Annotated in this window: 391 protein-coding genes (2 of these 391 cut by a window edge); 198 read left to right on the plus strand and 193 right to left on the minus strand. The window is 64.5% G+C overall.

Annotated elements, in window-relative coordinates; all coding sequences use genetic code 11:
• Positions 1 to 1,567, plus strand: the 3' portion of a protein-coding gene (locus tag llg_RS04095) for a pitrilysin family protein (RefSeq protein ID WP_338288257.1). The gene continues 944 nt to the left of window position 1, outside the view; only the last 1,567 of its 2,511 coding nucleotides appear in the window; its start codon lies beyond the left edge, outside the window; it ends in the stop codon at positions 1,565 to 1,567.
• A gap of 73 nt (positions 1,568 to 1,640) precedes the next feature.
• Here llg_RS04095 and llg_RS04100 read toward each other — a convergent pair whose 3' ends face one another.
• Positions 1,641 to 1,811, minus strand: a complete 171-nt coding sequence (locus llg_RS04100; RefSeq protein WP_338288258.1) for a hypothetical protein — start codon at positions 1,809 to 1,811, stop codon at positions 1,641 to 1,643.
• Positions 1,812 to 1,908: 97 nt separating this feature from the next.
• Here llg_RS04100 and llg_RS04105 point away from each other — a divergent pair, with 97 nt between their 5' ends.
• The 6 genes from llg_RS04105 to llg_RS04130 all read left to right on the plus strand — a co-directional run bounded on the left by llg_RS04105 (position 1,909) and on the right by llg_RS04130 (position 6,377).
• The gene (locus tag llg_RS04105; RefSeq protein ID WP_338288259.1) at positions 1,909 to 2,172 is read left to right on the plus strand and encodes a DUF1844 domain-containing protein; all 264 of its coding nucleotides are present in this window, start codon (positions 1,909 to 1,911) and stop codon (positions 2,170 to 2,172) included.
• 20 nt (positions 2,173 to 2,192) lie between these two features.
• The gene (gene kdsA / locus llg_RS04110; RefSeq protein ID WP_338288260.1) at positions 2,193 to 3,017 is read left to right on the plus strand and encodes a 3-deoxy-8-phosphooctulonate synthase; all 825 of its coding nucleotides are present in this window, start codon (positions 2,193 to 2,195) and stop codon (positions 3,015 to 3,017) included.
• 52 nt (positions 3,018 to 3,069) lie between these two features.
• A complete protein-coding gene (locus llg_RS04115; protein WP_338288262.1) occupies positions 3,070 to 4,497 on the plus strand; it encodes a hypothetical protein in 1,428 nt (475 codons plus the stop codon).
• A 22-nt stretch (positions 4,498 to 4,519) separates the two neighbouring features.
• The gene (gene lptB, locus llg_RS04120; RefSeq protein ID WP_338288263.1) at positions 4,520 to 5,299 is read left to right on the plus strand and encodes an LPS export ABC transporter ATP-binding protein; all 780 of its coding nucleotides are present in this window, start codon (positions 4,520 to 4,522) and stop codon (positions 5,297 to 5,299) included.
• 213 nt (positions 5,300 to 5,512) lie between these two features.
• Positions 5,513 to 6,106 carry a ribosome-associated translation inhibitor RaiA gene (raiA, locus tag llg_RS04125; RefSeq protein WP_338288264.1) on the plus strand — a complete coding sequence of 198 codons (594 nt, stop codon included), beginning with the start codon at positions 5,513 to 5,515 and terminating at the stop codon, positions 6,104 to 6,106.
• Between the two features lie 112 nt (positions 6,107 to 6,218).
• A complete protein-coding gene (locus llg_RS04130) occupies positions 6,219 to 6,377 on the plus strand; it encodes a hypothetical protein (protein ID WP_338288265.1) in 159 nt (52 codons plus the stop codon).
• Positions 6,378 to 6,469: 92 nt separating this feature from the next.
• Here llg_RS04130 and llg_RS04135 read toward each other — a convergent pair whose 3' ends face one another.
• A complete protein-coding gene (locus llg_RS04135; RefSeq protein ID WP_338288266.1) occupies positions 6,470 to 11,311 on the minus strand; it encodes a LamG-like jellyroll fold domain-containing protein in 4,842 nt (1,613 codons plus the stop codon).
• A gap of 243 nt (positions 11,312 to 11,554) precedes the next feature.
• On the opposite strand from llg_RS04135, the gene llg_RS04140 reads away from it, so the two are divergent.
• Both llg_RS04140 and llg_RS04145 read left to right on the plus strand, forming a co-directional pair.
• On the plus strand, positions 11,555 to 11,995 hold the full coding sequence (locus llg_RS04140; RefSeq protein ID WP_338288267.1) for a hypothetical protein: 441 nt from the start codon (positions 11,555 to 11,557) through the stop codon (positions 11,993 to 11,995).
• Positions 11,996 to 12,039: 44 nt separating this feature from the next.
• The gene (locus llg_RS04145; protein ID WP_338288268.1) at positions 12,040 to 12,582 is read left to right on the plus strand and encodes a hypothetical protein; all 543 of its coding nucleotides are present in this window, start codon (positions 12,040 to 12,042) and stop codon (positions 12,580 to 12,582) included.
• 6 nt (positions 12,583 to 12,588) lie between these two features.
• Here the strand turns inward: llg_RS04145 and llg_RS04150 are convergent, their stop codons facing one another.
• From llg_RS04150 to rpsA, 12 genes are all read right to left on the minus strand, one after another.
• Positions 12,589 to 13,008, minus strand: coding sequence for an ester cyclase (locus llg_RS04150; RefSeq protein WP_338288269.1), 420 nt, complete (start codon positions 13,006 to 13,008; stop codon positions 12,589 to 12,591).
• Entirely contained in the window at positions 13,005 to 13,613 is a 609-nt protein-coding gene (locus tag llg_RS04155) for a hypothetical protein (protein ID WP_338288270.1), read from the minus strand. Before llg_RS04155 ends, llg_RS04150 begins: the two co-directional genes overlap by 4 nt.
• Positions 13,614 to 13,664: 51 nt before the next feature.
• A complete protein-coding gene (locus llg_RS04160) occupies positions 13,665 to 14,372 on the minus strand; it encodes an ABC transporter ATP-binding protein (protein WP_338288271.1) in 708 nt (235 codons plus the stop codon).
• A gap of 23 nt (positions 14,373 to 14,395) precedes the next feature.
• Positions 14,396 to 14,749: a four helix bundle protein gene (locus llg_RS04165; protein WP_338288272.1), complete on the minus strand. Its 354-nt coding sequence runs from the start codon at positions 14,747 to 14,749 to the stop codon at positions 14,396 to 14,398.
• Positions 14,750 to 14,760: 11 nt separating this feature from the next.
• Positions 14,761 to 15,534: an ABC transporter ATP-binding protein gene (locus llg_RS04170; RefSeq protein ID WP_338288273.1), complete on the minus strand. Its 774-nt coding sequence runs from the start codon at positions 15,532 to 15,534 to the stop codon at positions 14,761 to 14,763.
• The gene (locus llg_RS04175) at positions 15,531 to 16,451 is read right to left on the minus strand and encodes a branched-chain amino acid ABC transporter permease (protein WP_338288274.1); all 921 of its coding nucleotides are present in this window, start codon (positions 16,449 to 16,451) and stop codon (positions 15,531 to 15,533) included. The genes llg_RS04170 and llg_RS04175 overlap by 4 nt, the downstream gene beginning before the upstream one ends.
• Positions 16,451 to 17,359, minus strand: a complete 909-nt coding sequence (locus llg_RS04180) for a branched-chain amino acid ABC transporter permease (protein WP_338288275.1) — start codon at positions 17,357 to 17,359, stop codon at positions 16,451 to 16,453. The genes llg_RS04175 and llg_RS04180 overlap by 1 nt, the downstream gene beginning before the upstream one ends.
• 153 nt (positions 17,360 to 17,512) lie before the next feature.
• Positions 17,513 to 18,661, minus strand: a complete 1,149-nt coding sequence (locus llg_RS04185) for an ABC transporter substrate-binding protein (RefSeq protein WP_338288276.1) — start codon at positions 18,659 to 18,661, stop codon at positions 17,513 to 17,515.
• Between the two features lie 441 nt (positions 18,662 to 19,102).
• On the minus strand, positions 19,103 to 19,360 hold the full coding sequence (locus llg_RS04190) for an addiction module protein (RefSeq protein ID WP_338288277.1): 258 nt from the start codon (positions 19,358 to 19,360) through the stop codon (positions 19,103 to 19,105).
• A 50-nt stretch (positions 19,361 to 19,410) separates the two neighbouring features.
• Positions 19,411 to 19,788, minus strand: a complete 378-nt coding sequence (locus tag llg_RS04195; RefSeq protein ID WP_338288278.1) for a hypothetical protein — start codon at positions 19,786 to 19,788, stop codon at positions 19,411 to 19,413.
• A 42-nt stretch (positions 19,789 to 19,830) separates the two neighbouring features.
• Positions 19,831 to 20,412, minus strand: coding sequence for an NAD(P)H-dependent oxidoreductase (locus llg_RS04200; RefSeq protein WP_338288279.1), 582 nt, complete (start codon positions 20,410 to 20,412; stop codon positions 19,831 to 19,833).
• A gap of 881 nt (positions 20,413 to 21,293) precedes the next feature.
• On the minus strand, positions 21,294 to 23,000 hold the full coding sequence (gene rpsA / locus llg_RS04205; protein WP_338288280.1) for a 30S ribosomal protein S1: 1,707 nt from the start codon (positions 22,998 to 23,000) through the stop codon (positions 21,294 to 21,296).
• A gap of 372 nt (positions 23,001 to 23,372) precedes the next feature.
• Between rpsA and llg_RS04210 the strand changes: the two genes are divergently transcribed.
• The 7 genes from llg_RS04210 to typA all read left to right on the plus strand — a co-directional run bounded on the left by llg_RS04210 (position 23,373) and on the right by typA (position 31,155).
• Positions 23,373 to 24,281 (plus strand): hypothetical protein, encoded by a 909-nt coding sequence (locus tag llg_RS04210; protein WP_338288281.1) that lies wholly within the window; start codon positions 23,373 to 23,375, stop codon positions 24,279 to 24,281.
• A gap of 50 nt (positions 24,282 to 24,331) precedes the next feature.
• Positions 24,332 to 25,366, plus strand: a complete 1,035-nt coding sequence (locus llg_RS04215; protein WP_338288282.1) for a hypothetical protein — start codon at positions 24,332 to 24,334, stop codon at positions 25,364 to 25,366.
• Between the two features lie 103 nt (positions 25,367 to 25,469).
• Positions 25,470 to 26,366 (plus strand): hypothetical protein, encoded by an 897-nt coding sequence (locus llg_RS04220; protein WP_338288283.1) that lies wholly within the window; start codon positions 25,470 to 25,472, stop codon positions 26,364 to 26,366.
• A 92-nt stretch (positions 26,367 to 26,458) separates the two neighbouring features.
• On the plus strand, positions 26,459 to 27,343 hold the full coding sequence (gene hisG / locus llg_RS04225) for an ATP phosphoribosyltransferase (RefSeq protein ID WP_338288284.1): 885 nt from the start codon (positions 26,459 to 26,461) through the stop codon (positions 27,341 to 27,343).
• A 40-nt stretch (positions 27,344 to 27,383) separates the two neighbouring features.
• Positions 27,384 to 27,488 carry an AURKAIP1/COX24 domain-containing protein gene (locus tag llg_RS04230; protein WP_200267957.1) on the plus strand — a complete coding sequence of 35 codons (105 nt, stop codon included), beginning with the start codon at positions 27,384 to 27,386 and terminating at the stop codon, positions 27,486 to 27,488.
• Between the two features lie 121 nt (positions 27,489 to 27,609).
• Entirely contained in the window at positions 27,610 to 28,950 is a 1,341-nt protein-coding gene (locus llg_RS04235) for a tetratricopeptide repeat protein (RefSeq protein ID WP_338288285.1), read from the plus strand.
• Between the two features lie 360 nt (positions 28,951 to 29,310).
• Positions 29,311 to 31,155: a translational GTPase TypA gene (gene typA, locus llg_RS04240; protein WP_338288286.1), complete on the plus strand. Its 1,845-nt coding sequence runs from the start codon at positions 29,311 to 29,313 to the stop codon at positions 31,153 to 31,155.
• A 191-nt stretch (positions 31,156 to 31,346) separates the two neighbouring features.
• On the opposite strand, the gene llg_RS04245 is transcribed toward typA, so the two are convergent.
• The 7 genes from llg_RS04245 to llg_RS04275 all read right to left on the minus strand — a co-directional run bounded on the left by llg_RS04245 (position 31,347) and on the right by llg_RS04275 (position 37,828).
• A complete protein-coding gene (locus tag llg_RS04245; RefSeq protein WP_338288287.1) occupies positions 31,347 to 31,910 on the minus strand; it encodes a hypothetical protein in 564 nt (187 codons plus the stop codon).
• A gap of 136 nt (positions 31,911 to 32,046) precedes the next feature.
• Positions 32,047 to 32,841 (minus strand): hypothetical protein, encoded by a 795-nt coding sequence (locus tag llg_RS04250; RefSeq protein WP_338288288.1) that lies wholly within the window; start codon positions 32,839 to 32,841, stop codon positions 32,047 to 32,049.
• A 145-nt stretch (positions 32,842 to 32,986) separates the two neighbouring features.
• Positions 32,987 to 33,763, minus strand: coding sequence for a hypothetical protein (locus tag llg_RS04255; protein ID WP_338288289.1), 777 nt, complete (start codon positions 33,761 to 33,763; stop codon positions 32,987 to 32,989).
• A 218-nt stretch (positions 33,764 to 33,981) separates the two neighbouring features.
• The gene (locus llg_RS04260) at positions 33,982 to 34,806 is read right to left on the minus strand and encodes a hypothetical protein (protein ID WP_338288290.1); all 825 of its coding nucleotides are present in this window, start codon (positions 34,804 to 34,806) and stop codon (positions 33,982 to 33,984) included.
• A gap of 286 nt (positions 34,807 to 35,092) precedes the next feature.
• Entirely contained in the window at positions 35,093 to 36,388 is a 1,296-nt protein-coding gene (gene thrC, locus llg_RS04265; RefSeq protein WP_338288291.1) for a threonine synthase, read from the minus strand.
• Positions 36,389 to 36,413: 25 nt separating this feature from the next.
• Positions 36,414 to 37,370 carry a homoserine kinase gene (locus tag llg_RS04270; protein WP_338288292.1) on the minus strand — a complete coding sequence of 319 codons (957 nt, stop codon included), beginning with the start codon at positions 37,368 to 37,370 and terminating at the stop codon, positions 36,414 to 36,416.
• 101 nt (positions 37,371 to 37,471) lie between these two features.
• The gene (locus llg_RS04275) at positions 37,472 to 37,828 is read right to left on the minus strand and encodes a hypothetical protein (protein ID WP_338288293.1); all 357 of its coding nucleotides are present in this window, start codon (positions 37,826 to 37,828) and stop codon (positions 37,472 to 37,474) included.
• Positions 37,829 to 37,868: 40 nt separating this feature from the next.
• On the opposite strand from llg_RS04275, the gene llg_RS04280 reads away from it, so the two are divergent.
• On the plus strand, positions 37,869 to 38,426 hold the full coding sequence (locus llg_RS04280; RefSeq protein WP_338288294.1) for a hypothetical protein: 558 nt from the start codon (positions 37,869 to 37,871) through the stop codon (positions 38,424 to 38,426).
• Between the two features lie 74 nt (positions 38,427 to 38,500).
• On the opposite strand, the gene llg_RS04285 is transcribed toward llg_RS04280, so the two are convergent.
• The 5 genes from llg_RS04285 to rnhC all read right to left on the minus strand — a co-directional run bounded on the left by llg_RS04285 (position 38,501) and on the right by rnhC (position 41,919).
• Entirely contained in the window at positions 38,501 to 39,136 is a 636-nt protein-coding gene (locus llg_RS04285) for a hypothetical protein (protein ID WP_338288295.1), read from the minus strand.
• 453 nt (positions 39,137 to 39,589) lie between these two features.
• On the minus strand, positions 39,590 to 39,976 hold the full coding sequence (locus llg_RS04290; RefSeq protein ID WP_338288296.1) for a Dabb family protein: 387 nt from the start codon (positions 39,974 to 39,976) through the stop codon (positions 39,590 to 39,592).
• Positions 39,977 to 39,982: 6 nt separating this feature from the next.
• Entirely contained in the window at positions 39,983 to 40,549 is a 567-nt protein-coding gene (locus llg_RS04295) for a septal ring lytic transglycosylase RlpA family protein (protein WP_338288297.1), read from the minus strand.
• Complete coding sequence (locus llg_RS04300) at positions 40,546 to 40,881, minus strand: HU family DNA-binding protein (protein ID WP_338288298.1); 336 nt, start codon at positions 40,879 to 40,881, stop codon at positions 40,546 to 40,548. The genes llg_RS04295 and llg_RS04300 overlap by 4 nt, the downstream gene beginning before the upstream one ends.
• A gap of 75 nt (positions 40,882 to 40,956) precedes the next feature.
• Positions 40,957 to 41,919: a ribonuclease HIII gene (gene rnhC, locus llg_RS04305; protein WP_338288299.1), complete on the minus strand. Its 963-nt coding sequence runs from the start codon at positions 41,917 to 41,919 to the stop codon at positions 40,957 to 40,959.
• A gap of 83 nt (positions 41,920 to 42,002) precedes the next feature.
• Here rnhC and llg_RS04310 point away from each other — a divergent pair, with 83 nt between their 5' ends.
• The 3 genes from llg_RS04310 (at position 42,003) to llg_RS04320 (ending at position 44,298) form a co-directional block, all read left to right on the plus strand.
• The gene (locus llg_RS04310) at positions 42,003 to 43,019 is read left to right on the plus strand and encodes a hypothetical protein (RefSeq protein ID WP_338288300.1); all 1,017 of its coding nucleotides are present in this window, start codon (positions 42,003 to 42,005) and stop codon (positions 43,017 to 43,019) included.
• A gap of 63 nt (positions 43,020 to 43,082) precedes the next feature.
• The gene (locus llg_RS04315; protein WP_338288301.1) at positions 43,083 to 43,850 is read left to right on the plus strand and encodes a serine protease; all 768 of its coding nucleotides are present in this window, start codon (positions 43,083 to 43,085) and stop codon (positions 43,848 to 43,850) included.
• A 7-nt stretch (positions 43,851 to 43,857) separates the two neighbouring features.
• Positions 43,858 to 44,298, plus strand: a complete 441-nt coding sequence (locus tag llg_RS04320) for a hypothetical protein (protein WP_338288302.1) — start codon at positions 43,858 to 43,860, stop codon at positions 44,296 to 44,298.
• Positions 44,299 to 44,536: 238 nt separating this feature from the next.
• Here the strand turns inward: llg_RS04320 and llg_RS04325 are convergent, their stop codons facing one another.
• Positions 44,537 to 47,524 carry a hypothetical protein gene (locus tag llg_RS04325; RefSeq protein WP_338288303.1) on the minus strand — a complete coding sequence of 996 codons (2,988 nt, stop codon included), beginning with the start codon at positions 47,522 to 47,524 and terminating at the stop codon, positions 44,537 to 44,539.
• Between the two features lie 141 nt (positions 47,525 to 47,665).
• Between llg_RS04325 and llg_RS04330 the strand changes: the two genes are divergently transcribed.
• From llg_RS04330 to llg_RS04340, 3 genes are read left to right on the plus strand one after another with little or no spacing between them, the layout of a single operon-like run.
• Positions 47,666 to 48,634 (plus strand): sugar phosphate nucleotidyltransferase, encoded by a 969-nt coding sequence (locus llg_RS04330; RefSeq protein ID WP_338288304.1) that lies wholly within the window; start codon positions 47,666 to 47,668, stop codon positions 48,632 to 48,634.
• Positions 48,635 to 48,680: 46 nt separating this feature from the next.
• Complete coding sequence (locus llg_RS04335) at positions 48,681 to 49,430, plus strand: trypsin-like peptidase domain-containing protein (protein ID WP_338288305.1); 750 nt, start codon at positions 48,681 to 48,683, stop codon at positions 49,428 to 49,430.
• 54 nt (positions 49,431 to 49,484) lie between these two features.
• Positions 49,485 to 50,183 (plus strand): FkbM family methyltransferase, encoded by a 699-nt coding sequence (locus llg_RS04340; protein ID WP_338288306.1) that lies wholly within the window; start codon positions 49,485 to 49,487, stop codon positions 50,181 to 50,183.
• Between the two features lie 13 nt (positions 50,184 to 50,196).
• On the opposite strand, the gene pbpC is transcribed toward llg_RS04340, so the two are convergent.
• Both pbpC and llg_RS04350 read right to left on the minus strand, forming a co-directional pair.
• Positions 50,197 to 52,503: a penicillin-binding protein 1C gene (pbpC, locus tag llg_RS04345; protein ID WP_338288307.1), complete on the minus strand. Its 2,307-nt coding sequence runs from the start codon at positions 52,501 to 52,503 to the stop codon at positions 50,197 to 50,199.
• 7 nt (positions 52,504 to 52,510) lie between these two features.
• Positions 52,511 to 58,330 carry an alpha-2-macroglobulin gene (locus llg_RS04350; protein ID WP_338288308.1) on the minus strand — a complete coding sequence of 1,940 codons (5,820 nt, stop codon included), beginning with the start codon at positions 58,328 to 58,330 and terminating at the stop codon, positions 52,511 to 52,513.
• An 883-nt stretch (positions 58,331 to 59,213) separates the two neighbouring features.
• Between llg_RS04350 and llg_RS04355 the strand changes: the two genes are divergently transcribed.
• The 3 genes from llg_RS04355 (at position 59,214) to aroE (ending at position 61,873) form a co-directional block, all read left to right on the plus strand.
• The gene (locus tag llg_RS04355) at positions 59,214 to 59,480 is read left to right on the plus strand and encodes a hypothetical protein (RefSeq protein WP_338288309.1); all 267 of its coding nucleotides are present in this window, start codon (positions 59,214 to 59,216) and stop codon (positions 59,478 to 59,480) included.
• Between the two features lie 66 nt (positions 59,481 to 59,546).
• Positions 59,547 to 60,866 (plus strand): glutamate--tRNA ligase family protein, encoded by a 1,320-nt coding sequence (locus llg_RS04360; protein ID WP_338288310.1) that lies wholly within the window; start codon positions 59,547 to 59,549, stop codon positions 60,864 to 60,866.
• Positions 60,867 to 60,955: 89 nt separating this feature from the next.
• On the plus strand, positions 60,956 to 61,873 hold the full coding sequence (aroE, locus tag llg_RS04365; protein ID WP_338288311.1) for a shikimate dehydrogenase: 918 nt from the start codon (positions 60,956 to 60,958) through the stop codon (positions 61,871 to 61,873).
• Here the strand turns inward: aroE and llg_RS04370 are convergent.
• The 3 genes from llg_RS04370 to llg_RS04380 form a co-directional block, all read right to left on the minus strand.
• On the minus strand, positions 61,849 to 63,018 hold the full coding sequence (locus tag llg_RS04370) for a hypothetical protein (RefSeq protein ID WP_338288312.1): 1,170 nt from the start codon (positions 63,016 to 63,018) through the stop codon (positions 61,849 to 61,851). The genes aroE and llg_RS04370 overlap by 25 nt on opposite strands.
• Positions 63,019 to 63,028: 10 nt before the next feature.
• Positions 63,029 to 64,216 carry a hypothetical protein gene (locus tag llg_RS04375; RefSeq protein ID WP_338288313.1) on the minus strand — a complete coding sequence of 396 codons (1,188 nt, stop codon included), beginning with the start codon at positions 64,214 to 64,216 and terminating at the stop codon, positions 63,029 to 63,031.
• A 105-nt stretch (positions 64,217 to 64,321) separates the two neighbouring features.
• Positions 64,322 to 66,112 (minus strand): Hsp70 family protein, encoded by a 1,791-nt coding sequence (locus llg_RS04380; RefSeq protein WP_338288314.1) that lies wholly within the window; start codon positions 66,110 to 66,112, stop codon positions 64,322 to 64,324.
• A 245-nt stretch (positions 66,113 to 66,357) separates the two neighbouring features.
• Here llg_RS04380 and llg_RS04385 point away from each other — a divergent pair, with 245 nt between their 5' ends.
• Positions 66,358 to 67,203: a HEAT repeat domain-containing protein gene (locus llg_RS04385; protein ID WP_338288315.1), complete on the plus strand. Its 846-nt coding sequence runs from the start codon at positions 66,358 to 66,360 to the stop codon at positions 67,201 to 67,203.
• A gap of 99 nt (positions 67,204 to 67,302) precedes the next feature.
• On the opposite strand, the gene llg_RS04390 is transcribed toward llg_RS04385, so the two are convergent.
• Positions 67,303 to 67,845: a DnaJ domain-containing protein gene (locus llg_RS04390; RefSeq protein ID WP_338288316.1), complete on the minus strand. Its 543-nt coding sequence runs from the start codon at positions 67,843 to 67,845 to the stop codon at positions 67,303 to 67,305.
• Between the two features lie 39 nt (positions 67,846 to 67,884).
• Complete coding sequence (locus tag llg_RS04395; protein WP_338288318.1) at positions 67,885 to 68,250, minus strand: iron-sulfur cluster assembly accessory protein; 366 nt, start codon at positions 68,248 to 68,250, stop codon at positions 67,885 to 67,887.
• Positions 68,251 to 68,385: 135 nt separating this feature from the next.
• Between llg_RS04395 and llg_RS04400 the strand changes: the two genes are divergently transcribed.
• The 3 genes from llg_RS04400 (at position 68,386) to llg_RS04410 (ending at position 71,371) form a co-directional block, all read left to right on the plus strand.
• Positions 68,386 to 69,981 carry a beta-N-acetylhexosaminidase gene (locus tag llg_RS04400; RefSeq protein ID WP_338288319.1) on the plus strand — a complete coding sequence of 532 codons (1,596 nt, stop codon included), beginning with the start codon at positions 68,386 to 68,388 and terminating at the stop codon, positions 69,979 to 69,981.
• 123 nt (positions 69,982 to 70,104) lie between these two features.
• Positions 70,105 to 70,260: a small basic protein gene (locus llg_RS04405; protein ID WP_211630986.1), complete on the plus strand. Its 156-nt coding sequence runs from the start codon at positions 70,105 to 70,107 to the stop codon at positions 70,258 to 70,260.
• Positions 70,261 to 70,381: 121 nt separating this feature from the next.
• Positions 70,382 to 71,371 carry a pseudouridine synthase gene (locus llg_RS04410; RefSeq protein WP_338288320.1) on the plus strand — a complete coding sequence of 330 codons (990 nt, stop codon included), beginning with the start codon at positions 70,382 to 70,384 and terminating at the stop codon, positions 71,369 to 71,371.
• Between the two features lie 10 nt (positions 71,372 to 71,381).
• Here the strand turns inward: llg_RS04410 and llg_RS04415 are convergent, their stop codons facing one another.
• Together llg_RS04415 and llg_RS04420 are read right to left on the minus strand one after the other, a co-directional pair.
• Positions 71,382 to 71,801 carry a hypothetical protein gene (locus llg_RS04415; protein ID WP_338288321.1) on the minus strand — a complete coding sequence of 140 codons (420 nt, stop codon included), beginning with the start codon at positions 71,799 to 71,801 and terminating at the stop codon, positions 71,382 to 71,384.
• A 1-nt stretch (position 71,802) separates the two neighbouring features.
• Positions 71,803 to 72,096, minus strand: coding sequence for a hypothetical protein (locus llg_RS04420; RefSeq protein WP_338288322.1), 294 nt, complete (start codon positions 72,094 to 72,096; stop codon positions 71,803 to 71,805).
• A 503-nt stretch (positions 72,097 to 72,599) separates the two neighbouring features.
• Here llg_RS04420 and acs point away from each other — a divergent pair.
• Positions 72,600 to 74,609, plus strand: coding sequence for an acetate--CoA ligase (acs, locus tag llg_RS04425; RefSeq protein ID WP_338288323.1), 2,010 nt, complete (start codon positions 72,600 to 72,602; stop codon positions 74,607 to 74,609).
• A 13-nt stretch (positions 74,610 to 74,622) separates the two neighbouring features.
• Positions 74,623 to 75,489, plus strand: a complete 867-nt coding sequence (locus llg_RS04430; protein WP_338288324.1) for a hypothetical protein — start codon at positions 74,623 to 74,625, stop codon at positions 75,487 to 75,489.
• Positions 75,490 to 75,681: 192 nt separating this feature from the next.
• Here the strand turns inward: llg_RS04430 and llg_RS04435 are convergent, their stop codons facing one another.
• The 3 genes from llg_RS04435 to llg_RS04445 form a co-directional block, all read right to left on the minus strand.
• Positions 75,682 to 77,121, minus strand: coding sequence for a GAF domain-containing SpoIIE family protein phosphatase (locus llg_RS04435; protein ID WP_338288325.1), 1,440 nt, complete (start codon positions 77,119 to 77,121; stop codon positions 75,682 to 75,684).
• A 41-nt stretch (positions 77,122 to 77,162) separates the two neighbouring features.
• The gene (locus llg_RS04440) at positions 77,163 to 77,693 is read right to left on the minus strand and encodes an STAS domain-containing protein (RefSeq protein WP_338288326.1); all 531 of its coding nucleotides are present in this window, start codon (positions 77,691 to 77,693) and stop codon (positions 77,163 to 77,165) included.
• Between the two features lie 91 nt (positions 77,694 to 77,784).
• Positions 77,785 to 78,234 carry a hypothetical protein gene (locus llg_RS04445; protein ID WP_338288327.1) on the minus strand — a complete coding sequence of 150 codons (450 nt, stop codon included), beginning with the start codon at positions 78,232 to 78,234 and terminating at the stop codon, positions 77,785 to 77,787.
• 93 nt (positions 78,235 to 78,327) lie between these two features.
• On the opposite strand from llg_RS04445, the gene llg_RS04450 reads away from it, so the two are divergent.
• From llg_RS04450 to argH, 5 genes are all read left to right on the plus strand, one after another.
• Positions 78,328 to 78,825, plus strand: coding sequence for a transcriptional repressor (locus llg_RS04450; protein WP_338288328.1), 498 nt, complete (start codon positions 78,328 to 78,330; stop codon positions 78,823 to 78,825).
• Positions 78,826 to 78,831: 6 nt separating this feature from the next.
• Positions 78,832 to 79,440, plus strand: a complete 609-nt coding sequence (locus llg_RS04455; protein WP_338288329.1) for a hypothetical protein — start codon at positions 78,832 to 78,834, stop codon at positions 79,438 to 79,440.
• Between the two features lie 195 nt (positions 79,441 to 79,635).
• Positions 79,636 to 80,034 carry an RbsD/FucU family protein gene (locus llg_RS04460; RefSeq protein ID WP_338288330.1) on the plus strand — a complete coding sequence of 133 codons (399 nt, stop codon included), beginning with the start codon at positions 79,636 to 79,638 and terminating at the stop codon, positions 80,032 to 80,034.
• A gap of 1 nt (position 80,035) precedes the next feature.
• Positions 80,036 to 80,872, plus strand: a complete 837-nt coding sequence (locus llg_RS04465; RefSeq protein WP_338288331.1) for a sugar phosphate isomerase/epimerase family protein — start codon at positions 80,036 to 80,038, stop codon at positions 80,870 to 80,872.
• 79 nt (positions 80,873 to 80,951) lie between these two features.
• Entirely contained in the window at positions 80,952 to 82,295 is a 1,344-nt protein-coding gene (gene argH / locus llg_RS04470; RefSeq protein ID WP_338288333.1) for an argininosuccinate lyase, read from the plus strand.
• Positions 82,296 to 82,398: 103 nt separating this feature from the next.
• Here argH and llg_RS04475 read toward each other — a convergent pair whose 3' ends face one another.
• Positions 82,399 to 84,450, minus strand: coding sequence for an enterotoxin (locus llg_RS04475; protein WP_338288334.1), 2,052 nt, complete (start codon positions 84,448 to 84,450; stop codon positions 82,399 to 82,401).
• A 175-nt stretch (positions 84,451 to 84,625) separates the two neighbouring features.
• Positions 84,626 to 85,957 (minus strand): twin-arginine translocase subunit TatC, encoded by a 1,332-nt coding sequence (gene tatC / locus llg_RS04480; RefSeq protein ID WP_338288335.1) that lies wholly within the window; start codon positions 85,955 to 85,957, stop codon positions 84,626 to 84,628.
• Positions 85,958 to 86,164: 207 nt separating this feature from the next.
• Between tatC and llg_RS04485 the strand changes: the two genes are divergently transcribed.
• The 5 genes from llg_RS04485 to llg_RS04505 all read left to right on the plus strand — a co-directional run bounded on the left by llg_RS04485 (position 86,165) and on the right by llg_RS04505 (position 102,609).
• Positions 86,165 to 87,121: a magnesium transporter CorA family protein gene (locus llg_RS04485; RefSeq protein WP_338288336.1), complete on the plus strand. Its 957-nt coding sequence runs from the start codon at positions 86,165 to 86,167 to the stop codon at positions 87,119 to 87,121.
• Between the two features lie 93 nt (positions 87,122 to 87,214).
• Complete coding sequence (locus llg_RS04490) at positions 87,215 to 87,796, plus strand: RNA polymerase sigma factor (RefSeq protein WP_338288337.1); 582 nt, start codon at positions 87,215 to 87,217, stop codon at positions 87,794 to 87,796.
• Positions 87,797 to 87,827: 31 nt separating this feature from the next.
• Positions 87,828 to 92,330: a von Willebrand factor type A domain-containing protein gene (locus llg_RS04495; RefSeq protein ID WP_338288338.1), complete on the plus strand. Its 4,503-nt coding sequence runs from the start codon at positions 87,828 to 87,830 to the stop codon at positions 92,328 to 92,330.
• A 204-nt stretch (positions 92,331 to 92,534) separates the two neighbouring features.
• Entirely contained in the window at positions 92,535 to 99,293 is a 6,759-nt protein-coding gene (locus llg_RS04500) for a hypothetical protein (protein ID WP_338288339.1), read from the plus strand.
• 148 nt (positions 99,294 to 99,441) lie between these two features.
• Positions 99,442 to 102,609, plus strand: a complete 3,168-nt coding sequence (locus llg_RS04505; RefSeq protein ID WP_338288340.1) for a hypothetical protein — start codon at positions 99,442 to 99,444, stop codon at positions 102,607 to 102,609.
• Here the strand turns inward: llg_RS04505 and llg_RS04510 are convergent.
• The gene (locus llg_RS04510) at positions 102,599 to 102,724 is read right to left on the minus strand and encodes a hypothetical protein (RefSeq protein WP_338288341.1); all 126 of its coding nucleotides are present in this window, start codon (positions 102,722 to 102,724) and stop codon (positions 102,599 to 102,601) included. The genes llg_RS04505 and llg_RS04510 overlap by 11 nt on opposite strands.
• Here llg_RS04510 and llg_RS04515 point away from each other — a divergent pair.
• The 4 genes from llg_RS04515 (at position 102,723) to llg_RS04530 (ending at position 106,134) form a co-directional block, all read left to right on the plus strand.
• On the plus strand, positions 102,723 to 103,130 hold the full coding sequence (locus tag llg_RS04515; protein ID WP_338288342.1) for a hypothetical protein: 408 nt from the start codon (positions 102,723 to 102,725) through the stop codon (positions 103,128 to 103,130). The two genes, llg_RS04510 and llg_RS04515, sit on opposite strands and share 2 nt — an antisense overlap.
• 76 nt (positions 103,131 to 103,206) lie before the next feature.
• Positions 103,207 to 104,541 (plus strand): hypothetical protein, encoded by a 1,335-nt coding sequence (locus llg_RS04520; protein ID WP_338288343.1) that lies wholly within the window; start codon positions 103,207 to 103,209, stop codon positions 104,539 to 104,541.
• A gap of 55 nt (positions 104,542 to 104,596) precedes the next feature.
• Positions 104,597 to 105,472, plus strand: coding sequence for a YicC/YloC family endoribonuclease (locus llg_RS04525; protein WP_338288344.1), 876 nt, complete (start codon positions 104,597 to 104,599; stop codon positions 105,470 to 105,472).
• On the plus strand, positions 105,472 to 106,134 hold the full coding sequence (locus llg_RS04530) for an N-acetylmuramoyl-L-alanine amidase (protein ID WP_338288345.1): 663 nt from the start codon (positions 105,472 to 105,474) through the stop codon (positions 106,132 to 106,134). Before llg_RS04525 ends, llg_RS04530 begins: the two co-directional genes overlap by 1 nt.
• A 119-nt stretch (positions 106,135 to 106,253) precedes the next feature.
• Here llg_RS04530 and llg_RS04535 read toward each other — a convergent pair whose 3' ends face one another.
• From llg_RS04535 to llg_RS04570, 8 genes are all read right to left on the minus strand, one after another.
• Complete coding sequence (locus tag llg_RS04535) at positions 106,254 to 106,670, minus strand: hypothetical protein (protein WP_338288346.1); 417 nt, start codon at positions 106,668 to 106,670, stop codon at positions 106,254 to 106,256.
• Between the two features lie 97 nt (positions 106,671 to 106,767).
• A complete protein-coding gene (locus llg_RS04540; RefSeq protein WP_338288347.1) occupies positions 106,768 to 107,532 on the minus strand; it encodes a serine protease in 765 nt (254 codons plus the stop codon).
• Positions 107,533 to 107,568: 36 nt separating this feature from the next.
• Positions 107,569 to 109,578, minus strand: coding sequence for a PDZ domain-containing protein (locus llg_RS04545; RefSeq protein ID WP_338288348.1), 2,010 nt, complete (start codon positions 109,576 to 109,578; stop codon positions 107,569 to 107,571).
• A gap of 300 nt (positions 109,579 to 109,878) precedes the next feature.
• Positions 109,879 to 111,150, minus strand: coding sequence for an HlyD family efflux transporter periplasmic adaptor subunit (locus tag llg_RS04550; RefSeq protein WP_338288349.1), 1,272 nt, complete (start codon positions 111,148 to 111,150; stop codon positions 109,879 to 109,881).
• A 25-nt stretch (positions 111,151 to 111,175) separates the two neighbouring features.
• The gene (locus llg_RS04555) at positions 111,176 to 113,545 is read right to left on the minus strand and encodes an FtsX-like permease family protein (RefSeq protein WP_338288350.1); all 2,370 of its coding nucleotides are present in this window, start codon (positions 113,543 to 113,545) and stop codon (positions 111,176 to 111,178) included.
• Between the two features lie 16 nt (positions 113,546 to 113,561).
• Positions 113,562 to 114,296 carry an ABC transporter ATP-binding protein gene (locus tag llg_RS04560; RefSeq protein WP_338288351.1) on the minus strand — a complete coding sequence of 245 codons (735 nt, stop codon included), beginning with the start codon at positions 114,294 to 114,296 and terminating at the stop codon, positions 113,562 to 113,564.
• Between the two features lie 222 nt (positions 114,297 to 114,518).
• On the minus strand, positions 114,519 to 115,184 hold the full coding sequence (locus llg_RS04565) for a DUF1080 domain-containing protein (RefSeq protein ID WP_338288352.1): 666 nt from the start codon (positions 115,182 to 115,184) through the stop codon (positions 114,519 to 114,521).
• Between the two features lie 53 nt (positions 115,185 to 115,237).
• Complete coding sequence (locus llg_RS04570; RefSeq protein WP_338288353.1) at positions 115,238 to 115,657, minus strand: HIT domain-containing protein; 420 nt, start codon at positions 115,655 to 115,657, stop codon at positions 115,238 to 115,240.
• Between the two features lie 194 nt (positions 115,658 to 115,851).
• Between llg_RS04570 and llg_RS04575 the strand changes: the two genes are divergently transcribed.
• From llg_RS04575 to llg_RS04630, 12 genes are all read left to right on the plus strand, one after another.
• The gene (locus llg_RS04575; RefSeq protein WP_338288354.1) at positions 115,852 to 116,385 is read left to right on the plus strand and encodes a hypothetical protein; all 534 of its coding nucleotides are present in this window, start codon (positions 115,852 to 115,854) and stop codon (positions 116,383 to 116,385) included.
• The gene (locus tag llg_RS04580) at positions 116,382 to 116,783 is read left to right on the plus strand and encodes a DUF6157 family protein (RefSeq protein WP_338288355.1); all 402 of its coding nucleotides are present in this window, start codon (positions 116,382 to 116,384) and stop codon (positions 116,781 to 116,783) included. The genes llg_RS04575 and llg_RS04580 overlap by 4 nt, the downstream gene beginning before the upstream one ends.
• A gap of 4 nt (positions 116,784 to 116,787) precedes the next feature.
• Positions 116,788 to 117,216, plus strand: a complete 429-nt coding sequence (locus llg_RS04585; protein ID WP_338288356.1) for a VOC family protein — start codon at positions 116,788 to 116,790, stop codon at positions 117,214 to 117,216.
• Positions 117,217 to 117,265: 49 nt separating this feature from the next.
• On the plus strand, positions 117,266 to 117,487 hold the full coding sequence (locus tag llg_RS04590; RefSeq protein WP_338288357.1) for a hypothetical protein: 222 nt from the start codon (positions 117,266 to 117,268) through the stop codon (positions 117,485 to 117,487).
• Positions 117,488 to 117,513: 26 nt separating this feature from the next.
• The gene (locus llg_RS04595; protein WP_338288358.1) at positions 117,514 to 118,065 is read left to right on the plus strand and encodes a hypothetical protein; all 552 of its coding nucleotides are present in this window, start codon (positions 117,514 to 117,516) and stop codon (positions 118,063 to 118,065) included.
• Between the two features lie 39 nt (positions 118,066 to 118,104).
• On the plus strand, positions 118,105 to 120,285 hold the full coding sequence (locus tag llg_RS04600; RefSeq protein ID WP_338288359.1) for an excinuclease ABC subunit UvrB: 2,181 nt from the start codon (positions 118,105 to 118,107) through the stop codon (positions 120,283 to 120,285).
• A gap of 105 nt (positions 120,286 to 120,390) precedes the next feature.
• Complete coding sequence (locus llg_RS04605) at positions 120,391 to 122,043, plus strand: serine protease (RefSeq protein ID WP_338288360.1); 1,653 nt, start codon at positions 120,391 to 120,393, stop codon at positions 122,041 to 122,043.
• Positions 122,044 to 122,301: 258 nt separating this feature from the next.
• Complete coding sequence (locus tag llg_RS04610) at positions 122,302 to 122,829, plus strand: phospholipase D-like domain-containing protein (protein ID WP_338288361.1); 528 nt, start codon at positions 122,302 to 122,304, stop codon at positions 122,827 to 122,829.
• A 207-nt stretch (positions 122,830 to 123,036) separates the two neighbouring features.
• Positions 123,037 to 124,044 (plus strand): methyltransferase, encoded by a 1,008-nt coding sequence (locus llg_RS04615; protein ID WP_338288362.1) that lies wholly within the window; start codon positions 123,037 to 123,039, stop codon positions 124,042 to 124,044.
• A gap of 22 nt (positions 124,045 to 124,066) precedes the next feature.
• Positions 124,067 to 124,789 (plus strand): pseudouridine synthase, encoded by a 723-nt coding sequence (locus llg_RS04620; protein ID WP_338288363.1) that lies wholly within the window; start codon positions 124,067 to 124,069, stop codon positions 124,787 to 124,789.
• A gap of 54 nt (positions 124,790 to 124,843) precedes the next feature.
• Entirely contained in the window at positions 124,844 to 125,449 is a 606-nt protein-coding gene (locus llg_RS04625) for a hypothetical protein (RefSeq protein WP_338288364.1), read from the plus strand.
• Positions 125,450 to 125,511: 62 nt separating this feature from the next.
• A complete protein-coding gene (locus llg_RS04630) occupies positions 125,512 to 126,378 on the plus strand; it encodes a hypothetical protein (RefSeq protein ID WP_338288365.1) in 867 nt (288 codons plus the stop codon).
• Positions 126,379 to 126,502: 124 nt separating this feature from the next.
• Here llg_RS04630 and llg_RS04635 read toward each other — a convergent pair whose 3' ends face one another.
• Positions 126,503 to 127,465 carry an archaemetzincin gene (locus llg_RS04635; RefSeq protein WP_338288366.1) on the minus strand — a complete coding sequence of 321 codons (963 nt, stop codon included), beginning with the start codon at positions 127,463 to 127,465 and terminating at the stop codon, positions 126,503 to 126,505.
• 79 nt (positions 127,466 to 127,544) lie between these two features.
• On the opposite strand from llg_RS04635, the gene llg_RS04640 reads away from it, so the two are divergent.
• The 3 genes from llg_RS04640 to llg_RS04650 all read left to right on the plus strand — a co-directional run bounded on the left by llg_RS04640 (position 127,545) and on the right by llg_RS04650 (position 129,006).
• Positions 127,545 to 127,997, plus strand: a complete 453-nt coding sequence (locus tag llg_RS04640; RefSeq protein WP_338288367.1) for a hypothetical protein — start codon at positions 127,545 to 127,547, stop codon at positions 127,995 to 127,997.
• Between the two features lie 87 nt (positions 127,998 to 128,084).
• On the plus strand, positions 128,085 to 128,573 hold the full coding sequence (locus llg_RS04645; RefSeq protein WP_338288368.1) for a hypothetical protein: 489 nt from the start codon (positions 128,085 to 128,087) through the stop codon (positions 128,571 to 128,573).
• A gap of 46 nt (positions 128,574 to 128,619) precedes the next feature.
• A complete protein-coding gene (locus llg_RS04650; protein WP_338288369.1) occupies positions 128,620 to 129,006 on the plus strand; it encodes a hypothetical protein in 387 nt (128 codons plus the stop codon).
• Positions 129,007 to 129,112: 106 nt separating this feature from the next.
• Here llg_RS04650 and lysS read toward each other — a convergent pair whose 3' ends face one another.
• The 3 genes from lysS to llg_RS04665 form a co-directional block, all read right to left on the minus strand.
• Entirely contained in the window at positions 129,113 to 130,630 is a 1,518-nt protein-coding gene (lysS, locus tag llg_RS04655) for a lysine--tRNA ligase (RefSeq protein ID WP_338288370.1), read from the minus strand.
• Positions 130,631 to 130,923: 293 nt separating this feature from the next.
• The gene (locus tag llg_RS04660; protein WP_338288371.1) at positions 130,924 to 132,645 is read right to left on the minus strand and encodes a chloride channel protein; all 1,722 of its coding nucleotides are present in this window, start codon (positions 132,643 to 132,645) and stop codon (positions 130,924 to 130,926) included.
• On the minus strand, positions 132,642 to 133,061 hold the full coding sequence (locus tag llg_RS04665) for a MarR family winged helix-turn-helix transcriptional regulator (RefSeq protein ID WP_338288372.1): 420 nt from the start codon (positions 133,059 to 133,061) through the stop codon (positions 132,642 to 132,644). Before llg_RS04665 ends, llg_RS04660 begins: the two co-directional genes overlap by 4 nt.
• 171 nt (positions 133,062 to 133,232) lie before the next feature.
• On the opposite strand from llg_RS04665, the gene llg_RS04670 reads away from it, so the two are divergent.
• Positions 133,233 to 134,015, plus strand: coding sequence for a class I SAM-dependent methyltransferase (locus llg_RS04670; RefSeq protein WP_338288373.1), 783 nt, complete (start codon positions 133,233 to 133,235; stop codon positions 134,013 to 134,015).
• A gap of 146 nt (positions 134,016 to 134,161) precedes the next feature.
• Here the strand turns inward: llg_RS04670 and llg_RS04675 are convergent, their stop codons facing one another.
• The gene (locus llg_RS04675) at positions 134,162 to 134,674 is read right to left on the minus strand and encodes a YbjN domain-containing protein (protein ID WP_338288374.1); all 513 of its coding nucleotides are present in this window, start codon (positions 134,672 to 134,674) and stop codon (positions 134,162 to 134,164) included.
• A gap of 67 nt (positions 134,675 to 134,741) precedes the next feature.
• On the minus strand, positions 134,742 to 135,197 hold the full coding sequence (locus tag llg_RS04680) for a hypothetical protein (RefSeq protein WP_338288375.1): 456 nt from the start codon (positions 135,195 to 135,197) through the stop codon (positions 134,742 to 134,744).
• A gap of 181 nt (positions 135,198 to 135,378) precedes the next feature.
• Here llg_RS04680 and llg_RS04685 point away from each other — a divergent pair, with 181 nt between their 5' ends.
• Complete coding sequence (locus tag llg_RS04685) at positions 135,379 to 135,786, plus strand: hypothetical protein (RefSeq protein WP_338288376.1); 408 nt, start codon at positions 135,379 to 135,381, stop codon at positions 135,784 to 135,786.
• A gap of 474 nt (positions 135,787 to 136,260) precedes the next feature.
• Here the strand turns inward: llg_RS04685 and llg_RS04690 are convergent, their stop codons facing one another.
• Positions 136,261 to 138,057, minus strand: a complete 1,797-nt coding sequence (locus llg_RS04690; RefSeq protein WP_338288377.1) for a ClcB-like voltage-gated chloride channel protein — start codon at positions 138,055 to 138,057, stop codon at positions 136,261 to 136,263.
• The gene (locus tag llg_RS04695) at positions 138,054 to 138,494 is read right to left on the minus strand and encodes a PTS sugar transporter subunit IIA (RefSeq protein ID WP_338288379.1); all 441 of its coding nucleotides are present in this window, start codon (positions 138,492 to 138,494) and stop codon (positions 138,054 to 138,056) included. Before llg_RS04695 ends, llg_RS04690 begins: the two co-directional genes overlap by 4 nt.
• Positions 138,495 to 138,605: 111 nt before the next feature.
• Between llg_RS04695 and llg_RS04700 the strand changes: the two genes are divergently transcribed.
• A complete protein-coding gene (locus llg_RS04700) occupies positions 138,606 to 140,897 on the plus strand; it encodes an FdhF/YdeP family oxidoreductase (RefSeq protein WP_338288380.1) in 2,292 nt (763 codons plus the stop codon).
• A gap of 126 nt (positions 140,898 to 141,023) precedes the next feature.
• Here the strand turns inward: llg_RS04700 and llg_RS04705 are convergent, their stop codons facing one another.
• Positions 141,024 to 141,587: a hypothetical protein gene (locus llg_RS04705; protein ID WP_338288381.1), complete on the minus strand. Its 564-nt coding sequence runs from the start codon at positions 141,585 to 141,587 to the stop codon at positions 141,024 to 141,026.
• Positions 141,588 to 141,782: 195 nt separating this feature from the next.
• On the opposite strand from llg_RS04705, the gene llg_RS04710 reads away from it, so the two are divergent.
• The 3 genes from llg_RS04710 (at position 141,783) to llg_RS04720 (ending at position 144,115) form a co-directional block, all read left to right on the plus strand.
• A complete protein-coding gene (locus llg_RS04710) occupies positions 141,783 to 142,616 on the plus strand; it encodes a hypothetical protein (RefSeq protein ID WP_338288382.1) in 834 nt (277 codons plus the stop codon).
• Positions 142,617 to 142,673: 57 nt separating this feature from the next.
• Complete coding sequence (locus llg_RS04715; protein ID WP_338288383.1) at positions 142,674 to 143,660, plus strand: YafY family protein; 987 nt, start codon at positions 142,674 to 142,676, stop codon at positions 143,658 to 143,660.
• A gap of 77 nt (positions 143,661 to 143,737) precedes the next feature.
• On the plus strand, positions 143,738 to 144,115 hold the full coding sequence (locus tag llg_RS04720; RefSeq protein ID WP_338288384.1) for a VOC family protein: 378 nt from the start codon (positions 143,738 to 143,740) through the stop codon (positions 144,113 to 144,115).
• A 143-nt stretch (positions 144,116 to 144,258) separates the two neighbouring features.
• Here llg_RS04720 and llg_RS04725 read toward each other — a convergent pair whose 3' ends face one another.
• The 3 genes from llg_RS04725 to llg_RS04735 all read right to left on the minus strand — a co-directional run bounded on the left by llg_RS04725 (position 144,259) and on the right by llg_RS04735 (position 146,172).
• Entirely contained in the window at positions 144,259 to 144,810 is a 552-nt protein-coding gene (locus tag llg_RS04725) for a plasmid pRiA4b ORF-3 family protein (RefSeq protein WP_338288385.1), read from the minus strand.
• A gap of 207 nt (positions 144,811 to 145,017) precedes the next feature.
• Positions 145,018 to 145,647 carry a VTT domain-containing protein gene (locus llg_RS04730; RefSeq protein ID WP_338288386.1) on the minus strand — a complete coding sequence of 210 codons (630 nt, stop codon included), beginning with the start codon at positions 145,645 to 145,647 and terminating at the stop codon, positions 145,018 to 145,020.
• A 6-nt stretch (positions 145,648 to 145,653) separates the two neighbouring features.
• Positions 145,654 to 146,172, minus strand: coding sequence for a tyrosine-protein phosphatase (locus tag llg_RS04735; protein WP_338288387.1), 519 nt, complete (start codon positions 146,170 to 146,172; stop codon positions 145,654 to 145,656).
• Between the two features lie 28 nt (positions 146,173 to 146,200).
• On the opposite strand from llg_RS04735, the gene fdhD reads away from it, so the two are divergent.
• From fdhD to llg_RS04755, 4 genes are all read left to right on the plus strand, one after another.
• Positions 146,201 to 146,971, plus strand: a complete 771-nt coding sequence (gene fdhD / locus llg_RS04740) for a formate dehydrogenase accessory sulfurtransferase FdhD (protein ID WP_338288388.1) — start codon at positions 146,201 to 146,203, stop codon at positions 146,969 to 146,971.
• A gap of 537 nt (positions 146,972 to 147,508) precedes the next feature.
• Positions 147,509 to 148,027: a hypothetical protein gene (locus llg_RS04745; RefSeq protein WP_338288389.1), complete on the plus strand. Its 519-nt coding sequence runs from the start codon at positions 147,509 to 147,511 to the stop codon at positions 148,025 to 148,027.
• Positions 148,028 to 148,085: 58 nt separating this feature from the next.
• Positions 148,086 to 148,916 carry a S1-like domain-containing RNA-binding protein gene (locus llg_RS04750; RefSeq protein ID WP_338288390.1) on the plus strand — a complete coding sequence of 277 codons (831 nt, stop codon included), beginning with the start codon at positions 148,086 to 148,088 and terminating at the stop codon, positions 148,914 to 148,916.
• 235 nt (positions 148,917 to 149,151) lie between these two features.
• Positions 149,152 to 149,613, plus strand: a complete 462-nt coding sequence (locus tag llg_RS04755; protein WP_338288391.1) for a hypothetical protein — start codon at positions 149,152 to 149,154, stop codon at positions 149,611 to 149,613.
• A 93-nt stretch (positions 149,614 to 149,706) separates the two neighbouring features.
• Here the strand turns inward: llg_RS04755 and llg_RS04760 are convergent, their stop codons facing one another.
• Entirely contained in the window at positions 149,707 to 152,469 is a 2,763-nt protein-coding gene (locus tag llg_RS04760; protein ID WP_338288392.1) for a PQQ-dependent sugar dehydrogenase, read from the minus strand.
• Between the two features lie 499 nt (positions 152,470 to 152,968).
• Here llg_RS04760 and llg_RS04765 point away from each other — a divergent pair, with 499 nt between their 5' ends.
• The 3 genes from llg_RS04765 to llg_RS04775 all read left to right on the plus strand — a co-directional run bounded on the left by llg_RS04765 (position 152,969) and on the right by llg_RS04775 (position 157,897).
• On the plus strand, positions 152,969 to 154,897 hold the full coding sequence (locus tag llg_RS04765; protein ID WP_338288393.1) for a DUF1549 domain-containing protein: 1,929 nt from the start codon (positions 152,969 to 152,971) through the stop codon (positions 154,895 to 154,897).
• Positions 154,894 to 156,210, plus strand: coding sequence for a DUF1501 domain-containing protein (locus llg_RS04770; RefSeq protein ID WP_338288394.1), 1,317 nt, complete (start codon positions 154,894 to 154,896; stop codon positions 156,208 to 156,210). The genes llg_RS04765 and llg_RS04770 overlap by 4 nt, the downstream gene beginning before the upstream one ends.
• Positions 156,211 to 156,580: 370 nt before the next feature.
• Positions 156,581 to 157,897: a hypothetical protein gene (locus tag llg_RS04775; RefSeq protein WP_338288395.1), complete on the plus strand. Its 1,317-nt coding sequence runs from the start codon at positions 156,581 to 156,583 to the stop codon at positions 157,895 to 157,897.
• A 16-nt stretch (positions 157,898 to 157,913) separates the two neighbouring features.
• On the opposite strand, the gene llg_RS04780 is transcribed toward llg_RS04775, so the two are convergent.
• Positions 157,914 to 158,288 carry a hypothetical protein gene (locus llg_RS04780; RefSeq protein ID WP_338288396.1) on the minus strand — a complete coding sequence of 125 codons (375 nt, stop codon included), beginning with the start codon at positions 158,286 to 158,288 and terminating at the stop codon, positions 157,914 to 157,916.
• 83 nt (positions 158,289 to 158,371) lie between these two features.
• Here llg_RS04780 and llg_RS04785 point away from each other — a divergent pair, with 83 nt between their 5' ends.
• On the plus strand, positions 158,372 to 159,130 hold the full coding sequence (locus llg_RS04785; protein WP_338288397.1) for a metallophosphoesterase: 759 nt from the start codon (positions 158,372 to 158,374) through the stop codon (positions 159,128 to 159,130).
• Positions 159,131 to 159,280: 150 nt separating this feature from the next.
• On the opposite strand, the gene llg_RS04790 is transcribed toward llg_RS04785, so the two are convergent.
• From llg_RS04790 to llg_RS04815, 6 genes are all read right to left on the minus strand, one after another.
• The gene (locus llg_RS04790) at positions 159,281 to 160,156 is read right to left on the minus strand and encodes a hypothetical protein (RefSeq protein ID WP_338288398.1); all 876 of its coding nucleotides are present in this window, start codon (positions 160,154 to 160,156) and stop codon (positions 159,281 to 159,283) included.
• A gap of 310 nt (positions 160,157 to 160,466) precedes the next feature.
• Positions 160,467 to 160,922 (minus strand): hypothetical protein, encoded by a 456-nt coding sequence (locus llg_RS04795; protein ID WP_338288401.1) that lies wholly within the window; start codon positions 160,920 to 160,922, stop codon positions 160,467 to 160,469.
• A gap of 222 nt (positions 160,923 to 161,144) precedes the next feature.
• Positions 161,145 to 162,011 (minus strand): hypothetical protein, encoded by an 867-nt coding sequence (locus tag llg_RS04800; RefSeq protein WP_338288403.1) that lies wholly within the window; start codon positions 162,009 to 162,011, stop codon positions 161,145 to 161,147.
• Between the two features lie 137 nt (positions 162,012 to 162,148).
• Positions 162,149 to 162,964 (minus strand): hypothetical protein, encoded by an 816-nt coding sequence (locus tag llg_RS04805; RefSeq protein ID WP_338288404.1) that lies wholly within the window; start codon positions 162,962 to 162,964, stop codon positions 162,149 to 162,151.
• 12 nt (positions 162,965 to 162,976) lie between these two features.
• Positions 162,977 to 163,858, minus strand: coding sequence for a polyprenyl synthetase family protein (locus tag llg_RS04810; protein WP_338288406.1), 882 nt, complete (start codon positions 163,856 to 163,858; stop codon positions 162,977 to 162,979).
• Between the two features lie 305 nt (positions 163,859 to 164,163).
• Positions 164,164 to 165,165, minus strand: coding sequence for an aspartate-semialdehyde dehydrogenase (locus llg_RS04815; protein WP_338288409.1), 1,002 nt, complete (start codon positions 165,163 to 165,165; stop codon positions 164,164 to 164,166).
• A 157-nt stretch (positions 165,166 to 165,322) separates the two neighbouring features.
• Between llg_RS04815 and llg_RS04820 the strand changes: the two genes are divergently transcribed.
• The 7 genes from llg_RS04820 to leuD all read left to right on the plus strand — a co-directional run bounded on the left by llg_RS04820 (position 165,323) and on the right by leuD (position 171,272).
• Positions 165,323 to 166,582, plus strand: a complete 1,260-nt coding sequence (locus llg_RS04820) for a glycosyltransferase (RefSeq protein ID WP_338288411.1) — start codon at positions 165,323 to 165,325, stop codon at positions 166,580 to 166,582.
• A 392-nt stretch (positions 166,583 to 166,974) separates the two neighbouring features.
• Positions 166,975 to 167,133: a hypothetical protein gene (locus llg_RS04825; protein WP_338288413.1), complete on the plus strand. Its 159-nt coding sequence runs from the start codon at positions 166,975 to 166,977 to the stop codon at positions 167,131 to 167,133.
• Between the two features lie 189 nt (positions 167,134 to 167,322).
• On the plus strand, positions 167,323 to 167,544 hold the full coding sequence (locus llg_RS04830; protein WP_338288414.1) for a hypothetical protein: 222 nt from the start codon (positions 167,323 to 167,325) through the stop codon (positions 167,542 to 167,544).
• A gap of 163 nt (positions 167,545 to 167,707) precedes the next feature.
• Entirely contained in the window at positions 167,708 to 169,135 is a 1,428-nt protein-coding gene (gene leuC, locus llg_RS04835) for a 3-isopropylmalate dehydratase large subunit (RefSeq protein WP_338288416.1), read from the plus strand.
• A gap of 19 nt (positions 169,136 to 169,154) precedes the next feature.
• Complete coding sequence (locus llg_RS04840) at positions 169,155 to 169,679, plus strand: DUF2059 domain-containing protein (protein WP_338288418.1); 525 nt, start codon at positions 169,155 to 169,157, stop codon at positions 169,677 to 169,679.
• Positions 169,680 to 169,723: 44 nt separating this feature from the next.
• Complete coding sequence (locus llg_RS04845; RefSeq protein WP_338288420.1) at positions 169,724 to 170,653, plus strand: TraB/GumN family protein; 930 nt, start codon at positions 169,724 to 169,726, stop codon at positions 170,651 to 170,653.
• Between the two features lie 16 nt (positions 170,654 to 170,669).
• Positions 170,670 to 171,272 carry a 3-isopropylmalate dehydratase small subunit gene (gene leuD, locus llg_RS04850; RefSeq protein WP_338288421.1) on the plus strand — a complete coding sequence of 201 codons (603 nt, stop codon included), beginning with the start codon at positions 170,670 to 170,672 and terminating at the stop codon, positions 171,270 to 171,272.
• Between the two features lie 144 nt (positions 171,273 to 171,416).
• On the opposite strand, the gene llg_RS04855 is transcribed toward leuD, so the two are convergent.
• Positions 171,417 to 171,677 (minus strand): hypothetical protein, encoded by a 261-nt coding sequence (locus tag llg_RS04855; RefSeq protein ID WP_338288422.1) that lies wholly within the window; start codon positions 171,675 to 171,677, stop codon positions 171,417 to 171,419.
• Positions 171,678 to 171,757: 80 nt separating this feature from the next.
• Between llg_RS04855 and llg_RS04860 the strand changes: the two genes are divergently transcribed.
• The 7 genes from llg_RS04860 to bioA all read left to right on the plus strand — a co-directional run bounded on the left by llg_RS04860 (position 171,758) and on the right by bioA (position 180,172).
• Positions 171,758 to 172,819: a CPBP family intramembrane glutamic endopeptidase gene (locus llg_RS04860; protein WP_338288424.1), complete on the plus strand. Its 1,062-nt coding sequence runs from the start codon at positions 171,758 to 171,760 to the stop codon at positions 172,817 to 172,819.
• Positions 172,797 to 173,564, plus strand: a complete 768-nt coding sequence (locus tag llg_RS04865) for a ComF family protein (protein WP_338288425.1) — start codon at positions 172,797 to 172,799, stop codon at positions 173,562 to 173,564. Before llg_RS04860 ends, llg_RS04865 begins: the two co-directional genes overlap by 23 nt.
• A gap of 74 nt (positions 173,565 to 173,638) precedes the next feature.
• The gene (gene accD / locus llg_RS04870; protein ID WP_338288426.1) at positions 173,639 to 174,469 is read left to right on the plus strand and encodes an acetyl-CoA carboxylase, carboxyltransferase subunit beta; all 831 of its coding nucleotides are present in this window, start codon (positions 173,639 to 173,641) and stop codon (positions 174,467 to 174,469) included.
• Between the two features lie 130 nt (positions 174,470 to 174,599).
• Positions 174,600 to 175,820, plus strand: coding sequence for a folylpolyglutamate synthase/dihydrofolate synthase family protein (locus llg_RS04875; protein ID WP_338288427.1), 1,221 nt, complete (start codon positions 174,600 to 174,602; stop codon positions 175,818 to 175,820).
• A 501-nt stretch (positions 175,821 to 176,321) separates the two neighbouring features.
• Positions 176,322 to 177,563 (plus strand): acetylxylan esterase, encoded by a 1,242-nt coding sequence (locus llg_RS04880; RefSeq protein ID WP_338288428.1) that lies wholly within the window; start codon positions 176,322 to 176,324, stop codon positions 177,561 to 177,563.
• A gap of 261 nt (positions 177,564 to 177,824) precedes the next feature.
• Positions 177,825 to 178,829 (plus strand): MBL fold metallo-hydrolase, encoded by a 1,005-nt coding sequence (locus tag llg_RS04885; protein WP_338288429.1) that lies wholly within the window; start codon positions 177,825 to 177,827, stop codon positions 178,827 to 178,829.
• A gap of 56 nt (positions 178,830 to 178,885) precedes the next feature.
• Positions 178,886 to 180,172: an adenosylmethionine--8-amino-7-oxononanoate transaminase gene (gene bioA / locus llg_RS04890; protein WP_338288430.1), complete on the plus strand. Its 1,287-nt coding sequence runs from the start codon at positions 178,886 to 178,888 to the stop codon at positions 180,170 to 180,172.
• 311 nt (positions 180,173 to 180,483) lie between these two features.
• On the opposite strand, the gene llg_RS04895 is transcribed toward bioA, so the two are convergent.
• On the minus strand, positions 180,484 to 181,173 hold the full coding sequence (locus llg_RS04895) for a 3D domain-containing protein (protein ID WP_338288431.1): 690 nt from the start codon (positions 181,171 to 181,173) through the stop codon (positions 180,484 to 180,486).
• Positions 181,174 to 181,645: 472 nt separating this feature from the next.
• Entirely contained in the window at positions 181,646 to 182,806 is a 1,161-nt protein-coding gene (locus tag llg_RS04900; protein WP_338288432.1) for a helix-turn-helix domain-containing protein, read from the minus strand.
• A 185-nt stretch (positions 182,807 to 182,991) separates the two neighbouring features.
• Here llg_RS04900 and llg_RS04905 point away from each other — a divergent pair, with 185 nt between their 5' ends.
• Positions 182,992 to 184,365 (plus strand): L-serine ammonia-lyase, encoded by a 1,374-nt coding sequence (locus tag llg_RS04905; RefSeq protein WP_338288433.1) that lies wholly within the window; start codon positions 182,992 to 182,994, stop codon positions 184,363 to 184,365.
• 15 nt (positions 184,366 to 184,380) lie between these two features.
• Here llg_RS04905 and llg_RS04910 read toward each other — a convergent pair whose 3' ends face one another.
• On the minus strand, positions 184,381 to 185,265 hold the full coding sequence (locus llg_RS04910; protein WP_338288434.1) for a DUF1259 domain-containing protein: 885 nt from the start codon (positions 185,263 to 185,265) through the stop codon (positions 184,381 to 184,383).
• A gap of 155 nt (positions 185,266 to 185,420) precedes the next feature.
• On the opposite strand from llg_RS04910, the gene chrA reads away from it, so the two are divergent.
• The 7 genes from chrA (at position 185,421) to llg_RS04945 (ending at position 196,108) form a co-directional block, all read left to right on the plus strand.
• Positions 185,421 to 186,743: a chromate efflux transporter gene (chrA, locus tag llg_RS04915; protein WP_338288436.1), complete on the plus strand. Its 1,323-nt coding sequence runs from the start codon at positions 185,421 to 185,423 to the stop codon at positions 186,741 to 186,743.
• 108 nt (positions 186,744 to 186,851) lie between these two features.
• Positions 186,852 to 187,715, plus strand: a complete 864-nt coding sequence (locus llg_RS04920; RefSeq protein ID WP_338288437.1) for a GIY-YIG nuclease family protein — start codon at positions 186,852 to 186,854, stop codon at positions 187,713 to 187,715.
• Positions 187,716 to 187,796: 81 nt separating this feature from the next.
• Positions 187,797 to 189,470, plus strand: a complete 1,674-nt coding sequence (locus llg_RS04925) for a class I SAM-dependent DNA methyltransferase (RefSeq protein WP_338288438.1) — start codon at positions 187,797 to 187,799, stop codon at positions 189,468 to 189,470.
• A 28-nt stretch (positions 189,471 to 189,498) separates the two neighbouring features.
• The gene (locus llg_RS04930; protein WP_338288439.1) at positions 189,499 to 190,755 is read left to right on the plus strand and encodes a restriction endonuclease subunit S; all 1,257 of its coding nucleotides are present in this window, start codon (positions 189,499 to 189,501) and stop codon (positions 190,753 to 190,755) included.
• Positions 190,748 to 191,716, plus strand: coding sequence for a restriction endonuclease (locus llg_RS04935; RefSeq protein ID WP_338288440.1), 969 nt, complete (start codon positions 190,748 to 190,750; stop codon positions 191,714 to 191,716). Before llg_RS04930 ends, llg_RS04935 begins: the two co-directional genes overlap by 8 nt.
• Before the next feature lie 76 nt (positions 191,717 to 191,792).
• Complete coding sequence (locus tag llg_RS04940) at positions 191,793 to 192,821, plus strand: hypothetical protein (protein WP_338288441.1); 1,029 nt, start codon at positions 191,793 to 191,795, stop codon at positions 192,819 to 192,821.
• Positions 192,822 to 192,901: 80 nt separating this feature from the next.
• Positions 192,902 to 196,108, plus strand: coding sequence for a type I restriction endonuclease subunit R (locus tag llg_RS04945; protein ID WP_338288442.1), 3,207 nt, complete (start codon positions 192,902 to 192,904; stop codon positions 196,106 to 196,108).
• A gap of 18 nt (positions 196,109 to 196,126) precedes the next feature.
• Here the strand turns inward: llg_RS04945 and miaB are convergent, their stop codons facing one another.
• The 3 genes from miaB to llg_RS04960 all read right to left on the minus strand — a co-directional run bounded on the left by miaB (position 196,127) and on the right by llg_RS04960 (position 199,680).
• Positions 196,127 to 197,497: a tRNA (N6-isopentenyl adenosine(37)-C2)-methylthiotransferase MiaB gene (gene miaB / locus llg_RS04950; RefSeq protein ID WP_338288443.1), complete on the minus strand. Its 1,371-nt coding sequence runs from the start codon at positions 197,495 to 197,497 to the stop codon at positions 196,127 to 196,129.
• Positions 197,498 to 197,685: 188 nt separating this feature from the next.
• Positions 197,686 to 199,125: a C39 family peptidase gene (locus llg_RS04955; RefSeq protein WP_338288444.1), complete on the minus strand. Its 1,440-nt coding sequence runs from the start codon at positions 199,123 to 199,125 to the stop codon at positions 197,686 to 197,688.
• A 51-nt stretch (positions 199,126 to 199,176) separates the two neighbouring features.
• A complete protein-coding gene (locus llg_RS04960) occupies positions 199,177 to 199,680 on the minus strand; it encodes a hypothetical protein (protein ID WP_338288445.1) in 504 nt (167 codons plus the stop codon).
• A 124-nt stretch (positions 199,681 to 199,804) separates the two neighbouring features.
• On the opposite strand from llg_RS04960, the gene llg_RS04965 reads away from it, so the two are divergent.
• The 10 genes from llg_RS04965 (at position 199,805) to llg_RS05010 (ending at position 212,047) form a co-directional block, all read left to right on the plus strand.
• Positions 199,805 to 200,152 carry a hypothetical protein gene (locus llg_RS04965; RefSeq protein ID WP_338288446.1) on the plus strand — a complete coding sequence of 116 codons (348 nt, stop codon included), beginning with the start codon at positions 199,805 to 199,807 and terminating at the stop codon, positions 200,150 to 200,152.
• A gap of 60 nt (positions 200,153 to 200,212) precedes the next feature.
• Positions 200,213 to 200,674 carry a hypothetical protein gene (locus tag llg_RS04970; protein WP_338288447.1) on the plus strand — a complete coding sequence of 154 codons (462 nt, stop codon included), beginning with the start codon at positions 200,213 to 200,215 and terminating at the stop codon, positions 200,672 to 200,674.
• A 118-nt stretch (positions 200,675 to 200,792) separates the two neighbouring features.
• Entirely contained in the window at positions 200,793 to 201,428 is a 636-nt protein-coding gene (locus tag llg_RS04975) for a DUF4230 domain-containing protein (protein ID WP_338288448.1), read from the plus strand.
• A gap of 281 nt (positions 201,429 to 201,709) precedes the next feature.
• Positions 201,710 to 203,332, plus strand: coding sequence for a sigma-70 family RNA polymerase sigma factor (locus llg_RS04980; protein WP_338288449.1), 1,623 nt, complete (start codon positions 201,710 to 201,712; stop codon positions 203,330 to 203,332).
• A gap of 228 nt (positions 203,333 to 203,560) precedes the next feature.
• Positions 203,561 to 206,770 carry an efflux RND transporter permease subunit gene (locus tag llg_RS04985; protein ID WP_338288450.1) on the plus strand — a complete coding sequence of 1,070 codons (3,210 nt, stop codon included), beginning with the start codon at positions 203,561 to 203,563 and terminating at the stop codon, positions 206,768 to 206,770.
• Positions 206,771 to 206,792: 22 nt separating this feature from the next.
• The gene (locus llg_RS04990; protein ID WP_338288451.1) at positions 206,793 to 207,860 is read left to right on the plus strand and encodes an efflux RND transporter periplasmic adaptor subunit; all 1,068 of its coding nucleotides are present in this window, start codon (positions 206,793 to 206,795) and stop codon (positions 207,858 to 207,860) included.
• Between the two features lie 462 nt (positions 207,861 to 208,322).
• A complete protein-coding gene (locus llg_RS04995) occupies positions 208,323 to 208,463 on the plus strand; it encodes an entericidin A/B family lipoprotein (RefSeq protein WP_338288452.1) in 141 nt (46 codons plus the stop codon).
• Positions 208,464 to 208,468: 5 nt separating this feature from the next.
• On the plus strand, positions 208,469 to 208,969 hold the full coding sequence (locus llg_RS05000) for a PA2169 family four-helix-bundle protein (protein ID WP_338288453.1): 501 nt from the start codon (positions 208,469 to 208,471) through the stop codon (positions 208,967 to 208,969).
• 89 nt (positions 208,970 to 209,058) lie between these two features.
• Complete coding sequence (locus llg_RS05005) at positions 209,059 to 211,110, plus strand: hypothetical protein (protein ID WP_338288454.1); 2,052 nt, start codon at positions 209,059 to 209,061, stop codon at positions 211,108 to 211,110.
• A 19-nt stretch (positions 211,111 to 211,129) separates the two neighbouring features.
• Positions 211,130 to 212,047: a hypothetical protein gene (locus tag llg_RS05010; protein WP_338288455.1), complete on the plus strand. Its 918-nt coding sequence runs from the start codon at positions 211,130 to 211,132 to the stop codon at positions 212,045 to 212,047.
• Positions 212,048 to 212,086: 39 nt separating this feature from the next.
• On the opposite strand, the gene rnhA is transcribed toward llg_RS05010, so the two are convergent.
• The 3 genes from rnhA to llg_RS05025 form a co-directional block, all read right to left on the minus strand.
• Entirely contained in the window at positions 212,087 to 212,551 is a 465-nt protein-coding gene (rnhA, locus tag llg_RS05015; protein ID WP_338288456.1) for a ribonuclease HI, read from the minus strand.
• 88 nt (positions 212,552 to 212,639) lie between these two features.
• The gene (gene kbl / locus llg_RS05020) at positions 212,640 to 213,836 is read right to left on the minus strand and encodes a glycine C-acetyltransferase (protein ID WP_338288457.1); all 1,197 of its coding nucleotides are present in this window, start codon (positions 213,834 to 213,836) and stop codon (positions 212,640 to 212,642) included.
• 85 nt (positions 213,837 to 213,921) lie between these two features.
• Positions 213,922 to 214,722 carry a DUF4328 domain-containing protein gene (locus llg_RS05025; protein ID WP_338288458.1) on the minus strand — a complete coding sequence of 267 codons (801 nt, stop codon included), beginning with the start codon at positions 214,720 to 214,722 and terminating at the stop codon, positions 213,922 to 213,924.
• An 84-nt stretch (positions 214,723 to 214,806) separates the two neighbouring features.
• Here llg_RS05025 and llg_RS05030 point away from each other — a divergent pair, with 84 nt between their 5' ends.
• From llg_RS05030 to llg_RS05055, 6 genes are all read left to right on the plus strand, one after another.
• Positions 214,807 to 215,658, plus strand: a complete 852-nt coding sequence (locus tag llg_RS05030; RefSeq protein ID WP_338288459.1) for a hypothetical protein — start codon at positions 214,807 to 214,809, stop codon at positions 215,656 to 215,658.
• Positions 215,659 to 215,752: 94 nt separating this feature from the next.
• Positions 215,753 to 216,421 (plus strand): ribulose-phosphate 3-epimerase, encoded by a 669-nt coding sequence (gene rpe, locus llg_RS05035; protein ID WP_338288460.1) that lies wholly within the window; start codon positions 215,753 to 215,755, stop codon positions 216,419 to 216,421.
• Between the two features lie 68 nt (positions 216,422 to 216,489).
• Positions 216,490 to 217,020 carry a sigma-70 family RNA polymerase sigma factor gene (locus llg_RS05040; RefSeq protein ID WP_338288461.1) on the plus strand — a complete coding sequence of 177 codons (531 nt, stop codon included), beginning with the start codon at positions 216,490 to 216,492 and terminating at the stop codon, positions 217,018 to 217,020.
• The gene (locus llg_RS05045; protein WP_338288462.1) at positions 217,017 to 218,315 is read left to right on the plus strand and encodes a discoidin domain-containing protein; all 1,299 of its coding nucleotides are present in this window, start codon (positions 217,017 to 217,019) and stop codon (positions 218,313 to 218,315) included. Before llg_RS05040 ends, llg_RS05045 begins: the two co-directional genes overlap by 4 nt.
• On the plus strand, positions 218,312 to 221,182 hold the full coding sequence (locus llg_RS05050; protein ID WP_338288463.1) for a PSD1 and planctomycete cytochrome C domain-containing protein: 2,871 nt from the start codon (positions 218,312 to 218,314) through the stop codon (positions 221,180 to 221,182). The genes llg_RS05045 and llg_RS05050 overlap by 4 nt, the downstream gene beginning before the upstream one ends.
• A 117-nt stretch (positions 221,183 to 221,299) precedes the next feature.
• On the plus strand, positions 221,300 to 222,778 hold the full coding sequence (locus tag llg_RS05055) for a DUF1501 domain-containing protein (protein ID WP_338288464.1): 1,479 nt from the start codon (positions 221,300 to 221,302) through the stop codon (positions 222,776 to 222,778).
• A gap of 108 nt (positions 222,779 to 222,886) precedes the next feature.
• Here the strand turns inward: llg_RS05055 and llg_RS05060 are convergent, their stop codons facing one another.
• The 8 genes from llg_RS05060 to llg_RS05095 all read right to left on the minus strand — a co-directional run bounded on the left by llg_RS05060 (position 222,887) and on the right by llg_RS05095 (position 230,650).
• Positions 222,887 to 223,939 (minus strand): hypothetical protein, encoded by a 1,053-nt coding sequence (locus llg_RS05060; protein WP_338288465.1) that lies wholly within the window; start codon positions 223,937 to 223,939, stop codon positions 222,887 to 222,889.
• Entirely contained in the window at positions 223,939 to 224,559 is a 621-nt protein-coding gene (locus llg_RS05065) for a hypothetical protein (protein ID WP_338288466.1), read from the minus strand. Before llg_RS05065 ends, llg_RS05060 begins: the two co-directional genes overlap by 1 nt.
• 194 nt (positions 224,560 to 224,753) lie before the next feature.
• Positions 224,754 to 225,059, minus strand: coding sequence for a hypothetical protein (locus llg_RS05070; RefSeq protein ID WP_338288467.1), 306 nt, complete (start codon positions 225,057 to 225,059; stop codon positions 224,754 to 224,756).
• Between the two features lie 607 nt (positions 225,060 to 225,666).
• Entirely contained in the window at positions 225,667 to 226,707 is a 1,041-nt protein-coding gene (gene recA, locus llg_RS05075) for a recombinase RecA (protein WP_338288468.1), read from the minus strand.
• Between the two features lie 79 nt (positions 226,708 to 226,786).
• The gene (locus llg_RS05080; protein ID WP_338288469.1) at positions 226,787 to 227,740 is read right to left on the minus strand and encodes an ROK family protein; all 954 of its coding nucleotides are present in this window, start codon (positions 227,738 to 227,740) and stop codon (positions 226,787 to 226,789) included.
• Between the two features lie 91 nt (positions 227,741 to 227,831).
• The gene (locus tag llg_RS05085) at positions 227,832 to 228,569 is read right to left on the minus strand and encodes a type III pantothenate kinase (RefSeq protein ID WP_338288470.1); all 738 of its coding nucleotides are present in this window, start codon (positions 228,567 to 228,569) and stop codon (positions 227,832 to 227,834) included.
• Between the two features lie 4 nt (positions 228,570 to 228,573).
• Entirely contained in the window at positions 228,574 to 229,047 is a 474-nt protein-coding gene (locus llg_RS05090) for a hypothetical protein (protein ID WP_338288472.1), read from the minus strand.
• A gap of 76 nt (positions 229,048 to 229,123) precedes the next feature.
• Positions 229,124 to 230,650 carry an ammonium transporter gene (locus llg_RS05095; protein ID WP_338288473.1) on the minus strand — a complete coding sequence of 509 codons (1,527 nt, stop codon included), beginning with the start codon at positions 230,648 to 230,650 and terminating at the stop codon, positions 229,124 to 229,126.
• Between the two features lie 367 nt (positions 230,651 to 231,017).
• On the opposite strand from llg_RS05095, the gene llg_RS05100 reads away from it, so the two are divergent.
• Together llg_RS05100 and llg_RS05105 are read left to right on the plus strand one after the other, a co-directional pair.
• Positions 231,018 to 231,836, plus strand: a complete 819-nt coding sequence (locus tag llg_RS05100) for a hypothetical protein (protein WP_338288474.1) — start codon at positions 231,018 to 231,020, stop codon at positions 231,834 to 231,836.
• 213 nt (positions 231,837 to 232,049) lie between these two features.
• Complete coding sequence (locus llg_RS05105; protein WP_338288475.1) at positions 232,050 to 232,850, plus strand: hypothetical protein; 801 nt, start codon at positions 232,050 to 232,052, stop codon at positions 232,848 to 232,850.
• A gap of 56 nt (positions 232,851 to 232,906) precedes the next feature.
• Here llg_RS05105 and llg_RS05110 read toward each other — a convergent pair whose 3' ends face one another.
• Genes llg_RS05110 through nth form a run of 4 tightly spaced genes read right to left on the minus strand, consistent with a single transcriptional unit; the run spans position 232,907 to position 237,251 of the window.
• Positions 232,907 to 233,797 (minus strand): tyrosine recombinase XerC, encoded by an 891-nt coding sequence (locus llg_RS05110; RefSeq protein WP_338288476.1) that lies wholly within the window; start codon positions 233,795 to 233,797, stop codon positions 232,907 to 232,909.
• A gap of 51 nt (positions 233,798 to 233,848) precedes the next feature.
• Complete coding sequence (locus tag llg_RS05115) at positions 233,849 to 234,772, minus strand: hypothetical protein (RefSeq protein ID WP_338288477.1); 924 nt, start codon at positions 234,770 to 234,772, stop codon at positions 233,849 to 233,851.
• Positions 234,769 to 236,598: a tetratricopeptide repeat protein gene (locus llg_RS05120; RefSeq protein ID WP_338288478.1), complete on the minus strand. Its 1,830-nt coding sequence runs from the start codon at positions 236,596 to 236,598 to the stop codon at positions 234,769 to 234,771. The genes llg_RS05115 and llg_RS05120 overlap by 4 nt, the downstream gene beginning before the upstream one ends.
• Before the next feature lie 11 nt (positions 236,599 to 236,609).
• A complete protein-coding gene (gene nth / locus llg_RS05125) occupies positions 236,610 to 237,251 on the minus strand; it encodes an endonuclease III (RefSeq protein WP_338288479.1) in 642 nt (213 codons plus the stop codon).
• Positions 237,252 to 237,364: 113 nt separating this feature from the next.
• Between nth and llg_RS05130 the strand changes: the two genes are divergently transcribed.
• Complete coding sequence (locus llg_RS05130; RefSeq protein ID WP_338288481.1) at positions 237,365 to 238,129, plus strand: hypothetical protein; 765 nt, start codon at positions 237,365 to 237,367, stop codon at positions 238,127 to 238,129.
• A gap of 9 nt (positions 238,130 to 238,138) precedes the next feature.
• On the opposite strand, the gene llg_RS05135 is transcribed toward llg_RS05130, so the two are convergent.
• Positions 238,139 to 238,849 (minus strand): YebC/PmpR family DNA-binding transcriptional regulator, encoded by a 711-nt coding sequence (locus llg_RS05135; protein WP_338288482.1) that lies wholly within the window; start codon positions 238,847 to 238,849, stop codon positions 238,139 to 238,141.
• Between the two features lie 278 nt (positions 238,850 to 239,127).
• On the opposite strand from llg_RS05135, the gene rlmN reads away from it, so the two are divergent.
• Positions 239,128 to 240,195, plus strand: coding sequence for a 23S rRNA (adenine(2503)-C(2))-methyltransferase RlmN (gene rlmN, locus llg_RS05140; protein ID WP_345789216.1), 1,068 nt, complete (start codon positions 239,128 to 239,130; stop codon positions 240,193 to 240,195).
• A 205-nt stretch (positions 240,196 to 240,400) separates the two neighbouring features.
• Here the strand turns inward: rlmN and llg_RS05145 are convergent, their stop codons facing one another.
• From llg_RS05145 to llg_RS05180, 8 genes are all read right to left on the minus strand, one after another.
• Complete coding sequence (locus llg_RS05145; protein WP_338288484.1) at positions 240,401 to 240,628, minus strand: CDGSH iron-sulfur domain-containing protein; 228 nt, start codon at positions 240,626 to 240,628, stop codon at positions 240,401 to 240,403.
• Between the two features lie 32 nt (positions 240,629 to 240,660).
• The gene (locus llg_RS05150; RefSeq protein ID WP_338288485.1) at positions 240,661 to 240,906 is read right to left on the minus strand and encodes a hypothetical protein; all 246 of its coding nucleotides are present in this window, start codon (positions 240,904 to 240,906) and stop codon (positions 240,661 to 240,663) included.
• Positions 240,907 to 240,995: 89 nt separating this feature from the next.
• Positions 240,996 to 242,429 carry a family 10 glycosylhydrolase gene (locus llg_RS05155; RefSeq protein ID WP_338288486.1) on the minus strand — a complete coding sequence of 478 codons (1,434 nt, stop codon included), beginning with the start codon at positions 242,427 to 242,429 and terminating at the stop codon, positions 240,996 to 240,998.
• Positions 242,430 to 242,708: 279 nt separating this feature from the next.
• Positions 242,709 to 245,624: a DUF2339 domain-containing protein gene (locus tag llg_RS05160; RefSeq protein ID WP_338288487.1), complete on the minus strand. Its 2,916-nt coding sequence runs from the start codon at positions 245,622 to 245,624 to the stop codon at positions 242,709 to 242,711.
• A gap of 99 nt (positions 245,625 to 245,723) precedes the next feature.
• On the minus strand, positions 245,724 to 247,262 hold the full coding sequence (locus llg_RS05165) for a hypothetical protein (protein ID WP_338288488.1): 1,539 nt from the start codon (positions 247,260 to 247,262) through the stop codon (positions 245,724 to 245,726).
• Positions 247,263 to 247,342: 80 nt separating this feature from the next.
• Complete coding sequence (locus tag llg_RS05170; protein ID WP_338288489.1) at positions 247,343 to 248,893, minus strand: hypothetical protein; 1,551 nt, start codon at positions 248,891 to 248,893, stop codon at positions 247,343 to 247,345.
• Positions 248,894 to 248,957: 64 nt separating this feature from the next.
• The gene (locus llg_RS05175; RefSeq protein ID WP_338288490.1) at positions 248,958 to 249,533 is read right to left on the minus strand and encodes a hypothetical protein; all 576 of its coding nucleotides are present in this window, start codon (positions 249,531 to 249,533) and stop codon (positions 248,958 to 248,960) included.
• A gap of 504 nt (positions 249,534 to 250,037) precedes the next feature.
• On the minus strand, positions 250,038 to 252,122 hold the full coding sequence (locus tag llg_RS05180; protein WP_338288491.1) for a M3 family metallopeptidase: 2,085 nt from the start codon (positions 252,120 to 252,122) through the stop codon (positions 250,038 to 250,040).
• Between the two features lie 114 nt (positions 252,123 to 252,236).
• Here llg_RS05180 and llg_RS05185 point away from each other — a divergent pair, with 114 nt between their 5' ends.
• Positions 252,237 to 252,959 (plus strand): Bax inhibitor-1 family protein, encoded by a 723-nt coding sequence (locus tag llg_RS05185; protein ID WP_338288493.1) that lies wholly within the window; start codon positions 252,237 to 252,239, stop codon positions 252,957 to 252,959.
• Between the two features lie 224 nt (positions 252,960 to 253,183).
• Here the strand turns inward: llg_RS05185 and llg_RS05190 are convergent, their stop codons facing one another.
• Both llg_RS05190 and llg_RS05195 read right to left on the minus strand, forming a co-directional pair.
• Positions 253,184 to 253,672, minus strand: a complete 489-nt coding sequence (locus llg_RS05190; protein WP_338288494.1) for an asparaginase domain-containing protein — start codon at positions 253,670 to 253,672, stop codon at positions 253,184 to 253,186.
• Positions 253,669 to 254,556, minus strand: coding sequence for a uracil-DNA glycosylase (locus llg_RS05195; protein WP_338288495.1), 888 nt, complete (start codon positions 254,554 to 254,556; stop codon positions 253,669 to 253,671). Before llg_RS05195 ends, llg_RS05190 begins: the two co-directional genes overlap by 4 nt.
• A 123-nt stretch (positions 254,557 to 254,679) precedes the next feature.
• Here llg_RS05195 and llg_RS05200 point away from each other — a divergent pair, with 123 nt between their 5' ends.
• Together llg_RS05200 and llg_RS05205 are read left to right on the plus strand one after the other, a co-directional pair.
• Positions 254,680 to 255,078, plus strand: coding sequence for a YkvA family protein (locus llg_RS05200; RefSeq protein ID WP_338288496.1), 399 nt, complete (start codon positions 254,680 to 254,682; stop codon positions 255,076 to 255,078).
• A gap of 46 nt (positions 255,079 to 255,124) precedes the next feature.
• Positions 255,125 to 255,892, plus strand: coding sequence for a hypothetical protein (locus llg_RS05205; RefSeq protein ID WP_338288497.1), 768 nt, complete (start codon positions 255,125 to 255,127; stop codon positions 255,890 to 255,892).
• A 52-nt stretch (positions 255,893 to 255,944) separates the two neighbouring features.
• On the opposite strand, the gene llg_RS05210 is transcribed toward llg_RS05205, so the two are convergent.
• Both llg_RS05210 and llg_RS05215 read right to left on the minus strand, forming a co-directional pair.
• Positions 255,945 to 258,056 (minus strand): beta-N-acetylhexosaminidase, encoded by a 2,112-nt coding sequence (locus tag llg_RS05210; protein WP_338288498.1) that lies wholly within the window; start codon positions 258,054 to 258,056, stop codon positions 255,945 to 255,947.
• 117 nt (positions 258,057 to 258,173) lie between these two features.
• The gene (locus llg_RS05215; protein WP_338288500.1) at positions 258,174 to 259,058 is read right to left on the minus strand and encodes a tyrosine recombinase; all 885 of its coding nucleotides are present in this window, start codon (positions 259,056 to 259,058) and stop codon (positions 258,174 to 258,176) included.
• 128 nt (positions 259,059 to 259,186) lie between these two features.
• Between llg_RS05215 and llg_RS05220 the strand changes: the two genes are divergently transcribed.
• A complete protein-coding gene (locus tag llg_RS05220; protein ID WP_338288501.1) occupies positions 259,187 to 259,399 on the plus strand; it encodes an RNA-binding protein in 213 nt (70 codons plus the stop codon).
• A 36-nt stretch (positions 259,400 to 259,435) separates the two neighbouring features.
• On the opposite strand, the gene queG is transcribed toward llg_RS05220, so the two are convergent.
• Together queG and llg_RS05230 are read right to left on the minus strand one after the other, a co-directional pair.
• A complete protein-coding gene (gene queG / locus llg_RS05225) occupies positions 259,436 to 260,482 on the minus strand; it encodes a tRNA epoxyqueuosine(34) reductase QueG (protein WP_338288502.1) in 1,047 nt (348 codons plus the stop codon).
• Positions 260,483 to 260,524: 42 nt separating this feature from the next.
• Positions 260,525 to 261,076, minus strand: a complete 552-nt coding sequence (locus tag llg_RS05230; protein ID WP_338288503.1) for a shikimate kinase — start codon at positions 261,074 to 261,076, stop codon at positions 260,525 to 260,527.
• Positions 261,077 to 261,208: 132 nt separating this feature from the next.
• Between llg_RS05230 and llg_RS05235 the strand changes: the two genes are divergently transcribed.
• The gene (locus llg_RS05235) at positions 261,209 to 262,486 is read left to right on the plus strand and encodes a voltage-gated chloride channel family protein (protein WP_338288506.1); all 1,278 of its coding nucleotides are present in this window, start codon (positions 261,209 to 261,211) and stop codon (positions 262,484 to 262,486) included.
• On the opposite strand, the gene llg_RS05240 is transcribed toward llg_RS05235, so the two are convergent.
• Positions 262,487 to 263,578, minus strand: a complete 1,092-nt coding sequence (locus llg_RS05240; protein WP_338288509.1) for a substrate-binding domain-containing protein — start codon at positions 263,576 to 263,578, stop codon at positions 262,487 to 262,489.
• A gap of 115 nt (positions 263,579 to 263,693) precedes the next feature.
• On the opposite strand from llg_RS05240, the gene prfB reads away from it, so the two are divergent.
• The 3 genes from prfB (at position 263,694) to llg_RS05255 (ending at position 265,582) form a co-directional block, all read left to right on the plus strand.
• Positions 263,694 to 264,834 (plus strand): peptide chain release factor 2 gene (gene prfB, locus llg_RS05245; RefSeq protein ID WP_338288510.1). Its coding sequence is split into 2 segments (ribosomal slippage): positions 263,694 to 263,777 and positions 263,779 to 264,834, totalling 1,140 coding nucleotides; the frame shifts between segments, so codons are not numbered across the junction.
• Positions 264,835 to 264,857: 23 nt separating this feature from the next.
• Positions 264,858 to 265,247, plus strand: a complete 390-nt coding sequence (locus tag llg_RS05250; protein WP_338288511.1) for a hypothetical protein — start codon at positions 264,858 to 264,860, stop codon at positions 265,245 to 265,247.
• A gap of 155 nt (positions 265,248 to 265,402) precedes the next feature.
• A complete protein-coding gene (locus tag llg_RS05255; RefSeq protein ID WP_338288513.1) occupies positions 265,403 to 265,582 on the plus strand; it encodes a hypothetical protein in 180 nt (59 codons plus the stop codon).
• Positions 265,583 to 265,603: 21 nt separating this feature from the next.
• On the opposite strand, the gene llg_RS05260 is transcribed toward llg_RS05255, so the two are convergent.
• Both llg_RS05260 and llg_RS05265 read right to left on the minus strand, forming a co-directional pair.
• Complete coding sequence (locus tag llg_RS05260; RefSeq protein ID WP_338288514.1) at positions 265,604 to 265,918, minus strand: type II toxin-antitoxin system RelE/ParE family toxin; 315 nt, start codon at positions 265,916 to 265,918, stop codon at positions 265,604 to 265,606.
• Positions 265,906 to 266,163 (minus strand): type II toxin-antitoxin system prevent-host-death family antitoxin, encoded by a 258-nt coding sequence (locus tag llg_RS05265; protein WP_338288515.1) that lies wholly within the window; start codon positions 266,161 to 266,163, stop codon positions 265,906 to 265,908. Before llg_RS05265 ends, llg_RS05260 begins: the two co-directional genes overlap by 13 nt.
• Before the next feature lie 142 nt (positions 266,164 to 266,305).
• Here llg_RS05265 and llg_RS05270 point away from each other — a divergent pair, with 142 nt between their 5' ends.
• The 3 genes from llg_RS05270 (at position 266,306) to trmD (ending at position 269,400) form a co-directional block, all read left to right on the plus strand.
• Positions 266,306 to 267,388, plus strand: coding sequence for an SPFH and helix-turn-helix domain-containing protein (locus llg_RS05270; protein ID WP_345789190.1), 1,083 nt, complete (start codon positions 266,306 to 266,308; stop codon positions 267,386 to 267,388).
• Entirely contained in the window at positions 267,369 to 268,574 is a 1,206-nt protein-coding gene (locus tag llg_RS05275; protein WP_338288519.1) for a zinc ribbon domain-containing protein, read from the plus strand. Before llg_RS05270 ends, llg_RS05275 begins: the two co-directional genes overlap by 20 nt.
• A 139-nt stretch (positions 268,575 to 268,713) precedes the next feature.
• Positions 268,714 to 269,400 (plus strand): tRNA (guanosine(37)-N1)-methyltransferase TrmD, encoded by a 687-nt coding sequence (gene trmD, locus llg_RS05280; protein ID WP_338288521.1) that lies wholly within the window; start codon positions 268,714 to 268,716, stop codon positions 269,398 to 269,400.
• Here trmD and llg_RS05285 read toward each other — a convergent pair.
• On the minus strand, positions 269,395 to 270,240 hold the full coding sequence (locus tag llg_RS05285; protein ID WP_338288524.1) for an AraC family transcriptional regulator: 846 nt from the start codon (positions 270,238 to 270,240) through the stop codon (positions 269,395 to 269,397). The two genes, trmD and llg_RS05285, sit on opposite strands and share 6 nt — an antisense overlap.
• A 107-nt stretch (positions 270,241 to 270,347) precedes the next feature.
• Here llg_RS05285 and llg_RS05290 point away from each other — a divergent pair, with 107 nt between their 5' ends.
• The 10 genes from llg_RS05290 to llg_RS05335 all read left to right on the plus strand — a co-directional run bounded on the left by llg_RS05290 (position 270,348) and on the right by llg_RS05335 (position 281,626).
• Positions 270,348 to 273,227 carry a PSD1 and planctomycete cytochrome C domain-containing protein gene (locus llg_RS05290; protein ID WP_338288526.1) on the plus strand — a complete coding sequence of 960 codons (2,880 nt, stop codon included), beginning with the start codon at positions 270,348 to 270,350 and terminating at the stop codon, positions 273,225 to 273,227.
• A 23-nt stretch (positions 273,228 to 273,250) separates the two neighbouring features.
• The gene (locus llg_RS05295; RefSeq protein ID WP_338288529.1) at positions 273,251 to 274,738 is read left to right on the plus strand and encodes a DUF1501 domain-containing protein; all 1,488 of its coding nucleotides are present in this window, start codon (positions 273,251 to 273,253) and stop codon (positions 274,736 to 274,738) included.
• A 169-nt stretch (positions 274,739 to 274,907) separates the two neighbouring features.
• Positions 274,908 to 275,171, plus strand: a complete 264-nt coding sequence (locus llg_RS05300) for a hypothetical protein (RefSeq protein WP_338288531.1) — start codon at positions 274,908 to 274,910, stop codon at positions 275,169 to 275,171.
• A 275-nt stretch (positions 275,172 to 275,446) separates the two neighbouring features.
• Positions 275,447 to 276,322 carry a DMT family transporter gene (locus llg_RS05305; RefSeq protein WP_338288532.1) on the plus strand — a complete coding sequence of 292 codons (876 nt, stop codon included), beginning with the start codon at positions 275,447 to 275,449 and terminating at the stop codon, positions 276,320 to 276,322.
• Between the two features lie 62 nt (positions 276,323 to 276,384).
• Complete coding sequence (locus tag llg_RS05310) at positions 276,385 to 277,635, plus strand: aspartate aminotransferase family protein (protein ID WP_338288534.1); 1,251 nt, start codon at positions 276,385 to 276,387, stop codon at positions 277,633 to 277,635.
• Between the two features lie 112 nt (positions 277,636 to 277,747).
• The gene (locus tag llg_RS05315; protein WP_338288536.1) at positions 277,748 to 278,086 is read left to right on the plus strand and encodes a four helix bundle protein; all 339 of its coding nucleotides are present in this window, start codon (positions 277,748 to 277,750) and stop codon (positions 278,084 to 278,086) included.
• Between the two features lie 63 nt (positions 278,087 to 278,149).
• Positions 278,150 to 279,049: an ornithine carbamoyltransferase gene (gene argF / locus llg_RS05320; RefSeq protein ID WP_338288538.1), complete on the plus strand. Its 900-nt coding sequence runs from the start codon at positions 278,150 to 278,152 to the stop codon at positions 279,047 to 279,049.
• Complete coding sequence (locus llg_RS05325) at positions 279,049 to 279,843, plus strand: ATP-binding cassette domain-containing protein (protein ID WP_338288540.1); 795 nt, start codon at positions 279,049 to 279,051, stop codon at positions 279,841 to 279,843. Before argF ends, llg_RS05325 begins: the two co-directional genes overlap by 1 nt.
• An 8-nt stretch (positions 279,844 to 279,851) precedes the next feature.
• A complete protein-coding gene (locus llg_RS05330; RefSeq protein WP_338288542.1) occupies positions 279,852 to 280,241 on the plus strand; it encodes a (deoxy)nucleoside triphosphate pyrophosphohydrolase in 390 nt (129 codons plus the stop codon).
• A 335-nt stretch (positions 280,242 to 280,576) separates the two neighbouring features.
• Positions 280,577 to 281,626, plus strand: a complete 1,050-nt coding sequence (locus llg_RS05335) for a Gfo/Idh/MocA family oxidoreductase (RefSeq protein ID WP_338288544.1) — start codon at positions 280,577 to 280,579, stop codon at positions 281,624 to 281,626.
• Positions 281,627 to 281,629: 3 nt separating this feature from the next.
• Here the strand turns inward: llg_RS05335 and llg_RS05340 are convergent, their stop codons facing one another.
• The 4 genes from llg_RS05340 to llg_RS05355 all read right to left on the minus strand — a co-directional run bounded on the left by llg_RS05340 (position 281,630) and on the right by llg_RS05355 (position 285,262).
• Positions 281,630 to 282,352, minus strand: coding sequence for a metallophosphoesterase family protein (locus llg_RS05340; RefSeq protein WP_338288546.1), 723 nt, complete (start codon positions 282,350 to 282,352; stop codon positions 281,630 to 281,632).
• Positions 282,353 to 282,463: 111 nt separating this feature from the next.
• On the minus strand, positions 282,464 to 283,480 hold the full coding sequence (locus llg_RS05345; protein ID WP_338288548.1) for a hypothetical protein: 1,017 nt from the start codon (positions 283,478 to 283,480) through the stop codon (positions 282,464 to 282,466).
• A gap of 4 nt (positions 283,481 to 283,484) precedes the next feature.
• On the minus strand, positions 283,485 to 284,408 hold the full coding sequence (locus llg_RS05350) for an ABC transporter permease subunit (protein ID WP_338288550.1): 924 nt from the start codon (positions 284,406 to 284,408) through the stop codon (positions 283,485 to 283,487).
• Complete coding sequence (locus tag llg_RS05355; protein ID WP_338288553.1) at positions 284,405 to 285,262, minus strand: ABC transporter ATP-binding protein; 858 nt, start codon at positions 285,260 to 285,262, stop codon at positions 284,405 to 284,407. The genes llg_RS05350 and llg_RS05355 overlap by 4 nt, the downstream gene beginning before the upstream one ends.
• 151 nt (positions 285,263 to 285,413) lie before the next feature.
• On the opposite strand from llg_RS05355, the gene llg_RS05360 reads away from it, so the two are divergent.
• Positions 285,414 to 286,238 carry a hypothetical protein gene (locus llg_RS05360; RefSeq protein WP_338288554.1) on the plus strand — a complete coding sequence of 275 codons (825 nt, stop codon included), beginning with the start codon at positions 285,414 to 285,416 and terminating at the stop codon, positions 286,236 to 286,238.
• 74 nt (positions 286,239 to 286,312) lie between these two features.
• Here the strand turns inward: llg_RS05360 and llg_RS05365 are convergent, their stop codons facing one another.
• From llg_RS05365 to llg_RS05385, 5 genes are all read right to left on the minus strand, one after another.
• Positions 286,313 to 286,762, minus strand: a complete 450-nt coding sequence (locus llg_RS05365; RefSeq protein ID WP_338288555.1) for a hypothetical protein — start codon at positions 286,760 to 286,762, stop codon at positions 286,313 to 286,315.
• Positions 286,763 to 286,835: 73 nt separating this feature from the next.
• The gene (locus tag llg_RS05370; RefSeq protein WP_338288556.1) at positions 286,836 to 289,304 is read right to left on the minus strand and encodes a CapA family protein; all 2,469 of its coding nucleotides are present in this window, start codon (positions 289,302 to 289,304) and stop codon (positions 286,836 to 286,838) included.
• On the minus strand, positions 289,301 to 290,653 hold the full coding sequence (locus llg_RS05375) for a hypothetical protein (protein ID WP_338288558.1): 1,353 nt from the start codon (positions 290,651 to 290,653) through the stop codon (positions 289,301 to 289,303). Before llg_RS05375 ends, llg_RS05370 begins: the two co-directional genes overlap by 4 nt.
• Before the next feature lie 121 nt (positions 290,654 to 290,774).
• Complete coding sequence (locus llg_RS05380) at positions 290,775 to 292,040, minus strand: DUF1080 domain-containing protein (protein ID WP_338288560.1); 1,266 nt, start codon at positions 292,038 to 292,040, stop codon at positions 290,775 to 290,777.
• Between the two features lie 8 nt (positions 292,041 to 292,048).
• Positions 292,049 to 293,122 (minus strand): Gfo/Idh/MocA family oxidoreductase, encoded by a 1,074-nt coding sequence (locus tag llg_RS05385; protein WP_338288561.1) that lies wholly within the window; start codon positions 293,120 to 293,122, stop codon positions 292,049 to 292,051.
• 312 nt (positions 293,123 to 293,434) lie between these two features.
• On the opposite strand from llg_RS05385, the gene llg_RS05390 reads away from it, so the two are divergent.
• Positions 293,435 to 298,762, plus strand: coding sequence for an Ig-like domain-containing protein (locus llg_RS05390; RefSeq protein WP_338288563.1), 5,328 nt, complete (start codon positions 293,435 to 293,437; stop codon positions 298,760 to 298,762).
• Positions 298,763 to 298,766: 4 nt separating this feature from the next.
• The gene (locus llg_RS05395) at positions 298,767 to 299,597 is read left to right on the plus strand and encodes a tetratricopeptide repeat protein (protein ID WP_338288564.1); all 831 of its coding nucleotides are present in this window, start codon (positions 298,767 to 298,769) and stop codon (positions 299,595 to 299,597) included.
• Between the two features lie 207 nt (positions 299,598 to 299,804).
• On the opposite strand, the gene llg_RS05400 is transcribed toward llg_RS05395, so the two are convergent.
• Together llg_RS05400 and llg_RS05405 are read right to left on the minus strand one after the other, a co-directional pair.
• The gene (locus tag llg_RS05400) at positions 299,805 to 301,067 is read right to left on the minus strand and encodes a Gfo/Idh/MocA family oxidoreductase (protein WP_338288567.1); all 1,263 of its coding nucleotides are present in this window, start codon (positions 301,065 to 301,067) and stop codon (positions 299,805 to 299,807) included.
• A 126-nt stretch (positions 301,068 to 301,193) separates the two neighbouring features.
• On the minus strand, positions 301,194 to 302,489 hold the full coding sequence (locus tag llg_RS05405; RefSeq protein WP_338288569.1) for an MFS transporter: 1,296 nt from the start codon (positions 302,487 to 302,489) through the stop codon (positions 301,194 to 301,196).
• 240 nt (positions 302,490 to 302,729) lie between these two features.
• Between llg_RS05405 and llg_RS05410 the strand changes: the two genes are divergently transcribed.
• The 3 genes from llg_RS05410 to llg_RS05420 all read left to right on the plus strand — a co-directional run bounded on the left by llg_RS05410 (position 302,730) and on the right by llg_RS05420 (position 306,213).
• Positions 302,730 to 304,028, plus strand: a complete 1,299-nt coding sequence (locus tag llg_RS05410) for a Gfo/Idh/MocA family oxidoreductase (protein WP_338288570.1) — start codon at positions 302,730 to 302,732, stop codon at positions 304,026 to 304,028.
• 65 nt (positions 304,029 to 304,093) lie between these two features.
• Complete coding sequence (locus llg_RS05415; protein WP_338288571.1) at positions 304,094 to 305,203, plus strand: formylglycine-generating enzyme family protein; 1,110 nt, start codon at positions 304,094 to 304,096, stop codon at positions 305,201 to 305,203.
• Between the two features lie 41 nt (positions 305,204 to 305,244).
• Positions 305,245 to 306,213, plus strand: a complete 969-nt coding sequence (locus llg_RS05420) for an FAD:protein FMN transferase (protein WP_338288572.1) — start codon at positions 305,245 to 305,247, stop codon at positions 306,211 to 306,213.
• Here the strand turns inward: llg_RS05420 and llg_RS05425 are convergent.
• The 6 genes from llg_RS05425 to llg_RS05450 form a co-directional block, all read right to left on the minus strand.
• The gene (locus llg_RS05425) at positions 306,182 to 307,057 is read right to left on the minus strand and encodes a LysR family transcriptional regulator (protein WP_338288574.1); all 876 of its coding nucleotides are present in this window, start codon (positions 307,055 to 307,057) and stop codon (positions 306,182 to 306,184) included. The two genes, llg_RS05420 and llg_RS05425, sit on opposite strands and share 32 nt — an antisense overlap.
• Before the next feature lie 148 nt (positions 307,058 to 307,205).
• The gene (locus llg_RS05430) at positions 307,206 to 308,138 is read right to left on the minus strand and encodes a hypothetical protein (protein WP_338288577.1); all 933 of its coding nucleotides are present in this window, start codon (positions 308,136 to 308,138) and stop codon (positions 307,206 to 307,208) included.
• 70 nt (positions 308,139 to 308,208) lie between these two features.
• On the minus strand, positions 308,209 to 309,063 hold the full coding sequence (locus tag llg_RS05435) for a hypothetical protein (RefSeq protein WP_338288579.1): 855 nt from the start codon (positions 309,061 to 309,063) through the stop codon (positions 308,209 to 308,211).
• A 135-nt stretch (positions 309,064 to 309,198) separates the two neighbouring features.
• Positions 309,199 to 309,498 (minus strand): transcriptional regulator, encoded by a 300-nt coding sequence (locus llg_RS05440; RefSeq protein ID WP_338288581.1) that lies wholly within the window; start codon positions 309,496 to 309,498, stop codon positions 309,199 to 309,201.
• Positions 309,495 to 310,130, minus strand: coding sequence for a hypothetical protein (locus tag llg_RS05445; RefSeq protein WP_338288583.1), 636 nt, complete (start codon positions 310,128 to 310,130; stop codon positions 309,495 to 309,497). The genes llg_RS05440 and llg_RS05445 overlap by 4 nt, the downstream gene beginning before the upstream one ends.
• Before the next feature lie 30 nt (positions 310,131 to 310,160).
• Complete coding sequence (locus llg_RS05450; protein WP_338288585.1) at positions 310,161 to 310,586, minus strand: DUF2721 domain-containing protein; 426 nt, start codon at positions 310,584 to 310,586, stop codon at positions 310,161 to 310,163.
• A 103-nt stretch (positions 310,587 to 310,689) separates the two neighbouring features.
• On the opposite strand from llg_RS05450, the gene llg_RS05455 reads away from it, so the two are divergent.
• Positions 310,690 to 311,463, plus strand: a complete 774-nt coding sequence (locus tag llg_RS05455) for a TIGR00730 family Rossman fold protein (RefSeq protein ID WP_338288587.1) — start codon at positions 310,690 to 310,692, stop codon at positions 311,461 to 311,463.
• Here the strand turns inward: llg_RS05455 and llg_RS05460 are convergent.
• The 5 genes from llg_RS05460 to llg_RS05480 all read right to left on the minus strand — a co-directional run bounded on the left by llg_RS05460 (position 311,460) and on the right by llg_RS05480 (position 319,163).
• Positions 311,460 to 312,268, minus strand: a protein-coding gene (locus llg_RS05460; protein WP_338288589.1) for an IS5 family transposase whose coding sequence is annotated in 2 segments (ribosomal slippage) — positions 311,460 to 311,965 and positions 311,965 to 312,268 — 810 coding nt in all. Because the reading frame shifts where the segments join, the coding sequence is not laid out codon by codon here. The two genes, llg_RS05455 and llg_RS05460, sit on opposite strands and share 4 nt — an antisense overlap.
• A gap of 112 nt (positions 312,269 to 312,380) precedes the next feature.
• Positions 312,381 to 314,048, minus strand: a complete 1,668-nt coding sequence (locus tag llg_RS05465) for an alpha-L-fucosidase (RefSeq protein WP_338288590.1) — start codon at positions 314,046 to 314,048, stop codon at positions 312,381 to 312,383.
• Between the two features lie 424 nt (positions 314,049 to 314,472).
• The gene (locus tag llg_RS05470) at positions 314,473 to 317,073 is read right to left on the minus strand and encodes an alpha-N-acetylglucosaminidase (protein ID WP_338288591.1); all 2,601 of its coding nucleotides are present in this window, start codon (positions 317,071 to 317,073) and stop codon (positions 314,473 to 314,475) included.
• Between the two features lie 171 nt (positions 317,074 to 317,244).
• On the minus strand, positions 317,245 to 318,621 hold the full coding sequence (locus llg_RS05475; RefSeq protein ID WP_338288593.1) for a DUF642 domain-containing protein: 1,377 nt from the start codon (positions 318,619 to 318,621) through the stop codon (positions 317,245 to 317,247).
• Positions 318,618 to 319,163 (minus strand): sigma-70 family RNA polymerase sigma factor, encoded by a 546-nt coding sequence (locus llg_RS05480; RefSeq protein ID WP_338288594.1) that lies wholly within the window; start codon positions 319,161 to 319,163, stop codon positions 318,618 to 318,620. The genes llg_RS05475 and llg_RS05480 overlap by 4 nt, the downstream gene beginning before the upstream one ends.
• A 248-nt stretch (positions 319,164 to 319,411) precedes the next feature.
• On the opposite strand from llg_RS05480, the gene llg_RS05485 reads away from it, so the two are divergent.
• On the plus strand, positions 319,412 to 321,580 hold the full coding sequence (locus tag llg_RS05485) for a hypothetical protein (RefSeq protein ID WP_338288595.1): 2,169 nt from the start codon (positions 319,412 to 319,414) through the stop codon (positions 321,578 to 321,580).
• Positions 321,581 to 321,585: 5 nt separating this feature from the next.
• Entirely contained in the window at positions 321,586 to 322,764 is a 1,179-nt protein-coding gene (locus llg_RS05490; protein ID WP_338288597.1) for a hypothetical protein, read from the plus strand.
• Positions 322,765 to 322,871: 107 nt separating this feature from the next.
• On the opposite strand, the gene llg_RS05495 is transcribed toward llg_RS05490, so the two are convergent.
• Positions 322,872 to 323,819 carry a sodium:calcium antiporter gene (locus llg_RS05495; protein WP_338288598.1) on the minus strand — a complete coding sequence of 316 codons (948 nt, stop codon included), beginning with the start codon at positions 323,817 to 323,819 and terminating at the stop codon, positions 322,872 to 322,874.
• 269 nt (positions 323,820 to 324,088) lie between these two features.
• Between llg_RS05495 and clcA the strand changes: the two genes are divergently transcribed.
• Positions 324,089 to 325,366, plus strand: a complete 1,278-nt coding sequence (gene clcA / locus llg_RS05500; protein ID WP_338288600.1) for a H(+)/Cl(-) exchange transporter ClcA — start codon at positions 324,089 to 324,091, stop codon at positions 325,364 to 325,366.
• Between the two features lie 27 nt (positions 325,367 to 325,393).
• On the opposite strand, the gene llg_RS05505 is transcribed toward clcA, so the two are convergent.
• The 3 genes from llg_RS05505 to llg_RS05515 form a co-directional block, all read right to left on the minus strand.
• Positions 325,394 to 333,625: a tandem-95 repeat protein gene (locus llg_RS05505; protein WP_338288602.1), complete on the minus strand. Its 8,232-nt coding sequence runs from the start codon at positions 333,623 to 333,625 to the stop codon at positions 325,394 to 325,396.
• 499 nt (positions 333,626 to 334,124) lie between these two features.
• Positions 334,125 to 339,833 carry a LamG-like jellyroll fold domain-containing protein gene (locus llg_RS05510; RefSeq protein ID WP_338288604.1) on the minus strand — a complete coding sequence of 1,903 codons (5,709 nt, stop codon included), beginning with the start codon at positions 339,831 to 339,833 and terminating at the stop codon, positions 334,125 to 334,127.
• 568 nt (positions 339,834 to 340,401) lie between these two features.
• Positions 340,402 to 344,748 (minus strand): autotransporter-associated beta strand repeat-containing protein, encoded by a 4,347-nt coding sequence (locus llg_RS05515; protein WP_338288606.1) that lies wholly within the window; start codon positions 344,746 to 344,748, stop codon positions 340,402 to 340,404.
• A 450-nt stretch (positions 344,749 to 345,198) separates the two neighbouring features.
• Between llg_RS05515 and llg_RS05520 the strand changes: the two genes are divergently transcribed.
• Positions 345,199 to 346,257 (plus strand): substrate-binding domain-containing protein, encoded by a 1,059-nt coding sequence (locus tag llg_RS05520; protein ID WP_338288607.1) that lies wholly within the window; start codon positions 345,199 to 345,201, stop codon positions 346,255 to 346,257.
• 194 nt (positions 346,258 to 346,451) lie between these two features.
• Here llg_RS05520 and llg_RS05525 read toward each other — a convergent pair whose 3' ends face one another.
• Both llg_RS05525 and llg_RS05530 read right to left on the minus strand, forming a co-directional pair.
• The gene (locus tag llg_RS05525; protein ID WP_338288609.1) at positions 346,452 to 347,270 is read right to left on the minus strand and encodes a TIGR00730 family Rossman fold protein; all 819 of its coding nucleotides are present in this window, start codon (positions 347,268 to 347,270) and stop codon (positions 346,452 to 346,454) included.
• 241 nt (positions 347,271 to 347,511) lie between these two features.
• Complete coding sequence (locus llg_RS05530; protein ID WP_338288611.1) at positions 347,512 to 349,329, minus strand: recombinase family protein; 1,818 nt, start codon at positions 349,327 to 349,329, stop codon at positions 347,512 to 347,514.
• Positions 349,330 to 349,428: 99 nt separating this feature from the next.
• Between llg_RS05530 and llg_RS05535 the strand changes: the two genes are divergently transcribed.
• Entirely contained in the window at positions 349,429 to 350,064 is a 636-nt protein-coding gene (locus llg_RS05535) for a DUF2637 domain-containing protein (RefSeq protein ID WP_338288613.1), read from the plus strand.
• 54 nt (positions 350,065 to 350,118) lie between these two features.
• Here the strand turns inward: llg_RS05535 and llg_RS05540 are convergent, their stop codons facing one another.
• Complete coding sequence (locus tag llg_RS05540; RefSeq protein WP_338288615.1) at positions 350,119 to 352,626, minus strand: hypothetical protein; 2,508 nt, start codon at positions 352,624 to 352,626, stop codon at positions 350,119 to 350,121.
• A 42-nt stretch (positions 352,627 to 352,668) separates the two neighbouring features.
• Positions 352,669 to 353,907: a hypothetical protein gene (locus llg_RS05545; protein WP_338288617.1), complete on the minus strand. Its 1,239-nt coding sequence runs from the start codon at positions 353,905 to 353,907 to the stop codon at positions 352,669 to 352,671.
• 382 nt (positions 353,908 to 354,289) lie between these two features.
• Between llg_RS05545 and llg_RS05550 the strand changes: the two genes are divergently transcribed.
• The 5 genes from llg_RS05550 to llg_RS05570 all read left to right on the plus strand — a co-directional run bounded on the left by llg_RS05550 (position 354,290) and on the right by llg_RS05570 (position 358,735).
• Positions 354,290 to 354,790, plus strand: coding sequence for a hypothetical protein (locus llg_RS05550; protein WP_338288619.1), 501 nt, complete (start codon positions 354,290 to 354,292; stop codon positions 354,788 to 354,790).
• A 6-nt stretch (positions 354,791 to 354,796) separates the two neighbouring features.
• Complete coding sequence (locus tag llg_RS05555; protein ID WP_338288621.1) at positions 354,797 to 356,611, plus strand: recombinase family protein; 1,815 nt, start codon at positions 354,797 to 354,799, stop codon at positions 356,609 to 356,611.
• An 83-nt stretch (positions 356,612 to 356,694) separates the two neighbouring features.
• Positions 356,695 to 357,147, plus strand: coding sequence for a hypothetical protein (locus llg_RS05560; protein WP_338288623.1), 453 nt, complete (start codon positions 356,695 to 356,697; stop codon positions 357,145 to 357,147).
• Positions 357,148 to 357,317: 170 nt separating this feature from the next.
• Entirely contained in the window at positions 357,318 to 357,986 is a 669-nt protein-coding gene (locus llg_RS05565) for a recombinase family protein (protein ID WP_338288625.1), read from the plus strand.
• Positions 357,987 to 358,228: 242 nt separating this feature from the next.
• The gene (locus llg_RS05570; RefSeq protein ID WP_338288627.1) at positions 358,229 to 358,735 is read left to right on the plus strand and encodes a hypothetical protein; all 507 of its coding nucleotides are present in this window, start codon (positions 358,229 to 358,231) and stop codon (positions 358,733 to 358,735) included.
• Positions 358,736 to 359,772: 1,037 nt separating this feature from the next.
• On the opposite strand, the gene llg_RS05575 is transcribed toward llg_RS05570, so the two are convergent.
• The 3 genes from llg_RS05575 to llg_RS05585 all read right to left on the minus strand — a co-directional run bounded on the left by llg_RS05575 (position 359,773) and on the right by llg_RS05585 (position 362,807).
• Positions 359,773 to 360,129, minus strand: a complete 357-nt coding sequence (locus tag llg_RS05575) for a DUF2958 domain-containing protein (protein ID WP_338288629.1) — start codon at positions 360,127 to 360,129, stop codon at positions 359,773 to 359,775.
• 815 nt (positions 360,130 to 360,944) lie between these two features.
• Positions 360,945 to 361,520, minus strand: coding sequence for a DUF4339 domain-containing protein (locus tag llg_RS05580; protein ID WP_338288631.1), 576 nt, complete (start codon positions 361,518 to 361,520; stop codon positions 360,945 to 360,947).
• Between the two features lie 9 nt (positions 361,521 to 361,529).
• Positions 361,530 to 362,807: a hypothetical protein gene (locus llg_RS05585; protein ID WP_338288633.1), complete on the minus strand. Its 1,278-nt coding sequence runs from the start codon at positions 362,805 to 362,807 to the stop codon at positions 361,530 to 361,532.
• Positions 362,808 to 363,107: 300 nt separating this feature from the next.
• Between llg_RS05585 and llg_RS23015 the strand changes: the two genes are divergently transcribed.
• A complete protein-coding gene (locus tag llg_RS23015; protein ID WP_345789191.1) occupies positions 363,108 to 363,362 on the plus strand; it encodes a helix-turn-helix transcriptional regulator in 255 nt (84 codons plus the stop codon).
• Between the two features lie 55 nt (positions 363,363 to 363,417).
• On the opposite strand, the gene llg_RS05590 is transcribed toward llg_RS23015, so the two are convergent.
• The 3 genes from llg_RS05590 to llg_RS05600 all read right to left on the minus strand — a co-directional run bounded on the left by llg_RS05590 (position 363,418) and on the right by llg_RS05600 (position 365,618).
• Entirely contained in the window at positions 363,418 to 364,110 is a 693-nt protein-coding gene (locus llg_RS05590) for an EF-hand domain-containing protein (RefSeq protein ID WP_338288634.1), read from the minus strand.
• A gap of 176 nt (positions 364,111 to 364,286) precedes the next feature.
• Positions 364,287 to 365,042 carry a hypothetical protein gene (locus tag llg_RS05595; RefSeq protein WP_338288637.1) on the minus strand — a complete coding sequence of 252 codons (756 nt, stop codon included), beginning with the start codon at positions 365,040 to 365,042 and terminating at the stop codon, positions 364,287 to 364,289.
• Positions 365,043 to 365,063: 21 nt separating this feature from the next.
• Positions 365,064 to 365,618, minus strand: a complete 555-nt coding sequence (locus llg_RS05600; protein ID WP_338288640.1) for an RNA polymerase sigma factor — start codon at positions 365,616 to 365,618, stop codon at positions 365,064 to 365,066.
• A gap of 155 nt (positions 365,619 to 365,773) precedes the next feature.
• Here llg_RS05600 and llg_RS05605 point away from each other — a divergent pair, with 155 nt between their 5' ends.
• The 4 genes from llg_RS05605 to llg_RS05620 all read left to right on the plus strand — a co-directional run bounded on the left by llg_RS05605 (position 365,774) and on the right by llg_RS05620 (position 368,472).
• Positions 365,774 to 366,262, plus strand: coding sequence for a DoxX family protein (locus tag llg_RS05605; protein ID WP_338288642.1), 489 nt, complete (start codon positions 365,774 to 365,776; stop codon positions 366,260 to 366,262).
• Between the two features lie 102 nt (positions 366,263 to 366,364).
• A complete protein-coding gene (locus llg_RS05610) occupies positions 366,365 to 366,670 on the plus strand; it encodes a hypothetical protein (RefSeq protein WP_338288644.1) in 306 nt (101 codons plus the stop codon).
• 67 nt (positions 366,671 to 366,737) lie between these two features.
• Complete coding sequence (locus llg_RS05615; protein ID WP_338288646.1) at positions 366,738 to 367,604, plus strand: DUF692 domain-containing protein; 867 nt, start codon at positions 366,738 to 366,740, stop codon at positions 367,602 to 367,604.
• Complete coding sequence (locus tag llg_RS05620; protein ID WP_338288648.1) at positions 367,564 to 368,472, plus strand: DNA-binding domain-containing protein; 909 nt, start codon at positions 367,564 to 367,566, stop codon at positions 368,470 to 368,472. The genes llg_RS05615 and llg_RS05620 overlap by 41 nt, the downstream gene beginning before the upstream one ends.
• A gap of 214 nt (positions 368,473 to 368,686) precedes the next feature.
• On the opposite strand, the gene llg_RS05625 is transcribed toward llg_RS05620, so the two are convergent.
• The 3 genes from llg_RS05625 to llg_RS05635 all read right to left on the minus strand — a co-directional run bounded on the left by llg_RS05625 (position 368,687) and on the right by llg_RS05635 (position 372,868).
• Positions 368,687 to 369,772 (minus strand): HupE/UreJ family protein, encoded by a 1,086-nt coding sequence (locus llg_RS05625; RefSeq protein WP_338288650.1) that lies wholly within the window; start codon positions 369,770 to 369,772, stop codon positions 368,687 to 368,689.
• On the minus strand, positions 369,769 to 371,208 hold the full coding sequence (locus llg_RS05630) for a tetratricopeptide repeat protein (RefSeq protein WP_338288652.1): 1,440 nt from the start codon (positions 371,206 to 371,208) through the stop codon (positions 369,769 to 369,771). The genes llg_RS05625 and llg_RS05630 overlap by 4 nt, the downstream gene beginning before the upstream one ends.
• Positions 371,209 to 371,305: 97 nt before the next feature.
• Positions 371,306 to 372,868 (minus strand): DUF4331 domain-containing protein, encoded by a 1,563-nt coding sequence (locus llg_RS05635; protein WP_338288654.1) that lies wholly within the window; start codon positions 372,866 to 372,868, stop codon positions 371,306 to 371,308.
• Positions 372,869 to 373,435: 567 nt separating this feature from the next.
• On the opposite strand from llg_RS05635, the gene llg_RS05640 reads away from it, so the two are divergent.
• On the plus strand, positions 373,436 to 373,654 hold the full coding sequence (locus llg_RS05640; RefSeq protein ID WP_338288656.1) for a hypothetical protein: 219 nt from the start codon (positions 373,436 to 373,438) through the stop codon (positions 373,652 to 373,654).
• A 7-nt stretch (positions 373,655 to 373,661) separates the two neighbouring features.
• Here the strand turns inward: llg_RS05640 and llg_RS05645 are convergent, their stop codons facing one another.
• The 3 genes from llg_RS05645 to llg_RS05655 form a co-directional block, all read right to left on the minus strand.
• A complete protein-coding gene (locus llg_RS05645; protein ID WP_338288658.1) occupies positions 373,662 to 375,203 on the minus strand; it encodes a hypothetical protein in 1,542 nt (513 codons plus the stop codon).
• 71 nt (positions 375,204 to 375,274) lie between these two features.
• Positions 375,275 to 376,003, minus strand: a complete 729-nt coding sequence (locus llg_RS05650; protein WP_338288660.1) for an ABC transporter ATP-binding protein — start codon at positions 376,001 to 376,003, stop codon at positions 375,275 to 375,277.
• Between the two features lie 41 nt (positions 376,004 to 376,044).
• On the minus strand, positions 376,045 to 376,641 hold the full coding sequence (locus llg_RS05655) for a hypothetical protein (RefSeq protein WP_338288661.1): 597 nt from the start codon (positions 376,639 to 376,641) through the stop codon (positions 376,045 to 376,047).
• 215 nt (positions 376,642 to 376,856) lie between these two features.
• Here llg_RS05655 and llg_RS05660 point away from each other — a divergent pair, with 215 nt between their 5' ends.
• A complete protein-coding gene (locus llg_RS05660; RefSeq protein ID WP_338288663.1) occupies positions 376,857 to 377,027 on the plus strand; it encodes a DUF1328 family protein in 171 nt (56 codons plus the stop codon).
• Between the two features lie 6 nt (positions 377,028 to 377,033).
• Here llg_RS05660 and mazG read toward each other — a convergent pair whose 3' ends face one another.
• Together mazG and llg_RS05670 are read right to left on the minus strand one after the other, a co-directional pair.
• Positions 377,034 to 377,861 carry a nucleoside triphosphate pyrophosphohydrolase gene (mazG, locus tag llg_RS05665; RefSeq protein ID WP_338288664.1) on the minus strand — a complete coding sequence of 276 codons (828 nt, stop codon included), beginning with the start codon at positions 377,859 to 377,861 and terminating at the stop codon, positions 377,034 to 377,036.
• Entirely contained in the window at positions 377,858 to 378,733 is an 876-nt protein-coding gene (locus tag llg_RS05670) for a rhomboid family intramembrane serine protease (RefSeq protein WP_338288665.1), read from the minus strand. Before llg_RS05670 ends, mazG begins: the two co-directional genes overlap by 4 nt.
• 180 nt (positions 378,734 to 378,913) lie before the next feature.
• Here llg_RS05670 and llg_RS05675 point away from each other — a divergent pair, with 180 nt between their 5' ends.
• The 4 genes from llg_RS05675 to llg_RS05690 all read left to right on the plus strand — a co-directional run bounded on the left by llg_RS05675 (position 378,914) and on the right by llg_RS05690 (position 385,027).
• Positions 378,914 to 379,306 (plus strand): hypothetical protein, encoded by a 393-nt coding sequence (locus llg_RS05675; RefSeq protein WP_338288667.1) that lies wholly within the window; start codon positions 378,914 to 378,916, stop codon positions 379,304 to 379,306.
• Positions 379,307 to 379,575: 269 nt separating this feature from the next.
• Entirely contained in the window at positions 379,576 to 381,417 is a 1,842-nt protein-coding gene (locus llg_RS05680) for a phosphoenolpyruvate carboxykinase (GTP) (protein WP_338288668.1), read from the plus strand.
• 190 nt (positions 381,418 to 381,607) lie between these two features.
• Positions 381,608 to 382,960, plus strand: a complete 1,353-nt coding sequence (locus llg_RS05685; RefSeq protein ID WP_338288669.1) for a C39 family peptidase — start codon at positions 381,608 to 381,610, stop codon at positions 382,958 to 382,960.
• Positions 382,961 to 383,023: 63 nt separating this feature from the next.
• The gene (locus tag llg_RS05690) at positions 383,024 to 385,027 is read left to right on the plus strand and encodes a hypothetical protein (RefSeq protein WP_338288671.1); all 2,004 of its coding nucleotides are present in this window, start codon (positions 383,024 to 383,026) and stop codon (positions 385,025 to 385,027) included.
• A 12-nt stretch (positions 385,028 to 385,039) separates the two neighbouring features.
• Here llg_RS05690 and llg_RS05695 read toward each other — a convergent pair whose 3' ends face one another.
• From llg_RS05695 to llg_RS05710, 4 genes are all read right to left on the minus strand, one after another.
• The gene (locus tag llg_RS05695; protein ID WP_338288672.1) at positions 385,040 to 385,300 is read right to left on the minus strand and encodes a hypothetical protein; all 261 of its coding nucleotides are present in this window, start codon (positions 385,298 to 385,300) and stop codon (positions 385,040 to 385,042) included.
• A 199-nt stretch (positions 385,301 to 385,499) separates the two neighbouring features.
• Complete coding sequence (locus llg_RS05700) at positions 385,500 to 386,273, minus strand: HAD-IIA family hydrolase (RefSeq protein ID WP_338288673.1); 774 nt, start codon at positions 386,271 to 386,273, stop codon at positions 385,500 to 385,502.
• A gap of 251 nt (positions 386,274 to 386,524) precedes the next feature.
• On the minus strand, positions 386,525 to 386,920 hold the full coding sequence (locus llg_RS05705) for a hypothetical protein (protein ID WP_338288675.1): 396 nt from the start codon (positions 386,918 to 386,920) through the stop codon (positions 386,525 to 386,527).
• Positions 386,921 to 386,927: 7 nt separating this feature from the next.
• The gene (locus llg_RS05710) at positions 386,928 to 387,581 is read right to left on the minus strand and encodes a hypothetical protein (RefSeq protein WP_338288678.1); all 654 of its coding nucleotides are present in this window, start codon (positions 387,579 to 387,581) and stop codon (positions 386,928 to 386,930) included.
• A 100-nt stretch (positions 387,582 to 387,681) separates the two neighbouring features.
• On the opposite strand from llg_RS05710, the gene llg_RS05715 reads away from it, so the two are divergent.
• The 4 genes from llg_RS05715 (at position 387,682) to llg_RS05730 (ending at position 391,545) form a co-directional block, all read left to right on the plus strand.
• On the plus strand, positions 387,682 to 388,026 hold the full coding sequence (locus llg_RS05715; protein ID WP_338288679.1) for an SH3 domain-containing protein: 345 nt from the start codon (positions 387,682 to 387,684) through the stop codon (positions 388,024 to 388,026).
• A gap of 134 nt (positions 388,027 to 388,160) precedes the next feature.
• On the plus strand, positions 388,161 to 389,390 hold the full coding sequence (locus llg_RS05720; RefSeq protein WP_338288682.1) for an aspartate kinase: 1,230 nt from the start codon (positions 388,161 to 388,163) through the stop codon (positions 389,388 to 389,390).
• 82 nt (positions 389,391 to 389,472) lie between these two features.
• A complete protein-coding gene (locus llg_RS05725) occupies positions 389,473 to 389,997 on the plus strand; it encodes a TlpA disulfide reductase family protein (RefSeq protein ID WP_338288685.1) in 525 nt (174 codons plus the stop codon).
• Positions 389,998 to 390,135: 138 nt separating this feature from the next.
• Positions 390,136 to 391,545 (plus strand): sulfatase, encoded by a 1,410-nt coding sequence (locus tag llg_RS05730; protein ID WP_338288686.1) that lies wholly within the window; start codon positions 390,136 to 390,138, stop codon positions 391,543 to 391,545.
• Here the strand turns inward: llg_RS05730 and llg_RS05735 are convergent.
• Entirely contained in the window at positions 391,536 to 392,300 is a 765-nt protein-coding gene (locus llg_RS05735; protein ID WP_338288688.1) for a hypothetical protein, read from the minus strand. The genes llg_RS05730 and llg_RS05735 overlap by 10 nt on opposite strands.
• A 570-nt stretch (positions 392,301 to 392,870) precedes the next feature.
• Here llg_RS05735 and tadA point away from each other — a divergent pair.
• Positions 392,871 to 393,407 carry a tRNA adenosine(34) deaminase TadA gene (tadA, locus tag llg_RS05740; RefSeq protein WP_338288690.1) on the plus strand — a complete coding sequence of 179 codons (537 nt, stop codon included), beginning with the start codon at positions 392,871 to 392,873 and terminating at the stop codon, positions 393,405 to 393,407.
• 65 nt (positions 393,408 to 393,472) lie between these two features.
• Positions 393,473 to 394,618 carry a DNA polymerase III subunit delta gene (gene holA, locus llg_RS05745; protein WP_338288692.1) on the plus strand — a complete coding sequence of 382 codons (1,146 nt, stop codon included), beginning with the start codon at positions 393,473 to 393,475 and terminating at the stop codon, positions 394,616 to 394,618.
• Between the two features lie 259 nt (positions 394,619 to 394,877).
• Here the strand turns inward: holA and llg_RS05750 are convergent, their stop codons facing one another.
• On the minus strand, positions 394,878 to 396,011 hold the full coding sequence (locus tag llg_RS05750) for a citrate synthase (RefSeq protein ID WP_338288694.1): 1,134 nt from the start codon (positions 396,009 to 396,011) through the stop codon (positions 394,878 to 394,880).
• Positions 396,012 to 396,223: 212 nt separating this feature from the next.
• Here llg_RS05750 and tsaB point away from each other — a divergent pair, with 212 nt between their 5' ends.
• The 3 genes from tsaB to llg_RS05765 all read left to right on the plus strand — a co-directional run bounded on the left by tsaB (position 396,224) and on the right by llg_RS05765 (position 399,308).
• A complete protein-coding gene (tsaB, locus tag llg_RS05755) occupies positions 396,224 to 396,880 on the plus strand; it encodes a tRNA (adenosine(37)-N6)-threonylcarbamoyltransferase complex dimerization subunit type 1 TsaB (protein WP_338288697.1) in 657 nt (218 codons plus the stop codon).
• Between the two features lie 62 nt (positions 396,881 to 396,942).
• Positions 396,943 to 397,713 carry an ABC transporter ATP-binding protein gene (locus llg_RS05760; RefSeq protein ID WP_338288699.1) on the plus strand — a complete coding sequence of 257 codons (771 nt, stop codon included), beginning with the start codon at positions 396,943 to 396,945 and terminating at the stop codon, positions 397,711 to 397,713.
• Entirely contained in the window at positions 397,710 to 399,308 is a 1,599-nt protein-coding gene (locus llg_RS05765) for a hypothetical protein (protein ID WP_338288700.1), read from the plus strand. Before llg_RS05760 ends, llg_RS05765 begins: the two co-directional genes overlap by 4 nt.
• 3 nt (positions 399,309 to 399,311) lie before the next feature.
• Here the strand turns inward: llg_RS05765 and llg_RS05770 are convergent, their stop codons facing one another.
• Both llg_RS05770 and llg_RS05775 read right to left on the minus strand, forming a co-directional pair.
• On the minus strand, positions 399,312 to 399,782 hold the full coding sequence (locus llg_RS05770; protein WP_338288702.1) for a hypothetical protein: 471 nt from the start codon (positions 399,780 to 399,782) through the stop codon (positions 399,312 to 399,314).
• A 48-nt stretch (positions 399,783 to 399,830) separates the two neighbouring features.
• On the minus strand, positions 399,831 to 402,230 hold the full coding sequence (locus llg_RS05775; protein WP_338288703.1) for a LamG-like jellyroll fold domain-containing protein: 2,400 nt from the start codon (positions 402,228 to 402,230) through the stop codon (positions 399,831 to 399,833).
• A gap of 145 nt (positions 402,231 to 402,375) precedes the next feature.
• On the opposite strand from llg_RS05775, the gene llg_RS05780 reads away from it, so the two are divergent.
• Positions 402,376 to 402,819 (plus strand): pyridoxamine 5'-phosphate oxidase family protein, encoded by a 444-nt coding sequence (locus llg_RS05780; RefSeq protein ID WP_338288705.1) that lies wholly within the window; start codon positions 402,376 to 402,378, stop codon positions 402,817 to 402,819.
• Here llg_RS05780 and llg_RS05785 read toward each other — a convergent pair whose 3' ends face one another.
• From llg_RS05785 to llg_RS05800, 4 genes are all read right to left on the minus strand, one after another.
• Complete coding sequence (locus llg_RS05785) at positions 402,820 to 408,447, minus strand: CotH kinase family protein (protein WP_338288706.1); 5,628 nt, start codon at positions 408,445 to 408,447, stop codon at positions 402,820 to 402,822.
• 172 nt (positions 408,448 to 408,619) lie between these two features.
• Positions 408,620 to 409,363 carry a methyltransferase domain-containing protein gene (locus tag llg_RS05790; RefSeq protein ID WP_338288707.1) on the minus strand — a complete coding sequence of 248 codons (744 nt, stop codon included), beginning with the start codon at positions 409,361 to 409,363 and terminating at the stop codon, positions 408,620 to 408,622.
• A gap of 253 nt (positions 409,364 to 409,616) precedes the next feature.
• The gene (locus tag llg_RS05795; RefSeq protein ID WP_338288709.1) at positions 409,617 to 410,825 is read right to left on the minus strand and encodes a hypothetical protein; all 1,209 of its coding nucleotides are present in this window, start codon (positions 410,823 to 410,825) and stop codon (positions 409,617 to 409,619) included.
• Positions 410,826 to 410,893: 68 nt separating this feature from the next.
• Positions 410,894 to 411,361 carry a bifunctional nuclease family protein gene (locus llg_RS05800; RefSeq protein ID WP_338288711.1) on the minus strand — a complete coding sequence of 156 codons (468 nt, stop codon included), beginning with the start codon at positions 411,359 to 411,361 and terminating at the stop codon, positions 410,894 to 410,896.
• 232 nt (positions 411,362 to 411,593) lie between these two features.
• Here llg_RS05800 and llg_RS05805 point away from each other — a divergent pair, with 232 nt between their 5' ends.
• Entirely contained in the window at positions 411,594 to 413,087 is a 1,494-nt protein-coding gene (locus llg_RS05805; protein WP_338288713.1) for an aldehyde dehydrogenase family protein, read from the plus strand.
• Positions 413,088 to 413,208: 121 nt separating this feature from the next.
• On the plus strand, positions 413,209 to 413,583 hold the full coding sequence (locus llg_RS05810; protein ID WP_338288715.1) for a DUF779 domain-containing protein: 375 nt from the start codon (positions 413,209 to 413,211) through the stop codon (positions 413,581 to 413,583).
• A 211-nt stretch (positions 413,584 to 413,794) separates the two neighbouring features.
• Here the strand turns inward: llg_RS05810 and llg_RS05815 are convergent, their stop codons facing one another.
• On the minus strand, positions 413,795 to 414,304 hold the full coding sequence (locus llg_RS05815) for a gamma carbonic anhydrase family protein (protein ID WP_338288717.1): 510 nt from the start codon (positions 414,302 to 414,304) through the stop codon (positions 413,795 to 413,797).
• Positions 414,305 to 414,496: 192 nt separating this feature from the next.
• Between llg_RS05815 and llg_RS05820 the strand changes: the two genes are divergently transcribed.
• From llg_RS05820 to llg_RS05850, 7 genes are all read left to right on the plus strand, one after another.
• Positions 414,497 to 415,249, plus strand: coding sequence for a PEP-CTERM sorting domain-containing protein (locus tag llg_RS05820; RefSeq protein WP_338288718.1), 753 nt, complete (start codon positions 414,497 to 414,499; stop codon positions 415,247 to 415,249).
• Positions 415,250 to 415,443: 194 nt separating this feature from the next.
• The gene (locus llg_RS05825) at positions 415,444 to 416,262 is read left to right on the plus strand and encodes a hypothetical protein (RefSeq protein WP_338288719.1); all 819 of its coding nucleotides are present in this window, start codon (positions 415,444 to 415,446) and stop codon (positions 416,260 to 416,262) included.
• A gap of 97 nt (positions 416,263 to 416,359) precedes the next feature.
• Positions 416,360 to 416,590 (plus strand): hypothetical protein, encoded by a 231-nt coding sequence (locus llg_RS05830; RefSeq protein WP_338288720.1) that lies wholly within the window; start codon positions 416,360 to 416,362, stop codon positions 416,588 to 416,590.
• The gene (locus llg_RS05835; protein ID WP_338288721.1) at positions 416,559 to 417,053 is read left to right on the plus strand and encodes a PIN domain-containing protein; all 495 of its coding nucleotides are present in this window, start codon (positions 416,559 to 416,561) and stop codon (positions 417,051 to 417,053) included. The genes llg_RS05830 and llg_RS05835 overlap by 32 nt, the downstream gene beginning before the upstream one ends.
• Before the next feature lie 51 nt (positions 417,054 to 417,104).
• Entirely contained in the window at positions 417,105 to 418,172 is a 1,068-nt protein-coding gene (locus llg_RS05840; RefSeq protein ID WP_338288723.1) for an HD domain-containing protein, read from the plus strand.
• A 3-nt stretch (positions 418,173 to 418,175) separates the two neighbouring features.
• A complete protein-coding gene (gene recO / locus llg_RS05845) occupies positions 418,176 to 418,757 on the plus strand; it encodes a DNA repair protein RecO (protein ID WP_338288725.1) in 582 nt (193 codons plus the stop codon).
• 5 nt (positions 418,758 to 418,762) lie between these two features.
• The gene (locus llg_RS05850) at positions 418,763 to 419,653 is read left to right on the plus strand and encodes a tetratricopeptide repeat protein (protein ID WP_338288726.1); all 891 of its coding nucleotides are present in this window, start codon (positions 418,763 to 418,765) and stop codon (positions 419,651 to 419,653) included.
• 57 nt (positions 419,654 to 419,710) lie between these two features.
• Here llg_RS05850 and llg_RS05855 read toward each other — a convergent pair whose 3' ends face one another.
• The 7 genes from llg_RS05855 to rdgB form a co-directional block, all read right to left on the minus strand.
• A complete protein-coding gene (locus tag llg_RS05855; RefSeq protein WP_338288728.1) occupies positions 419,711 to 420,049 on the minus strand; it encodes an MmcQ/YjbR family DNA-binding protein in 339 nt (112 codons plus the stop codon).
• A 25-nt stretch (positions 420,050 to 420,074) separates the two neighbouring features.
• Positions 420,075 to 420,593 (minus strand): peptidoglycan endopeptidase, encoded by a 519-nt coding sequence (locus tag llg_RS05860; RefSeq protein WP_338288730.1) that lies wholly within the window; start codon positions 420,591 to 420,593, stop codon positions 420,075 to 420,077.
• A gap of 162 nt (positions 420,594 to 420,755) precedes the next feature.
• Positions 420,756 to 422,435 carry a DUF3592 domain-containing protein gene (locus tag llg_RS05865; protein ID WP_338290196.1) on the minus strand — a complete coding sequence of 560 codons (1,680 nt, stop codon included), beginning with the start codon at positions 422,433 to 422,435 and terminating at the stop codon, positions 420,756 to 420,758.
• A 134-nt stretch (positions 422,436 to 422,569) separates the two neighbouring features.
• The gene (locus tag llg_RS05870; protein ID WP_338288732.1) at positions 422,570 to 424,114 is read right to left on the minus strand and encodes a DUF3592 domain-containing protein; all 1,545 of its coding nucleotides are present in this window, start codon (positions 424,112 to 424,114) and stop codon (positions 422,570 to 422,572) included.
• A gap of 99 nt (positions 424,115 to 424,213) precedes the next feature.
• Positions 424,214 to 424,864, minus strand: coding sequence for a DUF3592 domain-containing protein (locus llg_RS05875; protein WP_338288734.1), 651 nt, complete (start codon positions 424,862 to 424,864; stop codon positions 424,214 to 424,216).
• A gap of 161 nt (positions 424,865 to 425,025) precedes the next feature.
• Positions 425,026 to 425,916: a hypothetical protein gene (locus llg_RS05880; protein ID WP_338288735.1), complete on the minus strand. Its 891-nt coding sequence runs from the start codon at positions 425,914 to 425,916 to the stop codon at positions 425,026 to 425,028.
• Positions 425,895 to 426,488, minus strand: a complete 594-nt coding sequence (gene rdgB, locus llg_RS05885; RefSeq protein ID WP_338288737.1) for an RdgB/HAM1 family non-canonical purine NTP pyrophosphatase — start codon at positions 426,486 to 426,488, stop codon at positions 425,895 to 425,897. The genes llg_RS05880 and rdgB overlap by 22 nt, the downstream gene beginning before the upstream one ends.
• 77 nt (positions 426,489 to 426,565) lie before the next feature.
• Between rdgB and llg_RS05890 the strand changes: the two genes are divergently transcribed.
• The 4 genes from llg_RS05890 (at position 426,566) to llg_RS05905 (ending at position 431,921) form a co-directional block, all read left to right on the plus strand.
• Positions 426,566 to 427,024, plus strand: a complete 459-nt coding sequence (locus tag llg_RS05890) for a thioredoxin family protein (protein WP_338288739.1) — start codon at positions 426,566 to 426,568, stop codon at positions 427,022 to 427,024.
• A gap of 81 nt (positions 427,025 to 427,105) precedes the next feature.
• Positions 427,106 to 427,555, plus strand: a complete 450-nt coding sequence (locus llg_RS05895; protein WP_338288741.1) for a thioredoxin fold domain-containing protein — start codon at positions 427,106 to 427,108, stop codon at positions 427,553 to 427,555.
• 140 nt (positions 427,556 to 427,695) lie between these two features.
• Positions 427,696 to 430,236 carry a leucine--tRNA ligase gene (leuS, locus tag llg_RS05900; RefSeq protein ID WP_338288742.1) on the plus strand — a complete coding sequence of 847 codons (2,541 nt, stop codon included), beginning with the start codon at positions 427,696 to 427,698 and terminating at the stop codon, positions 430,234 to 430,236.
• Between the two features lie 77 nt (positions 430,237 to 430,313).
• Positions 430,314 to 431,921, plus strand: a complete 1,608-nt coding sequence (locus llg_RS05905; protein ID WP_338288743.1) for a hypothetical protein — start codon at positions 430,314 to 430,316, stop codon at positions 431,919 to 431,921.
• A gap of 73 nt (positions 431,922 to 431,994) precedes the next feature.
• On the opposite strand, the gene llg_RS05910 is transcribed toward llg_RS05905, so the two are convergent.
• Positions 431,995 to 432,417, minus strand: a complete 423-nt coding sequence (locus tag llg_RS05910) for a peptidoglycan-binding domain-containing protein (RefSeq protein ID WP_338288745.1) — start codon at positions 432,415 to 432,417, stop codon at positions 431,995 to 431,997.
• 212 nt (positions 432,418 to 432,629) lie between these two features.
• Here llg_RS05910 and llg_RS05915 point away from each other — a divergent pair, with 212 nt between their 5' ends.
• Positions 432,630 to 434,555, plus strand: coding sequence for a hypothetical protein (locus llg_RS05915; RefSeq protein WP_338288747.1), 1,926 nt, complete (start codon positions 432,630 to 432,632; stop codon positions 434,553 to 434,555).
• Between the two features lie 51 nt (positions 434,556 to 434,606).
• Here llg_RS05915 and llg_RS05920 read toward each other — a convergent pair whose 3' ends face one another.
• The 10 genes from llg_RS05920 to llg_RS05965 all read right to left on the minus strand — a co-directional run bounded on the left by llg_RS05920 (position 434,607) and on the right by llg_RS05965 (position 445,723).
• Complete coding sequence (locus llg_RS05920; RefSeq protein WP_338288750.1) at positions 434,607 to 436,337, minus strand: HAMP domain-containing sensor histidine kinase; 1,731 nt, start codon at positions 436,335 to 436,337, stop codon at positions 434,607 to 434,609.
• Positions 436,334 to 437,032, minus strand: a complete 699-nt coding sequence (locus tag llg_RS05925) for a response regulator transcription factor (protein WP_338288752.1) — start codon at positions 437,030 to 437,032, stop codon at positions 436,334 to 436,336. The genes llg_RS05920 and llg_RS05925 overlap by 4 nt, the downstream gene beginning before the upstream one ends.
• A 48-nt stretch (positions 437,033 to 437,080) precedes the next feature.
• Entirely contained in the window at positions 437,081 to 437,632 is a 552-nt protein-coding gene (locus tag llg_RS05930) for a rhodanese-like domain-containing protein (protein ID WP_338288754.1), read from the minus strand.
• Positions 437,633 to 437,639: 7 nt separating this feature from the next.
• Entirely contained in the window at positions 437,640 to 438,800 is a 1,161-nt protein-coding gene (locus tag llg_RS05935; RefSeq protein WP_338288755.1) for a vWA domain-containing protein, read from the minus strand.
• A gap of 54 nt (positions 438,801 to 438,854) precedes the next feature.
• Positions 438,855 to 439,874: an RNA 3'-terminal phosphate cyclase gene (gene rtcA, locus llg_RS05940; protein ID WP_338288757.1), complete on the minus strand. Its 1,020-nt coding sequence runs from the start codon at positions 439,872 to 439,874 to the stop codon at positions 438,855 to 438,857.
• Positions 439,875 to 439,916: 42 nt separating this feature from the next.
• On the minus strand, positions 439,917 to 441,398 hold the full coding sequence (locus llg_RS05945) for an RtcB family protein (protein ID WP_338288759.1): 1,482 nt from the start codon (positions 441,396 to 441,398) through the stop codon (positions 439,917 to 439,919).
• Between the two features lie 45 nt (positions 441,399 to 441,443).
• Entirely contained in the window at positions 441,444 to 441,776 is a 333-nt protein-coding gene (locus llg_RS05950) for a hypothetical protein (protein ID WP_338288761.1), read from the minus strand.
• Positions 441,777 to 441,947: 171 nt separating this feature from the next.
• Positions 441,948 to 442,700, minus strand: coding sequence for a DUF6714 family protein (locus llg_RS05955; RefSeq protein ID WP_338288763.1), 753 nt, complete (start codon positions 442,698 to 442,700; stop codon positions 441,948 to 441,950).
• Between the two features lie 49 nt (positions 442,701 to 442,749).
• Entirely contained in the window at positions 442,750 to 443,799 is a 1,050-nt protein-coding gene (locus tag llg_RS05960) for a DUF6714 family protein (protein ID WP_338288765.1), read from the minus strand.
• A 346-nt stretch (positions 443,800 to 444,145) separates the two neighbouring features.
• Positions 444,146 to 445,723, minus strand: a complete 1,578-nt coding sequence (locus tag llg_RS05965) for an RNA-binding protein (protein WP_338288767.1) — start codon at positions 445,721 to 445,723, stop codon at positions 444,146 to 444,148.
• A 193-nt stretch (positions 445,724 to 445,916) separates the two neighbouring features.
• Here llg_RS05965 and rtcR point away from each other — a divergent pair, with 193 nt between their 5' ends.
• Positions 445,917 to 447,515, plus strand: coding sequence for an RNA repair transcriptional activator RtcR (gene rtcR / locus llg_RS05970; protein ID WP_338288769.1), 1,599 nt, complete (start codon positions 445,917 to 445,919; stop codon positions 447,513 to 447,515).
• 81 nt (positions 447,516 to 447,596) lie between these two features.
• On the opposite strand, the gene llg_RS05975 is transcribed toward rtcR, so the two are convergent.
• Both llg_RS05975 and llg_RS05980 read right to left on the minus strand, forming a co-directional pair.
• Positions 447,597 to 449,444: a nucleotidyltransferase domain-containing protein gene (locus llg_RS05975; RefSeq protein ID WP_338288771.1), complete on the minus strand. Its 1,848-nt coding sequence runs from the start codon at positions 449,442 to 449,444 to the stop codon at positions 447,597 to 447,599.
• Between the two features lie 117 nt (positions 449,445 to 449,561).
• Positions 449,562 to 449,912: a peptidoglycan-binding domain-containing protein gene (locus llg_RS05980; RefSeq protein ID WP_338288774.1), complete on the minus strand. Its 351-nt coding sequence runs from the start codon at positions 449,910 to 449,912 to the stop codon at positions 449,562 to 449,564.
• A 127-nt stretch (positions 449,913 to 450,039) separates the two neighbouring features.
• Between llg_RS05980 and llg_RS05985 the strand changes: the two genes are divergently transcribed.
• On the plus strand, positions 450,040 to 450,579 hold the full coding sequence (locus llg_RS05985; RefSeq protein ID WP_338288776.1) for a glutathione peroxidase: 540 nt from the start codon (positions 450,040 to 450,042) through the stop codon (positions 450,577 to 450,579).
• Positions 450,580 to 450,672: 93 nt separating this feature from the next.
• On the opposite strand, the gene llg_RS05990 is transcribed toward llg_RS05985, so the two are convergent.
• From llg_RS05990 to llg_RS06000, 3 genes are read right to left on the minus strand one after another with little or no spacing between them, the layout of a single operon-like run.
• On the minus strand, positions 450,673 to 451,185 hold the full coding sequence (locus llg_RS05990) for an ankyrin repeat domain-containing protein (protein ID WP_338288778.1): 513 nt from the start codon (positions 451,183 to 451,185) through the stop codon (positions 450,673 to 450,675).
• Positions 451,186 to 451,207: 22 nt separating this feature from the next.
• Positions 451,208 to 452,692 carry a catalase gene (locus tag llg_RS05995; protein ID WP_338288780.1) on the minus strand — a complete coding sequence of 495 codons (1,485 nt, stop codon included), beginning with the start codon at positions 452,690 to 452,692 and terminating at the stop codon, positions 451,208 to 451,210.
• Between the two features lie 9 nt (positions 452,693 to 452,701).
• Positions 452,702 to 452,857 carry a hypothetical protein gene (locus tag llg_RS06000; protein WP_338288782.1) on the minus strand — a complete coding sequence of 52 codons (156 nt, stop codon included), beginning with the start codon at positions 452,855 to 452,857 and terminating at the stop codon, positions 452,702 to 452,704.
• Between the two features lie 98 nt (positions 452,858 to 452,955).
• Between llg_RS06000 and llg_RS06005 the strand changes: the two genes are divergently transcribed.
• Positions 452,956 to 453,837: a LysR substrate-binding domain-containing protein gene (locus tag llg_RS06005; RefSeq protein WP_338288784.1), complete on the plus strand. Its 882-nt coding sequence runs from the start codon at positions 452,956 to 452,958 to the stop codon at positions 453,835 to 453,837.
• Between the two features lie 74 nt (positions 453,838 to 453,911).
• Here llg_RS06005 and llg_RS06010 read toward each other — a convergent pair whose 3' ends face one another.
• Positions 453,912 to 454,493: a hypothetical protein gene (locus llg_RS06010; protein WP_338288787.1), complete on the minus strand. Its 582-nt coding sequence runs from the start codon at positions 454,491 to 454,493 to the stop codon at positions 453,912 to 453,914.
• Positions 454,494 to 454,585: 92 nt separating this feature from the next.
• Between llg_RS06010 and llg_RS06015 the strand changes: the two genes are divergently transcribed.
• A complete protein-coding gene (locus llg_RS06015) occupies positions 454,586 to 457,309 on the plus strand; it encodes a DEAD/DEAH box helicase (RefSeq protein WP_338288788.1) in 2,724 nt (907 codons plus the stop codon).
• On the opposite strand, the gene llg_RS06020 is transcribed toward llg_RS06015, so the two are convergent.
• Complete coding sequence (locus llg_RS06020) at positions 457,310 to 457,867, minus strand: hypothetical protein (protein ID WP_338288789.1); 558 nt, start codon at positions 457,865 to 457,867, stop codon at positions 457,310 to 457,312. It lies immediately after the preceding gene.
• 121 nt (positions 457,868 to 457,988) lie between these two features.
• Here llg_RS06020 and llg_RS06025 point away from each other — a divergent pair, with 121 nt between their 5' ends.
• The 4 genes from llg_RS06025 to llg_RS06040 all read left to right on the plus strand — a co-directional run.
• A complete protein-coding gene (locus llg_RS06025; RefSeq protein ID WP_338288790.1) occupies positions 457,989 to 459,122 on the plus strand; it encodes an AAA family ATPase in 1,134 nt (377 codons plus the stop codon).
• Between the two features lie 74 nt (positions 459,123 to 459,196).
• A complete protein-coding gene (locus tag llg_RS06030) occupies positions 459,197 to 460,261 on the plus strand; it encodes a hypothetical protein (protein WP_338288791.1) in 1,065 nt (354 codons plus the stop codon).
• Positions 460,262 to 460,360: 99 nt separating this feature from the next.
• Positions 460,361 to 461,230: a D-hexose-6-phosphate mutarotase gene (locus tag llg_RS06035; protein WP_338288793.1), complete on the plus strand. Its 870-nt coding sequence runs from the start codon at positions 460,361 to 460,363 to the stop codon at positions 461,228 to 461,230.
• 39 nt (positions 461,231 to 461,269) lie between these two features.
• Positions 461,270 to 461,373, plus strand: the start of a protein-coding gene (locus llg_RS06040; protein WP_338288794.1) for a magnesium transporter. It continues 919 nt past the right edge of the window; the window shows 104 of its 1,023 coding nt (coding positions 1-104); it begins with the start codon at positions 461,270 to 461,272; its stop codon lies beyond the right edge, outside the window.

Raw genomic sequence — 461,373 nt, forward strand, 5'->3', positions numbered from 1 at the left:
CCCGGACAACCGTGAGGTGCTCGTGGAAGCCGCCTTGGCCGAGATCGCCAAGGTCCAGCAGGACGAACTGGCGGACGAGCTGGCGAAGGCCAAGCGCCAGATCGCCGCCAGTCAGTTCCGCTCGCTGACCAGCGCCTCCGGCCGCGCCGCCGACCTCGCCTCGAACTGGCATGAGGCCCGCGATCTCGATTTCACCCGCCACTACCTGGCCGCCCTACATGCGGTGACGCCGGAGGACGTGAAGCGCGTGGCCGCAGCCCTGACCGCGGAGCGCATGACACTCACGGTGCTCGATCCCGAAGGCGCCGCCGTGGCCGACCGCGCCACCAAGCGCCGCCGGGTCCGTGAGGAGATCCGCACCCACACGCTCGACAACGGCATCACCCTGGCCCTGCTGCCGGACCGCCGGGTGCCGCTGCTCCATTTCCAAGCCGCCGTCCGCGCCGGTCTGCCCTCCGAAACCGAGGTCAGCAACGGCATCAACCAACTGCTCGCCTCGACCCTGCCGCAGGGTACCGCCACCCGTAGCGCCGAGGAACTGGCCTTGGAGCTGGAATCGCTGGGGGCCTCCATCGGAGCCTCCGCGGGCAACAACGCGCTGCTGATCCAAGCCGCGGGCCTCGCCCCGGACTTCGGCGTGCTCGCAGACGCGCTGGCGGAGGTGCTGAACGCCCCCTCCCTGCCCTCCGACGCCATTGCCCGCGAAAAGGCCAGCCAGCGCGCCGCGCTGGAGGAAGCCCTGGAGGACCCGCTCCACACCGGCCTTAGCGAATTGCGCAAGGCGCTCTTCAACGGCGCGGGCTACGGCCGCGACGCCCTCGGCACCCGCCTGAGCCTCGACGTGATCGACCGCACCGCGCTGGCCGACCACCACCGCCGCCATTTCACCGGTGGCAACCTCACGCTCGCCGTCGCCGGGGATTTCGATCCCTCCGCCGCCGCGGACACGCTCGCGCCGCTGCTCTCCGCCATCCCGGCCGGACAGCCGTGGACCCCGCCGGACAGCTACCTGTATCACGGCTCGGATCTGACCTTCCGCCTGCCGAAAAAGCAGGCCGTGCTGGCGATCGGCTATCCCGGTGCCGCCGCGCTTTCCGAGGACCGCCACGCGCTGGCGATGCTGCAGGAATACTGCACCGACATGGCCGGCCCGCTGTTCACCCGCATCCGCGAGGACCTCGGCCTGGCCTATCAGGTCGGAGCCACCCAGTTCCTCGGCTTCGATACCGGCATGTTCGCGTTCTACCTGGCCACCTCGCCGGGCCAGGCCGAACTCGCCAAGGCCGAGCTGATGGCCGAGATCGGAAAAATCGCCGCCCGCGGCATCCCGGACGACGCCTTCGAGCGCGTCCGCTCGACCGTGCTCAGCAGCCTGGCGATCCAGCAGCAATCGCTCTCCAGCACCGCCCGCCAGGCCGCGATCGACCTGCTCTTCGGCCAGTCCGCCGACCTCCACCGCCAGCTCCCGGACATCTACAAGGCCCTCACCCCTCAAAGCGTCCGCGCCGCCGCCGAACGGGTCTTCAGCGTCGCCCCGACCCTGATCACCGTGCTGCCGGAGGAGTGATCACGACGCACGCTTCCCCCGTCGGCAAGCTACGGGGCCTGTCGGCTTGGGGGGAGCTGGTCCTTCCCAAGCCTCAACAGCGGAAATAGTTCGGACCGCCGGTGCAATTGGTGCGAACCCAGCTCCAACAGCCATCGAAGGAATCCGGGCCGTGCATGGCGGCCCAGCCGTGGGTCCCGCCTTCACCGAGTTTGGCCACCGCCGCATGGCCGTCCAAGGGGCTTCTGAATACGTAGTAGTCCATGGTTTTAAGGGATTCGGTCTACCATCATGCAGGATGCAATCCAGTTTCGCAAGATTGGTTTTGGTGACAGGCGGCCGATCGTGCATTAGAACCCCGCATGCCCGACGAGCCACAGGCCGACCCCCGCTTCAGCGAATTCCTGTTCCTCCAAGCCCAGAATGCCGGGATGTTCCTCGGTCAGATCCCGAATCCAGTGACGGGCCGCAATGACATCAACCTGCGGGCCGCGAAATCGGTGCTCGATTCGTTGGAAATGCTGGAGAACAAAACCCGCGGCAACCTGACGGAGAAGGAGGAGAAGCTCCTCGCCGTGGCCCTGAACAACCTCCGCCCGCTTTACCTCCAGGCCTCGGAGGAGTAATTCCTTTCCCCTTTCCCACCATGTCGTCCTTCGATCCCTTCAACATCGGCACCGTCCCGGTCGGCGGCCCCGCTCCGTTCTTCATCCTCGGCCCCTGCGCCCTCGAGAGCGAGGAGTTCGCCTGGGAAATGGCGAAATCGCTCAAGGAAATCGCCGACAAGACCGGCATTCACTTCATTTTCAAGGCGTCCTACGACAAGGCGAACCGCACCTCGGTGAAGTCCTTCCGCGGCCCGGGTGTCGAGGAAGGCTGCCGGATTCTCTCCGAGATCGGCAAGGAGCTGGGCGTGCCGGTGACCACCGACATCCACACCGCGGAGGACGCGGAGATCGCCGGGGCCTACATCGATCTGCTCCAGATCCCGGCGTTCCTGTGCCGCCAGACCGACCTGCTGGAAGCCGCCGCCAAGACCGGCCGTGCGGTGAACGTGAAGAAGGGCCAGTTCCTGGCTCCGTGGGACACCATCAACATCGCGGACAAGCTGCGCGCCTTCGGCTGCGAGCGCTTCCTGCTCACCGAGCGCGGCACCACCTTCGGCTACAACAACCTCGTGACCGACATGCGCTCGCTCTACTGGATGCGCAAGGAAGGCCTGCCGGTGATTTTCGACGCCACCCACTCGGTGCAGCGACCGGGCGGCCTCGGCGGCGCGACCGGCGGCGATGGCGAGCTGGCCCCCGTGCTGGCCCGCGCGGCGGTGGCCACGGGCGTGGACGGCGTGTTCATGGAGACCCACTCGGACCCGGCCAATGCCATGTCCGACGGCCCGAACCAAATTCCGCTCGAATTTATGGAGGACGTTCTCGTCAAACTGATCGCGATCCACCACGCGGCCCACGGCTGAGCCGCGGGCTATTCCTGTTGGAATCCGCCGAGTTCATCCTACCTTCCCCACCGTGCGTTCGCTCCTGATCCTCGTTCTCGCACCCGCCGCCCTGGCCGCGGAGCCTTCCGCGCTGCCGCCGGAGCTGGTTCCGGAGAAGCCGCAGCAGCTTCCGGCGATCTCGCTGATGCCGGCCGGCAGCGTGCTGAAGAAGGTGATGGTGCCGCGCTACGATTCGAAGCGCCAGCTCGCCGCCGCGCTGCGCTGCGAGGAGCTCACGGTGGTGGATGACCACACGCTCGAAGCCCGGATCGTGGCCCTCGAGTTCTTCAACCCGGACCGCAGCGCCAAGGCGCGGATCGATCTCCAATTCGCCCACTTCGACCAGACCAAGGGCACGCTGGAGACCCGGGACCCCGTCGCCATCACCTCCGAGGATTTCGAGGCGGTGGGCACCGGACTTTCCTACACCCATCAACAATCGCAGGGATTCCTGCTGGGACCGGTGAAGACCCGGTTCTTTGAGAAACAAAAGAAGGCCACTTCGATGAATGCTCCGATCACTCCCCGCGGCGCGGTGACCGCCCTGGCGACCGCCATGATCTCCCTCCCCGCGATGGCCGAGGTGCCCGCGCGGCTGAGCCCGGAGGATCGCGCGAAAATCCAGGAGGAAACCACGACCGCCGCCCCGCAGGCGAAGCAGGCGCTAGACGGCACCCGGGAAGTCCTGGAAGCCAGCAGCAAGGACTCCAGCGCCGCCAACGACGCCGTGTCCGCCTTCCTCAAGCAGGCCGCTCTGACCTCCATCTCCCTGGAAACCACCCCGGTGGAGCCACCCGCGAAGCCGGCCGCTGCCGATTCCACCCCTCACACCGCCGCCACCAAGCCGCTGGAAGTGAAGCCGGGCCCGAACGACACCGTGATCGAGGCGGACGACGGCATGTATTTCGACTCCGCGAAGGGCCTGCTGGTTTACCTGAAGAACGTCCGTCTCAGCGACCCGCGCTTCTCCCTGAGCGGCGCGAACGAGCTGAAGGTCTTCATGGAGAAGAAGGAACCGAAGAAGCCGGACGCCAAACCCGGCGATGCGAAGCCCTCCGGTGACGCCAAGGCTCCGGCCGATCCGGCCGCCAAGAAGGAAAACTCCGCCCCGGGTCTGACCGGCGCCACCAGCGGCTTCGGCGATGTCGACCACATCGTCGCCACCGGCGCGGTGAAGGTGGTGCAGAAATCCGTGGATGGCAAACCGCCGGTGGAAGCCAGTGCCGCGGTGCTGAACTACAACGCCAAGACCGGTGAGATCATCCTCAATGGGGGCTATCCGTGGGTGAAGCAGGGCGACAAGTTCATGCGCGCCAAGGAGCCGAACCTCTACCTGCGCATCCAGAAGGATGGCAGCTTCGTGACCGAAGGCGTGTGGGACATGGGTGGCCAGATCCAGTCGAAGGACGCGGACAACAAGCCGAAGCCGACTCCCTCCGCCCCGAAGCCCACCCGCTGATTCCCCTTTCCTTTCGCCCGCCATGCCCGTCCAAGCCTCGCACGCGCCCGGTTCCTCCTGCTGCAACCTGTCCTCCGCCATCCTCTCCGCCTCGGGCCTGCGCAAGACCTACGGCGGCCGCGCGGTCGTCGACGGCGTCTCGCTCACCGTCCAGCCCGGCGAGATCGTCGGCCTGATGGGTCCGAACGGCGCGGGCAAGACCACCTCGTTCTACATGATCGCCGGCCTGGTGCCGCCGGACGCCGGCAAAGTCCATTTCAACGGCACGGACATCTCCGACCTGCCGATGCACCGCCGCGCCCGCCTCGGCCTCGGCTACCTGCCACAGGAAGAGTCCGTGTTCCGGAAACTCAGCGTGCTGGACAACCTGCTGGCGATCCTCGAGACGCGCCCGGGCCTGGGCCGCAAGGAGCGGCTCGAGCGCGCCAACGACCTGCTCGATCGCTTCGGCATCGCGAAGCTTTCGAAGTCCCTGGCGATCACCCTTTCCGGCGGTGAAAAGCGCCGCCTGGCGATCGCCCGCGCCCTGTGCACGGACCCGAAGCTGCTGATGCTCGACGAGCCCTTCGCCGGCATCGACCCCATCGCCGTGGAGGACATCCAGAAGATCGTGCGCGACCTGCGCGAGCGCGATGGCCTGGCGATCCTGATCACCGACCACTCGGTCCGCGAAACCCTCACCATCGCCGACCGCGCCTTCCTGATCCACGACGGCCGGGTGATCCTTGAAGGCCGCTCCGAGGAACTCGCGAACGACCCCGTCGCGAAGAAGTATTACCTCGGGGAGGATTTCAAGATGTGACGGAAATCCGTCCGCATTGCAACCCGGTTCTTCGCACGCAAAGCCCTCTACGGAGGGCTTTGTCGCGTTTACAAGGGTTCCACGGCGGAGCAACACGCGAAAATTATTTTAGAAGTTCCGCGTGGCATTTTCGCCACGTTTAGCCCAAGGTGTCGGGTGGATATGGCGGATGGAACCGCCGTCCGTACTGCTGAAATCAAACCGACAAGAACCATGCAAACTGCCAACGTCAATCTGCCGATCACCGTCACGGTTCGGCACGAGCAAGTGACCGACGCCCTGCGGGATTACGCCCAGAAGAAGATCGAGGGTCTGCACCTCGACTACCCGCGAATCATCGAAGCGAAGGCCATCCTCGACGTTCAGAAAAACCGGCACATCGCCGAAATCATTCTTTTTTGCGCCAACCACATCACCATCGAAGCCCACACTGAAAACGGCAACATGTACGCGGCCCTCGACGAGACGATCGACAAGATCTCGCGCCGCATGCGGAAGCACAAGACCCGCCTCCTGAAGAAGAACCGGCCGCACCGCAACGAGTCGATCCGCCACCTCGACGAACGCTTCTTCACCGAGGACGTGCTCGACCACCCGGAGGACTCCCAGCACGATCCGGAGCCCTTCATCGTCCACCCGGACAAGTACAAGGTGAAGACCATGTACAAGGAGGACGCGGTCATGGAACTCGAACTCTCGGACCGCCCGTTCGTGCTCTACAAGAGCGCCCGCCGTGGCTGCCTGACCCTGGTTTACCGCCGCAAAGACGGCGAGTACGCGGCGCTCGACATCAAGGAAGTCGCCTGATTTCCCGTCAGCGCCCAACCCACCGGCCTCCGGGCCGGTGGGTTTTTCGTTTTCCGGGGGGAAGCAGGATTTTGATCGCCGAGCCCCGGTGTTCGGTTAGGGTGGCGATTGTATGAAAATCCTCCGCTTCCTCTTGGTTCTTCCAGTGATGGCTTTGGTTTCCTGCGCCGACGATTCGACCGGCTTCACCACTCCCGCCGTGCATGGCAAGGTGTGGGCTGGCTCCGGCGGCGAGCACGTGTCCATCCCGCACGGCATCACCAGCAACTGACGGACCCCGCGGGCTGTCCAAGCTCCGGATCGACGAAAAAGCCTCCGCCTGGATCCCAGGCGGAGGCTTTCGTTTTGGCGTCCGGGACAGGGTTACTGCGCGGCGGCGCTCACCTCGGCGGAGTCCGGGCTCTCGCTGGTGGCGCTGCGGGCGACCACCACGTAGTAGTAGGTGGTGCCGGTCGTCAGGCCGGTATCGGTGTAGGACACGGCGGTCTGATTCGTGGAGACCACCGAGTAGGGCCCGCCCGCCACCGTGGAGCGCAGGACATCGTAGCCGGTGGCACCGGTGGGCGCGGTCCAGGCGAGCGCCACCTGGGTGGTGCCCGCGGTGGCGGTGGGTCCGGTGGGCGCGGTCATCAGGCCGAGCGGGCTGGTCGCCACCAGCGAGGCCACCTCGGTGGAGGTGAGCGCGCGGTTGTAGAGGCGGAACTCATCGATGCGACCGACGAGATACGGATCGGCGTATTGGGAGCGGCCGAGGTAGTTCTTGGTGGTCGAGCCGAGGCTGGTCGGGGTCAGCGTCATGGCGGTGTTCTGGCCGACCTGCACGCCATCGACGTAGAGCGTGCCGGTCGCGCCCGCCAGGGTGACGGCGACGTGGTGCCACCCGCCTGCCGGGAACGGCGCGGTGCCATCGATCTTCTGCTCGCCGCCACCACCCGCGGTGCTGATGGCGAAGCGCAGGTTGCCATTGGCCCCGTTCTTCGGCGTCAGAAACATGTAGACGCTGGTGCCGGTGCCGAAGTCGAACAGGCGCTGCCAGGTCGAGACGGAGTCGAGGTTCGCCCACAGCATCACGGTGCAGCCGGTGACGCCGTTGACCACGCCGGTCGGCAGGGTCACGTGATCATCGGTGCCATCGAGGTCGACGGTGTTGTTGCTGCGGCCCGCGCTCCACAGCGGCCCGTTGACGAGGGTGCCCTGCCAGGCATTGCCCGAGGCGTCGGCGGCGGTGAGGCCGGTGGTCTCGTCGAACTTCAGGTAAGCCCGCGGCTGGGTGAACAGGACGGATACCTCGGACGAGTTCGCGCTTTCGCCGCCGAGATTGCTGGCGGAGACGACGTAGTAGTAGGTGGTGCCATCCACGGCCGTCGTGTCCGACCAGGTGGTGGCGGTGAGGCCGGTGGTCGATTGGGTATAGGTGCCACTGCTGGTGCCGCGCTTCACGGTGTAGCTGGTGGCGCCGCTGGACGCGGTCCAGGAGAGAGCCACGGCACCGTTCCAACCGTTCAACGCCAAGCCGGTGGGCGCGGCTGGGATGGGAGGCAGGGGCAACGCGGAGAGCTGCGTGGAGACGCTTTCACCAAGCGGCGTGGTGGCGGCGATGACGTAGTAATAGGTGGTGCCATTCACCGCGCTGCCATCCGTCCACGAGGTGCCGGTGAGACCGACGGCGATCGTGGTGTAGGGGCCACCGCTGGTGGTGGAACGGCGGACCTGGTAGGAGGACGCTCCGCTGACCGCGGCCCAGGACAAGGCCACGCTGTTGTTGCCCGCGGCGGCGGCCGGTGACGATGGAGCCGGGAAGGTGCCCGCGAGCGCGGAAACCTCGGTGGCGGTGAGGGCGCGGCCGAAGATGCGGAAATCGTCCACGCGTCCATCCAGATACGGATCGTTGTACTGCGAGCGGCCAATGCGGTTCTGGGTGGTGGCCCCGAGCGAGGACGGGGTGAGCGTCATCGCGGTATTCTGGCCGACCTGCACGCCATCGACGTAGAGCGTGCCGGTGGCCCCGTTCAGCGTCACGGCCACGTGATGCCAGCCACCGGTGGTGATCGCGGCGGTGCCGTCGATCTTCTGCTCGCCGCCGCCACCGCCGGTGGAAATGGCGAAGCGCACCGTGCCGGTGTTGCCGTTCTTCGGGGTGAGGAACATGTAGGTGGTGGTGCCGGTGCCGAAATCGAACACGCGCGACCAGTTGCTCACGGTATCCAGGTTCACCCAGGTCGAGATGGAGGCGGTGGTGAGGCCATTGACGACACCGGTGGGCAGGGTCACGTGGTCGTTCGAGCCATCGAGGTCGACGGCGTTCGCGATCTTGCCGGAGGTGGACCACAGCGGACCGTTCACCAGGGTGCCGTTCCAACCGTTGCCGGTGATGTCGGTGGCGGTGGTGCCGCTGGCTTCATCGAACTCGAGGTGGGCGGTGCCGGAGGCGGCCAGGGTGCGGACCTCGTCGGCATTCAACGCACCGCGGTAGATCCGGAAGTCATCGAGCTTCCCGTTCAGATAGGGATCCGCCCAGTTCGACTTCCCGAGGTAGTTGCCGCGGGTCTGGCCGAGCTGGAACGGCTGGTAATCGAGGCTGGTGTTCTGGCCGACGGCGACGCCGTTCACATACAGCGTGCCGGTCTTTCCGGAAACGCTGACCGCCACATGGACCCACTGCGCGGTGGGCAGCGCGGCGGTGCCGTTGATGGTTTGGGTATTGTAGCTGTAGACCGTGTAGCTCCCGAAGGACACCACGCCGCCGCCGTTCTTGGTGGTGAGGTACATCCCGCGGCCGTTGCTGTCGCCGAAGTCGAAGATGCGGCTCCAGGTGTTGTTGGCGTTGAGGTAGACCCAGGTGGAGACGGTGAAGTCATCGAGATCGCGGACCAGCGAGGTCGGCAGCGAGACGTAGTCGTCGGTGCCGTCGAACGAGATCGCGTTGCCGGTCTTGCCGGTGGTCCAAGTTGGCCCGTTCACGAGCGTGCCGGCGTGGCTGTGGTTGGAAGCATCGGCCGCGGTGGTGCCGGTGGTTTCATCCATCTTCAGCCAGGTGTGGAGCTCGGCGCGGGACACGGCCCGGGCTTCATTCGAAACCGCGGTTTCCCCGGACGGCGTGGTGCCGGTGACGACGTAGTAATAGGTGCCGGGCGCGAGACCGCTGTCGGTGTAGGTGAGGAGGTCCGTCACACCGGTGGCAATGGTGGTGTAGGGGCCGCCGCTGGTGGTGGCTCGCTTCACGTTGTAGCTGGTGGCGTAGGCCGCGCCCCACCAGTTCAACTGGATCGAGTTCGCATCCTCCAGCGCGGCGAGGCCGCTGGGTTTCTGGCCGGTGGCGATCGGATCGCGGGAGAAGGTCAGCGTGCCGAAACCGAGCTGGTCGCCATTGCCGCCGTCGCCTTCCGGTTGGTTCGCGGTGACCTCGCCGCCGGTGTAGGGAGAGGCGATTCCCTTGCGGTTCACGTAGTGGTTGTAAACCATTGCCCAGCAGGGGCGGAGAATACCGCGGGCCGCGTTCGAGACCACGCCCTGGAATTGCCAGGTGCCGCTGGTGCCGGTGCCCCATGCGTAGCCTTGGAAGGGCACGTCGTAGCCGAGGTTGTATTTCGCGACGTATTCCGACCCGGCGAGGAAGCGGTTGTTGTCGAAACCGTAGAAGTCGAGGCCCTGGTTCCACGCCATCTCACAGATCGGCCCGACGAGCGAGATGCCGAAGGTCGTGTGTCCCTGGTCGCGGCCGGATTCCTGCCACTGGCCGAGGTTTCCGGGGTGGATCTGGTAGACGAACTTCGACACCGAGCCGTTGCCCTTGCCATTGTAGAAGTAATCGACGGCTTCGTTGTAAATGTCCGTGCGATCACAAAACACGCCGATGGAGAGCATCGAGGCCATGTTGCACAGGTCCCAGTTCGCCCAGTAGTTCGTGATCGCCGCCCCATTGTGGTTCACGAGGAAATCGTGGTTCATCGGGTAGAAGATGTTCACCAGCAGGTTCTGGAACGCGGTCACGTCCGCGGCCGCCCATCCCGGGTAGGTGCGCATGATCTCGCCCACATTCGCCCACTCGTAGCCGTAGATCCCGGAAGCGAGGAAGCGGTCCGAATTACCGGTGAGCCCGGTCATCGTGGACGACCACGCGTTGAGGAACACCACGGCCTGGTCGGCGTAGGCAGTGTCGCCCGAGACCTTCCAGCGCAACGCCAGTTGGTAGGCGCGCGCGATGTCGATGTACATCTGGGTGAAGTTCTGGCCATCCCCTCCACGGATCACCGTTTGCAGCGGACGCGGCGCAGTGCCGAGCTGGGCACGGCCGTTGGAGGTCAAAGCCCCCCAGCCATCCGCCCACGGCTGCGCGCCCGCCGCAACCTTCGTGCGCATCCGCTCGAAATCGGCATCGGTGTGCAGCAGGCCGGGATGGACGAAGGTGCCCGGAGTGGGAGCCGTGTAGGTGGTCATGTCCACCAGGAAGGCACGCTCGCCGGACTGGGTGGTCACGGCGTTGCTGCCGTAGCCGTTCGCGCCGGAGGTGTAGGCCGTGCCGCCCGCGTAGGGATTGCCGCCGCTCGCCGCGCCGCGGATGCCGAGCATTTCGAAGTAATCGCCGGTGGTGCCGAAGTCGAAACCGTAAACCGTGTTCGGCGCGAGCACGATGGGCGCACCGAGGGTGAAGGTGAGATAGGTGCCCGGGCCGTTGGCAGTGCCGCCCTGGCCGGGATTGCCGCTGCCCCCGCAGGCCGCGGTTTCCTGGGTGAAGGGCACGAACACCGAACCATCGATGCGGCCGACGCGCAGCCGCAGCGCGGTGTTGGTGTCATTGAGATCGTAGCCGCCGATGTTGGAACCGGAGGCGGTGTTGTTGGTGTAGCCCTGCATCCGCACGGTGACGGAGGTCAGCAGGTAGCCACCGGCATTCGAGCCGGTGGTGAAGGTCTGGCCCTGGACGGGACGGTTTCCGGCGACGTAGGTGGTGCCGTCGTTGGTGGCGCCATTGTCGGAGCCGCCGTTGGCGTTCACGCCGGAGCCGCCGACGTTGTCGGCATCGAAGGTGGCGCCGGTCCAACTGCTGATGGCGGCGGCCCCGCCGGTGGGCGCGGAAGTGCCGAAGGTCAGCGTGCCCGCCTGTGAGGCGGCACTGGAGGCGAGGATCAGTCCGAACGCGAGAAGGCGTGGACACGAGGATGCGGAACGCGCCAGGACGGACCTGGCACTACGAGGTGGGTGCATGGGATTTTGGTTTTGGGATTTTTCAACAGAGACCCCGCGTGGCACGCGGGGCTCCGGAGCGCGGAAGACACCGCCGGTGATCCGGCGGCTCGATGGCCGTGGGTGGCCTCACAAATGGAACGGAAACCCAGTAAACATCGGAGGGGGTAGAGGATCGTCGAAGCTCCCACAACGCGCGCGCCGCTGATGCGGATCAACCCGCCGCCTCGACAGCCCGCTCCGCATCTGCTCCTCTGATATTCGATGAAACGGATCGACCCGCCCCTCGTCATCGCGAAGCCCTGCTCCGTGGACTGGAACACCATGACCGGCGACGAGCGGAAACGGTTCTGCGACCAGTGCGGCAAACACGTCTTCAACCTCTCCGCGATGACCGAAGGCGAGGCCAAGGCGTTCGCGGAGGAAACGCAGGGCCGCGAGTGCATCGCCTACGTCGGGGCCGACGGCGGCACGATCCATTCCCCCGGCCACTTCGAACGCAAGCTCCTGTGGCTCTCCGCCCGCCTGCCGCGAATCGCGGCGGTACTGGCCCTGTTCCTACCGGCGACGCTGGTCTCCTGCATGGGCCGCGCGGTGGCCGGAAAGGTGGCTCCGCCGCCGGAGCCGAAACACAAGAGCGAGATCCAGCGGGTGGTGCCAGGAATGCCCGCTGCGCCGCCAGACAAGAAGACCGACATCCGATAAGACAGACGCATTGACAGCCTCGCCCCCGCGGAGGATGCAGCCCCATGCACGCGCGCACCAAGCTGAAGATCGGCATCGCCTTCATCCTGGGCAGCAACCTGCTCTTCCTCACCCACGGCTGGATCTACTGGATGCCGTGGTCGGCGGCGGTGAAGGCCACGCTTTTCACCATCTTCTTCTTCACGCCGGAGGTCGGCACGCTGATCGGCGCGGCGGTGATGGGGAAAGAGAACTACGAGATGTTCCGGAAGAAGGCGGCGGTGATCATCCGCAAGATCCGGCCCGCGGGCAACGTGAGCCTCACCCGCCACTATGTCGGGCTCGGCATGTTCCTGCTGCCGCTGGTGCCCGCCTACCTGCAGGCCTTCAAGCCGGAGTGGCTGCCGGACAGCACGCCGCTGCGCTGGCAGGCAATGATCGCCGCGCACCTCATCTGCATCGGCGGGCTCTTCGTCCTCGGCGGGGACTTCTGGGACAAGCTGTATGCCCTCTTCGCATGGAAGGCGCGGGCGATGCCCGATCCGCTTCCGGAAGAGCCGGAGCGTCCCCTGCCCTCGTCCGCCGGAGCCGACGAAGGCGGGGAGTAAAACAACTCAACGCACCAGAGCGGCCTGGGCGAGTTGCTGGATGAGTGCCCCTTGGTTCCAGGAGTCCCAGCCTTCACAGATCTGGCCATTGTCATCGAAGGTCATCCAGGTCATGCCGCTGAAGGAGACTTCCGCCTCCGTCGCGGGCACGCCGAGGTTGTTTCCGATGTGGGTGCCATGGGCCGTCCAGCGGACCACGACGTGATCCCCTTCCTCGATCGCATGATCGACCTCGACCCGGATGTCCGGGAAGGCCTCGAGAATACCCGCCACGAAATGGTGCATGCTCTCCACGTCGTGGGTCTCCATCCCTTCATGGTGCCCCACGCCATTCGGAGCGAAAAGCTCGTCGATGACGTCGAACTGCCTTTGGTTCCAGATGCCTTCCATCCAGCGGAAGGCTTTTTCACGGTTGGTCTCGCTCATGGTTTTGCGGGTGGGGTTTTCTCAAGGGGGAAAATGACACTGATTTCCGTGGCCGTCACCTTGGCTTCGCGGAGTTTCTTGTCAGTGGAGGAAAGGGAGCGGTCGCCGATCAGGGACTTGTCGAGCTCCTTGTCGCCGTGGTTGAAGCGGACGGACACCTTTCCCGCCAGCTTGCCGCCGGTGAAGTCGGCGTAGCCGCCGTAGTCCCAATCGAAGCCGGAAACCTTGTAGGGCTTGCCGTTGACCTTCTCGACCTGTTCGACGGTCATGCCCCTGGCGAGGCCGTCCGGGAACTTCCAGCCCTTGCCCACGATGCGGACCTCGACGATCTCTTTCTCGTCGCCCTCGGGATTGAAGACGACCTGGATCTCACGGTCGGTTCCCTTGAAGACAATCGCGCCCGGGATCGTCTCGCCCTCGGCGCCCGGGAGATCCACCGACTTGAACTTGTCCGCGCCCAACAGGGTCTTCAGGCCAAAGAGGGTCATGCCCTTCTCGATCGGGCCGACGCGCTCGCCCGGCACCACGGTGGCATCGGTGAGCGGGATCTCCGCGGCGTGCAGCGCGGCACAGCCGGCGAAGGCAAGGAACAGGCGTCTCAGCATGCCTAACAATGAAGCAGGCCGCCGGAGCAAATCAAGTGCCCGTGTATCCCGTCAGGCGCCCAGATAGGCCTCCTGGACCTGTGGATTCACCTTCAGTTCGGCGGACGGCCCTTCGAGCAGGATCTTGCCGGTTTCCAGCACGTAGGCGTAGCTGGAGACATCGAGGGCGAGATTCGCGTTCTGCTCGACGAGGAGGATGGTCAGCCCCTGCTCGCGGTTGATCTCCACGATGCGCTCGAAAATCGTCTTCACCAGCAGCGGTGCGATGCCGAGCGAGGGCTCGTCCAGCATCAGGAAGCGCGGCTTCGAGAGCATGGCTCGGCCGATGGCGAGCATCTGCTGCTCGCCGCCGGAAAGCGTGCCGGCCGCCTGGCTCTCACGCTCCTTGAGGCGCGGGAAAAGCCCGAAGACATACTCGGTCTGCTCGGCGATCCACTTCCGGTCTTTCTGGAGGTAGGCCCCCATCTTGAGGTTCTCCCGGACGGTGAGGTTGGCGAAGACCATGCGGCCCTCCGGCACGTGGCAAAGGCCGCGGGACACGATCTTGTTCGCGGGCATGCGGGCGATGTCGTGGCCATCGTAGCGGATCACCCCGGCGGTCGGTTTCACCAGCCCGGACAGGGCGCGCAGCGTGGTCGATTTTCCCGCGCCATTCGCGCCGATGAGCGTGACGATGCTGCCCGGCGGCACTTTGAGCGAGACGCCGTGGAGCGCCTTGATCGCACCGTAGGAGACGTGGAGGTTTTCGACTTCGAGCATCGGGAAGGGATCAAATAGGGTGGTCAGCCGTCGGACTCCGGCGGCAGGGAACGGTGGAGGCCACCGAGCATGCGGCCCTGCTCCCACGCCATCATGCACAATGCCTCGAACTGCTCGTCCGGCAGGAACCCGAGGCCGCGGCCCGCCTCGATCTGACAGACGACGTCCGGCAGCGCGGCGCTGGCGATCTCGACGAAGCGCGCGAACTCGCGGCGCGACCCGCAGGCAGCGCCCTCCGCGATGCTGGAGGAAATGGAAACGACCCTCCGGCGGATCCTCTGGCGGCGCTCCGCCGGATAACCCGTCGTCAGGGCATAGACGGTCTCCGCGAACGCGATCGTCTTTTGCCAGATCTCCAGTTTTTCAGCTCCGGTCATGAGGGTGGATGTCAGACGGCGGCGGCCCCGAGGTAGGCCTCGATGACCTTCGGGTGGCATTGGATTTCCTTCGGCGTGCCTTCGGCGATCTTGCGGCCGTATTCCAGCACGGCGATGCGTTCGCAAATGCCCATCACCACCTTCATGTCATGCTCCACCAGGAGCACGGCGAGGTGGTAGCGCTCCTTGATGAAGCGGATCAGGTGCATGAGGTCGTCCTTTTCGGACGGGTTCATGCCCGCGGCGGGTTCATCGAGCAGCAGCAGCTTCGGGCGGGTGGCGAGCGCGCGGACGATTTCCAGGCGGCGCTGGTCGCCGTAGGGCAGCGACTTCGCCTCCTCATCGCGCATGCCCGCGAGACCGAAGATCTCCAGCAGCTCAAGGGCATGGCGCTCGGTCTCGGCCTCGGAGGCCTTCCACGCCTTGCCACGCCACAGCGCGCCGAGGTAACCCTGCTTGTTGTGGAGGCGGGCGGCGACGCGGATGTTGTCGAGCACGCTGAGCGAACCAAACAGGCGGATGTTCTGGAAGGTGCGGGCGATGCCCATCGCGGCGAGCTTGCTCGGCTTGATGCCACGGGTGCACTTGCCGCCGAAGCGGATGCTGCCCGACGTCGGCTGGTAGACGCCGGTGATCATGTTGAACGCCGTGGTCTTGCCCGCGCCATTCGGCCCGATGAGCCCGACGAGTTCGCCTTCGCCCACGGTGGTCGTGAGTTCCTTCACGGCCGTGAGACCGCCGAACTTGATGGTGACGTTTTCGAGTTCGAGAAGCGGGGAACTCATGCCGTGCGGCGTTTGAATTTGAAGGAGAACAGGCCGTTCGGACGCAGCAGCATCAGGAAGATGATGAGCAGCGCGTAGAAGATCATCCGGTACTCCGCCACCCCGCGGAGGAACTCCGGCATCAGGGTGAGCAGGATGGCCGCGGCGATGACGCCGACGGTGCGGCCCATGCCGCCGAGGATGACCATCACCACGATGTCGATCGACTTGAGCCAATCGAAGCCGGTCGGGGAAAGGAAGGTCTTGTGGTGGGCATAGAGCCCGCCCGCGATGCCGGCGAAGAACGCGCCGGTGACGAAGGCGGTCACCTTGGTGCGGGTGGTGTTCACCCCGTTCGATTCGGCGGCGATCTCGTCATCGTGCACGGCGATGAAGCCGCGGCCGTAGGTCGAGTTCACCAGCGAGGTGATGACGTAGATGGTCAAGGCGGCGACGCCGAAGGTCCAGCCGAGGCCGGTGTGCTTCGGGATGCCCTTCAGGCCGCTGGCAGCCCCGATGGCCTCGGTGTTCTGGGCGATCACGCGGATGATCTCCCCGAAGCCGAGCGTGACGATCGCGAGATAGTCCCCCTTCAAGCGCAGCGAGGGGATGCCGACCATCAGGCCGACCACCGCGGCAAGCAGCCCGCCCGCGAGCAGGGAGAGCGGGAAATACCATTCCGCGTGGGCCACCCCGACAAGCTTCAGCGAGATCCAGGCGGAAAAGTAGCCGCCCACCGCCATGAACCCGGCGTGGCCGAGGCTGAACTGGCCGGTGTGGCCGTTGATCAGGTTCAGGCTGGTGGCCAGGACGATCGCGATGCCGACGTCGATGGCGACGCCGAGATAGTAGCGGTTGAACTGCGGGGCGAAGTAGGAGGCAAGGATCGCAAGCGCGAGCCCTAGCAACAACCAGCGTTTGGCTCCGGGAAGCGGCATCAGACTTTCTCGATGGTGGCGCGGCCAAGGAGACCGGCGGGTTTGAGCAGGAGGATCAGGATCAGGATGCCGAAGGCGATTGCATCGCGGTAGTTCGACAACTCGGGAATGCCACCGGCGAAGGTTTCCAACAGGCCCAGCACCACCGCGCCGAGCACCGCGCCGGGCAGGTTCCCGATGCCGCCGAGCACCGCCGCGATGAACGCGCGCAAGCCGGGCTGAACTCCCATCAGCGGCTCGATGCCGGGAGCTTTCATAGAGTAGAGGATGCCCGCGATGGCCGCGAGCGCGGAACCGAGCCCGAAGGTGAAGGAGATCACCTTGTTCACCGGCACGCCCATGAGCAGGGAGGCCTGCTGGTTGAACGAAACCGCCCGCATGGCGGTGCCGATGCGGGTTTTCTGGACGATGAACCACATCGCCGCCAGCAGCGCCGCGGTGACCGCGATCACGAGCAGGTCGGTGCTGCCGACAATGGCGCTGCCGAGGTGGAATTGCTTCTCAGCCGCCAACTGCGGGAACGGCCGGGTGGCGGAGCCGAGGACGTTCGGGTTCTGGCAGGTGAACTCGATGAACAACGAAACCCCGATCGCGGTGATCAGCACCGCGAGCTTCGGACGGTGGCGGAGAGGCCGGTAGGCCAGCCGCTCGATCGTCATGCCGATGAGCGCGCAGATCAGGGCGACCAGGATGAACACCAGGATGACGCCCAGCACCGATTGCGGCCCGCAGACCTTCTCGATCTTCGGCGCGATGTAGAACGCCGCGAAGGCCCCGAGCATCAACACGTCGCTGTGCGCGAAGTTGATGAACCGGAGCACCCCGTAGACCATCGTGTAACCAAGGGCGATCAGGGCGTAGATGGCTCCGAGGCCGAGCCCGTTGATCGCCTGCTGGATGAAGTCCACTTGAGTTGAGAGGGGTTGGTTGAGAGTTGAGAGTCAGATTCAGACGCCATCGGCGAATGCGATCGCCCTTTGCCAGACTTCCAGCTTCTCGAAATTAAACATCCGCAGTGGGGTTCTTACTCTCAGCTCTCAACTCCAAACTCTCAACTTTCTTCACGGATTCACCGTGGCGGAATACTTGAACGCGCCGTTCTCGATCTTGATGAAGACGAGGGCCTTCACGGCGTCGCGCTCGGCATTGAGGGACATCTTGCCGCTGACACCTTCGTAGTCCTTGGTGGCGGCGATCGCGTCGCGGAGCTTCGGGCCTTCGGTGGTGCCGGCGCGCTTCATCGCCTCGGCGAGGACCATGGCGGAGTCATAGCCGAGCACGGCCATCGCGTCCGGGGTCTTGCCGTTGAACTTCTTCTTGTACGACTCGACGAAGGCGGTCATCTTCGGCGTGCCCTGGTCGGCGGCGCAGTGGGTGGAGAAGTAGTTTCCGTTCACGTCTTCCTTGCCGATGCTCAGCAGGGTTTCGCTTTCCCAGCCGTCGCCACCGAAGAGCGGCACGGTGATGCCGAGGTCCTTGGCCTGCTTGCAGATCAGGGCGACGTCGGTGTAGTAGCCCGGGAGGAAGATGGCATCGACGCCAGCGCCCTTGATGGCGGTGAGCTGGCCCTTGAAGTCCTTGTCGCCGCCGTTGAAGTCGAGCGAGATGGCGATCTGGCCGCCGTTCTTAAGGTAGCGCTCCTTGAAGTTTGAGGCGAGGCCCTTGCTGTAATCGCTCTTCACATCGGTGAGCACGGCGACCTTCTTGGCGCTGAGCTTCTCGGTGGCGAAGTTGGCGAGCGCGGCACCTTGGAAGGAATCGGTGAAGCAAACGCGGAAGACGTAGTCGCCGGTCTTGGTGACGGCCGGGTTGGTGGAGGCCGGGGAAATCATCGGGATGCCCGCCTGCTGGCAGATCGGACCGGCTTCCAGCGAGCGGCTGGAGGCCACCTCGCCGAGGATAGCGACGACGCCGTCCTTGGAAATCAGCTTGTTGACGGCATTGGCCGGCTCGCCCGCCTTGCTCTGGTCGTCCTCGGTGAGGAGCTCGAGCTTCTTCCCGAGCACGCCGCCCGCGGCGTTGATTTCCTCGATCGCGAGCAGGGTGCCTTCATGCGAGGAGGTGCCGAAGGTCGCTTCCTTGCCGGTCAGGGAGGCGAACTCGCCGACCTTGATGGTGTCGCCACCGCCGGACTTGCAACCGGTGAGGCCGAGGCTGAGGAGCGCGGCCACGGACGCGGCGGCGGAGGTCAGGAAAATTCCAGGTTTCATGGGCGAAGCTTTGGGGAAATCGACGCGCACGCTAGGAAACCCACCCGCCGAGCGCAACCGTAAAGCAGTTCGCGTACCGCCACACGGCCGCCCATTGGCGTCCAACAACTTCGCGGAATGCGAACCCGCTTGGGAAACGAGCTTTACTCCAGCTCTCGGGAGCGATTCGACCAATAGCCCGGCTTTCTCGCGCCGTGGGCCACCGCGATGACCTCAATCCGGCTTTCTGTCATCCGATACACCAAAACGAACGGAAACCACTTCACCCGGACCTTCCGGCAACCTGCTCCGATTAAGCGGTAACGCTCAGGATCCGCCATCGCCGCTCCAACCGCCTCAAGCACCGCCTGACCGAAGCGGATGCCCAATCCCTGCTGGCACTCCTAATAGTAGAGGCCGGAGGCAACAAATTCCTCTTCCGCGGCGGGAAGCCACACCACCTCATGCATCCGCCTCGCGAGGCTGGATCTTGGCAGCAAAGCGCTTCATCACCTCCTCATGGGACACCAGATTCACCTGTCCACGATCAATCGCCTCCACCCTGCTGTGGATTTCCTCAAGCCACTCGGGACTCAAACCAAGCCCATCCTCCTGATCCAAGCTGTCCAATAACAGACCCGCCAACCGGGAACGCTCTTCCTTGGGAAGCATGAGCGCTTCCCTTTCGAAATCCGCGTAGGACTCGGCCGCAATCACCATGGCTGGAAAATAGAAGCGAGTTCCTGTCGTTGCAAGCCGAGGCCACGAGCTCAACGCCGCCCCGCGAGGTGGCGCATGCGCTTCGCTCCGGCCATTTGTTTCGCGATCTGCTGGACCACCACCCCGGTGAGAAGCAGCCCGCCCACCCCGAGAATCACGCGCAGCCCGTCCTCCGAAATCCGCAGGCCGCTGAGCACCACCAGGCCGCCGGTGGCGAAAAGCAACGCCCATAGGCCGAGGACGCTGACGCACACCACCATGGCGGCGGTGGCGTAGCCATCCCGCGGCAGGCCCACCGCCTCGGCATGGCGCTTCGACATCAACGCGCAGATCATGGCCGGAATCACGAGCAGCCCGGCGGTGAGGACACCGGCCAGCGACAGGACGAACGCCGCCAACCCGAGCTTCTCGTGATACTGCTGCTTCATGATTCCCGGCGTCTATCAAACCGGGAGCGTGGAGTCAATCCATCACGCGTTGGCTACCAAAGCCTTGGCGACACGGATCACCTCATCCACCACCCCGGCCAGCGACTTCTGCTGCCGCGGCTCCTTGAGGGCACCCTGGTCATCGAAGGCCTCGTAGGCTTTCGGCACCGCGAGCTGGGTCGGCACCACCAGCACGCCGATATTCCCCAGCATCGAACGCACCGTGACCAGACCGCGCATACCGCCGAAACCGCCGGGCGAGGCCGAGAGCAATCCGGCGACCTTGCCGCGGTAGGCCGCGAGCGACGGCTCCTCGTCGGTTTCCGAGCGGCTGACCCAATCGAGGGTGTTTTTCAGCAGCGGGGTGATGGAGGAATTGTATTCCGGGCAGGCCAGCACGATCGCTTGGGCGGCAATGAAGCGCTGCTTGAGGGATTTCACCGCGGCGGGCAGGCCCTCGGCCTCCTCCAGGTCACCATTGTAGAGCGGAATCGGACGCAGGTCGTCCGGCGTCACGAGATCGACCTCGACACCGGCCTGGCGGGCGTGTTCGGCGGCCAGGGCCGCGAGTTTCAGATTGTAGGAGTCTTTGCGGATGCTGCCGGGAAGGACCAGGAGTTTCATGGATCCCATTTCTAACCGCAATGGCGCGGGATTCAAGATCGTGGCGGCGGATTTCCAACCTGGCTGCGCAGCATGCGGATGCTGGTGAACGCCGCTTCTTTTATGGAGTGCGGCGGGCGATCCTGCCCTTTACCCACATCTCCGGAGCAAATCGTGGCCCGTTGGTGACAACGTGGGCAGGGAGGATTCACCCGAGCCTGTGCATCCGGTTTCTCGCATTGGATTCGCGCCAACCCTCCTGAGCCCCGGCGAGGGGCGACGCAATCCAGCCGGGGCGCGCAAGCCCCCGGTAGTTGAGGGGTAGGAGCAAGAAGCCCGGTAGGGCGACGCAACCGGAGGCCAAGCGACAATCCAAATGAACATCCGCATCCGCCGTTCAAAGGGTGCCGGATCACCCGAAGCAACAGGACGGGCGGATCCGCCTGGAGAGCGCAGGCCGCGTCGTCCCTTCCGGGACTTGAAGATTCCGCCGCGATGCGATCCGGGGGCTTGCGCGCCCCGGCTAAGTTACGTCGCCCTCCGGGCTTGGAACTGGCGGTCGCTGGATGGGGACTGGAGCCACAAGGGTGTGGGTGGCCCCACCCCGCCCACGCTGTCACCAGCGCGGCCACATCACGTCGCGCGATGTGGGTAACGGGCAGGAGCAATCGCCGCTTTAGGCGCAGGAGAGAATCGACGGGGCAGGACCAAAACTTGGGTGAAGGGCGCTTGAACCAGTGAAGAGGTGATTCTGGAACGTGGGAGCGGCTTGCTGAAAGCAGGGCTCCTTTCCGGCGATGACTCGCCTCCGCTCAAAGCGGCGATTGCTCGCCGCACTCCAAACGAAAAAACCGGCGGAGTTGCCTCCGCCGGTTTTCCGTGAATTTGTCTTACAGGGACGATCAGTCCTGACCCGGGCGCCACTCTTCGGCAGCGGCCGCGGCAAGGTTGAAGGCCTGCTCGAGGCCGACCATCTCGGAGGACGGGCGGAGGCTCTCGAAGCTGGCGCTCTCCTTCTTGAGCTGGTCTTCGTTGTAGTTGACCGCCTTGATGGAGAGACCGATGCGGCGCTCGACCTTGTCGACCTTGATGACGCGGGCTTCGACTTCCTCGCCGACCTTGATGACGTCCTTGACCTTCTCCACGTGGTCCTCGCTGAGCTGCGAGATGTGGATGAGGCCGTCGATGTCGCCGTCGAGGCTGACGAACGCGCCGAAGGACGCGATCTTGGCCACGGTGCCCTTGACGAGGTCACCGACCTTGAAGCGGCCGTCGATGAGCGACCACGGATCGTCTTCGAGCTGCTTCATGCCGAGCGACACGCGCTGGTTGGCCTTGTCGATGGAAAGCACGATCGCTTCCAGTTCGTCGCCCTTCTTGAGGACTTCGGACGGGTGGTTGATCTTGCGGGTCCAGGACATGTCGGACACGTGGATCATGCCGTCGATGCCTTCTTCCAGTTCCACGAACGCACCGTAGGCGGTGAGGTTGCGGACCGGACCCTTGATCGTGGCGCCCACCGGGTAGCGGAGCTCGATCTCGTCCCACGGGTTGGTGTCGAGCTGGCGCACGCCGAGGGAGATCTTCTGCTCCTCGGTGCTGATGCCGAGCACGACGGCGTCGATTTCCTGGCCGAGTTCGAGAACGTCGGACGGGCGGGTGATGCGCTTGACCCAGGAGAGTTCGGAAACGTGCACGAGGCCTTCGACGCCGCGCTCGATTTCGACGAACGCACCGTACGGGAGGAGCTTCGTGACCTTGCCCTTGACGCGCTGGCCGATCGGGTACTTGCGCTCGATGTCTTCCCAAGGATTGTCGGACATCTGCTTGAGGCCGAGGGAGACGCGCTCCTTCTCGCGGTCCACGTCGAGGATGATGACCTCAACGGACTGGCCGATGTGGAGCATCTCGGACGGGTGGTTGATGCGGCCCCACGACATGTCGGTGATGTGGAGCAGGCCGTCCATGCCCTGGAGGTCGACGAACGCACCGAAGTCGGTGATGTTCTTGACCGCGCCGACGACCTTGTCGCCGACCTTGACGGTCTGGAGGAAGCGCTGGCGCAGCTCGGCGCGCTCGGCTTCGATGACCTCGCGGCGGGAGAGAACGATGTTCTTCCGCTCGTCGTTGACCTTGACGATCTTGAATTCGTAGATGTTGCCGACGTATTCGTTGAGGTCCTTCGGCGGGATGATGTCGACCTGGGAGCCGGGAAGGAAGGCTTCGACACCGACGTTGACGGTGAGACCGCCCTTGACGACGGACTTGACCTTGCCGCGGACGAGACCGCCGTCCTGGTACACCTTGACGATCTTTTCCCAGTTCTGCTTGTGGGCGGCCTTTTCCTTGGAGAGGACGACCATGCCTTCGTCGTTCTCGAGCTTCTCGAGGAGAACTTCGATTTCGTCGCCGGTTTCGATTTCGTCGTCTTCGAACTCGTTCGACGGGATCGCGCCTTCGGACTTGTAGCCGATGTCGACGAGGACGACCTGCGGGCGGATTTCAAGGATCGTGCCCTTGACGATGGTTCCTTCGCGGAACTCACGGAACTTGGAGTCGATCAGATCGCTCAGTTCCTGATTGGAGGGAGCTGCAAGTGCGCTGCTCATAGTGGTTTGTGGGGTTGGGGTTGGTTGATGGTTACGTTTTCCTTCCGACAATGCCCCGATAGGAATTCTGACAAGCACCGGGGCACCAACCGCCTGCCAGAGAAAGAAAAACGGGCCGCAAAGCTAGGCTCAGGACACCCCTTGGCAAGCCGAAAGTCTGGAAGTTTCTGAATTGCAAGCCTCCGGGACGGATCCGCCACGAAGGACATTGCCGGAAATCCCCGATCCAGCCTATATAATGGCTCCATGCGTGCCCCTCTCCTTCTCGGCTTGGTCCTTTGGGGAATGGGTCTGATCTCCGCCAGAGCCACGGAAGGAACTTTTTCCGAGGATGGCAAGACCCTCTGGATGCTCTCGCGGTGGGCGAATTCCGTGCTCCGTTTCAAAAACGGCGAGGCAGCCCCCACGCGCTTCAAAATCCCGGAGCAGATCCTCAGCGGCCCCTACGATTCCGAGCGGATCGCCGCGGGACCGGACGGGCTGCTGATCGACGGCGGCGGCAAACTGTGGAACCGGAATCCGGAAAAACCCAAGATCGCGCCCAAAGCCCTGGCCGATCTACCGAAGAACCTCACCATCAGCGGCATCACTCGCTCCGCAGAGGCCCCGTATCCGGGTTGGATCGTGCTCAGTGGCTGGTATTCCCCCGCCGCGAACGATCCCGGAACACCGCAGCCCATCAACCCTGGCCCCTTGTTTGCCCTGCGCCCGGACGACAGTAGCTTTCAAGAAATCTCGCTCAGATACAAGGAGGCGCTCACCGCCACCCCCGTCTTTGCCGGAGGCCGCATGTTCTATGGATGGGCTGGAGATCTTCACGAGGGCACCATCAAGACCAACCTCTCGATATCCGGAAGGGCAGGCGATCTAGAGGGATTCCGCGTGGCCCCGCTGGCCATGATCGCGGCGACTACCCGCAACGGCGGCCACATGGATGTCCGGGAAATCGCCATCGCAGGCGGCCGGATCTGGGCCGCGCTCGGAAAGCAACCCGCCGCCTTGGCGTCAGTGCCGCTCCCCGCCAACCCGGTCCGATCCGACCTCGCATCCTCCCTGAAGACCCAGCAGGAGTCGCTGGCTGGAGCCACCATCCTGCCGTTGACCTCTCTTGTGACCGCCGAAGACGGGCCGGACACCGTCGACCACCTCTGCGGCTGGACCGGGAAGAACGGCGAGTGGAAGATCGCGTTTTCCTTGGAGGGAAAGACTTTCTGGCTCTTGGAAAACGGACAGGAAAAGCCCCGGCAGATCGGCGTCGAGCTGTCCATCCGGGGCAAATGACAGACGTTTCCATCTCGCGCCTCAAGACATTCGCATGTTAGAAGGGCTCCATGCGTGCCCTGCCCGTCCTCGCCCTCGGCCTGATCAGTCTCGCCCAATCCGCCTCCGCGGCCGAGGCCGCGTTTTCCTCCGACGGGAAAACGCTCTTCGCCCTGTCCCGCGAGGGTGACAAGCTGCTCGCCTTCGAGGCCGGAAACGCCACGCCGAAGCAGATCCCGCTGCCGAAGCCTTTCGGCGACGATGCCTCCCAACTCCTGACCGATCCCCAAGGCCTGCTGGTCACCGCCGGCGGCAAGCTGTGGCAATGGAATCCCGCCGACGCCAAGGCCGCCCCGAAGGCGCTCGCACCCCTACCCGGCTCCTTCCAAGTCTTCGGCCTCAGCCGGGCAGAAGGAGAGGGCGTGGCGGGAACACTCCTGATCAGCGGCTGGTACGCGCTGGATTCCGCGAAGCCCAAGCCGAAGGACGTGGACGAAAACGCCAGCCTCTTCGGTCTGAAGCCGGGCGCAAAGGCCTTCAAGCCGGTCTTCGTCCGCCGCTTGGAGCGCATCACCGCCTGCCCGGTATTTTCGAACGGCCGGATGGTTTTCGGTGGCGACCACGACCTATGGGAAGGCGGCCTGGAAGCGGAAGAGGACGTCGATTTCCGCTCCGGCACCCTCTGGGGCCATCGCAGCGCCCCGCTCGGGATGCTCAATACCGATGGCGCCAATGGCGGCGGCATGGGCGTGCGGGAAGTGGTCATCGCCGGAGACACGGTGTGGGCCGCGCTCGGCGGTCGCCACATGGGATCGCTCGTGTCCGTGCCGCTGGAGAAAAAGCCACCGGAGGCGGAGCACCCGGATCTCGTGGAGGCATGGAAAATCCAGCGCGAGCAACTCTCCCAGACCAAGGCGGTGCTTCTCCCTATCGACGGCGAGGACAAGCCCTCCGACACCATCGAGGCCGTGGACGGCCTCTGCGTCTGGAATGGCCCGGACGGCACCTGGAAGATCGCCTTCCGCGCGGACCACAAGGTATTCTGGCAGATCGAAAAGGGCGCGAAGGAGCCGAAGAAACTCGGGGAGGAAACGCGCCCTGAATAAGCGCCCCACCGGCCTTCCCTTGCCTGCAATGATATAACACGTCCATTCGATGGACAGGTGGACGGAGATGACTCATTTTCGCCCAACTTCCGCACCCATCCCCATGAAACTCCGTCCCCTTTTTCTCTGCCTGCTAGCGTGCCTGCCTCTCGCCCGGGGAAACCCGAACCAGCGGGAGTGGAAACTGGCCAACGGCGAAACCCGACAGGCCGAAATGACCGACTACGACGAAGATCGGAAGGTGGTCACCCTGCGTTTCAAGGATGACACGGTCATCCACCTCGATCAGGACGCCCTTTCCGCACTCGACCGCGCCTGGCTGCTGGAATGGATCGAGGCGGGCGAGGAACTGGAAGCCAAGCTGACCCAGTTCGGCGGCAGCCTCACCCGCCATACCGCCACCGGGAAATTCACGACCGGCTATTCCGTCTACCAGCCACCCCTGGCGGAAAACGCACCCGATTCCACCCGCCCGATGCTGATCCTCTTCCACCCGAACGGCATCGGCCACCGGGAGATCTACCGCTACGTGGAGGCAGCCAAGGCCACCGGCATGACCCTGGTGTCGTGCGAGATTTTCCGGAACACCGGGGACAACCCGGAGCGGGAAGCGGAACTGCTGGAACGCTTCACGGAAATGCTGCCCCAGATCGAGGCCGCCGTGCCCCACGACCCGAAGCGGATGTTCATGGGCGGTTGCTCGGGCGGCTCCTGGCGGGCATTCCACTATTCCGCTCAGATTTCCCGTCCGTGGGCCGGCATTTATTCGAACTGCGGCTGGCTGGGCGGGGACAAGTATTACGACCTCCCCTATCCTAAAATGCGGGTGGCCATGGTCAACGGCATCAACGATCCCGCCGGCATGTGGCTGGAGCCGGACACCGCCCGCCTCCAGAAAGCGGACTGCAAGGTCAGCGTCCATGCGTTCGAGGGCGGCCACCAGGTTCCACCCCCGTCCGTGCAGGAAAAGGCGTTCCGGTGGCTCCTTTCGGACGAATGAGGAGATCGCCCGCGGCGGGGCGCGTGACGGGTTTTTAAAAAACTTCCCCTTGATTCCGGGGTGGCCAGCCATTATCAGCGCCCCCCCGCGCCATGCCGGAAGACACCCGAACCCTCAAGATCGCCATCCCGAAAGGGAGCCTCGAAGGGCCGACCATCGAATTGCTTTCGAAGGCCGGTTTCGAAATCTACGTGTCCTCCCGCGGCCTGCGCCCGGCCTCGAACGACCCGGAGCTGGACGTTTACCTGATCCGCGCCCAGGAAGTCGGCCGCTACATCGGTCAGGGCTTCATCGACTGCGGCATCACCGGCTACGACTGGGCCTATGAGAACGGCGTCGAGCTCGTCGACCTCGCCGAGCTCCCTTACTCCCGCGCCACCGTCCGCCCGACGAAGTGGGTGCTGGTGGTCCCGGAAGACTCGCCGATCCAGAAACCGGAAGATCTCGAAGGCAAGCGCATCGCCACCGAAGGCGTGGGCATCACCCAGCGCTACCTGGACGAGCGCGGCATCAAGGCCGACGTCGAATTCTCCTGGGGTGCCACCGAGGTGAAGGTCCCCGATCTGGTGGACGCCATCGTGGACGTCACCGAAACCGGCTCCTCGATCAAGGCGAACCGCCTGCGCATCGTCGACACCCTGCTGACCTCCTTCCCGCACTTCTACGCCAGCCCGGCCGCCGCTGCGGACGAGTGGAAGCGCGAGAAGATGGAACAGATCGCCCTGCTGCTGAAGGCCGCCCTCGGCGCCCGCGGCAAGGTCGGCCTGAAAATGAATCTCCCGCAGTCGCAGCTTGAGGAGCTGCTGAAGCTCCTCCCCTCCCTCCGCCGCCCGACGATCTCGCAACTCGCTGAAGAAGGCTGGGTCGCGGTGGAGACGATCATTGACGAAACCGTTGTTCGGGACATTATCCCGGCCCTCAAGCGCCTCGGCGCGGAAGGGATCATCGAGTATCCGCTCAACAAGATCGTTCCTTAATCCCTTTCACTGAACATCCAACCCCAACCAGAAGAAGGCCATGGGCTCCATCAAGAAACGTCGTAAGACCAAGATCAACAAGCACAAGCGCAAGAAGCGCATGAAGCAGAACCGCCACAAGAAGCGCCTGCGTTACAAGTCCTAACGCGGCCTTCTTCAGGTAACGTTTTGAGCAAAGGGATCCGGTTTCGGCCGGGTCCCTTTACTTGCGTACGGCGGGTGGCATTCATCTTGGAAATCCGCCACACGCCGTGCATGGTCCACCCGTGCGCCTGCTGCTTCTCCTCACCACCCTGCCCGCGCTGGCCCAGGACAATCCCCGGCTGGAATTCGCGAAAGGACTGCTGGACCAATCCCGCGGCAAGCAGGAGGAGGCGCTCGCCCGTTTCGAAACCGCTCGCAAGGCCGATCCCACCGCGGCCCCGCTGGTCCACCGCGCCGCCGCCCGCCTGTTGGCGGAAGGCGAGCTCGCGAAGGCCGTAACCCTCTACCGCGAACTCGCCGCCGCCACTCCGGAGCGGCTCGACAACCAGCTCGCCTACTCGGATTTCCTGCGCAACGAGGGCCGCGGCGACGGCTTGGCCGAAAAGCTCGCCAGCGAGGCGCTGGAAATGGCCCTCAAGCGCTTCCCGGCGAATCCCGCCATTCTCGACCGCCTGTTCCGCAGCAGCCAGGCGCGGGGCGAAACCGAGCGCTCGAAGCAACTCTTCGAGCGACTGGTGGGCCAGACCCCGCTCAATCCCGCCGCGATGTTGATGGCGGAACGCTGGTCGAACGTCCTCTTCGCCGCCAATGACGCGGCCGCCAGCGAACGCCTCGCCAAGCTCTTCCAGGAATCCGCCGCCGCGTTCCCCGCCCACTCCGGGCTCGCCCGCGCCGCGTCCGACCATTTCCGGAAGAACAACCAGATGGACGTGGCGATTGCCATCCTCCGCCAGCACGCCGAGGCCGCCCCCGCCGACCTCGACCTGCGCACCCGCCTCGGCATCCTCCTTTTCGCCACCAACCAGGACGCCGCCGGGGAGGCCGCGTTGAACGAGGTGATCGCCATCGATCCACGCCGCGCGATCGCCCACGACGCGCTGGCGAAATTCTACCGCCAGCACAACCAGGCGAAGCCCGCCCTCGAACACGCCGACGAGGTGCTGCGCATCCGTGGCGGCGATCCGGCGGCCTTCCTTTCGCTGGCCGATGAATGGCTGGCCGCGGATCAACCGAAGACCGCCCGTATCCTGCTGGAAAAGGCCGCCTACGACCACCCCGCCAATCCCGAGATCGCCGCGAAGCTGGCCATCGCCACCCGCCGCGATCCGGAAACCCGCCCCCGGGCCTCCCGGCTGTTCCGCGAGGCGGAATCGCTGATCCCCACCGGCGCCACTCCGGACCCCGCCTTCCTCTCCGAGTCCGCGGACGCGCTGCTCGATGAAAAGCGCATCTCCGCCGCCGAGGACCGCCTGCGCAAGGCGATCCGCTCGTTCCCGCCCGAGGCGAAAAAGGAAACCGCCGCCACCCTGCGGAAGCTCGCCGGCCTCTGGGAATCCCAGAACAAGAACGCCGACGCCGCCCGCTCGCTGCGCCAGCGCGCCGACACGCTGGATCCGAAGTAAGGAGTCGAGCCTTTAGGCGAGGAAGGTCTTCCGGGAGGCGGAGGAGAGAGAGATTTTAGCCGCAAAGAAGCGCAAAAATCGCAAGAGGGAAGAGCTTGAGGCTGGGGAATCGATTCCGAAGCAGCCGTCTTCTCTTCCTGAAAACTGAACACTGCCAACCCGCAAACTTCCAGGCCCCGCCTCCCGGAAGACCCTCCTCGCCTGAAGGCTCTACTCCTTCGCGACGAACATTTCACCTGAGGAAAATGGCGTGGTTGCAGCACTTGGCAGGATTCTTGCAGCCGATTCGCGCCGTTTCCCTTGCCAGATCGCTGAAAACCGGGCATAGCGCCCCGCCCGCACCGCCACCGTAACCCGCTTATGTCGCTCAAGATCCGCAACCTCGCCATCATCGCCCACGTTGACCACGGCAAAACCACCCTCGTCGACCAGCTTCTCCAAGCCGGCGGCACCTACCGTGAAAACCAGGCGACGCAGGTTCGCGCCATGGACTCCATGGACCTCGAGCGTGAAAAGGGCATCACCATCAAGGCCAAGAACACCTCCATCCACTGGGAAGGCTACACGATCAACATCGTGGACACCCCGGGCCACGCCGACTTCGGCGCGGAAGTGGAGCGCGTGATGAAAATGGTGGACGGCGTGCTGCTCGTGGTGGACGCCTCCGGCGGCCCGCAGGCCCAAACCCGCTTCGTGCTCCGCAAGGCGATGCAGGAAGGCCTCAAGCCGATCGTCGTCGTCAACAAGATCGACCGCCCGCTGGCTACCCCGCTCAAGGTGCACGACCAGGTGCTCGAACTCTTCCTCGACCTCGATGCCGATGAAGAGCAGTTCAATGCTCCCTTCTGTTACGGCTCCGCCCGCGACGGCTACTTCATGGATCATCCGGATGACGAGCGGAAGGATTGCATCCCGCTTCTCAAGAAGATCGTTGAGCACATCCCGGCCCCGAAGGCGGACCCGGAAGCTCCGTTCCTCATGCTCGTTTCCAACATCGAGTGGGACGACTACGTCGGCCGTGTCGCCATCGGCAAGGTCCTCGGCGGCAGCGTCACCAAGGGTGACACCGTCTGGCTGCTCCGCCAGGACGGCACCAAGGTCCAGTCGAAGGTCATGAAGACCTTCACCTACTCCGGCCTCGCCACCACCGACTCCGAAGGCTGCGGTGCGGGCGGCATCGTCGGTGTCGCCGCCGGCATCGAGAACATCGAGATCGGTGAAACCATCGCCGGCAGCGCGGACATCGAGCCCCTGCCGTTCGTCGCCATCGACCCGCCGACCGTGTCGATGCAGTTCTCCATCAACGACGGCCCGCTCGCCGGCAAGGAAGGCAAGCACGTGACCTCCCGCGCCATCCGCGACCGCCTCATGCGCGAGCTGAAGACGAACATCTCCATCACCGTGGAAGACACGGACGTCTCCGGCGTCTTCAACGTCTCCGCCCGTGGCTCGATGCAGATCGCCGTCCTCGTCGAGCAGATGCGCCGCGAGGGCTTCGAGGTGCTCGTCTCCCGCCCGGTGGTGATCTTCCGCCGCGATGACGCCGGCAAGCTCCTCGAGCCGTTCGAAACCCTCTACGTGGAAGCCCCGGGCGACTACACCCAGGGCATCCTGAAGATCCTCATGAACCGCAAGGGCATGATGGAGCACATGGACACCGAGGCCTCCGGCCGCGTGTTCATCCAGGCCACCATCCCGACCCGCGGTCTGATCGGCTTCGAAACCGAACTGGTGAACCTGACCTCCGGTCACGGCATCATGTCCCACCTCTTCAAGGAATACGCGCCGCACGCCGGTGATATCCAGAACCGCACGACCGGCACGCTGGTCTCGATGGACTCCGGTGCCGCGACCCCCTACTCCCTGCAGATGCTTGAAGAGCGCGGCGTCCTCTTCGTCGCCCCCGGCGATGCGGTCTACGGCGGCATGCTCGTGGGTGAAAACCCGCGCGTCGGCGACCTTCCCGTGAACCCGGTGAAGGAAAAGCACCTCGACAACATGCGCTCCTCCGGCAAGGACAAGACCTCCAAGCTGACCCCGGCCGTCCGCTTCTCGCTTGAGCGCGCGATCGAATACATCGACTCCGACGAGCTGGTGGAAGCCACCCCGCAGAACATCCGCCTGCGCAAGCGCATCCTCGACGCCAACGCCCGCAAGCGCGCTGCCAAGGGCCCGGGCTACGAGGACCGCTCGAACCGCGGCTGATCGTCGTCGCACGACCACTTCATCCTAAAGGCGGACCGGCAACGGTCCGCCTTTTTTGTAGCACAAGCATTCCTGCTTGTGAGTGTGGCCGCTCCGCCAAGGAGAAGATCCGCAAAGCATCCGTGCAGATCATTTGGAAGTCTTCATCGCGATCCGCTGCTCCCGCTCACAAGCAGCAAGGAATGCTTGTGCTACTTATCCTGCCAATACACGCGCGGGGCCACTCCACCCCAAAAGATCGGATCGAATAGATCCCTTCCTCCCGGCGCGATGCATCCGCCATCCGCGCCGAGACGATAGAGCACCACGCTGCCGTCCGCCCTCACCACCACCGCCTTTCCATCCCACACGGTGGGATCAAACCGATGCGTGCCGGGAATGAGAGGAGCCACGGCAAGCGGCCGCTTTTCATTACCGTCGAAGGAAGCCCCATCGACGTAGGCGAAACCGCACTCACCCCGCTTCAGCGCCTCCGCCTCGGTGGACATGTTTCCATCCGGCTTGCTCATCCCTTTGCCTTCGGCCTGGAAGATCCATTCGGAGTCGATCAAGCCCGCGGCGATGAGCTGGCGGAACACGTCGTTGGACGTATCGGTTTTGAGCTCCCAAGCGCTGTCGGCCCGCGCTTTCACCATCGCCGCTGTCGAGGCATCCGGATAGCGACCGTAGGTCTTCTTGAACTCTTCCAGCGCGAGCCAGATCTGGCGACCTCGCGACAGGGACTCTTCGCAATCCCAGGCCCGCGCGCGTCTCATGCGCTCAGGTATGGACACCAGGATAAGGATCACGAATGGCAACAACATCAACAACGAGCATCTGGCTGGATACCGTTGGTTCCGCCGCACCTCCTGCGGCGTGAAGCTGGATGGAGAAATCGTCAGCATGGCTCGGTCACGCGTTCCTGAAGGCATCCATCGGCGATCTCTTTCTCAACTGCCACCTCCCCCTGACAATGGCTACCACCAGAGCCATCACCACGATTCCGACCGCTCCTCCCACCCACCAATTCGCTGGAGTGTAGGGGGCCAAAGGTCGCGCTGGCAGATCCGCCCATTTCACATCCGGGGACAAACCTTTCCAATATGGCTGCGAGGGATCGAAGATGTCTTTCCCACCATCACGCACCGTGCCATCCGGATGAATGGCCATTGATACGGCCCTATTGTCGCCCCGAAGGATCACCGCTTTTCCTTCAAAGGGCACCGGATCGAACTTGAGCGTTCCCGGAATCAACGGCGCGACCACAAGCGGTCGAATGGACGGACCGCTCAAGGCACCCGATTTCAAGGCGACATAGGCAAACCCGCACTCCCCGCGGGCAAGTGTCTTTGCTTCGTTGGAGATCACGTTGTCCGGCTTCCGGGCTCCGTAAACTTTCGCGTAGAAGATCTCCTCGGAGGTCACGATCCCGGTGGCGATGAGCTGCCTGAACAACTCGTTCGAGGTTCCATCCTTGAGATCCCACGTCGTGCCGGTCGCGCTCTTCACGGCGGCAGCAGTCGCGGCATCGGGAAACCTTCCGTAGTCCGATTCGAAGTCGAACAATGCGAGCCCGATCTGCCGGGCGTTGCTCAACGCCTGCGTGCTGGCAGGCCTCTTGGTGCTTCTTAGCACGAAGGGTGCGCAGAGCCCGGCCAATAAGATCATCACCATCGACCCCACCCCCATCCAAACGATGGCTTTCATCCAGCTTCTCGAACGCCGCGCTTCGGGTCCGGCGGGAGGAGCTGGAATACCGGGCGGAGGTTGAGGCAGGATTTCCAGGTCCATTTGGAAAGTGTAATCCGGCTGGGCGGCCCACGGAAGAAGTGAACAGCCGTTCTCCTATTCTTCACTCCTCCTTCATGGACGAGCTCCGTGCCAGACGAGAGTTCCACCGCGTTGGATACCCGACATCAGCGGGATCGGATGGACGGCAGGCCTTTTTCGCCAGATGCCTGCCCCACATCGACAAGCCCGCGAACATGCCCACGATGAACGCCACCACCGCGCCGATCACACAGGCCGTGGCATGCCGCTGCCACCACGTGGCCCGAGGCAAGTCCGGCCATTTCACCACCGGTCCGCTTCCCTCCCAATAAGGCTGCGAGGGATCGAACAGGTCCTTGCCGTCGATGCGGACGACACCGTCGCGGCCGATGGGCACGGAGACCGCCGAGTTGTCCAAGCGCAGGATGACGGCCTGACCTTCGAAAGGCTCGGGATCGAACTTCATGGTACCGGGGATGAGCGGGGCGACGACCAGCGGACGGTTCGAATGCCCGGTGCTCGAGTTGGTGCCGCCAACGATGAAGGCGAATCCACACTCGCCCCGTGCAAGCGCTCCCGCACCAAGCCGATTGTCGGGCCTCACCGATCCGTGGCATTGCGCCTGGAAGATCTCCTCGCTGGAGAGGATGCCAGCCGCGATCAGTTGGCGGAACACCCCGTTCGAAGTCGGATCGTCGAGATCCAGCGTGGTGTGCGTCGTTTCCCGGAGAATGGCAGCGGTCCTCGCATCCGGGAATCCGCTGTAATCACTGTCGAAATCGAAGAGCGCCAGACCGATTTGACGGGCATTGCTGAGAGCCGAGACAATCGGAGGCCGATGGTGGGACCGCTTCACCATGGGGCTCAAAAGCCCCCCGAAGACGAGAAGAAGGATCGATCCAAGACCAAGCAAGACGATCCACTGCATCCGGGTCCGGGACGCCAACGCCGCCTCATTGAGAGGTGGTGTGGGAGCTCCGGGTGGAGGTTGCGGCAGCATTTCCGTTTCCATGGATTCCGGCAGCTTACGGCGGTTCCCATAGCCACGAAAGAAGCGATCGCCCCCTCTCGAATTCTTCACAGCGGCTTCACGGGAGATCTCGAAGGCACTTCAGTTCTCCCGCCATCGCGGTTCCGCAACCACCGCTTCCACACGAAAACCACGCCCAAGCCTGAGAACACCAAGCAGATGATCGCGAGCATCACCCGTTCAATCGGATCATCAGGTGGAGCTGATGGCAGAGGCGGCACCGGCAGGTCCGCCCACTTCACCTCCGGCGGCGTGCCGTTCCAATATGGTTGCGAGGGATCGAAGATGTCCTTTCCACCATCACGCACCGTTCCGTCCGGCTGGATGGTCCCGTTCATGGCGGTATTGTCGATCCGGAGGATCACCGCTTTCCCGTCGAAGGGCACCGGATCGAACTTGAGCGTTCCGGGAATCAACGGCGCGACCACGAGAGGCGGATTGGAGGGGCCGGTCACGGTGTTTGGCTTTGAGACGATATAGGCGAACCCGCATTCCCCCCGGGCGAGCGCGCCGGCCCCAAGCCGATTATCGGGTTTCACCGAGCCATGGCACTTCGTGTAGAAGATTTCTTCACTGGAAACGATGCCTGCCGCGATCAACTGGCGGAACACTCCATTCGAAGTCCCATCGCTCAAATCCAAAGTCGTGTGGGTGGCATCCCGGACGATGATGGCCGTATCCGGATTCGGGAAGCTGCTGTAGTCACTGTCAAAATCGAACAGCGCGAGCCCGATCTGGCGAGCATTGCTCATGGCTTGAGTGTAGGATCCACACCCTGAACAACGGGTGACGAACAGGGGCGCGACCAACAGGATGGCGATCGCCACCAGACCAACCACGACGATGCCTGCCATCCAGCGCTTGGAACGCATGGCCGCCTCTCCCGGCGGAGGCGCGGGAACTCCAGGTGGCGGCTGGGGCAACGTTTCCGAGTCCATGGATTCGGACAGGGTAACCCCATCCGGCGCGACATGGAAGAAGCGTCAGGCCATTCTCGAATTCTTCACGCCGCCTTCACGCGGCAGCGGGACGTCGCACACGCATTCCTGCTTGTGAGCATGCGAGGCTCATCGCCGGTGGATTCACCAACCACCGGCATGATCCGATTCATGCCCTTGCCTGATCGCGGAGCGTTCCCGCTCGCAAGGAATGCTTGCGCTACCTTTTCAGCCAGGCCTTGAAGGCCTCTTCATCGGCGGCCATCGGGATGGCGACCTTCTCGCGGTCGGCGAGGATGGCGAGGCGTTCGGGGATCTCGACGGCGTCCTTGCCCAGCTCCTCTTCCATCACGTCGAGGAACTTCGCCGGATGGGCGGTGCCGAGGGTGATGGTGGCGCAGCCGGGGTGCGCGGCGCGCCATTTCTGGGCGGCCAACCAGCCGACGGCGGCGTGCGGATCGAGATCGTAGCCGAGCGTGGACTTCACCGTGCGCATCGCGGCGCGGGTCTGCTCGTCGGTGAACGAGAAACCAGTGATCTTGCCGCGCATCGCGTCCCACGAGCCGCCGAAGAGGGCGTGCATGCGGGCGAAATTGGAAGGCGCGCCGACGTCCATCGCGTTCGAGATGGTGGCGACGCTCGGACGCGGCTGGTAATCGCCGCTCTTCAGATACTGTGGCACCACGTCGTTCGCGTTGGTGGCGGCGACGAAGTGCTCGACCGGCAGGCCGAGCTGCACGGCCAGCAGGCCGGCGGTGAGGTTGCCGAAGTTTCCGGACGGCACCACGAACACCGGCTTCACGCCCTCGGGCAGGGAACGGGCGGCCTCGAAGTAGTAGAAACTCTGCGGCACCAGGCGCGCGAGGTTGATCGAGTTCGCGGAGGTGAGGTTCAGCGATTCGGCCAGCCCGCGGTCGAGGAAGGCGGACTTCACCAGGCGCTGGCAGTCATCGAAGGTGCCGTCGATTTCCAGCGCGGTGATGTTGTCGCCGAGGGTGGTGAGCTGCTTTTCCTGGAGGCCGGAAACCTTGCCCTTCGGATAGAGGATGACCACGCGGGTGCCGGGCACACGGTGGAAGGCGGAGGCCACCGCGCCGCCGGTGTCACCGGAGGTGGCGACCAGCACGGTCAGCTCGCGGTTGTCACCGCGGACCAGCCACGCCATCAGGCGAGCCATGAAGCGCGCGCCGAAATCCTTGAAGGCAAGCGTGGGGCCGTGGAAGAGCTCGAGGATGTGGTCGCCGGGAGCGATGCCCACCACCGGAGCCTCGAAGGACAGCGTGCCCTCGACAATCTCCCGCAGCGCGGACGCCGGGACATCCTCGCCGAAGAAGGCCTCGGCGATGGCGAAACCGATCTCCTGGATGCTGAGGTGGCGCCAGATCTGCCAGAACTCCGCCGGCAGCACCGGCAGGGTCTCGGGCATGTAGAGACCGTTGTCCGCGGGCAGCGAGCGGAGGATCGCCTCCTTCAGGTCAACGGGAGCGATCTGGCGGTTGGTGGAGTGGTAGAGCACGTCGTCCTCGGGGGCTGGGGCTGCGTTACTGCGCGGGCGTTTCGGAGATCACGTGGACCCCGTGCGGGTTGATCTTCGAGATGTAGCACTGGTTGCCGAGCGGCACGGCCGAGAACACCTTCGAGATCGCGTCCACCACCTTGCGGGCGCTTTCCTTGCCCTCGCACAGCGCGAAGACGGACGGACCGGCACCGGAGATCGAGAACCCGAGGGCTCCCGCGCCCATGGCGGCGCGCTTCGCCTTGTAGAAATCCGGGATCAGCTTCTGGCGGCGCGGCTCGGCGATCACATCGTGGATCGAGCGGGCGATGAGACCGTAGTCCTCCTGAATCAGGCCGCAGAGCAGGCCGCCGAGGTTGCCGATCTGCTGGGTGGCGTTTTCCAGCGGGATTTCCTTCGGCAGGATCTCGCGAGCCACCTTGGTGAGAATCTCGATGTCCGGGTGGACCACGGCGGCCCACAGGTTCTTCGGCGGGGCGATCTGGGCGACGTCCAGCTCGTCGTTCGAGCGGATGAAAACGATGCCGCCGAGCAGGCAGGGACCGACGTTGTCGGCGTGCCACGCGCCGTCGGCGGAGGCTTCACCGGCCATCGCGAAGGGCAGGAGCTGCTTCTTGGAAAGGGGTTCGCCGATGAGCTTGTTCACGGCGTAGGCACCGGCCACGGCGGAGGCGGCGGAGGAACCCAGGCCGGAGCCGAAGGGCATCTTCTTGTGGATCTCCATCTCGATCCCGCGGTCGGTCATGCCGAGGTGCTTGAGCAGGTCGAGCGCGGCCACGCCGGCGGTGTTCTGGGCCGGGTTCTTCGGAAGCTTGCCGTTGTCCCCAGTAATCTTGGTGATGTGCAGGCCGGGTTTGTCACAGAAACGGACCACCACCTCGTCACCGGGGGCGTCGATGGCGAAGCCAAGGACGTCGTAGCCACAGGCGACGTTCGCCACCGTGGCGGGGGCGAAAACACGGATTTCATGGGAAGAGCTCATGAGCGCGCGGAGTGTGCACATCCCCCCCCCACCGGCCAACCCCGCAATTGACCTGTTTCTAGAACAAATGTTCAGGTTCCGCGGGAGGCCATTGCTCCTCTCTACGCCGGCGGAGGTAACACGGGTTTACCCTTGGTCCTAGGCAGGCGGCGGCGAGCAAACTGCTGCTGCCGCTGAGCCAGCGGGATTCCCTCGTAAATCGTTTCCACCAGATCCTTCACCCGTCTTGCGACGATACTCTTCGGATTCCATTGGTAGAGCCGAGTTCGCCCGACCTCCCGGGACACCAAAACTCCAACACGCTCGAATTTATCAAGCTGCCGCTGGACCGAAAGCAGCGAGATCTCCAGGTCAGACGACACCGCCCGACCATAGGTTTCCCCGTGGTGATAGAGGTGCAGCAATGCGGCCTCCGCCGCATCGCTTCCAAACAGGTCCCCCAGCACACCGCGCTTCATGACTTGAAAATAAAATCAAATGACTTATTTTTCAAGTCAAATGACTGAGCCCGATTGGAAAAGCTGCAACGAGGAAGACTTCTGGAGCTACATCGCTTGGCATCTTTCCAAAGCAGGTATCGAGTCGGTCTTGGTGGGAGGAGCGGTCGTCGCCATTTACTCCGAGGGGCTCTATCGATCCGGCGATGTGGATCTAGTCCTTGAAGGATGGCCCCTCAAACCGGTGGCGGAGGTTCTGGAGCCCCTTGGCTTCCGGCCAAGCGGAAGACACTGGTCCCACCCATCCTGCGCCCACCTTTATCTGGAGTTTCCTCCCGGCCCGGTCTCCCTGGGGGAGCAATACCCCGTGATACCCGCGGAACTGGAGAAGGAAGGCCAACGGCTGAAGCTACTCTCGCCAACCGATTGCGTGAAGGACCGGCTCGCCGCGTGGATTCATTGGAAGTCACGCTCCAGACTGGATCAAGCGGCCTTGGTCGCGAGCCGTCAGGATGGCGCTGTGGATTTCGAAGAAGTCCGCCGTTGGTGCGGCAAGGAGGGCGCTCCAACGGCCTACGACGATCTCCTGGCCGCAGTCCAAAACTTAGGCATGGAGTAATCGGGACTATCCGCCAATCGGACTTCAAACAAGCCGCCGGCAGGGACCGGCGGCTTCGAAAACGGGCGGAACGTTCAGCAGGTCCTACGGCGGCGTCCCAGCAACAACGCGGCACCACCGAGAGCCAGGAGGCTGCCGGACGGCTCCGGAACCGGCTCCGCCGGGACGGTCGCGTAGACGGACAGCAGTGAAAAGGGGTCGTGCACCGTCGAACCATCGACGTCGGACGGGTTGAGGTTGGTGAACTCGATCCCCTTGATGGCCAGAGGCCCGGTGTAGAGGTCGTTGATGTCGAAGGTTTGCCGGGCGACGTATTTCTTCGCTTGGGTATCGAGCACTTTCACGCCGCCGGCGTCGTCGAGAGTCAGCGTGTCGGTATACGAACCGTCCGACAGGAGGAGCCGGACATCGAATCCGGATCCCGCGGGATCCGGGAAGACCCGCAAGGTGGAGTTCACGATGATCTGCCCGGTGCCGTCGTCGAAGAAGGCGGTGCTCCAGGTCAACGTCAGGGTCTGGCCCTCGTCCAGCTCCACACCGCTCCAGCCGGTGGAGTTGGTCTGGTCGGTGACGGGATCGGGATTGCCCAGGTAGGTCGGAGGGGCGTCCAGCACCCCGTCCACCCAATAGGACGCTCCGGAGGCGGTGGAACAGGCAATCAAGGGCAGAACAGCGGCGGCGGCGCACGCCATGGCGGGTGTATGTTTCATGGGATCAAGGGATCTCCAGAGATGCTCTAACAAGAGAGGCGCATCTCATGGGGCAAGGTGTCAGCCACTCCGCTCTATCTGTTAGGTGCAATTGATCAATGGGAAACATGTGGTTGCATTATGCACTCACAATCAACACATTAAGTGGTTTTACGTAGCGAGCGGAAAGAGCCCCATCCAAGTGCAGTTGTTTCAAACAATCTAACAGATTCAAGGTCCGGCACATGCACCAAAGCGGTGTCATGACAACCTCGGGACGGCGACCCCGGACGACGATCTCCGTTTGACAAAAAAATTTCGCGCCACCTTCCCCAAGGGGCAATCGGAGCCCGGTTTGAGGACGGACCGCGCCCCCTCAAATGCGAAAGCCGCCGGTTCTCACCGACGGCTTTTGGTAATTCAACGGACCTCCCCGGACGGAGGCAAGGTGATCCTCTCTTCGGGGCCTGGCGCTCACCGCGTCACATCATAGACCACGATCTTCTTCGACAGCGGCTTGAGCACCTCGGCGACCTTCTTCTGGTGCAGCGGGTGGGTTTCGTAGGCCTGGAGGGCGGCGGCGGACTCGAAACGGGAGACCAGCGCGAAGTCGAAGGAATCGTCCACCACCGGGCGGTCGCTCTGCAGGGCGGTGCCCTTGTCGTAGAACTTCATGCCGGGAATGGCGCGGAGCTCATCGGCGGTGGCGCTGATGGCCTGCTTGTCGGCCGCATTGCCGGGCTTCTTCAGCCAGATCAGGACGACGTGGTCGACGGTGCCCGGAGCGGCCGGCGGGGCGAGCGGGCTGGTGGCGCAGGAGGCCAGGGCGAGGACGGGAACGAGAGCAAGGAGGGCTTTCATCGGGTGTTAGAGTAACCCGAAGAACCACTTGCGGGAGCGTTTTCTTTCATACGCCCCGTCACCGACGGAGAGAACCTCGACGTGGACGCGGGTGAGCCCCTTTTCGCGGAAGCCCAGCTTGCGGGCGGCGCGGGGCGAAACGTCCAACAGGCGGCCGGCGATGAACGGGCCGCGGTCGTTGATGCGGAGCTTCACCTTGCGGCCGTTCTCCAGGTTCGTGACCCGGACCATGCACGGCAGCGGCAGCGTCTTGTGGGCCCCGATCAGGTGCCAGGGCATCACTTTCTCGCCGAGCGAGGTGGTGCCGCGCTTCAAACCGAGGAAGGAGGACTCGTCGTACCAGGACGCGACGCCGCTTTCCTGATAGTTGAGCGCCTCCTGGACGCCCATCGGCTGGTAATACTCGCCGCGGGTGGTGTAACCGCGGGTCTGATAGCCACGGTAACCGCCGGGGTAGGCGCAGGACGGGAAACAAAGGGCCGCCAGCGCCAGAAGGAGGAAGAGGGGGGCAAGCCGCCATCCCGTCCGCGGATCGGGACGGGAGGTGGAATCGGCTTGCCGGGAGGTGCTCACGCCTTGTCGCGTTCGCGGATGACCTGGAGGGTCGCGGCGACCTTCTCCTTCATTTCCTTGCCGGGCTTGAACTTGACCGCGGCACGGGCGGGGATCGGGACGTCCTTGTCCGGGTTCTTCGGGTTGCGGCCGATCTTGGCCTTCATCTCGCGCACCTGGAAGGCGCCGAAATTGCGCATGACGACGGTGTCTCCCTGGGCGAGGCATTCCGTGATCTCGTCGATGAGCGACTGGACGACGTCGAAGACGACCTGTTGGGTCACTTCGGTGCCGCGTTCGCCGAGTTGGTCCGTGATCTTGATGACGAGTTCGCGCTTGGTGATGGTGGCCATGGGTGTGTCAGGAAAGCTGCGGGGGGAGGACTACATGAGCGGGCCGGATTGTCCGCTAAAAAAAACCGGAAAAAATCATGCGGTTTCCGTGCCACCTTCCGCAGATTCATCTTCAGAAGCCGTTGACAATCCGAGAACGGCACCGGTAGTCCGGAAATGAAGCTTGGCCGCCTTGCCCAGGGCGGACTCGCCGCGGGCCGCCACCAGTTGCTTCCCGGCGGCGATCACGGCGGCGGACGCGCCGAGCGGCAGGGTCACCCCGCAGGCCTCGGAGGTCTTGTCCATCCAGGACACGAAACGCTCGCGGGCGAGGATCGAGGCGGCCGCCACGGCGATGTCGGATTCGCCCTTGGTCCGCTGGTCGAGCTGGATGGTGAGGCCCTTCTGTTTGAGGGCGCGCTGGAGCACCTGCGGCTGCGCGAACTGGTCGCTGAGCGCACGCGGGCAATCCGGGCGCTTCGCCAGCAGCAGCTCGATCACGCGCGCGTGGCCCCACGCCAGCAGGCGGTTGAGATTCCCGAACGAGGCGTGCATCTCGTTGTATTTCTCCGGCCCGATGGCCACGACCTCGGACTGGCAGCCGGGGGTGTTGCGGATGACCTCCGCCAGCTTGCGGATCTTGGCGGCGCTGGAAATACGTTTCGAGTCCATGATGCCGGCCTCCATCAGCTTCCGCACCACGCTGCCATCGGTGTAGACGCCGGCGATCACCAGCGGCCCGAAGAAGTCGCCCTTCCCGCTTTCATCGATGCCGAAGTGCGGCTGGAACATCTCGGGATCGTTCACCTCCTCGTAGCCGAGCTTCGCCTCGCCGAGCACCTCCGGCTCCAGCGTGAAGCTGATGAAGTCCTCGGTGTCCTTGCCCTGCACCAGCACCTTCGGCCCCTTTTCATAGACAGTGACGTTCAGCTTCCCCTTCCGTGCGGAGTAGAGGGCGTACTGCTTCGGTTCGAAATCGAAGCCCTGACGCTCCAGCACCTCGCGCAGGGTCTTCGCCTGGGCGGCGGTGAGCGGGGCGGTGAACGAGGTGAGTGCCATGGCGGGAGTGTGCCTGTTGGAAATCGGAAACCGAAACCCGAAAACGACATCGAAATCCGGAATTTCCGCGCCATGGTCGCCGCGTGCTGAAGCCCCGTGCCACCCATGACCCGCTGCAGGAACCGCAGGCGTTCCGCGACGCGCTGGCGGAGTGGTTCGGGAAGAATGGCAAGGACTACCCGTGGCGCCGCACCACCGATCCATGGGCGATCCTGATCTCGGAGGTGATGCTCCAACAGACGCAGATCGCCACCGTGCTCGGCCGCGGTTACTACACCCGGTTCCTCGCGCTGTTTCCCACCCCGCAGGCACTGGCGGTGGCGGAGGACGAGCCGCTGCTCAAGGCGTGGGAGGGCCTCGGCTACTACCGCCGGGCCCGGATGCTGCGGGAAACGGCGCGGGCGGTCACCGCGGCGGGCGGTTTCCCGGCCGAACTGGACGCGCTCCAGAAGCTGCCCGGCATCGGCCGCTACACCGCCAACGCCCTGCGAGCCTTCGCCCACGACCAGCCCGCGGCGGTGGTGGATGGCAATGTCGCCCGCGTGCTGTCGCGGCTGGTGGATTACCACGGCACCGTCGATTCCCCGGCCGGCCTGAAACACCTGTGGGAGCTGGCCGACCAACTCGCCGACCCGACCCGCCCGCGCATTTACAACTCCGCGATCATGGAGCTGGGGCAGACCCACTGCCGCCCCGGCGTGCCCGATTGCCTCGCCTGCCCGGTGGCCTCCTTCTGCAAGACCCTTGAACCTGCCGCGCTGCCGGTGAAGACCGCCAAGCCGAAGACCGAGCGCGTCCACACCCACGTGCTGTGGGCCCGCGACCGTGAGGGCCGCATCCTCCTCCACCAGGAGCAGGGCAAGCGCCGCCAGGGCCTGTGGAAACTCCCCGAACGCACGCCGGAGGAGACCGCCGTGCTGCCGGAAATCGCCACCCGCACCTACGGCATCACCCGTTTCCATGTGACAATGCACATCCACGGCACCGGCCCGGTGCCCGCGCGCGAGGGCGAATCCTGGCACGCGGAGGAGGCGATCGCCGCCCTGGCAATGCCCTCGCCCTATCGCAAGGCCGCGGAAGCCTTGCTGGGCGGAGATTGAACTTTGCTCCCTAACACGAAATCCCGGTGACTCCGGTGCGGAACCGTGTATCACTGTTCCGGGATGCAGCAATCGCTCAAGTGGCTCATGACCGCCGTGATCGGCGCGGTGTCGTTGCAGGCCTGTTCGGCTCCGCCGCCTGATCCCACGATCCCCGGTCCCGCCGCCCGCCACGCCGCGTCCCAGCGCCTCACCGCGGTGGTGGTGACGAACCGGGCCGTGCTCTCCGGCTCGGCAGGCAGCCGCTTCAAGCTGGTGAATTCCCCGGGCGACACCGATGGCGGCTCCGCCACCCCGATCACCGCCGACGGCTACTTCCTCACCGCCGATCACGTGCTGGCCCAGTCCGCGGGCCGGAAGGTGTTCGTGGTCTATCGCAACGGCGGCAACGTCCGCTACGCCAAGGCCCGGATCGTGTGGCGTTCCTACGGCGCGGACGTGGCCGTGCTCCACGCGCCGATGCCCACTCCCTTCCACTACCAGTGGACCGCTCCGGACCACTGGCTGCCGGTCGGCACGCCGGTGATCCACGCGGGCATCGCCACCGGCTTCCGCACCTCGCCGGGGAAACTCTCCACCGAGATCCCGCCGGAAAGCCCCTTCACCGGCAACCGCAAGTTCAAGATCGACATGCCTCTCCAGCCCGGCGACAGCGGCGGCCCGGTGCTGGACTCCCACGGCGACTTGGTGGGCATCAACTCGGCGGTGGAGTATCTGGTGCCGATGGAGACCGCATTCTTCATTGATTCCGAGTGCAGCCGGCCGAATGTTCATGCCATCGCGGCCATCATCGAACGCGACCGCCGGACGCCGCGCGCGAAAGGCCGCTGACCACCCTATGAATCCTCTCCGACTGCTCGCCGTCCTCGCCATTGCCAGCTTCACCGGCTGCTCGCCGGTGTCGAATGCATGGGTGGCGGGGTGGACCGCCAACGAGGCGAACGACCGCATCATGCTGGTGCGCGCGGAGCCGCCGAGCTTCGGCATGGAGCGGCTGATGGGGCACGCGAGGTTGTTCCCGGACGTCGCCCTGTTCGTGTCGAAAAAAGGCCTGCCGGATTTCATCGCCGAGATGTCCAACAAGGACCGGCATTACCTGATCCTCTACTACCTCGAATCCAAGCAAGCCTTCGCCTGCCGGACCAACATCGAGAACCGCCACGAGGTCGAGTTCGCGGGACCCTATCCGATCACGCCGAAGGAATACCGGACGCTGGCGGGCTTCCGCAGGAAGTCGCAGTTGGTGAACGCCACGCGCGTGACCGATCCGCGGTTATGATCCAAGGAGTGGCGGATTTCGATCCGCCATGGATCGTAGCTGAAAGCTCTGCTTTCAGAATGTCTCCGCCAGCTCCAGTTGGCGGTGGCGGACAGACCAAGCGATCCCCCCGGAAGAGGGAAAGCTGGAGCTTCCCCCTACATTCCGAAAGCGGAGCTTTCGGCTACAAAAAAGGGCGGATGGTTTCCCATCCGCCCTTGGTCATTCGGTGATTCGGTATTCGAAGCGCCAGCCGTGATCAGCCACCCACCGCCTTGAGGGTGGAGAGATACTCGATCAGCGAGGTGAAGTCCTCCACGGTCAGATCGGCGGCGAGGCCCGGGGGCATCATCGACTCGGTCATGTGCTTCTCATCCTTGACGTCGTCGCGCTTGAGCTTGGTGACCTGACCGGTGATGTCGCGCATCTCGATGACGCCGTCGGCCTCACCGGTGACGAAGCCCATCTTCGGCGTGCCGTCCTTCATCGTGAACATCGTGGTCTGGAAGCCCTGGGCCACCACCTTGCTCGGCTCCAGCACGGAGTCGATGAGGTAGTCGCGCGTGAACTTCGCGCCAGCAGCACCGAGATACGGGCCCTTCTGCTCGGCGTTCGGGTCGATGCTGTGGCAGGCGATGCAGCCGCGGGAGGTGAAGAGCGCCTTGCCGGCGTTGACATCGCCCTTGCCGGTCATGGCGGCCTTCAGCACCTGGTCGTAGGGCAGCCCGGCAACCTTCTTGCCCGTGGAGTGGGCGGAGGAACCGGCGGCTTCCTTCGCGGCCTTGGCGGCGGCGATGGTCAGCTCGTTGTCGCTGTGGTTGATACCCGCGTCGATCTGCTTGTCGAAGCCCGGGAGCTTGAGGTCCTTCAGCGCGAGGAAGAAGCCCACTTCGCGCGGGTTCTCATCCACGAACTTCTTCACCTCCGCCTTCGGACCGGCCTTGGCCAGCGGGCTGTTCATCACGGTCAGCATGGCCTTCCAGGCGATGCGGCTGGCGGCGTCGCTCTGCTTGGCGGCGAGGTCACGGAGCTTCGGAATTTCCAAGCCGCGCTGCGACTCATTGACGAAGTCGGCTTCGAGCTGGGACGCGGCGGCCGGAACCGGATTCTCCGCGGTCCAGGTGGAGAGCACGGCGAGGCGCAGCGTGCTGACCTGGTCGGCCGGGGCGCGCATCAGGGCCTGGTAGGCACCGGAGCGCTGGTCCCACGGGCGCTTGGCGTCCTTGGCGGCGGCCAGCAGGATCTGGACCTGCGAAGCGTCCGGATTGGTGGAGCCGAGGGCAACCACCAGCGGGTCGAGACCACCGAGCTTCAGGTCGCTGACCTGGATGCGGTTGGTGGCGAGGGTTTCGACGAAGGCCTGGCTGTCGGTCGGGGCGACCTTGGAGAAATTCCGCTCGATGGCCTGCTTGACCTTCGGCGTCGCCGCCCAGGTCACCGGCTCGAAATACGGGCCGCGATCATCCGGGCGGGTGTTCCACCAGGACTTCAGGTCCCAGGGCTTCTCCTCGTTGTAGAGGCGGGCCAGGGCACCGAGCACGCCTTTCACCACGGCCGGATCCTTCGAACCGTCCGCGATCTTGATCAGGCCATCCACCGATTCATCGGTATGCATTTCCTGAAGCGCGCGCAGGGCGATCGGACGCATGGCCGGGGAGGCCACGGCGGTGAGGCAGGCCTTGGCATTGCCGATCTGCACCAGCGCCTTCACGGCGGTGTGGGGCAGGCGGTAGTGGGCGCCTTCCTCCAGCTTCGACTCATCGGTCGGCCAGGTGCCGGCGGCGGTGAGGATCGCCGGGGCGGCGTCCTTCGCCTTGAGGCGGGCGAGACCGATGAGCGCCTGCAGGCGGACACGGGCGTTCGGATCCTTGAGACCCTCGATGTAAGGCTGGACGGGCACGCCTTCCAGCTCACCGAGGCGGTCGGTCATGGCACGCAGGGCGAACTCCCGCACGGCCGCATCGGCGACCAGCTCGGAGAGCGACTTGGTGCTGCCCTTGCCGTAGAGCTGCTTGAATGTGAAGATCGCGGCCACGCGGGCGTAGACCGGCTGCTTGGCGTCCTTGGCGATGCCGAAGACCCCTTCGGCGAAGACAGGCTTCTGGCCGCGCTTGATGATCTCGCGCTGGGCTTCCAGGCGCTGGACGGCGCTGCGGGAACCCACGAGGGCCGGCAGATCGGCGTCCTTGGCCTTGGTCACGTCGACATACTGGGCCGGCTTCTCACCCGGGCAGACCGCCTGGTGGATCATGCCGACTTCCTTGTTGTTGAAATCGAAGCCGCCGTTGCGCCAGTCCACCATGTAGAGGCGGGACGAGCCGTCGACGTCGATGTCGATGGCGTGCGGGTACTTCTCGAAAACCTCCTGCTTGGCGACGAACGAAGCCTCGAAGGGCTTCATCGGGTGGCGGAAAATCCCGCCGACGGTCCAGTCACAGGTGAACACGGAATCGCCGAAATCCTTCGGGAAACCCGGCTCGTGGAGGTAGAGGGCACCGGTGCCGGAACCGCCGCCGTAGTCGGCCAGCGGCTTGATCGCCTCATCGGCGAACTTCTGGTAAAGGCGCGGGTAGCCGTGGTCGCCCAGCTCGGTGAAGTGGTGGAAACGGGTGTTCCAGCCCTTGCCGTCGTTGGTGTTGTCCCGGGAGAACATGTCCAGGTACGGCGAGATGGCGACGTCACAGATGTTGCGGGTCATCACCGCGTAGGGCTCGATTTCGGAGCCATCCGGACGGACGCGGACCACGCCGCCGCCATTGAGGATCATGTGCTTGCCATCGGCACCGACCGCGTCGGGCATGCCGAAGTCGCCGACCGCCACGTAGAGCCAGCCGTCGATGCCCATGCGGACGCCATTGGTGGTGTGGTCGGCACCGCGCGGGTGCTCGATGCCCCAGCCGAAGCCCTTCACGAGCTGCTTCTCCTCATCGGCCACGCCGTCACCATTGGTGTCGCGGTAGCTGGTGAGGTACGGCGGGTGGATCAAATACAGGGTGCCATTGACGAAATGACCGCCACGGGGGCTGTTCACATCCGGCACGAAGTCCTGGAACTTGTCAGCCTTGCCGTCGCCATCGGTGTCGGTGGCGCGGACGATCTTGCCGAATTTCGGCTTGTGACCGAGCGAGCCATTCTTGTCCGAGGAGATGTAGACATCTCCGTTGGCAGCGGCGGTGGCGGCGGTCGGATACTCGACCTGGGGTGGTCCGGCGAAATCCCGGACGATGAATCCCTCCGGAACGGCCATGGCCGCGGGCGCGGAGAGGGTTAGCAATAGAGCAGAAGCATGCCTCATGAGGAATGCCGATACGCGATAAAATCGCCGATTTCTCAAACAAAAAGGCGCGGGAGGCTTGCGAGCTGGTCCGGAGATCGCCAAACCCCGCGTGTGCATCAGGCATTCATCCTCGGCGCCGGACTGGGCACCCGCCTGCGTCCGCTGACCACGCGGCTGCCCAAGCCGCTGATCCCGCTTTTCCACAAGTCGCTGGCGGAGCGCGCCTTGGACACCTGCGAAGCGGTCGGCATCCGCCGTTTCGCGATCAACACCCACCACCTGCCGGAATTGTGGCGGGACGAGACCTTCGGCATCCCGAACGGAGCCTGGACCCACCCTGGGCTGGAGGGGGGGAACGGCCTGCTGGCGGAGTTCGGCCACTGGCACGACCGCCCGGTCCACCTGTTCCAGGAGCCGGACCTGCTCGAAACCGGCGGTGGGCTGAAAAACCTGCACCACTGGATCGAGGACGGCCCGCTCCTGATCCACAACGGCGACATTTTCACCACCATGCCGCTCCAGCGGCTGGTCGACGAGCACCGGGCCTCCGGCCTGCCGGTGACGCTGGCGCTGCGCTCCCACGGCGAGGCCCAGCACATCGCGCTGGATGAATCCGGCCGCCGGGTGACGGATATCCGCAAGATGCTCGGTCGCAGCGAGGGCTCCCACCTGTTCAGCGGGATCTACTGCGTGAACCGCGAATTCCTCGATTACCTGCCCGCCGGCGAAAAGGTCTCCGTGATCCCCGCCTTCCTGAAACTGGCGCAGGAGGGCCGCCTCGGCGCGGTGGTGCTGGACGAGGGCCACTGGATGGACCTCGGCGACCGGGTGAGCTACCTGCTGGCCCACCGCACGCTGCTCGACCTCGGCCCGCTGATCCATCCGGACGCGAAGGTCGATCCGCGCGCGATCGTCGAGCGCAGCGCGGTGGGGCCCGGCGCGGTCATCGAGGCCGGAGCCGTGGTCCGCGACTCGGTCGTCTGGCCGGGCGCGACGATCCTGGGCGACGCCGCCATCGACGGCTGCATCGTTTACTCCGACCGGCCGGTGAGCGGTCCGCACGCGGACGCGGATTTGTGAAATCCTCCGGTTTCCCGGCCCGGAAAGTGCGGTATGTTAGAACCGCATGGTCGAATCGCTGCTGCTCGCCGTCACCAAGGTCACCACGGCCAATTCCCTGGGCCCGCTGACCAACGCCACCGGCTTCTTCTACGAAACCGGTGGCCGCCTGTTTCTCGTCACCAACCGCCACGTGGTGGTCGATGAGGTTTCCGGCCATGTGCCCGAACATCTGGAGATCGAACTCCACATCGACCCGGACAATGTCGCGGCGGTCACCGGCTACGTGATCCCGCTCTACATCGATGGCGTCCCGCAGTGGCGGGAAACCGCGGATACCGCCGGACCGATCGACGTCGTCGTGGTGGAGCTCGAACGGGACAAGCTGCCGGAAACCTTCGTTTACCTCGCATTCTCACCGCAATCACTGGTCAAGAACCTGGATCAGGTGGAAATCGGCACCGCCGCGATGGTGGCGGGTTTCCCGCTCGGTTTCCACGACACCTTCCACCATCTGCCGATCGCCCGGCGGGCGATGATCGCCTCGTCCTTCGGCATCCGGTTCCAGGGCAACGGCTACTTCCTCACCGACGCGCGGATGCACCGCGGCACCAGCGGCGCTCCGGTGGTGCTGAAAAAGCCGGGCCGCACCTCCGGCCGCAAGGGGCTGCCGTGGTGGCTGCTCGGTATCCACGCCGCGCGGCTGGACGTGACCAACCGCGACGTCCACGAAGATGAACGGCTCAACTTGAACTGCGCCTGGTACGCCGATGTCTTGCCTCAACTCACGGCGGACACGGGCGATACCGACACATAAGCCTGAGCCGCCCCGGCTTTACATCGGGCGATCCGGATGAAATCCTGTCGGCCCATGCGCTTGTTCAAGAAAAAGCCCGCCCCGACCAACGCCCCGAATCCGAACTTCGAGCGTCTGGTTTCGCTGCTGGATCACCACCGTATCACGGTGGTCTTCGACATCGGCGCGAACGTGGGACAGTACGCAGAGAAACTGCGCGCCGCGGGTTTCCGCGGGCGCATCGTCTCCTTCGAACCGCTTTCCGAAAACCACCGCACGCTCGAGACCCTGGCGGCGAAGGATTCGAAGTGGACCATCGCACCCCGCATGGCCGTGGGCGCGGAGGCCGGCGAAGTGAGCATCAATGTTTCCCAGAACAACGACATGAGCTCGATCCTGCCGGTGGCGGATCCGATGCTGGAGGCTCTGCCGAAGTCCCGCATCGTGACCACCGAAACCGTGCAGGTGAAAACCGTGGACAGTCTCTTCAACGAATTCGTGGAAGCAGGGGACAAGGTCTTCGTGAAGGTCGACACGCAGGGCTTCGAAATGCCGGTGCTGGAGGGCTCGACCGGAACCATCGCCGCGAACCGCATCGCCGGCTGGCAGTTGGAGCTCTCGATGATCCCTCTTTATCAAGGGGAAAGCACCTTCGATGACATCACCGCCTGGCTGAAGGCGAAGGGCTACGAGACGCACTTCATCATCCCCGGCTACTTCAGCAAGAAGCTGATGCGCCAGTTGCAGATCGACAGCATTTTCTTCAAGGCCTGAAACGGGCCGCCCGCTACGGCACCTTGACGGTCACCACCAGGGTGGCCGAGCGGCCGTGGTCGTCCACCACCCGGAGCTTCCGTTTCCCGGGCGTGGGTTGCCACGGCAGCCCGCCATTGGCGGTGCTTTGGCCCAGGAACGCCTCGTCGCAGAACCAGTAGACCGTCGCCACCCCGGCGGCGGGTTTGGCTTTCAAGGTGATGTCTTCGGTGCCGGTGAAGTAGAGCCGGTTCGGCAGCGGCGAGAGGATCAGCGGCGCGGCCCCGGGATCGAGGCCCTCGATCCCCGCCGTGCCATTCTCCGGAGCCGGCGGTTCGCGGCGCGGCAGGCCTGCCTTCCGGAACAGAGCGAGCATGTCCGGCGGCCAGAATTCGTAGACCTCCCGCCGCAGGCCCGGCCGACCGTCGTTCCACGCCACCCGCGCGCCGGTGGAGCCATCGACCAGGATCTCGCGGTGCAGCTCGCACATGCCGATCGGCGAAACCCCGGGCACGAACCACCCGCGGACGAGGTGCGGGCAATGCGGCCCCGGCAGACAGCCGGACAGCGCGCACAGATCGACCTGCCCGACGGTGGCGGGGGCTTCCTTCACCCGATCCGGCAGGTGAAGACGCGCGAACAATTCGAACAACAGCGGGGCGGCGGTCCGCCGGGCGACGAGCGCGTTGTTCCCCCGGCCGCTGAAATTCCCCATCCACACCACCAACACGTGATCGCCGCGCACGCCCGCGGCCCACGCGTCGCGAAACCCGTGGGAGGTGCCGGTCTTCCACGCCACCGCCGGATCGGCGCGGGAGAACCCGTAGTCCGCGCCCAGTTCCCCGGTGCCGCGGAGCATGTCCAGCACCAGGAACCGTGCGGCCTCGCTGAGCAGGGGCGGCCCGGCCTCCGGGCGGGGCGGCCCCGTCCGGAACACAAGCGGCCGGGAAACGCCATCGTCCGCCAGCGCGGCGTAGAGGCGCGCCAGTTCCAGCGGCGTGATCCCGGCCCCACCGAGCGATATACTAAGACCATAGTAAGACTCCGGTCGATCGAGCCTGACGCCGCCGTGTTTCAGGAAACCGTAGAGCCCCTCCCCCTGCAACCGCCGCGCCAGATCCACGGCGGGGATGTTGCGGCTGCGGACCAGAGCCTCGCGGGCGGTGACCGGGCCCATGAACTCACCCTCGAAGTTCTCCGGATTGTAGTCGCCGAAGGCCATCGGCGCGTCCACCAGCAGGCTGCGGGGATGGATCAGCCCCTGGTCGATCGCCAGACCGTAGATGAACGGCTTCAGCGCCGAGCCGGGCGAACGCCGGGCCCGCAGCCCATCGACCATCCCTTGGATGCTCCGGTCCCCGTAATTGCCGGAGCCGACGTAGCCGAGCACCTGCCGGGAGGGCGCATGCACGAGCACGGCGCAGGCATTGCGGATGCCGCTTTCCGACGTGCGGTCGAGACAAGCGGCGATGCCCTGCTCCAGCACATCCTGGATCTCCAGATCGAGCGTGGTGTCGACCACCGCGGAGGCGTCCTCGTTCATCATCCGGCGGCAGAAATGCGGCGCGCGGTGCGGAGGCTCGCCCGGCGGCACCAGCGTGAACGAAGCGGCCAGTGGATCGTCGCGCAGCGCCTCCGGGCCCGCGAGCCCGGCTTGAAGGCGGGCCTGCGCCACGGCGATCCGCGATTGGTCCCCTGCCCGCCCGGGATGGCGGGTGGCCGGACTCTGCGGGATGATGCCGAGCGCGAACGACTCGCGCTCGCTGAGATCGGCGGCCGATTTCCCGCACCACAGCCGCGCGGCCGCGCCGATGCCCTCGACGTTCCCGCCATACGGCGCGAGGTCGCAGTAGGCCTCGAGGATCTGGTCCTTCGTGTAATGGCGCTCGAGCTGGATCGCCCGGAACATCTGTAACAGCTTGCCTCCCGGGCCGCGGGTCTGGAGGCCCCAGCGCATCCGCGCCACCTGCATGGTAAGCGTGGACGCGCCGCCCAACGGTCGACCAGTGGCCACGCCCCACAACGAGCGCGCCACCGCCACCGGGTTCACCCCGGGATGCCATCGGAACCAACGGTCCTCCTTCTCCAAAGTGGCCCGCACCATCGTCGGATGGATCTCCGCCAGCGGCGTGCGCAAGCGGTAGCGGCCATCCGGCGCGGGCGAAATGTGAAGCACCGCGCCATGGCGGTCCCGCACGACGCGCGACCACCCGAGATCCGGCGGATAGAGTTCCGGCTTCGGCAACAGGCACCAGCCCGCGCCGAGCACGAGGGAAAGGAGGGCGGCCGACCGCAGGACCGGCCGCCTCCAGGATTTCAGTTTGTGCCACCACGCACGCACGGCAGGATCACAGCGCGGGTTTCACCTCGATGCGGGTCGGCTCGGACAAGCCGTGCCGGCCGCGATCATACATGTCCTCCGCCATCGCGGGCGGCACGACGAACGAGCCGGGGCTGACCGCCTTCATGCGGTAGCTCACCGACCATTCGCCGTTTCCACCAAGGTCCAGGTAGAACAGGCTGCGGTCCTCGCGGAGCTCCGCGAAGGTGGTGCCCGCCACCGTGCCAGCGCCGGACTTCAGGTCACCCGCGACCACCTCGAAGCCCGCGGGCAGCAGGTCGACCACCGCGACATTGGTGAGGGAGCGGGTCGAGAGGTTCCGCACCCGCAAGGTGACGGCGATGGAATCGCCGGGCCGCACCGGATGGGACGTGTCCACCGGCTTGATCTCGCGGAACACCCCGAGACCGCTGGTTTCCGGTCCCGGCGGCTTGCCGCGGTCGTAGCCCTGTTCGGTGACCTGGAAGAACGCGCCGATGTCACCGGAGCCGTTCTGTTTCCGGCGGATGCCGACCGAGGCGCTGCCCACCGGGAACGGCGAACGGACGATGCCTTTCGCGGGTCCCGCCAGCACGGTTTCCGCGCCGGATGGCGGCTTCGCCACCAGCGTCAACTCCAGGCCGGTCTTCGCCGCGGCATCCCCGTAGGCTTTCAACGCGAGCGTCATGAACGAGGCAGTGAGCGTGGTGAAGTTCTCCTTCTTCAGCGGCTCCATCACCGGTGCCAGATCGTCGTAGCCGAAGTCCTTCGCGTCCTCCGGGAAGTGCCGGCAGCGGACGTAGAAGATCTTCAGCGCCTCGGCATCCGGAGTGCGGTCATACCAGAACACGGGCTCGGGTTGCGGCGGGTTCTTGGCGCGTGCGTCCATACAGGCGGCCATCAACTTCGCGCCCTCCTTGTCCTGCTTCAGCAGGCGGTAGGTACCGGCCATCCACGCGGCGGTGCTGGAGCCTTCCCACTTGCCAGCGTATGCCTTCGTGAGTGTGTCGCGGAGGTTCAGCAACTGGGGCGCGGGGTTCTCGCCATTGCGGGCCATCAGGTAGATCGCGTAGGCCTGCAACTCGGCCTCGCGGAGGTTCCCGATCGGCGCGCGGGCGGTCGCCGAGACGTAGCGCACCGCGCCCTTCATCATGTCCTCCGGCACCGGGTGGCCGAGCAGTTTCGCCTCGGTAAGGAAATGCAGCACGTAGAGCGAATGGAACTCGAACGCACGCGGTGCCCCCGAATACCAGTAGCCGAATCCGCCGTCCGATTGCTGGCGGTTCGCGAGCTGGGCGATCGCGCCGCGGATGTGCTCCGCCGCCACCTCCGGTTTCAACCCGAAGTCCACCTCGGTGGACGCCAGCAGCTTCACCATCGCGCGGCTGGTGATCTGCTCGCTGCACCCGTGGGGATAACCGCTGACGTAGGCCTCCAAACCGCGTGCCAGCCCGATGGGCAGCACGCTGCCCATCGCGTCGGCCCGGCGCAGCTCCGGATAGAGCTGGCGGGTAGTCTTCACTTCATAGTTCCCGGTGCGGAACCATCCGGACGTTACCTTCGTGAGATGATGGGACGCCGGGCGCACGCTCAGCGTGATCGCGCGGTTCACCGTTTCGCCGCCAGCGGTGGCGGTGAACTTCAGCTCGGTGCCACCCAGCGCGTCCTTCGCGCGGAAGCGGAAACGCACCATGCCTTCCTTGCCCTGCGCGAGGTTCACCACGGCTTCCGCCGCGCCGACCGTTTCGAGCTCCGCTCCCGGCTTCACGGTCACCTTGATGTCGGTGGCGGTGGGCGCATTGAGATTGCAGGTCACGGCCAGCGAGGCCTCGAACTCATCGCCGGGCGAGGCGAAGAGCGGCGCGTTCGGCAACAGGATGATCGGTGAACGCGCGAGCGTGGAGGTTTCCGCGACGCCGATGCCATCGGCGCGGGCGGCCACCGCCATCACCCGCAGGTTGCCGTTGAAGTAATCCGGCACCAGCCACTTCAACTCCTTCGCCTGCGGGCCGGACTCGACCATCCCCGACCAGTAAACCACCGGGGCCTCCTGGCGGCGTTTGAACGGATTGACGTGCATTGCCAGCGCCGAGTCGGCATCGCCGCCGAACGCGGGGGCTGATTTCAGGAACTGGTATTCCGGCAGCAGCAGGTCGAGCCATTGCAGCGTCTCGACCTCCAGCGCCTGCTTCCGCGAGAAGTAATCGAGTGGACGCGGCAGCTTGTAGTTCGTGATCTGGTGGATGCCCTCGTCCACGGCGTAGACCAGCACGCGGGCGGGCTTGTCGCTGCTGAGGGAGAACTTCACCTCGGTGCCGGGGCGGGCCACCTTCGGTGCTTCCAGTTTCAAGCCGAGCTGGTGGCGCAGCGGCGCGACCCTCAACGGCGCGGCGGCATAGCTGAGCGGGCTGCGGAACACCTCCGGCGACGATGGCGAGCGCACGAAGGCGGCATTCACATACAACGTCCCGCCCATGTCCTCCGGCACCTTCATCTTCACCGTGGTCTCGGTGGTGTCGGTGTGGAACCACTGGTGGGCGAGCACTCGATCGCGCTCGAAAGTCACCAGCCCCGCGCCAGCATAGGGTGCGGTGAGGTGGATCTCGATCTCCTCACCCGGCTGGGCTTCCCCCTTGCTCAGGACCAGTTCCAGCTCGGCCTCGCTGTCGACACTGCGGTTGCGATCGCCCTTGCCCGCCACGCGGTAGGGAACGGCGGCAATCAGGCGCTTGGCGGCATCCAGCACTTCCAAACGGAACGATCCGGACTGGCCGGTTTGCACGGTGACGTCGATGCCCTCCGGCTGCCACGCCAGGTCCTCCTCGCCCAGGGTTTTCTCACGCTCGGTGGAGACGTAGGCGTAGTTGCCATTGTCCTGTTTCGTGAGCACGGACACGCGGCGGATCTCGATCAAGCGCTTGTGCAGGCCGGCCATCGCCACCGGCTTCGCGGCACGATCGAGGGCGATGAACTTCACAGTGCGGACCGCGTCCTTGCCGAGATAATCGAGGTCACCATCCGGCTTCCAGCCGATCACCTGCTCCAGCGGCGAAACGAGCTGCGTGAGCGCGTGGCGGACGCTGCGGCCTCCCTCGCGCTCGAAGGCCTCCGTCAGCACCGCCATCCGGAACGAAACATCCGGCACCGAGGCGAGCGGCAGGTTGAACTCCGCCACGCCGTCCTCGCCGGTCTTCACCTCGCCGAGGTCGACCGTGCGGCCGGCCTGCGATTTCGACTTCTGCGCGGTGGGATCATGGAAGGTGAATCCCTCCCAGCCCTCGAACGAGAACTCCGCGGTCGAATACTCCAACCGCATCGTCACCCGGCGCTCGGCCGCGGGTTCGCCGAAGAGCGAGTTCACCGACACCTTCGCCTTCGCGTCAGCCGGCGACATCCATCCACCGCCCGGCGCGGGATCGATCACGGTGGCGACCTTCATCCGGTCCGGCTGGAATTCCTCCACCTTCAAGGAGGCTCGGCCCAGGCGGAACAGCTCGCGGTCCTCGCTATCCAACACGGCGGCGGCGAGATGGTATTGGCCAAGCACGGCCCCCTCGGTGAGCGGCAGCTTCACTTCGAAAAACCCGTCGTAGGGCAGGCGGATCTTCTGCTCGCCCGCGGTGCGCCCCTGCGAATCGGTGAGGGTGATCCGCACCGGCAGACCTTCCAGCACCGGGCTCCAATCGCGACGCCGCACCAGCACGCCGCCATTCACCATGTCGCCCGGGCGGTAGATACCGCGCTCGGTGAACACGAATCCTTCCACCGCCTTCTGCCGGGACGCGAGCACGCCCTCGGTATCGAAGCGGGAGAAATCCATCGACTGGAGTTGGCTGCGACGCAACGGCAGGAAGGTCACGTCGTTCCCCTTCACCGCCAGCACCGCCACCGGCTGGCGCTCCTGCACAAAGCCCTCCAGTGAGGGCAGCGACGCCTTGCCATCCGCTCCGGTCACCGTTTCCACGAGCACCGTGCCATTGCGGGCGAGCGCCTTCAGCGTCACCCCCGCCACCGGTTGCCCTGCACCGAGCGACATCACGAACACGTCGCGCTTTCCGTCCGGGCCGGTCTTCGCCACCAACCCGAGATCGGTGATCATTACGAACCGCCTGCCGGGCTCGCGGCCATCGTCCTCGCGCTGCGAACGCACCGCATCATCCTCCACCCAGCCATCGACGGCGTGCCGCGCATCCTCCCCTTCCTCGTAAAGGTAGGGCTTGGACGGCGCGTCGTCGTCATCCGGTGTTTCGATCCGGCCGAACACGCTGGTGTCCGGCGCGACCGGGGTGAGTTTCTTCACCGCCTCCGCCTCGACCACGAAAATACCGAAGCCGCCTTCCAGTCGATCCGGAGCGGACATCGCCGGAGCCTCGTGCAGGTCCAGCTCGGTCTTCACCGCCTGCCACTCGTTCTCATGCGGCACCTTCACGAGCTTCCGCCAGCGCTGGACCAGGCTGGTTTCAGGAAACGTGCTGTTCATCCGCAGATCGGAGAAATCGCCGTAGTCGTTCTGCGTGACGAGATGCTGGACCTGCGAGATCGGCACCCGGCCGACCGTGAACCGCAGGTGGTCGATCCCGCGGGACTCCACCACCATCCGGCGCGCGCCGCCGAGCGTGAGGATGTTGCCCTTGCCGAGGATCTGCACCTCCTTCGGGAACTCCGGCACGCCGGTGATGTCCTGATAGGGAGCGCCGAGTTCGAACCCACCCGGCGCCTTCACTCCCGGCGAAACCCGCACCAGCACGAAGCCGGGCCGGGGCTCGATGAAACGGAACGCATGCTGGTTGGAAAGCGGGGCTTCGCTTTCGACCGGCATCAACTGGATCTTCTTCGCCGCGGCCACCTGCTGTTCCAGCCTCGCCTTGTCGCCGGTGTCCCATCCATCCACCTCCTCACTCCGCCACCACGCCTGAAGATGGCTGGCGATCTCGGAACTCTCCAATGCCACGCTGGTGGAGATAAACAGGAACTGCTGGGGCTCGCCCTCATCGGTCCGGATGATCCGGGTTTGAGCACCGCTGATCGTGAAGCCGGTGAACTTGTCCGGGATCCGGGTCTTCACCTCCGCCGTGTCCTTCAACGCCTCGCCTCCGGACGCCGGAACCAACCCGGCGAGGATGCTCAGTTTGGCGAAGTCCTCCTTCCCGGGGATGATCAAATTCCGGCTGCGCAGAAACCACTGCCGGGCGTCCTGGCCCTGGGTGATCATCAGATCGGGGGTGCCGTCCGGAGCGGGAGCAAACACGGCGGTGTGTCCCATGACTTCCAGCCGCGCCTGCCGGGTCACGTCCTCCTGCGTGGCGGGATAACGGAGCCACAGCTCCCCGACCACCTGATGAACCGTCGGGTCCGCCGGGCTGGTGTAGAAATTGAAATCCCGCAGCATCGCCACCGAAGGCTCGGTGGAGAACTCCAGCGTAGTCCGGTCGAGCTTCATCAGCGGCGCGATTCCTTCCGGAGCGAGCGTCACCGAATACTTCGCGGCGGCGGGCCAATAGAGATCCTCCGGTGTGAAAACGAGCGTGCGGTTGTCCTGCCATTTCCAGATGCCATGGCGCGCGGGTTCCAGTTTCACTCCCGGCCCGGGTTCCTTGCCCACCCTCTCGAGCGGGGCGACCGGCAGTGAAAACCGGATCGTCACCGGCGAAGGTGACAGGTTCTTCTCCGGCACTCCCAAGCCCGCGGAAGGCGGCGCGGTCCATGACACCTGCACCTTCTGCTCCTCCTGGTAGACCACCACCCGCGGGCGGTGCGCCTCCCACCATCTCATGCCGCCCCAGATGCCACCCGCGATTCCCGCGAGCGCCGCCAAGGTGATGCCCCAACCCCGCGGATGCGCCGCCATGTGGCGGCCCAGTGCCCGGGCCCTGCCGCCGGTCCACCGCAGCCACGGTGGTGCCGACCAATTGATGTTCCCAACGATACAGCCGGCCAAGTGGCCGGCTTTTCCTACCAGTGCCCTCAGAGGGGCGAATGTTGTTTTCACGGGAGTGGTCCTCGAGGGTGCGTTACGCATGGCCGCACACCGGCTTTCACTTTCTGAAAATATATTTTCGGGCTGTCGGAGATGCCTCCGGAACAATGACACAACTCATTGAAAACGGCATAACTCCGACACCCCAAGCAGGAGCAGGTAGCGCGAGGCTCCCGCCTTGCGTGCGGGGAAGATTCGTGGGGGCGTGGAAGGGTCCTGTCGGCCCTTGAGGGGCTGGGGACTCTGATTTGGAGTGCGGCGAGGCATCGCCGCTTTGGGTGCCGGAGAGAATCGACGGGATTGGCAGCGGAGCTCTGGAAGAGGAGCGGGAACCAGAGAGGGGGGTGGGTCTGGAACGAGGGAGCGGGTTGGCGAACGCAGGTGTTGTCCCGGGCGATGCCTCGCCTCCGCTCAAAGCGGCGATGCATCGCCGCACTCCAAATCCAGAGCCTCCTCTGGATGCTTTCCAGCCAAAGCGAAATGAATGTCGATTCAACCTAGGGTGAAGACGAAGATCCCCTCAATGGCAGACTGGACGAACAAGGGTCTTCGCAAGTCTTCCCAGCACGCAAGACAGGAGCCTCGCACTACCTAGCGCAGGATGCAACCACCCCGGGGAGCACCGGGCGGAATGCACCGAATCCACCCTGTTGACATCCACATTTACAAGGACTTCTGCAATGGCATGACCGCTGCGGAACGATTCGTGGCGGATCGCAACCCGCTCCGCCCACCAACCACAACCCAACCCACCATGAAACTCCTGCGCCCCACCCTGACCATCCTGCTGGCCGGATCGTCCATCGCGTTCGTTTCCTGTAAATCGGAAGAAGAGAAGCGCCAGGACAAGGCTCTCGAACGCCACGCCGACGCCCTCGAAGACCAGGCCAAAATGACCCGTAAGGCCGGCGAACGCGAGGCCGCCGCCATCAAGGACGAGGCCGCCGCCGCGAAGGAAGCCGCCGACCTCAAGGCGAAGCAACTGGAGGAAGCTGCGAAGGAAACCCGCGACGCGAAATGACCCGCTCCAGGTGCGGACGCTCGCCCCGCGCTGGACTCCCGGCGCGGAGGACACTAAACCGCCCGCATGTCGTCCGTCCGCACCCGCTTCGCCCCCTCGCCGACCGGTTACCTCCATGTCGGCGGAGCGCGCACCGCGCTGTTCAATTTCCTCTTCGCCCGCCACCACGGCGGCACCTTCGTGCTGCGCGTGGAGGACACGGACGAGGCCCGCAACACCGAAGCCGCGCGCGACGCGATCTTCTCCGGCATGCGCTGGCTCGGCCTGGACTGGGATGAAGGCCCGCAGGCCGGCGGTAGCTACGGCCCGTATTTCCAGAGCGAGCGCCTCGCGGTCTACGACAAGTGGTTCGACGTGCTCCGCGCCAAGGACCGCGTCTACGAGGACGGCGGCGCATGGCGTTTCCGCTTCGAGCGGAAGAAGATCACCATGAACGACCTCGTCTGCGGCGAGGTGACGATCAACTACGAGGACGAGAGCAACACCCCGGACATGGTCGTGAAGCGCTCCGACGGCTCCTACGTCTTCCATTTCGTGAACGTGGTGGACGACCTCGAAATGAAGATCACCCACGTGATCCGCGGCGAGGACCACCTCATGAACACGCCGAAGCACCTCCAGCTTTTCGAAGCCCTCGGCGCCCCGGCTCCGCTCTACGCCCACATTCCGCTCATCCTGAACGGCGACGGCTCGAAGATGTCGAAGCGCGACGAAGGCGCGGCGGTGGGCGACTACCCGCGCCAGGGCTTCCTGCCGGAAGGCGTGGTCAATTTCCTGGCCCTGCTCGGCTGGTCCTCGAAGACCGACGAGGAGATCTTCTCGCTAATCCAGCTCGTCGATCGCTTCTCGCTCGAAAACGTCAACCGCGCCCCGGCCCGCTTCGACCCTGAGAAGTGCGCGTGGGTCAATCAGCAGCACCTCGTGAAACTCACTCCGGAAGCCTTCGCCGAGGCCGCGCTTCCGTTCGTGGAAGGCGCGGGCCTGCCGGTGGATGGCGCTTATCCCGCCGCCGTCGCCACCGTGAAGGAAAAGGTTCGCCTGCTCCAGGAGGTGCCGGAGGCGATCGGCTTCCTGCTCCAGGACGAGTTCGCCTACGAAACCGAAGCGCTGGAAAAAGTGAAGGCCAACGCCCAGGCACCGGCGCTGCTGTCCGCCCTCGCCGCCGCGTTTTCCGGAGTCTCCGAATGGTCCGCCGACGCGGCCAAACATGCCATCGGTGACACGGCGAAGGCCGCCGGAGCAAAACCGGGCCAATTGATGTTCCCCGTACGCGTGGCCCTCAGCGGCAAGTCCGGCGGCCCGGATCTCGGTGACATCCTCGGCCTGCTCGGGCGCGAGCGTAGCGCGGCCCGCGTGGCCCGCCTCGCGGAAGTGCTCGCGATTTGATCCGCCTTAACGGTTGCCAAACCCCGAATGCGCGCCTTCTTGTCCGCAGACCGCGATCTGCTATGAAGGCGCGCGCGTATCCCCGACCCATGAGCCAGCCCTACACCCTCGACGACCTTCTCTCCCGTGACCGCCTCGATGCCGGCCACGACAAGCCCGCGCGCCTGGCGGTGATCGGCCACCCGGTCGCGCACTCGTCCTCCCCGCGCATGCACCAGCCGGCGCTGGACGCCTCCGGGATCGACGCCCGCTACATCAAGGTGGACGTGGCCCCCGGCCAGGTGGCGGAGGCGTTCTCGCGCATGAAGGCACTGGGGTTCATCGGCTGCAACGTGACCGTGCCGCACAAGTTCGACGCGCTGGCCGCGTGCTCGGTGGTCCATCCGGACGCCCGCGCGCTGGGCGCGGTGAACACCGTGCGCTTCGACGCAGAAGGCATCCACGGCTTCAACACCGATGGCCCCGGATTCGTCCGCGCCATCATCGATGACTTCGAGTTTCCCCTCTCCACCTTCAGCGTGATGATCGCCGGCGCGGGTGGCGGGGCGGGCCAGGCGATCGCCACCCAGTGCGCCATGCAGGGCGTGCCAACGCTGGTGCTGGTGAACCGCACGCTCGACAAGCTCGGCCCTCTGGTCGAACGCCTGCGCGCGCTCGGGCCGACCACCGAGGTCATCGCGCTCTCATTCGACGACCCGCAGCTGGAATCCCTCTGCCAGCGCTGCGACCTGATCGTGAACACCACCTCGGTCGGACTGAAACCGGATGACGGCTCACCGCTCCAGGTGGACTGCCTCCGCCCCGGCCTGTGCGTGTATGACACCATTTACCAACCAGCGGTGACCCCACTGCTGGCCGCCGCGGACGCCGCTGGCTGCCGCACCGCGAACGGTATCTCGCTGCTACTCCACCAAGGCGTGCTGGCCTTCCAGCATTGGTTCCCGCAGACCGATCCGCTGCCGTTCATGCGGGAGGCACTCGCTCAGTCCGCGCGCTCGGGCACCTGAGCCTGCTTCGCCGCCGGTTTCGCCTGCAGGGCTTCCTCCGGGGTCAGCGGCACCACGCCTGCCTCGTCCCATGAGAGCCAGTGGCAGGCGATCACCTTCTCGACCGTGAAGTGGCGGTTGCCACGGTCGTCGACATTCCGCCGCACCTTGACCCGCACCCGGATCATTTCATCCGGATCATCCTTCGACAATTGCCCGTCGAAGGCTTTCTCGCCCTTGGCCGCCTCTTGGAAGGCCGCCATCAGCAGCAATCCCTCGCTACTGGTGCGGGAAACCTCGATTTCCGGCGAGCCTACGCCCGGTTCTCCGGGCAGACCGAAACGGGGCGCGTACAGGGTGAGGCTCAATGGTCCCGAGTGGGTATCCCCGGTGGAGGTGCGCTGGCGGGCGAGCAAACGGAACTCCCCGGAGTCTCCCCCCGATCCCGACACGAACAGCGGCCACGGATAATCCCCATAGCGCACGAAGTGATACCAATCCAAGCGCCACTCGCCCTCCTCTTCGACGAAAACCGCATCCAGCTTCCTGCCGTCCGTGACCGACCAAGTGGTGCCGATGGCATCAGTCGTGCCAAGCTTCAACACCTTGCGGGAAAGCAGACGGATCTCGGCCGGGTTCACCGAGGGCATCGGATTCATCGCGTAGAACCGAGCCATCTTCCCCGCCGTCGCGATGGGATCCCGCACATATTGGTTCCGCGCCTCCGGCGTACCCGCCGCCAGGAACGCTTGGAAATTCCGGACACACGAAGGCAACGCCTTCTGAAGAAGAAGGGTCTCCGCTTCGGCGTAAGCCCCCGGTGCGGCGAAAGTCGAGACTCCATCGGTCGCTCCACCATCGTCCCCTAGTTGCCGGACTCCCAGGACCAACAGGGCCATCACGATCACCCATCCGGCCAGCAGTTTCACCACTAGGACGTTCCGTCGGTGCTTGCGGAACGAACGTTTCCGCCCGGGAGCCTCCTCCGCGGGCGTCGGACGATGGGCCGGAATCGAAGGGTGCTGTTGCAACTGGGCGAGCGATTCCCCGAAAATGGACGGATCCTTGCCGCAATGTGGACACGCCCGCGCCTCCATCCCGAGGGCGGCCTCGAACATCCGGCCGCACCGGCCGCAGTGGAACCATCCACGGTTTTCCTTGCTCACGCCGGTTGTTCTACGGCGTGACCCACCCCTTGTGAAGCACGTCGAGCACGATCCACTGGTTTGGCAGGGCATCGTCACCGGAGCGGCCCAGCTTCACCCTCACCGGCTGAGCAGCGTTGTTGCTTCCCAGAATGGTGCCGCTTTGGAACATCCCGGCCAACTTTCTCCCGGCCTCGCTGTCTCTCCCGGCGTAGCCCCACACGATGTTGTCCGCGCCTTCACGTGTGATCCCATAGGCCTGAAACCGGGATTCGGGAAAGGCAGCCGTGTAAAACGTGGACGGCGCGATCAGCACGCGGACATCGGCTTCCTTGGATACGGCGGACGAAAGCTCCGGAAATGCCGGGGTTCCAAACCCAACCGTGGCCTTCCAATCCACGAGCATTTTCCCGCCTTCACGCACGAAGCAAACGGAATAGGGAGCGAAGTCCGGGAGCAGCCCACTCATGGTGCCGAACCCCCGGTTGCCACTCGCCCCGTAGGATTGCATGAGGTCCGCCGCTGGCTGCCAATCCGCAGGCACGGCCCACGCCCGCCAATATTTCTCCAGCGCCTCCGTGAAGCGGGAGCCATCACGAACCAGGGGCTCCACGTCCTGCCAGCGCCGGGCACGGGCATAAGCCGTGAGCACGGAACGCATTTCCTGCTCCGCCTCGGCGGAGTGCTCGGTGAAGTAAGCCATGGGATCCTCGGTCTGCACCGGCTCATCGACCATCTGGACCAGATCGTAGTTGGCCACGCGCCCCGCTTCATTCCGCTTGGCGAGCAACGGCTGGATGGCGAATCCACCCGCCATGGCCACCAACACGACCGAAGCACACCACCACAACCAGCGATGGGAATGGCGGTGGTGCCCACGCCCCCAGACCTCGCCATCCCGCCCCTCCAGTTTGGCACGCCGGGCCCGCGGTTGCATCACCGGCAGGGACTCCGTGCGGGTCGCGGTGGGCAGGGCTACCTCGGAATCCAAGCGGACCACCCCTTTGCCGAGTTCACTGACTAGAATTCCCTCGCCCGCTCCCGCCGTTTCACGGCTCTGGGGGCCGGGCGAAAAACGGGAGTCAATGCGCAATCCAGCTTCGGCCCGCACGGGAATCTCATTCGCCGTGCTCCGCCGCGTGGGAAGCACCACGCGTGGAGCCGAAATATCCTCGGCGATCAACACCGGCACCTCGGCCCCGGAATCTTCCACTTCCATGGAATCGGGGCGAATGCGTGGTTCTACAGGAAGACCGCTCATGTATTTTCAGCCGACTGGCTGGCGACCGTCGTTCCAACTCCGTAAGTTGGCAAGCCGGGAAGTCTAACTATCTGCCCACCGCCGTTCGAGGGCTTCCTCCATCGCCTTTTCCACCAACCGCGCGGCCAGGGCCTCGGTGGCCTGATCCAAACGCTGCACCGCGGCCTTCAGCGGATTGGCGGAACCCGCCGCCAGTGCCTCCCGCACCGCGGTGGATGCCGCCTCGATCTCGCCCTGCTCCTCCGGAGTGGCCAGCCCCTGCGCCAGCACCATCTCCACGGCGGGAAGCAACTCCTCCGCCTTCAGCCTAGCCTCGGTGAACACCCGCTCCGCCATGTCATCGAACGCGTGCTCGACCGACTCGCTCACCATCTGCTCCACCGCGGCGTCGTCGACATCCACCGCCGCGCTCCGGATCTGGACGATCGTGTCCTGGCCCGTGGCCACATCGCGCGCCAACACCTCGAGGATGCCGTTTTCATCGATGCGGAATTGCACGCCGACCCGCGCCTGGCCTTTCGGCAGGGCCTCGAAGGCCACCTCGAACGCGCCCAGCTCCCAGTTGTCGCGGGCCATCTCGCGTTCGCCTTGGAGCACGCGGATGCGCATGGAGGCCTGACCGGCGGCGGCATTGGTGAACATCTCGCCCGCCTTGCACGGGATGGTGGTGTTGCGCGGAATCAGCACGTTCATCAGCCCGCCGAAGGTCTCGATGCCGAGGCTCAGCGGCGTCACGTCGAGCAACACCATCTTCCGCAGCGCTCCGCTCATCACGCCGCCTTGGATGGTGGCTCCGAGCGCGACCGCCTCGTCCGGGTGCTGGGAAACATCCGGCTCACGGTCGAAACACTCCGCCACCGCGGCGCGAACCGCCGGAATCCGGGTGCTGCCGCCGACGAGCACCACCGCATCCAAATCCTGCGGGGAAAGCGTGGCATCCGCCAAGGCCTGGCGGCAGTGACGCAGCGTCCTGGCGATCCACGGAGCTGCCACGGCCTCGAAATCCGCACGGGCGATGACTGCCTCCAAACTGTTCGCTCCATCGTAGAACGGCACCCGGAAGGCGGCTTCTTCGCCCGACGACAGCGCGCATTTCACCCGCTCCGCTTCCTCCACCAGCTTCACCCGGGCGGAGGCATCGAGCGTGTCGAAATCGACGCCCCCCACGGTCGCGGCACGGCGGGCGAACGCCAGATCGAGATCGTCCCCGCCGAGGCGGGTGTCGCCGTGGGTGGCGAGCACCTGGAACACGCCGTCCTGCATTTCGAGGATCGAGAGATCGAAGGTGCCGCCGCCGAAATCGTACACCGCCACGCGGGACTTCTCGGAAAGCTTGTCGAGGCCGTAAGCCAGCGCCGCGGCGGTGGGTTCATTGAGGATGCGCACCACCTCCAGGCCCGCGAGTTCCCCGGCACGTTTGGTGGCGGCACGCTGGGCGTCGTTGAAATAGGCCGGCACGGTGATCACCGCCTTGTGGACCGCCGTTTCCAAGCGCCACTCCGCGATCCGCTTCAGCTCGCCGAGGATCTCCGCGCTGACCTGCTCCGGCGTGCGGTCGAGCACGGTCACGCCGCCATCGGCCGCACGCGCCATCGCCACCGGAAACTCGGTTTCCTCCGCGTAGCGGCGGCCCATCAGGCGCTTCACGCTGGTGACCACCCGGCCCGGATCGAGTGCGCGGCGGCGCAGCGCCTTGCGGCCGATCTCCGTGCCGCCATCCTTTCCGAACCACACCGCGCTCGGCGTGATCCGACGGCCATCTTCGTCCGCCAGCAGGATCGGAAAGCCGGAATCCACCACGCCCACCGCGGAATTGGTGGTGCCGAGATCGATGCCCAGGATGATGTCGCTCATGCGCGGCAGGGTTCTCGTTCCGGCGGCAAGCGCAAGCCAAAGGAGTCGAGGCTTCAGGCGAGGAGGGTCTTCCGGGAGGCGGAGGCCTGAAAGTTTGCGGGTTGGCAGTGTTCAGTTTTCAGGGAGAGAAGACGAACTTCGCCAATCCCTTCCTTTTGCGATTTTTGCGCCTCTTTGCGGCTGGGATCTCTCCCTCCTCCACGCCTCGACAAGGCCTGCCGTGACTGGAAAGGTCGATATCGCCCATGCCTCCCGAACGCCCCATCGACCTCCGCTACGAACAGGATCCGATGACGAGCCGCGAATGCGCGGCCCGCTACCGGCAGTCCTTGGAAGCGGGCGACGACGATGTCCACCTCGCCTTGATTGACTATCGTGCCGGAAGGGAGGAGCTGGATCTCGGCATCGAGTATGCTGGCAGCCCCGACCCTCTCGACCGTGCGACCGGGGCTGACATCCTCGCCCAGCTCGGCTGGGGAGAGCCCTACCGCGCCTGGGTGCCGGAGAGCGTGGCCATCCTGATCCCCCTGCTCTCCGATCCGGACAACCGGGTGGTGGAAAGAGCGGCGGTCGCGCTCGGTTTCCGCGGAGATCCGGCGGCCATTCCCCATCTCATCCAACACGCGGCGCATCCGGACCCATCCGTTCGTTACGGCGTGGCCCATGCTCTCGCGAGCTGGAACACGACCGAGACGGTGGAAACACTGATCCATCTGGCGAACGATCCCGATCGGGACGTGCGGGATTGGGCGATCTTCGGGTTGCCGGAATCAGGTCCTCATTTCAGTCAAGCCCTGCCCGCCTTGCTCAAGGCCTTGGACGATCCCCATCCGATTGTGAGGAGCCAGGCCTTGGAGAAACTCGCGCTCGCCGGTCACCCCGGAACACTGGAGGCCATTGCCCGGGAATTGCTGCGACCGGACGTCGATTTCGTCACGTTCGAAGCCGCCGAATCGTTGGGCGATCCCCAACTACTGCCCTTGTTGGAAGCCTGCCGGTCCCAATCGCCCAAGGACGGGTCCCCCTACGATCACTACCTCGAAAGAGCGATCCTCCGGTGCCGGGAAGGCGGAGATAATCCCCGGGAATGAGCTCTTCCCTTTTGCGATTTTTGCGCCTCTTTGCGGCTGGGATCTCAAGAGACTCTGCGTCCCGGAAGACCCTCCTCGCCTAAAGGCTCAACTCCTTCCTCAGAGCAAGCGGGCGAAGCGCTCCTGGAGGTTGGCGCGCCATTTTTCCAGGAACGCGAGATTGCGGACATGCCGGGCGGCCTGCGCCGCGGAGACCTCTCCGGTCTCGATGGCGGGAAAGACCGCCGTTTCCACGGCAAGCGCGGCGTCCACGCTGGAGATCGCCGCCTCCACCGCCTCACGGCACGATTGGGTCTCGCCTTCCAGCATCGCCAGCACCAGCGCCGAGCGGGCCTCGCCTCGCTTGCGGACGATGGCATCCGCCCGCTGCATCACCGTGCCGACCTGGCCGAAGAGATCCATCAGCTCCGGGGCGATCACACCGCGGTCATCGCCCGCCTCGCCGCGCAACGTGAGCCAGTGCTTCAGTCGTTTCGAAGCACTGGCGAGCGTGGCGAAGGCCTGCTGCACCAGCGCGAAGTCCGCCTCGCTGCCGCCCGCATCCGGATGCACCCGCTTGCCCGCCTCACGGAACGCCGCGCGGAGCTCCTCCTCGGAGATCGCCAGCGCGCGGGGAATCCCCAGAGTCTCGAAGGCATCCATCCTCTTGCTGAAAACTGAACCCTGAAAACCGACAAACTGTCAGGCTGCGAAACTCTCGCCGCACGAGCAGGTCACGATCGCGTTCGGGTTGCTGACCTTGAAGCCGCCCTGCTGGAGGTCGTCGGAGAAGTCCAGCTCGCTGCCGCTGACGAACAGCGCGCTCTTCGGATCGATCACCACGTTCACCCCGTTGCTGGGGACGAGGATGTCACGGTCGCGCGGGCCATCGACGAGATCCATCTTGTATTGGAGTCCGGAGCAACCGCCGCCGACCACGGCGATGCGGAGCGCGCCTTCCGGCCGCCCCTGCTTCGCCAGCAGGCCGCGCAGGTGGCTGGACGCGCCATCGAGGACGCGGATCAGCTTTTCATTGCCGACCTTGAAATTGACCGTGGGAGCGCTCACGGCGGGAACCTGCCTTGGTCCGCGGGATTCGTCAACCCGCCCGCCGGAAGCCCACAACTGCCAAGCTTTCCGCGGCAGTCGGCTGGAAACTCCGGAATTGAACACAACAACGAATTTTGCGGGAATGCCGCCGACATGTTCCGTTTGCCAATTGTTTGTTTGATCCTTTCGACCGGTGCCGCGTGGGCGGAGGTCCCATTGATTCCCCGCCCGTCCAAGGTGGAGGAAAAGGGCGGCTCGCTCGATCTGGGTGCCTCGCCCAAGGTCCGTCTCGCGCCCTTCACCGGCAGCGACGTCGCGCTGCTCGATCTTTCCGCCGCCGCGGGAAAACCCCTGTCCCAAGCCTCCTCCGGCGAGACGCCGCAGATCGTGGTGGTCCGCGACAAGGCCGCGCCGAAGGGCGAGGGCTACCGCCTCGACGTCAGCTCCCGCGGCGCGCTGGTGAGCGCGGCCGATGACGCCGGCCTGTTCTACGGCACGCAGTCGCTGGCCCAGCTTCTGGCCTCGACCCAAGGCAAGAGCCTGCCCTTCCTCTCGGTGGAGGACGCACCCCGCTTTGGCTGGCGCGGCTACATGCTCGACGAGGCCCGCCATTTCTCCGGCGAGGTGGCCGTGAAGCGCCTGCTCGACGCGATGGCACGCTACAAGCTCAACCGCTTTCACTGGCACCTCACCGACTCCTCGGGCTGGCGCATTGAGATCAAAAAGTATCCGAAGCTGGCCACCATCGGCGGCCGCGGCAACGAGACCGAGCGCACCGGCGACTCGCCGGTGCAGTTCTACACGCAGGAGGAGATCAAGCGCATCGTGGCCTACGCGAAGGCCCGCCAGATCACCATCGTCCCGGAGATCGACATGCCCGGCCACGCCGATGCCGCGGTGCTCGCCTACCCGGAGCTCGATGGTGGCGGCATGCCCGCGCCGAAAAAGTGGCCGCACTTCACCTTCAATCCCGCCAAGAAGGAGGTTCTGACCTTCCTCGACGACGTCCTCAAGGAAGTCGGCGGGCTGTTCCCGGACGCCGGGGTGATCCACTTCGGCGGCGATGAGGCGAACTTCGGCTGGCAAAAATGGCCGGAACTGCCGGAGGTGAAGGAACTGATGGCAAAGGAAGGCCTGAAGGACAACGACGCCGTCGAGGGTTGGTTCAACCGCCGGATGGCGAAATCCGTGAACGCGCTGGGCTTCAAGACCGGCGGTTGGGACGAGATCGTGGCCCGCGGCCTGCCGAAGGACCAGACGGTGGTCTTCTGGTGGCGTCACGACAAACCCGGTGTGCTGCGCCAGGCGCTGGACGGCGGCTACCCGGTGGTGCTGTGCCCGCGCCGGCCGCTCTATTTCGACTTCGTCCAGGATGGCAGCCACAAGGACGGCCGGATCTGGGGCGGCTTCAACCCGCTCGCGGACGTCTACCAGTTCCCCGCCAGCCTGAAGCTCTCCGAGAAGGACGAGAAGCTGGTGCTGGGCATGCAGGCCTGCATGTGGACCGAGACGATGAAGACCCAGGCCCGCCGCGACTTCATGACCTGGCCGCGGCTGGTGGCCATGGCGGAGGCGGCCTGGACCCCTCAGGCGCGGAAGGATTTCAAGTCGTTCGAAGGCCGCCTCCCCGCCGAGCTGGCGTGGCTGAACGCCCACGGCATCAAGACCTGGGACCCCTACGTGAAGACTCCGGAAGTCTCCGACAAGGGCGTGAAAGTCGAATATCCGGACACTCCCGAAGCCCCCTGAATCCGGAATTTTTAAGCATTTTGCTTCCCCGGCAGCCCGAACTTTTAGATTTTCGGGTTGCCAAGCGGGCGAACCCTTCCTAGGTTCCGCGCCCCGCGTTCCAAAACCGAACTTTTTCCTGTCATGTCCAAGCACAACAGCCTCAAGGCCAGCGGCACCGTTGGTGGCAAGCGTTCCGTCCTCAAGCGTTTCGAGCGCGTGAAGCTCCTCAAGGAGCGCGGCGAATGGAAAGCCGGTCGCACCCCGATCGGTCTGCCGAAGACCAAGCACGAGGGCTGATCGCCTTCCCGTTGCTTTTCCGCAAAACGCGCGGATCCCTCGCGGGGCCGCGCTTTTTCGCGTTTAACGACACCGGTTCCGGTGTTTAGATTTTCCCGACCGTTTCCCGAGATCTCCAGCCATGAGCGAAGAAGGCATCCGCCTCAACAAGTTCCTCGCCTCCTGCGGCATCGGCTCGCGCCGTGGCTGTGACGAGTTCATCCAGACCGGCCGCGTGGAGGTCAATGGCCACTCCTGCACCAATCCCGGGATGCGCATCGGCCCGGAGGACCACGTGAAGGTGGACGGCCGCCGAGTCGTCACCAAGACGCCGGTGGTGGTGGTCTTCCACAAGCCGCGCGGCTTCGTCTGCACCAAGGAAGACGAGCTGGGCCGGGAAACGATCTACCAATTCCTGCCGCCCGGGCTTCACCACCTCCACCACGTCGGCCGCCTCGACCGCGATTCGGAAGGGCTCCTCATTCTCACCAACGACGGCGACCTGACGCAGAAACTCATGCATCCATCGAAGTCGATGGAGAAGGAGTACCACGTCACCTCGAATCAACCGTTCGAGAACCCGCATCTCGACCAGTTCCTCGTCGGCATCTACACGCCGGAGGGCAAGCTGAAGGCGAAGTCGATCGAGCGCCAGTCCGCGCGCCGCATCAAGATCGTGCTCGAGCACGGCGCGAAGCGGCAGATCCGCGTCATGTTCGAGGCGATGGGCTACCAGGTCACCAAGCTGCTGCGCGTGCGCATCGGCTCACTGTGGCTGGGCGACCTTGAACCGGGCGATTTCCAGCAGCTCAATGCCACCGAAATCGGCATGCTGCTGAAGAACCCGAAAGCCGCGGGCAGCACCAAGGTCTTCACCAAGGAAATCCTCGACGAGCGCAAGGCGGTGGAAAAGGCCCAGAAGGCCCGCGCCGCCGCCGCGGAAGCCGCCGGCAAACCGGCCGCCCGGAAAACGGCGAAACCCGCCGCCCGCCCGACCGCGGGACCGAAACCGCGCGCCAGCGCCAAGGTGGACCTCACCAAGAAGCCGAAGCCCGCCAAGCGCGGCCGCCCGCAGGCCACCTCCCGCTCCGAGCGCACCCCGAAGCGCCCGGGCAGCAAGCGGCACCGGTGATCGGCAAGTCTCAGTCTTGGGCCGCAAGCGCCTTCAATCGCTCGAATAGCGAGAGCAAGAATTCCCGCTGATCCCGCGCTTCTTCCAAAGATCCCGGACTCGCCTCTCGAAGACGGCTGTACGCCGTCATCGTTCGCAGTTTCCATCCCTCAACATCACAGGAGGTGATGGCATATCCGCTGGTGCCCTGGCCGAGCGTCACCAAGGCATGGAGGTATCCAGCGAGATGAGCCAAAAAACTCGTATCTTCTTCACATTCGGAGAGAGCTTCCTCGATGGCCTCCTCCAAAAAGCGGACGACATCGTCCATGGCGCTGTAGCCACCACTGCCTGCCCACAGGGAAAACCGCTTGGGATCAATTGCCCTGAGTAGGGTTTGAACTCTTTCCGCGATTCCCAACAAGTAGGACTCCCAAGCGATGAGACCCATCCTATCCGACTGGAACCTGCGTTCGCTTCCACGGCGCAGCCAAGGAGGGCCGGATGGCCATCCAACCGGGCGGCAAGTCCGCCACTTCCAAAACCGAGGGATCCAGGTCAACCACCTCCTTCAAGGCAACGATCATCATTTGATCCTCCGACGCTGCGTCAGCCGCATGAAACTGCCATGCGTGGTCATCTTCGTCATGGTAGACATGAGTGATGGGTTCGTGCTCCCGCATCACCAGGGAAGTGGTGAAAGTCGCGCAGTTCGGAGATTGATCGAATGGCCACGGGGCGCTCATGGTGGTCTCATCGTTATTCGCGGATGCTCAGGATTTCACTCAGAAACTCTTCCCGGCTGGCAATCAGGTCGCTCGATGATTTGGGCTCCCTGATTCCCGAGGGATCTGAAGGGGAAGCCCTGAACTACGGTCAGGGAGAAGGCCAGTGGCGGATCGGAGCCACGGTTTGGGGCATCTACGCGGGAGATGGCGGCTATTACCTCCAATTGGAAGAAGGCGTCTTGGACCTCAGGGAGGCCCATCGGATGATCCGGGGCATCCTGGCCCGGATACGTTCGACCTGGGGAAGCCAGATCCGGGGCGAGATCGAAGGGATTTGGCACGGGGACACGCCCTCCTAGGTTCCAGGACCAGCTAGGTGGGCAGCTTTCCCTACCTCAAACGGGTGACGAAAAAACCTCATCGGACGCTTGTCGTCCCGAGAGCGGCTTTCATAGGTTCCCAGCCAACATAGAGCCCGCACGGGGTTTCATTTTCCATTTGTTAGCTGCATTCCATCGATCATGAGCAAGTCATCCAAAAAGGACGCGAAGCCCAAGGGCGCGAAGAAAGAAAAGGCCTCGTCGAAGAAGGCCCCGGTCACCAGCCACGCGGCCGATCCCGTTTTCACCCCATCGAAGGAGTTCTCCTCGAAGGCCCGCATTTCCTCGCTGAAGCAGTACAAGGCGCTGCACAAGGAATCGATCGAGAAGCCTTCCACCTTCTGGGGCCGTGAGGCGAAGGAGCTGGTGTGGCGGAAGCCGTGGAAGAAGGTGCTCGATTGGAAGGCCCCGTACGCGGAGTGGTTCCAGGGCGGCAAGCTGAACGTGGCCGAGAACTGCGTGGACCGCCACGCCGAGGGCCCGCGCAAGAACAAGGCCGCCATCATCTGGGAAGGCGAGCCAGGCGACAAGCGGGTGATCACCTTCGGCCAGTTGGCCAAGGACGTGGCCCGCTTCGCCAACGTACTCGAAGCGAACGGCGTGAAGGCCAAGGACCGCGTGCTGATCTACATGCCGATGGTTCCCGAGGCCGCGGTGGCGATGCTCGCCTGCGCCCGCATCGGCGCGGTGCACTCGGTGGTGTTCGGCGGCTTCGCCTCGGAGGCGATCGTCGACCGCCTGGAGGACTCCGGCGCGACCGCGATCGTGACCGCCGACGGCGGCTGGCGCCGCGGCAAGATCGTCCCGCTCAAGCCGGCGGTGGACGAGGCGCTTTCGAAGTATGACAAGGTCAAGACGGTGATCGTACTGAAGCGCACCGGCAACGAGACCGCGATGACCGAGGGCCGCGATGTGTGGTGGCACGACGAATCCGCCAAGGTGTCCTCGAAGCACGTGGCCAAGGCCTTCGATTCCGAGCACCCGCTGTTCATCCTCTACACCTCCGGTTCCACCGGAAAGCCGAAGGGCATCCTCCACACCTCCGGTGGCTACCTCGTGGGCACCTACGCCACCTGCAAGTATGTCTTCGACATGCGCGATGACGACGTTTACTGGTGCACCGCGGACGTCGGCTGGATCACGGGCCACTCCTACATCGTCTACGGCCCGCTGGCCAACGGCGTCACCCAGGTGATGTACGAAGGCGCGCCGAACCACCCGGACTTCGGCCGTTTCTGGCAGATGATCGAGGAATACGGCGTCACGATTTTCTACACCGCGCCGACCGCGATCCGCGCCTTCATCAAGGCGGGCGACCAGTTCCCGGACAAGCACGACCTGTCCTCGCTGCGCCTGCTCGGCTCGGTGGGCGAGCCGATCAACCCGGAGGCCTGGATGTGGTACTACAAGAAGATCGGCGGCTCCCGCTGCCCGATCGTGGACACCTGGTGGCAGACCGAGACCGGTGCCATCATGATCACCCCGCTGCCGGGCGCGACCCCGTGCAAGCCGGGCACCGCCACCCTGCCGTTCTTCGGCGTGGACGCGGCGATCCTCGACGAGTCCGGCAAGGAGTGCAAAGCCAACGAGGACGGCCGCCTGGTCATCCGCAAGCCGTGGCCGTCCATGACCCGCTCGATCTACAACGACAAGGCCCGCTACAAGAAGACCTATTGGTCCGACTTCCCCGGCTTCTACACCGCCGGCGACGGCGCGCGCCGCGACAAGGACGGCAATTTCTGGATCATCGGCCGCCTCGATGACGTGCTCAACGTTTCCGGCCACCGCCTCGGAACCGCCGAGATCGAGAGCGCCCTGGTCGCCCACGCGTCCGTGGCGGAATCGGCCGTGATCGGCCGCCCGGACGACCTCAAGGGCCAGGCCGTGGTCGCCTTCGTGACCCTGAAGGAAGGCTTCGAGGGCACCGAGGAACTCCGGATCAAGCTCCGCAACCACGTCGGCACCGTGATCGGCGCGATCGCCAAGCCCGACGACATCCACTTCACCCCAGCCCTGCCGAAGACCCGCTCCGGCAAGATCATGCGCCGCCTGCTGAAGGAACTGGTCACCACAGGTGACGTTTCTGGCAACACAACGACGCTTGAAGATCACAACGTGATCGCCAATCTTCGGGCTTCGCTCGCCCGTTGATCCGGCTTTCCCGATGACACCCACGAAATTCTTCGTCGCCCGCGTCGCGCAGGCGTTCGGCATCCACCGCAAGACCAAGCGGATGTCGGACGCGGCCAGCGAGATGCACCTGCTGCGGGATGCCGAGACCTTTCTCGGCATGTCCGTGTGGGAACGGGTGGCGGAGATCGAGGAGTTGTCCGTGGAATACTGGAACCTGCGGAAGCTGGTGAAGGAGCAGGAATCGATCCGCGAGCGCCTCGCCGTGTGCGAGGAGGAGCTCGCGGTGGCGCATGCCGAGCGATCCAGCCTGCTCAATACCCAGACCGAGCCCCAGCAAGGGGTGACGGAGGAACGGACCGCGATCATGACCCACCTCGAAACGCTGGCCCGCCAGCGCGACGAGGTGGTGGCACGCGCCCGGGAGGTCCGCCGCAGCTACGACGGGGTGAAGATGAAACTGGAGGTACTCACCAAGGAGAGCACCGACAGCCCGGAAATCATCGCGGCCCGCGAGAAGCTGGAGCAACTGAAGGAGAAGTTCGCCGAGCTGAAGCAACAGCGGGCGGAGATCGCCGAAAAGATCGAGGTCGGCGATGTCGAACTGGACGCCTGCGACGCGAAACTCACCGAGCAGCGCCAGGTCCGCCGGGAACAGGCGTCCCACGCCTTCCAGGTGATCGGGGACGCGAACCGCGAGATTTCCACCCACCGGGCCGAACTCGGTCTGATCGAGACCCAGATGCGCCAGCTCCATTCGGAGATCGGGCGCTTCGTGAGCCGCAATCCCCGGCACCCACACTGCACCGAAGCCGCCAAGCCACACCGCGGGCTGGTGGAGGTGATGCGCGCGCTGCGGGCATCGATCGCGATGAACCACCGTCTGGCCGGGCAGTCTTGAGCCCGCCGCCTGCGGCGGAGATTCAAGAGCCCAGAATCCAGAACCCAGAGAAGAGAGGAATGCGAAAATCCTCTGCTGGGTAGGAAGTGGATTCCTCCTATCTGCCCCTCACTTTTCCATGGCCCGAATCCACCCCTTCTTGTCTGGGTTCTGGGTTCTGGGTTCTGGATTCTGGATTCTGGGCTCTGGGCTCTATCTTTTCTCGATGGCGACGAGCGTGATGTCGTCCATCTGGCGGGAGGTTTCGCCGGTGAAGGCTTTCAGCTCGCGCTGGACCGAGGCGAGGATCTCCTCCGCGCCGAGCGGGGCGGCGGCCTGGAAGACGTCGGAGAGACGCTTGGCGCCGAATTCCTCCTCCTTCGGGTCGACGGCTTCCTTCACGCCATCGGTGTAGAACAGCAGGCAATCGCCGCTTTCGAGGGTGATCTCGAAATCGCGGGTGACCCGCTCGAAAACGTCCCCGGCATCGATGCCGACGGCGAGGCCCGGCGGCTTCAGGAACTCGACGGTGCCTTCCCGGCGGCGGTAGAGCAGGGCGGGATCGTGGCCGGCGCGGGCCATGGTCACGCGGCCCTCGTAGGGATGGAGGATGGCGTAGGCCATGCTGATGAACATGTCCTCGCGGATGTCCGGGAAAAGCTGGCGGTTGACGGCGGAAAGCACCTTGGCCGGGGAGTATTCCCCGGTGGCGGCGGAGCGGAGCACGCTGCGGCACATCGCCATCAGCAGGCCGGCCGCCACGCCCTTGCCGGAAACGTCGGCGATGGCGATGCCGTGGCGGTCGTCGCCAATGCCCACGTAGTCATAGTAGTCGCCGCTGATGATGCGGGCGGGCAGGTTGGTGCCGCTGATCCGGTAGCCGGCGATGACCGGATCGGCCTGCGGCAGGAGAACGTGCTGCACGTCCCGGGCGGTTTTCAGTTCGCTCTCGATGGCCCGTTTCTCATGGGCCTCGCGGTGGATGTTGGCGTTGCCTATGGCGAAGGACGACTGCTCGGCCACCGAGCGGAACACGGCGAAATCGTTACCGCTGAAGGGGCCATCCTCGTGCTGGCGGGCCACGGCGATCACCCCGAGGTCCTTGCCCGCGTGGCGGAGCGGAGCGACCAGCGCGGCGACCTCACCATCGTAACGGATGAAGGCATCGCGGAAGGCGTCGTGGTTTTTCACGTCCGGCACACGGATGGCCTCGCCGACGGTCAGGCTGTGGCCGAGGATACCATCGTCCACCCCGACCTTGGCGAGACGCACATGGCTTTCCAGCACGCGCGGATCGCGCTCGGCGCGTTTCCGGATCTCCACCGGCACGCCGATCAGCGGCGGGCAGTTCTCCGAAACGTAGGCCGGGATCAGGTGCTGGCCGTCATCGCTGAGGTAGTAGATGGCCCCGCCGCGGGCGGTGACGACCTTGTCGATGCCATCAACGATCATGCGGGAGAGCGCCTTGATGGTGGTGTCGCTCTCGATGGCGCTGCCCAGATCGTGGAGGAAGGCGAACATCCGGTGCTCCTCGCCTTCCAAATCCTTCAGGCGGGTTTTCATCCGCCGCAGCCGCCATGCCCAATCGTGCAGGATCAGTCCTCCGACCAGGATCACCAGGCCGAGAAGTGTGAATGCGATGGCGGCGTACATCCGGTTTCCTATTTCAGCGACCACCCATCCACAACCGGGGGTCAGCCTTCCTCGCTGCGTTTCGAGGCGACCTCCGCCTCGAGTAGACTCACCACGCCCGCGAATTTTTTCGCATTCTCGCCACTGGCGGAAGAAAGAACCTTGTGTGCCTCCAGCACGTGTTTCGCCCGGTCGAGCTGGCCAGGAAGGCCCGGAGCCTGGAGCGGGGACAGGGAGGCGCGGATTTCATCGACCTTGCCGCGCCACGGGGCGACCGGCGGATCGATCTCCAGGAGAAAGTCGAGACCGAGATCCTCGAGGGAGCGGCGGTTGCGCTCGCCCGCCTCGGCGACCTGGACCTTGCCCCCCGGTGCGGAAAGCCGGGCGGAGAGCCCGGCCAGCGTGCCCATGAAGGTGGAATCCATGCCGGTACAGGCGGCGAGATCGATGACGAGACAGCGCTCACCGGCGGCGATCCGGGATTCAGCGTATTCCTTCAGGGCCGGGCTCGTCAGGAACGAACCTTTTCCTTCGCATCGAATCCAAGTGAACCCGTCGTAGGTTCCGACGAGAATGGCATTTTCAGCAGTCACGGGAGTCATCCCGCAATAAGCGGGAGGTGCAGGCTATTAAACTTCCATCCGGGGTTCGGGTCAACCGCCCATCCGTTCTAATTCTGTCAAATCATTGCCACAAATAGGACCGGCGGGAGGCGATCTCCTGTCCGCCGCGGCGGAGGGAGATCCGCCAGGCGAGAACCTTGCCGCCTTTCGTGTAGTTGTCCCCGATGATGGCGAACTCGGCCTTGCCCGCGGTGGCGGAGGCGTCGAATTGCTTGGTCTGGCGCTTCACGCGGCTGCCGGTGGCCCCCTGCTGGTATTCGAAAACGATCTCGGCCGGGGCACCGGTGGAGGCATCCGACCAGATCACGTCGTAATATTGACCGAGCCGCTGGGCCTGCTCGTTCACGCCGATGGCCCCGTGGAGACGGCGGAGCTTTTCACCCCGGATCATGGGGTCCTCGTTGTAATCGGATCCCGCGTCGCGGAGGGTGAACTGCTTCACCACCAGCGGCTGCCTGCTGGCGCAGGAAGCGAGGAGCGCGGTCAGGGCCACGAGGATCAAGGGTCTCATCGGCGGGCATTCAAGCAGCCGCCGGTTCTTTTCCAACCCCGAAGTTCCATCGGTTCTTGGCTCCCGGACAAATCCTCGCCTAAGCTGCCACCCATGGACCAAGCCGTCCTCGACCGACTCGACACCTTCATCCGCAAAAAAGGCCTGCGCCGCACCGGCCAGCGCGATGTGATCGTGCGCGCCGCCTTCGCCACCGATGACCATTTCACCGCCGACGAGTTGTTCGAGCGGGTGACCCGCGCCGATTCGACGGCGTCCCGTGCCACGGTGTACCGCACGCTTTCGCTGCTCGTGGAGGCCGGGCTGCTGCGGGAGATCGAGCTGGGGGACAACCACAAGACCTACGACCCGAACTTCGTCGACAAGCCGGCGCACAACCATCTGGTGTGCATCGACTGCGGCCGGGTGGTCGAGTTCGAGGACTCCCACATCGAGCTGATCAACGACTGCGTGACGCGCCGGCTGGGCTTTCGCCCGGTGCGCCAATCGCTGAAAATCGAGGCTGGCTGCGAGCAACTGCGCCTCAAGGGCCGCTGCCCGAACCTGATCGCCGCCCGCCTGTCCGGCAAACGCCTGAGAAAGAAACGCTGAGCCGCCATGTCCGACGTGCCCCCTCCCACGCCCGCGCCGGTGAAGAAGCGCGGCTGTCTGGTTCCGATCCTCGTGAGCATCATCGTGGTGCTGCTGGTGGTGATCGGGGCATGGTGGTGGGTCAACCGGCCGATCCAGCCGGTCCAGCTCAGCGCCCAGGAAAAGGCCGCGGTGGAACAAAAGCTGGAGGCTGTGCAGGCCCCTGCCCGGCCAACCTATGAGAAGGGCGCGAAGGAGATCATTCTCACGGAGCGCGAGCTGAACGGCCTGCTCAACGAGAACACACAGCTCGGCAACACGCTGAAGTTCGAACTGGTGAAGGGCGCGGTCCACGCCCGCTACGAGACCGATCTGGACAAGGACCTGCCGGTGGTCGGCGGCAAACGCCTGAAAGCCCGCGCGCGGTTCTTCGTCAGCAACGACCAGGGCCAGCCGCATCTGGTGCTGGATGACCTGACGGTGTGGGGGATTTCCCTGCCGAACGACTGGCTGGGCGGCCTGAAGGGCCACGACCTGCTGGGCGACACCGTCGGCCAAGGCCGACGCGGTGGCTTGGCGGGGGTGGAGGACATCCAGGTGGAGGACGGCCAGATCCGGATCAAGCTGAAGGAGTAGCGCGAAGCTTGGCTTCGCGTGTGGAGGAGAGCCCGATGGAACCGGGAATGCCCTTTTCCGAAAAGCGCCGTCACCTGCACGCGAAGCCAAGCTTCGCGCTACTTTTGATGACGATTTTTGACTGCGATAAAACGAAAGGATCCGCAGATTTTAACAGGTGACAAACCGGCCGCGGCATTCATGCTGCGCGCCGTCATGTTGAAATCCGGCATTTTCAATCCGCACGTGCTCGATCTGGTGGCGCGCGTCCGCCACACCAACACCCTCGTCATTTCCGACTGGGCTTTCCCATTCTGGCCCGAGATCGAGACGGTGGACATTTCCCTGACCCACGGCATCCCGACGGTGCTGGACGTCCTCAACGTGCTGGCCCCGAATTTCCAGATCGGGAAGATCTGGCAGGCCGAGGAATTCGCGAAGGTGAACGACGCGGCGACCATCGCGCGCTTTGACTCGGCCTTCGCTGCCATCGAGGGCGCGACGGTGACCAAGCTGCCGCACGTTGATTTCAAGAAACTGGTGCCGGGGGCCATCGGCCTGATCCGCACCGGTGACGCGACTCCCTACGGAAACATCATCCTGGAATCGGCCTGAAATGAGCCACGCGCCATCCCCCTTCCGCACCGCCGTCACCCTCTGCACCTTTCCCGAGGCGGCGGCAGGTCCATTCGTCTTCCATGGCACTCTGGAAGACGGCTTCGCCAAGGCCGCTGCCCATGGGTTCGATGCCGTAGAACTGTTCCTGCCGGGACCGGATGCCGTGCCGGTGGAGGAAATCCTGGCACTTGCCGATCAACACAAGCTGGCCATCGCAGCGGTGGGTTCCGGTGCAGGCATGGTGAAGCACGGGCTTTCCCTGACCGATCCCGATGCCGGGCAGCGGGAGAAGGCGCGGACCTTCCTGCGGGAGATGATCCACTTCGCCGGGAAGCTCGGCGCGCCGGTGATCCTGGGCTCGATGCAGGGAAAATCCGGCGGCACGGTGAGCCGGGAGCAGGCGCTCGACTGGCTGGCGGAGGCGCTGCAGGAGGCGGGAGCCGCGGCGGCTCCCTACGGCGTGCCATTCCTCTACGAGGCCCTCAACCGCTACGAAACAAACCTTTTCAATCTCCAGGCCGCCGCGGCGGCCTTCCTGGAGGAACGCGGCATCGCGAACGTGAAGCTGCTGGCGGACCTCTTCCACATGAACATCGAGGAGGACGACGTGGCGGCCGCACTGATGGCCGCGGGCCCTTGGCTGGGGCATGTCCACTGGGCGGATTCGCAGCGGCTCGCGATGGGCACGGGCCACACCGATCCCGCCCCGCTGGTGGCAGCGCTGCGGCAGGCGGACTACACCGGCTATGTCTCGGCGGAGATTTTCCCGCGTCCGGACGCGGATGCGGCGGCGGCCCAAACGCTGGCCTCGCTGCGGGCGTTCGCGGCGGTTTGATTTTTCGCGTTTCCTCGGGGGCGTTCGCGGTTACACGGAGCGCGCGGGCGCGCCGTCCGCACCATCCCCGATTACCGCCATGTGGAAAGGCCGCTTCGCCCAAGACACCTCCTCGCTCGTCCAACAATTCGGCGAGTCGATCTCGTATGACTGGCGTTTGTTCCCGCACGACATCGCGGGCTCGATCGCCCACGCGCGCGCCCAGATGAACGCCGGGCTGCTCACGGCGGACGAGTTCTCGCAGATCGAGACCGGGCTGAAGGAGATCCTCGCGGACATCGAGGCCGGGCGCTTCGAGTTCAAGACCTCGCTGGAGGACATCCACATGAACATCGAGGCGGAGCTGACCAAGCGCATCGGCGCGGCCGGCGCGAAGCTCCACACCGCCCGCTCCCGCAACGACCAGGTCGCCACCGATACCCGCCTGTATTCCCGCCACGAGATCGGCGAGCTGCTGGCCGGGATCGAGACCCTGAAAAGCGCCCTGCTTTCCCAGGCGGAAAAGCACGCCGCCACGGTGGTGCCGGGCTACACCCACCTCCAGCGCGGCCAGCCGGTGACGGTGGGCCACCACCTGCTCGCCTACGTCGAGATGCTCGACCGCGACAGCTCGCGCCTCGTCGATTGCCGGAAACGGCTCAACATTTCCCCGCTCGGCTCCGGCGCGCTGGCTGGCTCCACGATCAACCTCGACCGCCGCGCGATCGCCGCGGAACTCGGCTTCGATGGCGTCACGGTCAACTCGATGGACGCCATCGCCGACCGCGACTACATCGCCGAGCTGCTGTTCGCGATCTCGCTGTGCGGCGTGCACCTGTCCCGCCTCAGCGAGGACCTGATCCTGTGGTGCTCGGCGGAGTTCGGCTTCGTGACGCTGTCCGATGCGCACACCACCGGCTCCTCGCTGATGCCGCAGAAGAAGAACCCGGACGTCTGCGAGTTGACCCGCGGCAAGACCGGCCGCCTCGTCGGCAACCTCATGAACCTCCTCGTCGCCGTGAAGGGCCTGCCCCTCACCTACAACCGCGACCTCCAGGAGGACAAACCGCCGCTTTTCGACTCGATCGACACCCTCAAGCTGATCCTCGCGGTGAATTCCGAGATGATCGCCGCGATGGAGATCCGCACCGAGCGCTGCCGCGCCGCGGCCAGCGACCCGATGCTGCTGGCGACCGACCTGGCCGACTGGCTGGTGAAGCAGGGCGTGCCTTTCCGCCACGCGCACGAGCTGGTGGGCAAGGCGGTGGCCGAGTCCGTGGCCACGGGCGTGCCGCTCGACCAGCTCGACCTCACCGCCATCGATCCGGCCTACACGGCGGACGCGAAGTCGGTGTTCTCGCTCGACCGCGCCCTCGCGGCCCGCACCAACCCGGGCGCTCCGAACCCGGAGAACGTGAAGGCGGAGATCGCGAAGCGGAAGTAGTAGAGCAACTTTGCAAGTTGCGGATGGGCGAAGTGGAGACGTTCAGGAAGCCCGAACGTCTCCAACATGCCCGCCGTGAGATGCGGCGAATTACAAACTTGCCCTACTTCGGCAGCGCCTCGAAGACGAGCACCTGGAAGGGCTTCAGGGTGATCGCCAGCGGCTTGTCGGCGGCGATGGTGCCGTCGCCGGGGATCGTGTCACCCTTCGGGGAAACCAGCTTGTAGGAGCCCGCGGCACCGGCCGGGAGCTCGAACAGCGAGGCCGGGGTGGCGGAGAAGGTTTGCTCGCGGTCGGAGGGATTGCGGAGGCAGAGGATACCCTTTTCCTTCGACCAGGAGGCCCAACCGTAGGTTTCGAGCTTCGCCGGATCGCCACCGATCCAGTGGGTGTCCACCAGGGTGGCGGCATTGCCACGGGCCCACTTCGCGGCGGCGGCGAGGGTGTCCCAGTTCTCCTGGGTGAGCAGGGACGGGGTGATGTACATCTCCTCCATCTGGGTGCCGTAGGCGAAGCCGGACCAGATTTCCTCCGGCAGGTTGTTGCCCGGATCCTCGTTCAGCCAGCGGGCGTGCTTGGCGTAGATCACGCCGTGGACCATCAGCGAGTTGATGGGGAACAACGGCGAGACGGCGACGTTGTTCTTGTAGATGTTCGCGTCGCGGAAGGTGATCCACTGCTGGCGGTGGGTGCCGGTGCCGATGAACTCGTGGTCGTAGTTGCCACGCCAGATCGAGTCCGCGGTGCCGAACCAGAACGGCGAGGCCCAGGTGCCGGTGGTGAGGTTGATGTAGAGATCGGACCGCTCTTTCCGGAGATCGCCGATGAGGGCGATGACGGCCTCGAAGTCGCTGCCGAAATCGGAGCCCGGCTGGACCTTGCCGGCGTCGCCGGTGCCATCGAACTTGAAGTGGTTGATGCCATTGTCGCGGATCATGCGCAGGCACATGTCGCGGAAGAGCTTGTAGTAGTTCTTTCCGGAGAGGGCGAAGCCGGTCTCGTTGGTCTCGTATTCCTTGCCCTTCTCGCGACCGGTGTTGGCAGCGGCGATGCGGGCGTCCTTCGGCGGGCCGTAGCCGCCCCAGGGTGAGAACCAGACGCCCGGGCTGGCGCCGTAGCTTTCGGCCAGCTTGCGGACTTCCTTGAACTCGTTCGGCATGCCCTTGTTGAACTGCCAGAGGGTGGCGGGATCGTCCCAGCCATCGTCGAAGAGGAAGCTGTCCACCTTCACGCCGCGCTTCTTCACCAGCTCCTCGCCGTAGGCACGGACCACGTCCATGGCGGCCTTTTCATCGAAGCGGCTGAAGTAGCCGATGTCATACCAGGTGTTGTAGTTCAGGAACGGGGCGTAGGGGCGGGCGCGCTCGGCATTGATGTAGCCGAGCTGGAACTCGCGGCGGAGCTGGCCGGGCTGGGCGACGCCGACGATGGACGAGACGACGAGCGGCTTGTTATTGGCGACCTTGGTCTTGCGGGTGAGCAGGGCGGTGACGCGGCCGTCCTTCACGCTGTTCGCGGCCATCGGGTGCTCGATGCCGCAGTAGAGGGTGTCGTTGACGGTGACGGGCGCGCCTTGGACGGAGCCCTGGACGCGGGCATTGTCGGCGGCGAAATCGAGCAGCTTGATCTCCTTGATGTCGCCGTTGTCCATGTGCGGGGTGAGGGTGACGGTCTGGCGGAGGTAGGCGGCACCGTCGCGGAGTTCGGCGCGCCAGACGATCTCGTTGCCGGAGGCGTCCCAGGCGAAGCGGATCTCCAGGGTCTGGGCCGCGGCACGGTCGGCGAGGCGGCGGGCATCGGGCTTGGCCTCGATTTTCCCGGCGACGGGCTTGGAGGCGACCCAGTGGGCCGAACCGCGGGTGTAGGTCTGGGGCTTGCCGTATTCGTCGTCGGTTTCCTCGCCGGAGAATTCGAAGAGCTTGGTGCCGAGGTCGTAGCTGCGGCCATTGACCTTGTCGGCAAGGCGGACGCCGGTAACGCGGCCCTCGTCGAGGATCACGGTGAGGGCGAGCTTGTCATTGGCGATCACCGCGCGGCTGTCGGTGACGGTGGAGCCGGAAACGGCGGCCGGCGTTTCCGCGGGAGCGGCGACGGCGGCAAGGGGGAATGCGGACAACGCCAGCGCGGCGAGCCAGAACGGACGGAACGGTTTCATAAAGAACGCCGCGAGGATTCCGCCCGCGGCGTCCGAAGACAAGCGGCGGAGACGGAAAGCCGCCGCGGCGTTTGTAATGCCAAGGAGCAGGGACATTCCTGTCCCGTTTCCAAAGGTCACCCAGCTTCGCTGGCAAATATTCCAGAGACGGGACAGGAATGTCCCTACTCCTTGATTACTCCTTCCGCGGTTCTTCCTGGGTCGGAGGCGGTGGCAGGAGGTCCGGGTCGTGCTCGACGGGCGGTTCGTCGTGGTCCCCAGCGATCTCTTCGTGATGGGATGCGGCGCGGACCTGCGGCAGGCCCTGGTCCTCGCCTTCCTCGGTGGCGTAGGGATCCGGATGCTGTTCGGCATCGAGCAGCAGGCGTTCCATGCGTTCGCGGGCCTCGGCTTCATCGAGCTTCGCCTTTTTCTTCTCGTCCCACCAGGCCAGCCAGATGCAGGCCTCGTAGAGGATCACCATCGGGGCGGCCATGAGGCACTGGGTCATCATGTCCGGCGTGGGGGTGAGCACGGCGGCGATGACGAAGATGGCCACGATGGCGTAGCGGCGGGTCTTCTTCATCGTCTCGTAGCCGAGCAGGCCGAGCTTCACGCAGACCATGACCACCACCGGCAACTCGAAGGAGGCCCCGAAGAGGAGGGTGAACTGGGTGGCGAAGGAGATGTATTCGCCGATGCGCCAGTCATTGGAGATGCCCATGTCCTTGCCCCATTCGGCGAAGAACAGCAGGGCCTTCGGCAGCACCAGGAAGTAGGCGAAGAGCACGCCGAAGAGGAACAGCCCGAAGCCGATGGCGAGCGCCGGCCACAGGATCTTCTTCTCGTGGCCATGGAGGCCTGGAAGGATGAACTGGAGGAGGAAGTAAAGCAGCAGCGGGAAGCTGACGACGATGCCGGCGAAGAACGCGAGCTTCATCGAAAGCATGAAGGACTCGGTGGGCTTCAGGGCGGACATGGTGCCGCCCTTCGGATCGAACTCCGGGCTGGCCTTGGACTCGATCAGAGCGCGGATCTGCTTCTGGACGTCGGAAGCGGAGTAGCTGCCCGGGGGGCCTCCGGGGATGCTGTTCAGGAAGGCTTCGCGCTTGGATCCCTCCGGCAGAGAGAGGGCGGCGCGGAGCAAGGACACGGAGCGGACGTGGAAAGGCAGGTCCGCGTCACCGCTGGCGGAGTAGAGCGCGGCGAGGTCCGCCGGGGAAAGGGTCGGGGTGGCCCGCTCGATCTTCTTGGCGAGGTCCCATTGGTCCACGTTGACCGCCTTGGCGACCTTGTCCTCCTCCGGGATCAGACCCTCGGCATGCAGGCGGCCGACCTTTTCCACGGGCAGCCGCAGGATGTGCATCAGGCGGCCCTGGAGCGAAAAGCAGGCGAGCATCGCAACCACCAGCACCAGCACCATCTTGGTGATGGTCTGCCGCAAGTCCTCGAGGTGCTCCAGGAACGGCTTCTCCGACTCGACATTCGCGTGATCCCGGAGCTGGAACAGTTTTTTGAGGATGAACATGGCGGCGTGACAGCGGCATTCAAGATGCGGACCCGCCCGCCCGCAAGACGGATGAAGGCGGGCCCGAAAAACGCCTCCGCGCCCGCCGGTCTGTCACCAATCGCCTCTCGACGCCCGCGTTCCCATCCGCCACAAACGGGTGACGCTGCCGCCATAGGCTTTCCGGCAGCGGGTTTCCGCCCAATCGCCCCTTTCCCCACCCTCGGCATGATCCATCACCACCAGTTCAAGGACGGGGCGCTGGTCCCGGTCGACGATCCGAACGCCTCGATCGTGGTGATTTGCAATCCGACGCGGGAGGAAAAGGAGACGATCCTCCAGGACTACGGGCTGGACCAGGCGACGCTCGATTCGATCCTGGACCCGGACGAGATTTCCCGTACCGAGATCTACGACGAGTACAAGCTGATCATCTGGAAGCACGCGGACAACGCCTCGGCGGCGGAGACGATCGAGTTCAACGTGTCCTCGCTGGGCATCCTGATCCAGGGCGGGAAGACGGTGATCATCGACCTGGACAACGATCCGCCGCAGTTCGCGAGCCGGGATTTCCGGGGCATGGCGTGCCAGAACGACCTGATCCTGCGGCTCCTGCTCCACACCGTGCGGCACTACCTGTCCCACCTGAAGGCGATCAAGCTGCTCTCGAACAGCCTCCAGAACAAGCTGACCGGCTCGATGGAGAACCGCTATTTCCTCCAGATGTTCTCGCTCGGGGAGGCGCTCATTTATTACCGCAACTCTTTGGAATCCAACGCCACGGTGTTGGCGCAACTGCGCGGATCGGCGGGGCGTTTCGGCTGGACGGAGGCCCAGCGCGAGCAGCTCGGGGACATCATCATCGAGAACCAGCAGGCGTGCAAACAGGCCGAGATCTACTCGGACATCCTTTCCGGGCTGATGGATGCCCGAGGGAACATCCTGAACAACAACATGAACGCGCTGCTGAAGAACCTGACGCTCATCAACATCGTGTTCCTGCCGCTGAACCTGATCGCGGGGATCGGCGGGATGTCCGAGTTCACGATGATGACCGGCGGCATGGACTGGCGGATTTCCTACTCCATCTTCATGGTGGCGATGGTGGTGCTGGGGATCATCACCTGGCGGGTGCTCCATGAGATCCTGGTGAAGCCGCGGAAGCGGAAACGGCGGGTCCGGTGAGCCCCCTCGGAGAAAATCCGAAAAAAGATCCAAGAATCCTCCCCCTGCCGTGTCTGATTGGATAACGAAGCATGAGCGCGCATGCCGTCATCCATGGAAATCCGGATCTCCACCACCCTGATGCCGGTTGACTCCGCCGACGAGGCGGACGCGCCTCCATGCCCGCTCTCCGGGGACAAACCAAGCTTCCACCAGATTTTCGAGGCGGAGGAGACGCCGCTGCTCCGCTTTGCCCACGGCCTGACCGGAGTGCGGGAAACCGCGGAGGACCTCGTCCAGGAGGCCTTCCTGCGGCTCCACCAGCACTGGGCGGATGTCCAGCAACCCCGTGCCTGGCTCTACCGTTGCCTCCGGAACCTCGCCATCAACCACCTCCGACAACGCAACCGCGAGTCGCCCCTGGACGACGACCACGAATGGGAAGGCCCCGCCCGCACCGCCGACCACCAACTGGGGCGGATGGAGGCGGTGGGCACCCTCCGGCTGCTGGTGTCCGAACTGGACGACGGCGACCGCCAGCTCCTGAAACTGAAATACCAGGAGGAACTGAAATACGACCAAATCGCCGCCCGCACCGGCCTGAGCGCCGGGAACGTCGGCTACAAACTCCACCACCTCCTCAAAGGCCTGGCCGATTCGCTCCGCCGGATGGGCGTCGAAAGCGCGGAAGGCTGAGAGGAACCCAACCGATTTCCGATTTGTTTCCATGAAAGAAGAAGATTCCAACCCGCTCGAACCCGTCGGTGACGAACCGATCGAAGCGCGCATCGTCGCGTGGGTATTGGGCGATGCCTCGGCGTTTGAAGCCGCGGAATTGGAACGCCTGTGCGAGGAACGGCCGGAGCTGCTGGTGTTCCGCCGCCGCATGCAGGCGCTGCACGGGCTGCTCTCCGAGGACGAGGCCTCCCGGCCGGATGAGGCGTGGAAATTGCCCGGCGAAAAGCGGGCGAAGATCGAGGCGCTTTTCGGAGCGATGCACGCGGCCCCGCCGAACGTGGTGGTGGCGAAACGTTTCCGCCAGCCATGGGTCCGGCAAGCGCTGATGGCCACGGCCGCGTGCCTGGTGCTGGCCGCGGGGTTCCGCTATGTCTTCGCGCCCACCAGCGAGAGCGGCGCGAAGATTTCGAACCGGACCTTCGCGATGGCGATTCAAAAGGATGAGGTCAGCGAGCGTATGACGCCGCGGACGCGGGCGATCGCGGAAGGCTACGCCTCCAGCCAGCCGGTGCTGCCGCCCATCGCGGATCTCGAGAGCACGATGCCCGCCATGCCCGGTCTGCAATCGCGGACGGAATTTGCGTCCGGTTTGGGAAGCGGCGGCGGACGCGGAGGTGCATTCGGACCGGGAGCGGACAGCGATGCCCTCGCGAAGAACGAGAACACCCTGAGTGAATCCGCGGAGAGGAAGAAAGGGGCGAAGGCTCCCGCGAAGCCGGCCGCGGCCAGCTCGCTCCGTGCGGCGGAGAAGGCCCTCGGTTCAGGCCTGGCTTCCTCCGCGCCAACGCCGACACCGGCCGCGGCTCCGCCCCCATCGCGTCCCATCGGCGGAGTGATGCCGGAATCCGCCCCGGCGGCACCAGCGGCGAAGCCCGCGGAGTTTTCCAGAAGCCTCGCCACCGATGGCGCGGCCGCGATCGCGAAGAATGACCGGGCAGGGATCATATCCCCCGTGGATGGTGCCGTCATCAGCGGTGTCCCGGCGGCGTCCGGCGCTGACGTGACCAACATAATTACCGGCGGCCTGCGCTCGGGCGATGGTGCGATCACGCGCAACAACATCGACGCAGTGCTGAACAATCCGAACCGGGTTGCGCAAAGCGAAGTCGGCCCTCGCGAAGACATCCCCAGCCAAATGCGGGATTCCGGCAACAAGGGTGATCTCGCCAAAACTGAATCCGGCGGGGTGGAGGGAGAACTCCACATCGGCTACTCCAGCGACTACATCTTCCGCGATTCCGGTGAGGCGTCCAAAGATGCGGCCGACGTCGCCAAGACGATGAAGGACGCGGATGCCAAACCCGCCGATGCGTTCGCCTTCAACGTGCAGGACGAGGGAACGAAAGCGAAAGCCACGCCCGCCGAGAAGCAAGCCGCCCAAGCTTGGGCCGGAGAGGACAAGAGCGGGAATATCTACAATGCCAACAAGTCGGATCGCAGCAGCCTCACCGCGAACGGAGCGGCGGAGACGGAGCGCCTCGGATTGGCAGACATCGCCGCTCAGGCAACCCCGGCCCCCAGAATCACGAAACAACTGGAGGACACGAGCTTGGCCAAAGATGCTGACTCGCCCACGGATCCGTTTAGCTCCGGAGAGCCAGCCGACCGCCCCCGCCTCGCTCCCAATCCTCCGGCTGCTCCCGCCACCCCGGCCTCCGGAAAGCCTGAAGACGAACAACGCCAGACCGCCGCGGCTCCATACGGGGCGAGCGTGGCCCAGCGCGAGATGGTCCGCCGCCAAGAAGCCGTCGCCGCTGGCGACCAGCTTTTGATTGCAGGACGGGAGGCATACGCCCGCGGCGACCACCAGGGCGCAGTCGACAAATACAAACAGGCCATCGACCGGCTCCCCAACGCCCCGGCGACGGAAGAACGATTGAAATCCTACAAGGAGCATCTCGCCGACGGCAACGTGGCCTTGGCGATGGATTACGAGAAACAAGGTAAGATCGAAGAGGCTCGGAAAGTCCTCGATGAGCTGGTCTCGTCCGATCCGGAGAATCTCGACGCGAGAAGGATGCAGGCCCACCTCAAGGACCCGATCCACAACGATCCGGCGCTAGCGGCCGAACACGCTCAGAACGTTGAGAAGGTCCGGAAGGGCCTTTACCTAACGGAAGGCAACTACAACCTCGGCAAGTACGACGAGGCGAAGAAGGAGGCCGAAAATGTTCTCCGGATCGATCCCTACAATAGCGCGGCCCGGCGCATGATGGAGCGAATCAACAACGCGAACTCGGACTATTACCGGGCCGCCTACGACCACTCCAAAGCCGAACTGCTGATGCAAACGGACCGCGCGTGGGAACTCGCAGTTCCAGCGCAACCCGAAGCCCGTTCGGTGGAAAGCCTCAAACGGGAGATCCGGGAGCAGGAGGTGGAGATCGCCAAGACCCAAGGGCTGGACTCCGCGCTTGAACGCTCGGTCGACAGCACCGACTACGCCCAGGCCAAGCGGGAGCTTGAAAAGTCGCAGGAGCAGCTTGCGGCGCTGAAAGCCAGGAACCGCGAAGCGATGGCGAAGATGAAGTCCTCGCCGAAAGCCGCGGATGACGCCACGGCCACGACCTTTAGCCACGAGCTTCAGGTCCAGGAGGACCGGGTCGAGGAAAAGCGCAAGCTGCTGACCAATATCCTTCGTGCCAAGCAGATCATTCTCACCGGGCAAGAAAGCATCTATCGCTCCGACATCAACGAGGACGACCGCGGGGCCGTGAGCGCACGCGACACCGCGAACAAGCTGGAGCAAGAGAAGGTCCAGCTCGAAAGCCAGATCCAGACCTTGCAGAAATATGACAACGACCAACTTCTCAGCTACGCCGCCGGTCTGAATCTGCCGGAAAACGTCCTCAAGACGGTGTATCCGCAGTACCTGGAGCAGCAACGCGCCTTGGGAAAATTGAAGGCCGAAGGTCTGGCCGACAGTCACCCAACGGTTCAGGCCCAGGCCCAAGCCTTGGCGAAAACGAAGCGCCAACTCGATGACGGAGTGACAAGCCTGCGCGAGACACTCACCGCCCAATACAAGGTGGCGGACGACCGTCTTGCGAAGGTCAAAGTCCTCTCCGAGGATGCCACCCAACTCCAACGCGCGAAACTCGCCAATCTCAAGAAACAGCTCGAGATCGCGGAGGCTGCCTCCGCGGCCGCCCAGCCAAAACCCGCGCCAGTGCCGGTGGATGAAACCGTCGCCGCGGCGGAACCGTTCTCGACGTTCTCGCTGCATGTCAGCGATGCCTCGTTCAAGCTGGCGAAGGCGGCGCTGGACCGCGGCGAACGCCTCTCGGCGGACCAGATCCGCACCGAGGAGTTTTACAACGCCTTCGATTACGGCGATCCCGCGCCCGCGCCGGGCGAACCGGTGGCATGCACCATCGAGCAGGCGGCGCATCCGGTGCTGCCGCAGCGCAACCTGGTGCGGGTGGCGATGCGGGTCGGCTCGGCGGGTCGCGGCCAGGGCCAGCCGCTCAATCTCACGCTGCTGCTGGACAACTCCGGTTCGATGGAACGCGATGACCGCCACGAGGGACTGAAGGCCGCGATCGGCCAGCTTGCCTCGCTGCTGCAACCGGGTGACACGGTCACGCTGGCGGGTTTCTCGCGGACGCCGCATTTGCTGGCGGACCGCCTGTCCGGTGCGGAGGCCGCGAAGCTCGTCGAGCTGGTGGACAAGCTGCCGAGCGAAGGCGGCACCAACCTGGAGGAAGCCCTCAAGCTGGCCGGGGAACTGGCCATCCAGCGCAAGAACCCCGCCGCCCAGAACCGCATCGTGCTGCTCACCGACGGCGCGGCGAACCTCGGCAACGCCCAGCCGGAAGACCTTGCACAGAAGGTGGCCGCGCTGCGCCAGCAGGGCATCGCCTTCGACGCGGCGGGCATCGGCGCGGGGGGGCTGAACGACCGGATGCTGGAGGCGCTGACCCGCCATGGCAACGGCCGCTACTACATCGTCAACGACCCGAAGGACGCGGACGCGAACTTCGCCAAGCAGCTCGCCGGAGCCTTCCGCCCCGCGGCGGAGAACGTGAAGGTGCAGGTCCATTTCAATCCGGACCGGGTCTCCCGCTACAAGCTGATCGGCTTCGAGAAGCACCGCCTCAACACCGAGGACTTCCGCAACGACGCGGTGGACGCCGCCGAGCTGGCCGCGGACGAGGCGGGCGTGGCGCTCTATCAGGTCGAGACGATCCCCGGCGGCACGGGCGAGATCGGCGAGGTGAGCGTGCGCTTCCGCGACACCGCCTCCGGCCGGATGGTGGAGAACACCTGGACGGTGCCCCACGACGAGAAGACCCCGGCCTTCGACCAGGCGCGGCCCTCGATCCAGCTCGCGACGCTGGCGATGCTGGCGGCCGAGAAGCTCCGCGGCGGCCCGCTGGCCGACGCCACCGATTTCACCACGCTGGCCCCCGTGATCTCGCGGGTCAAAACCTACTACAGCACCAGTAGCCGCGTCGGCGAGCTCACCGGGATGACCGGGAAGCTCCGTTGAATTGACGCTCCATTTACACAACGCGCCGCGGGACCGTGATATCCCGTTTGGAGAACCACGCCCGCGACGCACGCACCCACCGATCGATTTTCCACCGGCCCCGGCCGGGTGGACACGGCCGGAATCCGAAAGAACCCCGCTCATGACCTTTCCTCCGTCCGTGTCCATCCGCCCGCGTCCGGCGGCTCAACCCCATCTTCCCCAATGAAAGCCATCGCACTGATTCTAACACTCCTGCTGGCGATCGCCGCCGCGCAGGACGAAGCCCGCGTGGACGTCGGCGACGGCGTGGCGCTGGTGCCGGTCGAGAAGATCCAGAAGCCCGCGCCGCTGTTCTTCTCCGCCGCCGCCACCGCCACCACGCGGATCGGACTGGACTCCGCCGACAGCCGGTTCGAGCTCACCTTCAAGATCCTCCAGGGCAAGGCCGAGACGCTGTCACTGGCCCTGCAGGGCAAGGGCGAGGTCACGGCGGTGACCGGCGAGCATCTCAAGGACTGGTCGGTGCGCACCGAGGCCGATGGTTCGCGCCACCTCGACCTCCATCCGGACCCGGAGGCGGTGACGGACACGTGGGCGGTACAGGTGACGGCGAAGTCCGACCTGCGGAACAGCCGCGGCGATGCCGCGGTGCTGCTGCCCGGCCCCGGCAAGGCCTCCGGTTTCACGCTGCTCGCCACCCTGGAACCGGCCGCGGACGTGGACTTGCGGGTGCTCAAGGCTGAAGGGCTGGTGCCGGTGGAAGGTGGCAACGGCCGCAAGTTCCAGGGCGGCGCGCTGCCGCTGCTCACGGTGGGAGTCGCGCGCGGCGGCACGGCCCCGCGCGAGCTGGAGCTGCTCAACACCGCGCTCCAGGGCACGGCCACGTCGGATGGCGAAAGCGTGGCGTTCGTCCTAACAGGCGAGGCGCGGGCGACCAAGGTCGGTGCGGTGTGCGACCTGCTGCGCGGCTCGGCGGCGATCGCGGGCGAAGCCTCGGGCGATGGCTGGCACATCCGGCTGAAGCGCCGTGGCGAGGGCTACGTGCACGAGCTGGTGGCGGACAAGGCGGGGAGTTTCCCGGTGACGATTTCATTCCAGGCCCCGCTGAAGCGGAAGGGCGACTGGCGGGTGGCGGACTTCACGCTGCCGTCCGGGGTGGTGGTGCCGGTGCGGATCGAGGGACTGGGCGACAAGGTGGCGTTCGACCGCACGCTGGCGGTCACGCCGGAGCGCGATGGCGCGAACTGGCGCGGATTCCTGCCCGCGAACGGCCGGGTGAACTTGGCATGGAAGGGTTCGCGCGAAGAGGCGGAGGGCGCGTTGTTCTTCTCCAGCACGGAGGTCACCGAGGTGCGGGTGGGCAGCGGCCTGCTGCGGGAGATTTCCGCGCTGCGGTTCCGGGTGCTGCAAGGAAAGCTCGCGGCGATCACGCTGAAGCTTGAGGGGCCGGGGGAAATCCTCTCGGTGCAGGGCGAGCAGGTGCTCGGCTGGGCGGTGCGCGAGGACGGCGGCGCGCGGAAATTGGAAGTCACGCTCAACCGCCCGATCGAGGGCGATGGGGAATTGCGAATCGAGGCGCAGGCGGCGCTCGGCAGCTTCCCGGCGAAGGCGGTGCCGATGCGGTTCACGCCGCAGGGGGCGCTGCGCCACAGCGGCTGGGTGCGGGTGGCGGGCCAGGGCGCGGTGCGGGTGGAGGTGACGAACGCGAGCGGGATGATGCAGCTCGCGCCGGGACAGTTCCCGGTGGCCGCGGCGGAAGGACTGCGGCAGGTGTCGGTCTATCGTTTCCCGGCGGCCGACCGTTCATTCGAGATCTCGGCGGACCAGGTGCTGCCGGAGGTGAGCGTGAATGAGGTGACACTGTATGAAATCGCCGAGACCGACCGCCGGATCCTGGCGGACCTAGAGCTGGACATCCGCGAGGCCCCGCTGCGCGAGTGGGAGATCGCGGTGCCCGAGGACTTCGCGGTGGCGGGTGTGACCGGTGCGGCGGTGGGGGATTTCAACGTCGCGGGCACGGCCAGCGGCGGCAAGCGGGTGGTGAAGATCCTGTTCACCCAGCCGGTGGACGGCCGCCAGTTGATCACGCTGAAGCTGGAGAAGAACGAGGCGGCGAAGGCGGGGACGTGGGACCTGCCGCCGCTCGGCTTCCCCGGCGTGAAATCGCGGCGCGGGTTCGTCGGCGTGATTTCCGCCGCGGGCTTCCGCGTGACCCCGGCGAAGACCGCCGCGCTGGCGGAGGTGCCGCTGACGTTTTTCCCGAAGCAGGCGCAGGGCCTCCAGCAGGCGTTCCGGCTGCGCGATGCCGCGTGGTCGGCCTCGATGAAGATCGAGGCGCTGGGCCAGAACGTGCAGGCGGACGTGTTCCACCTCTACTCGCTCAAGGCGGGCGCGGCCTATGGCAGCGTGCTGGTGAACTACTTCGTGGTGGGTGCTCCGGCGACGGAGTGGCGGATCTCGATCCCGGAAGGCGTGGGCAACATCGACGTGACCGGCCAGAACGTGGGCAAGGATTGGCGTCGCGAGGGAACCGTGATGGTGATCCCGCTGTCCCGTCCGGTGATGGGCGCGGGCACGGTGCTGCTGAGCTTCGAGCAGCCGATGAGCGCGCGTGGCGGGGTGATCTCGCCCGGCGCGGTGCGCCCGCTTAACGTGCAGAGCGAGCGCGGCTACGTGCAGGTGGTGAGCCCACTGCAGGTGAACTACTCCGTTTCCCGTAGCGAGGGTCCGCTGCTCAAGCTGGAAGCGAACGAGCTTCCGGCCGAATACCGCCTGCTCACCAGCGCGCCCACGCTCGGCGCGTGGCAGTACACGGCGCGGGACTTCACGATCGACCTCGATGTGAAATGGTTCACGCCGGGCGAAACCGCCGAACAGGTGGTGGATTTCCTCAAGCTCTCCAGCCAGGTCTCGCGCGATGGCCAGATCGTGACGGACGCGCGCTTCTTCGTGAAATCCCGTGGCCGTGCCGCGCTGCGGCTGAAGATGCCCGCGGGGGCGAAGCTGTGGGAAACGCGGGTCGATGGCGCGGTGGCGAACGCCCGCGAGGACGGCGCGGACACGCTGGTGCCGCTGCCTTCGAAGAACGATCCGAACGACCCGGTGGAGGTGATCCTGCGCTACGGTGGTCAGGCCAAACGGGCCGGTTCCCCCACCCTCTCCGCGCCCGCGCTCGACGCGCCGGTGGTGATCGGCGAGTGGCTGGTGACCGGCGATGAGAACCGCCGGCTGCTGCCCGCCGGTGGCACCGCGGAGCTGGTGCGGCCGGTGGTCGAGCCGAATGGTTTCCAGCGCGTGTCCGCCCTCGCCCGCAAGCCGGTGGCGCTCATCGCGCTGCTCGCGATCGCCTCGCTGGTGATCGGAGTGGACCGTGGCGGCCGCTGGCGCGCGCTCGCGGGCTTGCTCGCCGGGCTGGCGCTGGTGGCGGCCTGCGCGGGCGCTGGCTGGGTGGTGTGGCGTCACACCGCGTTCAACCCGCCGCCGCTGGAATACGCCGCGCCGGTGGTAGCCCCGGGCCAACAGGTGACGGTGGAACTTTCCAACGTGACGCCGTGGCGCGCGAATGTGGTGTGGCCCGGCATCGTGGCGATGGTGGCCGGAGTGCTCGTGATGGGGCGCGGAGTGATCCGCGCAAACCGCCTGGTCGCGGCCGGTGGCATGATCCTGATCGGGATTGGCTTGTTGGCCCAGCGCGGTGGCGCGCCGTGGTTCTTCGGGTTGCTCGCGCTGGTGGCACTCGCGCTGCGGGTGATCCCGGTGCTGCCGCGCCTGAAGCTGCCGCGCGCCACTCCGGCGGCGACGGCGATCCTCGCGGGCCTGTTGTGGTTCTCCCCCATCCGCTCGGAGGCGGCGGAGATTCAACCCGCCGAAACGATCGTCCAGCAGTGGAAGATCGCCGATGGCCGACTCCAGGGTGAAATCGAGCTGACGGTGCGCGGCGAGGCGGGCGAGCGGTTCCTGCTGCTGAAGCCACCCGCGGTGCTGACCGGTTTCCAAGGCACCGGCCTGCACGTGATCAAGGCCCCGGTGGAGGACAAGGACACGTATTTCGTGGTGATCGATGCCACCGGCAAGGCGAGCGGAAAGGCCAGCTTCGAGATGCCGATGGCGCGGCCGCAGGACGGTTTCCCGCTGCCGACCGGCACCGCCGCGACGCAGCGCGTGACCGTGCGCTGGAGCGAGCCGGGCTGGGAATTCGCCTCGCCTGCCGCGGCCTCGACCACGCCGCTGGCCGGACTCGGCGAGAAAGAGAGCGGCGCGACGCTGGTGCTCGGTCCGGCCGGTGATGCGACGATCCAGGCGCGCCCGCGCCAGCGCAACGTGGCCGCGGAAACGACGCGCTATTTCTCCGAGGTTTCGAACCTCTTCATGCCTGGCCCCGGCGTGGTGAACGGCCGCCACCGCGTGACCATCCGCCCGACCCAGGGCCGGGTGAGCGAGCTGGTATTGAGCGTGCCCGAGGCCTTCACGGTGGGCGAGGTTTCCGAGGGGCCGGTGGGAAGCTGGCGCTTCGATCCGCGGACGCGCGAGCTGCGCGTGGCGGTGGAACCGGCGCAGCAGGGTGTATTCGCCTTCACGGTGGAAACGCAGCGCGGCAGCGACGCACTGCCGGTGGATCTTTCGCTCGCGCCGCTGCGGGTGGCGCAATCGGCCGGGGAGGTCGGCTTGCTGGCGCTGGCGTTCGGCGACGAGGCGCAGCCCGAGGCGGTGACGCCAAAGGGGCTCTCGGTGGTGAACCTGGAGGACTTCGATGGGAGGCTGGTGCCGATGGACGCGAAGAACCGTCCGCTGGCACTGGTGCAGCGCGTGTTCCGCTACGGCACCGAGGAAGCGGCGCTGGCGGTGCATGTCGCCCCGGTGGCTCCCGAGGTCCGCGTGGAATCGCGGCAGGTACTTTCGCTCGGCGAGGACCGCATGGTGCTGGCCGCCGATCTCGGGGTGACAATCACCCGCGCCGGGTTGTTCCGCGTGGTGCTGGAAGTGCCGGACGGCCTCGACATCGAGGCGGTGACCGGCAACGCGCTCAGCCACTGGACGGACACCAAAGAAGGGGCCAAGCGCCTCGTCACCCTGCATCTCACCGGCCGCACGCTGGGCCGGCAGGAGTTCTCGCTCTCGCTGGCGGGTCCGCCGCCGGGAGCCCAGGCCTCGTGGAACCTGCCGCGCATCACGGTGCGCGAGGCGGCGCGTGAAACGGGCACGATGATCGTGGTGCCGGAGCGCGGCCTGCAGGTCCGCGCCACCACCCGCGCCAACGTTTCCCAGCTCGATCCGCGCGAACTCGGCGACACGCCGCAGGCCCGCGATGCGGTGCGCCCGGGCGCGCTGGCGTTCCGCCTGCTGCAATCGGATTGGAAGCTGGCGATGGCGGTCGAGCGGCTCGACCCGTGGATCACCGCGCAGGTGCTGCACGATGTGACGCTGCGCGAGGGCCAGATGGTCCACCACGTCTCGCTGCGCTACAAGATCGAGAACGCCGCGGTGAAATCGCTGCGCGTGGCCATTCCCGGTCTCGACGCCGCCACCGCGGGCACGGTGCGTGCCAGCGGCGCGGGCGTGGGCGACCTGGTGCCGGTGGCGGATACGCCGGGCGCGTGGGACATCCGCTTCCAGCGCGGCATCGCCGGGGACACGGCGGTGGAGCTGGAATACCAGAGCCAGTCGAAGGGCGGCGGCTCGGAGACGATCACGCCGGTGACGCTGGAGCAGGTACGACAGAGCTCGTACTTCGTATCCGTCCGCGCCGGTGGCCGACTGGAGCTCGATGCCCCGACGCCGCCGCGCGGTTGGCAGCGCACGGATTGGGCAGTGGTCCAGAATGCCGTGCCGCAGGCCGCCAGCGCCGCCGCGCCAGGACTGGCGTTCCGCGTGGCGGAGGCCGAGGGGCCGCTGACTGTCTCGGTGAAGCGCCACAACCTCGCGGGCGCGCTCAAGCTGCGGGTGGCCGCAGGCCAGCTCACGACGCTCGTTTCCCCGGATGGCGACGCCTTGACCGCGGTCGACCTGAAGGTGCAGGTGGCCGAGAAGGGCACGCTGCGGCTGCGGCTGCCGAAGCAGGCGAAGCTCTTCAACGTGCTGGTGAACGACGAAGGCGCGCCGCTGGTGCGCGAGGGCGATGACTGGCTGTTCTATGTCTTCCCCGCTCCGGAAGGCGGTCGCCCGGCCTCGGTGCGCTTCGTTTACTCCGCCGGTTCCGGCAAGGGGCTGAAGCTCGAAGGTCCGGCGCTCGATGTGCCGCTGGAAAACCTCACCTGGCGCGTGCTGGTGCCGGACGGCTGGAGATTGGCCGGGCACGATGGCGACTTCGACCTGAAGGACGAGGCCTCCGCCGGGATCTTCCGCCTGGAGGACTACCAGTCGTTCGTCCGCCGCAAGCGCGCGTCCGACGCGCAGGACGCGGTGGCGCTGCTCGACCAGGCGAACACCTGGCTGGCCAAGGGCGAACAGGACAAGGCCGGCCAGGCGCTCAGCAAGGCGGCCCGCGCCAACACGCTGGACGCCGCCTCCAACGAGGACGCCCGCGTGCAACTCCGCCAGCTCAAGACGCAGCAGGCGGTGCTCGGCCTCAACACCCGCCGCCAGCGCCTCTACCTCGACAACAAGGCCGAGGTTTCCCAGGCCCAGAACGCCCAGATCGAACAGGCCGCCAATGACAACCCGGTCCTGCAGGGCAGCTACAACTTCAACCCGCAGCAGTTCGACCAGTTCATGGCCGGCAACACCGCCGACGAGAACACCGCGCTCAAGGCGATCGCCAACCGGATCGTGACCCAGCAGCTCGCCGCCGAACCGGCCCCCGTGGCGCTGGATGTGACGATTCCGCAACGCGGCACGGTGCTGACCTTCGGACGCAGCGTGCAGGTCGATGGCGGGAAGACCATGACCTTGGACCTCGACCTCAAGAAAAAGCGCGCCGGCAGCCTGTGGCTCGGCGGCCTGATGTGCGTGGTGCTCGGCGGGCTGGTGTGGCGCAGGAAGTGAGGCCTCTCCGATTTGCGGCTTGGGCGGGACGTTCCGGAAAGGATAGATCCGGGGCGTCCCGCCCACCGCATCCATTGCCAGACCCGGGTTTCCGAGATATAGGACGGACATGTGGATTGCCCCCCGGCCCTCATCAGCCCTCCCCCGGATGCTTGGCATCCACGCCGGGATAGCCCTCCTTGCCATGGGCGTGGCCACGGCCAGCCCTCCAAGTGCCTCCGCGGTTCCAGCCATCACCACCGCCACCACCGCGGTCCTGAAGGCGGGCGCGGTCAGTCCCGGTGCCGCCGGAGCCCGGGTCTGGTTCGAATACGGAGCCACCACGACCTACGGCAACAGCACCCTTGTCTACCCGTTCACCGCCTTCATCCAGACGCTTCAAATCCCCGTAGCGGGGCTGTCTCCCGAAACGACGTTCCACTACCGGGTGCGGGCAACGAACAACGAGGACAGCTACACCGGCCCCGACTCGACCTTCACCACCGCCGCCCTGCCCACGGTGAGCACCACGGCGGCCACTTCGATCACCGATCTCGGAGCCACTCTCAACGCCACCGTGAACCCGGCGGGAGTCTCCTCGACCCTTTCCTTCGAGTATGGCCCCACGGTGGCCTATGGTTCCACCACCGGTTCGCTCTCCGTCACCGGTTCGACCAGCATGGCGAAGAGTCTCAACGCGGCCCTGTCCGCAGGCTCGACTTTCCACTACCGGGCGAAACTCACGAACGTGGATGGAACTTGGTTTGGAGCCGATATAACGGTGACCACCTTGGCCGCAACCACGGCTCCCACCATCACGGGTAGTCCAAGCTCCTCCGGTCTCGCCGCGACGGGCGTCAAGGTGACCCAAGGCGGCCTCGCCGCCGGCAGCTCGGCCGCAACGCTGGTGGTGGAATACGGCCCGACCACCGCCTACGGATCGCAAGTGGTCTATCCCACCCCACTCGCCGCCGGCTCCACCGGGAAAAGCCTCGCGCTCAACCTGGCGGGCCTCACTCCGGGCACCCTCTATCATTACCGCGCCCGCCTCACGAACCAGGAGGGAATCGCCACTGGAACGGACGCGAGCTTTACCACCACCCAACTCCCGATTGTCACCACCGGGGAGGCAGTCACCGCCAGCCCGACCACGGCGTCCCTGCAAGGTTCCGCCAATCCGGGTGGCGGCACCGTGAGCGCGGCTTTCCAATATTGGGCCTATACGGCCGAAAGCCTGAGCACCGCCACACCGGTCACCTCGTCGCTCTCCGGCTCTTCCCCGGTCTCCACCACGGTCAATCTCACCGGCTTGTCTCCGGGCACCCGGTATTTCTACCGCCTATCCGGCAAGGACCAGGCGGGAGTCACCTATACCGGCGAAATCCTGGAATTCACCACGCCCGCCTTGTCCCTGCCCGGCGTCATCACCGGGCAGGCCACCTCGATCCTGGCGGACTCGGCCGCGGTGCCCGCCAGTGCCGTCCAGCCGGGAGCCCCTCCCGCCACCGTGACCATCGAATATGGCACGACCTTCAGCTACGACTCGGTCACCGAAGGAAAAGCGGTCGAAACCGCGGCTGGGTCCGGCCCTTCGTTCAAACTTCTGAACCTGGTACCCGAAACGACCTATCACTACCGAGCCACCATCGTGGACGTGACGGGCATTTCCCACGGCGAAGACATGCAGTTCACCACCGCGGCGGTGAGCCTAACCTCCACAACTGGCGCTACCCAGGCGATCGCTCCCACCGCGGCCACGCTCAACGGCTCGTTCAAGCTCAACGCCGCCACCAGCACCGCCAGCTTCGAATACGGCACCGATCTCTCCTACGGCCAGAGCGTGGCCGCATCCTCCCCGACCCTTGCCGCCGCCTCCGGCACCTATTCCGTCCGCGCGGACCTAGTGAACCTGATGCCCGGCACGCTCTACCACTATCGCTCGGTGCAGGTGAATCCCTATGGCACGGTGTATGGCACCGACCAGACCTTCACCACGCTGGCTTCCGATCAGCCGGTGGCCATCACGGATTCCTCGTTTGGCACGGCGTCGCTCGGCAGCCCCACTGGAAGCCTTCTCATGCGCGGGAGCGTTCGAACCTTTGGCCTGCCTGCGAACGTGTTCTTCCAGTGCACCTCGCAGGGAGTGACCACGATTGTCGCCGCCACACCGGCGACAGTCCCGGCGGGCACCGAAACCGTCATCACCGCCAACTTGGCCGGGCTCTCGACGTCCGCCGGGTGTAGCTTCAAGGTTATCGCCACGAATGCTGCCGGCACCTCCTATGGAGCCACCCTCATTGGCTCCCCCTTTCAAGGTACCAGCGCCCAATCGATCTCAGTGACACTCCTCACTGGCAACCTGGCGTCGATTTCCGTCTCCACCACCGGCCAGACCAGCACTTCGGCAAGTTATTTGGAATATGGTCTCACGTCGGCCTACGGCACCAAGGTCACGAGCTCCTTTGCCATCTTCACGCTCGGATTCCCGACGCCGCTTCAACCTGAAACCACCTATCACTACCGCGTCGTGCTGGCCGACGGTTTCGGCACGGCGTGGTACAGCGATGACATGACGTTCACGACCGATTACCGGACGCCCGCGGTAGGCTCATTCCTGGCGTCCGCGATCACCGACACCTCCGCCCAGTTGGCCCCGACCATCACTCCCTACACCGACGAGACGCTCTCCCTCACCGTTACGGAGGTCGGCAATCCCCTGAATGTCTTCATTCCGATCGTGACGCCGGGAACCGCGCCCGCATTTGCCACCACAATTTCCACGGCATTTTTGACCGGGCTGAAACCAGGAACCACCTACAGTTACAAAGTGAAGGGAGCCCACCTCAATCCGATGGGATTCACCAGCAGCAACACGCTGACCAAGGCCGCATGGCGTTTCACCACCCTCACCCGCTCGGAGAACTGGCGGCGCATCCACTTCGGCACGACCTCCAACGAGGGCGACGCGGCGGACACCGCGACACCCCGGAACGATGGCATTCCCAACCTTTTGAAATACGCGCTGGGTATCGATCCAGCAGCGACAATCGCCACCCTGCCCCCGGCCGAGACCGCTGTTTACGGGGGAGACTCCTATCTCCGCTACCGCTTCCCGCGCGATCCCGCCAGCACCGACATCGTGTATCTGGTGGAAGCCGCGGACAGCCCGGCCGGACCTTGGTCGGTGATCGCCCAAAGCGCCTACGGGGCCGCGACCACCGGGCCGGGCTTCGTTTCCGAAACCCCGTCGGGAAACACCCGGATCGTCGAAACCCGGGATACGATGGGGATCAGTGCCAGCCCGCACCGGTTCATGAGACTGCGGGTCACGCGATGACGGCCTCGCTCGAATCGTCGCCGGAAGGCGGGTGCCATTGGAACGTCCCGGCATTGGGAGCCGCGTCTCGCCGACGCTGGAGCGGGTTCATCCCACTGTTGATGTGGGCGGTCATGGGCGGCATTCTGTTTGCCTCGCACCCGGAGGATTTCCCGTTTCAACTGCTCGTGCCGTTCGGAGCCTTTGCCTTGATTCTCGTTCCGATCGGGTTCGCCTTCCGGTGGCATCAGAAGCGGCGTGACTCGATCACGCGGCGGCTGGTGGTGCATGGTGGAGCCGTGGTTCTTTTCGAGGACTGCGACGGACGGGTGAAGGAGAGCCGGTTGCCAGTGGAGAAGGTTCGCCGCGTCCGCCAAATGCGGTTCGAGCATTCCCATTGCTGGGGCGTGGAGATCCTGGGCTCGCGCCAGATGTCGCTGCGGGTCGAGACTCCGTGGTCGCAGGAGAAAGTGGCGGAGTTCACGCGCGAGGTGAAGGCCGCGCTCTGGGCCGCGGACGATCCCCGGGCGGCATTGCCGTGACGCGGGTTGAAACGGCGGACCGTTTTCGAACCGGGCCGGGCTCGCCAGCGTGTCGGCAGCCTGTTAGTCCGGGCGCGTGCCGATGTTCAAAAAGATCGTGACCGGGCTGGAGAAGGCCCATCTCAACAACCTCGCTTCGAAAGGTGGCCTGGCCTGCCCCGCCTGTGGAACGCTGGCGACCCAGCTCCCCACGGAGATGGATACCGTGATCACGTGCCGTTCGTGTGCGCACTTCGGCTCGGCCTCCGAATGGGCGCGCGGTAACACCGATGGCAACCGGGTGGGACGCGCGGGTCAACCACCCGCGAACACGCGCATCGTCTGTGAGAGAGCGGGCAGCTTCACCACCTGGCACATCCCGCCCTCCGGTAATGCCGGGGGATTGGTGGGCTTCGGGTGGGTGTGGACCTCCTTCATCGCGCTCTTCACGCTGGCGATGAGCTCACCGCTGTGGATCCGGCTGATCGTTCCCACAGCCAAGGTGACCGTGAGCAAAGGAGCCGGAACATGGGCGGCAGCCGGTGGAGGCGCGCTGTTCATCAGCCTGTTCTGGGCGGTTGGACTGGGCATGCTGTACTTCGGCTACCGGATGAAGAACGCGAAGCACCGCGTAACGATCGGCAACGGCGCGGTCACCCTGCTGCGCGAGTGGCGCGGCAAGCGGAAGGAAAAGTCGCTGCCGCTCGCGAACCTGCAATCGATCTCGCAGGTCGTGATCTACACCAAAAACTACCAGCCGGTATATGGCGTGGAGTTGAAGGGCAAGTCCGGCAAGCTGCGCTTCGGCAGCGGCCTGACGCCGGAGGAAAAGGCCTGGCTGGTGGCGGACTTCAAGGCGGCGGTGTGGCCGGAGAAAGCAACGGGGCCGCGCACCGAGGCGAGCCGCCCCGTGGGAACGTCTCAATCCAAATCCGTGTTCAGCGTCGCGTTGCCGGGCTCCGGCGCGGGTGTGTTCGCCGGCATCCTGTTTGCCGTGATGGCCGCGGTCTTCATCGGTCTCGGGCTCTTCGTCATTCCTAACCACCATGGGTCTTCCTCCGGGCCCGGAATCTTCAAAATGTTGGATGTGGGCTTCCGCACGATCTGGCTCACGATGAGCAGCCTGTTCTTCCTGATCGGCCTCGGCGTCACCATCGCCTCGCTCCGCAAGCTCGGCACCGAGACCCGTATCGAAGGCACCACCCGCCACATCGCGGTGCGAACGATGAAAAAGGGCATCGTGCTGAAGGAGCAGCTCTTCGACCGCGCGCAGGTCCGCGACATCCGCGCCAGCGAAACCGGGCAGACCAACGGCAAGCCGATGAAGAAGCTGGAACTCATCGTCGGCGACAAGGCCGAGCGGATCGCGTGGTGGATGGATGGGGAAAAGGCGGACGCGGTGGTGGACGAAGTACGGGCCGCGCTTGGCTAACGGGGGCACCGTTTGCCCCTTGGCGAAACCCGCGGAGTCCTGCACAGTCGCCGCCATGCATTCGATGACGGGATTCGGCCGCGGCTCGGCCACGACCGACCATTTCACCGCCACCGTGGAAATCACGGCGGTGAACCGCAAGCAGTCCGAGGTGGTGGTGCAGGGCACCCGCGACCTGGCCGACCTGGAACCACGCATCCGCCGCGCCGTGACGCAGGCGACCTCGCGCGGCCGCCTGCAGGTGACGCTGAAGCTCGATCCCACCGCCGCCGGTGCGAAGCCCGCGCGCGTGGATGCCGGGCTGGCTCTGGCGATGGAGAAGGCGTTCCGGGAACTTTCCAACCTGCTGGACCGCGAGGTGCTGCCGGTGGCGGCGGACTTCATCCGCCAGCCGGGCGTGATCTCGTTCGAGGAAGGCGGCATCGATGCCGATCTGGCGTGGCAGGCGGTGGAGCGCGCGCTGGAGGCGGCGATGTACCAATTGCTGGCGATGCGTGCCGCGGAGGGCGGTCACCTGAAGGAGGACCTGTTGGAGCGGCTCGGCCTGTTGGAGAAATTCGCGGCCAAGCTCACCGCCGAGGCCCCGGGACGCCCGCTGCGCCAGAAGGATCTGCTCCTGAAGCGCCTGCGCGACGCGGGCCTCGACCTCGATCCCGGCGACGAGCGCGTGCTCAAGGAGCTGGCGGTGTTCGCCGACCGCTGCGACATCACCGAGGAGCTGACACGCCTGGACTCCCACTTCCGGAAATTCCGCGACTACCTCGATGCCGCCGAACCTGCCGGCCGTGCGCTCGATTTCCTCTGCCAGGAGTTGTTCCGCGAGTTCAACACCATCGGCTCGAAGTCCAACGATGCCTCGATCTCCCAAACGATCGTGGAGGCGAAAACGGAACTCGAAAAAATCCGCGAGCAGGTGCAGAACGTGGAGTGATGAAACGCGCGCTTCTCCTGTTGCCGGTCGCGGTCCTGCTGGCCTCGTGCGGCGTCTCTCCCACCGGGGGTGACGCCAACCTCAGCGCCCCCTCCTCGTGGGGCAACATGCGGGTGACCTCCGCACTGGTGGCGAAGGGCTCCTACGGCCGCCACCGCATCCGGCCGATGGACCCGCGCTACATCACGATCCATGCGACCGAGAACTTCTCCGCCGGAGGCACCGCCCGCGCCCACGCCGAGATGCTGCGCACCGGCAGCCTGAAGGGTGAGCACAATTCGCTCGGCTACATCATCTGGCACTTCACGGTGGACGACCACTCGATCTACCAGACCCAGCCGTGCAACGAGCAGGGCCAGCACGCCGACTACGAAGGCCAGGGCAACCGCGAGTCGATCGGCATCGAGATGTGCGAGAACCGCGGCAACTCCCGCGAGGTCACGCTGGACCGCACCGCCAAGCTCGCGGCGCTGCTGATGAAGCGCTACGGCATCCCCCTTTCCCACGTGGTGCCGCACCAGCACTGGCTCATGATCCGCTACGACGACCACCGCGACCTCGGCCACAAGACCTGCCCGCACTTCCTGGTGAAGGGCGGCGAGTCCGATCCCGCGTGGCAGGCCTTCCTGGCACGGGTGGGGCGTTATCGGGCGCAGCTCTGATCCATGGTGCGCTGAGCTTGGCTCGGCGTGCGTCTGGTAGCCCGGAGAGGATCACACGTGCCTCAGGCCCCCCAGTGGCTTGCCCCGCACGCGAAGCCCAGCTTCGCGCTACTTCGAAATCATCGCGTGTAACCGCCATCGCCCGGCTTGGCATTGGCGTAGACCGGCGCGTGCAGCACGATGCAGGTGACCGCGGTGAGGAACAACCACAGCCGTGTCCGCGGACAAGCAGTCGGAACCAGAAACGCGCTCATCATGCCGCCGGACTCCGCCAGCGCCAGGCCCACGATCATCAGCGGCAGCTTCTGTTCCAGCAGCTTCACGCGAGGCAGGACCAGGAAGCGGACGACCATCGACGCGAACGCGCCACCGGTGGCGATGACCACCGGCACCAATGGTGCCACGGCCTTGTCCGGCCCCATGGAGATCCCCCCGCCCGCGATCATCTGGATCATGACGAGCCCGGAAAGGATGGCGAACCAGATCACCCACAGAGCCAGGGCGTTCGTGGGACCGGAAGAACGAATCGGAATCATGCCGGATGTTAGATCGTGCCCGTGCCCGCATGCACTCCCGGAAAATGAAAAAGCCGCCTCCCTATCCGGGAAGCGGCTTTGAAAGAACGCGCGTAGCTTACTTCGCCTGGGAAGCGGACTCCAGCAGGTCGGCGGCGGGGAGGACGACGTTGGTCGCCTGGCCCGAGCCGCTTTCGTCGCCCTTCGGCGGGAAGCGGTTGATGCCGATGCCGATGAACTTGCCATCGCCATTGAAGACCGGCATGCCGAGCGACGGCGCGCCGATGCGGGCGAAGGTGCGGGGCTTGCTGAGGATCGAGATGATCTCGCTGGTCATCACCAGCGGCTCGCGGTTGAGGTCCTTGCCGAGGCGGCCGAGCACGATCACGTCATCGAGCAGGGTCAGCTTCGCGGAGTCGGCGGTGTTCACCGGGACGAGCTTGGCTTCCTCCGGCTTCTCCGGGCGGATGAAGGCGAGGTCGAGGTCGGTGTCCTTGAAGGCGACCTTGGCCGGAACCTCGGAACCATCGGCGAGGATGATCTTCACTTCCTTGGTGTTCGACTTCGCGGAGATCTGCACCGGACCCTTTGGGGTGTTCACGGTGCGGCCGTCCACGGCCGAGGCCACGTCGAGGGCGGAGAGCGGGCCGACGATCAGGCCGTCCTTGCCGATGACGGTGCCGACAACCTCGACCTTCTTCTCCTCCTTGCGGCTCGGGTTGTCACCGGCGGTGACCTCGAGCTCGACCACGGCGCTGATGAAGACGACGGAGTCCTTGTTGGAGGCCTGGAGGGCGACGGCCTTGTCCTTGAGCGGACCGGTGGCCGCGGTGGCGAGGGGAGCCGCGAGCAGCGCGGCGAGGGCGAACGGGACGAATTTCATGATTTCGGAGTTTGAGAATGGCGGGAGCCGGGTGGATCACCAGGTCGGCTCGAGTTCGATGTAACGGGTGGTGATGCCGCGGCGGACGAACATCACGAATGGAGTGCGCTTGTTTTTCTCCAGTTCGTCGAGAAGCGATTTCAGCGTCTCGATGGAGTCCACCGGCTTGCCATCGAGCGAAAGCAGGATGTCGCCGTTGGAAAGCCCGCCGAGCCCGGCCCAGCCGGACGGCACCACCGCGGAGACGAGCACGCCCTTGAGATCCTCCGGCAGCTTCTCGCGGACGCGGTCGGCCTGACCGAGATCGCGGGAGGTGAACTCCAGCGGATCGCAGACGTGGGACGCGAGTTCGGAGGTGCCTTCCGGACTGGCGACGAGCGGCACCTTGATGACGATATCCTCCTTGCCGCGGCGGACGTTCAGCGCGACCTCCGAGCCGATCTTATACTGTCGGATGAGGGAGCTGAAGACGTCGGAGTCCTCAGGGCGGGAGGACGGGATCACCGTGCCATCGAGCTTGAGCAGCAGGTCGCCGGTCTTGAGGCCCGCCTTCTCGGCATTGCTGCCGGGGTGGACCTGGGTGACGCGCACGCCCTTCGAGCCGGGAATGCCGAGCGCGGTGGCGAGGTCGGCGGAAATCACCTGGGTATCGAGGCCCATCCACGCCTTGCGGACGAGGCCCGGCTTGTCGGGATCGGGCTCGGGGCCGATCTTCACGACGGTGAGGAAATTCCGGCCATCGTGCTCATAGGACACGAGCACCGGCACCGGCTCGGTCTTGTCCTTGGTGATGTCCGCGCTGACGCTGACGAGATCGGTGAGGCCGGTGACCGGCTTGCCATCGAGCTCCACGATCAGGTCGCCCGGCGCGATCGCCGGCTTGGAATCGGCGGCGGCACCGCCGGCCCGCAGGCTCTGGACCACCGCGGCGCGGTTGTCATCGCGGAGCATCTGCTTCGCGGTGAGCTGGGTGAGATCGCGGGCGGTAATGCCCCAGGAAAGGAGTTCCTTTTCGCGTGGCTCGGCGGGCTCGCGCTCGGTGGTGGTGAGCTTCCACGTGATCGCCTTGCCATCGCGCAGGCCGTCGAGCTTCACCTCGGAACCCACCGGAGACTCAAGGAGCAGGCGGTTGAACACCGGGATGTCCTCCGGCGAGCGGGAGGCGGGAACGGCGGTGCCGTTGCAGGCGGTGACGATGTCGCCCGCCTTCAGGCCGGCCTTGTCCGCCGGGGAGCCCGCGATGATACCGCCGACGAGCACGCCCGCGGCGTCCTTGCTGGACTTGAGCAGCGGCTGGACGAGAAGGCCGGTCCAACTGCGGCGGACCTTGCCGGTGGCGATGAGTTCGTCCGCCACCTTGCGCGCGAGGTTCGCCGGGATCGCGCCGCCGAGGCTGCCGATGCCGACCTCGTTCACGCCGATGATCTCGCCCTTGAGATTGACCAGCGGGCCGCCGGAGTTGCCGGGGAAGATGACCGCGTCGTGGCCGATCCAGCGCACCAGCTCGCCGACGGCCTCGCCATCGAGGCGCATCGAGCCGCCGGGCGCGATCATCTCGGTATTGGCCACGATGCCCTGGGTCACCGATTGGGAAAGCCCGGCCGGGCTGCCCATGGCGAGCACGACATCGCCGACTTCCAAGGCGGAACTGTCACCGAACTTCGCGACCGGCAGCGGCGCGTTCGGGTCGCGGAGGTCCTTCTTGTCGATCTTGAGAATGGCGAGGTCCGAGAGCGGATCGGTGCCGACCAGCGTGGCGCGCACTTCCTGGCGATCGGCGAGGCGCACGACGATGCGGGTGGCGCGGCCGGCGACGTGGTGGTTGGTGAGGATGTAGCCGTCCGGATGGATGATGGTACCGGAGCCGCTGGCGCGCTGCTTCTGCATGCGGCCCGCGCCGCCCTCCTCCGCCACCACGTGGATGCGGACCAGCGCGGGATAGACGGATTGGACGGAGGCCTCGATCTGGGGATCGGTCTTGGCGCTGGCGGTCACCGGCGCGAGAGCGGCGATGCAGGGGAGCAGATAAAAGGCGTGACGGAACATCGGTGTGGGATCTGAGCGTCCCTCCCGAGGGAGGACAAGCCGTCAGCGCGGTCCGCGGCGGGTTTTGTCTGGAAAAGGGCGGGAGGAGTGGAGGCTTCAGCCGAGGAGGGTCGTCAGAGGGGGCGGTGGCTCGGGAGATTTTAGCCGCAAAGAAGCGCAAAAATCGCAAAAGGGAAGAGAGGCGAAATCGGGCTCCGAGGGCGACTGGAGCCATCTTCTCTTCCTGAAAACTGAACACTGCAAACCAGCAAACTTCCAGGCCTCCGCCCCCCCCCTGAAGACCCTCCTCGCCTAAAGGCCCTACTCCTGGCGCTTCTTCACCTCGGTGCCGTCCTTGACGGTGTCCGGCGGGTGGAGGAGGACCTCGTCGCCGGGGACCAGGCCGGAGGTGACCTCGGTGAGGCGGCCATCGGTGTGGCCGACTTCCAGGGTGACCTTGGCCGCCTTGCCTCCGCGGAAGGCGAAGGTTTTCCAGGCATTGCCCTCGCGGAACAACGCGCCGGACGGCACCACCGGGATATCCTCGCCATGCCAGACGGCGACCCGGACCTCGACGCGGAAGCGGTCGCCAAGGCGCGCGGCTTCCTTCGGCGGATCGACCAGATCGCTCAGCACGATCACGCGCTGCTCCTCCACCCCGAGCGCGGAGATCTTGGTGAAACCGGCGGGCTCGACACGGCGGACGCGGCCTCTCAGCGGCTGCGCGCCGCCCCATTGCTCGATGTCCACCAGATCGCCCTCGTGGATGGCGACGGCATCGCGGGACAGGATCTCGGCCTCGATCTCAAGGTCCGCCGGGTCTCCGATCTCCAGGATCTGGGTGCCGGGGGTGACGATGGTTTCGCTCTCCTGCATCACCTTCAGCACGCGACCGGAGACGGGCGACTTCACCTCGGCGAGGTTGCCGGCGGCATCGGGCTTCGGCCGCTCCAAGGCGGTGCGCGCCTGGGCGAGTTCATACTCCGCCACCTGGAGGGTGAACTCGGCGGCGCGTAGCTGGGCGGCCTTCACACTGGCCTCGCTCTCGACGCGGTCGCGGTCGCTCTTCGACACCGATCCCGGCATCTGCACGGAGCGGACGCGGTCGCGGTCGGCGATGGCGAGCTTGAGGGAAGCGCGCGCGACCTCCAGCGATTCGGCTGCCTGCTGGCGGGCGGCATCGCGGGTGGCCACCACGGCCTCGGCCTGCGCCTTCGCCCGCGGGTCGAGCAGCGGCGAAACGACCGGCTCGATGGCGGTGATCACGGTTTCCCCGGCCCTCACCTCGTCGCCCGCCTTGAGGGCCACGCGGCGCATTTTCCCGGCGGCGGGCGCAGCGACGACGTAGCGGTTGCGGATGCGAGTCTTGCCCTCCTCGGAGACCCGGACGGTGAGCGCGGAGCGGGTGACCGCGCCGGTTTCCACCTCCACCGGCTTGCCCTTCATGCCGATGGCGATCAGCGCGACGATCGCGGCGAGGCCGAGCCACGGCAGCAGCTTGCGGAAGCGTTTCTTCGCGGTGCGGCCCTCCTTCGGATCCCACGGGGGATCGTCTTGGCCGCGGGCGGGAACGAAGGAAGGGGAATCGGACATGGGAATCGCGGGTAAGGATGAGGGGTCAATCGCGCGCCTTCAAGACGCCGACGAGATCGAGTTTGGCCAGCATCCGGCTGACGAGCGTGAAGGAGAACGCGGCGGCGGAAAGCACCACCAGCACGGCGATGGAGTAGGTGGAACTCTCCACCACGATCGGCATGCGGACGGTTTCCGTGCTGAAGGAGGACATGATGAGCAGCACCAGCCCCTTCCCCAACGCGAGGCCGACGGGCAGGGCGGTGAGCACGAGCAATGACAGCTCACCCAACAACACGCCGCGGACCTCGGCCATGTTGAAGCCGACGACGCGCAGGGTGGCCAGCTCGCGGCTGCGTTCGGAAAGGGCGATGCGCGAGCTGTTGTAGACCACGCCGAAGGCCACGATCACCGCGAGCACGAAGTAGAGCATGCGGAGCAGGCCGATGCTCTTCGCGGTGGTGTCGCGGAACGACGCGAGCTGGTCACGCTTCACCATCACGATGGCGGCGCGCGGCGTGTCCTTCACCTCGCGCATGAAATCGTCCCAGCGGCTATGATCGAGCGTGAGGTAGGCGCCGTTCACGGTATCGCCCTCGTGCATCAGGCGGCGCAGCGCCTCGATGTCCATGTAGGCGGCCACGCCCGCGTAATCGGTGACGAGACCGCGGATGGGAATGCTCAACACCGGTCGACGACCCTCCATCACCTCGACCTGCACCTCATCGCCGACGTTCGCGCCGATCACCTCGGCGAGTTTCTTCGACATGATGAGCCCCTCTTCCGGCATCTGGATCGTGTCGCCGTTTTCATCCAGCAGGCGGTTGAGGTTCGCGCCGGATGGAAGGCCGGTGATGGCGAGCTTGCGGTGGTGGTGGCCGTAGCGCAGGCGCGTCTGCACGCTGCGGATCGGCTCGGCGAGGGTCACGCCGGGCAGGTGCTCCAGATCGTGCAGGCCCTTTTCCGAGGACGGCTCGACGAGGAAAACGGCCACGTCCTGGCGCTGCTGGCGGTTCCACTGGAAGGTGAGCAGGTAGTCGATGCTGTTCGCCATCGCGCCCGGCAGCACCATCAGGCCGGTGGCGAGCGCGATGCCCGCGGAGGTGAACACCGCCTGCCACGGGCGGCGCTCGATGTTCCGCAGCGCCATCCGGAACACCGGGCTGAAGAAATGGGTAAGCCCGATGCGTTCGAACAACGATGGCTTGAAATCCGCGGGCGGCTCCGGGCGCATCGCCTCGGCGGGGGGCAGTTTCACCGCCTGCCACACCACCGTGATCACTCCCGCCGCGGAGGCTCCCGCGCTGACCATCAGCGCCAGCAGCAGCGCGCCGTAGTCCATGCGGAACTCCAGCGAGGGGAAGCGGAAGAACATCGTGTAGAGGTTCACCAGCCCGCCGCCCATCAGCCGCCCGGCGAAACCGCCGATCACGGTGCCGAGGAAGCCGATCACCACCACGAACTTCAGGTAATGGATGCCGACCTGGCGCGAGGAATAGCCGAGCGCCTTCATCTGCGCGATCTGCTCGCGCTGAAGCCGCACGATGCGGGACAGCACCGAGTTTACCATGAACGCGGCCACGCTGAGGAACACCAGCGGATAGACCACGGACAGGGCGTGCAGCACCTTCAGCTCGTCACCGAGGCGTTGGGCGGACGCCTGGTCCTTCCGCGTGTAGGCACCGCCCGCGCCGTAGGGAGCGAGGAGGCGGTCCATGGCCTCCATCACCGGTTCGGCGGCAGCACCGGGAGCGAGATCCATGACGACGTCATTGAACGCGCCATCGAGATTGTAGGCCACCGCCAGCGCGCGGTAGTTCATCCAGATCACGCTGAAGCGCTTGTGATCCGGCAGGGTTTCCCCGGCGCGGGCCTCGAAGACATATTCCGGCGAAAGCCCGATGCCGCAGATCTGGAGGGTCTCGCGGTGGCCGTTGATCACCGCCACCAGTGAGTCGCCGGGCTTCAAGCCGTTCTCATTCGCGAAGGCCTCGCCGACCACCACCTCGCGCCGCGAATCGATCTCCGGCATGCGGCCGGTGCGGAGGAAGACGCGGTTCAGCTTCGGCGCGCCGCCGTCCTCCGGCAGCGAGATGATGTGGCCGGTGGCCGGCTCCGCCAGGCCGGGCAGATCGAGTGTGACATCCACCGCCACCCGCGGCTCGACCACCGAAACACCGGGCAGTTTCTCCAACTCCGCCGCGGCCGAAAGCGGCGCGCGCTTCAGCGAGGCGAACACATCCGCCAGCGCGAACTGCTCGTAGTAGGCATCCCGCGTGGACTCCAGCGTGAGGATCAGGCTGCGGGTCATGATCATCATCGCCAGCCCGCAGGCCATGACCAGACTGACGGCGATGACCTGGCCCTTCATGCGGCCGAGATCGCGCAGCAGTTTACGGTCGAGCGGTGAAATCATGCGGGGAGCGGCGGGATCACCATTTCAGTTGCGCCGCGGGCAGGCGGGTTTCGTTGCGGTGGCTATCAACGATCCTGCCATCGGAAAGGTGCAGGACACGGTCGGCCATGTCCGCCATCGCCGCGTTGTGGGTGATGACCACGGTGAGCGTGCCGAGCTCGCGGTTGATGCGCTCCACGGCCTCCAGCACGGTGATGCCGGTGGTGACGTCGAGCGCGCCGGTGGGTTCATCGCACAGCAGTACCTCGGGGCGTTTCGCGATCGCGCGGGCGATGGCGACGCGCTGCTGCTCCCCGCCGGAAAGCTGGGACGGGAAATGGTCCATGCGCTTGCCGAGGCCGACCATTTCCAGCGCCTCCTCCGGCGTCATCGGATCGCGCGAGATGCTGGTGATGAGCGCCACGTTTTCCCGGGCGGTGAGGCTGGGGATGAGGTTGTAAAACTGGAAGACGAAGCCGACGCAGTTCCGGCGGAACAGGGTGAGCGTGTTCTCGTCCGAGCCATCGAGCGGCCAGCCTTTGTAGAGCAGCTCGCCGGAGGTCGGGATATCGAGGCCGCCGAGGATGTTCAGCAGCGTCGATTTCCCGCTGCCAGACGCCCCGAGCAGGCAAACCAGCTCGCCCGCGTTCAGCTCCATGTCCACGCCGTGCAGCGCCACCACGTCCAGCTCACCGGTGTGGTAAACCTTCCGCAGCTTCTTCGCCTGGAACACGACACCCGTGGAAAGCGGAGAGGGCGCGAGAGCATTCATCGGACGGGATGAAGATAGCCGTCCGAATCGGATGCACAACTGTCATGTGTTAGCCGGGCGCAGTTGCGAAACGCGGCGTTTGAAACGGCAAAGCAGCGCAAGCATTCCTGCTTGCGGGTGGGAACGCACCGCGATCAGGCAAGGGCATGAATCGGATCGTGCCGGTGATTGATGGATCCACCGGCGATGAGCCGCGCACGCTCACAAGCAGGAATGCTTGTGCTACTGAGTCACCTCGATCTTCCGGAACTCCACTTCCGAGCCTTCCGCTTGCAGCGCGATCTGGCCCTTGGTGGCGGTGCATTTCGAGCCGTCGTTCACCAGCGTGCCGTTCACCCACACCTTCACGGCGTCGCCCTTGCACTCGATGAGCATCGTGTTCCACTCGCCCGGCGGCTTCTCCGAGCCATCGGTGAGATTGAGGATGCGGCGGGCATCGTTCGCGCCACCGCCATAGGCCTGGCCATTCTTCTTTGGGCGGCGCTTCTCCATCTCCGGCACCTCGATGTTCTCGCCGATGCACCAGAAGTCCCCTGCGTCACCCGACTGCATCTGCACCTCGATGGACTGCGGGAACATGTTGTAGAGCACCCGCGGCTTCGAGGCGTGGACGAGCACGCCGCAGTTCCCCGGCTTCGCGGCGAAGCGGTACTGCACCTCCAGCTTGTAGTTGGAGAATTCCTTGTCGGTGATGAGGTGCCCGCCCGGCTTTCCCAGGGAAACCAGCAGGCCGTCCCGCACGACGAAGCTCGGGCCGAGCTTGGTATCCTTGTCCGCCGCCGGGACATCCGCGTGCCAGCCGGTGAGGTCCTTGCCGTTGAAGAGCGAAATGGGGTCGGCGGCAACCACCATCGAGGACAGGCCGATCAGAAGAAGCGGGGTTTTCATCACATCTCCGATACGGCAACTCCCGACGGTTTTTGCGAAAAACCGCTCCCGCCTCACTCCTGTTCCAAATCCAGCCCTACCGCCATCGCCTTCCGGATTTCCTCCACCTCGCCGTCCTCGTAGGCACGCTTGCCGAAGTAATCCCACACCGTGCCGGGCCAGGCCGGATCGTCCTCGTTGCGGGCGATGAGATGGATGTGCATCTGTTGGACCTGGTTGCCGATGCAGGCGACGTTGAGCTTCCGCGGCTTGAAGTGCGCAGACATGAAAATGGACACGGTGCGGATGGCGGCCGTGACCTCGGCGTGCTGCTCCGGCGTGAGCTGGTGCAGGTCCTCGATGCCATCCTCGACCTCCGGCACCAGCAGGAACCAGGGGAAGATGGCGTTGTTTTTCAGCAGCAGGCGGCAGATGCCGAGGCGGCCCAGATCGAAGGAACCGGCGGCGAGGCGGGGATGGAGGGTGAAGGCCATGTCAGACAGCGGGTGCGCCCTCGATTCCGCCACGCGGCGATTCACAGGACCAGCACGGATCGAGGAAAGGATGCCTATTGTTCCACAGGTCCGGACCATCCGCCAGCGGGGAATATCCGGTGGTTTGCCAGCCCGGGGGAGCCGTGTATAATGGTTGCCAATCCTCCCCACCGGGGAATGGTACTCCTACTCCCGTGACACCCGAAACCGCAGCCACCTGCCAACGCGCCTTGGGCTACCTCGAACTCGGCATGAGCGAGGACGCCTGGACGGAGATGTCGAGCCTGCCCGCGGACCACGACGAGCACTCGCCGGTGCGCCAGCTCCGCGTGGAGATCCTGGGGCGGCTGGGACGCTGGGACGACGCCGCCGCGCTGTGCCTGCCGATGCTGGAAAAGGAACCCGGCGAGATTTTCTGGTGGATCCAGGGAGCGTATGCCCAGCGCCGCGCCCACTCGATCGAGGCGGCGGACGCGATCCTGCGCGGCGCGCTGGCCCACCACCCGCCGGAGGGTATCGTCCTTTACAACCTGGCCTGCTACGCCTGCGTGCAGGGCCGGTTGGAGGAGGCGAAGGATTTCCTCAACCAGACGATCCACACCGATCCGGAGCACGTGATCGCGATGGCGCTGAAGGACGAGGACCTGATCGCGCTGCGACCGTGGGTCTTGAAGCGGGAGGCGGAGCTGCGCGCGTCGAGCTTCGAGTATCTGCCACCGAAGCCATGAGCTACACGAACACCTTCGTCCGCATCGCCGCGGATTGCCCGGAGAGCCACGCCATCGAACCTCCCGCGCGCGGCAAGACGGTGCCGGTGCACACGATCCAGCTCGGCCTGCTGCGGGACGCGCCCTACCACTACACCCACGAGGCGCTGGTGGTGGAAAGCGAGCTGCGCCGCGATCCGGAGGAGAAGGAAACCCGCGCCGAGATCGTGAAGCGGGTGCGTTCCAAGCCGATCCCGTGCCTGCGCTGTTCCTCCCTGGCGAAACGCTACGGCTGGGGCTTCCATTTCGACGCCGAGGGAAAGATCGCCGTGGTGCCCGCGGGATCGCCCGAATACCTCGCGCTGGAGAAACGCCAGGACCTCCAGCAGGTTCCCGCGATGCGGAACAAGAAAGCCTGACCCCATGAACCGACTCACCGTGGTCACGCTCGGCGTGGCAGACTTGGAAACCTCCGCGCGCTTCTATGGCGCGATCTTCGACACCCCGCCGAACCGGGATCACGACGGCGTGGTGTTCTTCCCGCTGCCCGGCTGCTGGATCTCGCTCTACCCGCTGGAGAAACTGGCCGAAGACATCTCGGAGGACACGCCGCGGACACGCTCCGGCTTCAGCGGCATCACCCTGGCCCACAACGCCCGCTCACGCGACGAGGTGGCCACCATCCTCGACCGCGCCCGCGCCGCCGGGGCCACGATCGACAAGGAGGCGCAGGACACCTTCTGGGGCGGCTTCAGCGGCTACTTCCACGATCCGAATGGCCACCACTGGGAGGTCGTATGGGGACCGATGTTCGAGTTCACGGCGGATGGTTCCTTGAAGTTCAAGGAGTGAGGCGGGGCGGGATTGACCGCGGCCCGGTAGCTGGTATCGTCCGGTGGTCGTGAGCTCCGAAAAAAAAACGAACCCGAGCCAGCCGACGACCTCCATGCAGGAGGCCGCGCCGGTCTATGGGGCGGTGCGCCCGATTCGCTTGAAACCTTCCTCGAGCGATTACGCGGCCGCTGTGCGGACCACGGCGGATGCGATGAATTTGACCGGCCCGGCCGCATCCAAGACGAAGCCCGACGCGCTCTTGCTCTCGCTGACGAGCTGGGAATCCTGAAGCGGGCTCCAACCGGTTGGAACGAGGTGTCCCAATCGGGCACCGCCCGATGGATAGGCAGCGAGCACTGGGTGGATTTTTCGGACGAGGACGGGCATTACCACAAAACCACCATCCCTCCGGCCTTCGGATTGGTCCCGAAGGTCGTCACCCATCCCGTGGTGGATCTCCGGAGCGCCATTCCGAAAACCCGGCAAGCTATCGAATTTCTCCCCGGAACCCCCTTGGAATATCTGGAGCGCTGGCGCACCTCGAACGAGTTGTTCGGGGATGACGTGCGGCTGGTCTCGGTGATCGCCTGGGCCGATGGTGGGCTTTCCTTCGGCATCACCCAGCCGCAGTATCACGGAGTCCCTGCGGAACCGCGGGAGATCGAGCATCACTTCCTGCGCGCCGGCTGGGTCCGGCTCCCCGATCCCTCCGGACACGTCATATTTTTCAACCATGCCTTCGGCGTGATGGCCATCGATGCCGAACGCCGGAACTGCTACGTGACCGACGGGGAGCTCCAGCCCTTCGATGTGATCCTCTGCCGCCCGGATGCGGAGATGGAGGAGTTTCTGGGGATCTACCGGTAGCCCCCTTGCGGCCCCGCCGATCCGCCGTTACAGAGGGGCGTGTCTTTCAAGCTGGTCAGCGACTACGAACCCCGGGGCGACCAGGGGCAGGCGATCGAGAAACTGGTGAAGTCCCTGGAGGCGGGCAACAAGCACCAGACGCTGCTCGGCGTCACCGGCTCGGGCAAGACCTTCACCATGGCCAACGTGATCGCCCGGCTCGGCAGGCCGGCCCTGATCATGAGCCACAACAAGACACTGGCCGCGCAGCTCTACTCGGAGTTCAAGAACTTCTTCCCGCACAACGCGGTCGAGTACTTCGTCAGCTACTTCGATTACTACCAGCCCGAGGCCTACATCCCGCGCACCGACACCTACATCGAGAAGGATTCGTCCATCAACGACGAGATCGAGCGCCTGCGACTCTCGACGATGGGCTCGCTGCTCACGCGCCGGGACACGATCGTGGTGGCCTCGGTTTCCTGCATCTACGGCTTGGGATCGCCGGAGGACTACGAGGGCGCGATGCTGCCGGTGTGGGTGGGCCAGCAGATCCGCCGCGACGAGCTGCTGGAGTCGCTGGTCTCGATGCTCTTCGAGCGCAATGACATCGCCTTCGGCCGCGGCAAGTTCCGCGTGCGTGGCGACGTGGTCGAGATCCACCCCGCCTACCTCGATGAAACCGCGATCCGCGTGGAGTTCTTCGGCGATGAGATCGACCGCATGTCGTCCATCGACACGCTGACCGGTGCGGTGATCGAGCGCATCGACAAGCACACGTTCTTCCCCGCGAAGCAGTTCGTGACCTCCAGCGACAAGCTGAAGCGCGCGGTGGTGGAGATCCGCAAGGAGCTCGATGGCCGCATCGCCGAGTTCGAGAAGGAGGGCAAGCTGCTCGAGGCCCAGCGCCTGCGGATGCGCACCGAGTATGACCTGGAGATGATGCAGGAGATGGGTTTCTGCCAAGGCATCGAGAACTACTCGCGCCACCTCACCGGCCGCGAGCTGGGTGCCCGCCCGCACACGCTGCTCGATTTCTTCCCGCGCGATTTCCTGCTGCTGGTCGATGAGAGCCACGCCACCATCCCGCAGGTGGGCGGCATGTTCGAAGGCGACAAGAGCCGCAAGACGGTGCTGGTGAACCACGGTTTCCGCCTGCCCAGCGCGCTCGACAACCGGCCGCTGCGCTTCGACGAGTTCATGCACATGACCGACCAGCGGCTCTACGTGACCGCCACGCCGGGCCCCTTCGAGGTGGTGAACTCGCGCCCGGAGAACAAGGGCTTCATCCCGGTCACCGAGAAGGACGCGCGCGGCAACAAGATCATCAACCTGAAAAACCTCCGCATCGTCCCGAGCGGCAGCGACCAGCCGGTGGAAGCCTTCGATGCCTCGAAGCGCGGCACCCCGCTCATCGTCGAGCAGATCATCCGCCCGACCGGCCTGCTCGATCCGGTGGTGATCATGCGCCCGCTGAAGGGCCAGATCGACGAGACCATCGAGCTGTGCCGCCAGCGCGTGGAGCGTGGCGAGCGGGTGCTGGTCACCACCCTCACCAAGAAGACCGCCGAGGACCTCACCGAGTATCTGATGGGGACCGGGCTGAAGGTCCGCTACATCCACGCCGACATCGACGCGGTGGAGCGCGTGGAAATCCTGCGCCAGCTCCGCGCCGCCGCCTTCGACATCCTCGTCGGCATCAACCTGCTCCGCGAGGGCCTCGACCTGCCGGAAGTCTCGCTGGTCTGCATCCTCGACGCGGACAAGGAAGGCTTCCTGCGAAACGAGACCAGCCTGATCCAGACCGCCGGCCGCGCCGCCCGCCACCTCCACGGCGAGTGCGTGATCTTCTGCGACAACGTCACCGACTCGATCCAGAAGCTGCTCGACGTCACCGAGCACCGCCGCACGCGTCAAAAGGAGCACAACGAGGAGCACGGCATCACCCCGCAGAGCGTGAAACGCGCGGTGCAGGAAAGCCTCCAGGTTTACTCGCACCAGCGCGAGGACGCCGAGAAGATGTCCTCCTCGCTGGTGGCGGAGGACGAGGCCGCCTACGACAAGGTCCGTGTGATCGCCGAGCTGGAGGAGGAAATGCGCGAGGCCGCCGGGCGGCTGGAGTTCGAACGCGCCGCCCACCTCCGCGACCAAATCGCCGCCCTCAAGGGCGACGGCAAGCAGCCCGAATCCCCGAAGCCGGTGAACTACCCGAAGGGACGGCGCGGCGGGAAACGGCGGTGATCGGTGAAGAGACGCACACCGAGATATCTTGCCCTCCTTCGGCCGTTCCGTTTTGCTGGGAGGGAACGGGTGCCATTTCCGCCCACCCGGCATTCCCTCCCACCCATGAATATCAGGCGCCCCACCTGCGTTCCCGTCCTGTCACACGCTTTCGGCATCCTCCTCGCCGGTCTGCCGACACTTCACGCCGCGGGCGTGGCCGTGGTGAAGGAACAGGACTTTCACCGTGATGAATCGGCGACTCCCCTCGTCTACCTCGAACGCTTCGATTCGGGAGCACCTTTCGTGAAGTTCAGGATGGCGAACACCACCTCGACCGTGGATCGCTCGAAACTCGCGGGTTACGTGGACGTCCCCTCCTCGATCCCACCGAACATCCGGACCGAGGCCGATATCCAGCCGCTGCGCCAGTCACTGGATCAGATGAACGCCTTCGCCAAACGCTTCCCCAAAAGCGAACCACTGCTCAAGGCGAACATTGATCTCGCGGCCAAACACGTGAGGGAGTTCGACGATGGAAAGGTCCGCTATAGTGGCAACTGGATCACCAAAGCCGATTTCGCCAATATCCAGAAGGACCTGGATCAAAAGGCGGCAAAATTCAAACAAGAGGAGGACGCCCAGGCCGAAGTCGCACACAAGCGGCGGATGGAACGGGAACAATTCGAACGAGACCAACGGAGCAAGGGGTTGGAAGAGTTCGAAGGCAACTGGCTGCCACGCGGACAGGTGATCGAACTCCAGCGGCGGGCCCAGGCCACCAAGGAGGCGGTGGCGGCCGTGGAGTCCAAATCGATCAACAACAGCATTTTTTCGATCCTCCAGGTGACCGAGGACGGATGCCTGGCCACCGTGAGGAAAGGCTCCGTGAAAACGGGAGGCTTCGACACCACCGTGGTGTTTATCTTTGGCGGCGCGAAGGGCCTGACGGCGGATGGAGACACCTACAAGGGGAACCTCTACTGGTGCGGCACCTACAGTTACAAGAGCGTGGCCGGAATCGAGAGATCGGTGAACGCCTATTGCCCCACCAAAGCCGACGCGGTGGCAGTGATGAAAAAGCGTCTTGGCATCGAAGACGTCCCCGGGGAAAGGAGCGGCGCGGTCGCCGCGGCCACCTCATCCCACCCAACTGTCCCGGAGTGCCTGCGTGGGGCAAAAGCGTCCGGCTCCGGCTTCTTTATCGGCAATCAGGGATACTTCGTCACCAACGCACATGTGGTGGAAAACAGTCTGGGAGTTTCCATCTATCACGGTGGGGAGAAGCTGAAGGCGGAAGTGGTGACCATCGACAAAAGCGCCGACCTGGCGGTGCTGAAAGTGGACCAACCCCACAAGGGAATCGTGTTTGCTCCGGGAGACGCGGACGTGGGCCAGGACATTTTCGCCATCGGGTTTCCCCAGCCGGAATTGCAAGGATTGGAGGTCAAGCTCACCAAGGGTGTGATCAGCAGCCGCAAGGGCATGGCGGACGATGATTCAAAGTTCCAGGTCGACGCGGCGGTGCAGCCCGGCAATTCCGGCGGCCCGCTGTGCGATCCCTCGGGCAACCTCGTGGGAGTGATCGTTTCGGGCCTCAACCAGATCGCCGTGGCCAGCGTGACCGGAGCCATTCCCCAAAACGTGAACTATGCGATCAAATGCCGGGAGGTGCGGCGGCTGCTGTCGTCCAAAAACATCGATTTCAGCACTCCTGCGAACGGGGCCTCCAGCCTCAAGGCCGCCACCGATACCTGCGGCATCGTGATCGTCCGCTGAATCGGAAGCTTCCCAGCCGGGCATGATCCAACCGCTGGACGGCATCCGTTTGAAAACCCGGCTCTACGACGTGGCCTGCCGGCTAGCCGGCTTCGCGATCCCTCTGCTGCGGCGGCTGTTTCCCCACCACCGGGGACGATGATCGAGGTGGCGCGCCACGGCTGACCCACCCCGGTGCTGGAAAGCCGGGACATTATCGCCGCCGGGACCCGCTGATCGGCGCTTCCCGTGGCCCGCGCATCCGCGTTACACCGGGGCGTGCGCGAACTGATCCTCAACGAGGAGATTTACCCCCGGGTCATCGAGGATCTGATCCCGGCGGCGCGGCGTTTCCTGTGGATCATCACCGCGGACATCAAGGATCTCCACGTGATCCGGGGCAAACGCTCGGTACCGCTGCTGGCTGTATTGGCGGACCTCGTGGAAAGCGGAGTGGCGGTGCGGTTGATCCACGCCAAGGAGCCCGGGCCGCGGTTCCGGGCGGATTTCGACCGGCATCCGGCGCTGATCGAGAGCGACCTGTTCGAGCGCGTGCTGTGCCCTCGCGTCCACACCAAGGCGGTGCTCGCGGACGGGAAAAAAGCGTTCATCGGCTCCCCGAACCTCACCGGCGCGGGCATGGGCGCGAAACACCCGGACAAGCGCAATTTCGAGGCCGGCTTCCTGACCGACGAACCCGAGGACCTGCGCAAGCTGGTACAATGGGTGGACGAACTCTTCATCGGGGATTACTGCGGGCGCTGCCGCCTGCGCGACCGCTGCCCGGACCCGCTGGATGGAGACTGATCCGCTCCCTCCCGAAAACCGGACACACTCGAGATACTCAATTTGAACCACAGATGGACACAGATGAACGCGGATGGAAGAAGGGATAAGATGGAAGAGGGGACTCCGTCGTCCCCTCTTCATCTCTCTTATCCGTGTCCATCTGTGTCCATCCGTGGTTCAATTTTCATGTCCGAAATCACCCTAGGCAGCCCCCTTTCCCCACTCATGAACCCCGCCCTTGAACCCCTGATGCTGGTCTTCGCCGGTGAGGATGACCTGCCGGTGCCGACGCACGCCCTGTTCCTGGGAGCGGAGCCGCACGAGGCGCTGAAGGCCTGGCCGGAGGTCACCGGCTGGCAGCCGTTCAAGCCACTGGCGGACGCGTGGGACGCCGCGGGCTTCAAGCGCGTGGACACGCCGGAGGGCAAGTGGCCGGTGGTGCTGGTGCTGCCGGGCAAGGCGAAGGACGAGACGCTCGCCCTCTTCGCCATGGCCTACGATCTCCTGGAAGACGGCGGCACACTGGTGGCCGCGATGCCGAACACCGCCGGGGCCTCCCGTTTCGAAAAGGAGTTGGCGAAGGCCGCGGGCCACATCGCCACGCTCTCGAAGAACAAGTGCCGCGCCTTCCACGCCGTGAAGGACGGCCGCTGGAACCTCGCGACAGTGGAGGAATGGCGCGCGCTCGGCGCGGTGCGCACCATTCCGGACACGACTTTCCTCGTGCAGGCCGGGGTGTTCAGCTCCGAGCACGTCGATCCCGGCTCGCGGTTCCTCACCACCCACCTGCCGCGAGGCATGCGCGGGCACGTGGCCGATCTCGGCGCGGGCTGGGGCTACCTCGCCCGCTGGATCGACGACCACTGCCCGGCCGTGACCCGCATCGACCTCCACGAAGCCGATGCCCGCGCGCTGGACCTGGCCCGCAGGAACCTCGCCGACACCGACATCGAGGTGGACTTCCTCTGGAACGACGTCGCGGCGGGCCTGCACCACGTCTACGACGCGATCGTGATGAACCCGCCCTTCCACTCCGGCCAGCTCACGGACGTGGGCCTCGGCAAGGCCTTCATCCACTCCGCGGCGCGGGCTCTGAAGCGCGGCGGGAAACTTTATCTGGTGGCGAACCGCCAGCTCCCCTACGAGGCGGAGCTCGATGCCGCCGGGTTCGCCTGGCGGAAAGCCGGCGAGGACCCCACCTTCAAGGTTCTCATCGCCGAGAAACGCGCGTAAACTCCTCCCCTTCCCCGCTTCCGTGAAACTCGTCAAACTCCTCGCCAACCTCGGCTACGGCTCGCGCCGCGAGGTCGAACGCTTCCTCAAGGCCGGCGCTGTCACCGACACGGACGGCAACGTCCTCGGCGAGCGCGATCTCCCGCCGCACGACCGGATCCTCTTCAAGGGCGAGCCTCTCGATCAGATCGGCCCGCTGACCATCATCGTCAACAAACCGGACGGCTACACGTGCAGCAAGGACGACCCGGACGTGACCGTCTACGACCTGCTGCCGCCGCGCTTCGAGCACCGCAACCCGACGCTCAGCTCCGTGGGCCGCCTCGACAAGGACACCACCGGCATGCTGCTGATGACGGACGACGGCCCGCTGCTGCACCGCATCATCCACCCGAAGTACAACCTCGGGAAGGTCTACCACGTCACCCTCGACCGCCCGCTGGAAGGCCACGAGGCGGAGCTTTTCGCCAGCGGCAACCTGACGCTGCGCAACGAGGGCAAGCCGCTGCTGCCCGCGGAGCTGGAGGTTCTCGGCGAGAAGGAGGCGCTCATCACCCTCCACGAAGGCCGCTACCATCAGGTGCGCCGGATGTTCGCCGCCGCCGGCAACCACGTGCTGGCCCTCAAGCGCATCTCGATCGGCGGATTGAAACTTCCGGACGACCTGGAGGAAGGCGACTGGCGGGTGGTCACCCCGGAGGAGCTGGATGTGCTGTTCGGAAGAACGGCGGCCCCGGCCCAGTAAGGCCCCGAGATTCGCCTTGTCGCCCGCGTTTGGCTCGCCGAATCTCCCGCGCACATGGACTCGATGCACCCTTATGAGAAGCTGCCGCTGTTCGGCACGGGCTTGATTCTGGGGGTGTCGCTGGTCGTGTCCCACGCGGTCATGCTGGTGAAGGCCGGACCGGTGCAGGATTTCCTGAAACGCTTCCCGCGCAACCAGATGCTCGGCCAGATCCTGCTGGGCATCGGCCTCCTCTGGTTCTGGCTGCTCGTCGCTCCGGAGGGCAAGGGCTTCATCAATTCACTCTCGATGGAGCTGGGTGAGTTCGACAACGTGAAGCCGATGCTGCGGCTGATCGTGCCGGTGTCGATCGTGCTGGTGTCGATCTCCGTGAAGGACTTCCTCGCCGTGCGCGCGCTGGGCGTGCTGGGCCTGATGGTGGCAGCGCCGCTGCTGCAATCCGCTTTCCTGAAGGACCCCGCGTCCCGCCTCCTGATCCCGGCCTACACCTACGGCCTGATCATCGCCTCCCTGTTCTGGGTGGGCATGCCCTACCTGTTCCGCGACGCGGTGACCTGGGCGACCGCCACGCAGGGCCGCTGGAAGGCGCTGTGCTCCGCGGGCCTGGCCTACGGTCTGGCGATCGTGATCTGCGCGTTCGCGTTCTGGCGCGGGTATTGATCCGCCCGGATTTTTTCCGGACCGGATGATAAATTCCGGGAGCGAGGCCGCTGTATCGGCCGATGAAAGTTCCTTTTGTGTTTGTCGCGGGCCTCGGGCTCGGCGTGTTGTGCGGCTGGGCGGGTGCCTCCCGCGGCCCCTGTCATGATTCCGTGGAGGGCTCCGCTCAGGCCGGTGCTCCGGCTCCGAAGCCCGCTCTGGCCGCCAGCGCGGCCATCGAGACGCCGGATGCCCGCTCCGAGCGCCCGGCCCGGCCACCGAAGCCGGAGAAACCGGACAAGCCCATCGTCCGCACCTTCAGCTCCACCGATGGCGAACAAACGCCGGAGATGAAGGAGATCATGGAGCGGATGAAGCAGGCGCAGCAGGAGAAACGCGCGCGCAAGGTCGATGAACGCCTCGCCGCGCTGAAATCCCGGCTCGGCCTGACCGATGAGCAGGCCGCCAAGGTGCGCGCGGTGCTCGAACACGGGGAAGACGGCGGCGACGGCGCAGGCGACACCATCGACGTCGCCAAACTCCTCAACGGCGAAAGCAAGGACGAGCGCGACGCGGCCGACGGCAAGCTGGCCGGCCTGCTGACGCCGGACCAACAGGCGAAGTTCCAGGCCTTCCAGCAGGAGCAGAAGGAGAACCGCATCGAGATTGCCACCAACCGCGAGATGACCCGTCTCCAGCAGGGCCTGACCTTGACCGCCGAACAGAAGGACCGCGCCTATCAGGCACTCGGAGAACTCGCCCAGCGCGAGGATGACCAACCGGCTACGAAAGGCATCGATCCCCAACAGATGATGGCCCGCCAACAGGCCCGCCGCGACGCCCTCAGCCCGATCCTCACGCCGGAGCAAATGAAAGCCTACGAAGGCATGCCCATGCAGGCGGAGAGCGGCGCCGTCTCGATCCAGTTCCAGAACATCGGCGGGAAGTGAACCGCCGTCCATGGCCGTGTGATGGCTGGGAGTAGGGACATTCTTGTCCCGTCTCTTGGGAATCTGCCAGCGAAGCTGGGTGGCTTTTCGAAACGGGACAGGAATGTCCCTGCTCCCAGCCAGATCACCGCGCGGTCTTGATCGCTTCCAGGCGCTTGTTGGTCCACGTGGCCTCGGCATCGAAGCCGTTCGCCAGGTAGAACCCCGCGAGTGCCTGATAGCGGGCGGCGGGATCGAAGCGGATCGCGTGGTGGAGTTTCCTCAGGCACACCGGGCAGAGATGCATCGGCGTGGCATCCGCCTCGGCGAGGTGGTTCGCGCCGTTCAGGTTGCACTCGTAGGCGGTGCAATGCTGGAGGCCGAACATGTGGCCCATCTCATGGGTGAGCACCTTGGCGGCGCGGCCCAGCACGAGGGTTTCCGTCTTCGCTCCCACCGGTTCCCCGTCCCACGAAGGATGATAGCGGGCGAAGCTGAAGACCCCGACCCGACCGCTCAGCGAGGCCTGGCCGAAGACGAAGTTCCACGCGTCGTCTGGATAGAGATCCGTCATCGTCACCGCCAGCAGCGCGTAGGCATCGGCGGGAAGTTTCGGCGGCAGCCAGCCGAGGATGTCCACGCTCTTCCACTGGCGCTTGTGGGAGTAGGGATTCTCGCGCGAGGCCGCGGGGACATCCTGGTCGGAAACCACGGGCAGCAGCTCCACCGGCATGGGATGGAAATAGGCCGCGGTGTAGTCCTTCAGCTTCCCCAGGTCCGGAGCCACGCCTTTTTCGAAACCGCCGATGGGCAGGATGTAGAGCTTGCGGCGGGTGGTGTCCGGGAGGTTCGGGCGGGACGCGGTGTATTGATCGAAGGTCTGGCCGGACTCCTTGTGCTGGGCGAGCCAGTCGTTCGGGCCGGGTGGCTTCTTCGGTTGGAACCCGTCGTCCGCCGTGAAGGCGCGGCGCGTGGCGGCATCAAGGCTCTCCAACGATTTCGCGGGCAGCTCCCGCGCGGCGGACTTCGCCTTGATCGCCCACGCCCCCAGCCCGATCAACGCCACCACCAGCAGCGTCGGCAGGGGCGAGTCGGAGAATCCCTTCATGGGGAAGAACTACCCGACCACAACGAGAGGTCAACTATGGCTCGAACACTCCGAACCACCCGCCTTAGCATGGTCGGAGATGTCGAGAAAAGGAATCAGGCCGGAGATCTGGCTACTCGTGGCGCTGGTGCTGCTGATCGGGCTCGCCGTGGCCGCCAAGTGGTGGTGGTGGCAAGTGCCGCCCGTGATCGCGATCACCGCGCCGGCGGGTCAGTTCACAAAAGTGGAGATGTGGGAGGAAGGTATCTCGGAAAGCGGCGAACCGAGATCCCTGGCCAACGGGCGGGCCGAATACCCGGCGGAGTATGGCCGCCACTTCGTCAAGGTGACCTTGGCGGACCAGCGCGCCTGCACATTCCTCTACGCCCACTCCGATGCGGGCGTGCGCCGCAAGGTGACGATCCATCTCGAACAACTCGCGAAGGACCGCTGCCGGGCACAGATCTGGTTCAATGGCTTCGGCCAGGGATCGGTCGAGTTCGATCCCGCGTTGACCGCGGATCATCCGGTGATCCTACCGCCGCACCACTGAGTCCGCGATCAAAGCTGGAACAACCGCTCTCCCCCCTCATAGGCTCATCGGGAGATGGCAGGGGGACGACTCAAGATCGTGGCATGGATGGCCGCGTCCATCGCGGTGGGGATGGTGATCGGCCCCATCGCGAAATATGTGTTTTGGCGGCAGGTGCCGGCCACGATCACCATCACCGCGCCACCGGGACAGTTTTCCAAAATCGAGATGGGCACGGAATACACCCGGACCTACACGGGAAATCAAATCACCCAGCTTTACGGCCCTGCCAGGCCACTCGCCCACGGCTGGATGCAATACCCGGCGTCGTATGGAGTCTATTCCTTCCGGCTGACGTTGGCGGACGAGCGGGTCTGCACGATTTCCTACCCCCACTACGATGCGGGCGTGCGCCGCAAGGCGGTGATTCATCTGAAACAACTCGCGAAGGACCGCTGCCAGGTGGAAATCTGGCTCAATGAGGTCAAGCAGGGAACGGTTGAGTTCGATCCCTCGGATGCGGCCGATCATCGGGTGCCCCGAGATTACGAGCACTACGATATCCCCTCCGTGTTTCGCATGCCGTTCCTATTTTGAAGAGACGGGACAGGAATCCGACGGCATGGTATTCTCTCACGCTCCGATGAAGGCCTACGCGTTGACCTTGTTTGCGATTGTCCTGACTCTCGTCGTGGGCGAACTCACCGGCTTGGTGGGAATCTTCTATCCGAAGGTGGTCAGGAATCAGCCGCTGGTGAACCCCGTGCGGGTGGCGTCCGTGGACGGAGACAAGTTCACCCTGGAAGACGGTCGGGTCTTCGAATGCATCACGGGAGATCTCGCCATGGTCGGTAATGAGATCGAAGTTCAAGCGGATTCCCCAAGAGAATACACCGTGGCGGTGGAAGTGAAACATTTCATCTGCCCCTGCTTTCAGGGGCTTATTCGAATTCCCCTCATTCCCCAAAAGATCGACAGCTATTCGCGCCGCGTCGTCGCCGGAGCCAAAGTGGTCTCGGAGCGACCATAACGCGGAGCGACCAAGGAGTAGGGACATTCCTGTCCCGTCTCTTCAATCTTTGCCAGCAAAGCTGGGTGGGTTTTTTAAAACGGGACAGAAATGTCCCTGCTCCCAGTTAATCCTTCCGCTTCAGCAGCGGGAAGAGGATGGCATCGCGGATGGAGGCGGCGCCGGTGAGCATCATCACGAGGCGGTCGATGCCGATGCCGATGCCACCCGCGGGCGGCATGCCGTGCTCGAGGGTCTCGATGAAATCGTAGTCGACCTTCTGCGTTTCCTCGCCGGACTGGTGCTCCAGGCGCTCGCGCTGGACGTCCGGGTCGTTGAGTTCGGAGTAGCCGGGGGAGATTTCCTGGCCGTTGATGATGAGCTCGTATACCTCCACGGTGCGGCCGCCGGGGCTGAGTTTCGCCAGTGGGACGAGTTCGCTGGAGACGCGGGTGACGAAGCAGGGGTCGAAGGTCTTTTCCTCCACCAGCTTCTCGAAGACCTGCTGGATCACCTCGTGGTCCGCCATGTCCGGCGAGATCTGCACGCCGAGGGTGTCGCAGCGCTCGCGACGCTCCTGAGCGGTGATGGTGAAGAAGTCGTCACCGGCGGCAGCGGCGATGAGGTCGTGGTAGTTCGCGCGCTTCCACGGACGGGCGAGGTTGATCGAGCGCACGACGTTGCCTTCCGGGTCCTTCTGGTCGATCTGGAGGCCGCCGCAGAACTTCTCGGCAAGCTGGCAGGTCATTTCCTCGACGAGATCCGCCATTTCCTCGAAGTCCGAGAAGGCCCAGTAGGCCTCCAGCATGGTGAACTCGGGGTTGTGGCGGCGGGAGATGCCCTCGTTGCGGAAGTTGCGGTTGAGTTCGAAGATCTTGGTGAAGCCGCCGACGAGCAGGCGCTTCAGGAACAGCTCCGGCGCGATGCGCAGGGTGAGCGGCATGCCGAGCGCGTTGTGGTGCGTCTCGAACGGGCGCGCGGCGGCGCCGCCGGACACGTCCTGGAGCATCGGGGTCTCGACCTCGAGGAAGCCGCGGGTCTGGAAGAAATTGCGGATCTCGGCGATGATCTGGAAGCGCTTGAGGAAGATGTCCGCGCTGTCCTGGTTCGCCATCAGGTCGAGGTGGCGCTTGCGGTAGATCGTCTCGCGGTCGGCCACGCCGTGCCACTTGTCCGGCATCGGGCGCAGGGACTTCGAAAGCACGGTGAAGGACTCGACCTTCACGGTCGGCTCGCCGGTGCGGGTGACGAAGGTTTCGCCCTCGATGCCGATCCAGTCGCCACGGTCGAGGCACTTCCAGATGGCGGCCTGTTCCTCGGAGAGGTTCTTGAGGCCGACGTGGCCCTGGATGCCGCCCTCGATGTCGGCGAGCTGGAAGAACACGGACTTGCCCATGTCCCGGATGGCGGTGAGGCGGCCGGCGACGCGGACCTTCTGGCCGGTCCAGGTGTCGGGAGCGGCTTCCTCGCCCTCGACGGCGGGGGCCGGAGCGGCGGCGCGCAGGGCGGCCGGGGTGGAAGTGGTTTCGAAGCGGGCACCGAAGGCCTCGACGCCGAGTTCACGCAGTTTCGCGAGCTTCTCCCGGCGGACGGCGATCAGTTCGGCTTCGGTGGAGTGCGTTGGGGTCGGGGCGGCTTCGCTCATGACGGCGAGGGGCTTAGGCCGAAGCGCGGGAAGAGTCCAGCCCCAAGGCACAACGGGAGTGGTGAGCCCCAACGGGGCGGGATGCGATAGCCCGGGGCACCGCCCCGGGTGATCAGGGAGCGAAAGAACGAGCCCTGAAAGGGCGGAACACTTTGGGGAAAGAGCCCTTTTGGATTCCGCTCCTTCTGGGCTCACCGCCAAACGCGCCTTTACCCGGGGCGTTGCCCCGGGCTGTCTCATGTTGCCCCTTCAGGGCTGGAAATAGGTGGCAGCTCAAAGCGGGAAAGAACCGATCACTCCCGCCCCGCCTGGGCCCGGCGGCGGGCTTCCAGGATCGCGCGGCGGGTCACCAAGCCCACCAGTTTCGGGGATTCGCCGCGGTCGACGACCGGCAGGCGGCCGATGCCGTGGCGGATCATGCGATCCGCGGCTTCGGACAGGAGTTCCTCCGGGTGGATCGTCACCGGTTTGGTGACCCCGGCTTCCAGCACGGTGCTGTGCGGAGCCACCTCCAACGCGGCGAACAGGTCGGCGCGGGTGATCACGCCGAGCAGAGTGCCATCGGCGTCCGTGATCGGGATCAGCCGGACATCGTGCCACGGCGATCCGGGGGTGCCGAGGCGCGCCGCGATCTCGGAAACCGTGTGCCGCGGGGCGGCGGTGAGCGGCTGGCGCTCCATCACCGCATCCACGTGCAGGGCGTGGAGGAAATCCGGCTCGTAGTCGCTGGGAATGCGCACGCCGCGGCGGGCGAGCTTTTCGGTCATGATCGTCTCCCGCATCAGCACGCGGGACACCAACACCGCCGCGCCGCAGCCGAGCAGCAGCGGCCCGAAGGCCCCCACCGCGTGAGTGGCCTCGTAGGCGAAGGCGACCGAGGCGAGGAACGCCCGCGAGGCCCCGGCGAAGGTCGCCGCCATCCCGATCATCACCGCCAGCCCCACCGGAAACGTCTCGAACCCCGGCACGCCGTGCAGGGCATGGGCCGCCAGCGCGCCCAAAGCCCCGCCGATGGTCATCAGGGGCGCGAGCGTGCCACCGGAGGTGCCGCTGCCGAGCGCCACCAGCCAGGAGAGGAACTTCAGCACCGCCAGGGTGGCGATCGCCTTGAGCGCCATCTGGCCCTCCAGCAGCACCCGCAGGTTGTCATAGCCCACGCCGAGCGTGCGCGGATCGATCCAGCCGATCACCCCCACGAACACTCCGCCGATGGCCGGCCACCACATCCAGTGGAGCGGCAGTTTCTCGAACTCGTCCTCCAGCGCGTAAACCGCCTTGGTGATGCCCACCGCCAGCAGGCCGCAGACGCCGCCGATCAGGAAGGATCCAAAGGACAGCGGCACATCCGGTGCCTGGTCGAACGCCAGCGGGAACATCGGCAGCGGTTCGTGGAAGAACGACCGTAGCGCCATCGCCGTGCCCGTGGCCAGCGCCACCGGCAGGAAACTGCGGCCGCGGTATTCGAACAGCAGCAGCTCGATCGCCAGCAGCACCGCCGCCAGCGGAGTGCCGAAAATGGCGGTCATGCCCGCTGCCGCTCCGGCCGCCAGCAGGATTTTCCGCTGCACCGGGCTGCTCGGCAGCCATTGGCCGATCAGCGATCCGATCGCGCCACCGGTGGCGATGATCGGGCCTTCCGCGCCGAAGGGGCCACCGGTGCCGATCGAGACCGCGGCGGACAGCGGCTTGAAAATGGCCACCCGCGCTGGGATCCGGCTGTCGGCGGTGCCGATCGCCTGCATCGCCTCGGGAATCCCGTGGCCGCGGATCGCCGGGCTGCCCCAGCGCGCCATCACGCCGATGATCAGGCCGCCCACCACCGGCACGGCGATCCCCCACGCGCCCCAGTGCGAGAAATCGGGCTTCGATTCCGCGGTCGAAAAGACGCCGTGGAAGGCGAGGTTGGTGCACAGCCGGATCAGCGCGATCAGGCCAACGGCGGTGAGGGTGACGAGGCCGCCCAGCAGGACGGAGAGGAGCGGCACGCGGGCGCGGGACCAAGGCGACGGGGTCATGACGGATCGAGCGAGAACAGGAGGCTGATGATTTCCGGGCCGAGATGCTTCAGCTCCCGGCGGTGGACGAGAGTGAGGCGCTCAAGGCGGGCGGAGCCTTCGGCGGTGAGCTCCAGCACCATCGAGCGGCGGTCGCCGGGCGACGGGTGTTTCGAGAGCAACCCGGCGGCTTCGAGGCGCTGGACGAGCTCCACGGCGGTGTGGTGTTTCAGCTTCAGGCGCTCCGCCAGCACCCCCACCGTGGTGGAACCCGCGGCCCGGCCGCGGATCGCGAGCAGGGCCTGGTGCTGCTGCGGTTTCAGGCCTTCCGCCGCGGCGGCGCGTTCGCTAAAGTGGAGGAACCGACGCAGCGAGTAGCGGAAATCCGCCAGACGGGCGTAATCGGAATCGGTGAGAGGCACGGGGTCTCCGGACATGGCGGGGCGCTTTTATATCGCATTACGATATATGCAAGAGGGATTCTGCAGCACTGCCCAAGGAGTAGGGACATTCTTGTCCCGTTTTCCATGAGGAATGAAGAGAAGAACGGGACAGGAATGTCCCTGCTCCTTGTTGACGCCCCGCCTGCTCCTACGAAAGTCCCCGCCATGGACACCCCGCGCGCACACGTTCCCCGCGATCATGGCACCACGGTTTTCTCCACCAAGGCGGACGATTACCAGACGGCGCGGCCCGGGTATCCGGCGGCGTGGTTCGACGCGCTGGCGGCGGAGGGCCTGCTGGCACGCAGCACGGTGGTGGCGGACATCGGTGCAGGCACCGGCCTGCTCACCGCCGGATTGCTCGACCACGGCGCGCAGGTCACCGCCGTGGAGCCGAACGACGAAATGCGTGCCGCCTGCGACGCCCTGCTCGGTGGTCGCCCGGGCTACCGCGGCGTGGCGGGCACGGCCGAACACACGTCGCTGGCGGAGGCCTCGGTGGATCTGGTCACCGCGGCGCAGGCCTTCCATTGGTTCCAGATCGAGGAGGCGCGGCGCGAGTTCCTGCGCATCCTGAAACCGGGCGGGCAGGTGGCGTTGGTTTGGAACGACCGGCTTGGCGACGACCCGCTCCACCAGTCCCTGGTGGTCATCATGGAGGAAGCGGGCGGCGTGGCCCGGCAGGCCATGCTCTCCCAGGAAAACAAGGCCGGGGTGCCCGCGTTCTTCGGTGGCCCCTACCGGACCCTGGAGCACGCCCATGAACAACACCTGACCCGCGAGGGCCTGCGCGGCCTGCTGTTCTCCCGCTCCTACATGCCGCCCCGCGACAGCCCGGCGGGCGCGCGAGCGCTGGCGGAGATCGACCGGGTTTTCGACCTCCACGCGGAGGGCGACACGGTGCGCGTGCGCTACCGGACCGTTACGATGCTGGGACGGCCGGCTTGACTGGGAGTGGCGGCTTTCGAGCCGCCATTTTGGGAAACGACGCTCCTCCGCTTCGCAACCATCGGTATCCGGAAGGACCCGACCGTTGCCCGGCCATGGAAGTCATTGGATGCATGGCGGATCGAAATCCGCCACTCCTTGGCTTCTCAGAAATCGTCCTCGTCCCCCGGCACCGGCGGGATCACGTCCTCGCGCATCAGCAGGCGCTCGAGGTCGAGGTCATCGAGGAGGTCTTCCGGCGTGCGGACGACGATCTGGGTGTAGGGCGTCAGCCGGTCCAGCTCCGCCACCGCGCAGTGGACCATGGAGGAAACAATGTCCGGATCGTATTTCTCGCGCTCGAAGAGGTTGGTGATGCGGAAGACGAGCTTCTCGCGGTCGAGGTCGAACTCGAACCCGCCGAGCGTGAGCTGCTTGTTGGCGCGGGCCAGCAGTTCCAGCACCGCTTGGAGGTGCTCCTCGGACGGGGCCAGCGGGCCTTCCGCGACCACCACCAGGGCATTGAGCTGCGGGTAGGCCTGGGCGTGGAGCTCGACGCGGGTGTGGTGGGCGTCGAACACCGAGCGGAGGACATCACGGCCTTCAACCAGCTCGCAGTGCCAGCCATTGCGGCCGAAGGTGTCTTCCACGGATTGGATCTGGAGGGAGGGCGGTCGCATGCGGGGAGACGAAAGAAACCCGCCCGAAGAATCAAGTGAATCAGGTCGGCGGGCCCGCCCGGACGTCCTATTTCGCGAACCGGCCCTCGATCGCCGCGATCAACAGGGCGCGCCGGGCCCGCCGGATCGGAGCCAGCGAGAGGTGGATGCCGGAGGTGCGATCGGCGGAGAAATGGAGCGTCAGCCGGGCCTGATCGATCTCCACCGCCGCGATCTGGGCCCACGGGACCACCTGCATCCCCGCCGCGGGGCGGAAAAACGGGAAGATCTCGATCCCGATCGGGCTGAGCAGGAGGTAGGCGTGGCGGGCGCAGCGCCATGCCAGCCGCAGCGAGCCCGCCGCCAGCGTCAGCGGCAGCAGCCCCCAGGCCGGGTGCGGCAGCTCCGGATTGTCCGCCCGGTAGGGGGCCAGCAGGAAGAACACGAGGCCCGCCATGGCCAGCATCCCGGCGGCAATGGAAAACCCGGCGGCCTGTCGCGAGCGGGTGAAACGCAGCTCCTTGTGGGTCTCGGCGACGGGCATGGGCACGGAGTTTTCGCCCTCCCGACCCCGTTGCAAAGCTTGATTCCAGGCCGATTTCGCTCCCCTGCTCCAAAAAATTTTCAGGAGAATGCAATTTTTTAGGGAATATTCGCCCCCCGTGGTGTTTCAGAGTGGAGGTCCCGCCGCCAGGGCCACGAAAAACACGAACCACCACCATATCATGAAACTGTTCTACAGCGCTCTCTTCGCCGCCCTTTTCGCTGGTCCGATCGCCTTCGCCGGTGACTGCGACAAGTGCAAGAAGGGTGACGAGAAGAAGGAAGAGACCACCCTCGTGGCCGATTGCGACAAGTGCAAGAAGGGCGACAAGGAGAAGGAAGAAGGCACCATCGCCTGCGACAAGCACAAGAAGGGCGACGAGTCCAAGGAGCAGGGCACCGTGGCCGCCGCCGATTGCGACAAGTGCAAGAAGGGTGACAAGGAGAAGGAAGAGGGCACCATCGCCGGTGCCGACTGCGACAAGTGCAAGAAGGGCGACAAGGAAAAGGAAGAAGGCACCCTCGCCGGCGCCGATTGCGACAAGTGCAAGAAGGGCGACAAGGAGAAGGAAGAAGGCACCCTCGCCTGATTCCGGCCCACGCCGATTTGATTTTCAAAAAAGCCACCGGTGCAGACCGGTGGCTTTTTTCGTTCCTCTCTCCGTGGCCGTGTTTGGGAGAACGTGGGCGGGGCCACTCCACCCTTGCCGTTGTAGTTTCAGTTCTCAGTTCGCGTCCGATCTCTCCAAGCCCGGAGGGCGACGTATCCTAGCCGGTGGCGCAAGCCACCGGACCACGCCGGGAAAAGATCCAAGTCCCGTCAGGGACGACGCTGCCCGTGCTCTTCCCGCGGCCTCGCTATTCCCGTGGTTTGGAAACATACGGAACTCTCCGAACGTCGGATGCGAACATCGTTTGAGGCGTCATACAGCCTCCGCTCGCGTCGCCCCTACCGGGGCTTGGGACTCCTGTCGTCCCATACCGGTGGCTGACGCCACCGGCTAGGATACGTCGCCCTCCGGGCTCAGACACTCTCACGAGCGCGGCTTACGCGGAGAATCGCCTCACGCGGCCACGGTGTTCCGCTTCGGCTTGCCGGCGAGGAACAGGAGGACGTCGGTTTTCGCCACCGCACCGAGGAGTTCGCCGGTGATGGCGGTCACGGGCAGGCGCTCGGCTTCGGCCTGGCCGAAGAGTTCCAGCGCCTCGTTCATGGTCTGGTCCGGCTGGAGGCGGGTGAAATCGTCGCGCATCACATCGCGGGCGATCAACAGGGATTCGAGCTCGGGCTGGTCGAGGTAGGGCTTGATGTCGTGGAGCGAGACCACTCCGAGGAAACGCTGGTCGTGGACGATGTGGAGGAACTCGTGGCGGCTCTGGAGGAAGGCGCGGGCGACCTCGCCGAAGGTGGCGTTCGGCGAGAGCGTGCCGGTGTCCGGGGTCATCAGGTCGCCGACCTTCAACGTGGCGAGGTGCTGGGCCACGGCGGCCGCGCCCTTCCGCTTCAGGGCCTCGCCGTAGAGCGAGTGGGGATAGAGGGAGCGGCAGATGTAGTAGCTCACCACGCTGGCGAGCATGACGGGCATGAGGATCTGGTAGTTGAGCGTCAGCTCGAAGATCATGATGATGGCCATCACCGGCGCGCCGGTGGCGGCGGCGAGGAAGGCCCCCATCCCGATCAGGCCGAAGGCGCCGGGCTCCAGGCCCCAGCCGGGTAGCAGATGGGACGCGCCCATGCCGAAGAGGTAGCCGAAGGCCGCGCCCGCGGAGAGGGTGGGCGTGAACACCCCGCCGACCGCACCGGAACCGAAGGTCGCGGCGGTGGCGATCAGCTTGAAGGTGACGACGATGGCGAGCAGCACCCAAGCGTGGGAATAATGGTCGTGAAGGACGTCATAGACCAGCCGCCGGCCATTGCCCGCGACCTCCGGCCGCCAAACGGTGATCAGGCCGACGATCAGGCCGCCGAGCGCGAGCCGCCCCCATACCGGCAGCTTGAGAAAGGAGAACACCTTCTCGCCGCCCTTCATCAGTTGCAGGAACAACGGCGTGCCGAGGCCGCAGGAAATGCCGAGCACCAGGAACAGCAGCAACTCGCGGTTGCCGTGCATGTTGAACACCTGCGCGGAATACAGGGCCTCCGCGCCGAAGTGGGCGCGGGTGGTGAGGGTGGCGATCACCGAGGAAATGACCAGCGGCCCGAAGGCCTCCATGGCCACCGAGCCGAGCACGATCTCCGCCACGAAGAAGGCCCCGGCGATGGGCGCGTTGTAGGCGCTGGCGATGCCGGCGGCGGCCCCGCAGGCGACGAGCTGGCGCTTGCGGGCGAGCGGGAACTTGAACCACCGCCCGACCAGCGAGGCCACCAGCGAGGAGAGCTGGACGAGCGGACCTTCCCGACCGATCGAAGCCCCGGAGGCGCTGGAGAACCACGCGGAGATCGATTTCACCAGGCTGACGCGGGTCGAGATGTTGCCATCGCCGACGACCACCGCCTCCATGTAGTCGGTCGAATTCTGCTTCGCCTTGAAACGCGAGCCGAAGACCAGCGTGAGCCCGGCCAGCAACCCGCCGACGGTGGGCACCGCAATGCGACGCCACCAGTCCATCTTCTGGAAACTGGCGACATAACCGGCGATCTCCTCGCCCTCATGGAAGCCGGTGAAGAGGTGGTGCAGCCACTCGGTGGCCTCCTTGAAGAGGGTGGACGACCACGCGCCGAGAAAGCCGATGATGGCGGCCCACAGCAGGGTGGCCTGGAGTTCGTTGAAACGCAGGTGATCGGCCAGCCAGATCCGGACGCGGACCAGCCGCCGCGTCGCCTTCGTCATCCCGCCGGGGGTACCGCCCGCCTCGCTCATGACAACGCTTCCACGAAAGCCTCCGCATCCGGTGCGTCCAGCAGCCGCTGGACGATGGCGGGATCGCGCAGGCGGCGGGCCAGCGCGGCGGTGGTGGCGAGATGCTCGGCCACGCGGTGCGGCGGGATGCCGTAGAGGAAAATCAGGCGCACCGGGGTCTGGCCATCGCCGAAGGGGACGGGCTGCTTGCAGCGGGCCATGGCGAAAACGACCTCCTTCACCTGCGGGGTGCGGGCGTGGGGCATGGCGATGCCATTGCCGAGCAGCGGTGGATTGATCTTCTGGCGCTCGAACACGGCGGCCACGAAGGCGGCGTGGTCAGTCACGTCCGGATGGCCCTTCAGCAGCCCGGCCACCGCGCGGATCGCGTCTTCCTCCGTGGACACGTCCAGGTCGAGGAGCAGCGGGGCGTTCGGAGGCAGCGCGAGTGAACTCATTGGTCCCCCCATTCAACCAACGCGGGCCGGGGGGATGCCACCAAAAAGAGGTCGCGGGATTGTCGAATCCTCCGCTGGCACGGCGGGCCGGACGCGTCTAACGTTCCGATCGTGACGCCCGATGTTCCCGATGCCCGCCCGCCGGTGGAGGATGAGCGCGACTTGCACGTGAAGCCGCCGAAGACCTGGGCGGTGGGGCTGCCCGCCGTGACTTCGGCGATGGCCCAGGTGATCGCGAAATCCGGCCTGCGCGGGACCCGAGCGCTGCTCGACCTGAACCAGGCCGGCGGCTTCGATTGCCCGAGCTGCGCGTGGCCGGACCCGGACCGCGACCGCTCGATCGCCGAGTTCTGCGAGAATGGCGCGAAGGCGGTGGCCTCCGAGGCGATGGGCCGGACGATCGGTCGGGAGTTTTTCGCGGAGCACTCGGTGGCGGAACTGTCACGCCAGAGCGATGCCTGGCACGACCTCCAAGGGCGGCTGGCGGAGCCGATGCTGCTGGAGGAAGGCGGCACGCACTACCGACCGGTGACGTGGGACCGCGCCTTCGCGATCCTGGCGGAGGAGTTGAACGGGCTGGCCTCGCCGGACGAGGCGCTGTTCTACACCTCTGGCCGCGCCAGCAACGAGGCGGCATTCCTTTACCAGCTCCTCGCCCGCGCCTACGGCACCAACAACCTGCCGGATTGCTCGAACATGTGCCATGAATCGAGCGGTGCCGCCTTGAAGGCCGCGATCGGCGTGGGCAAGGGCACGGTGACGCTGGAGGATTTCCTGGAGGCGGAAACGATCCTGTGCGTGGGCCAGAACCCGGGCACCAACCACCCGCGGATGCTGACGACGCTGGCCGAGGCGGTGGCGAAGGGGGCGGTGCTGGTGGCGGTGAATCCGCTGAAGGAAGCGGGCCTCACCGGCTTCGCGCATCCGCAGCAGGCGCTCGGTTTGCTCGGGAAAACCTCGCCGCTGGCCTCGACCTACCTGCAGGTGAAAGTGAACGGCGATCTCGCGCTGTTCCGCGGGGTCGCGAAGGCGATCCTGGCGGCGGGCGGTGAGGATGGCCCGTTCCTGCACGAGCACGCCTGCGGCTACGAGGAGTATCGTAGCGAGTTGGAACGAACCGATTGGGAGCAGATCGAAACGCTGTCCGGGATCGCGCGCGCGGAGATCGAGGCGCTGGCGAAGCAGATGGCCACCGGCAAACGGCGGGTGATCACCTGCTGGGCAATGGGGCTGACGCAGCATCGCAACGCGGTGGCGACGATCCGCGAGATCGCGAACGTGCACCTGCTGCTCGGCGCGATCGGCCGGCCCGGCGCGGGGCTGTGTCCGGTGCGCGGCCACAGCAACGTGCAGGGCGACCGCACGGTGGGCATCTGGGAGAAGATGCCGGAGGGTTTCCTGGCGGCGCTGGACCGGCAGGCGGGCATCGTTTCGCCGCGCGCCCACGGCCACGACACGGTGAACGCGATCCTGGCGATGCACCGCGGCGAGGCGAAGGTGTTCTTCGCGCTGGGCGGGAACTTCGCGCAGGCCACGCCGGACACCGATTTCACCGCGGCGGCGCTGCGGAAGTGCCGCCTGACCTGCCACGTTTCCACCAAGCTCAACCGCAGCCACTTGGTTCACGGCCGCCGCGCGTTGATCCTGCCATGCCTAGGCCGCACCGAACGCGACGAAGGCCCGTGGGGGCCGCGCTTCGTCTCGTGCGAGAACTCGATGGGCGTGGTGCAGTCGTCGGAGGGTCGGCTCGATCCGGTGTCGAAGGCGCTGCTCAGCGAGGTCGAGATCGTCGCGCGGCTCGGCGAGGCAGTGGTGGGAGACAAGGGCAACATCCGCTGGCGCTGGCTGGCGGAGGATTACGACCGGGTCCGCGGCTGGATCGAAGCGGTGGTGCCGGGGTTCAGTCCCTACAACGCACGCATCCGCGAAGCCGGTGGCTTTTACCTGCCGAACGCGGCCAAGGAGCGGAAGTGGAACACGGACACCGCGAAGGCGAATTTCTCCGCGGGGCCGCTGGATGCTTTCGTTCCCGCACCCGGTTGCCTGGTGCTCCAGACGATCCGCAGCCATGACCAGTTCAACACCACGATCTACGGGCTGAACGACCGCTACCGTGGCATCGGCCATGCCCGGCGGATCGTACTGGTGAACCCGGACGACCTCGCGGAACGCGGGTTGAAACCGGGCGACACGGTGGACCTCACCAGCGTGTGGGACGATGGCGAGCGCGTGGCGGAGAAGTTCCAGGCGATCGCCTACGACATGCCCCGTGGCTGCGCGGCGGCGTATTTCCCGGAGGCCAACGCGCTCATCCCCGCGGGCAGCACCGCGACAGGCAGCAACACACCGACGAGCAAGTCGGTGTCGGTGAGGGTGACGCGGAGCGGGGTAGCGCGAAGCTGAGCTTCGCGTGCTTCTTGCGGGGCTTTGCGAAATGGGGTCGCCGCTATTCCATCCGGGCCGTTCCCTGCACGCGAAGCCAAGCTTCGCGCTACCTGGTGGGCGACAATTCGAAAGCGGAGCTTCCGACTACATCTTCAGCGCCGCCTGCCATTCGAGGTGCTCTCCCGGCAGGCCATGGGCGACGACCGCGGCGTGGACCGTCTCGAACGCGGGCTCGACGATCCCCTCGCGCGCGATCTGCACGTGGTCCGCTTCCCAGGCCGGGTTGACGTGTTTCGCGAGCACCCAGCACGCCCAAGCGCGGGCGGTGCGGCGCTCGATATCCCAGCCGCTCATGCGGGTGGCGAGGTGCTGGTAATGGCGGCGCGGATTGCCGAGGAAGCCACCGCCATCGTCCCGCCGCAGGATCCAGCCGACGGCCTGGTAGGGAATCGGGTGGTCCGCCAGCACCGTGGCATCGCGCCGATGGCAGAGGCTCGCGCCCATCGCGCGATTCAGCATCAGCAGCGCCTGCGCGGGAAGTTTCTCCAGCCAGCGCGATTGGCCGCAGTGGAGAGCCTGGCGGTAGAAGTCCGCGCCGCGCTCGCCATCACGGTAGGCCGCCAGCCGCGAGGCCGGATGCGAGTCCACACCGATGTCCGGCAGATGCGGACAGGGCACGGGCATCACGGAGTCGCCGGGCGCGGACATGGCCGGTAGTTTCGCTGGGAACGGCGGGGACGCAAGCCGCGGGTCCAACGGTTATGGAAGAGGAGTGCCAAGTACCGGGTGAGCAGTGATCAGAAAAGAGGGGGGGGCTTGACCCGGATGCAGGCGGCTTCCCAAGATCGGGCGATGGCGAGAGGGGATGTACATGCCGTTCCACGGAACAAGCGACGGAGGTTCGTGTGGACCGTCATCCTCGTGGCGATCGGGTCGGCGGCGCTGTGCAACTACACCGGTTGGCGGTATTCGACGGTGGCGTATCCGGTCGGGCCGTATGCGGTTCTGATCTGGTGGGGAGCTTTGCTATTGGCACCGCTGATGATGATGCGCGGATGGGATCTGCAATTGCGCCACGATCATCTCCCGGAACACGGGCGGGTGCCTTGGTGCTTCCGGGTGGTGACGGGTGTGGTCGTAATTTCAATCGTGCTGGTGGCCTTGCTGGAGAAGGTCGGCGACCGTTTGCCGTGGGTCTACCGATCCCACAACCATGACATCATCCGGTGGTTTCCAGACGGCCCGACCGGAAGAGATTATTCCTCTCCGCGCACCGCGGGCTTTTCAGAAGAACTAACCCCGACGTGGTCGCGCGGCATCAATTGGAATGGGTTCAACACGCAGCATGAACCTGTCGCGTTGCGGTTTTATCCCACGGGTGCCCCGTCCGCGTCCGGGTGGATCATCCACGCCGGAAACACCGTCATTCGCCGCGAGAGTGATGGCTACGCGGTGCCATGGACGGGCAAAGGGGTGGTCGAAGTGCTCTCCGATATCTCGGGCACATCGTTTCCACCAGACCAGCAGGGGCGCCTCGCCTCGGAGTTTGACACCGTGTGCGCGACATGGAGCAGCGGGCATTCGTTCACCCGGGGAAGCCACAATGGCTCCCGGCCACCGGCGTGGTTGGCATGGGCAGTCAGCGGGGTGGTCTGCCTGCTGATTTCCGCCGGAGTCTACGTCTCCGCGAAAGCGACGATGGGTGAGGCGCCGGGCGAAACGGCCGACCCCGGTTGATGCCGGGCACGAATGCTTGCGCTGGCCCTACTGTTCCGATGAACTGTCCGCCGCGCCATGAACCGCATCGACCGCCTCACCGGGATGATCCTGCTGCTGCAGAGCCACCGCGTCATCACCGCGGAGCAGATCGCGGCGCACTATGAGATCAGCGTGCGGACGGTGTACCGGGATCTGGCGGCGCTGGGCGAGGCGGGGGTGCCGATCCTGGCGGAGGCGGGGATGGGCTACAGCCTGATGCGCGGCTACCACATGCCGCCGGTGATGTTCACCGAGGACGAGGCGGCGGCCCTATTCCTGAGCGGGGAAATCGCCGACCAGATCGCGGATGAATCGCTGCGGGATTCACTGCGCGGGGCGCTGCTGAAGGTCCGTTCAGTATTGCCGGCGGAGCGCCGGGATTACCTCGACCGGCTTTCGAAGACGACGCGAGTGTGGCTGAAGCGCCCGACCCGCGCGGAGGACGAGGAGTGCCACCAGGCGCTGATGCGGCTGCAGGAGGCGGTGATCCGCCGCCGCTGTGCCGCGCTGCGCTACGATGCGGGGAACCGCGGCGAGATCACCACCCGGATGGTGGAGCCGCTGGGCGTGGTGTTCTACGGGCGGAACTGGCATCTGATCGCGTGGTGCCGGATGCGGAAGGCGATGCGGGATTTCCGGCTCGACCGGCTGGTGGACTGGGAGGTCACGGAGGAAATGTTCCACGGCCACGAGGACTTCTCGCTGCCCGCGTTCCTGGAGGACGTGATCCGCGGCAAGGAGCTGTTCCCCGCCACGCTGGTGTTCCACGCGCAGGCGATGGAACGGGTGCGCAACGAGCTGATGTGCTCGCGGGCGAAGGAAACGCGGCTGCCGGACGGGCGCTTCCAGGTGGACACGCTGACGGGTTCCTTCGAGTGGCTGGCGGGCTGGCTGATGGGCTTCGGGACGGCGGTGGAGGTGGCCGCGCCGCTGGAGTTGCGGGCGCAGGTGCGGAACCTCGCGTTCCAGATCGCGGAGGCCCACGCGGGGGCATTTGAAGATTCCGAAACGCTCCTGACATAGGGTTGTCAGTGGCATGGGTTTGGATGTGGGCGTTCCTCCGAACGAACGGGAACACAACCATCATCCCAAACACATCCATGAAAAAGAACGCCCTGAACTGGTTCGAAATCCACGTCTCCGACCTCGCCCGCGCCAAGCGCTTCTACGACACGATCCTGGACACCACGCTCCAGACCGTGGAGTGCGCCGAAAGCGGCTGCTCGATGGCGATCTTCCCGCACGAGCAGGGACAAGGGGTCGGCGGCGCGCTGACGAAGCACGACGAGTGCGGCCCCGCGGCCGGTGGCACCGTGGTCTATCTGAATGTCGAGGGCGACCTCGATGGCGTGCTGTCCCGCGTGGTGGCCGCCGGTGGCAAGATCGTCCGCGACCGCATGGCGATCCCGCCGCACGGTTTCATCGGCATCATCGGTGACACCGAAGGCAACGTGGTGGGCCTGCACAGCCTGTCTTGAACGGGCCGCGGTCCATCGCCGGATCAACCGCGAATGGACGCCAATGAACGCGAATGGAGAGGACCGGATGCCGGGAAGGCCAACCCGCTCCCACCCTTCATTCGCGTGAATTCGCGTTCATTCGCGGTCCGGAAGGAGGGACCTCACTTCTTCTTTTTGGTCCCGCGCTGGCGGGCACCGAACTTGACCTTCTTCGGGTCGAAGGGGATCGGGTCGTAGCCGGGGTTCATCCACTCGATGTCCCCGGCGAGCGCCTGCATGAAGGCGAAGGCCCCGCCGAAGTCCTCGGGCGGGCACGCGCGGTCGCCGCCGATCATTTCCGGGCCGCCTTCCGCGCCCTCGATCCTCTTTTCGAAGGCCACCTCGTGGATCCATTCGTCCGCGAAATCGTAGCGGTAGAGGATGCGCACGGGCGGGCGCTGGCGGCCGATGAACTGCTTGATGGTGACTTCCAACTCGTTCTGGAACTGGCCGATCACCATTTCATCCAAACCCACCGGGCCGATCACGTCGACGAGGCGCTTGCCCTTGCCGTGGCGGAACTCGTGCGGGTGCTTCGCTTCCCAGCCCATCGCATCCTGGATCGCCTCGTGGAGCTCGCGGAAGGTCGCGTCTTCCGAGATCGAAAACGACCGCCAGATCTGCGGGGTGATCTGGTAGAGGAAGACCTTGATGACGTATCGCGCGGCACTCACGGCGGGCAGCCTAGGAAATGCGGAATGCGTTCTGCAAGCTCCGTCGGGACACGCGATCCAGTGGGGCGAGGGTAACGTAGCTGAAAGCTCCGCTTTCAGGATGTAGGGGGAAGCTCCGGCTTTCCCTCTGCGGGGGAGGAGCTCGTTCGGCCGGTCCGCCACCGCCAACTGGAGCTGGCGGAGACGATCCGAAAGCGGAGCTTCCGGCTACAATCGCTTCAACCACGGCCGCGCGGCGAGCCACAGGATCGCCGGGACCACCAGGCTCAGCGCCATCGCCCAGCCCGGGGTGTCACGGCCGGCGGTGCCGATCCATGCGAACACGAAACCGGTGGGCACGCTGCCACACGCCACCGCCGCCAGGAAACGCCCGAACGGCATTCGTACGGCGCCCGCCGTACATGACAGCGCCTCCGGCAACACCGGCAGCGCCCGAGACAGGGCGATCATCCACCCTCCGCCGCCGGAGAACAGCCGGTGGCTGCGCTCGAAATCCTTCTCCCCGATCCATTTCCGCGCGGTGCGTTCCGGCAGCAGCCTGCCCACGCCGTAGCCCGCGATCCCCGCGCCGATCGAGCCCGCGGCGGCGAGCAACCCGCCAACCGCCACGCCATAGACGTAGCCGAGCGCGGACATCACCACCGTGCCGGGCACCGGCAGCAGCAGGTCGGACACCAGCAGTCCCGCCCCGGCGAGACCGCCCCAGCCGGGACGCGCCTCCAGCCACGCGACCGTGGCCTCGCGGCTGAACATGGTTTCAAAACGACCACCCCACGCCAGCCACGCGGCGATCACCAGCCCGGCGAAGAGCAGGAAGATGAACACGATCCGGTTCATCGCGGATCAGCCCGCTTGGGTCATGGCGCGCTTGAAGGCCGCGAGGTCCACCTGTTCCAGGTAGTGCCGCAGGTTGGGATAGACCCCGGCGTGGTAGCCGTAACGCGGATCGGTGAATTCGGCGATCGCCCGCTCCCGGGGCCATCCCTGCACCGCCATCCGGTAAAGCGCGACCACGGTGCCGGTGCGGTCGGAGCCGTGCCAGCAATGGACCAGCACCGGGCCGGGCGCGTCCTTCAGGATCTTCACCGCACGGGCGAGGTCCTGTTCCGGGATGGATCCGGCGTTCATCCGCACGCGCTGGAGTGAAAGGTGGGAGCCCTCCGCCTTCGCGGCGTCGCTGTGCCACTCGCGCAGGTTCAGCACGGTGGTGATGCCCTGCTGCCGCAGTTCGGCGAAATCGGTGGCCTCGGGTTGGGCGGAGCGCCAGACCTTGCCATCCACGCGGGCCAGGTTCGCGGGCAACGCGGAGGCCGGGATCACCAGCAGACCGGACAGGGCGAGGGCGCGGAGAAGGCTTGGCACGGGCCGATCCCTACCTGCAAATGCGGCCATGGACAAGGAAGTGCTGGTGAGGTCGGAGGCGGGGCGGGAAATGTCCGACCGGGTGGCGGTGGAGGAGCCGCTGCAGATCACGGTGGACGGCCATCCGGTGGCGGTGGTGATGCGCACGCCCGGCCACGATGCCGACCTCGTCCGCGGCTTCCTGCTGACGGAGGGGGTGATCCGCCAGCTCGCCGACCTGCGCGCCATCGACCTCGATTCCCGCCCGAACCACGCGCTGGTGTTCCTGCGCGATGATGCCGAGTGGGACGTTTCCCGGTTCTCGCGGAATCTGTTCAGCGCGTCGTCCTGCGGCATCTGCGGCAAGGCCAGCATCGAGGCGGTGATGCGCGAGCTGCCGCCGCTGGCACCGGGACCGGTGATCCCGGCGGAGGTGCTACTGCGAGCTCCGGATCTGATGCGGGAAAGCCAGACGACCTTCGAAAGCACCGGCGGGCTGCACGCCTGCGCGTGGTTCACCGCCACCGGCACCCTGCGGCTGATCCGCGAGGACGTGGGCCGCCACAACGCCACCGACAAGGTGATCGGCGCGGCCTTGGCCGAGGAGGTGCCGCTTCACGAGGGCTTCCTGATGGTGTCCGGCCGCGTGTCCTTCGAGATCGTCCAGAAGGCGCTGGCCGCGGGTGTGGCGGTGGTGGCCGCGGTGTCCGCGCCCTCCTCGCTGGCGATCGAGTTCGCGGCGCAATCCGGCATGACGCTCGCGGGTTTCCTGCGCCCGCCGCGGTTCAATGTCTACACCGGTGGGGAGCGGATCGGGTGAAGCCAGGTTTCTGCAAGCCCCGTAGGGGCGACGTATCCTAGCCGGTGGAGGAAGCCCTGATCTTTATACACATCGTGGACTCTGTATCCCCGAAGGGGATGACAGCCCAAGTAGCCGGAGGTTGAGGAGCCTTGGCGACGACACCTCCGGTTGGGGCGGGAAAGGTCATTCGATCCCGAAGGGGATCGCAGCCGGGTTCACAGGCCTGTGGAATCCATTGCCCATTTCTCGCGGAGAGCCGGGGCACGCGCTTCTCGCACGCCCTCCGGGGTGCCTGTCATGATCCGCGGGTCACCCGGTGGCAGCGTCGCTACGCTCCTTGCCGACCGGCTAATTTCTCCCGCCCCTGCCGGGGCGAAAGAGTGCTCACTCTCGATATGCGATGTGTATAAGGATCAGGGCGGAAGCCACCGGCTAGGATACGTCGCCCCTACGGGGCTTGAAGAGGGGTCTCACCCCATTCGGTTCAGCCTAGCGAATGAGGCCAAGCTCAGCGCTACTTGAACTCCCCTCCGGAACCTGCCATGCTGCCGGATCATGAACTGGAAGCGCCTGCTGCTGGTGGTGTCCGCGCTCGTCATCGCCGCCTGCCATTATGACAAGCCGCTGGGGCCCGCCGCCGGGCTGGAAGCTCCCGCGGGCCTGGTGGGGCGCTGGAAATTCCAGGCCGATCCCGCGGACAATGACAAGGAGGACGGCTTCCTCGTGGTCCACCGCACCGCGGAGAAGCGGCTGGTGATCGACCACCAGGTGAGCGCCACCGAGCACTGGTATTTCACCGGCTACCCGTGCCTGGCCGGGCATCCGGAGATCTTCGAGCTCCAGTTCCTCGGCGATTCCACCGGCAAGCCGAACACCGAGAAGCCGTTCCTGATCGTGCGGGCGAAGCTCGATGGCGACACCCTGAGCTGGTCGACGCTCGACACCGACAAGCTCGCTCCCGGCGACGATGCCGAGGCGTTCCGCAAGGCGCTGACCGCCGCCGTCGAGAAGAACGCCGACGTGTTCGTGAAACCCCAGGCCTGGAAGCGGGAAAAGGTGGCCGAGCCGAAGTGACCGGGCCGCCGCGGTTTTCGGGTTCGACGCCCGCGTTCCCGTCCGCGACACTCCGCGCATGGCGATGATCGGTGAGCGGGCGGAGTTGAAGGTGGTGCGGGAACAACCGTTCGGCATCTTCCTCGATGGCGGGGACCTCGGCGAGATCCTGCTGCCGCGCCGCGAGATGCCGGTGAAATGGGCCATCGGTGAAACCGTCGACGTGTTCCTCTACCGCGATTCCGAGGACCGCCCGGTCGCCACGCTGAAGGAGCCGAAGGTGAAGCCCGGCCAGTTCGCCTACCTCGAGGTGCTCCAGATCACCGGCGTCGGCGCGTTCCTCGATTGGGGCCTGCCGAAGGACCTGCTCGTGCCCTTCCGCGAACAGAAGGACCGCCTGGAAATCGGGAAGTCCTACGTCGTGTTCTGCTACCTGGACGAGGACACCGGCCGCATCGTGGCGACCAGACGCCTGTCCCGCCATCTGGATCAAACGAAGCCTCCCTACCGCGAGGGCGACGAGGTGGACCTGCTGCTCTACGGCAAGACCGAGCTGGGCTACAAGGCGATCGTCAACGGCCGCCACACCGGCCTGCTGTTTGCGAACCAGGTGTTCCGCCGCCTGCGGGCCGGGGAGCGCACGAAGGGCTACGTCGCGCTGGTGCGGGACGATGGCAAGCTGGACCTCAGCCTGGAACCGGCGGGCCGCGAGCGCATTTCCTCGCTGGAGGCGAAAATCCTCCACGAGCTGGAAGGCCGCGGCGGCTGGTGGGAGTTGCACGACAACTCGCCCGCCGAGGAGATCAGCAAGGCGCTCGGCGTGAGCAAGCGCGCCTTCAAGCAAGCCACCGGCGCGCTCTTCCGCCAGCGCAAGATCCGCATCGAGCCCAATGGGCTGCGGTTGCTGTGAGGAGTTGAGGCTTTAGCCGAGGAAGGTCTTCCGGGAGGCGGAGGCTCTGGAGAGGCGAAGGTCCAGCCGGGATGAAGGAAGGCGACGGCACCACCGCCAACATCCCGCCCTTACAGGGCTCGATCCCTTCCCCCATGAGCCCCGGGGCGATGCCCCGGGCTGTCACATGACGCCCCGTTGGGGCGAAAGACAAATGCTTGAACCGAAGCCAGCGCGAAACAAACTGGCCGACGTCATGAAGATCGCCACCTTGCTCGCTGGTTGGATGATGATGGCTTCGGCCGTCACCGGAGCGGAAATCTCGGTCAACTCGTTCTTCGGGGAGGGATTCGGCACGACCTTCTCGAAGAAGGTGGTGTTCAAGAAGAAGACCACCCGGAGCCCGAAAGGCTATCCCGATTCCGAGTGGCTCGTCTTCAAATCCAAGGACGCTCCGATGACCGAGGGTATCCAGATTGGATTCTGGAACAATTTCGACAGGGAGAAGCTCCAGGCGCTGATCGAAAAAAGCGCGGGCACCGAGGTGAATGTGATCGCATACGAAACCATCCACGCGCTGGGTGAGCCCAAGCGCGGCCCCGGCATGCCGAAGCAAACCACGGAGGAGTACTTTGCCGAAGCGGATCAAGGAGCCGAACCCTGGGCGGTCAGGCGGGTGCTGATCATCATGAAAATGGAGACGGAACCGCCGAAGTGACGAGTTTTGCCGCTTTGGGATCGGGACGTCGTTTCCTTTGCGAAACGACGTCCACCGCCCGGTCGCCCCGGCGGTGCGGACCTACCCGCGACCCTACTTCTTCCCCTCGCGGATCCACTGCTCCAGCACGCCGAGCGCGACGCGATCGGGAACATTGCGGGTGAGCGGGGGCATTTGCTCGGTGAGGGAGGTGGAGGCGAGGCGGTGGTGGAGGATCGATTTGGAAACGTCTCCGGGGGCGACGATTTTCGCACCGTCGAGGCCGAGGGTGTTCCGCACCTCGCCGCCGAGGATGCCCTGGCTGGCGAGCGGGGTGTCGAAACGGGCGTCCCACAGCGCGCCGGTACCGTTCGGGCGATGGCATTGGGCGCAGTTGGCATCGAGGTAGGATCGCACGCGGGTTTCCACGGACGCGGCCTTGTCGGTGAGGGCGACGGTGTGGGAGTAGCCCTTGATCGCGCTCTCATCCAATCCGGTCTTGAACATCTGGAGGTAGCTCCAGGTGCGGAGCTGGTTGTCGGTGTTGCCGCCGGGATAGGCGTGGGGGCCGTTGAGCTGGCGGGTCTTCGGGCCGAGCACGAAGCCGGCGTTCGGCGTGTGGCACATGAAACACACGCCGCGGGCCGGGTAGTTCCACGTTTGCTCGCGGGGGGTGCCGGAGGCATCGGTGACCTTCAGCACCTCGTCCTGACCGCCTTCTGGAACGAGGTCGGCGTCGGTGTTGTCGGAGCGCCAGCGGTAGGACGCGCCGTAGCCGAAGGCTCCAGTGGCATCGAGCACCAGCACCCGGGTTTCCAAGCGACGGGCGGCAATGTCGAAGTGCTGCACGAACACGGTGCCGCCGGGCCAGGTGAACTCCCCGGTGGGCGAGAAGCCGACCTTGCCGGTGGGTGGCAGCGCGACCCAACGCTGGGCGCGCGCCCCATCCGCCCACGCCGGGCTGTTCAGCGAGTAGGGCACGAAGCCGGGCTTCGGCGTCAGATTGCGGTCGGTGAAAATGCCGGTGGCGGAGAGCGTGGCGGGCAGCCCGGCGTCCGCGGTGGCGGGGAGTTTCAAGCCGCTGACCGGCGGGCGCTCGTCGAGGCCGTAGGGCGTGGTGCCGGTGACCTTGAGCGTGACGCGGGTCACGGTGCTGGCGGTGAGGCCGGGCTTGGCGGCGATGGCCTTGAGCGTGGTGTCCGCGGTGACGCGGAGGGGCGCGCTGTAGACCGGCGAGGCCTCGGTCGGCTCCTTGCCATCGAGCGTGTAGCGGATGGTGACGCCGGGGGTATCACTGGCCAGGCGCAGTGTGACCGGGCCGGTGAAGGTGCCGCCTTCCGGCGTGGCCCGTGGGGCGGCGACGCCATTGGCGATGTCGAAGGCGGCGCTGGTGACCTCCGCCTTGCCGGTGCTGGCGCGGAGCGTGTAACCGCGGCCGGGTTGGTCGATGGCGAGCGCGGGGAAGGAAGCCACTCCATTGACCGCGGTGGCGGTGGTGGTGCCGAGCAGTTTCCCGGTCCCGGGATTGCCCGGACTGGCCTGGAGCGTGAGGGTGATCGTGTCGGTGGCGGTGGAGACCGTTTTGCCGTCCGGGGCCTGGAGGGCGACCTTCACCTCGCCGAGCGGGGTGCCGACATTCGCACCCGCGGGCTGGCTCAGGATCGCGAGCTTGGTTGGTTGACCGCCGCCGGTGAAGCGCACGCGCCACAGCGAGCCGTTCTTGCTGATCGTGTTCGCGGCATCGGAGCCGCCGGGGGTTCCGGCGCGCTCGATGTACCACAGCGCGCCATCCGGGGCGGTGGCCACGCTGATCGGGCGGTCGATGCCGGTGGCGAAATCGAGCCGCGTTTCCGGCTTCGCGGGGTCGATCAGCTTGATCCAGCCGCCGTAGTCGCTGAAGAAGAACTTCCCGTTGTAATCGGCGGGAAACGAGTCCGGGCCGCGCTTGGCAGGATCGTAGAAATCCCCCGCGCACAATGCCACGCCCTTGCCGCTGCCATGGTCGTAGGCGTAGGCCGGAGCGCGGTAGCCGGGCGGCTGCTTCTGGTTCTTCGGCGGGCCGTCGATGTCCGGCCAGCCGTAGTTCACCGCCTGCGGGGTGCCGGTGGTGTCGTAGCGTTCGATCTGCTCGTAGTTCGCGCCGACCATGCTCAGGTAGAGCAGGCCGGTGCCGGGCTGCACGGCGATGGAAAAGGGATTCCGCAGCCCGAGCGCGACGATGGCGCGGTTCTGGCCCTCGAACTCGCGGTAGCTGGGGTTGTCGGTCGGGATCGAGCCGTCCTTGTTGAAGCGCAGCAGCTTGCCGAGCAGGTTGCCGCTGTTCTGGGCGTAGCCGCCGTTGGCGTTCTCGCCGGTGCTGACGTAAAGCTTGCCGTCCTTGCCGAACCGCAGGCCGCCGCCGTTGTGCCAGCCGATCTTGGAAAGGTCCGTGAGTTCCACGATCACCGTTTCGCTGGCGGGATCGATGGCGCCGCCCTTGATCGTGAAGCGGCTCACGCGGTTGTTGCTGGACTGGTGGCTGGCGTCGTCCGGCTTGCGGTTGTGGGTGTAGTAGACGTAGATCCAGCCATTGCGGGCGAACTCCGGATCGAAGCACACGCTCAGCAAACCGCGCTCGTTCCAGCTATCCACCTTCGCGGTGAGGTCGAGCAGCGGCTTGTCCGCCAGCTTGTCGCCCTCGATCACGCGCAGCAGGCCGTGCTTCTCGCAGAGGAACAGGCGCCCGTCCGGCGCGAAGGTCATGGTGGTCGGGTTCAAGCCGGTGGCCACCCGCGTTTCGGCGAATCCGGCGGGCAGGTTCGCGGCCCGGGACAAGGGGGCCAGAGCCGCCAGCAGGGCCAGCCAGGACAGGGGACGGGAGGGTTTCAGGATCGGCATGGGTTTGTGGAGTGCAATGAAATGAGCCGGGACTACGGCGGCAAGACCACCGCGCTAACAGAAAACCGCGCCGCGGGCGATTGTCGCTTTGTTCAGGAAGGCATCCAGAGGGGGCTCTGGATTTGGAGTGCGGCGAGGCATCGCCGCTTTGGGTGCCGGAGAGAATCGACGGGATTGGCAGCGGAGCTGTGGAAGAAGGGCTGGAACCAAGGATGAGGTGATTCTGGAACGTGGGAGCGGGTTGGCGAATGCAGGTGTTGCCCCCGGCGATACTTCGCCTCCGCTCAAAGCGGCGATGCCTCGCCGCACTCCAAATCAGAAGAACCCGGGAAGCACGCTTTCTCTTCCTAGCCCCTGGCCCCTCGAGGGCCGACCGCACGCGCCACCCTGCCTCCCGGTCAAAAATACGCAGAAACCCGAAATGCGCCGCCCGCCCGCGCCGTAGGGCTTGGTTGACGCCAACCGGGCCCTTGCCTACGTTGGCAAAAGCCCTACACCCATGAAACCCTTTCTCGTCCGATGGACCGTGGCCGCGCTTGGCCTGATCGCGGCCGCCCCGATGGCCTATTCGCAAGGCGCGAAGGCCCCGAAGGATGATCCGGCTTTCGCCAAAAAGGCCGCGCTGACCATCGACCAGCACGTGGCGAACTGGTACCGGAAACAGAAACTCCCGGTCCCCGCCACCACGGACGACGCCACCTACCTGCGGCGCGCCTTCCTCGTCACCATCGGCCGCATCCCCACCGGCGAGGAGGCCCGCGATTTCCTCGAAATCTCGGACCCGAACAAGCGCCAGGAGCTGGTCAACTACCTCCTCAATTCCCCCGGCTACGGCAGCCACCTCACGAACTGGACCTTCGACCTGCTGCGGCTGGCCGACCAGCGCGTGGGCGGTGGCGGCGCGACCATGGCCCCGTACCGCGACTGGGTCCGCCGCGCGATCGACAGCGACATGCCGTGGGACGAGTTCGTCCGCCGCCTGCTCTCCAGCACCGGCGATGGCTGGGACCCGGAGACCGCCTCGGTGGGCTACTACACGCGCGACCGCGGCATGCCGCTGGACAACATCGCGAACTCGATGCGCATCTTCCTGGCCTCCCGGATGGAGTGCGCCCAGTGCCACGACAACCACGCCAGCCCGGATGAGAAACCGGAGCGCAAGGACTTCTACGAGCTCGCCGCCTTCACCAACGGCCAGAAGGAAAAGAACCAGCAGCTCATGCAGCCGCTGTGGAACGAACTCACCCGCGAGGACGGCCGCCGCGGCCCGGACTACTCCGCCGCCCAGGTGCTGTGGGACCGCGTCTACGGCATGAGCCTCGATGGCGGCGGCTCCGGCCGCATCTCCCTGCCCCAGGACTACCAGGCCGAGTACCACAACGGCAAACCCGGCGACCTCGTCGGCGGACGCACGCCCTTCGGCAAGATCGTGATGATGTCCGACCGGCGGGATGAGAACAACGGCCGCGAGAAGCTCGCCGACTGGGTCGTCACCAAGACCGGCCCGCAGTTCCCCTCCAACATCGCCAACCGCCTGTGGAAACGCGTCATGGGCAAGGCCGTCTACGAACCCGTGGACACCTACGTGGAGGCGGAGAAATCCAACTACCCGGAGCTGATGAACTACCTCCAGCAGCTCATGGTGGACCTCCAGTTCGACATGAAGGCCTACCAGCGCGTGCTGCTCTACACCCGCACCTTCCAGTTCGCCACCAACCCGGACAACTCGATCGTCCCCGGCGGCGATGACTTCCACGGCCGCAAGATCGAGCGCCTCGGCTCCGAGCAGATCTGGGACTCGCTCATCACCCTGGCCGGCGGCAATCCGGACCTGAAACCGCGCCGCACGCTCGACGACCGCATCATGGTCGGCGGCCGGCCCGTGCTCGTCGGGAAAAAGAACATGGTCCAGCTCTCCAAGGAGGTCCTCGCGCTCCAGAAGGAGGCCGACGTCCGCGCCTACTTCCAGAAATTCCTCCAGGAGGTGAAGGCCGATGGCGGCGGTGGCGGCGACTCGATGATGATGGGCGGCGTGCGCACCTACAACAAGGACGCCCAGGTCCGCGCCTCCGAGCTGCCCTCGCCCGCGCCCGGCGACCACTTCCTCTACCTCTTCGGCCAATCGAACCGCGAGGTGGTGGATGCCTCCAGCCGCGAGCCGAACGTCGGCCAGGTGCTCTCGCTCATGAACGGCTTCGTCCAGCGCCAGCTCGTGAACAACCCGAAGGCCGCGCTCTACAAGAACCTGGAAGGCGCCTCGTCCGACCCCGAGAAGATCCGCCGCCTCTACCTCGCCATCCTCAGCCGCCCGCCCACCGACCAGGAAATGGGCTGGATGCTCGATGAAGTGAAATCCTCCCCGGAACGCGGCTACCGCAACATCGTCTCCGCCCTCGTGATGTCCTCCGAATTCCTCTTCCTGCAATGAACCTGCCCGACAACATCCCGCACGGCGACGAGCCGACCCGCCGCCGCTTCATGGCCACCGCGGCCCGCATGTGCCTCGGCGTCCACGTCCTGCCGTTCTTCAGCGCCGCCATGGCCTCCGCCGCCGGCACCGCCGCGCCCGCCACCGGCCCGAAGGGCAAGGCCAAGCACGTCATCTACCTCTACATGAACGGTGGCATGAGCCACCTCGACACCTTCGACCCGAAGCCGAAGAAGAAGGACGTCATGGGGCCGATGGAGGTGATCCCGACCAAGGTCGACGGCATCCAGGTGGGCCAGCACCTGCCGAAGACCGCCGCGATGATGGACAAGATCACCGTCATCAACTCGATGAACTCCACCCAGGGCGCGCACGAGCAGGGCACCTACATCATGCACACCAGCTACGCGCTGCGTGGCACCATCAAGCACCCCGCGCTCGGCGCGTGGGTCCTCCAGCTCGGCGGCCGCATCAACCAGGACATCCCCGGTTTCGTCGCCGTGGACAGCTCCGCGGAATTCGCCAGCGGCGGCTTCTTCGGGGCGAAGTTCGGCGCGGCCCTCGTCGGCAACGCCACGGATGGCCTTCAGGATTCCAAACGCCCCGGCGAAGTCCCGCAGGAGGACTTCGACCGCCGCCTCTCGCTCGCCGACAAGCTCAACAAGCAGTTCCACGACAAGTACGCCAACGCCGACGTGAAGGCCTACGAGGAACTCTACCGCGAGGCCATCCGCCTCATGAACAGCAAGGACCTCGCCGCCTTCGACATCCGCCAGGAGACCGAGGAAACCCGCAAGCTCTACGGCACCGGCCGTTTCGCCCAGGGCTGCCTGCTCGCCCGCCGCCTCGTCGAGCACGGCGTCCGCTTCGTCGAGGTCCAGCTCGGCGGCTGGGACACCCACTACGACAACTTCACCGCCGTCCAGGGCCGCTGCCAGGAATTCGACCAGGCCTACGCCGCCCTGCTGGAGGACCTCCACAAGCGCGGCAAGCTGGAAGACACCCTCGTCGTCGTCGCCACCGAGTTCGGCCGCACGCCCACGATCAACACCGAGCACAAGATGGGCCGCGACCACCACCCCGAGGCCTTCACCTGCCTCCTCGCCGGCGGCGGCGTGAAAGGCGGCTTCAAGTACGGCGAGACCGATGCCTCCGGCACCAAGGTGAAGGACAAGCTGGTCAACGTGCAGGACTTCAACGCCACCATCGCCGCCGCCCTCGGCCTGCCGTGGAACCTCACCATCATGTCCCCCAGCCAGCGCCCCTTCCAAATCGCCGACAAGGGCAAGCCCATCGCCGAGGTGTTCGCGTAGTAGCACAAGCATTCCTGCTTGTGGGTGGGAAGAGCCGCGGAGTCCCTCGCGCGGCCGGTCCGCCTTGGAGGGGCTGGGGGCTAGGGGGAAGAAGAAGAGCGCTCCTCTGGTTTCTTCTCTTGTCTTCCCTGACCCCCAGCCCCTGTCACCTAGCCCCTCTAAGGCCGACCGGACCTACATGGGGATTCGCGGATCTCCCCCGCCCACGTTCTCCCGAACGCGGCTACGTTGGAAAAGCCCCTCACCGACGGACTGAACGAGCAAGGAACTTCGCCAGTGCTCCCCACCCACAAGCAAGGAATGCTTGTGCTACTTAGCCACCACCCTTCCTTGAACGATTCCCGGCGAAATGCTCGTTTCCCTCAGTCCCGTGAAAGCCCTCGCCCTGTTCGCCCTCCTGCCGCTGGCCGCGTCCGCGGAAAAGCCCTTCGTGCTGCGCGTGATCGACGCGGAAACGAAGCGCCCGGTGCCGCTGATCCGCGTGACCACCACCCACCAGCTCAGCGAGTTCACGGACAACGCGGGCATGGCCACCTTCGACGATCCGGACCTGCTCGGCCGCGAGGTGTGGTTCGGTCTCTCCGGCCACGGCTACGAGCTGAAGGCGGATGGCTTCGGCAACCGCGGCGTGCGCCTCACCCCGCGCCCGGGCGAGTCCGCCACCGTGGAGATCCGGCGGCTGCTCGCCGCCGAGCGTATCCAGCGCCTCACCGGCGGCGGCCTGCTCTACCACCAGCAGCGGTTCACCGGCGCCAGCGTGCCACCGCCCGCCGGGCTGGTCTTCGGCTGCGATACGGTGGACACCGCGGAGCACGGCGGGAAACGCTACTGGCTGTGGGGCGACACCAGCCGCCCCGGCTACCCGCTCGGGAATTTCGACACCACCCTGGCCACCACCGCGCCGGTGGCGAAACCCGACGAGCCGGTCCGCTACGACTACTTCACCCAACCCGATGGCTTCGTGAAACGCGCCGCCCCGATCGCCGGGACCGGCCCCACCTGGCTGGGCGCGCTGGTCTCGCTGAAGGACCAGGCCGGCAAGGCCCACCTGGTGGCCAGCTACGCCAAGATCAAGCCGCCGATGGACACCTACGAGCGCGGCCTGTGCGAGTTCGACGAGGCCGAGCAGGTCTTCAAGAAGGTGCTCGCGCTGCCGCTGGACTCGAAGCGCTTCCCGGACGGCCACGCCTTCCGCCACGACGGCCGCGTGTTCTTCGGCCAGGCCACCCCGGCGCTCTCCATCCCGGACAACTACGAGGCCTGGCGTACTCCGGCGAGCTACACCGCGGTGGCCTGTGACACCGCCTTCACCGATGCCACCACCGGCAAGCCGGTGAAGGCCCACAACGGCTCCGTGGCCTGGAACCCGTGGCGGAAGAAATGGACCAGCGTTTTCACCGAGAGCAACGGCACCTCCGCACTCGGCGAGATCCGCTACGCCGAGGCGGACACCCCCCAGGGCCCGTGGCGGAAGTGCGTGAAGATCGTCACCCACGACCGTTACACCTTCTACAATCCCCTCCAGCACCCGGAGCTGGCGGAGGACGGCGGGCGCGTGATCTGGTTCGAGGGCACCTACACCGCCACCTTCTCCGGCAACCCCGATCCCACCCCGCGCCACGATTACAACCAGGTGCTCTACCGTCTCGATCTCGCCGACCCGCGGATGAAGGCGGCGATGGAGTAGGTGCGGCGGCCACCGCTCAGGCCCGCTCCTTTGCCTCCAGCTCCTGGATCATTTCCTCGTCCAAGGCCGGAAAGCGGGAGGACTCGTAGAGTTCGCGGAGTTTCAGCAGCAGCTCCAGGGCCTCGGTGTCGGAGTGGGTGAGTCTCTCGATGAAGGTCATCCAGCCGTTGCCGGCGAGGGAGGATTGGGGCGCGATTTGCTCGCGCACGAAGGGGGTGAAATGGATCGGAATCAGCCCACCGGGGATCGTCCGGTGGAAGCCGGGCACTTCACATTGCATCGAGGAGATGCCGTGCCAATAGGCGACGAAGCTCTGGAAGTTGTTGTCGGAGTTCCCCCAGTAGAGGCCGGGTCGTTTGACGATGTTGGCTATGTACTGCACCGCGGTCACACTGGAAATGTGACGGACCCTCCCGAAGTCTTCACGCGAAATTCACCCTTCGTGGCGCTCACGGGTGGTAGTCTCCCCGCGACATGGCTTGGACACGACGGCGCTTTTTGACCCGGCTTCCCTGTTTCGCGGCGGGGTTGGCGGCGGCGGATGCCTTGGGGGTGGAGCCCGATTGGATCGAGATCAGCCACCTGGACCTGAGCCACCTCGGAGCCGGGAAGACGATCGTCCATCTCACGGACCTCCATTACCGCGGCGACCGCGCGGAGATGGAGGGCTGGCTGCGGCTGGCCCGCGAGCAGAAGCCGGACTACCTCTTCGTCACCGGCGATGTGATCGACCGCAACCCGCGCCGGCATCTGGCCCCGGCGCTGGAGATCCTTTCCAATGCCGGGGTGCCGGTCTACGGGGTGATCGGCAACCACGATCCGGTGGGGACGAAGGCGATGGCGGCCTTCCGGCAGGCGGCGGCTGCCACCGGCGGCAAATGGCTCTACGATGAATCGGTGGACTTCGGCCCCTTCGTGCTCCAGGGCACCGCCGACCTGCGGGTCATGAAGCCGCTCAATGCCAAGCCGCACCTCCTGCTGTGCCACTACCCGGCGGTGGGGGACAAGCAGCGCTCGAAACCCTACGAGTTGATCCTGGCCGGGCATTCGCACGGTGGCCAGTGCCGCGTGCCGGGCTTCGGTGCGATCTTTCTGCCGGATGGCGTGGGGCGCTACGTGCAGGGGCTGTTCGAGACCCCGGTGGGGAAACTCTTCGTCAGCCGCGGGCTGGGCACCACCGGCCTGCCGATCCGCTTCGCCTGCCGGCCGGAGATGACGGTAATCCGGGTGTGAGGGGATTTTCGTAGCTGAGCTGGTGACAGTTCAGGCGGCGAGGACTCGCGGAGAACTTCGCGCTCCCGATCTGCCTTTGGTGGCGTCAATGGCGACTGGGCTTGCATGGTCCTGCGCGAATTTTCCCAGCACGCAAGGCGGAGCCTCGCGCTACTTGGCGGTGCCGAAGGTCAGGCGGGTGATCAAGTGGACGACCACCACCATCACCAACCAGGCCGCGCCGCAAACCGACCACGGCCACCAGCGGGCGTCCGCCCGATGATCCGCCTCGACGGAGAGGTCGACATTGATCGAAGGACCCGAAGGGCAGAAGTTTGCCGACCTCAATACCGTGCCCATGACCTTCCGGCCTCTCCAGCCATCCGCAAGACGCTGCACCATGTCCACGCATGCCTCCCTGACGGATGCGTCGGCCTTTTGTCCGCTGAGCTCCTCCAGGACCGACAGCAACCCGTTTCCGTCCAACGCCACGGTCGTGCCGTTGTTCTCGTGAACGATCCGGTTTTCCTCCGGCAGCACCTTCCAGCCAGAGGCCCCGGGTTGCCCGATGGGATGAAACCGGAGCGACGTCATTCTTTCCAGAGAGCGAGGCCCTCCCGACCATTCCATCCCCGCGGATCGCCTTGATTCCTCGAACCCGCATGTTCTCTCCCCTGCCGCTGGATCGTCCCCCGATGTCGTGCACGACAGGTATCCGGAGCTGGAGCTGAGGATCGCACCCGGGACGTAGCGTTGATAGGATGGCTCCAGGCAAACGAGGAAGTGGACGATCACAGCTGCCATCACGCTGACCCGGAAACACCACGGAGTCTGACCGATGGCTGGCAGGAAGGTCTTCCGAAGACACCTTTCCCAACCGCGGGTGATCAGGAGCACCACGATGCCCAACGCCCAACCCAAAATCAGCAGGTTTCTCGAACGGGAGGGACTATCGAACGCGGCCACCACCGGCAGCATCGAAACCAGCCACCCGGCGGCGATGCCCGCGACGAAGCGGCGGCGTTGCGCGATCGGGATGGAAGTCATGGCCGCATGCTTGAGGGCGGCGGCGACGGGCGTCAAGTGGCGGCGTGACGGCAGGCGGCAAGGTAGGGTCGCACCGCCTTGGCTGGGAGTAGGGACATTCCTGTCCCGTTCTTCTTTCCCAAACAGCCTCGTCCGCTCCCGCGGGCGCGCCCCTTCCTCATGTCTTCGGAACGATCTCCTCCCCCCGAACGACCACCACCGCCCTGTCATCTCGGCGAGATGAACCTACCTCCAGAGGCGGAACACCATCACCGTGTTCGATGGCCGCCCTGGCGAGCGAAGTGCTTGATGAGGATGGGGCCCCGAGGCGTCACCACTTCCCGGTAGCCTGGCGAAGCCGCAAGCCCGCGAATCCTCCCATCGTGCCACCATAGACCGCACCGGAAAACGCCATCACACCGAGCATCTGGAGGTCCCGGGAGGAGGTTGGGTTCCAGTCCTTGCCGAGAAGGTGCAGACCGGCCGCGCCGCAGACCAGCGTGCCGAATGTTCCTACCGTGGATCCAGCCATCGCCAGCACAAGCAACCGCGATGACTGGATGCGGTTGCAGAACCAGGGCAGGCGTCCCGCAAGCATGGCCGCCGCGAGCATGAGCCCGATCCACGATACCACGCAGAGAAGCCCGAAGCCGGCCACAGCCCCCCAGGCATCGAGCCAGCCGAACCAGCATGCCAGTTCAGCCGGGGCAATCGATCCAATCACGCTGGCATACGATGCGCTGTCGAATGCGGCATCCCGGTACATGCGGCTGGAAATCGGCTCCATGGAAACAAAGCATTGTCCCGATCTCCTGGCTTCCGGAAAAGATGTATCCGTCGCTTCATCGGAATTTCACGGACCCTTCCCATAGCTGAACTGGTGACAGTTCAGGTGGTGGAGTTCACGGGAAAATTGACGCTCCCGGTCTGTCATGAAGGGCTCTCCACCGACAGGATGGATCTGCATGTGACGCCGCGGGTTTCCCAGCACGCAAGGCGGAGCCTCGCGCTACTTGGCGGAGCCGAAGGTCAGGCGGGTGATCAAGTGGACGACCACCACCATCACCAACCAGGCCGCGCCGCAGACCGACCACGGCCACCAGCGGGCGGTGGTCTTTTGTTCGTTTTGAGAATCGATCCAGTAGATCACATCGGAATCAGGTGGACGGGGCGAAGGGCCGCAACGAAACGAGGTGAGGAAAATTCGCCGGATCCTGAGCTCATTCCAGGGTCTTTGAAGCAGGGGCTCGCGGAGGCTCGAAGGCACCTTCGGTCCGCCAAGATCCTCGAAGATCATCAACATCCCGGCGGAACTAATGGGAACTTCCATGCCGCCCTTTTCACGAATGAACTGTTCTCCGTCTCCCAGACTCCACCCGGAGGCGTCCGGTCGATCCATGGGATGAAAACGAAATCCCACCATTTCTTCCGTGGGCTTGGGTTTGCCCGACCATGCGATCCCGGACCGCACGAATTGTTCGTAGCCGCACTGCCATTGTGTGACTTCCGAATTCCCGTCCTCCGTCACCTCCAGGAACAAGGTGCCGGAAATGTGGGTGAGGACCGCGCCCGGGACGTAGCGTTTGACTACAGGAGCTTGGAAGACAAAGGCGCTGGTCACCACGGCCATCAGGAGGCTGACCCGGAAACACCACGGAGTGTGGCCGAGGACCGGCAGGAAGGTCTTCCGAAGACGCCTTTCCCAACGGCGCGTGATCAGGAGGACCACAACGCCCAGCGCCCATCCCAAAATCAGCAAGTTTCCCGAGCGGGCAGGCCCATCCAGCGCGGCCACAGCCGGTAGCATCGCGACCAGCCACCCCGCGGAAATGCCCGCGACGAAGCGGCGGCGTGGCGCGATCGGGATGGAGGTCATGGTCGCATGCTTGAGGGCAACTGCGGTGGGGTCAAGTGGTGGCGTGGCGGCAGGCGGAAAGGTAGGGTCGCACCGCCTCGCCCTGTCATCTCGGCGAGATGACCCTACCTCCAGAGGTGGAATACCCTCGCCGCGTCCTACCCCATGGTCGCCTTGGCGGTGAAATGGATGGCGACGCCAAACAGGCACACGGCAACGCAAGCGAGCAGCGCGGAAGCCAGCGGGGTGTAGGAGAAGGCGGCGGTCGATGACCCCGAAATGGCGAGGTTCGCGCGAAGCCCGCCGGGGGTGGACACGGGAGCTGCGATCAGGGGAAAACCTTCTTGTTTCGCGATCGAGTCATAGCAGGACGCGACGAAGAGCTCGTCCTCGGGCGCAACCTTGAGCCCGTAAAGGTCCTCGGTCATCCGGGCAAGACCTTGGGGAGTCCACGGCAAGGTGGCGGCGCCGGTCTTGCTGACAAGTTTTCCTCCCTCGCTCACCACCCAGGCCGGGGTGGTATCCTTGGCGGACTGCCGGAAGGACAACGTCTCCGGAACGGGGGGCGCGGGGAATTTGAAGGTCGAGAGGGTGGTGTAATGGATCGCGAGATCGACCGGGCGTCCGGCGGACATCCATCCCAGCTCGAGTCGGCCGGTGTTCGTGAATCTTTTCAAGCCCGGCACGACCGCTCCATACCGCCACGCCAGCAGATGGCAGGTGACCATCACGAAACACAGGGCCAGGCAGATCCGCCACACCCAGCACCGCCGACCGGCCCCGGGGAGGTGGGTTCTCCGCAGGAGGAATTCCCAGAGGAACTGGACGCAAAGAACCGCCACGCACGCCAGCAGGATGCCGGTGGGAGACACGAACGCATTCAGGGCGGCGAGAGCACCCCAAGCGGCCATCCAGATTCCGGTGAACCACCGTCGCCGGGCGGCGGGAACCGCGGGTGGGGACGGTGGGTTCATCGGTGGAGCGGATCAATACTCCCGGTCGAGCAGGTAGTGCGCGATCTCGGCGAGGCGGTCGCCCTTCTTGCCGAGCGGCTTGAGGGCATCGAGCGCTTCCTTGGTGAGGCGGGCGGCTTCCTTGCGGGACTTCGCCAGGCCGAAGAGCGCCGGGTAGGTGGTCTTGGCCGCCTCCGCGTCCTTGCCGGCGGTCTTGCCGAGGACTTCGGTGGACTGGGTCACATCGAGGATGTCATCGATCACCTGGAAGGCCAGGCCGAGGGCGTGGCCGAAGGTGGTGAGGGCTTCCAGTTGCTTCGGCGTGGCGTTCGCGGTCATCCCACCGAGACGCAGCGAGGCGGTCAGCAGGGCCGCGGTCTTGGCCTCGTGGATCTTGAGCAGGCGCGCCTTGGACGGCTTCTGGCCTTCGCCTTCCAGGTCGAGGACCTGGCCGCCGATGAGGTGGCGGGAGCCGCCGGTGAGCGCGAGCTCGGCGACGTAGTGGCGCACGTCGTAGCGCTCGGACGCCGGGGTCTGGGCGAGGATGTAGAAGGCCTCGGTGAGCAGGGCATCCCCGGTGAGCACGGCCATGCCTTCGCCATAGACCTTGTGGCAGGTCGGGCGGCCGCGGCGCAGGTCGTCATCGTCCATGCACGGCAGGTCGTCGTGGACCAGCGAGTAGGTGTGCAGGACCTCGACAGCGCAAGCCGGGGCCATGGCGTCCTCCGCCTTGCCGCCGCAGGCTTCCGCGGCGGCGAGGGTGAGGATCGGGCGCAGGCGTTTGCCACCGGCGAAGACGGTGTAGCGCATCGCCGCGTGGATCGTGGCGGGCGCGGCGGTCTTCTTCGGCAGGAATTGGTCGAGCGCGGCGTCGACGTCCTTGGCGCGGGCGGCGAGGTAGGGTTTCAGTTCCATGAAGGGATTTCGGAGTGCGGCAGGCGGATTTCGGAATGGAGAGAGCGACCCGCGTGGAGCGGTGGTCTTTCTCTCAACCATCCACTCTTAAGAAGTTCAGAAGCTGGCCAACTCCCCGTTGGTCCGGCCTGATTTTGACAGAATTAACAGAATTTTGCAGGATTAACAGAATGAGAAAGAGAGGTGGGCATGTGATGCCATGGCCACTTCTCCTTCTCTGTTAATTCTGAAAATTCTGTTAATTCCGTCCGAAAAGGCCCGGACATGTGAGTGGAGATGATTCGCCGGACAGCGTCTCAACTCCTTCACAGGATTTCAGCGATCTGCACGGCGTTGAGCGCGGCACCCTTGCGGACCTGGTCGCCGACGACCCAGAGGTCGAGGGCGTTGTCGAGGACGAGGTTCTGGCGGATGCGGCCGACGAGGCAGTCGTCCTTGCCGGTGGTGTCGAGCGGCACCGGGAAGACCTTGTTCGCGGTGTCGTCCACGACCTGGATGCCGGGCTTGCCAGCGAAGGCGGCGCGGGCCGCGTCCGGGGTGACCGGCTTGTCGAAAACGGCGGTGATGGACACCGAGTGCGAGCGGTAAACCGGCACGCGGACGCAGGTGCAGGAGACCTTCAGGTCGTCGTGACCGAGGATCTTGCGGCCTTCGTTGAGCATCTTGAGCTCTTCCTTGGTGTAGCCGTTGTCGGTGAAAGAATCGACCTGCGGGATCACGTTGAAGGCGATCTGGCGCGGGTAGACGCGCGGGGTGAAGTCACCGCCGGTGGCGATGGCCTTCACCTGCTCCTCGAGCTCGACGATGCCCTGCGCGCCGGAGCCGGACACGGCCTGGTAGCTGGAGGCGATGATCGACTTCAGGCCGAACTGCTCGTGCAGCGGCGCGAGCGCCATCAGCGAGATGATGGTGGTGCAGTTCGGGTTCGCGATGATGCCCTTCGGGCGGTTCTTCGCGGCCTCGGGATTGATTTCCGGCACGACGAGGGGGACGCCCGGGTCCATGCGGAAGGCGGAGGAATTGTCGATGACCACAGCGCCGGCGGCAGCGGCGGACGGGCCGAACTCCAGCGAGATGCCACCACCGGCGCTGAACAGCGCGATGTCGACACCGGCGAAGGAATCGTGGGTCAGCTCCTGGACGATGACGTCCTGACCGCGGAAGGGAATGCGTTTGCCAGCGGAACGGGCGGAGGCGAGCAGGGTGAGTTTCCCGACCGGGAAATTCCGCTGTTCGAGACAGAGCAACATTTCTTCGCCGACAGCGCCGGTGGCGCCGACGATGGCCACGTGGGGTTCCGCATTCATGGTCAATGAGCTAATGGGGCTCCGGGCGACGCGCCCGGGGCGCGGGACATTACCGGCTTTCGGGCGTCTGGCAATCGAATCCTCCGGGAGAGGGCGGGAGCGGGCAGGCCATGGGAATTTCGTGGATCACGGCGGCGCGGGCTTTTAGATCAAAGGCATGGCCGCCGCCCCTTTGAAAATCGCCCATCTGGTCATGGCCGCCTACGGTGGGCCGGGGATGGCGGCGTACCGCCTGCACAAGACGCTGCTGGAGATAGGGGTGGACTCCCATTTCCTCGCCCGCGAATCGCTGGTGGGCTGGGAAGGCGTGGAGGTGCTGGAGCCGGAACGCGCCCGCGGCGCGCTGCGCGGGCACTTGGTGCAGCACACGGCGAAGGCGCTGTGGTGGTTGTCCGGGCGGGAGCGGGAGGCGGTGGATTTCCAGGCGATCCCGCGCGGCTACCTGCCGGCGATCGACCGAGCGGGCTACGATCTGGTGCATTTCCATTGGGTGAATGGCCGGGTGGCCTCGCTGGCGGAGATCCGGGACTTCCGGACGCCGGTGGTGTGGAGCCTGCATGACATCTCGGCCTTCGCGGGCCCCAGCCCCTACCTGGGGCCGAACCTCGACCGCTGGCTGGCCGCGGCGGGGCGGATGAGAACGGTGGACGCCGATCCGCATCCGCTGGCGCGCCTGAACCACGCGGCGAAACAACGGATCTACCGCGGCAAGCAGGTGGCGGCGATCGCCCCCTCCCGCTGGATGGAGCAGGCCGCCCGGGAGTCCGGCGTGTTTCCGGAGGGCTGGGTGCGGCACATCCCCTATGAAATGCCGGAGGGACCCTGGCAGCGACAGGAACGCGCCGCCGCGCGGCGGCTGCTGGAACTGCCGGAGGACGCGGCCATCGTCCTCTTCGGCGCGGATTCCCTCTCCTCCCCGCGCAAGGGCGGCGACCTGCTGATGGCGGCCATGCGGGACTTGGCGGGCGGGCCGCGGCCGGTGACGCTGGCGTCCTTCGGCCACGGCGCGGACACCCTCGCCGAGCTTCCCGGCATCACCCTGCGGAACTTCGGCCATGTCCGCGATCCCGGGCGGCTGGCCGCCCTGTTCGCCGCCGCGGATGTGTTCGTCGCGCCCTCCCGCGAGGACAACCTGCCGAACGTGGTGCTCGAATCGCTGGCGGCGGGCACGCCGGTGGCGGCCTTCCGCATCGGCGGCATGCCGGACATGATCGTGGATGGCGTGACCGGACGGCTGGCGGAGCCCTTTTCCACCGGGGATCTCGCCGCGGCCATGCAGGACCTGCTGGGATGGAGCGCGGAGCGGGCGGCGGAGACGTCCCGCGCCTGCCGGGCGCATGTCGCCACGGAGTTCAGTTCCGCGCGCCAAGGCGGATCGATGCTGGCGTTTTACCACGAGTTCCTTGCGCGGAAATGAGGGCCGCCGGTTCCCGTGGAACGGTGGAACGGCGGCCTTTGTTTGAGGCGGACTAACGGATTTCTCCTTGCGCCACGAGGGTGTACGGTTAGAGTCAGGTTGTCTTTGGGCACCTGCTCCAGAGGCCCATGAAACCAACTCAACCGATAAACCGATGAAACTCCTCAAAATCGCCGCCCTTGCCGCTGTCGCCGCTGGCTCCATGATCTCCGCCTCCTGCTGCCACAGCAAGCCGGCTCCGTCGCCGGGCTACGTCGCCCCGACCAAGTAAGGTCGCCGAGCCGGGAACGGGCTCTGACCGTTCCCCATAGATTTCCGGGGCGGGTTGCGAATCCAACCTGCCCCGGTTTTTCTATGGACATCCCTAAACCCTCCCACTTTATTCAGAACCCATGATTCGTATTCTCCTTGTGTCGGGCGCTTCCCTTGTCGCGCTTCTTTCCGCCTCGTGCTGCTGCACCAGCCAGCCGAAAGCTCCGAAACTCCGCCCGGTGCCGCACTTCCAGGAGCTGCCGGCCGCGCCCCAGCAGGAAGTGATTCCGACCAAGTAAGAAGGCCGCACAGGCATTCTTGACCCCATTTTCCGAAGCCCCCCGCCGTGTCCGGCAGGGGGCTTTTTTATTGCGACGGTTTCTTTACAAACGCCTTACAAACGAAAATGACAGTGATTTCCATTTGACTTCCTGTGGCCGATTTTGTGCATGTTGCGGTCATAGCTCCCCCAGCGGCTATTTCCCCCAATGAAACGGTCCGATTCTCCCAATGAAGGTGTGCGTTTCCGTGCCCAGGTGCGCCATTACCACCGCTCCAATGCCCGCCAGGAGGTCTCCTGGAACGAATGGGTGGGGCACGATGGCAACGGCAAGGTCGGCAAACTTTGGGCGAAAATCGTCATCCTCGGGGCCGTGATGGTCGCGGTGGTCGCGATCATCCTGGGCTTTTCCCACGGCGGCGTGATTTGATCCGCCTTGGTTCCGCTTCGGCGCCACGGTGATTGATTCGCCGATCGCGCCCCGGCATCCGGCGATCGAAACGGCCGCGGATGGGAGCCTCCGGGGATGTGGCTTTGACATTTTCCGGCCCGGCGTGCAGCTTCGCCTCCCCGCCAGAGGGCGTTTTCCAGCCATGGGCAAGAGTCTGTATCAGAAAGTTTGGGATGCCCACACCGTGGGCACGTTGGCCGACGGTCGCACGCAGTTGTTCATCGGAACCCACCTCATCCACGAGGTGACGTCCCCGCAGGCCTTCGGGATGCTCCGTGACCTGGGGCTCACCGTGAAGTATCCGCACCGCACTTTCGCCACGGTGGACCACATCGTCCCCACCGAGCACCAGGACGCGCCGACCGATCCGCTGGCCGCGGAGATGATGGACACCCTCCAGAAGAACTGCGAGGACTTCGGCGTCACCTACTTCGACCTCAAGTCCGGCAAGCAGGGCATCGTCCACGTCGTCGGACCGGAGCAGGGCATCACCCAGCCGGGCACCACGATCGCCTGCGGCGACTCCCACACCGCCACCCACGGCGCCTTCGGCGCGATCGCCTTCGGCATCGGCACCACCCAGGTGCGTGACGTGCTGGCCACCCAGACGCTGGCCATGGAGCCGCTGAAGGTCCGCCGCATCGAGGTGAATGGCGAGCTGCGCCCGGGCGTGTATGCCAAGGACGTCACCCTCCACATCATCCGCCTGCTCGGCGCGAAGGGCGGCATCGGCTTCGCCTACGAATACGCCGGCGACGTCTTCGACCGCATGACGCTCGAGGAGCGCATGACCGTCTGCAACATGGCCATCGAAGGCGGTGCCCGCTGCGGCTACGTCAATCCGGACGAGACCACCTTCGAATACCTCAAGGGCCGCCCATACACGCCGCAGGGCGCGGAATGGGATGCCGCCGTGGAGCGCTGGAAGTCCTTCGCCTCCGACGCGGACGCCCACTACGATGACGTGCTGGTCATCAACGCCGGCGACATCGAGCCGACCGTCACCTGGGGCATTTCCCCGGACCACGGCATCGCCGTTTCCGAAACGATTCCCGATCCGGCCCACGCCGCCAACCCGCTGGAGAAGCAGTCCATCACCGAGGCGCTGGAATACATGAAGCTGCCGGCCGGCACCCCGATCAAGGGCGTGAAGATCGACGTCGCCTTCATCGGCTCCTGCACCAACGGCCGCGTCTCCGACTTCCGCGAGGTCGCCCGCTACATCAAGGGCCACCGCGTGGCGGAAGGCGTGAAGGCCATCGCCGTGCCGGGTTCCCAGATCGTCGCCGTCCTTTGCGAGAAGGAAGGGATCGACCAGGTGTTCCGCGACGCCGGTTTCGAATGGCGCGCCGCCGGTTGCTCGATGTGTCTGGCCATGAACCCGGACAAGCTCGTGGGCGACCAGCTCTGCGCGTCCTCCTCGAACCGCAACTTCAAGGGCCGCCAAGGTTCCCCGACCGGCCGCACGATCCTCATGTCCCCGGTCATGGTCGCCGCCGCCGCGATCGCCGGCGGGGTGGCGGACGCCCGCGAGGTGTTCGGCATCGCGCTGGAAGAAGCCGTGGCTTGATCCATCCCGTCCCGGACGCATGAAACTGGCGACCCTGATCCTGCCTCTCGCTCTGCTGGTGTGCGCCCCGCTGCACGCCGTGGAGCAGAACCGCGGCGAGAAACTGGTGGAGCTGTTGGACGTGAAGGGCGTGGGGATAGCGGCGGCGAAAGCCGCGCTCGACCCGACCCTGGAGCGCCTGCGCGCGATGGGGATTCCCGCCGAAGGCATCCAGGAAATCAGCGACGCCGCCGCCACCTTCTACGCGAAGTCGCTGGGCAGCCCGGAGATGCTGGCCGCGATGGCCCGCGCCTACGAACAGCGGTTCACCCCGGAGGAGCTGGACGAGTTGATCCGTTTCTACGGCAGCCCGCTGGGCCGGAAAGCCACCCAGGTGATGCCGGAAATCAGCCGGGAAATCGTCTCCCGGAACCAGGAATCCACCAAGGCGAACAGTGCCGAACTCCAGGCGAAGATCCGCGAGGTGATCGCCAAGTACCGCCCCCAGCAGGGAGCACCCGCCAAGGAAGAAGAACGATCGCTGTTGGACCGGAAGCGCCGGTGAGCCCCGCTGGCTCCGCCGCCTCCGTCCGTTTCCGAAACCATCCGATGAACCCCATCCTCCGCGCCGCCTGGCTCGCGATCACGATCGCGCTGCCCGGCCTTGCCCGCGCGGAGGACCCCGCCTGCCCGGCGAAGCCGATGCTGTGGCAGATCGAGGGCAAGGGGCTGGAGAAGCCGTCCTTCCTCTTCGGCACCCTGCACGTGGGGAACCGGACGGTGACCACCTTCCACCCGGCCACCGTCCGCGCCTTCAACTGCGCCCAGGTCGTCTACACCGAGATCCCGATGGACGCGGCCTCCCAGGTGGCGGCCTCCGCCGCGGTGCTGCGGAAGGATGGCAAGAAGCTCTCCGAAGCCATCGGCAAGGACCTCACCCGCCAGATCGAGGGCGAACTGCGCGCGATCCAGCCGCAGCTCGACATCGCCCCGCTGGAGTCCCTGAAAACCTGGACCGCCGCCACCGTGATCCCGGTGCTGCGTTTCCAGCTCACCGGTGGCAAGGCGCTCGACGCCCTGGTCTGGGACCGCGCCGTCGCCGCAGGCAAACAGACCGCTGCCATCGAGAAGCCCGCCGACCAGCTCGCGATCTTCGATGAGCTCAGCGAGGACGAGCAGGTGATCCTGCTCACCGAGACCCTCCGCCAGCTCCAGGAAGGCCGGAAGAAAGGCGTCGACCCGATCGACGCCCTCGTCGCCGCCTACATCGAGGGCGACGCCGCCAAGCTGGAGGCCGAGGTCGACAAGCAGCTCTCCGACATGCAGGAAGGCGAGCACAAGGAGCTGGGCGAGCGCCTGCTCAAGCGCCTGCTCCGCGACCGCAACCTCACCATGGCCGAAACCATCGCCGGCATCCTCGCCGCGAAACCCGGCCAGTCCCATTTCTTCGCCGCGGGTACCGGCCACTTCATCGGCAAGGAGAGCATCGTCGATCTCCTCGCCGCGAAGGGCTACCGCGTCACCCGCACCACCGAATAATCATCCCGATCTCACCATGGCACTCGAGAAAGTCACCACCGTCACCGGCCGCGCCGTCTTCATCCCCGGCGCCGATATCGACACCGACCGCATCATCCCGGCGCGCTTCATGAAGTGCGTCACCTTCGACGGCCTCGGTGAATTCGCGTTCTACGACGTCCGCTTCGACCCGAACACCGGCGAGAAGACCGACCACCCGCTCAACGACGAGCGCTTCCGCGCCGCCACCATCCTGCTCGCCGGCGTGAACTTCGGCTGCGGCTCTTCCCGCGAGCACGCCCCGCAGTCCCTCAGCAAGTATGGCTTCAAGGCCGTGATCGCCGAGTCCTTCGCCGAGATCTTCTTCGGCAACTCGACCGGCCTCGCCATGCCCTGCGTGGTCGCCACCGCCGCGGACATCGCCGCACTCAGCGCCGCCGTCAACGCCGACCCGGCCGTGCAGGTCACCATCGACCTGGAAAACCTCCGCGTCCGCAGCAGCGCCGGCCACGATTTCCCGATCGTCATGCCGGACTCCGCCCGCGAGGCCCTCGTCTCCGGCCGCTGGGACCCGATCCAGGAGCTGCTCGACAACGACACCAAGATCGCCGCCAAGGCCGCGGAGCTGCCGTACGTCTGAAGCCAGGCCGCTTGATTTTCCAAACTGGTGGTCGCACCCGCGGCCACCGGTTTTTTCATGCCAACGGCGAGCGGATCACCTCCCTCGGAGCGCGCCACCCCGCCAAAGACTCTTCTCTGGACTCTGGCTTCTGGACTCTGGAATCTATCTTCCCTCCGGCTTCGGCTCATCGCCGAGCATCTTGTCGATGTCCTCGATGAACTTCCACGGGCAGCGCTTCCGCTGGTACTTCCGCCACAGCACGTCCCTCAGTTCGCGCCACAGCGCCTCCGGCACCGGATCGACGGTTTCCCAATCCGGGTCGGTCTTCAGGGTGGTGATGAACGTCCACTTGTTGGCGTGGCGGTTGGCTCGGTAATACCGGACACCTTCCTCGGTGCGCTCGCGCCATTCGTGACTTTCCATGCCGGGAAGGTAGGGGGCGGCGGCCCCGGAGTCCAGAGGGATGACGTTGACTGGCTCCGGCCCGGTGTCAGCATCCCGCCGTGCGGAGAGCCCTGACCAACGACGTCGTGAAGATCCTGTGCTACGTGGCGGCGGTGCTGCTGCTGGCCGCGGTGGTGTCCCCGATGCTCTTCAACGCCGGCAAGGCGCTCCACGAGGTGACCGATGGCAAGACCACCAATGGCTTCGTGAAATGGCTGGCCGATGCCTGCGGCCGCTCGGAGTTCCCCCGCTTCTTCAACCGCTCGGTGATGCTCTCCGCGCTGGTGCTGTTCTTCCCGCTGGTGCGCTGGCTGAAGATCGGCCGCGGCCCGGTCCGCTACCGCGATACCCCGTGGTCGTTCCGGCTCCCGGAATCCGCCGTGGCCGCCAACGAAGGCCAGCCGCTGAAACGGAATCCCCGCGGCTGGGCCCACCTCGCGCTCGGCTTCGGGCTGGCCCTCGGCGGCCTCGCCCTGCTCGCCTGGTGGCTGGTGCAAGCCGGTGCCTTCGTGATGGAAGACCGCGCCTTTTCCTCCAAGGGCGTGGCCAACCTGTTCCCGCCCAAGCCGCTGAAACTCGGATCGGTGATCCCCGGGGCGCTGTTTTCCTCGCTGATGATCGGCGCGATTGAGGAAATCGTGTTCCGCGGCGTGCTGCTCGGCATCTTCCTGCGCGCCATGCGCCCGTGGGCCGCCATCGCCAGCCTCTCGTTCCTCTTCGCCTTCCTCCATTTCCTCGATCCGAAGACGCTCGGCGCGGTGCCCGATCCGGAGTCCTACACCGCGGGCTTCTGGCTGCTCGGCCGGATCTTCGCCCAGTACGCCGACCCGCTGCCGCTGCTTTCCAGCTTCTGCACCCTCTTCACGCTCGGCGCGGTGGTCGCCCACGCCCGCGTCCGCACCGCCTCGCTGTGGCTGCCCATCGGCCTGCACGCCGGTTGGGTCTTCGGCGTGTTCGTGTTCAAGGCCATCACCCAGCCCATCCCGGGGCTCGGCGGCGTCTCGCGGTTCCTGATCGGCGGCACCCTCCGCGAGGGCCTGCTGCCACTGGCGATCGTGGCGCTCACCGGCGTGGTGGTCCATTTCCTCACCCGCCGCCATGCCGGACGCGACGCCGCATGACCCGCCGCGCGGCTGGCGAAGCCTCTTCTCCCGCGCGCTCGACCTGCTCTACCCGCCCGCCTGCGGCCTCTGCCGCGCCCCGCTCACCCACGGCCGCCACCTCTGCGGCCCCTGCGGGACCAGCCTGCCCCGCCTCACCGAGCCGTATTGCGCGATGTGCGGCGAGCACTTCGATGGCGTGATCGACACCGCCTTCGAATGCCCGAACTGCCGCGGCCTGAAGCACGCCTTTGCCTTCGCCCGCCCCGCCCTGGCCTTCGACCCGCGCACCCGCCAGCTCGTCCACGACCTGAAATACCACCGCGGCCTGCACCTCGCCGCCGATCTCGGCCGCCTCGCCGCGGAAGCCTTCCAGGACCCGCGCCTCGCCGAGGCCCTGGCCGACCGCTGGCCGCTCGTGCCGGTCCCCCTCCACCGCTCGCGCCAGCGCACCCGTTGGTTCAACCAGGCCCACGAGATCGCCCGCGGCCTCTCCACCACCACCGGCCTGCCGATCCTCCCCGCCCTGCGCCGGATCCGGAAAACCGACACCCAGACCCGCCTGACCCGCGCCCAGCGGCTGGCGAACCTCAAGGGGGCCTTCGCCCTGAGCCGCGCCGGGGAGCGTTTCGCCGCCGGGAAACCGCCCGGCGCCGTGCTGGTGGACGACGTGTTCACCACCGGCTCCACCGTCCACGAATGCGCCCGCACCCTCCTGCGGGGCGGGGTTCAAAAGGTGATTGTCGTCACCGTGATGCGCGGCTAGGCTCGCCGCCACGGCGCGAGCGGCTTCCCCGCCGCCGTTTCAGAACCTGTTCCGTTCCGACCCCTTTCATACCCATGGGCATCTTCAAGAAACCGAGCCTCCGCAGCCGCGAGAAACGCGATGACATGCCCGAGGGCCTTTGGACCAAGTGCCCGGACTGCGGCGCGATGATCCACACGCTCGAGCTCCAGCAGAACCTCCACACCTGCCCGCAGTGCGGAAACCACTTCCTGATGGATTCCTCCGAGCGCATCGCCCTGATCGCCGATCCGGGCAGCTTCGAGGAAACCGAGAAGGACCTCGTTTCCGCCAATCCGCTCGGGTTCAACGGCTACGAGGGCAAGATCGGCTCCCTGCGCCAGAAGACCGGCCTCAACGACGCCGTCGTCACCGGCCGCCTCACCGTCGGCGGCAAGCCCGCGATGATCGCGGTGATGGACTTCAAGTTCTTCGCCGGGTCCATGGGCTCGGTGGTGGGTGAAAAGATCACCCGCGCCATCGAGACCGCCGTCGCCGAAAAGCGCGGTGTCATCATCGTCTCCGCCTCCTCCGGCGCCCGCATGCAGGAAGGCATGCTCTCGCTGATGCAGATGGCGAAGACCTGCGGCGCGCTCGCCCGCCTCTCCGAGGCGAAATTGCCCTACATCTCCGTCCTCACCCACCCGACCACCGGCGGCGTCACCGCCTCCTTCGCGACCATCGGCGACATCAACCTCGCCGAGCCGAAGTGCATGATCGGCTTCGCCGGTCCGCGCGTGGTGAAGGAAACCACCCACCAGAACCTGCCGCCCGGCTTCCAGACCGCCGAGTTCATGCTCGATCACGGCCTGATCGACGCCATCGTCCCGCGCAAGGAACTGCGCGACAAGCTCGTCGAGCTGCTCGGTTACATGATGCCGGAGTGAGCCCCGAGGAGTGGCTGCTTTCGAGCAGCCATGCAGCGAGGGACGCGCTACGAAGGACGAACATCCACCCTTCAAAGGATCTCCTGCGAATGAATGGCTCCTCGAAAGGAGCCACTCCCAGTTAGTTCCCATGACCTACCCCGACGCCATCGACTGGCTCTTCTCCACCCAGATGTTCGGCATCAAGCTGGGGCTGGAGGGACCGCGGAACCTGCTCAAGGAGTATCTCGCCTTCCCCGACCACGGCGTGAAGGTCGTCCACGTGGCCGGCACCAATGGCAAGGGCAGCACCTGCGCGATGATCGACAGCGTGGCCCGCGCCGCCGGGCTCCGCACCGGCCTGTTCACCTCGCCCCACCTCGTCGATTACCGCGAGCGCATCCAGGTCTCCGGCGTCCAGATCCCGGAAGACTCCTGCGCCGCCATGCTCACCGAGCTGCGCGCGCTCTGCGAGGGGCTGGAAACCCACCCAACCTTCTTCGAGATCACCCTGGCGCTGGCGATGCGCTGGTTCCGCGAGCGCGAGTGCGAGCTGATCGTGCTGGAAACCGGCATGGGCGGCCGCCTCGATGCCACCACCGCCGTGCCCGCCGACGTCTGCGTGGTCACCCCCATCGGCCTCGATCACACCCAGTGGCTCGGCGACACGATCGAACAGATCGCCGCCGAAAAGGCCGGCATCTTCGTGGAGGGAGCGCCCGCCATTTCCGCCCCGCAGGACCCCGCCGCGCTGCGCGTGCTGCAAAAGGAAGCCAACGAGCACCGTTGCCCGTTCACCTTGGTGCGCGAGCCGCTGCTCGGCTACTCGATCGCCCTCGCCGGTCCGCACCAGAATTGGAACGCCGCCGTCGCCCTCGCCGCGCTCGATGCCGCCGGGGTGCCGCTGTCGTTCGATGTCGTCCAATACGGCCTGTCCCGCGTGAAGTGGCCCGGCCGCTTCGAACGTTTCCCCGCCACCGACCGCCCGGAGATCATCCTCGATGGCGCGCACAATCCGCACGCCGCCCAGGTGCTCGCGGAAACGTGGCGGCAGGTCTTTGGCGACAAGAAAGCCACCCTGCTGTTCAGCGCCGTGTCCTCGAAGGACATCCCCGGCATCCTCGCCCTGCTCGCCCCGCTCGCGGAGCGCATCCACCTCTGCCCGGTCGACACCCCGCGCGCCGTGCCCACCGCCGAACTCGCCACCGCCCTGCCGGAAGGCGTCACCGCCACCGAGTTCCCCACCTTCGACGAAGCCTTCGCCGCCTCGATCTCAGGCACCGCCCCCGTCCTCATCGCCGGTTCCCTGTTCCTCGTCGGCGAAGCAAAAGCCCTGCTCGAAGGCGGCGAGTTCCAAGCCTGCACCCAGTAAGGAGTTGAGGCTTCAGCCGAGGAAGGTCTTCAAAGGGGGGGCGGAGGCTGGTGAGCGGGACGGCCAAGCCGAGAACCCAGAACCCAGAACCCAGAACCCAGAGAAGAGGAAGAGCCGGATGCGGACCCATTCTTCCAAAAGCAGCCGAAACAGGATGTCCTCGCTTCCTGAAAACTGAACATTGCGAACCCGCAAACTTTCAGGCCTCCGCCCGCCCCCCTTTGAAGACCCTCCTCGCCTAAAGGCTCCACTCCTTCCCAAACGGAAGTCGGCGGAGATCGAGGTGGTCCTTCGAAATCCGCCGGCTGTTTGTTTTGGGGGGAGAGTTGTCGGAAAGGGGCCCGGGGGGAGGTCTTGCTGACAGGGTTAGACTGGCACAAAATCGGCCAGATTGATATACCGTGATCGCGTCGATAAGTCTTCGTTGTGCTTACCACGTTGCGTGCCATGGCCTTCGATTTGCCTTGTGAAACCCGCCCCGCCGCGGCGGTCTGATAGGTGATGAAGCGGATGATCCTGACGACCGCCCTCGCGGCGATGACCGGCCTGGCCACGGCGCAAACCACCGTCCCCGATCCCCTGGTGGCCCAGGACGGCACCCGGATTGAAACCGCCGCCCAGTGGCGGGAGAAGCGCCGCCCGGAGCTATTGGAGTTCTTCGCGAAGAACATGTACGGCCGCGCTCCGGAACGCCCGAAGGACTTGCTGGTGGAGGTCTTCGACCGCGATCCCCACGCCCTCGGCGACAAGGCCACGCGCCTCCAGATGGCCCTCTATCCGGGCGGCAAGAGCGGCCCGCGCCTCGACCTCCTCGTCTACCTGCCAAACCAGGTGAAGGGCCCGGTGCCCGCCGTGCTCGGCCTGAATTTCTGGGGCAACCAAGCGATCCATCCCGATCCCGGCATCCGCATCACCGAAAGCTGGATCGAGGAAAACCGCCAGACCGAGGGCAACCCACCCAAGGTCCAGAACCACCGCGCCACCGAGGCCTCCCGCGGTCTCAATGCCAAACAATGGCCGGTCGAGCGGATCCTGTCCCACGGCTTCGCCCTCGCCACCATGTACCGCGAGGACGTGGCTCCGGACCACGAGCCCTATTTCTCCACCGGCCTGCAGGCGCTCTATCCGGAATTCCAGAAGGGCGATGAGAACTTCGGCTGCATGGGAGCCTGGGCGTGGTCGCTGAGCCTTGCCCTCGATGCGCTCGAAAAGGAACCGGCGATCGATGCGAAAAAGGTCGCCCTCTTCGGCTGGTCCCGCCTCGGCAAGGCCGCGCTGTGGGCCGGGGCCCGCGACGAACGTTTCGCCGCGGTCATCAGCAATGAATCCGGAGCCGGCGGCGCGAAGCTTTTCCACCGCGGCGTGGGCGAGGACATCGAGCGCCTCAACCGCGTCTTCCCGCACTGGTTCGCCCGCTCGTTCAAACCATACGCCGGCAAGGACACCGAGCTCCCCTTCGACCAGCACCTCGTCCTGTCCCTGATCGCGCCCCGGCCGCTCTACGTCGGCAGCGCGATCGACGACAAGAGCGCCGATGCCGAGGGCGAGTATGCCTCGGTGAAGGCCGCCGGCCCCGTCTACAAGCTGCTGGGCGGCGAGCCGCTGCCCGCCGAAACCTGGCCCGCCGTCGATCAAGCGGTGCTCGGCAAGTCCCTCGCCTACCACGTCCGCACCGGGAAGCACGACGTCCTCGACTTCGATTGGGACCACTACCTCGAGTTCCTCGACCAGCGGTTGAAGTGAACGCATTCCCCTAAAAAGGGATCGGCGGATGTCGAAAGGGGGGACCCTCGACATCCGCCGACCAGCTTTTGGGGGGAGAATCTCTTCTTTGGGGAGAAGCGTGTCCGGGCGTTTGTTAGAGACGAAGCGCGCTGACGACCTCACCATACCCAATTTCGGCCCTAACGATACTACGCGATCGCGTGGGGAGGTGCCTTTTGATGGGGTAAATGTGCTTCGGAAGGTGATGACTTCCGGCCGTTGCACGCGTAAGTGACTGTCATGACACAGGGAGCGGAAGTTTCACGGCGCGGGTTCATTGGCACGGCACTGGCCGGATTGGCGCTGCCGGGAGTGGCGGGAGTGGCCGGGGCCGCCCCGGAGGATGCCAAGCCGGTTTTGTTCCGGAATCCCTTCGTCTATCGCTTCAAGATCGGCGAGCTGGAGGCCTTCTCGATCAGTGATGGCAACCTGCCTTTGCGCGAGGGCCTCGGCCTGATGTGGCCGCAGGAGGACCGCCCGAAAATGAAGGAGCAGATGGAGGCCCACGGCGAAGCGCTCGACAACCTGCCGCTCTACGTGAACCTGCTCGTCATCCGCTCCGGCAACGAGGTCGCCGTGTTCGATGCCGGTTTCGGCAAGGGCAGCAACCCGCAGATCGGCTGGTTCGAGTCCGGTCTGGCGATGGCCGGGATCAAGCCCGAGCAGGTCACCGCCGCCTTCCTCAGCCACGCCCACGCCGACCACCTCAATGGCTTCGTGTCCGGTGGCAAGCCGACCTTTCCCAACGCCGCCTTCTACCTCCTCCCGGAGGAGCTGGCGTTCTGGCGCTCGCCGAACCCGGACTTCACGAAGACCAAGCGCGATCAGAAGCCGATCCCGAACATGATCCGCGAGGTCCGCGCGAACTTCGACATCCTCCAGCCGGTGATGCAGCCGGTGAAGGCCGGCACCGAGCTGTGGGGCGGCAAGGTCGTCGTCGAAGCCGCGCCCGGCCACACCGACGGCCACGCCTGCTTCCGCATCCGCTCCGGCAACGACGAGCTGCTCCACCTGATGGACCTCTCGCACCACGCGCTGCTGATGTTCGCCAACCCGGACTGGACCATCGCCTTCGACCACGACCCGGTGCAGGCCGTCGTCACCCGCAAGAAATTCTGGAGCGAGGCCGCCGCCAAGCGCACCCGCTGCTTCGGCTTCCACCTCCCGTGGCCCGGCCTCGGCCGCATCGTCCCGGACGGCCCAAACTATCGCTGGTGGGCCGAGAAATGGACGTGGATGGGGTGAAGCCCCCCCCGCTTTTCCGGTTTCCCGCGGGCCGTCCGCTGTCCCAAACTCCCCGCATGCGAGAGGACAGCCGCCGGTGGATCGAGGGTGACCGGGCCCATTGCTGGCACCCCTTCACCCGCCAGGCCGAGTGGTGCCGGGAGGAGCCGCTGGTGCTGGTCCGCGGCGAGGGCGTGTGGCTGTGGGATTCCGAGGGCCACCGCTACTTCGATGGCAATTCCTCGATCTGGACCAACATCCACGGCCACCGCCACCCGCGGCTCGATGCCGCGATCCGCGCCCAGCTCGAGGACGTGGCCCACACCTCCTACCTCGGCTTCGCCAACCCCCGCGCCTCGGAGCTGGCGGCACGCCTCACCGCCCTCTTTCCCAGCGGCACGCTGGAGCGCGTGTTCTTCTCCGACGATGGCTCGACCGCCATCGAATGCGCGGTGCGGATGGCCCTGCAATACCGGCTGAACCGCGGCGAGGACACGCGCACCGGTTTCATCGCTTTCGAAAACGGCTACCACGGCGACACCCTCGGAGCCGCCTCGCTCGGCGGGGTCGGCCGCTTCACCGGCCTGATGCAGCGCTTCGGCCTCGATGTCCGCCGTGTGTCGTCGATGGCCGAGCTCGAAGCCACTCCCACGGAATGGAGCAATCATATCGCCGCCGTGATCGTGGAACCCCTGATCCAAGGCGTGAACGAGATGCGGCCGTGGCCCGCGGGCATGCTCGCCGCGCTCCGCCGCTGGTGCGATGCCCGTGGCGTCCACCTGATCCTCGATGAGGTGATGACCGGCTTCGGCCGCACCGGCCGGATGTTCGCCTGCCAGCACGAGGACGTGGTCCCGGATTTCCTGTGCGTGGCGAAGGGACTCACCGGCGGCTACCTGCCGATGGCCGCCACCCTCACCTCCGGCGCGGTTTACGACGCCTTCCTCGGCGGCGCGGACAAGGCCTTCTACTACGGCCACAGTTACACCGCCAACCCGCTCGGCTGCGCGGTCGCCCTGGCCAGCCTCGATGTGTTCGAGGAGGACCGCGTGCTGGAAACCCTCCAGCCGAAGATCGCCCGGATGGCGGAACTGCTGGCCGGGCTCAAGGAACGCAGCCCGCTCGTCCACGAGATCCGCCAGCGCGGCTTCATCGCCGGCATCGAGCTGCGCCAGCCCGATGGCAGCCGCTTCCCGGCCGACGCCCGCACCGGCGAAGCCGTCTGCCGCGCCGCCTGGTCACACGGCCTGCTCACCCGCCCGATCCTCGATACGATCGTCCTGATGCCGCCGCTCGCGACAACGGAAGACGAACTCGCCTTCGCGGTGGACGCCCTGGAAAAGGCGATCGCCCAGTGTGGCTGAAAGCTCCGTCTTCCGGCAGCCCCAAAGGGGCGTCATGCGATAGCCCAGGGCAACGCCCTGGGTTGGCATGCGCGAAGAGGCGAGCCCTGTAAGGGCGGAACCCGAGGAAAGCCGCGTTCGCCCCTTCATTCCGCCCTTACAGGGCTCGATCCCTTCTTGGTCGGCTTTCCCGGGGCGATGCCCCGGGCTGTCCCATGACGCCCTTTCAGGGCTGAATCGGAGACACTCCAAAAGCAAAGGCTCCGGCTACCACGAAAAAACCGCGCTCCCTCCCGGGAAACGCGGCTTTGGAAATTTCGGGTGGCGGGGAATCAGCCCTTGTTCGCGGAACCGCCCTTGGTGGAGGCGAGGTCCGGGCGCTGGCGGACGATGTTCGCAAGCATCGAGCGGCAGTGCTGGTAACCCGTGCGCTGGGTGAGGATCTCGGCGCTGCGGGTGAAGGAACCCCACTGGACGATCGTGATCTCCACGTTGCGGCGACCCCACTGGTTCATGCTTTCACCGGTCGGGGTGAAGATGTCGATGGTGCCGGTGCCGGTGAGGGCCGAACCGTAGTCATCGACGACATAAAGGTAGGGAAGGCCGGCGACGCGGAACACGGTGCCCACCGGGTAGAAGGACCAGTCGGCGGCGGCGCTGCGCACGCGGTTGGTGTAGCGGAGCTGGGTGCCGGTGGCATTCGAGCTGCCGTAGACGAGGTGGTCGCTCTCGTTCGGGTGGTAGGCGGTCGTGCGGACGAGGCGGTTGCGCTCGCTGAACGCGTAGACCGGCATGCCGTGCTTGTCCTTGGTGTGGCTGGCCGCGGAGGCCATCACGGAGGCGGACGGAGCGGCGATCGGAAGGCTTTCCGTGGTGCCGAGGCCCAGCGCCCATCCGGAGGAGGAGGAACCGGGCTTGATCGAGCTCTTCGAGAGAACCTGGAGATTCGAGCTGGAGGAGCAGTTGGAAAGGAGAGTGGCCACCAGAGCGAGGGCAGCAAGCGGAAGGAGTCGTTGGCGCATGCGGTTCGTGTTTGGATAGTGGTGTTGGGACAGCCGTCTCTTAGCGGAGACTGGCGCATTAAGCGGGCACCCCATCGTTGTGGCAACCTGAAAATCCAACGGTTAGGAAGGTTTTTGAAAGGTCTTAAGTATTCCCGAAGAGGTGCTTCGCGCCGTCTTTTTAGCACTCCGGATGCCAAATCCGGAATGCACCCCGCACTCTAACAATGCGCTCTGCCCGCCCCCGCCCCCCGTGGGGCAAGGGATTGCGGGCGAAAACCGGGCCGGGTCTAACGGACGTTAGGAAAAAGCGCGGCTCCCCCCCGCCACGCCCGCCAATCCTTCTAACAGCAAGGATTCCGCGCATTCCGCCCCATTTTTCGGACGAGAGTTTTGCGCGAAATCGAAACGCGTTTTTCAACACCCGAAGTTCGGGATTTACGTAGTTAGATACGGGTTTCCCGGACCACCGCCCGGCAAGCCGGTGCCCCGGTTAGGCCCGGCCCTTCCCCGCCGCCGCCCGGTAGGCCGCCGGGCTGGTCCCGGTCTCGCGCTTGAAGGCGGTGGTGAAGTAGTGGACCGAGGAGTAGCCGCAGGCCTCCGCCACCAGCGCGATCCCCAGCGGGGTCGACCGCAGCAGCTTCCTCGCCTCGTCCATCCGCCGCCGGGTGAGCGCCTCGTGGATGCTCTGGTGCATCTCCTTCCGGAACCGCTCCTCCAGGCTGCGCCGCCCGACCGCCGCCAGCCGCGCCAGCTCGTCCACCTTCAAGTCCGAGGCGAAGCGCTCGCGAATCAGGTGCACGACCTTCGCCACCCCCGGATCCTTGACCAGCGGGCAGCCGGTGCTGTCGCGGCGGGTGATCCCGGCGGGCGGAATCCGGTGCACCGAGGCATCCGGGCGCTCGCCACGAAGCTGATCGTGAAGCAGTTGCGCGGCGAAATAGCCCTGCTGCCAACTGTCCGGATCCACCGTGGTGATCGGCACCGGGGCCATCTCGGCGGTCCCCTGCACGTCCTTCTGGATCACCACCATGGCGTAGTCCTCCGGCACCCGGAAGCCGCGCCGTTTCAGCTCCATCTGCAGGGAATAGGTCAGCCCGGCATGGGCCAGGAATACCCCGACCGGCCGCGGCATTTCCTCCAGGATGTCGGCGAAAGCGGACACCCGCTCGTTGAAATGGGCCGCCGTGGCGACCGTCTCCGCCAGCTTGCGGGCAGGCTCGGGATCGATCACCCGCCGACCGTGGGCATGAGCCGCATCGATGAACCCATCGCAGCATTCATGGTCGATGTCCCGCGGGCTGGTCCGCAGCACCGCCAGGCTCCGCGCCCCGAGCGACGCCAGTTCCTCGAACGCCAGCGCCCCGCAGGCCCGGAAATCCGCCGTCACCACCGGAAACCCGGCCGGGGCCTGCGCCAGCGGGGCCATCAGCACCGTCGGCAGGTTCAGCGCCAGCACCCGGTCGGCGAGCGTCGGCATGTTCACCACCTCCGCGATCACCGCGTTCCACGCCGGGTGGTCCCCCATCCAGTCCCCGCGCACGAACCACCGCGGATCGATCTCCACGCCGTGGGCCCGACCGTAGGCGGCCGCCCCTTCCGCGACTCCCGCCCGGAAATAGTCCGACACGAGCCCGATTCTCAACGTGGTCACGTTTCCGACGTTGCGTGAACTTGCGGAAAATCAAAAGCGAAAAGCTCAATAAAGAACCGGGACAAGCGGGCGCTTTTGGTGGATTCTCCTTTGAATAACCGCGAATTCGTCCAGCCGCGCAGCTCCCGTTTGACAGCCGCCGCCGGACCGCCTTCACATCGCCCGTCCTTGGTTCATTGCCCCTTATGCCTTCCGCGCTTGATATGTTCACCATTGGGATCGGCCCCTCGTCGTCCCACACCGTCGGCCCCATGCACGCCGCCCGCGAGTTCGTCCTCGACCTCCAGGCCCGCGGCTTGGCCGGGCAGGTCGCGCGCGTCCGCTGCGACACCTACGGCTCCCTCGCCGCCACCGGCAAGGGCCACGGCACCGACAAGGCGCTCATCCTCGGCTTCCTCGGCCACGATCCGGAAAGCATCGACGTGGATGCCATCGACAGCCTGCTCGCCGCGGTTTCCGCCTCCGGCTCGCTGACGCTGCCGTGGGGCACCGTGATCCCGTTCCACGCCAAGGAGGACCTCGACTTCAAGCGCCTCAAGCCGCTCCCCCTCCACCCGAACGGCATGCACTTCCAGGCCTACGACGCCGCGGGCACGCTCATCGGGGAAAACGTCATCTACTCGCTGGGCGGCGGCTTCATCGCCGCCGAGGCCGACCTCAAGGCCGCCGTGCCGGAGGACGACAGCGCCCTGCCCTACCCCTTCACCTGCGCCGCCGAGCTCATGGAGCACTGCGAGCGGAACCAGTTCTCGATCGCCGCGCTGGCGCTGGCCAATGAGAACGCCCGCCGCCCGGAGGCCGAAACCCGCGCCCGCCTCGATGCGGTGTGGGCCGCCATGCAGGGCTGCGTGAAACGCGGCTGTTCCCAGGAGGGCATCCTCCCCGGCGGCCTGAAGGTGAAACGCCGCGCCGCCACCATCTTCGACAACCTCTGCGCCAAGCCCGAGGCCGCTCTCTCCGATCCCCTCACCATCCTCGACTGGGTGAACCTCTACGCCCTGGCCGTGAACGAGGAGAACGCCGCCGGTGGCCGGGTCGTCACCGCCCCCACCAATGGCGCGGCCGGCATCATCCCCGCCGTGCTCCACTACGCCGTGCGCTTCAAGCACTCGCCCTACCCGGACGGCGTCCACCGCTTCCTCCTCACCGCCGCCGCCATCGGCCTGCTCTACAAGCGCAATGCCTCCATCTCCGGCGCGGAAGCCGGTTGCCAGGGCGAGGTCGGCGTCGCCTGCTCGATGGCCGCCGCAGGTCTCGCCGAATACCTCGGTGCCACCCCGAAGCAGGTCGAGAACGCCGCCGAGATCGGCATGGAACACAACCTCGGCCTCACCTGCGACCCCGTCGGCGGCCTGGTCCAGATCCCCTGCATCGAGCGCAACGCCATGGCGTCCGTGAAAGCCATCAACGCCGCCCGCCTCGCCATGGCCGGGGATGGTTCCCACTTCGTCTCCCTCGACAAGGTCATCAAGACCATGCGCGACACCGGCCGCGACATGAAATCCAAGTACAAGGAAACCTCCCGCGGCGGCCTCGCCGTGAACGTGGTGGAGTGCTGAAATCCCGCCCGACCGCTACTGCTTCTGGGTTTTCAACGCCGACCCGACCGTGCCAGCCAAGTCACCGGCTTTTCCCCGGCCCCAGTAGTGCAGGAACACATAGCGCGGGGATTCCCCGGTCATGTGCTGGTGGATCGCCACGATGTTGATACCTCCGCTCCTGAGGGTTTTCAGCACCCCTTGCAGCTCCCCTTCGAGGCAGGCGAAATCACCATCGACCACCGCGTTGTCATCCGTGCCGGCGAACGCGGCCCAGGTGTTGATCCCCATCTCCTTGCCGACCTCGCAGCCACACGGCATCTTCGCCGTACGCCCGAGGACGAACTTCACCATCCCGTCCTTCTCCTGCGGCTTCCCGCCGATCTTCTCCGCGAGCGGCGCCGCGGTGATGGCGCTCTTCGCCGGAATCCCTCCGCCCATCGACTTGGCCGGATGCGGCGCGGCCTCACGGATCGACTTGACCTTGTCCAAGGCGGCGCGGACTCCCTTCGACAAGGATTCCGTCGTTCCCTCCCCCGCGATGTGCATGAAGTACACCTTCGGCTCGTCGGCGAAAAAGTGGTTGTGCAGCGCCGTCACGGAAAGCCCGGTGTCCAGCAGCGTGCTCATCACCGGATTCACCTCATCCTGCAGGAGCACGAAGTCCCCCATCACCATCGCCTCCGCCGACTTGCCCTCGGTGAAGGCCGCCCAGGTCGTGAGCCCCATGAACGCGGGCATCTGCCAGTCATCGACCGTCACCCCCAGATCGCCGCGCGGAAAGGTCACCTTGAACACCTTTTCCTCCGCGTTCATCGTGCCCTTGAGGCCGGTGGTGGACTCGATGCTGGCGGTGTCCAGCGCGAGCGCGTGCATGGAACAACCGAGCGCGAGGAGAAGAAGAGCCTTTGCCGCTTTCATCCCGGAAAGCTGGAACAGGCTCGAAATCCGGTCAAGGAACCGTGCTGAAACCGATCGGGAGGTTTTGTAACAGCCACCGCAGACGACCGGCGCGGATCACGAGCCGTTCGGACTCATCCGTTGAGGGCTGGACGGGCATGCGATGCTCGCCGCGGATGAATCCACCGGAACTTGAAGCCGCCCCGCGCCCCGCCCCGCCGACCTTCCGTGAAGCGCTGCGGTTCTGGTGGAAGCTCGGCTGGATCAGCTTCGGCGGGCCCGCCGGGCAAATCGCGATCATGCACCGCGAGATCGTCGAACGCCGCCGCTGGCTGTCCGAGGATCATTTCCTCCACGCCCTGAACTTCTGCATGCTGCTGCCCGGCCCCGAGGCCCAGCAGCTCGCGACCTACCTCGGCTGGCGGCTCCATGGCGCGAAGGGAGGCGTCGCGGCGGGAGCACTGTTCGTCATCCCCTCGATCTTCATCCTGATGGGACTAAGCTGGCTCTATGTCACGGGGGCCAATGTCACGTGGATCAGCGGCCTCTTCTACGGCCTAACGGCAGCGGTGATCGCCATCGTCGCCTCGGCGGTGAAACGCATCGGCTCGAAGGCCTTGAAAACTCCCGCGCTGTGGGGGCTCGCGCTCGCCTCGTTCATCGCGATCTTCTTTTTCAAGGTGTCCTTCGTCCTGATCATCCTGTCCGCCGCCGTGATCGGCTGGCTCGGTGGCAAACGGTTCCCCAATCAATTCCCCGCCGGCAAAGGCCACGCCCGGATGGCGGACATCGATGAGGCAAGCTGCGTGGAACTCCCGCCGCCCCCGCCCGCCAGCCGCCGCCGGACCTTCATCGTCGCCGCAGTGTGCCTCACCCTGTGGTGGCTGCCCGTGCTCGCCGCCGGATGGCTCACGAACTGGAGCGGCATCCACTTCCAGCAAGGCCTGTTCTTCAGCAAGGCCGCGCTCGTCACCGTCGGCGGAGCCTACGCCGTCCTGCCCTACGTTTCCCAAATGGCGGTGGAGCACCACGGCTGGCTCAGCCAAGGCCAGATGATGGCCGGACTCGGCCTCGCCGAAACCACGCCGGGGCCCTTGATCATGGTGCTCCAGTTCGTCGGCTTCGTCGCAGGCTGGCAACACCCCGGCGACCTGTCCTCGCCGGTCGCGGCCGTGCTCGGCGCGCTGATCACCACCTGGTCCACCTTCCTGCCCTGCTTCCTGTTCGTCTTCCTCGGCGCCCCCCACGTCGACCACCTGCGCCAGCGTCCCGCCGTCGCCACCACCCTCACCGCCGTCACCGCCGCCGTGGTCGGTGTGATCCTCAACCTCGCCATCTGGTTCTCCCTCCACGCCATCCACCCGGAGCCGGATCGCTACGATTGGTTCGTCGCCGCCACCGGCCTCGGGGCCTGGCTCGCCATGGAACGCTTCAAGATCGGCGTGATTCCCGTCCTCGGAGCCTGCGCGGTCCTTGGCGTAGTGTGGAAGATGGTGTAAGGCCCCCAAAGGCTCCCACCCTGTTAGGAACAACCAACCCGATCGAAACAATTTTTCTTCCTGCCCGACACCGTTGAGGCAACCTGCCATCGTCCTCTTCTCCGACATATGTCCCTCACCCCGAAAACCATTCAGATTTTCCTGCCCGGCGGGGATCCCCAGGGCATCCGCGTCGCGGAAATCACGACCCGCATCGTCCAGGTCCTGGAGGTCCCCCGCAGCCTTCTCGGGGACTTCCTCAAGATGCCGGAGAGCTGCCAGGTGGCGGTCTATTTCCTCTTCGGGGAAAGCGAGGATGGCGAGGACCAGAAGGTCTACATCGGCCAAACCGGCGACCTCCGCTCGCGCCTGGTCAGCCACAACAAGGAGAAGGCCTTCTGGCAGCGGGCGCTGGTGCTCATTTCCCGCACCAACAGCCTGACCCAGACCCACGGGCTGTTTCTGGAATGGAACTGCATCCAGACCGCCACCAAGGCCGGACGTTACGCCCTTGAAAACGGCAACACCGGCAGCAAGCCCCACACCCCCGCCCCGCTGGAGGCCGACTGCCTGGAGATTTTCGAAACCGGACAGGTGCTCCTCTCCACCCTTGGCTTTCCGCTGTTCGATCCCGTCGCGAAGCCCGCCGCCAATCCGGCGACGGATGAAGTTTTCTTCTGCACCGCCTCCGGAGCCAATGGCCGCGGCCTGTACACGCAGGAAGGCTTCGTCGTGCTGAAAGGCTCCACCGGCCGCCGGGACAGCGTGCCCTCGATCATAGGAACCGCTGGAGAACGCTTCCGCCTGCGTCTCATCGAGACCGGCGTCGTCCGTGTGGAGGGAGATTCCATCGTCTTCGAAAAGGACCATCTCATCCGCTCCCCGAGCATGGCCGCACTCGCGCTCATGGGACGAACCTCCAACGGCTGGATCGATTGGAAGACCAAGGACGGCAAGACGCTGGATGCCGTGAAGCGGCAAGCGGTTGGCTGACGTGGCATCCCGGCAGGCGTGGAATCCAGCCATTGACCCACCATCCCGCCTTCTCTAACTTCCGGGTTAGCTTTCCGCATCATGCCCCCTTCCGACTCCCAAACCTTTCTTCGCGAGCTCGACAAGAAGCTCTGGACCGCCGCCGACAAGCTCCGCTCCAATCTCGACGCCGCCGTTTACAAGCACGCGGTGCTCGGGCTGATCTTCCTCAAATACGTGTCGGACTCGTTCGCGCAGCGGCAGGCGGAGATCGAGGCAATGCTGAAGGACCCGGAAAACGACTTCTTCGTGGACCCGGCCGGCTACGACCAGCCCGCCCGATATGACGAGGCGATCCACCAGGAGCTGGAGGAACGGGACTACTACATCGAGAAAAACGTCTTTTGGGTGCCGGCGCTGGCGCGGTGGAAGACCTTGCAGGACTCCGCAAAGCTTCCGGCGGGGACGGAGATCACGGTGAAGAACGGGAAAACCACCACTTACAGGATCACCTCCACCGGCAAGCTCATCGACGACGCGCTGGAGGCGGTGGAGAAAGAGAACCCGAAGCTCAAGAACGTCCTCAACAAGAACTACACCCAGCTCCAGATCGATCCGGCGAACCTCGCGGGGCTCATCGACCTCATCGCCACCATTCCGTTCCAGCACGCGGACCTTCACGCGAAGGACATCCTCGGCCACGTTTACGAATACTTCCTCGGCCAGTTCGCCCTGGCGGAGGGGAAGAAGGGTGGCCAGTACTTCACGCCCAAGTCCATCGTCAGCCTCATCGTGGAAATGATCGAGCCCTATCAGGGCCGCGTCTATGACCCGGCGATGGGCTCCGGCGGCTTCTTCGTCCAATCCGAGCGCTTCATCGAGGAGCACGGCGGCAGCATCGGCGACATCATGGTCTTCGGGCAGGAAAGCAATCCGACCACCTGGCGGCTGGCGGCGATGAACATGGCCATCCGCGGCATCGACTTCGACTTCGGCAAGGAACCGGCGGACACATTCACCCGCGACCAGCACCCGGACCTCCGCGCGGACTTCGTGATGGCGAACCCGCCCTTCAACATCAAGGAATGGTGGGACGGCAAGCTGGAGAACGACGCGCGGTGGAAATACGGCACGCCGCCGCAGGGGAATGCCAACTTCGCCTGGGTGCAGCACATGCTCCACCACCTCGCGCCGAATGGCTCGATGGCGCTGCTCCTCGCCAATGGCTCGATGAGTTCGAATTCCAGCGGCGAGGGCGACATCCGCCGCGCCTTGATCGAGGCGGATCTCGTCGAGTGTATGGTCGCCCTGCCCGGCCAGCTTTTCACCAATACCCAGATTCCCGCCTGTATCTGGTTCCTCACGAAAAACAAAGCCAAGCGCTCCCGCCCCGGTGCAGCCACCCTTCGCGACCGCAGGGGCGAAACGCTCTTCATCGACGCCCGGAAGCTCGGCTTCATGAAAGACCGCGTGCTGCGGGATTTCAGTGGGGACGATATCGAAAAAATCGCGGGGACTTTCAGAGAATGGAGGACTGGTAGCTACGAGGACGCTTCAGGGTTTTGCAAATTTTCTAGGCTTCCGGAGATCGCCTCTCATGGATTCATCCTGACGCCCGGTCGTTACGTTGGAGCTGAGGATGTCGAAGACGACGGCGAAGCGTTTGATGATAAAATGTCGCGCTACGTAGAGGAGCTGAAAAGCCAGCTTGAAGAATCTGCCAAGCTGGAACAGGACATCAAAGCTAGCTTGGAGGGGTTGGGGTATGGCATCTGAATGGAAAACGCTTCCCCTCGAAGAATGCATGTCCGCGATCATCGACTATCGAGGAAAGACACCGACCAAAACCACGTTTGGAGTACCGCTCGTTACTGCGAAGATTGTCAAAGGGGGCAGGATCGAACCGGCGGAGGAGTTTATTGCGGAAGCCGACTACGAGGCATGGATGAGACGAGGTCTCCCTGAAAAGGGAGATATTGTCATGACGACAGAAGCGCCGCTTGGGGAGGTGGCACAACTCGATGGACGGAAAATCGCGCTGGCTCAACGCGTGATCACGCTGCGCGGCAAGGAAGAGCTTTTGGACAACGGTTTTCTGCGATACTTGCTCCAATCGACGCCGGTCCAAGACGAGTTGAAAGCCCGTGCAACAGGAACAACCGTGCTAGGAATCAAGCAGAGTGAGCTTCGAAAAATAAGCCTTACACTTCCACCCCTCTCCGAACAAAAGCGCATCGCCCACATCCTCGGCACGCTGGACGATAAGATCGAATTAAACCGCCAGATGAACTCCACTCTGGAGGAGATGGCCCGTGCGCTCTTCCAAAGCTGGTTCGTGGATTTCGATCCCGTCCGCCGAAATGCCGAAGGCGGCGAATCCCGACCGGAGCACTCCTTGTTTCCGGATTCATTCGAGGATTCGGAGCTGGGCAAGATTCCGAAGGGGTGGAAGCCAGCTAAGGCGAGCGAAATCTGCAAGAACATCTTCAGCGGTGGAACTCCGAGAACCTCCGAGGTCCCTTATTGGGACGGAACATTCCCTTGGTTGTCTTCCGGTGAAACACGGAATTCTTTCATCATTGAGACAGAGAAGACGATCACACAACTGGGAATCGACAAGTCCAGCACGCGGCTGGCCCGCAAAGGGTGCGTTGTGATAGCGAGTGCGGGACAAGGTCACACCCGGGGGCAGACCTCGCTACTGGCATTCGATTCCTACATAAACCAATCAGTGGTCGCCCTCGCTGCGGATAATGAGATGGCGTCGGACTTGTTCCTCTATTTCGACCTCTCTCGCCGCTATGAGGAATTTCGGCAGCTTTCGGACTCGCACAGTTCCAGAGGCAGCCTCACTACCAAACTGCTGGGTGGAGTCCGAGTAGTGTTGCCTGCCAAGGATGCCATTCAAAAGTTTGATTCTATCGTTAACCCGATGGTGACGAAAATCATTGCTAATCTCCAACAATCCCGCGCCCTCGCCAACCTTCGCGACACGCTTCTTCCAAAGCTGTTAAGCGGCGAGGTAACGGCAACCGCAATTCCCGAACGATCCCATGCCTAACGTCTTTTGCGTCCGTGCTGATTTCGGCACTTACGCCGAACACTTCGTCAAAGGTGGTTACGCGGCCATCGGTTGGCTCGACCACACCGACGTCACGGGTGTGACGACGAAGGATCAGCTCTATCCGCTCTACAAGAAGGAACATCCGCAGGACACCTCGAATATCGTGATCGGGCAGCAGGTAGGGCAAATCGCCCGCTTTCTTTTCGATATCCAGCCCGGCGACTTCGTGGTGACGCCCGCAGCGGATTCGCGCTGGCTTCGCTACGGAGTGATGGAGGATGAGCCGTATGTTTTTGGGGACGGAAAGGACGGCTGCCGATTTCGCCATCGGCGGCAGGTGAAGTGGGCGGCCAAGCGGATCGATCGGACTGTGTTTTCGGTGCCATTGCAGAACACGCTCCGTTCTTCGCTGACGGTTTTCGCGATCTCCCAGAAGGAGGAGTTTTTCGAGGTGATCGGGAGAAGCGATTTGGTGCCGGCGGGTCACGCCAAGGTGGCGCTCGACCCCTATGAGGTGGTAATTGGGAGGGTGCTGGAGCTCGATCCCAAAGAGTTCGAGTTGCTGGTGAAGTCGCTGCTTGAAGCGCTTGGTTTCGAGGCGGAGCATTCCGGGAAGACGGGCGACGGGGGTGTGGATGTGAGAGGCACGCTGGACGTAGACAATTTTGCGCGGATTCGGGTCTTTGTGCAGGCTAAGCGCTATCAGACTGGAGCGAAAATTGCCGCCAACGTGGTGAAGCAGTTAAGGCAGACGATTCCAAACGGCGCTCAGGGTGCCTTCATCACGACAGCCGACTATCAGGCAGCGGCCCGCGATGTGGCGGAGGAAACGGGCTTTCCGAGAATCGGGCTAATCAATGGCCGACAGATGGTTGATCTGCTTGTGAAGCATTGGGCTGACATTCCCCCCGATTTCAAAACGAAGCTCGGCCTTCAGCCGGGCTTGGTGCTGGTGTAAATAACGTCTTTCATGAGTAAAGTTTTCCTCCAGATGAAGGTTTACTAATGGTTTTTCTTTAAAAATCGAACATCCTATGATTGCAAGTGGTTCAACTACATTTTCATCGCACAAGGCTGATGGAGCCGCGGGCGAGCGATACGCTGCTGCAATTCTGACATGTGCGCTCTGCGCTCAAGCCGCTAACTCGACCTTGCAGGAGGACGGCAAAAAGCTGGATTTGAAAATATCGCTATTAAATGCCTTTTCGGCCCACAAAAGCATTGTGTCGGTTCATGCTCAGATCAAGCATGGCAACTCTTATGCGCGTCAGAGCCCTGGCAGAATCACTCTTCAAAATCTTGGCAATGAAACGGTGCCGACTCTTCAGGACGGAACTCAGCCGGCCCTGATCATTTGGGTTCCGCCGTGGCCTAACAGGGAGATTTATTGGCACATTATCCGTCCGAAGGGAAAGCATCGCAGTCCAATAAAAATTGCCGAGGGGGATATTGTCACGCCCGGGTTGAGATTTGAGCTTAGCAGGTTTGCGAATTTTGAACGTAGGAATCCTCGCTACCCCAGCTTGGATATTCGGCAGATTACTGGGGAGCCCACGAGCAGGGCGAATGCGAAGATGAATTACGCAAAACTCAAGAAAGAATCACTGAGCAACCCATTGCTAGGCAACATCTTGGTGACGCGATTGGCTTGGCGTCATATCACCAGATTTTCGCGAACAACCGATCGACGTCTAAGATCGTTTCACATTCTGGAATACTTGCGGGTGTTTCTTGAAAAGGTCCCTACTCGATATCTTGTTGATCGGAAACCCTCCTGCGAGAAGGACGGGTTGATGCTGGAGCGGAGCGAGATCGTTTTCTGGTATGCTAACGCCTTTCATATGGGACAGGAAGCGCAAACCCTTCTTATTCGATTCATAGAAGAGGTTGAGTATCCGCAAAATTGGCGGGAGCGACCGCTCAGCGAAAAGGATGTTACTCATAAAGTTACGCTCATGAGCTGGTGGTTCAAACCACAAAAAAGCGGTGCCTCACTGTTCCACACTGACGATAGAATTACACGGCAGCAGGCCACCGTGGGTTCTAGCGTCACACTCCCATAAAGGGACGTGGACTGATCGAGACACCGCAGACACACTGGAACTTTTCCACGCCGCTTAGTCAAGACCGCATCTCGCATAGAATGATCACCGAAGACCAACTCGAACAGCTCGCGATCCAGTGGTTCCAAGACACGGGCTGGAATTACGTCCATGGAGCGGTGATCGCGCCGGAAGGCGTGGCGGCGGAGCGGGAGGATTTCCGGGCGGTGGTCTTGAAGGGGCGCTTGGCGGAGGCGGTGCGGCGCTTGAACCCGAAGCTGCCGGAATCCGCGGTGGAGGAGGTGGTGCATGTGGTGACGAAGCCGGAGCATCCATCGCTGGTGCAGAACAACCGGGCCTTCCACCGCTATCTGATGGACGGGGTGCTGGTGGAGTTCACCAACGCGCAGGGGGAGAAGGAGGCGGATCATGCGCAGTTGGTCGATTTCACCCGGGCGAAGGCGAATGATTTCCTGGTGGTGAACCAGTTCACGATCACGGGGACGAAGAAGCCGCGGCGGCCGGATCTGGTGTGCTTCGTGAACGGGCTGCCGCTCGGCCTGATCGAGCTGAAGAATCCGGCGGACCAGCAGGCGGACGTGTGGAAGGCATTCGACCAACTCCAGACCTATCAGGCGGAGATTTCGGATCTGCTGGTGTTCAACGAGGCGCTGGTGGTGAGCGACGGGATGAACGCCCGGGTCGGATCGCTGACGGCGAGCAAGGAGTGGTTCATGCCGTGGCGGACGATCTCCAACGAGAACGACAAGCCGCACGTGGAATTCGAACTGGAAAAGGTGGTCCGCGGGTTTTTCCGGCCGGATCTGTTTCTGGACTACGTGCGGTATTTCATCCTCTTCGAGCAGGACGGGGACGGGCTGATCAAGAAGATCGCGGGCTATCACCAGTTCCACGGGGTGCGGGAGGCGGTGCGGGTGACCTTGATCGCCGCGGCGGGAGAGGATGGCACGAAAGCGAAGGAGGACCGGGCGGCCTATGGCAAGGAAGTGGTACCGGGATCGAAGAAGGCGGGCGTCTTCTGGCACACGCAAGGCAGCGGCAAGAGCATCTCGATGTGCTGCTACGCCGGGAAGCTGCTGCAACAACCGGAGATGAACAATCCGACGCTGGTGGTGGTGACGGATCGCAATGATCTGGATGGCCAGCTCTACCAACAGTTCTGCAGCGCGAAGGATCTGCTGAAGCAGACGCCGGAGCAGGCGGAGAGCCGCGAGCAGCTCCGCGAGATGCTGGCGTCCCGGAAGTCCGGCGGGATCATTTTCACGACGATCCAGAAGTTTTCTCTGGAGGGCGCGGAGGATGATCATCCGGTGCTGTGCGAGCGGACGAACGTGGTGGTGATCTCGGATGAGGCTCATCGCTCGCAATACGGGACGAAGGGCCGGCTGGACACCAAGACGGGGAAGTACGTTTACGGCTATGCGAAGCACATGCGGGATGCGCTGCCGGGTGCGTCGTTCATCGGCTTCACCGGTACGCCGATCGAGAAGGCGGATGCGAACACGCAAGAGACCTTCGGCGGTTATGTGTCGATCTACGACATCGAGGACGCGAAGGAGGACAAGGCGACGGTGCCGATCTATTACGAAAGCCGTCTGGCGAAGCTGGACATCAACCGCGAGGAGATCGACCGGCTGAACCAGGATGTGGAGGAGGTGATCGAGGACGAGGAGGATGTTTCCGCGAGGGAAAGCACCAAGGGCAAGTGGGCGGAGCTGGCGAAGCTGGTGGGCGCGAAGGAACGCGTGGAGGAGATCGCCGCGGATCTGGTGGAGCACTACGAGACGCGGACGAGCGTGCTGGAAGGCAAGGCGATGGTGGTGGCGATGAGCCGGGACATTTGCGTGAGCCTCTTCGATGAGATCACCCGGCTGCGCCCGGAGTGGGCGGGCACGAAGCTGACGAAGGACGGCAAGGATATCGGCTGGAACCCGGAGGACGGCGCGATCCGGATCGTGATGACGGGCACGGCATCGGATCGGCCGGGCTTGCAGGATCATGTGTATAGCAAGGGCCAGAAGAAACGGCTGGCGAAGCGGTTCAAGGATGCGAAGGATCCGCTGAAGCTGGTGATCGTGCGGGACATGTGGCTGACTGGATTTGACGCGCCGTGCTGCCACACGATGTATGTGGACAAGCCAATGGCGGGCCACAACCTGATGCAGGCGATCGCGCGGGTGAACCGGGTGTTCGCGGGCAAGGAAGGCGGGCTGGTGGTGGACTACATCGGGATCGCGGCGGAGCTGAAGAACGCGCTGAAGACCTACACGGATGCGAAGGGCAAGGGGACGCCGACCTTGAAGGCGGAGAAGGCGCTGGAAGTCCTGTTGGAAAAGCTGGATGTGCTGCGCGGGCTTTTCCATGGCTTCGACTACAGCAAGTTCGAAGGGACACCGGCGGAGGTGCTGGCCCTTCTCCCGGCGGCGGCGAACCATATCCTCGGCCTGGGCGACAAGAACGAGATCAACGGCAAGAAGCGGTTCCTCGATGCAATGGCGGCGGCGAACGTGGCGTATTCGTTGTGCTCGACGCTGGACGGGGCGAAGGAGCTCAAGAAGGAACTGGCGTTTCTGTCCGCGATCAGCGCGGTGCTGCGGAAATTCGATGGCGTGGACAAGAAGCGCAGCGCGGAGCAGAAGCACAGCGCGCTGAAGCAGATCCTCGACAACGCGGTGAAGGCGGAGGATGTGCAGGATATTTTCAAGATGGCCGGACTGGAGCGGCCGAACATCGGGCTGCTATCCGACGCCTTCCTGGAAGACGTGCGGCGGATGGAGAAGAAGAACCTGGCGGTGGAGTTGTTGGAGCGTTTGTTGCAAGGAAAGATCAAGGCGCAGACGCGGACGAACCTGGTGCAGGAAAAGAAGTACAGCGACCGCCTGATCGAGGCGCTGCGGAAGTATCACAACCGGATGATCGAAAGCTCGCAGGTGATCGAGGAGATGATCCAGATGGCGAAGGACATGCAGGAGGCGATGCTGCGCCACGAGGAGCTGGGCCTGAATCCCGATGAGGAGGCGTTTTACGATGCGCTGGCGGATCGTCCGGAGGTGCTGCTGAGCATGGGCGATGCGACTTTAAAGAAGCTGGCGAGCGAGCTGACGGAGAAGCTGCGAAACAGTACGACGGTGGACTGGCAGTTCCGGGACAGCGTGCGGGCGAAGATGCGGATTCTCATCAGGCAGCTGCTGAGGAAATACAAATATCCGCCGGAGGGGTGTGAGGAGGCGATTGCGCTTGTTCTGAAACAGGCCGAGGCACTGGCGGATGATTGGACGGGCAACTGAGAGACGAGACCCGGTTGCTCAAATCACGCTCCCATACAGCGTGAACCCCGTGCTTTCCTCGACCTGGATGTCGAGGATCTGGCCGGTGAGCTTGTGGGGGTCGCCTTCGAAGATGAGGATCTTGTTCTGCGGAGTGCGGCCGTGGAGGCGCTCCTTGTTGTGCTTCGAGACGCCTTCACAGAGGACCTGCTGGACGGTGCCGACGAGGGCCTCGTGCTTGGCGCGGGCGAAGCTGTCCACCACGGCGAGCAGCTCCTGGTTCCGGCGCTCCTTCACGCTTTCCTCAAGCTGGCCGTCCATGAGGGCGGCCGGGGTGTCCTTGCGCTTCGAGTAGCGGAAGACGAAGGCATTGTCGAATTCGAGGCGCTTCACGGTATCGACCGTGGCCTGGAAGTCCTCCTCGGTCTCGCCGGGGAAGCCGACGATGATGTCGGTGGTGATGGCGATGCCCGGGCGGGCGGCCTTCATCTTCTCGCAGATCTCTACGAACTTCTCGTTCTTGTACGGCCGGCGCATCAGCTTCAGGATGCGGTCGGAGCCGCTCTGCATCGGGAAGTGGATGTGCGAACAGAGCTTCGGCAGGTAGGTGAAGGCGGCGACGAGGTCATCGCGGTAGCCGATCGGGTGCGGCGAGGTGAAGCGGATGCGCTCGATGCCGCGGACGTCGTGGACGGCCTCGAGGAGCTGCACGAACGGGCTCTTGCCCTCGACCTTCGGGAACTCGGTGCGGCCGTAGAGGTTCACGATCTGGCCGAGCAGGGTGATCTCGCGCACGCCGCGGTCGGCGAGGCGTTTCACTTCCTCCACGATGTCCTGGATCGGGCGGCCGCGTTCCTTGCCGCGGGTGTCCGGGACGATGCAGAAGGAGCAGCGCATGTTGCAGCCCTGCATGATGGAGACGAAGGCGGTGGCCTGGAGGTCCTTCGGGATGTGGTCGCGGATGGCGTTCTGGGAGCCCTCTTCCTCGGCGGTGTCGCAGACATTGGTGCCGATGAGCGACCACGCGGGATCGTCCATGCGGGTCTCCAGGCGGCGCTGGAGGATGGTGTCCACGTATTCGAAGACCTTGTGGTACTTCTGGGTACCGACGACGACATCGAGGTGCGGCACGCGCTCGAACAGTTCCTCGCCGCGGGACTGGGCCATGCAGCCCATGAAGCCGTAGACGACGTGGGGCTTCTTGCGGCGGTGCGCGCCCATCAGGCCCATCTTGCCGAGCGCCTTCTGTTCCGCCTGGTCGCGGACCGAGCAGGTGTTGATGAGGATGGCGTCGGCGTCCGCCTCCTCGGCGGTGACGGTGTAGCCGCCCTCGGTGAACATGCGCGCGACTTGTTCCGAGTCGCGCTCGTTCATCTGGCAACCGTACGTGCGGATGTGGACCTTTGGCATCGCGTGGGAAGGGGCTGGGGCGCGGACGCTAGCCGGGCCGCCGCGGGCGATCAATTCGCAAAAACGGGGGTTAGAAAACTGGGAGTAGAATGGGAGCGCAGCGGACATAGCCGGAGGCAAACATTCCTGTCCCGTTTCTAATAAGAAGAACGGGACAAGAATGTCCCTGCTCCCAGCCAGGCTTCCGGCTAGGGGAGGATCATGAAGAGGCCGCCGCTGCTGGCCCAGTTCGCAACCTTCACGGGCACCCAGCGGCGCTCGAAGCTGGGGCCCCAGGAGTCGCTCACCGCCAGTTCATCGGTCTTCTCGTTGTAGCCGATGATCATGCAGATGTGGTGGTTGGTGTCCGGCTTCGGCTTTTTCGCGATCTCGGCGGCCTTCGCGGCGATCCCGGTGGCGTAGGCGGCCCAATCGCTCACCCCTTTGCGGGCGGAGGTGTTGTCGTTGGCGGCCTTCGCGTAGTCCTCCACCGCCTTCATCGTCCACATCACCGGCACTCCCTCGTCGAGGTAGCGCTTCACATCGCGGATGCGGAGTTCCTTCACCGGCTCGTCCTTGGTGCGGCGGCCCTTGCTATAGACGGAGCGGCGGACGTTCTCGAGGAGCTTCTCCACCGAGGTGCCCCCGCCGGCGGCGGTTTCGCCGACCATGGCGAGGAGGTACATGTCGGCATCGATGCCCATGGTGCGCAGCGCGCGCTCAAAGGTGGCAGGCACGCAGTAGCCCTTCGGCCCTTGGTCGACCATCGGGATCTGGGTGACATAGACGTCGCCGTTCGGATCACGGACCACGCTTTCCTTGCGGTGCCTGCGAACGATCTCGCCCTTGGTCATGCCGGTTTTCCCGCCCGCGGCGGCGAACTCCAGCGGCACGACCTGCAGCGACACGTATTCGCCGTCCTCCGAGGACAGCAGCAGCGACTGGCCGTTCCAGTCCCAGCGCTTGATCTGGCGGCGGGTCTTGCCCTCGCCGAAGCGCTGGGTGACCGGCGCGCCGAGGGCGGTGGAAATGGATTTCTCGATCGCGGCCTCGTCCTTCTTCATCGCCGCCTCCAGCGTGTTGGCGGTGGCGTCGGTGCCGCCCTGGAAATGGTCCTGGCCGGTGCCCGCCTTGCTGCCGAAGTCGCCCTTGTTCGCGAAGACGATCGAGAGGCTGGTCGCGTGGCCCTCGCCATCCGCATAGAGCGCCACCGAATACGGCCGGGCATCGAACAAGCGGTAATCCTCCCGCGCGTAGAGCCGCCAGCTCTTGCTGTCGTTGGTGGCGGATTCCTGGCGCAGCGACAGCGCGTTGGCGATCTCGCCGGCCTGGCGGGCCTCGAACGGTGCGCCGCTGAAGACCTTGTGGCCGGCGGTGCCATTGATCTTGGAAATCTCCTGCTCGAGGACGCCCGCGGCCTCGTCGAAGGCCTTCTGGTCGGCGGGCAGCAGGAAATCCGGCTTCACCTCGAACAGCTTCCCATCGGCCCGGCGGCGCAGCAGGTAAACGCCGTCCGCCTTGCCTTCGAAGCGGACCTCGATCTTCTCGCCCTTGCCATCGCCGAGGGGCCGCCAGTCACCGACCGCGGCCCCGGCGGGGGAAATCGTGAGAATCGAAAGGGCACAAACCGACCATGAACGGAGTCGCATCCCGCCAACCAAAACGGTTTCCGGCGGGGATGCAACCCGTCGTGCCGGAATTTACGCGAGGGCGAGACGGGAATCGTCCGCCAGCTTCGCGGTGAGTTCCGGCCAGCCGCCGGGGTTCTGCATGTTGAAGCAGTGGAGGTAGAGGGCCACCAGCTTCGGGTCGAAGCCGCCTTCGATCAGGCGGTCGACAGAGCCATTGAGGCGCTCGGCGTCGATCTTCTTCGGCAGGTCGCCCACCACGGAGCCCTTGCCGTCGTGCGGGATGCCCATGCCATCGCAGAAGGCGGCGAGCAGGCCCTGGTTTCCGGCCATCAGCCAGGCCTGGAGGAGGTGTTCGCCGATGGTGTCGCAGGCCTTGATCTGGAGCGTCTTGGCGATCCAAGCATACTGCTCGGGCAGGGACTTCTTCTCGACGAAGACCGGGCGCAGCTTGCGGTTCTGGGCCAGGGTGGCGACGGCGGAACGATAGACGTTGCGGTCGTTGGCACGGAACCAGTCCAGCATCTGGGTGACGAGGGCGGGATCGACGGCGGTGTAAAGTTCGTGGGATTTCACGGCGGGAAATTCGGTCCGGCAGTCAAGACAGCCGGTCTGCCGGTGGCAAGGGCGGAAAAACGGCCGGGCCGGATGCGCTCCCACGGGCTTGCCCGGCCCCGGGGCGTCTGGTGGGATGCCGCCCATGTCGAACGACCCCTACCGGGCCCCCGCCGCTCCGCCTCCCATGCCGACCCAGGCACCGGCCCGGATGGGCGATGACGCGGGCATGCGGCTGCTGATGCCGGTCGGGCGCTCCCTGTGGGCGATCGCCGCCGGGTATGCCGGGCTGTTTTCCTTCATCATCCTGCCGGGCCCGATCGCGCTGATCCTGGCCCTGCTCGCGATCCGGGACATCCAGCGCAGCAAGGCGGCCGGCGCGCCGAAATATGGCATGGGCCGCGCCATCTTCGGGCTGGTGATGGGCATCCTGGCCACGCTGGTGCTGGTGGGCATGATCGTGGTTTCCCTGACCAAGCCGGACCACCACTGATGGAATCATCGCCCGGATGTGGAATGGCCGGATGGGGCGATTCCTGCCAACCATCGGGCCATGATCCGCTGTCTTCCGCTGAGCGTCTGCTCCTGGGGATTTTCACTGGAGGGCGAAGGCCAATCCGCCACCACCCGCCTCGGCGGGTGGGAATCCGGGACCATCGAACTGGCCGGACGCACGATCGAGATCGAGCGCCAAGGTGCCTTCAGCGGCACCTGGGTGGCCACCGACGAATCCGGCCGGGTGATCGCGACGGCCCGGAAAACCAGCGCGTTCACCCGCACGGTCGAGGGTGAGAGTCCTGCGGGGCCATTCACACTGAAAGCGGATTCCGCATTCCGGCGGGCGATGCGGTTCGAGACTCCGCGCGGCTCCGCCGTGATCGCGCCGGACCACGCCTTCACCCGCCGGGCGAGCATCGAGGACCACGGGCTCGACTTCACCACCTCCTGTTTCGCCTTCTGGATGACGGCGCTGCTATGGAAACGCGCCGCCGACAGCGCGGCGGCGGGGACGTGAGGTGTTCCGGTGTCTGGTTCAGAAGAAATGGAACCACGGATGGAATGACGGAGCCGGATTGTAGTTTGCGGATCGCCTCGCACGCGGCATGTTCGCGGCAATGCCTCATCGGGTGGAAATGTGGCGCACCTTGCGCTGGCTTGGAATCGCGGCGCTGCTGACCGCGGCGCTTTACCTGCTGGTGCTGCGGCCGTTCGAGCGGGCCGCCGCGGGGACCCGCGCCACCTTGGAACACAGCCTGGACCGGGTGCTGGCCGCCGTGACGAACTCGAACACCCGCATCGTGGAGGGCCGCGCCGAGATCGCGGAAACCTCGGAGATCACCGAGCTTTCGCTGCTGGAGATGCGGATGAGCGCCACCCGCTCGTTCGAGAAAGAGGACTTCATGATGAAGTACCTGCCGCTGGGCACCAAGAAGGTGATCCTGCGCGGCCACTACCGGGTGAAGGCCGGCTACAAGCTGAAGCCCGGCATTTCGCTGCGCATGGACAAGGGCGGGCCGGTGGCGAGCTTCCCGCGCGCCGAGATCCTGTCGGTGGAGTTGATCGATTTCGACGTCCTCAGCGAGGAGAACGGCTGGTTGAACAAGGTCACGCCCATCGACCGCGCCGCGGTGCTGCGGGAGCTCCGCGAACAGATGCGGCTGGAAGCCGAGAAGAGCGGCATCCTCGAAACCGCCGAGTCCACCCTGAAAACGCGCCTGCGCGACCTGCTTGGCACCGATTCGGTGAAAATCGAGCCGCGGACGCCCTGAGCTTCTGTTGGGAAAATAACTCTCGGAGAATCTTGAGCCGATTCAGACAGAATTAACAAAATTTTCAGAATTCACGGACACCTTCAAGGCGCCTTCAAAACGGAGAGTCAGACCGTCTCTCTTCATTTTGTGAATTCTGGAAATTTTGTTAATCCTGTCCAAATAAAGCCCCCCTACCGAACGAAGGTTATTTTTCAGAGGGGGCTCAATCGTCCCCCAGGGGAAAAAATCCAGTCTGCCCTGTCCGCTTTTGCGGGAAGATGCACATGGAAGGGAAACGCATGAACGAATCCGGGCCCGACGATCCGACGCTGCTCATCCGCTGGTCCCGCGACCATTGCGAGCGGTCGTTCCGCGCGCTGGTGGAGCGGTACGCCGGACTCGTCCACCACGCGGCGAAACGCCGCAGCGGGGACGAGACGATCGCCGCGGAGGCCGCCCAGGCCACGTTCATCCTCCTCGCCCGGAAGGCCGCCGCCTTGACCGGGCGCACCTCCCTCGCCGGCTGGCTGCACGTCACCGCCGTCCATCAATCCCGCAACCTCGAACGACGCCAGATGCGTGAGACCCGCAAACGCCACCTGCTCGGAGCCCAACCGGAAGCCGGGGGAGACGAGGCCTGGGCCCACATGCAACCGGAGCTGGACCAGGCGATGGCCGCGCTTTCCACCCCGGACCGCGAGGCGCTGCTGCTGCGTTACTACCGCGCCCTGAGCGTGAAGGAGGTCGCCGGGGTGCTGGGGCTCACCGTGGAAGCCGCTCAAAAACGCCTGTCCCGCGCCACCGAGCGCCTGCGCGGTCGGCTTTCCGCCCGCGGGTGCACGCTCACCGCCACCGCCATCACCGCCGGGCTCATCGGCCTGGCCGGGGATGCCAAGGCCGGGGTGGCGCTGGCCCCGATGCTCGGCACCAAGGCCCTCGCCGCGGCCGCCGCCACCGCCCCGCTCGGCTCCCTCACCACCCTTTTCCTCATGACGAAAAAGACCGCCATCCTGGCTGGCTCCGCCGTGGTGCTACTCGGCGCCGGAACCTACGCCGTGCTTCACCAGACGGCGGGATCGAAGGCCGACGACGTCGCCCCGCTCGCCGTGGGCACGGATGGGCGCGCGTATGGAGCGGCCGATTCGAAGGACACCGCCGTTTCCTCCCGGATTCCGCGCGGCCGTCCGCCGTCCGAGATGTGGCCGGACCTGGCCCAGAAATACGGTGAATCCCGTACCAATCTCTCCCGCCACGTGGTCGACGGCTTCCTCGGCCTGCTCGACGAGATCCTGTTGATGGGCGAATCCGCCGACGAACTGGGCATGATGGCCGGGATGAAACAGGGCGGCTTCAGCGACCTCGGTGACCTGCCGGAAAAACTGAACCTCACCGACGCCCAGAGGACCGCCGCCGCCAAGCTCGTGTCCGAGAACCAGAAACGGCACATGGAGGAGCTGCGCAAGCTTTCCGCCGCGCTGCGGAAGGAGCCGCGCCCGCTGGTCGAGCTGGTGCTGGCCGGCGATGCCGCCGCCCGCAAGCAGATCCCGCAGGAGGAATACCTGGCCAAGGCCCGCGAGGCCACGGAGGCCCTCAAAGCCTCCGCCGGCGGCTCGCTGGCCGGAGTGAATCCCGGCGGCATGCCCGATAGCGCCCCGCTGATCCACGATGCCGAAACGCGCGCCGGTTTCGAAAAGCTGCTCGATCCCGCACAGGCGGCTTCGTTCCAAGAAATCGTCGCCGCCCAGCCTGCCGCCCAACCCGGCGAGGAGCCCGGGCAGGACGACGAAGAAAACCTCCGCGAGACCTTTCCAGCGATGGAGCTGGAGAAGCTCGACCAGACCCTGACCTCCTCCAAGGCGATGATGGAAGGCATGAAGAAGATGATCGAAGGAGCAAGATCGCTGCCCAAGGACCTGAAGTGAATGCCGCCGGGCGGTGAGCAGGAAACCGCCCGCCACCCTCCCGACATGACCCGAAATCATGGCCGGACGGGGAGCATACGGGGAATCGCGTAGGCAAATCGGCTCCTAACAGGGCAATTTGCACCACGCGGATTTCTCCTGTGGACATTCGGGAAAGAGCGGCTTCGCTGACGCCGTCTTCGCTCTGAGAATCCCCTTCCGCGACGGCGACGTCGCGGCCCTCCTGCCATGTGGATCGTCCTTTTCGCCCTCCGTTACAAGTACACCATCGGAGTCTTCGCCATCCTGGTCCTTCTCTTCGGGGTGATGTCCTCCCGGAAAATGTCCACCGACATCCTGCCGCGGGTGGAAACTCCGGAGATCACGCTGGTCTGGAACTACGGCGGCCTGAACGCCACCGAGATGGCGTCGAAGATCACCTCGTTCTCGGAGATCGCCACGCTCAACAACGTCGATGACCTGGTGGAGGTCCGTTCGGAAACCTCGAACGGGGTCGCGCTGGTGAAGATGCGGTTCCAGCCGTATGCGGACATCAACACCGCGCTGTCCCAGGTGACGGCGGTGTCCCAGACGATCCTGCGGCGCATGCCCACCGGCACCACTCCGCCGCTGATCATCCGCACCAGCCCGTCGAGCGTGCCGATCGTGCAGCTCGTCATTTCCTCGGACACGATGACCGGCGGCCAGCTCTTCGACTACTCGCGCCTGGCGCTGCGGGCGAAGATCCAGAGCATCCCGGGCCTGCGCCTCTCCCTGCCCTACGGTGGTGCCGCCCGCCAGGTCATGGTGGACCTCGATCCGGACGCGCTGAATGCCTTCGGGCTGTCCGCCGCGGATGTCAGCCGCGCCATCGGCACCCAGAACCTGACCCTACCCTCCGGCCTGCTGCGCGAGGGCGAGCGCGAGCTGCCGGTCACGATGAATGCCAGCCCGGAAACGGTGCAGGCCTTCCTGGACCTGCCGATCCGCTCGGTGAACGGCAAGATGATCCTGCTGCGCGACGTGGCGAACGTGCGCGACGGCGAGGCGGTCTCGACCAATCCGGCGCGCCTCAACGGCCAGAACGCGGTGATGGTCTCGGTGCTGAAACTCGGCAGCGCGTCCACCGTGGACGTGGTCAATGGCATCCTCTCCCGCATGGATGAGATCCGGAAGGAGGCTCCTCCGGGCATGACCATCGAGCCGATCTTCGACCAATCCGTGTTCGTGAAGGCGGCGGTCGATGGCGTGCTGAAGGAGATCCTGCTGGTGGGTGGCCTGGTGGCGCTGGTGGTGCTGCTGTTCCTCGGCTCCTGGCGCTCCACGCTGATCGTGCTGACCTCGATCCCGCTGGCGCTGCTGTGCTCGATCATGGGCCTGTATCTGGTCGGCGCGACGTTCAACCTGATGACGCTCGGCGGCCTGTCGCTGGCGATCGGCATCCTGGTCGACAACGCGCTGGTGGAGATCGAGAACATCAAGCGCCAGATCGCGCTCGGGAAGGGCGTGCGGCAGGCGATCATCGATGGTGCGCGGCAGGTGGCCTTCCCCGAGTTCGTGTCGACGCTGAGCATCTGCATCGTGTTCCTGCCGATCTTCCTGCTCAGCGGCACGGCCTCCTACGTCTTCCGCCCGCTGGCGCTGGCGGTGGTCTTCTCGATGCTGGCGAGCTACCTGCTTTCCCGCACGCTGGTGCCCACGCTGGCCTCGCTGATGCTGCCCGCCGAGGTGCGGAAGGAGCGCGAGCTGGCGAAGGCGAAGCCGCGCTTCGGCCTGTTCCGCATCCACCACGGCATCGAGCACGGCGTCGACCGCCTGTCCGAAGTCCAGGGCGGCATCCTCGGCTACGTGCTGCGCCACCGCTGGCTGGTGCTGGTGCCGATCCTGATCGCGGTGGCGATCGGGGTGTTCGCGGGCACCCACGCCGGACGCGAGTTCTTCCCGAAGACGGACGCGGGCCTGCTGCGGTTGTTCATCCGCGTTCCCCCCGGCGGCCGGGTGGAGGACACCGGTGCTGTGATGGCGGAGATCCAGCGCGAGATCCGCACCATCATCCCGAAGGACGAGCTTTCGTTCGTGGTCGAAAACATCGGCGCGCCCAACTCGGTGAACCTGGCGTGGGTGGAAAGCACGTCGAACAGCTCGTCGGACGGTGAGATCCTCGTCCAGCTCGCGGACCACCACCATCCGACGCTGGGCTATGAAGTCGCGATCCGCGACATGCTGACGAAAAAGTTCCCGCAGGTGCAGTCGTTCTTCCGCCCGGCGGACGCCACCAGCCAGACGCTGGCGTCCGGCTCGCCCACCACCTTCGAGGTGCGCTTCACCGGCCGCGATGTCCCCGGCAACCTGGCGCTGGCAAAGGAGCTCAAGGAGCGCTTCAAGCAAGTTCCCGGTGCGGTGGACATCACCCTGCGCGAGGTGCTGGACCAGCCCGGCTACGTCATCCGCGTCGACCGCGCCCGCGCCGCCTACCTCGGCGTGACCCAGCAGGACGCGGCCAATGCGTTGCTGGCGGCGCTCGGCAGCGGTGGCACAGTGTCGCCGAGCTTTTGGGCGGACCCGGAGAAGGGCGCGTCCTACGACGTGCAGGTGCTCGCCCAACCTTCCGAGCTGAAATCCACCGAGCAGCTTCTCAACCTGCCGATCCGCCCGAGCGCGGGCGGGAACCCGGTGCTGCTGCGCAGTTTCGCCACGCTGGTGGAACAGCGGTCCCCGGCCAGCGTTTCCCGCACCACCCTCCAGCCGACGCTGACGTTGGTGGCGAACGTGCAGGGCCGCGACCTCGGCAGCGTGACCCGCGATCTGGAGAAGATCCTCGATGACATCCGGGCGAAGCTGAAAAACAAGCCGGGCAACGAGGTCCACCTCTTCGGCCAGGCCGCGCTGATGCAGTCCGCCTACGCCGAATTGCTCGGTGGACTCGGGCTCGCGGCGGTGCTCGTGTTCCTGGTGATGGTGATCAATTTCCAGTCGTGGTCGCTGCCGTTCGTGGCGATCAGCGGCCTGCCACTGGCCGTCTCCGGCGCGGTCGCCGCACTCTGGCTCACCGGCACGCCGCTGAGCGTGCCCGCGCTGATGGGCGTGATCATGGTCGTGGGGGTTTCCACGGCGAACAGCGTGCTGGTCAGCAGCTTCGCCCGCGACCGCCAGGTCCTGGAGGGCGCGACCGCCGCCGAGGCCGCAATGGACGCCGCCACCACCCGCCTGCGCCCGGTGATGATGACCGCGCTGGCGATGATCCTCGGCGTGATCCCGATGGCGCTCGGCCACGGCGAGGGCGGCGAACAGAACGCCCCGCTCGGCCGTGCGGTGATCGGCGGCCTGGTGTTCGGCACCTTCGCCTCGCTGTTCGTCGTGCCGACCATGTTCGCCATCGTCCGCCGCCGCTGGAAACCGCCGGTGGAGGACGAGGATTCCATCGATTCCGAAGAGCCCACCGCGGCCGAACCCGCCTGAACCCCCTTTCCCATTTCCCGTCGTGAAACGCTTCCTTCCGCTCCCGCTCGTCATCGCCTGCACCGCCCCGGCCCTCGCCGACAAGGTGGAGGTGAAGGTGATCACCCCGAAACCGGCGACCCAGCCCCGCGCCTTCGAGGTCCCGGCCCGCACCGAACCCGCCGAGACCGCCACCATCTTCAGCCGCGCCACCGGCGTGATCCATGAGCGCAAGGTCGACATCGGCGACCGCGTGGCGGCCGGTGACGTGCTCGCCACCATCGATGCCCCGGAAATCGCCCGCCAGATCGAGGCCGCCCAGGCCACGATCGACCAGGCCGAGGCCAAGGCCAAGGTCGCCCGCACCGTGGCCACCCGCTCGGAAGGCCTGCTCAAGGAGAAGGCCGTGTCAAAGGAGGCCACCGAGCAATCGACCGCCACCGCCGAGGAACTGGACGCCTCGGTCCGCGCCTACCGCGCCGAACTCGGAAAGCTCCAGGAACTCCAGAAGTTCATGACCATCCGCGCGCCGTTCGACGCGACCATCACCGCCCGCAAGATCGACCGCGGCGACCACGTCAACGGCGACCCCTCGTCCGCGGACGCGTGGTTGTTCCAGCTCTACCGCATCAACGAGCTGCGGGTGGTCGTCCAAGCCCCGCCGGATCTCGCGCTGCGGCTGGAGACCGGCACCGAGGGCAAGGTCAGCTTCCCCGAGCTGCCGGGCAAGAAGTTCACCGCCAAGGTGGCGCGCACCAGCCGCTCGATCGAGACCGTATCCGGCACCATGCGCGCCGAGCTGCTGCTGAAAAACGACGACCGCGCGCTGCCCTCCGGCCTGAGCGGCACCGTGACCTTCGACCTCGCCCCGGCCCCCGGCACCTTCCTGGTGCCGACCAACACCCTGATCGTGCGCGCCGGCAAGGCCAGCGTGGCGACCGTGGTGGACGGCAAGGTGAAGCTGGTGGAGGTCGGCCAGGGCCGCAACCTCGGCGAATCCGTGGAAGTCACCTCAGCGGGCCTCACCGGCCAGCCGGTGATCGTCAGCCCGAACGCCCTGATCCGCGAGGGCGATGAGGTCAATGCCGTGCCGCTGCCGCCGAAGAAATAACCCAAGGAGTAGGGACATTCCTGTCCCGTTCTTCCTCTTCCCTGCCTTTGGATCGCTTCGCGAAGAACGGGACAGGAATGTCCCTGCTCCTTGATTGCGCCTGCGGCGCCATTGCCAATGCACCACGCACCCCCGATAGGGAATTTTGCAACCCGGGAAGCCTCAGTCACTTCCCGTGCAAACTGCGATTTTTACAAACGAGCCATTTGATTTCAGCGGCTTGAGGCACGAGGGTCACCTTTGGCCCATGGATTGCGATGGTTGTTCCAAGAGATTCGATCTCGATTGCACAACCCGAACGATCATGAAAAAGAACCGCACACCTCTTCGCGCCGGCCATTCCCACGAACACGCCGGTCTCATCAATTACCTGGCACTCATGCATGCCATTTCCCACCCGGAAACGGCGGAGGCTGCCGGGCGTTGAGCGGAGAGGGGGCCAAACCCCGATCCGTCCATTCCATGAAATCGATTCCGTCCCTTCTGAAGATCGCCCTCGCCATTCTCGCCGGAGCCGCCCTGAGCTCCTGCGGCACCATCGCCGGATTCGGCCATGATGTGCACAAGGCGGGCCGTGCGATCGAACGCACCGCCAACAGCTGACGTCCATGAACTCCACCGTCGCCGAGCCTTCCGTCAAACCCTTAGATTCCACTGAAATCCGGGCCAGCCGGATGCTCGGTGACCTCATCCGGATCTGCCGGGATGGGGAAGATCTCCACCGCTCGGCCGCCGAACGGTGCACGTCCGATCCGCTCCGCTGCGCGCTGATGGAACGCTCCCATCAGCGCGCTGGATTCGTCGCGGCGCTCCAGACCCTCCAGCGCCGCCACGGCGACTCCGCCCGCGAGGGTGGCTCCGTGACCGGTGCCGTCCACCGGGCATGGAACGAACTCCGCGACGTCTTCTCGCCCTCCAGCGATGACTCGATCCTGGGCGAGCTGGATGCCCACGAGGCGACCGCGATCCAGAGCTACCGCAACATCCTCGATGACTTCCCGGCCGGGCTCTACCCCGCCGATGCCGCGGTGATTTCCTTCCACCTGCGCGAGATCGGGCGTTCCCGCGACGGGCTGCGGGCGCTGCAAAGTGCCAGCGTAACTGGCTGAAATCCGGGATTGGAAAGATCCCGGAACCAGCGAACGTAGGGCGATTTTTGTGCTCTATGTCTGCTGCATTGCATCGATCCGTGATGGTCATGGTCTGTACCCCCGCCGCATTCGGCGCGGTGGAACTGGCCAATGAAGCCGCCCTTCAGACAACCGCCACGACGCCGCAGGGTCGATACGAGCTGGCGGTCGCCGAGCTGAAACGGATCGCCGGCCCGGAACTGGAGAAGATGACGGGGTCGTCCGACACCCGCTGGTTTGCCCAAGACCTGCTGGCCTCGAAGGAGCGGATGGCGGACCTGATGCTGTCCGGCCCGCTGGACAACCCGGCGAAGTCGCTGCGGATCCTGGCCGCGATCTGGAAGTCCGATCCGAAGGGACTGGTCAACCGCCAGGAGCAGACGACCGCCGCCGCGGTGGCGCTGATGTTTGCCAAGGATAAGTGGCCGGAGGACAAGGCGGTGGACCGCTACAAGTTCTACCGAGATTCCCGCCTCGCCGGGAAACTGCACCCGCAGTTCGACACGCTCGACACTTGGGAAAAACGCTTCGTCGTTTCCGGTGGCCAGAACGGCGGCTGGTCCGACATCGGCGGCGCGTGGGGTGATGACTCGCTGGTGTGGCTGCGCGACAACGTGAAGCTCACCGCGAAGGAATACACCGGCGCGTGCTGGCAGGCTCCCTACAAGCTCAACAACCTCTTCGGCGATTCGATCCACGGCGCGAACTACTACGCACCCTTCAGCAACGTGATCCACGCCGAGCGCGTCCGCGATGTCGGCGGCGTGTGCGGCTCGCTGTCCCACTACGGCGCGAACGCGGCGCGGGCGAACGGCCTGCCCGCCATCACCATGGGCGAGCCCGGCCACTGCGCCTACGCGGTGCGCGTGGCCCGCGGCGATTGGGAACCCGCCTATAGCCTTTCGTGGCAACGCGGCCTGCACATCAGCCTGTGGGGCAACACCTGGACGCAGCTCATGCTTCAGGAGAAGATCTTCGGCGACAAGGCGGCCTACGACCGCTGCATGGCCCACGTCTGGCAGGCACGCGCCCTGAAGGGCAAGAATCCGGCGCTCGCCGAACTGGCCTACCAGGCCGCGCTGGAGGTTCAGCCGATCAATTACCCGGTGTGGTGCGAATCGCTCGAGTTCCTGCGCGATGTCCGCAAACCCACCGCTCAGGCCTGGGAAATCATCGGCAAGTCGGTATCCACCGCGCTGGCCGGGTATCCGGAAGCCGCCTGGGACGTGCTGTCGAAAATCGACGAGGCCGCGCTGAAGGCTCTGCCCGCCGACAAGCGGATGGCCTTCTTCCTGAAGTATCACGAACTGATCTCGAAGCAGGACGGCCCGGTGATGTGGGACTACGAGAAGGCGCTCGATGCCCAGGCCAAGGCGCTGGGCGACGACAAGGCGCAGGATCTGGCGTTCTTCGAAAAGGTGCTGTCGATCGAGTCCGGCTCGAAGTCGTGGTTCGCGCCGACGATCGCGTGGGGCCAGAAACGTTTCGCCACCGACGCGGCCTCGACCAACGCGTTCTTCGCGGTGCTCGGCCGGGTGTTCGCTTCGGCGGCCTCCGGCGGCAACCAGGATGGGCTGAAAAGCGCGCTCGGCCCGGCGATCCTCGCCGCGGAAGAAGCGGGCAACGTCGACGCCTTCCAGTCGCTCGGCAAGGCGGGCAGGTCCTTCAGCAAGTCCGCGCCCCAAACCGCCGAGGGCTTTCCCGGCGACCTCCTCTCCTCCGGCGGTTTGCTCAAGGTTTCCTCCACCTGCCAATACGATCACCCGGAGAACCACTGGGGCGTGATCGAGGCGGATGGCGGTTCGTTCCACACCGACAAGCAGAAGCGCCCGAACGCGGTGGTGCGGCTCGGCAAACTCGGCGACCTGAGCGGGATCGTGATCCTCGGCACCGATTACGGTCAGAACGGCGGCCGCCAGATGCCGCTGAAGGTATCCGTCTCCGAGGATGGCAACACCTGGCACGAGGTCTTCCGCACCACCGATCAGAAGGGCCCGTGGCGCATCCCGCTCTCCGGCAAGGCCACCCGCGTCCAATACGTGAAGGCGGAACGCGATGACGATCGCGAGGAGTTCTTCCACCTCGCGGGCATCCGCGTTTACGGCCGCCGCCTCCAGTAACCCCACTCACCCTCCGACCATGATCCGTTTTCTCCTCGGTGGCCTGTGCGCGGCCACCTGTCTCACCACCGCCTTCGGCCAGCGCGTGGCCGATTTCACCGCCGCGCTCGAACAGGCGAAGGGCTCGAAAGCCGACATCGCCGTGTTCGTGCACGGCTCGGACTGGAACCGTCCCGGCGAGGCCGCGGCGAAGATCTGGAACGATCCCCGCTTCCTCTCCGGCATCGGTCCGGACGTGCTGCTGATGGACATCGACCGCAAGGAAAGCCCGGGCGAAGCCGACAAGGCGCTGGCGAAGCGCAATGAAAAGGGCAACTCGGCGGTGCGCAGCGTGCCGGCCGTGGCGGTCTACGACAGCGAGGGCCGCCTGGTGGGTTCGTTTTCCGGCACCGCCGAGATCGAGGCCGCGGGTGGCCTGATCCCGGCGACCAAGAAGCTGCTGGCGATCCGCCGCGAGCGCGATGGCTTCTGGAAGGACGCGGCCGGTGCCAGCGGGATGATGAAGGCGGGCCGTCTCGGCCAGGGACTCGACCGCATGGACATGGGCCTCGGCCCGAAGGGGATCTACAAGCCGGTGTTCGAGGAGATGAAGAAGGCCGATCCGGAGGACAAGTCCGGCTACATCGCGAAGTACTCGTTCTCCGGTGAGAAGCTCGTCGACCTGGCACTGGACAAGGCGGAGAAGAAGGAGTTCGGCGAGGCCGAGAAGGAGTTCGACAAGTGGGACGCCAACCCGCGCCTGTCCGCGAAGCAGAAGCAGGAGCTGCAGGCCGCCCGCTTCGCCCTCTACCAGCGCTGGCCCGAAAAGAAGGACAAGGTCCGCCCGGTGCTGGAGAAGATGCGCGATGCCGATCCGAAGTCCGAGCTCGGCCAGGCCGCGGTGAACTACCTGAACCTGCTCTTTAAGGACAAGAAGAAGGGCGAGCCGCAGGCGTGAGTAGAAGATGTAGCTGAAAGCTCTGCTTTCGGCTACGCTTCACCCCTCAAACCCCGCGTCCGGCGGCAGGTTCCGGCCGGTAGCGGCGGCGACGGCGAGCACGTCGCAGCGCTCGTTCTCGGCATTGCCGGCGTGGCCGCGCACCCACTTCCAGGTCATCTTGTGGGGCGAGGAGGCGCTCACCAGCCGCACCCACAGGTCCTGGTTTTTCACCGGGCCGCCGGTGGAGGTTTTCCAGCCCTTCGCCTTCCAACCCTTGATCCAGTTCTTGGTCAGGGCGTCGATGACGTAGCGGGAGTCCGAGTGCAGCTCCACCTCGCATGGCTCGCTGAGTTCCTCCAGCGCGGCGATGGCGGCGAGCATCTCCATCCGGTTGTTGGTGGTGTGGGCGAAGCCTTGGGAAAGCTCCAGGCGGTGCTTGCCATAGAGCAGCACCACGCCATAGCCGCCCGGCCCGGGATTGCCCCGGCACGCGCCATCGGTGAACACGGTGACGCGTTTCATGGAACCGGAACGAAGGGTGGAAGGTTGATGGAAGGAACCACGGCGCATGCCGTAGTGCGGATACGCGCTTCCATCAACCGCCAAGCGATCAAATCACGCCAAGGTCCTTGCCCGCCTTCACGAAGGCCTCGATGCCCTGGTCGAGCTGCTCGCGGGTGTGCGCGGCGCTGATCTGGGTGCGGATGCGGGCGGTGCCCTGCGGAACCACCGGGTAGAAGAAGCCCACGGCATAGACGCCGTTTTCGAGCAGCTTCTCCGAGAACTTCTGCGACAGCGCGGCATCGCCGAGTATCACCGGGGAAATCGGGTGGTCCTTGCCCGCGATGGTGAAGCCGGTGCTGGCCATCGCCTCGCGGAAATAGCGGGCGTTGTCCTTCACCTTGTCCGCGAACTCGGTGGACGCCTCCAGCATCTCGAACACGGCGAGCGAGGCGGCGACGATCGGCGGCGCGATGGTGTTCGAGAACAGATACGGGCGGGAGCGCTGGCGCAGCAGGTCGATGATCTCCTTCTTGCCGGAGGTGTAGCCACCGGAAGCACCGCCGAGCGCCTTGCCGAGCGTGCCGGTGGTGAGGTCGATCTTGCCGAAGAGGCCGCAGTGCTCATGCGTGCCGCGGCCGCGCTCGCCGAGGAAGCCGGTGGAGTGGCAGTCGTCGAAGTGAACGATGGCCCCGTATTTCGCGGCCAGCTCATGCACCTTGTCGAGCTGGGCGATGATGCCATCCATCGAGAACACGCCGTCGGTGGTGATCAGCTTGAAGCGCGCGCCGGCGGCATCGGCCTCCTGGAGCTTCGCCTCGAGGTCGGCCATGTCGTTGTTCGCGTAGCGGAAGCGCTTCGCCTTGCAGAGGCGCACGCCGTCGATGATCGAAGCGTGGTTGAGCGAGTCGGAAATGACGGCGTCCTCCGGGCCAAGCACGACCTCGAACAGGCCGCCGTTCGCATCGAAGCAGGACGGGTAGAGGATGGTGTCCTCGGTGCCGAGGAAGGCGGAGATCTTTTCCTCCAGTTGCTTGTGGAGGGTCTGGGTGCCGCAGATGAAGCGGACGGATGCCATGCCGAAGCCCCAGCGGTCGAGCGACGCCTTGGCCGCTTCGACGACCTTCGGATGGTCGGCGAGGCCGAGGTAGTTGTTCGCACACATGTTGATCACGGTGCGGCCGTCCTTCAGGCGGACGGTGGAATTCTGGGTCGAGTCGATGAGCCGCTCGCGCTTGTAGAGACCCGCGTGGTCGATCTCGGCGAGGGTTTGCTGGAGGTGAGAAACAAAACTATCCGGAAACATGACGGCGCGAGGATGAACCACGAAGCCCGCCCGATGGCACGAAATTTTTCCGGGCGGGTGGGGATTCCCATGGCGCGCAACCCGTTCAGGGCGGCGGAGTTTCCTCCCCGTCGGGCGGGCGGCGGTGGCCGGGCGCGGCGTGGGACCGGTGGCGCGGCAGGTTCGCCAGCGGCAGCCCGGCCTCGATCCCCGGCAGCGGCGAGTGGCGGAGGCGCGAATGGCCGTCGTCCGGCACTTCCGGGGCCACCCGGATCTCGGCCTGGGCGGCGCTGAGTCCCAGCACGATCATGGTGAGGAAGACCGCCGAGATCGCCATGCAGAGCAGCGGGAACCACCAGAACTCCGAGCCATCCATGATCCACGAGCTGACGCTGAATCCGATCCAGCCCAGCCACCAGTGGGGCACCAGCCCTTCCACGCTCCGCCGGTCGATGTGGCGGTAGGTGATGGCGATAATCTCCTTCATCGCGATGCAGGGGCCGACGAGGTGGTAGATCGGGATGAAATAGGACACCACCGCCAGCCACGGCGTCGTGTTGATCCGGTTCCGCTCCAGCCGCCGCGCGTTGACCGCACAGCGGTGGGTCCACATCAGGAAGGTCACCGCCGCCGCGCTGAACATCAGCAGCGCCTCGCGGGCGGGATAGCGGACGCTCAGCCGCCCGTCGCTCCACTGGCTGGTGCTGTCCCGTCCGATGATCAGCAGCACCGTCACGCAGACGACGTAGAGCCAAACGAACCCCACCGACAGCACGCCGAGGGTCCGCGGGTCCTTCAAATCCTCGCAGCCCACCGGCCTGCCCACCCGTGGCGGGTGCGCCTCCGCGGCGGGAGCGGCGTAGGGATTGTCGTCCGGTTCGGGCATGCTGTCCGCAGGGTGGCGCATCCGGCGGAGGTCTGCACGCGTGTTTCATGCCGGGGATTCCATTCTGAATAAAATCCCCGCCCCCGCCGTTCCACCTCCACCCCAATGAAACCCATCCGTCCACTCCTCACCCTGACCGCCGCCCTGGCTTTCGCCATGCCGGTGGGTGCCGAAGAGCCAAAGCCCGCGCCGAAGCCGCCCGAGCTCGCGCGGGAAGACACGCCCGAGGGCCCGCCGGGATCGTCAGATCCCTTCGCCGCGGATTCGGCCCCTTCCTCAACGACGAACGGGATTCCCGCGGCCCGGCTGAAGGAAAACCGGCCCGCCGTGCACCTCCGGATCGAAACGTGGCAGATCCCCACCCTCGAAATCACCCGCAAGCTCGACGCCGGACAGGACGCGGCCGAAGTCGCCAAGTGGCGCGAGGAATGGCTCGGCAAGCCCGACGCCGCCCAGCTCGTGCTTTCCCCGGCGATCTCCGTGGACGCATCCACCCGCATGAAGGCGGAATCGATCCGCGAATTCATCTATCCCACGGAATACGAGCCCCCGGAACTCCAGCCCACCAAGGAGCCAGCCAACGCCCCCGCCAAGGCTGACCCCAATATGTTTTCGTGGCTCAGCGCCACCCTGACCAAGGCCACTCCGACCGCCTTCGAAACCCGCAACACCGGCACCACCTTGGAAGCGCTCGGCATGCCGGTGACGACCGCCAAGGACGCCTGGGACATCCTGGCGACGGTGGAGGATGTCGCCCTGCTCGGATTCAATGCCTCCGGCGAAAAGGAAATGCACATCGAGATGCCCTGCTTCTCCTCGTTCCGCACCGGCGGGCTCACCCGGCTGCGGCTCGGCGAGTGGCGGCTGCTCTCGGTCATGTCGCCTCCCGGTGGCCTCGACCCCGCCCGCCCGAAGGACCGCTGGGTCACACTGATCCGGATCGATCCCGTGAAGTGACGCGTTTTCCCATGAACGAAACCGCGTTTCGCCATGAAAATTGACCGCCACTTGTGACTTGGCAGGCCCGGACTCCGCCGCTTCTCTCTCCGGCGTGATCCAACGAACCTTCCACGACCGGGTGGTGGCGCCGTCCTTGCTGGCGGCGGATTTTTCGCGTGTGCGTGAGGAAGTGACCCGCGCCATCCACGCCGGAGCCGATTGGCTGCACCTCGATGTGATGGACGGCCATTTCGTGGACAACATTTCCTTCGGCCCCGCGATGGTCCAGACGGTCCACGAGACCAACGACATCTTCCTGGACGTCCACCTCATGATCTCCCGCCCGGACCATTACCTGTCGCGCTTCGTGGCGGCGGGCGCGGACCTGATCACCGTGCACGTGGAAGCCGAGCACGACGTGGCCGAAACCCTGCGCCGCATCCGCGAGGCCGGGTGCCAGGCAGGTCTCGCGCTGAATCCCGCCACCCCGTTCGAGGCGGTGATCCCCTATCTCCACCAGATCGACCTGCTGCTGTGCATGACCGTGGTGCCGGGTTTCGGCGGCCAGGCGTTCATGCCGGAGGTGCTGCCGAAGATCGAAGCCGCGGCGAAATACCGCGCCGAGCACGGCTTGGCCTACCACATCGAAGTGGACGGCGGCATCGTCACCGAAACCGCGAAACTCTGCGCCGAAGCGGGAGCGAACGCGCTGGTCGCGGGCTCCTCCACCTTCCGCGCGCCGGACATGGCCTTCGCCGTGGCCGAAATCCGCTCGGCTTGATTTTGAAACGGGATTCCTTTTTGGCGTAAGAATCGCCGGGCTTGCGGTAAACTTTACCGGAAGCCCCAATGACGGAACGCCCGCGAAATCCCGAGGAACGCATGGTCGGCTGGATCGCCAGCCACCAGGCCGCCCTGCACCGCTACATCCTCTCCCTGCTGCCGGACCGCAGCCTGGCGGATGACGTGCTGCAGGAGACCAACCTCGTGCTGTGGCGGAAGGCCGCGGACTACGATCCGGAGCGCCCGTTCCTCGCCTGGGCCTTCGGGATCGCCCGCCATCAGGTGATGGCCGCCCGCCGCGATGCCGGGCGCGACCGCCATGTTTTCAATGACCAGCTCGTCGAGCTCCTCGCCGACGAGCATTCCACCGACGACCACGCCTCGCCGGTGCAGGAGGCGCTGGAAAGCTGCCTCCGCCAGCTCCCGGGCCAGCAGCGCGAGCTGATCCTGGCCCGCTACGAACCCGGCGCCTCGGTGCAGGATCTGGCGAAAACCCGCTCGAAATCCCCCGGCGCGCTGTCCGTGCTGCTGCTCCGCATCCGCAAGGCGCTCGAAGATTGCATCGAGCGGAAACTCGGCACCTCCGCCCTGTCATGAACCCGGACCGTCTCGATCTCCTGATCCAAGGCCTGTTCGATGGCACGCTCGACGATGCCACCCGCACCGAGCTGAACGATCTGCTGCTGGAGTCGAAGGACGCGCGCGATCGCTACCGCCGCGCCACCACCCTCCATGCCGCGCTGACGCGCCGCGCCGCCGCCGAGCCGGAGGCGGTCAATGTCGTGCCATTCTCGGCCCGCCGGGTGTGGGTGCGGAACCTCGCCGCCGCGGCCGCCGTGGCGCTCCTCGGCGCCGCCGCCGCCCTCTATTTCCACAAGCCGGGTCCGAAGGCCCGGGTGGTGGCCGCCACCGATTCGCAATGGGGCGGCTCGATCCACCTCGCCGCGAACGACCGGCTGCCCGCCAACACGCCGCTGGAGCTGGTCCGCGGTGTGACCGAGATTTCCTACCCCAGTGGCGCCCACGTGACGCTCGAGGGACCGTGCCGCTTCCAGCTCGACAAGCCGGAGGCCATCACCGTGCTCCACGGCCGCGCCTCGGTCCACGCGCCGCCGGGAGCCCAGGGGTTCCGTGTGGACACACCGGGCGGCCGCTTCGTCGATCTCGGCACCCGTTTCGGCCTGGCCGTGGGCAGCGATGGCGCGAGCCCCGTCATCCTCACCGAGGTTTACGAGGGCGAGGTGCAGGTGGATGCCGTGGCCGGAAAGCCGCGCCTCTACCGTGGCGACGCCCGCGCGCTGCTTCAGGACACCGGCGTGCCGCGCCTGCTCACCTCGCTGGATGCCGATCCGGTGAACGTGCCGCGCATCCTGCCGACCAGCTCATCCGCCTCCCCGGCCAACAACCTCGCCCTCGGCAAACCGGTCACCAGCCCCGGCTACTGCATCCGCCCGCACGGCTCGGTGTTTCCGCCGGAGAACCTGACCGATGGCCGCACCGACGACACCGGCGTGCCGGGCGATTGGTCGTTCTGGCTCGCGCCGAACGGCGAGAACGGGGAGTTCACCGTGGACCTGGAGAAAGCCCAGACCATCGGCCGCATCTCGCTCCAGAACACCGCCAACCGCCGCAACAACGACCGCGGCATCGCGTCCTTCCTGGCCTTCGTTTCCACCGACAACGTGTATTTCACCCCGGTCGCCGAGGGCTCGCTGCCCCGCATCGACACCCGCGCCTCCGGACCGTTCCCGTTCCATGACTTCCCCTTCGCGCCGGTCGAAGCCCGCTACGTGAAGATCGTGGTCACGGACCACTACCGGAACAACTCCCGCCCGCCCGAAAACGAGAACCACAGCGGCGGCCTGAACGAAATCCGCGTTTTCTCCGAATGAAGTCCCGCCTGGCACTCCTCCTCCCCGCGCTCGCGCCACTCGTCTGCCACGGCGAGGTCGATTTCGCCCGCGACGTGCAGCCGATCCTCAATGCCAAGTGCACCGCGTGCCACGGCGGCGTGAAGGAGGCGGGCCACGTCTCGTTCATCTACCGCGACAAGGTGCTGGGGAAGGGCGAGTCCGGAAAGCCGGTGGTCGTCCCCGGCGATCCCGATGCCTCGGAAATGATCCGCCGCATCGTGACCCACGATCCGGACGATGTGATGCCGAAGCCCGAGCACGGCCCGCGCCTGCCGGACAAGGAGATCGCCACGCTCACCCAGTGGGTGAAGGAGGGCGCGAAGTGGGGCGAGCACTGGTCGTTCGTGAAACCGCAGCGCCATCCCGCGCCCGCCGTTTCGAATGCCGCGTGGTGCCGTAATCCGATCGATGCCTTCGTCCTCGCGCGCCTCGATACCGAGAAGCTCAAGCCCTCGCCCGAGGCCGACCGCGCCTCGCTGCTGCGCCGTGCCTCGCTCGATCTGACCGGCCTGCCGCCCTCGCCCGCGGAACTTGATACCTTCGAGAAGGACACCGCGCCGGATGCCTACGAGAAACAGGTCGACCGCCTGCTGGCCTCACCCGCCTTCGGCGAACGCTGGGCCTCGGTGTGGATGGACCTCGCCCGCTACGCGGATTCCGAGGGACTCGGCCTGGATCACCGCCGGAACACATGGAAATACCGCGACTGGTTGATCGAGGCGTTCAATGCCGACATGCCGTTCGACCGCTTCGCCACCGAGCAGCTAGCAGGCGACCTGCTGCCGAACCCGACGCTCGACCAGCGGATCGCCACCACCTTCCAGCGCCTCACCCAATCGAACGACGAGGGTGGTACCGATGACGAGGAGTTCCGGGTGTCCGCCGTGCTCGACCGCGTGAACACCACCTGGGAGGTGTTCCAGGGCCAGACCTTCGGCTGCGTGCAGTGCCACAGCCACCCCTACGACCCGATCCAGCACGACGAATACTACAAGTTCGCCGAGTTCTTCAACCAGACGCGGGATTCGGACCTCTCCGAGGACCTGCCGGTGACCCGCGTGCCGCTCGACCGCGCGAAACACGCGGAGGCCGGCCAATACGAGACCGCGATCGCGAAGGCGGAATCCGCGTTGTACGAGATCCATGGTAAATTGACCGCCGCCACCGCGTGGACGCCGGTGAAGGAGATGACCGCCACCGGCAAGGGCACGAAACTCAAGACCGTGGCGCAGAGCGGCTGGGCGGAGTTCCGCACCGAGGGCAATGTCGCCAGCAACTCGGTCCACACCCTGGACTGCGCCGTGGCCGCGGACGCGCCCGCCCTCACCGCGCTGCGCCTGGAGGTGCTGCCGCTGGACGAGGCCAAGGCCCGCCTGACCCCGGAGTGGGGATCGTTCCTGAAGAAGATCGAAGTGAGCGTCCTGCCCGCCGATGGCACGCCCGCCCGCCCGGTAACGCTTGCCCGTCTGGTCGGGGACGAGGAGCATCCTCTTTTCGACCCGGAGAATTCGCTCAAGGGCAAACAGGGCTGGGGCCCCTACAGCAAGATCGACCGCGCCCGCTGGTGCGTGGCGATCCCGCAAGCCCCGATCGTGATGGGCCCCGGCGATAAGATCCGGGTCACGCTGACGAACGGCGGCACGATCATCTCCAGTTTCCCGATGGTGGCGAAGCGCGGACGCCTCTCCACCACCAGCGACCCGGCGTGGTCGAACCTGCTGACCCGCCCGGACGTGACCGCACTGCGTGGCACCATTCAGGACGCGGACAAGAAGCTCGCCGCCATTCCCACCACCACCGTGCCGGTGATGCGGGAGCTGGAGCCGGCCGCCCGCCGCGAGACCCACGTCTTCGTGCGCGGCAACTGGCTCGACAAGGGCACGCTGGTGGAAAAGGCCGATGTTCCCGCGATCTTCCCGCGCCTGCCGAAGGACGCGCCCGCCAACCGCCTCGGCCTCGCCCGCTGGCTGACGTCCACCGACAACCCGCTGACCGCCCGCGTGGCCGTGAACCGCTTCTGGCTGGAACTCTTCGGCACCGGCCTGGTCGAGACCGCCGAGGACTTCGGATCGTCCGGCGTGAAACCATCCCACCCCGAACTGCTCGACGATCTCGCCGTGCGTTTCGAGACGGACCTGAAGTGGAGCATGAAGCGCGTGCTGCGCGAGATCGCCACCAGCGCCACCTACCGCCAGAGTTCGGTGATCCCGCCCGGCATGGCCGAGCGCGACCAGTCGAACCGCCTGCTCGCCCGCGGCCCGCGCCAGCGCCTCACCGCCGAGATGGCCCGCGACCACGCGCTCGCCGTGTCCGGCCTGATTTCCAGCCAGCGCTTCGGCAGCCCCGCCTTCCCGCCGCTGCCGCCGGGTGTGTGGAAACCCTTCGATTCCGGCGACACCTGGACCACCCCGGCGGAGGGGAACGCCGACCGCTACCGCCGCTCCGTCTACACCTACTGGAAACGCAGTATTCCCTACCCGACCTTCTCCACCTTCGACGCGCCCACCCGCGAGCTGTGCAGCAAGCGCCGCATCGTCTCGAACACCCCGCTCCAGGCGCTCACCGTGTTCAACGACCCGGCCTTCGACGAATGCACCCGCGCGCTGGCCAAGCGCCTCCAGAATCTCCCCGGCGACGCCCGCGCCCGCATCGCCGCCGGTTACCAGCTCACCACTTCCCGCGCCGCCGCCCCGCAGCGGCTCGACCAGCTCGTGAAGCTCTTCAACGACCTCGGCGATCGCTTCAAGTCCACCCCCGACCCCAAGGCCGGGGCCACGCCCGAAGCCGCCGCCTACAACGTGACCTCCTCCGTCCTCCTCAATCTCGATGAGGCGCTGGTGAGGTGATTCGAAACCACAGACGCAAGACTTGAAGACGTAAGAAGCAAGAGATCAGAGCAAAGCGCCGAACCCATTCTCTCCCCTCTTACTTCTTCCAGTCTTGCTTCTTACTTCTCCTCTCCCATGAACTTCCTCGAACAGATCCAGCACGACCGGCTCCAGCAGGTGACGCGCCGACATTTCCTGCGCGATTGCACCACCGGTCTCGGCGGGATGTGGCTGGCCAGCCAGGGATTGGCGAACGCCGCCGGCAAGCCCGCGATCGTCCGCAACACCGATGACCCGCTGGCCGCACTCGCACCGCTGCTCGCCCCGAAGGCGAAGCGCGTGATCTTCCTCCACATGGTCGGCGCGCCGAGCCAGCTCGATCTCTTCGATTACAAACCCGAGCTCCACCGCCTCAGCGGCCAGGAGTGCCCGAAGGAATTCCTGGAGGGCAAGCGCTTCGCCTTCATCCAAGGCGTGCCGAAAATGCTCGGCCCGCAGTTCCCCTTCAAACAATACGGCCAGTCCGGCGCGTGGTTCTCCGACCGCCTGCCGAACCTCGCGCAACACGCGGACAAGCTCTGCTTCATCAAGACGATGCAGACCGACCAGTTCAACCACGGCCCGGCCGAACTGCTCGTCCACACCGGCAACCAGAACCTCGGCTATCCCTCGATCGGCTCGTGGGTGACCTGGGGCCTCGGCACCGACAACCGCAACCTGCCCGGCTTCATGGTGCTCATCTCCGGCGGCCGTATCCCGCGCGTGGGGGCCTCGATCTGGGGCTCCGGCTTCCTGCCTTCCGTTTACCAAGGCGTGCAGTGCCGCTCCAGCGGAGAACCGGTCCTCAACGCCGCCAACCCGCCCGGCATCAGCCGCGACGTCCGCCGCACCGCGCTCGACGCCCTCGACCAGCTCGACCGCCAGACCCACTCGCAGTTCAACGATCCGGAAACGCTCACCCGCATCGCGCAGTACGAGATGGCCTTCCGCATGCAGGTCTCGGTGCCGGAGGTGATGGACATCTCGAAGGAGCCCGCCCACATCCACGAGATGTACGGCACCCAGCCGGGCAAGGAATCGTTCGCGAACAACTGCCTGCTCGCCCGCCGCCTCGCCGAGGCCGGCACGCGCTACATCCAGCTCTTCGACTGGGGCTGGGACTCGCACGGATCGAACGCAAGCGAATCGATCAACGACGGCTTCGTGAGGAAGTGCCGCGACATCGACAAGCCGATCTCCGCCCTGCTCACCGATCTCGAACAACGCGGCCTGCTGGAGGACACGCTCGTCGTCTGGAGCGGCGAGTTCGGCCGCACCCCGATGCAGGAGAACCGCGGCGGCACCACCAACAAGTTCGTCGGCCGCGACCACAACCCCGGCGCCTTCACGCTGTGGATGGCCGGCGCGGGCGTGAAACCCGGTTTCACCTACGGCGAGACCGACCCCGTCGGCTACAGCGCCGCCAAGGACCCGGTCCACATCCGCGACTTCCACGCCACCATGCTCCACCTGCTCGGCTTCGACCACAAGAAGCTGTCGTTCCCCTTCCAGGGCCTCGACCAGAAGCTCACCGGCGTGAAACCCGCCAAGGTGGTGAGCGGTATACTAGCGTAGTAGTAGCATAAGCATTCCTGCTTGTGAGCGGGTGCAGCGGACCTTCGCTGGCAACCCGCGCTGATCCCCATCGGCCCGCCATCCTCATGCGCAAGTTGGAAACCCGCGCTACTTCATCAGACCCTCCACGCTCCCGAACCACACCGCCGCGCACGGCCACTCCGCCTTCTCCCTCCACAGGAACAGGAAGAACGGGCGATCAAACCAGAAGCGCCGAGGAAAGGCCTTTTGAAGATCCGTAACACCTCCGAAAGGACGGATCTCCATGGCCGCGGTCGATTGAAACTTCACCCCCTTCGCATCGACTCCCAGACTCGCCGAGGTCGTGGCCTGTGCGACCCGCCAGGGCGTCTGGCTCTTTTTGAAAAACAGGTTGCCGCTGAACTTCGCGCCCAGATCCTGAGCCGCATCCAATTGGATCTCGGGAATCCGTAGATCGTCCCCTTCGTGGAGACGTTTCTCGTTCCACTCCATTTTCGCCTCTTCCGCCGAGCCCCACCCTCGCTTCCAGGTTTCCACCCACCGGATGGCCTCCATCATCGGCTGCCCCTCCTTCGGCAGGTAGAGGATCATCGTATCATCCCCCTTCTTGGAAAGGAATTGCAGGGCATACGTCCCCTCGGATGGTCGGAACGCGAGCACCCGCACCTGCTCGCCAAACTCATAGGACGCATCCCCCTTCACGCCGAAGAACTTCACTCCGCCCCCGGTCGGCTGCCATGTCAGCTTCGCCGCACCGGACGGCGCGAATTCCTTCGCGAACAGGAAATCACGCCGGATACCGACAAAGGCCGCCAGACCGCTGCCTCCCGACGAGAAGGGTTTCCCCTCCCCGCCAACCAGCTTCCTCCATTTCGCGTTGGCCTGCTCCGTCAGCTCCAGCGTGGAGGGCCCCGCCACCGCGAACCAGCCATCCTTCGGCAAGACGTCCTCTTCCTTCCAGCGGAAATCCCGCATCCGCGCCACCAGCGGATTGGGAGGATCGACCCTGTCGAAAGGCGTCGAACTCTTCGGCCCGATCAACCGGTCGAACGCCGCCTGCATCGCAGCCGTCCATACGATGGTCTTCCCCGGCGCGCACTCCACGGCCGGATGAGCCACGACTTCCACCTCCGCAGTCGCGACCGTCACCCAAGCGAGCCAAAGGAAGGGCGCTTTCATCACTTGGTCTTCCCGGCTTTCACCGCAATCACATCCGCGCGCACGATCACGAAGACTTTGCGGGTCATGTCTGTTTCGTCATTGGAGCCCTTTGGGGAAAGCAACCCGACCAATTGGCTCTGCCCGTCCCACAGGCTGAGAGACGTATTGGTTCTCATGCTGTAAAACAAAGGCATCTTCATCGCAGCCTCCTGCCCATTGGCATCTTTCGGGCTCACGACATCCAAGCTGCCGGCACGGAAGATGACTTCGGGCACGAACCGCAGATCGACGGTCTTGTTATCGTCCCCCAGCGTCGGTTCGATCTCCAAAGTGCTGCCCACATTCCGGGTTTCGAACGACGTTGGCACGAAAGCCCCCGGTTTCCCCTCCCCGGCTTTTCCATCCGGAGGCGCGAACTCCGTCGGATAGGTCGTCTCACGAAACGATTCCGTGGTGGCCTTCTGGCCAGACCTTCCGACCCCAGCCAGGGTTTCAACGATCTTTCCCTTTCCCGCGTCCACCATTCCCTGCAGCGCCTCCCGCAGTTTGTCACCATCCTTGCCAAGTTTCTCCTTGTAGAGCAGCCGGGTGGCCTCCTCGTGTGGCACCTCGATAAACTCCACCGTCACCTGCACCAAGCGGGGCGTGGCGGGATCGGTCTCGTCGAACAGGCCGGGGTTCTCGCCCTTCTCGAATGCCGGCGGCGCGGGACGGGGCTCACCCGGCTCCGCGAACGCGGATCCAGCAAACAGGAGACATAACCATGGCACACCGTTTCCAATCATCTCCGCACCATGTCAGGAACTCCCGCCATGGCAAGACAGCGGCCATTTCAAGCGTCGTCCCACCTCACCTCCACCTCATCGGACATCCACCCGAAGACCCAGTCTCCATACCGGGCCCATCCCTTCACGATGCCTCCGGCTGAATCCCGCGCCTCGATCCGGAAGACGTGCTGGTTCGGAGAGCCGGTGAAGGTGAACGGGCCCTTCTTGAAGGCGCGCGCCTCGATCTCCAGCAACTGGAAACCATTCCGCGAAAGCCAGTCCGCCACCTCGGAGCGGGCCCGGGCGTCGACCGCGAACAGCATGAAGGTTCCAACGGAAACCGCCAGAACCACCACGAGGATGGGAACCATGTTGTGCATTCCGGGAAAACGTCGGCTCAGGCACCATCCCATCTTACCTCCACATCGTCCTCCAACAGGCCGAAGAACCACCCGCCGCAGCGGGCCCATCCGTGTCTCACCGAGCCATCGCGATCGCGGACCGTGATCCGGTAGACCAACTGGGACTTCGAAGAGGTGAACCAGAACGGTCCTTTCAGAAAGGTCCTGAGCTCGCTCTCCACAAGCTGGTATCCCGAACTGGCGGCCCAGTTCTCCAAAAGCCCGCGTGAACGGGAATGACGACGCCCCTCTAGAAAAAGGCCCAGCACCGCCACAAGCGGTATCACGAGTATCCATGGCCCCATGTCGTTCATCCTCTTTCCTCCTAACGACTTTCCTTGTGACAGGTTTCCACCCGGCCGCCGATTGCAAAGCGACCTGCCGATTCCCATGGCTGGGAGCCTCAAGGAGTAGGGACATTCCTGTCCCGTTTTCAAAAACCTCCCAGCTTCGCTGGCAAATCTTCAAGAGACGGGACAGGAATGTCCCTACTCCTTGAGGCTCCCAGCCACGGAAAGAAGCGCGGGTCTTTCAACCCGCGCTTCCAACACCAACGGCGAACGACTGCCGTGACCTGTTACTTCTTGGCCGCGTCGAGCTTCTCGCGGACCTTCTCGGAAAGTTCGGTGTAGAGAGCCTCATCGGCCTTGAGCGCTTCCTTCGCCGCGTCGCGGCCCTGGGCGAGCTGGGTGCCGTTGTAGGCGAACCACGAACCGCGCTTCTGGATGATGTCCATCTCCAGCGCCAGATCGAGGAGCGAGCCGGTGGAGGAGATGCCCTCGGCATACATGATGTCGAACTCGCACTCGGTGAACGGCGGCGCGACCTTGTTCTTCACGATCTTGATCTTGGTGCGGTTGCCGGTGACGGTGCCGTCGGTGGCCTTGATCTGGCCGATGCGGCGGATGTCCACGCGGACGGACGAGAAGAACTTCAGCGCGCGGCCGCCGGGAGTGGTTTCCGGATTGCCGAACATCACGCCGATCTTCTCGCGGATCTGGTTGGTGAAGATGCAGACGGTGCGGGCCTTCGCGATCAGGCCGGTGAGCTTGCGCATGGCGGCGCTCATCAGGCGGGCCTGGGTGCCCACGGTGGAGTCGCCGATGTCGCCCTCGAGCTCCTGCTTGGTGACCAGCGCGGCCACGGAGTCGAGCACGATGACGTCGATGGCGTTCGAGCGGACCAGCGCCTCGCAGATCTGAAGGGCCTCTTCACCGGAGGACGGCTGGGAGACGAGCAGGTCGTCCAAATTCACGCCGAGCTTGCGGGCGTACTGGGGGTCGAGGGCGTGCTCGACGTCGATGAAGGCCGCCAGCCCGCCCTTCTTCTGGGCCTGGGCGATCGCGGTGAGGGTGAGGGTGGTCTTGCCGGAAGACTCGGGGCCGAACACCTCGATGATGCGGCCGCGGGGGAAACCGCCGACGCCGAGCGCGCGGTCGATCAGCAGGTTGCCGGTCGGAATGACATCCACGTCCACGCGGTGGCCATCGCCCATCCGCATGATCGCCGCCTCGCCGAACTCCTTCTGGATGCTGGAGATCGCGAGATCGAGGTTCCGCTTGCGGGCTTCGGCAAGCTTGTCAGCGGCGGCGTCTTCGGAGGCGGTCTTGGCGGGCATGACGGCACCCTAACGACGAACACTGTTCAGACAAGCCAAAAAGATGTTCGACTGAACAAAAAAGAGCCTCAATCCGATTTCAAGGCTCCACCGGATAGCCCGCTTGCTCCAGGGCCAGGGCCGCGGCACCGATCATGCCAGCCTCATTGCCGAAACGCGCGGGCAGGATCATGAGGTGGTCTTTGAAGGGCGGCGAAAGCTGGGCGTAGAGGTGGCTGGTCATGGGGCCGAACACCAGATCCCCGGCACGGGCCACGCCGCCGCCGATGATGATGGCCTCGGGATTGAGCAGCCAGCAGCAGTTCATGATGGTGCAGGCGAGCTTCTCGCCGACATCGTCCCAAATCTGGAGAGCGATCGGATCCCCCGCGTGCGCCGCGGCGGCCAGGCCGGCCGGGGTGCAATCCTCGGCGGACTTGTGGGTGCCCGCGGCGTGGTAGGCCTCCACGGCGGTATTGGTGATCTCGTTGTTGCCGATGTAGTCCTCCAGCGCGCCGAGGTTGCCGTAGGCGCCGCGGCGGCCGCGGTAGTCGATGGAGGTCTGGCCGACCTCACCCGCGCCGTGGCGGGCACCGCGGATCATCTGGCCGTTCGCGATGATACCACCGCCCACCCCGGTGCCGAGCGTGAGGCAGACGAGGTGCTTCAGGCCGCGGCCCGCGCCGCGCTTCCACTCGGCGTAGGCCATGCAGTTCGCGTCGTTCTCGACGATGGTCGGCAGCCCGGTCTTTTCCTGGAGCTTCGCCTTGAGCGGGATCTCCACCCAGCCGCGGACATTGGTGAGATTGTAGACGACGCCGCGGTCGAAATCGACGAATCCGGGCATCCCCACACCGATAGCCGCGATGTGCGAGTGCCGGGAACGCAGGTCCTCGACGACCCGGACCATCGCGTCGATGAGCGCCTCGGGCTCGTCGAAGTCCTGGGTGGAAATCGGCGGGGCGTGGTCGATGACGTTGCCGCGGAAGACGACACCGGTCTTCACCGAGGTGCCGCCGAAGTCGATGCCGATTGCCAAGGGGGTGTCGCTCATGAGTGTCCCATCAGACGTATCGGCAGGGCGGAAACTTCCAAGCGTCAAGTGCCCGACCTCCAACAGAAATCACCCCGTACGCGGGAAAACTTCACCCGAACACCGCCACCGCGACGCGGCGCAGGCCATCGAGCGTGATGTCCGCGTCCACCGCCTGAATTTCCGGGACGCCCGCCGCAATGAGCGCCGCGTCCCCGCCGGTGGCGATGATCGCCACGTCCCCGGGCAACTCCTCCAACAGCTTCGACAGGATCTCCTTCACCAGCCCGCGGTAGCCATACACGGCCCCCACCTGCATCGCATGGACGGTGGATTTTCCGATCGCCGAGGGCGGCTCCGCCAGCTCCACCACCGGCAGCAGCGCGGTGCGGCGGGTAAGATACTCGCTCATCGAGCCGAGGCCCGGGGCGATCACGCCTCCGATCCAGGCGGGCGAGGCGTCCACCACATCGAAGGTCACGGCGGTGCCGAAATCGATCACGATGGCGGGCGCGTGGTGGCGGTGGATCACCCCCACCGCGTTCGCCAGCCGGTCCGCGCCGATCTGCGCGGGGTTCGGATAGTCGATGCCGAGACCCAGCGGGCTGTCCGGGCCTAACAAATGCACCGGCGCGCGGCGGCCGAGCTCGGCGGCGAGGATCGCCCGCTTCGCCGGGACGACCGAGCCGATCAGGACAGCCTCGAACGCCACCCCCTCCAACAGCTCCGCCAGCGTCTCGGGGCCGATCTCCGGCGTCGCGATCGTGCCGCGCCACTCCAGCAGCCCGGAGGCGTCCCCGAGCGCGAATTTGGTGCGGGTGTTGGAATTGTCGACAAGCAGCCAGGCCATGGCGTCACCAGTGGTTGGAGAGGAAAAGTTTCGGGCCGTCGGCACCCACCGCCGGGACTCCGCCGCCGGACTTCACCGAGAGCGTGCCATCGTTCAGCTTCAATTCCAACGGCCCGTTGAGATCCGCCGGCTCCAGCCAGAACTTCAGCCACAGCCGCTGGTCGGGGGCCTCGCCCTCGTTTCCGGCCAGCGTGGTGTCCGCCGGTTCCAGCACCCGGCCGGAGGCGGTCTTGAGGGTCACCGGCTTGGTATCGTCGTGGCGGGCCTCGCCGCCGCGCTCCAGCATCAGGTCGAGCCAGTAGTAGGAATGGTCCCGCTTGAGCTGGGCCTGGACGATCTTGAAACGAGCCGCGGGATCGGCATGCCAGTCGTAGGGCCGCAGCCACGCCCACGCGGCGAACGCGGACACCAGCAGGAGCAGGCAGAGGAGGATGGCGGTGACGCGGCGCTTCACGCCACCGACGGGAGCGGGAAGCACCGCCGCATGCAAATGAAAAGGGCGGACCGGATGACCGGCCCGCCCTTTGACAGGAGAGGTGGGGAGGAAACGGGGATCAGTGCTCGTAGCCTTCTTCGCCGTGGTCGGCGAGGTCGAGACCGATGCTTTCCTCTTCCGGAGTCGGGCGGAGACCCACGACGGCCTTCACGATCAGGGCGATCACGATGGTGGCGACGATCGAGATGGCGAGCGTGATGCCGATCGCGATGAACTGGCCGGTGATGAGGCCGGACTTGTTCAGGACCAGCTTGCCAGCGGCGTCGGCCACGGCCAGGCCGTTCTTGCCGGCGTAGTCGGGCAGCAGCAGGTTGCTGTTCGCGTCGCTGGAGGCGAGGAAGCCGGTGACGATGGCACCGAGGGTGCCGCCGACGGCGTGGACGCCGAAGGTGTCGAGGGCGTCATCATAGCCGAACTTGCCCTTCAGGATGGTCACGAAGATGTAGGGGACCAGACCGGCGAGGAGACCGATGATCATCGCGCCGTTGGCGGTGACGAAACCGCAGGCCGGGGTGATCACGACGAGGCCGGCGACGACACCCGAGCAGAAACCGAGGACGCTCGGCTTGCCGCGGTGAACCCCTTCGATCAGGGCCCACACGAAGCCCGCGGTGGCGGCGGCCAGGGTGGTGGTCATGAAGGCGTTGGAGGCGACGCCGTCAGCGGAGAGGGAGGAACCGGCGTTGAAGCCATACCAGCCAACCCAGAGCATGCCGGTGCCGACCATGCAGAGCACCATGCTGTGCGGGGCCATCTTGTCCTTACCGAAGCCGATGCGCTTGCCAAGGATGAGGCAGAGGACGAGAGCGGACCAACCGGAGGTCATGTGGACCACGGTGCCGCCGGCGAAGTCGATCGCGGTGACCTTGGCGTCGGAGTTCCACACGCCGTTCATCAGGCCGGTGCCACCCCACACCATGTGGGCCATCGGGAAGTAGACCACGACCATCCAGAGGGCGACGAACACCATGATGGCCTTGAACTTCATGCGCTCGGCCACGGCACCGATGATCAGGGCCGGGGTGATGATGGCGAACATGAGCTGATACATGCAGAACACGCTCTGGGCAGGCCAGGCGGCGTAGGTCGTGTTAGGCGCGGCGCCCACGTCCTTCAGGAAGAAGTATTCGGTGCCGCCGATGAAGGGGCTCTTGAGGTTCACGCCGAACACCAGGCTGTAGCCGAAGGCCCACCACATGATGGTGACCAGACCGGCGATGCCGAGGCACTGGGCGCAAATGGAGAGGACGTTCTTGCTGCGCACCAGACCGCCGTAGAACAGGGCGAGGCCGGGCAGCGTCATGAACAGCACCAGCGCCGCACAGATCATCAGGAACCCGTTGTGACCCGGACCGGACTGATCCTTGAGGGACTTGGTCGGAGCCGCGTCGTTCTTGAAGTAGTGCTCGATGTCGGTGAGACGCTCTTCAACGGTCGGGGGGGCATCGGCTGCCGGGGCGGCGGGAGCGGCGGCGGCCGGGGCGGCCGGTTCCTGGGCATACGCGGGAGTCACCAGCGGCACGGCAGCAAACGCGATCGCCGCGGCGACAACGGCCGACAGTTTTCGGAAGTGTGTTCGAATCATGATGGTCAGGGTTGGTCGGATGGTTCGCCGGGGACCACGGGCATCCACATCCCCGGGGCGGCAACCGGGGCAAAAGCAACCGCCGTGCCAAGTTCCCGCGCGCCACCAAAGCCCTTCTTTTTCTCCAACAAAAAAGCCGATTCTCCCCTTGCCAACGAAGTCTTCCGGCCCTTAAAAATGAAGGCAGCGGACCGCATTCCGCCCCGTTTCCCCTAGACAAGATCCTCAAGAAGAGTTAAATAACTCGCCCGGAAGGTCAACGTCACGGGGGTTTCAGGCCCGCGGGATGCACCACCCCAAATGCTTTTCCTATCAAGCCGCCCTGCGGTCCGGTCAGGAAAGACACCAGCAACCGAAAACAGAAACCATGATGCGCAACTATCGCAAAACCATTGGCGCCCTGGCCGCAGCCTCCGCCCTCGTGGCTGGCTATGCCTCGGCTGAAGTCGAAGGCGAACTTCACATCGGCTACAGCTCCGACTACATCTTCCGTGGTTCCGACCAGGGTGATGGCCTTGCCGAAGCCGGTGCCGACGTCTCCACGCAGTACGCCGGTCTCACCTTCTCGGGTGGCCTGTGGTACGGCTCCATCGAGAACAGCGACCTGTTCAACTTCGGCCCGATCGGTATCCCGGACCACTACAGCGAGCTCGACGTCTACGGTGAAGTCTCCAAGGACTTCGGCTTCGCGACGGCTTATGTCGGTGCCATCTGGTACCACTACGCCGACAACGACATCGCCACCCCGTTCGGCGACATCAAGCTCCGCGACGACTCCTCGGAACTCTACTTCGGCCTTAGCCGCGAGATCTACTGGGGCATCAACGGCTCCCTTACCTACTACTGGGCCCTGGAAGGTGAAAACGGTGGTTACACCGAACTCGCCCTCGACAAGACCTTCAAGCTCCACGACTGCGTCGATCTCGTCGCCGGCGTGAAGACCGGTTACTTCATCGAGGAAAGCGGTTTCGCCCACATCACCCCGCAGCTCACCCTCAACGTGAAGGTCACCGACACCTTCACCGTGAGCCCGTACGTCGCCTACTCCATCGAAGGTGACGAGCTGGCCACCGTCTACGGCAACAACAAGATCCAGGCGGTTGCCAACGCCCTTTCCGGCGGCAACTTCCCGCCGAGCGAAACCAACCACTTCTACGGTGGCGTGAAGCTCTCGGTGAAGTTCTAATCACCCGGCCGCGGCTCCTCACGGACCGCGGTTAGAGATTACCTGGGAGCGGTCGCGCGAGCGACCGCTCCCTTTTTTTGCCCCGGCTCCAACCGGGGGTTTTTTGTTAGGAGGGAACATTCCACCTCCCTTTGGCACGTTGGTTGCTAGAAGCTGGAAATGGTATCCCCGGGGGCCACCGTCCCCCGGAACCGTTACCCGAAACCGAAAACCATGATGCGCAACTATCGTAAAACCATCGGTGCCCTCGCCGCTGCTTCGGCCCTCATCGCGGGCCACGCCTCCGCGGAAGTCGAAGGCAACATCCACATCGGCTACAACTCGGACTACATCTTCCGTGGCTCCGACCAGGGCGACGGCATGGCCGAAGCCGGTGCCGACGTTTCCACCGAGTACATGGGTCTGAAGTTCGCCGGCGGCCTCTGGTACGCCTCCATCGAGAACAGCGACCTGTTCAACCTCGGCCCGGTCGGCATCCCCGATCACTACAGCGAGCTCGACGTCTACGGCTCCGTGTCCAAGGACTTCGGCTTCGTGACCGCCTCGGTCGGCTACATCTGGTACCACTACGCCGAGAACGACATCGCCACCCCGTTCGGCGACCTCAAGCTCCGCGACGACGCCCAGGAAATCTACTTCAGCCTGGCCCGTGAGATCTACTGGGGCATCAACGGCTCCCTCACCTACTACTGGGACATCGAGACCGACAACGCCGGCTACACCGAGCTGGGCCTCGACAAGACCTTCAAGCTCCACGACTGCGTCGATCTCGTCGCCTCCGTGAAGACCGGTTACTACCTCGAGGAGAGCGAGTGGGCCCACGTGACCCCGTCCCTCACCCTCAACGTGAAGGTCAGCGACACGCTCACCATCAGCCCGTACCTCGCCTACTCCGTCGAGCTCGACGGTCTCGACACCGTGGCTGGCAACAACAAGATCCAGAGCCTCATCGGCGTGCCGCCGGGCGAGACCAACCACTTCTTCGGTGGCATCAAGGCCTCCGTGTCGTTCTGATCCAACGGAACGTCCGAACCTCATCCCAAAGGCGGTCGCGCGAGCGGCCGCCTTTTTCATGCCCGCGGATGGGCGTCGTCGTAGGCCTTCCTCAGCCGCTCCTTGGTGACGTGGGTGTAGATCTGGGTGGTGGAGAGCGAGGCATGGCCCAGCAGGGTCTGCACCGAGCGCAGGTCCGCCCCGGCATCCAACAGGTGGGTGGCGAAGGTGTGGCGGAGCTTGTGGGGGCTGATCTTGAAGGGAATCGAACTGTACTTGAGATACTTCTTCAGGAGCTGGTCGATCGCCTGCTGGGTGATGCGGGCGCGGACCTTGCTGACGAACAGCGGCCCGGAGGAAACCTGAGCCTGCTGCCGATAGTGCTGGATCGCCGTCATCGCTGGGCCGCCCACCGGCACGATCCGTTCCTTCGCTCCTTTGCCGGTCACCCTAACCGTGCCCGACACGAAATCGACGTCCCCCACCTCCAGGCCGGTGAGCTCCGAAATGCGGAGGCCGCAGGAGTAGAACAACTCGAGGATGGCGGTGTCCCGCGCCGGGATCCATGCCACCGATTGCTTCGGCAGCGGCAGCTTCTTCGGCATCTCGAGCAGCTCCTCCATCTGCGCGAGGCTCAGCACCACCGGCAGGGAACGCTCTGGCTTCGGCAGCTCCACCAGCGCCACCGGGCTGTTCGCCAGCCCGTGGCGAAGCACCACGAACTTGTAGAACGAACGGAGCGCCGCGAACCGCAGCCGGATCGTGGCCCGCTTGAAGCCCTGCTTCATCAGCTCGAACAGGTAGGCGCGAAATTCATCCGCCTCGCAGTCCTTCCACCCCGCGAAGCGCTCGCCCCGCCAGGTTTCGAAGGCCCCGAGCGCTTCCAGGTAATTCCGCTGCGTCAGCGGCGACGCGCTCTTCTCGGTATCGAGGAAGCGCATGAAATCATCGACCAGAGCGTCCGCCATCGCCCGCCATGAAAGCCTTTTTCCCGATCCACTCCAAGCACAATGGCCTCGTCACGGCGCCACGGGAGCACCGTATTTCAGGAACTCCTTGAACGGTCCCGGCAAGGGTTGCCCCGCCCCCAGCGTGTCCTCATACAACCGCGCCACGGCCGCGGCCTCCAACAGGTGCTGGCGGCCCGCCACGTCCCGCGCCTCGTCCGCCGAGCCCCAGCGCCGGATCGCCGTCTGCACGTCCGGGTCCGCCTTGTGGATGCGCAGGACATTGAGCGCCGCCTGGCGCGCGATCGTTTCGGAGGCACCGCCGTCCGCGGTGATCGCCGTGTTGTAGGCATCAAGCGCCTCGGTCGGCTTGCCGAGATTCTCCAAGGCGACCCCATGACAAAAGGCGATCTGTGCCCGCTGGTAGCCCGGCAGTTCCTCGTCCGCACGCTCGACCGCCATTGCGTCGAGTTTTTCCCAGCTCTTCGTCCGCAGCGCGTCCCAGAACACCAGGATCTCCAGTTGTCGCAACTGACAGTCCCGGACCAAGCCGCTGCTGCGGAAGGTTTCCAGCGCCTTCGCGAGCGCCTCCGGATCGTCCATCTGGCGCAGGCACTCCAATTCGTAAAAGCCCGCGATCGAGGCCGGGTTTTCCGCCAGATCGTGGATCGCCTGATAGGTCGCCCGCACCGCGGCGAAGCGCTCCCGCGCCTCCTTGTATTTCCGGCCACGGTACAGCGCCAGCGCCTCCCGGAGCGACTGCGGTTTGAAAAAGTAGACCGACTTCACCTTGGCCGCGTCCATTTCGGCCACCGGCCCCGCCAGCTCCGTCTCCCGGTAGTGCAGCACACGGTCCGCCACGGCGGTCAGCCACACCTCCTGGAAATCGCCGCTCTCCTGGATGAGATACGCCCGGACCGCCGCGGGAGGAGCCTCCGCACGGATCGGCGACAAGCAAGCGGCCCACATCAGGGCGAACATCACCAGTAGTTTCATCGACGCGGCCCTCCTTCCTCCCGGCGCTTCGTCTTGGCGGCTTCCTGGATGCGCGCCAGGTTCGCCTTGGCGTCCTCGGCCACGCCCGCATGATCCCGACCGCGCGCGAGTTCGATCGCTTTCTTGAACGCGGCTTCCGCGCCCGCGGGATCGTTGGCGGCTTCCAACACGGTCCCTTTCAGATTCATCGCCACGTCGAGATTGTCCGCTTCCGGAAACTCCCGGCCCAACCGCGCGATCGTTTCCAAGGCTGGCGCGGTTTCATGATTCGCGGCATGGACGCACGCGCGGTCGTAGAGCGCGTAGGCGATGAACGGGTTGCCCGGCCGCTCCGCCGCCTTTGCCAGGAAGCCATCGAGCAACGGTCCCGCCTTCGCCCAATCCTGGAGGCGGGTCCGGTTCGATGCCTGGAAATAGAGCGCGTCCAGGGCGAAGCGGCTCGTCGGATACTTCGTAACGTGCTCATCGAGGAGCGGCTGGGCCTTCTCGGCCTGCCCGGTGTAATAGAGCGCGCCTCCGAGCACGTGCAGGCAGAGATCGTGGTCTTTGGTCCCTGCTTGCAGGCTCCCGACCAGCGGGGTCGCGAGGTCCACGCAGCGGTCGTAGAGCCCGCCGAAAAACAAAGTGGTGAGCATCGTGTTCCGGACCTCCGCCGCATGGCCGGACTTCGGGAAATCCGCGAGGAACTTGCGGCCGTGCTGGTCCATTTTGAGGGGCTCGCCGATGAGCGACGAGGTGCGCACGAGATTGAACAAATTCTCTTCCCGGGCCGCGGCTCGCGGGTAGTAGCGCTCCAGTTGCTCGTAAGCCGCGCAGGCACCGCGGAGATTGCCAGCCTGCTCGTGGAGCAGCGCGATCCCCGCCAGCTTCACCACCTCCATGGACTGGCCGCCACGGCGTTCCTCCTCCAGCTTGGCGAGATCCGCCTGCATCCGCGCGCGGTCGACCAAGCGGGCACTATCGACCAGCGCTGGCCGCGCGGACAGCGCGGCGAGCCCCGCCTTCAGGGCATCGATCGCCACGCTGGTGTCCGGCACCAATTGATAGATCGCGAAGGCCGCGCGGCGGAATCCCGCCGCGGTCGCGTCCGCCGCCAGCTTCAGATAGGTGCGCCCGTAGGCCGCGGCATCCGCCGGTGCGAAGGTGAGGTCGGCGCGGTTCTTCGTCAGGCAGTCCAACAGGGCAGCCTCGTTCTTCTCGCGGATCGCGGCGGCCACCAGTTCCTGGAAACCCGTCACCAGTGCGGCATCCGGAGTCGGAAACGTCTCCTTGTTCCGCAACGCGATCTCGAGGTTCTCACAGCCTTCCGCAAGCTGGCCGAGCTTGAACTGGCTGACCGCGAAGTTCACGTGGAAGATGCCCTGTGGGAACGAGTCCGCGTTGCGGTCCCGCTCATCGAGGAACTTCCGGAACATCCGGGTCGCGAGGTCCCAATCGCCCGCGCCCACCGCCGCATCGCCCCATTTCAGCAGCGCCTTCTTGTGATAGAGATTGCCGCGATCGGTGCCGGTGTTCGGATAGCCTTGGTAGCAGCGCTGGAAGGAGGCCGCTGCCTCTTTCCAGCTCCGGAGCTGGAGCTCGCAGATGCCGCGGCGGTACCAGATGACGCCGAACTGCGCGCCGTAGAGTTTCGCCGCTTCCTTGTCGTAGGTGTCGGTCACTCTGACCAACAGCGGTAGCGCCACGTCCCATTTCTCCGCGTCCATCGCAGCGAGCGCCTCGGTCACGAGCTTGCCCAGTTCCCCTTCCGCCTCGACCGCACGGGCCGGCACCACCGCCACCAGGGCGGCCACGGCGCAGGGGATGATGGAGCGTGGGATGGCCATCGGGAAAAGGGCTACGGTTTCACCGGAGTCTTCCGTTCGAACAATTCGCGGCACAGCGGGCACTTCGTGCCATCGCAACCGCGGGCGGTGCAGTACTCTCGGCCGTAGAAAATGATCTGGAGATGGAGGCGGTTCCAGCGGGCCTTGGGGAAAAGCTTCTTCAGGTCGCGCTCGGTCTCCACCACGTTGCGCCCGGAACTGAGTTTCCACCGTTTCGCCAGCCGGTGGATGTGGGTGTCCACCGGGAAGGCGGGCACGCCGAAGGCCTGGGCCATCACCACCGAGGCGGTCTTGTGGCCCACCCCAGGCAGCGCTTCCAAGGCATCGAAATCCGCGGGCACCTCGCCGCCATGCTCTTCCACCAGAATCCGGGACAGCCGCGAGATCGCGGAGGCCTTCTGCGGCGACAGCCCGCATGGCCGGATGATTGAGCGGATCTCCTCCTCCGGCACCTCCATCATCGCCTCCGGCGTGTTCGCACGGGCGAACAGGGCCGGCGTGATCTGGTTCACCCGCACGTCCGTGCACTGGGCGGAAAGCAGCACCGCGATCAGCAACGTGAACGCGTCGGTGTGGTCGAGCGGGATCGGGGTCTCCGGATACAGCTCGTCCAAGCGGCGGGACACGTGGGCGACACGCTCCGATTTCGTCATGGCTGAAGCATTCCACGACCATGCGGACGAGGCCAAGGAAAGAGCGCCGCCCACCGCCACGTTATCGAAACTGTCATTGGCAAGCGGGTCCCGCCTGCCACCCTCCCACCCCGATGCGGAAACTGGTCTGGCTGCTGGGAATCGCCACCGTCCTCGGAGCGGCGGCATGGAAATTCGCGCCCGAGCTGCAGAAGCTCGCGCCGCAAGCCACCCTCCCCGATCCCGGCCCGAAGCCGAATGCCGCCCGCTACGCGAGCCTGTGCCAGGAACTCGCGGCCCGGCGGCAATCCCTCGCGACCCGCTGGAAAAAGACCCGCAACGCGCGCGAAAAGGAGTCCATCGAGAACGAAGCCCGTACCGCCCTCGAATCCCAGCTTCCCGCGATGATGCGCTGCTGGCTGGGCACGCCGTGGGATTTCAACGGCACCGCCACCGAGCCCGGCGGCGGGAAGATCGCCTGCGGCTACTTCGTGGCCACCCTCCTGCGCGACGCGGGCTTCCGGGTGGACCGCGCCCGCCTCGCCCAGCAGGCGTCCGAGAACATCATGCGCAGTTTCCTGGACGCCAAAGCCTGCCACCGCACCGCGGGACAGCCGTACGACGCCTTCGCCGCCGCCGTTCACGCCGCCGAGCCCGGTATTTCGATCGTGGGGCTGGATTCCCACGTCGGCTTCCTCGTGAACACGGCCGACGATTTCCACATGATCCACTCGTCCGGCTCACAGCCGTGGTGCGTGGTCGACGAACCCAGCGCCGAGGCCGGGGTGCTGAAGCGCTCGAACTACCGCGTGACCGGCCACCTCACGGCCGATCGCGGCGTGCTCCGCAAGTGGCTGTCCGGGGACACGATTCCGGTCCGCGTCCCCGGCAATACTTGATCGGTCCGATCAGGCGATGTTGGTGAACACCACCTGCACGTCGTCGTCGTCCTCAACCTTGTCGAGAATCACCTGCACCTCGTCCATCTGGGCCTCGGTGAGTTCCACCGGGGTGGTCGGAATGCGCTCGAGACCCGCCTTCTTGGTGGCGATGCCGAGCGCTTCGACGCCCTGGGTGAGGGCGGAAAATTCGGTGTAGGGGGCGATGGCGCGGGCGAGGCCGTCCTCAACATTGAGCTCTTCCAGGCCGCTGTCGATCAGGGCGAACTCGATTTCTTCGAGGTTCATGTCCGGCGTCACCTCGAACTCCACCACCGCCTTGCGGTTGAACATGAAATCGAGCTGACCGCTCTGGACGATCTGGCCGCCGTTCTTGTTGAAGATGGTCTTCAGGTTCACCACCGAGCGGTTGGTGTTGTCGGTGGCGCACTCGATGTAGAACAGGCTGCCGTGCGGGCCCTTGCCCTCGTAGTAAACCTCCACGATGTCCGCGGCGTCATTGCCGGCGGCACGCTTGATGGCGGCGTCGATCTTGTCCTTCGGCAGGTTCTGGGCCTTGGCGTTGGCGATGGCCATGCGCAGCGGGGCGTTGCCCGCCGGGTCCGGCCCGCCGTTCTTCGCGGCCATGGTGATGGCTTTGGAAAGCTTCGGGAACACCCGGGACATCGTGTCCCAGCGTGCTTCCTTGGCGCGGCGTCGGCATTCAAAGGCTCTTCCCATGGTCGTGAACGGTGGTTCGCCGCCCATTCAACCCGTCCCACGGCGGAGGGCAAGGCGGGAACGGTACTTCAGATTTTTGAACCACGGATGAAGAGGATATTCACGGATGACAGGGATTCGGGGTTCCACCCGGCTCCACACTCTTCCCATCCGTGTCCATCCTCTTCATCCGTGGTTGAAATCCCTGCCTTTCCGAGCTTTCGCGATTCGCCATTTACCATTCACCCGTTAAGACTTACGGAAGCGCCGTGACCGATCTGAAGCCCGCCCTGACTGGAATGACCCCGGAGACCCTCGCCGAATGGCTGAAGGGCGAGGGCGAACCCGCGTTCCGGGCCGGGCAGATCCTCAATTGGATCTGGAAGAAGAAGGTCTCGTCGATTGACGAAATGACCAACCTCTCCGCGGCCCTGCGAGCGAAGCTGGCGGAGCATTTCCGCCTCCACGCGCTGGAGCACACCCACACCCAGGGCAGCCACGACACCACCCGCAAGTTCCTCTTCCGCCTCCACGACCACCGCTACGTGGAAAGCGTGCTCATTCCGGCGAACCCCGCGCTCTACGGCGAGAAATCGGACCGCCGCACGCTCTGCGTGTCCTCCCAGGTCGGTTGCGCCTACGGCTGCAAGTTCTGCGCCTCCGGTCTGGCCGGGTTCACCCGCCACCTCCAGCCCGCCGAGATCGCCGGGCAGGTGCTGGCCGCCGAGATGCTCAGCGGCGAGCGCGTGGACAACCTCGTCTTCATGGGCATGGGCGAGCCGCTGGCGAACCTCGACAACCTGCTCACCGCGATCTCGATCATCACCTCGGAGTGGGGCCTCCATCTCGGAGCCCGCCACCTGACGATCTCCACCTCCGGCCTGGTCCCGCAGATCCAGAAACTGGCCGATCACCCCCAGCAGATCCGCCTCGCGATCTCGCTCCACGGCGCGACCGACGAGGTCCGCGGCCAGATCATGCCGGTGAACAAGAAGTGGGGCACGGACGAGCTCTTCGGCGCGCTCGACTACTGGAACTCGAAGAAGAAGCAACACCTCACGCTTGAGTACATCCTGATCGACAACGTGAACGACTCGCTCGAGCAGGCCCGCATCCTCGCCGGCCATGCCCGCCGCCTGAACGCGAAGGTGAACCTCATCCCCTACAACACCGTGGAGGGCCTCGACTGGGTCCGCCCCAGCGAAACCCGCTGCAAGGCGTTCCGGGACATCCTCAAGAACGCAGGGGTTTCCGCCACCCTGCGCCTCGAAAAGGGCCACGACATCGACGCCGCCTGCGGCCAGCTCCGCCTCAAGCAGGAGACCGAGGAAGGCATCATCGCCGCCCCGGCGAAGCGGTCGCTCTGAAGGAGTTGAGCCTTTAGGCGAGGAATGTCTTCCGGGGGGCGGAGGATCTGGAGATTTTAGCCGCAAAAAGGCGCAAAAATCGCAAAAGGGAAGAGTTGGAGCCCGTGGAACGGGTTCCGCTACAGCCCGTCTTCTCTTCCTGAAAACTGAACACTGCCAACTCGCAAACTTTCAGGCCTCCGCCTCCCCGGAAGACCTTCCTCGCCTAAAGGCTCGACTCCCCCCCCACGCACCGCAACGCGCGCCCAGTCTGCGGGCACTTGCACCATCGCACGGTGGTCCTTTGGCCCACCTCGAACTTCACCGGCTGCATGCCGGTGCCCTTGTGGGAGCCATCGCAAAACGGCGGGAAGCTGGAGCGCCCGCAGGCGCACCACCAATGGACGCCCGCCTCGACTTCCAGTTCGAACGGCTTCGCAGGTTCCTCGGCCATCGCTTTGACGCTGCCAGGATCCCGGGAACCAATCAATGCGGGAACACGCCGGGCTCCTGAGAAGGAGTATCCAGATGCGCCACCGGGGCCTCACGGGTCTCCTCTAGGGAGATCAAGGAGCCTTCATGGACGGCCGGAGCCACCCGCTGGGCGGACACCGGAACCGAACCCTTGCCCAGCGCCGGATAGTCCTTCGGAGAGACATCGCGGACGTAAGTGATTGTCAGCCAGGTCGCGAACAGGGCGCCCGATGCACAGACAAATGCAGTTGCTTTCATTCAGGAGGTAAGGAGCAGCGGTGGCCGCCGGGGACCCGCGGGTTATAAACGAGTTGCGGGGCTTTGCAAAGGAAAATCCCCCGGCCCGGTCAGCTTCCGTGGCGACCCAGCACCTTCGGCGCGCTGGCCGACCCGAAGCGGTCGATGGCCGTCACCGCCACCGCGTCCGCCGCCGGAATGGTGATGCCATTCCCCGATGCGGGCGCGACCTTCACCATTTTCCACTGGCTGCCGTAGCGAGCCTGGATGGCCACCTTGGCGGTGTTCGCATCCGAGATCACCCAGCGGACGAAGGTGCCGCCGCCATTGGTCTGGGCGCTCACGCCGGGCGAAGCCGGGGCGCGGCTGCTGACCCACGGCATCGGCGGCACGGCCGCAGGCTGGGTGTAGGTGCTGGCGAGCTGGGTGGCGATGCCGCCGCGGTTGGTGACCAGGCTCTTCGCGCTCCACTGGATGTTGCCCACGTAGTTGCGGCCGATCGAGCGGCTGAGCTGGATCTGGTTGATGATTTCGGAGGCCGGGCGGCCCGGGTCCTCGGAGCTGTTGATGCGGGCGGTGGCGATGCCCGGCCACACCGGGCGGCTGCCCTGCTGGCGCCACCAGGAGAGGAGGGTCGAGAAACTCTGCTTCGCCGGGGCATTCCGCCAGTAGAGCTGCGGGGCGAGGTAGTCGACCCAACCGTTGGCCAGCCACTTCCGCGAATCGCAGGCGAGGTTTTCGTAACCGTCCAGACCGGCCTCGATGCCCGCCGGGACGCCGGGGCGCCAGATGCCGAAGGGGCTGATGCCGACCCGCACCCACGGCTTCTGCTGTTTGACCGCCGAGTAGAGGTTGCTCACGAAGCCGTCGACGTAGGCGCGGCGCTCGGCCGGGGTCTTGCCGTCCTTGAAGACCATGCCGCCGGACGGATAGGGGTAGAAGTAATCGTCCATGTGCACGCCATCGATATCGTAGCGTTTCACCACGTCCAGGATCACGCCGGTGGCGCGGGAGCGGGTTTCCGGCAGCGCCGGGTCGCACCATTTCATCGAGCCGTAGGGCTTCACCATCCGCGGGTTCGCGCAGGTCACGTGGCTGCTGCAGCAGGTGATCGAGCTGCTGGAAATGGCGCGGAAGGGATTGAACCACGCGTGGACCTCGATCCCGCGGGCGTGGGCCTCGCGGACACAGAAGGCCAGCGGATCGTAGCCGGGCGAGCTGCCCATGGTGCCGGTGAGCCACGGGCTCCAGGGCTCGATGGACGACTGGTAGACCGCGTCGCAGTGCGGGCGGACTTGGAAGACCACGGCGTTCATATTGAGCGCCGCCATCTTGTCGAGGATGCCGCGCAGTTCCGCCTGCTGCTGGGCCGCGCCCAGGCCCTTCGAGCTGGGCCAGTCGAGATTGTAGATGCAGGCCACCCACGCGCCGCGGAACTCACGGGTGATCGCCGGCGGCCGGTCCGCGATCGGCGCAAAGGCCTGCGAAAAGGCCGGGAGCGTGGAGAGCAGCCCGAGGACCGGGAGAAGCAGACGGCGCATCATGGCCCGCATCATGGCCCCGAATCCGGTAACCGGCAAGCCACAGAGTCTAACAGTCAGGTTTTCTTAAGGAGTTGCGCCTTTAGGCGAGGAAGGTCTTCCCGGGGGCGGAGGATCTGGAGATTTTAGCCGCAAAGAGGCGCAAAAATCGCAAAAGGAAGAGCCGGAGATCGTGGAATAGGCCCCGCGAAAGCCCGGCTTCTCTTCCTGAAAACTGAACCCTGAAAACGAGCAAACTTTCAGGCCTCCGCCTCCCTCTAAAAACCCTCCTCGCCTAAAGGCTCAACTCCCGCCCTCCTTCGGAGCCTCCTCGTCCAGCAGCCGCTTCATCATCGGCGCGAAGCGGTGATAGAACAGGCCCAGCACCACCAGCGCCAGGCCGAGCGCGACGAACGAGACCACCCGCATGAAGGTGGTGAAGTCCCACACGTCCGCGAGAAACAGTTTGCACAACGCCAAGCCCAGCAGGATGAAGCCGGTCTTGCGGGAGGTCACGCGGTCCAGCAGCAGGCCGAGCGACACCAGCCCGAAGCCGCTGATGGTCCACAGCACCACCACCGACCTCCAGCCGTATTCGTCCACCACGATACGAGTGCTCCAGACGGTGAAAAGCCCGCAGGCCAGCCACGGCAGCGTCTTGTCCACGAAGCCCTTCAACATCCCCGCGGGCTTCACCTTCGGCGTCACCAGCGCGATCCCCGCCACCAGGAGCACCAGCACCACGCCTTCGAACAGGTAGCCGTGGAACCGCGATTGCCACCCGAAGAGCAGCACGTGTGCATAGGCCACCAGCGAGGCGAAGGTCCATCCCCAGGCATCGACGGGCGCGATCTGCTTCCGCCACCACGCCAGCGCGAAAGCCGCCGCCGCGGACAGGGCCATCAGGTCGATGAAGCCGCGCGGCACGGCGTAGAGCAAAGCCGCCGCCCACGCGACGAAGAGCGTGCCGCGCGCGATCACCACCTGTGGGAGAGTCGTGGCTTGGTCACGACGCCAGCTTGAGAGCAGCGCCATCCCCGCCGCCGCCACCGCGGGCGTGAACGACATCGCCTTCGATACGCCTTCCTGGTGGGTGAGGATGGCGTGCCAGACGATGAGCAGCGCGCCGATGTTCAGGAACGGCGCGGTGAACTCGAGACGCAGCATTTTCAGGAACCGGGCCAGCGCCACGAACGCCACCGCAGCCACCGCCAGCGGCGCCACCTGCCAGGCCACCACCGGTTGCAGCAGGTTCAGCAGCTTGTAGAACACCAGCGGCACCAGCAGCGATTGGAGCCACCCAAAGGCCTGCGGTGATTCCGCGGGATCGCTGGTGAACCACAGGTCGGTTTCCGGCACGGGCTTCGGGCGATGCCACAGCAGGCACGCCGCGAAGGTGGCCGCGAGCGCGCAACCGAATCCGGCGATGCTTCCATCGAGCCGTGCGTAAGCGATCGCCGCGACGGAGAAGAACCCGGACGCCCACGCCACCTCCGGCAGCCAGCGGCGGCGGTCCACCAGCAGCGAGAGTGCGACAAACCCCGCCGACAGCCCGCAGACCACCGGCAGCTTCAGCACATCATCGAGACGCGCCACCCAGCCGCACTGGAGAATGGCCAGCGCCGCATAGAACAACGCCGCGGAGGCCGACCGCAGTTCAGTGGAAGTCGTCCCCTCCGCGGGGCGATCCACATTGAAGCGCACGATCAACGCCGAGCCCGCGACCAGCACCGCCGCAAGCACACCGCTCCACATCGGCCCCGCCGGATTCTCGATCTCCTTGAGGAACAGCTCGAACAAGGCCGCTCCCAGACCCGCCGCCAGGCAGAACGCCAGTTCCGGGGTCTTCCGGAAACGGTGGAACGCGATCGCAAGGGCCAGCGACTCACCCGCCAACGCCAGCGCGAGGTGGTAGCCATCGAACTTCAACACCACCGCCAGGCTCAGCGCGGCGAGTCCCTGCACCAGGTTCGACGCCGCCGCGGTGTCCTCGCGCTTGCGGCCGAGCGCGCCCATGATCACCAGCACCGCACCGAACACCGCCGGCACTTTCCAGAAGCCCACCGGTCCGTAGCGCGACAGCCAGACCAGGGTGAAGGTCAGGAAGAACAGCCCGTTGTTCGCCGCGGTGAAGAACGCGCGGCCACGGTCGCCCAGCGACTCGCGGAAACGACCGAGCATACCTGGGATGGCGAAAATCGCCCAGCTTCCCGGCAGAAACCACAGGGTCGCCCGTGCGTCGCCCTGACCCGCGCCCGCCGCACCGAGGAGCTGCCAGCCGCCAAAGGCCGCGTAGGTGCCCACCAGCGAGGCAATGCCGGGACCACTCCAGCCCGGCCGCAGCATCAGTGCGATACCCATCGCGGCCAGGAACAGGTTTGAAAGCGACGACAGCCAGTCGAGCGGCTGGATCATGGTAGCGTAGGACGCCAGCACGATCCCCATCACCGCCGTGGCCCGCGATTGCCGGAGCCATGACACCGCTCCGATCAAGCCCGCGGCCCCGAGCAGCAGCACCGCCGCCAGCACCGGGTTCTCGATCACCCGCACGCGCGCCACGTGATGCGCCGCGTAGGTGCAGTAGTAGAAAAACGCCAGTCCACCGGCCACCAACACCTCGCCGTAGCGCTGGTAGCCCTCCTTCCGCGACAGCCTCCAACCGGTGCCGCCGATCACGAAGGACCAGGTGTACATGATCGCCAGCCGCACGCCCGGCGGCAGACGGTGGATCCAGTTGTGGTAGGCCCAGTTCGCGCCGAGCACGAGGCCGGTGAGCAGCAGCACGATCCCGATCCGCACCAGCCACACCTTGCCGAGCTGCTGTTCGAATGCCTCGGCCTTCGGCATCGGTGGAGGCACCGGCAGACGCGGGTCCGGCATCACCTTCGTCTCGATCTTCGGCTGCGGAACCGCGGCCGAAAGGGCCGGGGAAGGAGCCGAAGGCGGAAGCGGCGGTGGCGTGGACATGGCGACCACATGCATCTCCGCCTCGTGCTTCGCCTCCTGCAGATGCTTCAGAAGCGGCGGCTCCGGTTCCACCACCGGCATCGGCGGCGGCGTTTCCTCCGGCAGCTCGAGCCCCACCTGCTGCTCCAGCACGTCGAGATCGGCCTTCAGTTTGACGATCGATTCCCAGTGCTTCGTCTCCACGTTCTCCAGCCGTTTCCGGAGCCGGTCAATCGCGGCGGCAAGCTCGGCCTGGCGGAGGGGATCATTCATGGGTCAAAAAACGGAAGGACGTTCAGGAAGGATCTAACATGAGCCGGCGGGCTTTATCCAATCGATTGTGGCGAGCGGTTCATCGTGGAAATCGATGGATCACCGGGTGTCTTCACTGCCCAGCGCCCGCACCACTTCGGCACGCAGCAACAGCCCCGTTCTCTTCCCACCCGCCTCGGAAACCTGCCACTCCAGGTCACGGCCCACTGCCAACGTGACATTGGCCGAAGCCTCGACGACCGCTCCCGCCATTGCCGCGGGCAATAGGCATTCGTGGTGGAGATCGACGAGCGAATCACTATCTCCGATTGTCGGTTCGACAATCCACCGCAGCAGGTTCCCGCCCTTCCCCGCGCAATCCACCACGGCTCTCCGGCCTGATCGACCGGTGACGCTCATTTCTTTCACCGCCGCCGGAGTTGCCCCTTGCTCCACCATCCGCAGGCCCACCCGAACGTTTCTAGGAGGATACGTGCACCCTGGCTCGACCAACATGTCGATCTGGTCCAACAGAGGCAAAGCCCCCTGTTCCACCACGGCCAAGTGCAACTCGTTCCGCATCGGATCGTAGCAAGCCCAATCCCGCTCCCCCAAAACGATTCCGCAATTCTTTAGCAGCGGTTTCACATCCAGCAGCTTGCCGCCGATCCCCCCCAGCAAGGAAGCGGGCACCTTGATCTCCTTCAGGCCCGATAGGGCATCGGCAGCGGAAGGATCCGCAGTCAGCCCCTTGATGGCTTCAACCGGCAACCAGTAGGTTTTCTTCGTCAGCTTCGTGCCGGCGATCTCCACTTCGAGCGCGGGTTTGAGGTAGGCATCGTCTACCCCCGGCACCAAGGCTTCCGCCTTCCCCGCACGCTCCACCCAACGGGCCTCCCGCAACAAGGTGCCATCCGCTAGCACCCGGTGCGCCTCACCGCAGATCCTCCAGGTCTCTCCCGAGGGCGACACCACCTGGAAAAAGAGCAGTGACTTGGAACTCGCATCCGCGATGCTGACCCCGGAATCGACTGACCACGACAGATCGCCGTCCTGGCACCGCTCGGCCCATTCCAGCTTGAAGGGCAGGTCGATCGTGTCCGGGGAGTCCGCGAACTCCGGCTGCCCGCTGAACTTCACCGAGGCAATGCCCGGAGCCGGGAGTACATCCGTCGCTTTCCAGCTCCCGGCCAGCTCTCTCCCGGATCGCCCCCGGCATTCCACGCGCCGCACCGGCTTGTCCGCCGGGTCATTCCCGCGGAACCACTCGAATGAAAGGGTCGCCATCTTCGGCTGTCTCTCGAAGCGGGAAAACCGCTCCACCGTGCCGAGCAATGACAAATCCCCATGGGCAATGAGCAGGTGCCGGGTTTCATTCCAGATCACCCAGGATCCCGCCGACATCTTCGACACGCGCTGGAACGCCGGGCCCAGGTCGAACAACCGATCGCCCTTGGCCGCAAACACCGTGAGCGAGGGTGGCTCCGGGATCTCCTTCGCCACGACTGCCCCGGGTTCCGGCACCACAACGAACGGAGCAGGACTGAACGGATCGCTGGGTCCCTCGGTAGGCCCACCGGGGGCCGTCAATTCCGCCACCGGCGAGACCGCGAAATGCCAGGCCGCGGTCGCCTCATCCGCCCGAACGGAGGAAGCCACAACCAGAACCAAGGCCAGTCCTATCCGATACATGATCCGCTTGTCGCAAATACATGAACCATTCGCAAGAACCTGGAAGCCTATCGTTCCCTCTCGATCACCACGGGATCGACATCCACCTTCATCGACAGGGTGATCTTCCGCTCACCGGTTTCGGCCGTGCCGAAGGGGGTCTCACGTCCCTTGACGACGGTGAGCTTCCCTTTGGCAGCCAATCCCGGCAAGGTCGGGAAACCGTCGAGATCCAGTTCGTGGCGGAGTTCGAGGATTTGCCCGTTCTCCTTCAATTCCGGCTCAACCTCGAAGGACAGCATGAGGTTTTCATTTTGATCCTCACAGGTGAGAACTTGCTTTTGCCCGCTGCGGACCAACAGCCTCGCTCCGGCCACAACCGGGCCATTCGCCTCCCCACCCGCCACTCCACGGAACGTGGCCGTCAGATTGAGAGGCGGTGGCAGGTTGCACATGGGCATGAGCAGATCCTCCACATGCCTCAGGCTCTCCGCATCCTTGGACGCCACCACCAGACGCCTCAACCGCGGATCGAATGCAGCATAATCGCCATCCGCCAACGGCAGACCCAGTTTGACCAGCGGCGGTTTGAGATCCCACATGGTCACCGGCGCGAATTCCCTCAACCCGTCTGGAATCACTGCGTCCTGGCAAGCCGCCGGTCGTGGCACATCGATCCCACCCCGTTCGGCGGCGTCAAAGGGGTTCTGCGGCTCCTCCGGCACGTCGTATCCAGCCGTTTTGAAGATCCCTCTCGCCTCATCCGCTCCGAGATCGAGCTCCGCCACGGTGAGCAGGGAGCCTTGGACGGTGACAGTCCCCAAACGATGAACCAGATGATCCGGCGTACGCTGCCTCACGAACTCTGCCTTGCCCGCGACTTCTCTCAAACAGGACGTCTCTGCAGGCGAGCCATCCAAAAGCAAGTCACGCGCCTTGACCGTCACGGTCCAGGACTCGCCGGTCGGGGACACCACCTGGGAAATCACCCGCTCCCTGTCCCTCGATGTCTCGGTCAGGAAACTACTCATGAAGCGCCATTTCAGCGGGCCGCCTTCCCGCGCTTCCTTCCAATCCACGGCCAAGCGGATATCCGCCGCCAAGCGATCATCCGTCAGGATTGGCTCCGCTTCCACATCGATCTCGCCCAAGGTCCCCGCTCCGGATACCTCCCACCGGGTGTCGGATTTGAAACCCGGCCGGTCGATGACTTCCGAGCGGTAAACAGGCTTGGCTCCGGCAGGCAAAGGGTCACCCGGGGCAATTCCACGATACCATGCGAGCGAAATGCCGGCCAAATGGGGCTCTTGGAGAAACGGCCTCAAGTCCGCGCGATCGAGCGTGTAGCGGTTGCCGCGGGCGATCAACAGGCGGCGTGTCGAGTTCCAGACCAACCAAGCGCCTTGCCCAAACGTCTCTTCCGCGCGCAGCGCCTTGCTGAGATCCACCAGCCCGTCGCCCTTCGAAGAGAACACGGAAGGAACAGGGGTCTCCGGGATCTCCACGCCTTCCTGAAGCGCTTCAGGTGGTGCGGCCAGCCGCCATGCCTGGGTCACGTCCTCCGCACGAGCGGCGACGATACAGGCGGTAAGACACAAAACGGGCCATGCGCTCAGCATGACTCGCTTTTGGCGAGTCCGGTGGAGAAGTCAACCGCCCTGACAACGCCGAAGGAAGTCCGGATCACAAATCATCGTCGCTCACGCCTTCACCGAACTCGATCCGCGTAATCGGCCGGCCTTCTCTCAAGCAGCGGGCATCGTCGACAGCGTTGCGCAGCCAGCGGCAATCGCGGAGGTATTCCACCGGCACCGGTGCGACCAGCGCATCGATCACCGAGGGACGGTTCCGATCATCCAACATGATGTTCCGCTCATGCAGATCCGTGACCAGCCAACCTTCCCCGTTCAGCCAGAGAACGCCGACGGTCCGGGAACAGGTGGTGGTTTCCGGGAGCAGGCCGTACATCATGCCGAGCGCCTTGTGCTGGTTTTGTTTCAGCAATCTGGAGCCCGCCGTTTGGTCCGGGATTTCCTTCGCCAGTGGTTGTTTGACGACGAGGTAATTCCCATCCGTCGACAGCCCGGCGATTTCAGTCGGCAGTCCACCGGCCTGGTTCAAAAGGGCGAGTTTCGCCAGGGTGGTCATCAGGTCCGCGTTCCGCAGCTCGACATCGAACCGGCCCTCGCCTCTGGAGACGAGGGTCGCGGCCTTGCCCAGGCTGCCGTCGATCCTCAGATCGAACAATTTGTAGACCACCCCGAAGGCATCATCGCGGAAGGGCGAGGCCTCGGCGCCGGGCCTGAGAGGAATGAGGATCCGCGAGGAGATGAGACTGTCCTCATCGTGGAAAATGCCCAGTTGCTCCAGGTCGATCAGAGGGACCCGGTGCCGTCGGCAGAGCGTTTCGAAGGCCTCTTGCCAATCATCAAGTGAAACCGCTCCGCGGGATGGAGCTTGCTCAAATGCCTGGCGGATTCCTTTCGTTCGCTCTCGGTTAAGGGCAACGCAAGCTGGTCGCTGCTGGTCGTGGGGCCAACCTCCGAGGATGGCGGTGGGGATTCCGAGCCGCGGATCGTCGTGTTTCCAAACGAACCCCTGTTCTGCCGGGAATGTTCCATTCAAAGGAGGGTGGGTTGGAGGTGTGGGAGCCGGGGGGCCAGCTTCCCATCCCGGGTGAACCAGCCGCCGGAAGGGTAGCCGCTCATCCCACCCCTTTCAAGGGAGGATGAACGGCGGCTTCAAAATCCGGGCAATGGCCGGTCACGCGATCCCGGCGCGGACGAGCAGCGGCTCGAGTTCGGGATCGCGGCCCATGAAGCGGCGGTAGAGTTCGTCCACCGGAGCGGAGTTGCCCTTGCTGAGGATGTGCTCGCGGAAGGAATAGCCGGTCTCGGGATTGAGCACGCCTTCCTTCTTGAAGCGGGTGAAGGCGTCCGCATCCAGCACCTCGGCCCACTTGTAGGAGTAGTAACCCGCGGCATAGCCGGTGGGGCTGCTGAAGAGGTGGTTGAAGCGGCGCGCCATCGACGGCGTGTCGGTCTTCAGCGGCGTGCGGTAGTCGGCGAGGATCTCGCGGTCCACCGCGTCGAGGTCGCGGCCGCGGTAGTGGTCGAAGTGGATGTGCAGATCGAGGTCGAGCTTGCCGAAGGCGAGCTGGCGCATGAAGGCGGTGGCGCTCATGTAGTTCTCCGCGGCCTTCATCTTGGCGAAGAGTTCATCCGGGATCGGCTCGCCGGTTTCGAAGTGGCGGGCGAAGAGATCGAGCGACTCGCGGTCCCAGCAGAAGTTCTCCATGATCTGCGAGGGCAGCTCGACGAAGTCCCACGGCACGTTGGTGCCGGCGAGCGACTTCACCGGCACATCGCTGAGCAGGCCGTGGAGCAGGTGGCCGAACTCGTGGAAGACGGTCTCGACCTCGCCATGGGTGAGCAGGGCGGGCTTGCCACCGACCGGCGGCGACATGTTGCCGGTGATCAGGCCGAGGTGGGGCTCGTCCGGGCCGCCGGTGTGGAGGCAGTTCATCCACGCGCCGCCGCGCTTCGGCTCGCGCGGGTGCCAATCGGCATAGAACGAGCCGAGATGGCGGCCGGTCTTCGAATCGTGGATCTCGTAGAAGGTGACCTCGGGGTGCCAGACCTCGATGACGTCCGCAGGCGCATCGGCTGGGCGCTGGCCGCGCTCGTAGTAGACCACCTCGCGCTGGCGGATGGTGATGCCGAAGAGGCGGGACGAGAGCTCGAACATGCCGGCCATCACGCCCTCGACGGGGAAGTAGGGGCGCAGCGCCTCGTCATCGAGATCGTAGTTCTCCTTGCGCTGGCGCTCGGCCCAGTAGCCGGTTTCCCACGGCTGGAGGTCGTCGGCGGGGGCCTGGTTGGCGGCGGCCTTGTAGGAACGGAGCTGCTTGTAGTCCGCCAGGAAGCCGGGCTTCACACGGGCGTGGAGGTCCTCGGTGAAACGCAGCGCGGTCTTGCCGTCCTTCGCCATGCGGCGCAGCAGCGTGAGATCGGCGAAGTCGTCGTGGCCGAGGATGGCGGCCTTCTCGTGGCGGAGTTCGAGGATCTTCCAGACCAGCCCGGTGTTGTCGAAATCGCCGGTGGCCCCGACCTTGCTGGACGCCTCCCAGACCTGGTGGCGGATGCCATCGTCATGCAGATACTGCATCACCGGCCCCATCGAGGGATACTGGAGGGTGAAGCGCCACGCGGGCTTGTCCTCGGTGGCCACGCCCTTCGCCTTGGCGTTGGCGAGCGCCGCGGCCTTCGAGGAATCCGGGAGGCCGGCGAGCTTCGATTCATCGTCGATCACCAGCTCCCAGGCATTGGTCGAATCGAGGACGTGCTCGGTGTATTCCTGGGTGATCTTGGAAAGCTCCGCCTCCAGCTCGGCGATGCGGGCTTTCTTGTCGGCCGGGAGGTCGGCGCCGGACTGGACGAAATCGTTCATCGTCTCCTCCACGAAACGGCGGCGCACCGGATCGAGCTGCTCGACGGCGGCGCTGCGGCCGAAGGTTTTCAGCACGGTCCAGAGCGCGTCATCGAGCGGGATCGAGGCGTAAAAATCGGACACCTCCGGCAGCATCGCGTTGAGGGCGGCGCGCTGTTCCGGGCCATCGTTGACGGAATCGAGGTGGTTGAGCAGGCCCCAGCCGCGGCTGAGCGGTTCGGTGGCCTTTTCGAGCGCGGCGAAGGTGTTCTCGTAGGTCAGCGCGGCAAGGTCGGCGGCGCGGATGGCATCGAGGCGGTCCTTGGCCTGCGCGAGCGCGTGGCGGATGTCCGGCTCGACGGCTTCGGGGACGAGGGTGGACCAGCGGACGTGGAAGGATTCGTCGAGGAACGGATGCATGACGTGGTTCTTTTGATGGGAAAGGCGGGAAAGTGAAGCCGGGAATTACATCGCCCGCGAAGGGCCGGTTTGTCTTGTCTGGATTTCCGGCTCCGGACGAGATAACAACCCGCCATGGCCTCGGAGCACCCTTATTTCAACCCGTATTCCACCTCCGGAACGATCGCCCAAAGCCCGCAGGAAACGCGGCTGGATTTCGTCAAGAAAACCTACTGGCACCTCGCGGCGGCGATGGCGGCCTTCGCGATCCTCGAAACCCTGCTGCTCAAGGCCGGGCTCGGCGAAGTGGCCATGCGCGCCGCCTTCGGCAGCCGCATCGGCTGGCTGCTCGTCCTCGGCGGATTCGCGCTGGTGGGCTCCATCGCGGACCGCTGGGCACGCAGCTCGACCTCGCTCTCCACCCAGTATCTCGGCCTGGCCGTCTACGTGGTGGCGGAAGTCATCATCTTCCTGCCGATGCTGGCGCTGGCCCCGATCGTCTCGGGTGACCCGCTGGTGCTCGGCAAGGCGGCGGTCGTGACCTGCGCGATGGTGCTGGGCCTGACGGCGGTGGCGTCCTCGACCCGCACCGACTTCACCTTCATGGGCGGCTTCCTCAAGGTCTGCGGCATGGTCGCGCTGGGCGCGGTGGTGCTGGCCTGCCTGACCCCGATCACGCTCGGCTTCTGGTTCAGCGTGGTGATGGTGGTCTTCGCCAGCGCCTGCATCCTCTATCAGACCAGCGCGATCCAGTATCACTACCAGCCGGGCCAGCACGTGGCCGCGGCGCTGAGCCTCTTCGCCAGCGTGGCCCTGCTGTTTTGGTACATCCTGCGCATCTTCATGCGCCGGAACTAAGCCCAGCCGCTTTTCCCGGGCCCGATTGCAAAAGCGTTCTCACCCGTATTTCCGGCCCGATTTTGACAGAATTAACAGAATTAACAGAATTAACAGAATTTTGCAGGATTTACAGAATAGGCAAAAACCGGACCGCTTTCCACGATCCTGTTAATTCTGAAAAATTCTGTTAATTCTGTCTGACTTGGCTCGCGTGTCCCAAGGAGCCATCTCCCAAAAGATTCTCAGGGGCCGGTCGCTTCGAAACGGCCGGCCTCTCTGTTTTTCCGGACCTTGCCGGCCTCGAAAATGGTGCCGTTCATCGCCAGATGGACGCCGGGCGGCAGCGATTGGACCGCACCGAGGGCGAGGCCGAGATTGAAAATGGCATCGGTGGTCTTGAAGCGGGCGGGCGCGAGCGCGCCGGTCAGCACAATGGTCTTGCCCGGGATGCCGGTGAGCTTTTCCGCGGTGAGGGACATCGTGTCCGTGCCATGGGTGATGAGGATGCGGGATTCCGGTGCGGCCTCGCAGGCGGCACGGATCGCGGCACGGTCGTCATCGTTGATCTCCAGGCTGTCCTTCCGCATCAGGGACTCCAGCCGCCACTCGAGCGCCACCCCGGCCTCGCGGAAGACGTGGGGCACGGTGGGCTCGCCGACCTCGTATTCCGAGGAGGCGTCGAAGTAGACCTTGTCGATGGTGCCGCCGGTGGTGAGGACGAGGACGCTCATTTGAGGAAATAGCCGCGCTGTTTGTCGGAGACCGGCATGCCGAGCAGCTCCATGACCTCCAGCATGTCCTCCCAGACCTTGCGCTTGTCCAGGTTTCCGGAGGTGGTGCGCAGCAGGTAGCTGGGGTGGTAGGTCACGCGCACCGGCACGCCTTCGAACTCATGCCACCTGCCACGCATGCGGGCCACGCCTTCATCGGTGCCGAGCAGGCCCTTCGACGCGGTGCCGCCGAGGGCGACGATGCACTTCGGGCGGACGATGCCGATCTCGCGGCGGATGAAGGGCAGGCAGGACGCCATTTCCTCGTCCGTGGGCGGGCGGTTGTTCGTGGTCTGGCCGGGGATAGCCGGGCGGAACTTGACGATGTTCGAGATGTAAACCGCCTCGCGGCCAAGGCCCATGGCGCGGAGGATGTCGGTGAGTTTCTGGCCGGCGGGACCGACGAATGGCTCGCCCTGGCGCTCCTCCTGATAGCCCGGCGCCTCGCCGACGAGCATCAGGTCGGCCTCGGGATTGCCCACGGAAAACACCATGGTGTCCCGCAGGGTGCCGAGCGAGCGGGCGGCAGTCCAATTCTGGGCCTGGGCCTTGAGCGCGGCGATCTGGTCGGCGGCGCTGCCATCCGAGGCGCGGACCTCGGCGATGACCGGGGCCGGGCGCGGCGTGGGCGCGGGCTCCAGCACATCGGAAAGCGAAAAGGCCGGGCTTTCCGGCGCGGGGCGGGCGGGTGGGGGCGGCGGAGCGGGAGCCGCGGCCGGACGTTTCGAGCGGGCATTGAGCTCGCGCAGGACCTGGCGCGCGCCTTCATCGAGATGCACATGGGTCACCCCGCGCGCCTCTTCGGCACGCAGGAACTCAATCAGGGCATCGACCGGACGACTCACGCGGGCGACGCTAGCGGGCGATCCGGAGAGGCGCAACCGTGGTCTCCTCCGGGCAGCGGATTCCAATCGCCGGGCCGCCTTGTAGTTGTCCCGGCGGCGGGATTCGCGCAGCATCGTCCCGGATTGAGCGAACCGCCCCTGATTCCCAACACCTCGACGACCGGCCGCTGGTTCACCGCCCGCAGACTGTGGTCGAAGCTCAGCCGTGCCGCGAAATTCGCCGGGGAAAAGGTCCTGCTCACCGCCCTGATCCTGTTTTACTGCCTCCAGGACAAGGACACACCCGCTTGGGCGAAGGGGGTGATCGTCGGTGCGCTCGGCTACCTGATCCTACCGGTGGACCTGATCCCGGACGCGATTCCCGGCGTCGGCTACTCGGACGACTGGGGCGCGCTGGTGGGCGCGCTCGGCACCGTGGCCGCCTACATCAAGGACGAGCACAAGGACAAGGCCCGCGCCCAGATTGACCGCCTGTTCGGCCTCAAAAAAGAATCCCCGCCCCCGCCGCCGGAATTTTCCTGAAGGATTTCGTCCGGGGCGTGGTATGGATGCGCCGGACACCACGACCATGATCCGCCCCGTTCTCACGTATCTCGCGCTGGCCGGATTCGCCGCCGCCGCACCGCACATCGATGTCGACGCCTTCGGCAAGAGCCTCGGCGGCTGGAAGGGCAAGACGGTGACCTATTCGCTCTCCGGCAGCGAGTACAAGACCTACAAGCCGGAGATCTCCCCCACCCCGGACGGCGGGATTTTCGTTTCGATCCGCATCGACCACGTCCGCGGCTGGCTGTCGTCCGACGACCACGCGGTGCTCGAAATCACGGTGGCGCCGAACGCGACCATCGCCTCCGCCCAGTCCAGCCTGGCGCTCCAGGGCATTTCCATTTCCAGCGATCTGATCCGCGGCAGCGCGGACGCGGGCGCACACGTCGGCGGGGTCGGCGCGGCGGTGAAGATCGGCGGCGACCTAGTTGCGGACCTATCCTCGAAGCTGCTCCGCGAGAAGATCGTGGAGGCGGGCCGGGTGTCGTTCCCGGCGGCGATCCGCCACAATTACAACCATCTCTACCAGGCCATCCGCACCGAGGACGGCCAAGCCCCTCCGCCGATGCCCGCGGTGAAGGAAGCGGAAAAACCGAAGGAGCCGGAGAAGCCCAAGGAGGGCGACAAGCCGAAGGACACCGCGAAGCCGGCGGAGGCCGGCAAGCCCGCCGAACCGGCGAAACCCGCGGACCCGAAACCGGCCGAAGCCAAGCCCGCGGAAACCAAGGCCCCGGAGAACGCGAAGCTGGAGATCAAGCCCGTCGGCTCGACGCAGGAGTTGAAGAAGTAACTCGCTGCGGAACCGGCGTCCGCTCCACCCATGCGCAAGTTGGAAACTGACGCTACTTCTGGTCCGCGGACACTTTCACCGATTCGTCCTCGATCCAGCGGCCGCCGGACTGTTTCACGGGGATAAAGGTGTAGCTCCAGTTCTGCGCGCCGTAGCCGAAGGGCACGCGCAGCAGCACTTTGTTCCAGCCGGCCTTCAACTCGACCTTCGACGGCTCGCGGGTCCAGTAGAACTCCTCGTCCTCCAGCGGCTCTTCGTTGGCCGGGGCGAACCAGGTCGGGCTGAGATGCTTGTGCGCGCCGGGGTTCTTCCACGCGGGCGCGGGCAGCGGCTGGTCATTCACCCACACCTGCGCGCCGAAGGCATCCCACTTGCCCGCCGCGGGGATGCCGCCGCATTGGCGGTTCGAGCGGTTGGGTGTTTCGAAACCGATCCACGCGTCGAGGGTCCGCGCCTGCTTCACGTGAACGTAGGTGAGCGCGTAGGCGGTGGAGATACCGGAACGCGGCAACACGCCTTCCTTGCCGCGGTCCGACAGCATGATCGTGCCACCGGTGGCGGGTTTCCAGGCGTAGCTGGCGGTGCCGATGGTGTAGGACGGCTGAATCTTCGTCTCCGGCTCGAAGGCATTGTCGCCCGGCTCATCCTTGCCGCGCGGGATCGGCCCGAGCACCTGCCAGGAAAGCTGCGAGGTCTTCACGAACGGGAACGGCTGCCCGGCGAAATAGGCATCGCGGTGGGCGGCCAGCCGGTTCTCGAACTCGCGGTAGGCCTTGCCCTCCGGGGTCTCGGCGGCGGGCTGCACGCTGTAAAGCGCCTTCGCATCGGCGGGACGCCCGTGCCAGAAGCACTCCGCGAACGCCAGGGTGCCCGGCCACACCGGGTTGTGCTTGAAGATGTTCACCTTGTCCGCCACCCGGATGTCCGGCCAGCAGCAGAGGATGCCACCGAGCGCCTTGTCATCGCCCAGCACCCGGCGCGCAGGTTGGCGGAAGAAATAGCGCTGCACCGTGATCAGCGGATCGTAGCCGTTCAGATAGCCGCCCGCGGAGTCGACGAACGGCGCGCTGCCCTTGTCGGAGTGGTTCACGCCCTCGTCGCCCCAGAGCTGGCGGATCGTTTGGTCATCCGCCTTCAAGCCCGGGCTCCACACCAGCGGCTTGCGGCCGCCATCGCGCACCGCCTTGAGCATGCGGGTCATGAACTGCTGGGGATCCTTGATCTTCACCTCATCGGAGCCGATGTGCAGATACGGGCAGTCGGCGGTGGGAATCTCGCGGCAGAACTCGGCGATGAGTTTCTCCAGCACTTCCATGCCTTGGTCGGATCCCATGCTGAATCCGAAGGCTCGGTCGAAGAAGGCGCTGTGCCCGGGCATGTCCAGCTCCGGGATGACGGTGATGTGGCGCGCCTTGGCGTAGGCGATCACGTCGCGGATCTGCGCGTAGCTGTAGATCTGGCCGTGATCGCGGGTCTGGAACTTCGGGTCGTTGAGCTGAGGGTAGGCCTGACACTCGATCCGCCACGCCGGATTGTCGGTGAGATGCCAGTGGAAGACGTTCAGCTTGTAGGCGGCGAAGCGGTCGATCTGCTGCTTGAGCGATTCCACGGTTTGGAAATTCCGGCCGGTGTCATGCATGAACCCGCGCAGGCCGAAGGCCGGCCAATCGCGGATCGACGTCTGCTGCACCAGTACGCTGCCCTTTTCCCCGCGCAGGAGCTGCCGGAGCGTCTGGACCGCGTGGTAGGCCCCGGACGCGTCGGTGCCGCGGAGTGTCACGCCATCCGCGGCGACCGCCAGCGTGTAACCCTCCGCCTGCGTCACCACGCCGGGCTGGATGGCGAGGTTGATCCGGCCCGGTTTCGCCGGCAGCGGCCCCTCGGCAGGAACACCGGCGGTTTCCAAGCCCTTCCCGGCGAAGATCGCGGCCAACTCGCGCAGCGCGGGGGCCAGGTCCGCCTGCTGTTTGGCCGGGAACACGATCTCGGTCGAGGCCGCCGGTTTCCAATCGCCCTGTCCCCAGCGCACCTCCTGCGGGAAGGGAATGAGCGCGCTCTTCGCCTGCGCGAGCTGGGCGGGCGGCACCGGATAGGACCAGGCGGGCTCGGCGGCGGAAAGCGGCGACAGCAAGGATAGCAACAGTGGGCAAAGGAGACGGTTCATGGCGCGAACAAAACAAAGGAACAAATGACCCCTACGCTACGGGTCACCCGGAAACCTCTATCGCGGTTGGTTGACCCAACCACGGACCAGTCCGCGTGTGGGACTCGAACCCACAGCCTACCCGCGCGGGTGGAACTGGCGGTGGACCGACTTCAGCCGGGCGGCGTCCACGTGGGTGTAGATCTGGGTGGTGGCAATGTCCGCGTGACCGAGCAGCTCCTGGATCACCCGCAGATCCGCGCCGCCCTCCAGCAGGTGGGTGGCGAACGAGTGTCGCAGCAGGTGGGGGTAGACATTCTGGTCGATCCCGGCGGCGGCGGCGCGTTCCTTCACCACCTCCCGCACCCGGTCCGGGGACAGAGCCCCGCCACGCACGCTGAGGAACACATGGGACCCGGTGCGCTTTTTCACCAGGGTGGGACGCTCGTTGTGGAGGTAGCTTTCCAATGCCTCCTTCGCCTTCCCGCCGACCGGCACGATCCGTGTCTTGTTCCCCTTTCCCGTGACCCGGATGAAGCCCTCCTCGAAATCCACATGCTCCAACCGCGCTTGGCAAAGCTCCGACAAGCGCAGGCCGGAGGCATAGAAAAGCTCCAGCATCGCCCGGTCCCGGCGACCCAGCGGGCGGGCCGGGTCGATCGAGTCGAGGAGCCGCCCGACGTCGCCCGAGTGGATCGTTTCCGGCAGGGTGTGGTCCGGCCGAGGCGAGATCAACGGCTCCGCCGGGTCCATCGGCAGCTTCCCACGCGCCGCCAGCCAGCGGAAGAACACCTTCAGATGGACAGCGGTGATCCGCAGCGAGGAGGCGATGAGGCCATCCGCCTTGCGATCGCTGAGGAAGGTCGAAAGTTCCTGGGTGCCGAGATCCGCCAGCGTGAGCTCCTTCGCCCGCATCCACAGCGCGAGCGCTTCGAGCGACTGGCGCACCGAGAGCTGGTAGGCCGCGGACAGCCCGCGCTCGGTGGCGAGGTAGAGGATGAATCCTTCGGTTTCGCGCTCCATCAGGTGATGCCGATGATCCCGGACGCCGGGGGGTGAAGCAACCTGAATCGGGGTGCCAGCGGGTCAAATTTCATTGACATCCCAAGCGCTCCCGGGATTGTCACAGTAGCAAGGAACTAGAAGGAGGCATGGTGCAAAGCGATCTACTTCACACGGAGAAGATTCTGGCCGATCGGAAAACGTTCTTCCTCGATCTGAAGGAGAACGCCCGCGGGATGGTGGTCAAGATTACCGAGGACGTTGGCGGCAACCGCGACACCATCATGGTGCCGGCGGAGCTGCTGGGCGATTTCATCGCCGCCCTGACGGATATCAAGGCCACGGCCGACAATCACGGTTGACCACGGAGTCGGGACATTCTTGTCCCGATTTTGGTTTCACGGACGGAACGTCCTTCCGGCCGCCTGTTCGCGTCCGCGGATCTTTCCGATAGCCCAAGCCGCATGCTCCGCGATCAGCGGATCGGGATCGGCAGCCGCGATTTCCAACGCGGGCAGGTCTTCCACGGTGCCGGTGTTGCCTAGGCCCACGCAGACGTTCCGCAGGAAACGGGCGCGCTTGATGCGCTTGATCGGGGATTTCGCAAACAACGTCCGGAACGCCTCGTCATCCAGCGACAGGAAATCGCGCAGCCGGTGGGTGAACACGCTCTCCCGGGCCAGGAATTTCGCCTCGCGGGAGACCTCCGCGAATTTGTTCCACGGACAGGCCTCCAGGCAGGCATCGCAACCGTAGATGCGGTCGCCGATTGCCTCGCGGAACTCCATCGGGATCGCCTCCTTGTGCTCGATGGTGAGGTAGGAGATGCAGCGGCGGGCATCGACCCGGTGGGGCGCGGTGATTGCACCGGTCGGGCAGGCATCGATGCAGCGGGTGCATTTTCCGCAGTGGTCGCCGAAGGGCGCGTCGGCGGGCAGCTCGAGGGTGGTCAGCAGCTCGGCGAGGAAGAACCAGGTGCCGAGACGGCGGTGGATCTGGAGGGTGGATTTGCCGCTCCAGCCAAGGCCGGCATCGGTGGCGAAATCCCGCTCCAGCACCGGGCCGGTGTCGACGTAGTAACGCTGGATGCCGCCGAGCTTCGCCAGCTCCACATCGAAGGCCTTGAGCTTCTTCAGGATCACATCGTGGTAGTCTTCGTTCCACGAATAGCGGGCGATCTTGTAGCCGGGATCGCCCTCCGGCAGCGGGCTGCGGCCGGGGAAGTAATTCAGGGCCAGGCAGATCACCGCCTTGCAGCCCGGCAGGACCTCGCGCGGGTCGCAGCGCCGGTGCGGGGTTTTCTCCATCCACGCCATGTCACCGTGGCAGCCCTCGCCGATCCACTCGCGGAAGGCCTCCGCGTGGGTGGCCTCCTTCGCCACCGCGATCCGGCAATCGTCGAAGCCCAGCTCCCGGGCGATGGCTTTGACCGCAGCGGCGTCCACGGGGGAAGGGTTAACCAAGAATGTCCCTGCTCCCAGCCAAACCTAGACGTGCCCGGTGAAGAAGTAGCGGGCGCTTTCCAGAATACCGGTGGCGATTTCCCCGGAATCGAGGCCTTCGGTGTCCACGGCCTGATGGGCGGTGGCCTGATACCACGGCGTGCGCAGCTCCAGCATCGCCTCGATCTTCGCGCGGGGATCCTCGGTGTGGAGCAGCGGGCGCTCGCGGTTGCGGCCGGTGCGCTCGAGGATGGTGTCCACGGGCGCGTGGAGCCAGACGACGTAGCCGAGCTGGTGAAGCAGCTCGCGGTTCTCCGGACGGACAACCACGCCGCCGCCGGTGGAAATGATCCTCCGCGGGGCATCCGGAGCGGCCAGTTCCTGAAGCAAGGCGGTTTCCATGTCCCGGAAGGCGGCCTCGCCGGATTCGGCGAAGATCGCGGTGATCGGCTTGCCCGCGCGCTGCTCGATCAGGTGATCCATGTCCACCAGCGGATAGCCGAGCCGCTGGTGCAGCTCACGCCCGACCGTGGTCTTCCCGCTGCCCATGAAACCAATGAGCACGATGCTTTTCGGGACGTTGACCCCTTCCGTCATGGAATGAGGCTAGCGTCTCCAGACGTTACGGCGAACCGTAAAATGCGCCGCGTTACAAACAAGGAGGCGTGCCGGCGGCCACCCCGGCTTGAGACCGGGTCCGGGCCTTGCTAGCAAACCCGCGTCACCGCCATGGGCCGCCTCCTTTCCGAAATGCTCCGCACCCGCGTCCTACCGCCGCTGCGGTGGATGGTGTGGCTGGTGCCGATGGCAATGGCGGTGGGCTCGGCCTGCGCCTTCTTCCTGTGGAGCTTGGATGCGGCGACCCGGCTGCGATTCGAACATCCGTGGCTGCTGTTCCTGCTGCCGCTCGCGGGGATGGCAATGGTGTGGCTCTACCAGCGCCACGGTGGCGGCTCCGGTGGCGGCAACAATCTCATCCTGGAGCAAATCCACGAACCCGGCGGCGGCGTGCCGAAGCGCATGGCCCCGCTGATCCTCGGCGCGACCATCCTCACCCACCTCTGCGGTGGCTCGGCCGGGCGCGAGGGCACCGCGGTGCAAATGGGCGGCAGCATCGCCAGCACCTGCGCGAAGCTGTTCCGGCTCGACCATCAGGCGCTGCGCATCCTGCTGATGGCGGGCGTGGCGGCCGGATTCGGAGCGGTGTTCGGCACGCCCTTGGCCGGAGCCGTGTTCGCACTGGAGGTGCTGGTGATCGGCCGGATCCAATACGAGGCCTTGGTTCCCTGCCTGGCTGCGGCCTTGGTCGGGAACTGGACCTGCCAGGCCTGGGGCACGACCCACACCCACTACCACGTGATGTTCATGGAACACGCGACGTTGCCGGGCCAGGGCTTCCAGTTCGACCCGGTGCTGCTGGTGAAGGTGCTGGCCGCGGCGGTGCTCTTCGGCCTCTGCGGCAGCCTGTTCGCGAAATCCAGCCACGCCCTCGAACGGCTCTACAAAAGCTTTTGCCCGAACCCGCTGTGGCGGCCCGCCATCGGCGGCGTGATCGTCATCGCGCTGGTGTATCTGCTCGGCACGCGGGAATACCTCGGCCTCGGCGTGCAGGCGGAGCACCCCGGCGATGTGACCCTCTCCGCGTTCTTCGATGGCCGGATTTTCCCGTGGGCGTGGTTCTGGAAACTGGTGTTCACGGTCATGACCCTCTCGGCCGGCTTCAAGGGCGGCGAAGTCACGCCGCTGTTCTTCATCGGCGCGGGGCTGGGCAACGCGCTTTCCGGGCTGATGGGCGCGCCCACCGACCTGTTCGCGGCGCTCGGATTCGTGGCGATCTTCGCGGCGGCGGCGAACACCCCGCTGGCCTGCACCCTGCTGGGCATCGAGTTGTTCGGGGCTCCGAACGCAATCTACCTCACGGTGGCGTGCTTCGTGGCCTACGCGTGCAGCGGCCACGCGGGGATCTACAAGGCGCAGCGGATCGCGGTGCCGAAACGGCAGGGGTGACTACCCCTTCGGCGGGGCGGCGATGCTCTCGCCGGGCACCCATTCCGCGGCCACGCCCATCCGCATGTCCTCAGGCTCCCATTTCTCCTCGACCCACGCCTTCAGACGCCGGGCCATGCGGGCGATGGGGAACTTGAAGCGGGCGAGATCCGGCTGGAACCACTCGGCATTCACCTGGTCATTGAGCAGCACCACCGACACATCCTCCGGAACGCGCAGGCCGATCCGCATCAGGAAGCAGGTCACAGTGACCAGTTCCCGCCAGTCGAGCAGAACCAGGGCGGTGGGCCGCTCGCGTTTGAAAAGGGTCTCCAGAATGCTCCACGTCACATCCGGGCGCAGGTAATCGCTCTCCGGCGTGTGGTAGGCGGGCGAGTAGGCGAAACCCGCCGCCTCCAGCTCCGCCTTCGCGGTTTCCTTCATCGTGTCCAGATAGCTCTGGGGGCGGTCGCACAGGGGCGTGACGATGCGCTTGTGCCCCAGCGCGATGAGCTTCCGGTAGGCCTCGGACAACAGGTGCGCGGACTTCACCGCCACCACCGGCACCTCGTAGCCATCGGTTACCCCGCCGAGGAACACCATCCGCACGCCGCGTTTCAGCGCCCATTCTGCGAGGCATGGCCGACCGAACAACGCGACCACCGGTTCGCCCGGCTCCGCGCCGATGAGGTTGTCCCAACTGCGGTGCGGCGTGCGGGCATGCAGGAAATCGACCACCCGGAACTCCACCTGCCAGCCCGCCGTGGACAGCAACCGCTGGAGGGTTTCAAACGTCTGGCGGCCGGACTCGGCGGTGCGCTCGATCGCCTGGTGGGTGAGCAAGATCACCCGACGGGTCTTCGGCGTGGCATCCGCCGCGGCCTTCGCCCCGCGCTCTTTCACGCGGTAAGCCTTGCGCTCGCCGGCGGACTCCAGCACCCCGTCCTTCGCGAGCTCGATCAGCGCGAGCTGGACGGTCGGCTGGGACACGCCGAGCAATCCGGCGAGGACTCGCGTGCCGGGAAGGCGGTCGGTCCATTTGCCGGCCGCGACCATGTCCCGCAGGGCCAGCGCGGCGGCTTCCACCGCGCCCACTCGTTTGATCACGCTCACCCCACCACCTTGCCGATCACACTGCCAAAATCAAGTAGGCAGTTCTACGCAGACGGCCCGGGCGGCCAGCATTCGCCTTGCTTTCCGCTCGTTTCCGCCGTTCTTCTTCCCGCCCATGTCCGAAGCCCACACCGCCGACCTCCTGGCGCTCGACACCGACGGCCTGAAGAGCCGCCTGTCGAAGCTCAGGAGGTATCTTTGACGTCCCGGCCCTTGAACAACAGATCGCCACGCTCGAGGAAGCGATGGGATCGCCGGATTTCTGGAACGACTCCGACAAGGCCAAGGAGGTCAGCTCCACCGCCGCGACGCTGAAGAAGAAGCTCGAGGCCTTCCTCAAGCTCGAAAAGCGGATCGGCGACATCGAGGAGGGCGTGGCCCTCGCCAAGGAATATGGCGACGACGACATGGCGGCCGAGGCCGCCGCGGAGTTCAAGGCGCTCGACACCGACCTCGCGTCGTTCGAGCTGCTGACGCTCCTCAACCAACCCGCCGACATCTCCCCCTGCTACCTGGTGATCCAGGCCGGCGCGGGCGGCACCGAGGCCTGCGACTGGGCCCAGATGCTGCACCGCATGTACACCCGCTGGGCGGAACGGAAGGGTTTCACCGTGGAAACGATCGACTGGCAGGACGGCGACGAAGCCGGCCTCCGCGGCGCCACCATCAAGATCACTGGCGAATACGCCTACGGCTACCTGAAGAACGAACGCGGCGTGCACCGCCTGGTGCGCATTTCACCGTTCGACTCCGCTGGCAAGCGCCACACCTCCTTCTGCGCCATCGACGCGACTCCCGAGGTTTCCAAGGAGATCAAGATCGAGATCAACGAGAAGGACGTCGAGATCACGACCACCCGCTCCGGCGGCAAGGGCGGCCAGAACGTCAACAAGGTGGAAACCGCCGTGTTGCTGCGCCACCTTCCCACCGGCATCCTGATCCGCTCGACCGCAGCGCGCTCGCAGGGCCAGAACCGCGTGCTCGCCTTCGAAATCCTCAAGTCTAAGCTCTACCAGATCGAGGAGGACAAGCAGAAGGCCGAGTCCGAACGCGCCTACGGCGAAAAGGGCGACATCTCCTGGGGCAACCAGATCCGCTCCTACGTCTTCCAGCCCTACCAGAAGGTGCTCGACCTCCGTACCGGCGAGGAAACCGGTAACATCCAATACGTGATGGACGGGGACATCGACAACTTCATCGAGTCCAAGCTCCGCGGCAAGGTCCGCGTGAAGGGCGCGAGCAACGACGACGATTGAACTCCTAACCGGAACCGCAGGCCGTGACCGGAGAGCAGATGCTGTGGGTGTTCGTGCCCCCTGTCGTTCTCTGGGTGATAGGGGCCGTCTTTTACGCCCACTTCTTGCCCGCAATCGGCCGCTGGAAACGCCTCGGAGATCTCCTGATCTTCGAGGCGTTCGGTTGGAAGGTCCATTCACTGGACCTTCAGGAAGTCGAGTGCATCCATATCGGACATTCGGTGTTCAAAGACCCCGGCCATCTACTGGACCTGTATTGGACGAAGAAGCTGCGCGCATACGGCTGTTTCGCCTTCGATTACCGCGGGTCGCGTTTCTATTTCATCACCCGCAAGCGCATCATCATGATCCCGGCAACGGTCGCGGTGCTGCTGCCGGATCTGATGAGTCCCTATCCGCGCGTGGGAAATTGATCAGTAGCACAAGCATTCCTTGCTTGTGAGTGTGGCGGGCGGATCGTTCGGTAAGACCGAGCCATCCGCCCGCTTTCGTTTTGGCCCCCAGGCCGGCATGGGCAGCCACTGATCTTACTGGCTATTTCCGCCTCCAACACCAAGCGTCCGGGGGCATGAGAAACTGGTGGTACGAAAGCAGCACCAAACAAAAGTGGTTTGTAGGAGGACTGCTGATGATCGGCGTGAACCTCGTCACATGGTTCATCATGGGCTTCTTTTCGCTGAAGCTGGGAACTATCACCGGCTGCGCTTTCATCCGAGCCTGGATGCTGCCTTCTGACTATGACGACTGAGTTGCTGCGCGTTCCCGGAAATCAACCCTCCCGGTCCAGACTCTCCCGGCGGAAGCGACGCTCACCCCGCATCACCCCGACAATCCGGACGGTGGCTGCTTTCGGATCAAATCGATAAAAAATACGACAAGGTGCGACCACCACCTGACGATGGGTTTTGAGCGGTCGCATTTCGGAAATGAAAGAACCGGTCTCCGGAAACGAAGCCAGTTGCTCCACTCGCTTGAAAACGCGCTTCACGAAGCGTCCCGCGGCATCCGGCTTATCAAGTGCGATGTAATCGGCGATAGCGTCGAGATCCGCCAAGGCGGGTTCGGTCCAGATCACTTCAGCCATCGTGCCATCCGTTGTTTGGCAGCTTCGTGGGTAACCACGCGACCTTCTTCCACGGCTTTTTCACCTCGGGCGATGATCTCCAGAACGCCGAGCTTTTGCTGGGTGGCTTCGAATGTTTCGACATCCACGAGGTAGGCGGCAGGCAAGCCGTGCTGGGTGATGAGGACCGGATCACGGGCAGCCGCGAGTTCGGTCAGAATCCGGTTCGTCTCACGTTTCAGCGTGGTCGCCAGCTCGGTTTTCATAAAGTGACACTAAAGTAGCACTCGGAAGACGACAAGCGGAGGTTTTCGAAACGGCCGCCGGTTGCAAAATCCTCTCACGATTCGAATTGATTGGAAGCCCCCGCGCCACCACTGTGTCAGGCGAACTCGAACCACCACCACCATGGGCTTGATGGACTTTATCAAAGGGGAGCTGCTCGAAATCATCGAGTGGCAGGATGACAGCCGTGACACGATCGCCTGGCGCTTCCCGGACGATGACAAGGCGATCAAGAACGGCGCGCAGCTCATCGTCCGCGAGAGCCAGACCGCGCAGTTCCTCTACCTCGGCCAGTTCGGCGACACCTTCGGCCCCGGCAAGCACACGCTGGCCACCGAGAACATCCCGGTGCTGACCCGCATCCAGGGATGGAAGTACGGGTTCCAGAGCCCCTTCAAGGCGGACGTCTATTTCGTCAACACCCGCCTCTTCACCGGCAACAAGTGGGGCACGGCGAACCCGATCATGCTGCGCGACCAGGACCTTGGCATCGTCCGGGCCCGCGCCTACGGCACCTACGATTTCAAGGTGACGAACGTGCAGACCTTCCTCAAGGAGGTCGCCGGATCGGACCAGGATTTCCGCGTCGATGAGTTCGCGGACGCGATGCGCTCCCGCATCGTCAGCGTGTTCTCCGACGCGCTCGCCAGCGCGCACGTGCCGGTGTTCGACGTGGCCACGCGCTACATGGACCTCGGCGACGCGCTGCTGCCGCTGATCAACCCGGTGATGTCCGCGAAGTACGGCATCGAGATCGGCAGCTTCATCGTCGAGAACGTGTCCGTGCCGCCGGAGGTGGAGGAGGCGATCGACAAGCGCTCCGCGATGTCCGCGATCGGCAATCTCAATGACTACGTGAAGTACCAGATGGGCCAAGGCATGGCCGCGGGTGGTGGCGGTGGCGCCGCCGGCACCGCGTCCGAGCTGGCCGTGGGTTTCGCCGTGGCGAAAGAGCTGATGCAGCAAAGCGGCATGACCGGTGGTGGCACTCCGCCGCCGCTGCCAAGCGCGGTTCCCGTGGCCGCCGCGGCCCCGGCTCCCGCTCCCGCCTTGGATCTCCTCGATCCGGCGTCGATCGCCCAGATGCTCGGCGTGACCGAGGCGGACGTGATGGAGGAAATCAACTCCGGCAAGCTTCCCGCCAAGAAGATCGGCTCCAGCTACCGCGTGACCCGCGCCTCGCTCGATGCCTTCCTCGCCCAGTGATCCGCCGGTGATGGACGGCCCGGCCACCGGTGCTCCCATCGAGGTTCCGAAGAAGCCGATCCCGCCGCCCTTGCCGGGCCGGTCGGGATCGGCCGCCGAGGTGCGCTCGCTCGATCGCCATGCCTGCCCGGAGTGCGGCGGCAAGGGCGAGTGGGACCCGGCGAAGAAGCAGCTCGTCTGTCCTTACTGCGGCAACATCTTCGACCGCGTCGGCCCGCCGCCGGATCTCGGCGCGGTGGTCGAGCACGACCTCGACCAGACGCTCGCCGAACTCGGCCAGGACGCCGGCCGGGTGGACACCGCCACCCGCCGCGTGCAGTGCAACAACTGCCACGCCGTGCTCGTCCGCAGCGGTGAAACGGTGGCGCAACACTGCGATTTCTGCGGCTCTCCCGAGCTGCTCGATTACAACGACATTGCCGCGCCGGTCAAACCGGAGTCGGTGCTGCCCGCGCAGATCTCCAAGGAGCAGGCCTACCACTCGCTGAAAAACTATCTCGCCTCGAAGTGGTTCGCGCCCGGCGACTTGAAACGACGCAACCTGGTGGACCGGATCAACCGCGTCTACCTGCCCTATTGGACCTTCGACTCGAACGCCGAATGCCCGTGGACGGCAGAGAGCGGCACCTACTACTACGTCACCGTCCAGGACCGCGATTCCGAGGGGCGGTCCGTCACGCGCCAGGAGCGGCGGGTGAGCTGGAGTCCCGCCAGCGGCCACGTCTCGACCTTCTTCGACGACGTCGTGATCTCCGGCTCGGCCGGTCTCGATGGCGACCTGCTGCGGAAGATCGAACCCTTCCCCACCAAGGAACTCGTGCCTTACGAGACGATGTATGTCTCCGGCTGGCAGGTGGAGCAGTACCAGGTGCCGCTGCCGGAAGCCGCCCGCCGCGGTTTCGGCGCGATGCAGGGGATGCTCCAGCAAATGTGCGCCAGCGAGGTGCCCGGCGACACCTACCGGAACCTCCAGATCTACCCGGAGTTCTCCGGCAAGACCTTCAAGCACATCCTCGCCCCGGTGTGGCTGCTGGCCTACCAATACCGCGGCAAGACCTGGCAGGGCGTGGTCAATGGCGTCACCGGCACCACCGCCGCGAAGTTCCCGATCAGCCCGTGGAAGGTGGCACTGGTGGTGTTGATCGTGCTGGCCGTCGTGGCACTGATCTTGATGGCGAAGGGGTAAGGATCTCCAGGACCAAAGGTCCGTTCCATACCAGCCGAGGCCGCAAGGGCTGGGCTGGTATAGGATAGACGCGACGCGTGGAGGCAATCCTTCGCTTTCTTTCTGGATTCTGGATTCCGGACTCTGGACTCTCCGGGCGTTGCGCATCGACATCCTCACCCTCTTTCCCGAGATCGCGCTCGCGCCGCTGAGCGAGAGCATCCTCCGCCGTGCCCGCGAGGCGGGGATCGTGGAGGTCGTCGCCCACAACCTGCGCGATTGGGCCACCGGGCGGCACCGGAAGACCGATGACTATCTCGCCGGTGGCGGCCAGGGCATGCTTCTCATGCCGGGACCGATTTTCGCGGCGATCGAGGAGCTGCGGACGCCGGACTCCAAGGTGATCCTGATGACGCCGCAGGGGAAGGTCTTCAAGCAGGCCATCGCCCGCGAGCTTTCGGAGGAGAAACACCTCATCCTGCTCTGCGGCCACTACGAGGGCGTGGATCACCGGGTGATCGAACAACTGGTTGACCTCGAACTTTCCATCGGCGACTACGTGCTGACCAATGGCGCGATCGCCGCGGCGGTGGTCACCGACGCGATCGTGCGGCTGCTGCCCGGCGCGCTGGGCGACGAGCGTTCGCACCAGGACGAATCCTTTTCCGATCCGAACCTGCTGGAGGCTCCCGCCTACACCAAGCCGGTCGACTTCCGCGGCATGCTGGTGCCGGAGATCCTGTATTCCGGGCACCACGGCAAGATCGCCAAATGGAAACAGGAGAAGGCGCTCGAACGCACGCGCCAGAACCGTCCGGACCTGTTGGGTCCCGAAACCGGGTCATGACACCCGCAGCGGCGGCAGCGCTTCCTGCACCGTGCCCCGCGTCTGACGGTAGGCCCGCGGCGAGCGACCGGTGAGCTTCTTGAAGGTGCGCGAGAAATACGCCTCGTCGCAGAAGCCAAGCGTGCGCGCGATCTCGGACGCTTTCAGATCGGTGGTGTCCAGCATGCGGGCGGCGGAATTGACGAGTTGGCGCATGTGGTAGCGGTGCGGCGATTGGCCGGCATGCTTCTGGAAGCTGCGGCGGAACGTTTCGTAGTTCAGGCCGAGGGCCGCCGCCACCTGCTGCCCCTCCGCGCCGGGCAGGCCGAGCATCCGGCAGGCATCGCCGAACCAGGACGGACCGCCTTCCTTCCCGGTGGCCAGATTGATCGCCCCCTCCAGCGCTCGCGCGAGCAGCCCTTGGAATGCGCAAATCTTTTCCAGACTGCTGGCGGGCGATTCGAGGATCTCGCGATGGAAGTCGGCGACCCACTGCTCCGGATTCTCCAACCTGCCGACCACATGATCCGGCACCAGCAGACCATTGGCCCGCCAGGCATCGAACACCGGTCCATCGAACATGACGTAAATCTCGTCCCAGCCACCCACTTCCCAGGGCTTGTAGCTGTGGCCGAGTTCTGGAAGGACCACGATCCAATCCCCGGCGCAGAGGCTGCGGCTCAAGCCGCGCTCGTCCTCGTAGATTCCTTCCCCGCGGGTGATCACCACCAGCGCGTAGCGTTCGAGATAGCGGTAGCGCGGCATCCCGCTCCGCGAGTGGCGCACCTCGCCGATTTCGACCAGGTTGCCGAGCGGTGACCGTAGTTGCTGCTGCCAAACGGTCCAAGAATGTTGCGCCATGATCCTGATTTTACGTCAGGAAATACCAGATTATACAAATTAGCTCCGAATCGTCCAAGCGAGCGGGGAAGAATCGGAGAGAGAGCCGGCGTATGATTCCCACTTTGATGATCGTCCGTTCATTGCTGCTCACCTCTCTCTCCATGGCCGCGGGAGCCCGCGCCGCGGAGGAGATTTCCTTCAACCGGGACATCCGCCCGATCTTCACGCGGAGCTGCATCACGTGCCACGGGGGCATCAAGGAGGGCGGCGGCATCTCGCTGGTTTACCGCGAAAAGGCGCTCGGCAAGGGTGAGTCCGGAAAGCCCGCGATCGTCCCCGGCAAGCCGGAGCTGTCCGAGCTGATCCACCGCATCAACAGCAACGACAACGACGAGATCATGCCGAAGCCCAAGAAGGGCGAGCACGGCGAGAAGCTGCCTGCGGACGAGATCGCCAAGCTCACCGAATGGATCCGCCAGGGGGCGAAGTGGGAGGACCACTGGTCGTTCATGCCCGCTGTCGAACCCGCCGACCCGCAGGTGAAACACGCTGGCTGGGCGAAGACCAAGGCCGACCGCCTGATCCTCGCGAAGATGGAGGCCGAGGGGCTCGCCCCTTCGAAGGAGGCTCCGCCCGCCGCGTGGCTGCGCCGCGTGACACTCGACCTCATCGGCCTGCCGCCGTCGCCGGAGGAACTGGAAGCTTTCGAAAAAGCCGCCGCCACCGACAAGGAAGGCGCGATGGCCGCAGTGGTGGACCGCCTGCTCGCCTCGCCGCAGTTCGGCGAACGCTGGGCCGCGATGTGGCTCGATCTCGCCCGCTACTCGGACACGATGGGCTTCGAGAAAGATCCGGGCCGCGAGGTCTGGCCGTTCCGCGACTGGGTGATTCAGGCCTTCAATGCCGACCTGCCATTCGATGAATTCACCAAGCGCCAGCTCGCCGGCGACCTGCTGCCGAATCCCGCGCCCGGCGACCTGATCGCCTCCGCCTTCCAGCGCAACACGATGTGCAACACCGAGGGCGGCTCCGATGACGAGGAGTACCGCACCGCCGCGGTGATGGACCGCATCAGCACGACGTGGACCGTGTGGCAGGGCACCACCTTCGCCTGCGTGCAGTGCCATGGCCATCCCTACGATCCCTTCCCGCACGATGACTACTACCGGTTCATGGCGTTCTTCGACAACACGGAGGACTGCGACCTGAACAACGAGTTTCCGAAGACCAAGGCCGCGAAGGATCCCGCGAAACAGGCGGATGCCGTGCGGCTCGAAAAGGAGATCCGGCAAAACCGCGACACGATCAACGACGTTGCCCTCAGCCTGGCGAAGCAGGCCGGTGGCTGGGCATCGGTGAAGGCGGATGAGGTGAAGGCCTCCGCGGCCACCGGCAAGATCACGCAACAGCCGGATGGCAGTTTCGTCGCCACCGGCACCAATCCGACCAACACCGTTTTCACCGTCACCACCCCGGCCACCAAGCTCGGCCTGCTGCGGCTCGACATCCTGCCGGTAAGCGACGATCCGGCGAAGTGGAGCGAGTTCGGCGCGGTGGTCACCAAGCTGGAGATCGACCGCGTTCTGCCCGATGGCACGAAGCAGCCGGTGAAACTGAAGGAGGTCGTCAGCGATTTCCTCGCGGGCCCCTTCGAGCCGAACATCGCCGTGCAAAGCGGCAAGGGCGGTGGCTTCGGCGACTACCCGGCGCTGCGCGGCCCGCGCCATGCGTTCTTTGTTCCGGAAGCGGTGGAGGACGCGGTGCCCGGCACGCGCTTCGAGATCCGCCTGATGCACGGGGTGACCTGCAACGAGACGCAGGGATGCGTGATGCGGAAGTTCAAGCTCGCGATCTCGCCGGACGACCGCCTCGCCACCTTCGTGATGTCCCCGGAGCGCGCCCAGGCGTGGCAGAAACACGCACAGCTCCAGGGCCAATACAACGCCATCCCCGGCACGATGGTGCCCGTGATGGAGGAACGCGATCCGGCCGCGCGCCGCGACACCCGCGTCTTCGACCGCGGCAATCGCATGACCAAGTCCACCGCGGTGAACGCCGGACTGCCGGTGATCATGCGCCCGCCCGCGAAGAACGAGAACCTCTCCCGCCTGGAGCTGGCAGAATGGTTGACCGGCGAGCGCAACACGCTCACCGACCGCGTGCTGGCGAACCGGCTGTGGGCGGAACTTTTCGGCCTCGGCATCGTGGAAACGCTGGAGGACTTCGGTTCCTCCGGACTACTGCCGACCAACCAGCCGCTGCTCGACCATCTCGCGCTGCGCCTTTCGAAGGAGCACCACTGGCATCTGAAGCCTTTCCTGCGCGAGCTCGTGCTCTCCGCCGCCTACCGCCAGGACGACAAGGCCACGCCGGAGCTGCTCGCGAAGGACCCGCGCAACCGTTTCATCGCCCGCGGCCCGCGCCAACGCCTCTCCGCCGAGATGGTCCGCGACCAGGCGCTCGCCGCTTCCGGGCTCCTGTCGAAGAAACAATTCGGCCCGCCGGTGTTTCCACCGCAACCGGATGGCATCTGGAAGTCGGTTTACAGCGGCGCGAAGTGGGCGACTTCCACCGGCGAGGACCGCTACCGCCGCGCGGTCTACACGTACCAAAAGCGCACCAGCGGCTATCCGGCCTTCCTCACCTTCGACGCGCCGACCCGCGACGTCTGCACCGCTCGCCGCATCCCGACCAATACACCGCTTCAGGCGCTGGTCACGCTCAATGACCCGGCGTTCATGGAACTGGCGCAGGCTTTCGCGAAGCGGATGACCGCCACCGGAAGCGATCTCAACGGCCGGATCCAGGCAGGCTACAAGCTGCTCACCAACGAGGACGCCTCCAGCGACATCGTCCAGACGCTGGCCGCCCTCCATGCCGACGCGAAGACCGAGTTCGAGAAAAACCCGGCGGACTCGGTGAAGCTCGCGCCCACACCCGACGAGGCCGCGCTCGTGCTCGTCGCCAACACCATGTTCAACTTGGACTCCGCGCTCACCCGCTGAGGTCCGTCTCCCGATTCATTGCCATGAACCTCTTCCAACAATACGAACACGACCGCGTGCAGCACGCCACGCGCCGCCACTTCCTGAACCGCTGCGCGGTGGGCCTCGGCGGCATGTGGCTGGCGAGCCAGGGCCGCTCGTGGGGCAACTCCGAAGGCGGCGTGCTGGCGAAGGACCCGGCGAACCCGCTCGCGCCGGACGTGCCGATGTTCGCGGCGAAGGCGAAGCGCGTGATCTACCTGCACATGGCGGGATCGCCGAGCCAGCTCGAGTTGTTCGACTACAAGCCGGAGCTGGTGAAGCTCGATGGCAAGGACTGTCCGCAGGAGTTCCTCGCGGGCAAGCAATTCGCCTTCATCCAGGGCGTGCCGAAGATGTTGTCCTCGGTGTTCCCCTTCCACCAGGCGGGAAAGAGCGGGCAGTGGATCTCCGACCGGCTGCCGCACCTCGAGACGATGATCGACGAGCTGTGCATCGTGAAATCGCTCTACACCACCCAGTTCAACCACGCCCCGGCGCAGCTCATGATGCACACCGGTGAGCAACGCCTGGGCCTGCCCTCGATGGGCGCGTGGGCGACCTACGGGCTCGGCTCGGAGAACGCGAACCTGCCCGGATTCATGGTGCTGACCTCAGGTGGCAACAACCCCGACGCGGGCAAGTCGGTGTGGGGCTCCGGTTACCTGCCCTCCATCTACCAGGGCGTGCAGTGCCGCTCGAAGGGCGACCCGGTGCTCTTCCTCGCGAACCCGGACGGCGTGTCCGGCTCGATGCGGCGCCGCACGCTCGACGCGATCTCGCAGATCAACAGCAAGATCGAAAAGGACGTGGGTGATCCGGAAACGCTCACCCGCATCGCCCAGTACGAGATGGCCTACCGGATGCAGATCCACGCCTCCGATGCCTTCGACATCAAGCAGGAGCCCGCCGCGATCCACGAGATGTATGGCACCAAGCCGGGCGAGGAATCGTTCGCGAACAACTGCCTGCTGGCGCGCCGCCTCGCCGAGCGCGGCGTGCGTTTCATCCAGCTCTTCGACTGGGGCTGGGACTCGCACGGCACCGACGTGGGCACGGACCTGCGGAAGGGCTTCGTCAACAAGTGCAACTCGATCGACAAACCGATCGCGGCGCTGCTGAAGGACCTCAAACAACGCGGCCTGCTGGAGGAAACGCTGGTGATCTGGGGCGGCGAGTTCGGCCGCACGCCGATGCGCGAGAACCGCGGCGGCGTCGAGATGCCCTACGTCGGCCGCGACCACCATCCCAGCGCGTTCACGATGTGGATGGCCGGCGGCGGCGTGAAGCCGGGCTTCTCCTACGGCGAGACCGACCCCATCGGCTACGAGGTGGCGAAGGACAAAGTCAGCGTCCACGACTTCCACGCCACCGTGATGAAGCTCCTCGGCTTCGATCACGAGAAGTTCACCTATCCCTTCCAAGGCGCGCACCAGCGCTTCACCAACATCACCAAACCCGGGACGAAGGTGGTGCAGGAGTTGATCGCGTAGCCTGTCCGGATACCGACAACCCTGTCTCGCGGCGGGTTTCTTCTCAAGAACACCCGCCCCCTTGGAAAAATTCCCATCAGCCAATGCATCGCCGGCATGGACCGAGCCGGAGCGCATTCGTCCTCCAGGCGGAGGAAAGCGGGGTCTCCGGTTTCCATTCTGGCCCTATGTGGGATACGTGACGCTATCGGGAGCCTACGACGTGATCCACATCGCCGGATGGGTGCACGACCGCTATGGATGCGGCGCGCACTACACACCCGCCTTGCTGGTGAATGGCATTCTCGTTCTCCTGCTGCTTCTCTATCAGGCCACAACCAGCCGGGGTCTCGGCACGGTCCGCCAACTCCGGGAAATCGTCCTGGCTTTTATCGTCACGCTGCCGGTGGTGGCGATCTCGATGATCGTCGTTTTCGCCTTCGGGTGCCTGTGAAACAGGAAGTCGGTCCCGAGGAGGGACTCTCACATCCCCCTTGACGTCTCGCCCCCGCCCTGCCAAACGGGCGGCGTGATTCTCGTCGCCCGACTCCGAGCCAAACGCAACGCTGCCATTCCGGCATGGCGTGCGATGGCGCACGGAGTGTGATGACGGGACCCGCCCGACCCTCTCCGGAACGCGCCTCACCAGGCAGGATTCCGGGGACGCGCTGAAACGGGCCCCCACTTTTCCTCCCCGGCGATGCCGTTTCGGAATTTCCCGAAACCGCCATGACCGATCCACCCGACGCCTCCCTCACCGACCGGCGCGGCATCTTCCTGATGCTGCTGTCCGTGGTGCTGTTCTCCGCGAACACCCTGATCATCCGCGGCGTGTCCTCGCACGTCCCCGCCGCGGATGGTTGGGTCGCGTCGCTGTTCCGTGGCGTGTGCGGACTGGCGGTGGTGGCCGCGCTCTATGGTTCCGGCCGGGGCTTCAACCCGCGGCGGCTGATCGGCAGCCGGTTGGTCATGATCCGGGGCGTGGTCGGATCCATCGGCATCCTCGCCTTCTACATCAGCGTGACCAAGCTCGGCGCGGCGCGGGCGGTGGTGCTGAACCTGACCTACCCCGCCTTCGCCACGATCATCGCCGCGCTGTGGCTGAAGGAAACCATCACCCGCGCCGCGATCCTGTGGATGGCGCTGGCATTCATCGGCCTGCTGCTCTTCCTCGGCGGTGACGGCCACCTGCTCCACCCCTCGCCCTACGACCTGCTCGGCCTCTTCGGCGCGGTGGCAGCCGGCTGGGTGGTGGTGGTGATCCGGCGGCTGCGGCACGAGGAACACCCGGCCACGATCTACGCCTCGCAGGCGTTCTACGGGCTGCTGGCCTCGGTGCCCGCCGTGACGAAGGTTCCCGCCCTGCCACCGCTGGCCTGGGTCGCCCTGATCGCCGCCGCGGTGGTGGTCAGTTTCGCCCAGCTCCTGATGACCCGCGCCTACCAAGCCCTGCCCGTTTCCCGCGGCTCGGCGATGCAGATGACCCTGCCGCTGGTCACCGCGGTCGGCGGATTCGCCTTCTTCCGGGAAACCTTCCACCTGCCCGAACTCGGCGGGGCCGCCCTGACCCTGCTCGCCACCTGGCGGGTGGTCGCCGCCCGCTGAAAAAACCGCCATCAATCACGGTTTGCCATTTTCCATAACCCCGTTAGCCTCCGCCCCTTCCAATGACCGTTTCCGAGACATTCCAACAGTTCGTCCTTCCCACCTACGGCCGCTTCCCGCTGGTGCCCGTCCGCGGGGAAGGCACCCGCCTTTGGGATGACACCGACAAGGCCTACCTCGATTTCTGCACCGGCATCGCCGTGTGCTCGCTGGGCCACGCCCACCCGCGGCTGACCGCCGCCATCCGCGAGCAGGCGGGCATGCTGCTGCACGTCTCGAACCTCTATCAGATCCCGCAGCAGGCCGAGCTGGCCCGGGTGATCGTGGAGGACCACGTCGGCCTGCCCGGCAAGGTGTTCTTCTCGAACTCCGGCGCGGAGGCGAACGACGGCCTGGTGAAAACCGCCCGGCGCTTCGGCCACAAGCGGCCGCAGGCCGATGGCTCGCCGCGCTACGAGGTGCTGACGTTCAACCAATCCTTCCACGGCCGGACGCTCGGCGGCATCGCCGCCACCGGCCAGGACAAGGTGAAGGAAGGCTTCGATCCGATGCTGCCCGGTTTCCGGCACCTGCCGTTCAACGACATCGCCGCGCTCGAGGAAGCGATCCGGCCCGAGACCGTCGCGATCCTGCTGGAGCCGATTCAGGGCGAAGGCGGCGTGAACGTCGCCACGCCCGAGTTCCTCTCCGCCATCGCCAAGCTGTGCAAGCAGCACGACCTGCTGCTGTTCCTCGATGAAGTGCAGACCGGCTTCGGCCGCTGCGGCGATTCGTGCGCGTGGCGGACGATTTCCTTCGACCTGAAGCCCGACGGCATCTCGTGGGCGAAGGGCATGGGTGGCGGCGTGCCGATCGGGGCCTTCTGGGTCTCCGACCGGTCGATCGGAGCCGAAAGCGCGTCCCTGTCCTCGTTGATGAATCCCGGTTCCCATGGTTCCACCTACGGCGGCAACCCGCTCGTCTGCGCGGCCTCGCTGGCGGTGCTCGATGAGATCCACGAAAAGAACCTCGCCCACAACGCCCGCCGCCAGGAACAGCGGATCCGGGGCATCATCACCGCCTGGAATCTGCCCATCATCACCGAAGTCCGCGGCAAGGGCCTGCTGCTCGGCATCGCCCTCGATCCCGCCTTGATCGAAGTGCCCGAAGGCAAAACCCCGGCCTTGGTCGTGGTGACCAAGCTGATGGAAAAAGGCCTGCTGGTCCCGCCCGCCGGCCCCAACACCTTCCGCTTGCTGCCGCCACTCAACGTCACCGACGCCGAGGTCGATGAGGCCCTGGAGATCATCCATGGGGTCCTGACCGGCCTTTGAGTGGTCAGGGGCCAGTGGCCGGTGGTCAGTGGAAGAAGTGAAGATTCACCAACACGCCGCGATATCGATGCACATCCAATCTTATCGGGACCTTCTCGTCTGGCAGAAATCCATGGATCTCTGTGTGGAGATCCATGGCGCAGCCTTGCTGTTTCCAAAACATGAGATGTTCGGGCTCTCCGCTCAGATCAACCGAGCCGTCGTTTCCATTCCTTCCAATATCGCCGAAGGCCAGGGTCGACGAACCACGCTTGATTTCATCCATTTCCTCTCCATCGCGCGCGGCTCCCTGAACGAAGTTGAAACCCAAATCACGCTGGCCATGAGGTATGGCTACCTCACCTCCACGGATCACGACGGTCTATTGGAGCGATGCTTCGAAATCGGCCGAATGCTGAACGGCCTGATCGATTCCCTGGAGCAACGCATCCACTCTTCTTCTCTTCACTAACCACCGGCCACTGGCCCCTGACCACTCAGAAGCCCGCGCCACCTTCCCACTCCCTTTCTCCCAATGAACCATCTCCTTTCCATCGAAGAACTCACCGCCAAGGACATCACCGGCCTGCTGGAATCGGCCGAGTATCTGAAACGCCAGCGGGGCCGCGACGGCCAGCCGCTCGCGGGCCAGACCTGGGCGATGATCTTCACGAAGTCGTCCACGCGGACGCGGGTTTCGTTTGAAGTCGGCATCCGCGAGCTCGGCGGGTTCCCGATGTTCCTTTCAAAGAACGACATCCAGCTTGGACGCGGCGAGCCGATCAAGGACACCGCCCGCGTGCTGGGCCGGATGGTCCACGGCTGCATCATCCGGACCTTCGCCCAACAGGATGTGGTGGACTTCGCGAACTACTCCGGCATTCCCACGATCAACGCCCTCACCGATGACGAGCACCCGTGCCAGATCCTCGCCGACCTCCTGACGGTTGTGGAACGGCTCGGCACGTGGGAAGGGAAGAAAATCGCCTTCATCGGCGACGGCTTCTCGAACATGACCATCTCATGGATGTGGGCGGCGAAACACCTCGGCTTCGAACTCGCCGTGGCCGCGCCCGCCGCCTACCAGCCGCCCGCCGAATTCCTCTCGAAACTCGATGCCCCGAACGTCACCGTCACCACCGATCCCGCGGTGGCCGCGAAGGGCGCGCACGTCATCAACACCGACGTGTGGCTCTCGATGGGCCAGGAGGACCAGCAGGACAAGGAAGAGGCCTTCGGCCCCTTCCAAGTGAACGCCGCGCTTCTTGAACACGCCGCGCCGGACCACATCGTGCTGCATTGCCTGCCCGCCTACCGCGGCAAGGAGATCACGGAAGAAGTGCTGGAGAAACACGCTGACGTGATCTTCCAGGAAGCCGAAAACCGCCTGCACGCCCAGAAGGCGATCCTGGTGGCGCTGGCGAAGAAGCGCTGATGCCTTCCGCCGAACACCCTCTGCTCGAACTCCGCCACGCCGATGTGTGGCGCGGGGACAACCGCGTGTTCCACGATCTCGCGCTGACCATCCGCGATGACGAGAGCGTTGCAATCCTCGGACCGAACGGCGCGGGCAAAAGCACGCTCATCAAGCTCATCACCGGTGAACTGCGCGCGGCCGCGGAGCCGGGCACGGTCGCGCGGTTGTTCGGCGAAGATCTGTGGTCGCTGGAGGAACTGCGCCACCAGCTCGGTCTGGTCGCGCCGGAGGAAGCCCAGCGTTTCGATCCGGAGGAGCCCGCGGAGGACGTGGTGCTTTCCTCGCTGCGCGGGGCCTTCGGGGTCGCGCGCTGGATGCGGTTTTCGAAGCAGGACCGCGAGCGCGCCCACGCCGCGATGGCGAAAGCCGGGGTGCTCGATCTGGCGAAGCGCGATTACGGCGCGCTGTCGTCCGGCCAACGCCGCCGCTTCCTGCTGGCCCGCGCACTGGTGCACGAGCCGCAGGCGCTGCTGTTGGACGAGCCGACCACCGCGCTCGATTTCCCGTCGTCGTTCGCCTTCATCGAGATCGTCCGCGAGCTGATCCGCAGCGACCATGGCGTGCTGTGGGTGACGCATCATCCCGCCGAGATCCCACCGGAAACCACCCGCGTGATCCTGCTGAAGGATGGCAAGGTGTTCGCCGATGGCCCGCCGAAACAGGTGCTCGCCTCGAAGGTGCTTTCCGAACTCTACGGCCTGCCGCTCAAGGTCCGCTGGAGCGGCGGCTTCTGCCACGTCGGCCCCGCCTGATTGCCGCCATGATCGAAGTCGTCTGTGGATTGATCGGGGATGGAACGGGCCGCGTGCTCGCCTGCCGCCGTCCGCCCGGCAAGCACCTCGGCGGCCTGTGGGAATTCGCCGGCGGCAAGGTCGAGCCCGGCGAAGATCCAGCCGCCGCGTTGATCCGGGAGCTTCAAGAGGAGCTCGGCATCACCGTGGCCATCGACGGCGATCTAACACCCGTCGTCTGGGACTACGACCGCGGACCGATCCGCCTGATTCCCTTCCTGTGCCATATCGAATCCGGCGACCTCCATCCGCACGAACATGACGCGCTGGAATGGGTGGACCGTGAATCCTGCCATCGCCTCGAATGGGCCGCCGCCGATGGACCGATCCTGGCGGAATGGATCGCCGGAATCGAATGATCACAAGAGGAGAAGCGCCAAGGCTTCGTTGCCGACTCTTCAACAGCCACGGAGTGGCGTCTGATCGTAGCCGTGGGTTTCAACCCATGGACAGCAACGGATGGGACGCGGAGTCGCGGAGCGACGATTGAACGGCCGGCATGAAACCGTCTGGCACGTGTCCGCGCTCCCATCCATCGTCGCTCCGCGACTCCATTGAAATGCGATCCAATTCCGTGGGTTGAAACCCACGGCTACAATCCACCGCCACTCCGTGGCGTGAAAGAAGCGAAGACTCCCATCCACGCACCGCCGCATTGACCGCGGCGGGTTCCGCGACGACAACCCGGAAGGACATGAGCAACGACGACACCAAGCTCCGCTGGGGCATTCTCTCGACCGGGCGGATCGCCGTGGTGTTCGCGAAGGCCATGGAGTCCTCGAAAACCGGCAAGGTGGTCGCCGTGGCCAGCCGGGACGGACGCAAGGCGGAGGAGTTCGCCGCCGGCTTCGACATCCCCGATTTCTACGGTTCCTACGAGGAACTGATCGACGACCCGACGGTGCAGGCGGTCTACATCGCCACGCCCCACCCGCAGCACGCCGAGTGGGCACTGCGCGCGATCCGCGCGGGCAAGCACGTGCTGTGCGAGAAGCCGCTGACGATGAACCACGAGGAAACCTCCGAGGTCGCCACCGAGGCCCGCGCTTGGGACGTGGTGGTGATGGAGGCCTACATGTACCGCTGCCACCCACAGACCCAGCGGGTGTTGGATCTCATCCGCCGCGGCGCGATCGGGCGGGTGGGAATGGTGCACGCCACCTTCGGCTTCGACGCGCCCTTCTCCGGTGGCGGCCGCCTTTGGAGCAAGGAGCTGGGCGGCGGTGGCATCCTCGATGTCGGCGGCTACACCACCTCGTGGGCCCGGTTGGTGGCGGGAGCGGTGGAGGGAAAGCCGTTCCTCGATCCGGTGGAGGTCCATGGCTCTGCGATCTTCCATCCGGAAACCGGCGTCGACACCCAGGCCGCCGCCAATCTGGTCTTCCCCAATGGCATGCTCGGACAGGTCTCGTGCAGCATCGGCCTCGGCCAGGAAAACGCCGTGCGCCTCTACGGCACCGAGGGCTGGATGTGGATCCCCTCCCCCTACATCGTGAACCGCCACCTCGAGCCGTCCCGGATCTTCATTTTCAAACCCGGCGCGACCAAGCCGGAGGAGATCCTGGTGACCCCGGACCGGCCGCTCTACACCTACGAGGCCGACGCCTTCGCCGACGCGGTGCGGGCGGGTGAACGCGAGGTGGCCGCCATGACACTCGATGATTCGCTCGGCAATGCCGCGGTGCTCGACCAGTGGCTGGCCAGCGCCCGCTCCCGGGTGGACCGGAAGCTCACGGTGCTCTGAATCTCACCGCCCCTCGGCGATGCGCTCGGCCAGCATCTCGGGGAGGCCGGCGGCGAGGATCTTCTTCTGGGTGGTGGCGATGTCGTACTCCACGCGGCGGACGACCACCAGCTTGTGCTCCAGATCGTAGATCGCGTAGGCCGCGCGCCAGTCGCCATCGCGGGGCTGGCCGACGGAACCGACGTTGATGAAATACTTCGCGCCGTTCTCGATCACCACGGACTCGGCGGCGACTTCCTGGACCTTGTCGGTCTTCATGTAGACCCGCGGCACGTGGGTGTGGCCGTGGAAACAGACCTGGGTGAACTGGTAGGAAAAGTTGGCCATCGCATCGAAGCGGTTGGTCACGTAGTTCCAGTTCGCGGGCTGGTCGAGGGTGCTGTGGACGACGGTGAAATCGGCAACCTGGCGGACCATGCGGAGGCGGCGGAGCCACTGGCGCTGCTCGTCGGAGAGCTGGTCGCGGGTCCACTGCAGGGCGGCGGCAGCCACCGGGTTCATCGCGTCGAGCGAGTGGGAGCCGGAGGCATCCTCGTCGTGGTTGCCCTTCACAGTCGGGCAATCCATGGCTTTCACCTTCTCCAGACAGGCGGCGGGATCGGCATTGTAGCCGACCACATCGCCCATGCAGACGTAGTCCGTCACCCCCTGGGCCGCGGCGTCGGCAAGGACGGCATCCAGGGCCTCGAGGTTGGCATGTATGTCACCGAACAGAGCTATCCGCATGTCAGAAAAATCGCAGGTGGGCGGGTAGGGTGGGCCGCAGGGTGCGTGAGTGTCGAGCCAAACCCGCCAGTGAAAAGGAAGTTCAGGAGGGTTACGGACGGGCCGCGCCGGTCATTTCCGCCGGGGTGCGATTCCTTGCTGATCGTAGAGTTCCTCCCGCATCAGCTCGGAATCGTCCTGGAACCACTCGTCCGGAGTCTCGTCCCGGCGCACCGCCTTGGTGAACACGCTCTTGTTCTTCGGAATCACCAGTTGGGTCTCCAAGGCGGTCAGCGCGGCGGCCACGCCATCGACCGGGAAACGCTCGTTCTGGCGCAACCAGAAAAGGCTCAGCTCATTGTACGCCAGCATCGGGCCACCGAAGAGCGCGGCGGCATGACTCGCCGGGTCCAGCGAGGGCGCGGCCTTCTCCTCCAGCACGAACAGGACGCTGACGAAGGTGGTCGAGCGGTTGCCAGGTTCCTGATAGAGTTGGCGGGCCATTTCCAGGGCCTCCCGCTCCCGACCGGGGCAGCGCGCGAGCGAATAAAGCTGGAACCGCCGGACGTACGGCAGCGCTTGGCCGGTGTCGGCGGCGGCCTTGAAAGCATCGGCCGCGGCCGCATAGTCGCGCAGCTTGTCCGGAGCCGAGCACAGGCGGCCGAGGGCGGCCAGGAGTTTCCAATCGCCCGGGTTGTTCCGGATGCCGCGGCGCAGGAACGCCTCGCCGCGCAGGATCCATTCCCGCCAGGCCTCGCGGCGACGCGCCGGGGGCAGGCTGGAATCGATCCGGTAATCGCTGGCCGCATTGTACGCCATGTGCCAGCTCCCCATGTCCCAGTATTGGGTGGTCTGGGGCGCGAGATCGACCATCAGGTCGTAGGTGTCCGCCACCTCGCTCCAGCGTTTATCCGTGAAACAGGTGTAGGCCCGGAGATTGAGGAAGGTGGCGACCAGCGTCCGCAGGCCACCGAGCGCCACGGCGCTGCTGGTCTGGCCAATCCGGTCGCGGGTATCCAGGCCGACCGGCGCGGCCAGCAGGCCGGTGGCCCGGAACTCGCGGGTCATGGGGGCTTCCCACAACGGGCGCAGTCCCCCGGCGGCGAGCAGGCCGATGGCGAGGAGGCAGTACTTGAGCGGGCGTTTCACCGGGTCAGAACTCCTTGTCCGAAAACACGAACCATGATCCCACCACGTAAACCCCCACGTAGTAGGCCGCCGCCCAGACGAGTTTCCCGAACTGGGCGAGCTCCATCATCTTCCCTTGGATCACGGCGTCGATGACGTTGAAAAGCTGGAAGTCCGGAAACACCACCGCGATGATCTGCCCGATGTGGCGGGCCACCGCCGTCTGCGAACCATCCGGGCCACCCAAGGCATCCCCTTGGAAATGGCCGATGAAGTAAACGAGGAAGCTGACCACCGTGGTGAACAGCGTGCTGGTGGAAAAGGTCGAGATCAGCAGCGCCACCGCCGCCATCACCGCGGCGCGGAGGAACACCGCCACCACCGCGCCCTGGAGGCTCCAGGTCGGCCCTTGGAGCAGGGTGTCATGGGTGAGCGAATCCCGCGCGGCCTGGGTCCAGTGGTGGGCATCCGCCAGGGATTTCTGCACATCCAGCACGATCGACATGCGGATCTGGAGCATCACCGTCATCAGGATGTCCATGAGCCCCAGCGAGACGAGCAGCAGCAGCAGGACGCCGCAGAGTTTTCCGACGAGGTAATCGAGCCGCGGCACCGGCTTGGCCAGGATGGTGTAAAGGGTGCGGTCCTCCACATCCTTCGGCAGCAGCAGGGCGGTGGAGACGATCCCGAAGACCACCGAGAAGAGGGTCATCGCGCCCAGCGACCAGCTCTTGATCAGGCGCAGGATGTCCAGCCCCTCCGCCCCCATCGCCTCCGAACCGGAGTGCTGGGGCAGGTCGAAGAAATTGCTGGCGATGGCGATCACGGCGAAGATCGCGAGAAAGTAGAAGACCTTCATCCGCGCCAGTTGGGTGAAGGCATGCCCGGCGATCACCGAGATCCGGCGCAGACGGGCGAAAGGCAGTTTCCTGGAAGTGGCGTGGGTCATGGCTCGTCGCCGGAGGTTGCGCGCAGGAAGAGGCGCTCAAGGGTGGTCTTCGGCTTGCCGGAGCGCAGCCACTCGGCCTTGCCGGAGCGCTTCACCAGCGCCTGGATCTCGGCCACCAGCTCCGGGGAAGCGTCGCGCAAGACGATTTCGGTCTGGTCCTCGATCGCGATGAGGTCTTCGAGATGGCCCTCCCGGACCATCTTGCCGCGGAAAATGATGCCGACGTGATCGCAGACCTCCTGCACTTGTTCGAGGAGGTGGGAGCAGAGGAACACGGTGATGCCCTTGTCCCGCAGCTTCAGGATCAGGTCCCGGATCTGGCGGGAACCGATCGGGTCCACCCCGGCGGTGGGTTCGTCCAGGATCACCAGCCGCGGTTCCTGAACCAGCGCCTGGGCCAGGCCGACGCGCTGGAGCATGCCCTTCGAGTAACCGGCGATGCGGCGGTCGCTCGCACCCTCCAGGTCCACCAGCGCCAGCAGCTCGGCCACGCGGTCCTTCAACACCTTGCCACGCAGGCCGCAGAGCTTGCCGTAGAATGACAGGGTTTCGGCACCGGTGAGGTGCTTGTAGAAATACGGGTTCTCCGGGAGGAAGCCGACGTCATCGCGGGAATCCACCTTCAGCGAGTCCTTGCCGAAAATCGCACAGCGCCCGGAGGTCGGGGCCACCAGCCCCAACAGGGCCTTCATGGTGGTCGATTTCCCGGAGCCGTTCGGGCCGATCAGGCCGTAGACCTCGCCCGGCTGGATCACCAGCGAGACGTGGTCGACCGCGCGCAGCGGGGCGCGGCGGAAGGACGTCTTGAAGTCCTTCACGAGGTCTCGGATTTCAACGGCGGGAACGGGTTCCATGCGGAGGGTGCCAGACGATAGGGATGCCGGCGCACGTGGCAACGGGCATTTTTCATGTCCGGTCAGTTGGAAACGGCGACAGTTTTTCGACAGAAGCGTGCTTGAGATTTCCCACAACTCTACCCACCATCCTAACTTGAACCCCGAAATCATGAAAAAATTGATCCTGCCCCTGCTCGCCCTGGCCACCGCGCTGGGCCTCACGAGCTGTTTCCAATCCGAAACCGTCATCCACCTGAAGAAGGATGGTAGCGGCACCATCGTGGAAGAGACCTTCCTCGGTGAGCAGATGAAAGCCATGATGGCCCAGATGTCCGCCATCGGCGGCGGCGAAGGCGATGCCAAGGCCAAGGACCCGCTCGCCGACTCGTTCTCCGAGGAAAAAGCCAAGGCGAAGGCCGCCTCCCTCGGCGAGGGTGTGAGCCTCGACAAGGTCGAGAAGGTCAATGCCAATGGCAAGGATGGCTACCGCGTGACCTACAAGTTCACCGACATCAACAAGGTGAAGTTCGATCCCGGTGACGCGACCGACAGCATGAAGCCGCCGGGTGCCGACGAGGGCGAGAAGAAGAAGTCCGACCCGATCACCTTCGCCTACGCCGGTGGCAAGCTGACCATCAAGATGCCGAAGCCCGAGGGCAAGAAGGACAAGCCCGAAGCCAAGGAGGGAGAAGGCGAGGACGATGCCCAGGACGCCCAGCAGGAGGCCATGATGAAGCAGATGTTCGCCGACATGAAGATCACGGTGAAGCTCACCGCCGATGGCGGCATCGAGAAGACCGACGCCACCCACGCCAGCGGTGACTCCATCACCCTGATGGAAATGGACTTCGGCAAGCTCATGAAGGACCCGACCGCCTTCAAGAAACTCCAGAAGGCCAACCCGGAAACCCCCGAGGAGATCGAGCAGACCCTCAAGGGAGTGGACGGCATCAAGATGGAGTCCAAGCCGGAAGTGACCGCGACGCTCAAGTAAGCGGACTCTCCAACCGATCACGCAAGGCCGCGGATGTGTCATCCGCGGCCTCTTCGTTTCACTGTTTCACAGGTTCACCAGCTCGCGTGGGAGTCCGGCGCGTGCTTGCCGTCACCGGCGAGCGAGCATTCGAGATAGAGATCCCCGACCTTCGGAAACACGTTGGCATCCGGGCGATCGTAGGTACCCCCGCCCTGGCAGGTCTTTTCGCCGACGGCGGCGCTGTAGAGATCACCGCCGATGTAGCCCTTTTCCAACAAGTGGCGGGCGATGTCGTAGGTGCCGTAGGCCACGGTCGGGTGGCCGCCGGCTTCCGCGCCGCTGAGGTTCTGGTACGAACGCACGGCGAGCTGGACGCTGTAGAGCGTCATGATGCACTCGCCGCGCTGCGCGCCCTTTTTCCAGACGCTGGAGGCGATGAACGTGATGCCAAGCAGGGTCATCAGGACGCACAGCACGACTGTCAATTCGAGCAGCGTGATTCCGCGCGCCCCGGGGGCCCGGGATGGGTGGGAAGACTTCATGGTGGGTGGGGGGAACGGGAAGAACCTACCCTTTCCTTAACTTCGACGCCATCACGCAATCATGTATCCCGCATTACCGTAACCCGCTCAGTTTCACCCCGCCACGGGCATCCACGACCAGCCACACCGGCGGCGCGGTGTTGCGGGGAGTTTTCCATATGAAATCTCCCAGCGAATACACGATCGGCCGCCCGCGGTAGAAATCCGCCCGCTGGGCCACGTGGGGGTGCGAGCCCACCACGGCGGACGCCCCCCAATCCACGAATCGGCGGGCCCACTCGGTTTGCTCCGCCGAAACCTCGGCGGTGAACTCCCGGCCCCAGTGGGCGAACACCACCGGTGCCAGCCCCGCCGCCCGGGCCACGGCGATGGCGTCCCGCACCTCCGACGCGTGGGCGGGCAGGGTGTGCGAACCATCGGTTTCCACGGTGGCTTCCGGTGGCCCGGGGACGATGAAATTGACCGCGATCACCGCGAAACCGCTCCCCTGCCACGGTCGCGCGGCTTCCTCCAGCCGCCCGCCGCCGGTGAAACCGATGCCCCTCTCCCTCAATGCTCCACGGGTGGCCGCGGCATCGCCATCCGCAGCGTGGTTGTTCGCCACCGACACCGCCACGCAGCCCGCCTCCCGCAGCCAATCGAGGCGCTCCGGCGGCCAGGTGAACTCGTATTTCCGGGCTCCCTTCGGTTGGCCGACCGCTCCTTCCAGATTCGCGATCCAGGGTTTGCCGCCGAAGACCTTGGCCGCCTCCAGGACAACCCCACGTTCCACCGCCGCGAGGTTCACATCCCCTGCCACGCCGAGACGTCCGGTTTCGTGGAACTCCGGCCTCACCAGCAGATCGAAGCCGGTCCGCTTCTCCAGCAGCTTGTCCAGTCGCACCACCTCCGGAAAGCCGCCGAGATGATGGGCCACCAGATCTTCTCCGGTAAGCACGCCGAGCGGCGGCCGGTCCTCCCACACCGCGGCCACATGGGAGCCGAGGTGCACCACCAGCCCGCGCCCGACCATGTCCGCCGCGAAGGGCACGGCGTCCCCCGGCTTGCACCCGGTCCGGATCACCTCCAGGTAACGCCGGAGCTGAGCGGGATTGCACCACGGCAGCGGATCACCCGCGCGCCGCCATGCATAGACGAGGAAGTTCGCGCAATCGTTCCCGACGCCGGTTTCCGGTCCGGTTTCCCCCTGCTGCCGCAGGAACCCCGCGCCGAACACATAGGGCAGGCCGAACTGCTCGGAGAGCCCGGCGTGGAACCCAAGGCCGGTGGTGGCCCGGACCTCGAACGGCGGAGTCGCCGCCATCGTGCCATCCGCCAGTTCGACCCGTGCCACCAGTTTGATCCGCCCCCACCCGGCGGGCAGGAACGATTGCCACAGCCGCGGCGGCAGCGCGCCATCCTCGGTCACCGCGACGGATCTCGCCAACTCACGGACATACGGCGGCGCGGCGGAGGCGAACATCTTCCCGGCGGGCAGATCCGGCAGCACGTTGTAGCAGGCGAGCTCCGGTACCAATGCCGACCACTCGACGCGGCGGAAGGCACTCCCCGCGCTCGATTGCACCCGCAACACCGGCAGCGCCTCGACGGCTGCCCGGGTGATGCCGTCGGTTTCCGGCTGGAGATTCTCCGCCACGATCCGCCACTCGCCATCCTCCGTGGACCAGTGGTCCAGCAACGCGGCCCAACGCGGGTCCTCGACCTCGATCCGGCCCCGGTTGCCCACCAGAAAACGCCTCATCGCGACCGTGGAGGCGGAGGGATCGAACCGCGGTGGCACCTCGCGATTTCCATAGAATTCTTTCGCCCGTTCCGAGCGATCCGGCCCCTCGATCCCGAAGGGCTGGAAGTGCACCCGCGCGTTCGCCACCGCCAGCGAACGGGTCAGCGCCAGCATGAGCAGCCGCTCCGCCTCCGCATCGTCCTTCAGCCACGGCCGCGAAATGGCGAAGGTCACGAGCCGCAGGTCCTTCATCCCAAGCACGGCGCTCCAGATCGCATCGAAGCGGCGCTCGCAGGCCTGCGGTTCCATTCCGGCGAAGGCATCGAGATCGATCGTGGCGATCACCGGCAAGCCAGCGGGCCTTGCGAGATCCCCCTCCGTGATCAGTTCGTAACGCCCTCCCAACTTCCCGCCACCGCGCGTGTCCGCGCCGGGGCGTTCATCGAGCTGGCGCTTCACCTCCGCCAATTCCCCATCGCGCCCGCCCAGCCACCACACCTTCGCCACCGGCGCGGGCATCAACGGCTCGATCCAATTGTAGGCCTGGAGCGTGCCATCCCGCCGCCAGCCATCCACCCGCAACCGCCGCTCGGCCTCCGTGGACACCCGCCGCAGTCCCTCACGCAGCCGGTTCGATCCATCCACCGCGCTGGCGTCCGAATGCGCGTCCACCATCACCAGCAGATGCGGCTCATCAAGATCCACCGTCCGCGCGATCGCCGCGAAGGCCGAAGCGTGGTTGTCCTCGATGAACACCGGCAGCTCGCGGCCGAAGCCGACCGCGAGACACGCCAGCCATCCTGCCAGCAGCGCCTTCACCGCGCGCCCTGGACCTTCGGCTCCTTGTCGAGCATCTCGTGCAGCATCACCGAGGAAATGCAGGTATCCTGCCACTTCTTGCCCTTGTACACGCCGCGGATCACCAGCTTCACCGATTTCACCGGCTTGTCGTAGCCCTTGATCCGGAAGAACTGGCGGTCATCCGAATCCCGCAGCGTGACCGGCATCTTGAAGTCATCGTTGAGCACGATCTCGATCATCGAGGGACGGTTGTTCGCCTCGAACAAATCCTTCACCCCCGCGTAGCCGGGGCTGATGCTGACCGCGTAGAGCTTCACCTGGCGCGTCGGTTTCAGGAGCAGGAACTCGCCGATGCCATCCCCCTCCACGCCCTCCGACCAGATGCTGTGGTTCTCGTCGTGGTTTCCCGGGCCGAGGTTCGAAGCGCTGTATTCATTCTTCCCCTGCTTCGCGAGGGTCGAGCTGGCGGTGGCGGCGTAGTCGTTCGACACCAGGCACCAAACGCCGGTGCGCTGCTCGTAGCTGCGCTGGATGTGATTGTCGCCATCGTAGTTGCCATAGCCGCGGCGGCCGGGCACGGCTTCGATCACCAGGTCATCGTCGAGCGTCGGTTCCAGATTCTCGAAATTCCAAACCCAGGCGCCGCCCTGCTTGCCGAAGCGGCCCGCCGGCTTGCGGATCACCAGCTCGTCGCCATCGACTCCGGCGGCGGTCACGGTGACCTGCCCCTTGGCGATCGTGTCCTTCCACACGCCACCGGTGGAGAGCCGGTAGCGGAAGGTCAGCGGCGAGATGTCGTAGTCCTCGCTGATGGACATCTCCGACTTGTCGTAGGTGGAATCGTAGCGAATCACGATCTCGCGCTCCTGGCCCTTGTCGAACTTCAGCTCGGAGACCTCCCAGCCCTGGATGCCCGCCAGTTTGTCGGAGCCGGGGAAGGCCTTCACCTTGCCCTCGGCGAAGGGCTCCGGGAGATACTTCACCTCCAGCGGCTTGTCCGCGGTCACCGAGTAGCCCTTGCAGTATTTCAGGGCCACCTTCTCCGTGCCGCCCTTGCCGGGATTGGACGAGGAACCGTCCTCGTTCATCATGTCATCGTGGACGACCTCCACCGGGAAGCCGAAGCGCACCTTCACCGACGAGTCCGCCTCGTTCTTCATCCGGTAGCGAACCTCGACCTTCGCGTGGTCCGCCTCCAGCCGGATGTCGAGTTTCTCGTCGAGGATGCGGACGTTCTCGGTGCCGGACGGCTCGAACGGGGAGATCCCACCGGTGAAATCGACGCCGAAACGGTAGCCGCCGCCATTACCCCACGCCGGAGCGGCCAGCAGGCCGATGGCAAGACAGGTCCATGATGCCATTTTCATAACCTGCATCCTGCGATGGATTCCCCCGCGAGCCAAGCAAGTTCATGAAGCGGAGTTGTCCCAAGACCACCCCGTAAAAAGCCCCGGAGGAAATCCCCCGGGGCCGTGAAGCATGGGAGCCTTACAGCTCCTTGATCCAGATATTGGAGAAATCGATCGACGCGCCGTGGTGTTGAAGCGCGAGCTTCCCCTTGGCAGGCATGCCCGGAAGCTTCGCGCCATCGATGACCTTCTTGTCATTGACGAGGACCTTCAGCGTATCGCCGCGGACGATGATCTGGGTGGTGTTCCACTCGCCGAGCAGGCGGTCCGCCTTCTCCTTCGGCGTCACGGCGGCCCGGACCTCGGCGGACTGGGAACCATCGGTGCGGTAGCCGTAAACCTCGCCGGATCCGACCGGCCAGTTCCACAGGTTGACCTGGCTCTTCGAGCTGCCGCGCAGGTAGACGCCACTGTCGAGTTCCTCGACTTCCACCGTCTCCGGCTTGCCATCCGCACCTTTCTTCTCGCTGCCATCCGGCAGGATGATCGGACGCTGCATCTTCGGGCCGGTCCCGTTCCAGCGCCAGTTGAACACCAGGATGAAATCGCCGTATTCCTTCTCGGTCCAGAGCTGGCTCGCGCCCTTCGCGGTGCCGATGTGCTTGAGAATGCCATTCACCGGCACCCAGCTCTCATCGTCCGCCTTCTCCGGCTTCCAGCCGGTGAGTGTCTGGCCGTCGAAAATCCGGGTGAATCCGGCGCCCACCGCACCGGCATCGTTCGCGGCCGGCGGCAACTCGCCGATGGTCAGGTTTCGGTACGAGACACGATCGCCATGGCCGAGGAAGGCCAGGTGGCCGCCGCGGCGCTTCGCGCCCTCGTGCTTCGGAAACTGCTTGTTCAGTTCGTCGAGGTTCGCGCGCAAGGCGACCTCGCCATTGACCTCGATGCGGACATTCGGACCGTCCATCACGATGCGCTCCTTGTTCCATTCGCCCACCGGCTTGAGCAGGCCCTGCTTGGCAGGCACCAGGGTGTAGAGCGAACCGTGGAACTGGTAGGGCTTGAGGTCCTTGTACTTCGGATCGGTGCTGTCGAGGATCTGCGCCTCCATGCCGACGTAGGCGGAATCGCCGGTGCCGGGATAGTGGAGGCCGATGCCGTTGTTCGCGCCCGGCGTGAGCTTGAATTCGAAATCGAGGATGTAGTTCGCGAAAGTGTCGTCGGTCACCAGATTGCGACCCTGCGGGGTGCAAGTGATGGCACCGTCCTCGACCACGTAACCCTCGCCGTGCCAGCCGGTGAGGTCCTTGCCATTGAACAGCGGACGGGTCTTGAGGTGCGGTTTCGCGTCCTGCGCGAACACGGGCGCCACGAGGGCGAACAAGGGAAGAAGGCGTTTCATGAGGTGAATCAGAGTTCGATGGTCTTTCCGGTGCGGAAGCTCTCGTCCGCGGCGGCGACGATGCGCATCGAGGCGACGGCGTCGTTCATATGATCGGTGAGATCGAGGTTCTCAAGGATGGCCTTGAGGAAATACTCCTGCTCGCGGTGGCACAAGCCATCGTGATCGGGTTCGTCATCGAGGCGGACGGTTTCATCGGCTTTCGAAAAGGTGCCGTCGGCCTTGAGTTCGGAGTGGTGGAGGCGCAACGCCTGGGTCTGGGTGTGGGCGTCGACGTTCGCGCTCTGGCCCTCTCCACCGGCCTTCTCCGCGACGATCGAGACGCAGCCCTTCGGGCCGACCACGTCCTTCACGAAGAAGGCGACCTCGCTCATCATCGGGCCCCAACCGGCCTCATACCAGCCCACCGAGCCATCGGCGAAGGTCACCTGGAGCGCGCCGTAGTTCACCTTGCCCTCCGGGAGCTCGTCGGTGAGTCGCGCACCGATACCGGACACGCGCACCGGCTTCGAGCGGGTCATCTGGCACATCACGTCCACGTAGTGCACTCCGCAATCCACGATCGGCGAGATCGAGGACATCAGGTTCTTGTGGGTGTTCCAGTTCGCGCCGGACGATTGCTGGTTGAGGTTCATGCGCATCACCAGCGGCTTGCCGAGCGAGTGCGACATCTCGATGAATTTGATCCAGCTCGGGTGGTGGCGCAGGATGTAGCCGATCACCAGCTTGCGGTCCGCTTTGATGGCGGCGTTCACGATGCGCTCGGCCTCCACCACGGTTTCCGCCAGCGGCTTCTCGATGAAGACGTGGCAACCAGCGGCGAAGGCGGCCTCGGCGTACTCGGCGTGGGTGTCCGGATAGGTGGAGATCGAGACGGCGTCCGGCTTGGTTTCCGCCAGCGCTGCGTGGAAATCGGCGAACTCGGGATATCCGCCGCCCAATTCCGCATTCAATTTCGCGCGGGACTCAGGGGAACGGGTGACGATGCCACAGACTTCGAAGCCGGGAATGCGATGGTAGGCCAGCGCGTGGGAACGGCCCATGTGACCGGCGCCGGCGCAGAGGATGCGGATGGTTTTCATACGAAAGGAACGGGAGCCAAAACGGCAGGGAAACCGCGATCTTTCAACCTTCCAGTCGGGATCTAGGCCTCCGGTGGCGCATCTCCTGCAAGGGAGACGACCGCCCCGGCATCATACCGCATTCGGGCAAAACCGGACGCGGATTTTCGGAAATAAGCTCCGCAGGTGACGAAATCCCCGCAAGCGCAACGCGGTTCGCCGTTTCCGCAAGGAGGACGTCACGCACCTGTAACGTGACGATTTCTTCTCCGCCGGGCCTTTGCACGATCGGAACGAACCGGGGCACCAATCGCATTCCGTTCCAAAATCCTCATGCATCTCCGTTACTCCCTGCCAGCCTGCATCTTCCTCGGTGCCCTATCGGCGCACGCCGCCACCCTCCAGTTCGGACACGTGGTCGTGGTCCAGAACGACAAGAACGACACCAGCGCCTCCGTCACCCTCAGCAAGGGTGCCGGCAGCACCTCCGGCTTCACCATCACCGGCGGCAACCGTGGCGACTACGACCTGAGCTTCAGCCAGACCACCGATGGCAGCAGCGGCGTAGTGATCACCTCGGTGAGCGAAAACGGCCGCACCAACACCGCGGGCAGCGACACGACGGGACTCTTCTACGGAACCAGCAGCGGCGACGGCAATTCCACGCCGAGCAAGTACACGATCGCCACGTTCCGCGCGGCGCAAGGGGATGACGTGAACATCAACACGTCCTTCGCCTACTTTCCCTACTCGGATTGGTACGCGGGCTTGGTCCGCAACTCCGCGAACACCAACGGCGGCGCGAACAACACCTACACCGGCCATACCGCCATCCACCTCGGCACCGAGCTTGTGGACCTCGGCGGCGGCCTGACCACGCTCGACCTGCGCGCGCTGGGCCACGATCCATCCACCGGCGTCCTGCTCGTGAACCACGCGAAGAACGAGGACAACTTCGCCCTCTCCCATGCCAACGCCGACGGCACCTTCACCATCATCAACAAGGACAACGGCTCCAACACCTCGACCTACGAGCAGGATCCGGTCTCCTTCGCCTTCATCCCGATCGACAAGGTCGGCACCGGCAACCTGATCGCCGCGGGCCGCGTCAACGGCAACGGCTCGACCGACACCGCCGCGGGCAATTTCTCCGTCACCAAGGCCGCCAACACCGGCGAGTGGTATCTCACGGTCCCCGGCTACACCCATGCGAACGGCGTGCTGGTGATCAGCCCGGAAGGCGGCGACACCAACAACCTCGACAACATCGTCAGCTACCAGTGGGACGCGGCGAACTCCCGGTTCGTGATCCAGAGCCGCGACCTCACCGACGCCACCACGCTGCCCGGCTTGCAAAACATGGCCTCCGCCGGCGAGGACGCGTTCAGCTTCGCGTTCTTCTCCACCACCCCCGCGGGCAACCTGCCACCGGAAGTCGAGATCAGCTCGCCCGTCGACGGCGCCACCGTGCTGAACAACGCGCCGCTCAACCTCGACCTGCAGACCGCCGATGGCGACGGCAGCGTGGCCAAGGTCGAGATCTACGAGGGCCCCACCAAGATCGGCGAGGTGACCACGGCTCCTTGGTCCTACGCGATCGCCACCCCGGCGCTAGGCAGCCACGTTTACACCGCCAAGGCGATCGACAATCTCGGCTCGGTGCGCACGTCCGCCCCGGTCACCGTCCAGGTCACCCCACCGGCCGGTTCCGGCGGCCTGTTCTTCGACGGTGCGAACGACCACGTGGCTTTCGGTGACAACGCCGCGCTGAAACTCCAGAACTTCACGCTCGAGTGCTGGTTCAAGCGCGAGGGCGCGGGCATCGTGGCCAGCACCGGTTCCGGCGGCGTTTCGGCGGTCCCGCTGATCGCGAAGGGCCGCGGCGAAAGCGATGGCTCGAACGTCGATTGCAACTACTTCCTCGGCATCACTGCCGCCGGCTATCTGGCCGCGGACTTCGAGGACTACGCCACCGGCCTGAACCACCCGGTGACCGGCATCACCGCGGTGAGCTCCGGCGTGTGGCACCACGCCGCCGTCACCTTCGATGGCACGCAGTGGAAACTCTACCTCGATGGAGCGCTGGAGACCACCTCCTCCACCAGCGGCCAGATTCCGCGCTACGACAGCATCCAGCACGCCTCGCTCGGCACGGCGATGAATTCTACCGGCGTCCAGGAGGGCCGCTTCCTCGGCTTCATGGACGAGGCCCGCATCTGGAACTACGCCCGCAGCCTGCAGGACATCCAGGGTTCGATGAACACCGAGATCTCCGCGGCGGGCGGCCTGGTGGCACGCTACGGATTCGCCCAGAGCACCGGCACCACCCTGCTGAACTCGGCGGGCGGATCGGTGGACGGCACGCTGGTCAATGGCCCGATGTGGACCGCGGGCTACAACGGCTTCACCGGCCCGACCAACAGCTTCCCGACGGTCACGCTCGACAGCCCGCTGAACAATGGCACCACCACCGCGGGCCTGCCGCTCACGCTGACGGCGACCGCCAGCGACACCGACGGCACAATCGCGAAGGTCGAGTTCTACGACGGCGGCACCAAGCTCGGTGAAGCCACCAGCGCGCCGTTCTCCTTCGTCTGGACGAACCCCACGCTCGGCAGCCACACCCTTTCGGCCCGCGCCATCGACAACCTTGGCGGCATCGGGGCCTCCGCGGTTTCCACCATCCTCGTCCAGCCACCCGCCGGGACCGATGGCGTGTATTTCGATGGCGTCAACGACTACGCCACCTTCGGCACCAATGCGGCGCTCGGCTTGCGGACCTTCACGCTTGAGACTTGGTTCAAGCGCGACGGCGCCGGCACTCCCGCGGGCAGCGGCAGCGGTGGCGTTTCCGCCATCCCGCTGATCGCGAAAGGCCGCGGCGAGAACGACGACAACACGCTCAACTGCAACTACCTCTTCGGCATCCGCGCCAGCGACGGCGTGCTCTGCGCCGACTTCGAGGAAGGCCCGGATGGCACCACGCCCGGACTCAACCACCCGGTGGCCGGACAAACTCCGGTGCAGACCGGTGTCTGGCAACACGCCGCCGTGACCTACGATGGCACCACCTGGCGTCTCTACCTCAACGGCAATCCCGAGGGCGAACTCGCCGTCGGACAGCCTCCCGCTTGGAACAGCATCCAGCACGCGGCGCTCGCCGCGGCGCTCAATTCCACCGGAGTTCCAGAAGGTTCCTTCCAGGGCGTGCTCGATGAAACCCGCATCTGGAACCGCGCCCGCACCGTCGATGAAATCCGCGCCACCATGAACAGCGAGCTGCCGTCCGCCACCGGTCTGGTCGCCCGCTACGCGATGAACGAACCGAGCGGCGCGGTCATCCACAGCAGCGCCGGAACCACCATCGATGGCACTCTGACCAACGGCGGCTTCCGCACGCTCGGCGCGCCTCTCAATGGCGACGTGCCGCCCACCATCAGCCCCGTTTCCCCGGCCCAGAACTCCACTGGCGAAGGCACTTCGGTGAACCTGAAGGCGCTCGTCGGCGACGTGGATTCCCAGAACCTCACCGTGAAGATCCACGCACGCCGCGTGGGCACCACCAGCGCGGGCGAGGACTTCACCGTGATCGCGCTGCCGGACACCCAGTACTACTCGGCGGAGGCGAACGGGGGCACCGCCTCGATCTACTCGGCCCAGACCGACTGGATCGTGAGCGAAATGGACCAGCGCAACATCCAGTTCGTGATGCACCTCGGTGACATCGTGGACACCGGCAACGTCCTCACCCAGTGGAACAACGCCACCAATGCGATGTACCGTCTGGAGAACCCGAACACCACGCTGCTGCCCAACGGCCTGCCCTACGCGGTGGCGGTCGGCAATCACGACCAGACCCCGAACGGCAACGCCGATGGTTCGACCACCTACTTCAACACCTTCTTCGGCGTGCATCCGACCACCGGCATCAACCATTTCGCCGGCAAGCCCTACTACGGTGGCACTCAGTTCACGACCACCGCGGACAACAACTACGTGCTCTTCAGCGGTGGCGGCCTCGACTTCATCCTGATCAGCATGGAGTACGACACCTCGCCGGACGCCGAGGACCTCGCCTGGGCCGACGCCTTGCTCAAGCAGTATCCCACCCGCCGCGCGATCGTCGTGAGCCACTACATGGTGGACATCGGCAATCCCGCGCCATTCAGCGCGATGGGTCAGGCGCTCTACACCGCGCTCAAGAACAACCCGAACCTGATGCTGATGTACGGCGGCCACATCCACGGCGAGGGCCGCCGCTCGGACACCTACCAGGGCCGCACGGTCCACTCGATCCTGGCCGACTACCAGGGCCGCACCCGCGGCGGCGACGGCTGGCTGCGCATCCTCGAGTTCTCGCCCGCAAACAACCGCATCCACACCCGCACCTATTCGCCCTCGCTCAACCAGTTCGAAACCGACGCGGACAGCGAGTATGACCTCACCGTGGATCTCCAGTCCGCGCTGGAGACCTTCAGCGAGGTCACCACGCTGACCAACGTCGCGCCGGGCACCACCGTCTCCGTGCCCTACACCAACCTCCACGCGGGCACCCGCTACGAGTGGTACGCCACGGTCTCCGACGGCACCACCACCATCCTCAGCCCGGTGCAATCGTTCACCACCGCAACCGCTCCGCAGCCACCCGCCGTTTCCGTGACCAGTCCGGTGAACGGCGCGAGCTACACCATCCCGGCGAACCTCACCTTCGAGGCCACCGCCTCGGACACCGACGGAACGATCGCGAAGGTGGGCTTCTACAACGGCACCACGCTGCTCGGAGAGGACACCACCGCCCCCTATTCCTTCACTTGGAACAACGTGCTGCCCGGCAGCTACACGATCTTCGCGAAGGCCATGGACAACGGTAGTCAGGAAACCACGTCCGCTCCGGTGTCCGTGACCGTGTCCGATCCGAAGCCGGTGGTTTCGATTGCCGCCAGCGATGCCAGCGCCGGGGAATTCGGTGCCGATCAGACGCTCGGCTTCACCTTCACCCGCAATGGCGACACCGCCCAGGCTCTGGACGTGGCATACTCGCTCGGCGGCTCCGCCACCACGGGTGCCGACTACCTCACGCCCACCGGCACGATCACCATCGCCGCCGGTGAATCCACCGCCGTGCTGCCGCTGACCGTGCTGCCGGACAACGCCAACGAAAGCAACGAGACGGTGATGGTTTCGATTTCCGACGCGAACGCCTACCACACCGGCACTCCCGCGGTGGCCACCGGCATCATCGCCGACAAGCCCTCGCAGGAATGGGCCTACGCCCAGCTCTCCGGTTCGCCGCTGTCCGCTCCCACGGACGACGCGGACCACGACGGACGCCTTAACCTGATCGAATACTTCATGAAGAGCGAACCGGGCAATAGCGGTAGCAACGGCCTGTTCGAAATCCTGCCCCCGACTCCGGAAGGCGCGATCAAGGTGCGCTACAACCGCGCCAAGGATCTGGCCGATGTGAGCGGCGCGCTCGAATGGTCCAGCGACATGATCCACTGGTTCGGCAGTGGCGGCAACGACGGTGCCCACACCCTCACCATCACCGAGAGCGTGGTGTCCGGTGCGAACACCGATCCGCAGACCATCGAGGCCACCGTGCAGCCCACCGCCGGTGGCCAACCGGAGCGGATCTTCGTCCGTCTCTCCGTCCACTGATTCCATGAACCGACGGATTCTCATCCTGGCTTCCTTGCTGATTTCCTGCGGTTCCGTGGTGGCACACCCGGATGCCAGGGAGTCGCTCCAGGAAATCGACAAACAGCTCGTCGGGAATCCGCTCGACGTTTCCCTCCTCGTCGCGAAGGCCGCCGTGCTGCGCGGCGTGGAGGAACTGGACGCGGCCTCGAAGACCCTCGACGAAGCGGAGCGCCTCGCGCCCGCTTCCCCGGAGGTCGCGCTCGGCCGCGCCCAACTTCTGCTTGCTTGTGACAACGACAGGGGCGCCCGCATGATGGCCGATGCCATCGTGCGGGCGCATCCCCGCTTTCCCAATGGCTGGGAGTTCCTGGCCTCCCTGCAACAGAAGGCAGGCGAAACGGACGGCGCGATCGACTCGCTCCGCAAACACCTCGCGTTCTCCGAACGCTTCCACGCCGATGATTTCACCGCCTGCGCACGGTTGCTGGAAACTCGCGCCAAACCCGGCGATAGGGAAGAAGCCGTGCGCATTCTGGACGACGGCATCGCCAAGCTCGGCTGCATGACCGGCCTACACATCATGGCCGCGAACCTCGAAGTCTCGCTCGGCCGCCACGACGCCGCGCTTGGCCACTACGACGCCCTCGCCGCCCGCTACCGGCCACGCCCGGAATGGGCGGTGGCCCGCGCGGGCATCCTGCTCCAGGCGAACCGTCCGAAGGACGCCGCCGCCGCGTTCGATGCCGCCATCGCCATGCTCGACGCCCTGCCCCCCGCCCGCCGCGAAGGCCCGGAAGTGGTGAAGCTCCGCGCCAGCCTGGTCACCCAGCGCGAAGCGGCGCTCCAGAAGTAGCACAACTTTCCAAGTTGTGAGTGGGAGGACCCGCGAAGCTCCTCGCGGGTCCAGTCCTCAATGAAGTGATCGGTTACCAGTGGCCAGCGATCAGTGAAGAGCGGAAAGAACCGAAGAGCGCTCTGCTCTGATCACTCCTAGGCGGACTGGATCTGCACAGCCCTACGTTCATCCTCCCATGCGCAAGTTGGAAACTTACGCTACTTCTCACACCTCGATCTTCCACGGCCCGCGCATCGGCTGGTTGATCAATGCATTCGCCGCGGGATCGTCGAACTTCAGCGTCTTCGGATCGAACTTGAGGCTCTTGTTCAGGCGGTGGGCGGTGACGCCCATGTTCACCATCGTGCAGGACCAGAAGCCGTTGCTCTCGTTGAGCGCGAATTTCTTCCGCGTCCGCACGGCCTCGTGGAAGTCGGCGAGTTGCGGCTCGGGATCGGGCAGCGCGGCGAGTTTCTTCTCCAGGTCCGGGATGTCGGATTTGAAGTTCTTGAAGATCTTCCCCTTCGGCCCCTCGATGTAAGCCGCGTCCTTGTCCTTGTTCTCGCCGTCGAGGATCACCTTGCAGCCGTCGGCGTAGGTGAACTCGATGCGCCGCCACGAGCCGATGGCATCGGAGTCCTGCGGATCGGCGTCGATCTCCACCGAGATCGGACCGGTGTCGTCCTTGCCCAGGATATACTGGACCGGATCGAGATAGTGCTGGCCCATGTCGCCGAGGCCGCCGCCATCGTAGTCCCAGTAGCCGCGGAAGGTCTGGTGCGTGCGGTGCGCGTTGTAGGGCTTCATCGGCGCGGGCCCGAGCCAGAAATCGTAGTCGAATCCCTCCGGCACCGGTTGCACCGGCAGGTCCTTCTTGCCGGACCACACGAACTTCCAATCGAAGCCCGTCACACCGGAAACGGTGACCTTCAGCGGCCAGCCGAGCAGACCGTGCATCGCCGCCTTCTTGAGCTGCTTCACCGGCACGCCCATCCCGTAGAAGTTGTCCTTGAAGCGGAACCAGGTGTTGAGACGGAACACGCGCTTGTGCTTCTCCACCGCCTTCACCATCGCGACGCCCTCGCCGATCGTGCGGCTCATCGGCTTCTCACACCAGATGTCCTTGCCCGCCTTCGCGGCCTCGATCGCCATCAGCGCGTGCCAATGCGGCGGCGTGGCCACGTGGATGATGTCGATGTCCTTGCGCGCGAGCACCTCGCGGAAATCGTGGTAACCTTGGATGCCCTTCGCCTCGCCACCGGCCTGCTGCATCCTCTGGTCGAGGTGGCGTTTGTCGACGTCGCACAGCGCGAGCAATTTTCCCGGCATGCCGAGGTGCGAGGCACTGATGCCACCGCAGCCGATAATGGCGCGGGTCAGCTCCTGCGAGGGCGGCGTCTGGCCGGAGAGCCCGAGCACGCGGCTCGGCACGATCTGGATGGTCGCCAGCGCGGCGAACGACTTGAGGGCATGGCGACGGGTGATCATGACAAAATCAGGGAACCGTTTGGCTACGAAGGAAAGGCGGGCCGTGTTTCAACACTCCCGTCTCTCCTATTCCGCGTTCGGGGATTTCCGGACACACCCCGTGATCAATTTTGTCCAAGTGCCACCTCAAGGGAGCTCGGACGGCACGTTCACCGGCGGCTTGCCCGGAGCGGCGCGGTCCCAGAACGCGAGGGCGAACACAACGGCCACGCCCACCGCGATGCCCGCGGGCATCAGCCAGAAGGCCTTCGCGCCCGCCAGCCAACCTTCCTTCGTCGCCGCATCGAGGCCGGTGTGGCCGCTCCACCAGTCCAGCACCTTGTTCCCCACCAGCATCCCCGCGCCGTAGGTGAGCAGACCGATGAGTCCCTGCGCGCTGGCGCGGATCTCGCGGGGTGCCTTGCGGTCGGTGTAGAGCTGGCCGGTCACGAAAAAGAAATCGTAGCAGATGCCGTGCAGGGCGATGCCCAGGACCAGCATCGCGGGCACCGAGGGAGCGAGACCGAAGACCGCGTAGCGCAGCGTCCACGCCAGCATCGCGGTGAGCAGCATCCACTTCACGCCCAGCTTCCGGAAGAAGAACGGCACCAGCGCCATGAACACCAGTTCGCTGACCTGTCCCAGCGCCATGACCCCCGCGGACTTCTCGCCGAAGGACGCCTTCGCCACGAAGGGGTAGGTCATCGCGTAGTAGAACGCGAGCGGGATGCAGATCAGGAACGAGCACACCGCGAACACCAGGAAGGCCGGGTCCTTGAACATCCGGAAGGAATCGAGCCCCAGGATCTTCACGATGCTGATGGGCGTGCCGCGGCCGCTCGGCGGCGTGGCGGGAAGCATGAAACTATAGAGGCCGTAGATCGCGCTCACCACCGCTCCCAGTTTCATCGGGAACGCGGTCGAACCCGCGTCGGTGATGCCGGGCAGCACCGGCAGCTTCACCAGCCCGAAGACCGACTGCGCCACCACCAGTCCGGCGACGATCCAGCCGATGGTCCCCCACAGCCGGATCCTCGGGAACTCCTCGTCGGCATCCGCGATATTGTGGAAGGCGATCGTGTTCACCAGCGCGAGCGTGGGCATGTAGCACAGGAAATAGCCGAGCAACCACGCGAAGAGAGCGTCCGGCGAGCTGGTGACCGAGGCGCATTTCCACAGCAGCGCGGCCCCCGCGAGGTGCAGCACGCCATTGACCCGCTCCGCGTTGAAAAAGCGGTCCGCCACCAGGCCCACGAACAGCGGCGCGATCAGGGCCGCCCAGTTGTTCGTGGAGTAGATGTGGCCCACCACGTTCTGCCCGGCGAAGATCTGCCCGAGGTAGCCCCCGAGCGGGACGAAGAAGCTGCCCCAGATGAAAAACTGCAGAAACATCATCACGGACAACTTGAACGTGGTGCCGGTGGAGGACGGGGCGTGGCTCATGGTCGGGTCGATACGAAATCCGGTTCCTAATATTTCGCCACACTGCAAGGGATCGGAACCGGATGTCGATCCGGAAGAAAATTCCAGGTATTTCCGTCAGCTTCCGGGAATCCACGGTATCGGAAAAACGCGCGCTTCCCGAGGGTTTCCATGCAACCTCCGGGTGGGACGATTCCTTGAAATATCGGGGTTCAGCCCTACCGTAACGAGCCGCGTCAATCATTTGTCACCGTTCCTGTCATGAAGCCATCCGCACTCGATCGTCGTACGTTTTTGGGAGTCACCGGGGCCACCGTCGCCGCCGCCGGCTTCCCCGCCATCCTGAAGGGTGAAGAAGCCGCCGCCTCGAAACAATTGAAGATCGGCCTCATCGGCTGCGGTGGCCGCGGCACCGGCGCCGCCAGCCAGGCGCTCTCCGCCGATCCGAACGTGAAACTGTGGGCCATGGGCGACGCCTTCGCTCCCGCGATCAAGAACAGCCTGCACAACCTCGCGAAATTCGGCGACAAGCTGGACGTCCCCGAAGCCCGCCAGTTCGCCGGGCTCGATGCCTTCCAGAAGGTGATCGAAAGCGGCGTGGACGTCGTCCTCCTCGCCTCGCCTCCGGGATTCCGCCCGCAGCACCTGCGCGCCGCGATCGAGGCCGGCAAGCACGTCTTCGCCGAGAAACCGATGGCGGTCGACGTGGCCGGCGTGAAGTCGGTGCTCGAATCCGCGAAGCTCGCGAAGCAGAAGAACGTCTCGATCCAGCACGGCTTCTGCTGGCGCTTCGCCCCCGGCGTGCGCGAGGCCTACGGCAAGATCACCTCGGGTGAGCTCGGCCGGGTCTACTCCGTCTACGGCACCTACTTCGGCACCCCGCCGAAGCCGCTCCAGCCCGGCATGAAGAAGCCAAGCAACATGGGCGAGGTGGAATGGCAGGTCGCCTGGTGGAACAACTTCGAATGGCTCAGCGGCGGCCCGTTGCTCGAGCAGGCGATCCACACCGTCGACAAGATCGCGTGGGCAATGAACGACGTCGCCCCGATCGCCGCCATCGCCAACGGCGGCCGCGCGATGCGCACCGATGACAGCAACATCTACGACCACTACAACATCACCTTCGAATACCCCGGCGGAGTCATCTGCCACATGGGCGAGCGCCAGTTCCCCGGCCTCTACGCCGAGGTGGTGGACCGCGTGTATTGCGAGAAGGGCACCGTGGTCTGTCCGGACAATCCGATGGTGCTCGGCCTCGATGGCCGCAAGCGCCAGTGGATGTACCGCCCGCAGCCGGGCATGGAACAGAACATGTACCAGGTCTGCCACAACGAGTTCTTCGCCTCGCTGCGCAAAGGCGAGATCATCAACAAGGGCGAATACATGGCGAACAGCACCATGCTCGCCATCCTCGGCCGCGAGGCCGCCCACACCGGCCTGCGCGTGACCTGGGACGACCTGTGGAAGGTGAACCAGGACATGGCCCCGGACACCCTCAAGTTCCAGGACGCGTTCGCGATCGCCCCCGCGCCGGTGCCGGGTAAGTACAAGCTCGCCTGACCTTCCCTTCCGTGATCGAATCCAAGCCCCCGGAAATCGCTTCCGGGGGCTTCCTTTTGCCCGCCATGCACGCCCGATTGCTTTCCATCCTGCCGCTCCTCGTCGTCACCGCGCGCGCCGACGATTCCGCGCTGCCGCATCCCGAACTCCTTCCCACCACGAAGAAGATCCACGAGCTGGTCGCGAAGGAAACTGCACCCGCCGCGGACGCCATGAAGCCCTTCAGCGAAAAAGTGCCGAAGGCCGCGGACGCCACCTTCGATCTCGTCCCCATCCCCGGCGGCGAATTCACCATCGGATCACCGGACAGCGAGACCAAGCGCGGCAACGACGAAGGCCCGCAAAAGAAACTCAAGATCGAGCCGTTCTGGATGGGCAAGATCGAGGTGACCTGGGACCTCTACCAGCCCTTCATGGACAACCAGAAGGCGCGCAACAAGGACGGCACCCTCAATCGCGACAACAATCTCACCACCTCCGAACCGCCGGAACAGAAGGACGGCGAGACGCTCGTCGACGTGGTCACGCAGCCGACCCCGCCGCACCTGCCGATGCACTTCGGCATGGGCGAGGGCTATTCGAAGCAGTATCCCGCCATCGGGGTGACGGCCCACGCCGCGAGCAAGTTCTGCGAATGGCTCAGCGCCCAGACCGGCCACTTCTACCGCCTGCCCACCGAGGCGGAGTGGGAATACGCCTGCCGCGCCGGCACCAAGACCGCCTACTTCTTCGGCGATGATCCGGCCCAGCTCGACGACTACGCGTGGTCGGTCGGCAATTCCGAATACCAGTACCAGAAGGTCGGCACGAAGAAGGCGAACCCGTGGGGACTCTTCGACATGCACGGCAACGTCGCCGAACTCTGCCTTGACCAGTACATTCCCGATGCCTACGCGAAGGCCAAGGACGGCGCGACCAATCCCTGGATGCCGGTGACCAAGCGCTACCCCACCGTCTACCGCGGCGGCAGTTGGAACGACGACCCGGACAAGCTCCGCTCCGCCGCCCGCGGCCACACCGATCCGGCGCTGAAGATGATCGACCCGCAGGTGCCGAAATCGCTGTGGTATTTCACCAACGCCCCCTGGCTCGGCTTCCGCGTCATCCGCCCGCTCAAGACCCCGAGCGCGGAGGAAATGCACCGCTACTGGAACATGGACGGCGATAGCGAGTGATTCTCTCACTGGGACCGCGGACTTCAGTCCGCCCTTCATCCATGAAGCCCCCTTGGCTCCTCCTCTTACTCTGCCTTCCTCTACTCTGCCGCGCGGAAGACCACCGCTTCACCTTCGAGCGCGGCCTGATGGGCACGCGCTTCGCCATCACCACCCACGGCCCCGATGAGGTGAAGGCGAAGGAAGCCGCCGCCGACGCCTTCGCGAAAGCGGAGGAGATCAACGCGGTGGCCTCCGACTACATCGCGGACAGCGAGGTGCTCTCCCTTTCGAAAGCGCCCCCCGGCCAAGCCACCGTCGCCTCCCCTCTCCTTTTCGACCTCCTCGTCAAAGCCCGCCACGCCGCGGACCTCACCGAGGGCCGCTTCGATCCCACCATCGGCCCGCTCACGAAACTGTGGCGCGAAACCCGCCGCCGCGGCCAGCTCCCCGATGCGGACACGCTGGCCAAAGCCCGCGCCGCCTGCGATTGGCATGCCTTGAAACTCGATCCAGCCACCCGCGGCGTGACTTTGGAGAAACCCGGCATGCGCCTCGATCTCGGCGGCATCGCGAAGGGCTACGCGGCCGATGCCATGTTCACCCTTCTCCGCGACCGCGGCTTTCCCCGCACCTGCGTCGCCGCCGGTGGCGATCTGCGTCTCGGCGATCCTCCGCCCGGCGAAACCGGCTGGAAAGTCGGCATCCGCTCCCTGGAGAAGGACAAGCTGTCCGACGAAATCCCGCTCGCGAACTGCGGCGTTTCCACCTCCGGGGATCTCCAGCAGTTCGTGGAAATCAGTGGCGTGCGTTACTCGCACATCATTGATCCCGCGACCGGCCTCGGCATGACCCGCCACCTCGCCGTCACCATCGTGGCGAAGGACACCACCACCAGCGATTCGCTCGACAACGCCGCCTGCCTGGCCGAGCCGGATCAAGCGGAAGCCTTGGAGAAATCGTGGGGCGCGATCCGGGTGATCGTCACCACTCCGCCGCCTATCCCTTCGCCCGCTCCCGCAGGCCGCTGAGCACCAGCTCCGCCAGCGGGTTCAGCTTGCCGCGCCACAGTCCGGCGATGGCCAGCTTCGGGAACGCCCCCAGCTCCAGGCTGGTCACGCCGCGCGCGATGCGGATGCCGGGCGCGGCCACGCTGAGGCCGGCGCCGAAGCCCTTCGCCACATAGGTATGCACCAGTTCCAGCGAGTTCACCTCGATGCTCGCCGGCCAACGGATGCCCGCCTTGTCCAGCCCCTTGGCAAACAAGCGTGAGATCGCCGCGAACTCCGGCGGCCGCACCAACGGCAGGGCGCCCGCGATGCCCGCGACCCCGGACTTCGGCACGCTGAAACCCGGTGGCAGCAGCAGCAACAGCGGCATCGAGATCAGCGTCTCATGCTTCACGCCGGACGGCGGCCTCTCGACCAGTTCCGTCACCGCCAGATCCACCTCCTCGCGCTCCAGCATCTCGAAGGCGCTGCCCTGGTCCGCATCGGAGAGGAAGAGTTCGAGGTCCGGCTGCACCTTCCGGACCGCCGAGAGCACCGCGGGCAGGTGATCCCGGATCAGGGTCACCGGAGCCGCCAGGCGCAGCCGCCGCGAAGCCTTCCCCGAGATCCGCGCCGTGATTTCCGGCAGCGATGTGAAAAACGGCGAGAGGAAATCGAACAGCTCCTTTCCCGCAGGAGTCAGCTTGAAGGGGCGGCGCTGGAACAAGCGCACGCCGAGATCCTTTTCCAACTGTGCCACCTGCCCACTCACCGCCGGCTGCTGGATGCCGTAGGGCATCGCGCGTGTCGCCGCCGTGATGCCGCCGCTGCTCGCGACGTGGTAGAACAGCTCCAGGTGGTGCAGGTTTGGCGGGGTTTCCGGCATGCCGCCATCATCGCCTGAATCGATGTTTTGACAAAAACATTCGACTCACGGCATTCCTCGATTCCGGTCATCCTGCGGGTGTCTCGCAAACTCCCCGTCCGGTGCGGTCCGCGCTCATGACGTGCGGCGCACCGGCGGCGGAGGCGGATCACGGGTCCACCGGCTTGCCGAAGGCATTGTCCGCGGCCTTCCCGGCCGTCGCCTTGGTGGCATCCGGCTTGGTCGCGTCTTCCTTGGGCGTCAGCAGATCCCTGAACTGCTTCGCCCAGTCCGGAGCCTTGGCATGGGCGGCAAACTTTTCCAGATGCTGGAACATGTGCAACGCCGCGTTCCGCTGGTCGCCCGAGCGGTAGGCGTCCATCTCCATCTGCCAGACCAGCTCGGGGTAGGTCTCCTGCTGGAACTTCTCAGCCGCGCCTGGATCCTTCGCCCACTGGGCCGCGGCGATGCCTTCCTGCTGGATGCGCTTCGCCCACGCCGCCCGGAGGCCGTCGATCTTGTCCGCATGCCGCAGCGGCGGCATCACCACGCGCTCGAAAATCCCGTTCGTGTCCAGCGGCGCGGTCGGCCAGTCCTTCACCGTCACCGAGTCCACCCCATAGGTCTGGGCGAAGATCGAACCGAGCACGGATTGCCGCAGCACGTTGCGCTGGTCGGCCAGCTTCGCCGCGTTGCCGTAAATCTCGTCCATCACCCGGGTCACCTCCGGGCCAAAGGTCGTGATCTCCTTTTTGGTCGAGGCCGCCTGAAGGGTCAGCAGCAGCCAGTGGAGCTGGAGCCGCAGCGCCTGATGGAAGCCCGCGTCGGAGAGCTGCGCCTCCTGCTTGCGCTTCCACTCGCGGAATTCCTGCGGCTTCTTGCCCTGCTCCTCCACCTGCTGCTTCTCCACGCACTTCAGGTAGAGCTCGAGCGCCGCCTGATCGCTCCCCACCGCCGCCTTGAACGCCGCCACGGCCATCGCATAGCGGGCGTCGGTCTTCGCGTCCGCCGTGTCCTGGATCTTCTGGAGTTTTTCCAAAAGGGCATCCCGGTCCGCCTGGCTCAGGGGATCGGCATGCAGCAGGGGGGCGATGGCGAGCATCACGGCAACAATGGAGAATCCACGCATAAGGGTCTTCTTGCACACCTCCCGCCCCTCGCCAAGCACTCGTTCAGGGTGAACGAGTCATCCCCCGGACCAGCGCCTCCACCCGTTCCCGGGAAACGAACGCCCCGGCACTGACCGCGACCCGGCGGCAGCCCTGGAGCGCTTCCGCATCGTCCACCGTGGCCGCGGCCTTTCCACAGCGCCGGGCGGTCTCCAGCAATGCCTCCACCGAGGCCTCACCCGGGTCACCCGCCACCAGCACCCCGTCGCACCACCCGCACAGGGGTTCCAAGGCCTTCTCCCGCGACGCCATCCCCGGAGCCAGTGTCTCGAGCACCGTGATCCGTGCGTCCCGGTAGCGCATCCGCAGTTGCTGCCCCAGCCACGCCACCCGCCGTGGCGAAAGCGTGGTCTGGCTCACGGCCCCGAAAGCCGGCGCGTAACGCAGCCGCGCGATGTCGGTGGTGTCCTCCAACACCACCGTGCCGGGGTAATCCGCCGCCAGCGCGCGGGTTTCCGGATCGTCATGACGGCCGATCACCAGCGTCTGCGCCCCCTCCAGCTTCAGCAGTCCCAGCGTGACCTGTGCCCGCCGGACATGAGCCGAGCGGGTATCGACGATCCGCCAGCCGCGCTCTTTCCATCCCTGCTTGTCCCGCGCCGGGGTGCCGCCGTAGGGCAGCACCACCGTCTTCACCCGGTGGAAATCCTCCTCCTCCGCCTCCTCGATCACCCCCAGCCCCCGCAGCCGCTCCCTGACTCCGGCATCCGGCATGAACACCCCGGGAACCGCCACCGGCCCCTGCGCCGCCAGCCGCTCCACGCTTTCCAGCGCCGTCCGGGTCTCCACATCCATCCCCAGCACCGCTGCCAGCCGGATCTCCACGCCCGCCCCGATGCCCGTGTTTTGCTTCGACATGACCGCACTCATCGCTTTGTATTGCAAAGTATTGATCGTCAAAAAATCCGGCGCTCGGCCGGACAACGCTGCACTTTGCAACACAAAGCTAAATGCTGACAAGAGGATTCGCACGTTCCTCCGGGGAACTCCCTCTCACTTCCCGAGATCCAGGATCTGCGCGAGAATTGAGAGATACTGCTCGAAGGCCTTCCGCCCCTCCTTGTTCAGCGTGTAGAGGGTCTGCGGCCGCCCATCACCGGTGAGCTTCTCCCCCGCGATGAAACCGGCCTTCTCCAAGGTCCGGAGGTGGGTGATCAGGTTGCCATCGCTCATGTCCAGCTCCGCCTTCAGGTCCTGGAACGGCCACGGCTCCGCACGGGAAGCCAGCAGCGTCATGATGGAAAGCCGCCCCTTCTCGTGAATGGTTTTATCGATCTGGGAAAAGTCGATCATGCGGCGGCTTCCTCGCGGCGTCCGGTGGTGACGATGGCCGCGCCATAAACCAAATGGAAGCCCCCGAAGGCAATCGCCATCAGACGGGAGCCGTTTTTCAAATACGCCATCACCGGCGCGATCTGGGGGCCGAGGAGCCCCGTCAACGCGGCCAGCGCGAAGAAGCCGAAGATCACGAAGGCCCAGCCCAGCCAGACCATCGACTTCGGCGCGAACTCGCGGATCGCCAGCAGGGCGATTCCATAATGGAGAATCCAGAAACAAGCGGCCTGTGAGGTGCCGCTGGCGATGCCACCGCGCACCGAAAGCAAGCCGAGGAACCCGCCCGCCATGATCGAGGGCAGCGCGCCGCGGATCGCCAGCTTCAGACCGGACGTCCACATCCGGCCGTTCTTCGCCGCCGCCACCCGGAAGATCTGCCACGCGTTGAACAGCAGCACCGCCGCCAGCCCGCCCAGCCACACCGCCGCCCACGCCCAGCCGGCCTTGTTCTCGGACACCCACGCTGCCCCGAGCGCCGCCGCCCCGCCCACCAGCGCCGTTTCCCCGGAGAGGGCCCGGAACACCGTGGCCCGTTCCATCATCGAGCGGATCACCCGCAGCTGCTCCGCCGCCTCCTCGCGTGTCGTCATGCTCCGCTTTGCCAGACAAAGCCGTTGGATTCAAGTCTCATCGTCCTTGCCCCGCGTCCGCACCGCCTCCTCGCCCATGTCCCGCAGGAAGATCGCCAGCGCCCCGCCGGAGAGCAGCACCTCCGCCAGGGACAGTACCAGCGAGCCGCCCATCAGCGCCACCGCGATCCCGAACAAGGTCTTCGCCTGATCCACGCCCTCGAAGAAGAACGCGCCCATCGAAGCCAGGCAGAACAACAGGCTCAGCACCCCGATCGCCTGCATCCAGCGGATCAACCACAGCCGGATCTTCAGGTTCCGGATCTGCGCCTGCACCGCCGGGTGATGCCCCTGCAGGAAGTCCACGTGCAGTTTCCGGATCAGGGCGGAAAGATGCAGGAAACGGTTGGTATACGCCAGGAACAACAACGAGCTGGCGGGAAACAGCAGCGTGGGCGTGGCGAGCGTCAGGTCCATGCGCGGACTCTAACGGGCCCACCCCGCGGCCGCCGTAAAAATCCCCTCCCCGGCCATGCCGCATCTTCTGGAATCCGGCGCGAACCTGTGTTAGTGAATTGGGGTGACTGCTCCCGATTGTCCAGACAGCCCGCAGCCGACCGAAGCCCACGGCATCAGCGAAAAAGACATCATCGAGCAGGAGATCTTCGAGCTGGTCTCGCCGGACCATTCGTTCCTCTCCGGTCCCCGCTCGCGCATGCACGACTTCGGGACCCTGTTCCGGGTGGGTCTGGATTTCCTGCGCGCCTTCCGGATCCTGCATTTCGTGGGGCCCTGCGTGACCATCTTCGGCTCCGCCCGCACCAAGGCCGGCACCACCTACTACGAGCTGGCCCGCCGCATGGGCGAGGAGTGTGCCAAGCTCGGCTTCACCGTCATGACCGGCGGCGGCCCCGGCATCATGGAAGCCGGCAACCGCGGCGCTTTCGAGGCCGGCGGACGCTCGATCGGCGTGAACATCGAGCTGCCCTTCGAGCAGCACCTCAATCCTTACGTCCAGAAGGCTTTCACCATGCGCTATTTCTTCACCCGCAAGACCGTGCTGGTGAAGTACTCCTACGCCTTCATCGTGCTGCCCGGCGGCGCGGGCACACTCGACGAGATGTTCGAGACCATGACCCTGATCCAAACCGGCAAGCTCCGGAACTTCCCCATCATCCTCATGGGGACGGGTTCAGCTTTGGGAGATTCCAAGCATGACATCGTCAGGGTTTCGTCGCGACTTCCAGGAATTGGTACAGCGACAAGGCGACCCGGAGCAGACGATAGATCTAGACCAGTAGGCAGACGGCGGTTTGCAGGAATCAGGTGTAAGAGGGTGTACGAAAACTCCTAATTCCGAGCCAATCGGGTGATGAGTATCCTTGAGGCGGCGATCAGGATGAAGGCTTCGCTGGAGTCGGTTCGATATTCGTAGTCCTTGCTCAAGCGACGGAATTGGTGGAGCCAACCGAAAGTCCGCTCCACCACCCAGCGGCGCGGCAACACGGCAAAGCCCTGCTGCGCTTCCGACGGTTTGACGATGTCGAGTTGAAGAGGGCGGCTGCCGAACCTCTCCTGCATCCAACCTTGGAGCTTGGGGCCGGCATAGCCACCATCGGCCCAAATGAGCCGCAGATCATCCAGGGATTCGTCGATTTGATCGAGCACCAGCCGCGCTCCATCGCGATCTTGAAGATCAGCACCGTGGACCCTCACCTTGAGGATCAATCCGTCTGTATCCACCAGAAGGTGGCGTTTCCGACCCAGCACCTTCTTTCCAGCATCATAGCCGCGCACTCCTCCCCGGCGAGTTGTGCGCACACTTTGGGAATCCAATATCGCGGCGGTCGGGCGTTTTTTTTGGCGCGGGCTTCCCTTGCAGCGTCCCGCAATCCGTCATGGAGCTTCTGCCAGAGCCCTTCGTTGCGCCACCGGGAGTAGTAATAGTAAACGATCCGCCACGGCGGCAGATCGTGGGGGAGGAACCGCCAGGAGCCACCAGTGCGGACCATGTAGAAGATGGCATTGATGACTGCACGACGCTCAAAACGGGGTGGGCGGCCGACTTTGGATGAATCGCCGACGATGGCTTCAACCACCTTCCACTCGGTGTCGGTCAAATCGGAAGGGTAGCTTTGCGAGGGCTCCGGAGTGGCCATCCCGATGTTCCATCACGCCTTCGGCACCCAGTACAGCCGAAATTCCCCGCGCTGATGAATTTCGGTACACCCTCTAAGTCAGGCAGGCTTACCGGCCTCTCTCCGCGCGGACTCACTTCCGTTCCGACGCCCTAAACAACTGAAACTCGCTGATCGACGGCTCATTGTCTGATTCCAGGATGTTGAGGCGCACGTAACGGGCTGTGATCGGGGCAAACTGGACACTGAATCCGGGGTCGATCGAATTTCCTTCGTGGAAGGTCTGCCACGCATCGCCCTTCTTGTATTCGAGAGTGAAGCGTTTGCCGGTTCGCGTGGATACGACGATGGCAGCCTTCTCGAAGGCTTGCTCACTTCCCAGATCGACTTCGATCCATCCCGTGTTGACTCCCTCCTCGGGCCTCCAGCGGGTGGTCTCCCTGCCATCCAGCACGGCGGCCGCCGAGTAGCGCGTCACATTGCCCAATACGTTGCGAACGCTTGAGGCCTTCCCGGTTTTACCCTCCGTGATCGGCACGTTGAAGCTCTTGACCGGAATTGCCGCCATTTCCATGGCTGGCTTGTCGATCTCCACGGCGATGATCGTATCGATCTCCTTGCGGTCTCCCTTGTCGATCCGGATTTTCAATCCCTCCGCCGTTTGATCGAGGGAGACATGGCCTCCGGTGAGCACTCGACTCGAAAGCACCTTGGCCGGGAGAGCTGGCAGAATCAGCGTGTCCTCCGGCCAATCCAGCACGTGGAGGTAGATCGTATTCGCCTTGCGCGTGGAGACGATGTGCCTTGCCGCCATGTAGGGACCACCGCGTGTGCCGTAGATGCTTTCGCCATTCGCCTGCATCCACGCGCCCATCTGTTTGAGCCTCTCCACTTGCTCCGATTCGAGAGCGCCGTCTGGTCTCGGGCTTACATTAAAAAGGAAATTGCCGTTTCCTCCTGCTGCCTGGATGAGCGAACGGAGACACAATTTCAGCGGCTTCGTCTCGTCCCTGGAGCGCCACGACCATCCTCTCGAAACCGTCATGCAGGTTTCCCACGGGTTTTCCATGTCGAATCCTCCGACCTTCTGCTCCGGGGTGTTGAAGTCGCCCGCTCCACCTCCTGCCCGGTTGTTGACGAGGATATTGGGTTGTAGCTCGCGGACGAGTTTCACGTTTTCCCAGCCCATCTGCTGGTTGAATTCCTGTGGCACGTCGAACCAGATCGTCTGTAGCGGACCGTAGTTCTTGATTAGTTCGGTCAGCTGCGCCCCCATGTAACGGCGGTAGGCTGGCAGGTCGGACTTCTCGCGCTTCACCGTGCCGGCGGGGCTTGTACGCGGGAAGTCGGGTTGGTGCCAGTCGCAGACCGAATAGTAGATTCCCAGCGGCATGCCTTCGCGGCGGCAGGCCTCGGAGAGTTCCTTCACCACGTCGCGCGCCAGTGGCGAATGCATCACGTTGTAGTCACTCTGCTTGGTATCCCACATCGAGAAGCCATCGTGATGTTTGGCCGTGAAGACGATGTATTTCATCCCTGCCGCCTTCGCAGTGGCCACCCAGGCGTTGGGGTCGAACTTCGGCGCTTCCAGTTTTTTGTAGAGGTTGTCGTACTGTTCAATCGGCATCGCCTCGCCGCGCGACCAACTGATTCGGGTGTCTCCGACCACGCAGGGCCCCCAATGGATGAACATGCCAAACCGGCTGTCCTGCCACGCTTTCAAGCTGGAGGGGTAGGGCTTGGCCCACGGTTCGCTGGGCTTCGGGGCGAGACCCTCTCCGGCACGACTGATGCCCACCATGAACAAGGCCAACCCACATGCTACAAGGGCGGAACGAACCCCTCCGGCTTGTACGGTGGATCGGCGAGGGGCAGCGGCAGGCAGGCGGACGGGGGAAATCATAGCGTGAATGCTTCAGTATTCGACTGACAATAGCCGAACGTCATACGATCTTAACCTGGGACCGCGAATTTCCCTCAAGCGTGGAATGAACCCCATGCCGGATGCACCGTCACGCCGCTCGCTCACTTGTGCGTCCGTCTATGGCAAGCCTTGCTTCTTCGTATTTTTATTGGCCGGGATCGATCTCTCAAACGAGGGAAGGCTGGGCGAAGAGAAAGCGTTTCATCAAGACACAATCAATTCCAATACGCGTCTCTCAACGCCCCCTTCCTGAAGGATTCATCCGGAGACCTGCTGCCACAGCACTCCAGCAAAGTGAAGCTCACAGCTTCTTGGTTATAGAAATATCGCCGCTGGATTCGATTTCGCCATCTGACATCGCAGTAACCCTCAGCACGTACTTGGTGCCGAAGGCGTGGTTCTCCAACTTGATCGTGTATTTGTTATTCTGATTGGATCCGCCCGAATAGCCCTGGTGGGCGTCGGTGGAAATCGTCTTTCCGTTTTCGAGCAGCTCTACCTTGGTGATGTTCAGGCGGGATTTATCCTGCTTGCCGCGGAAGGTGACGACGTAGATCCCCTCGCCATCAATGGATTCGGCGATGTTGAAGTCGACGGCTTTGGGGACTGTAGAGCCGAATCTGCCAGCTTTCCAACGGGCAGCCGATTTACCGACCTTGGGAGCCTTCTCCATCGGGGCGGAGGCGGCGACCTTGATCGAATCGGCGTATTTCGCGTGAAACTGGCGAGCAAGAGCGGCTTCGTCACCGCTTACGACCGGAGAACCGACACTGCCGGGAGTTCTGACCCAATTGAGCTCCCAGGCCCCCAGCTCCTTGAAGAAAGCGTTCGCTCCGAAAGCCTCACGGCCGTGCGTTTGCCGGATCCCATCCTCCGTGTAAGCAGTACCGTCGACGAGGTGCTTGCGCAGCATGGCGTGGTGCATCTGCCAACGTTTCAAGTAAAAGTCCTTAATGAGGCCGGACCATTCGCGCCAGCCGTAGTCCACGATGATCGGGTCTGCTCCCTCGATCGGCCCCCAGACCGTAATGAGACCGCGAGCGTTCTTCTCGTAAAGGTCCTTTTCGGCCGGGCTGGTGCCGTGAGAGCGGGCGTCGGTGATCCATTTGGCGAGCGAGTATTCCGGGCGCGGTTGGATGAGCGTATCCACATCGAGCAGGAGTTGGTCAAACTCGGCACAGGCCTTATCAAAGGCAACAAGGTCCTTCTTGTCCCATGCCGCGGCGATTCGTGGTTGGAGGAGTTGAGAATAGTTGCTGAGGACCTGACGCCCGATGTCGGCGATATCGAAGCGATACGCGTCGGAGCCTTGGAGCTTATCTGCATCGGCAAGGAGGAGAGTCCAGGCTTCGAGCAGATCGGCCTGCGGGTAAGGGATGAGAAAGCCGGCATTGGGACCGGATTTTTTCGGACGGATCGCGGGGCGGGCGGCGATCATCGATGAGTTCTCTTTGCCGTCGGTTCCTGGCTTGTAGACGGTCTCAAGCAGGAGGTCCCATGCCTTGTTCGCATTCTCGGATTCGGCTCCGTAACGGCGACGCGCATAGTCGTGGAGCCATTGGTTGGGATCAACCGGATCAGCCTTCCAGAGAGTGTCGAAGGCGAGCTCGTAGAAGGCAGGATTCTGGATGATGCCTTCCATGAAGAGTCCGCCACCGATGCAGTTGGGAATGGATTTCGACATGCTGGCAAAGGGGTTGGTGGCGAGAAGGCGCATGTCGCCATGCAGGTTGATGCGACCACCAAAATTGTGAAGACGACCGGTGACGAACTTGAAGCCCCAGAAATTATCGTTAGCCGTGTTCTTAACTCCGCCGAGGTCGACGACGAGGAGGCGATCCTTTGGAATTGCGACGGCGAGAGGTTTGCGGATCGACCATGACTGCATGACGATCGTCCCTTTTGGGTCGATGCTATTGATCAATTGACCGATTTTGCCGCCCACCTTCGCGAGGTAATCATCGCCAGCGACAGGCGGAGCGCCTTCGTGGAAGGGATCACACCCGTAGAGGTGGGAGGTTCCGAATAGCTTGGCTTGCTCTTCGAGAAACGAGCGCCCGAGAGTATCGAAAAGAGGATCGAGCGGATCAAGCTGGGCAGCTCCTTGGAAACCGCACCATTCTTTCTTGAAGGAGATATTGGCCTTCGGGAATTTTTCTTTGGCAAGGCGCGGAACATGGCCGGTGAAGCCCTGTTGAATAGGGGTCATCCCCAGTGCGCGCTGGCGTTCGATGATCTGTTTCCCAAGTAGGGCGCTCTGGTCGATCCACGACTTCGGTAGCGGACCGCCATGGCTTTCGATGTTGGTCATCCACTGCCATGCGAAGTAGGCGGGACCGCAGAGAAAGGTTCGGGCTTCGAGATCGGTGAAGCCGTTCTTGAGAAGAGTGTTGTACCAGACGGCTTCGAGGCCGACCATGGAGAGCGGGGTATTGATCCCCTGCATGGCCATGAGGTCGATCTCACGCTGCCAGCGCTTCCAATCCCACCAAGCAGCGGAATAACCCAGCGTGCAATAGTTGAAATAGACGCGGCGCTCGAGCGGGCAGGTGACGGTGACGGGCTCGCCGACCTTCGGCAGCGGATGGGGAAGAGCGAGCTGGTCGCCACACCATGAAAGGTGGCAGTTGGCGCGGTTCTTGAGATACCAGTTGAAACCGGAAGCTACAGAAACACCGTTGTTACCCTTGATCAGGATCTTGCCGTCATCGGTATCGGAAATCGAAAAGGTGTCCTTGCCATCGTGCATTGGGAGCGAAGTGTCCACCTGAAAGCTTTCGGCCACCTGGGGAGTGATGCGTTCGATCAGGCCATGAGCTTCCAAGTCCGCTGGGGTGGAATCCTTCGCTGTAGAGGGAAGAGTCAGACAGATCGATGCGATGATGGATAAGCGGAGATTCATGGCGCTGCCTGAGAGTAAGAGTGGAGGGGTGGATGCAAGGTGGCTGGTGGGAAGAGGTCGCGGAACTCGGATGCGGATAGTCACCGGCAGTGGCGGGGCCATTAACTCGACGACCTCTTCCTTATCGTACTCGACCAGCCTGCCGTGCCAGAGGATGTCCGAGGTCCGGATTTAGCGGACGGCTTTGACGCTGACGTTGTCGATCACGGGGTCGGCCCGGAAAGACGAGGCGCTGGTTTCGGTGAAGACGAGGGTGGTGTTGGCGGAAGCTGCCTTGAAGCGGAAGGCGGCGGGAGCGTTGTAGCCATTGCCTTCGCTTGGTTGGCGCTGCTCCGTATGCTCGGAAATGACAGCGCCGCCAGGACCCGTTCCATTGTGGACGGAAGCAGTGATCGCGACCGGATTTTCACTGAAGAAAATGCCGCCCATCTCGAAGCCTACTTCGTATTCGAGGCCGGGCTGGGTGGTGAAAGTTTGGTAAATGCGGACCAGATTCGGGTTCGGGGTACCATGGCCGCCCACATTGAAGGCCACCTGCTTGTCCGCGGTGGACGAGAGGATGGTGATGCGTTTCGTTCCATATCCCGGCTCTCCTTCCGAGTTGGCGCGGACCACCGCGATCCTGCGACCGAAGCGCCAGCCCGGCAGATTGGATGGGGTGGCTTCGACTCCGAAGCTCGAGTCAGGAGGGGTTTCCCCGGACTCAAAACCGCCATTGACGATGAGCCCATCGGAGGCTGACTCAGGCAGACGGACAAGGAAATCCCACGGACGGCTCCGGGTCGACACGAGCTTGCCTGCCGGATCTGAAACGCGGGCATCTCCAGCGACGAGATCCTCCTCGTGATCGTTTGCCTTCAGGTTTTTCGCGCGGACCCGTCCTTTGAAGACATGGACCTGGTCAGGGATGTCTGGTTCGGAAACGACCCCGAATTCGGTCCCGAAGTCGGTCACCTCGAGCCCCGGAGTCACCACCTTGAAGCCTTGGGTGGTTTCGTCGATCCGGAACCATCCCGTACCACGTTGGAGCTGCAGGATGTCGCGGGACGGAACATGGAAGCTGGCGGGAGCAAGGATGAGCGCGTGCGATCCGTGGCCGAAAGTCAGCTCAATCGATCCCTGGTCGAGCTGGACGGTGGAGCCCACGGTGAGCTCGTTCGATTTTGCATGTGGGCGGGAGCCCGTGATCGACACCAGGCTTCCAGCCGCAGTCTCGAAGGAATACAACCGTTCAGGGGCTTTCGTCAGGATGAGCCGGAGAACGACCGCAGACAGCATGAGGACTGCCGCGGCGGAGAGAATGGCCACGATGCCGCGGCGGCGGTTCTGCAGACGGAGTCTGGAGTTGGTGAGCACGGTGGCGGTTTCAGCCGCCGTGCCTTGCGAAAAGCGGGTGGTAAGCGCCTGTTGCAGCTCCGCGTGCTGGTAGTAGAGTTCGCGTGCTGCGGGATCGGATTTCAACATTCCGGCCAAGGCGTGTCCTGTCTCTTCGCCTGCCGTGCCATCGAAGACCTCCTGGATCGCGCGTTCGAGTTCTGCCGGGTTCATGAGGTCGGGCACTCGGGTTCGAGGTGGCTCTGGATGCACTTCCGGAGTTGGGTTCGCAGGCGGTGAAGGCTCACGGAAAGGGCGGACACGCTGCGGCCAACTTTCCTGGCGAATTCTTCCAGTCCGCCCTCGCTGCCGTAGCGGAATTCAACCAGCTCCCGTTCTTGCGGACGGAGTTTTTGAAGACACCCTTCCAGAGCTTCGAGGCGAACGTCGGCATTCCCCGGACGATGGCTCGCTTCGTTGGCCATGGTTTCGAGCAGGGAATCGTCGAAATAGCGCATCTTGTCGGACTTCATGCGCTTGAGGTGATCCATCACGGTGAAGCGCGCGCACGTCAGTGCCCAGGATTTGAAATTGGTGCCCATGGTGAAGTCGTCACGCTTTTGCCAAAGGACGACGTTGGTTTTCTGCAGAACGTCTTTTGCATCCGCGTGACCGGGCATGAGGGTGAGAATGAAAGCCCATACGTCTCCCTGATGCCTTGTGATCAGGCTCACGAAGCTCGTTGAGGGATCGGCGAGGGGATCGAAGGGTTCCATGGTCGTGATACAATAGCCGGAGCGGGCGGAATCTTACGCGAAAATAATCAGGTCGGGATTCATGACGCGGGAGGCGGTGCCGACCGGTATTTCTCATGCAGGACCATCTGGGAGCTTTTTCTCCTATTTTTATCATCCGGAGGTTAAGATCGGACTGTCGGTTTCTATCGGTTGGTGTGAGATTTCCGTTTCCCTTGCCCTCTGATCTAGCCGCGTCCAATCGCCTGTCTGTATTCCTGGGAGCCTATATGAACACCCTCTGCGCGCTATTCGTCCTCATGCCAGGCCTGATGCTGGCTGCACCCCAAGCCCTCATCGAGGGCGACACGATCACGATCGGGAACGGAAAACTCAAGCGCACGATCTCCACGAAAAGTGCGATCTCCACGACCGAGATTCTCAACAAGTTGGATGGCAAAACCCTCGTTCCCGGCAATGCCAGGGAGTTCGTCCTCCACTTGAAGACCGGCGCTACTCTTTCACCCTCGGACTTCTCCATCGTATCGAAGAAAGCCGGTCAACCGGTCATTGATGGCAAGGAAGTGGCTTGCCTGGAGATCGGGATGAAGGCGGCTCGTCCTGCCATGGAGGCGAAGTTGACCTATGTATTGGGCGCGGATGACAGCTTCATTCGGAAGTCGCTTGAAATTACACCCGCTCAGGATCTTGAGATCGCCGGGATCGACCTGGAGTCCCTCACTCTGGCACAAGCCTACCAGCCTTATACCATTTCCCAGATCACCGCCCGGGGAGCGGGCCAATGGCGGCCGGGACTCGGTCAACCTCTCTACACCCGGGAATCGGGAACTTTCTGGGGCATCGAGCACCCCGCCTCTGTCAACACGGTCAAGGACGGGACTCTCGTCTGCTCCTACCTCGTTGGAAGAACCCTCAAGGCAGGCCAGCGTTACACCACCCATTCCTCCGTCCTCGGAGTCGCCGATTCCCCGGACTTCACCAAGGAGGCCTTCTTCGACTACATCGACCAAACCCGCCTCCGCCCGCTCCGCCTCCAGGTCCAGTACAACTGTTGGTTCGACCAGGGAAAGAATGTCGAGGCTGGCAAGTTCATTGCCTCGGTCGAAAAGATCAGCCAGGAGCTCAATCGCACCCGCGGTGTCCCTCCGCTTGCGGCCTACGTCATCGACGATGGCTGGCAGGATCCATCCGATTGGTCCGACTCGGTCTGGAAGGTGAACAAAAAGTTCGACCCGGAGTTCAAGGACGTGAGGGCCGCGACCAAGACCGCTGGTTCGAGCCTCGGTCTGTGGATGTCTCCCGGCTGCGTGTTCGGAGGCCAACCGGCCATTCCCGCCATGCGCAAGGCGGGCTTTCGTGCCCTCGATCCCTGGATGAGCCTCTCGGACCCGCTTTACATGGAAAAGCTCACCGACCGGCTCGGCCAGCTTACCCGGATGGGCGTGACCTATTTCAAACTCGATGGAGTATTCGGACACCTCAATACGCGCAACTTTGACATCGAGGGCTTCAAGGGTTCGGAACAGGAACTCAACGATCCCCAATACGACCCGCAGAAGATCCAGTACCTCACCGATGGATCGGACCGTTTGATCGACGCGTTCCAAAAGATGCACGCCATCAACCCCAACGTCTACATCGTCATCTCCAACGGCGCGTGGCTTTCTCCCTGGTGGCTCCAACACATCGACTCGGTGTGGATGATCAATGCGGGAGACGCGGCAAGTGGAGCTACTCGTACCGGCGAACTCGTCTACCGCGACCGCGTCTACCACGATCTCGCCGTTTCCGAGAACACCCAGTTCCCGCTTTGCTCCATTTTCAATCACGAACCGAAGAAGACCAGCAGCGACGAGTCCAAGGACACCTTCCGCAAGTATCTCTACATGGATTTGTCCCGGGGAACCGGATTCGTCGAGCTATACCTCAAGCCGGATATTCTCAAGCCGTATGACTGGGACGTTCTGGCCGAAGGTCTCCTGTGGGCCCGCCAGGTTTTCCCCACCTTCAAACAGTCCAGGATGCATGGCGGCGATCCACGCAAGAAGGAGGTCTATGGCTACACCGCCTGGCTGGATGACCAAGGGTATGTCTCGCTGCATAATCCCTCGGATAAACCCCAATCCTATACCTTCACCCTCGATCGGAAATCGGGTCTTACCAAAAGCTCCACCGGGAAGATCTACCAACTGAGTTCCCCGCTCGCCGAGTCACTGGCAGGCCTGAAGGACACCTGGCGCTATGGTGAGACCCTCACCGTCATGCTTCAGCCAGCGGAGGTCCGTGTCCTCAATTTCGACACCCGCCGCGCCGACTGGTCGACGCTCACGGCCCTGCAAACCCGAACGAAGGAAGACTTCGTCAAAGATACCTCGCCCGATGCCTCCAAGGATCCGGTTCCTGCTCCTCCTAACGGTCCTTCCAAGAAACACCGCTGACTCCCATGTCTCCCTTCATCATTTCCCGACTCCCACGCATCGCCGCCATCGCCGTGCTGGCCGGCATCCCATCGCTGAACGCTGGCGCGGAGACGCTCCGCTGGAACGTTCAAAAGCAATACGGCATCAATGCGGACGGCATCCGCAAGGCGGTCCAGGAGGCAAAGGGGCATTTCGGCAAGGAGCCCAATGACACCATTATCCTGGAGTTCGATGCCGGCACCTACAACGTCGAAGGCAAGGAGTCGGACGACGGCTCGATCGACCTCAGCGGGGTGAATCCAGGGCCCGAGGGGCGGCTGATCCTCCAAGGCGCGGGAATGGACAAAACCGTATTGGTTTTCAGCAACGACATTCATGCGGTTTTCGGTCGCAATGTCTTCCGCGTGACCATGTCCGACATGCACATGACCCGCGCGAAATATACGGTGAGCCAGGGGCTGGTGGTGGAAGCCGCTCCGGGCAAAGTGGTGCTCGACATCCAGCAAGGATTCCCCACTCCCGCCGATATCTTCAACCCCACCAGCGATCAGGGGCGCTTCCTCCGCCGCTACACCAATAGCAAGGAAGATCCCCAGCTGGTGGTGAACGATAACATGCAGATCGCGTGGCGCGAGGCCAAGCCTCTCGGCGGCCGGCTTTGGCAGCTTGATCTCGTGAAGAAGAACCTGGTGCCGGGCTATCAGAAGGGAGAGCTGATCGGCATCAAGTCGAAGCACGGCGGCAAGGGCCACGGCGGCCAAGCGTACTGGTTCATGGGAGGCTCCGACTTCATTTTCCAGTCCGTGAAATGGACCCAGAAAACCCGCGGCGTCTTCCGCGGCGGGTTCGACAAGATCCAGATTCTGGATTGCGTTACCGACCGGGCAGCGCCCATCGCAGGCCAAACGCCCTGCTTAGCCTCGCCCGATGGAGGGCCACAGATCGGCCAGCCATGGGATCCACCCACCACGGGAAATATCGTGAAGAACTGTCGTTTCATTGCCTCCGGCGATGATGCCGTCGCCTTTTTCCACGGTACGGGCGAAGTGTCCGGTTGCCAGATTCGCGATGCCTTCGCCCGCGGCATTCTGTTGTCCGACAGCGCTGCCGTGGTCACAAAGGACAACGCCCTCTTGCGTTGCGGGATCCAGAATACGAAGGATTACAGGCTGCCCGGTGACCCGGCCGAGCTGATGAAGTAAGTTGACGGATTTGCCGCCATCCCGAAAGCGGGGACTGGAACTTCATCCGGAAAGCCACTTGGCTTGATTCCTCCGGGATTCGGGCTGTTTCGTTGGAATGGCCGTCGTCAATGTTTGCCCAGGATGTTCCATGCAAGATACCCAGCATAGGTCAAAAGGAGGGCCACTCCTCTCTTTCGATTCAGTCGACCGCTTTTCCCGGGACAAATGACAAGAGTCGTGAAACCCCCGATGGCGAGGCTGGGCCAGATTTCCCGGAAGGCGACGGGATAGGGCTTGATGAGAGCCGCCGCCGCCGCCACCACCATTGAATTGAAGACATTGCTGCCTAGAATCGTTCCCAAGCCAACATCATGGTGGCCTCGGACGCGGGAAACGATCGTGGTGGCAAGCTCCGGAGTTCCAGTTGCCAGTGCGATCACGACGGCTCCCACGAGAAACGGACTCCATCCCAGAGCTGTGGCCACACCGGTTCCTCCGAGAACCACAAGTTGGGCCGAGCCAACAAGCAGCAGTAATCCCCCGCACAATTCGGCGATGATCAGCTTTCTTGGTTTTTGAGGAACCTCGGCCACTTCCGCAGCCTCGGTGGAGTGGGCTGCGGCGTGTCTGCGTGCGTGGCGGACGACACAGACCAGCCATCCGGTGAAACAGATCAGAAGCAGAGCGGCATCGAAGCGTGAAAACCAACCGTCACACAAGATGATCGTCAGCAAGATGGGCGTCGCGAGCGCGATCAACCAATCCCGGCCTACTCCTTTGTCCTGCACCTGCATTCCAGAGAACGCCAATACCAAGGCGAGGATGAGGGAGATGTTTACCACATTGCTGCCCAGGACGTCTCCGAGAGAGATTTCCGGCACTCCACCGATCGCCGAACGGACAGCTACCATCAGTTCGGGTGAAGAAGTGCCGAATGCTGCAACGGTGACCCCAATGACGGCTGCGGGCCATTTCGCCCATTTGGCAATACCGATTCCTCCATTGACGAAGAGCGTTCCGCCGATCCAAGCGAGGGCGACACCCGCCAGAAGAAGGAGAATCCAAATTGTCATACGGCAAATGATGATGGGGAAAGCTTCTTGAGATCGTTTCTTCTTCTCAAGCCAATCGGGGCTATAAATCAGCCCTGTGTTTCCATGTGCCTTCGGAACTGCGGATCGGCCAAGGCGTCAGAACTCCAACTCTTCACGCGTCGGTAATTTCCGTTACAAACAGAGATCGCTCCGCCGGTTGCCCTCCAAAGCGGGCCGGCACACCCTCGGTCGTGACGAATGCAGATGATCCTGTCTCCGAAATAGGAAGCGGCCTGAATGAGGAAGAGGTGCGGCGCAGGCACATCCTGCCGAAGGCGCTGGTGGTGGGCTTGGTCGCGGGTGTGGTGGCATCCGCGTTCCGGTTGGCGCTGGCATGGGCCGAAAGCCTGCGCAACGCGCAGCTCGGCGGATTGCATGGCTGGCAATCGTTCGCGGCATGGACGTTCCTGGGCGCGCTCGCGGGTGGCCTCGGCCTTTGGATGGTGCGGCGTCTGGCTCCGGAAGCAGCAGGCAGCGGCATCCCGCGTCTGCAGGCGGTGTTGCTGGGGAAGGCCAAGCTGAACTGGAAGCGCCTGCTGCCGGTCAAATTCATTGCCGGAGTGATCGGGATCGGCGGTGGCCTCACGCTGGGACGGGAAGGCCCAACGGTGCAGATGGGCGGGGCATCCGGCCTGATGGTCGCGGATTGGTTCCGGGTGAAGGCAGGCGGTGGCGAGCGCAAGGCCCTCATCAGCGCGGGAGCCGGAGCAGGTCTGGCGGCGGCGTTCAACTCGCCGCTGGCGGGCATGATCTTCGTGCTGGAAGAGCTGCAGGGGAACTTCACGCCGGTGGTGTTCGTGGCGGCATTCCTTGCCTCCACATCCTCGGATGTGGTCTCGCGGCTGCTGGTCGGGGACAAGCCGGTGTTTCACCTGGAAGCGATGCCGGTGATGAGCGTGAATGAACTGCCTCTCGCCCTGCTGTTGGGCCTTCTCGCCGGGCTGCTCGGCGTGGTGTTCAACAAGTGTCTGCTCGGCAGTCTCGATGGCTTCGACCGCCTGACCCGCTCGAAGTGGCTCGGCGGTGCCGTGGCCGGATTCGTCGCGGGAATCGCGGGCTGGTATATGCCGCACCTCTCCGGCGGCGGTGGCACGCTGGCGGACCAGGCGATCGCGGGGGAAATCGCGGTAGGCATCCTGCCGCTGCTGCTGCTCGCGCGCTTCGTGCTGACGATGACCTGCTACGGCTGCGGCACGGCAGGTGGGATCTTCGCCCCGCTGCTGGTGCTGGGCGCGCTCGGCGGGCTGCTGTTCGGCCACGGCATCGCCCATCTGTCCCCGCCATGGATGCCGAATCCGGAATCCTTCGCCGTGCTGGGCATGGGCGCGCTGTTCACCGCCATCGTCCGCGCGCCCCTGACTGGTATCGTGCTGATGGTGGAGATGACCGGCAAATACGATTTCATGCTGCCGCTGCTGGCCTCGTGTCTGGCCGCCTATGGGGTGGCGGAGTGGCTCGGCAGCGCGCCGATTTATGATGCGTTGCGACAGCGATCGCATCAGAAGGATGGAGGCCCGATCGATTGATCCGCGTTACGCCCTCTGAAATCGCTTCTACGGAGTGACGGTGACGTTGTCGAAGGTCGCGGTATTCAGTCCAGCGGTGTTGCCGCTGCAGTCGACGAGGCCGATGTAGCAGTTGGTGCCCATCGTGATGTTCACCGTGCCCAGCGATGTCCAGTTCAAGCCGTCCGTACTGATTTTGGCAGTGATGTCGTTGCCGACCCGCTTCAGATGAACCCACACGTTCGGTGCGGTGGCGGTGCCGCTGTTGAAGGTGGTGGTGGAGCCTGCGGCGGTGGTGCGGTAGCTCCAGGTGAAGGCACCCGCGCCATTGGTACCGAGGAACATATGGGGCGAGTTCGCCACGAGGCTGTTGCGGATCATCACACCGATTCGCGCGCTGTTACCAGTGCTGGTGAAACTCGGGATGCGTACGGTGATGTCCCCATCCGCCGTCAAGCCCTGGTAGGTGTAGCGGAAGCCATCGGCGTTGCCAGCGATCACTCCCCCACCGTTCAAGGTGTGGATGGCGTTGTAGTATTCAGAGCGACCCACGACGCCGGTGGTGCCGATATCAGCGGTGAGCCATGGGGATGGATACGGGGTGACCGTGACGTTATCGAAGGTCGCCGTGCTGAGGGCGCTCGCGGCATTGGAATCCACCGCGAGACCGACGTTGATGGTCGAGGCCATGGTGATGGTTTCCTGTCCGACCTGCGTCCAGGAAGTGCCATTGGCAGAGACGTAGGTGGTGAAGAGCGAGCCGCTGCGGGTGATGCGCACCCAGTTGTTCGGCATCGCGTTGAGGGCAGGGCCTGCGATGCTGGTGCTGCTACCCGAGGCGCTGGCCCGGTACTGGTTGGCAAAACCATTGGATGGCGTGACCACCATCATGACATGGGTGGCTCCGGCCGCGGTGCCATCGCGCATCATGACGCCGGCCTTCGCCCAGCCACCGGTATTCGTCTGCGAAGTGACGCGGGCGCGGATTTCGCCATCACCGGACAGGGTGCTGGAAACATAGCGGAAGGCATCCGCCGTGCCGCCGATATCGGCACCACTGCCGCTGATGGTGTAGGTGCCGGAGCTGTATCCTGTACCACCGGTGGCACCCGTGCTGCCAATATCCGCGGATGTCCAGCCGACCGGAATTGAAGCAACCGCGAGGGTGCCATCCACCGCGAGGCGGGTGGTATCCCAGGTCAGTCCGCTGGTGAGGGTAGGCAGGCTTATGGTGGTGAAAGCACCGCTGCGCGTGGTGGCGCTGAACAGGATGAAGCTATCACCGGCCACAAGAGCCGTGGGTCCGCCGTTGGCAATGCTGAGCGTGCCGCCGTAGGTCACGGTGGAGATCCCACTGACCTTGTCATTGCTGAGGGTCGTACCGGATTTGCCGACGGTAATCTGAGTGGTGCCGCCGAGCGTGAGAGTGTTGTTCACCGTGAGTGTGCCGGAGGGATCCAGCGTCCCGCCGCTCTGCACGGTGATCGCGCCATTCACGCTGCCGGAGCCGGCAAGCGTCCCGCCGCTTTGCACGGTGACCGCACCGCTGCCAAGAGCTCCGGTGACGTTCAACGTGCCGCCGCTCACCGTTGTCGTGCCTGTGTTGGTGTTGAGGCCGGACAGGGTTTGCGTCGCGGCACCGCTCTTCACCAGGCTGACCGCGCCGGAGATCACACCCGATGATGTCTGGTCCGAAGACGTGTTGAGCGTGAGCATGGCCGAGCCGGTGGCGATGCCGACTTTGACGCTGCCGCTCAGACCGGCGATGCTCTGGCTGAAACCGCCGGTGGCCGCCTGGTTGCTCAGCCGCAAGGTGCCAGCGGTGGTGGAGGAAACGACCCCGCTCGGGGACAGTGTATTGGTCGCACCCACGTAAGCGACCGCCCCGGCATTGCTGATGTCGAGCGCCCCCCACGTGTTCGAAACATTGCTGAATTGCCAGTTGGTGCTGTCCAGCAGTTGCACGGTGCCGGTGCCGTAGGAGATCGAACCGGTGACGTTGCCGTAGTTCCCCGAACTGCGCAGGACGAAGAGGTTCGCATTTACGCCGGTGTGCCCGACGTTCCCACTGATCGTGCTCGGATTGGCCGCGGTGCCGCCTGCGGTGACAACTGCGAGGCCGCTGGAAACGGCGCCATCCACCGTGATATTGCCACTCCAGTTCGCGGTGCCGGTCAGACCGAGGACCGCGCGGCTGGAGCCTGCTTTCAGTGTCAGGGTGTTTGGGATCGTGAGACCGGCGTTCACGCTCAGCGCGGGGCTGTAATAGCTGCCATTCCCGATGATGGTGACATTGTCAGTGCCGAAGGCCGCGGAATTGGCGGCGGTAACGACAGTGACGTCGCTGGGCGGCGTGATGGTGGTGCCGCCACTGTAGGTGTTCGCCCCTTCAAGCGTGAGGTTGCCGCCACCGGTCTTTGCAAGACCCTTGGTACCGGCCAGCACGACGTTGAGCGTCGCCGTGCGGTTGTTGACGGCGATGGTCGGCACTCCCGTAGTGACGTCGAGCGTCAGCGGACCGCCGCTGCCGGTGTTGAGCGTCCAGTTGTTGCTGGCGGTGGCGGCATCCGCGAAGGTCAGGTTGCCGATGATGCGCGCGCCATCGAGCGTGACGGTGGTATCGGCCGTAAGATTCAGCGTGCTGAAGTCCGCGGCCTTGCCGATGCCATTGGCGAACACTCCTCCGCTCCACTTCCCAGTATCCGGCCACGAACCTCCGTTGGTGCTGGTGAAGACGCCGTTGTTGTTCATCAGCGTGACGGTAATATCGAGCTCGGTGGTGGCACTTTCTCCCGCCGCGTCGGTGACTTTCACGGTGAAGGTATTGAGCCCGCCATCGGAGGCTCGGGGAGTCCCGGACAAATTGCCATTGGTGGAGACCGCCAACCAGGTCGGACCACTGATTTTCGAGTAGGTCAGGATATCCCCCGTGTCGACGTCATTGCCATAGCTGGCGATGGAGCCGGAGTAGGCGCTGTCTTCCGTGGCACCGCTGCCGGTGATGGGGTTGGCGGTGAAGGTCGGCGCGTCGTTGGTGTTCGCGACTGTGATATTGAGCGTGGTGGAGGCACTCAGGCCCGCGGCATCGGTCACCTTGACGGTGAAAGTGTTCAGGCCGACATCGTCATTAACCGGAGTGCCGGACATCAGACCGTTCGGTGCAACGGTGAGCCAGGATGGGCCACCGATCTTCGAGTAGGTGAGGGTGTCGCCCGCATCGACGTCACTGCCATAGCTGGCAATGGAACCGGAGTACACGCTGTCTTCGGTAGCTCCGGCACCGGTGATCGGATTTACCGAGAAGGTCGGAGCGTCGTTGGTGTTAGCCACGGTGATGTTGAGCGTGGTGGTCGAGCTCGCGCCTGCCGCATCGGCCACCTTCACCGTGAAGCTATTCACTCCGACGTCACCGTTGACCGGGGTTCCCGAGAGCGTGCCATTCGCAGCAACGGTGAGCCAGGACGGACCATTGACCTTCGAGTAGGTGAGGGTGTCCCCCACATCGATGTCCGAGCCGTAGCTGGCGATCGAACCGACGTAGACGCTGTCTTCAGTGGCACCGCTGCCAGTGATCGGATTCGTCGAGAAGATCGGAGCGTCGTTGGTGTTGGCGACGGTGATGTTGAGTGTGGCGGTCGAACTCGTGCCTGCCGCATCGGTCACCTTCACGGTGAAGCTGTTCACGCCGACGTCACTGTTGACCGGCGTGCCCGAGAGCGCGCCATTGGGGCCAACGGTGAGCCAGGACGGACCATTGACCTTCGAGTAGGTCAAGGTATCGCCCGCATCGACGTCCGCGCCATAGCTGGCGATCGATCCGGAGTATGCACTGTCTTCCGTGGCCCCGCTGCCCGTGATTGGATTCGCGGTGTAGGTTGGCGTGTCATTGACTGGAGTGACCGTCACGAACACCGTGGCGGTGGAGTTGCCATCGATACCGTCAGCGATGGTGTAGGTGAAGGAGTCGCTTCCATTGTAATTCGCGGCCGGGGTGTAGGTGACGTTGCTGCCTACAATCGTCACAGTGCCGTGAGCACCCTGCGTGACGGAGGAGAGTGAAATAGCGTCGCCATCCGGATCGCTGTCGTTCACCATCACGGCGAAGGTCCCGGTCGTGTCTTCCGCGGTGATGGCGCTGTCATTCACGGCCATAGGTGGCGCGGCCACGTGGACCGTGCCGTCCACGGCAAGGCGCGAGGTGATCCAGCGCAAGCCGCCCGAAAGCGGCGGCAGCAAGACCGACGAGAAGGAACCCGCATACGCCGGTGCGGAAAACAACTGGAAGCTGTCCCCGGCCACCAGAGCGGAACCCGTATTGGTGACGGTCAGGGTGCCACCACAGGTCAACGTGCCGGTGGTCTGCACCAACTTGCTGGCGGTCTGCACTGCTCCCTTGTTGAGGGAGATCTGCAGGGCTCCTCCGAGCGTGGCGGTGGTGGTGGTCAGAGTATTGGTGCCACCGAAGGACAAGGTGCTTCCGGAGGGAGACGTCAGCGAGGAGAGCGTCTGATTGAAGCCGTTCAAGGACAACGCGGCTCCGGATGAAATCGAAACGATGGCAGTGGATCCCAGGCAATTGTCGACGCCGCAGATCACGGTGCCGGCTTGGATCTGGATGCCGTAATTGGAAGCGGTGGCCGTTCCATTCAGGAGCAGCGAGCCGGCACCGCGCTTGTAGAGGCCCATGCTGCCGACGTTGAGTGTTCCATTCAGAACGAGATCGCCGGTGGCGGTCGCCGCGCCGGAGTCCACCTTGACCGCCATTCCGTAGCCCGAATTGACCAGTTGGATGTTCGCATCGAGGACCGATCCGGAAGCGTCGGCGGTGCACCAGAGGCCGGTGGAGTTGATGTCGAAAATCCCGATCTTGGCCAGGCCGGTGCCATACTGACGGATGGTCGTGGGGGCGGACTGGAGGATGATGCCGCCGCTGCAGTTGTAGGTCTTTCCGCCCGCAAGATAGAATCCGGTGGTGGCCGCGGTGCCATTGCCACTGATGGTCAGTCCGGTGTTCGCATTGCTACCGCCGGTGCTGTAGCCGATTTTGAGCGTGGCTCCCTGGGCAACCGTGTAGGGAGTGTCGCCGGATTTATTCTGAACCTCGAGCGTGCCAGCATTGACATTAGTCAGGCCGGTGAAGGTTCCGGTGCCACTCAGCGTCAGGTAGCCGGAACCGAATTTATCAAATCCCTGCGTCCCCGCCACCACCGCGCTGATCGTGGTGGCCGTATTGACCGAGAGATCGGGCGTGCCGCTGGAGGTGGCGAGCGTGATCGGCCCGGCGCTACCAGAAGCAAGCATCCAGGTGTGCTTGGTCGCATTCAGGTCATCGAAGACCAGCGCTCCCACCGTGCGCGCGCCGTTGAGCGAAACCGTCTGGTTGGCGGAGAGGTTGAGCGTGCTAAAGTCCGCCACCGTGTCGGTGCCACTGGCAATGGTGCTGCCAATCCAGTTTGTGGTGGTGGTCCAGGAACCGCCCGCGGTGTTCGTCCAGGTGCCGGAGCCACCGGGATAGCTGATAGACAGAACCCCTGCCGAACTGGTGGTGACCCCATTCACCACTACGGTGTAGCTGCCGGCGTTGCCTGGGTTGACACTCGGAATGGTGTAGGTGGCGCTAGTCGCGCCGGGAATGTTCACGCCATTGAGCTGCCATTGGTAGCTGGTCGGCACCGGACCGATGACGGATGACGTGAAGGTGGCGGGAAGGCCGCTGATCACCGTGTTCGCCGCAGGGCTGACCGCCACACTGGCGGGGCCGGTGACGTTGCCCAGGATGCTGATGCCGTCGAAGGTGGCCGTGTGGATGTTCGGATTCTGTGACTGAACGGCGTTGACGAAGGCACCGGCGTTGATCGTCGTGCCGAAGCCGGAGAGCGTCACGCTGTTGACCTGTGTCCAGTTCACTCCGTCCACCGAGACCGAACTGGTAAAGACATTCCCGACGCGCTGGATTTTAGACCAACGGTTGCCTCCGCCGACATTGGAGGACCAACGGTTGGCATCGCCGTTGACGTCCCGCATGGTATCGTCCTGGAAATAGGTCCCGCCCCCGATGGTGCTGAACAGAGCGGCGAAACGGGTGCCGCTGCCGTCACCGAGCGGCTGTCCGACGCTCGCATTGCGGGTGCTGCGTAGGATGAAGCCCGCACGCCAGCTCGAGTTCGGCGCGACGCCATCCGGTCCCGCGGTGACAGCTGGGAGGCTTACCAAATGGCCGATCAGAGTGCAGTCACCGGTGACCTGGCGGCTCAGCATGTCCATGCCATCTCCGATGATCGTCATCTTGTCCCCCTGAATGCCGGCACCGGTGGAATAGTTGTGGACCTCAAGCGGATCCCAGTTCCACGAACCCAATGAGGGATTGGTGGTAGTGATGGTGATCGGAGCCGAATCAATCGTCTGGTTCCCGTTGTAAACGAGGCGCGCACGCACTTGGTTCGAGGGTGCCGTCCATACCATCGAGTTCAGAGTGTAGGGAGCAGTGGCATCCTGGCCGATGAAGTAACCCGCCGACTTGTCGGGCCGTGGATAGTAGGCCTTGTCGCCGGTCATGTAGAACTGGACGCTGTTGATGGTGGCTCCGTTCGCGGTGACTGCCGCGCTCAAGCCTGGGCTGGAGTTCACGACGGTCGCTCCATTGGCCGGCGCGCTCATGGTGATGACCGGCTCACTGGCTCCCGGAACCCGCGAGAAGGCGGAGGCGGGAACGTCGCCCACGACGATACCCGGGCCTTCGTAGGTCAGGCCGATGCCGTCATTATAGACGCTCGGGTTCGTCGCGTTGGGCGTGCCGCGGAAATACTTCAGTGTGAGCGAGTGCTTGCCGGTGGCCAGCGCGATGCCGCCGCTCTTGAACTGGCTGGGGTCATGCAGGCCGTCGAAGTCGATGACGTTCGTTCCATCGATGACCAGCACGCTGCCGTCACCGGAGCGCAGGGTGAACGCATACAAGCCATCGGCAGTGGCATTGAAGTAACCACTGTAAACGAAGCCGTAATCGGTGCGGCGCAACCGTGGCGTGGCGTCGGGAATGCTGACGGCTCCCTGACGGGTCGCGGTCAAGGCCGTGAAATCCGGCAGGACCGTCCAAGTGCCGGAGGTCGCCTGATAGTACTGGTAGTTCAAACCGCTGACGGCTCCCGAAGCCGAAGTCGCGGCATTCAGGGTAGCGGTGGTCGGAGTGATGAGGACTGGTGTGCCGTTGTTGTAGAAGATGTCCGAAATCGTCAGCCGGACATAGGGGGTGGCAATGCCGGTGATGTTCAGGATCTTCTGCCGGATTTCAGGTTCGTTCTCGGTGAAGGTCAGCGCGGGCGATCCGGTGTAGCCGGAATTGTTGAAGACCTCGATTTTGTAGCTGAGTTGCGGTGAACTCGTCAGCGGCAGGTCCCACTTCACCAGCAACTGCGAGCCGTAGGTCGTGGCACTTGAACTGCCCACCACGATCGGATCGAAGGTCGGAGCGGCTGGCTGGCCGGAAAGAGTGAGAGTGGTGGGAACATTGTAGGAGCCGCTGTAGGTCGGCCCCACCTGGGAGCGGGTGGCGGTGTTGGAATCGATCAGGGAAACGAAACCGGACGAGGTGAAGCTGATCTGGTTGGCCCGGTTCCACACGCCGGACTTGTGATAGTAGCCATTACCGCGATCCGCGACATAATCCCCCGAATAATTGCCACCGATATTCTCTTGGAATCCCTTCATCCCGTTCACGCCGGTAACGGCGAAGGGATACTGGAAGGTGCCGAGATGGTACCAGTTCCCGCTGATCGGTTCCTTCATCCACATCCCCTGATAGCCGACATGAGCCGTACCGTCCGCAGGTTGCCAAAAGCGTACCACCGAGCGGTACCACTGGCTGGAGGAGAACTGCGGCCAATAGCCTTTGATCGAGCAGCTGCTGCCCTCGCCGATCGCGACGTTGGTGGCCATGTTTGTGCCCGCGAAGACCGGGATCTGCTGGGCATACGACGGCGTGCCGCCGCTGGAGGGCCAACAGACATACTGCACCAGCGTTTTGGTGCCGCCCTGGCCCTGGTGAACATAACCACCGTAGAAATAACCCGAACCACCATCAGAGCTGCTGACGTTATTGGTGTGGATCGCATCATAGACGCCGGGCGGAACATTCGGCGACCGGTAGTCCTGCATGATGCAGTCCGCATTGTTCGGAATATTGAAATCGTTGTACTGGGCGTTCGCGAAAGAAGCAAAGGCCAGCATGAGCGAGGATGGCAGAAGCAGAAGATGCCAGCCAGCGGTCTTGGGGTTTGAAGGCATGGGTTTGGGTCTTTGAAATACAGTTGAAGAACAGATCTCAGAAGCAGGGCCTGACAGCATCACCGTCTCCTCGCTCAAATAACCCGCATCCGGCGTCTCGGCTGCGAAGCGTGGGAATGGGTGAAAGGTGACGGAATGGTTGCCGGTGTTTCATGGACATGAGGCACGGAAGGCACGCTTTTATAGACGTATTCTGGTGATCCATCACAAAAGGTTCGCCCTGTTCAATCCCCCATTGTTTTGGAACTGGGCCGGAATATGGCCGGGATTTCTCCACCTGGAACTGAAGCGCATTTGCCACTAGCGCATGCCGCCTCGATGCCGTTGAAACGATCCCTGTTTTAACGGCACGGTTGTCCAAGCCGGCTCCGCCTCATCCGAGCACCCTTCCAATGAGGGCAAGATGGAGCTCTCCATCTGAAATCCGGTGGCAATGCGTGGTTGGACCTAGCCCTCAGGGGAGCGACCATCTGACCGCTCCCGAAGCGAAGTTGCGGGCTCACGGCCCCACGACAAGACGCAGGAAGCGTTTCGGATGGCTCTGGATGGCGACGATGTCTTCCACAGTCACATCTCCCTCGGTGTTGGTGACACCAGTGCTGGACCAGACCGTCTGCCATCCTCCCGCAAGATTGTCGGAGCCCTGCACCGTATAGATCAGAGACGCATCCGAGATGCGGTGGAAGGTCAGTGTGAGCTTCGTACCGTCGGGCGATTTTCCGAGAGTGGCGGCAGAGCCGGAATCGACCACATTCGGCTGGGTGCCGGTGGCATATTCGAGGCGGTTGCTGCGACCATCGCCATCATTGTCCTGAAGATCGGCGAGGGTGCCGGTGTTGCCCATGGCGGGTTGGCCACTGATCACCACCACGGAGAGGGTGCCGGAGCTGGTACTCAGGGACGCGCTGTAGCCGGCCGGGACTGAACCGATTGAGAATCGCGCGGCGGTAATGCCAGTGGCACCAGTGATCACCGGATAGGTGCCAGGAGCGAAGCCTGTCGCCGGGGCCACATTGACTACGACGGTGCCGGATGCTGGCGCGGTGAAGGTCGTGCCGGTGAAGGCAATCTTATCCGAAGTGGTGCCGAGTTCCAGATTGAGGATTGCCCCGGCATTGAGGGTGAGGTTGCCTTTGGGTGAAAAGGTGCCAGGAGCGGCGTTACCGGGAGCGAGGATACCACCGCTCTGCACGGTGATCGCGCCATTCACGCTGCCGGAGCCGGCAAGCGTCCCGCCGCTTTGCACGGTGACCGCTCCGCTGCCGAGAGAGCCGGTAACGTTCAACGTACCGCCGCTCACCGTGGTCGTGCCGGTATTGGTGTTGAGACCGGACAAGGTTTGCGTCGCGGCACCGCTCTTCACCAGGCTGACCGCGCCGGAGATCACGCCCGACGATGCCTGGTCCGAAGACGTGTTGAGGGTGAGCGTGGCCGAGCCGGTGGCGACGCCGACTTTGACGCTGCCATTCAGACCGGCGATGCTCTGGCTAAAGCCGCCGGTGGCCGCCTGATTGCTCAGGCGCAACGTGCCACCGCTGGTGGAGGAAACGATCCCGCCCGGGGACAGCGTATTGGTCGCACCCACGTAAGCGACCGCCCCGGCATTGCTGATGTCGAGCGTCCCCCATGTGTTCGAAGTGCTGCTGAATTGCCAGTTGGTCGTATCCAGCAATTGCACGGTACCGGATCCATAAGAAATTGCCCCTGTCACATTTCCATAGGCTCCCGAGGCGCGGAGGACGAGGAGGTTCGCGTTCGTGCCGGTGTGCCCGATGTTCCCGCTGAGCGTGCTGGGATTGGCCGCGGTGCCGCCTGCGGTAATCACCGCAAGACCACCAAAAGCGGATCCATCCACCGTGATATTGCCGCTCCAGTTCGCGGAACCGGTCAGACCAAGGACCGCACGGCCGCTACCGGTGTTGATCGGCTTCAGGGTCAGGGAATTCGGAACAGTCAAACCCGTGTTCACGCTCAGTCCCGCCGAGAAGTTGTTGACCCCGCTCAGCAGCACGGCACCGCTGCCGAAAGCCGAACCGTTGGCCGCTATGACAGCCGTCGTATCGCCCGCAGGCGTAATGATGGTGCTCCCACTGAAGGTATTCGCCCCTGCGAGAGCCAGAGTGCCGGCACCGGTCTTTGCCAGCCCCTTGGTGCCGGCCAGCACGACGTTGAGCGTCGCCGTGCGGTTGTTGACCGAGATGTTCGGCACCCCCGTGGTGACGTCTAGCGTCAACGGACCACCGCTGCCGGCGTTGAGCGTCCAGTTGTTGCTGGCGGTCGTGGCGTCCGCGAAGGTCAGGTTGCCGATGGTGCGGGCTCCATCGAGCGTGACGGTGGCGTCCGCCGTGAGATTCAGCGTGCTGAAGTCCGCGGTCCTGTTTGTACCGAAGGGAACCGTCCCCGCACTCCAGTTGGCTGCCGTCGGCCAAGAGCCGCCGGCCGCATTGATCCAGACACCGTTCGGGCTCAGCAGGGCCACGGTGATATCGAGTTCGGTGGTAGCGCTCGCGCCCGCTGCGTCGGTGACCTTCACGGTGAAAACATTGAGACCACTATCGGAGGCACCGGGCTTACCCGACAAATCACCGTTGGGCGCGACCGTCAGCCAGCCCGGGCCGGCGAGCTTGGAATAAGTCCGAGTATCCCCCGTATCGACGTCCGCGCCGTAACTGGCGACCGACCCGGAGTAAGCCATGTTCTCCGTCGCATCAGCACCGGTGATCGGATTGGCTGTGAAGCTAGGCGCGTCGTTGGTGTTGGTCGCCGTGATCTTGAGCGTGGCGGTGGCGCTCGCCCCCAACGAATCGGCCACTTTCACGGTAAACGTGTTCAAGCCGACATCCCCATCGAGGGGAGTGCCGGAGAGGGAGCCATTCGGAGAAACGACAAGCCAAGACGGGCCATCGAGCTTCGAGTAGGTCAGGGTATCCTCTCCATCGATATCGGTGCAGTAGCCGGCGATCGATCCGGAGTAGGGCACGTCTTCTCCAGCCCCGATGCCCGTGATCGGATTGGCCATGAATGCGGGCACGCTGCTTCCAGCGGCCAGCGCCGTGATCTCCGGGGCGCTCAGTGTGCGCCGGTAGACGCGGAAGTCATCCAGTGAGCCCTTGAAGCGGTAGCCGCTGCTGAGCGTATCCCAGCCGAGGTAGAAATCACCATCGAAGGGAGAAGCGTTGAACGTTCCGCTACACACGGCGGAGGTTAGAGTTCCTCCTTGCGGTTTCATGTAGAGCGTGGCCTTGGTGGGCTCCACGGCCAACGCGCAGAAAGTCCACGTGCCGTCCGGAGGAACGAGCCCGCTGCTGAAGTTGGAGGATGCATTCGATCCTGACTCCCAGGTGAAGCGAAGCTGGTTCGAAGGACCGAACATCATGCCACTTGCCATGGAACCCTCCGTGAAGGCGATGCCAGACCACTGCGCCTGTGATCCATTCCGCTTCACCCAGCCGGTGATCGTCACCGTATTCGTGTTCAGCGACAATGGGGGGAACAACACCGATTGGTTGGTGCCATTGAGGCTGATTCCGGTGCCTGCCACGCCAGCCACCCACGGGGCCGCGTTTTGGATCGCGCCATTGATTGGGTCCGGCGTACTGTCCGCCACGCCGGTTCCGGTGCCTTCGTTCATCGCCCAGCGGGCCACATAGTCGGACGGTGGCGGTGTATTCTGGGGATTGTCGCCAATCGCCACCGAATCGAACTGCCAGCGGTTCGTATTTGTATTCGTGCTGGGGCGGGCCAGCGAATAGACGCCGACGTACATGGCGTTGTTGAAGCCCTGAGTGGAGAGATCGCGCGATCCCGCCGCATCCCACGTCACACCGTCCACGGACAGGTAGGCATTAAAGACATTGCCCACCCGCTGGAGCTTCAGCCAGTTGTAGGTGTTCGACGCATTCTGGAGATTCGGAGCGGGCCAGAAGAGTCCGCCGCCGTTCCGGTTGGTATGGTCCTGCAGGTAAATTCCGTTCGTAGCGGAAGCCAGCAGGGTGATGAATTTTCCGCCGATCTCACTTCCCGGATTCGGGTTGAGATCCTGACGGAAGATGACGCCGCCCGACCAACTGCTGTCGTAGCTGGAGCCATCGAACTGCGATACCCAGGACGTGGTGGGACGACGCTTCAGGCGGGAGACAATGGTGGTATCTCCGCTGATGAGCTGCCAATTGAAGTTCAGATTGTCCCCTACCAGGCTGTGGACGTTGTTCACCACGCTGGAGGCGGACTGAAAAACATGGCCGCCAATCGCGGAGAACTGCCACGGGGAGACCGAAGGCTGGGCGACCATGATGTCCACCGGAGGTGAATCGAGGGTGTATTGGCCGCTGGAGCCATAGACGAGACGGGCCTTCAGATGGTTCGCGCCCACGCCAAGCAACTCGGAGGAGGTTAAGACCCGATTCGCCCCTGAAACCGTGGAGGTGTAACCCGCCCCCCAGCACGTGTCTTGGTTGTAAAAGCGCACTGATTGCAGTGGCTGGCCGTTGGGCGTGACGGTGGCGGTCAAAGCCGCCGCGTCGGCCATCACGGTGGCACCGTTGGTTGGGGCGGTCAGAGCCACCACCGGCTCGCCAGCCGCGGGCACGCGCGACCACGCGGTCTCCGGGATGACACTTTTTACCACCCCAGGTCCCTCCCAGGTGAGCTGAAGGAAATTTTCCTCCTTGTGGCCTGGATCAGTCGAGTCGCACCGCAAGTACTGCAATTCCACCGCATGCTTGCCTGCCTTTAAAGCGGCGGTTCCTGGGACTTCGAAGCCAGCGCCGTGGACTCCATCGCTATCAATCACTATGGAGCCGTCGATGATGAGCCTGCTGCCGTCCGAGGACTTCAACGCGAACGACCACAAGCCGTCCGAAGGGATGCTGAGGTAGCCCTTGTACTGACAGGCGTATCTCAGGGTCCCGCGGTGGACGGTAATATCCACGTTGTTCACGGCACCACTCTGCACCAGATTGGACGAATCCAACGCGGCATTGAAGGTGGGTATCGTGGTCCAGCTGCCTTCATAATACTTGTATCCTAGACCGGCCACCGTCCCGGAGGGCGTGCTGGCATTCGTGAGGACGGCTGACGACGCGGTCACGGTCACGGGTGCCGAAAGCTGGTCGAAGACATCCGTAATCGTCACCTTCACCGTCGGTGTCGGCAGACCGGTGATGGGGATCAATACCTCGGTCGCGTCCGGGTCGATCTTCGTCACCGTCAACGCGGGTGTCCCGGAGGTGTTGGTGGTGGGGAAGACCTCGATCTTGTAGGAGAACTGCGGCGAACTCAGGGTGGTCATCGCCCACTTCACATCGAGCTGGCTGGAGGTGGCCGTGGCAGTGACGGAGTTGATCACCGCCGGATCGAATGTCGGCGTCGCGGGCATTGACAACGTGTAGAAATTGTCGCCCGGCACCATGTTTCCCACATAGCTGGTCTGGTTGCTGGTTTCGAAATAAATCGCGCTGCCGCCGTCCATCAGACCCACCGTTCCTCCTTCGGGGGCTCCATTGACTTCCGCTTTGAAGGTGACTCCCGGAGTCCATGCGCCGCTCTTGCGGAAGTAGTAATTCCGGAAATCCACCCGCCGCGGACCGGGTGTTCCGGTAGCCTCGATAAAGCCCTGGTCCGAGGTAAAGCGCGTGGCCAGGAAGGGCATGCGGAAGGTCGCGAAATGGCGCCATCTCTCGGTCACACCATCTTTGATCCACTGGCCGCACTTCGAAATGTTCGTGGGATTGTCAGTAGGTTGCCAAATACGGATAGCCGTCGGATACCACGTGCCGGAGGCCATCGGCCACTTGCCGTCCACCTTTCCGGAAGCGCCCTCCCCCACGGAAGGCACGTCACGCATGTCCGGATTCCACCACTCCGGCACGGTCGCATCCCCGGGGTGCACGGGATTCGAAATCGCCCAGAAAGTCTGGAGATAGCTGTTGGTCGTGTTGACGCCGGCGTTCCAATTTCCACTCCACGCCGTGCCACTGTAGAAGTTGGTGCTGGTCGTGGCACCGGCGATGGTGGGGTACCAACGGGCATTGTAGGTGCCCCCCGGCCAAACCGGGTAGCGGGTTTCCTGATAAATGATGTCGGAGCCGCTGAGACTCGATCCACCCGGACCATAAAAGTGATAATACTCCGCACGGGCCAGCGGAGAGATCCCTGCCAAAAGTAACAACGCGCAGAGAGCGATTTCTGGAATTCGGTTCTTTTTCATGCTCGGTTTTTCAAATTCTCAAAGAAGCACCCTCCATCTGCGGCCGTAGCCTCATTCGACTACTGCACGCTGTCGGCGATCCGGTCCATCCAACGGGTCATGCTTTGACCGGGTGGCTTTCCCGCGCGGTTCCCTCCTCACAGAAGACTCCTGACGCACCGAAGAAGGCAGATCCAGGTGAGGTTCAGCGGTCACGCACGGTCCAGAAGTGAGAATTGGGACGCACCAGTTACTAAACTAGATCCCTGAGACAGTATGGAACGGGGCGCCGCCTCAAGGTTCATTTATTTTCCAACTAGACCGGAATATTGCCCAGCTCGGGGACCGTTGAACCTTCCATCCCGCCAGCCAGAGAGGAGGCAGGGCGATCGGACACCTCTGTCCGATCGCCCTGGTTCATTGCATGTACCCCGGAAATTCCTTTTCACAAAACAACTCGCGGCCATCCCGCTGGATGACGGCATCCAGTCACCCACCTCTATTTCGCTGAGATCAAACCTGACCCAAGGGCCCGCCCCCAAAAGGAACGGGTCTGCATTGCGTGCCCCCTGGCAAATAACGGCCGGGCTTACTCCGTGATTTTCGCTCGGATGAAGACCTTCGCATTCAACGTCGGGTCCGAGCCCGGGACGTAGAAGGAACGGTAGCTCCAGCCGCCGGTAAGTGGAGGCAGATTGCTGTGCAGCGTGCCGATGTCCGGCCCGGTCACCTCGTCGACGTTGAGCGGAAAGGTGGCGAGGTCCACACCGCTCTGGATGTGATAGGTGATGCCTTCCGTCACCGAGGAGACCAGCTCACCGATATTGCCGGCTGCAGGGAAGATCGCGGTTGATCGCACTGGCAAGGTAAGGACCACCACCTGCTCGCCCCCCACCGTGGCGATGCGGACCAACGTCTTGCCACCGGAAGCTCCAGACAGCGGATTGCCATCGAAGGCGAATTCGCGGAGGTTGTTCATGCCATCGCCATCGGGATCCTGGTCCTTTGCGTTGTTCGCCACGGTCAGACCGCGGGCCGTCGCCCACGCGTCGTAGGCGCTTGCAGCTCCGGTCGTCACGGTCAGAGTACCGGTGCCGGAGAAGTGGCTGTCATCGATGTGGGTGGCCGATGAAGCACTGGAGCCCCAGGTACCCGTCGGTTGCGCGACGCCGCCGATGATGAGCTGATCCACCGTGTCGGAACCCACATAATTCAGGTCCAGCTTCGCACCGGAGCTGGCGAGATTCACCTTCGATGCGTCAGCCAAGTAAGGCGTGGACAAGGACAACGTGCCCGCGTTCACGGTGGTATCACCGGTATAGGTGTTGGCCCCGGAAAGGGTCAACTTGCCGGCACCGGATTTAACCAAGGCCAGCTTGTTCTCGTTGGTGCCCGCTCCACCGAGCACGCCGGCAAAGGCGCTGTCGATGGAGTTATTGACGGTCAGCGTGGAGGGCGTGGCATTGCCACCCTTCACCGCGTTACTAGTGCCAGTGCCACTGACCAGCAGATTCGTAACGGTCTGACTCACGCTGCCGGTGCCATCACCCAGGATCAGCGTGCCGCTGGTGCTGCCAGTGCCCAATGTGATCTGAGTCGCCGCAGGCAACCGGTTGTCCCCCCCCGACAGGATTAGGACCCCATTCTGAACATTTACAGCGGTGCTGCCGGCCAAGTTGAATGTATTGGCTCCTGTGAGCTTCAACGAGCCGGTCCCGATTTTATAGAGCGTATTGTCCTGGAGAATACTGGTAAAGTTCCCCGTCAACGCCCCATTGATCGTCAAATCACCGGCAGCCGTATTGCCCCCGGCATCCGTCTGGATATATAGACCGCCATAAATATAATTATTAAATACAATGTTGACGCTGGGATCGATGACTGAGCCGGAAGCGGCGGCTTCAATGTGCCACGGAGTCCCGAAATTCCCCCCGGTGTACAATGCCGGCGACAAATTCCCAATGCCAGCGCCATAGGCACGGATTGTGGTTGGAGCGCCTACGATATTCAGAGTTCCGCCCGTATAACCCGTATACAGGGTTTTCCCGGCCAAGATATAAAGTCCGGAGGGATCGCCAGCCCCATTGCCGTTAATGGTTATGGCAGGATTGCCATTGTAAGCGGCGACGGTGTCGTAGCCATACTTGAGCGTGGCTCCCTGGGCAACGGTGTAAGCCGTGTCATTGGCCGACTTCGCACCCACTTCCAAGGTACCCGCAGCGACCGTCGTCGCACCCGAGTAAGTGTTCGCACCGGTGAGCGTCAGCGTGCCGACGCCCGCCTTCGTCAAGGAGCCGCCACCAGAGATGATGCCGCTGGCCGTCACGGCATTGCCGTTCGTGTCAAAGGTGGTGCCGCTGTTGAGCTTGATGCCGCGGTTGGCGGTCAAGGTGACAGGGGCGGCAAATTGGAGCGTGCCTCCACCGAACGTCAGTTGATCGGAGACTGCGGATCCGGGCACCGTGCCGAAGTTATTGTCGGCGGAAATCTGCGTGATGCCGCCGTTGAGGAAGGTCTTGCCCGTGTAGCTGCTCGTGCCTGTGAGCGTGAGCGAGCCGGAACCCGTCTTGGTCAGCGAACCGGAGCCGGTGAGAGCACCTGAGTAGGCCATGCTGGCATTGTTATTGCCAATCGAGAGCGCGATGGCCGCCGGGGAGCCGGCGTTGTTTTGCAGCGCTATGCCTTGTGAGCCGATGAGACCGCCGAAAGTGAAAGCGTTCGAGGCAACCGAGCTGTCGAAGACGATCATTCCACCCGTATTGTTGAGCGTGCTGTTCAGGAGCGCGGCCGTATTGGAGAGGTTGAGCGGGCCGGCGGCGAGGTCGGTCTGGCCGCTGAAAGTATTGGCCGTGCCAAGCGTGACCATCCCTGCGCCGGACTTCGTCAGGCCAGTAGTCCCGGCGATGGCACCTGTGCCGGAAATGGAGTAGTTCCCGGTGGTGTTATTGAAGGTGACGCTGCCCGGGGTGGCTATCGAATTCAAGATGACCGAGCGGGCGGAGCCGCCGCCCACGCCCGTGTCATCGAAAGTCACCACGTCTCCGAAACCGAACTTCTGATCCCCTTCCTGCCAGTTGGCGGTGACCATGGTATCCCATGAGCCGCTGGCGGAATTCCAAGTGCGCTGCGCGCTGGTGTAGTCGAGCGTGACTTTTTTATTCGCGCCCCCCGCGGGCACCCCTGTCGTCACCGTCGCGCCACTGTGGTAGCTGGCGGTGCTGAAATTTCCGACGAGAGGATCCGTGCCCGTATATTGGATGGCGTCGATGCTGTGCGTACCGATTGCGCTCGCGCCGTCCGACCCGATGATGGCAACCGTGGCGGCTGTCGTCAGAGTGGAGGATGTCCTGAAGGCATTGGTCGCTGCAATGCCGACCCCGGTGCCAGCTCCGCCGGAGATCGAGGATCCGCTATTGAGGGTCACCAATCCATTCGTGGAGCCGCTACCTCCAAGCGTGCCACCTGTATTCACTGTGACCGTGGAGGTCAGGCTGCCCGCGACGTTGAGCGTACCGGCGTTGATCGTGGTGGCACCCGTGTAAGTATCGGCGCCGGAGAGCGTCCAGGTGCCGGTTCCGGCCTTGGTCACGGAGGTTTTGTTCGTGCCGGAGTTATCCACGATGGCACCTGCGATCTCGCCGGAGCCGATCGTCGATCCCTGCAAGGTGAGCGTCTTGATGCCCGCGCCAGTGGCGGTGAAGGCGCTTGTGAACTTCAGCAAGCCCGTGCCGGACTGGTCGAGGATCCCGGCACCGGTGGTGCCGGAGAGATTGACGACCCGGTCGGTCGTATTGCCGGAGCCGATATACTTGAGCGTGCCGCTGGTGCCGCCCGACCCGAGCCCGATGGTTCCGGCGGCAAGCGTGGTCGGCGCACCGAGGGCACTGGCCCCGCCGCCGACATTCTTGATCGAATTGACGATGACCGAGCCATTGCCGACCGTCGTCGCGCCGGTATAGGTGTTGGCGCCGGTCAGGGTAACCGTGGTCGTATTGGCCGTGGTGCCGGCGTTGACGGTCATGGTGCCGGCGATGGTGCCGGTGACGGTGATGGTACCCGTGCCCGAAGTCGTCGTATTGTATAGTGCCGAAGGATTTACTCCCTGGTCATTGCGGAAAAAGAGCCGCCCGCCTGCTGACATGGTAATATTTCCCGAGATCGTCGCGCCGGTGGCATTGGAGTTGACCGTGAGATCGTTGGCGGAGGAGTGGGTGAGGTTCCCCTTCCAGTCGGCTCCGTTGCCAAGCTGAAGATTACAGGTCCCGCCACTAGCAGTGAGGTTCGCCTGAGTGGAAACACCATTCGCCAGAAGAACGAAGCTGCCGGAGCCCGCGGTGATGGCGGTACCGGAAGCAAGAGCGGTGTTGCTGCCGATGGCCAGGACGTTGGTACCCACTGCCACGGAACCCGCGGTATTCGTGCCGGTCAGGATCAGGGCACTGGTATTACCGATGGTGAGGGCCCCGGTGATGGTGGAGCTGGAAAGACCGACGACGCCGGTGCCAGTAACGCTCAGCGTGGCACCCGTGATGCTGCTGCCGATGGTGGCATTGGGGACGGTGATGGAGCGGACATTGCCCGTCCCGGTCGTCGTGATGGTCGGCGTGGTGCCGATGAGTGTGATGGGGGCTCCGCTGATAGCGTAAGAGTTGACCGTGTTGGTGAAATTGAAGGCGTTTACGCTGACGCCCCCGGTGCCCACCGTGACAGCGCCACCGAGGCTGCCGGTGAAGGTCGCGACAGCCGTGGGCGAATTCCCCCAGGTGCTGTCAACGGTGCCGTTGGACCAATTGCCGGTGGCCGCGGCGTCCCAGGTTCCAGCACCTCCGACAGGTGCAGCAGGCACGTTGGAGGGGTCCCAGGTAAGGGCGTGCACGAAGGAAACGGACGAGGCGGTCGCGAGGAGGAGGAAGAGATGGGATTTCCCGAGTTTCATGGGGTAGATGGAGCAATGATCGAGCTGGAATGCGCGGTGATGGATGCAGGGGTGGTTTTTCCCCTTCAGGTTCAAATCTGAATCTCTGTTGCTGATTCGCTCGTCACTCAGGGGCGTGGATGCGCGCGATCTCAAGGCAGTTTTATTTTTTAACCAGGCCGGGAATTTGCCCAGATACAGTGGAGAATCCCTTACGGGTCCCTGCCAAAATCGAATCGTTCATGTTTTTTACTGCGCGGTTTTCCCACCCGGCTTCTGCCTCACCTAAAGAACACTTCGATCGAAAGACTCCGGCCCATATGGAGAATGGCCGCACCTCAATTCACTCCAGACGCTTCGTGATCCCCTCCGAAGAAAACAGCGCATCCGTTTGAAGTATCCTTTATTTTTGACACTAGGCCGGATTTCGGACAACTCGTCGGAATGTCTCGCCCACTCCTCCGCCTGCCATTGGTCGAACAAACCGCCGCGCATCTCCGCGAGGGCTTTCAGACGGGGCGTTGGGCAGGAGCCCTGCCGGGAGTGCTGCAACTTGCGGATGAACTGATGGTTTCCAAACAGATCGTTCGCTCGGCATTGCTATTGTTGGAGCAGGAGGGCTGGGTTGAAAATTGCGGAGTCGGACGAAGGAGACGGATCGTGGAAAGACGGAGCAAGGGAGCGAGTGGTCGTCCCCTCCGCATCGGAATCCTGCTTTATGAGCCTCTCGAGGGCGACGATGCAGACACGATCAAGGTCTTGTTGAGCATCCGGCATGCGATCGAAATGGCGGGACACTCCTGCATCGTAGGCAAACACAGCCTCGCTGAACTGAATGACAACCTGACAAGAATCTCCCGCCTGGTAAAAAGCGCCGATGCGGACGCGTGGATTGTCTTTGTTGCTTCCCGCATTGTGCTGGAGTGGTTCAGTGCCCAGCAGGTTCCGGTTTATGCTTACGGCGGACGCTTTCACGGTCTGCCAATCGCAGCCAGCGTGTCAATCGCAGCTCCCGCTCTCGAGTCCGCGGTGAAACAGCTCGTGGACGGAGGCCACAAACGGATCTCCATGCTGATTCCAACGATTCTCCGCAAGCCGGTGCCCCTCCCCTCCTTCCAGAAATACCTGACACTTCTGACATCTTACGGAATCCCCGCCTCCGATTACCACTTGCCCCATTTCGACGAAACACCCGCAAGTCTGGAACATTGTCTGGATTCATTATTCCACGTTACTCCTCCCACGGCCCTGCTGGTCGGCAATTCCATGTACACCACCGCCGTGCTTTCCTTCCTTGCACGTCGCGGTTTGCAGGTGCCAAGGGATGTATCGGTGATTTGTCTGACCACGGATCCAGTCTTCCGCTTACGCTTGCCTTCCCTTGCGTGCTGCGAAAATCCCACAAAAGAGCATATCGCCAACATCACCCGCTGGATAGCCGGAGTGGTAAACGGCCGCCCCAACCAGCGCCAAGCCTCATTCGACATGGTCTACCTCCCTGGCGGAACCGTTGGGCCTGCGAAAAGATAACGGTCGCGGCGCATCTCGCGCATGCTTCAGCCTCCTTCGGAAAGGCAGCGGAGCTTCAGCCGCAGAACTTCGGGCGTAGCTCGGTTAGAGCCGGGCAGTGCTTCAATTCACTCCGGCAAGCTCATGGCCGGTTTCGATTCAGGGACGCCAGGCCGTGATCGAGGTGAACGGTTTCTCATCGAGATTGCATATTTTCAGCGTTTGAGGGATTCCTCATCCAGCAATGGACTCGGTTTCGGCAAGCGTCGGCGGCGCAGCCCGAACTGTCGGACGGCATGACGCTGAAGCTCCGCCACTGCTTCCTCAACGTCATCAGTGAAGAATACGATGTCCGGGTCCTGCGGGCTGACCGTTCCTTCCTCCGCCATCTTGTAGAGGAAGTCCACCAGCGGCTGCCAGTAGTCTTTTCCCATGAGTATGACGGGAAAGTTCCGCAGCTTGCCGGTCTGGATCAGCGTCATCGTCTCGAACATCTCATCGAGCGTGCCCGCTCCGCCGGGTAGAACGATGAAAGCGTAGGAGTATTTAATGAGGACGGTTTTGCGCGTGAAGAAATAGCGCATGGTGAAGGATTTCTGCACGTACGGATTGAGATGTTGCTCGAAGGGCAGCTCGATGTTCACTCCGATCGAACGCCCGCCCGCCTCGAAGGCTCCGCGGTTCGCGGCTTCCATGATGCCGGAGCCGCCCCCGGTCATCACCGTAAAGCCAAGCTTGGCGCAGGCCTCTCCCATCCTGCGCGCGAGTTCATAGTAAGTGGTGCCCGGCTTCGTGCGCGCCGAGCCGAAGATGGTGACGCAAGGCCCGACGAAATGCAGCACGCGGAACGCCCGCAGGAAATCCAGACTGACCCGGAACAGCGTGCCAAAATCATGCAGACGCGAGCGTGGACCAGAGAGGAACGAATGATCCGGCGAGACCAGTTCGAAAATCTCCTGCTCGAGGATGTCCTTTTCGCTGATACCGTGATCCGGCGTTGGCTGGGGGGCGTCTGGGCAGTCGGGAGTAGTCACTTCCCTTCCCTAACACGGAAAGAATCGGTTTTCAGGTCCAAGTTTTAGATCCAGGAGGTGCTTGGCGTCCAAGGACGGGGGGCTCAGTACCTTGGCCAAAGCAGTGACTAGGCGAGGGATCACCTCCTGAGGTACGACGTCTAATTCTCACCCCTCTCAAAGCCATGGATTTTTGACCGTCTTGGTTCCTCATCGGGATGATCAAATGACAGCCTCCGACGAAGCGACGGGCCCACGCGGATCACTTTCCGCGCGATTTCCGATGACGCTGCCGACAGGCCTCGCGGGAGCACTCCTTGCAGCGTGAGCGCTTGGGATCGTAGAAACCGCTCTCCGGCTTGGCTTGGTTGCATCCACGACAGAAACGATGCCCGGCTGGCAACTCTGCTGCCGATGGATCTCCGGACGGCAGGCGGAAAGGAGGGTCAAGGGCAACGGGAAACGTCGCGGCGAACCCCCAGACCGGATCGTTCGAAGCCACCAGGGTGGGGGCAAGCCTGAAAGCGCTCACGGAATCCCCCCGCAGGTAGATCTCCGAGAAGAGGCGGGCGATGAAAGCCTTCCTTTCCCTGACCGAGGCGGAAGCCATCCACTTCCCGCGATCTTCAAGAAGCGACCACGGGCCGCTCTCCTGTTCTACCGCCCTACCGGGATGAGAGGAGCCTCCAATGGATTTCAGGAGAGTGGCCCGTTCCTCGGCAATGCGTTCGCGCCGTTGCTTTGCTTCACCGATGGCCAGGGCGCCAGCCTCCAGTGCGGCCAATATCCTCTCGTCCCGCTTGGCCAGTTCGTCGAGCTTGGCCTGAATCGGTTCTCCAACCGATATGGAGACGATCTTTTCACCCTGCTTTGCCCTGGCCTGCCGGAGGACGGACGATGTGAATTCCGGATCCGCCAGGAATTTCTCCACGAACTCCGTGAAGAGCTCGTCGATTACCTCCTTGCGATTCCAGGACTGGGCGCAGCGGAAATTGCCGGGACGGTTGGTCATCGTCTCGTGATGACTGCGGCAGATATAGTAGCCTCTCGATCTGCTGCCATCCGCACGGGTCTTGAGGAGCGTCTTGGCATACATCCTCAGACCGCAGAACCCACAGTGGGCCACACCGGTTGCCAGATTGCCGACCACTCTCTCCGAAACGAAGACCTCGTGGTTCCGAAGCGTGGATTCCAATATGCGTTGCACACGTTCCCAGCGTTCGTCCGAAACCGGCTGATCTTCGGCTTCGAAAATCCGCACCCGGATGACCCGCTCTTTGGGCCTTGCGATTTTGGGGCGGTAACCCTGTCTGCCATGAGCTTTTTCAATCTTGCGGGTCGGATCCGCCATTTTGTCATAAACGCGGACGCCCTTGTAGACCGGGTTGGATAGCAGCGTGCGAACGCTCGCCGGGTGGATATTGGCGCGACGCCCCACTTCGGCCAGGCTGCGGATTCTGTCTTCGTCCATGAGGCGGAACGCCTCGATGATGCGGCCCAATTCAGGGGTGAAAATGTATTTGTCCTTCTTGCGATCATAGCCGATGCCCAGTGGCAGCGTAATCCAAGATCCGGGATGCTTCCCGTTCGCGCGGCGCTTCTCCTTGGATGCCATCATCTTGCGAAGCATCTGCATGCGCTCGTGCCCTCCGAGCAAAGCTTGGATGCCCCCAGCCAGATAGCCTTCAGGAGAGGCGAAGTCGTGGAGAGTTCCACCACAGTCGAGAATCACGCCGTTGCGTTTGCACGCTTCCAGAAAGCTGAACGTCGAAAGGTCATCCGGCCTGATGATGCGGCTCATTTCCGAGGCCACGATCACGTCGATCTCGCGACGCGCGATTCGCTCAAGCAGAGCGATGGTTTCCGGAGCGTGAAGAACAGCGGTTCCTGATACATCCACGAGTTCGACCGAATCCACCAATTGGTAGCCCTTTCCTGCGACCACCCGCTCGATGGCCTCGCGCTGCCGATCCAATCCAGCTCTCCCATTTTCCGCCTGCTCCTTGGTGGAGACCCTTATCCATGAACAAGCGCGAAGGCGGCCTGCCGCAGGGGCTTGAATCTTTGCTTCGTGTGCCAAATAGCAATTCCAACACAGGCGCGAATTTCTGTCAATTTTGCCACTAGAGGTGCCGTAGGAATCGAATGGGATAATTGCACGCCATGTTTCAATAGGCGCATGACGGAATTCTCTCCCATTGACGGTAATGCCACTCCTCGTAATACCCGCGATGCCATCGTTTCGGGGCTCAGCAAGGCGTCCGCCCTTCTGGTGTTGCTGCTGGCGCTCGGGGCATTCTTCCTGAGCTACGAATCGCTCCGCGATCTTGCGGCCAACAGTGGTGCGGCCGCTCCTAAACAAGCATGGATGTTCCCGTTGGTGATCGATGGCAGCATCATGGTATTCTCGTTGTCGGCGCTACGGGCATCGCTTTCGGGAGAACGCTCCCATTGGCATATGGCGCTCGTGATTGTGGTGACGTTGATGTCCGTGGGTCTGAACGCAGCTCACGCCAATGGCGGATGGCTTGCGCGGACGATGGCCGCGATGCCACCGCTGCTCCTCTTCTTTGCCTTCGAGAGCCTGATGAAGCAGGTGGCGGCCAATCTCGGAACTGCGACAACCCCGATGCCTCCGATGGCTGTTACCAAGGCGAAGCAAGTTGAGCCCGCCGCGGGGAGTCGACGCGAGAAGGTGATCGAGATGCGCGCGAAGGGACTGTCCCGCAATGCCATCGCCCGCCAATTGGGAGTCTCGGCCGCCACGATCCGCCGGGACCTTTCGTTGTCGGGAGAGATTGTCCGAGCCGCCTGATCCGCGGGTGGATCAGGCGGCTATAATTGGGCTATACAGAACTTAGACTGATTCTCAGCCGTGGTCCGGGTTAGAGTTTTCAAGCAGCGATGCATGTAACGTGGAGGAATAGCTCCAAGGCGCTTCGGCAACGATCAACGCATCGATTTCAAAGGTCGGAAACGTCTCCTTGATGCGTTCAAGCCAACGGAGGACATACGGCGTGCGATAGAGGCAGGCAACGGGCTCCTTGGTTCGCTCCCGACCGGCGTTCTCCACATCGTGGGCGGACGTCTCGATACCAATCTCTGAAAGAGCTGCTGCCAGCGGGCGGTTGGACATAGTTCCATCGAGCCCCCACATTCGCCGACGGTAAGCCCGCAAGAACAGACGCTTGATGACGGTCCGGACCGGATCGGGGTCGGCTGGCACCGGATTGTTCCGAGACGGCACAATGCTGAGGTAGGATAGAAAGTCTTCGAGATCGCGCTCGGTTTTGAGGGTGCGTTCTCCCTGTTTTCTAAAGCGATCCCAGCCCTCCCGAAGAACACGGAAATGCTGCTCCGACACGAGAGGAAGGGTATCGAACCAGAGATGCTCCCCCTCCAGGATTGGGCGGGTCCCGGACGTCGATGGAGTCCGCTTCCAATCGAAGTCCATCCGATAGCGGATCCACACTTCCTTCAAGCCGAGGTCCAGATCTCCACGTGATTCGTAAATCTCCCTCACTCCCCGGAACTGTGTGATTTCGGTTTTGTCGCCGAAATTCCGTTCCAGGAACCGGCGGATGAGATGTTCGTTTTGTTCCATCACATTCGGAAGCGGGCAGCGAATGCCGCCTTTGGCCAAGATCACGTTTGCCGAGGGCTTATCTGGATTGTCTCCGTATTCGAGGGTTGCCTGGCCACGGGTGGCCCAGACCAAGGCCTCCTTTACCTGGTGCTTCAGCGTGAGGATGGGAGGCGGTTCGGTGCCGGGGTCGGCATCCGCAGCATGCCGCAGGACGTTTCCAAGCCAACCGTTCGCGGCATCGAAGAGTTCCTCGTCACTGGCGTTGGTCAGAAAGCCGTCCGTCGTGGCACTCAAGACGGACCGGTGGGGCGGAATCCGGTTCAGGATCTCAATCAAGGTCGCGCGGATCATACCGGTGATCGCTCCTGCCAAGTGAGCGTTCGATAAATCAGAAGGCGGGATGGGTCGCATTTCGGCATAGCGGGTGTTGAACACCCGCTTCTTCTGGAGCCCTTGGGATAGCTTCCCGTAGATGGAATTGCCGATCAGTTTGAAGATGAGATCTTCAAGGGTGTCTTTCTTCCTCTCTGATTCCAGGGCCGCGCGTTTGTTCTTGATGACGGTGGCCAGATCCCGGAACGGCCGCTTCTCGAACGTCATCGGAATGACGTAGGAGAGGTCATCCACGATCCGCATCCGGGCACCCAGACGCAGTGCCAGGTGGATTTCAGGTGCTGTTGCATACCCGCGGCCTTGGAGGGGGAAGATCAGGTTGTCGAGGGCTCGCACCGGGATGCACGGAAACCGCGTGCTTTCCGGGAACGAGAACTCCACCAGTGCCGCACCGAGCACGTCCGGAGTGAAATCCTCAACGGAAGAGGCCCGTCGCAGATCGTTCCATTGGGGAACTCCCAGCGCCGACATCGCAGAGAGGTAGGCGGAACTCAAATCCCAGTCCTTCCACTCGCCGAAGCCGCTTGGTCCAAAGTGGGAAGCCACAGCAAATCCTCCATGGAAGGACTCCGTTGCAATGGATTCGGAATGGAAGCGCTTGGGGTGGGAAACCCACTGGGAATTCTTCCCGGATTTGTCCTCCACCACCCCCAGCAACGAGAGGACGTCGGTTCCGCTTCCCACCCAGTGGCTGAGCGCGAAGGTTTCCGCAACGGACGACAGGGTTTTGGGTACCGTTACGATGTCGACGATTGCTCCGAGTACTTCCCTCAGCTTCACAACGTATTCCACGGCGATCTTGGCGTCACGGAGCGCATACTCGCGGAAACGCTCTGGATGCTGCTCGCTGAACAGGCGGGTGTTCTCAAGCTCTTCGGTCGAGATCTCAAACTTCGGGATGCCAAGAAGCTCGCCGATGGCCGAAAGGGCCCGCTTGCCTTCGGGAGCCAGAAGCAGGGTGTCGTAGAGATTGATCGCGATTTCGCGCTTGTTGCGACCTGAGTCGTAGTATTCCAGCTTGCAGGCATCCTCGAAGGTGACGAACCCCTTTCGGTGGGAGTCGAACTGGTGTTGGAAGTCCTTGAGGTCGTCCAGGGCCGTCAGGTCGGCCAACGACCAGTGAATGGCGAGATTCATCGCGGTGGGCCATTTCTTGAACGCCCCCTGCTTCTTTCCTTCAGTCAGGATCGCTGCGATGATTTCCCGAAATTTCATTCGCTCGCCCTTGGGCATCATGGCGATGAACTCCCAGCGGGCGGTTCCGTAAATGGCGTATGCTGTGTAACATACGATATCATTTTTGGCCTGCTTGAAATCGTCACGACGGGAGGAATGTTCCGTGACGGGGGCCTGGACGTATTCGGAGTCGAGACCGACGTATAGGATGGGTGTCTTCATCAGCGGAAAGAATCCACCGCCCCATTTCACTCAGCGACTGAACTAAGTAGCACGCTCATCGAACCAGACGAAAGGGCCATCCTTCGTCTCGTTTTCAAAGAGTCGGCCGACGGGACCGCCTTGCGCGAAGATGCAGGAAACGATTTGTTCGAAGACTCGTGCGTTTGAGGTCGTTTGAATCTGGAGCGCTTTCTTTGTGCGCTTCAGATATTTGGTCGCAGAGGGATTCAACAACCGTTCGAAGTTCTTCACGCTTGAGGGAGGGCAGAGAACGATCCCGTAAGGATCTGGACCATTGTGAAAAGAGGCCCGTGACCACAATTCCTCCACAAGTTTCTCAGGGCTTTTCGGCCAGGTCCGGAAGGTGATTTTCTTTTGCTGGGCCAAATCAGGAGCGGGAACCACCAGGAAGTGGTTCGAGATGAGAGGTGCTTCGATCTGCCAGAACCCTTCGGTCCACCCGAGCGTGCGTGCAAGCAGCAGGGCTTTTAGCCCATCCCCCCAGCTCACGCCGGACACCCTCCAAACGAGTCTCGCGGTTTCGGGCAGGAATGGCTTCGTCCATGGGAGGACGGAAGCGCTACCCACCTCTTCTTTCGGCGAGACATCGCGATTATGATAAACGACACATGGTAGTGCGCCTTCCAAGAAGGATCTAAGCTTGGGACGATGATCCCGGTCTCCAGGGCGGATGAGGTATTTGCGATTCTGAAGAAACTCAAGGAGGCCCGACTCGCCGAGTTCCCTTCGAGCGTCAGGACCGAGGCCAAAGTCCGATTTCGTGACGAGCGAGGGCCCAGATTCTGAGCGAAGAAACTTGGAATGGATTTGGACGCCGGTTTCCTGATTCGCTGGTAGTCCTGTCTTCCGTGGGCGGCCGGGCTTTCTGCGTTCCATCCAGTTGCCATCGCAGATTTGCGCCCAGGCCCGCTGAACGCTCGATTTCGAGGTGGCATACCCCATGGCTTCCAACTGCGAGACCATTTCGCGGAGGTGGGGGTAAGACGCGGATGCTTTCGCCTGGGAACGGAATGTCTTGTTCAAGATGGCTCTCAGCTCGCTCGGCGTGACCTGCTTGAACTCTGCATTAGCTGGCGGGCGTCCAGGTCTTCGCCATTGCTCCTTCGGGAACATCTTCCGGATGTAGCGGATGGCGGATGAGTCGGAAACGACCACCCCATTCGCGGCGAGCGAGGCGAGGAATTCGGGGATGGAAGGAACGCTCCCGTCGGGCGGAAGGAAGCGCCCAAACCGTTCGCGCAGTTGCTCGGAGGTGATCATTGGGAGCGGTCCATGGTGACTGCATGGCCGATGAAGGCAATCCCGGGCTGACAGTTTGGGACAATATTCCAACTACGTGAAATGGGAATTCCGACGAATCGGTCATAACCATCTAAAATAAGATGGATTAGGCGGTTTTTTAGACCCGCTGAAGGAGCCCCTCGGTGGGGGCTCCAAAAGTCTTTTGACGAGGGTGATCAAAGAATCATCCACCCGCCGGGCTCCATCCTTCGAGCAACTTGTACAGGACCTCAACTCACCCTGCCTCCAAACGAGGGAGGGTCCTAAGGGCTCCGAACTCTACATCAAATTCAACCTCCCCACGAATGCAGGGCTGAAAAGAGGACCCATTGGAGGCCTCGCATTGTGTCTTCGCGTCGTATTGGAATGGATTGCCGAAGCCGCAATTCTGAATGGGCATTGCCCGAACGGAGCGGTTGGTCAGTTGGCCAGCCTGTCGGTGGAGTCTATTTCCGATCTCCGTAACCGCTATCCGGATGGCCATCCGCTCGGGGCATTATTGTTGAACTACCAGTCGCGCCTCGATCTGGCCCGTTTGGCCGACAAGAAGTTCCTTCCTTTGCTGCATGAGATCCTCGCCACCTTCTTTCCGCGCCATTATGCGGACGAGGCGTTCAAACAAAGAGCCAAGGTGGCGGTCCGCCGTGCCGTGAAGTTTGCGATTAGCGTTCACAACGCCCGTGAGCAGGGGGAATCGGTGATTTGGAATTCCTGGCAGCGGGTGAGCACGAAGGGCGAGTTCGATCACTTGCTGGCGAAGGGCACACTTCCCTCCCTCAAGCTTGCCGCCAAGGAGGTGAAAGCGACAAAGAAGGCCCCTGCGTTCCGCAAGGCGGCCGATTCGTTCACCCGCAACCTCTAAGCCGCCGTGTTCTCCATTCTCACAGAATTGGGCGGACAGGCTCATCCTCGCCTCCGTGCCTTGCGTTTGCACCGGGTCTCGACCGCCGATCAGGCGGCTGATGACCGCGGTGGTCTTGAACGCCAGCGCATCGAGACCTCACGCATTGTGCGGGACAAGGATTACCTTGTCGTCGAGACCCAGGAGATTTCAGACGTATCCGGAACGGCGTTCTTCGAGTCTCCGGAGGGAGAGCACCTTCTTCAATTGGCACGCGCCAAATCCATTGATGTTGTGGTTGTTAGCGAGCTATCTCGCTTGGTTCGGATCGAGTCACTGAGTGCCTTCGTCTACCTAGGCGTCCTTCAGGAGAACAACGTAATCGTGGATGCAGGCGGGGTTCATTACGACTTCGCGAGCGACAGCGGATTCCTCGGAGCGGGCGTACTTGCCCTCGTTTCGGGCTGGGAGAGGCGAGCGGCCCTCGCCCGGATCTCCCAAGCGAAAAACGCCTTGCGAGCGAAAGGCCTCTGCCCGTCTTCACCGATTACGTTGCCGCTCGGTGTGGTCTACGATCGTCCGGCCGGTCGTTTCCGCTACGAGGAACCAAGTATCTTGAAGGTGAAAGAGGCCTTCCGTCTGATGGACGAGGAGGGATTGCGCAATTACAGCGAGATCGGGCGTCAGGTAGGCATCGCCGCGCCAACCCTCCGTAACCTGCTGCGGAATAGAATCTACGCAGGTATCCGCGACTACCTGAAGATGCGTGATCCTAAACGGAAGCGGACGCGAGCGGGTGCCCGCCAGGGAGACAGGCCCAAGATCGACCGTCCGAAAGACCAAGTGATCTCGGTGCGGGTGTTCCCGATGGACGAGCAGGCCGTGTCCGACGACCGGTTCGAGCGGGTTCAGGCAATCATACGGGAAATTTCCGAGCACCAACGCCACGTCAATCCGAACGGGAAGGTCACCAACCTCGGCAGTGGTCTCTTGTATTGCTCGTGCGGAGAGCGGATTTACACCGTAACCTCCAGCCGCCGGACAAAGGACGGCGTGAAGGCAAGGGGCTACTATCTGTGCCGTTCGAAGTACTACCTGTTCCGCAAGAAGCTCCAATCATCATGCACGCAGGCGATGATTCCGAAGGAACGGATGGACGAAGTAATCGAACTATTTGCCGCATCCTTTCTCGAAAATCCGGAGTTTGCGAAGGCGGTTCTCTCTCAAGCCGAGAGCAAGAGCTCCGGTACCGCGGGTCCACGCTCTTCTGTCGCCGGTTTGGAGAAGCGTCTCGCCGATCTTGAACGACGAGAGCAGCGCCTCCTGGATGCGGTCGAAGCTGGAGTGATTGACCTGGCTCAAGCGAAGGTCCGGAAGGCCCGGATTGCCGCCGAGAGGGAGGCGTTGACCGCGAATAGCAGCGCCGGTCTATCAGAGATCCCCGTTCCCGTGGACAACCTCCACGTCGTTCTCTCTGGTGGTTCCACTGCGTGGAAGGCGTTGGCGACCACAGCAGATCGAAAGGCGATTCTCTCCCGGATGTTCACCTCGATCCAGATCATGAAAGGGCGGATCATCTCCTACCGGTTGGCCAGCGGCCTGATTGCTTCCGATCATCCGGTATGGGGACCATTGACGGACGACATCATAACGCTTGAGGAGCCGTTTCCTCCAAAGGAGCCATCTGCCGAGGTGCCCGAACATCACCGTCGCTGCACCGCCTGCCGACAGGTTCTGCACGAGTCCGCCTTCTATCGCGGCCGGGCTCGTTGCATCGGGTGTTTCAAGATCGAAAACCAGAGGCGCTACCAGGAGACGAAGGTGGCCAAGAAGGGAAGTTAGTTCATTTGAGAGGTTCCGGCGCGGGGTGCATTCATGCGCGATCCCCGCGGATCGTTGACGGGGCCATTCCATCCAACAAGACCATGAGTCCAAGTAGTCCATTTGAATCCTTCGAGCGTCGTCTGGGTATTGAGTTTCGAGACCAGCTCCACCCGGAGGTCACCATCGCCCAGTGCCAGCGCGTGATTTCCTGGCTGGAAAGAACCATGCGCGAGGGAGAGCCCGTTTCTCTCGACTTCGTGTTGAGCAGCCAGCCTTTCCTGAACCGGATCGGCAGCAGGAGGAAAATCCGGAAGTTCCTCCGCAAGCTCATCTTCGGGCATTACGGTGAGCGGGAGCCGCTGTACTTCATCCTCTGGACATCCACAGAGGCGGTTTCCCAGTTCATGATCAAGCAGTCGGCTTACCGCAACCTTCCCGAGGCCCGAAAGAACACCATCGCGAAACGATGGCAGGCCGTTCTGGAGGACATGATGCAGGCGGCCTCGGACCGCGCTCACCCAGTTGGGAGCGCCTGGGGGCCGATGAGTAATTGATGCTTTGGGTCACTTCGGGACAACGCGATCCCGCATTCTTGACAAGCCAACTTGACGGGAATGCGGGGTCGGTTGTGCCGCCAGGGCCTCAAATCCCGTTAATGAATGAACGCCCATCTGTATGAAAATCAGGGAATTGTGTGGATTCAGGCGGCGTGATTTCCTGAAGCATGGATGATCAGCAGAAATGGGTCGCTTATTTTCGGGTAAGTACTCAGCGTCAGGGGGTTAGCGGTCTTGGCTTATCGGCGCAACATCATGCGGTTACCGCCTTCTTAGCGGGACGCGGAGAAGTGATCGCCGAGTTCGTGGAGACGGAATCAGGGCGAAAGGTAAAGCGGCCGAAGCTGGACGAGGCGCTGGACCTCTGCCGCCGGAAGAGGGCGGTCCTCGTGATCGCGAAGCTGGATCGCTTGGCCCGAAATGTTCACTTCATCAGTGGCCTATTGGAGAGCGGGGTGAATTTCTTGGCGGTTGACCAGCCGACGAAGGACCGCTTCATGCTCCACATCCAGGCTGCCTTCGCAGAGGAGGAATGCCGCCGGATCTCCGAGAGGACCAAGGCGGCGCTCCAGGCAGCGAAGCGGCGGGGTGTCGACATCGGGGCGGCAGGCAGGTTGTTGGCGAAGAAGAACCGCGAGGCAGCCGTCTCCACTGCTCAGAGGTATCGAGAGCTGGTGGAGGAGATCCGAGCCCATGGTGTGACGACCGTGAAGGGTATCCGCGATGAATTGAATCTCCGCGAGGTGCTCTCTCCTGGTGGCGGACGCTGGCACCTTCCTAATGTCCACAAACTGCTGAAGCGCCTCGCATTGGCCGGGTCCAAAGCACTTGCGTGAGATTCGGGCAACAGTAGATTGGTAAGGTCATGAGCACGGACCTGCCCGGCTTGGAGGTGACTTCGAGCTGGGCAGGTGTCGTCATTCCGCGGAGCCCAAATCGGAGCATTCCAGCAAGGTTGCTCCGTGTAACATCGCTCAGTTGTGGGCTTGGAGTTTGTGGAAACACTCGGGGTTCCGCGGACGCTCCCGCCCATCCTGGAGCGGTTTCAGAAGGCGACAGAGTGGACCGGGACAACGACATGAAGGACATCATTAACCCCTACGCCAGCGATGAGGTGGCTATCGGAATCGAGCGAAGCATCAAGCAAGGGAGATCGCTCGTGATCTCGGAAATCTTCCTGCACCAGCACCGGCTCATTCACCACACGGGCAAGATCTACCTGACCTCCAAGGACGTTCTGGATGCCCTACACGAACTGGGCATCCAGTATTGGGGCCGGGGGCGCAAGCTGACCAAGCCGAACGCGATCGGTGACGTTCTCGGAAAGCACGGGATGAATCTTCCGCACTTGATGATCGAGGGGAAGAAGCACTACTTCCTCGGAGCCGTGGGGATGTCGGAGAGCCAGCGTGAGGCATTCGACAAGGCTCCCGATGAGGAAAAGGCGAAGATGGTCGACCAAGCCATCGAATACGCAAACTCGCTCATCCGTGCCTTCGAACAGGCAGCCCTCGACGACGAGGAGGATGAGGTCGACTCGGAGAAGGTCGACTCGGTCGAAGTGCAGCCTGAAACGGCGGCTTGATCATTCCGGTTGAGGCATCGGCACCGTGACGCACCCGGTGCCGATCTTTATTTAAGGAGGATACGCAGTCCGCCTACTGAGGCCCCGCGGCGGCGGTTCCCGGCTGCTGCTCCGGTGGACCTACGCCTCCGCAGCCGACCACCGCTCCAGGGGCTTGGAGTGGAGACGGACGGACGAGCGCCGGGGAGGTATCTCCGAGGTCATGAAAGGTTTTGGAAGGGCTCAGACCGCGGAGAAGCGGTGGAAGCGTCTCGAAGGCCATTTCCCGATTCAGGAGAATGGGCGAGAGGAAGCTTTTAGAAAGGGCTCTTCCCTTTCCGACCTCAGGGAAGAAAGGAGAGGACAGATCTTGTTGCACCGAACGCCGTAGGCTTCGGGTATTGGTATACCATAGGCAGGTCTTCGACGGCGGGCGCTCCGGAGACCGGCTCCTAGGCGTTCCACGGTTCTCAGGTGGCCGTGGAACATACGAAAGTACCTCAGTCTTCGTAGAATGGGGCGCTCTGGGGGAGATCCAGCAGTCCGCCGGATATGGAGTGGAAACCCGCGCCCAACATGTTCAGCGAGTGGGGCAAGGTCCCGAAGGACCGCACCGACTACGTGCTTACCGTGAGACCGATCATGATCCATGGAGCGAACGACTCAGTGATCGCGGAGACGGAGTTTCCGGAATCCACGGCTGCCCGCTTGGTTCAGCTCAGGGCGACATTGGACAAAGAATGAACGGTGATCGTCGCTCCTACGAAAGAGACCGGGCTTTCGTAGGTCGAGGGAGCCGTGGAAGACCGTGGAACTCCTGAACTTTAGGCGTTCCACGCTTCTCCGTCTGGACCCTGCTATTGGTATACCAAAGGGACCCTCCCGACGGAGGTTTCTGAAAGAGCAGCCACGTTCTCAGCGCCCTTCGGGTCCCCTGCATTTCCTTCAATCGTAACGATTTCCTTCTCGCCTCGCTCCCCTTCGCCGCTGTCCTCACCCTCCCCGGGGCACCCAGGTGCAAGGAAGATACCTTTCCGGGGCTCTACGATACCTGTCGTTCACGCCACCACCCGTCCCAGGTCGGCAGCCTCCTCCGCATACTCCCGGAGAGTCTTGGAGGCAACGAAGTGAAGGTCGCGCTCCACCGGCAGCCCGAGCCCGTCCCTCACCGCGGCCAGCTCCTCCAACGACACCCATCCCACTTCCGGGAAACCCAGTCCGAGATCGCACAAGCCGAAGGCGAGGCAGGATTCTTCGTCCATCTCGGTGAGAAGCCAGGTTGCGTTTCCGCCTGGGGTGAACAGCTTCAGGATAGGACGGAAGTCGGCTTCGTCCTTCCCGCTGTCAGACAATTCCCGGTTCTCATTGAAGTTTGAAATCAGTTGCTCGCGCAGTTCGTCGGTCAGGAAGTTCATCGGAACCTTCCACCAGAAATCGGAGGGGGTATTTCTGTCAATTTCGACACTGTAGGAGCCCCTCAGCATTGGTCGATCATGGTCGCGTTGAACCTAACTTCCACGATAGCCGGGACCCGATCTCTGGAGTGACGGCGATATTTCGACTTGTCCGCCATTTGTCGATCCGGCTTGAAGAGGCATGTCTAATGACAATTGGGTTCCAGACCGTCCCCGTCCCCGGGGCCCTAGCCGTGGCCAATTCCAAGAAACCATTTCTCTGATCGGGCTCAATCATCGGGTTGATCGCGAAAGGAAGGCTTCGAGAACCGGGAACAATGCCACTTGGATATGCTTTTGCGAATCGCCACGGCCTTTGGTGGGGGCGTCGGGTCGTTGGGTGGGGCCTACTAGATACAACTTGGTTCGCTGCCTCGCCTGTGAGGCAGTCTATTTCGTGGTTCCTTTGGAGAAGAATCGTGGTCGGGCATCTGAAGTAAGAGAGATGCGTGAGCCTATTTTCCGGGTGGTGTGGGACGGCCCGCGACGCTACATGCCTCCCGTTAAGGATCCTTGTCCAGACGGAGCGAAAGATGAGAATTGAGGGGCAAGGTTGTTGTCTGCTTCGGGGGTGTGGGCTGGTGCGTAGATATGGACACTTCCGTCGCATTTCCGCCCTCCCTCCGGCGCTGTTGGGCCTGCCCCGCTCCGCGATGGTCGACACCGGCCGCGTAGCCCCGGCGAAGCAGGTGTCGGGTACCGTCGCCGCGGGGCTCTGGCTGACCCCGTTCGGCACCACGCCGGGAGAGGATGCGAAGGCCGTTGGCGGTGCCCCGTCAGACGGAAAGAGACAGCATGAAGGACACGATCCACGCCACGAAGTATCCCTTCCCTTGGCGAAGTAGCTCCGAGCGCTTCCACAGGTAGACCGGGATGAAGAACGAGGTCGCACCCATCCCCTTCGTCTCATAGCCTGCTTTCCGCAACTCCACCTCGTCCCGGTAACAGAGGCCGACGTTGGCCGCGAAGACGACGAGCCAAAGGCCGCCGGGGCGTGCAAGCGCCAGTTCGAGGAGCACCGCGGCCAACGGGATGAAGGCGATTACCCACGCCAAGGCATCTGCCCCCTGCTTCGTCGGCATGGGTGGCGGGCCGAGTCGGTCAAGTGGAGGCGGTGTCGGAGAAGAGGCCGACAATGGTGGAGGGCCAGTTGGAAGCTCCAACCGTAGCGCGAGATCCTTGGGCGGAGGAACGACGCCAGGCAGGTCGCCGAGCGGTATCCAATCTGCCAGTTCCTCGTGCCACACCAACGCCTCGTAGAAGGGCACCATCCCGGAGGCGACCAGGCGGTTCAGCTCATCGAGCGGGAAGGCCCCGAAATCTGTGCCGTCCTTGTGAACGCGAATCTGCATGGCTCTCCGCTACTGGGCGGATTCCAGCAATTTCACCAAGGTCTCCAACCGGGCCTTTTCCGCTTTCATCTCCGGGGCCTTGCCTTCGACTTCCTGAACAATCTTCGAAGCCTCCAGACAGCGGTAGTAGGCAGCGCTTCCCTGAGTCACGGCCTTCGTCTTGTTGGCAGTCTCTCTGTTGATGAGGGCCAGGGCGTCGCTGTAGCGCTTGCGCTCGGATTCCATGCGGGTTTCCAAGGCTGCCAGTTCGGACTTGGCTGTAGCCAGCCGGACGCGGGCATCACCACCCGGTGTGTTGGAGCCTCCCGGAGCAGCGGGCGTTCGGTCCATCGTTCCATCCTTCCCGCCCAGACGGGCTCCCTCGGCGTCCAGCTTCTCGCGGATCTGCTTGGCCTCCTCCTCCCTGGCTTTCAGGTAGGTCGCGGCGTTCTCTTCTCCCGTTCGAGACTCTTCCTTCGCCGTGGAGGCGCTTCCCTTGTCCGAATGAGTAGCGGACGTATTCTTCGGCTTCTCGTCCTCCACTTCCTTTTCGGAGCCGGGCCACTTGATCTGGCGCTTCTGGACCACGATCGTGGTTTCCAGGTCCATGTTGGGACGCTCCACCGCTTCGGGGGAGGCGACCTCCTCAAGCGCCGACAGGGTGTCGTAGATGAACTTCTCGCCCTCCAGCTTGAACACGGTGATGAAATGGCTGCGCACCATCGCTCCGAACCCATTCTGTGAATCGACGGAGGTGAAGGTCAGGAAGAAATCTCCACTGTTCTCCACGATCTTGAATCCCGAGAACCGTGCCGTGGAGGGGGACTTCAGGCTTTTCAGCACGATCTGTTCCGTCGCGTTCTTGGCCAGGGCGAGACGGTTGGAGACGGACTTGCTATCGGTAGTCGTCTCGTTGTTCACCTCCGCCTTCGGACCACCACCTCCTGTTGCGACAAGGGTGGGACGGATCGCGTTGGTGACCAGGATAAGAGCGACCGTCCCCGCGATGCCAAGGAAGGCGGCGGGAATGAATGACTTCTTCCGGTAGGCTCCGACCAGATCCTGCTGCATGAGCTTGGACTGCTTCCTGGCCAGAGTCCAATACCAGACGGCGAAGAGAACGATGTAGAGGGGCCACGCCGCCAAGGCATCGGCGCTCAAGACAACCGCGATTTGCCACCCAACCATCAGCGCCCCGAAGATCCATGCCCAGGCCTGGGACTTCCGGGCCTCGTCGAGGTAGCCCAGTGCGAGCCAGTTCTTGCGGTGAGCGATAGGGCCGAGAACCGGGCAGACAAGGAACGCCACCAAGGCCGAGGTTTCAGGGTTCCAAAGGTGCAGGGTAGGCGGAAGCGATTGGGCTGTCGGGGAGGGGGCTGTGACAAGCGATGGGACGAGCAGTTGATTCTGGCAGGCAGGACACTGCATCGAGAGGCCGCTAAGCTCGGAAGTCGCGGACAATTGCTGCCCACAGCTCGGACAACCGAAGGAGAAAGAGGGGACGGGCGTCATAGGCCCGGTTAAAACACGCATCGGGTATTTCCGTCAATTGCGCACTACCGTTGGTTAGGTGTTCTGATTCCCGCGGCTGGATAGCCTGTCCGTTTGATGGAAGGGGAAACGGTCAAGAAACTCTTGGATAGACTCAAGGCGTTGCGATTGGCTCGCGGGTTGACTCAGGAGCAATTTGCCGAATCCTCGGGGATCTCATACAAATATTATCAAGCAGTTGAAGCTGGTCGGAAGCGTGACCTTCGTCTCTCTACCCTTGAGCGCTTTGCCGAGGCTCATGGGATCGAAATCTGGCAGCTATTTCATCCGACTGTACCCAAGGTGATTCGGCCCTCCGGGCCACGTCAGTAGATGGCTTTGTCCACGCGGGGCGTGCGGCTCCCGTCCGAGACTCTTGATCGCGGGATTAGTAGACCACCAGCTTTGGAAGGCGAGCGGCCTCCACGAACTGGGTGATGGTCATGGTGACGGGCGGTGTCGCTCCCCTGGGAGTTGCGGTTGCGCTGGCCCAGGCGGTGTCGATGGTCGAAGCCTTGGTGCTCGCGGGATAGAGTCTTGCGAACTCGGTGCGGCTGACCGTGCTATCCTGATTTGCGTCGAGTTGGGCGGCCACTGCCATGCGCTGGGCTCGTAGAGTCCGGGCCTGGTCGAAAGTCGAGAAACTCGGCAAGCTCTTTGCCCACAACCAATCCCAGAAGTCCATCCCCGCTCCACCCTGCGCCCGGGACCAAAAGGAATCGATGGTGGAGGCAGTGGTACCGGGCTTCCACATCAGGGCGATCTCCGTCCGGCTCACGACGTTGTCGAGGCTGGTATCCACATTCAGGAAGGCCTGTGTGCGTTCTATCGGGCCGGAGAGCATCTTGGACGCCGTGCGGTTGGTGGTCCCGGCCTTGAATTCCACGAAGCTCAGGAAGGAATCGCGATCGGTGTCGAGAACGGGGAAGATCGCCTCTTTCTTCGGGATTTTCGCGTAGATGCCCTGCCACTCCGCCTGCGTGAGTCGGTCGTCGCGGCTGCTGTCCAGCGCGCAGAATAGGAACTCCAAAGGACCTGCATTGGGATTGATGCCGGTGCCATCCCAATAGGACAGTTCCACATCATTCCGTAGAAGTTACTATACTATCGTGCTCATGATCAAGATGGCCGGCAAATACGACTTCATGCTGCCTCTCTTGACCTGCTGTCTGGCGGCCGACGGGATCGCCGAATGTATGGGATGCCCGCCGATCTATGACCAGCTCCGTCTTCGCTAGGCGGCGATGACGGAACCGTTCACCGAATCCTCCAGCCCCTGAGCTCAGCCAGCAGGGTGAGATCAAGAGGGCTCGGCCTATAAGACAGGCGCCTCTTTTCATCGTCCTTCTTCTCCGCGCTGGAGAGGAACGGCGTCAGCTTTTCCTTCGGTGCCGCGGTGGCGAGAGTGTAGATCACTTTGCCCTTCGTCCACGAGGCGAAGCTCCAGCCATCGATTTCCCGCACTTCAGGGGTCGTGGATTTCGGCTGATCATAGAAGTCATCGGTCCGGGCCACGAGAAGGTGGATCAACTGGTGCTCGTTGCGCTGTTGGCCAGGCTCCCGCCAATAGCACGACATCCAGGCGTTCCGGCCTTTCACATTCACCACCTGGCACGCGGCGCTCTCCAGTGGCATGAGGCCGGGAGGGATTCGGAATTCCTCCGGTGCGCCCTTGTCCACGAGCAATTGCCACAGTTTCTGTTTATCTTGTTCCGGTGGCAGCAGTTCGGACTTTGTGTCAAAGAACTCGATCACTCTGGGTGCAAGTGCCGTATAAGAAACCACCCCTGCATCCCGCTTCATCCACCACCCGCCTGCGAGCGCGAGGATCAACACCGCCGCAATCGCCGCGATGAACCGACGCCATGAGTGCGCCTTGGAGAATCCCACCGACGCATCTCCAGGTTCATTTCCCGTTACTGCACGCCCTTCCGCGAGCACCGCTTCGACCTTCTCAGGCGACAGCGATTGCGCGTCGTAATAGTCGCGGACTTGTTTGCGGAAATCGGACATCTCGATGAAAGCCGTGCGAATTCAGGAGCGATGGGATTGTGACAGTGTGATGAGCAGAACGAAAAAGAGCAGGACTTGATTGCGGGGAAGCAAATCCGCTTCCGAACCGGCGATTTTTCTCAACTTCGCCATGGAACGATGAAGCAGGCTGAGAGTGGTGCCGCGGCTTTGCTCATGGAGTTGAGAAATCTCCTCCGCTGTGTATCCCTTGTAATAGTGGAGGAAAATCACTTCGCGCTCCACCGGCTTCAGTCGACCCAATAAAATAGCGAGCTCCCCCTTCACGCACGGCTCGTCACACCAGGTGCCGGCCTGTTCCCTGATTGAGGGTTCTTCGAGTGAATCGAAATGCACCAGTTTCCGACGACGGCATTGGTCGATGAACAGATGGCGGATCGACGTGAAGAGGATTGCCTGGTTTTCCACCCGGCCATAGCGGCGGCACAGGTTGAGCCACGTCTCCTGCACCAGATCCTCGGCCTCTTCACGATGATGGGTCAGCGCCAGCGCATACCGGAAACCCGCTTGGAGAAGTTCGGTTTCCGTGAGGTCGGGAGCTGGTGAAAAGGTGTCCAAATGGAACGAGGATTCAAGTCACGATGAACCATCGGTTGCTAACACCCTCGGCGATCTCAATCAAACGGCAATTTCTCGAAATTGGGAAAAAAGGCGGCAGCATCAATAGATAAAATTTGTGCAATCAAACTTCCGCGCCGTTCGTCTCACCTCACATGAACGCCGCGTCCATCGTCCCAATTGCCTCACGCGGTTATGGTAGGCTTGCTCACATCGCGGATCACCTCCGGTCGCCGCTGTTGCTCGCGGTGCGTCTTTATTGGGGCTGGCAGTTCTTCATCACTGGGCAGGGCAAGCTGACGAATCTCCCGAAGGTCGCGGGATTCTTCAAGGATCTGGGCATTCCATTGCCAATGTTCAATGCGGTGCTCGCAGCCACCACGGAGTGCGTCGGAGGACTGCTGCTGATGGTCGGCCTTTGCTCACGCATCACCTCCATTCCGCTGATCATCACGATGGTGGTGGCCTATCTGACGGCGGATTCGGAAGCCGTGAAGGCGATCTGGTCGGACTCGAACGGGTTCGTTACCGCCGCACCGTTTCTCTTCCTTTTCATTTCCCTGCTGGTGCTCGTCTTCGGCCCCGGCGCCTTTTCCATTGATCATCTTCTCGCCCGAAAATTCGGGAAGGGCAAGCTGCCCTGAAATGAAAAAAACTTCATCCGCCGGAGATGCCGAGTGGTTTCTTCATGCGGGCGAACCACCCCGGTCACGACCGGAAAAAACCAAAAGCAAAACGAACGAACCATGAAAACCAACAACGCAATCATCGCCGGTGCCGCCCTTACGGGTATCCTCACCGGTGGCTTCGCCACCACCGCCAAGGCTGCCTCCAGCTCGGACAAGAGCGGTGCGGCATTCTCCGCAGGCGTACAGGCCGCGGACTCCGGTGACACCCACGACTGCAAGGGCAAGAACTCCTGTAAGAACAAGGGTGGCTGCAAGAGCGGCGACAACGGCTGCGCCGGCAAGAACTCCTGCAAGGGCAAGGGCGGCTGTGCCATGAAGGACGGCAAGCCCGTCCACAAGGAAAAGGGCGCTGACAAGGCCTGATCTCCCGGCTGCGCAGGCCCCGGTCATCCTTGACCGGGGCCTTCGTTTTCTCTTCAAATCAAAGGTCATGGCCGCCTCCCGTTTCAACAACCACTCGGACTACGGCATTGGGATCGGACTCCGCATTCCCCACTACCAGCATATTCTCCAGGAGAAGCCGGTGGTGGATTGGTTTGAGATCATTTCCGAGAACTACATGGCAGAGGGCGGGCGGCCACTCGCCGTGCTCGACCAGATCCTCGAGCAGTACAGAGTGGTGCAGCACGGCGTTTCCATGTACTTTGGAAACAGCGCACGCCCGAACCGGGACCATCTCAAGAAGCTGAAGAGGCTCACCAAACGCACCAAGACCCCATGGGTCAGCGATCATCTCTGCTGGGGCAGCGTGGACGGTCGATTCACCCACGATCTACTGCCCATGCCTTACACTTGGGAAGCGGTGAAGACCACCGCCCGCAACATCCGCGAGGTGCAGGACTATCTCGAACTACCCGTGGCGGTGGAGAACGTCAGCAGCTACGCCGAGTTCCACCTTTCAGAAATGACGGAATGGGAATTCCTCAACGAAGTGGTGGAGGAGGCCGACTGCGGCATCCTGCTGGACGTGAATAATATTTATGTCTCTTCCCGCAACCACGGTTTCGACCCGATGGATTATGTGAACTCGGTGCCAGCCGGGCGGGTCGCACAGACCCACATCGCGGGGCACACCGAGTTCAAGAAGTACATCCTCGATACCCACGACCACCCGGTGATCGATCCGGTATGGGCGCTCTACGAGCGCGCCATCGAGCGCTGCGGCCGGGTCGCCACGCTGCTGGAGTGGGACGACAACATCCCCACCTTCGACGAAGTCCACGCCGAGGCACTCAAAGCCAACCGATATCTCCCCGATGCCATCGTCCAAGAAGCAACTGCCACCCACGAAGCCTGAGACTACGCTCGCGGATTTTCAGGCCGCGATGGCCCATGCCGTCATGCGTCCGCTGGGGCCGGGGGATAGGATGCGCCGCGAAAACCGAGCCGTGGCGAATGATCTGATCAAGCCTAACGACCGCCTCACCTCACCGGACCGGTTGCAGATCTACAACCAGCAGTACTGGTGGCGGCTGCTCAGTGGATTCTCGGACGATTTCCGCGGACTGCGCGCCGTGCTCGGGCAGCGCAAGTTCGACAAGCTGGCCATCGCCTACCTTCACGAGTGCGGTTCCCATTCGTGGAATCTCCGTGACCTGGGCAGCCGCCTCGGCCAGTTCCTCACAGGGCATCCGGAAACCATCACGCCCCACGGGATGCTGGCCACTGAAATGGCCGCCGTGGAATGGGCACGCGTGATCGCCTTTGATGGTGAGCAACGTCCCAAGTTGGACGCGGAGGAATTCGTGACACGGCAGCCGGAGAGCATGGTTCTAGATGTTCAACCCTATATTTCACTGCTGGAACTGCGTTACCCCATCGACTCCCTGTTGAAACGCCTGAAGCACGCGGAAAACGCACCGGCAAGCAATGCGGTTTCCCGGAACACCACTCCGAGGCCCCTGCGGTTGGCTGCGAAACCATTGCAATCGCCGTTACATCTGGCTGTTCATCGTTCGAATCTCTCAGTGTTCTACAAGCGAATCGAACCTGAGGCCTTCCATCTGCTGAAGGAGCTTCGCGACGGGGTGTCCTTGGAGGAGGCATGCGGCATCGCCTTCGCGGCGTCATTCGATCCCGCAGAGGTAATCGCTGAAAAGGTCCGTAATTGGTTCGCCGCATGGATGTCTTTCGGGTGGCTCTGCGAAAGAACGCCGGAAGCTTGACCGACTCAAACCGCTGCTCAGAGAGTTGACGCATCAGGAATGTCCTGTATGACCTCACTGTTCTCGGGGATGTCGTTGTTTCGCACCCGCTCGATCCATTCCTGATGCAGATCCCTCGTCCACTTCGCCATCACCACGATGGCGACTCCATTGTCTTTCAGACAGCCTCCAAGTGAAAGTATTGAGAATAGGAGCTATTTTTCTCCATTGCTCATTAGCCTTCCATCACCCGCTGGAAGAACCAGAACGCTCCCGCCGCTGTGACGCAGACCGAAGCCGTCGCAATGAGGTGCTGCGAAACGACGGGCCTCCGCACGCGGACATAGGCAAGGAGGGGTGCGACGGTGAGGACGATGCAGGCCTGGCCGATTTCGACACCACTGTTGAACGCGAAGAGAGACCAACCGAGCGCCTCACGCGGCAGCATCATTTCCTGAAGGGCGTTGGCGAAGCCGAAACCGTGGATGAGGCCGAAGCAGAACGCGAAGATCATCCGCGGATCGTGTTTTTTGTTTTTTCCCAGCAGCGCGTGAATACCCACGAAAACGATGCTCAGGGCGATCACCGGCTCGATGACGGATGCTGGCGGGCTGAGAATGTGGAAGGTGGCAAGCCCCAGGGTGATGCTGTGGGCGACGGTGAAGCAGGTAACGATCTTCATCAGGTGACCGAGACTGCCGCCCAGTAGCAGCAACCCGACCACGAAGAGGATGTGGTCGGGCCCGATGAAGATATGGTGCACGCCTTCATAAACAAACTGCTTCACCACCGATCCGATGCTCTGGTGTGAGCTGGCATCGAAGTCGAACGACGTGCGCTCCCCTTCGAAAATCTCCTGCCGCAGGAGAGTGTCCCCCAGGTAGATGTTCAGAAACGTCTTGTGGCGCGTGTCGTAGGGAAACAGCTGGCATTGGACGTGAACTCCCGCAGGGGAGGTGGCCCATGGATAGTGGAAGGTCAGGCGCAGGTCGCGCTTCTCGGGTACGGGCGAGATATCGGTCAGGGTGCCAGCAAGAATGAGTCCATCGGCCGCCAACTCGATCCGCGAAGTGACGAGATCGGAGAGGGCCTTGCGTTGTTCCTCGATCGTTTTCGGTTGGAGCAGCATGCCAGGCTCCACGGACGGCAGGTAGTGGGCGAGATCGGTGTTGGAGGCGGTTACGCTGGCTTCAATGCCGGTGGCGCTCAGTTTCAAGTCGATGAAACTGGTCGGCTCGTCATGGGCAGCCACCCGTCCGAGCAGCAGCAAGGCGGCGAGAGCAATCCGTTTGGCGAAGCTGGGACGGGAGGGCGTGTTCATCGATCTTCCTTGCTGGCGGTGGGCGGCAGTTTGTTGACCGCAGAGGCCTTGTTGGTCGTGTATTGGGCCAACGCCTTCGCGGCGATCGGGGCCTGGAGCGCGTCGAATTGAGGATTGAGACTCAGTGCCAGTTCCAGGTGCTTGCGGGCGGAGGAGCGGTCACCGGCGGCTGCCGCGATCATGCCAGCGTGGTAGTGCATTTCCGGGGAGGGCGTGTGGCGGGCGAGCGCGCGCTTCATCGTTTCGATGGCGTAGGGCAGATCGCCGCTCTTGAAATACACCCAGGCAAGCACGTCGGCTTCAAGCACGTTGGTGGTGAGCTTGTGCTGTTCGGCCAGGCGGAGGGCCTCGACCGGATTGCGATCATGGTCGGCGAAGAACTTGGCCATCTGGGTGTGGTCATGCACACCGGTGGCCACATGGTTGGCGTGAATCGATTCCACCTGGGTGTAGCATTTTTCAGCTTCTTCCTTTTCGCCCTGAATGGCGTGGAGATCGCCGATGGCGGCGAGAGCCTCCTGGTTGGGACCGGCTTCGAGCAGCGTGTTGTAGAATTTGATCGCGGCTGGATAATCGTGCTGCGCGGCAGCGATCTTGCCTGCCGCAAGGAGTACGTGGGCATTGCGGGAATCCGTCTTGATCGCGGGTTCGAGCGTTTGTGCGGCGGCACCCAGCGCACCGTCGTTGAAATACATCATTGCAAGCTTCGCACGGCACCAGGCGGTGTTTTCCGCGAATGGTGCCCCGGAGCGGATGGCGGTTTCCATCAGTGCCACGGCTTTGGTGCGGTCGCCGCAGATCCACAGGAGATAGGAGCCGCGGCTCCATGAAGAGAGATCGGGGCGGAGGTCCATCATCTTCTGATACTCCTGGTAAGCCTGGTCGTAGTTGCCGAGCTCCAGGGCTGCATCCCCGATGATGCCGTGGGCGGCGATGCCATTCGGATCGACGGCGAGGGCCTTGTTCGCCCATTCAATGCTCTGGTCGAAGGTGTGGCGTCCTCCGGTCACCCACGCCATGCCGGTCATCGCATCCACGCTTTTGGGATCGATCCCGAGCGCGTGCTGGTAGGTGATCTCGGCGAGATCATAGAAACTTTGATCCGCGGTATCGCGCAGCTTCTGGGCGAGGGTGTCGCCCAGGTTCACCCACATGGCGGCGGTCCCGGGTTTCTTGCGGGCTTTTTCGAGAGCAGCGGCCAGCGCCTTGTCGGTGAGAGACTCAGAGGCAGGTGCGGGGATTTTCGCGAAGATCTGTTCTGCGGTAAGAATAGGGGTGACAGGGGCAGCGGGGGCCGCAGTGGCTTCCTGGTGCCCGGCAGGAGCTCGCAAAAGTAGCGCGCAAACAAGGGCGGCGGCGATCGCAAGGACAGCCGCCACGATGCGCGGGGTCCGGCGGATCGGTGCCGAACCGGATTCTGTTTCGGTGGAGTTCATGGCGGCGGGAAAGAGGAACAGAGGAAAGGCGTGAAGGCGCCGGCCGCTCCTGTTTGAAGCGACCGGTGCCAGGGGGGGGCATGCAAGAAGAGAGCGATCAGAATCCGACGTTGGGGCCGGAGTCCTTGCTATTGGCCGGACCCGCGTGCGGGGTGGCGGCATAGGGGAACGTCTGGTTATAAACCTGGTCGTTGGATGAGACGTTGTCGCCCACCACCGTGATCGTGCTGAACGTCGGGCCACTGGCGACGGCGGTGAGTGCGATGTCGACCACATCGTCCCCGAAACGACGGCCGTTGGGCCAACCGGAAGGGATCATGGCACCGGACGAAGTGGCGACGGTATCGCTGCCAATGAAGCTGAGGCGGTTGAATCCTGGCTCGCCGGAAACATGAACAGGGCCGGTCGTGGTGTTCACGCGGATCACGTCCGGAATGAAAACGCCGACGAGGTCCGCACGGTTTGTGGTCTGGAATTGGGTGCCATACACCGCGTTGATGAGCACCGCGATCTCCGGATTGCTCGCGTACTTGGCGAACAACTTAGCATCCGTTTTAGGTGAAGTGCGGTTGTAGTTGTCCTTGTCCGCGATGGCCACCAGCACTTCGTTGAAAAGCGGGTTAGCCAGACGGTTGACCTGCACCCATGCACCCGACGCGACGTCATCGCCATTCGCGCTCCGCAGCGTCAATCGTGGGCGGCTGACCGATGCGTAAACACCCACACCGGTGCTCGCGGGCTGCAGCGCACCCGTGTAAGGGAAACTCGGGAGATCGGCGAGAGGAATGACGATGGAGTAGGTGAGGACATTGTAGCCCTTGAAGCCATCGACGCCGTTGCCATCCTGGCCGAGGCCGTCGGCAAGTGAACCGTTGTTGTCCAGAATACGTGATTCCAGCAGGTCGAAGATGCCCGGGGTATCGGCATAAAAGCCATCTTCCCGCGGGCCGGCGAAGACCGTCGTCCCTCCGGCGAGATCATAGACGGTTTGAAAGGTGTAGGGGTCCAGTTCGGCACGGGTGGTGGCACCGGAAACCGCAGCACCGGCGTCGTCATTGTAAAGAGGGGTGGTGTTGATGCCGACGTTCGGTGGTGGGACCAACAGGGGAGTGGACTTGCTGTTGAGCGTGGTCTTCTTGTTGCCGACCGTTTTCACGACGGTGTAGGATTGCACGAAGTTCTGCCGCGCATCGCCCACCGTCTGGATGGGACCAATCTCCGCGCCGCGACCGTAGCGGAGGATCGTGTCCGTGTTCTTATAGTTTCCGGCGTCGGCCGAAACGGCAGAGAATCGGAAATCGTAGCGCTGGGCTTCGATACCGGTGGTCGGGTTGGTGATGTGGATGCTGTAGAGTGCGTCCGGAGAGAACGCGTCGTACATCGAACCATCGCCGGGTTCCGAAAATGGGCGGACGGCGACGGAAACGACCAGGACTTTCTCACCGGTCGGCCGCGTGCGAACGAAGGCGTAGACATCCGTCAGGTTGGCCTGGGGATCCAGCTTGATGAGGGGGGCATCGCTGTGGCTGGAAGCCGAGGCAAGCGGAGCGAGACTGAGGAATCCACCGGCCGCGAGAGCGGCACCGGCGATCGCCGTGAAGGCCTTCGGGGCCTTGGAGATGCGGACATTGCGGCCGCTCGGGTGATAATATTTCTTCATAGTGGTCTTCTGTTGCAAGCCGGTTCGGATTGGCGTCCGTTCGGGCTTTTTTCCAATCGACCAATAGATTGGACTGATCTACCGGTCTCGCCCATCCACCGGTGGCATCAATGACGCATGGGGCTATATCGGATTCTAGAAGGCAGGCTCGCGTGATCCGTGAGGCGGGGAGACGTACCGCGATTTTTTAGCCCCAGAGGACGTCTCCAAATGGATCGAAATCTAGTCGATCGATAGGAACCTGCGAGGTGTGAGTCGCGAGGCGGCGGCCTTGCTGGCGTTTCTGGTCGCAGGGGGTGAAGACCGGGGACATTGAAGGTATGCCACTTCATCTCCCAACCTGAACCCGTGAATTCGGCGTAGACGGTGAGGGCCTTGTCTGGAAGGAGATCGATGAACGCGGAACTCTGCCCGCGCTTGTTGGTTTTGAGGCTCACATTCAGGACTGGAAACTCCCAGTTTTTGGAAAAGGCCTCCGGTTCCGTGAAAATGAGGTCATTCAGCCTAATCGAAGGACGAGCATTCGTCATTTCCTTCATGCTGCCCATCTCCCAAAGCTGAAACCGTATGGGGAAGGACTACTGGCAGCCGCTCGTCGACTTCCTCTACAAGATGGCGGAGGAAGGCACCATCAGCCCGGAGGACCCGGACATCGTGTTCTTCACCGACGACGTCGACGAAGCGGTGGCCCACCTCCAGCGCCACGCCGTCCGCCAGTTCGGCCTGCGGAAACGGCGGCTGCCGAAACCGATGCCGCTGCTCGACGAACAGGCGCTGGCGAAGTGACCGCCGCCTACAGGAGATCGCGCCCCCGCCCTTCCACCCGCCACAGCGAGAATCCGAAGCCCGCGAACCCCACCGCGATCGCCATCGCGGCCGTCACCACCACCCATGGCCAGCTGCCCGTCGCCGCCACCACAACGGCAAGCAGCCCGGTCAGCACCGTGACACAAAACAGCAGCGTGGCCAACAGAGCCGGGAATCCACGCCGCTGCTTGTCGAGCGATCGGATCATCAGGTTCTGCAGCTCCACCATCAGCAGCATCGCGCACAATGCCAGCGTGGCGAAAAACAATCGCCCAACCGGAATTTGCGAGATCTCTCCCAGCCATGCATAGACCCCGAGCAGTGCCCCGGCGAACCATACCAGTCCCGCGGGCACGCTGCGCACCAACCACTGCTTGACCGTCGCCCGCAGCAGCTCCCGCACGGTGACCGGAAACAGTGCGTAAGCCGGAGCCGTCCGCGCCACATCCATGCTCCACCGGCTGAACCAGGTGCGAAACACCGAATTCCGGCCCGGCCAGCAGAGGCCGATCGTCAGGGCAATGGCGCAGAAACCCGCCACCACCGCTCCCGCGAACGTTTCCCCGGCCTGCCGGAAATCCGTGTGCTCCAGCACCCGATAGCCACCGAAGGCCACCACCGGTACCAGCCCCGCGAACCGGGCGAGCCGCCACCACTGGCTGGCGAAGCCACCGCCGGGACAGGCCAGCAGGCGCTCACGCGGCGTGAGCCATCGCCACAGCCACTGGTCCGGCCATTGTGCCGGCTGGCCGACATAGCCTTGCAGCCCAATCCACCCGTGCGCCACCGACATCCGCAGGTCACGCATGTCATTGGCAACCACCGCCGTTTCCTCCACAGGCGTCCCGTCAGGTGTGTGCCCGCTTTCTTCTGAAGCCTTCCCGCTCTCCACCGGTGAGGGACGCCAGACCCGGCACCATTCATAAGAACCCAGCGCCACCATCACCCCGGCCAACGGCAGGAACCATCCGCCTCCGCGTGCTTGGAATACCCAACCGGGAGGCCAGGCCCATTCCAGCTTCGGCAACAGCCGCGTGGCAAACCCGCTCCTGTTCCCGCTGATAAACCCCTGCACCCACGACGCCAAAACCGCTCCCGATGCGGTCAGCAGCATGACCCGCGCACTCCATTTGCCTCCGCCAAACAGCGCGCCGAGGCAAACGGCGGCGAGAAACAGCAGGCTGGCCGGGACTGGATCAAGCCAGCCTCCGTGCATCACCGTACACGTCGACACCACGGTGGCAAGGACCACCCAAGCCGCCACCAGCCACCCCTGCCCTCGCTCCAGCCGGATCCGCCGCAACGCCCGGACATCTCCCGGCGTCCATTCGAATTGCCACGCGGGAATCTGCAGTAGGTTCATGGTGAAAACACCCAGCACGAATCCAACCGCGCCGCCGGTGAAGGACAGGGCCGTCATCACTCCGCGCGTGCCACCGAATTTCGCCCCGGCCGAAAGCAATTCCCAGCCACCGGGCCAGCCCGTTAGAAAAACCAGGAACGCCAGATAATACGCGCAGGTCTTCACCTGCCGGATGCGCCTCCTCCAGCTTACCCGTTGCCGCAGCTTCCGGCGCAATTTCCGCTCCCACCCCGCGCTCATGCTCCCGCGCCCTCCAATTCCAGCGCGCGGCTGAGCCGCCGTTCCACCTCGGCCGCTTCCAGCCCCACAGTCGTATCATTGAGCACCACCCGGCCGCGGCCGATCACCACCACCCGGTCGGCGAAACGTGCAGCCAGCTCCGGAAACTGGGTGGTGTACACCACGCAGCGGCCCCGCCCCGAGGCGGCGCGTGCCATCGCCCGGAAGGCCTCCATCCCCCGCGCGTCCATGCCCGCGGCAAAGGGTTCATCCAGCAGCCACAATTCCGGATCCGCCGCATGCAAGCCGAGCAACGAAGACTTGTAGGCCTGGCCGCGGGACATGCCATCAATGGGATCGAAGGCCACCTCCATCAGCCCGAGGCGATCCAGCCACTCCTCGAGATCGAGCGGTGGCCCGGCATCGGCACCGCGCCAGAGCTGGGAAAAGGACGCGGCATTCCGGATCGGGTCCGTCCAGGGAAACCACAGCCCGCGATCCGGCATCAGGGCATATTGCTTGCGCTGCTCCAGGTCCTTCCGGTCCAGCCGCCGCCCCGCCAGCCGCACCTCGCCCGCCGACCACCCGAGGATGCCGGAGAGGCAGCCCAGCAAGGTCGTCTTGCCCGCGCCATTCACGCCGAGCACGGCCACGATCTCACCCGCCTCGAACTTCAGGTTCACCTCCTGGAACACCCGCTTCGAACCAAACCGTTTCGCGAGCCCCGCGGTTTCCAACAATGCCATGCCGGGTTTTTCGAACGTCCACGGCGACAGGTCAAATCCGCTTATTCCAACAACCGCGGCGCCAGCAGCGCCAGCCACTCCGCCAGCTCGGTGGCGGCGCGCGTCTGCGGCAGGCGCTCGAGATCGTCGAGCTGCCAGCGGAACGTGTTCATGTGGCCGTCCCACACGCCGGAGGCCCCGGTGTGTCGCATCCACGCGCAGGCCCCGGTGTTCTCCGGCATCACGTTCCCCACCAGCGTGGTGATCCCGGAGCGGAAGGCCGTGAGCCAGAGGATCGCCAGCAGCAGCGTGGCAATGCCGCGGTTCTGCTCGGAATCCAGCACCGTCACGGAAAACTCCGCCTCCAGCGGATTCCGCGCATCCCGCCACCAGCTCGCGGCCCCCAGCGGCGAAAAATTCCGGGAGGGATCGTAGACCGACCAGATCTCGTGATTGCCCGGGTCCTGGTTCAACAACCGGTCCAGCATCCGGTCCCCGATCTCGCCGGTGACCGTCCAAAAACGGTGGTAGCGCGCCTCCGGGGACAAGCGTCGGTAACCCTCGGCAAGGTACTCGCGGTCACCGGGATTGAGCTCCCTCGCCCGCACCGCCGCGCCGTCCCGCAGGACCAGTTCCAGAGGTGCCGCCGCTTCCGCCATGCCGCGATCATGGCGCTGGAACAGCGGTTTGTCGCCGGGATTCGGTGCGGGGCACGTTGCAAATTGGAGGCACCCAAACCGCAGATTGCAGTTCCGCCGGGTGACGACAAGCCCCAGACCGACACACAACACGCTCACCATCAAGCAAATGAAACCATGACCGCTCCCGGCGCGGTAGTTGCTGAACCACGGGTGTCAACAACCCGTAAACCACCATGCTCAGTTGGTCCCTACTCTTCCTGATCCTCGCCGTGGTGGCGGGGCTGCTCGGATTCACCGCCTTGGCCGGTACCGCGGCGGCGATCGCGAAACTGCTGTTCCTCGTGTTCCTGGTGCTGCTGATCGTATCCGCCATCAGCCGCGCGGTGCAGGGCAAGACGCCATGAGGCCGGTCAAGCTTTCGCCCGCTTCGCCTCCATCCGTTTGGCCTCGGTCCACGCGTCTTCCATCTGGTCCGCGGTGGCGGCCGTCAAGGTCAGGCCCTGCCCGGCCAAAAGGCGTTCCATCTCGTGGAACCGGCTTTCGAACTTGGCGTTCGCGCGCGCCATCAGCACCTCCGGATCCGCACCGCGGAAACGCGCCAAATTGACCGCGCTGAACAGCAGGTCCCCGAGCTCCTCGGAAACCACCTCCATGTCCTGGGCATCCACCGCGGCCTCCAGTTCCTGGAGTTCTTCCCGGATCTTCGCGATGACGCCGCTTTCCTGCGGCCAATCGAAGCCGACCTTCGCCGCCTTCTTCTGAAGTTTGGCCGCACGCGGCAGGGCCGGCAGACCCTTGCCCACGCCGTGGAGGAACGGCTTGTCGTCGCCCTCGCCTTTTTCCGCGCGCTTGATCGCGTCCCACTGCTTCAGCACCGCGTCCGGATCGTCCGCCACGCCGCTGCCGAAGACATGGGGGTGGCGGCGCACCAGCTTGTCGCTGATGCCGCGGGCGATGTCGTCGAGGTTGAAACGGCCCCCCTCCTCCGCCAGTTCAGCGTGGAACACGACCTGCAGCAAGACGTCGCCGAGTTCCTCCTGGAGATGGGCATGGTCGCCGCTGCGGATCGCGTCCACCGCCTCGTAGGTTTCCTCGATGAGGTTCGGCACCAGGCTCTCGTGCGTCTGCTCCGCGTCCCACGGGCAGCCGCCCGGGGCACGCAAGCGGTGCATGATGGCGCGCAGGCGCGCGAGTTGCCGCCCGTTGTCCGGGCAATCGATCATGTCGGCGTCGGTCATGATTTGTTGGAGGCGTTGCGGAGCGTGTCGCGCTCCTCGTCGGTCAGGCTCTGGAGGCCGTCGCGGTTGATCTTGTCGAGGATGCGGTCGATCTCGTTGCTGGTGTGGAGGTCCACCGAGGTCCGGGGCCGCAGCTTGGCCTCGCCTTTCGACCTCGCCGTGCGAACGGGCCGCAAGGCTGCCCCTTCCTTCTTTCCTAACAGGAACGGATAACGCGTGAGCACGAAGCCGAGGATCGCCCCGCCAAGGTGGCCGGCCTCCCCGCCCTCGTTCCCGCCGATCCGGAGCAGGATGATCACCGTCGCCAGCGCCAGCACCAGCAGCGCGAGTTGGCGGATCGAAAGCTCCACTGGCGGAAAGATCAGCTGCGCCCGCAAATTGGGGGCCACCACCGCGAGCCCGGCAAGGATGCCGTAGATCCCGGCCGATGCGCCGACCAGTCCACCTTCCGCTCCGTGCGGCAGCACGTGCGCCGCTCCGAGGACCGTGAAAAACAGCGCCCCCGCCATCCCGCACAGCAGGTAGAATCCCAGGAACCGCGCCTTGCCCCACCATCGCTCCAGCCACGGGCCGAACACGAACAGGCCGATGCTGTTGAAAACGATGTGGCCGAGGGAGTCATGCAGGAACTGGAACGTGACCAACTCCCAAAACCGCCCTTCCCGGAACGTGCTCTCGACGTTGAAGGCCCCCCACGCCTCCAGCGGCGGCAGATAACCGCGCACCTTGGTGTCCAACCGCAGCACCTCGGGCAAGATCACGAAATCCAATACGGAGATCAGGATATTGATGCCCAGCAACCACTTCGTCACCGGAGTGAGGCGAGAAGGCGAGCCCGGAGGCGTGGAATAATCGCGGGGATAGCTGCCCATCTGCCCGCACGGGGTAGCACGGCACCCGTGCGCCCGCAAGGCCGCCGGGCGACCACTATGAATGAAACCCGCGGTTTTTAGGAAAACCGAAACATCGCATTTGTGGATTTCCGGACCCACCGCCGGGAAATCCGGCACGCCGGTTGCTAAATCCCCCCTGTGTTGCTCCATCCATGTACCATGAACACGAACGAAACTAACGAACGACCTAGTCACTTGCCGGACGAACGGCACATCGCTCCCGAGCTCAGTTTCGATGAATACTGGGACGCCGACGCGGTGGCCGGGCTCATCCGGTCGAAGTGCGATCACGAGGAGACACCCGCTTTCCTTTTTGTTGGAAAAAAGGAAGCCGGGTTTCTCCGCGAACACCTCGGCGATGTGTTTGGCGCCGAATCCGTGGTGACCCTCAAGGACACCTACTACATGGGCCTCGAAGTCATTGAACTGGACTGCGAGACCTTCCTCAGCACCGCCGGCCGCAAATCGGTCCGCACCCTGCAAGATCCCATCTCCCGCCGCCCCGCCTGGCGCGACCGTGATACCGGCGCCGGATGGCAGTTCCGTGCCTGATCACAGAACCTCCCAAGGAAATCCAGCGTGGCCCTGATAGAGGGTGCCACGCCGCACGTAAGATCCCGTGCGCCCGGCACGGGAGACTCTTCCCGGGCGGCCACCGCTCGACGTCGATCCGGCGCCGGGCGACGGCGGCCCAGGCCTGTCATCGCCGGGTTTGGCTTTGACCGTTTCTTGGTCGAATCCCGCGGCTTTCAGTCCAATTTCGGGCAATCCCGCCCCGTGGCATTGCGTTGTGCCCCGCATCCCGCTCCTATGGACCTGTCATGTCCGCAGTGATTCACACATCTCACGCCGCGCTCGCCACATGGGTCGAGGAAATGGCGGCTCTCTGCACCCCGGATGCCATCGAATGGTGCGATGGATCCCAAGCCGAGTGGGACCGCCTGACCGCGATGATGGTCGCGTCCGGCACCCTCATCCAGCTCGACCCGGCCAAGCGCCCGAACAGCTTCCTCGCCCGCTCCACGCCCTCCGACGTCGCCCGCGTGGAGGACCGCACCTTCATCTGCACCCGCCGCCCCGAGCAGGTCGGGCCGACGAACAACTGGATGCACCCGGACAAGATGAAGGGCATTCTGACGGAGAAATTCCGCGGCTCGATGAAGGGCCGCACGATGTACGTCATTCCGTTCTGCATGGGCCCGCTCGATTCGCCGCTCGCCAAGATCGGCGTGGAGATCAGCGACAGCCCCTACGTCGTGATCAACATGCGGATCATGACGAACATGGGCAAACACGTGCTGGAGCGCCTTGAGAAGGAAGCCTCCGGCGAGCTGCCCAGCAGCCGCGACGGCCACGGCCGTTTCGTCCCCTGCCTCCACTCCGTGGGCGCGCCACTGGAACCCGGCCAGGCCGATGTCCCCTGGCCGTGCAACGAGGAAAAATACATCGCCCACTTCCCCTACACCCGCGAGATCTGGTCCTACGGCTCCGGTTACGGCGGCAATGCCCTGCTCGGCAAGAAGTGCCTCGCGCTGCGCATCGCCTCGAACATCGCCCGTGAGCACAACTGGATGGCCGAGCACATGCTCATCCTCGGCTTGGAGTCCCCGGAGGGCGTGAAGACCTACGTCACGGCCGCCTTCCCCTCCGCCTGCGGCAAGACCAACCTCGCCATGATCGTGCCGCCGAAGTCCTACAGCGACGCCGGTTGGAAAACGACCATCGTGGGCGATGACATCGCTTGGCTGTGGCCGCACGCCGACGGCCGCCTGCACGCGATCAACCCGGAAACCGGCTACTTCGGCGTGGCTCCGGGCACCTCCTACGACACCAACCCCATCGCGATGGAGTCGATGAAGGCGAACACCATCTTCACCAACGTGGGCCTCACCGACGATGGCGACGTGTGGTGGGAAGGCCTCACCCAGGACGCCCCCGCACACCTCATCGACTGGCAGGGCCAGGACTGGACACCGGACTGCGGCCGCAAGGCGGCCCACCCGAACGCCCGCTTCACCGCCCCCGCCAGCCAGTGCCCGACGATCGACCCGGAGTGGCAAAACCCGGACGGCGTGCCGATCTCCGCGATCATCTTCGGCGGCCGCCGCCCGGACACCATGCCGCTCGTTTACCAGGCCTTCAACTGGTCCCACGGCGTCTACATCGGCGCGACCATGGGTTCCGAGGTCACCGCCGCCGCGATCGGCCTGAAGCCGGGCGTGCGCCGCGATCCGATGGCGATGCTGCCCTTCACCGGCTACAACATGTCGGACTACTTCCACCACTGGCTGGACATGCGCCGCCACGTGACCCACCTGCCGCGGTTCTTCCACGTCAATTGGTTCCGCAAGGACGAGAACGGCAAGTTCCTGTGGCCCGGCTACGGCGAGAACATGCGCGTGCTGGAGTGGGTGGTGCAGCGCTGCCACGGCAAGATCCCGGGCCACGAAACCCAGATCGGCTGGACCCCGGAATACCAGGACTTCAACATCGAGGGCCTTGAATCCTTCACCCGCGAGCATTTCGAGAAGTGCATGGCCTTCAAGCCGGACGAGTGGAAGGCGGAGATCCTGTCCCAAGGCGAGTTGTTCCTGAAACTCTACGATTACCTGCCGAAGGAAATCGTCTTCCAGCGCGAGCTCCTCGCCGCCCGTCTGGCGTGAAGTAGCGCAAGTTTCCAACTTGCGAGCGGGAAGACCCGCGAAGTCGCGTGCAGAATCAGTCCGCGTGTGAGTGGCCACCAACCACTGGCCCCTCAACCGCAGACCGCACCTGCACGCGGCAGCCCCCTCCCCCTAACTCCTCATTTTTCGGGCGACATCTCCCCTTCCCCGGGTTTAACTGGAAGGGATCATGAAGACGCTCGCCTGTCTGTTCTTGGCCACCCTCCTGACCGCCCGGGGCCAGGAGAAGGTGAAGTTTCCGCCCCTCGACCAGACGCTCACCGATGCCAAGCTGTTCGCGAAGCCGCTGGAGGACGTCCTCACCACCTACCGCCGCGACCTGACGCCCCAGCAGCAGCAGATGCGCGACCGCATCCGCGAGCGGATGAAGGAAAAGGGCATCGATCTGCCCGAGCCCTATCCCGGTGCCTTCCAGTGGCTCAGCAGCACCAAGGACGGCCTGCGCGCCGATCCCAAGCTGATCGACCTCTTCGGCGAGAACGTCGGCGAGGTGATCATCCGCGCCGGCACCCCCGGCAAGGTCGGCCCGGTCACCATCTCGCTCTACAACCGCGGCGACGACGGCGAGATCTCACCGAAGGACCTCGCCACCCGGATGGATACCTGGAAGGGCAAGCTCACCACCGCCCTCGGCAGCCAGCCGGAAGCCCGTGACCAGCGCGGCACCGTGAATCTCACCGGCTGGATGTGGAAAAAGGACCGCACCGCCTGGCTGCTGGAATCCTCCGTTTCCAAATCCCCGGAAGGCCCGCGCGCCGAGTTCGCGCGCATCCGCATCGCCTCGCTCGACGCCGCCACCGGCGGCAACCAGGTGGCCCGCCGCTCCGCCCTCACCGACCACGTCGTCCACAAGGACAATGGCGATGTCTATCTCGACGGCATGCCGATGGTCGACCAGGGGCAGAAGGGCTACTGCGCCGTCGCCACCACCGAGCGGGTCGTCCGTTACTACGGCCTCGATGTCGACCAGCACGAGATGGCCGAGATCGCCAACACCGGCAGCATGGGCACCAGCATGGGCGAAATGGAGGAGGCGCTCAAAAACGCCACCGGCAAGCTGCACGTGAAGACCACCAAGCACTTCGACCTCGACCTCCGCCAGTTCGAGCAGGACGTCCGCACCTACAACCAGCTCGCGAAGAAGCAGGGCGAGAAGGAATTTCTCTACGAACGGAAGGTCTCGATCGTGAACCCGATGCAGTTCTGGTCCGAGGTGAAGCCCGACCTCTTCCTCCAGGTGAAGACCGCCCAATCCGGCTTCAGCCGCTACACCAACAAGATCGAGGAATACATCAACCAGGGCATCCCGTTGTGCTGGGCGCTCCAGCTCGGCATGTTCAAGGAGACCGGCATCCCGCAGACCCACGGCGGCCACATGCGCCTCATCATCGGCTACAACCCGAAAACCCACGAGGTCATCTACACCGACTCCTGGGGCAAGGGCCACGAGTTCAAGCGCATGCCCGCCGGCCAGGCCTGGTGCATGACCATGGCCCTCTACACCATGGCCCCGACGAAGTAAGGGGCCGGAGAGTGGTGTAACACCGGGTTGTGATCGGGGCACATGAACTGGTAGCCTTCAAGTGTGTCTCCCGCCGAACGCTTTCTAGCCGTCTTCACGAAGGGCTTTTCCGATGATCGGGAAAGCGTGCTGACTTTGGAGCACCACCTGAAAGGACCGCTCGACGGCATGGACCCGCAGGAGCTGGAGGACATGACCGGAAGGCTGGAAAAGGCGGGCCGGAAGCCCCGCTGGTGGAGGCCGTTGCTATGGACCTCCTTTGCCGCGGCCGTGGCCGCGGTAGCCTGGGAAGGCATGTTCCTTCAGAACGGGCCGGTTCGCGCCATGGTATGGAGCGGATCGTTCGATGAATCCTATCCATTCTTCGCCCCGGTTCTCACCCTGCCTTCAACGGTCTCCATCGAGGACTACGACAGGCTGCGGCAAGAGCAATTCACGAATCCGCCGAAGCCAGCCGACAGAGGGAGCTCCACTCCGGAAGGCCACACCAACCGCCCCGCAGCCTATCTGAACGGTCTTCGCGATCGAATGGGAAGATCGGAGACCATCCATCGCCCGGACTGGCCATCGGATTTTCTGGCAACCGGCGAAACACTGGATCCAACCAATGCCTGGTTTCCGCTGGTGGAGGCCAAGGTCAAGCTGAGTCAATCCCTGTCGCGTGCCTCTTGTACTGATCCCAAGATCCTTGATCCAGTCAAGTTTGACGAAGGAATGGCTCTGCTCCACCTCGCCGCTCAAAAATCGGCGTGCCGCACATACTCCAACAGCCTGTTGAAATCATGGAGCTCTCGGATCAAACCACCCCGAACCGCCTGGGATCGAATGTTGGGGTTTCCCCGTTCGAACAAAATGCAAGAGGAGACGGAATTGGGCTACTTTATTGCCCTCGCGATGCGCGCGAAATCGTATGAGCTGGCGCAGACACGAGATCGATCTGGGCTCGTCTCCCTCATCGCCGATTGGAAGGCGATCTGCCGACATCTCACCAATACACCCGATTACTTTTGGGAGGGAGATGACTGCATCGAAGCCGTCATTGATGGCGGCGAAAGGCTGGCGCAGAGGAGGCTTTTCCCGCTTGAGCGTGAACTCACGGACGAGGTCCAGCGAACCCTCGATTCTCCGGCCCTCCAGGCGCTAAAAAGATCGGCTCCGAGATCCCAATGGGCCGACGTCGACACCGGAGTGTTCTCGCAAAGGCTGGCGGAGTCGCGCGTGATGCATGCCGTGCCGGAAGAGGCCTTTGTTCCGAGCCAGAGACTGGACCACGCAATTTTCGATCGAGCACAGGCATGGAATGGCATGTGGATCACGCTCGTTGTCATCGGCCTGCTCGGCATCATGATTCGATCCCGGTCCACAATGGCGCGCCGTGGATCATTGCCGCTATCCGCCTTGTTGCGGCTGAACGATCATGCCTGGATCGCGATGATCGGCATTGTTTTCCCGCTCCTCCTATACATAGGGATCTCGCGCTTCACGCCATTGGGATGCCGGGATCACGGCACGCGCTGGCTGCAGGGCTTTCCCTTCGGAGTGCAGGCCTTTGGCTCGGTGCTCCTCGCGATCGCCCTGACGCTCGAATCGAGCGCGTGGCGATTGGAAAGGCGCTTGCCATTCCTGGCCACGGCTCGGCCGGGAATTCATCCATGGCAGGCGATCGTTCCTTTCCTCTGCATGGTAATCGTGATCGGCGTGGGCAGCGTGCGGTATGTGAATGCTCGTGACGTGGACAAGCTCTTCGAACACGGATTGGCCTATGCCGTGGCGCTCGGAATTCCCGCGCTGGCATTGCTGGGAAGATTCGCGGACCTCGCCTACCTTTCGCCGGGAGCGGCGGGTTTGCTTAGACTGGGAACCCTACGCGTAACCTTCACTGCGCTCTTCGGGCTGCTCCTGGCTTTGTTCGCAACGATCCCGCTCTCATCCCGCGCGGAACGCTACTGGATCACCCACGATCCGCTGTTTGACCGCGACCCGAATCATCTCGGGCTGGGGAAAGCCCATCATGACGCGATGATCGATTTGAAGGCTCGCCTCATCGAAGCATTGGACACGAAGTGACGTAGATTCAGTTCACTCTCCGGAGCATCTTCGTTTCATGATACCCTTCACCAGATCCCACAGGCCCGCGTAGCGGAACGAGGGATCGCCGTAGTGGTGCAGCACGTAGAAGCAGAAGTAGTAGGCGCGGCAGAAGGCCCAGACCGAGATGACGAACATCCCGAGCGCCTGCCAGGAGAACACCGGTGCCAGCAGCACGGCGGCGGACAGCAGGCCGAGGAAGGCGAAGAGCGCGCCTTTCAGTTTCAGCAGGAAAGGGGAGGTGATGTCCATGACGGCGGACATCCTCCGCGGGAAAGAGAAGGGCGCAAAGGGAAGAGTGGATTGGGTTTAATGCTCTGAAAGCGCGCGCGGTGAACGCTCCCTTCCCTTTGCGCGGATCGTGTCCGGCGCGGCGGTCGCCGCGACGGGCCGGAGGCACCATGAAGAACCAGCCGACCCGCCGCGGACCATCCGCTAACCACGGGAAGTATCAGGCCGCCCCCGCGAGCGCGGTGACGGAATGGAAAAGCTTTTCAGGCATGTGGTCCACGGACTCGATGATCCAGTCCGGGCGGTAGGCGTAGCGGTGGAGGTGCTCCACCTTGGTGTGGCCGCTGAGCACGAGCACCGTCTGGTAGCCCATGCCGACCCCGCCGAGGATGTCCGTCTCCATGGTGTCTCCCACCATCACGGTGCCGGCGGCGCGGACGCCGAGTTCGTTCTGCGCCATGCGCATCATCACGCCGCTGGGCTTGCCCACCGAGAAGGCCTCGCGGCCGGTAGCCTTTTCCAGCATGGCGACGATCGCGCCGCAACCGGGGCGGGTGCCCGCGTCGGTGGGGCAGGTGGCGTCGGGATTCGTGGCGATCAGGCGCGCGCCCTTTTCCACCAGGCGCACGGCGCGCTCGATCATTTCGAAGGTCATGGTGCGGCCCTCGCCGACCACCACGTAGTCCGCATCATCGTCCACGACGGTCAGGCCGTTGTGATGGAGGGCGGCGGCGAGGCCGTTTTCCCCGATCACGAACGCCGTCCCACCCGGCTTCTGGTGAGCCAGAAACCGGGCGGTCGCCATGGCACAAGTAAAGACGTCGTCCGCATCGGCCTCCAGGCCGAGGCGGCAAAGCTTGAGCGCGACATCGCGGCGCGTGCGCTGCGAATTGTTCGTCAAAAAACGAAAGGGGATGCCTTCCCGCCGCAGCCGGGCGACGAAGCGATCGGCACCGGGGACCAACTGGTTCCCGCGATAGATCACGCCATCCATATCCAACAAAAATCCGATTGAGTTCACACCCTCGGACGAGCGGATGTCGTGCCAGAATCGGCCTTGCGGCGCTCTAACGGACCTGCGGCGGCCCTCCGTGAGGGTCAGCCGCCACACTTCCAACACGTTGAGACTCAAAAAAAATTTCCGTCACCATGGAAAACGCAACCCACGGTGAATCAATCCATTAGCCAGATTCATGCAAACCCATCCCGGCCATGCGGGCCATTCGCCAATCCGGATCACCATTCTCAAAACGCGTTCTTCGGAGCGGGCTTGGGGGCCGGGTAGCTGCGAACCGGAACCGGCGCGGGAGGAGTTTCGGAGGAGTTTCCAGAACGGAACCAGAATGCGCCGCCAATCAAGGTGGCGACCGCGAGGCTGAGTCCGGCAATCGCCAAGCCGCGGCCCCGGATGCGACCTCCGCCTTTTTTCACCGTGAGCAGTCCGGTGATGCCGCAGATGATCCCGATCACCGCCAGCAGGAAACCGATGCCGTAAACGACCAGCAGACCGCCGGTGATGCCGAGGATCAGGCTGGCCACCGCGCCGCGGGAGTGGCGTGGATGCAGCACCGCGCCAGCCGGAACTTCGGAGGCCGTGGGCAGGGTGAAGGTGAAGTAGGCGTTGGGATCGCGCGTGCTCATCGGGAAATCAGGCAGGAAGGGCGGGGGATTCCGCGGGGAGGGGAAGACGGCCGGCGGTTTCGAGCGTCTTCATCAGGCCGTGGTAGTGGGACGGGGTCATGCCGAGCGCCCCGGCGAGGTCGCCGAGGTGGGCGCTCTCCAGGTGATTGAAGGACGCGGCGGCGGCGTAACCGGCTTCCACCAGCGTCTCACGCCCGTGGTCGCTCACCGCACCGCCCAGTTCCTTCAGCGAGGTGAAAAGGCTGCCGCCGGACGAGGCGAAATCCGCCGCGTCCCGTTCCCAGCGGCCGATGTCCACGCCGGGATGTCCGAGGGACTCGTGGAGTTCCATCAACCGCACCAGCGCCGGGCGGTCCAGCCGCAGGGTGGCGGGGATCGAGGCCAGCATCACCTGCCGCAGCGTCTTGTGGAACTCTCCCTCGAGCTTCAGCGCCTCGGAGGCCGGATTGTATTCCAGCACCCGCAGGTCGTAGGTGCGCTTGCACTGGTTGCACTCGATGAACTCGCCGACCAGGTCGAGGGGGATCACGGGGATGAAATAGAGCGTGAAGAACCGGCGCACCCGCCGCCAGCGGAAGCCGCTGCCGGGCCCGCAGGACGGGCAATGGAAGACACCCTTCTCATGAGTTGTGGTGACCCCGCGGGTGCCGAAGATAATCATATGCCGAGGTTGTCCCGTATCATCCCGCACCGGTCAATGTCGTTCCCGCCTCCAAAACGAACGTGACGGAACCACCCCGGATAGGGATGCTCCCGGCGAGATGCCCGCTTTCATCGCCAATGCCGACTACGAGGAAAAGGACTCCGATCCGCTGCACCTGCAGCCCGGGGATGAAGTGAATGTCGGCCCCGCCGACCGCGCCTGGCCGGGCTGGGTGTGGGCGGAGGACAAGGACGGCCGCGATGGCTACGTGCCGGAGGAAATCCTCGAGCCGCTCGGCGAGGGCCGGTTCGCGGCCATGGAGAGCTTCGATCCCACGGTGCTGAAGATCCAGCGAGGCGACCGGCTGGAATCCCTGCGCCAGATCCACGGCTGGCACTGGTGTCGCAATGCCACCGGCGCGGAAGGCTGGGTGGCCGGCTACCTCCTGAAGCCGGAAGCCTGAGCCGCCCCGCGCGGCAGGTTTCGTCCAGACAAATCCGGGGGATTCCGGGGCAAACCGGCCCCGGATGAACGGACGAGGGCGTTTCCAGTGCTTGCCATCTCAGGATCAATCCCTTTCACTCCGCGCCCCGCGCCATGGCCCTCATTGTCCAGAAATACGGCGGCACGTCCGTCGGCACCCTCGACCGCATCCGCAACGTCGCTTCGCGCCTCAAACGCACCCGCGACGAGGGCAACCAGGTGGTCGCCGTGGTTTCCGCCATGTCCGGCGTGACCGACGGCCTGCTGAAAATGGCCCGCGACCTCTCCGAGAACCCGTCCGAGCGCGAGCTGGACGTGCTGGTCTCCACCGGCGAGCAGCAATCGATCGCCCTCGTCACCATGGCCCTCCAGGACCAGGGAGTGGAGGCCGCCTCGATCACCGGCCGCCAGGCCGGCATCTTCACCACCGGCTCCCACACCCGCGGCCGCATCCTCAACATCGAGCCGCAGATGATGCAGGGCTACCTCGACGAGGGGAAGACGCTCGTGGTGGCCGGCTTCCAGGGCGTGACCCCGGACGGCCAAATCCACACCCTCGGCCGTGGCGGCTCCGACCTCACCGCCATCGCCATCTCCGCCGCCCTGAAGGCGGATGTCTGCCAGATCCTCACCGACGTGGACGGCGTCTACACCTGCGATCCCCGCATCGTGAAGAACGCCCGCAAGCTGCCTGAAATCTCCTACGACGAAATGCTGGAAATGGCCTCGTCCGGATCGAAGGTGATGCAGTCCCGCTCGGTCGAGTTCGCCAAGAAATTCGGAGTCGTTTTCGAAGTCCGATCCTCACTCAATGACAACCCGGGCACGCTGGTGCTCGAAGAACATCCCGACATGGAAAACGTCGTCATCCGCGGAGTCTCCATCGAACGCTCCCAAGCCCGCGTCACCATCACCGGCATCCCGGACGAACCCGGCATGTCCGGCACGATCCTCGGCGCCCTCGGCGATGCCGAGATCAACCTCGACATGATCGTCTCGAACATCGCGCACGACGGCTACGCCCGCCACTCGTTCACGATGCACTCGAACGACCTGGCCAAGGCCCAGGCCGCCCTGAAGCCGGTGCTCGCCGCGCTTTCCGCGGATGCGAAGATCGAGACCGACGTGGGTATCGCCAAGCTTTCCGCCGTGGGCATCGGCATGCGCTCCCACTCCGGCGTGGCCTCCACCATGTTCAAGGCCCTCGGCGACGCCGGCATCAACATCGGCATGATCTCCACCTCCGAGATCAAGATCGCCGTGACCGTCGATGAGACCCGCATCGAGGACGCCGCCCGCGCCGTCCACGACGCGTTCGAACTCGACAAGGAACCGGTCCGCTGAGGCGGGCCGGGACTGGTCGGTTCAAACGATTAGACAATTCTGCTTCCGGAGGGCGCTGGATTCGCGTAAGTCCGCTGCCCTCATGAAGAAAGCCCTCGTTTGCCTCAGCCTGCTGTTCGCCGTCTCCGGTTCCGGATTGGCGAAGGAGAAGAAGGACGCCGCGCCGGTGCCGAACGCCTCCGTGGACCAGGTCCAGTGGGGCACCCAGGCCAACGACGTGGCCTTCGACAAGGCCCAGCTCAAGGGCAAGGTCGTGGTGGTCGAGGAATGGGGCGTCAACTGCGCGCCCTGCATCGCCAGCCTGCCGGAACTCGCCAAGATGGCGAAGAGCTACGAGAAGGCCGGCCTGGTGGTCGTGGGCCTGGAGCGCCAGGGCAGCACCAAGGAAGCCATCAACAAGGTGCTCGACGCGGCCAAGGTGAAGTATCCCGTCCTCTCCGGCGGCTCCTCACCCGCCCCCAGCTCCGGCATCCCGCACGCCTCGGTCTTCAATGCCGAAGGCAAGCTGACCTGGCACGGCAACCCGCACGACGAGGATTTCGAAAAAGAGGTCAAGAAGGCCCTCCGCGACGCCAAGGCCGGTGCCAAGGCCGACTCCAAACTTTAATTGCCCCGGAACGCGCATCTTCCGGTTTCTCAAACGCCGTCCCGGTCCGCCGGGGCGGCGTTTTTCGTTTCCCCGAGGGGTTTCCAAATTGACCGCAACAAGACGAGAGGAAGAATGGGGTGTTCCATTTGCCTGCCCATGTCTTTCCGGATCACCTCCGCCCTGTGGTTGGCCACGGCCAGCCTACTCGCCGCCGCGCCGAAGCCGAACGTGCTGTTCATCGCCGTGGATGACCTGCGGCCCTGGCTGGGCTGCTATGATCCGGGGCTGAAGATCTCTCCGAACATCGACAAGCTGGCCGCCACCGGCCGCATCTTCACCCGGCACTACGTGCAAGTGCCGACCTGCGGGGCCTCCCGCTGCGCGCTGATGTTTGGCCGTCGGGCGGGCCACCTGGCAGGCGACGGGGGCAACGAGGCGGCGCTCAAGACCGCCGCGAAGCAGCCGGTCCCGGCCCTGCCCGCGCTTTTCAAGGCGAACGGTTACCAAACGATCTCGGTGGGCAAGGTCACCCACTATCCCGGCAACCACACGGGCAAGGACTGGGTGGCTGGGGCGGAGGAATTGCCCGGAGCTTGGGACGTGGCCTCCATGCCCTGCGGCCCATGGCAGACCCCGGAGGCCGCCATGCACGGCTACGCCGGGGGCATCGCCCGCTCCGCCATGGCCGGGAAACCCGTCACCCAGCAGGCGGAGGGCGATGACAAGACCTACCCCGATGGCTGGATCGCGGAGGAAGCCATCGCCCGGCTGAAGGCGGCCGCCGCCGCGGACAAGCCGTTCTTCCTCGCCGCGGGATTCATCAAACCGCACCTGCCTTTCGCCGCGCCCAAGTCGTATTATGAGGAACTGGCGCACATCGATCCACCGTCGCCCAAGGTCACCACCAAGCCCGGCTTCCCCACCACCTGGCACAATAGCAACGAGTTCCGCGGTTATACCGCCAATGCCGGGGACCCCTTCCAATCGCCCGCCGCTGCGGTGGAATACCGCCGGGCCTACCTCGCCTGCATCCGCTACACCGATGCCCAGGTGGGCAAGCTGCTGGCCGCGCTGGATGCGTCGCCCGCCGCGGGCAACACCCTCGTCGTCCTGTGGGGCGACCACGGCTGGCTGCTCGGCGAGCACGGCGTGTGGGGCAAGCACTGCCTGTTCGAGGAAGGCCTGCGGTCCCCGCTCATCATCCGCGCGCCGGGGCAGACGCAACCCGGGGCGAAAACCGAGGCCGTGGTCGAAACGGTGGATCTCTATCCGACTCTCGCCAGCTATGCGGGCCTGCCATTACCGGACCAACTGGAGGGCCGCTCGCTCAAGCCACAACTCGACGAGCCGAAAACGCCATCGGGACGACCGGCCCTGGCGGCGTGGGAAAGCTTCCGCTCGATCCGCGACGAACGCTTCCATCTGGTGGTCTCCTCGAAGAACCCGGGACACGTGGAACTCTACGACCACCAGGGCGATCCCGGCGAAGCGGTCAACGTCGCCGCGGATCACCCCGCCGAGGTGGCGGGGCTCCGAGCCAAGCTGGAAGCCAGCTCTCAGCGGTAGCTCACCACCGTCCGGCCGGTGGGATTGTACTTCGCATCGAGGTGGGCGTTCGCCTTGACGGTCAGCAGCGGCTTGAGCGCCGTGGGATCGGATTTCAGGATCTCGTTGAGCTTCGCGCAACTGCCCGTCTGCTGGACGACATTGTCCTTCGAATCCAGGATCACCAGGAAGTAGCCTTCGTATTGGTCACCGCCGATGTTGCCCGCGCCCTTGTTGTCGCTGTCGTAAACGGTGGTCACGGCGTCCAGGTTCCGGGCGTCCATCATCCCGGCTGCGATCTGGATTTCATAATCCCGCACGCCGAGAACGGAGTGCTCCTTGCCGGTGCTGCGGTCCTCGCCGAGATAGAGCAGCCGCACCTTCGCCTTCGGTCCGGCCACGGTGCGCTCGGGATTCTTGATCACGACCTTTGCCGAGACCTCCTGTCTCACGAGATAATCGCTGCCGTTGTTTTTCTTGCGGCGCTTCTCGACCACCACGTCGATCGCGTAATTGGGATGGGTCTCGCTGGTGCTGGCCGCCGGGGCTTTCGCCGCGGAGATTTGTTTCGCGGACTCCTCGTCAAAGGTGGAAAGGGGCAGCTCGAAGCGTTTGCCGTCCGACTTGCGGTTGAAGGAAACCTTGTCGCCGGTGACGCCGACGATCTCAATCTCCATGGACCGGCCGGTCTTGTCCTTCACCGTCAACTCGGTTCCCGCGAACAGGCAGGCCGAGGAAAGGAGGAAACACGCCAGGATGGGGGATGCTTTGCTCATGGGGTGGCAGGTGATATCATCGGCATCATGCCTATCCATCGGATAGACATCGATTCCAAAGCAGTTCCGATTTTGTCATTTCCGACAGGGAGCCGGTTTCATGGATACGACCTATCCGCGACACATTTCTTGGAAGATTGTGTCTTTTTACTCCTACCCCGGCCGTCAGCCTGCTCCTCGCACATCGTCTATCGGGAATCGGCACTCTTGCGCCCCGGTAGGGGCAGGAGAAATTAGCCGGTGGTCGAGGAGCCTTGGCGACGACACCACCGGACTGGTCGAGTCATGGACAGGCACCCCGGAGGGCGTGCGAGAAGCGTGCCCCGGGCTCCACGCGAAAAATGGGCAATGAAATTCCACGGGCCTCCGAACCCGGCTGCGATCCCCTTCGGGATCGAATGACCTTTCCGGCCTCACCGGAGGTTTCGTCGCCAAGGCTCCTCAACCTCCGGCTACTGGGGCTGCCATCCCCTTCGGGGATACAGAGTCCACGATTTGCATAAAGATCAGGGTGCGAGCCCCGGCCACGCGGTGCTTGGAATCCCGTCCCGGACGCGGTAAGCCCCGTCCGTGGACGAGAGCCCGATCATCGATTTGCAAAGCGACGCCTTCTTCATGGGCCAGGCCCTGCGCGAAGCGCGGAAGGCCTATCAGGCCACGGAAGTGCCGATCGGCGCGGTGGTCGTGCGCGAAGGCAAGGTGATCGCCCGCGCCTGGAACCAGGTGGAAACGCTGAAGGACGCCACCGCCCACGCCGAGATGCTGGCCCTCACCGCCGCCCAACAGGCGCTGGGGGACTGGCGGCTGGAGAAATGCACGCTCTACGTGACGAAGGAACCCTGCCCGATGTGCGCCGGGGCCATCGTCCACTGCCGCCCGGAACGCGTCGTCTTCGGCTGCCCGGACGCCAAGGCCGGGGCTGCCGGCGGCTGGATCAACCTGCTGGAATCGAACCCGCCGCTCAACCACCGCTGCGACATCACCTCTGGAGTGATGGGGGACGAATGCCTGGCCCTGCTCCAGGGGTTCTTCCGCGAAGCGCGGGAGAAGAAGAAGGCGGAGCGGCTGGGGCTCAACCTTCCCCCTATTCCGGAGATCGGCGAGTAAGCGGCCGGGGACACGAAACCCGCTGGAAACTTGTGCTGCCTCCTCCCCGCCGCTAAATCCCGGGCGTGGCAGCGAAAGCGAAATCCTCCGGTGGCGGCAACGTGTTCGTCGTGGCGGGCACCGACGAGGGGCTCGTGAAGGAGCGTGCCCTGGAGCTCTACCGCGAGATGACCGGCGGGGTGGACGATGGCTTCACCCACGAGACCATCGACGGGGTGGCCGACAATTCCGACAAGGCCCACGAGATCTGCGGCTCCACCATCCAGGCGCTGCAAACGCTGCCGATGTTCGGCGGCGACAAGGTGGTGTGGCTGCGCAACGCCAGCTTCCTCTCCGACGACGTCACCGGCCGGTCCGAGCGCACGCTTTCCGGCGTGGAGGCGCTGCGGAAGGTGCTGGAGGCCGGACTCGCGGACGGGGTGAAGTTCCTCGTCACCGCCAGCGCGCCGGACAAGCGCCGGGCGTTCTGGAAGTTTCTCGAAAAAGTCGCCGACGTGCAGGTGCACGACCGCATCGACACCAGCCGCGAAGGCTGGCAGGACCAAGTGGCGCGGCTGGTCGACGACCGCGCCCGCGAGCTGGGGCTGCGCTTTGAATCCGACGCGCTGGCGCTGTTCGTGATGCTGGCGGGCGAGGCCACCCAGCAGATCGGCAACGAGCTGGAGAAGCTCGACCTCTACCTCGGCGAGCGCCGCACGGTGACCGAGCAGGACGTGTTCACGATGGTGCCGCTGAGCCGCGCCGGGATCGTGTTCGAGATCGGCAACGCGCTCCAGAAGGGCGACGCCGCCCGTGCGATCGCCCTGATCGACCAGCAGCTCGAACAGGGGGACAGCGCGATCGCCATCATCCGCGCCTCGATCATCCCCACGGTGCGGAACCTGTTCATGGCGAAGGTGGTGGGGGACACTATGAAGGTCCCGACCAACAACTACCAATCGTTCTCCGGAGCCCTCGACCGGCTGCCGGAAATCGAGCGCGCCTGGTTGCCGCAGAAGAAAACCGGCGGCGTGAACGTCTATCCCGTCTTCCTCGCCCTGCGCGGGGCCGCGGCCTTCACCCTGGACGGCCTGCGGACGGCGATGGAGGCCACGCTCAAGGCGGACCAGGCGCTGGTCACCACCGGCCTCGACCACCGGCTGGTCCTGCACCGCCTGATCGCGGAGATCACGGCGACCCGCCCCCAGAAGCGGATGGCGGGGAGGAGTTGAGGCTTCAGCCGAGGAGGGTCTTTAGAGGGGGCGGAGTCTGGCGAGCCTCGACATCATCCCGGGGCTTGCTTGAAAGCCCGTGAGGACGTGTCGCGATAAGCGCAACACGCTTGGGAGGGAGAGCGAATGTGACGTGACTTTTCAACCGCCTCGTCACTTCGGAGAGGAATGGACGATTGGAGAGCCGAAGAGCGGAAGTCTTTCGCCAGACTCCGCCCCCCTCTAAAGACCTTCCTCGGCTAAAGCCTCAACTCCTTCCTTACCGCTCCGCGATCGGCTCGACTTCCTTCAGTTCCACCGGACCGGTGTAGAGGGTGAGCGGGCGGTAGAGGCGGTTGTCGCGGAGCTGCTCGAGCACTTGGGCGGTCCAGCCGGCGGTGCGGGCGATGGCGAAGATCGGCGTGAACAGGTCGGTCGGGATGCCCAGCGAGTAGTAAACGGTGGCCGAGTAGAAATCGACGTTGGCGTTCAGGTTCTTCTGCTCGCGCATGATCGTGGCGATGCGCTCGGACATCTGGATCCACTTCGGCTCGCCAAGCTCCTCGGTGAGCTGGATCGCCAGCTTGCGGAGGTGCGGGGCGCGGGGATCGAGCACCTTGTAGACGCGGTGGCCGATGCCCATGATCTTTTCCTTACGGGCCATCTTGCCGGCCACGTAGTCGTCCACCTTGTCGAGGCTTCCGATCTCCTGGAGCATGTGGATCACGCCCTCGTTGGCCCCGCCGTGAAGCGGCCCCTTGAGGGTGCCGATGGCGGAAGTGATGGCGGAGTAGAAGTCGGAAAGGGTGGCGATGGTGACGCGGGCGGAGAACGTGGAAGCGTTCATGCCGTGGTCGGCGTGGAGGGTGTAGGCCACGTCGAGCGTGCGGGTGGCAGCCTCGGACGGGGCTTCACCGGTGATGAGGTAGAGGAAGTGGGCGGCCTCGGAGAGGTCCTCGCGGACCGGCGGCAGCTCCAGCCCCTGGCGGAAGCGGTGGTAGGCGGCGACGATCACCGGGGTCTTCGCGACCAGCGAGAGGGCGATCTCGGAGTCCTTCGCGATGTCCGGCTCACCGATGCTGACGCGGGCGTCATAGAGACCCAGCATCGAAACGGCGGTGCGGAGCACATCCATCGGCGAGGCGTCCTTCGGAGCGGCCTTGAGGAAATCGATCACCCCGGCGGGCAGCTCGCGGTCGGAACGGAGGCGTTTCTCCAGCGCGTCCAGCTCGGACTGTTTCGGCAGGCGGCCGTTATGGAGCAGATAGGTGACCTCTTCGAACGAGCAATTCTCCACGAGGGTATCGATCCCGTAGCCGAGATAGCTGAGGCGGCCTTCCGCGCCTTCCACGTTGCTGAGGGCGGATTCGTTGGCGATGACGCCTTCCAGGCCTTTTGCGTAGGTGGTGGTCATGGGTCGATGAGTGTGGGGAAAATGGTTCGAAGAAGCGCCCGGAACAAAGCGGTTCGCATGAGTCGGCGCAAGGTAGAAAGCATTGGGCGGACCACCATTCGTGTGGCTAAAATTCATTCGAAGATGAACAAAGATTTTCACAGAATATAGACGATGTCGCGTTCTGAGGATCGGGCTGGCGGCAGACCTTTCCCGAAGGGTAAACTCACGCCGTGCCCGGCTCCTACACGCTCGTTTTCGAAACCTCCGCTCCCACCGCCTCGCTGCTGCTGGCCGGTCCCGATGGCGTGGTGGCGGAACGGGCATTCTGCAGCGACCGCAGCCACAACGCGGTGCTTTTCGGCCCGCTTTCCGAGGTTCTGAACGGCCTGCCGCCCACCTCGATCGGGCGGGTGCTGGTGGGTAGCGGCCCCGGCAGCTACAGCGGCACGCGGGTCGGCATCGCCGCGGCCCAAGGAATCGCCCTCGCCGCGGGTTGCCCGGCGGTGGCCGTGCCGTCCATTCTCGCCGCCCCCTCGGCGGCCAATGGCAATGCCTGGGTGGTGGGGGACGCCCGCCGCGGCAGCTTCTGGATCTCCCGGATCGAGGAGGGTCGGATCACCCGTGAGCCGGAATTGATCGATGGCGCGGATTTTGCCCGCGAACTAGCCGGGATCCCCGCCGTGACCTTCGAAACCGCCGCCCGCGATCCCTTCCCGGCCGGGTTGGAGATCACCCGCGAAATCCCGACCGCCCGCCTGCTGTGGGACGCCTGGCAGCGTTCGCCGGAAAGCGAACGCGCCCGCTGGGCCGCGGACAGCCCGCAGCCGCTCTACCTGCGCCCGCCGCACATCACGGAATCGAAGCGTCCGTGGGCGGGGCGCCTCTAACTCCAAACGATCACGCCGTTTATCATCGCCGCCGTTCCGGAAAACGGCCAGAAACCGGACCGATGATCTCGCTGCGAGCGCTCACGAAACGGTTCGGCCCCCAGACCGCGGTCGATGCCCTGACCTTCGACATCCCGGCCGGACAGATCGTGGGCCTGCTGGGACCGAACGGCGCGGGGAAATCAACCACCCTGAAGATGCTCACCGGCATGCTGGTGCCCACCTCGGGCACGGCGGCGATCTGCGGCCATGACCTGATCGCCGAGCCGATGGCGGTGAAGCAGCGGGTCGGGTTCGTGCCGGATTCCGGCGCGGTGTTCGAGTCCCTCAGCGGGCTGGAGTATCTGGAAATGATCGCGGCGCTCTACGGCATCCCGGCGGCAGCGGCGCGCGAGCGGATCCGCCAGTTCATCACCTTCTTCGACCTCGGCTTCGACACCCTGACCGACAAGCTGCTCGGCGCGTATTCGAAAGGCATGCGCCGCAAGGTGGTGATCACCGCCGCGCTGCTGCACAATCCCGAGGTGGTGTTCTTCGATGAACCGCTCGACGGCCTCGACGCCAACGCGGCGGTCGGGTTCAAGGCGCTCATCCAAACGCTGGCGAAGGAGGGCAAGACGATCGTCTACAGCTCCCACATTCTCGACGTGGTGGAGCGTGTCTGCGACCGCGTCATCATCATCGACAAGGGCGTGGTGAAGGTGGACGGCGCTCCCGCGGAGTTGGTGGCCACCCATCACGCGCGCTCGCTGGAACATCTCTTCACGGACCTCACCGGCGGCAGCGACCTGGAGCGGAAGGCCGAGGACTTCGCGAAAACCTTCCGCGCATGAACGAGGTGCCCTCCAATGCCCGGGTGCTGCGGAAGCTGTATCTGACGCTCTTCCTGCGTGGCCGCACCTCCCGCGGGCTGCGCCGCGAAACCGCACCCCGGTCGGTGGGCGGGAAGCTCGCGATGACGTTGGTGGTTTACACCCTGTTCGGGTTGCTGGCGCTGTTCCTGCACGGGCAGGGGACGTTCACGCTCTCGCTATACCTCCATGGGATGACCTTCGTGTTCCTCGGGATGTTCATCGCGGCCTCGGCGGGTGAGATCCTGTTCAACAAGGAGGAAGGGGAAATCCTGATGCACCGGCCGATCGACCCGCGCGCGGTGCTGTGGGCGAAGGTGGCGGTGCTGGTGCAGGTTTCGCTGTGGCTGGCGGGTGCCTTCAATCTCCCGAGCCTGGTGGCGGGGTTCTCGCTCAACCCGCTGTTTCCGCTGGCCCATGCCCTGTCCACGCTGATGGCGGCGGTGCTGTGCGCCAGCGGGGTGGTCCTGGCCTACCAGCTCTGCCTGCGGTGGTTCGGCCGCGAGAAGCTGGAGAACCTGATGACCGGCGCGCAGATCGTGATGGCGATCGGCCTCGTCATCGGCGGCCAGGTGATTCCCCAGGTGATGCGCCACCTCGACATGTTCCACGGTGAACCCTCCGCCCAGTGGTGGATCTGGGTGCTGCCACCGGCGTGGTTCGCGGGCTTCGATGAAGTCCTCGGCGGCCATGTCACGCCGGTCACGGTCGGGCTTGGCGGACTGGCGATCGTCACCACGCTGGTCGTGCCGTGGCTGGCCTTCGGCAAGCTGGCGGACGCGTATCAGGAAGGCGTTCAAATTCTCAACGAATCGGCCCCGGCGCGGCCCGGGCAGGCGGCACGCCGCCAGTGGCTGGACCGCCTGATGGCGCTGCCGCCGCTGTGCTGGCTGCTCCGCGATCCGCTCACCCGCCAGGGCTTCCGGCTGACCGCCGCCTACATGCTGCGCGACCGGGAAACCAAGCTGCGGCTGTATCCCGGAGTGGCCCCGGTGCTGGTGATGCCGCTGGTATTTTTCCTGCAGGGCAGCAGCCGGATCGGCAACGGCTTCGGGATCGTGTTCAGCGGCAGCTACATGGCCGTGCTGCCAATGATGGCGCTGGGCCTGCTGCAATACTCGCAGCACTGGCAGGCCGCCGACCTCTTCCGCGCCGCGCCGGTTCCCGGTCCGGCCCCTTTCATCCATGGCGCGCGCCACGCGGTGATGTGGCTGCTGGTGCTGCCGATGGTCCTGGGCATCTGCGCGCTCGCCCTGTTCCTGCTGCCGGGCGGTTTGCCGAACCTGCTGCTCCTGCTGCCGGGCATCATTGCCCTGCCCGCCTATGGCATGGTCCCCGGCGCGGTGGGCCAAGCGATCCCGCTCTCGATGCCCGCCGAGGAAGCGCGGGCGGCGGGACGCGGGGCGCGGCTGACACTCGCCCTCTTCAGCGCGATGGCCCTAGGCGGCCTCGCCACGCTGGCGCGCTCGCTCGGCTGGTTCGAGTGGTTCCTCGCGGGCGAGGCGGTGCTGGTGGTGCTGCTGTGCCTGACCTTCCGCGCGGCGATCCGGAACACGGCGTGGCCCGCGGCGGAGTGAAGTTCACTCGATGCCCGCCTTCTTTTTCAGGAAGCCGAGCACCTTCGAGAAATCCGCTTTCACCTTCGATTCCGCGGGTGCCACGGTGAAGACGATGCGGGACGTCTTCCCATCGGCCACCACGTTGGCGAGGTAGGTGCCGGGAGCCAGCTTCTTCTTGTCCATGGTGGCATCCAGCTTCACCTCCTTCACCTTCTGGGCATAGAGGATCGCGGCGGCCTGGGTTTCCTCGACGCTGCCGTCCTCCTTGCACGGGAACGCGTTCACGATGAGCATCGGCACCTCGTGGTCGAGCGCCAGCACGGCATTGTCCGTCACCGGCTTCGGCACCTCGGCGAAGAGCTGGTTGCCGGGTTTCACCTCCGCCTTCACGCCACCGAGGGTGACATCGAAGGGATAGATCGCCGGGCGCTCGTCGGCATGGGCCACGGCGCAGACCACGATCCCGGCACACAGGAGAAGGACATTTTTCATGACTCCTCATTGCAGCACGAAACCGTGTCCGTTGCAAAGCAGGGCTGCTTACTTCAAATCCGGCAGATCTTCCACCACGTCGATCTGATCCTGCAGCCCCCAAGCCGTGAGCAAGGCACCCACCGCCGAACGGATCGCGGCCGGATCGGCACCCGGCTCGCTATGAACCAAAGTGCGGGGAGGTTGGACGGCTTCGAACTTGGTGTTGTAGCGATCCCACAGGTGCACCAGCAGGTTACTGCGCCGGGCACGGGGCTGGTCGAAGGTCTTGTTCGAAGCCACGAGCACGGGAACGACCAGCGAATGCAGGTGGCCGAACGCCGGGGAGGCCACGAACGCCTCGCACGCGTCCATCTGGGCGTCCGTCAGCTCCTGGCCCATGTCGATGGCCCGCATCGCCAGCATCCGCGCGTCATAGCTAAGGGTGGCCAGATGCGCCGCCGCCCGGTCCAGCCGGACCTGGGCTCGCCCGAAACACTCGCTGCCCGTGTCCGGCGACGACACCGCCTTCGTCGCCGGGCTGGTGAGGTGGATGTTGTCCGGCTCCCGTTCCATGCCGGTGATGTCGTTCGCCAGCCACCGCGGGTCATTCCGCATCGCCTGGCGGAGGTTCCAGTTTCTCCGGACAATGCCTTCCTCCTGGACCATGCCGGGCTGGAGCGCGTCCGGAAACGCGACGAAGTGGTAGATGAAAAACGCGTCTGGACAGGCGTAGGTGGTGCGGATGTGCGCGTTCCAGCCCGCCGCCAGGGTCGGGTAATCGTCGGCATTCTGATACGCGTCCTTCATGACCAGCGACCAGTCGCCGTCGGTATTGGGCAGCCAGGTGTAACGGCTATCGCCAGTGGCGGTTTCGCCTTCCGACCAATGGACGAAAACCTGGCGGCGCGGATTCGCGGCGATTCCCTCCAGGGCGGTCTTCCACGAATCCAGCGTGGCCTGTCCCCTGAACTTGCCCGCCGCCTGCCGGGCCACGGAATTGACGGGGGCCGCCGACACATCGATCTCGGGACAGACCCCCATGCCTTGGCGAGGATCATTGTGGACGAAACTCCACCAGTAGTAGAGCGGCGTCCCTCCCGTGCCGGCATCCACCGCGAACGAAGGATTGGGGAAGGCCGCGGCCCGCATGCCGCTGGTGGTGGCGTGCGAGACCTGGTGGTTGCTCTGCCCGCCTTCGATGAAGAGGGTGGTGGGCGGAGACTGTCCTTCCTTCAATCCCTCCAGATAGGTCGAGAGGGCTCCCAACTGGGCGGCATTGAGGCTGGAGGGATAGAATGCCAGCCAGCGCAGGGAGAAAGGCGCGTTGGCACTGCCATCGCGGCCCTTGCCGACACGGAACGCCCCGCTCAACGAGGCTGCCACCCCGGTCGTCGCCGCCGTGCTCTGGCCCACCCCGTCGATCCAGCACCGGATCGTTCCACCCTCGCTCGTCATGACGACCTTGCGCCAATTGTCATTGGGAAGCAGCAGGCCGAACCCGGGCGAGGCCACGAACGCCTCCTTCTCCGTCCCGGTGATGAGGCCCAGGCCGTTTTTGAAATGAAAGGTCTCGAGAGCCCGGTTCGAGGTGGCGCCCCACAAGGTGCCGTAATCCGGGATGGAGGGATTATCGAACTTCGCGAGTGCCGCGATCGTCCAACTCCCGCCGATGCCGCCCTCCCACATCGGGAAGGAGAGATGGTCGTTGCCATCGAAGGTCACAGCATGGTTCCGGTAGACCGGACGCGCCGTGGCGAGATCCTGCACCGCCGAGCTGATGCCGGTGCCGGTCCATTGCGGAACGACCGCGCCTTCGCCCACCGAAGGGAAATCCCTCGCGCCATCGAGACGCCAGCGAAAGGAAAACGGGGCCTGCGGAATCGGAGTGCCGACGGTCCGGATGACGCTACCCTGTCCGCCGTCCGAAATCGTGATCTCGCAACTCAGCACGCCATCCGCGGCGGGAACCACCAGCCAGGAGCGGGTCTCACCGGGAATCGCCACTCCGTTCAACAACCATTGATAGCGGATCGCCGGGCTGGAGTCCGATTGCCACGACGCCCGTCCCACGGTCACCATTTCTCCCATCGTGACGGGCCCTTGGATCGTGTATTCGGCCGGGGCGGGCGCGGTAGCGGACGAGACCTTCAGACGCAGGAACCCGTACGCTCCGGAGGTCACGGCTGCCTGTCGCAGAACGACCTCATCCGAGCTGCCCGCCACCGGCTCCAAAACCGAAAAGCAAGTGCTCCAAGGACCACTGGGTGTGGACGCGGCCAACAGTTCATAATTCGAACCCGCCACCGTGGCGGAACGCTTGAAGCGGACGCCCGGATAACGGATTCCGCCTTTGGTGACGAAATCGAAGGTCGCACGAGGAGCAACCTCAACCGCCGCCACGCCCACCGAAGTGACAACACACAGCCATGAGGCCGCAAGACAGGCGATCGACGACGGGAAAGACATGCGAGGATTCCGGATCTCCGTGACAGGCCGACACGGGACACGCGTGACCACCTCCACGCAATGCCAAAAGTCCCACCAGCCCCTAACAGGGCAAATGGCATCCTGACATTGGACATTTCGGTAATTCCGGCGGATCGTCGGGATCATGGCACAACCCCGACCGGAGCCTGTCGATCCCGCCCGCCTGCCCGAGCTCGCGCTGGCGGCGATGAAGGCCGCCAAGTTCCCGATGCTCGCCACGGACGACGCCGGGCAGCCGCGGCTGCGCCCGGTCTCACCGGTGAAGACCGAGGGCTTCACGATCTGGGTGGCCAACCTGAAAAGCTACCACAAGACCATCGAGATGGCCGCCAATCCGAAGGTGGAGCTGTGCTACCTCGATCCCAACCACGACCAGGTGCGCATCACCGGCACCGCCGCCGTGGAGACGGATGCCGCGCTGCTCGCCGCGATTTGGGAGAAGAACCCGCTGCTGCGCTCCTATCTGGGCACCCCGGACAACCCGGCACTGGTGATCTACCGGATCACGCCGGGGCGTGTCCGGTTCATGCGGGAGTGGGCTCTGGAGTATCACGAGGTGCCACTGTGATCACGGCACCTGTGTCACGCGCAGGCGCAGGAACCGCTTCGGCTGGGCGTCGGTCTGAATGTCCCGGATCACCACCTCCTCGTTGCCATTGCCGAGGGCGGTGGTGCTGGCGGGAGTGGTGGACACGGTGTTCCAGGTGATCATGTCGGTGCTGGCCCGGAGTTCATAGAGCGCGCCGCTGATGCCGACGGGACGCTTGAACTTCAAACCCGGATAACGGGTCGCGCCATCCTGGCTCCAGGCGAACTTCACATCGGCGAGATCCTTCGAGAGCGGCAGCGAAGCGAGGGCGAACTCCATGAAGTTCGAACGGCCGTCGCCATCGGCATCCGCGTCCGTGCCGGAGACCGCGGTGCTCGCCTGCTGGGACGAATCGAAAGCCGTGGTGATCCAATTCGCATAGGTGCCGGGAATCGGGTAGCCGGTGACGGTGAAGTTGTCGAAACGGTTGTTGCCGACCGTGCCGCCGGCACCCGCACTGAAGGTCACCTTCAACCCGAATTTCGGATTGTTGCTCGCCGCGGAAATCGCCCGGAAATCGAACTCCGCGATGGCCGGTGCCGTGGACGACACCGTCACCGTGCCGTAGGAGGTGTAGTTGGTGCCGTCGGTGGTGTAGCTCCAACTCTGGGTGCCCGCGCCAGAACCGGACCGGAAGACCTCCACCGCGGCGACGATGTTCGAGTAGCCGGTGGTGGGCAGCGCGAAGGTCAGGGAGGAGCCGATCGGATTGTTCAACCGGAGATGGCTGAGGGCGGTATCCCCGTTCCGCGCGTTCGCGGCGGCGAAGCCCTGGCCGGTACCGCTTTCGTAGGTGGACCCGGCGATCAACTGCGGGGTCACCGTGCCGTAACCCTTGTTCGCCGTGATGAGCGTGGCCAGCGAGGCGGTGTTGTTGAAATTCCAGTAGTGGACCAGCGTGCTGGTGGGCGTGGCGGCCGAGAACTGGATCGGGTTCGACCACGAGCTGGTGCGGCCGGTGCTGTCCACGTAGCGGACACGGGCCCGATAGGTCTTGCCTGCGCCGAGGGCGGAGGAGGGGATCAGCGCCGTGGTGCCGGTGTTCGAAAGCGACCAAGTCGCCTGGATCTCATACTTCCGCGCGGTGCCCGCGGTGTAGCCCGCGATGCCGGGAGCCGAAATCTCCGCGATGCGCCACTGGGTGCCGGTGTAGGTGCCCGCGCCCGGCGTGCTGAAGGCGGAGGCGGAAAACGACAGGGCATCCGCCGGATAGCCGGGGGCTCCGGAATAGGTGATCACCGGCTTGTTCGGAGCGGCGGCGTCCGCGGCCTCGGAAGCGAGGTACTGGTAGCCGTAGCCGCGCTGGTCTCCGTTGTTCGCCGCCCACGCGCCACCCGGCCAGGTGTTGGTGGCGTAGTCGCGGAGGTAGTTCATCAGGTCCTCGTGCTCGGCCACGCCGGTGTAGGAGGTGTTCTTCAGCCAGCGGGTCCACGAACCGCCCGAACGGCTGTCACTGAAGGGCGAGTAGTAGAAGTTCCCCTTGTGGTTGGTCTGGCCGCTGTGGTTGCCATCGGTGCCCTGGGTGCGCGGGTGCATGTTCCACATCGCCGCGTCGGCATCCGCCAGGGTGAGCGGCGCGCCGGCGGGGTTCACGATCTGGCTGAACTCGTCGATGAGCTGGCCGATCTGGCCGCCGTTCGGGGTATTGTCCGAGCCCATCAGGTCGAGGATCTCGCGGGCGCGGTTGCGGAACTCCAGCGCCAGCGCGGGATTGTCCAGCAGCGCCTTGTGGGCGGCGATGACGCCCGGGTAGGCGGTGCCGTTGAGGGTAGTGGTCCAGTGGCGTTTCGGGATGAACATCATGTCCACGTCCCACGGGATCACCAGCCAGCGGTTGTCCGTGCTACGGTGGTAGTAGTAATGGTTGTAGCCGCCACGCAGGTCGACGTTGCCGATCAGGCGGTTGATGGCGTGGAACGTGTAGTAGTTGTTCACGTCCATGTTCGCCCGCCACCAGGCCTCTGTCTGGGTGCTGGCGCCGGTGTCGCGGAAGGTGTTCCAGTCGGACGAATCGACGGCCTGGCCGGGGGCCTGGTGCTTCTTGTCGCCCGCGCTGTTCTCGATCTTGTAGACGTTGCCATCGGCAAGGCCGCGCTCGTCGAGGAAGGATCCGTCGATCTGTTCGATGGCCATATAGAGGCCCCAGAAATCCCCGGCGTACTGGCCGTCGGCGGTGCCGATGGGATCGGCGATGGTCGTGCCCGCGGCCGGGGTCTCGGTCGCGCCGCGGACCACGCGGAACTGGTAGTAGTGGGTGTTCGGCGAGGGCATCCCGGCGAGCGCGAAGGCCTTGAAGGAAACGGATTCCTCGACGCCCGCCATGCCGCGATGGACCGCGCACCAAGGCGAGGCGCAGGCGTTCGCGGAAAACGAGCCCCAGGTTTCAAGATATGGCTGGCCGAGGTTGTTCTTCGCCACCAGGTCACGGGCGCGGTTGAAGTAGAAGCGCCACTTGTTTTTGCCCGAAACGTAGGTCGAGGCCTCGCCGCGGTTGCGGAACTGGATGTTGTCATACACCACGCCGTCGTAGACGAAGGTGCCGTAGAAACGGGTCTCGTCGTAGCCGCTGTTGTATTGGCAGTTGATGACGTCGGTGCCGTTCGCCACCAGGGTGTAGACCGGCACCGTGTTCAGGACGGACGGCGAAAATGTCTGCACGGCGGTGGTGCCGGGGCGGAACGCGCCCTGCCAGGACGGCAGCCCGTCATAAACGTAGTAGGCGAAGTTCTTCTGCTCGTCGTCGTCGTAGGGCACCGTCTGGGAATTCCCCAGCGCGTCGGCGAAGGTGACCTTGTAGCGCACCAGCCGCCGGTTGGTTTGGACCGTGCCGGGAATGACGGCGGTGTAGGTGGAGTCACCAGCGGTGACGTCGCCATTGGTACCGTCGTCCACCATCGTCACGGACGTCCAGCCGGTGGCGTAGGCGGCATCGGTGGGGCGGATGTAGCTGCCGGGATTCACCGTCTGGTAGGCCAGCGATACCGCGCCCATGCCATCCGGATCGGTGATGCGGGCGGTGATGGTCACCGGCTGGTTCGCCACCGGCTGGGCTGGGGAATGCGCCACCTGGCGGGCCTGCGGGGCCACCAGGTTCGGGGCTCGGTAAACCGAATTTTTCGCGCCGGGCGTGGGCACGGAACTGACCGCCGGAACCTCCTTGAGCTCCAGGTCGAAGAAGAAGTCCGAGCTGTTCTTAGTGAGGTTCAGGCCCTGCACGGCGATCACGTTGGTGCCGCCGACGAGCACCGAATCCGCGGGATCGATGGTCACCTCCTCGAACGCCGAGGCCGGATGATCCGTTGTCGCGAGCGCGGTGTAGGCGAGCTGGCCGCTGGCGGCGGACTTGCGCGCCACCTCGTGGCCGTTGATCCAGACCACGCAGCCATCGTCGTATTTCAGACGCAGCAGCAGCTTCTGCGGGGTCTGGGTGATGGTGAAGGATTTCCGCAGATAGAGGGTGCTGTAGTTGCTGGCCCCGGTGCCCTTCATGTCACTGAGGGTGGTGCCGAGGGTGTAGCCACCGGCGTAACCGAAGCCCGCCGTGCCGGTGGTCCAGGCGCTGTCGTTGTAGGCGGTGTCCCGCCAAGCCTCGACCGGGCTGGAAGCCTCCGCCGTGCCCTTCTTGTATTTCCAACCGGTGGCCCCGGCCGCGATGTAGGTGGCTGGAGTGGTCGCGCCGGCACCCGAGGCCCGCCACGAGCCGCCGAGGTCGTTGTCGAGCGTGGCATTGACGAGCTCGGCCGAGCTGCCGCCCCCCGCCGAAGCCGTGGGCCACGGGAAGCCGACCTTGTAATCGACGCTGTCGATCGTGGTGCCACCCGCGTTTTTCAGCACGATCTTCTCGCCGGACGAATTCAAGCTGCCGCTCCAGGGACCCAGCGCGGTCACGCCGAACTTCGACAACATCGTCGCGGGATCCTGGCAGATCACGAGGTAACCGCCGGCCGGAATGCTGACCGTCGCCCCGATGGTGTAGGTGACCGCGCTCGAAAGCGTCCACCCGGAGACATCCAGCGAGGTGTCACCCGGATTGTAGAGTTCGATGAACTCCTCGAGGCTGGTGTCATCCGCCGCCTTGTAGTGGAACTCATTGATCACCGCCGTGGTCGGCACCAACGCGGTGGTGGTGAAGCTGGCGGCGTCCGCCGACCAGGCCGTGCCCGAGGCATTCACCGCGCGGAAGCGGTAATACAGCGTGGTCGAGGGGCTCAGACCCGTGACGAACTTCGAAAACTCGCCGCTCTGGGTGTTGAGCGAAACCGTGTTTGCCCACGAGCCCGGGTTGGTCCCGCCATCGCTGGGGCCATAAAACAGGGTGATCGTGGGCACGCTGCCACCGGTGGAAGTAACTTCGCCCTTCATGGTGGCGGTGCTGCCGGTCACGCCGTCCGCGGACCGGGTCTCCACCACCGGCAGGACCACCACCGGCGTGCTGAACGATCCCGAAGCGGCGGCCCAGGCATTGCCCCCGGAGTTCTGGGCGTAGGCGCGGAAGTAGTAGGTCGCCCCCGAGGTCAGGCCCGCCAGGTTGGTGGTGGCCGAAGTCGTGAGGGTGCCGAGGGACATCGAGCTGGCCCACGCCCCCTGGGCGGTTCCGCCATCGGTGGTGCCGTAGTAGAGCGTCACCACCGGAGCTTCGCCGCCATCATCGGTCACCTGCGCGCCGATGGTGGCACTGGTGGCGCCGACGTTGGTGGCCGCGAGGTTCGACACCGCCGCGGGCAGCGGATCGGTTTCGAAGCTGCCCGCCGGCTGGGCCCAGGAATCGCCGGCGCTGTTGGTGGCGCGGGCGGCGTAATAGTAAGCGGTGCCGCGGGTCAGGCCGCTGAGACTGGTGGAAAAATCGCCGCTCCAGGTGCCCGCCAAGGTCACCGAGTGCGCCCAGTTCGCGGGGGTAATGCCGCCGTTCTGCGGGCCCCAGAAAATTGTCACGCTTGGCGCGTCGTTCCCGATCGCGGTGATGCTGCCATTGAGCGTGGCGGTGGTCGCGGTCACGGCGGTGGCCGGGTTGTTCACCACGGTGGCGCCGCCCGCCGGGATCAGCGTCTGGGCATCCAGGCGGATGTTGTCGAAATGGGACCGGCCGGTGCCGCGGGAGCGCAGCAGAATCCGGATCGTTTTCCCGACCGCCGTGGGATCGTTCGGCGTATCGAACACCAGCGCCGGAGCATCGGCGAAGGTCATCGCCGTGAGGGTGGAGGCATTGAACAGGCCGGTGGCGTGGACCGCGCCGGTGGAGTCCGCGAGATGATACTCGGACTGGTTCCCCGGCTGGGTGTTGCCGGTGCGGTTGCCGCAGCCGACGGTGAGCGTGTAGCGCGTGTTCGCCTGGTAGGTGACACCCAGGTCCTGCCAGACGTCATAGTTCAACTCCATCCCGAGATGGTCGGTGCCGCTGGACGCAAAACCGGTGATATACTCCTCGAAGGCGTTGCCGCTGTTCTGGCCGTTGGTGCCGGTCCACTCCGGACCGATGTTCGTGCTGTAGCCGCTGGCGGCGAGCGAGTTCCCTTCAAACGAAGGGTCCCCGATGGTGACAGGGGTGGCATCCAGACACGCGGACGCGACGAGATAGCAGGCCAGGCCTGCGAGGGGGTGGGTTTTCATGCGAACGAACGTCGAAGGCGGGTTTTCCAAAGACGTCCGGCAAGCTGGACCATGCCTTTGCGGGGGTCCACCTCATTTTAAAAAAATAACAAACGCCCTTTCAGTTAACAATGAAAGGATTACGCCATGAAAGATCCTCGGTGACAACAACGTAACTTGACGCTTGCCCGGATCAAACCGGCTTTCGCTTCCGCCGCCAGAGCGTCAACAGCGAGAACGTGAACTGGAACTTCCGGGCGGTTTCCCGGATCAGGAACGGCTCGTCTTGGGCGTGGAGAAGCTCGAACGCCGGGGACAGGGAGTCTTGGAGCCAATCGAAGGTGGAGCCGGGCGGCCAGTTCTCCGGCGGGGTGAAATCCGCCAGCCAGGTGCAGGGCGTGGCGAGGACCAGCTCGCCGCCGGGGTGGACCAGATCGGGAAGGCGATCGATCAAGCGCCGCGGTTCCGGCAGGCGGCACAGCAAGTTCGCGGCGTGGACGCGGTCGAACGAGCCGAGATCCGCGCGCAGGTCCATGGCATCGCCGGTTTCGAAGCGGACGCGCGCCGGGTCGATGCCCTCCGGGGCCTGGGCGACGAGGCCGATGGACACGGCGGCCTCCTCCAGCCGCGCGTAGCGGAGACTGTGGCCATCCCGCAGCGTTTCCGCCGCGGACACGAACGACGCGGAGAAATCGACGCCGGTCACCTCCGCGCAGTTACGGGACATCTCGTAGGTGGATCGTCCGACCGCACAGCCGAGGTCCAACCCGCGCGCCACCTCGCCCGGCGTGAAGCGGGAGGCGGTGCGGACCGGAAACCCGAGGGCGGAGGACAAGGCCGGATTGCCAGCCCGCTCGCCGAGGATCTCCGCGTCGCTGCCGTAGTGGAAGAGGAGATACTCGGAGAGGAGCTTGTCGGTTTCGTAGATGTTCGGCATCTGTTAGAGGCAGGGCAGGTGTGATGGCAAGAAGCTCGGATTTGGACAGAATTCACAAAATTGTCAGAATTTACAGAGTGAGTTTGGTCGGCGATTTCCACAGACCGAAGTCTCCACCCATTTCGTGAATTCTGAAAATTCTGTTAATTCTGTCTGACAAAGGGCTCAGCGTCCATGTGGAGCGCTTTGAGAAAAAGGTCTTCCGGAGACTCCGCCTCCCGGAAGACCTTCCTCGGCTAAAGCCTCGACTCCTTCAGAGACCGCTCGCCAGCGCCTCCATGAGGTAGCGCGAGGGCCGGAAGTTCTCGATGAGCACCTCCTCCTGCGCGCCGCGCTTCATGCGGACCTGGCTGATATTGAAATTCGGCGTCTTGTGCGGGGCGAAGAGAATGTCGTCGTGGGTCGAGTTCTCGTGCTTCTTGAACATCTCCGGCACGATGTCGCCGCCGAGATGGTCGTCGCGGCCGGTGGCGAGGTGGCAGGTGCCGAGCACCTTCTCGTCCTGGATGTCCGCGCCGGAGACCGGCAGCACCTGGGTGCCGAAACCGAGCTCGCCGAGCGTGCCGGTCATCGGGTCATCCGCGAGGCGGGCGTTGTGGGCGTCGATGGTGGCCTGGTTGCCCGCGATGAGGGTGGAGCGGATGATGCAGCGGTCGACCACCTCGAGCACGCCGAGGGTGCCGTCCTCGTACTTCATCGGGAACTGGCCGCGGGCGTCCACGGGCACGAAATAGACCTCGCCGGCGGGCAGGTTGGCGATGTCCGGAGCCTTGCCCTGGCAAAGGCCGTGGGACTTCTGGGCTTCCTGGGCATCGAGGCCGAGCCAGGCGGTGAGCACGCGACCGTCCTCGAGGGCGAAATCGATCTCGATGGCGTCCGCCTTGGTCAGGGCGAGGCGGAGCTTTTCCGCGTCGCGGGAGACCTCGTGGTAGTCCACGGCCAGGCCGGAGCGGAGGATGACGTCATTAAGCCCGTGCAGGGTGGCTCCGCGGAAGCCGAACTCCTTCGCCTTCGCCGTGAGCGGCGCGGTGGCGGAGAAGATCGAGATGCAGAGGATCAGGTCGTAATTTGGGTAGATGTCCCGGTCCAGCGAGAGGTGGTTGCCGGCGGTGTCCCAGACGTCGTCAGCCAGGTCGAGGTTCGAGCCGTGGGTGGACTTGTAGGCGAACATCTCGCCGCCGGTCATGCCGAGCGCTTCCAAGCCGCCGTTCTTCAGGCCCTGGTAAAACACCTCGTGGGCCTTCTTCTGCACCGGGAAGCCGTCCTGGCCGAGGAAGGCGAAGTCCTTGATCAGCAGGGCCGGATCTTCAAATTCCGTTAGAATACAGACCCGACACCCCTCGGTGGGCTTGAACACGGTGCCCAGCAGCCGGACGAGGTCGAAGGCGGGGAACTTCCGGTTCTCCGGGTGAAGCAGGATCTCCTCGTGGAGGTAATCTGGGAGGGAGGCGATGGAAGGCATGCAGCCACCCTAAAAGGGAATCGGCGGCGTGCAAGTGGCAGTCGCGGGCACGGGAACCCACCGGACGCTCACCCGTGCTCCGGATCGCCGAAGCCGAGGCCCTTTTCCCGCATCTCCTCCAGCACCGCGGACATGTCCTGCAGGGACTCCCACAGCTCCCGGACCACGAAAACCGGTGCCCCGCAGCGCACGGACAGCGCCAGGCAATCGCTCGGGCGGGCGTCCAGCTCGACGATCTTCCGCTCCATGATCTCGTTCTCCGCCTCCAGGATCAGGCGGGCGTAGTAAATGTCGTTCTCCACCCGCACGATGACGATCCGCGCCACCTTCGCGCCGAAGGTCTCCAGCGCCAGCAGGAACAGGTCGTGGGTCAGCGGCCGCGGCGGCGTCTGGCCCGCCATCGAGGTGTTGATCGAGGCTCCTACCGCCGGATCGATGTAGAACACGATCGCCTTCTGGCCGTCCCCCAGGAACACGGCGCAACCGGCCTGGGTGGGGAGCAGCGCCACGGGTTCGACACGGACGAGATCGGACATCGCTCGGAATATGCAGCCTGTTAGGCAGCGAGCCAAGTAGAAGTGGCGGCCCGCGGAACAATCGCCCGCCGCGGGCGGATGCGAAATGCTCAAGATCTTTTGGACTTCGGCAGGCGGGTGGGAAACCTCGTTCCTTGACACCTTTCATGGCGGGGCGTCTCGTGGTATCGCATGGGGAGTGGAGGAAGGTTTTTCCGCGGCCGCATGCGTGTTTCCGCAAACCACCATCCACATGCTCCACGAACGTCCAACGCTGAAAGACCGCTACCTCAATTTCATCGGCGGCCAGTATGTCGCACCGGTCGATGGCCGGTATTTCGAAAACCCCTCGCCGGTCGACGGCAAGGTCCTCTGCGAAGTCGCGCGATCGAACGACAAGGACGTCGATCTGGCGGTCGACGCGGCCTGGCGGGCCTTCGAGGGCGGCTGGAAGAACACCTCGGTCACCACCCGCAGCAACCTGCTGCTGAAGATCGCGCAGATCACCGAGGACCACCTCGTCCACCTCGCGCGGGTGGAGACCGTGGACAACGGCAAGCCGATCCGCGAGACGCTGGCCGCGGACCTGCCGCTGGTGGTCGACCACTACCGCTACTTCGCCGGGGTGATCCGCGGCGAGGAGGGCGGCATCTCGGAGCTGGATCCGGACACCGTGAGCATCCAGCTCCACGAGCCGCTGGGCGTGGTCGGCCAGATCATCCCGTGGAACTTCCCGCTGCTGATGGCCGCGTGGAAACTCGCCCCGGCCCTGGCTGCCGGAAACTGCGTGGTGCTCAAGCCCGCCGAGCAAACCCCGGTGGGCATCATGGAATGGGTGGAGTTGATCAAGGAGGTGCTGCCGCCCGGCGTGCTCAATGTCGTCCACGGCTTCGGCCCGGAGGCCGGCAAGCCACTGGCCCAGCATCCGCGGGTCAAGAAGGTGGCCTTCACCGGGGAAACCACCACCGGCCGGTTGATCATGCAGTACGCGTCCGAGAACATCATTCCCGTCACCCTCGAACTCGGCGGCAAGTCGCCGAATGTCTTCTTCGAGAGCGTCATGGACGACGACGATGACTTCTTCGACAAGTGCCTGGAGGGTGCCGCCATGTTCGCGCTGAACCAGGGCGAGGTCTGCACCTGTCCGAGCCGCATCCTGGTGCAGGAATCGATCGCCGAGTCCTTCGCCGAACGGCTGGTGGAGCGAGTGGGGAAAATCAAGCTGGGCGATCCGTTCGACACCGACACCATGGTCGGCGCGCAGGCGTCCAACGACCAATACGAGAAGATCCAGAGCTACCTGAACGTCGGCCGGGAGGAAGGCGCCAAGGTGCTGTGTGGCGGCGGCATCCACCGCGGCATCGAGGGCGGCTACTACGTCCAGCCGACCATTTTCCGCGGCCACAACACCATGCGCATCTTCCAGGAGGAGATCTTCGGCCCGGTGGCGAGCTTCACCACCTTTAAGGACGAGGAGGACGCCATCCGCATCGCCAATGACACGCTCTACGGCCTGGGAGCGGGGGTGTGGACGCGCGATGCTCACCAGCTCTACCGCGTCCCGCGGGCCATCGAAGCGGGCCGGGTGTGGGTGAACTGCTACCACCTCTATCCCGCCCACGCCGCCTTCGGTGGCTACAAGAAATCCGGCATCGGCCGCGAAACCCACAAGATGATGCTCAACCACTACCGGCAGACGAAGAACATGCTGGTGTCCTATTCGAAGAAGGCCCTCGGGTTCTTTTGAAAATAGCTGAGAGTGAATGGTTGAGAGTCAGAAACTGGACGTCGTGCTGTCGTCGTGGAGCGCGGCGTCCATTCCGCTTACTCTTTCCTTTCTTACTCTCAACCTTCAACTCTCCAATTCCATGCCCTCCCGCGTCCTCATCACCGATGCCGCCGCCGCGGTCATCGACCAATTGCGCGCCGTCCACGGACCGCTGATGTTCCACCAGTCCGGCGGCTGCTGCGATGGTTCGCAGCCGATGTGCTACGCCGCGGGGGAGTTCCGGCTGGGACGGTCCGACGTGAAACTCGGCGAGATCCACGGCTGCCCGTTCTACATGGAAAGGTCCCAGTTCGAATGCTGGCAGCACACCCAGCTCACGATCGACGTGAAGCCGGGCCGGGGCTCCAGCTTCTCGCTGGAGATCCCGCTCGGCCTCCGGTTCCTGGTCGACAGCCGGGTGTTCACCCCGGAGGAAACCGCCGGGCTGCCCCCGGTGGAACCGGTCGAAGCGTGAAGGACACGAAAGTGCCGCATACCCATTCCGCGAGCTGGATTTCGACAGAATTAACAGAATTTGCAGAATTTAAAAATAGAGAGGAGGAGACGGTTGCAGCGAAACCATGCTGGCTTCCATGCCTCCTGTTAATTCTGAAAAATTCTGTTAATTCTGTCTGAAATGGCCCGGAGTTTTGAGACGCAGATTTGCTGACTGCCTTCGAAACACCTCAGCGCGCGAGATACTTCCGCGAGACGGTCACGTACTTCTCGGCCCACGACTTCACCTTCGATTGCTCGTCGAGCGAAAGGGTGCGCACCACCTTCGCGGGCGAACCGATGACCAGCGAGCCGGGCGGAATGATGGTGCCGCCGGTGACCAGCGCGCCCGCGCCGATGATCGAGCGTTCCCCGATCACCGCGCCATCGAGGATGATCGCTCCCATGCCGACAAGCACCTCATCCTTGATCGTGCAGGCGTGGATGACGGCGGAGTGGCCCACGGTGACGAGTTCGCCGACGTGGCAGCCGTAATCGTCCGCGAGGTGGACCACCACGTTGTCCTGGATGTTCGAGCGCGGGCCGATGGTGATCTCATTGATGTCGCCGCGCAGGACGGCGTGGTACCAGACGCTCGATTCCTCGCCCAGGGTGACCCGGCCGATCACATCGGCGCTGCCCGCGATGTAGGCGGAGGAGGGGATCACGGGCGAGATGCCGTCATACGATTCAATGGCCATGGGGAAACCATGGCGCGGGACCGGGACGGGGGCCAGCGCGGAACACCGCCCGCGATCCCTCACGGATTTGTCACCCATCCGGACTGCCCGCGGCTCTCCATCCGGTGCATCTCCCTCACCGCCTTTCCCCCCATTCCGCACCGACCTTCCCCGGACCGGTTTCGCGGAACTCCTCCCACCGTTCCCCCCCTCATGACCTTCCGACATCTCCTGTGCTGTGGCCTGCTCGCCGCGGCCACCGGCGGCGCTCACGCGGCCAGCATTCAGTTCACCGCCATCAATGCCGATGAAGACGGCTGGGCGGTGGTGACCCTCCAGGACATCACTCCCGGCACCACCATCTACTTCACCGACAACGAATGGAACGGCAGCGCCATCGGCAGCGGCGGAGCCTTCAATACCGGTGAAAGCTACTTCCAATGGGCCAGCGGGGCCACCGCCATCACCGCCATCACCGCCGGCACCGTGATCCGCTTCTCGGCGGTCGACACCACCAGCCTGGCGGCCACCGTGGGCACGCTGAGCCGCGCCACCGTTTCCGGCAGCACCAACTACGGCATCAGCCAGAGTGCCGACACCATCTACGCCTATCTCGGCACGGCCGCCGACACGCCGACCCAGTTCCTGGCGGCGATCGCGACCACCACCTTCTCCGCCGCGGAAGGCGTGATCACCAGCACCGGCCTGACGCTCGGCGCCACCGCCATCCAGCTCAACATCGGCACCGGCGGCGACTACGCCGAATACACCGGTGCCCGCACCGGCCAGACCACCTTCGCCGGCTACCAATCGGCGGTGGGCAACATCGCGAATTGGAACAACCCGGGCGATGGCAACTTCGCCTCGACGGAGCCGAACACGACCGCTTTCACCGTGGTCCCAGAGCCCTCGGCGGCCCTGATCGGCGGTTTGGGGGTATTCGCCCTGATCCGCCGCCGCCGCTGAATCCTTTCCCTCCTGCCCCTTGGTGACGGTGGACCTACGGGTCCGCCGTCACTATTTCGGCCATGGCGAAAGCCCCCTTGCGGAGCGGGCGGAGGCGTGGAATCTGTCGTCATGCGGGAAGCCGCACGGGCAGCCACTGCTTGACGGGGCGGCCCGCCATGCCTAGTTGCTGCGCTCCCGCTTCGAATCCCACCATGTGCAAACCCCTCATCGTCCTCGGCTTGGTCGTGCTGGCCCTGGGACTGCGCAGCTCCCGTCTCGGGTGGCTCCGCAAGACGGGCGCGTTCACCTTCCTGGCCGCCAGCTTCTGCATGGTGTGGTTCCTGACCGGCCAGGTGATGGCGGGTTTCTTCGGCGTGGCCGCCTGGTTTTTCCTGCCGTGGATCGAGCTGCTCACCCGCATCCGCCGCCTGCGGCTGCCGCTGAACAACCGGCTGCGCCACCGCCCGCTGCCCGATCCCGCGTTTTTCCCGAACGCGGTGGAAGCCACCCACGCGATGGAGGAAGCGGGCTTCGAACACGTGACCGACTGCGGCTGGGACTGGGGCGGCATGCAGCAATTCTTCCGCCTGTTCTGGCACCCGGAGGAAATGGCCGTCGCCGCCGTCTGCCTCTGCGAACAGAGCGAGGTGGCCTTCGCCTTCATCTCGGTGACGTCCTATGACGAGGACGGCCGCACCTGGCGGACCACCAACTATCCGTTTTCCCCGACCCTGAAGTGCACCCCCGGCGTGCGCTGGAACCACGTGCCCTGCGAGCGGGCGTGCTTCCACCACATCCTGCGGGACCACAAGTGCTTCCTGTCCCGCGTGGGCGTGGACCGCGACCACCTGCGCATGCCCGACCCGGACGAGCTGGAAGGCAGGATCGAGGGCGAGATGCAGGCCCAGGTGCAGCACAACCTGAAGGCGGGCATCATCCGCCTGACCGATGACGGCCATTTCGAATACTCGCGCCGCGGGCTATTCTTCCTCTGGGGCCAGTTCGTAAAGGACATGCTCAGATTGTGCTGAGCCCGCCCGGCGGAGCCGGGAGAATCCAGAGTCCAGAGAAAGGGAAGAGGTGTTGACCAGCCTTTACGGAACGCCCGGGATCCACTAGCTTCCATTCATGACGAGGATTGTCACAACCACGGCGGTTGCCACCGATCCGCGGCATCTGGAGCTCCAGCGTCCCTTGGACCGCACTCCGGATGAAGAGGTTCGCGTGTGGATTTTCATGCAGACTCCTTCGTCGCAGGAAAACACCCAGAGGGCGGACGATTTCCTCCAATGGGCAAACCGGGAGCGTCCTCACGTCGGCTTGCCCGATGCCGGTCGCGACACCATTTACGACGACTGACGCCATGGCCCGGGTTTTGGCGGATACCAACATCTGGTTGCGGGTGGCAGATCCCGGCTCGGCCCATCACCCGGCGGCTGTCGCGGCGATCGCCCTCTTGCTCGGGAGCGGTCACGACGTCTGCCTATGCCCTCAGAATCTGATCGAGTTCTGGGCAGTCGCCACCCGTCCCGTGGCCGCCAACGGATTGGGATGGAACCGGGTCCAAGCCGCTACAGAACTTTCCGGCTTGGAAGCCAGATTCACCCTGATTCCGGAAACGCCGGATATCTTCGCGCGCTGGAAGCAACTCGTGAGCCATGCGGATGTCCACGGAAAGCGAACCCACGACGCCCGGTTGGTGGCGGTCTGCCTGTCACAGGACCTGGATGCCCTATTGACTTTCAATGTTGGGGATTTCACCAGTTTCCCGCAGGTTCGGACGCTGGATCCCAACCGGCCGGACGAATGGAACCTGGCCTGAGAAACCGGTTCCGTTCGTGACAGCGGCGGGGGGCGCGTGGATGCTGCGGGGGTGAATTTCCTGACGATCGCGTCCCTGAAGAACGAGGCTGGCGAGCAAGCGCTGGCCGCTGCCGTCGATGCCGAGCTGCAATCCCGCAGCCAGCGCCAAACCAAGACCGGCAAGCCCTATCTGGTGCTCACCTTCGCCGACGCAACCGGCTCGTTCTCGCTCAATGCGTGGTCGGACGCTCCGCTGTTCGACGCCGCCTCCAGCCTGCCGGATGGCACGGTGATGCGCCTCGATGCGGAGTGGACCCAGAACACCTACGGGGTGAACGCCACCAACGTGGCCTGGGAACGCCTGACCGGCGATGCACTGGAAGTCTTCTATGCCGGGGATGCCGCCACGGCGGAAAAGCAGCGCCGGGATTGGGACACGATCACCGGCCTGTGTGCCTCGGTGAACGACCCGCGCCTGCACGCGCTGGCGGACCATTTCCTGAAGGAATTCGGGCCCCGATTCCGCCGGGCGGCGGCAGCCCGGAAGAACCACCACGCCCGCCGTGGCGGACTCATCGAACACGTCTCCCAGATGATGCGCACCGCCGACGCGGTCTGCACCGCCTACCCGCGCCTGAACCGCGACCTGCTGCTGGTGGGCGTGCTGTTTCACGACTGCGGGAAGCTGTGGGAAAACCAGTACCGCGAGCGCGGTTTCACCCAAGACTACTCGCTCCATGGCGAGATGCTCGGCCACATCCCGCTGGGCATCGAACTGGTGAACAAGCTGTGGCGGGACGTGGCGGATTCCCCGGCCGGGCGCGGCTGGCTGCCACTGGAGCCCGCCACCGAAACCGTGCGCCTGCACCTGCTCCACCTCATCGCCAGCCACCACGGCGAATACCAGTTCGGCTCGCCCGCGCTGCCGCGGACCCCGGAGGCCATCGCCCTGCACCACATCGACAACCTCGACGCCAAGCTGGAGATGATGGCGGACGTTTACGCGAACTCGAACGAGCTGGCTGAAGGGATCTACGAGAAGCAGTTCCCGCTGCCCGCGAACCTGGTCGAACCGCTGCCTTCCTTCGAGCCCCTGCCTGCCGTGGCCGCCGCACCACCGCGGGGCGAGCTGTTCTGAGCCATGGAGCAATCGCCCGCCATCCTGATCCGGCTGACCAAGCTCACCGACACGAGCTTGATCGTCCATTGGCTCACGGAGGAGGCGGGGGTTGTCAAAACGGTGGCCCGGGGTGCCAAACGCCCCGGCGGCCCCTTCACCGGGAAGCTCGATTTGTTTTTCGGGGGCGAAATCGCGTGGGAACCCGCCAAGCGGGGCGAGCTTCACCTCCTCAAGGAAATCGCGATCTCCGCCTGGCGGACCGGCCTGCGGAAAAGCTACGCCGCCACCCTGCTGGCTGGCTATTGCTGCCGCCTGATCGAGCAGGGGGTGGAGCCGGGGCATCCGGAACCGGAACTATTCGACCTGCTGAGGCGGGCGCTGGACCACATCGACGAAAAGGGGGCCAGCGAGCGGGCGATGCGCCATTTCGAACGGGAATTGGCCCGATTGTTCGGAGTTTCGAACGATCAGCGGGCACCGGATGCAGCTTTGAGGGATGCCATCGGAGATTTACCTTCCATTCGGCGGGATTTGATCGAACGGTTAGCCGGTTTCGGGGATTTTGGCTCGTCAGGAGCCCCCTCCGGTGTTAACGATGTATAGACCTTATGAATTCGCCAACCGCGACCCTGATTGGAATTCTCCGTGAGCGCGTGGACGCCCTGCGCCAAGGCGGGGACTTGGACGAAGCGCTCCACGCCGCCAACGCCGCCGTGGAACGCGCTCAGTATGAACTGAGTAGCGATTTTGACAGCATCGACAATTTTGCCACCTGCCTGGAGATCCGGGCGGAAATCCTCCGCGAACTCGGCCGCTACGAGCCCGCCCGCGACGATTACCGCCAGGCGATCGACCAGCTCGACAGCCGTCTCGACCGCCTCGACCAGATCGGCCGCCTCTACGCCGGTCTCGGGGCCGTGTACGACGCGCTCGGAGATGAGATGAAGGCTTTCAGCACGTGGGAAAAGGCCATCGATTGTTTCGAAAAGCACGATCCGCCGCTCCTCCTCGATGTCGCCTCGCTGGCGAACAACCTCGGGGTGATCAAGAAGGCCGCAGGCAACCACGATGCCGCGGAGTCCTATTTCCTGCGCGCGCTGGAGATCCTCCACGCCCATGTGGGATCCACCAACGAGGAAACCGCCGCCGTTTCGAACAATCTCGGCGCGCTTTACCTCTCCGCTGGCTTCACCGAGCAGGCCCGCGAGATGCACATGATGGCATTGGAAGCCCGCCGCCAGCTCTTCGGCGAATACCACCCGGACACCGCCCAGTCCCACAATAACCTCGCGCTGGCCCTGCTCCAGACCGGCGACCGGGCGTGGGCGAAGCGGCATTTCGAGAAGGCGCTGGCCGCCTTCGAGGCACTCGGCGTCCAGTATGCCGACGACCTTGAGGCCGTGTCCTCGAACTACTGCGACTTCCTCCGCGAGGACGGCGAAGCCGGTCTGGCCGAGGTGATCGACCAGCGCGTGCAGGCCTCGCTCGGCCGCGTGTAAGCGTTTGATTTTCAGAAAGGCCGCGTTCCCCACCGGAGCGCGGCCTTTTTGCGTCGGTCAGCGCTTCTTTTTCGGCAGCGAGGCGACGACCAGATCGTAGGAGTGGTCGATGAGCTCCCGCACCAGCTTCGGCGGGAGGGCACCATTGAGAATCACCGTGTTCCAGTGGCGTTTGTTCATGTGGTAGCCGGGGATCACGGACTCGTATTCGTCCCGCAGCTCCACGGCGCGTTCCGGGTCGCACTTCAGGTTCACCCGTGCCGGGAAATCGTCCGGCACGGTGAGGGCGAACATCTTGCCGCCCACCTTGTAGACGAGCACGTCCGGGCCGAACGGCGTGGTTTCCTCCACGCCGGGCTTCGACAGGCAATGGGCGATGACGTCGGGAAGATCCATGGCCAGCGCCCTTGGCAAAAGACGATCAGAGGCCGTCCGGGTGGCGCATCACGGTGCCACCGGCGGAGCGGGTCTGTGGACGCCAACGCGGGCCATCACCACCCCCGCGGCCACCGGTATCGAGGCGCAGGCCGGCGATGGTCATGAAGACGTGGCCCTTGCGCGTGTAGATGGTGATCCACCTGCCTTCGCCCTTGTTGCCGTAGCTGAAGTAGTCCTTCGAGGTGCCGACGCCATTGAGCAGACCGGCGGAGCGCAGGACGTAGGAGACGGTGCCGGAGCAATCGTAGCCCCAGTCCTCGCCATTGGCGTGGCCACCGCCCCACTTGTAGGGTTTGCCCTGAAGACGGTTGCCCGCCTGGATGGCGCGTTTCACGGCATCGGGGGCATTGCGCGGGGCGTAGGCCATGCCGCCTTGGAGCAGCGCGGTCTTGCCGGACTCAAAGTGATAGGAAACCGGGCGCTTCGCCGGAACCTGGCTGGAGCAGGAGGACAAGCCGCCGGCCACCGGAAGGGCGAGCAGGAGCAGCAAAAAGCGTTTCATGAAAGGGGTTGTAGCCAAATTTATTAAGTTTTACAAAATATTTATAGCCGCCGGGGAAATTTTTGATCCGCGGTTGTTAGCGGCTGGATGCGGCCGAGGGCAAGCCCCGGGGTCTAACAAATTTTATGGCGCTTGGTTGCGCGGCCCCGCGCATTTTCCTCATCAGCCGAATCCCGGCCTTCCGGATTCACTGACCGGGATCTCCAGATCCTCCGGAACCGCGGGCAGCCAGGAGGCCATGCGGGGAGAGAAACGGATCTTCCAGATCAGCTTGCCCGGGCCATCGGCCTGAAAAACCGGAAGCTTTATCCGGATGGCTTGGAGAGAGCCGTCTCCCGGCTGCTGGATCTCGGCGAGGGTTTCCCGGTGGGCGACCTTCTCGTGGCCGTCCCCCGCCGAGGAGGATTTTACCCCGATGAGCAGGATGGAGAGCCGGAGCGGCTGGCCCTTGCCCTCGCGGCGACACCACCTGAACTCACCTTCATCCCCCGGGGCCATCGGTCCGGGCAGCAGCCGGACTTCATAGGTGGGAGCACGGAACTGAAGCAACCGGTTGAAGGCGGCCAGCAGGAGCCAGGTGCCGACGGCCACGAAGGGAATGAGGAAGAGATTGAGAAACACCTCGGACCGCCCGCTCCGCCACTCTGAGACCGCGACGCTCACGAATACTCCCACGATGCTGTTCCAGAAGATCGCCGCGAATCCGATTCCCAGCAACGTGGTCAAACGCTTCGTCCCGCCGCTGAGCAACACGCCTTGCTCCGTCCGGCACCCCCTCCCGGGAAGATTGAAGGAAGCCTTGAGCGCCAGCCTCCTCTGGTAGCGGGGCCACCACCACATTCCGAACAATCCACCCACGCCCACGACGGTGAACGGGATCGGAAAAAGGACCAGAATGATGCCGCCCACGATTTCCCGGTCCACCACCGCCTGCCACGGCTTACCGGGATTCACATGGCAGACGATCGGAGAACCTGCCGGATGGGACTGCAGGAAATTGCTCATGATCGTGGACTTGGTATTTAACCCTCCGAAGGCCCCGCCGAGATCATAGCGGTTCGAACGGTACTCACGCCCGGAGAAGGTATAGCGGTAGAAGAAGTCCCGTTTCACGCTGCGGTCCTCGCCGCTGCCGCGCTCCACCGTCCGGTTCCAGATCACCTGGGCGGGAACCTCCACCCAATCCCTGGCCGCGAACTTCCTCACCAAGGCGGGCACGGTCACGCCTCCGAGCATGCCGAGTCCCACGAGGGCGAAGACCGCGAAGAAGGGGATTCCGGGAAGCCTGCCCATTCCCGGCTCCGGGGATGATCCGTCATCCAATGGAGCGACCTGGGGTCCCGATCGCGCTGGCATCCGCATGATGCCGATGCCGATCAGCACGAACAAACCGCCCACCGTGGCGAAGATCAGCCCGCCCCACGCTCCTCCCGATACCCCCAGTAGCGAAGCTGCGGTGGGGTTGTTCGGATTCACCCGGCATGCCGAGGAAACTCCTTGGATGACGTCCCGCCCCGCACCGGTGCGCATCGTCTCCAAAACCTCCCCGAGATCCTCGTATGCATCGCTACCGTTCTTGTCCGGCCACAGACGATCGGAGGTATACTCGCGGCCGTCCCATGTGTAGCGGAAGCGGAGATCCGCTTGATAAGGTGGATCTTGTTTGGGATCCGCGCGGATCCCGAACCGCTCGACCACACAGGGCACCCGGTCCCAAGCGAGGTAGGAAAGGCTCTTGAAGACCGACAGCAAGCCGACCACCAGGAAGATCGAGCTGAAGAGCGTCCAGACGATGCCGAACCCCACCGACCCCGAACTCCCCGCCCTCCTGCGCTTTCCCATTCTCACGGCTGCCCTCTAACCAACCGCGGAGACACGGTCGATGGGAAACGCCCGGCGGCATTCCAATGGCCGGTCGTGACGAAACCGGGCAAGTTCGTGGAATCCCCGGGAGAGATCCACGAGACGGCACCCTCTCATGATCCGGCGGCCTTTACCTCGATTCCGTGCTCGTCCTTGGCGGTCGGGCGACGCGGGGCCTCTGTTAGAATGTGGAGCTTCCATTCGACGCGGGTTTCATCGTGGGCCTCGGACGGCCGGGCGTCGGACGGCACGGCGAACTCGATGGGGCGGATGGATTCCGCGCCCGGTGATGGAATGTCTGCAAGGGGAAGCAGGTGCAGGAGGCGGCGGCGCTTGTGTTTACCGTAGCCGCGGATTTCCGTGCACTCGAGGCGCAAGGTCAACCTGCGCACCTCGCCCCGCCCAGTGGTGCGGCGCCAAGAGAGGCTCGCGCGCCCGCCCGGGGCCAGGACGGCGGGACTCATCCGCAGCTCGAAGCGGGGGCCATTCAGGGTCAGCATCCACCGGGCCGCATGCCAGGTGAGGAAGGCACCGAAGGGGAGAAACGGCCAGGCGTCCCAACCTGCGAGGAAGACGGGCCCATAGCACATGGCGGCGAGGATGCCCAAGCCCACCGCCCCCCCCATGCGCCCGGGCGGAGCAAGGACGAGGGTTGCCGGAGGCACCGAACCGACTTCGGAGCGGGCTTGGCTGCCGCGATTCTTCCAGAGGTCCCTCCACCCCGCGACCCCGATGGCGGCGAAGGGCAGCGACAACAAGGCGAAGAACACCAACTGGCCGAGCGAGCCGGTGACAGGCTCCACCACCGCCATCCATGGCTTCGATGGGTTCACCAGACAGGTGAACGTCGAGCCCGGAGGATGAGCGTCCACTGCCTGCTGTTTGGCGGAGAAGCCGCTGGAGCCGCCTTCGCTGGCCCCATACCGGTTCGAGGCATAGGCGTGGCCTTCGAAAGTGTAACGGTAGAAGATGTCCACGCGGTAGGTGGTGCCGCGGCCATGGGAGACGCCGACACGGCTCCAGACGACCTCGGCCGGCACCGGCACCCACCGGCGGGCCTGCACCGAACGGACGATTCCGGGAACGACAAAGGCTCCGAGCACGCCGAAACCGATCAGCCCGAAGAAGCTCACCAGGGCCAACTGCATCCACTTCCCGAAGGTGTCCCGGAACGCGCACACGCCGATCGCGAGGAACAGCGCGCCCATCCCGGCCATCAGCACGCCAATCCATCCATCACCGGTGCGAACCAGAATGGCCTGATCCGGGTCCGCGGGATTCACACGGCATTCGGTGGCAGTGCCAGCAATCACCTCGCGGCCCGCGCTCAGGCGCAGCGTTTCCCGGATCTCGGCAATCGATTCGTATGCATCGCGGCCATCGGCTGCGCCCCACAGCCGGGTGCCGAGTTTCTCCTGCCCCTCCCACCTGTAGCGAAAGGCAAGATCCGGTTGAAACGCCGGAGTGTGGGTTGGGTCCGCGGCGATTTCGAAGCGCTCGATGATACAGGGCACCTTGGTCCAGCTGAACTTCGAAAACTCCGTCCACGTGTGCCAGATTCCCAGCCCCACGAATATCGACGACACGAGGAACCACAGCCCCATGAAGGCAAACGCGCCCCACGACTTGGAGCCCGAGCGGTTGATCACCCCTGACACGGCTGCGATCTAACGGACCCTGATGGCGGGGTCCATGGAAAACGCGGATGGTGCCGCCAGGCACGGAGGAGAGGTACCTGTCTCCGGGGCCAGCGGTATTCAACGAACAACTCGCTCCAGCGACTTCCGATGCTTCCACAGGAACCGCAATAAGAAGATACCACCGCCGGAGATGGCGAGGCAGAGGGTCCAATACGCCACTGCACCGCCGATCCCTCTCTCCACCACCGCCATCCACGGCTTCCGGGGATTCACCAAGCAGGTGACGGTCGAGCCCACCGGATGCGCCCGCACGGCAGCCTTCTTGGCTCCGTCCGTGAAAATACTGCCGCGGATCAGTTCATACCGATCCGATTCAAAGTCGTGCCCCTCGAAGCGATAGATATAGCGGACGTCGATTTCCAGATGGGCGTGTTTTCCCCGCCCCTCGATCACCGTGCCGATGGAGGTGATCCGGGCTGGAACTTCGGGCCAATCACGGGCGGCGAATACCGCATAGAGGTCCGGCATCATCCCCCCAATCACCAGCACCGAGCCGGTCGTGGCAAAAAGCCCGCCCGCCAGCCACAGAATGGCCACCCGCGGGTTCATCGCCTTTGGAGCGCCGGGTGCGCGCGTGCGCTCCGGGAGCCCGAGCTCGATCAGCATCACGCCGATGGCCACGAAGAACCCGATGAAGAACAAGGGAAAGAGCAGCCCCCAATTCACCGACCCGAACCCGTAAGCCATCTGGGAGAGCAGGGGACTCAAGGCCCCCAGCCACAGAAACACCAAGCTGATCAGGGTGAAAACGACGCCGAAGATCAGGGTACGCCAATCAATCTTCTTTCTCCTCTTTTTCTTTTTCGCCACGGAATGCCTCCGTCTAGCAGCGGCCGGATCCCCAGGCGACGGGAATCAAGCCTGCTGTTTCAACCGACCCGCCGCTCGGGCAGGTCGAGCATGGGCAGGTCGCAGCGATCCAAATTACGGAGGGGGAGTGTGTAGCCATCACGAACGACCAAGCCGCAGCGGTAACGGGCCTGGAGTTGGATCCCCCATTCCAAGCTTGCCCCTGCCTCCAGAGCAACGGACGGGAGCGAGATCGGGATGGGGGAGGCGGATCGCTCTTCAGGACACGGAACGTTCGCCAGTTCCTCCCGGTGAAACCGATCGGTCACGGTCTGCGAGGGAGACTGCCCGGCGGCCGACTGAATGGTTTTCACTCCGACGAGCTCGAAGGTGAACTGTCGGACGGGCCAGGTGCCGCGACGCCGGTGCCATTGGAAGGACGTGGCGCCGCCCTTGCGGGGGGATGGTTCGAGGCACAGGTCGAAGGTCGGGGCAAAACAACCAAGGACCTGTTGCAGCGAGCGCCAGGCCACGGCGGCTCCCGCGACCACCGCACCTCCTGTGACCAGGAGGAGAATCCACGGAGCTTTGCCTTTGGCCCATTCCTGCCAGGCCACCCCGACAAAGGTCCATGCCAGACAGTTCATCGCGATGGCACCCACCACGACCGGAATGGCATCGCGAACCCGGCCTGTGCCTCCCGGCAGGATCACCCGGCCCAGATCATCCTGTGTGGGGGTGGATCGAATGGCCGCTCGCGCGGAAAGTTTTCCGTACAGGATGCCTCCGACGCCAATCGCGAGGAAGGGCCACGGAAACAGCCAGACATACCACGGACTTTCTCCTCCGCCACGGGCGTGGCCGAAGATGGCCAGCGCGAGCATCCCGCAACCGCCCAGCAGCATGAGGATGCCGAAGAGCCGCGGAACCTTGCTTTCTTTCCTAGCGTTCATCGCCGGGTTTCCAGCCACTCGACCACCTTGGCCAGGGCGCGGGCACGGTGGCTGAGCTGGTTCTTCACGTCGTCGCCGAGTTCGGAGAAGGTCCGGTCGTAGCCAGCGGGGACGAAAAGCGGATCGTAGCCGAAGCCGCCCGTGCCGCGGCGCTCCTCAATGATCGCGCCCTCCACGCTGCCGTCGAAATTGCCGAGCTCCGTGCCGTGCTCGGCGACAACCATGGTGCAGCGGAAGCGGGCGGTACGCTGGTTCTTGTCGGACATCTCGCGCATAAGGCGCTCGTTGTTGCGGGTGTGGTTGCCCTCCTCGCCGCCGTAGCTGGAGGACCAGACGCCGGGAGCTCCGGCGAGGGCGTCGACCTCGAGGCCGGAGTCGTCGGAGAGGACGATGCCCTCGATTTCGCGGCTGATGGCGAGGGCCTTGAGGCGGGCGTTTTCGAGGAAGGTGGTGCCGGTTTCCGGGACGGAGGGGAGGTCCGGGAAGGCGGTGACGTCGAGGACTTCGTAGCGATCCCCGATCATCGAGCGGATTTCCGCGGTCTTGTGGGCGTTGCGGGTGGCGATGACGAGCCGGGGGCGGGTTTCCATACCTCCGGCTACCGGTTTGCGGGACCGGGGCCAAGATTTTTGAAATAATCCGGCGTTGTGCTACGCCTTATAGGTCAATGAAAGCAATCACCTGGCTTGCCTCTGTCACGGTCGGTGTCGCCGCCCTTTCCGCTTCCGCCTTCTCCGCCACGCTCGAAGGCTGGTCCACCGATCTCGAAAAAGCCCTCGCCACCGCCAAGAAGGAGAAGAAATCCGTGCTGGTGGAGTTCACCGGCTCCGACTGGTGCCCGCCGTGCATCGCGATGCGGAAGAACGTCTTTTCGAAGAAGGACTTCGTGGACAAGGCCTCGAAGAAGTTCGTGCTGGTGGAGCTGGATTTCCCGAAGGCCGAGAAGGAAATCGCCGAGAAGAACAAGCCGCTGGCGGAGAAGTACAAGATCGAAGGCTTCCCGACGGTGGTGCTGCTGGACCCGCAGGGCAAGGAGTTCAACCGCTTCTTCGCCTCCCAGTTTCCCGATAGCGAGGGCTTCCTGAAGCACCTCGACGAGTCCCTCACGAAGAAGGAACTCGACTGACCCCTTTGAACGGAATACCTGTCATGGTGCCCCGTCCGGACCTGGTCCGGGCGGGGCTTTCCCCTATCTGAACCCCGCTTGATGAAAAAGATTATCGCATCCGCCGCCACCCTTTTCGCCACCGCCGCCCTCGCCCTCGCCGGAAGTGGCGCGGGCTGGACGGACAACTACGAGGCCGCCAAGGCCCAGGCGAAGAAGGAGAACAAGACCATCCTGCTCGACTTCACCGGCTCCGACTGGTGCGGCTGGTGCATGAAACTGGACAAGGAGGTCTTCTCGCAGAAGGCCTTCAAAGACTACGCCAAGGACAAGCTGATCCTGGTGGAAGTGGATTTCCCACACGACAAGCGCCAGAGCCGCAAGCTCAAGGAGCAGAACGAGGCGCTGGCCAAGGAATTCGGCGTGCGGGGCTACCCGACGGTGATCCTGGTGGACGGCGACGGCAAGAAGGTCGGCCAGACCGGCTACAAGGACGGTGGCGACACGGCCTACGTGACGCACCTGAAGGGCCTGCTCGGCGCGAAGGGCTGATCCTTTGGGTTTCCGAAAGATTCCGGCGGGTTGTCCGCCATTCGATTTCCCCGCCCGGCCTGGTGGCCCGGCGGGGTTTTGCTTTTCAAGGTGAAGGCGTTCCGCCAGAGTCCGCGCCCCTTTCCCGTTTTCCGAAGACCATGTCCGACCGCCGCAAACCGTTTCCTTTCGACGACTTCGAACCCAAGTGGCAGGCCCGCTGGGACGCGGAGAAGACGTTCCGCACCCCGAATCCGGGTGACGCGGACTTCGATGCCACGAAGCCGAAGTTCTACGTCCTGGACATGTTCCCGTATCCGTCCGGTTCCGGCCTCCACGTGGGCCACCCGGAGGGCTACACCGCCACCGACATCATCGGCCGGGCGAAGCGCCGCCAGGGCTTCAACGTGCTGCACCCGATGGGCTGGGATTCTTTCGGCCTGCCGGCGGAGCAGTACGCGATCAAGACCGGCCAGCATCCGGCGATCACCACCACCGCGAACATCGAGACCTTCAAGCGCCAGCTGAAGTCGCTGGGTTTCGCCTACGATTGGGACCGCGAGATCGCGACGACCGATCCTGAATACGTGCGCTGGACGCAGTGGATCTTCCTGCAGCTCTACTCCTCCTATTTCGACGAGGAGACGCGGCAGGCCCGCCCCATTTCCGAGCTGGAAGCGAAGGGCTGGACGCGTGAGCAGATCGACGCGGTGCGGCTGGCCTTCGTCCATGAAGCGCCGGTGAACTGGTCCCCGGACCTGGGCACGGTGCTGGCGAACGAAGAGGTCGAGGAGTGGCGCTCGAAGGGCCACATCGTCGAGCGCCGTCCGCTGCGCCAGTGGATGCTGCGGATCACGAGCTACGCCCAGCGTTTGATCGACGAGCTGGAGCCGCTGGATTGGCCGGAAGGCATCAAGCTGCTGCAGAAGAACTGGATCGGCCGCAGCGAGGGCGCGGAAGTGGATTTCCAACTCGATGGCCACACGGTAACCGTGTTCACCACCCGGCCGGACACGCTGTTCGGAGCGACCTACATGGTGCTGGCCCCGGAGCATCCTTACGTTTCCGAAATCACGACGCCGGACCAGAAGGCGGCGGTGGACGCCTACGTGGCGGCCTGCGCGGCGAAGTCCGATCTGGAGCGCGGCGACCTGAACAAGGACAAGTCCGGCGTTTTCACCGGCGCGCATGCCACCAACCCGGTGAGCGGCGAGCAGATCCCGGTGTGGATCGCGGACTACGTGATGATGGGCTACGGCACCGGCGCGATCATGGCCGTGCCGGCGCACGACGAGCGTGACTTCGAGTTCGCGAAGAAGTTCGACCTGCCGATCGTGCAGGTGGTGCAGCCGGCCGGCGACCAAGCCTGGCAGGGCTACACCGATCCGGGCACGGCGGTGAACTCCGGTTTCCTGGATGGCCTGCCGACGGCCGAAGCCAAGGCGAAGATGATCGGATGGCTGGAAGGCGAAGGCAAAGGCAAGCGCCGTGTGCAGTTCAAGCTGCGCGACTGGCTGTTCTCCCGCCAGCGCTACTGGGGCGAGCCCTTCCCGCTGACCTGGAAGGACGGCCTGCATTACGCGCTGCCGGACGCCGAGCTGCCGCTGCTGGCCCCGCCGCTGGAGGATTACAAGCCTTCCGGCTCGCCAGAGCCGCTGCTGAGCAAGGCCCGCGAGTGGGTGGAGCTGCCGGACGGCTCGATCCGCGAGACCAACACGATGCCGCAGTGGGCGGGATCGTGCTGGTACTACCTGCGCTACTGCGATCCTCGTAATTCGGGACGTTTCATCTCCGAGGCCGCCGAGTCCTACTGGGGCGGCGGCGACAAGCCGGGGATGGTGGACCTGTACATCGGCGGCACCGAGCACGCCGTGCTGCACCTGCTCTACGCGCGGTTCTGGCACAAGGTGCTGTTCGACCTCGGCCACGTGGGCAGCAACGAACCGTTCCAACGCCTGGTGAACCAGGGGCTGATCCTCGGCGAGGACGGCCAGAAGATGTCCAAGTCCCGCGGCAACGTGGTGAACCCGGACGACGTCGTGAAGGAATACGGCGCGGATTCGCTGCGCCTCTATGAGATGTTCATGGGCCCGCTGGAGCAGGTGAAGCCGTGGAGCATGAAGGGCGTGGAGGGTGTCTCCCGTTTCCTCGCCCGCGTCTGGCGCATCGCCTTCGAGCAGACCGAAGCCGGCGATTGGAAGTCGAACGGCAAGGTCCAGGACGTGCCGTGCACGGACAAGGACCTGCTCAAGGTGGTGCACGAGACGGTGAAGAAGGTCACCGAGGACATCGAGAAGCTGTCGTTCAACACCGCGATCTCGCAGATGATGATCTGCACGAATGCCTTCACCCAGGCGGACGTGGCCCCGCTGAAGGAGTTCACGCTGCTGCTGCACGTGCTGAACCCCTTCGCACCGCACCTCACCGAGGAAATCCACGCCCTGCTCGGCGGCGTCACGCCGCTCAGCGAGAGCGCGTGGCCGCAGCACGACGAGGCCGCGCTGGTCACCGACGAGATCGAGGTGGTGGTGCAGGTGAATGGCAAGCTGCGCGACCGCATCCGCATCTCCACCAGCGCCGACCAGACCGAAGTGGAAGCCCTGGCCCAGGCCAGCGAGCGCGTGAAGGAGCACACCGACGGCAAGACCATCCGCAAGGTGATCTACGTCCCCGGCAAGCTCGTCAGCATCGTGGCGAACTGAACCCCTGCTTTTTTCCCAAGGGCGGCGGTTCTCCGGAACCGCCGCCCTTTTTGTTTTCCTCGCCAACTCCATCTCCCATGAGCCAACGGAACGCCCTCACTGAAATCGCCCGGTCCGCCGTGGCGGCGATCTGGCGCGCCCTGACCGCGGCGAACTCTGAACCAGAAGAGAAGTTCCCCACGGCGGCCGAACTCGATGCCGCCCTCGGCCACCTCCAGACGGAAAAGCCCGAACTCGCCCTGCTCCAGTCCTTGGACCTCCTTGCCACCGATCAACGCGGCATTTGCCCGCCGCTGGGAACGGTGGCGATGGAGCTTGCGATGAAACTCCCCATCCGGATGTGGCCGCGGGTGGACGAGGCGATCCGGCGCAACATGCTTTCCTCCCGCCGTCCCTTGGCCCCCCTGCCAACGCTCCATGGCCCTGCCGTGGAGATACTCGCGCTTTGCCATCACTCCGGACAGGTCCGGGCGGAGGCGATCCGCCACCGTGGACAATTGCCTGCCCTGCTCCGGGCCAGCTTGCTGTTCGTCCGCCTGAACGATTGGGCTCCGCCGGTACGTGACCTGGCGGAGAAACATCTGCCGCAGGTGGTAGGAGAATTGGATCAAAACGAGCGGATGCGGTTGGTCCCACTGGTGGAGCGACTCCGGGATTGCGGACGCAGCGGATTCCGCGAGCGGCGCGACGCGCTTGAGGCATGGCGGATGGCTCTTGTCGGAGAGCGCGATGAGGACGCCTGGCTGTGGTGCTGGAACCACGCACAAGGGAAGGAACGCGGGCTCTACCTCGGCATCCTGAAATCGGAAGCCGGTGTGCCAGGGCCGCGGACAAGGAGGGCCCTGCTGGAGAGCAACGACCGCACGGCCTTGCTGTGGTACATCCGCTCGGTGTTGCCACGCTTGGGCGATGAGGACCGCGAGGCGGCCACCCTGCGGCTGGACCATGCGCGCGTGGTGCCGGTCCGCCGCGAATGGCTGACATTTCTCGTGGAAACCGAACCACAGGCGGTGGTGCCGAAGTTGGTCACCACGCTCCTCGTTCCCAGCAAGAGCCTGCGCCAGTTCGCCCGATTCCACCTTGCCCGGTTGGCCCCGATGGACTTCGCCGCCCATTACCGGGCGGCGCTGAACACCGCGGCTTACGCGCCGGTGGCCTTGCAGGGATTGTGCGAAACCTGTCCGGCAGAAGGCCGTGCCATGGCCGCACGCCATCTGGACTCGGATGATGCGGCCCTCAAGAAAGCCGCCCTGCTGTGTTTGCCCGCGGATTCCATCGCGGAACACGTCGACCGGTTTCTTCAGGATGCGGACGATCCACGGCCTGGCATCGGCAAGGTCGCGAGGAGGCGACTGGGTGATGCGGGGCAGGCCCTTGGCGTGCATCTGCTTTCCGGCACCGCCGATTGGAATCGCTTTTCCATCGAGCTGCGCACCGTGCTGATGAAGCTGTGCATCGCCTTCAACAAATGGGACGGCCTCGAACTGCTTCTGAGCCATGCCCGTGAACACGATCCGGCCTTCGTGCTGACCTTGGTCAGGCAATGGCGACAGCGGGAGAACAGGGCGTTTCTCCGTCTCCCGCCCGAGCGGAAGGAGCGGTTGAAGAAGCTCGCCCGGACGGCTCCGCTACCGGATCACGAAAAGGAGGAGCTCGCCTTCATCCTCGAAAAAGCCATGGCGTGACGATGCTCGCACGAAAACGCCGCTCCTGAAGAGGAGCGGCGCTTTTCATATCCGGGATGAACCTCCGCCCCGATCAGAGGCCGAGCGCGCGGCGGGTGGACCAGTCGAGCCAGCCGCTGATGCGGAGGCGGTGGTCGCGCTGGAAGCGGGCGAGCGCGCGGCGGGAACCGTAGCCGAAGTCACCGTCGATCGGGCCACGGTAGTAGCCCATCTGGCGGAGGCGGAGCTGGGCGCGGGCTTCGAGGCTCATCGGGCGGCGATGATAGCCGCCGTAGCCGCCACCACCTCCGTAGCCGCCGCCATAGCCACCACCGTATCCGCGGTCGCGGTCGTAATCACCGCCGCGGCCACCGCGGTAGTCGACTTCGACGTAGCCGCTGCCACGGGCTTCGTAAGAGCCGCGGTCGTCGTAGGAACCAAACCAGTCGGCCTTGGCCAGGGAAGTGGTGGAAAGGGTCGCGGCGATCAGGGCACCGAACAATTGGGTCGTTTTCATGACACTGGGTGGAACGAAGAACCAATCCGAATTATTCAGGTCCATTCGCGATTCTTTTTTCTCCCGCCGAATCCGTGCGGAGTGCAACGCGGCACCGGGCAAATCACGCCCTCGCCGCATCTTGCATGAATACATGAAGTCGCTTAGCGTTTAAGCTTGGGGAGCGATCACTGCATCCCATTCAGAACCCGCTTTTTGAGAAAGGACCGATCATGAACCTGAAACACATTCCAATCTGGGGAACCGTGGGCGCGTGGGCGCTGTGCGGCTCTCTGACCACGCTCCAACCGGCGCGGGCCATCCCGGCCGAAGAGCAGCAGCAAGAGGGAGTCGAAACGCTGACCCGCGGGCCGGTGCACGAGGCCTTCGCCGAAACGATCAGCTACAACCCGACGCCCGGCCTCATCGTGAAGAAGGAGCCGCCGGCCGCGATCGAAGAGGTGCCGCCGGAGCAGCAATTGGTCGGCACGAACGTCACCTGGATCCCCGGCTACTGGGCGTGGGACGACGAGACCGCCGACTTCATCTGGATCAGCGGCATCTGGCGCAACCTGCCGCCGGGCCGCCAGTGGGTACCCGGTTATTGGAACCCGCTCGATGACGGCTACCAATGGGTGTCCGGCTATTGGTCGGACGCGAAGACCGAGGAAGTGACGTATCTTCCCGAGCCGCCGGCGAGCCTGGAGCGCGGCCCGAGCGTGGTCTCCACCTCGGACAATGACGTGTGGATTCCGGGAAGCTGGCTCTATCAGGAGGACCGCTACGCCTGGAGCCCCGGCTACTGGCAACCCGCACAACCGGAGTGGACGTGGATTCCCTCGCACTACAGTTGGACGCCGCATGGCTATGTCTACGTGCCGGGCTACTGGGACTATGACGTGCCGCGCCGCGGGGTGCTGTTCGCGCCGGTCCATTTCGCGTCCGGCTATTACTCGCGCCCGGGCTTCCTGTATTCGCCGCTCACGGTGATCAGCCTGGCAATCTTCGGCGACCACCTGTTCCTCCGCCCGAACTACGGCCACTACTACTACGGCGACTACTATGCACCCCGTTACAGCGACAGCGGGTTCTACGCCGCCTATTCGTTCAACTCGGGACGCCGCGGCTTCGACCCGATCTTCGCGAAGGAGATCTGGCTGAACCGCAAGGACAAGGGCTGGCTGCACGCCCGCGAGACGGACTTCATGTTCCGCCGCGACAACGAGAACGCCCGCCCGCCACGCAACTGGGCGGCGCTCCAGGCGCTGGCACAGGCCGGCAAGCCCGGCAAGGGCATGGCGTTCGTGACGCCGCTTTCGCAGTACGCGAAGGATCCGAAGGGCCCGATGAAATTCAAGACGCTGGCCGCTCCGGACAAGGCGAAGTTCATCGAGCAGAAGAAGGAGATGGTGAAGTTCGCCATGGACCGCAAAAAGCTCGAAGGCTCCGCCAAGGGCGATGCTCCGAAGCTCACGGCCCCCGCGAAACTCCAGCTCGCGAAGTCCCCGATCATGGGACGCTCCGCGGACAAGCTGGCGAAGGGTGAGGCCCCGCCGAAATTGCCGATGGCGAAGAAGGCCGTCATCCCTGGCGACGAGAACCTCGACAAGGGCAAAGGCAAAGGCAAGGGCGACACCGCGATCGACGACAAGATCAAGCCCGGCCCCGGCCCGAAGATCGACACGCCGGATGAAGGCAAGGGCAAGAAGGGCATGGGTCCGAAGTCCGGTGACTCCACCGAGCCGAAGGGTGGCGAAGAGCCGCGCCGCAAGGTGGTCCCGCAGGACACTCCAAGGGGCGACATGGACAAGGGCCCGAAAAGCAACACCGACAAAGGACCCAAGATCGATCCGGACAAAGGACCGAAGGTGGAACCGAAAAAGGTGATTCCGAAGGAAGCGCCGGAGAAGAAGGAGATCGAGCGCAAGGTGATCCCGCAGGACACGCCGAAGGTGGAGCGCCGCGAGGTTCCCAAGGTGGAACCGAAGGTGGTTCCGAAGCTTGAACCCAAGGTTCAGCCGAAGCCTCAACCCGAGCCGAAGCAGGTGGAGCGGGTGGTGCCGAAGGGACCGCAGGTGGCCCCCTCCGGTGGAAGCGGTCCACAATCCGGCAAGGGCGCAGGCAAGGACAGGGAGAAGGGCAAGAAGGACGACAACTGATCCTTCGCGCGAACACACGGGCTGCCGGAATTCCGGCAGCCCGTTTTCGTTTCAAGAGGGCAGGGTCAGGAGGAAGGACGCACCGCGGCCGCCGGGGGCATCCTCGTAGGATAAGTCGCCGTGCATGGAGCGGGCGAGGCGGCGGGAAAGGGCGAGTCCGAGACCGACACCCGGGCGGGTTTCCGCGGCATCGCGGGCGGACTTGTGGAAGGCGCGGAAGATGCGCTTGTGCTCCTTCGCGGGAATGCCGGGTCCACCGTCCGTGACACGGATGGCCACGCCACGCGGTCGGGCCTCGACACGGATCGCGAGCGCGCCTTCTCCCGCGTACTTCGCGGCATTGTCGACGAGATTGAAGAGGACATGCTCCACCGCGGCGGCATCGACTTTCAACAGGCGCGAGGCGGAGTCTCCGGCGAGGTTCATGTCGAGCGTCATGCCCACCGCCGCGAGGCGCGAGGCGAAGCGTTCGTGCATCGGCTCAAGGAGTTCGCGGGCGCTGGTCTGGCGCACGGCGGCGCGAGCGCTGCCGCGTTCGATGCGGGAGAAGGCGAGGACGTTCTCGACGAGGTGGGAGAGGCGGTCCGCCTCGCGGGACAACACACGCAGGTAGTCGCCGCGTTTTTCTTCCTTCACCGCGCCCACCTCCAGCATGTCCGAATAGAGGCGGAAGGTGGTGAGCGGCGTGCGCAGCTCGTGGGTGACGGCGGAGACGAACGAGGCGCGGCGTTCGCTGAGACGCATCACGCCGCGGACGAGCACGGCGGCGGCGAGGATGGCGAGCACGGCGGCAGCCCAGCCCGCAGCGAGGGAGATCACGATGGGGCGGGGGACCACCGCGGGCGAAGGCTTCTCACCGGTGACCAGGCGGAAGGGGAACGAGGCGAGCACCATGCCATCGTCCGAGCTGCCATTCGCGGCGATCAACGAGGCGGAGGGAAGGAGATCGCGGATGTTTCCGGCGAGGGACTTTTTCAATGGTGCCGAGTTCAGCCAGACGCCCTGGATGCTCTTCCCCCCGCGGGGCGGGCTGCCCTCCCACACGATGCGGCGCAGCAGGAAAAGCTCGCCGCCGATCCAGGAGGCGCGGAGCGGCCCGGCATCGAGCAGCACGCGGGTGTTTCCGCTGGCATCCATCTGGGGGATGACGCGGGGCAATGGCTGGTTATCGGCTTGGTAGACACCGTTGTTGACGTTGGAAAACGTGTTCTGTGCCTTGGCGACCTGGCTTTCCACCGCCTTGCTCCGCTCGGCGCGCTCCTTCACGTTGTAATAGGCCTGCTCGGGATCACTGCCGCCGCGCTTGCCGGCGACTTTCAATTCCTGACTTGGCTTCGGTTCCTGGAGATTGGCCCCCCAGGCATTGGCGCTGACCTCGATTGATCCGCACACGGCGGTAAAGACCGCGCGGCCCTCGCTGGTCTCACGGAGCAGGCGCTTCAACTCGGGCAGGCGCTCCTCGCCCTCCCGCGAGGAGAGGCTGCCAGTCTCGGCGAGTTCGAAGCGCATCCGCACCGGGGTATCGGAGGCAATGGGTGGTGTGCCGGGCACGTCCGTCACGGGGCGCTGGCTTTCCTCCACGATGATGGCCGCGCCCGCGGCATCCATGCGCCAAAGGGAAAGGCGGATGCGCTCCTGGAGGTCCGCGCGGGCCTCGGCGCCCGCGCGGTCCCGCTCCGAGTCGAGCACGTTGCGGGTGAGCCAGGTCATCGCACCCAGGACCACGGCCGCGCACACGGCGAGCGTGAGCCAGATGCACCAACCGCCACCGGTCGATTTCATGACAGCACCTCCGCGTTGAACCGGTAGCCCTTGCCACGCACGGTGACGAGGACGGTCTGGTCCTTGTCGCCGAGTTTCGTCCGCAGGTGCATGACGTGCATGTCGATGGTGCGGGTCTCGGTGCGGTCGGGATCGAGGCCCCAGATCTGGCGGAGGATTTCCTCGCGGGTGACGATGCGGCCGGGAGACTCCACCAGGTAGCGCAGCAGGTCGGCCTCGCGCTCCGAAAGCTCCTCGCAACGCCCGTCTGCGAAGGTCAGGCGGCGGGCGGTGAAATCGGCGGTGCCGCCGGGGATGGCGCTCTCGCTGGCCGGGGCGGCGCGTTCGCAGGTGCGGCGCAGCACGGCATCCACGCGGGCGAGAAGTTCCTTCATGCTGAAAGGTTTCACGACGTAGTCATCCGCGCCGGTGGTGAGGCCGCGGACGCGGTCGTTCTCCTCGCCGCGGGCGGAAAGGATGATCACGGCCTGGCCGGGGCGCTTCTTCCGCAAGGCCTCCAGGATCTCGAAGCCGGAGGGCCCGGGCATGACCAGATCGAGCAGCGCGAGGCGGTAGTTCGCCCGCAGCGCGAGGTCCATGCCGGCGTGGCCGTCGGCGGCCTCCAAGGTACGATAACCGGCGTACTCCAGCACATCGACGACCCCGCGGCGGACGGCGGGGTCGTCTTCGACAACGAGGATGGTGGTTTCAGCCATGTCGGCTTCCTTGATACACGCGGGAGCGTGCCGTGGGCAAGGCGGCGTCTATTTCCGGATCTCCGTGCCCTCCATCGGCAGTTTCACCTTCGAGATCTCGATGAGCGGGGCGAGTTCCTTCACGTTCTTGTAGCCGTAGGTGTGGAGATTGATGAAGGTCTGGACATTGAGGGCGACCTGCACGGCCTTCGAGGGGAAGGAGCGCTCGGCGCCCTGGAAGTTGTTGTTGCAGTAGATGAGGATGCGCGTGGTCTTGTCCGGGATCAGCTTTTCCAACGCCGGGGCGTTGAAATCGGTGAGATCGAGGTGGATCGCTCCCTTGACGTGCATTTCATCGAACTTCGCCTGGCTGCGGGCATCGAGCACGACGGTCTTCGGCTCGGCCATCATGCGGAGGAAATCGTCCTCGCTGATCCGATTCGCAGCACGGACGGTCTCCAGGCTTTCGGCGGCTTTGACGAAACCCGGGTAGTCGATCTTCGGGTTCGGCGCCGCTTGCACCGGTGAGGGTGAGCCGACCAAGAGGAATGCGGGAGGACGAGGCCCGTCCTGTGCGACGGCGAGGCAGGGCAGCAGGGCGAGAAGGAGGGTGGTTTTCATGGCGGGGTTATTTGGCAAAGGTGTAACCGAGGGCCGTGGCCTGCTCGCGGGTGGCCTCGACGAGGGCTTCATCGAGCGTCTTGTCCCCCTTCACGGCCTGCTTCTTCATTTCCTCGGCGACGAACGCCTCGCGCTCGCGGTTGAGGGTGCGGATCTGCTCCTGGATGTCGGCACGGGCCTTCGCGGTCTTTTCGACGTAAGCGGTGCGTTCCTCCGGCTTGAGATCGCGCATGGCGGCGGGCACGGCGGAATCCGCGAGCTTCGCCGGATCGACCTTCTTCTCCCTCCAGGCATCGACGAGATCCCAACTGGTGTTCGAGTAATTGGTGCCGGTCTTGGCGGCGATCCGGCTGCTGGCCGCGCCGGACTTGGCGTTCGCGTCGGCATCGCGGTCGGCCTCCTGCTGGCGTGCGGCTCCGGCGGCACCATCCTTTCCGTAGCCGAGGTAGGTCTTGTTGAGCTCGAGGTTGAGCTCCGAGATCCGCTTGTCCTGCGGTGCAGGGACGCTGACGATGGCGCGGTCCTGGTTGATGACCATGAACTTTCCGCCACCGAGCGCGGCTCCATCGTGCCACGAGCCGGACATGCCTTCCTCGCGGCTGCCGCAGTGGATGGTGTTGACGGTGACGCCCTTGGCGAGAGCCTCCTTGCAGGCCTTCCGCGCATCAACGGAGCCCTGGGTGAAGGGTTCATTGCCGGCGATGAAGATCACCTTGTAGGTGTCCTTGGCGTCATCCCAGCGGAGGTCGGAAAGCGAGCGCTGGATGACCGCGCCGCAGTATTCCTCGCCACCGTTGGTCTTGAGCGAGAACAACGACTTGCTCAGCGAATCGAGGTCGCGGGTGAGCGGCTGGACCTGGCGGACCCACTGGTTGTCGACGCTGAGGTTGTTGTTGCCGTATTCGTAGAGGGCCACCTCGATGCGCGGCGGCTCGCCGTCGCGCTTGGCGTCGGTGAAAGTATTGACGACTTTCCAGAGCTGGGTCTTCGCCTGGTCGATCAGTCCATCCATGCTGTTCGAGGTGTCGAGCAGCAGGGCGATCTGGACCTTGTTCTTGGCCGGGGACGGATCGACCTCCGGCGGGCGCGGGTCTTCCGCGCCTTTCGCCATCAACGGGAGAGCGAGGCCCAGCCAGGCGGCGGACAGGAAATGGATGTGCGTTTTCATCACACCCCACGGATACCGCGTCCCCGCCGGGCTGTCCGTAAACGCCCGGTAAATTCAAGCCGGGCCGCAGGCGATCACCCGCAGGCCACGCTCGACCTCCCGGACGGTGAACTTCACCGGCAGGAAACGCTCGATCACGGCGATATTGGTACGGACGTGGTCGTCCGGCTTCATCGTGGTGAAGGAGCCGCCGCCCGCGAGAGCCATCGGGATGAGGAGCTGGTCGGCGAGGTGGGTGCCCACGGCCGCCCGGCTGCCGAGGAAATTCTGCATCGCCCGGGCCGCGCGGTGGCCGATCTTTTCCGCCAGCACGCCGATCTCGCCGAAGGACGAGCACAGCTCCGAGCCGTGCTCGAAACGCTGCTCGACCAGCAGGCAGATCCCCATGCCGGGCCCGTCCTCACGGGTGTCCAAACAGTGCTCGTCCCACTCCAACACGGCGCGCGCGGACTCCAGCATGCGCTGGGGAATCCGGGCGGGCAGGCGACGCGAGACGACGGTGAGGGAGCGCTCCAAGGGAGTGCCCAGCTCATGCAGTTCCAGCTTCGCCAGGCTGCCGCACGGCCGGACCACCGCCGAGATCCGCCCGCCGCCCGCGGGCGCGAAGCCGGTTTGATCGAGGGTGAGTGAGGCCTCGACACCGAGCCTGCGCACGGCGGGGAGGAAGACACGGTCGAGGAACTCGAAGGGCGGCGCCAGCGGGTTGTGGGTGCCACCTTCGAGCACGAGGGTGCTTTCCCCGTCCGCGTGCCACAGGGCCGGGAGCAGGGTCTGGAACAACAGGCCGGTGCTGCCCGCGGTGCCGATGGCGAATTGGTACGATCCGGGCCGTACCTTCCCGGCGCGGAACACCAGCTCCGTGGAGCCGGGTTCCGCGCCATCGGCGGTGCCGTCCGAAACTTCCATCGCGGCGCGGACGCAGGTGAGATGCTGGCGCATCAAGCCCGGCCGCGGTCGCTTGCCACGGATGTTCGTCATGCGGAACGGCTGCCCGGTGATCATGGCGAGCGAGAGGGCGGTGCGGAGCATCTGCCCGCCGCCTTCGGAGCCGTCGAGTTGGATGGGTTTCATCATTCCTTTTCGAAGAGACGGGACAGGAATGTCCCTACTCCTTGGTTAATCGTCCGCTTCGGCGGAGTCCTTGATCACGAAACGGGCCTGGAGCTTCGCCACGGTTTCGGCGAGACCGGCGGCCTCGACGCTCCGCAACACCTCCGGGAAATTCTTGTAGGCGTCCGGTGCTTCGTCGATCGGGTACTGGCGGCAGTTCGTCAGGATGTCCGAGGCATCGAAGTCCGCGTCCACCGACTTCTGGTCGAGCGTGCGCGCCGCGTGCTTCCGGCCCATCTGTCGCCCGGCGCCGTGGTTGACCGACCAGGCGGTGCGCTCGGCCCCGCCCTTCGCCACCATCACCACCGAGCCGTCGCGCGGGTTGCCCGGCAGCAGGATCGGGTGACCGGTTTCCGCGAACGGGGTTCCGGCGAGCGAGAAGTGACCGCCCGGGATCGCGCGGGTCGCGCCCTTGCGGTGGACCCAGGCCTTCTTGCCATCGAGCACCTCTTCCCGCGCGATGTTGTGCGAGATGAAGTAAACGAGGTTTCCCTGCGCGCCCGGCAGGACTTCCTGGAAGGCTTCCAGCACGAGCGCGTTGATGAGCAGGTGGTTCACCGTGGCGAAGTTCGCGCCGATGGCCATGTCATCAAGGTAGGCATCCGCCTCGGGGGTTCCGAGCGGCGCGTAGACGAGCTGCTTGTCCCCGGCCGGGAACGGCGTGGCCCACTGGCGGAACTTGTGCTCCAGGTCCTTGAACTGGCCCTGCGCGAGCAGGTTGCCGAGGCCGCGCGATCCACAGTGGCTGAGGAACGACACGTGGCCGTCCTTCAGGCCGAAGGTGTCCGCGGCGGCGAGCATCGACGGACGGTCCGACAAGCGGGTGATCTCGCACTCGCCGAAGTGGTTGCCTCCGCCGTAGGAGCCGAGCTGTTCGATCTTCGACGCGAAGTTCCGCACCAGCCCGGAGGCGAGGATGAAGTCGAGGCGGCTACGGAGCGCGTCGTAGGTTCCATCGTGGCCGTGGTGCGTGGAGTCCTCGCATCGGGTCGCCCATTCGGGCGGGATGCCGAGGGCCTCGCAGACGCGGGCGGTGGCACCCTCGGTCACGGCGAGCACGCCGGTCGACTGGTCCACGCGGCGCGACTTCTTCACGGTCCGCTGGCCACGGCCAGCACCGGTCGGAGTGCGCTCGATGATGGCGTTGATCAACGCGCGGCGGACCTTCTTGTCGACGATCGCGTCCTCCGGGATGTCGAGCTGGAGCAGCGACATCGAGCACTTGATGTCGACGCCCACCGGGCCCGGATAGATGTGGGTCGGCGAAACCATCACGCAGCCGACCGGCGCACCGTAACCGGCGTGGCCGTCCGGGTTGAGGATCACGTCCGTCACTCCCGGGGCGAGGCGGGAATTGACCGCCTGCTGGAGGCAGGTGGAGTCGAAGTGGTCGCGGATCGCATCGGTTCCGACCACGGTGATCGGCTTGCCGGAGTCATTCGGGAGGGGGATGAAGCCCAGCGCTTCATCGGTCTTGTGGATGTTCATGTTTTTGAAAAGGAAAATTGGAAGGGCGTGAAATCGAGAGGATTGCTACAGGAGATACAGCTCCACGAATTGCTTGAGTCCGAAAAGAGCGAAGACGGCGACCAAAACGATCAGGGTGAGACAGCCCAGCAGGCTGCAGCGGTTCCCAAAGCTCTCCGCCTCGACTCGCTTCTCTTCAGGCGTCTTGATGAATTCAATGCAGGCGATGTTCATATCGGCATCCCCCACGAGAACGGAGCGCTCATCTCCATCGAGAAGCCGGTTCACGGCGTCCCGCAGAAGTTCAAAGGCAGGCCGACTGCCCATGACCTTCATCAGGCCACGGTTCTCCGGATATTCATCGAGTTCGAAAAAGGGATGATCGGGTTCGTTGTCCATGGTGCTGATAAGGAGATCGAACGGCGGCAAGGGTGTGGTGGAACGTTCCTGCTCTACCTGACTGAGCTACCGGACCACCGGGGGAAGTCCGGGTCGGATTCGAACCGACGACCAGGTTGTCTTTAACAATGTAGTTTCACCGGCATCCGCCGATCGGGAGTGGTTGGAAAATCAAAGGTAGGCGAGACGGACGAAGTCGGGAACCCATTGACTCCATCCGGCTTTGAGGCCCTTGGTCGCCTCCTCGTTCCCAGCCGGATCGTAGCGTTCATAAAAACAGAGGAAGGCGGCGACCGCCTGGTGCTGTGACTTCGAAAGCAGGTTGAATCGCTGGTCATCCGGCGTAGGGCCGCATTCCAAGCTGTAAAAGATGAGATTGTGGCAGAGTTCCCGGTGGCGATTGCTTTTCAGCGTGAAGCGCAGGAACGCCGGGAGATGGAATCGGACGGAAACGGGGTCGAGGCAGTTCAACGTGAGATGACGCAGGCTGATGAGGGCGGAATCCGGAATGTCTTGCCATCGAAGCTGCGGGGATCCCGCGAGAGACTGGTATTGGGCATCGGTATGCCAGTCCTCCAGGAGTCCCTGCTGGGCCAGATTCATTCCGTTGCCGAGCAATACCTTTTCGAAGGATTCCTCCACGAAACGGAGGATCTTTTCCCGCATCTGCTCCACCGACAGCCAATGCCCGGAGCGGGCTTCCTCCGACGAGGGAGGTCTGACCATGTTCAGGAACTGGGCAGCAGTGGCTCCATGAGCCAGGAAGTTCCGCTGGGCCTCGGCGAGGGTCGGCTGGTCAATCAGCCAGCATGCCTCTCCGACATCCTCCCAGAAGCACACCGGACAGATCTCCATCGTCCCGCCCGCCGGAGACGGCAGCGTGCGGTAGCCGCAGCAGGGACATGGATGACGATCGGAATTCATGGGTGGAAGGATCGAGTGACAAATGTTGGAAATGAGTCGAGGACGGATATCAAAGGTAAGCGAGACGGACGAAATCGGGGAGGTGGTTGCTCCATCCTCTTTCGAGGCCCTTGGCGGCTTCCCAATTCTTGCTGTGGTCGTAGTGGGTGAAAAAAGAGAGGAACGCCGCCACGGCCTGGCGTTGTTTACCCTCCAGCGAGCGGAACTTCGGTCCGAAGTGATCGCTTGATTCCGGGCCTCCGGCGAGATCGGAAAGCACGAATCCGGTCTCGGAATCGACAATCGACCAATGCCTCAAGATGTATCGCATGAATGCGGGGAGATGGAAGTGGATGGATTCCAGATCGAGGTAAGTAAGCGTGAGTCCGAACTGGGCCGCCAAAGCGCCATCCGGAATATCCTGCCAGCGGGCGGACGGATCTTTCGAGGCAGCCGCGACAATTTCTTCCTCCGTTCCCCAGTCGTCGATGATCTGCTGTTGGCGGAGATTGATGCCACCGCCGAGAAGAATCTTCGCGAACGCTTCCTCGATGAAGCGGATGGTTTTCTCCCGCATTCCTTCGACCGAAAGCCAATGAACCGAGCGTTCTTCTTCAGGCAATGGCCTGCGGACGGAATCGAGGAACGCAGGCACCACAGCTCCCGTGAGGAGAAACTCCGCTTGGGCCTCGGAGAGCCAGGGCAGATCGAGCACCCACCAGCCATCCCCGACATCCTCCCAGAAGCACACCGGACAGATCTCCATCGTCCCGCCCGCCGGAAGTGGCAGCGTGCGGTAGCCGCAGCAGGGACATGGATGACGATCGGCGTGCATGATTGAAGAAGAGGGAACGGCGACAAGGAGTGGTGAAACGTCCGTTGTCATGGGCAAGTGATGTAGTTTCACCGGCATTCGCCGTTCGGGATGGTTTGGAATGAAAGCGCCAGTATGCGGCGTGAAGGATTGAAGGGGATTCGCGACAAGGGGCGGAAAGAGACGGGTCCACTGCTCTACCCCTGAGCTACCGCAGTCCCAGCGAGGGAACGGGGGCGGACTCGAACCGCCGACCAATGGAATCAATGTAATCTTTCCTGCATTCGCGAAAGGAGGTGCCGACAAGGAGCGGCGGGACGTGACCGGATCATTTGATCCGGGCGGGTTCTCAGGCCCGCGGTTCAGTGGTGATGTAGTCCCGCCTGGCATTCGGCGTGTGTTTGAAGGAGGTCCACGACAAGAATTGGCGGAAGAACATTCCGGCCGCTTGGGTTCGTATCCGAACCTGCCATGCCGGTCCCAAATGTAATCTTCCGGGCATTCGTGGAGAGGGGATGCCGACGCGGCGGCAAGGAGGGTGAGAATGTGCCGGCCATCGGCGTCCGGACTGGTCGATCAGCCCGACGGGAGTCGAACCCGCTATCTGCTTTCGAGATGTATTCCCGCCGGCATTCGCCGCGGCGGCAAAAGGTCATGCGATTTTCAGTCGTGTCTTGAGGGGTTGCTTTTCGATTTCGCGGAGCCAGTGGTCCGTTCCGTCCGCTCCCGCCGCGAAGGCGGCGACGAGGTCGAAGACGGTGTCGCTGAATCCGCCGATATTGAGGATGTCCGCGCGGTCCGGTGCCTGCACGGTGGTGTTCGGCACCAGGTCGATGCAGACGAGACGGGCGTTCGGATTGCGCTGCTTGAAGAGATTCCACTCCGCGAGCACCGCGGTCCCGCGGCCACCCTGGCGGGCATCCATCCACGACTCGTTGTCCGAGACGTAGATCACGAGGTCGGCCTGGGCCTTCTCCGCGTTCAGCAACCGGAGCGGGGCCGAACAGTTCGTTCCGCCGCCGCCGACCTTCGCCAGCTTCGCCGCGTTGGTCATGACGCTGTCGCGGGGATTGAGCTTCAGCTTCACCACGTCGCACTCGAAGGGCAGGACGCGGGCGTCCCGGTTCTTCCGCAGGAAGGCAGCGGCGATAAGACCGGCGACATCGACGCAGCGGACCTTCGAGCTCGCGCCCTTCTGGTAACCGGTCACGGAAGACTGCATCGATCCCGACACATCCGCGCACACGACCACCCGCCCGGCGATGTCCGGCACGTTTCCGAGCGCGGCTTCCATCGCATCCTGGAGCGCCTCCTTGATCGCGTGCGGCATTTCCGCCGCGGCGTTGAGGAAGGCAACCAGCAACTGGTAGGGGAAGACACGGGCGCGACGGATCGCTTCGGGATCGGCGAGACGCTTGGCCAGCGTGGCGACGAGTTCCCGATTTCCGGCGAGGCCGTGGCGGAGGAAGGTGTTCAGGTTCATCCGCGTGGTCTGCCACGAGGCATTCCGCGCGATGGCGGCCCATTCCTTTTCACCGAGGTCCTGCGCGGTGAGCATCTGGAAGGGCACGGCCGGGATGTCACCGGCGCGGTCGCGCTTCCAGTCCTCGAAGCAGCGCAGCGCGGCGGGCAGGACGTCCGGGTTCCACGGCTTTCCGATCAGCCAGGCGTAGAACGCCTCGCGGGACGGCTCGGCCGGACGCGGGTGGACCATCTTCACGATGTCCGCCAGCGACGGCGCGTTGCCGATGGAGGCGTCGATGAGCTGGCGCTCGGTGGCGCGTTCGAGCCACTGGCGGACGAGGCGCTTCGGCGCGGAGCCGAGCGACTTCCGGCCGGTGACGCCGGAACGGAGGATCTGGACGAAGGTCCGGAGCATCCGGCCATTGTCGATGACCTGCGGGAAGACTTCGGCGAGCCGGTCGAGATCGCGGGTGGCGAGCACGGCGCAGAGCAGGGCGGGCACGTCCTTCATGAACGCGCGGCGTCGGGCATAGAGGGCAGTGCGGGCGAGGAAATCCACGTCCACCTGCTTCGCGAACTCCAGCACGCGGTCGAGCTGGGTCTCGGCGGTCGCGTAGAACGTGCGGTTCAGGCAGCCGGTGGCGGCGAGCTGAGCGAGCGCGGCCTCCGGGGAACCGGCGTAGGCGGGAGCCTGGGCGTCGTTGACCGCATCGGTGCGGGGAGCGAGGACGCCGCGAATGGTCTGGAAGAGGTTGCGATTGGCCATGGTGGGGATGTCCGGGAGTTGCGCCGGACGAAAGAGGTATTGGCATGGCCCGTGCCAAAGGGGGTGAGAGGCAAAATCCACCAATCGCAATTCACTCACTACGAATTGATTAAAAATGTTCGGATTTTTTCGAGGGTCGGAATCGGTCGCTATTTTCTTCCTTTAGAATCGCTTATCGGATAAGAATTTATCCATGAAGCGAGTGGCCATCGGAATCCTCGGCACAAAGCTGGACCACGGCTTCTGGGAAGACCGCTGGGACACCTGGCGACCGACGGTTTCGCTGTTCCAGCACGAGGAGCTGCTGTTCGACCGCTTCGAACTGCTGGCCGAGAAGAGCTTTTCGAAGTTGTCCGGGCAGGTGCTGGCGGACGTGCGGCAGGTCTCGCCGGAAACCGAGGCGCGGCTGCACGAGGTTGCGTTCGGGCGCGACCCGTGGGACCTGGAGGCGGTGTACGGGGCGCTGCACGATTGGGCGCGGGCCTACCCCTTCGATCCGGAGCACGAGGAGTACTACGTCCACATCACCACCGGCACCCACATCGCCCAGATCTCGCTGTTCCTGCTGAACGAGGCGGGAACCCTTCCGGGGAAGCTGATCCAGACCTCGCCGCCGGTGGGGAAGAGCCATCGCAAGGCCCCGCGCGCGAGCTACTCACTGATCGACCTGGATCTCTCGAAGTACGATAAACTTAGTACCCGTTTCGCCGAAGAGCAGGCGGAGGCCACGGATTTCCTGAAGAGCGGGATCGCGACGCGGAACTCCGCGTTCAACCGGATGATCGACCGCATCGAGCAAGTGGCGCTGCGGTCGAAGGCCCCGATCCTGCTGCACGGCGCGACCGGCGCGGGGAAGTCCCAGCTCGCGCGGCGGCTGCACGAGCTGAAGAAGCAGCGCGGCGGTCTGAAGGGGCCCTTCGTGGAGATCAACTGCGCGACCCTCCAGGGCGACACGGCGGCCTCGGCTCTGTTCGGCCACGTGCGGGGCTCGTTCACGGGCGCACAGCGCGACCGGCCGGGGCTGCTGCGGGAGGCGGACGGCGGCATGCTGTTTCTCGACGAGATAGGGGAACTGGGGCTGGACGAGCAGGCGATGCTGCTGAGGGCGTTGGAGGACAAGACCTTCCTGCCGGTGGGCTCCGACCGCCCGGCGACGAGCGATTTCCTTCTGATCGCGGGCACCAACCGCGACCTGCGCGGCGAGGTGGCGCAGGGGCGCTTCCGCGAGGACCTGCTGGCACGCATCAACCTGTGGACCTTCACGCTGCCCTCACTGGCGCAGCGGCGGGAGGACATCGCGCCGAACCTGGACTACGAGCTGCGCCGGTTCGCGGGATCGCACGGGCGTGAGGCGAGTTTCAACAAGGAGGCACGGCAGCGTTTCCTGGCCTTCGCGGAGGCGGTGGACACGCCGTGGTCCGGGAACTTCCGCGACCTGAACGCGGCGGTCACGCGGATGGCCACGCTGGCACCGCGCGGACGCATCCGGGTGGAGGAAGTGGACGAGGAAATCGACCGCCTGCGCGAAAGCTGGCACCGGCCGGGCGCGGGCGGCACGGCGGACGGCGTGGATCTGGAAGAGGTGCTCGGGGAGCGGGTGGAAAAGATCGATCCGTTCGACCGGGTGCAGCTCGCGCACGTGGTGGCGGTGTGCCGTCGCTCGAAGACGCTGTCGGAAGCGGGAAGGCAGTTGTTCGCGGTATCGCGGAAGAAGCGGGCGGTGACGAACGACGCGGACCGATTGAAGAAGTACCTGGCGAAATTCGGGCTGGTGTTTGAGGGGCTGAGGTAGCGTAAGTTTCCAACTTGCGCATGGGTGCAGCGGACCCATGGGAAATGTCGCGGGTATTTCACCACGGTCCGCCGCCAGCGCTCACAAGTTGGAAACTTGTGCTACTTCAAACTCGTTTCGGATGTCGACGAGCAGGGCGTTGATCCGGTCGCGATCGGGTTCGTCCGGCAGCGAGCTCTTCTCGAATGCCTGGCGGACGCGAAGGAGCTGCTGCTCGGCGCGATCGACGAGTTCGTCGTATTCGAACTCCCCGGCGCGGACCCGGAGCAGGAAGTCGCGGTTCGGGCGGCGGACCCGCAGCACGCCCTCGCGGGCGATTTCCTCGGCCATGTCGAGCAGGCGCAGGGTGTGGAGGAGGTTCTTGGAATCGTAGCCGCGGCCGTGCTCCGCGTTGGTGCGGTAGCGCTGCTCGTTGCGGTTGGCGACCCATTCCCAGTATTCGCGGTGGGCCTTGCAGTGGGCGCGGAAGGCATCGCGGTTGCAGGTCATCCAGGCGATGGGCGCGGCGTCCTTCGGCACGCTGCTGAAATGGAGCGCGTCCGGATCCTTCGGCGACACGATGCCGCGGTAGTTCACGGCGGGATCATGGTAGATCGCGAAGAGGTCGCTGGCGTGGGTCAGGGCGGTGAGGCCGCAGTCTTCCGCGTGCAGGCCGCGCGCCGCCAGCCAATCGCGGACCGGCAGGCTGCCCTGGCCTTCCGGCACATGGCAGAACTCGAGCAGTTCCATGCGCCGCTCCGGCTGGGGATTGACGATCTTCTTGTTCAGCCCGCGGGCCTTGCGGATCTGGCCCATGGCGTATTCGCCGAAGGTGGCGGCGCAGCGCTTCGACAGGAACAGCTCCGGCCGGAGACGGTCGAACAAGGGATGGCGGTAGCGGATGCAGTCGTCCGGCGAGGCGAGTAGCTCAAGGACGTTCGGATTGTTCCGCAGCAGCAGCTCCACGAAACGGCCGAGCTCATAGTAGACCTCGTCGTTGCGTTCATCGGCGACCTGCTCGATGGCATCGAGTCCGAACAGGAACGAGGTCGGCGCGAGGAAGACGCCGCGGCGGTCCTCATCCGAGCCCTCAACCGCGGTGCCATAGGCGTGGCTGCCCGCAACGGTATCGAACAACAGCAGGTCCGGCTGGCGGACGCGATCCAAGGTGAGGTCCTCCGGCTTGAGAATCGTGGTGGCGGGATCACGCAGTTCGGTGGCGAACAGGCGGTCGAGCACGGCCAGGTCCGCGTGTGAGCGGTCCGGCAGATCGTCGAACTGTCCGGAGGCTTCCTCCAGAAACGCATCGAGCACCGGCAGACGGGCCATGCGTTCGCCCTCGTTGGTGGCGGCTTTGTGTTTCAGCAGGGCTGGCACCAGCTCCTGCACATCGGACGGAGCAATCGGCAACAGTTCCGCGAAGGCGACCGATGGGATGCCCTTGCCGGAAAGGATCCAACGCGCGGCGAGGGTGGCGCGGAGGGCGTAGAGGTAGTCCTTCGCCCGGACTTGGTCGGACTGGAGCTTGCCGAGCCACATCTGCTTCGCGAGACCGCGGTAGTGATCGGAGGCGGCGCGCGGCGAGAAGACGTCGCGGGCCGTGGCGCGCCAGCGGCCTAGGAAACCGGGTTCTTCGCGATAGACGATGGGAGAATGCAGCCACTCGAGGAGAGCGCCGTTCGATTTCCCGAGGAGGCCCGCCGCCTTCCGCACGTCCCAGCCGCCGGCATCGAGTTCATCCACGATCGGGAGATCGATGGCCGAAGTGGCGCCCCCGATGGCGAGGTAGGCGTGCCGCGGGTGGACGAAGAGGAAGCGGATGTCGTAATCGCTGTCCGGGGAGGCAAAGCCCCACGCACGGCTGCCGGATTCGCAGGCGTAGAGGATGCGGAAACCGTGCTGGCGCTCGATGCCATCCAGTAGATCCCCGATGCGTTTCTCGACGGTCATGCGCAGCGGATAGCGGGATGCTTGGTCTGCGGCAAGGGCATCCGGTGGATGCAGAAAGGGCGAAGTCACCAGACTCCGCCCCCCTTGAAGACCTTCCTCGGCTGAAGCCTCAACTCCTCAGAGCACGCCGAGGGCGCGGAGGGTGAAGACGTCCAGCCACGCGGTGACGCGGAGGCGGTGGTCGCGCTGGAAGCGGGCGATGGCGCGCTGGGTCACCGGGCCGATGTCGCCATCGACGCGGCCGTGGTAGTAGCCAAGCTGGCGGAGGCGGAGCTGGGCACGAATTTCCTTCCGCTCGCGCGGGCTGGCCGGACGCTGCGGGTAGACCAGGGCCGGCGGCGGGCCGGGGTAGTAGCCCGGTGGGCGGGACGGATACGTGGGGCCATGATGATAGGGAGCTGCTTCCGCGGGAACAGCGGCTGCCACGGTGAGAAGGGCACCGAACACGAGGGTCGGGATGTTTTTCATGACGTGATTTTCAACGCATTCCCGGATACCTTTATTCAGATCCGTTAGATCGCAACGGGGATTTTCTCGGCCGAAAGATCCGGTTTTTTGAAATGCGCGGGCCCGAATGGCTGTTACGGTGGCACTCATGCTCCACCGAATCGTCATTCCCTCGATCGTGTTCGCGGCCTCCGCCTTCGCCGCCGACCTCACCGCGATCCCGTTCAAGGACATCCAGGGCAAGGAAACCTCGCTGAAGGACTACAATGGCAAAGTCGTCCTGGTGGTGAACGTGGCCTCGAAGTGCGGCAACACGCCGCAGTACAAGCCGCTGGAGGCGATGTATGAGAAATACAAGGAGAAGGGCCTGGTGATCCTGGGCTTCCCCTGCAACGACTTCAACGGCCAGGAACCCGGCACCGCCACGGAGATCCAGGAATTCTGCAAAAGCACCTACGCCGTGACCTTCCCGCTGATGGAGAAGATCCACGTGAAAGGCCCGGAGCAACACCCGCTCTACGCCGCGCTGACCGGCCCGCAGGGAGCTTTCCCGGGCGATGTGAAGTGGAACTTCGGCAAGTTCCTGATCGGCAAGGACGGCAAGCCGATCGCGCGCTTCGAACCGAAGACCAAGCCGGACCTCTCCGACGTGAGCGAGGCGGTCGAGAAGGCGCTGGAGGCGAAATAGGGTAGCGCGAAGCTTGGCTTCGCATCCTTCTCGTGGATCGCATGGGGGGAGGATGCCCTTGCCTTGAAAAGCACCCTGCCCCGCACGCGAAGCTCAGCTTCGCGCTACTTCGCGGCGCGCGAACCAACGCCGCAACGCGGACACCAGCCGCGCCCAACTGGTGAGTTTCAATCCGAGCATCCGCGACCGCGGGCGCTCGGATTTTTCATTCAGCAGGGTGAGCAGGTCGGTGTGGCCGAACATGGCGGCGAACATCGCCGGGGTCCGACCGCCGCCTTGGTCCGCGGCAGCATCCGCCCCGGCGGCGAGCAGGACACGGGCGACTTCCAGATGGCCCTTGAAGGCAACCCCGGCCAACGGCGTTTGCTGGCGGTCGTTGCGGGCATCGGGATCGGCCCCGTGTCCGAGCAGGAGTTCCACCGCCGCCTGCTCGCCGTGGTAGGCGGCGAGCATGAGGAGGGAGTTGCCCTTTTCATCGCGGAGGTCCACCGGCAGGCCCGCGTCCAGCATGGGCGCGAGCGTGGCGATGTCTCCGTGGCGGGCGGCGTCGAGCGCGATGCGCTGCAGCTCGGCGTAGCGGGCTTCCTCGGCGGCGGTGGCGTGCATGGTTCCGGTCAGGTTGGGGTTCTCAGGCGCTGCCAGCTCCGACCGGCTCGTTCGGGTAAGCGCCGCTGGCGGTCCAGTCGATTTCCAGGGCCTTCGCCACGCCAGCGGCGTAGGCAGGGTCGGCCTTGTGGAAGTGAGCGAGCTGGCGGTGGATGATTGGAAGCGGCACGCCGTCCATGGCGGCGGCGATGTTGCCGAAGAGCGCCTGCTGCTGGGCATCGCTCATCAGGCGGAACAGGTTGCCGGGCTGGGTGTAGTCGTCGTTGCCCTCGCGGTGGTTGTAGCGGTCCGCATCGCCGGAGATTTTCAGCGGCGGCTCGGCGAAGCGCTCGTGCTCGATGGGACCGTTGAAGCTATTCGGTTCGTAGTAGGCGTCGCTGGCGGCGGGCGTGGCGAAGTTCATCGCGCCGTCCTGGTGGTAGTGGTTGGCCGCGGACTTCGGACGGTTCACCGGCAGGGCCTCATACCAGGTGCCGACGCGGTAGCGGTGGGCGTCCGCGTAGGAGAAGATGCGGGCCTGGAGCATTTTATCCGGCGAGAAGCCGATGCCCGGCACGATGTTGGAAGGGGAGAAGGCCGATTGCTCGATCTCCTGGAAATAGTTCGCGGGGTTGCGGTTCAGCTCCAGCACGCCCACGTCGATGAGCGGGTAGTCGCCGTGCGGCCAGACCTTGGTGAGATCGAAGGGATTGAGGTGGTACGTCTCCGCATCGGCCTCCGGCATCACCTGGATCTTCACGTCCCACCTCGGGAAATCGCCCCGCTCGATCGCCTCGTAGAGATCGCGCTGCGACGATTCGCGGTCCTTGGCGATGACCTGTTCGCTTTCGGCATTGGTCATGGTCTCGATGCCCTGGCGGGTCTTGAAGTGGAACTTCACCCAGAAGCGTTCGCCCGCGGCATTCAGCAGCGAGTAAGTGTGGGAACCGTAGCCGTTGACGTGGCGGTAGCTCTTCGGCAGGCCGCGGTCCGACATCAGGATGGTGACCTGGTGCAGACTCTCCGGAGAGAGCGACCAGAAATCCCACATCGCGGTGGCGCTGCGCAGGTTGGTGCGCGGATGGCGTTTCTGGGTGTGAATGAAGTCCGGGAATTTCAGAGGATCGCGAACGAAGAAGACGGGCGTGTTGTTGCCCACCAGATCCCAGTTGCCCTCGTCGGTGTAGAACTTCAGCGCGAAGCCGCGCACGTCGCGCTCGGCATCGGCCGCGCCGCGTTCACCGGCCACGGTGGAGAAGCGCAGCAGCGTTTCCGTCTGCTTGCCAACCTGGGAGAAGATGGCGGCCTTCGAGTACTTCGTGATGTCGTGGGTCACGGTGAAAGTGCCGAACGCGCCGGAGCCCTTCGCATGAACCACGCGCTCGGGGATGCGCTCGCGGTTCTGGTGGGCGAGCTTCTCAATGAGCTGGTAGTCCTGCAGCAGCAGCGGACCGCGCGGTCCGGCGCTGAGGGAGTTCTGGTTGTCGGCGACGGGATTGCCTGCGGTGGTGGTAAGGGTCGGTTTCATGGGTTGCGGTCAGGAAAGGAAGAGGATGCCGAGGATCGAGAGCCCGGAGAGCACGGCGGCAATGACATGGCGGAGGCGGTTGCCATCGGCGGGCGTGGTTTCCCGCCACATCAGGACGAAGCTCCGGAACTCGGCGGGGTAGTGGTTTCGCAGGAAGTAGATCATGGCCTTTGAGGAACGACGTGATCATGCCCGGAAACCCGCCATCCAGGTAATCGCTTGTTGCGAAACAAGGCATTGGATTTACTTATGGATCGGACACCATGGAAATCCGCCAGCTCGAACTCCTGCGCGCGATCCTCGAGGAGGGATCGCTCACCGCCGCGGCGAAACGCTGCCATCTCTCGCAGCCCGCCCTCAGCCAGCAGATCCAGGCGCTGGAGGCGGAGCTGGGCGAACCGCTGCTGATCCGCAAGCCGCGCGGCGTGGAACCCACCGCCGCGGGCACGCTGCTGATGGAGCACGCCGGACGCATCTTGGAGGAAACGGAGCGGGTGAAGGATGCCTTCACCGGGCGGCGCGAGCTCCAGTCCGGGCGGGTGGCGTTCGGGATCATCCCCACCATAGCGCCCTACCTGTTGCCGCGCTTGCTGGGACCGTTCCGGAAGCGGTTTCCCGGGATCGACCTCGCGGTGTCCGAGGCCCGCACCGCGGATCTGATCCCGCAGGTGGTGTCAGGCGCGATCGAGTTCGCGATCCTCAGCGACGTGGCGGAAGCGGAGCGCAAACGCTGGTCGCTGCACCTGCGCGAGTTGTTCCGCGAGCCGCTGCTGCTGGCCGCCCCGGCGGATCATCCGCTGGCGACCCGTAAAGCCCCGCCGACGCCCGCGGACCTGGATGCGTCGGAGTTGATCCACCTTCAGGGCGGGCACTGTCTTTCCGACCGCACGCTGCGGGTGTGCAAGATCCGCGAGCCGAATCCCGGGCTGCGCTGCGACCAGCTCTCGACCGCGCTGGCGATGGTCGCCGCAGGTCTGGGGGTGACCGTGGTGCCGAAGCTAGCGGTGCGGGACCTCGGGGATGGGGTCGTGTTCCGGCCGTTTGCAAGGGAGGGATTGCACCGGGTGATCAGCCTGATGAAACGCCGCGGCACGGGGACCAGCCCGGCAGCGGGGGAGTTGCTGAGGCTCTTCACCAAGGGGTAGGGACATTCCTGTCCCGTTTAAAAAAACCACCCAGCTCCGCTGGCAAGTATTCAAGAGACGGGACAAGAATGTCCCTACTCCTTGTGAAGCCTCCGGCAGGCGGTGATCTTCGGGTTCCGGGTGGCTTCGACGTTGTAGTAGGCTTGGAGGAGCTCCTCCTCGATCCCGAGCTTTCGGCGGGCTTCATGGAGGGTGAGTCCCATCAATGGTTCGAAGTCGATGCGATCCAGTGGCTTGCATTCCGATACCGCTCCCAGATGCACGGCATCGGTGAAGATGCGGCGGGCGGATTTAGGAAAGCGATACGGTTTCGGATACCACCGCCCCGCCACGGTGGCGAACCAGCGGGTGGCGGCGGTGCTCATTTCCTTCGAGGAACCCATCGTGAAGCCAATGGTGAAAGCCTCGTCGTAGAGCGTGGTGCCTCGCCCGAGCAAGAGGTGCACGCAATCGTGCTGCTCCAGCGTGACCCGGCCGCGGAACATCGACAGCGGCGGCAGGTCGAACGCCGGGTTTTCCATGATTTTCACCAGGAACGGCACCTCGCCCTGGTCGTTGCCGATGGCCAGCAGCCGCCGCATGCCCTCGCGCAGCGTGATGGAGTGGTCCCACAGGGGGATGAGGAAGACCTGCAACGCGGGATTGTAGATCGCCATGGAGCATTCTCGCACAAAACCCGCCACCGGAGCAAGAATGAGACGCGCTAAAGCCTCGACTCCGGCCCCGCGGCTTGCATGCTTTCCGCCCCTTGCCCACCACCGCCGCCATCCGTGACTACCTCGAAAACCTCCTCTGGCAGGAGCGTTTCGACGAGGAGCACCTGGCCGCCGGGCAGAAGCTGAAAAGCAAGGTCCGCGAGCTGGCCGCCGAGCGGCCGGACGACAACAACCTGACGCTGCGGGCCACCGTGGCCGGGGAGGACTGCGAGGTGCCGCTGTGGGTGGCCGGGGACGGCTGGCAGTTCGAAACGAACTGCTCGTGCGAGTTCGGCCGGTTCTGCCCGCACGCCGCGGCGATCCTGACCGAGGCTTCGAAACCGAAAACGCTGGTCCGGGTGCTGGAGGGCGCGACCGTCCGCAGCCGCCAGGCCCCTGAGCTCGCGACCGCCGCCGAGCTGGTGCCCGCGCCCGAGGACATCCCGCACGTCGAGATCGCCCCCGCCTTCCATCTTTCACTGGTCCGCGAGTCCACCGACTCGAAGGTGATCCGACTGCTGCTCCAGGCGTTGAAAATGCCGGACCAGGGCGACTGGGTGGTCGCGCGCCCGTTCGCGATCTACGGCGAGCATCGTATCCCGCTGGCCGGCACGGCCGCGCCACGTGAATTCCGCGTGGACACGAAAAAGGGGCCGCTGGTGATCCGGCGCGACGTGGCGGCGGAATACAACGCGGTGCAGACGCTCCAGCAGGTGGGTCTCGGCAGCCTGGCGGGCCACGCCGAGTTCCGTTTCCTGCTATCGCTGGCCGGGAAGAAAGGTTCCGCGAAGGAGGCGGGCCTGTGGTTCCCCTCGCCGGTGCACGGCCCGATCAACGAGTTCTGGCCGTGGCTGCGTTCGCGCGGCCGCGAGCTGCTGGAAGCGGCGAAATGGACCTTCGAGGTGGATCGCGACGTGGGCTACGACGTGATCGACCTCGACCCGGACAACTGGGTGTTCACCCTCGAGGACGACTCCACCGGCTGGTTCCACCTCTCGGTAGGCATCGAGGTGGCGGGCAAGTCGATCGACCTGCTGCCGATCCTCGCCGCGCTGCTCGACAAGGGCGCGCTGGAGGAATCGCTGGAGTTCCCCGCCGACGGCCACTTCCTGCACTACCTGCCGGACGGCACCGCGCTGCGCCTGCCCGCCGCGCGGGTGCGGAAGATTCTCAAGCATTTCGCCGCGCTGATCGACCCGCGCCGGTTCAAGGGCGGCAAGATGCCGCTGCACCCGCTCGACGCCGCCGCGCTGGGACTGGCCGAGTTCGGGATCGAGCCGCCGCCGCGCCTCGCCGAGCTGGCGGAGAAGCTCAACGGCTTCGAGGGCATCAACCCGGAACCGCCGCCGGAGGGGCTGAAGGCCGAGCTGCGTCCGTACCAGCTCTCCGGTTTCCGCTGGATGCAGTTCCTCGCCCGCCACGAGCTTCACGGCATCCTGGCCGACGACATGGGCCTCGGCAAAACGCTCCAGACCATCACCCACATCCTCGCGGAGAAAGCCAGCGGCCGCAATGCGAAGCGGCCGTCGCTGGTGATCGCGCCGACGAGCGTGGTGCCGAACTGGCAGGCGGAGATCCGGAAGTTCGCCCCCGAGCTGCGGATCCTGCTGCTCGATGGCCCGGAGCGGAAAAAGTACTTCCGCTCGATCCCCTACGCGGACGTGGTCCTCACCTCGTTCGCCCTGCTCCAGCGCGACATCGACAAGCTCGCCGAGCATTCGTTCCACCTCGCGGTGCTGGACGAGGCGCAGAACATCAAGAACCCGTCGGCGAAGGTCGCGCAGGCCGCGTGCAAGCTCAACGCCCGCCACCGCCTGTGCCTGTCCGGCACGCCGGTGGAGAACCACCTCGGCGAACTGTGGAGCCAGCTCAAGTTCCTGATGCCCGGTTTCCTCGGCAGCCAGGAGGATTTCAACCGCCGCTTCCGCACGCCGATCGAGCGCAATGGCGACGAGGAACGCCAGGCCGCGCTGAAAAAGCGCGTGGCCCCGCTGATCCTGCGCCGCACCAAGGACCAGGTGGCGAAGGAACTGCCGCCGAAGACCGAGCTGGTCCACATGGTCGAGCTGACCTCCGGCCAAAAGGATCTCTACGAAACCATCCGCGCCGCCATGGACAAGCGGGTGCGCCAGGCGATCGCGGCTCGCGGTTTCGACAAGTCGCAGATGGTGTTCCTGGAGGCGCTGATGAAGCTGCGCCAGATCTGCTGCGACCCGCGGCTGCTGAAGCTCGAAGGCGAGTCGAAGCTGGAGGCGGAACTCGCCGGCTCCGGCAAGCTGGACTACCTCTTCGAACTACTGGAGACGCTGGTCGAGGAAGGCCGCCGCACGCTGCTGTTCTCCCAGTTCACCTCGATGCTCCAGATCATCGAGGACGGGCTGAAGGCGCGGAAGATCTCGTTCCTGAAACTCACCGGTGAATCGAAGAACCGCGGCGGGCTGGTGAAGGAGTTCCAGGAGGGCGATGCCTCGGTGTTCCTGATCTCGCTGAAGGCGGGCGGCACCGGTCTCAACCTGGTGGCGGCGGACACCGTGATCCACTACGACCCATGGTGGAACCCCGCCGCCGAAGCCCAGGCCACCGACCGCGCCTACCGGATCGGCCAGGACAAGCCGGTCTTCGTCCACAAGCTGATCTGCCAGGGCACGGTCGAGGAGCGCATCCACAAGCTCCAGCAGCAGAAGAGCCAGCTCGCCAACGCCCTGCTCGCCGACGCGGACGTCTCCACCCGCCTCGACTCGAACACCCTCGGCGCGCTGCTGGCCCCGATGGAGTGATCAATGCCCACCGTGCCTGAGCGGCTCGGAAACCCACGCCAGCACGCGGCTGCGGTTCGGCTGTCCGGCAAGCCAGTCCCGGAACTCGAGCGCCCGTGCGTAACCTTCCTCGCCGAGCTGTTCGCGGAACCCCGCTTCCAAGGCCTCATGGGCGGCATCGGAACGGACGCCCCTCTGCCAGACATCGGTGAAAACGCGGTGGATTTCGTCGTGAAAGTTCCGCTCTTTCAGCGCCGTCCATTCCCCGGCATCCAGCCAGAATCCGCCGGTGGGCGAACGGTCGATAAAGAAGGAGAATCCATGGCCGACGCGGAAGCGGGTCATGAGCGAGCCGGACTCCGGACAAATACGGGCGGGAGCATCGGCATCCTCCAACACCGCGGCGGAACCACCTCGTGCAGGCAACGTCTCCATGCGCCCCGGCTGATGTGCGAGCCATTCCCAGTAGTCGGCGGACTTCAGATAAGCGCCACCGGACTGGGAATCGCTCCACGCGGGAAGACCGGATTCGAGCTCGATGGGGACCAGTTGGGCGTGCGGTTCGACGGGGCTGTTCATACGGGAACATCCCAACTCCGATCATCCCCCACCGCCATGGGAAACGCCGGGCTCTTTTCGAATGTCAGCGCGTGGAAAACCTGCATTCCCAACACCATCCTTTTCCTCCATCCTCCCACTGATGCTCCGCACCCTCCACCTCCGCGGCTACCGCTCCCTGCTCGACTTCCGGTTGGAACTGGGGCGCGTGACCGTGGTGACCGGCGGCAATGGCGTCGGGAAGTCCAACCTCTACCGTGCACTGGCGATGATGCAGCGGATGGCGGAGGGGAACTTCGCCGCGGCAATCGCGGCCGAGGGCGGCATGCCAAGCGTGGCCTGGGCGGGACAGCGGAAAAAGGACAAGCCGATCCGGGTGGAGTGGGAGCTGGAGCACGACTTCTTCCACTACACGATGGAGTGCGGATTGGTTCCCACTGTTCCCGGACAGGACACCGACTTCCGCACCGATCCGGATCTCAAACAAGAAAGCCTGCGCCTGCACCAGAAGGGCAAGGGACGGGAAGTCGCGCGTCGCAAGGGGCCCGCCGTGCAGCTCCGTAACCGCGAAGGGGTGTTCGAGTCTTCGCCGCTGCCGCTGCATGCACCGGAATCGATGCTCTCGGAAATCCGGGACGGGATTGAGTTCCCGGGACTTTCCGCGGCACGGGAGATCCTGCTGTCGTGGCGGTTCTACCACCAGTTCCGCACGGACCTGGATTCCATCCTCCGTCGTCCGCAGGTCGGCGCATGGTCACCGGTCTTGGCCCACGACGGAGCGAATCTCGCGGCGACCCTGCGCACCATCGTCGAGACTGGTCGCGGCGAACCATTGCGGGAGGCCGTGGAGCAGGGTTTCCCCGGCACCCGCTGGAGGACGCTCGATGCAAACGCGCGCTTTCAGCTCCAGATCCTGCGTCCGGGCCTGAAGCGCTGGATGGACGCCAGCGAGTTGTCCGATGGCACGCTGCGTTTTTTTTGCCTGTGCGCCGCGCTACTCACCCCGAAGCCGCCGCCACTGATCGTGCTCAATGAACCAGAGAACAGCCTGCATGCCGGACTGATGCCGGCACTCGCGGGATTGATTGCCGCCGTGCCGCCGGAGACCCAATTGATTGTCGTCACCCACTCCGAGGCCCTGGCCCGAGAGATCGGAGAGCGGACGGATTCCCGAAAAATCGACCTCATTAACCAAGACGGCGAAACCCGCCTCGCCGAGCACGCGGGTCCGCGCCGGGTGTGGACCTTCAGCGGACGCGATGAGGATGATGATTGAGGGTTCCTCCGCGTGAGCCGCGGATTTTCGTCGTGCCCCATCCCACCGGAGAGCATGATGCAAGGGTCTCCCCCATGACCCGCACGGAAACCGCGCTTTCTCCCCTGATCCGCAATGCGGAGGCGACCTTGGTGGAACATGTCGTGGAAGGAGTCCAGGTGCCCGTGATCATCCCGGACCTCGATCCGACATTGCCGCCCGCCGAGCGCTGTTGGACCACCTGCCTGGAGTCCGCGGTGGTGGGATTCGTGATGGACGAATGGCGGGCGAAGCGGAGGCCCACGGGACTGGCGGCGGTGCTCGGAAATGCCGCGGCGGGAGTGCTGTCCTGCGGTCCATGGCAGCGCGCGGTGCAGGTCGGCAGCCTGCCTTTCTCCACCACGCTGCGCTCGGAAGAGGATGAACGGGCGATGTGGCGGCTGCTGCCGGAACTGCGTGAGGAGATGCCGGAGCGCCCGTTCGCGATCCGCCATGTGTTGCCGGACGAGGTGCCCGCGGAATGGCGGGCGGAGACGGTGCTACTGCCCGCCCGGGTGGTCTATCTCCAGGATTTCACGGATGGCCAAGCTCCCCCGAGCAAGGATTACCGCCGGGACCTCAAGCGCCTGAATGTTTCCGGGTTGGTTCATCTAACAGATCCGGATTTCGACAACGGCCGCGTGAACGAGGTGATCGGGCTTTACCGCCAGCTCTACCGGGACCGCTACACGATCCGGCATCCGGACTACACGCCCGGGATGATCGAACTGGCCCGGCAACGCGGCTGGCTGTCGCTCGGCGGGCTGGCCGATCCGGCGAATGGTCGGTTGCTGGGGTTCTTCGGCATCCATGCCGGGGGGCGCGTGATGACCACACCCATCCTCGGCCACGACACGACCCTGCCGCAGAAAGCCGCGCTTTACCGGCAGCTCTCCGCGATGGCCACCGAGCACGCGATGCGGGAGCGGATGTGGGAAAATGCCTCGAGCGGTGCGGGGGACTTCAAGCGCCGCCGGAATTTCAAGCCGGTGCTGGAGTATCTGCTGGTGCTGCCCCCGCTGGCCGGGCGGCGGCGCTTCAGCGACCGGGCCATCCTGAAAGCGTGTGGGAAGATGACCAAGCGGGTGACGATGGAGGACTTCATCGCCGCAGGCGGATGAGCCGCCATGGCCCGCAGTTGTGACCGGCTTGAACAGCGTGCATGGACCGGGAGCCATGGCGGCTTGCAGGGGCCGCGGCAACCGGCCATTTTCTCCGCCATGTCCGACCTTCCCGCTTGCGTCCGCCTGACCCACCCGGCCGAGAACTACCCGGTCCTGGAGATCGAACACCCGTCCTGCCGGGCGAAGGTGGCGCTGCACGGCGCGCACGTGATGGAGTGGACCCCGGCGGGCCACGAGCCGGTGCTCTACCTGAGCCCGAAGACCGGCCTCAAGGAGGGCAAGGCGATCCGCGGCGGCATCCCGGTGTGCTGGCCGTGGTTCGGTCCGCATCCGTCCGACTCCACCAAGCCCGCGCACGGCTTCGCCCGCGGGAAATTTTGGAAGCTGCTGGGCTGCCGGGACGAGGGCGCCTCGGTGGAGCTGCGGTTCGGCCTGAAAGCCGACGAGCAGACCCGCGCGCTGTGGCCGCACGAGTTCGAGGCGATCGTCGAAGTCCGCCTCGGCGCGGAGCTGCACGTTTCCCTCGCCGCCCACAACACCGGCACGGAGCCGTGGGTGGAAACGGCCGCCCTGCACACCTATCTCACCATCAGCCACGTCGATGAAATCGAGATCACCGGCCTGAACGGCGCGACGTTCCTTGAGAAAGCCGGCGGCCTGAACGTCCCCGGCGACCAAGCCGGTCCGGTGCGGATCGTCGGCGAGGTCGACCGTGTCTACGACTCCACCGCCGACCTGGTGCTGCGCGATGACGCGCGCGTGATCCACGTCCACAAGCACGGCAGCGGCTCGACGGTGGTGTGGAATCCCGGCCCGGAAAAGGCCGCCACGCTGGGCGACCTGCCGCTGGAGGACTATCCGCATTTCGTCTGCATCGAGGCGGCCAACGGCCCCGGCGCGGAGGTCACCGTGGCCCCCGGCGCCCACCACGTGCTGCGCACCCGGATCACGGTCGAGCGGTCTTGAGCTTGTGAAGCGCCCGCGGATCAGGCAGGGTGCGAGGCCATGAGCGAGGAAGCCGTAGCCTCCCCCGAGGCCCCGAAGCCGCGTGCCACCACCGTGGGTGAACTGATGTCCCCGCCGGTGGGCGTGTTCCGGAGGGACATGAC

The sequence above is a fragment of the Luteolibacter sp. LG18 genome, assembly GCF_036322585.1.
Lineage (GTDB): Bacteria > Verrucomicrobiota > Verrucomicrobiia > Verrucomicrobiales > Akkermansiaceae > Luteolibacter.

Excerpts from the sequence above, each read along its gene's own strand:
- llg_RS05215 (WP_338288500.1), bottom strand. The coding sequence starts at position 259,058 with ATGGAGCGCGAAACCGAAGGATTCATCCTCTACCTCGCCACCGAGCGC.
- rnhC (WP_338288299.1), bottom strand. The coding sequence starts at position 41,919 with ATGGCACTCACCTCGTTCACCGCCCCGCTCACCGCCGCCCAGGCGAAG.
- llg_RS05720 (WP_338288682.1), top strand. The coding sequence starts at position 388,161 with ATGGCCCTCATTGTCCAGAAATACGGCGGCACGTCCGTCGGCACCCTC.
- llg_RS04355 (WP_338288309.1), top strand. The coding sequence starts at position 59,214 with ATGAAACTCCTGCGCCCCACCCTGACCATCCTGCTGGCCGGATCGTCC.
- llg_RS05190 (WP_338288494.1), bottom strand. The coding sequence starts at position 253,672 with ATGAGCGTCCTCGTCCTCACCACCGGCGGCACCATCGACAAGGTCTAC.
- llg_RS04945 (WP_338288442.1), top strand. The coding sequence starts at position 192,902 with ATGATCACCGAAGACCAACTCGAACAGCTCGCGATCCAGTGGTTCCAA.
- llg_RS04765 (WP_338288393.1), top strand. The coding sequence starts at position 152,969 with ATGAAACCCTTTCTCGTCCGATGGACCGTGGCCGCGCTTGGCCTGATC.
- llg_RS04680 (WP_338288375.1), bottom strand. The coding sequence starts at position 135,197 with ATGCCCGTCGCCGAGACCCACAAGGAGCTGCGTTTCACCCGCTCGCGA.
- llg_RS05695 (WP_338288672.1), bottom strand. The coding sequence starts at position 385,300 with ATGGACATCACCTCCCCTTTCCTGCTGAAACTGAAAGGCGCGCTCTTC.
- llg_RS05580 (WP_338288631.1), bottom strand. The coding sequence starts at position 361,520 with ATGCAGATTCGCGTTCACAAGGACGGCACAGATTTCGGGGCCTTCCCG.
- llg_RS04335 (WP_338288305.1), top strand. The coding sequence starts at position 48,681 with ATGGTCGAATCGCTGCTGCTCGCCGTCACCAAGGTCACCACGGCCAAT.
- llg_RS04540 (WP_338288347.1), bottom strand. The coding sequence starts at position 107,532 with ATGAAATTCGTCCCGTTCGCCCTCGCCGCGCTGCTCGCGGCTCCCCTC.
- llg_RS05700 (WP_338288673.1), bottom strand. The coding sequence starts at position 386,273 with ATGGATGGCGTGATCTATCGCGGGAACCAGTTGGTCCCCGGTGCCGAT.
- llg_RS05855 (WP_338288728.1), bottom strand. The coding sequence starts at position 420,049 with ATGGATCTTCCCGACGTCATCGCCCATTGCCTGTCGAAGCCCGGCGTG.
- llg_RS04940 (WP_338288441.1), top strand. The coding sequence starts at position 191,793 with ATGATTGCAAGTGGTTCAACTACATTTTCATCGCACAAGGCTGATGGA.
- llg_RS04325 (WP_338288303.1), bottom strand. The coding sequence starts at position 47,524 with ATGGCCGTTCCGGAGGGATTCATCGTCCGGGATTTCGCCGGACCACCC.
- llg_RS05935 (WP_338288755.1), bottom strand. The coding sequence starts at position 438,800 with ATGAAAACGCACATCCATTTCCTGTCCGCCGCCTGGCTGGGCCTCGCT.
- llg_RS04230 (WP_200267957.1), top strand. The coding sequence starts at position 27,384 with ATGGGCTCCATCAAGAAACGTCGTAAGACCAAGATCAACAAGCACAAG.
- llg_RS04970 (WP_338288447.1), top strand. The coding sequence starts at position 200,213 with ATGATCCGCTGTCTTCCGCTGAGCGTCTGCTCCTGGGGATTTTCACTG.
- llg_RS05795 (WP_338288709.1), bottom strand. The coding sequence starts at position 410,825 with ATGCCTTCCATCGCCTCCCTCCCAGATTACCTCCACGAGGAGATCCTG.
- tatC (WP_338288335.1), bottom strand. The coding sequence starts at position 85,957 with ATGTTCATCCTCAAAAAACTGTTCCAGCTCCGGGATCACGCGAATGTC.
- llg_RS05735 (WP_338288688.1), bottom strand. The coding sequence starts at position 392,300 with ATGAGCAAAGCATCCCCCATCCTGGCGTGTTTCCTCCTTTCCTCGGCC.
- llg_RS05100 (WP_338288474.1), top strand. The coding sequence starts at position 231,018 with ATGATGCGCAACTATCGCAAAACCATTGGCGCCCTGGCCGCAGCCTCC.
- llg_RS04430 (WP_338288324.1), top strand. The coding sequence starts at position 74,623 with ATGACACCCACGAAATTCTTCGTCGCCCGCGTCGCGCAGGCGTTCGGC.
- llg_RS04380 (WP_338288314.1), bottom strand. The coding sequence starts at position 66,112 with ATGAGCGACATCATCCTGGGCATCGATCTCGGCACCACCAATTCCGCG.
- llg_RS04690 (WP_338288377.1), bottom strand. The coding sequence starts at position 138,057 with ATGAGCGAGGCGGGCGGTACCCCCGGCGGGATGACGAAGGCGACGCGG.
- llg_RS05625 (WP_338288650.1), bottom strand. The coding sequence starts at position 369,772 with ATGAACACGCCCTCCCGTCCCAGCTTCGCCAAACGGATTGCTCTCGCC.
- llg_RS05400 (WP_338288567.1), bottom strand. The coding sequence starts at position 301,067 with ATGATCACCCGTCGCCATGCCCTCAAGTCGTTCGCCGCGCTGGCGACC.
- llg_RS04245 (WP_338288287.1), bottom strand. The coding sequence starts at position 31,910 with ATGAGACGCGCGCGGGCCTGGGATTGCGAAGAGTCCCTGTCGCGAGGT.
- llg_RS04795 (WP_338288401.1), bottom strand. The coding sequence starts at position 160,922 with ATGGAGCCGATTTCCAGCCGCATGTACCGGGATGCCGCATTCGACAGC.
- llg_RS05605 (WP_338288642.1), top strand. The coding sequence starts at position 365,774 with ATGAACGCCGCGTCCATCGTCCCAATTGCCTCACGCGGTTATGGTAGG.
- llg_RS05410 (WP_338288570.1), top strand. The coding sequence starts at position 302,730 with ATGAAGCCATCCGCACTCGATCGTCGTACGTTTTTGGGAGTCACCGGG.
- llg_RS05010 (WP_338288455.1), top strand. The coding sequence starts at position 211,130 with ATGATCCGTTTTCTCCTCGGTGGCCTGTGCGCGGCCACCTGTCTCACC.
- llg_RS05860 (WP_338288730.1), bottom strand. The coding sequence starts at position 420,593 with ATGAAACGCTTTTTGCTGCTCCTGCTCGCCCTTCCGGTGGCCGGCGGC.
- llg_RS05670 (WP_338288665.1), bottom strand. The coding sequence starts at position 378,733 with ATGGGCAGCTATCCCCGCGATTATTCCACGCCTCCGGGCTCGCCTTCT.
- llg_RS05425 (WP_338288574.1), bottom strand. The coding sequence starts at position 307,057 with ATGCCGGAAACCCCGCCAAACCTGCACCACCTGGAGCTGTTCTACCAC.
- llg_RS04560 (WP_338288351.1), bottom strand. The coding sequence starts at position 114,296 with ATGAATGCTCTCGCGCCCTCTCCGCTTTCCACGGGTGTCGTGTTCCAG.
- llg_RS05160 (WP_338288487.1), bottom strand. The coding sequence starts at position 245,624 with ATGAATGATCCCCTCCGCCAGGCCGAGCTTGCCGCCGCGATTGACCGG.
- llg_RS04285 (WP_338288295.1), bottom strand. The coding sequence starts at position 39,136 with ATGAAACATACACCCGCCATGGCGTGCGCCGCCGCCGCTGTTCTGCCC.
- llg_RS04160 (WP_338288271.1), bottom strand. The coding sequence starts at position 14,372 with ATGCTCGAAGTCGAAAACCTCCACGTCTCCTACGGTGCGATCAAGGCG.
- llg_RS06030 (WP_338288791.1), top strand. The coding sequence starts at position 459,197 with ATGACCCGCACGGAAACCGCGCTTTCTCCCCTGATCCGCAATGCGGAG.
- llg_RS04290 (WP_338288296.1), bottom strand. The coding sequence starts at position 39,976 with ATGAAAGCCCTCCTTGCTCTCGTTCCCGTCCTCGCCCTGGCCTCCTGC.
- llg_RS05930 (WP_338288754.1), bottom strand. The coding sequence starts at position 437,632 with ATGAAAACCACCCTCCTTCTCGCCCTGCTGCCCTGCCTCGCCGTCGCA.
- rtcR (WP_338288769.1), top strand. The coding sequence starts at position 445,917 with ATGAAGCGAGTGGCCATCGGAATCCTCGGCACAAAGCTGGACCACGGC.
- llg_RS04185 (WP_338288276.1), bottom strand. The coding sequence starts at position 18,661 with ATGAAACCTGGAATTTTCCTGACCTCCGCCGCCGCGTCCGTGGCCGCG.
- llg_RS05145 (WP_338288484.1), bottom strand. The coding sequence starts at position 240,628 with ATGGCCGAGGAACCTGCGAAGCCGTTCGAACTGGAAGTCGAGGCGGGC.
- llg_RS04270 (WP_338288292.1), bottom strand. The coding sequence starts at position 37,370 with ATGAGCTCTTCCCATGAAATCCGTGTTTTCGCCCCCGCCACGGTGGCG.
- llg_RS04825 (WP_338288413.1), top strand. The coding sequence starts at position 166,975 with ATGATTCGTATTCTCCTTGTGTCGGGCGCTTCCCTTGTCGCGCTTCTT.
- llg_RS04105 (WP_338288259.1), top strand. The coding sequence starts at position 1,909 with ATGCCCGACGAGCCACAGGCCGACCCCCGCTTCAGCGAATTCCTGTTC.
- llg_RS06025 (WP_338288790.1), top strand. The coding sequence starts at position 457,989 with ATGCTCCGCACCCTCCACCTCCGCGGCTACCGCTCCCTGCTCGACTTC.
- llg_RS05265 (WP_338288515.1), bottom strand. The coding sequence starts at position 266,163 with ATGAAAACCGAGCTGGCGACCACGCTGAAACGTGAGACGAACCGGATT.
- llg_RS04165 (WP_338288272.1), bottom strand. The coding sequence starts at position 14,749 with ATGACCGGAGCTGAAAAACTGGAGATCTGGCAAAAGACGATCGCGTTC.
- llg_RS05450 (WP_338288585.1), bottom strand. The coding sequence starts at position 310,586 with ATGGACCTGACGCTCGCCACGCCCACGCTGCTGTTTCCCGCCAGCTCG.
- llg_RS04975 (WP_338288448.1), top strand. The coding sequence starts at position 200,793 with ATGTGGCGCACCTTGCGCTGGCTTGGAATCGCGGCGCTGCTGACCGCG.
- llg_RS05495 (WP_338288598.1), bottom strand. The coding sequence starts at position 323,819 with ATGACAATTTGGATTCTCCTTCTTCTGGCGGGTGTCGCCCTCGCTTGG.
- llg_RS05815 (WP_338288717.1), bottom strand. The coding sequence starts at position 414,304 with ATGGCCATTGAATCGTATGACGGCATCTCGCCCGTGATCCCCTCCTCC.
- llg_RS05915 (WP_338288747.1), top strand. The coding sequence starts at position 432,630 with ATGAACCTGAAACACATTCCAATCTGGGGAACCGTGGGCGCGTGGGCG.
- llg_RS05130 (WP_338288481.1), top strand. The coding sequence starts at position 237,365 with ATGCGGAAACTGGTCTGGCTGCTGGGAATCGCCACCGTCCTCGGAGCG.
- llg_RS04580 (WP_338288355.1), top strand. The coding sequence starts at position 116,382 with ATGAGCTACACGAACACCTTCGTCCGCATCGCCGCGGATTGCCCGGAG.
- llg_RS04650 (WP_338288369.1), top strand. The coding sequence starts at position 128,620 with ATGAAGGCCTACGCGTTGACCTTGTTTGCGATTGTCCTGACTCTCGTC.
- llg_RS04630 (WP_338288365.1), top strand. The coding sequence starts at position 125,512 with ATGAAAGTTCCTTTTGTGTTTGTCGCGGGCCTCGGGCTCGGCGTGTTG.
- leuC (WP_338288416.1), top strand. The coding sequence starts at position 167,708 with ATGGGCAAGAGTCTGTATCAGAAAGTTTGGGATGCCCACACCGTGGGC.
- llg_RS05660 (WP_338288663.1), top strand. The coding sequence starts at position 376,857 with ATGCTCAGTTGGTCCCTACTCTTCCTGATCCTCGCCGTGGTGGCGGGG.
- acs (WP_338288323.1), top strand. The coding sequence starts at position 72,600 with ATGAGCAAGTCATCCAAAAAGGACGCGAAGCCCAAGGGCGCGAAGAAA.
- llg_RS05975 (WP_338288771.1), bottom strand. The coding sequence starts at position 449,444 with ATGACCGTCGAGAAACGCATCGGGGATCTACTGGATGGCATCGAGCGC.
- llg_RS04660 (WP_338288371.1), bottom strand. The coding sequence starts at position 132,645 with ATGACCCCGTCGCCTTGGTCCCGCGCCCGCGTGCCGCTCCTCTCCGTC.
- llg_RS04140 (WP_338288267.1), top strand. The coding sequence starts at position 11,555 with ATGAAACGGATCGACCCGCCCCTCGTCATCGCGAAGCCCTGCTCCGTG.
- llg_RS04545 (WP_338288348.1), bottom strand. The coding sequence starts at position 109,578 with ATGTTCCGTCACGCCTTTTATCTGCTCCCCTGCATCGCCGCTCTCGCG.
- llg_RS06035 (WP_338288793.1), top strand. The coding sequence starts at position 460,361 with ATGTCCGACCTTCCCGCTTGCGTCCGCCTGACCCACCCGGCCGAGAAC.
- llg_RS05415 (WP_338288571.1), top strand. The coding sequence starts at position 304,094 with ATGCACGCCCGATTGCTTTCCATCCTGCCGCTCCTCGTCGTCACCGCG.
- llg_RS05260 (WP_338288514.1), bottom strand. The coding sequence starts at position 265,918 with ATGGCTGAAGTGATCTGGACCGAACCCGCCTTGGCGGATCTCGACGCT.
- llg_RS05800 (WP_338288711.1), bottom strand. The coding sequence starts at position 411,361 with ATGTCCGATCTCGTCCGTGTCGAACCCGTGGCGCTGCTCCCCACCCAG.
- llg_RS05185 (WP_338288493.1), top strand. The coding sequence starts at position 252,237 with ATGGCCTCGGAGCACCCTTATTTCAACCCGTATTCCACCTCCGGAACG.
- llg_RS05865 (WP_338290196.1), bottom strand. The coding sequence starts at position 422,435 with ATGGGAAAGCGCAGGAGGGCGGGGAGTTCGGGGTCGGTGGGGTTCGGC.
- llg_RS04995 (WP_338288452.1), top strand. The coding sequence starts at position 208,323 with ATGAAATCGATTCCGTCCCTTCTGAAGATCGCCCTCGCCATTCTCGCC.
- llg_RS05295 (WP_338288529.1), top strand. The coding sequence starts at position 273,251 with ATGAACCTCTTCCAACAATACGAACACGACCGCGTGCAGCACGCCACG.
- llg_RS04685 (WP_338288376.1), top strand. The coding sequence starts at position 135,379 with ATGAAACTGTTCTACAGCGCTCTCTTCGCCGCCCTTTTCGCTGGTCCG.
- llg_RS05950 (WP_338288761.1), bottom strand. The coding sequence starts at position 441,776 with ATGGACAACGAACCCGATCATCCCTTTTTCGAACTCGATGAATATCCG.
- llg_RS04260 (WP_338288290.1), bottom strand. The coding sequence starts at position 34,806 with ATGCGTTCCAAGCGCTGGATGGCAGGCATCGTCGTGGTTGGTCTGGTG.
- llg_RS05810 (WP_338288715.1), top strand. The coding sequence starts at position 413,209 with ATGCCCTCCCGCGTCCTCATCACCGATGCCGCCGCCGCGGTCATCGAC.
- llg_RS05820 (WP_338288718.1), top strand. The coding sequence starts at position 414,497 with ATGACCTTCCGACATCTCCTGTGCTGTGGCCTGCTCGCCGCGGCCACC.
- mazG (WP_338288664.1), bottom strand. The coding sequence starts at position 377,861 with ATGACCGACGCCGACATGATCGATTGCCCGGACAACGGGCGGCAACTC.
- llg_RS05725 (WP_338288685.1), top strand. The coding sequence starts at position 389,473 with ATGAAGAAAGCCCTCGTTTGCCTCAGCCTGCTGTTCGCCGTCTCCGGT.
- hisG (WP_338288284.1), top strand. The coding sequence starts at position 26,459 with ATGCCGGAAGACACCCGAACCCTCAAGATCGCCATCCCGAAAGGGAGC.
- llg_RS04565 (WP_338288352.1), bottom strand. The coding sequence starts at position 115,184 with ATGAAAACCCCGCTTCTTCTGATCGGCCTGTCCTCGATGGTGGTTGCC.
- llg_RS05640 (WP_338288656.1), top strand. The coding sequence starts at position 373,436 with ATGGGGAAGGACTACTGGCAGCCGCTCGTCGACTTCCTCTACAAGATG.
- llg_RS05680 (WP_338288668.1), top strand. The coding sequence starts at position 379,576 with ATGTCCGCAGTGATTCACACATCTCACGCCGCGCTCGCCACATGGGTC.
- llg_RS05365 (WP_338288555.1), bottom strand. The coding sequence starts at position 286,762 with ATGAAGTCTTCCCACCCATCCCGGGCCCCCGGGGCGCGCGGAATCACG.
- llg_RS05255 (WP_338288513.1), top strand. The coding sequence starts at position 265,403 with ATGAGAAACTGGTGGTACGAAAGCAGCACCAAACAAAAGTGGTTTGTA.
- llg_RS05235 (WP_338288506.1), top strand. The coding sequence starts at position 261,209 with ATGGGCCGCCTCCTTTCCGAAATGCTCCGCACCCGCGTCCTACCGCCG.
- llg_RS04175 (WP_338288274.1), bottom strand. The coding sequence starts at position 16,451 with ATGCCGCTTCCCGGAGCCAAACGCTGGTTGTTGCTAGGGCTCGCGCTT.
- llg_RS04695 (WP_338288379.1), bottom strand. The coding sequence starts at position 138,494 with ATGAGTTCACTCGCGCTGCCTCCGAACGCCCCGCTGCTCCTCGACCTG.
- llg_RS04155 (WP_338288270.1), bottom strand. The coding sequence starts at position 13,613 with ATGCTGAGACGCCTGTTCCTTGCCTTCGCCGGCTGTGCCGCGCTGCAC.
- llg_RS05850 (WP_338288726.1), top strand. The coding sequence starts at position 418,763 with ATGAATTCGCCAACCGCGACCCTGATTGGAATTCTCCGTGAGCGCGTG.
- llg_RS05770 (WP_338288702.1), bottom strand. The coding sequence starts at position 399,782 with ATGAAAAATGTCCTTCTCCTGTGTGCCGGGATCGTGGTCTGCGCCGTG.
- llg_RS05150 (WP_338288485.1), bottom strand. The coding sequence starts at position 240,906 with ATGAAAGCAACTGCATTTGTCTGTGCATCGGGCGCCCTGTTCGCGACC.
- llg_RS05790 (WP_338288707.1), bottom strand. The coding sequence starts at position 409,363 with ATGCCGAACATCTACGAAACCGACAAGCTCCTCTCCGAGTATCTCCTC.
- llg_RS04640 (WP_338288367.1), top strand. The coding sequence starts at position 127,545 with ATGTCGAGAAAAGGAATCAGGCCGGAGATCTGGCTACTCGTGGCGCTG.
- llg_RS05310 (WP_338288534.1), top strand. The coding sequence starts at position 276,385 with ATGACCGTTTCCGAGACATTCCAACAGTTCGTCCTTCCCACCTACGGC.
- llg_RS05650 (WP_338288660.1), bottom strand. The coding sequence starts at position 376,003 with ATGGCATTGTTGGAAACCGCGGGGCTCGCGAAACGGTTTGGTTCGAAG.
- llg_RS05945 (WP_338288759.1), bottom strand. The coding sequence starts at position 441,398 with ATGAACATCCACAAGACCGATGAAGCGCTGGGCTTCATCCCCCTCCCG.
- llg_RS05355 (WP_338288553.1), bottom strand. The coding sequence starts at position 285,262 with ATGGAACCCGTTCCCGCCGTTGAAATCCGAGACCTCGTGAAGGACTTC.
- llg_RS06010 (WP_338288787.1), bottom strand. The coding sequence starts at position 454,493 with ATGGCGATCTACAATCCCGCGTTGCAGGTCTTCCTCATCCCCCTGTGG.
- llg_RS04375 (WP_338288313.1), bottom strand. The coding sequence starts at position 64,216 with ATGGAAGTGGAAGATTCCGGGGCCGAGGTGCCGGTGTTGATCGCCGAG.
- llg_RS04805 (WP_338288404.1), bottom strand. The coding sequence starts at position 162,964 with ATGAACCCACCGTCCCCACCCGCGGTTCCCGCCGCCCGGCGACGGTGG.
- llg_RS04485 (WP_338288336.1), top strand. The coding sequence starts at position 86,165 with ATGATCCATCACCACCAGTTCAAGGACGGGGCGCTGGTCCCGGTCGAC.
- llg_RS04500 (WP_338288339.1), top strand. The coding sequence starts at position 92,535 with ATGAAAGCCATCGCACTGATTCTAACACTCCTGCTGGCGATCGCCGCC.
- llg_RS05025 (WP_338288458.1), bottom strand. The coding sequence starts at position 214,722 with ATGCGCCACCCTGCGGACAGCATGCCCGAACCGGACGACAATCCCTAC.
- llg_RS05515 (WP_338288606.1), bottom strand. The coding sequence starts at position 344,748 with ATGAAACTCGGGAAATCCCATCTCTTCCTCCTCCTCGCGACCGCCTCG.
- llg_RS05780 (WP_338288705.1), top strand. The coding sequence starts at position 402,376 with ATGGCACAACCCCGACCGGAGCCTGTCGATCCCGCCCGCCTGCCCGAG.
- raiA (WP_338288264.1), top strand. The coding sequence starts at position 5,513 with ATGCAAACTGCCAACGTCAATCTGCCGATCACCGTCACGGTTCGGCAC.
- leuS (WP_338288742.1), top strand. The coding sequence starts at position 427,696 with ATGTCCGACCGCCGCAAACCGTTTCCTTTCGACGACTTCGAACCCAAG.
- llg_RS05080 (WP_338288469.1), bottom strand. The coding sequence starts at position 227,740 with ATGAGCGACACCCCCTTGGCAATCGGCATCGACTTCGGCGGCACCTCG.
- accD (WP_338288426.1), top strand. The coding sequence starts at position 173,639 with ATGGGCATCTTCAAGAAACCGAGCCTCCGCAGCCGCGAGAAACGCGAT.
- llg_RS05180 (WP_338288491.1), bottom strand. The coding sequence starts at position 252,122 with ATGCATCCGTTCCTCGACGAATCCTTCCACGTCCGCTGGTCCACCCTC.
- llg_RS04790 (WP_338288398.1), bottom strand. The coding sequence starts at position 160,156 with ATGACTTCCATCCCGATCGCGCAACGCCGCCGCTTCGTCGCGGGCATC.
- llg_RS04615 (WP_338288362.1), top strand. The coding sequence starts at position 123,037 with ATGAACCCCGCCCTTGAACCCCTGATGCTGGTCTTCGCCGGTGAGGAT.
- llg_RS05210 (WP_338288498.1), bottom strand. The coding sequence starts at position 258,056 with ATGAACCGTCTCCTTTGCCCACTGTTGCTATCCTTGCTGTCGCCGCTT.
- llg_RS04215 (WP_338288282.1), top strand. The coding sequence starts at position 24,332 with ATGCGTGCCCTGCCCGTCCTCGCCCTCGGCCTGATCAGTCTCGCCCAA.
- llg_RS05765 (WP_338288700.1), top strand. The coding sequence starts at position 397,710 with ATGAACGAGGTGCCCTCCAATGCCCGGGTGCTGCGGAAGCTGTATCTG.
- llg_RS05060 (WP_338288465.1), bottom strand. The coding sequence starts at position 223,939 with ATGAAAGCGCCCTTCCTTTGGCTCGCTTGGGTGACGGTCGCGACTGCG.
- llg_RS05275 (WP_338288519.1), top strand. The coding sequence starts at position 267,369 with ATGCCTTCCTCGCCCAGTGATCCGCCGGTGATGGACGGCCCGGCCACC.
- llg_RS05475 (WP_338288593.1), bottom strand. The coding sequence starts at position 318,621 with ATGAACCCGGCAGAACTCGAACGCGCGATCCAGGAGGTCTTCGATGGC.
- fdhD (WP_338288388.1), top strand. The coding sequence starts at position 146,201 with ATGGACAAGGAAGTGCTGGTGAGGTCGGAGGCGGGGCGGGAAATGTCC.
- llg_RS05350 (WP_338288550.1), bottom strand. The coding sequence starts at position 284,408 with ATGACCCACGCCACTTCCAGGAAACTGCCTTTCGCCCGTCTGCGCCGG.
- llg_RS04815 (WP_338288409.1), bottom strand. The coding sequence starts at position 165,165 with ATGAATGCGGAACCCCACGTGGCCATCGTCGGCGCCACCGGCGCTGTC.
- argF (WP_338288538.1), top strand. The coding sequence starts at position 278,150 with ATGAACCATCTCCTTTCCATCGAAGAACTCACCGCCAAGGACATCACC.
- llg_RS04880 (WP_338288428.1), top strand. The coding sequence starts at position 176,322 with ATGAAGCGGATGATCCTGACGACCGCCCTCGCGGCGATGACCGGCCTG.
- llg_RS05575 (WP_338288629.1), bottom strand. The coding sequence starts at position 360,129 with ATGAACTTCCTGACCGACGAACTGCGCGAGCAACTGATTTCAAACTTC.
- llg_RS05965 (WP_338288767.1), bottom strand. The coding sequence starts at position 445,723 with ATGGCCAATCGCAACCTCTTCCAGACCATTCGCGGCGTCCTCGCTCCC.
- llg_RS05480 (WP_338288594.1), bottom strand. The coding sequence starts at position 319,163 with ATGGAACCCTTCGATCCCCTCGCCGATCCCTCAACGAGCTTCGTGAGC.
- llg_RS04320 (WP_338288302.1), top strand. The coding sequence starts at position 43,858 with ATGAATCCTCTCCGACTGCTCGCCGTCCTCGCCATTGCCAGCTTCACC.
- llg_RS04130 (WP_338288265.1), top strand. The coding sequence starts at position 6,219 with ATGAAAATCCTCCGCTTCCTCTTGGTTCTTCCAGTGATGGCTTTGGTT.
- llg_RS04935 (WP_338288440.1), top strand. The coding sequence starts at position 190,748 with ATGCCTAACGTCTTTTGCGTCCGTGCTGATTTCGGCACTTACGCCGAA.
- llg_RS04530 (WP_338288345.1), top strand. The coding sequence starts at position 105,472 with ATGAAACGCGCGCTTCTCCTGTTGCCGGTCGCGGTCCTGCTGGCCTCG.
- llg_RS05715 (WP_338288679.1), top strand. The coding sequence starts at position 387,682 with ATGCCCGCTTTCATCGCCAATGCCGACTACGAGGAAAAGGACTCCGAT.
- kbl (WP_338288457.1), bottom strand. The coding sequence starts at position 213,836 with ATGTTTCCGGATAGTTTTGTTTCTCACCTCCAGCAAACCCTCGCCGAG.
- llg_RS05070 (WP_338288467.1), bottom strand. The coding sequence starts at position 225,059 with ATGGTTCCCATCCTCGTGGTGGTTCTGGCGGTTTCCGTTGGAACCTTC.
- llg_RS04905 (WP_338288433.1), top strand. The coding sequence starts at position 182,992 with ATGCCTTCCGCGCTTGATATGTTCACCATTGGGATCGGCCCCTCGTCG.
- llg_RS05685 (WP_338288669.1), top strand. The coding sequence starts at position 381,608 with ATGAAGACGCTCGCCTGTCTGTTCTTGGCCACCCTCCTGACCGCCCGG.
- llg_RS04665 (WP_338288372.1), bottom strand. The coding sequence starts at position 133,061 with ATGTCCGGAGACCCCGTGCCTCTCACCGATTCCGATTACGCCCGTCTG.
- llg_RS05545 (WP_338288617.1), bottom strand. The coding sequence starts at position 353,907 with ATGATCACCTCCGAGCAACTGCGCGAACGGTTTGGGCGCTTCCTTCCG.
- llg_RS05925 (WP_338288752.1), bottom strand. The coding sequence starts at position 437,032 with ATGGCTGAAACCACCATCCTCGTTGTCGAAGACGACCCCGCCGTCCGC.
- nth (WP_338288479.1), bottom strand. The coding sequence starts at position 237,251 with ATGACGAAATCGGAGCGTGTCGCCCACGTGTCCCGCCGCTTGGACGAG.
- llg_RS05615 (WP_338288646.1), top strand. The coding sequence starts at position 366,738 with ATGGCCGCCTCCCGTTTCAACAACCACTCGGACTACGGCATTGGGATC.
- llg_RS05000 (WP_338288453.1), top strand. The coding sequence starts at position 208,469 with ATGAACTCCACCGTCGCCGAGCCTTCCGTCAAACCCTTAGATTCCACT.
- llg_RS04730 (WP_338288386.1), bottom strand. The coding sequence starts at position 145,647 with ATGAACCGGATCGTGTTCATCTTCCTGCTCTTCGCCGGGCTGGTGATC.
- llg_RS05775 (WP_338288703.1), bottom strand. The coding sequence starts at position 402,230 with ATGTCTTTCCCGTCGTCGATCGCCTGTCTTGCGGCCTCATGGCTGTGT.
- llg_RS05330 (WP_338288542.1), top strand. The coding sequence starts at position 279,852 with ATGATCGAAGTCGTCTGTGGATTGATCGGGGATGGAACGGGCCGCGTG.
- llg_RS04315 (WP_338288301.1), top strand. The coding sequence starts at position 43,083 with ATGCAGCAATCGCTCAAGTGGCTCATGACCGCCGTGATCGGCGCGGTG.
- llg_RS05005 (WP_338288454.1), top strand. The coding sequence starts at position 209,059 with ATGGTCTGTACCCCCGCCGCATTCGGCGCGGTGGAACTGGCCAATGAA.
- llg_RS05540 (WP_338288615.1), bottom strand. The coding sequence starts at position 352,626 with ATGAAGACACCCATCCTATACGTCGGTCTCGACTCCGAATACGTCCAG.
- llg_RS04605 (WP_338288360.1), top strand. The coding sequence starts at position 120,391 with ATGAATATCAGGCGCCCCACCTGCGTTCCCGTCCTGTCACACGCTTTC.
- llg_RS04875 (WP_338288427.1), top strand. The coding sequence starts at position 174,600 with ATGACCTACCCCGACGCCATCGACTGGCTCTTCTCCACCCAGATGTTC.
- llg_RS04400 (WP_338288319.1), top strand. The coding sequence starts at position 68,386 with ATGTTCCGTTTGCCAATTGTTTGTTTGATCCTTTCGACCGGTGCCGCG.
- llg_RS04770 (WP_338288394.1), top strand. The coding sequence starts at position 154,894 with ATGAACCTGCCCGACAACATCCCGCACGGCGACGAGCCGACCCGCCGC.
- llg_RS05750 (WP_338288694.1), bottom strand. The coding sequence starts at position 396,011 with ATGACCACCACCTACGCAAAAGGCCTGGAAGGCGTCATCGCCAACGAA.
- llg_RS04980 (WP_338288449.1), top strand. The coding sequence starts at position 201,710 with ATGAACGAATCCGGGCCCGACGATCCGACGCTGCTCATCCGCTGGTCC.
- llg_RS05420 (WP_338288572.1), top strand. The coding sequence starts at position 305,245 with ATGAAGCCCCCTTGGCTCCTCCTCTTACTCTGCCTTCCTCTACTCTGC.
- llg_RS05135 (WP_338288482.1), bottom strand. The coding sequence starts at position 238,849 with ATGGGAAGAGCCTTTGAATGCCGACGCCGCGCCAAGGAAGCACGCTGG.
- llg_RS04195 (WP_338288278.1), bottom strand. The coding sequence starts at position 19,788 with ATGAAGCAGCAGTATCACGAGAAGCTCGGGTTGGCGGCGTTCGTCCTG.
- llg_RS05325 (WP_338288540.1), top strand. The coding sequence starts at position 279,049 with ATGCCTTCCGCCGAACACCCTCTGCTCGAACTCCGCCACGCCGATGTG.
- llg_RS05305 (WP_338288532.1), top strand. The coding sequence starts at position 275,447 with ATGACCGATCCACCCGACGCCTCCCTCACCGACCGGCGCGGCATCTTC.
- llg_RS05395 (WP_338288564.1), top strand. The coding sequence starts at position 298,767 with ATGAACCGACGGATTCTCATCCTGGCTTCCTTGCTGATTTCCTGCGGT.
- llg_RS04800 (WP_338288403.1), bottom strand. The coding sequence starts at position 162,011 with ATGACCTCCATCCCGATCGCGCCACGCCGCCGCTTCGTCGCGGGCATT.
- aroE (WP_338288311.1), top strand. The coding sequence starts at position 60,956 with ATGAGCCAGCCCTACACCCTCGACGACCTTCTCTCCCGTGACCGCCTC.
- llg_RS05385 (WP_338288561.1), bottom strand. The coding sequence starts at position 293,122 with ATGAAAACCATCCGCATCCTCTGCGCCGGCGCCGGTCACATGGGCCGT.
- llg_RS05595 (WP_338288637.1), bottom strand. The coding sequence starts at position 365,042 with ATGTCCGATTTCCGCAAACAAGTCCGCGACTATTACGACGCGCAATCG.
- llg_RS05905 (WP_338288743.1), top strand. The coding sequence starts at position 430,314 with ATGAGCCAACGGAACGCCCTCACTGAAATCGCCCGGTCCGCCGTGGCG.
- llg_RS06005 (WP_338288784.1), top strand. The coding sequence starts at position 452,956 with ATGGAAATCCGCCAGCTCGAACTCCTGCGCGCGATCCTCGAGGAGGGA.
- llg_RS04420 (WP_338288322.1), bottom strand. The coding sequence starts at position 72,096 with ATGAGCGCCCCGTGGCCATTCGATCAATCTCCGAACTGCGCGACTTTC.
- llg_RS04675 (WP_338288374.1), bottom strand. The coding sequence starts at position 134,674 with ATGCGACCGCCCTCCCTCCAGATCCAATCCGTGGAAGACACCTTCGGC.
- llg_RS05290 (WP_338288526.1), top strand. The coding sequence starts at position 270,348 with ATGATCGTCCGTTCATTGCTGCTCACCTCTCTCTCCATGGCCGCGGGA.
- llg_RS05375 (WP_338288558.1), bottom strand. The coding sequence starts at position 290,653 with ATGAAAATGGCATCATGGACCTGTCTTGCCATCGGCCTGCTGGCCGCT.
- rnhA (WP_338288456.1), bottom strand. The coding sequence starts at position 212,551 with ATGAAACGCGTCACCGTGTTCACCGATGGCGCGTGCCGGGGCAATCCC.
- llg_RS05995 (WP_338288780.1), bottom strand. The coding sequence starts at position 452,692 with ATGAAACCGACCCTTACCACCACCGCAGGCAATCCCGTCGCCGACAAC.
- llg_RS05380 (WP_338288560.1), bottom strand. The coding sequence starts at position 292,040 with ATGAAACGCCTTCTTCCCTTGTTCGCCCTCGTGGCGCCCGTGTTCGCG.
- llg_RS04750 (WP_338288390.1), top strand. The coding sequence starts at position 148,086 with ATGGCGATGATCGGTGAGCGGGCGGAGTTGAAGGTGGTGCGGGAACAA.
- llg_RS05490 (WP_338288597.1), top strand. The coding sequence starts at position 321,586 with ATGTCTCCCTTCATCATTTCCCGACTCCCACGCATCGCCGCCATCGCC.
- llg_RS05105 (WP_338288475.1), top strand. The coding sequence starts at position 232,050 with ATGATGCGCAACTATCGTAAAACCATCGGTGCCCTCGCCGCTGCTTCG.
- llg_RS04720 (WP_338288384.1), top strand. The coding sequence starts at position 143,738 with ATGAAAAAGAACGCCCTGAACTGGTTCGAAATCCACGTCTCCGACCTC.
- llg_RS05465 (WP_338288590.1), bottom strand. The coding sequence starts at position 314,048 with ATGGTGGGCATCAGTCGTGCCGGAGAGGGTCTCGCCCCGAAGCCCAGC.
- llg_RS04985 (WP_338288450.1), top strand. The coding sequence starts at position 203,561 with ATGTGGATCGTCCTTTTCGCCCTCCGTTACAAGTACACCATCGGAGTC.
- llg_RS05895 (WP_338288741.1), top strand. The coding sequence starts at position 427,106 with ATGAAAAAGATTATCGCATCCGCCGCCACCCTTTTCGCCACCGCCGCC.
- llg_RS04955 (WP_338288444.1), bottom strand. The coding sequence starts at position 199,125 with ATGCGACTCCGTTCATGGTCGGTTTGTGCCCTTTCGATTCTCACGATT.
- llg_RS05315 (WP_338288536.1), top strand. The coding sequence starts at position 277,748 with ATGGATCTCTGTGTGGAGATCCATGGCGCAGCCTTGCTGTTTCCAAAA.
- llg_RS05095 (WP_338288473.1), bottom strand. The coding sequence starts at position 230,650 with ATGATTCGAACACACTTCCGAAAACTGTCGGCCGTTGTCGCCGCGGCG.
- recO (WP_338288725.1), top strand. The coding sequence starts at position 418,176 with ATGGAGCAATCGCCCGCCATCCTGATCCGGCTGACCAAGCTCACCGAC.
- llg_RS05705 (WP_338288675.1), bottom strand. The coding sequence starts at position 386,920 with ATGAGCACGCGCGATCCCAACGCCTACTTCACCTTCACCCTGCCCACG.
- llg_RS04390 (WP_338288316.1), bottom strand. The coding sequence starts at position 67,845 with ATGGATGCCTTCGAGACTCTGGGGATTCCCCGCGCGCTGGCGATCTCC.
- llg_RS05170 (WP_338288489.1), bottom strand. The coding sequence starts at position 248,893 with ATGCTGAGCGCATGGCCCGTTTTGTGTCTTACCGCCTGTATCGTCGCC.
- llg_RS04255 (WP_338288289.1), bottom strand. The coding sequence starts at position 33,763 with ATGGTGAAGCGGTCCCACCATCGGCCTCCGATTGTCTCGGCTCTCAGC.
- llg_RS04705 (WP_338288381.1), bottom strand. The coding sequence starts at position 141,587 with ATGTCCGCGCCCGGCGACTCCGTGATGCCCGTGCCCTGTCCGCATCTG.
- llg_RS05230 (WP_338288503.1), bottom strand. The coding sequence starts at position 261,076 with ATGACGGAAGGGGTCAACGTCCCGAAAAGCATCGTGCTCATTGGTTTC.
- llg_RS04170 (WP_338288273.1), bottom strand. The coding sequence starts at position 15,534 with ATGAGTTCCCCGCTTCTCGAACTCGAAAACGTCACCATCAAGTTCGGC.
- llg_RS05340 (WP_338288546.1), bottom strand. The coding sequence starts at position 282,352 with ATGCGGATAGCTCTGTTCGGTGACATACATGCCAACCTCGAGGCCCTG.
- argH (WP_338288333.1), top strand. The coding sequence starts at position 80,952 with ATGTGGAAAGGCCGCTTCGCCCAAGACACCTCCTCGCTCGTCCAACAA.
- rlmN (WP_345789216.1), top strand. The coding sequence starts at position 239,128 with ATGACCCCGGAGACCCTCGCCGAATGGCTGAAGGGCGAGGGCGAACCC.
- llg_RS04405 (WP_211630986.1), top strand. The coding sequence starts at position 70,105 with ATGTCCAAGCACAACAGCCTCAAGGCCAGCGGCACCGTTGGTGGCAAG.
- llg_RS04715 (WP_338288383.1), top strand. The coding sequence starts at position 142,674 with ATGAACCGCATCGACCGCCTCACCGGGATGATCCTGCTGCTGCAGAGC.
- llg_RS04450 (WP_338288328.1), top strand. The coding sequence starts at position 78,328 with ATGGACCAAGCCGTCCTCGACCGACTCGACACCTTCATCCGCAAAAAA.
- llg_RS05285 (WP_338288524.1), bottom strand. The coding sequence starts at position 270,240 with ATGGCGCAACATTCTTGGACCGTTTGGCAGCAGCAACTACGGTCACCG.
- llg_RS05635 (WP_338288654.1), bottom strand. The coding sequence starts at position 372,868 with ATGAAGAAATATTATCACCCGAGCGGCCGCAATGTCCGCATCTCCAAG.
- llg_RS05890 (WP_338288739.1), top strand. The coding sequence starts at position 426,566 with ATGAAAGCAATCACCTGGCTTGCCTCTGTCACGGTCGGTGTCGCCGCC.
- llg_RS05055 (WP_338288464.1), top strand. The coding sequence starts at position 221,300 with ATGAACTTCCTCGAACAGATCCAGCACGACCGGCTCCAGCAGGTGACG.
- llg_RS04840 (WP_338288418.1), top strand. The coding sequence starts at position 169,155 with ATGAAACTGGCGACCCTGATCCTGCCTCTCGCTCTGCTGGTGTGCGCC.
- llg_RS05730 (WP_338288686.1), top strand. The coding sequence starts at position 390,136 with ATGTCTTTCCGGATCACCTCCGCCCTGTGGTTGGCCACGGCCAGCCTA.
- llg_RS04755 (WP_338288391.1), top strand. The coding sequence starts at position 149,152 with ATGAAGATCGCCACCTTGCTCGCTGGTTGGATGATGATGGCTTCGGCC.
- llg_RS05505 (WP_338288602.1), bottom strand. The coding sequence starts at position 333,625 with ATGCCTTCAAACCCCAAGACCGCTGGCTGGCATCTTCTGCTTCTGCCA.
- llg_RS04760 (WP_338288392.1), bottom strand. The coding sequence starts at position 152,469 with ATGCCGATCCTGAAACCCTCCCGTCCCCTGTCCTGGCTGGCCCTGCTG.
- llg_RS05085 (WP_338288470.1), bottom strand. The coding sequence starts at position 228,569 with ATGGCCTGGCTGCTTGTCGACAATTCCAACACCCGCACCAAATTCGCG.
- llg_RS04415 (WP_338288321.1), bottom strand. The coding sequence starts at position 71,801 with ATGGGTCTCATCGCTTGGGAGTCCTACTTGTTGGGAATCGCGGAAAGA.
- llg_RS05985 (WP_338288776.1), top strand. The coding sequence starts at position 450,040 with ATGCTCCACCGAATCGTCATTCCCTCGATCGTGTTCGCGGCCTCCGCC.
- rtcA (WP_338288757.1), bottom strand. The coding sequence starts at position 439,874 with ATGATGAAACCCATCCAACTCGACGGCTCCGAAGGCGGCGGGCAGATG.
- miaB (WP_338288443.1), bottom strand. The coding sequence starts at position 197,497 with ATGCCAAAGGTCCACATCCGCACGTACGGTTGCCAGATGAACGAGCGC.
- llg_RS05510 (WP_338288604.1), bottom strand. The coding sequence starts at position 339,833 with ATGAAAAAGAACCGAATTCCAGAAATCGCTCTCTGCGCGTTGTTACTT.
- llg_RS04250 (WP_338288288.1), bottom strand. The coding sequence starts at position 32,841 with ATGAAAGCCATCGTTTGGATGGGGGTGGGGTCGATGGTGATGATCTTA.
- llg_RS05430 (WP_338288577.1), bottom strand. The coding sequence starts at position 308,138 with ATGCTCGCCATCGCCCCCCTGCTGCATGCCGATCCCCTGAGCCAGGCG.
- llg_RS04930 (WP_338288439.1), top strand. The coding sequence starts at position 189,499 with ATGTCCGCGATCATCGACTATCGAGGAAAGACACCGACCAAAACCACG.
- llg_RS04135 (WP_338288266.1), bottom strand. The coding sequence starts at position 11,311 with ATGCACCCACCTCGTAGTGCCAGGTCCGTCCTGGCGCGTTCCGCATCC.
- llg_RS04340 (WP_338288306.1), top strand. The coding sequence starts at position 49,485 with ATGCGCTTGTTCAAGAAAAAGCCCGCCCCGACCAACGCCCCGAATCCG.
- llg_RS04145 (WP_338288268.1), top strand. The coding sequence starts at position 12,040 with ATGCACGCGCGCACCAAGCTGAAGATCGGCATCGCCTTCATCCTGGGC.
- llg_RS05435 (WP_338288579.1), bottom strand. The coding sequence starts at position 309,063 with ATGTCGAAGCAAAACACGGGCATCGGGGCGGGCGTGGAGATCCGGCTG.
- llg_RS04635 (WP_338288366.1), bottom strand. The coding sequence starts at position 127,465 with ATGAAGGGATTCTCCGACTCGCCCCTGCCGACGCTGCTGGTGGTGGCG.
- llg_RS04550 (WP_338288349.1), bottom strand. The coding sequence starts at position 111,150 with ATGTCCGATTCCCCTTCCTTCGTTCCCGCCCGCGGCCAAGACGATCCC.
- llg_RS05570 (WP_338288627.1), top strand. The coding sequence starts at position 358,229 with ATGAAGGACATCATTAACCCCTACGCCAGCGATGAGGTGGCTATCGGA.
- llg_RS04385 (WP_338288315.1), top strand. The coding sequence starts at position 66,358 with ATGCCTCCCGAACGCCCCATCGACCTCCGCTACGAACAGGATCCGATG.
- llg_RS05220 (WP_338288501.1), top strand. The coding sequence starts at position 259,187 with ATGGTGCAAAGCGATCTACTTCACACGGAGAAGATTCTGGCCGATCGG.
- llg_RS05830 (WP_338288720.1), top strand. The coding sequence starts at position 416,360 with ATGACGAGGATTGTCACAACCACGGCGGTTGCCACCGATCCGCGGCAT.
- llg_RS05825 (WP_338288719.1), top strand. The coding sequence starts at position 415,444 with ATGTGCAAACCCCTCATCGTCCTCGGCTTGGTCGTGCTGGCCCTGGGA.
- llg_RS04925 (WP_338288438.1), top strand. The coding sequence starts at position 187,797 with ATGCCCCCTTCCGACTCCCAAACCTTTCTTCGCGAGCTCGACAAGAAG.
- llg_RS05040 (WP_338288461.1), top strand. The coding sequence starts at position 216,490 with ATGACGGAACGCCCGCGAAATCCCGAGGAACGCATGGTCGGCTGGATC.
- lptB (WP_338288263.1), top strand. The coding sequence starts at position 4,520 with ATGCCCGTCCAAGCCTCGCACGCGCCCGGTTCCTCCTGCTGCAACCTG.
- llg_RS05120 (WP_338288478.1), bottom strand. The coding sequence starts at position 236,598 with ATGGCCATCCCACGCTCCATCATCCCCTGCGCCGTGGCCGCCCTGGTG.
- llg_RS05610 (WP_338288644.1), top strand. The coding sequence starts at position 366,365 with ATGAAAACCAACAACGCAATCATCGCCGGTGCCGCCCTTACGGGTATC.
- llg_RS05620 (WP_338288648.1), top strand. The coding sequence starts at position 367,564 with ATGCCATCGTCCAAGAAGCAACTGCCACCCACGAAGCCTGAGACTACG.
- llg_RS04510 (WP_338288341.1), bottom strand. The coding sequence starts at position 102,724 with ATGACCGCCCACATCAACAGTGGGATGAACCCGCTCCAGCGTCGGCGA.
- llg_RS05155 (WP_338288486.1), bottom strand. The coding sequence starts at position 242,429 with ATGATGCGCCGTCTGCTTCTCCCGGTCCTCGGGCTGCTCTCCACGCTC.
- llg_RS05560 (WP_338288623.1), top strand. The coding sequence starts at position 356,695 with ATGAGTCCAAGTAGTCCATTTGAATCCTTCGAGCGTCGTCTGGGTATT.
- llg_RS04625 (WP_338288364.1), top strand. The coding sequence starts at position 124,844 with ATGGACTCGATGCACCCTTATGAGAAGCTGCCGCTGTTCGGCACGGGC.
- llg_RS05955 (WP_338288763.1), bottom strand. The coding sequence starts at position 442,700 with ATGAATTCCGATCGTCATCCATGTCCCTGCTGCGGCTACCGCACGCTG.
- llg_RS04200 (WP_338288279.1), bottom strand. The coding sequence starts at position 20,412 with ATGAAACTCCTGGTCCTTCCCGGCAGCATCCGCAAAGACTCCTACAAT.
- llg_RS04535 (WP_338288346.1), bottom strand. The coding sequence starts at position 106,670 with ATGATTCCGATTCGTTCTTCCGGTCCCACGAACGCCCTGGCTCTGTGG.
- llg_RS05805 (WP_338288713.1), top strand. The coding sequence starts at position 411,594 with ATGCTCCACGAACGTCCAACGCTGAAAGACCGCTACCTCAATTTCATC.
- llg_RS05980 (WP_338288774.1), bottom strand. The coding sequence starts at position 449,912 with ATGAAAAACATCCCGACCCTCGTGTTCGGTGCCCTTCTCACCGTGGCA.
- llg_RS04645 (WP_338288368.1), top strand. The coding sequence starts at position 128,085 with ATGGCCGCGTCCATCGCGGTGGGGATGGTGATCGGCCCCATCGCGAAA.
- llg_RS04150 (WP_338288269.1), bottom strand. The coding sequence starts at position 13,008 with ATGAGCGAGACCAACCGTGAAAAAGCCTTCCGCTGGATGGAAGGCATC.
- llg_RS04455 (WP_338288329.1), top strand. The coding sequence starts at position 78,832 with ATGTCCGACGTGCCCCCTCCCACGCCCGCGCCGGTGAAGAAGCGCGGC.
- llg_RS06020 (WP_338288789.1), bottom strand. The coding sequence starts at position 457,867 with ATGAACAGCCCCGTCGAACCGCACGCCCAACTGGTCCCCATCGAGCTC.
- llg_RS05535 (WP_338288613.1), top strand. The coding sequence starts at position 349,429 with ATGACGGAATTCTCTCCCATTGACGGTAATGCCACTCCTCGTAATACC.
- llg_RS04505 (WP_338288340.1), top strand. The coding sequence starts at position 99,442 with ATGCTTGGCATCCACGCCGGGATAGCCCTCCTTGCCATGGGCGTGGCC.
- llg_RS05760 (WP_338288699.1), top strand. The coding sequence starts at position 396,943 with ATGATCTCGCTGCGAGCGCTCACGAAACGGTTCGGCCCCCAGACCGCG.
- llg_RS04465 (WP_338288331.1), top strand. The coding sequence starts at position 80,036 with ATGAGCCACGCGCCATCCCCCTTCCGCACCGCCGTCACCCTCTGCACC.
- llg_RS04190 (WP_338288277.1), bottom strand. The coding sequence starts at position 19,360 with ATGGTGATTGCGGCCGAGTCCTACGCGGATTTCGAAAGGGAAGCGCTC.
- llg_RS04585 (WP_338288356.1), top strand. The coding sequence starts at position 116,788 with ATGAACCGACTCACCGTGGTCACGCTCGGCGTGGCAGACTTGGAAACC.
- llg_RS05360 (WP_338288554.1), top strand. The coding sequence starts at position 285,414 with ATGAAAAAATTGATCCTGCCCCTGCTCGCCCTGGCCACCGCGCTGGGC.
- llg_RS05205 (WP_338288497.1), top strand. The coding sequence starts at position 255,125 with ATGATCCGCCCCGTTCTCACGTATCTCGCGCTGGCCGGATTCGCCGCC.
- kdsA (WP_338288260.1), top strand. The coding sequence starts at position 2,193 with ATGTCGTCCTTCGATCCCTTCAACATCGGCACCGTCCCGGTCGGCGGC.
- llg_RS04300 (WP_338288298.1), bottom strand. The coding sequence starts at position 40,881 with ATGGCCACCATCACCAAGCGCGAACTCGTCATCAAGATCACGGACCAA.
- llg_RS04435 (WP_338288325.1), bottom strand. The coding sequence starts at position 77,121 with ATGTACGCCGCCATCGCATTCACACTTCTCGGCCTGGTGATCCTGGTC.
- leuD (WP_338288421.1), top strand. The coding sequence starts at position 170,670 with ATGGCACTCGAGAAAGTCACCACCGTCACCGGCCGCGCCGTCTTCATC.
- llg_RS04820 (WP_338288411.1), top strand. The coding sequence starts at position 165,323 with ATGGCCGCCGCCCCTTTGAAAATCGCCCATCTGGTCATGGCCGCCTAC.
- llg_RS04445 (WP_338288327.1), bottom strand. The coding sequence starts at position 78,234 with ATGAGACCCTTGATCCTCGTGGCCCTGACCGCGCTCCTCGCTTCCTGC.
- llg_RS04280 (WP_338288294.1), top strand. The coding sequence starts at position 37,869 with ATGACTGAGCCCGATTGGAAAAGCTGCAACGAGGAAGACTTCTGGAGC.
- llg_RS05835 (WP_338288721.1), top strand. The coding sequence starts at position 416,559 with ATGCCGGTCGCGACACCATTTACGACGACTGACGCCATGGCCCGGGTT.
- llg_RS05335 (WP_338288544.1), top strand. The coding sequence starts at position 280,577 with ATGAGCAACGACGACACCAAGCTCCGCTGGGGCATTCTCTCGACCGGG.
- llg_RS05270 (WP_345789190.1), top strand. The coding sequence starts at position 266,306 with ATGGGCTTGATGGACTTTATCAAAGGGGAGCTGCTCGAAATCATCGAG.
- llg_RS05485 (WP_338288595.1), top strand. The coding sequence starts at position 319,412 with ATGAACACCCTCTGCGCGCTATTCGTCCTCATGCCAGGCCTGATGCTG.
- llg_RS04570 (WP_338288353.1), bottom strand. The coding sequence starts at position 115,657 with ATGGCCTTCACCCTCCATCCCCGCCTCGCCGCCGGTTCCTTCGATCTG.
- llg_RS05655 (WP_338288661.1), bottom strand. The coding sequence starts at position 376,641 with ATGGCGGAAGCGGCGGCACCTCTGGAACTGGTCCTGCGGGACGGCGCG.
- llg_RS04490 (WP_338288337.1), top strand. The coding sequence starts at position 87,215 with ATGGAAATCCGGATCTCCACCACCCTGATGCCGGTTGACTCCGCCGAC.
- llg_RS04410 (WP_338288320.1), top strand. The coding sequence starts at position 70,382 with ATGAGCGAAGAAGGCATCCGCCTCAACAAGTTCCTCGCCTCCTGCGGC.
- llg_RS05630 (WP_338288652.1), bottom strand. The coding sequence starts at position 371,208 with ATGAACTCCACCGAAACAGAATCCGGTTCGGCACCGATCCGCCGGACC.
- llg_RS05990 (WP_338288778.1), bottom strand. The coding sequence starts at position 451,185 with ATGCACGCCACCGCCGCCGAGGAAGCCCGCTACGCCGAGCTGCAGCGC.
- llg_RS04360 (WP_338288310.1), top strand. The coding sequence starts at position 59,547 with ATGTCGTCCGTCCGCACCCGCTTCGCCCCCTCGCCGACCGGTTACCTC.
- llg_RS05910 (WP_338288745.1), bottom strand. The coding sequence starts at position 432,417 with ATGAAAACGACCCAATTGTTCGGTGCCCTGATCGCCGCGACCCTTTCC.
- llg_RS05675 (WP_338288667.1), top strand. The coding sequence starts at position 378,914 with ATGAACACGAACGAAACTAACGAACGACCTAGTCACTTGCCGGACGAA.
- llg_RS23015 (WP_345789191.1), top strand. The coding sequence starts at position 363,108 with ATGGAAGGGGAAACGGTCAAGAAACTCTTGGATAGACTCAAGGCGTTG.
- llg_RS04350 (WP_338288308.1), bottom strand. The coding sequence starts at position 58,330 with ATGGCGGCGCATCCGCGGGGTTGGGGCATCACCTTGGCGGCGCTCGCG.
- llg_RS04460 (WP_338288330.1), top strand. The coding sequence starts at position 79,636 with ATGTTGAAATCCGGCATTTTCAATCCGCACGTGCTCGATCTGGTGGCG.
- rdgB (WP_338288737.1), bottom strand. The coding sequence starts at position 426,488 with ATGGAAACCCGCCCCCGGCTCGTCATCGCCACCCGCAACGCCCACAAG.
- rpsA (WP_338288280.1), bottom strand. The coding sequence starts at position 23,000 with ATGAGCAGCGCACTTGCAGCTCCCTCCAATCAGGAACTGAGCGATCTG.
- llg_RS04785 (WP_338288397.1), top strand. The coding sequence starts at position 158,372 with ATGGCTTGGACACGACGGCGCTTTTTGACCCGGCTTCCCTGTTTCGCG.
- bioA (WP_338288430.1), top strand. The coding sequence starts at position 178,886 with ATGCGAGAGGACAGCCGCCGGTGGATCGAGGGTGACCGGGCCCATTGC.
- llg_RS05445 (WP_338288583.1), bottom strand. The coding sequence starts at position 310,130 with ATGACGACACGCGAGGAGGCGGCGGAGCAGCTGCGGGTGATCCGCTCG.
- llg_RS05920 (WP_338288750.1), bottom strand. The coding sequence starts at position 436,337 with ATGAAATCGACCGGTGGCGGTTGGTGCATCTGGCTCACGCTCGCCGTG.
- llg_RS05030 (WP_338288459.1), top strand. The coding sequence starts at position 214,807 with ATGAAACCCATCCGTCCACTCCTCACCCTGACCGCCGCCCTGGCTTTC.
- llg_RS04810 (WP_338288406.1), bottom strand. The coding sequence starts at position 163,858 with ATGGAACTGAAACCCTACCTCGCCGCCCGCGCCAAGGACGTCGACGCC.
- llg_RS05405 (WP_338288569.1), bottom strand. The coding sequence starts at position 302,489 with ATGAGCCACGCCCCGTCCTCCACCGGCACCACGTTCAAGTTGTCCGTG.
- recA (WP_338288468.1), bottom strand. The coding sequence starts at position 226,707 with ATGCCCGCCAAGACCGCCTCCGAAGACGCCGCCGCTGACAAGCTTGCC.
- llg_RS04100 (WP_338288258.1), bottom strand. The coding sequence starts at position 1,811 with ATGGACTACTACGTATTCAGAAGCCCCTTGGACGGCCATGCGGCGGTG.
- llg_RS04745 (WP_338288389.1), top strand. The coding sequence starts at position 147,509 with ATGAACTGGAAGCGCCTGCTGCTGGTGGTGTCCGCGCTCGTCATCGCC.
- llg_RS04525 (WP_338288344.1), top strand. The coding sequence starts at position 104,597 with ATGCATTCGATGACGGGATTCGGCCGCGGCTCGGCCACGACCGACCAT.
- llg_RS04275 (WP_338288293.1), bottom strand. The coding sequence starts at position 37,828 with ATGAAGCGCGGTGTGCTGGGGGACCTGTTTGGAAGCGATGCGGCGGAG.
- llg_RS05565 (WP_338288625.1), top strand. The coding sequence starts at position 357,318 with ATGGATGATCAGCAGAAATGGGTCGCTTATTTTCGGGTAAGTACTCAG.
- llg_RS04885 (WP_338288429.1), top strand. The coding sequence starts at position 177,825 with ATGACACAGGGAGCGGAAGTTTCACGGCGCGGGTTCATTGGCACGGCA.
- llg_RS04920 (WP_338288437.1), top strand. The coding sequence starts at position 186,852 with ATGTCCCTCACCCCGAAAACCATTCAGATTTTCCTGCCCGGCGGGGAT.
- llg_RS04220 (WP_338288283.1), top strand. The coding sequence starts at position 25,470 with ATGAAACTCCGTCCCCTTTTTCTCTGCCTGCTAGCGTGCCTGCCTCTC.
- llg_RS04965 (WP_338288446.1), top strand. The coding sequence starts at position 199,805 with ATGTCGAACGACCCCTACCGGGCCCCCGCCGCTCCGCCTCCCATGCCG.
- llg_RS04475 (WP_338288334.1), bottom strand. The coding sequence starts at position 84,450 with ATGAAACCGTTCCGTCCGTTCTGGCTCGCCGCGCTGGCGTTGTCCGCA.
- llg_RS05785 (WP_338288706.1), bottom strand. The coding sequence starts at position 408,447 with ATGAAAACCCACCCCCTCGCAGGCCTGGCCTGCTATCTCGTCGCGTCC.
- llg_RS04845 (WP_338288420.1), top strand. The coding sequence starts at position 169,724 with ATGAACCCCATCCTCCGCGCCGCCTGGCTCGCGATCACGATCGCGCTG.
- llg_RS04515 (WP_338288342.1), top strand. The coding sequence starts at position 102,723 with ATGGGCGGCATTCTGTTTGCCTCGCACCCGGAGGATTTCCCGTTTCAA.
- llg_RS05050 (WP_338288463.1), top strand. The coding sequence starts at position 218,312 with ATGAAGTCCCGCCTGGCACTCCTCCTCCCCGCGCTCGCGCCACTCGTC.
- lysS (WP_338288370.1), bottom strand. The coding sequence starts at position 130,630 with ATGAGCGAAGCCGCCCCGACCCCAACGCACTCCACCGAAGCCGAACTG.
- llg_RS05390 (WP_338288563.1), top strand. The coding sequence starts at position 293,435 with ATGCATCTCCGTTACTCCCTGCCAGCCTGCATCTTCCTCGGTGCCCTA.
- llg_RS04555 (WP_338288350.1), bottom strand. The coding sequence starts at position 113,545 with ATGATTTCACCGCTCGACCGTAAACTGCTGCGCGATCTCGGCCGCATG.
- llg_RS05110 (WP_338288476.1), bottom strand. The coding sequence starts at position 233,797 with ATGGCGGACGCTCTGGTCGATGATTTCATGCGCTTCCTCGATACCGAG.
- llg_RS05440 (WP_338288581.1), bottom strand. The coding sequence starts at position 309,498 with ATGATCGACTTTTCCCAGATCGATAAAACCATTCACGAGAAGGGGCGG.
- chrA (WP_338288436.1), top strand. The coding sequence starts at position 185,421 with ATGAATCCACCGGAACTTGAAGCCGCCCCGCGCCCCGCCCCGCCGACC.
- llg_RS04865 (WP_338288425.1), top strand. The coding sequence starts at position 172,797 with ATGCCGGACGCGACGCCGCATGACCCGCCGCGCGGCTGGCGAAGCCTC.
- llg_RS06000 (WP_338288782.1), bottom strand. The coding sequence starts at position 452,857 with ATGATCTACTTCCTGCGAAACCACTACCCCGCCGAGTTCCGGAGCTTC.
- llg_RS04855 (WP_338288422.1), bottom strand. The coding sequence starts at position 171,677 with ATGGAAAGTCACGAATGGCGCGAGCGCACCGAGGAAGGTGTCCGGTAT.
- llg_RS04830 (WP_338288414.1), top strand. The coding sequence starts at position 167,323 with ATGAAACGGTCCGATTCTCCCAATGAAGGTGTGCGTTTCCGTGCCCAG.
- llg_RS04495 (WP_338288338.1), top strand. The coding sequence starts at position 87,828 with ATGAAAGAAGAAGATTCCAACCCGCTCGAACCCGTCGGTGACGAACCG.
- typA (WP_338288286.1), top strand. The coding sequence starts at position 29,311 with ATGTCGCTCAAGATCCGCAACCTCGCCATCATCGCCCACGTTGACCAC.
- llg_RS04910 (WP_338288434.1), bottom strand. The coding sequence starts at position 185,265 with ATGAAAGCGGCAAAGGCTCTTCTTCTCCTCGCGCTCGGTTGTTCCATG.
- llg_RS05045 (WP_338288462.1), top strand. The coding sequence starts at position 217,017 with ATGAACCCGGACCGTCTCGATCTCCTGATCCAAGGCCTGTTCGATGGC.
- llg_RS05710 (WP_338288678.1), bottom strand. The coding sequence starts at position 387,581 with ATGATTATCTTCGGCACCCGCGGGGTCACCACAACTCATGAGAAGGGT.
- llg_RS04670 (WP_338288373.1), top strand. The coding sequence starts at position 133,233 with ATGGACACCCCGCGCGCACACGTTCCCCGCGATCATGGCACCACGGTT.
- llg_RS05470 (WP_338288591.1), bottom strand. The coding sequence starts at position 317,073 with ATGAATCTCCGCTTATCCATCATCGCATCGATCTGTCTGACTCTTCCC.
- llg_RS05115 (WP_338288477.1), bottom strand. The coding sequence starts at position 234,772 with ATGAAACTACTGGTGATGTTCGCCCTGATGTGGGCCGCTTGCTTGTCG.
- llg_RS04895 (WP_338288431.1), bottom strand. The coding sequence starts at position 181,173 with ATGCGCCAACGACTCCTTCCGCTTGCTGCCCTCGCTCTGGTGGCCACT.